Raw genomic sequence first — 458218 nt, forward strand, 5'->3', positions numbered from 1 at the left:
GTCGAGTGGGAGCTGACCGGTCAGCACAACGTCGCCAACGCCCTGGCCGCGCTGGCGGCAGCGCGTCACGTCGGTGTGGTGCCGTCGATGGGCATTGCCGGGTTGAGCGCGTTCAAGAACGTCAAACGTCGCATGGAGAAGGTCGCCGAAGTGCGTGGCATCACCATTTACGACGACTTCGCCCACCATCCGACCGCAATTGCCACCACCCTCGACGGTCTGCGCAAACGCATCGGCGACGCTCCGCTGATCGCGATCATCGAACCGCGCTCCAATTCGATGAAGCTCGGCGCGCATCGCGACGGTTTGCCGGACAGCGTGGGCGATGCCGATCAGGTGATCTGGTACGCCCCGGCCAACCTCGGCTGGGATCTGGCCGCCACCGCAGCGCTGTGCAAAGTGCCGTCGATTGTCAGTGATTCGCTGGAAGGCATCATCGAGCGCGTGAAGAGCCAGGCGCAGCCCGGCACCCACGTGGTGATCATGAGCAACGGCGGCTTCGGCGGCCTGCACGGCAAACTCGCCGAGGCGCTGCAATGAACGCTTTTTCGCAGAACGGCGGCCCGGAACGCATCACGCTGGCGATGACCGGTGCGTCCGGCGCGCAGTACGGTTTGCGCCTGCTCGATTGTCTGGTGCGTGAAGATCGCGAAGTACACTTCCTGATCTCCAAGTCGGCGCAACTGGTGATGGCCACCGAAACCGACGTGACGCTGCCGCCCAAGCCGCAGACGATGCAGGCGTTCCTCACCGAATACACCGGGGCCGCCGCCGGGCAGATCCGCGTGTACGGCAAGGAAGACTGGATGTCGCCGGTGGCTTCCGGCTCCGGTGCTCCGGCGGCGATGGTGGTGGTGCCGTGCTCGACCGGCACGCTGTCGGCGATTGCCACCGGTGCCTGCAACAACCTGATCGAACGTGCCGCCGACGTGACATTGAAGGAGCGTCGCCAGTTGATTCTGGTGCCGCGCGAGGCGCCGTATTCGAGCATTCATCTGGAGCACATGCTCAAGCTGTCGAACATGGGCGTGACCATTCTTCCGGCTTCACCGGGTTTCTATCACCAGCCACAGACCATCGATGATCTGATCGATTTCGTCGTGGCGCGGATTCTTAATCTGCTGGGGATTCCTCAGGACATGCTGCCGCGTTGGGGCGAGCATCATCTGAGCAGCGATGAATAAGCTGCTGGTGATTTGCCTGGCGCTGCAACTGAGCGGCTGCGCCACCGTGAGCACGCTCGATGCGGCCAAGCCGGGGGCGCCAGTGGTGTATTCGGGGACGCGGCTGGATTTGTATGCATTGAATGGCGGGTGCTGCGCGATGGATCGGTTTGGCGCTGAGGCGCCGAGCTATCCGGGTGTGGATCTGCCGGCGAGTGCGTTGTTGGATACGCTGCTGTTGCCGTTGTCTTTGCTGACGGTGCTTGGCGTAGGTTTTCAGGCGACCGGCGGATTGTAGGGGAGTGCTGCGCACTCCATTCGCGAGCAGGCTCGCTCCCACAGGGGGACGCGGTGCAATGGTGGGAGCGAGCCTGCTCGCGAAAGCTTTCTTCCTGACGCGATAGATTATTTACCGAGCTTCCTCAGCTCATCCGACTCGATCACCCGCACCCCATCCTGTTCTTCCAGCGCCAGCCGCCACATCGCCCGGGCCAGTTGGCAGGCCTCGATCCCGCGATACTTACCGGGAATCAATTTTGAAAACGGCGCGGCCAGTTGCTCGCCCAGACGTGGCTCGGTCCGTTCCCCAAGCAACAGCGACGGCCGGCAAATGGTCAGTTGCGGCCAGTCTTGCGCGCGCAATGCCTGTTCCATTTCTCCTTTGACCCGGTTGTAGAAAATCGACGACTTCGGATCGGCGCCCAGCGCACTGATCACAATCAGATGCCGCGCGCCCATCTCCCGCGCGCGTTTGGCAAACGCCACCACCATGTCCAGATCCACCGCGCGAAACGCCGCTTCCGAGCCGGCCTGTTTGATCGTCGTGCCGAGGCAGCAATAGGCGATGTCGACGCGACCGCTGAGCTGCGGCAGAAACGCCTGTGGATCGCCGACCGGATTTTCCAGATGCGGATGCTCGGCCAATGGCCGACGTGAAGGGGCGAGCACGCGGGTAATCGTTGGCTCGTTGAGCAAGCGGTCGAGTAGATGTTCACCGGTCAAACCGGTGGCTCCGGCAAGCAATACGTGCTGAGGCGTCAAGTACATAGTGTCTCTCCCTTGATACTGTTCAGCTTAGTTGCTCTTTATCGCTCCGTCGTTCAACGCAGCGCTTTGCAAAGCTTTTCGCGCTTGCTGTTTACGCAGCAGTTGCCAGTGCGACAGCACGGTTTTCGGCGCCCAGATCTGCGGTTCCGAAGCTTCGAAGTTATCCGCCAGTTCGCGCTCGGCAACGGTGGCCCTGGCCCGTTTGAAAGCTTGCTCCAGATCGTCGGTCTGGTTCAGCGCCTGGGCGAACAGCGCATCGCCGAAGTAGGTGAAGTTGGCTTCTTCCGAGCAGCCGAACGATACGCGATCAGCGCGTGAAGCCGTCATGATCAGGGTGCGTTCGTCTTTCAGTGCCGGAATGAAACCGCCGGAATAACACGACGAAATCACGATGATTTTGTCGCGATTCTTCAGCGGTGCCAGCACGGCGGCGAGTTCGTCGGCGGGCAGGTCGGCCAACTCCATGCGCGGTTGGTCGAGTACCAGTTCATGTTCGGCGGTGCCGTGGCTGGTCAGGTAGATGAACAGCAAGTCTTCCGGGCCGCTGCGTTCGGCGAGGGTTTGCGCGGCGCGGCGCAGGTTTTCGCGGGTGGCCATCGGCCGGTCGCCGAGGTGGTCGCGGTGGTTGACCAGACGGATCTGGCCATAGGCGCCGAAGCGCGTGTTGAGCATGTTGGCGACATAGTCCGACTCGCGCAGGAACACGCTCTGCTTGCCGTCGCCGCCGAGGGTCAGGGTGTACAGCTCAATGGCCGGGGTCGAAGCCGGGATCGCGGCCAGCGCATCGTCGAGCAGGCGGCCCTGCGCGAGCAAGCCGAGTTCGAGGGTGTCGGGCAGCAACTTGCCGTCGGCATCGCGCACGCGCTGGCCGTTGATCCAGGTGCCACTCATTACCGTGCCATCGGTCAGCACCAGGGTGCCGCGTCCGGCGTAACTGTCGCTGTCGAAACCACCGATGTAGAAGCTGCCGTCAGCCAGGTTCAAGCGGCCCTGACCGCTGAAGCGCCAGTCGCTGAAAGAACCGACGTAGTGGCTGCCATCCGCGCCGATCAATTCGCCTTTGCCGGTCAGTGCGCCTTCTTTGAACTGGCCGAGCCAGACGTCGCCGTCAGCGTTTTCGTAGCGGCCCTTGCCGTGCAATTGGTTGTTCTTGAAACCGCCGACATAGATGTCGCCATCGGCGCTGTTGAAGGTGCCGTTGCCTTCCAGTTGACCGTTGACGAAATGGCCGGTGAACGAGTTGCCGCTGGAGTCGCCGCGCTGGCCTTCGCCATTCGGTTTGCCGTGGGCGAACTGGCCCTGATAGGAGCTGCCGTCATCCATTTCCAGACGGCCGAGCCCGGAATATTGATCCGCCTTGAATTCGCCACGGTAGGTCATGGCGTTTTCTTTCAGAGTGCCTTCGCCATCACGCCGGCCTTGTTTGAAGCCGCCGGTGTAACTGCTCGCATTGGTGGTCAGGCTGCCCTGACCGTCGAACAGCCCCTGCTGGAACTGGCCACGATAAACCTCGCCGTTGCTGCCGTGCCATTCGCCCTGACCGTGCCATTGCCCCTTGTCGAACTGCCCGGCGTACCAGCTGCCGTTGGGGTAGTCGACGCGCCCCTGACCTTGCAGCAAGCCATCGACCAGTTCGCCGCGATAGCGTCCGCCGTCCGGCAGGCGCGCATCGGGAGGCAACAGCGATTCGCCGTCGCCGCAAGCGGCAAGCAACAGGGTCAAGGCAAGGGGAGCAAGAGTCGCGAGTGAGCGCATAGCGGGATCCGGGCAATTAGGCGACCGAGTATGCCGCAGCTATGTGACCTTATACAGCCGCTGAAGGGGAGCGGATGCGAAACAGCGTGCGCCGGTTCGCATCCCGGCGCTTAAACGAAGCAGAGCGACAGCGGTTCAGCGATGTAGGCCGGTTTGTCCGAGCCTTCTATCTCAAGTGTCGCGGTGGCCTTGAGCAGCCATTGGCCTGGTTTTTTCTCGGTCACTTCGCCCAGATCGACCTTCAGGCGGACTTTGGAATTGACCTTCACCGGCTGGATGAAGCGCACGATGTCGAGGCCGTAGTTGACCACCATCTTCACGCCTTGCGGCAAGATCAGGATGTCTTCCATCAATTTGGGGATCAGCGACAACGACAGGAAACCGTGGGCAATGGTGCTGCCAAATGGCGTTTGCGCGGCTTTGACCGGGTCGACGTGAATGAACTGATAATCACCGGTGGCTTCGGCGAACAGGTTGATGCGTTCCTGATCGATGGTGAGCCATTCGGAACGTCCAAGTTCCTTACCGACATAATCTTTGAGCTCTGCAACTGGAACATAGGGCATTGAGACTCTCCTTGGGTTCATCGGTTTTATAGTTTTTCAGGTGGGGGATTTGACCGCCCTGCGAACCACTGTAGATCATCATGGCGATTTGCTCCGGTCAACCGACCATGCTTTTGGCGAATGCCGATCCATAGCGCAGGCGTGCTTATAATGCCGACGACTTGCAGGGTGAAAAGTAAGACGGAGATGTCGGATGTTGCTACGTGGCCTGACCATGCTGGTGCTGTTTCAATTGCTCGGCACGGCGCTCAACCATTTGCTGTTACCGGTGCTGCCGGGGCCGATCATCGGCCTGCTGCTGTTGCTGGTATTCCTGATCATTCGCGGTGAAGTCGGCGAGCCGCTGAACCTGGCGGCCAGTAGCCTGCTGCGTTATCTGCCGCTGTTGCTGGTGCCGCCGGCAGTGGGCGTGATGGTTTATGCCACGGCCATTGCCGCCGATTTCTGGGCGATTGTCGGCGCTCTGGTGGTGTCGTTGATCCTGTCAATGGCCTTCGCCGGCGTGCTGATGCAGCGCATGGTCATACGTCACGCGCCACCGGCGGAGGAATTCTGATGCTCTTCGATTGGCACGGCGCCTGGGCGTCGGTGATTCACCATCCACTGTTCGGCATCGGCATTACCCTTGGCGCTTATCAATTGGTGCTGGCGGCGTTCGAGAAAACCCGCTGGATCTTTCTGCAACCGGTGCTGGTCTCCATGCTGTTGGTGATCGGAGTACTGGTCGGCTGTGGCCTGACGTACGTCGAGTACCGCAAGAGCACCGAGATTCTCAGTATTCTGCTCGGGCCCGCGACCGTGGCACTGGCGGTGCCGCTGTATTTGAACCTGCGGCGTATCCGGCAATTGTTCTGGCCGATTTTTACTACGCTGGTGATAGGCGGGGTGGTTGCCACGGGTATGGGCGTGGCGCTGGGCTGGTGGTTCGGTGCCGATCACATGATTCTGATGACCATGGCGCCAAAGTCGGTGACCTCGCCGATTGCGATGCTGGTGGCTGAACAGATCGGTGGTGTGGCAGCGTTGGCGGCGGTGTTTGTGCTGATCACCGGGGTGATCGGCGCGATCTTCGGCCCGACGCTGTTGAACCGCCTCGGTGTGCACAGCCCTGAAGCGCGCGGCATGGCGCTGGGCATGACCGCCCATGCGGTTGGCACGGCGGTGGCGATGCAGGAAAGTGATGAGTGCGGTGCCTTCGCGGCGCTGGCGATGAGTCTGATGGGCGTGGCCACGGCGGTGTTCCTGCCGTTGGCGGTGTCGATGGTGGTGTAAGGAAATGTCTATGAGTCTGCCGCTTTTTCCGCTGAACACAGTGCTGTTTCCCGGCTGCAACCTCGACTTGCAGATCTTTGAGGCGCGCTATCTGGACATGATCGGCCGCTGCATGAAACAGGGCGGCGGCTTTGGCGTAGTGTGCATCCTCGACGGCCATGAGGTCGGTGTCGCGCCAGAGGGTTTTGCGCTGGTCGGCTGCGAGGCGCGGATCACCGATTTCCAGCAGCAGGACAACGGCTTGCTGGGCATTCGCGTTCAGGGGGGGCGACGTTTTCATGTGTTGCGCACCGAAGTGCAGCGCGACCAGTTGATCCTCGCTGACGTCGAATGGCTCGACGATGAGCCCGAGCAACCGCTGCAGGACGAAGACGCCGATCTGGTGGCGCTGCTCAAGGCGCTGGCCGAGCACCCGATGGTCGAGGCGCTGAACATGGGCACCGATGCGGCCGGACAACAGTCGTTGGCCAATCAGTTGGCCTATCTGTTGCCCTTTGCCGAGGAAGACAAGATCGATCTGTTGCAACTCGACGACCCTCAGCAGCGACTGGATGCGATCCAGGCACTGCTTGACGAGTTGCAGGGTGAGTTGTTCGCTTAATCCCGAGGCGTTTGCGCAGGGTTGAGTACGGTCGCTGTCCATCCCCTGAGTCGGCGAGACGCCAAGGTGAGCTTCCAGATCTGGTCAAGTGCCTTGTGTGTAGTCGTAATCAGCGTGTCGCAGGTGCAACGCCGATCCTCAAATCCTCGACCCTTACTTTGCGCGCGCGATCAGCGCTGATGTGCCAGCTAGCGGTTTGTGCGTTGTAATGAATGTCTTGCGCTTCCCTGCCTTGCAGATAGATGTTCTTCACCGGTATTTCATCGTCGGACAACTCTTCCCGGTCTTTATGGTTGTTGATTTCCAGTGTTAGCGCTGCAATTGAGGAGTGAGCCATGGCGTCGACGGTGAACAGGCTGATGATCTCAAACAGGTTGTTGACCCTGTAGCAGTTGCCTGACACGAGGGCGACGTCAATTGTTTCAATAGGCAGGTCCGGATTGTTGCTGTCCGGCAAGTGAATATGAAGGCTGCCGACTTTCAGCAAGTTGCCATTGATCGACAGATGACTGCGCAAGACCGGTGTTTTCAGTTGCGCTGTATATAACGTCCAGGTCGATGAGCCGGACGCTCTTATATCCTCGTCGGCAGTGGACAGCCGAAGGGACATATTGTCGCTCGGATAAATATCGTAGTGTGATGAACGACCTTCCAGATGATAACTCCTGGCATGCGCTATCGATTGAAAGTCGATGCGTTGTGGCGAGTTTTTCAGCGTGAGTTTTTCAATGCGCGGTTTGATGAACATGTATTTGCCGGCACGCTCGCGCAGAGAAGCACGACTTTGCGCGACTTTATGGCCGGGATCTTTCGAGTCATCAAGGTAAGGAATTTGCGGAAGGTCTACTCGGTACGAAACACCGTCGCGCATCACCAGGATGAATTCGTGATTGATCTTCCAGGTATTTGCCAGGTGTCCAGCGGTCACGCTGGTTCTACTGTAAGGGTCTTCAACCATCCCGCCATGCAGCGATAGCAAGGTAACGCCGTCACGCATCAGCAGGGTGTAGTAGAAGTTCGGATAACTCAGCAGTTCAAAACCACCCAGTGTCGTCGACGTCACATCGTAGTGCGCTCTGACTTCGGTAATGTCCTGGCTGTCATGGTCAATATAGACGGTGCTCTTATTGATTTTGTCGTGTTTGGGCACATTCAGCGTTGCATGCGCGGTGTCGCTGGAAACGTAATAAAACGAATCGATATTGGCCGGCACGGTCTGGTAGTCATTGAGTACCCGGGGCGATTGTCTGGCTGTGCCCGGGCTCAGAATGATCACGTTGATCGGCTGCTCATCCAGCCCGGTGAGCGCGGCTGGACAGTCGGGCTGCAGGTAATAACCATCGGTGGTGATGAATGTCCATTTATCGTTGCGCAACACTCGCTGGCCATCGATGGTCTGGTAGACCGCTTCAAGGCTCAACTCCCGGCGCGGAAGGTAGGGCTCCTCGCCGCGCACTGACTCGATCACCAGGGCATGGTCACGGATGCGCCAGCTCTGGATGGACTCCAGTGCAACGCCCAGAGAAACCGTGCTGTGCGCCTGACCGTCTTCGATCAGGCTGACGGCCAGACTGTCGCGGTGGACCAGGTAGGTATCGCTGCCGGCGCCGCCGTCGACGGTGGCATGACTGCCACTAATGGTGATCTGGTCATCACCGCCACCGGCATTGATCTGATCACGGCCATTGGCGCCGATCACTTCTGCTTCGGCAGTGCCGCGCACCCGGTTGGATGCACCCTTGAGTGTTTCAATCTTCTCGAAGGAATCGATGTGGGAGTGCAGCACTGACGCCACTGCGGGATCGGTGGAGCGCAGGCCGAGTGCGCCGTTCTCCAGATCAATATCGTAGCCGGCGAACAACGGTTCTTGCATGCCGTGGCCCTTGCTGTGTTTGCCCTGCAGCCATAAGAGATCGGTGCCGGCGCCACCTTGCAAATGGCCGATTTCGCTGGCCACCGGAGCCCGGACACTGAGCGCCTCGCTGGCGGACTGGAAGGCGAAGGTGTCGTCCAGATCGCCGCCCTCGAGATGTTTCTTGCCCCAGCCATAGACGAAGGCGTTGGATTTGGCGGTGACGCCCTGGATCGTGTCGTCACCGCCCCCCAGGTGCCAGAGTATCCCTTTGTTTTTACCTGGATCGTTGCGCCCGAACGTGACCTGGCCATTGTTCTCGGGCAGTCCGTTGCGGGCGTCGAAGGTGTCATCGCTATCTTTCAAGGCAGCGACGTTGACCGTGGTATACGGTGACTCTCCGGCGGCCTCATCCCATGTGTACTTGTAGACTTGGGTCGGTTGCAGAGACGTGGAAACGCGACCGTTGACGATCGCCTCCATGGTGTCCTTCAGCTCATTTTCGAGCCACGCCACGCTGCGGCTTTTCAAGGCCACGAGATGGTCGTCATAGGTTTTCTGCAGCTTGAATCGATCCATGACCTCCTGATCCAGATCCTGACCGGTGAACGCGAACCAGCCCGAGCGTAAACGTTCGTGCACAGTCAGTTCGATGTAGTCGTCGATGTCATCCACGATGCGTGCAGCGGCGTAGATCTGCGCGCCGACAATCATGATCGCGGCGGCGGTAAGGCCGACCGGCCCGGCAAACTGAAATCCCATCAGCGTTGCTGCGCCGAGTGCCAGCGACAGCCCGGCGCTGAACACACTGAGCCCGCCGGTGACGTAAAGATCCTGGGCTTTTTTGCCTTCGGCACTGGCAGCGTCGCTGAATGATTTGACGGCCGTGTACACGTCAAAGGGCAGGGTGAGCGCGCTGGCGATCAGTCCCGAGCCGCGAACCAGTCGGCTGCCTGCCGTGGTTTTGCCGAACTGCTCGAACGTCAGGGCGCCATTGCGGATCATGCTTTCGCCGGTTTTTGTCAGGGCATATTCCAGTCCGAGTGAAGCGATCTCGGCCGCCGCGCCGCCGCCATTGATCGCCGCTTCATTCCAGTCACTGTTTTTCAATGCTTCTATCGTTCCTCGATAGGCACTGTACAAACCGTACATCTGCATGCCTGCGCCCATCGTGGTCATCGCACGGCTTTTGGTTTTATCGATCCAGCCGGGCATTTGATCAAGTTGTGAGGCGTCTTGTATTTCCACACGCTGCACGGCGTTCAGTACATTGCACACTTTGTTCATTGCCTGGGCGTGCTCGCCCGCCGACATTTTTTTCATCAGCGGGACAGCATTGTTCGAACGCAACGTTGCGATCTCGAACATCAGTGTTGAAACCAGGTGGCCATCCTGTTCAGTGGCCGAGAGCATGCGCGCAGTGACCTTGGCGGGATCGAGTTGCAGGCCATCGATAATGGCTTGATCGGCTTGCGCGAAATACAGGTTGGCGGGCGTGATGGTCTGCCCGTCGATAGTTGCCCCCAGCCGCATGAGTTCCTGGCGGGTGACGGCCACTGCCCCCAACCTCAATGGCCCGAACAGGTGGTCTACAGCCTTGAAGTCCGGAACGTTGGCTGAAACTTGTGAAGTATCAACACTTGTACGGTCTGGTAGTGCGCTGGAAGAGGGGGCGATATCGGTAATGGTGTAATGGGGAAGTTGCTTGTTGTGGTGCTTGGTTGTTTTTATTGAATCGCTCAAAAGTGGGTTTCCTGATTGCAGTCATTGTGTTTTGAACACGGTGAGATGCGTTCAATGTGGCACGGCGCGACTGCGCAATCAGTGGCTATTGTTTTGCTGTTTGTTTTGTCGTGTCTTGTATGGAAGTTGCTGTTGAATGTTTATTGTGTTCGCAAATTTTTTCAGGTGTAAAACCTGGACTTATTTGAAATGGACTTCATGGTTGTTGCGAGAACAAGGCTTTATGGTTGTCGTGCCCATTGCGGTTCAGGCAAGGGCACGACGACAGTCCTCGTCAGTAGGCGTAACGCAGCATGGCGTTCGGCAAATGGCGTAAGGCAAAGAATCCGAACAGCGCGACCAACGCTGGCAGCACCAGCCACCAGACCTTTTGCGGCATCGCACCCAGCGGCGCCTGGCGCTGGCTGAGCCACAGACTGGCCGCGCAGACGCACGTCGCCAACATCGCACCGGCCAGCACATCGGTCGGCCAGTGAGCGCCCAGATAGACCCGCGACAAGGCGATCGCCAGCGCCGGAATGCAGGCGAGCAACAGCCAGGTCAGGCGCATGCGCGGCGGCTGTCCGCGACCGGCGAGAACGGCGAGGGTCAGAAACAGGGCGAACGAGCCGGAAGCGTGGCCACTGGGCATGCTGTAGCTGGTCAGCGGGTCGGCCAGTACTTCCGGACGGACCCGGGCGAAGAACAGTTTGGTTCCGGTGTTGGCCAGCGCCGTGACCAGCAGCGTGCCGCCGGTGAAGATTGCCTGGCGCCATTGCCGACAGAGCAGCAACAAACCGGTAAGCAGGGCGCTGAACAGCAGCATGTTGCGAAATTCGCCGATCAGGGTAAACGTGACGGCGATTTCATCCAGCATCGGTTGCCGATGTTCCTGCACCAGCGTCATCACGCCCTGATCGAGGGCGGTCAGGTAGGGATAACCGATGAACAGGCCAATCAGAATCAACAGGCTCATGCTGCTGATCCAGATCGTCGCACGGCGGTGGCGGCGCAAACTGCTGTTGACGCTAAGGCCGACCATGGCGGCGATACTGCCGGCGACGATACCGGCTTCAAGCCAGAAACCTTCTGGCAAAGGCAGCCGGAAGGCCGCGCCGGTGGCCCAGCCCGGCAACAGATAGGCCAGGCTCCAGCCTGCAGCGGCCAACAGGCTGACGGCGGCGAAGCGCGGGAAAGGCATGTCGCACATGCCGGCAACCATCGGCAGCATAGGGCGCAGCGGGCCGATAAAGCGTCCGACCAACAGGCTGGCGATCCCATAGCGCTGGAAGTAGGTTTCGGCGCCGGCCATCCATTCCGGGTGATGGCGCAGGCCCGGCAGGCGCCGGATGTTCTGGTGGAAATGCCGCCCGAGGAAATACGAGATCACGTCGCCGAGAATCCCGCCGAGAAAGCCCAGCAACAGGGTTTCACTCAACGACAATGCACCGCTGCCGGCCAGCACCGCGATGGCGAACAAGAGCACCGTGCCGGGCACGATCAACCCGGCAATCGCCAGGCATTCAACGCAAGCCACGATGAATACCGCGATTGCCAGCCACTGTGGATTGGTCGCCAGCCACCCGGTCACGCTATCGAGCCATGGGCCCATACAGACAACTCCATCAAATCTTCAATTGGCCCGTGTGGGAGCGAGCCTGCTCGCGAAGAGGGTGTGTCAGGCGAAACAACGATGGCTGACCCAGCGCTATCGCGAGCAAGCTCGCTCCCCCAGGGAATTTCTTCTACTTCAAATCTGCTTCTAGCCTGGGCAATACAAAATAATCCTGGCCTTCGACCTGACCCCGGCGCAGCGGGTTCCGCGTACACCATTGGGCATAAGTCGCGTCAACGAAGCGGTACATCAGGTGTTCATCGCGGCCGTGGGGAATGCCCAGGCGCGTGGTTTGAATAATGTGCGCAGGCGCAGGCCCGGTGTCTTCCACCAGCAACACTTCATGGTCGAAACGCTTGGCGTCCCACACCGGCACCTTCAAGCCCAGTGCCTTGCACAATAACGTCTGGCCGGCGCAGAGCTTTTGCGACGGGCGCGGGCGACCCTGTGCATCAGGATTGTTCAGCAACATCTGCGCCAGACTCGCCGGTCCGCTGATCTCGTCGACCCACGGATAGGCGGATTTGATCAGTACCGCATTGCCCGGGCCCTGCGCACTGAAGTTCAGCGAATCACCGCCACGGGCGTAATACATATAGATGTGGCCGCCATCCAGAAACAAAGCCTTACGCTTTTCTGTGTAGCCAAGCGAGGCGTGGCTGCCTTTTTCCGCGCAGTAATACGCTTCGGTTTCGATGATCCGCGCGCTGAGCCACAGATCGCCGACCCGATGGCGGATGACTTTGCCGAGCAGATCCTGTGCGAGGACTTGGGCGTCGCGGTCGAAAAAAGCGTCCGCAAGTCCCCGTGGCAGGCGCTCGGCGCTGTTGCGAACGGTCAGGTTGGGCATGGCGGGCAAGGCTTATCCAGGCAGAAGAGGTCGGAATGATAACAATCCGAGGCTTAATTACGGCTGAAGATTGGCAATTTGTAGTCCATTTCGACCATCCGCCCGTCACCGCTGTTAGTCCCGGGACGCGACAGCTATAATCTGCCGCTTTCCTCTTTGCCAAGACCCCAGCAGACCATGACTGAGTCCGTTCTTGACTACATGACCCGATTGGGTCGCGCCGCCCGCGAAGCCTCCCGGGTCATCGGCCGTGCCAGCACCGCGCAGAAAAACCGCGCCTTGCAGGCTGCTGCCAATGCTCTGGACGCCGCTCGCGCGGAGCTGGCCGCAGCCAATGAACAGGATCTGGCCGCCGGTCGCGCCAACGGTCTGGAGCCTGCGCTGCTGGAACGTCTGGAACTGACCCCGGCACGCATCGACGGCATGATCGTCGGCCTGCGTCAGGTCGCAGCGCTGCCGGACCCGGTCGGCGCCATCCGTGACATGAGCTTCCGCCCGTCGGGCATTCAGGTCGGCAAGATGCGCGTGCCGCTCGGTGTGATCGGGATCATCTACGAATCCCGTCCCAACGTGACTATCGATGCCGCCAGTCTGTGCCTGAAGTCCGGCAACGCAACCATCTTGCGCGGTGGTTCCGAGGCGATTCACTCCAACCGTGCCATTGCTGCCTGCATTCAGCGCGGTCTGGCCGAGGCCGAACTGCCAGCTGCGGTGGTGCAAGTGGTGGAAACCACCGACCGCGCCGCCGTTGGCGCGATGATCACCATGCCCGAATACGTCGACGTGATTGTGCCGCGCGGTGGCCGGGGCCTGATCGAACGTATCAGTCGCGATGCCCGGGTGCCGGTGATCAAGCATCTGGATGGCATCTGCCACGTCTATGTCAGCGAGCACGCCGACCTGGCGAAAGCCCAGCGCATCGCCTTCAACGCCAAGACCTATCGTTATGGCATCTGTGGCGCGATGGAGACCTTGCTGGTCGATCAAACCGTAGCGAAGGATTTCCTGCCGTCGATGGCTGCTCAGTTCCGCGAAAAAGGCGTCGAACTGCGTGGTTGCGAGCGCACCCTGGCGATCATCGAGGCCGTGGCGGCCAGCGAAGACGACTGGAACACCGAGTATCTGGCGCCCATCTTGTCGATCCGTGTGGTCGATGGGCTGGACCAGGCGATCGAACACATCAATCATTACGGCTCGCACCACACCGACTCGATCGTCAGCGAAAACCTCGCCGACACCCGGCGGTTCGTGGCCGAAGTCGACTCGGCGTCGGTGATGATCAACACCCCGACCTGCTTCGCCGATGGATTTGAATACGGATTGGGTGCCGAGATCGGCATTTCTACTGATAAGCTGCACGCCCGCGGCCCGGTGGGCCTCGAAGGACTGACCTGCGAGAAGTACGTCGTGGTCGGTGATGGCCAGTTGCGCGGCCAGGCGACGGTCTGACTTGACCGACCTCGACCTGACAGCGCCGCAAACCGGCAGCGAATCCCGACCTCGGCGCATCGGCATCCTGGGCGGCACGTTCGACCCGGTGCACATCGGCCATTTGCGCGGTGGGCTGGAGGTCGCCGAGGCGTTGGCACTGGATGAGCTGCGCCTGACGCCCAGCGCGCGACCGCCACACCGTGATACGCCGCAGGTGTCGGCGCAGGATCGGCTGGCGATGGTTGAGTGCGCGGTGGCCGGAGTGCCGCCGCTGGTGGTAGACGCCCGCGAATTGCAGCGGGACAAACCGTCTTACACCATTGATACCCTGGAGTTGATGCGTGCTGAAATGCCCGCAGAAACCCAGGTTTTTCTGCTTTTGGGCTGGGACGCATTTTGCGGCCTGCCCACTTGGCACCGCTGGGAAGAGTTGCTCCAGCATTGCCACATCCTGGTGCTACAGCGCCCGGACGCCGACAGCGAACCGCCGGATGCCTTGCGCAACCTGCTGGCAGCGCGTTCGGTGAGCGACCCGCTGGCCCTGAAAGGGCCGAGCGGACAGATTGCATTCGTCTGGCAGACACCGCTCGCGGTTTCCGCCACCCAGATCCGTCAACTGCTGGCCAGCGGTAAGTCGGTACGTTTCCTGGTGCCCGACGCGGTCCTGGCCTACATCGATGCGCACGGTCTGTACCGTGCGTCGAACTGAACAAGGCGTGCTTCACTGATACGAATCACCGTATCCCTAGCCGCCGAATATACGAGCAAAACGAGTTTTATATGACTGACAAAGACCAAACCAAAGTAAAGCGCAAAGGCACATTCAAGAGCGCCCCGCTGCCAGAACCGGTCAACACCAATGAGCCGCTGAAGGGCGACGAACTGGTCAAGCTGGCTGTAGCCGCGCTGGAAGACGTCAAGGCGCAAGACATCCAGATCATCGATGTTCGCGACAAGCAGAGCATCACTGACTACATGATCATCGCCACCGGTACGTCCAACCGCCAGATCAACGCGATGCTCGACAAGGTTCGCGAAGAAGTCAAAAAGCAGGGCGCCAAGCCGCTGGGCGAAGAAGGCAAGGGCGACAGCGACTGGGTGCTCCTCGACCTGGATCTGGTGATCGTGCACATGATGACCGCCTCGGCACGTCAGTTCTACGACCTGGAACGCCTGTGGGCCGGAGCCGAGCAGAGCCGCGCGGCTGACGCCAAGCACCACAGCCCGGAAAACACCCACGAGCATTTCACCAAGCTCAACAAAGACCAGCTGTAAGGGATTGCTGTGCGACTGCGACTGATCGCCGTCGGTTCACGCATGCCCAAGTGGGTGGAAGAAGGCTGGCATGAATATGCCAAGCGTCTTCCGTCCGAGCTGGCGCTGGAACTGGTGGAAATACCGCTCAATACCCGTGGCAAGAATGCCGACGTGGCCCGTTTCATCCGCCAGGAAGGCGAAGCCATGCTGGCCAAGGTTGGGCAGAACGAGCGGATTGTCACGCTGGAAGTCCACGGCAAACCCTGGAGCACCGAGCAACTGGCGGTCGAACTCGACCGCTGGCGGCTGGATTCGCGCACGGTCAACTTCATGGTCGGTGGTCCCGAAGGGCTGGCACCGGAAGTCTGTGCCCGCGCGGATCAGCGCTGGTCGTTGTCGCCGCTGACGCTGCCGCACCCGTTGGTGCGGATCCTGATCGGCGAACAGTTGTACCGTGCCTGGACCGTGCTGTCCGGTCACCCTTACCACAAGTAAGCCTGCCCTCATGTCTCAGCCGATCCGCATCAAGGACCACGAAAAGGACGCACGTCTGGTGCGCAGCCGCGTCGTGTTCGGGGCCGTTGCGATCATGCTGTTGATCGGCGTGTTGATCGCGCGGCTGTATTACTTGCAGGTGATCCAGTACGAGTACCACTCGACGCTGTCGGAAAACAACCGCGTCCACGTGCAGCCGATTCCGCCGACTCGCGGGCTGATTTTCGATCGCAACGGCGTGGTGGTGGCGGACAACCGTCCCAGCTTCAGCCTGAGCATGACCCGCGAGCGTTCCGGCGACTGGCAGCAAGTGCTCGACGTCATCGTCGAAGTGCTGGAAATGACGCCTGAAGACCGGGTGATCTTCGAAAAGCGCATGCGTCAGGGCCGTCGGCCGTTCGAGCCGGTGCCGATCCTGTTCGAGCTGACCGAAGAACAGATCGCCCGGATTGCAGTGAACCAGTTCCGTCTGCCGGGCGTTGAAGTGGTTGCGCAACTGGTTCGTCACTATCCGCAGGGCGCGCATTTTGCGCACTCGGTCGGTTACATGGGGCGAATCAACGAGAAAGAGCTGAAAACGCTCGATCCGGTCAACTACAGCGGCACCCACCACATCGGCAAGACCGGCATCGAGCGTTTCTACGAGCCGGAACTGCACGGGCAGGTGGGTTACGAAGAAGTCGAGACCAACGCTCGGGGCCGCGTTCTGCGCGTGCTCAAGCGTACCGATCCGATTCCCGGCAAGGACATCGTCCTGAGCCTGGACATCAAATTGCAGGAAGCCGCCGAACTTGCGCTGGGCGGTCGTCGTGGCGCGGTGGTTGCGCTCGACCCGAAGACCGGCGAAGTGCTGGCGATGGTCAGCCAACCGAGCTTCGACCCGAACCTGTTCGTCACCGGCATCGGCTTCAAGGCGTACGCCGAGTTGCGCGATTCCATCGACCGGCCACTGTTCAACCGCGTGCTGCGCGGCCTGTATCCGCCGGGTTCGACGATCAAGCCAGCCGTGGCAATCGCCGGCCTCGATTCGGGTGTGGTGACAGCGTCGAGCCGGGTGTTCGACCCGGGTTATTACATGCTGCCCAACTACGATCACAAATACCGTAACTGGAACCGTACGGGCGACGGCTTTGTCGACCTCGACACGGCGATCATGCGGTCCAACGACACCTACTTCTATGACCTGGCCCACAAGCTTGGCATTGACCGCTTGTCGGCCTACATGAACAAGTTCGGTATCGGCCAGAAGGTCTCGCTGGACATGTTCGAAGAATCTCCCGGCCTGATGCCGTCCCGCGAGTGGAAGCGCGCGACCCGTAAACAGGCGTGGTACCCGGGCGAAACGCTGATTCTCGGGATCGGCCAGGGCTACATGCAATCGACTCCGCTGCAGTTGGCTCAGGCCACGGCGCTGGTGGCGAACAAAGGCGTGTGGAACCGCCCGCACCTGGCCAGATCCCTCGAAGGGGTGAAGCCGGTGGACGAAAACCCGATACCGGACATTGTCCTGCGTGATCCGTCGGACTGGGCCAAGGTCAACCATGGCATGCAGCAGGTGATGCACGGTGCCCGAGGCACCGCGCGCAAAGCCGCCATCGGCGCGCAATACCGGATTGCCGGCAAGTCGGGTACGGCCCAGGTCGTCGCGATCAAGCAAGGCGAGAAATACGACCGCTCCAAGGTTCAGGAACGCCATCGCGACCATGCCTTGTTCGTCGGTTTTGCCCCGGCTGACGATCCGCGCATCGTCGTCTCGGTAATGGTCGAGAACGGTGAGTCCGGCTCCGGCGTCGCCGCGCCGGTGGTGCGTCAGGTCATGGATGCCTGGCTGCTCGATCAGAACGGACGTTTGAAGGCCGAATACGCCAGCCCAATCAGTGCGGAGGCTACGGCCCGTGATGAATAATTTTGATCGCATGCTCTCCAGCGAGGATGTGATGCGTCGCCGCGCGACGCTGCTGCAAAGGCTGCATATCGATGGCCCGTTGTTGATCCTGCTGCTGATCCTCGCCGCCGGCAGCCTGTTCGTGCTGTATTCGGCCAGTGGCAAGAGCTGGGATCTGTTGGCCAAACAAGCCACGTCGTTCGGCATCGGCCTGGTGTCGATGATCGTCATCGCCCAGTTCGAACCGAGATTTATGGCGCGTTGGGTACCGCTCGGTTATGTGGTCGGCGTGCTGCTGCTGTTGGTGGTGGACATCATGGGCCACAACGCCATGGGCGCCACGCGCTGGATCAACATTCCCGGAGTGATCCGCTTCCAGCCCTCGGAATTCATGAAGATCCTGATGCCGGCGACCATTGCCTGGTATCTGTCCAAGCGTACTTTGCCCCCGCAGCTCAAGCATGTCGGCATCAGCCTGATGCTGATCGGTGTGCCGTTCATCCTGATCGTGCGCCAGCCTGACCTTGGTACTTCGTTGCTGATTCTCGCTGGCGGTGCGTTCGTGCTGTTCATGGGCGGCTTGCGCTGGCGCTGGATCCTCAGCGTGCTTGCCGCCGCTGTACCCGTGGCGATCGCCATGTGGTTTTTCATCATGCACGACTACCAGAAGCAACGGATCCTGACCTTCCTCGACCCGGAAAGCGATCCGTTGGGCACTGGCTGGAACATCATTCAGTCGAAAGCGGCGATCGGTTCCGGCGGCGTGTTCGGCAAAGGCTGGCTGCTCGGTACCCAGTCGCACCTGGACTTCCTGCCAGAAAGCCACACCGACTTCATCATTGCCGTAATGGGCGAAGAGTTCGGGCTGGTGGGCATTTGCGCGTTGTTGCTTATCTATCTTTTGTTGATTGGTCGGGGGCTGGTGATTACCGCTCAGGCGCAAACGCTGTTCGGAAAATTGCTCGCCGGAGCATTGACCATGACGTTTTTTGTTTACGTTTTCGTCAACATCGGTATGGTCAGTGGCCTGTTGCCGGTCGTAGGGGTGCCGTTGCCGTTCATTAGCTACGGAGGAACTTCGCTGGTGACACTGCTGTCAGCGTTTGGGGTTTTGATGTCGATCCATACCCATCGCAAGTGGATCGCACAGGTTTGAATAAGGTGAAGAGTTCAATGCAAGTAATGCGTGGCTGGGCGACTCGATGCGCGCCGCTGGTTGGCCTGATGGGCCTCCTCGGGAGCGTGCAGCAAGCGCTGGCCGGCGAATACGAAGGCTCGCCGCAGGTGGCCGAATTCGTCGGTGAAATGACCCGCGACTACGGTTTCGCCGGTGAACAACTGATGGGTGTGTTTCGCGAGGCGCAGCGCAAGCAGTCGATTCTTGACGCCATCTCCAAACCCGCCGAACGGGTCAAGCAGTGGAAAGAATACCGGCCGATGTTCCTCACTGACGCGCGTATTGCGCGAGGTGTGGACTTCTGGCGCCAGCACGAGGCCACGCTGGCCCGTGCCGAGCAGGAATACGGAGTACCGGCACAAGTCATCGTGTCGATCATCGGCGTTGAGACGTTTTTCGGACGTAATACCGGCAATTTCCGCGTAATCGATGCTTTGTCTACGCTGGGTTTCGACTATCCTCCCCGTGCCGAATTTTTCCGTAAGGAACTGCGTGAGTTCTTGCTGTTGGCGCGCGAAGAGCAGGTCGATCCACTGACCCTCAAAGGCTCCTACGCCGGGGCGATGGGGCTGCCACAGTTCATGCCGAGCAGCTTTCGCGCCTATGCGGTGGATTTCGACGGTGACGGCCATATCAATATCTGGAACAACCCGGATGATGCGATCGGCAGCGTCGCGAGCTATTTCAAGCGTCACGGCTGGGTTGCCGGTGAACCCGTGGTCAGCCGCGCCGATGTGCGCGGCGAGCAGGTCGATGAAGGCCTGACCACCGGCATCGAGCCGACGAAAACCGTCGGGGAGTTGCGAGCGCTGGGCTGGTCGAGTCATGATGCGCTGCGCGATGACATGCCGGTCACCGCATTTCGCCTCGAAGGCGACAACGGCCCTGAATACTGGATGGGCCTGAAGAATTTCTACGCGATCACGCGTTATAACCGCAGCGTGATGTACGCCATGGCCGTACATCAACTGTCTGAACAGCTGGTACAAGCACGGGGCGTCAAGTAATGCGGGCATTGCCTATCAATAAACCCCTGAAGCTGGTGGCATTCGCTGCGTTGGCGGTACTGGTCGCCAGTTGTTCGACCAGCCGTTCCCCGACTCAGAAGACATCCTCTACCGCTGTGCGAGCGCAGCCGGGTCTGGACATCAACCGTGCGCATAAAGATGGCGCGCCGTGGTGGGATGTCGATGTGTCGCGCATCCCCGATGCCACACCGACCCTGCACACCGGTCCCTACAAGGCCAACCCGTACACGGTGCTGGGCAAAACCTACTTCCCGTTGCAGGAGTCCAAGACTTACGTCGCCTCAGGCACGGCGTCCTGGTACGGCACCAAGTTCCATGGCCAGAACACCGCCAACGGCGAAGTTTATGACCTGTACGGCATGAGCGCTGCGCACAAGACATTGCCACTGCCAAGTTACGTTCGGGTGACCAACCTGGACAACAACCGCACAGTGATTCTGCGCGTAAATGACCGCGGCCCGTTCTATTCCGACCGCATCATCGACTTGTCTTACGCGGCGGCCAAGAAGCTCGGTTACGCCGAGAGCGGCACCGCGCGGGTCAAGGTCGAAGGCATCGATCCGCAGCAGTGGTGGGCCGCCAAGGGCCGTCCGGCGCCTTTGATGCTCAACGAGCCGCAAGTCGCGCAGAATAGCGCGCCGGTGATCACGGCTTCGGCCGGCACCGTCGAGCAATGGACCCCGCCGCCGCAGCAGCACGCCGCGGCCGTCGTGCCGGTTCAGCTCGACGCAAAAAAAAACGCTTCTGCAACAGCGTCTGGCCAGTATCTGCAGGTGGGCGCCTTCGCCAACCCGGACGCTGCAGAACTGCTGAGGTCCAAGCTCAGCGGGATGGTGAGCGCTCCGGTGTTCATCAGCTCGATCGTGCGCAATCAGCAGACCCTGCACCGGGTACGCCTGGGGCCGATCGGTTCGCCGGGTGAAATTGCCCAGGTGCAGAACAGCGTGCGCCTGGCCAACCTTGGTTCGCCAAGTGTGGTCACCGAGTAATACGTAGGACTTGATTGACGATTCACCAGCGATTGGGGGGTGAATCAGGTTGTTGGCTCGTCGAAGAACAAAAGCCCGGCAAGGGTGACTGGAGTGAGCAACTGAACACGCGATGGCTCGTCAGAAAGCCATCTGATTAAATTTTGCCTTAGGGCAGTTTCCATTAGCGATTTCGAGAGACGGATGAACATCACCACCTTTGCCAAACGCCTGTGTCTGCTAGTCCCGCTGCTCCTCTCGCCAGCCGCCTTCGCGGCCGAGATGATGCCATCGCCACCACAACTGGCCGCCAAGGCCTACGTACTCATGGATGCCAGCAGCGGCAACGTGCTGGTGGAGAACAACGGTGACCAGCGTCTGCCACCGGCCAGCCTGACCAAACTGATGACCGCGTACATTGCTACGCTGGAAATCCGTCGTGGCCAGATCGGTGAAAACGATCCGGTGACCGTCAGCGAAAACGCCTGGCGCACCGGCGGTTCGCGGATGTTCATCAAAGTCGGTTCGCAGGTGACTGTCAGCGACCTGCTGCACGGCATCATCATCCAGTCCGGCAACGACGCCAGCGTGGCGCTGTCCGAGCACATCGCCGGTAGCGAAGATGCATTCGCCGACCTGATGAACAAGACGGTTACCGATCTGGGCATGACCAATTCCCACTTCATGAACCCGACCGGTCTGCCGAACCCTGAGCATTACTCGTCGGCGCACGACATGGCGATCCTGGCCCGCGCGATCATCCACGAAGACCCGGCTCACTACGCGATCTACTCGCAGAAAGAGTTCTTCTGGAACGGCATCAAACAGCCTAACCGCAACCTGCTGCTGTGGCGCGACAAGACCGTTGACGGTCTGAAAACCGGTCACACCGATGAAGCCGGCTACTGCATGGTGTCCTCGGCTGTACGTGATGGCCAGCGCCTGATCGCCGTGGTGTTCGGCACCAACAGCGAAGTGGCTCGCGCCGCTGAAACCCAGAAGCTGCTGACTTACGGCTTCCGCTTCTTCGAAACCCAGACCTTCTACCAGAAGGGCACCGAACTGGCTCAGGCCCCGGTGTGGAAAGGCACCACCAGTCAAGTCAAGGCCGGCCTGGCTCAAGACCTGACCATGACCCTGCCAAAAGGCCAGCTGAAGAAGCTCGCTGCCAGCATGACCATGAACCCGCAACTGACCGCGCCAATCGCCAAGGGCGACGTGATCGGTAAAGTCGAAGTGAAGCTGGAAGACAAGGTGGTGCACAGCGCCGACCTGATCGCTCTGGACGCTGTCGAGGAGGGTGGTATCTTCCGCCGCATGTGGGATAGCATCCGTCTATTCTTCTACGGCTTGTTCAACTGATTTGTGTTGACCTGCATGGCCCCGCCCCGACTCGGAGCGGGGCCATGCGCGTTACCACGGCTTAAGAGGCCGTTACGCCATGACCGATACCGAAGTAAAGGCGCCAAAGATCGAATTTCCCCAGACTGATTATCCGATTAAGGTGATCAGCGACACGGGCGTCGGCCACAAAGACAAGATCATCGAAATCGTGAAAAAATTCGCGAAAATCAACGATGAGCGGGTCGATGAGCGTTCGAGCAGCAACGGCAAATACACCACTATTCAGTTGCACATCGTCGCGACCGACCAGGATCAGCTGTACAACATCAACAGCGAACTGCGGGCGACCGGCTTCGTGCACATGGTGTTGTGATGCCAGGCACGCTGGGCTTTCGTGAGCTCGGCCAGATGGCTTACGAGCCGGTCTGGCATGCCATGCAACGTTTTACCAACGAACGCGGCAGCGATGCCGCCGACGAAATCTGGCTCGTCGAGCACCCGCCGGTGTTCACTCAGGGCCAGGCCGGCAAGGCCGAACACTTGTTGCTGCCGGGAGATATCCCGGTGGTGCAGGTCGATCGCGGCGGGCAGGTGACCTACCATGGCCCTGGCCAACTGGTGGCTTACCTGTTGCTGGATGTACGCAAACTGGGTTTTGGCGTGCGTGATCTGGTCAGCCGCATGGAGCGTTGCCTGATCGAACTGCTGGCCAGCTACGGCGTGACCGCCGCAGCCAAGCCAGATGCTCCCGGCGTGTACGTCGATGGAGCGAAAATCGCTTCTCTGGGTTTGCGGATTCGCCACGGTTGTTCCTTTCATGGCCTGGCCCTGAACGTGGATATGAACCTGGAACCGTTTCGACGGATTAATCCCTGCGGCTATGCCGGGCTGGCGATGACCCAGCTGAGCGATCACGCAGGATCGATTGAATTTGCCGAGGTAAGTGCCCGGCTGCGTGCGCAGCTCGTCAAACACCTCGACTATGCTGAGCAGACGACCCTGACGGGCGGAATCGACTGATATGACTACTGATGCAGTGCAAACCATGATCCCGACGCTCGACGTGACCGAGCGCCCGGCCCCGCGTCCCAAGGTTGAAGCCGGCGTCAAGCTGCGCGGCGCCGAGAAGGTTGCACGCATCCCGGTAAAGATCATTCCGACCACCGAGCTGCCGAAGAAACCTGACTGGATTCGTGTACGCATCCCGGTTTCGCCGGAAGTCGACCGCATCAAGAGCCTGCTGCGCAAACACAAGCTGCACAGCGTTTGCGAAGAAGCGTCCTGCCCGAACCTGGGCGAGTGCTTCTCTGGCGGTACCGCGACGTTCATGATCATGGGTGACATCTGCACCCGTCGCTGCCCGTTCTGCGACGTTGGCCACGGTCGTCCGAAGCCACTGGACGTCAACGAGCCGCAAAGCCTGGCCATCGCCATCGCCGACCTCAAGCTCAAGTACGTGGTGATCACTTCGGTTGACCGTGACGACCTGCGTGACGGCGGTGCCCAGCACTTTGCCGACTGCATTCGCGAGATCCGCAAACTGTCGCCGAACGTGCAGCTGGAAACCCTGGTTCCGGACTACCGTGGCCGCATGGACGTCGCCCTGGAAATCACTGCGGCCGAGCCGCCGGATGTGTTCAACCACAACCTGGAAACCGTGCCGCGGCTGTACAAGGCTGCGCGTCCGGGTTCGGACTACCAGTGGTCGCTGACCCTGCTGCAACGCTTCAAGCAGATGATGCCGCACATTCCGACCAAGTCCGGCCTCATGCTCGGCTTGGGCGAGACCGACGAAGAAGTCATCGAAGTCATGAAGCGCATGCGCGAACACGACATCGACATGCTGACCCTGGGTCAGTACCTGCAACCGTCGCGCAGCCACTTGCCGGTGCAGCGTTTCGTGCACCCGGACACCTTCGCCTGGTTCGCCGAGGAAGGTTACAAGATGGGCTTCAAGAACGTCGCGTCGGGCCCGTTGGTACGTTCTTCGTACCACGCCGACGAGCAGGCCAAGCTGGTCAAGGCTGAGCTGCTGGGTTCCTGATCCCGCGCAGCGCCATAAAAATGCCCGCGAGGCTTTATGTCTGCGCGGGCATTTTTTTTGCCTGTCCTACGACAAGCGCTTACTTTTCCCGCAACCTGTGGGGCAACGAAGTCTCTTCTGTTTGTCCCCGTTCCTGACTACTGTGTGAGCATGATTTTACGCACGGAGATCCATGGATGACTGTTCGACCCACTCACACACTGTGTCCACACAGAGCCGTACCGGCGTTACCCTCGGAGGGTACGATCGGCGTTATTGCGCCGGCCGGCCCCGGGGCACTGGACACCGATAAGGCAGTGCAATGGATGCGCGCCCGGGGCTATGCACTGAAGGTGTTTCCCGGCGTCTACGCTAAGGAAGGCTATCTGGCCGGCAGCGACGACGTGCGGCTCAACGATCTGCATGCAGCGTTCGCTGACCCTGAGGTGGACGCGATCATCTGTCTGCGCGGTGGCTACGGTACGCCGCGACTGCTGGACCGGATCGACTTCGATCTGCTGAGCCGCCACGCCAAGCCGTTCATCGGCTACAGCGATATCACTGCTTTGCACTTGGCCATCAGTCGCTACGCAGGCTTCGTGACCTTCCACGGGCCGCTGCTCAATGCTGACCTGCTGGGCGACAAGGAGCCGCCGACCGTCACCTCATTCTTCGCCATGCTGCGCGGTCAACTGAAAACGGGCAGCGTGCTGAGCCATCCGGTGGCTTATCCGTTGACCACGGTCGAGCCCGGCGTCGCCCATGGGCGCTTGCTCGGCGGTAATCTGGCGATGATCGCTTCGACCCTGGGCACGCCATACGAGATCGATGTCGAAGGCGTGATTCTGCTCATCGAGGACATCAACGAGCCGCTGTATCGCATCGACCGATTACTGACTCAGATGCGTCTGGCCGGCAAGTTGGCGAAGCTGCGTGGCGTGTTGGTCGGGGATGTCGCGGGGGTGGATGTCGAGGCGCTGAACCGCTTGCTCAAACAGACTTTTGCGCCGTTGCGGATTCCGGTGCTGTCCGGTTGGCGCAGTGGGCATTGTGATCCGAACCTGACGTTGCCACTGGGTGCGCTGGTACGGCTGGATGCGGGGAAGAAGGAGTTGATGCTGGAGCAGGATGTGGTGATCAGACCGTAGAGGTTTATCGCCAGAGATTGAGTCTTCGAGAGCAAGCCCCCTCCCACAGTTGATCGCATTCCCATGGTGGAACTCGGTCAACTGTGGGAGGGGGCTTGCTCCCGAAAGCGGCATTAGCCATACGACAAACTGCTATTGGCTACGCAGGCTCTCAAGCAGCTTGTGCGTCGGATAGCCATCCGCCGGCCAGCCAAACGACTGCTGCGCGCTGCGAATCGCCTTGCGCGTGTTGGCGCCGATGATCCCGTCAGCCGTGCCCGCATCGTAGTTGCGCGCGCTCAGAAGGGTTTGCAGTTCGATACGTTCGGTGCGACTCAGCGGCAGGTCATCCTTCGGCCAAGTGCCGTTGATCAAGCCGCCGCCGTTGAACCGCTCGGACAGCAGGCTCACAGCCAATGCATATGACGACGAGTTGTTGTACTTGAGGATCGCCCGGAAGTTATCGAGGATCAGGAACGCCGGGCCACGATAACCGGCCGGCAGCAGCAGGGCGGCAGACAGCTGTTCGGAGCCCGCGGGCACTTGACCGCCATTGGGCAGGGTCACACCCAACTGACGCCATTCGGCAACGCTTTTACGAATCGCGCCATCTGCCAGCGTGAAGTTGAAGCTGCTCGGCAGTTGCACTTCAAAACCCCACGGCTGGCCGCGCTGCCAGCCGGAGCTTTGCAGGTAGTGCGCAGTCGACGCCAGGGCGTCGGCCGGGCTGCCCCAGATGTCGCGGCGGCCGTCACCGTCGAAATCCACGGCGTGGGTGTTGTAGGTGGTTGGAATGAACTGGGTCTGCCCCATGGCGCCAGCCCAGGAACCGAGCATTTTCTCCGGGGTAATATCACCCTGTTGCAGAATTTGCAGGGCAGCGATCAATTGTGCGTGGGCAAAGCCCGGGCGCCGTCCTTCATAGGCGAGGGTCGCCAGCGAATTGATCACCGACTTGCTGCCCTGGAACTGGCCGAAGTTGCTTTCCATGCCCCACACCGACACCAGTGCCTGACGATCAACGCCATAACGCTGTTCGATGCTTTGCAGAATGTCGGCGTACTGGTTGATCAGCGCCTGGCCTTTGCGCACCCGCAGCGGCGAGAGCGCACCATCGAGGTATTCCCACACCGGGCGGGAGAATTCCGGCTGACTGCGGTCGGCGCGGATCACGCTGGCATCGAAGCTGACATTGGCAAATGCACGATCAAACAAATCGGCGCGAATCCCGGCGGCGAGTGCGTCCTTGCGAAAGCCTGCCTGCCATTCGGCGAAGGTCTGGGTCGGCTGTAGATCGAGCGGGTCGGCGGACGGCACTACCGGCGGAATGATCGCTGGGGCTGTGGCGACAGGGGCTGCTTGAAGAGGTTGCGCGTCGGCGGCGGTAGGTTTTTCCGCACAGGCAACAAGCAGGATGAAACTTGTGGCAGCAACCAATTGGCGAACAGGCCAACGATGGGAAAGACAAAAGGGCATGCACAGGTCCAGAGGATACGAATCAGGTGCAGACCTTAACATGACCGGGGGGTACTGCGCTTCAGGCAGCCAGAAAGTAAGAAGCCTCCCAGCTGTCAGACTGGAAGGCTTCGCGGCGGTAGCTGCCTTTACCCTTGGTTGGTCGTTCCTGGCGACTGCGGAACAGGGGTTGGGCGACGATGGATTTGGCCTTGTTCGGGCCATGTTTCGATGGCTTTTTGCTCATAAGGGTTCTCTCGAGTGAGTGGGTTTTGCGGGGGGAATAATTTGCCGATGTCGGGCGTCTGTCCAGTGCCTGTTGTGTAGGAATGTTCTGACGCTTTCGCGAGCAGGCTCGCTCCCACATTTGGAATGCATTTCAATGTGGGAGCGAGCCTGCTCGCGAATGGCCGTTATGCGGTAAAACAGGTTATTCGGCGGGGAGTGTCAGACGTTGGCCAGCCATCAATAGTGCCAAGCGGCTCAGACTCATCCACGGCGACCCTGCCGCCTGGCCCTTGATCTGCGCATCGATGCGCTGAGCTTCGAGCAACAACTGCGCCCAGCGTTGCGCCGAGTAACGTTGCAGGGCTTTGCTCATCAACGGTTTGCGCTTGTCCCAGACGGGCGGTTTGGCTTGGCTGAAGCATTTGTCCAGCGGTGTGCCCTGGCTATATTGCAGCGAGATATTGGCCAGCAGGCGCAACTCCCGCGCCAGTGCCCAGAGAATCACTGGCGGTTCGACACCTTCACCGCGCAGCCCTTCGAGCATGCGCAACGCGTGAGCCGGTTCGCCGTTGAGCACGGCATCGGTCAGGCCAAACACATCGAAGCGCGCACTGTCCGCGACAGCGGCTTGCACGGTTTCGACGGTGATCTGGCCGCCTTCGGCCATCAGCTTGAGCTTTTCGATTTCTTGCGCCGCGGCGAGCAGGTTGCCCTCGACGCGTGCGGCAATCAGTTCGACGGCGTCCTGGCTGGCCGACAATCCGGCTTGCGACAAGCGCTGACGAATCCAGCTCGGCAACTGATTGGCATCCACCGGCCAGATCTGGATGAACTGGGTCTGCTGGCCTTCAACCAGCGCCTTGCCCCACTTGGTTTTCTGCGCACTGCCATCGAGCTTGGGCAGGCTGATCAGCAGCACGGTGTCTTCGGCGGGGCGAGAGCAGTATTCGATGAAGGCGGCAGCGCCCTTGTCGCCGGGTTTGCCTGAAGGCAGACGCAGCTCCAACAGACGCTTTTCAGCGAATAGCGACATGCTGGCGCCGGCCTGCAACAACGTGCCCCAATCGAAATTGGCATCGGCGGCGAAGACCTGACGTTCGTCGAATCCTTGCTGGCGGGCGGCACTGCGAATGGCGTCGGCGGCTTCCTGACACAGTAGCGGGTCATCGCCACTGATGATGTAGACCGGCGCAAGGGCGCTTTGCAGGTGTTTGCCGAGTTGGGCGGGAGCGAGCTTCATAAGAGCAATCGAACGGGGCGCCTGAGCGCCCCGAACGTCTTACTGCTGCGGGATTTCGAGCGGCGACTGACGCGGAGTTTCCGCTTCAGCCTTTTGCGCCGCTTCGAGCGCGTCGGCTTCAGCCCTGGCGCGGTTGTTGGCGGCTTGCTGCAGTTGCTCCAGTTGACCCGGGGTCAGCTGTTGCAGGCGCAGCATCATGCGCTGAACCAGCTCGCGACGGATATCGCGACGGGCATCGTTGGCTTCCTGATCGGAGCCGACGAGGTTGTTGCCGTCGTGGATAAACACTTTCTGCACTTCAAGCTTGTCGCTCAGCAGGGGAAGGTTCTTGTCGCCACGGATGTCGTAGTTGAGGACGGTAGTAACCTGATACTCACCTGTACGACCGGCACCGGCGTAGCTGAGGATGCGCTGGCTTTCCTGTTCGTCAGCCAGGAACAGCTTGTACGGCGCACCGCTGTAAATCTTGACGCCGCTCGACTCCAGCACCTGACGCAGTTGGGTGACGGTCTCGCCGTAGGCGTTACGCGCACTCAGGTCGAGTTCCTTGATGGTCAGTTCGGTGGTACCAGTGCCGCGCAGCTGGAAACCGCAGGCGCTCAACAGGACGGCGAGGCCCATCACCAGCAGATTGCGTTTGATCATTGTGTTGCTCCCCTTGAAACCATGTGGGCCGTTCGTGCGGCCCGAAAGGTTTTACTTGGCGCCAGGCAAACCCGGCGCCCGATCCAATTAGCTGGCGACGATATTGACCAGTTTCCCGGGCACTACGATCACTTTACGAATAGTCAGGCCGTCGACGAAACGCAGTACGTTTTCGTTGGCGCGCGCTGCCGCTTCAACTTCTTCACGCGTTGCGCTGGCCGGCATTTCGATCTGGCCACGCAGTTTGCCGTTGACCTGGATGACCAGGGTCAGGCTGTCCTGCACCAGCGCAGTTTCGTCCACTGCTGGCCAACCGGCGTCGATCACCGGATCGGCGTGGCCCAGTTGGTTCCACAACTCATGGCTGATGTGCGGAGTGATCGGAGCCAGCAGCAAGGTCACGGCTTCCAGACCTTCCTGAATCAACGCGCGATCCTGTTCGGTGCCTTGCGCAGCTTTTTCCAGCACGTTCATCAGCGTCATCACCTGAGCGATGGCGGTGTTGAATTTGTGGTTCTGGCCAACGTCGTGGCTTGCCTGCTTGATCGCCAGATGGATCGAGCGACGCACGGCTTTCTGCTCGTCGTTCAGGCCGGCAACGTCAAGTTTGCCCGGCAGACCCTGAGTAACGTGGGCCTGAGCCAGACGCCAGACACGTTTGAGGAAACGGTGCGAACCCTCAACGCCGGAGTCGGACCATTCCGCGCTCATGTCAGGTGGCGAGGCGAACATCATGAACAGACGGCAAGTGTCGGCACCGAACTGGTCGATCATCGACTGTGGGTCAACGCCGTTGTTCTTCGACTTGGCCATCTTCTCGGTGCCGCCGATTTCCACCGGCAGACCGTCGGCAATCAGCTTGGCGCTGATGACTTTGGCTTTGCTGTCACGTTCAAGTTCGACGTCCGCCGGGTTGAACCAGGTGTAGGCACCGTTGGCTTCGCGACGATAGTAAGTCTCGGCGATCACCATGCCTTGGGTCAGCAGGTTCTTGAACGGCTCGTTGGAGCTGACCAGACCTTCGTCGCGCATCAGTTTGTGGAAGAAGCGCGCGTAGAGCAGGTGCAGAATCGCGTGTTCGATACCGCCGATGTATTGGTCGACCGGCAGCCAGTGATCGGCCGCGGATTTTTCCACCAGGCCGCCTTCAAAGTGCGGCGAGGCGTAACGTGCGTAATACCACGACGACTCGACGAAGGTGTCCATGGTGTCGGTTTCACGCTTGGCAGGCTGGCCGCATTTCGGGCAGCTGCACTCGTAGAACTCAGGCATGCGCGCCAGCGGCGAACCGGCGCCATCCGGCACCACGTCTTCTGGCAGCACGACAGGCAGTTGATCTTCCGGCACCGGCACGTCACCGCAGGCATCGCAGTGGATGATCGGGATCGGACAGCCCCAGTAGCGCTGACGGCTGATGCCCCAGTCGCGCAGACGGAACTGGGTGCGCGAGGCGCCCAGTTGTTTCTTGATCAGGGCGACTTCGATGGCGTCGAACGCGCCGGCGAAGTCGAGGCCGTCGAACTCGCCGGAGTTGATCAGCGTGCCGTGCTCGCCGTAGGCGTCTTGCCATGGGGCCGGGTTGCTGTCGCCGGAGCTGGTACGCACGACCGATTTCACCGGCAGGTTGTACTTGTGAGCGAATTCGAAATCGCGCTCGTCGTGCGCCGGCACAGCCATTACTGCGCCATCGCCGTAGTGCATCAACACATAGTTGGCGACCCAGACTGGCAGTTTTTCACCGCTCAGCGGGTGCTCGACGAACAGGCCGGTCGGCAGGCCTTTTTTCTCTTGGGTGGCGACGTCGGCTTCAGCGACGCTGCCGCCTTTGCATTCAGCGATGAACGCTTGCAGCTCAGGGTTGTTCTGCGCCGCCTGAGTGGCCAGCGGGTGTTCGGCGGCCACGGCGACGTAGGTCGCGCCCATCAGGGTGTCCGGACGGGTAGTGAAGACTTTCAGAGTGCCGGCTTCGCCGATGGAGTCGACGTTGTACGGAAACTGCACTTCCATGCCGCGGGATTTGCCGATCCAGTTGCGCTGCATGGTCTTGACCTGTTCCGGCCAGCCAGTCAGTTCGTCGAGGCTCTCCAGCAGCTCATCCGCGTAGGCGGTGATCTTGAAGTAGTACATCGGGATTTCGCGCTTTTCGATCAGCGCGCCGGAACGCCAGCCGCGACCGTCGATCACCTGTTCGTTGGCCAGAACGGTCTGATCGATCGGGTCCCAGTTCACGGTGCCGTTTTTACGGTAGATCACACCTTTTTCGAACAGGCGAGTGAACAGCCATTGTTCCCAGCGGTAGTAATCCGGCTTGCAGGTGGTCACTTCGCGCGACCAGTCCACCGCCAGGCCCAGGCTACGCAGCTGGGTTTTCATGTAGGCGATGTTTTCGTAGGTCCACTTGGCCGGCGCGACGTTGTTTTTCATCGCGGCGTTTTCTGCCGGCATGCCGAAGGCGTCCCAACCCATCGGTTGCAGAACGTTCTTGCCTTGCATGCGCTGGTAGCGGGAGATCACGTCGCCGATGGTGTAGTTGCGCACGTGCCCCATGTGTAGCTTGCCGCTGGGGTAAGGGAACATCGACAGGCAGTAGAAAGTCTCCTTGCCTGGCTGTTCACTGACTTCAAAGGACTTTTGCTCGTCCCAGAACGACTGGGCGGCGGCTTCGATTTCACGGGGCTGATATTGTTCGTGCATGGCTACTTTTGTACTGGATATGGGTGGCCTAATCCTCTTCAACGCAGCATTCGGGATGGCCCGGACGAGCTGGAAGTGGAATGACAGGAAGCGCCGTAGCATACATGACCGCGCTTGGCCTAGGGAAACCCTGATTACAGCTGTTTGGCCGGGTAAATCGGTGGCGAGGGCCGTTGGTCGCGGCGTGCAGTCGGTTTGTGCAGCGAAGCTAAGCTCTAACTGGGGAGTGAGTCTTATCTTCAATGAGGTGAGGGATGGTGGAGCAACAGCAAAGAAACGTCACGAAACCTGAGTTGTACGAACGGTTGATGGACCGTCTGGGCATGGCCCTGGACGCTGCAAAAACCGCTGATCGGCTGCGCGACGAGCGCCCCTTGGAATTGGAATTGCGTGGCTTGAGCCCCGCCGAGTTCAAACTGGTCAAGGCCTATCTGGATCGCAGTGAACGTGAAGCGCACGGATGCTTGTCGCAAGCAGTGAAGCAGCTCGATGCAGGACATTCGGCCAAGGTCATCTGGCTCAAAGACAAGGCGCCCCGCAAAGACACCGTCAAGGTGCGGGCTTTGCAGGCCAAGTAAGCGCATGGCAGGTCAAGAAGCGGATCTTTTTCAACAGGATCCGACCCTATCGGTTGTCGCGTTGGATCAACCCACTTAGGCTTCGGGCATCTTTGGAGATGCCCGATGCCTTTTCGTTATTTCGTCAAACAACTTCTATTGCCGCCCGGCATTCTTTTACTGCTGTTGCTGGCTGCTTGGTGGCTACGCCGCTCTCGTCCGCGCCTCGCAGGGTTGTGTTTTGCCATCGGTTTTGGCGGGTTCTGGCTGATGAGCTTGCCGGTGGTCGTGCAATGGGGCGCCAAAGCCCTCGAGCGCGAGCCGCCCTTGGCCCGGGAAGAGTGGGCGACCTTGGCGCAACGTGCTGATGCGATTGTGGTGCTCGGTTCCGGTCGTGAGCGCGGTGATCTGGCCTGGGGCGAGGATCAGCCGACCGGCGTGGGGCTTGAACGTCAGCGTTATGCGGCACGCCTGGCCAAGGCGTCGGGGCTGCCGATTCTGACCAGTGGCGGCTTGCATTACGGCACGCCGCCGACCGAGGCGAAATTGATGGCTGACTCGTTGCTGGATGACTTCGGCGTGACGGTGCGTTGGCAAGAGGGCGAGAGCCGTACCACGTGGGAGAACGCCAAGTTCAGTGCCGACATGTTGTTGCCGCAGGGGATCAAGCGTGTAGTTGTGGTGACTCAGGCCTGGCACATGCCGAGATCGGTCTGGAGTTTCGAGAAGGCGGGATTTGAAGTAGTGCCGGCACCGGTCGGGTTTTTGGGTACGGATAACGCGAGGCCGCTGGGTGGCTGGATGCCGGAATTCAAGTCGATCTGGCAGAGCGGGCAGTTGCTGAATGAGGCGGTGGGGCAGGTGGGGTATTCACTGTTTTACCGGAGTGAAGCGGTCGCCGATTGATTGAGTGTTGCCAATGGCCTCTTCGCGAGCAAGCCCGCTCCCACATTTGGAATGCATTTCAAATGTGGGAGCGGGCTTGCTCGCGAAGCTTTTAAAGGGTTTTCGAGATCCGGCTGGCCATCAGTGCCCAGCCAAACAACAGCACGCACACAATGATCAGCGGCCACGAACGCCATTGCAGATAGGGCGTCAGGTTGTGCATCGGCACCACCTCGCCGTACAGCACGCCCTGTTCGAACTGCGGAATCTGTTCGGTGATCTGCCCGAACGGGTTGATCAATCCGGTCACGCCGTTGTTGGTCGCACGGATCATCCAGCGTCCAGCTTCCAGCGCGCGCATTTGCGCCATCTGCAAGTGTTGCAGCGGGCCGATCGAGGTGCCGAACCAGGTGTCGTTGCTGATCGTCAGCAACAGATCACTGCGCGCCGAGAGGCTGGCGGCGAACTCCGGATAGACCACTTCGTAGCAGATGAACGGCGCGATCTGATAACCCTTGGCTTGCAGCAATGCCTGATCGGCCGGGCCGCGAGCGAAGTCGGACATCGGCAGGTCGAAGAAAGCGATCAGCCCGCGCAATACGTCTTGCAACGGTACGTATTCGCCGAATGGCACCAGTTTCTGCTTCAGGTAAGTGCCATCGCCTTCACCGACCACGGTGATGCCGTTGAAGAAGCGTCTTTCGTGATGCACCGTTTGGCGAATGGGTACGCCGGTAATCAACGCCGATTTACGCTCGGCGGCGAAGGTGCCCATCATGTTCAGGTAACCCTCGGCGGACTCCTTGAGCACGGGGACGGCGGTTTCCGGCCAGATCAGCAGATCCACCGGTTTGGAACGGAAACTCAGGTCGCGGTACAACGCCAGTTGCGCGTTGAGTTCTGCCGGGTCCCATTTCATGCTTTGCGCGACGTTGCCCTGAATCGCCGCGACGGTCAGCGGCGCACCGGACGGGCTGGTCCAGGCGTGGCCCTTGAGCGCGATGCCCGCCACCCATGGCCCGACCAGCAACAGCAGGCCAGCCGCAACAAAAGCCTTGCGACCGGTTTGCAGCAGACGCGGCGCGTTGTAGATCAGCGCAGCGGTCAGCGCCAGGACGAACGACACCAGCCACATGCCACCCACCGGCGCCAGACCGGACAGCGGCCCGTCGAGCTGACTGTAACCGGAGTAGAGCCACGGGAAACCGGTCAGGAACCAACCGCGAAACGCCTCCTGAGCGACCCATAGCGCAGCGAACGCCAAGGCATCGGCCAGCGGCGCCTCATTGCGGCGCAACCAGCGTGCCCACAGCCAGGCGGGGAGGGCGAAGAAAAAGGCAATCGCTGCGGTAAACAGCAGCATCAGGAATCCGGCCAACAGCACCGAAGCGCCGCCGAAATGATGAATGCTGTAGTAAATCCAACTGGTACCGGCGCCGAACAGGCCGAAACCGAAGCACCAGCCACGGCCCAGCGCCTGGCGCGGGCTTAGCTCGCGCAGGCCGGCATAGAACAAACCGACCGCCAGCAGAGCCAGCGGCCAGATATCGAAGGGTGCCAGAGCGAACGTGGTGATTGCACCGGCCGCCACGGCCAGCAGGTTACCGGGCCAGCCGGGGCGGGTTGTCCAGCGCAGGGGGTATGTCATCAGCTATTTCCTGTATCGCGCCGGGTCTGCTGTTACGCAGGGCAAGGCGCGAGGAGTGAAGTTTGGTTTTTCAAATGAACGACGAGTAACGCAGCCCTGCGTAACAGCAGGCCCGGCCCTGCGGGTTACGACTGAAAGCGGGCCATGCTGCGTTGCAGTCCTTGGAAAGGGAATGCCATTCCCTGCGGACTGCGCCTTGCCTGGCCCGCTTTCAGGCGCAACGCGATGCAGGAAACAGCTGATGACATACCCCAGTCCTTAGATTTTTTACCGAGCGATTGGCGTGAGTCGCAGCAAGTGAATCCGACGGCTGTCGGCGTTCAGGATGCGGAAACGATAGGCGCCGATTTCAGTGATTTCGTTACGTTTTGGCAAGTGCCCGAACGCGCTCATCACCAGACCGCCGACGGTGTCGAACTCATCGTCCGAGAACTCGCTGTCGAAGAACTCGTTGAAGTTCTCGATCGGCGTCAGCGCCTTGATCAGGAAGTCACCGCTGGGCAGCGGCTTGATGTAGCTGTCTTCTTCGACGTCGTGCTCGTCTTCGATGTCGCCGACGATCTGTTCGAGCACGTCTTCGATGGTCACCAGACCCGCCACGCCGCCGTATTCGTCGATGACGATGGCCATGTGGTTGTGGTTGGCGCGGAACTCACGCAGCAACACGTTCAGACGCTTGGACTCCGGCACGAACGTGGCCGGGCGCAGCAGATCCTTGATGTTGAAGCTGTCGCCGTTCTCCTTGAGGATCAGCGGCAGCAGATCCTTGGCCAGCAGCACGCCCATCACGTCGTCGTGGCTTTCGCCGATGACCGGGTAGCGCGAGTGGGCCGAGTCGACCACGGCGGGGAGGAATTCGCGGGGTGTCTGGGTCGCCTTGATGCTGATCATCTGCGAACGCGGCACCATGATGTCGCGTACTTGCAGGTCAGCCACCTGAATGGCGCCTTCGACGATGGCCAGCGCTTCGCTGTCCAGCAGTTTGTTCTGATGTGCATCGCGCAGCAGCTCAAGCAGCTCCTGACGGTTCTTCGGCTCGTGGGCAAAAGCCTGGGTCAGTTTACCCAGCCATGACTTCTGCCCGTTGCTCGATCGATCTTCGCTCATAGCGATTACTCTGAATCCTTTGTTGTAACGATAGGGGATGTGTCGGGTTCGTCGTCCGCGTACGGATCGGGGTAGCCCAGTTCAGCAAGCAACTCGCGTTCCAGCGCTTCCATTTCTTCGGCTTCCTCGTCATCTATATGGTCGTAACCGAGCAGATGCAAGCAGCCGTGAATGACCAGATGCGCCCAGTGGGCCTTTAGTTCCTTGCCTTGTTCGGCAGCTTCGCGCTCGACCACCGCCACGCAGATCACCAGATCGCCCAGCAGCGGGATATCGAGAAACTCGTCGGGCACTTCGGCGGGGAACGACAGGACGTTGGTCGCGTAGTCCTTGTGGCGCCAGGTGTGATTGAGTTCGCGGCCTTCTTCCTCGTCGACCAGACGAATGGTCATTTCCGAGTCGGCAGTGCGCTGGCGCAGGGCCAGTTCGCACCACAGGCGGAAGTCGGCCTCATCCGGCGCGCTCGCTTCAGTCGCGATTTGCAGGTCTAGCTCAAGCATTTCGCGAGGTGTCCTTGGGCGCTTCGTCACGGTTTTCGAAGCGCTCGTAGGCTTCGACGATCCGCTGTACCAAAGGATGGCGCACGACGTCTTTAGGCTGGAAGTGCGTAAAGCTGATGCCGGGCACGTCTTTCAACACCTCGATCACGTGGTGCAGACCGGATTTGGTGCCTTTCGGCAAGTCGACCTGGGTGATGTCGCCGGTAATGACCGCGGTCGAGCCGAAGCCGATCCGGGTCAGGAACATTTTCATTTGCTCGACGGTGGTGTTCTGGCTTTCGTCGAGAATGATGAAGCTGTTGTTCAGCGTGCGGCCGCGCATGTAGGCCAGCGGCGCGACTTCGATCACCTGGCGCTCGATCAGCTTGGCCACGTATTCGAAGCCGAGCATTTCGTAGAGTGCGTCGTAGAGCGGGCGCAGGTACGGGTCGATCTTCTGCGACAGGTCGCCGGGCAGGAAACCGAGTTTTTCACCCGCCTCAACCGCCGGACGCACCAGCAGGATGCGCCGAATCTGTTCGCGCTCCAGCGCATCGACCGCACAAGCCACAGCGAGATAGGTCTTGCCGGTACCGGCCGGGCCGATGCCGAAGTTGATGTCGTTGCCGAGGATTTCCTTCACGTAGCGCAATTGATTCAAGCCGCGTGGGCGAATCATGCCTTTCTTGGTGCGCAGGGCGACGGAGGCTTCGGCAGGGGCGTGGTTGTCCAGTTCTACGACGGCCGATTCCTGGAGGAACAGGTGAACCGTATCTGGCGACAGCTCTGAACCTTTGGTTTCCCGGTACAGGCGACGGATCAGATTTTCCGCAGACGTGGTGAGCTTGGGATCGCCGATCAGTTCGAACTGGTTTCCGCGGTTGCGGATCTCGATAGTCAGGCGCTGTTCGATCAAGCGCAGATGCTCGTCGAATTGCCCGCACAGATTGGCGAAGCGGCGAGCCTCAAAGGGCTCGAGGATAAAACGATGTGGTTCTATGGGTGCGTTCAAGGTCGTATTTAGCCGCCCTGGGGCAATTAAGATGAAATCAAGGATAACGCCAGTGGCGTGGGTGCGAAAGCTCTTAAATATCGCAAGGTCAATCACGGTCCCTGTAGGAGCGAGCCTGCTCGCGAAAGGGGTGTATCAGCACAGTGGATAGTGGCTGACACGACGCCTTCGCGAGCAGGCTCGCTCATACAGGGGAAATGCAGTGTTACTGGATCAACGAACCACGCAGCGAGTGCGGTTGTGCCGCATCAATGTGCACGTCGGCGAACTGGCCGATCAGGGTTGGATTGTCGCAGCGGAAGTTGACGATTCGATTATTCTCGGTACGCCCTTGCAGTTCGCCAGGGTCTTTTTTCGAGTAATCGGTCACCAGAATCCGCTGGATCGAACCGACCATTTGTCGGCTGATCTCGAAGCCTTGCTGATTCAGGCGATGTTGCAGTGCATTCAGACGCTCTTTCTTCAACTCTTCCGGGGTGTCATCGGCCAGATCAGCGGCGGGAGTACCCGGGCGCTGGCTGTAGACGAAGGAGTAGGAAAAGTCGAAGCCGACGTCGGCAATCAGCTTCATGGTCTGCTCGAAATCTTTCTCGGTCTCGCCGGGGAAACCGACGATGAAGTCCGAGCTGATGCAGATCCCCGGTACCGCCGCACGCAGTTTGCGTAGCTTGGATTTGTACTCCAGTGCGGTGTGGTTGCGTTTCATCGCCGCCAGAATCCGGTCCGAACCCGATTGCACCGGCAAGTGCAGATGTTTCACCAGCTCCGGCACGTCGGCGTGAGCCTGGATCAGGCTGTCGGAGAACTCCAGCGGATGCGAAGTGGTGTAGCGGATGCGGTCGATGCCATCGACGGCGGCGACCACACGGATCAGCTCGGCGAGATCCGCCAGACGGCCGTCATGGGTGGTGCCGCGATAGCCGTTGACGTTCTGCCCCAGCAGGGTCACTTCGCGTACGCCGTTTTCGGCCAGGTGGATGATCTCGGCGATCACGTCGTCGAACGGCCGGCTGACTTCTTCGCCGCGGGTGTAGGGCACCACGCAGAACGTGCAGTACTTGCTGCAACCTTCCATCACCGACACATAGGCGCTCGGGCCGTCGATGCGCGGCTCGGGCAAATGGTCGAATTTTTCGATTTCCGGGAACGAGACGTCGACTTGCGGCAGTTTGGTGCTGCGTGCGGCGTCGATCATCTCCGGCAGGCGGTGCAGCGTTTGCGGGCCGAAAACAACGTCGACATAAGGGGCGCGATCGCGGATCGCCGCGCCTTCCTGGCTTGCCACGCAACCGCCGACGGCGATCACCATCTCCGGGTTGGCCAGTTTCAGTTCGCGCCAGCGGCCGAGCTGCGAGTACACCCGATCCTGGGCGCGCTCGCGGATCGAGCAGGTGTTGAGCAGAATCACGTCGGCGTCTTCCGCACGCGCGGTGACTTCCAGGGCCTGATGTTCACCCAGCAGATCGACCATGCGCGAGCTGTCGTACTCGTTCATCTGGCAACCGTGGGTTTCGATGTAAAGCTTCTTGGCCATGGATTTTGGTCGTCACGTGATTCAAAGAACCGCGCATTATAGGGAACAAGCCCTCAGGTTCCTACCGCTGTGCGTCCAGTGGCTATGCTATAGTTTGCGCCCTCATTTTTATCCCCGATGTTGTCCGCCCGCCATGACCAAACGCGAAGCTCCAATCTACAAGGTGATTTTCCTCAACCAGGGCCAGGTGTTCGAAATGTACGCCAAGCAGATCTATCAAAGTGATCTGTGGGGTTTCCTGGAAGTGGAAGAGTTCGTCTTTGGCGAGCGCACGCAAGTGGTCGTCGATCCGAGCGAAGAAAAGCTCAAGGCGCAGTTCGAAGGCGTGGTGCGCAGCTTTGTGCCGATGCATTCGATCGTGCGTATCGACGAGGTCGAGCGTCTGGGCACGCCGAAAATCAGCGAAGCCCGCGGCGCGGTCGGCAATGTGATGCCGTTTCCGATGCCGATGCCTGAGAAGTAAGCCTCAAGACCGAGTCGCCTTATTCGCGAGCAGGTCGAATCGTCGCACCGTCGCTCCCACAGGGAAATGCATTCCAATGTGGGAGCGAGCCTGCTCGCGAAGAGGCCAGAAAAATCTATAGAGAAATCAGGGAAGAGGCGAGAAAGGCGTACGCCCATCGGCGCTCTGCAATTCCATCAGGTATTTACGGAAAATTTGCCCGAGTACCTGAGTAGCGGTTTCGAGATCTTCGCGGGACATTTTTTCCGAGACTTCGTCGGCGGTGTCCAGCGCATCTTCAGCGCCGTTGACTGCGGCCATCTTCAGCACGATGTACGCCTGAATATTATTGGCCTGCACACCTTCACCGTGGAAGAACATGGTGCCGAGCTTGAACTGTGCCTGAGCGTGGCCTTGCAATGAGGCCTTTTCGAAATAGCTCAGGGCTTGATTGAGGTCACGCGGCGCATTCTTGCCGTCGTAGTAGAACTCACCCAACTCGTATTGCGCTTGCGCATCCCCTTCGTCCGCCGCTTTTTGACACGCGGCCAAGGCCTGCGTGACGTCTTGCGGCTGAGTATTGAGGGTGCAACGACCCATCGCCGGGATCAACAACGAGTTGCCGCCTGCTTGTGCATGCGCGAGCAGGGGCTGAAGGAGCAACAGGCAGCCCAAGGCAAGGGTGCGGCCGGTGCGGTTCATGGGAATCGACTTACCTCTGAAGGGCACGCGGACCCATCGAGGGATCCAATAAGCGCGCATTATGAAATAAGCAGGGCCAACCTTACAAAGTCTTTACTCGTTTTTCTGCTGCACGGGGAATTTATCGCCCACTTTATGGGCCATTTTTAGCAGGAGCGTCGGAAAAAGGGGGTGGATGTAGGTGAAAGCTGACGCTGGCAATGGCCAACGTCAGCGGTACGGCGATTACTTCAGTGCAGCGAAGGCGCGCTCGGCCGCATCCAGCGTAAGCTTCAACTCGGCTTCGCCATGAGCGATCGAGGTGAAACCGGCTTCGAAGGCGCTCGGCGCGAGGTACACGCCACCTTCCAGCATCAGGTGGAAGAAGCGACCGAACAGTGCTGCGTCGCTGGCCATCACGTCTTCAAAGGTGACAATGTCGTCGGCGCCGCTGAAGTACAGGCCGAACATGCCGCCAGCCTGAGTGGTCACGAACGGGATGCCTGCGGCATCGGCGCGTTGTTGCAGGCCGTCGAGCAGGCGCGTGGTGTAGTCGGTCAGTTCGTCGTGGAAACCCGGACGGCTGATCAGGCGCAGCGTGGTCAAACCGGCCGCCATCGCCAGCGGGTTACCCGACAGGGTGCCTGCCTGATACACCGGGCCCAGCGGCGCGATGCGCTCCATGATTTCACGCTTGCCGCCGAAGCAGCCGACCGGCATGCCGCCGCCGATGATCTTGCCGAACGTGGTCAGATCCGGGTTCACGCCGTAGTACGCCTGGGCACCGCCGAGGGCAACACGGAAACCGGTCATCACTTCGTCGAAAATCAGCACCACGCCATGTTTGTCGCACAGTGAACGCAGGCCTTCGAGGAAACCCGGCGCCGGCGGCACGCAATTCATGTTGCCGGCCACTGGCTCGACGATGATGCACGCAACGTCCTGGCCGACTTCGCCGAGCATCTTCTCGACAGCGTCGATGTCGTTGAACGGCAGGGTCAGGGTGTGTTTGGCGAATGCCGCCGGCACGCCGGCCGAACTTGGCACGCCTTGGGTCAGTGCGCCGGAACCGGCCTTGACCAGCAGGCTGTCGGAGTGACCGTGGTAGCAGCCTTCGAACTTGATGATGCTGTCACGGCCGGTGTAGCCACGGGCCAGACGGATCGCACTCATGGTCGCTTCGGTGCCGGAGCTGACCATGCGCACCATGTCCATCGATGGCACCAGCGAGCAGACCAGATCGGCCATCTCGGTTTCCATCGCGGTCGGCGCGCCGTAAGACAAGCCGTGTTGTAGCTGATTGCGCACGGCGTCCAGCACGTCCGGGTGGCTGTGGCCGAGGATCATCGGGCCCCACGAGCCAACGTAATCGACATAACGCTTGTCGTCTTCGTCGGTCACGTAAGCGCCTTCGGCATGCTTGAAGAACAGCGGCGTGCCGCCAACGCTCTTGAACGCGCGAACCGGCGAGTTCACGCCACCGGGGATGTGTTTCTGGGCATTGGCAAACAGGGTTTCGGAACGAGACATGATCGGGCTCTCAAATCAGACTTTCAGTAATTCGTTGAATGCGCGGGCGCGGCGGGTCACTTCGGCAGTGCTTTGCGCGCCGAACAGGCCATGGACCACGGCCAGCAGATCGACACCGTGGGCCACCAGCGGCTCAGCGTTATCGAGGGTGATGCCACCAATCGCGCAGATCGGCAGATGCAGTTTGCGCTTGGCTTCGTCTAGCAGGTCGAGGCCGCAGGTCGGTGCGCCGGGCTTGGTGTTGGAGTTGAAGAAGCGGCCGAAGGCGACGTAGCTCGCGCCTTCTTTGGCGGCTTGTTCTGCCAGATCGATCTGCGCGTGGCAGGTCGAACCGATAATCGCCTTGGAACCGAGCAGGGCGCGGGTCGGCGACAACGGGCCGTCGGTCTGGCCCAGGTGCACACCGACGTTGAGGCGCGCGGCCAGTTCGGCGTCATCGTTGATGATCAACTGCGTCTTGTAGCGCTCGCACAGATCACGCAGCGCTTCGGCCTCGCGCAGACGGCGGGCCTCGTCGCTGCTCTTGTCGCGGTATTGCAGCAGGGTGACGCCGCCTTCCAGCGCCGCCTCCACGTACGACAGAAACTTCCCGGCCAGCAATTGGCTGTCGGTAATGGCATACAGGCCACGTAGTTTCATCAGGCAGACCTCACGACGTTACGAGCAGAAATCCAGCGGCAGGCGACGCGGTACGAACTGGCCTTTGCCCAGTTGTTCGGCATCGCGCAGGGTACGCCAGGTGTAATCCAGTGCGCTGCGTACCGCGCTGGCGAGATTTTCACCTTGCGCCAGACGACCGGCCAGGGCACTGGCCAGGGTGCAACCGGAACCGTGATAGCTGCCCGGTAAACGCTGGCAGTAAAAGGTTTCACGCAGACCGTCGCGGCTATATAGACGATTGTGAATTTCAGTTTCGTCGCCATGCCCGCCGGTGATCAGCAGGTTTTTGACGAACGGCAGGAGTTTTTCCGCGCACTCGTCGGCGGTGCCTTCGGGCAGTTCGGCGAGGATGCGGGCTTCTGGAAGGTTGGGGGTGGCAATGATCGACAGTGGCAGCAGACGCTCACGCATCGCATAACCGACTTCGTCCTTGCCCAGGCGTCCGCCGCCGCCGCCGGCGCGCAGCACCGGGTCGCAGACCACCGGCAAGTGCGGGTGCGCCGTAAGCAGTTCGACAACGGTGTCGACCATTTCCAGCGAACCGAGCATGCCTAGTTTGACCGCCGCGACTTCGGAGTCGTTGAGCACGGCATTGGCCTGGGCCAATACCCACTCACGGTCGAGGACGCGGAAGTCAGTGACGTTGACGGTGTCTTGCACGGTCAGGGCGGTGACGGCCGGAGCCGCATGGCAACCCTGCGCGAGCAGGGCTTCGATATCTGCCTGCAAGCCGGCGCCACCACTGGGGTCGTGGCCGGAGAGACAGAGGACAACGGGGCGGGAGCTGTAGATATTCATGGTGCGCGAGCTTACCACCAAACCTGATTTTTCGGTTCAGTGCCGTTGTGCCTGGCGGATAACCCGGTCAGAGAATGCTGACCGGTTTGTCACAACCTGACCAACTCAACAGCTCTAGCTCGGTGCTTTACTCTGAAACGCCCGTTCTAGAGCCTTTGTAGGAAAAATTTCGATGGTGCTCAATGGCCATCAACGGCTATGCTAGTCTGGATCCAAACCAATAACAGGTAATACCGGTTTTACGTCTACTCAAAGGGAATGGGGGGCTTCCTGACACAACCGGACGAGCCACGCTGGGGCTTCAATGCGCTATTTGCTGATGTTGTTGTTCTGCTTGCCCCTCCTGGCGAGCGCCGTCGAATTCGACGAATTCACCCAGAGCCTCCCGCTGGGCCGGTCACTGCAAGTGTTCGAAGACCCGAGCGGTCAGGCGAGCATTGCCGAGGTTCGCGCGCAGGCGACTGCCGGCAATTTCAAAGCCCACGATAAAGCCACGCTCAACGCCGGTTACTCGCGTTCGGCGTTCTGGCTGAAAATCGACCTGCATTACCACCCAAGCAACCCGGCCGCACGGCGCTCGTGGCTGCTGGAGCTGGCTTATCCGCCGCTCGACCGTCTCGACCTGTATATGGCCGACGACAGTGGCGAATATCGCTTGATCCGGCAAACCGGCGATGCCTTGCCCTTCGCCAGTCGCGAGATTCGCCAGAACAATTACCTGTTCGACCTGGCCTTCGAACCCGATCAACAGCGCACAATCTATTTGCGACTGGCCAGCGAAGGCTCGATCCAGGCACCAGTGACGTTGTGGTCAAGCACCGCGTACCTCGAAGATCAACCGGTGCGCCTGTACGTGCTCGGCATCATTTATGGCGTGCTGCTGGGGATGGTGGTCTACAACCTGTTCATCTACCTCAGCGTGCGCGACACCAGTTACCTCTATTACATCTTCTACATTGCCTCGTTTGGTCTCTATCAACTGTCGGTGAACGGTGCGGCGGTCGAGTACTTCTGGCCGGACAACCCGTGGTGGGCCAACGCCGCGACGCCATTCTTCATTGGCTGCGCCGGCCTGTTCGGCAGCCAGTTTGCCCGCAGCTTCCTGCAGACTAAAACCCACAGTCGCTGGCTCGACCGCTTGCTGATCGGCCTGATCGGGTTCGGTGCATTGGTGGTCGGCTTGTCGCTGATGACCAGTTACGCCCTGGCCCTGCGCCTGGCAACGACGCTGGCGCTGACCTTCACCGTAGTGATTTTCGCCGCCGGGATTCTGGCCTGGTGGCGCGGCTTGCGGGTGGCGCGCTATTTCATCATCGCCTGGTCGGCGTTCCTGCTCGGCGGCATCGTCAACACGCTGATGGTGCTGGGCCTGCTGCCGAACGTGTTCCTGACCATGTACGCCAGCCAGATCGGCTCGGCGATAGAAGTTGCATTGTTGTCGCTGGCGTTGGCCGACCGAATCAACGCGATGCGTGAGCAACAGGCGCAAACCCTGTTCGATTCCGGGCAGAAACTCGAAGTGCTCAACGAGCAACTGTCGCATAGCAACAAGCTCAAGGATGAATTCCTCGCGACCCTGACCCACGAACTGCGCACGCCGATGAACGGGGTGATTGGTTCGCTGGAGCTGATGCAGACCGTCGATCTGGATCCCGAACTTGAGCAATATCAGCAGACCGCTGCCGGTTCGGCGCGAGACATGATGCGCATGGTCAACGGCATTCTTACCCTCACCGAACTGCAGGCTGGCAAACTGAAAGCGACGCCGGGCAGTTTCAGCCTGCGCGGCGTGATCGAAGCCTTGCGCATGCAGTTCCATGGCAACGCCGCCAGCAAGTCGCTGGACTTCAAGGTCGATGTGCTGCCAACCCTGCCGGATCGCCTGCACGGCGACAGCGCGAAACTGGCGCAATGTCTGGAATGCCTGCTGGATAACGCGATCAAGTTCACCCGCGTCGGTGGGCTGGCGCTGCGGGTCACCGGCAAACCTTCGACGGGCAATCGTCTGGCGCTGTCGTTTGCGGTGATCGACACCGGTATCGGCTTTACTGATCTGGGCGAGGCGACGATGTACCAGCGCTTCTTCCAGCTCGACGGTTCGATGACCCGTGAGTACGGCGGGCTGGGTGTCGGCCTGGCGATCTGCCGGCAGTTGGTCGAACTGCTCGGCGGCAAGCTTACCCATCGCTCCGAGCCGGGAAGTGGCAGCCGCTTCCAGTTGGATGTGGAGTTCGAACTGCCGGTGGTCGAGCCTGTACTGAAAGCCGCGCATGGCCACGACTGCGTCCGTGCCCCGCAGGACTGCACGGTGCTGTTGGTCGATGACAACAGCGTCAATCAATTGGTGATGCGCGGCATGCTGCTCAAGCTCGGCTTCCGCGTGCGCACCGCCGATAACGGCGCGGCGGCGCTCGATTGCCTGCAACGCGAAACCGTTGATGCGGTGCTGATCGATTGCCAGTTGCCCGCTCACGATGGCGCGTCGTTGTGCTGCCAGATTCACGCCTTGCCGGGTTATGCCCATTTGCCGGTGTTCATGCTGGCGCCGATTGCCGACAGGGAGCTCTGTGCGACCGGTGCACCGGTTGATTACCTGAGCAAGCCGGTGAAATTCGAAGATTTGCAGTCAGCCCTGGAGCGGCGGGTATTGTGCTGTTGACAGGGTAAAAGCGCCGCAAATTCGGCGTGTATGACACTTTGTTCAGTGTTTGGGCGGTGCTTAACTGACCTTCTCGCTGAAAAAGGAACCCGTCATGAACCTGCATCAGTTCGCCGAAACCCATGAAGTCAGCAACCAGCCGCCGTCGCTGGACGGCGCCAACCTTTATCGCATCGACCTGCCGTTGCAGGAGTGGTCGCGCCGGTTGGGTGCCGGTTGGGCCGAGTCGCGGATCGATGCCTACGGTGCGCTGGCCGGCGGGCCGCTGATGGAGGCCGGGTTCCTCGCCAATCAGAACAAACCGGTGTTTGCCAGCCATGACCGCTACGGTCATCGCATCGATCTGGTGGAATTTCATCCCGCTTACCACGAACTCATGCGCACCGCGATAGAGCATGGTCTGACCTCGCTGCCGTGGGCGCATCCGCAGGACGGCGCGCATGTCGCCCGTGCTGCCATGACCTACCTGCACAGCCAGGCCGAGGCCGGCAGCGGTTGCCCGTTGACCATGACCTTCGCCAGCGTCCCGGCCCTGCGTTTGCAACCGGATCTGGCCGAGCAGTGGCTGCCGAAAATCCTCGCCACTGAATACGACCCGCGCAATGTCGGCATGGCGCACAAGGCCGGCGTGACCATTGGCATGGCGATGACCGAAAAACAGGGCGGCACCGACGTACGCGCCAACACCACCAAAGCCTATCCGGTCAGCGCCAGCGGTCCCGGCCAGGCTTATGAACTGGTCGGCCACAAGTGGTTCTGTTCGGCGCCGATGTGCGATGCGTTCCTGACCCTGGCGCAGACCGACAAGGGCCTGACCTGTTTCCTGCTACCGCGCCATCGTCCGGATGACACACGCAACCAGTTCTACATCCAGCGTCTGAAAAACAAACTCGGCAACCAGTCCAACGCTTCCAGCGAAGTGGAATTTCGCGGAGCGCTGGCGTGGATGGTAGGTGAAGAGGGGCGCGGCGTACCGACCATCATCGAAATGGTGGCCATGACCCGTTTCGATTGCATGGTCGGCTCCAGCTCGCTGATGCGTCAGGCGCTAACCCAGGCCAGCCACCACTGCGCGCACCGCAAGGTCGGCGGCAAGCTGCTCAGCGAACAACCGTTGATGCAGAACGTGTTGGCCGATCTGGCGCTGGAAAGCGAAGCGGCGCTGGCGCTGAGTTTGCGCATGGGCAAGGCGCTGGATCATCTGGATGATCGCCACGAAGCGCAATTCGCCCGGCTGGTGACGGCGGTGGGCAAGTATTGGATCTGCAAGCGCGCGCCGGCAATGATCAACGAAGCGGCTGAATGCATGGGCGGCGCCGGGTATGTCGAGGACAGCATTCTGCCGCGGCTGTACCGCGAAGCGCCGGTGAACTCGACGTGGGAGGGCTCGGGCAATGTGCAGTGCCTCGATGTGTTGCGCGCTTTGTCGAAAGAGCCGGGGGTGCTGGATGTGTTGTTCAGCGAATTGGGTGATGGCCATGGAGATAAACGCTTGGCTGCGCATATCCAGCAGTTGCAGGCGCAGTTCAAGGACACCAGCGACATTCAGTACCGGGCGCGGCAACTGACTGAAGACATTGCCCTTGGCTTGCAGGCCAGGCTGTTGCTGGAGGCGGGGAATTCAGCGGTTAGCGATGCCTTCATTGCCAGCCGCCTGAGTGGCAGCGGCCGGGTCTATGGCGCCTTGCCGCGTGGGCTGGATGTCGAAGCCATCGTCGCCCGCGCAACCCCGCAAGGTTTCTGAAACCCACAACAATTCCCCCTGTGGGAGCGAGCCTGCTCGCGAAAGCGGAATATCAGTCGACATCTTTATTGAATGGCCCACGGCATTCGCGAGCAGGCTCGCTCCCACAGGGGATTTTCGTTGATTTAAAGATTTGGGTCTGGCCACAACGCCACTGTTCCCGTGACGCCACGATGCAGGCAAGATGAAGCTCTGCAAGTCAGAACACAGGAAGCTGATCGTGACCGAAGCGTTTATTGTCGTTCAAACCGCCGAACAAGCCGTGGATCGTCTGGCCGAGCTGCATGAGCAGGCCACCACCGCACTGAATTGCGCGCTCAAGCGCTACCTCAAGGATCGCGTCGAGCCCGACGCCGGGCAGCGTGCCCTGTTTCGTTATCCCGAATTGCGCCTGACCTATCACTGCCAGGGCGAAGTCCCACAGACCACTCGTGCCTACGCCAAGGTGCAACTGCCGGGCACTTACAGTGTCACCGTCACCCATCCGAAAGCGTTCCGCAAATACCTGCTGGAACAGCTGGTGCCGCTGATGCACGACTTCACTGTGACCGTGGAAGTCGGCGTCAGCCAACAAAACATTCCGTACCCGTACGTGGTCGAGCAAGGCGATGAGCTGGCCGGCTCTGGCGTCACTGCGGCGGTGCTGGCTCGAGTGTTCCCGAGTACCGACCTGTCTGCCGCCACCGACGGCATTGCCGATGGCCTCTACGATTGGGAAAACACCGATCCGCTGCCGTTGGCTCTGTTCGATGCTGCGCGTGTCGACTTCTCCCTGCGCCGGCTGGTGCATTACACCGGCAGCGACTGGCGGCATGTGCAGCCGTGGATTCTGCTGACCAACTATCACCGCTACGTCGACCAGTTCATCGTTCATGGCCTGGAGCAATTGCGCAGTGATCCGCGTTTTGTGCGCATGGTGCTGCCGGGCAACGTGATCATCGAGAAGGGCATGGATCACGGCGAAGCCTCGGCGATTGCTGCCGGTGTGGTCTGGCACCGCTACCAGATGCCGGCCTATCACCTGATCGCCAGCGATGGCCACGGCGTGACACTGGTGAACATCGGCGTCGGCCCGTCCAACGCCAAGAACATCACTGACCACTTGGCGGTGCTGCGTCCGCATTGCTGGCTGATGATCGGTCACTGCGGCGGTCTGCGTCAGTCGCAGACCATCGGCGACTATGTGCTGGCCCACGCCTACATGCGTCGCGACGGCATTCTCGACCGCGTGGTGCCGCCGAACATTCCGATCCCGGCGCTGGCCGAGGTGCAGATGGCGCTGCAACAAGCGGCGGCCAACATCACCGGCGAGAAGGGCGACGACCTGAAAAAACGCCTGCGCACCGGCACCGTGCTGACCTACGACGACCGTAACTGGGAATTGCGCTGGGCGCAGGAACGTCCGCTGATCAACCTGTCCCGCGCCGTGGCGGTGGACATGGAAAGCGGCACCATTGCCGCCCAGGGTTATCGCCTGAGAGTTCCGTACGGCACATTGCTGTGCGTGTCGGACAAACCGCTGCACAGCGAAATCAAGCTACCGGGTTCGGCCAACGCTTTCTACGAACGCGCGGTCAGCCAGCACTTGAAGATCGGCATCGAAGCGGTGGATCTGCTGCGCACCGAGCTCAATTCGCTGCACTCGCGCAAACTGCGCAGCTTCGACGAACCGCCGTTCCGCTGATTTGTTGATGGTCATTTAACGGTCAGGCTACTAGCATTGGCAGCCCTGACCGTTAGATGTTCTTTTCGCCATGTCCCGTCCCCCGCGTCCACCTTCCCGCCGTCCCGGCGCGAAGCCTCCGTCTTCCTCCCCGCGCCGTGTCGCCAAGGCGCCGCCGGCCGAGCCAAAGCTGATCCTGTTCAACAAACCGTTCGATGTGCTGACGCAATTCAGCGACGGCGAAGGGCGGGCGACGCTCAAGGATTACATCGACGTGCCCGGCATTTATCCGGCAGGTCGGCTGGATCGCGACAGCGAAGGTCTGCTGCTGCTGACCAACGACGGCCAGTTGCAGGCCCGCATCGCCGATCCGAAGCACAAACTCGCCAAGACCTATTGGGTGCAGGTCGAAGGTGAGCCGACGGCCGAGCAGTTGCAGCGTTTGCGTGATGGCGTCGAGCTGAATGACGGCATGACCTTACCCGCTGAAGCGCGGCAACTGGATGAGCCAGAACTGTGGCCACGCAATCCGCCAGTACGCTTTCGCATGACCGTGCCGACGAGTTGGCTGGAGTTGGTGATTCGCGAGGGGCGTAACCGTCAGGTGCGCCGGATGACGGCGGCGGTAGGCTTGCCGACGTTGCGGCTGGTGCGGGTCAGGATTGGTGACTGGACGATCGAAGGTCTCGATCAGGGCCAGTGGAAGGAGGTGCCGGCGCGCTTATAGAGCGCCGGACTCGATCAGGCCGATCACCACGCTCTTGATGATGAACGCGGCCACGCCCAGGCCTAGCACGAAGAACAGAATGAACGAGCCGAAACGCCCGGCCTTCGACTTTTTCGCCAGATCCCAGACGATGAAACCCATGAAAATGATCAGGATGCTGACCAGACCGGTCATCATCCATTCTTCAAGTAGTGCTGGATCCATCGGTCATCTCCGGCGTAGGCGGGGCAGGAAGGGCGGCGGGGATTATACGCCGAGGGTGGCATAGCCGCATTGACCTGCGTCGGTGTGCCGCAGTTATAGGGTGCCTGTACCGGCCTCTTCGCGAGCAAGCCCGCTCCCACCATGGATCTTCGATGTACACAAATTGTGTGCTCGACAAAGATCGACTGTGGGAGCGGGCTTGCTCGCGAAGGCGATCTCAGCTACGCAAATGAGTCAGCGGCAATTCGGTGCTGTTGAGCACCTGATTCAGCACAAAACTCGAGCGCACACTGGTTACCCCATCAATCCGGGTCAAATGCCCCAGCAGCAACTTCTGATAGTGATCCATATCCGGCACCACCACTTTGAGCTGGTAGTCGGCATCAACGCCCGTCACCAGACTGCATTCCAGCACCTGCGGCAATGTCCGAATAGCCGCTTCAAAATTCTCGAAACGCTCCGGCGTGTGCCGATCCATGCCGATCAGCACGTACGCCGTCAGGCTCAATCCGAGCATCTTGCGATCCAGCAGTGCCACCTGACGCGAGATATAGCCGTCGTCTTCCAGTTGCTTGACCCGGCGCGAGCACGGCGAGGGTGACAGACCGATGCGCTCGGCCAGCTCCTGGTTGGAGATGCGGGCGTCGCGCTGCAATTCCGCCAAAATGCTCAGGTCGTAACGGTCGAGTTTGCTCATCAATCTGTCCTTGGTTGTAACTATTGCGGCGGATTATCTATCCAGGGTTAAAAATTGCGCAAGTGGTGTTTATTTCAGCAATCTTCGCAATCCTCTGTCGCGGCCTCAGGCCTATCCTTATCACCAGAATCACTGCTCGGTAACACAGTCCACGCGGCCCGCCCAATCAGGCCCGCCGCGGCCGCCACCCCCACCGGGGATGTGCCGGCCCCCGAGCTGCACACTGTCCAGAAGACGGCGTGAGGTGAGCCGACGTCAAAAGCGTCGAGCCAGGACGAAGTTCTCTAGAAGGGAGGCCGACGGGTCTAATGCCGATCAGTTAAGCCCTTTTGCTTGACCTTTGGCCGCAAGAAATCAAAATCCGATGCCTGAATAGGCATCGGATTTTTTTATGCGTCTGGCTCGGGCACTGGAACTCACCCACAACTTCGTCTCGACTCCCAACTCCCTCGAAGGGTTGGACTCGTTGCTTGATCCATCTCTGGTCGAACAGGCATTGGAGCAGGCCGGTGTAGCCACTTTGCGCAGGCGACGCTTACCTTTGGAAATGATGCTTTGGTGCGTCATCTCCATGGCGTTTTTTCGACGCATGTCGGCGTGGGATGTGGTCAGTCGCATGAACATCATGCTGCCTGGGCAACGTCCGCTGGTCGCGCCCAGCGCCGTAGTCCAAGCCCGTCAGCGGCTGGGCAGCGAGGCCGTACGACAAGTCTTCGATCTGACTCAGAAAAGCTGGCATGAAGCGGCCAGTCATCCGACCTGGGCCGGGTTGCGCTTGCTGGGTGTCGACGGCGTCGTCTGGCGTACGCCCGATACACCGGAAAACCGTGCGCGTTACGACTCCGCCAGCAACCAGCATGGCGATACTGGTTTTCCTCAGGTGCGCATGGTTTGCCAAATGGAATTGACCAGTCACTTACTGATTGGCAGCGCGTTTGACGGCTATCGCAGCAACGAGATGAAACTGGCGGAGCAACTGATCGAAACCACCCCCGATCACTCGCTGACGCTGTTCGATCGCGGCTTTTATTCCTTGGGGTTGCTGCATCAATGGCAGCAAGCAGGCATCGAGCGACATTGGTTGATGCCGCTGAAAAAAGGCTCGCAGTACGAAGTGCTTCAGCGTTTGGGGCGCCACGATGCTGTGGTCTCGTTGAGTACTTCGCCGCAGGCCCGCAAGCAATGGCCTGGATTGCCGGAGCGCCTGACTGCGCGGCTTCTGAGCAAAACCGTCAAGGGCAAGGTTTGTCAGATACTGACGTCGATGGCCGACTCATTACGCTTCCCGTCCGACGAAATCGTCGATCTCTACAGCCAGCGATGGGAGATCGAGTTAGGGTTTAGAGAAATGAAGCAGACCCTGCTGAACAGCAGCTATACGCTGCGCAGCAAGACGCCCGAAATGATTGAGCAGGAACTGTGGGGCGTGTTGTTGGGCTACAACCTGTTGCGTTATCAGATGGTGGAGATGAGCCGCCATTGTCCAGGCATCCATCCATGCTACTGGTACCGCCCGCAAGGCCCGCGCTACATCGTCGTGCAACCACCGCGCGGGATTCGCATTCAATACTTGCCGGATTACGCCCGTGAAGTGTGGGTCGGTGGCGCGCTGCTGTTCCTTGCCGCTGGTTCCTATTACGCCTATCAGGAAGCGACGCAGGATTACGTGGTGGTCGAGCCGCCGGTTCAGCCACAACCGCAGCCGCAATCACAGGGCTACGATGTCGAGGCTTATCCGGCCAACGGTCAGTCGCCGGAGCAGGTGCAACAGGACGGTTACCAGTGCTATCAGTACGCCGTGCAGCAAAGCGGTTTTGACCCGCGCACCGCGACTTACCAGCCGGCGCCCGAAGTGGTTCAGGCCTACCGTCAGGCCCAGGGCAATTGCCTGAGCAGTCGCGGTTATCAGGTGAGTTACTGAATCCGGGTTTGCGCCCGTTCAGCCTTGACCACTTCCTGCGGGTCGGCGTGCACCAGCACTTCGGCCCGTGGGTAGGCTTTGTGGATGGCATCGGCCGCCTGATCGCTGATGCCGTGCGCGACTGACAGGGTCAATTCCCCCGGCAGTTCCAGATGCAACTGCACGAACCAGTGGTTGCCGGAAATCCGCGTGCGCAAGTCATGCGCGCCCAGCACCCCCGGCACGCTGCACGCCAGTTCAAGCATGTGCTGACTGACGTCCGGTGGCAGCTCTTCATCCATCAGCACCGAAAAGCTTTCCCGGGCGATCTGGATCGCGCTCCACAAAATGTACGCGGCAATCCCCAGGCCGAACCATGCGTCCAGTTGTTGCCAGCCGAACCCGGCCAGCACCAGCGCCACCAGAATGCTGCCGTTGAGCAACAGATCGGAGCGGTAATGCAGCGAGTCGGCCCGCACGGCGTTGGAGCCGGTCTGCTTGATCACCCGATGCTGCAAGATCAGCAAAGCCACTGTCAGCAGCAGGGAGAAAATGATCACACCAATGCTGATCCACGGCGCACCGAGCGGTTCAGGTTGCTTGATCCGCTCATAGGCCTGCAAGGCAATCAGCACCGCACTGCCGCCGATGAACAATGCCTGCGCCATGCCGGCCAGGGATTCCGCCTTGCCGTGGCCGTATCGGTGATCGTCATCCGCCGGGCGCAGTGCGTAATGCACCGCCAGCAGATTGAGCAACGAAGCAATGCCATCAAGCGCCGAGTCGGTGAGGCCAGCGAGCATGCTCACCGAACCGCTCAGCCACCAGGCGATGGCTTTGGCGATGATCAGCGTACAGGCCACCGCCACCGAGGCGCGGGTCGCCAGCCGCAGCAGGCGGGCGTGTTCGGGGCTGGAAGTCATGGAGTTAGTGATTCCTTATGCAGCAGGTTGCAGGCCGAACATCGCCAGTTGTTGAGTGCTGCCTTTGTGCTGGATCAGGCGCGGGTCATCCAGTGGGAAATCCCGGCCCAGTTCGCTTTCCAGAATAGCCTGCAACTTGTGGTTATCGACCTGACCATCCGGGCCGATGGCTTGCTTGAGCTTGGCCGGATCGATCTGCGCGGTGTGCCCCGGTTCGAAATAGATCGCCCCCGTGGCGAAGTCGACGGCAAACGCGATCAGGCCGGGAATGACGTAGAACAGCAGGCCCACGGCATCGAGCACGGCAATCGCCGGATCGATCTTGCCGTCGATCTGGCCGCGACGATCCGGGTAGAAAATCGAACCGCACGCGGTGATTTGGGTGAGCAGGGTAGCGACCAGTACACCGCCGATCAGGCGAAAAGGTAAACGCATGGGATAGATCTCCTGAGTCATCTAAAAACGAAGCAGCGTTGTGTGGAATTAAGACCCTGACAAACGCCCGGCAGTTCGCCGTTATACTCGCGCCTCTGTTTGGGAGCCAGCATGATTTCTTTGCCGATCGACGAAGTTTTACCCGCCCTGCGTGAAGCGTTGGCGACACGCCACGAAGCCGTGCTTGAAGCACCGCCCGGCGCCGGTAAAACCACCCGCGTGCCGTTGGCCTTGCTCAATGAAGCGTGGCTGAGCGGGCAAACCATTCTGATGCTGGAGCCGCGCCGTTTGGCCGCGCGCGCCGCAGCGGAACGACTGGCCAGCGAGCTGGGCGAGAAGGTCGGCGAAACCGTTGGTTATCGCATCCGTCTCGACAGCAAGGTCGGCCCCAACACCCGTATCGAAGTGGTCACTGAAGGCATTCTGACCCGCCGGTTGCAGGATGACCCGGCGCTGGACGGCGTGGGTCTGCTGATCTTCGACGAATTCCACGAGCGCAGCCTCGACGCCGACCTGGCGCTGGCCCTGAGTTTGAATGGTCGCGAGCTGTTTCGAGCTGAACAGCCGCTGAAGATTTTGCTGATGTCGGCAACGCTGGAAGGCGAACGCCTGGCCGGGTTGCTTGATGACGCGCCAATCCTGCGCAGCGAAGGACGCATGTACCCGGTGACGATGCGCTGGGGCCGACCGTTTCAGCCCGGCGAATACATTGATCAGCGTGTGACTGCCACCGTCCTTGAAGCCCTGCACGATGAAACCGGCAGCCTGTTGGTGTTCCTGCCGGGGCAGGCGGAAATTCGTCGCGTCCATCAACAACTGGCCGACGCCCTCGGCGAGCGCAGCGACGTGCTGCTCTGCCCGTTGCACGGTGAACTCGACCTCAACGCCCAGCGTGCCGCCATCGACCCGGCTCCGCCCGGCCAGCGCAAAGTGGTGCTGGCGACCAACATTGCCGAGACCAGTTTGACCATCAACGGCGTGCGTGTGGTGATCGATGCCGGGTTGGCACGGGTGCCGCGTTTCGATCCGGGCAGCGGCATGACGCGCCTCGACACGCAACGCATTTCCAAGGCCAGCGCCACGCAACGCGCGGGGCGGGCAGGGCGACTGGAGCCGGGTGTGTGTTATCGCTTGTGGTCGCAGGATCAGCACGAACAACTGGCCGCCTATGGCAGTGCGGAAATTCTCTCGGCGGATCTGGCCAGCCTCGCGCTGCAACTGGGGCGCTGGGGTGTGACGCCGGGCGAATTGGTCTGGCTGGATGTTCCGCCCGCCGCGGCTTATGCACAGGCGCAGGAACTGTTGCAGCGACTCGGCGCACTGGAAGGTGAAGCGCTGACCTCGCACGGTCAGGCCATGGCCGAACTGCCGGCGCATCCGCGTATTGGCCATTTGTTGCTGCGCGGGCAAGCGTTGGGCCTGGCCAATATGGCCTGCGATGTTGCCGCGTTGCTTGGCGAGCGCGATATCTTGCGCGGCGCCGGGGCGGATCTGCACAGCCGTCTGGTGCTGCTGTCCGGTGAAGAGCGTGCGGGCCGTGGCGCTCAGGGCGGTGTGCAACGCGCCCGACAACTGGCGCGACAATATCGTGGTTACTTGCGCGGCAAGGCGAGCGAGCCGGTCAGCGATCCGGATCACCCGCGCTGGCTCGGCGCACTGTTGGCGCTGGCCTATCCGGATCGCGTCGCCCAGCAACGTCGTGCCGGAGGCGCCGAATACCGACTGGCTAACGGTCGCGCCGCGCTGTTCGCCGAGGCCGACAGCCTGATGAAAGAGCCGTGGATCGTCATCGCCGATCTTGGCAGCCGACAAGGCCAGCGCGAGGAACGGATTTATCTGGCGGCGGATTTTGATCCGACGCTGTTCGACTCAGTGCTCGCCGAGCAGGTGCGCAACGTCGATCAACTGGACTGGGACGAGCGCGAAGGCGTGCTGCGCGCCGAGCGTCAGCGCAAGGTCGGTGAGCTGATTCTCAGCCGTGAACCGTTAACCGGTCTCGATGAGGCGGCCCGCAGTCAGGCGCTGGTCAATCTGGTGCGACGAAAAGGCCTGGAACTGCTGCCATGGACGCCCGAGTTGCGCCAATGGCAGGCGCGGGTCGCCCTGTTGCGGCAGTTGGAGCTCAATACTCAGGACGAAAGCCAATGGCCGGATGTCAGCGACGCGACGCTGCTCGACAGCCTCGAAGACTGGCTGATGCCGTATCTGGGCAAGGTCTCGCGACTCAGCCATTTCGCCAACCTGGATCTGTCGAGCATCGTCCGTAATCTGCTGCCCTGGCCGCTGCCGCAACGCCTCGATGAACTGGCCCCGCATCATCTGAGCGTGCCGTCGGGGTCCTCGATTCGTCTGGATTACAGCGAGTTTCCGCCGATTCTCGCGGTGCGTTTGCAGGAGTTGTTCGGGCTGGCCGAAACCCCGCGTATTGCCGGCGGCCGGCAGGTGATCAAGTTGCATCTGCTGTCTCCGGCGCGTCGGCCAGTGCAGGTTACGCAGGATCTGGCCAACTTCTGGCGCAGCACCTATGCCGAGGTGAAGAAGGACCTGAAGGGGCGGTATCCGAAGCACTACTGGCCGGATGATCCGCTGGTGGCTGAGGCGACCGCGCGGGCGAAACCGAGAAAACATTAAGATTTTCAGGTTTCGACGAGTTAACTTAAGACTATTGGAGTTGAAGGGGATGAGCGAATTCAAAGGTACTTTAGGGTTCGGGGGAATTCTGGTAACGCTTAGCGTACTTGTTATCGGAGTTGTATTTTTCATACTGTGTTGGAACTTGTACTTTTTGGCGGGAGAAAAACAGTTCGCAATTTTTTCCGGCACTATGCTCGGCTCACTCTGTGTTTTTCTTTTGGCGCTACCGATGCTTAGTACGAAAATTGAAGATTGGTGTGGGGACGGTTTCAACGACTTCCTGGCCCTTCCGGACAAAGATACGAAAATCACTTACCCAGTGCTTTCACAATTTCTCGGAGAACAAGCTCTGGCCGGTTTTATGGGAAGTGCGATGATGCTAAGCGCGCGCTCTGTGCTGGATCATTTTGGGGTGGGATTTACCGGTTTTTATTGTTTCGCGATTTTGATGATCGCACTTTCCGTCGCCACCATCTCACTGGTGCGGTTTATCCTTCATTTTGTTAAATTCCGGTGGCGCTACTACGTGCCTGCTTCGCTCATTTCATTACTGACTATGCTTTGTGCATTGGCAGTTGGTTTGAAGTCGGTGACGCCCTAGCGATGCTTTAGCTTCATTTGTCCCCGGCAATGGTTGAATCATAATGGTGCTTTTTTATCAGTGCTCATTACAGCCTTGCCGGCGTCTGTCCTGAGCCGATGATATTTTCGACGAAATTCGTAAACGTACACCTAAAAAGCTGCATTTTCCGTCCCCAACGTAGATTCTGAATTCGTCGAGCCAACGATTTTCGCCGCGAGGCTGGCTAGGTCTGGCACGTTAATATCTGCAAGGAGCAAAAAATGATCAATCAAGCACAGCGAGCTTTCCACGCTTGGAATCACCTCGCTACCTATGCGACTGAGCGAAAAACTGTTAGCTACGGGACTCTCGGAGCAGCGATAGGTATCCACCATCGTCCAATCAGATATGTACTCGAGATCATACAACAGCACTGTATTACGGAATGTCTGCCCCCACTCACCATTCTCGCCACAGACCGGAACGGTAGAATTGGCCGGGGGTTTTTCGCCTTTGATCTTGAACGATTGGCTGAGGGGCTTGAAACCGTATACAACTTTCCATGGAGAACAATCGAAAATCCTTTCTCTTTCGCAGCAGATGGGCTGCGCTACGAAGCAGTTGTTTCCGAACTGGCGACCACTCCCAGTAGTGCGGGTGATGTAATGCGCTTGGTCAAATCGAGAGGTATGGGCCAAGTGATGTTCCGGGATGCGCTACTCAAATGTTACGGGCACAGATGCGCATTCACCGGTATGTCGTTCAGCGAGGCTCTTCAGGCTTGCCATATTGTCCCTTGGTCAACCTGTTCACCCGAGCAACGTCTGGATGTCCGCAACGGAATTCTACTGAATAGCCTCCATCATGCGCTCTTCGATAAAGGTTGGATTACGATTGATCTTGAGCATCGTATTCAATTTTCTGATCCAGAGATGCACATTGAGCCCTATAACGATTTTGACAAGAGAATTTCGGTCGATTTGCACGGTAAGAAGATGCGTCTTCCTGAAGACCCTGCTCTGGCACCGTCGACTGAATTCATTCAGAAACATCACGCGGATCAAGGCTGGGATCTGTAAGCAGGCGATAAAAAGACTGCTTAATCTGATCAAGTCGTGTCGTCTTTGTAGTGGTCAACTAATCCCGGACACGACGTTAAGTTTTTTCTCGGCCTGAGCTGGGGCCAGTCCGTTGTTGAATTGGTGCGGTCTAATCCAGTTGTACCGATGCATCAGGTAATGACTGATGTCGCGGTGCGCTTCTTGAGCTGTCATGTAGCCCACGGTCGGTATCCATTCAGTTTTCAAGCTGCGAAACACACGCTCCATCGGCGCGTTATCCCAGCAGTTTCCACGACGGCTCATGCTTTGGCGCATGCGGTAACGCCAGAGCCGTTGGCGAAACTGGCGACTGCCATATTGCGAGCCCTGATCCGAGTGAAACAGAAGCCCTTGAGGCCTGCCACGCTGTTCGTAAGCCATGTCCAACGCCTTGATGACCAGATCCGCATCCGGCTTGTTCGACAGCGCCCAGCCCACCACTCGGCGCGCGTAAAGATCCATAACGACAGCCAGGTAATGCCATTTCCCTTGAGCCCAGATGTAGGTGATGTCGCCACACCAGACCTGATTCGGCGCCGGCACATCAAACTCTCGATTCAATATGTTCGGAATGTCAGGCCGCTCAACCGTCGCTTGTTTGTAGGCATGTGATCCAGGTTGTTTACTGACCAACTCCAGTTCCCGCATCAGGCCTCGCACCTTGAACCGCCCAATTTGCTCGCCGTCTTCCTGCATCATCGACACGATGCTGCGGCTACCGGCGGCGCTTCGACTTTGCGTAAACAGTTCGTTAACCAGGCTGCGCAACCGAAGCCGCTCAACGTCTGGAGTTCGGCGCCTGAGACGATGGGCGTAGTAACACGAACGAGTGACGTCAAAGACTGCGCAAAGCCAATCAACCGGCTCTTGGGGGCTCAGTTGATCAATCAGCGCGTGCGCTCGTGCTCTTCCGACATCAAGAGCGCGGTAGCCTTTTTTAAAATGGATTTCTCCCGCTCAAGTCGAGCGATTCGAGCTTCCAATTCCTGGATTTTCTGTTGCTCTGGCGTCAGCGCTTTACTCTGCGGAGTAACGCCAGTGCGCTCCTGCTGAAGCTGATTAACCCAGCGGCGCAACGCGGACTCAACCACACCAAGCGAGCGGCTGGCTTCGATATGGCTATAGCCTTGATCGAGCACGAGGCCTGCGGCCTCGCGTTTGAATTCAGCGGAAAAAGAACGACGTTGTTTGGTCATCAGACACCTCTATCTGGCGAGCATTCTCGCCTAAATGGGTGTCCGGTTTCATTAGACCACTACAATGCAAGTGAACAGCTTTGGGTTCAGCGGCATCAATGGGCCAAGAGCCAAAGCGTGCCGGCTAAGGTGACACGAGCGCTATCACGCCAAGCGCTTGACCATTTCAAAAAAATTCTTTTCCAGTGGTTCGAAGAGGATGCCGCTGGGCAACAGAGCGCCTCAGACAGCCTGTTGGCATTGATAAGCGCGAACCTTTCCGCCAATCGCGTCCTGCTCGAATTCGCAGCTAAGGAAGCCCGAGGTCGCGAAGCAGCAGGTTTGGCGATCGGGATTTTGGGCCAACTCAATAAGTTGGGAATAACTGAAGTTCCAGTGGAAATGGATAACCTTTGCCCTCGCGACGCAATACTTCAACTTAAAGATGGCTTGACCAATTGGTTTGGTCCAAAGGGAAGACTCGTTGGTCCAGACTCAGAATTTAAACGGCCAATGAATCATTCGGACATTGACCTCGCCGTGAGATGGAGTGCACAGCTACAAGAAATGTACATCCATACCCGCGGGCAGCGAGGTGGACCAGAGGAGGCTAGGGAAACTCTGAAGAAGACTTCCTGATTTTGGCAAAATACCGGGACTCCACCCGCCGAGCTTTCCGATGAAACAGATGACCTTCGCTGACGCCGAGTACGCAGGCAAGCGTAAGCAGACCCGCAAAGAGTTGTTCTTGATCGACATGGATCAGGTGGTGCCGTGGAACGGCTTGATCAAACTGATCGAGCCGTTCTACCCGAAGGGTGAAGGCGGTCGTCCGGCTTATCCGTTGATGACGATGCTGCGTGTACATTTGATGCAGAACTGGTTCGGTTACAGCGATCCAGCGATGGAGGAAGCGCTGTACGAGACCACCATCCTGCGGCAGTTCGCCGGGCTGAATCTGGAGCGTATTCCCGACGAAACCACCATCCTCAACTTCCGCCGACTGCTGGAGAAACACGAGCTGGCTGCCGGCATCCTGGCCGTGATCAATGGCTATCTGGGTGACCGAGGGTTGTCGTTGCGCCAAGGCACCATTGTCGATGCCACGCTGATCAATGCGCCCAGCTCGACCAAGAACAAGGACGGTAAACGCGATCCAGAAATGCACCAAACCAAGAAGGGCAACCAGTACTATTTCGGCATGAAAGCGCACATCGGTGTGGATGACGAGTCAGGTCTGGTGCACCGCGTGGTGGGCACAGCCGCCAACGTGGCGGATGTCACTCAGGTGGACAAATTGCTGCACGGTGCGGAGAACGTGGTCTGCGCCGATGCCGGTTATACCGGCGTCGAGAAACGTACCGAGCATGATGGGCGCGAGGTGATCTGGCAGATCGCGGCACGCCGCAGTACTTACAAAAAGCTGGGTAAGCGTAGCGCTCTATACAAAGCCAAGCGCAAGATCGAGAAGGCCAAGGCCCAGGTGCGCGCCAAAGTCGAGCACCCGTTTCGGGTGGTCAAGCGCCAGTTCGGTTTTGTGAAAACGCGCTTCCGTGGCCTGGCCAAAAACACCGCGCAACTGGTGACGCTATTCGCGCTGTCGAATCTGTGGATGGCACGCCGACATTTACTGACGAGTACAGGAGAGGTGCGCCTGTAATGTGGGAAATGACCGTTGCGAGGTGCTCGCGGCGGCTAAAAGCGCAGAAATACGCGGATGATCTGATCGTTTTGGTCGATTCGCCGTTTTCAAAATCAGCGGAGGCTGAAGTCAGCCAGAAAAGCGTGACTACTTCAGACCATCCCTAGAGACAACCACGGTAAATCTCCTCATCTCTTCATTTTTGCATTGACCTTGGTTGGAGCTTTTTATAACAGCGTAAAAACAGATAATGAATTCAAAGGAAAAAGTAATTCCAGCTATGCGGTTTTCCCTGGGCGAAAGCTGATTTCAATTGGAGCAAGCCATGCCCCACCACCACACGCTGCGGAGTTATTAATGCAAGCGTACGGGCAGATTTTCTTCGGCAATCAGGATTGGGACATTCTTGCCAGCAGAGTAAGGGAGCATGCCGAAACGGCAAGCATAAAGCGCGCGCACATAGAACAGTTAGTACGTTTCGCAACCAAAGGCCGACCATCCAGCAGCCTGCTTGGACTCAGCAGGAGGTTGACTGAGATACAGAGCCAATTCCTCCCAATTGATTCGGATCTTTGAGCGGGGATCGGAAGACTTTTCGGATTCTACGATTCAGTCCGCGGTTTTAGTCGTCAACTGCTCGCGGAAATGGTCCGTGAACAAACTGTTCCGGTTTGGTTAGTCGTTCACGCGGAACTCGATTTAACCCGTGCTCACCTTGCGCGCAAGCTCTGCCTCTCTTGAACTTCAATGTGTGGATGACTACGGCGCAGCGGGTAGCAGGAACCGCGCAATCACTGGCAAATGATCGGAAATGCGCAACGTATCGTCCTGTCGCACCCGCGCTTCTAGGCGTTTGATCTTCGGGCTGTAGAACAGATAGTCGACCGTGCGATCCGGGCCACTGAGGCCGGGGTCGTTGGGGTAGTGGGTCAGCCACTGCGCACGGTCGATGCCGCTGGCCTCTTTGTTGGTCGGGACCATCGGGTATTTGTCCCACAGCAGGTGCAACTCGCTGTCGGCGGCGTAGGGCGTGCGCTGCTCGGGGGGCAAGCGGCGGTATTGACCGAGCGGTAACAGATTGAAGTCGCCACCGATCAGCCAAGGCAGACCCTGGCTTTCATACTTGTCGAGCACCTTGGCCACTGCCGTCACTTGCGCCTGTAAAGTCGCATCCGGTTGGCTGGCGCGTTCCAGGTGGGTGTTGAACACGGTCAGTTGGCCGCCATCGCTGAGCGGCAGTTTGGTGGCGAGCAGGGCGTCTTTGGGCTGGAACAGGCGGCTGATGAAATTGCCTGGAGCTACTGGCAATTGCAGGCGTTCGGCATGTTCGATGCGATAGCGGCTCAGCGTCGCCAGTTGCCGGCCAACGCTGCCGAAGATGTGCGGTTCAGGGACGAAATCGGCTTTCCAGTCAAAGGCGCTGGCGCTGCACGGATACAGATCGGCGACCCGTTCCTGCAGCAGTTTGAGCTGATCCTGATAGTCGCTGGCCTTGGCGCCGTCATCCAGCTCCTGCAACAACACCAAGTCGGGCTGCTCATCGCGGATCACCCGCGCCACTTCATCGAGACTGAAGGCCATGTCTTCCAGGGTTGGCGCTTCATCGTCGCCCCGGGCCAGGTCATTCCAGAATACGTATCGCTTGCCGGCCAGGGATTGCACGTTCCAGGTCATGACTTTCAGCGCCTGCCCGGGCACCAGTGCCGGCGGGGTGCCGGTGCAACTGACTGGCAGGGTTTCTCGAGCGTCGGGGCGCCAGGTCAGGCCGAACATCAGCCCGCCGATCAGGACGATGGCGAGCACAACAAGCAACAGGGTGTAGCGCAGTAGACGGGTCATGGCTCGGCTTATAGCGTTACAGAAAGTGGTCCCGAGCATACCTGAGAGGGAGTCTTAAACCTAAGGCCAGAGCAGTCAGACCGCTCTGTCTCTTTTGTCAGGCAATTCGCTGATCAGCATGAACAAGCGAAACAGCACTACACTGGTGAACAGTTGCAGGAAGCTGTGGGCACTGTCGATCAGCACGGCGATGGCCGGGTTTTGCGGTTCGGGGTAGACCGCCAGCGTTGCGCCTTTGAGCAACCACAAGGGCGTCATCACGCAAAGAATACACAGCAGAATCCGCCAGAAATGCCCACGGGTCAGGCGCAGGCTTTCCTTCATCGCGTGCAACGGATTGAGGCCGCGCAGCACCAGCAGGTATTCGCCGAACGCCAGCATCACCATCAGGATCAGACCTGGCAGGAAATACAGTGAAAGCCCCAACAGGATCAGCAGCGTGTTCAGCGCCGTGAGCAGGGCGAAGCGTGGCCAGAGGCGCGCGGACATCGCCAGCAGGTCAAGCGTACGCGGGGCCTCGCCGCGGGTGCGCGCGTCGAGAAACAGGATCAGCGCGGCGGTGTACAGCGGATAGACCAGCAAACCGACGATCACACTGCTGGCGGAAAAACTGTCCGGGTCGCTGGCGTGATCCACCACTTGTTGCAGCAGTGCTTCGACGATCACCAGCGGCAGGCACAACTGCACGATGCTGGCCAAATGGCGTTTGAAAAAATACAGAGAGTCACGCAGCACTTCGAAGGCATTCATCAGTCGGTATCGCAGGTCGAAAACAGTGGCTCACTTTAACCGATGATTCGCGACCGGACACAAACGTAAACATTCGGTAAAGGTCGTTGAAACATCCTGTCACTGTCTCCATTACAGGAAAGCACCTTGTCCAGTGTGGACGAGGGCAATGTTATCCCCGGCAATCTACGAGGTCGCCATGAACAGCGAAGAGCAAACCCTGATCGATGGACTGTTTTCCCGGCTGCAACAGGCCGAAACGGAGGCAGCCCCGCGCGACGCCCAGGCCGAGACGCGGATCAAGGAACACCTGACGCGCCAACCGGCGGCAGGTTATTTCATGACCCAGGCGATCCTGGTGCAAGAGGCGGCGCTCAAGAGCATCGACGAACAGAACAAGCAGTTGACCCAGCAAGTCCAGCGTTTGCAGGCTGAGCTGCAATCGGCCAAGGCGCAGAGTGCGGCGCCGGCACCAAGCGCAGGCGGTAATTTCCTGTCGAGCATCTTTGGCGGCGGCACTTCGCGCCCGGCGTCGACCCCAAGTGCCCCGGCATCGACCGGCGGCTGGCGTGAGCCGGCCCCGCAGCCGAACTTCAATGCCCCTGCGCCACAACAGAATTTCGGCGCGCCGCCACCTAACTACGCGCAACAGGCCGCGCCGGCAGCGGGCAGCAGCTTCCTCGGTGGCGCCTTGAAAACGGCTGCCGGTGTGGCGGGTGGCGTGATGCTGGCGCAGGGCATCAGCAGCCTGTTCCATCACAATCAGCAGCCAGAAGAAATCGTTGAAGTGATCAAGGAAGAGCCGGCGCAGGTTGCAGACCAGAGCAACAACGGCTGGGGCGATGACCAGCGCATGGCCGGTAACGATCAGGGTGGCGTTACCGATGCCGACTACGGCGATGACAACTCATCGTTCTTCGATGACGACAATTCCTTTGTCTGATTCACCATTCGTCCGGAGCCCTTGAGGGCTCCGGGCCGATTATTCGCGTCACCTTCCTTGAGGCTGGCATACTGAGCGCCTTTTTCGGGCCCAGCGCCTGATCCCGCTTCGTGCGCTCGCGCGCTCACAGGAACTCCGGTGAAAAAAATCGCAGTGTTCGCCGACGTGCAGAACCTCTACTACACCGTGCGTCAGGCCTATGGTTGCCACTTCAACTACGCCGCGCTGTGGGCAGACATCAGCAAGGACGGGCAGATCGTCGAGGCCTACGCCTACGCGATCGACCGTGGTGACAGCAAGCAGCAGCAGTTCCAGCAGATCCTGCGCAACCTCGGCTTCACCGTGAAGCTCAAGCCCTACATCCAGCGCAGCGACGGCTCGGCCAAGGGCGACTGGGACGTAGGCATCACCCTCGACATCATGGACGCCGCCGACCACGTCGACGAAATCGTCCTGGCTTCCGGTGACGGCGATTTCGACATGCTGCTCGAGCGCATCATCAACAAGCACGGCGTGCAAGCGGTGGCCTACGGCGTCCCCGGCCTGACCGCCAACTCGTTGATCCGCGCCGCCAGTCGTTACGTGCCGATCGAAGGCGCGCTGCTGCTGAAGAATTGAGCGGCTACTGAAGAATTGATTTGAACGGAGTTGAACCCGGTTTGGAACGCATTGCAGTCATCGACTTTGAAACCACCGGCCTCTCGCCGAACAGCAGCTGCCGCGCCACGGAAATCGCCGTGGTCATGCTGGAAAACGGCCGCATCGTCGAGCGTTACCAGAGCCTGATGAACGCCGGCGTCCGCGTCCCCGCGTTCATCGAACAACTGACCGGTATCAGCAACGCCATGCTGCGCACCGCGCCGTCGGCGGAAAAAGTGATGGAGGAGGTCAACGAATTCGTCGGCTGCACGCCTCTAGTCGCGCATAACGCTTCGTTCGACCAGAAGTTCTGGGATTTTGAACTGGGGCGGATCAAGCGCACTCGTCTTCAGAATTTTGCCTGCTCGCTGCTCTTGGCCCGCCGGTTGATGCCGGCGGCGCCGAATCACAAGCTTGGCACCCTGACCACGTTTGCTCGCCTGCCGCACACTGGCCAGGCGCACAGAGCGATGGCGGATGCGGAGATGGCTGCTAACTTGATGGCGCATTTGGCTGAAGAGTTGCGCAGCAAGCACGGCGTGCGCGAGCTGTCGCACGACCTGCTGTGCAAATTGCAGAAAGTCCCTGCCACCAAAGTCACGGAACACTTGCAGCGCTTTCGCTGATCTTGAATCAACAGAAAATCCTTTGTAGAGCTGTTGAATGAAATGAGGCTGCGATTTTTTGATCATTTTTCAAACCGATACAGACAGAATATCGCCGCTTTGTTTGAGATTGATTCGAGATTGATTCGAGATTGATTCAGAAAGGGATATCGTCGACAAATGGGTCATAAGTAGGCTCTACGGCCTTAAAATTGATCACTGCATCTGTCAGCTCTTCGCTCCAGTCTTTCCAAGGCAATACATTTACAGCATCGTAAAATCTCACGTCACCTTTTTGTATCTTTTCCGTAAAAAGTATATCGAAGCCAAAGGGGAGGTCCTCGGATAAGTGAGTCATGCTTGATAGAATGTATCTGATTACGTAGTCCTCCTTTTCCACATTGTCGGAGTGCAGGCTGTCGGAGATTGCTCTAAGCGCTTCCCCTTTAAGCGATATTTTTGGAAGTATTGAGATAATCCACGTTCCCAAGGAGCCATCTCGTACACGATTTAATTTTGCGTCGTATTTTCCATCTTTGATTGATCTGATTAGGCGATTTTCGATCCGCAGACGCGCGGTCTCTTGTAGGTGTTCCCAACATTTGCTGCCTAGAGATCCAATGATAATTCTTAAAGTTGCTTCATCGTCTGCAGTTTTTAACTCTTCTGAAATCACCTCGTGTACTTGGTTGATTTCATCCGGTGAAAGTTTCGAGATCAGTGCGTTAAAGAAATAGCGAAGATGCTCGATTTTGCCTGCGGTTTTTGCTCTGTATACGTCGAGAAAAGTTTCTAGTCGTTGATTTATAGGTATGTCATCGACTAATAATTCAGCATAACGAATTTGTGGTACGAAGTCTGGATCAAGTATGCGTTTAAGGTAGTCTTCTCTAGAGAATTGAGATTTTGCTAGATCTAGTTGGCGAACGATGTATCCGATAAATATAATTATGATTTGTGCGTCTTCCTCCGTGTCCGATATTTTTTCATGGCTTCGTGGATTTCTAAAGGTTTGATAAATTCCTCGAAGTGTTTGCTCCATTCCTTTTTGTATGTTTCGCTCTGACTCGGTTTGAAGTTTGTTTAATTTTATTTTGGGTGATGCTCCTCCAAATGCACTGCCGATAAGTGGTGCTCCATCACCTTCCAATCCTGATTTTTTGCGGATAAGATCACTTAGGTAATGGAAGGCGTCTAAGATTGCGCCAGTAAAATTCCTTTTTTCATAATTTGTTCTTGTTAATGTCCAAGGCTCGGTTGGGATTTTGGTTTCAAGATTCAAATTACTCTCCTTGTGGTTTTAATTTCGCGCTAGCGTTTGAACGTTCTGCGCAATTTAGCTAAAGATTCCAGGGTTCGGTCAAATACTGCGTTTTATCGTTGGTTTAAAGGTATCCGCTGTTTTTCTTGCCGTCCATTGTAGTCTCCGAGGTTCGTGTATTTATGTTGATTTTAGTGTTTAACGCTACGGCATGGTTGAGCGATTGATCCTACTGAATAATAGGCAGCATCTGTCTTGCAGCCCCTTTCCTAGGCCACTAACCTCTCGACATCTGCAAATTCAGCGATCGGGACTGCAAGCCCGCCGATAATTTGTTAGGCACTGAACGGTGCACCTATAATCGCGTCGATCTTTTGGCGACCAACGATTTATGGTGGCTGTGTGCGGGAGACCTTCGGGTCTGCCGAGGTTGCCTAACGACTCGGTCTTGCAGACCCGCTCACAGCCGCCACCCATCATCTGCAAGTGATGCTGGCGGCTCCAACATTCGTTAGGTAATTTGCCATGATTGAAGTAACTCCCAACGCTCCAAAAAACTCCGGCTCGTCATTCAGTCGTGAGTCACTCGTAAACCCCCAAACCTTCATCCGCCATCACATACAGCTGCAAGCCGCTTTGGTACATGGCGAAGCCTGGTTTTGTGCCCGTGATTTTGGTCGTCTCATGGGGTTGGAAATCAATGGGCGACAAGTTCTGAAGCTTGATGAAGATCAGCGGCGGATACTGTATCTATCGGGAAGCGATGGTGTTCAAGAGACCTTGATGTTGAGCGAGTCCGGCGTTTACGCAATGCTGGTTTACCACTACTCCCCGGAGAACCGTCATTTGCGTCGTTGGCTGACCCATGAAGTCGTGCCGATGCTTCGTCAGGGCTCGGAGTCAGTTTCAGATCCGCATCTGCGTTTGATGATGTGCGCAGGGGAAACGTTGAGACTTCTGCATTGGCGCAATGAGCCATGGATGCGCATGCGAGATATGCCGCACTTGCTGACTCAGGAAAGTCGTAGCTAAGGTTGAAGGCTTCTCGCTAGCGGACTTACTCGCGAATGCGGTGTGTCATCCAGAAAGGTGTTGTCTGACACTCCCTCTTCGCGGGCAAGCCCGCTCCCACAGTGGACATCATTGCCTCAAGACTTGCCGTTGCCTTCGATGTGCCCCAGCGGCACGCGCTTTTCGATGGCGCTCGACAACACAATCGACGTCTTGCTGAACCCGAACTTCGCCACTCGATTGATCAACTCTTCCAGCTCCGTCATCGAGCCCACCGCGCCCTTCATCATCACGCACGGATCGCCCGTCACTCGAAAGCACTCGGTGAGTTGCGGGATTTTCACCAATTCGTCGTAAACCTTTTGACTGCCGTTCTGATGCAGGCGCAGTTCGATCATGCACTGGATCGGCAGACCGATTTTCGACAAGTCGATTTTCGCCTCGTACCCGGTGATCACCCCGGATGTTTCAAGCTTGGCAACGCGTTCGGCGACGGCGGGGGCGGAGAGGTTCACTTTGCGCGCCAGGTCGGCGTAGGACGCTCGGCCGTTTTCCAACAGGGCGCTGAGCAGCATGCGGTCGTATTTGTCCAAGGTCAGACTCCTGAAATGGGCAGACTTTCGAAATCTCGGTTTATCCCGATGATCTCCGTTCTTTCAAAAGTATACTGGCGCTATAAACAGGTTTTGTAGCTTATTTTGCTCGCTCGCCTTTCTAGAATAATTCATCCGCTACCTCTGACAGTCGAGCTGCCCATGCCTGCCCTGCGCCGTTTTTCCCTGCCGCTGATCGCCGCGTTTTTTGCGTTGTATGTGATTTGGGGATCGACCTATCTGGTGATCCGCATCGGCGTTGAATACTGGCCACCGCTGATGCTCGGCGGGGTGCGCTTCTTGATTGCCGGTACATTGATGTATGCATTTCTGCGTTGGCGCGGGGCGCCGGCGCCGACGTGGGCGCAGTGGAAAGCGGCGGGGATCATCGGGATTTTGCTGCTGAGCTTTGGTAATGGCGCGGTGAGTGTGGCTGAGCACACGGGTGTGGCCTCTGGCGTGGCGGCGTTGGCGGTGGCGACGGTGCCGCTGTTCACGTTGCTCTTCGGTTATTTCTGGGGCGCGCGAAATACCCGACTCGAATGGGCCGGGGTGGCGCTGGGGATTGTCGGTATTGCCATGCTCAACATGGGTTCCAACCTGCAATCGAGTCCACTGGGCGCGGCGTTGCTGATTTTTGCCGCGGCCACTTGGGCGTTCGGTTCGGTGTGGAGCAGACACCTGCCGTTGCCGCAGGGCGCGATGGCCAGTGCGGTGGAAATGCTGGTCGGCGGTGTGGTCCTGCTGATCGGCAGCGCGGTCAGCGGCGAGCATCTGCAAGCCATGCCGCCAGTAGAGGGCTGGCTGGCGCTGGCGTATCTGATCTTCTTTGGCTCGATCATCGCCTTCAATGCCTACATGTACCTGCTCAAGCATGTGCGTCCGGCGGCGGCCACCAGTTATGCCTACGTCAACCCGGCGGTGGCGGTGTTGCTGGGGATCGTATTTGTCGGCGAGACCATCGGCATTGAAGAAGCGCTGGCGATGCTGGTGATCATCAGCGCCGTGGTGCTGATCGGTCTGCCACAGTGGCGTCGGGCTCCGGCACCCGCCGTCGCGGCCATGCCGACAGAGGAGCGAACAGAATCCCGTGTGAATTAGGGTAAACTGCGCGCCATTGCACACTCGTTTTGCACAACCGCGCTAAATTTTCCTACGGTACTCCCATGACTTTCGCCTCCCTTGGCCTGATCGAACCCTTGCTGCGCTCCCTCGAGACGCTCGGCTACCAGACCCCGACGCCGGTGCAGGCGCAAGCCATCCCGGCCGTTCTGGCCGGTCGCGACCTGATGGCAGCGGCCCAGACGGGCACCGGCAAAACCGCCGGTTTCGCCTTGCCGCTGTTGCAGTTGCTGGCTATGGAAGGGCCGAAAGTCACCGCCAATTCGGCGCGTGCGCTGATTCTGGTGCCGACCCGCGAACTGGCCGAACAGGTTCATGAGTCTGTGCGCCAGTACGCCGAAAACCTGCCGCTGCGCACTTACGCGGTCTACGGCGGCGTGAGCATCAACCCACAAATGATGAAGCTGCGCGGCGGCGTCGATGTGCTGGTCGCAACGCCTGGTCGCCTGATCGACCTGTTCCGCCAGAACGCGCTGAAACTCGATCAGCTGCAAACCCTGGTGCTGGATGAAGCCGATCGTATGCTCGACCTGGGCTTCTCCGAAGAACTGGCGAACATTTACCGCATGCTGCCGAAAAAGCGCCAGACCCTGCTGTTCTCCGCGACCTTCTCCGATGACATCCGCCTGCTGGCCGGGCAGATGCTCAACGATCCGCTGAGTGTCGAAGTCAGCCCGCGCAACGTCGCTGCCAACACCGTCAAGCAGTGGGTGGTAACCGTCGACAAGAAGCGTAAGGCCGAACTGTTCGTGCACCTGATGCGCAAGAACAAGTGGAAGCAGGTGCTGGTGTTTGCCAAGACCCGTAACGGTGTCGATGCGCTGGTGGAAAAACTTCAGGGTCTGGGTGTGAACGCCGACGGTATCCACGGTGACAAACCGCAGGCAACGCGCCAGCGTGCGCTGGATCGTTTCAAACTCAGCGAAGTGCAGATTCTGGTGGCCACCGACGTTGCGGCGCGGGGGCTGGACATCGAAGATCTGCCGCTGGTGGTCAACTTTGATCTGCCGATCGTGGCTGAGGATTACATCCACCGTATCGGCCGTACTGGCCGTGCCGGTGCGACGGGCGAGGCGATCTCGCTGGTGTGTGCCGATGAGGTGAACATGCTCTCGGCCATCGAGATGCTGACGCGTCAGACGCTGAAGCGTCAGAACGAACCGGACTTCGAGCCTGAGCACCGCGTGCCGGATACCGATGCCAGCGGCCAGGTGATCAAGAAGCCAAAGAAACCGAAAAAGCCGAAAACCTCCGGCGGTGGTGGCAAGCGTAATCTCGGTAAGTGGGTCGATAGCGGCGAGACCCAAGCGCCGGAGCCTTCGATCAAGCCTGTGCGTAAAGTGCCGGTGTTTAACACCGGGCCGCGCAAGCGTAAGCCATAACCCTCTGCTGAAGGCGCGCTATCCAGGTAGGAGCTGCGGCACGCTGCGATCTTTTGATCTTGCTTTTAAAGGTCAAAAGATCGCAGCCTCGTTTCACTCGACAGCTCCTACAGGGTTTTGTGCCGAAGCCACTCCAGCATCCCGAACCCCGCCGCCCGTCCGCTGGCAAAACACCCCGTCAGCAAATAGCCGCCCGTCGGCGCCTCCCAATCGAGCATCTCACCTGCGCAGAACACCCCCGGCAACGCCTTGAGCATCAATCGCTCATCCATCGCTTCAAACGTCACGCCGCCAGCACTGCTGATCGCCTCATCCAAAGGACGGGTCTTTACCAATGTCAGCGGCAGCGCCTTGATCGCCCGAGCTAACAGCGCGGGATCGGCAAAGGTTGCAGCGTCAGTCAATTCACGCAACAACGCCGCTTTCACCCCATCAATCCCGACCTGACTGTGCAGATGCTTGGCCATTGAGCGCGAACCGCGTGGCTTGCTTAACGCTGCCTGCACTTTATCCACAGGTCGGCCGGGCAGCAGATCGATGTGAATGGTCGCTGCGCCGTACTGATTGATCGCCTCGCGAATCGGCGCCGACAGCGCATAAATCAGACTGCCTTCAATGCCGGTCGCGGTGATCACGCATTCGCCCAGGCGCGGTACATCGTCGTTCAAGCCGATGGCGATATTTTTCAGCGGCGCTCCGGCGAATTTGCTCACCATCAGATCGCTCCAGGCCTGCACCTCGAAGCCGCAATTGCTTGGCTGCAGCGGTGCCAGTCCTACCCCTTTTTGCTCCAGGGGCAGCATCCACGTGCCATCCGAACCGAGGCGCGCCCAACTGCCGCCGCCGAGGGCGAGCAGGGTGGCGTCGGGTTTCACGGTGATTTCGCCCGTGGGGCTTTCGATGCGCAACGCACCGTGTTCATCCCAGCCGAGCCAGCGATGGCGGGTGTGGATAACGACGCCACTGTCGCGCAGACGCTTGAGCCAGGCGCGCAATAGCGGTGCGGCTTTCATGTCGGTGGGGAACACGCGGCCCGAGCTGCCGATAAAGGTTTCGATGCCCAGATCGTGAATCCAGCGGCACAGCGCATCGGCATCAAAACCGCGCAACAGTGGGGCGATGTGCGGCGCGCGTTCGGCGTAGCGCGAGAGGAATGCCGGGTAGGCTTCAGAATGGGTGATGTTCATGCCGCCGACGCCAGCGAGCAGAAACTTGCGGCCTACCGAGGGCATGCCGTCGTACAGGTCGACTCGTACCCCGGCCTGGCTCAGCACTTCGGCGGCCATCAGGCCGGCGGGGCCACCGCCGATGATGGCGACGTGAGCGGGGGAGGCGGTGGAGTTCTGGGTCATGGCGTGCGCTGCGGTATGGCGGGATAAGGCGCGCATTCTAACAGCGCAGGACAGGGTGGGAGGGAGCTTGCTCGCGAATGCGGTATATCCATTGACATCAATGTTGAATGACACCCCGCATTCGGGAGCAAGCCCCCTCCCACAAGGGATCTGTGGCGATCCATAAAACCTGGTTGAAATTTGATCAGCGTGCTGCAGGCCATGCCCAGCAAGGCCTGTAGTCCCTTTCGCTCAGGTTGTCCACAGGCCGTTCCACAGCGATTGTGGGTAACGCAGCACAGCTCAATGACAACCGTGTGACGTCCAGACGCGCTGCGCGCTGTGATGAAGGATGCCGTGGCGGCGTGCGAGGGCGTGGCGATCCTTGCTGTAACCGCCACCGATGACACCGACCACCGGAATGTCGCGACCCAGGCAATGGCGCATCACGGCTTCATCCCGGGCGGCAACGTCTTCATCGGTCAGTTGCAGATAACCGAGGGCATCGTCCTTGTGTACATCGACCCCGGCGTCGTACAGCACCAGATCCGGCTGATACAGCGGCAGCAGGTAATTGAGTGTGTCGTCCACGACTTTTAAATAGTCGGCATCGCCCATGCCTTTGGGCAGCGGAATGTCCCAGTCACTTTCGGCTTTGCGTGCAGGAAAGTTCTTCTCGCAGTGCAGGGAAACGGTAATCGCCTCCGGCGTGTCGTGGAGAATCCGCGCGGTACCGTCGCCCTGATGCACATCGCAGTCGAAGATCAGCACGCGGTTGACCCGACCGCTTTGCAGCAGGTAATGGCTGATGATCGCCAGGTCATTGAAGATGCAGAACCCGGCCGGGTAGTCGTAGTGGGCGTGATGGGTGCCACCCGCCAGATGACAAGCCAAGCCATGCTCCAGGGCTTTTTCAGCCGCCAGAATCGAACCGCCGACCGCGCGCACCGTGCGCCGCGCCAGCGCTTCATTCCATGGCAAGCCAAGACGCCGCTGGTCTTCGCGAGACAACTCGCCACTCATGTAGCGTTCGATATAGCTACGGTCATGGGCGAGGGCGAGGATGTCGTTGGGGCAGATTTGCGGACGCAGCAGATCGGCGTCGCGCACCAGTCCACTGTCGACCAGGTGATCGCGCAACAGGCGAAACTTGTCCATCGGGAAGCGGTGATCCGCCGGAAACTCGGGGCTGTAGTCTTCGTGGTAGATCAGCGGTAGGGGCATGGGGATTTCAAGTAGCAAACGTAGGAAAGAATGAAGGATCCTACCAGCGATGTAGACTTGCGGCATGGAAACGGAGGGGCACGATGGAGCCGATACTGGAACTCGAAAGCGCACGCCTGCTGATGCGTCAGTGGCAGGACGAGGACTTGCCGGCATTTGCGGCGATGTGTGCCGATCCTCAGGTGATGCGCTACTTTCCGCAGCCGTTGAGCCGGTTGGAAAGCGCTGCGCTGATCGGTCGCGTGCGCGGGCATTTTGCCGAACACGGTTACGGCTTGTGGGCGCTGGAACGCAAGGACAGCGGTGAATTCATCGGTTTCACCGGTCTGGGCGTCGTCGGTTTCGATGCGCCATTTACGCCGGCGGTAGAGATCGGCTGGCGTCTGGCCAAGGAACATTGGGGCCTGGGTTACGCCAGTGAAGCGGCGTGGACCGCTCTACGTTGCGGGTTTGATCGCTTGGCCTTGAAAGAGATCGTGTCTTTCACCGCACAAAGCAATCTTCCTTCGGAGAAAGTCATGCAGGCGATCGGCATGCATCACGATCCCGCCAATGACTTTGATCACCCCAAGCTTGCCGTCGATCACCCGTTAAGAAGACATGTGCTGTACCGCATCACCCGGGAGCAGTGGCTGCAAACCTTGCATGGATAAGCCGACACGGACGTTTACAATGGCCGCCAAATCATTGGCCCGCGCCAGAATCTGAATCGGCCGCCGCAGCCAAGACTGCGCGACATCGCTTTGTGTGAGGAGAGTCTGAATGAGCCAAGTGTTGGAAGATCTGGTCGACCTGCTGACCCTGCAACCGATCGAAGAAAACCTGTTCCGTGGCCGCAGCCAGGATTTGGGTTTCCGTCAGTTGTTCGGGGGGCAGGTACTCGGTCAGTCGTTGTCGGCGGCCAGTCAGACGGTTGAAGAAACACGTCATGTGCATTCGATGCACGGTTATTTTTTGCGTCCTGGCGACGCCAAGTTGCCGGTGGTGTATTCGGTCGATCGCGTGCGCGATGGCGGCAGTTTCAGTACCCGTCGCGTCACGGCGATCCAGAAGGGCCACCCGATCTTCACCTGCAGCGCTTCGTTTCAGTACGACGAAGAAGGCTTCGAGCATCAGACTCCGATGCCGGTGGTGGTCGGCCCGGAAAACCTGCCCTCGGAACTGGAACTGACCCAGCAACGCGCGCACCTGATCCCCGAGCATATGCGTGAAAAATTGCCGTGCCCGAAACCGATCGAAGTGCGCCCGGTCACCGAAAAAGATCCGTACAACCCGCAACCGGCGGATCCGGTCAAGTACGTGTGGTTCCGCGCCGATGGCGCGCTGGCCGACATCCCGGCGCTGCACAAATACCTGCTGGCCTACGCCTCGGACTTCGGTCTGCTGACCACCTCGATGCTGCCCCACGGCAAATCGGTCTGGCAGAAAGACATGCAGGTCGCCAGCCTCGATCACGCGCTGTGGTTCCACAACGATCTGCGCGCCGATGACTGGTTGCTCTACGCGATGGACAGCCCGTGGGCCGGAAATTCCCGTGGGTTCTCCCGTGGCAGCGTGTTCAACCGCGCCGGGCAACTGGTGGCGTCGGTGACGCAGGAAGGCCTGATCCGCCATCGCAAGGATTGGGCATGAGCCTGGCCGAGGTGAAGCACTGGGTGTTCGACATGGACGGCACCCTGACCGTCGCCGTGCATGACTTCGCGGCGATTCGCGTGGCGCTGGCAATCCCGCCGGAGGACGACATCCTCACCCATCTCGCCGCGTTGCCGGCCGAGGAGGCGGCAGCGAAACATGCGTGGTTGCTGGAGCATGAGCGCGATCTGGCACTCGGTTCGACTCCGGCGACCGGTGCGGTGGAACTGGTGCGTGATCTGCATTCGCGCGGTTATCGCCTCGCTATCCTCACCCGTAATGCGCGGGAACTGGCGCATGTGACGCTAGAGGCGATTGGCCTGGCTGACTGCTTCGCGGTGGAAGACGTGCTGGGCCGTGATGAAGCGCCGCCCAAGCCGCATCCGGGTGGGTTGCTCAAGTTGGCAGAAGCCTGGGCGGTACCGGCCAGTGAGATGGTGATGGTCGGCGATTACCGCTTTGATCTCGATTGCGGGCGAGCAGCGGGCGCGCGGACGGTGTTGGTGAACCTGCCGCATAACCCGTGGCCGGAGCTGACGGATTGGCATGCGCAGGATTGTGTCGAGTTGCGGCGGATGATTCTGGCCTGAAATCTTTGGTGCCTGAGCTGACTTCTTCGCGAGCAGGCTCGCTCCCACATTTGGAATACATACCCCTGGGGGAGCGGGCTTGCTCGCGAAGAGGGCATTAAATCCGCCAAACAGCTTACTGATCAAACAACGCCTTTTGCCCCTCCGGCGAGGTCAACATCCCATCGCCGTTGTGCCCGACTCCAAGCACTTCCACCAGCCGCTGATTCACCCCTTCCGGATGCCGGCGCAGCAAATAACCGAAAAACAGTTTGCCGCGCATCAAGCGATAAGCCCCTTGCGCCTGGGCCTCACAGCCCTTGTCCAACGCCGGGTGTTGCGGGTCGATGTCTTGCTGCCCAAGCAGATAAATCACCTCGCGCTTGATGTAACTGCTTTCAAGCTGCAACGGCGTTTGCCCACCGGCGTACACCGGCATGTCTGACAAACCGTACTTCCAGCGATTGAAGCCCATGCACTTGGCGTGATCGAACGCCACGGGCCGCTGCTCGTTGAAATAAGCGTAGGAAGACGGATTGGCGACCACATAACGCAGGCGAATACCGTTGGCTTTCAGCGCCGGCTGATCCTTGGCCAGCAGCGCATAACGCTGCACCACTTGGCCACCGCCGGAGTGGCCGAAAATCACGATCTGCTTCACGTCTGGAAACTGTTTTCGATCGGTGATGCGGGCGACGATTTCGTCCAGCGCTGCGTAGGAACTCAACGGATTCGGGCCTGTGGATAAACCGCCGCCCATCCACTCGTTGCCTTTCCAGCGCAATACCGTGGTGGGCAACGAGTACAGGGCCACATCACTTTCATTGAGGAATTGCGGCGCAATCACCAGTGTGTGGGCGGTTTGTCCGGCCAGTTCGGCCGCGCTTTCGGCGCTTTTTCGATAGGTCTCGGCGTTGCGCAAGCGCCCATGAATGACGATCAGCACACGCTCGATTTTTTCCGGCGCAGGCCCGATGCCCACCGCCATTTCCCCGGCCTTCAATTGCAAGCGCCCGGGACTGATCGCGTCGACGCCGGCCGCTTGCGCGGTGCTGCCAATGATCAGTAAAGCCAAAAGCCATTTATGCATTTACAGGTTTTTCGCCGCGAAGGTGTCGCACTGGCCGACCTGGCCCTGCGCGAATCCGGTTTTGAACCAGCGCACCCTTTGCGCCGACGTACCGTGGGTAAACGAGTCCGGTACTACACGGCCCTGACCCTGTTGTTGCAGGCGATCATCACCGATGGCATTGGCGGCATTCAAGGCTTCTTCAATGTCGCCGGGCTCCAGCCAGTTCAAGCGCTTCTGCGCGCTATAGGCCCAGACACCGGCCAGGCAATCGGCCTGCAATTCCTGACGTACCAGCAAGCCACCGGCCCCTTCCATCTGCTGACCTTGCTGGCGGGCTGTCTGAATTTTCGCCGAGACGCCAAGAAGCGTCTGCACATGGTGTCCGACTTCGTGAGCGATCACGTAGGCCTGGGCGAAGTCGCCGGCAGCCTTGAAGCGTTGCGACATCTCCTGGAAGAACGCCATGTCCAGATAGACCTTCTGATCCGCCGGGCAGTAGAACGGGCCAGTGGCGGAAGTGGCGAGGCCGCAAGCGGAGTTGACCCGATTGCTGAACAGCACCAGGGTCGGGTCCTTATATTGACGGCCGGCCTGCTGGAAAACCGTGCCCCAAGTGTCCTCAGTGTCGCCAAGGATCGAACGGACGAACTCGGCCTGTTCGTCATTGGCCGGTGGGGCCTGACGCGTCTGCGTGGTGGGTGCCGGCTGTTCGGACATTTGTCCGGTGAGTTGACCGAGGATCTGCAGCGGATCCTGTCCGGTGATCCAGCCGATGCCGACGATCAGCAGGATTGCCCCCAGGCTCAACCCCTTGCCGCCACCGAAACGCATGCCGCCGCCACCGCCGCTATCATCACCACGGGCATCGACGACGTTGTCACTGCGTCGGCCTTTTTTCCATAGCATGTGGGAATCCTCTTTCTGATCGTGGTGATGAGTGTTGCTGGTGTGTGGGAACGGCGCCAGTCCGGTCGTCAGACACTCCACTGGAGATGTCAGTTCGCTCGTCAATAGCGTTTAGCGTTGCTCAATCCATGCATCTTACAGTTGTGCTGCTTCAAAGGTGGTGCAGGCATCTCCGTGTAAAGCATTGAAACCGGTGTTGAACCAGTTGATTCGCTGTTGCGAAGTGCCGTGAGTAAACGCCTCCGGCCGAACATCCAGGTGCGCTTTGCGCATCAGGTAATCGTCACCCACTTTTGAGGCAATCTCCAAGGCTTCATCCAGATCATCGGGGTCGAGCCATTGCAGATTGTCTTGCGCATGGCGTGCCCAGTAGCCTGCCAGGCAGTCGGCCTGTAATTCCAGACGCACACCCAGGCCGTCAGCCCCGGTCATGGATTCACCGCTGTTTTCGGCGTCCTCCATTCGCTTGAGCACACCCATTTCATTCTGAACATGGTGCCCAACCTCATGAGCAATCACATAGGCTTGTGCAAAGTCCGCCACCATTGAGTCCTGAACAGTAAATGACTCCAGCGATTTGAGGTCGATGTAGATTTTCTTGTCCAGTTCGCAGTAGAACGGGCCGGCTTCTTTTGATCGATAGGCGCCACAGGCAGACTGGGTCTCGACGTCATACAGAACAAGTTCAGGCGACTGATACTGTTTCCCCACTTGCGCAAATATCTGTGTCCAGACGTCTTCGGTGCTTCCCAGCACGGACTCGACAAAAAACCGATGGGGGTCATCCTCCACAAATTTTCCCATCTCTCCCAAGGTCTGCTCTTGCATCGTATTGACCGTTTCGACGTCACCCGATTTCTCCAGGTCGGCCCAGTAGGCACCCATACCTGCCATTATCGAGACGATCAGACCCGCCGCTAAAGCTATCCCTGTAGGGCTGCGGACATCCTTGTCCTTTCGTTGATCGTTGACGTTTTCGCTGCGTCTTGCCTTGTTCCATAACATGTCGCTTTTCTCATACAGGTTGTTCCGGCGAAATTGCCGGGCCTATGAATAACTGCAGAGATCAATATTGGCAGGACAGATCTGTAAGAACGCGTAAGACAAATCCCGTCGAAGAGACAAAAGTGCCCTTTTTCAGTATTAACTTGTCGAAATGAACCACGCTGGAAGTCAGGACTGCCTGGCCGAAGATTCACGCCACAGTGCGTTACATACGCCGATGGTTCGACGCCAGACGATTTTCTTCATGCAATGCAGTGCGCTGTTCGCCCACTATTTCAATTGTTGTCTGTGAGAGTCCGACACCTGGCTCTAGATTGTTGCGCAGTGTTTACAAGGAGACCTCATGACCGTCAGCACGCCGTTATCCGGAGTCAACCAACCCTTCAAAGGGATCTTGCTGATTGTCCTGGCGACCTTCCTGTTCTCCAGCCATGACGCACTGTCGAAGTATCTGTCGGGGTTCTATCCGATCGTGATGGTGGTGTGGGCACGGTATGTGGTGCACACCTTGTTGATGGCGGGGATTTTTCTACCGCAGTCCGGGCTGCGCGTGCTGCGAACCAAACGTCCTTTGCTGCAATTGATCCGGGCGCTGTGCCTGCTCGGTACGAGCCTGTTTTTCACCACGGCGCTGCTGTACATCCCGCTGGCGGAAGCGACGGCGGTGAACTTCCTGGCTCCGGTGCTGGTGACGGCATTGTCGGTGCCGCTGCTCAAGGAAAAGGTGACCCGTGGCCAATGGATCGCGGTGATCTGTGGGTTTATCGGCGTGCTGATCATCGTTCATCCCGGAGGTGAACTGTTCACCCCGGCGGTGTTGCTGCCGTTCTGCTCGGCGCTGTTTTTCTGCTTCTACCAACTGCTGACCCGCAAGCTCGCGCAAATCGATAGCCCGACCACCAGCAACTTCTTTGCCGGGTTGTGCAACACGTTGGTGATGAGTGCTTTGGTGCCGTTCTTCTGGCAGGTGCCGACGTTGACTCACGCCGGGCTGATGCTGGCGCTGGGCAGTTGCGGGATGACCGCGCATTTGTTTCTGACTCAGGCGTTCCGCCATGCCGCACCGGCGTTGCTGGCGCCGTTCGGTTATTGCCAGATCGTGTTTGCGGGGTTGTTGGGCTGGCTGCTGTTCAATCACACGCCGAGCCTGTTGACCGTGATCGGGATTGCGGTGATCTGTTGCAGCGGGTTGGCGGCGGCGTGGCAGCAGAGCCGCCGCTGAGGAGCGATGCAGAAACGTGTGGGAGGGGGCTTGCTCCCGAAGGCGGTGTATCTGCCGACATTCGTTTTGAATGTCAGTCCGCTTTCGGGAGCAAGCCCCCTCCCACACTAGGTTTGGTGTAGGCGCAGGTTACTCGGTGACGGTCGGAATCTTGCGCGGCGCCATGAAGTACATCCAGGTCAGCGCAATGAAGTACATCGCCGGAATCAGGGTGAACAACACGGTGTAGTTGTTGTTGGTGACGGTGAGGATGTGGCCGACGATCTGGGTCATGAACATCCCGCCGATCGCCGCGCACATGCCGCCGAAACCGAATACCGTGCTCATCATGTGCTTGGGCGTGTAGTCCATCACCAGGCTCCAGATGTTCGCCGTCCATGCCTGATGCGCGCCGATCGCCAGAGAAATCGCCGCCACCGCGACCCACAGATTGGCGGAACCGGCGGCCATGACCACGCCGATGATGCAGCAGGCAAACAGGAACATCGACAGCAGCCGCGCCTTGATCGCGTTCATCCCGCGACCGATCAGGAACGAGGACAGAATGCCGCCCCCGACGCTACCGAAGTCGGCGGTGACGTAGATGATGATCAGCGGGATGCCCATCTGGGTCACGTTGATGCCCAGGTTGTATTGCTGATTGAGAAACGGTGGCAGCCAGTACAGGTAGAACCAGAACACCGGCGCGGTCAGCGAGTAGGCGAGGGCGAAGGCCCAGGTGCCGCGCATACGGAGGATTTTCGAGAACGGCACGCGGGCCTGTTCCGGTTCGACTTCCTGCTGGATGTAGTCCAGCTCGGACTGTTTCACGCTCGGGTGATCTTCCGGGTTGAAGTACTTCAGGCCCCAGAACAACAGCCAGATCCCGCCGAGTGCCGACATGCACAGGAATGCCGCTTGCCAGCCCCAGACGTGGAGAACCAGTGGCAGCAACATCGGCGTGAACATCGCGCCGACGTTGGTGCCTGCGTTGAAGATGCCGGTGGCGACTGCACGTTCGCCGGCCGGGAACCACAGGCGCGTGGTTTTCACGCAGGCCGGGTAGTTCGCCGCTTCCGTCAGGCCGAGGATGAACCGGCAGACCATGAAACCGACGGCCGATGTCGCCAGACCGTGGGCACCGGTGGCCAGGCTCCACAGCAACACGGCGCAGAAGAACACGCGTTTGACGCCGACCCGGTCGATCAACCGTCCTTGCAGGACGAAACCGATCGCGTAGCCGACCTGAAACCAGAAGTTGATGTTGGCGTAATCCATCGCCGTCCAGCTCATTTCCTTGGCGAGGATTGGCTGCATGACGCCGAGGGCGGCGCGGTCGATGTAGTTCAGGGTGGTGGCGAAAAACACCAGCGCCAGCATGCCCCAACGGGTCTTGCCGACGGCCATGGCGCCGCGGATCTTGTCGCCGATGCCACCTGAGGCAGTGCTCATGGCCGGGGCCATGCGGGAAGTCTGTGAAGGAATCATGTGTTCCACCCGTTTTTGGATTTGTTATTTGGTGTGCTTTTTTCTGTGCACGCTGCGACCGGTGGTTCAGATCCGGACTCAATGTGCGGTCGATGTTGGGCAGTGGACGAAAAATCGTCAATTCGCCAAACCGCCATTGTGTTCGATAATCGCACGCAAAACTAACCGGGTAGTACACTTTAAATTGCTGCCACGTTCGATGCAGCCAATAATTTCCCTACTATAAAACCCCATCCCATGTAGGAGCTGCCGCAGGCTGCGATCTTTTGATCTTGATCTGAAAAGCATCATCAAAAGATCGCAGCCTGCGGCAGCTCCTACATTAAAGCGGCGCAGTCCGGGAGTTGAAGCATGCAGCGTTCCATTGCCACCGTTTCCTTGAGCGGCACCCTGCCGGAAAAACTCGAAGCCATTGCCGCCGCCGGGTTCGACGGGGTGGAGATATTCGAAAACGACCTCCTGTACTACGACGGCAGTCCACGGGAAATTAAACAGATGTGCGCCGACCTCGGCATCGCCATCACCCTGTTCCAGCCGTTCCGCGATTTCGAAGGCTGCCGCCGCGATCGCCTGGCACGCAATCTTGAGCGCGCCGAACGCAAGTTCGACCTGATGCAGGAACTCGGCACCGACCTGGTGCTGGTCTGCAGCAACGCCTCGGCCGACAGCGTCGGCGATCAACAAATTCTAGTCGATGACCTGCGCCTGCTGGCCGAACGCGCCGGTGCGCGTGGCTTGCGCATTGGTTACGAAGCACTGGCGTGGGGCCGTCACGTGAACACTTATCAACAGGTCTGGGACATCGTGCGTCAGGCTGATCACCCAAGCCTTGGGGTTTTGCTCGACAGCTTCCATACGCTGTCGTTGAAGGGCGATCCCCGCGCAATCGCCGACATTCCCGGCGACAAGATCTTTTTTGTACAAATGGCTGACGCGCCGATTCTGGCCATGGATGTGCTGGAGTGGAGCCGGCATTTCCGCTGCTTCCCGGGGCAGGGCGAATTCGATCTGCCGGGTTTCCTCGCGCCGATCATCCAGAGCGGTTACACCGGGCCGCTGTCGCTGGAAATCTTCAACGACGGTTTCCGCGCCGCACCGCCACGGGCGAATGCCGCTGACGGTTTGCGTTCGCTGCTGTATCTGGAAGAGAAGACTCGCCAGCGTCTGGAACAGGAAGCGACGCCTGTGGCCGACCGTGAAATCCTTTTTGAAACGCCGAAGGCTAGCGAATATAACGGCATCGAGTTTCTGGAGTTTGCCGTCGATGAAAGCCTCGGCGCCAAGCTGTCGAACTGGCTGGAGCGCCTCGGGTTCGTCAAGGCCGGGCAGCATCGTTCCAAGAGCGTGAGCCTGCTGCGTCAGGGCGACATCAACCTGATCCTCAACTCCGAGCCTTATTCTTTTGCGCACAGCTTCTTCGAAGCCCACGGCCCGTCTTTGTGCGCTACCGCTGTGCGGGTCAAGGACAGCGCCAGTGCTTTGGCCCGCGCCGTGGCTTACAAAGGTCAGCCCTATCGCGGACTGGTCGGCCCTAACGAGTTGGAATTGGCGGCAGTGCGCGCTCCCGACGGCAGCCTGATTTATCTGGTGGATGAACAGGCCGATGTCTACGGTACCGATTTCAATCTGCTGGCGGATGCCCCGTCCCGTGGCGGCCTCAAGCGCATCGACCACATGGCCATGGCGTTGCCGGCCGACAGTCTCGACAGTTGGGTGTTGTTCTATAAGAGCCTGCTGGATTTCGAGGCGGACGACGAAGTTGTGTTGCCCGACCCGTACGGTTTGGTGAAGAGCCGCGCATTGCGCAGTCGCGACAGCTCGATCCGCTTGCCGCTGAACATTTCCGAGAACCGCAACACCGCGATCTCCCATGCGTTGTCGAGTTACCGCGGTTCAGGTGTGCATCACATCGCCTTCGATTGTGACGACATCTTCGCCGAAGTCAGTCGCGCCAAAGAAGCCGGCGTACCGCTGTTGGATATCCCGCTCAACTATTACGACGACCTCGCTGCACGTTTTGATTTCGACGACGAATTTCTCAGTGAACTGGCGTATTACAACGTGCTCTACGATCGTGACGCGCAGGGCGGCGAGTTGTTTCACGTCTACACCGAGCCTTTCGAAGGGCGCTTCTTCTTCGAGATCATTCAGCGTAAAAACGGCTATGCCGGTTACGGCGCAGCGAACGTCGCGGTGCGTTTGGCGGCAATGGCCAAATCACGCAGTGGCGCCGTTCGCCAGGCGAAGTTGTAGGAAATTCGTAAACGCGGGATTAAACACGGCTCGCGCGGCTTCCTTCACTGTGCGGCGCGGCCCATAATCGCCGCCTGTGCAGTGATGGCCGTGAGCCCGCAATGACGATGAATACAGAACTTACCGCAGCTCCTGAAGTGTCCGCTGTAGAGCCGCGCAAGAGTCGCAAGAACAACCCGGAAAAGACCCGCGAGAACATCCTGCAGGAGGCGATCGTCGAGTTCGTCCAGCAAGGATTGTCCGGTGCCCGCGTCGACGCGATCGCCGAACGCATCCACACCTCCAAACGCATGATCTATTACTACTTCGGCAGTAAGGAGCAGTTGTACGTCGAGGTGCTGGAGAAGCTCTACGGCGATATTCGCAATACGGAAAGCCGTTTGCACCTGGCCGAGCTGCCGCCGGTGGAGGCGATTCGGCGGTTGGTCGAATTCACTTTCGATCACCACGACCGCAACGTCGATTTTGTGCGCATCGTCTGCATCGAGAACATCCACAACGCTGAATTCGTGAAGCGTTCGGATGCGATCAAGGCGATGAACAACACCATCCTCGATTCACTCGGCGAGATCCTGCGCCGGGGTGCCGAAGAGGGTGTGTTTCGCAGTGGGCTCGATGCGCTGGACGTGCATCTGCTGATCAGTTCGTTCTGCTTCTATCGCGTGTCGAACCGCCAGACGTTTGGCGAGATTTTCCAGATCGACCTGCCAGACGAAAGCATCAAGCAACGTCATCGCGAGATGATCTGCGAGTCGGTGTTGCGCTACCTGCAAGCCTGATGCATTTCCCTTGTGGGAGCGGGCTTGCTCGCGAAAGCGTCCGGTCAGTTATGCATCTGCTGACGGGTACACCGCTTTCGCGAGCAAGCCCGTTCCCATAGGAGGATTGAGTTCAACCCTCCATGCTTTGAAAATGCGCCAGCATCCGCTGCGCGTCCGGCACCACGCCGCTGAACAACTCAAACGCCTTCACTGCCTGAAACACCGCCATGTTGCCGCCATCCAGCGTTCGGCAGCCCAAGGCGCGGGCGTTGCGCAGTAGTTCGGTCTCCAGAGGGAAGTACACAATCTCCGCCACCCACAATTCTTTGCGCAGCAACTCGACCGGAACCGGCATGCCCGGCAGTTTGGCCATGCCCATTGGCGTGGTGTTCACCAGGCCATCGGCTTGATTCAACGTGCTTGGCAAATCATGCCCGGCCACTGCGCGGCCAACGCCGAAATGCTGATTGAGGTTGTTCGCCAGGCTTTCAGCGCGTTCGCTGTCCACGTCGAAAATGCTCAGCCGTTGTACGCCTTCGCTCAATAACGCGTGGGCCACTGCCGCGCCTGCACCGCCAGCGCCCATCTGGACTACGCGGTTACGCGCAGCGTCATTCAAGCCACGGCGAAAACCCTCGGCGAATCCCAGACAATCGGTGTTGTGGCCGACACGTTTGCCGTCCTTGAGCACCACGGTATTCACCGCGCCGATGCCGCGAGCTTCCGGCGACAGTTCGTCGAGCAGCGGGATGATCGCTTGCTTGCACGGGAAGGTGATGTTCAGGCCGGTGTAGTTCATGCGCTCAGCGGCCAGCAGCAAGTCGGGCAGGGCGTTGATGTCCAACTGCAATTGATCGAGGTCGACCAGGCGATACAGATAGCGCATGTCCTGCGCATCACCCTCGTGCTCATGCAGCGCAGGTGTGCGCGAGGCCTGAATGCCGGCACCGATCAGTCCGGCCAGTATTACGTTCTTGCGGATCATGCCGCGCATCCCTTCAGCCGCTGGCTGAAATGTTCCAGGGCCAGACGATAGCCATGGCTGCCAAACCCGCACATCACCGCCGTAGCGATGGCCGAGACAAACGAATGATGCCGGAACGGTTCGCGGGCATGGACGTTGGACAGGTGCACTTCAATCACCGGCAATTCACTGGCCACCAGTGCATCGCGAATCGCCACCGAGGTGTGCGTCCACGCCGCCGGATTGATCACGATCCCGGCGCAACGGTCGCGTGCTCCGTGAATCCAGTCGAGCAGTTCACCTTCGTGATTGGTCTGGCGAAACTCCACGGCCAGGCCGAATTCTTCGCCCGCGCGGCCGCACAGCGCGGAGATATCCGCCAGGGTTTCGTGGCCATAAGTCGCCGGCTCACGGGTGCCGAGCAGGTTCAGGTTCGGGCCGTTGAGCACCAGAACGATAGGGGGCATGGGGGGAAACTCCACTTATTGTTTTTGGCTTTGGCCGATGGTTTCAGCCTGTGGAGATAAAATGTACTAGATGGTTACATCGGTCAATTGAACAACATTGACCTTGGCGTTTTATGTTCGGTGATCGCACAGATCAAAAAACGACCACAAAAAAGCCGTCAATCACGACGGCTTTTTCGTATCCGGCCTCTGCACTCAACGGCGGGTCAGCAACACACCCGATTCCATGTGATGCGTCCACGGGAACTGGTCGAACAACGCGCACTGGGTGATGCGGTGCGTGTCGTGCAACTGGGCGATGTTGGCCGCCAGGGTCTCCGGGTTGCAGGAGATGTAGAGGATGTTGTCGAAGCGTCGGGTCAGCTCGCAAGTGTCCGGGTCCATGCCGGCGCGCGGCGGGTCGACGAAGACGCTGCCGAACTCGTAGCTCTTCAGGTCGATGCCCTGCAGGCGACGGAATGGGCGAACTTCGTTGAGGGCTTCGGTGAGCTCTTCGGCAGACAGACGCACCAGCGTGACGTTATCCACAGCGTTTTCGCTGAGGTTGCTCAGTGCGGCGTTGACCGAGGTCTTGCTGATTTCGGTGGCCAGCACTTTGCGCACGCGGGTCGCGAGCGGCAGGGTGAAGTTGCCGTTGCCGCAGTACAGCTCCAGCAGATCGTCAGGGCGATCGCCCAATGCTTCGTAAGCCCAGTTCAACATCTTCTGGTTCACGGTGCCGTTAGGCTGGGTGAACGCGCCTTCGGGCTGGCGATAGCTGAACGTGCGGCCGCCGACTTCGAGTTTTTCCACCACATAGTCTTGGCCGAGCACTTCGCGTTTGCCTTTGGAACGGCCGATGATGCTGACGCCGAGATCGGCCGACAGCTTCGTCGCCGCCGCATGCCAGTGTTCGTCCAGCGGACGGTGGTAGCACAGCGTGATCATCGCGTCGCCGGCCAGGGTGGTCAGGAACTCGACCTGGAACAACTTGTGGCTCAGCGCCGCGCTGGCCTGCCACGCCGCCTTGAGCTGCGGCATTAACTGATTGATGCGCAGGCTGGCAATCGGGAACGCTTCAATCAGGATCGGCGTGCGTTTGTCGTCCTGGGAGAACATCGCGTAATGCCGCTCGCCGGCCTCACGCCACAGGCGGAACTCGGCGCGCAGACGGAAGTTCTGCAGCGGCGAGTCGAACACGGTTGGCTCTGGCGCATCGAACGGGGCCAACAGGTCACGCAAACGCGTGACCTTGTCTTCTAGCTGTGCGGCGTAAGCCTGGGAATCGAAAGTCATGCGTTGAACCAACCCAACTTGATCACGAACAGAATCGACAGAATCACCAGCGCCGGGTTCAGCTCACGGGCACGACCGGACAGCAGTTTGATTGCGGTCCAGGCGATGAAGCCGAAGGCGATGCCGTTGGCGATCGAAGACGTGAACGGCATGGCCAGCGCGGTGACCACGACCGGTGCGGCGACGGTGATATCGTCCCATTCTATTTCTGCCAGGCCCGACATCATCAAGACGGCGACGAACAGCAGCGCCGGTGCGGTGGCGAAAGCCGGAACGCTGGCCGCCAGTGGCGAGAAGAACAACGCCAGCAGGAACAGAATCGCCACGACAACAGCTGTCAGACCGGTACGGCCGCCCGCACTCACGCCGGCAGCGGATTCGATGTAGCTGGTGGTGGTCGAGGTGCCCAGCAGCGAACCGGCCATGGCGGCGGTGCTGTCGGCAATCAGTGCGCGCCCCATTTTCGGCATGTGGCCATCTTTGCCCATCAGGCCGGCGCGCTTGGCGACGCCGATCAGGGTGCCGGAGTTGTCGAACAGGTCGACGAACAGGAAGGCGAAAATCACGCTGACCAGACCGATGTCCAGTGCCCCCATGATGTCCAGCTGCAGGAAGGTCGGGGCCAGCGAAGGTGGCATCGACGTCACGCCATTGAACGCGGTGAAGCCAAAGGCGATGGAAACGATGGTCACCGCGAGAATGCCGATCAACACCGCGCCGCGCACTTTCAGTGCCTCAAGGGCAACGATCAAGGCAAAACCGAGAGTGGCGAGGATCGGTGCAGGCTGTTTCAGGTCACCGAGGCCGACCATGGTCGCCGGGTTGCTGACCACGATGCCGGCGTTGTGCAGGGCGATCAGCGCCAGGAACAGGCCGATACCGGCGGCAATCGCCGAGCGCAGCGGCAGCGGGATGCTGTTGATGATCCATTCGCGGATGCGGAAGATCGACAGCAGGAAGAAGCACACGGCCGAGATGAACACCGCGCCCAGCGCCACTTGCCAGGTGTGGCCCATGTGCAGCACGACGGTATAGGTGAAGAAGGCGTTCAGGCCCATGCCCGGAGCGAGGGCGATCGGGTAGTTGGCGATCAGGCCCATGACCGTGGAGCCGATGGCGGCTGCCAGACAGGTGGCGACGAACACCGCACCTTTATCCATGCCAGTCTCGCCGAGAATGCTCGGGTTGACGAACAGAATGTAGGCCATGGCCAGGAACGTCGTGATGCCCGCAAGAATCTCGGTGCGCACGTTGGTGTTGTGTGCCTTGAGTTGAAACAGCCTTTCCAGCATGTCTGCTCCCCGTGGCGCGCATGGCGCCGTAAATGTATCGACCTCAACAGCAAAGCACAGACCGTCGCAAGCGCCTGGAAAATTGTGGTGGGCCGGAAAAAGCCGCGCATCATACCAGCAGCGTGAGGAATATGGCGGTTGTTGGTGTCGATCGTCGGCGAAGTTTTGTACCGGCACCAACTGCGCCATACTGCGCGCTGATTTTTTGGGAACATTGAACGCATGAGCACGCGCTGGGTAAAGGCTTTCGGATTGATTGCAGGGCTGATGACCGGGACATCGGCTGTATGGGCGGCATCGGCACCGCCCTTGAGTGAAGTGAAAGTCATCAAGGTGCAATCGCCGGCCTGTGGCCTGGAAGACATTGCCGATAATCAGCCGCAAACCCAGTGCAATCACAGTGGACCGAATATCACGGTCTACGTGCTGGAGGTCGGTTATGGCCAGAGCCAGCCGCACGCCACGCTGGACGGCTTCGAAGTGAATGGCACACGATCCCCGGTGTGCGCTTTCGATAACGGCAACTTGACTGAATGCACGCCCGGCAGCAAAACCGTGGGTTCTCTTTACACCTTCGATATGGCGGGCAAGCAGGAAGGCACCTTCAGCTTCAGTAACACCTCCATCAACGCCCCGCGCAACACGATGTCGACGCAGCTTTACATCAAGTAAGGGCTGTATCCGAACGGTCGGAGGCAAAGCTGACTACGCTTTAAAGATCATCCAGCGGATAGCGCCCATGACCTTTAGAGCCCTGATTACCCTCGCCGAGGGCATCGATGATCTGCAAAGCGTGACCCTGATCGACGTGCTGCGCCGAGCCGGCATCGAAGTGGTGGCCGCCAGCATCGAAGGCCGACGCATGCTGACCTGCGCGCGCGGCACCCGCTTGACCGCCGATGGCATGCTGGTCGATGTGCTGGCGCAGATCTTCGACCTGGTCGTGCTGCCCGGCGGCGCTGTCGGGTCGCAGCACCTCGCAGCACATCAACCTCTGCAACAACTGCTCAAGGATCAGGCCAGCGCCGGACGTCTGTTCGCCGCGATCGGCGAATCCCCGGCCATCGCCCTGCAAAGCTTCGGCGTGCTGCGCCAGCGGCGCATGACCTGCCTGCCCAGCGCCAGCCATCAACTCTCGGGCTGTACGTTTGTTGATCAACCGGTTGTGGTAGACGGCAACTGCGTCACCGCCCAAGGCTCTGGAGCAGCGCTGGCGTTTGCCTTGACGCTGGTCGAGCAACTCGGCGGCAAGGCGCTAAGGGCGAAAGTGGCCGGGGAGTTGTTGGTTTGAGGTGATCAGGCGTGGGCAAAGATAGGCTCAATCGCCGGTTGCTCTCGATGCTCCGCTTGCCACAGATCGTAATCGGTTTGAACACCTAGCCAAACGCGAGCTTTTCCAATGCCCGCCCGTTCCAGTCGCACGGCCAGATCAGGGCTTATGGGTGCATGCCCGTGCAGTACACGAGATAGATGAGGGCGGGCAAACCCTAGGTGCCGTGCCAGTTCGGTAACGCTGATGCCAAGTTCGGGCAAGACATCTGACAGCAGTGTTTCACCGGGGTGTGGCGGGTTGTGCATGGGCATGGGCCTGCCTCCTGTCAGTGGTAGTCCAGATAATCGACCAGTTCGATATCCGAACCGACAAAACGAAAGATAACCCGCCAGTTGCCTGAAACGCTGAGCGACCAGTACTCGGACCACTCACCCTTCAGTGGATGCAGGCGCCAACCCGGAAGATCCAGATCCCCGGGAAGCGTTGCGCGATCCATGAATTGCAGCATGCGCGCCAAGCGTTTCGCGTGATCGGCGCGAATTCCGCGAGTAGAACCGGTCTCATAGAAGCCGCGAAGGCCTTTGTGCTGAAAGGATTTGATCATGGGGGCGAGTGTAAGGCGATACATTACACTCGGTGCGGTATCTATGTACCGCACCTTTTCAATTAATTTGTGTTTGGCATAGCAACTTCATGGACGAACGCTAAACCTTCGCCTCTTCCACCAGCTCTGTCATCCGGTCGCGTTTGGCCAGGGTCGGAAACAACTTGATCCACGTCCCCGTCACTACCAGAGTGCCGATCCCGCCCATGACCACCGCCGGCACCGTGCCGAACCAGTGGGCGGTGAGGCCGGATTCGAATTCGCCCAACTGGTTCGAGGCGCCGATGAACAGGCCGTTCACCGCGCTGACCCGGCCGCGCATTTCGTCTGGGGTTTCCAGTTGCACGAAGGAAGCGCGGATCACCATGCTGATCATGTCCGCTGCGCCGAGCACGACCAGCACCGCCAGCGAGAACCAGAAGGAGGTCGACAGGCCGAAGGCGATGGTCGCGACGCCGAAGATGCCGACCGCGGTGAACATCACCCGGCCGACGTTGCGCTCCACGGCAAATCGCGCCAGGAACAGTGACATCGCCAACGCGCCGACCGCCGGAGCCGAACGTAGCAGGCCGAGGCCCCACGGCCCGGTCAGCAGAATGTCTTTGGCAAACACCGGCAGCAACGCAGTGGCGCCGCCGAGCAGTACCGCGAACAGATCCAGAGAGATCGCCCCGAGAATGTCCGGACGGCTGCGAATGAAGCGGATCCCCGCCAGCAGTGAGTCCAGCGTGGCTTTGCCTTTATTCAACGGGGTCTGCCGGGCAGGCAGGTTGAGCATCAACGAACAGGCAATCACATACAGAAGCACCGTCGGGCCGTAGACCCAGACGCTGCCGAACGCATAGAGCAAGCCACCGAGTGCCGGTGCGACGATGGTTGCTGACTGCTGCGCAGATTGCGCCGCCGCGACGGCCCGCGGGAACAACGATGCAGGCACGATGCTCGGCAGTAGCGCTTGAGTGGTCGGCATTTCAAACGAGCGCGCCGCACCCAGCAGGAAGGCGAGGATGAAGATCATTTCCCGGGTGATGTGATCGGTAGCACTGCCGATGGCCAGTGCCAACGCGATCAGCGCCTGTAACGACTGACAGATGGCCGCGACCTTACGCCGGTCGTAACGGTCGGCGACATGCCCGGTGTGCAGCATGAACAGCACGCGCGGGGCGAATTCAACAAGCCCCACCAGACCCAAATCGAGCACGTTGCCGGTCAACTGATACAGATTCCAGCCAATCGCCACGGTGAGCATCTGAAAACCGCTGGCGGTGAAAATACGCGCCAGCCAAAACGCTAGAAAGGGACGATGGTGACGTAACAGCAGGGGCTCTTGGCTGGGCATCTGGAGGCAGGTCTGGTTCGAGGGGGAACTGCGAGGTTATCACCAGTCTGTAACAGGAAGTTGCTATGACAAAAAATTAGTTAGCCAGACATCGATTATCCCTGCACCCCAACTCCTTGGGGCAAGGGAGCTCGCCGGTTCACCGCATGGGATGTACTTCAGAGCATTGCCCCGCAACCGTGAGGCAACTTGTCACGCGGCAAACGACCACGCCGTTCTCCGTCGGAAATAGGACTACTCTTTTAACGTTGCTTGATCCAGATCAAGGCCTCTAACGGAATTGATCCGGTGGCCCGTCGGCCAGACTCCCTGCGTTGCGATGGTTGTTAAAAAAGAACGAATCAGAATTCGCCACACTCCATATCCGTGGGGGCAGTAGGCGCAGGGGTCACAAGCCCCCAAGCCGGTATTACCTGACAGAGGAAGACTTATGTTCGGTTTAGAGGCACTCGATCTCGCCCGAATTCAGTTCGCGTTCACCATCTCGTTCCACATCCTGTTCCCGGCCATCACCATTGGTCTGGCGAGTTACCTGGCTGTGCTCGAAGGCTTGTGGCTCAAGACCCGCAACGACACCTACCGTGACCTTTATCATTTCTGGTCAAAGATCTTTGCCGTCAACTTCGGCATGGGTGTGGTCTCCGGTCTGGTGATGGCCTATCAGTTCGGTACCAACTGGAGCCGCTTCTCGGACTTCGCCGGTGCCGTTACCGGGCCTTTGCTGACCTATGAAGTGCTCACGGCGTTCTTCCTTGAGGCTGGTTTTCTCGGGGTGATGCTGTTTGGCTGGAACAAAGTCGGCCGCGGCCTGCACTTCTTCTCCACGGTAATGGTGGCGATCGGTACGTTGATTTCGACCTTCTGGATTCTTGCGTCCAACAGCTGGATGCAAACCCCGCAGGGCTTCGAAATCGTTAACGGTCAGGTCATTCCTACCGACTGGCTGGCGATCATTTTCAACCCGTCGTTCCCGTACCGCCTGATGCACATGGCGACTGCCGCGTTCGTGGCCACGGCGTTCTTCGTCGGCTCGTCAGCTGCCTGGCACTTGCTGCGCGGCAAGGACAACCCGGCTATCCGCACCATGCTGTCGATGGCGATGTGGATGGCGCTGATTGTCGCGCCGATTCAAGCCGTCATCGGTGACTTCCATGGCCTCAATACCCTTGAGCATCAACCGGCAAAAATCGCCGCGATCGAAGGCCACTGGGAAAACAAGGGCGATGAAGCGACGCCGCTGATCCTGTTCGGCTGGCCGGACATGAAAGAAGAGAAAACCAAATTCGCCGTGGAGATCCCGTACCTCGGCAGCCTGATCCTGACTCACTCGCTGGATAAGCAGGTACCGGCGCTCAAGGATTTTCCGCCTGAAGACCGGCCGAATTCGACCATCGTGTTCTGGTCGTTCCGAATCATGGTCGGCCTCGGTTTCCTGATGATCTTCACCGGTCTGTGGAGTCTGTGGCTACGTAAGCGCGACACGCTCTACACCTCGCGTCCGTTCCTGTATCTGGCGTTGTGGATGGGGCCTTCCGGGCTTATCGCAATCCTCGCCGGTTGGTTTACCACTGAAATCGGTCGCCAGCCATGGGTGGTCTACGGGCTGATGCGCACCGCGGATGCGTCCTCCAACCACAGCTTCATGCAGATGAGCATCACCCTGATCATGTTTGTGGTGGTGTATTTCGCGCTGTTCGGTGCGGGCCTCGGCTACATGATGCGGCTTGTGCGCAAAGGACCGAAAACCGACGAGGGCAAGGAAACCAACGACGGTGGTCCTGGCCAGAAACGCACACCGGCCCGGCCATTGTCCGCTGCTGAAGACGATGGCGCCGAGGCTGACCACAGCCCAACCCTGACCAAGGAGATTTGAATCATGGGTATTGATCTTCCGCTGATCTGGGCCGTGATCATCATCTTCGGCATCATGATGTACGTGGTCATGGACGGCTTCGACCTGGGGATCGGGATTCTCTTCCCGTTCATCCCGGGAAAGACTGACCGTGACGTAATGATGAACACCGTCGCCCCGGTCTGGGACGGTAACGAAACCTGGCTGGTGCTGGGTGGCGCGGCGTTGTTCGGCGCGTTTCCGCTGGCGTACTCGGTGGTGTTGTCGGCGTTGTACCTGCCGCTGATCTTCATGCTGATCGGCCTGATTTTCCGTGGCGTGGCGTTCGAGTTCCGCTTCAAGGCCAAGGACGACAAGCGTCACCTGTGGGACAAGGCGTTCATCGGCGGTTCGGTGGCCGCGACGTTCTTCCAGGGTGTGGCGCTCGGTGCGTTCATCGATGGCTTGCCCGTGGTCAACCGGCAGTTTGCCGGCGGCTCGCTGGATTGGCTGACGCCGTTCACGATGTTCTGCGGTGCTGCGCTGGTGGTGGCCTACGCCCTGCTAGGTTGCACCTGGCTGATCATGAAAACCGAAGGCAAGCTTCAGGAACAGATGCATAACCTGGCCCGGCCGCTGGCCTTCGTACTGCTGGCGGTGATCGGTATCGTCAGTATCTGGACGCCGCTGGCGCATCCGGACATCGCGACACGCTGGTTCAGCATGCCGAACCTGTTCTGGTTCATGCCGGTACCCATTCTGGTGCTGGTGACGATGTACGGTTTGATTCGCGCCGTGGCGCGCAATGCCAACTACATGCCGTTCCTGCTGACCCTGGTGCTGATCTTCCTCGGCTACAGCGGCTTGGGTATCAGCCTGTGGCCGAACATCGTGCCGCCGTCGATCTCGATCTGGGACGCCGCCGCACCGCCGCAAAGTCAGGGCTTCATGCTGGTCGGCACGTTATTCATCATCCCGTTCATCCTGGGTTACACCTTCTGGAGCTATTACGTGTTCCGCGGCAAGGTCACCCATGAAGACGGCTACCACTAAGCGAAACCCTGCTCGCGATGGCGTCGGTAGCGACGCCATCAATCTTGAAGAGGTTTAAAGAAAATGACCGGCAAACATTCCCTGCACGACATTGAAGAAGCCGAAAAAAAACCGCTGTGGCAGCGGCTCGGCTGGTTGGCCATGATTTGGGTCGGTAGCGTAGGAGCGCTGTTTATCGTCGCCAGCCTGATGCGCATGTTCATGAACGCCGCAGGCCTGACCACTCACTGAAGCACCCCGTCCCGGCGCCTTCGGGAACGGATTTGAAACCCTCCGCATGGAGGGTTTTTTTTCGCGGTTTACTTGCGCGCCTTGAGGATCACGAACTTTGGCGTAGCGGCCACTTGCTCGACACCACGGAACAGCCGCGCCAGTTTGCTGTGATAGCCAAGGTGACGGTTGCCGACGATGTACAACGCACCGCCCACCACCAACGCCTCGCGCGCCTGCTGAAACATGCGCCAGGCCAGAAAGTCGCCAACCACTTGTTGCTGATGGAAGGGCGGATTGCACAGCACGACATCCAGCGATTGCGGCTCTTGACCGGCAAGACCATCACCGGCCCGCACAATCACGTCGCGATCACCCAGCGCGGCACGCCAGTTTTCGGCGGCCGATTGCACGGCCATATACGATTCATCGACCAGCGTGTAATGCGCGTCTGGGTTTTGCAGCGCGCTGGCAATCGCCAGCACACCGTTACCGCAACCGAGGTCAGCGACCCGCGCCGTGCCGAGGTTCTTTGGCAAGTGCGGGAGAAAGGCGCGGGTACCGATGTCCAGGCCTTCGCGGCAGAACACATTGGCGTGGTTCAGCAGTTCAATGGCCGGATCGTCAAGGCGATAACGCGTCGGATAGGGCGACACTGCCGGTGCTTTCGCTTCAGGAGTGGCGATCAGCAAGCGTGCTTTTTTTACCGCCAGTGAGGCCTGTACCGGGCCGATGTAGCGCTCCAGTAGATCGCCGGCGGCGCGCGGCAAATGCTTGACCATCGCCGCTGCGATCACTTCTGCGCCGGGGGCCAATTGCCCTCGCAGGCGAATCAGCTGTTCTTCGAACAGCGCCAGGGTTTTCGGGACGCGGATCAACACCCGGTCGAACGGCCCGACTACCGGCTCACTGGCCGGGATACCGCGGATCGCATCGAATGCCTGGCCATTGCGCAGCAGGTTTTTTTCCAGCCCCTGAAAACCCAGAAACGAATCACCGCTGCTGACGACCCGGACCTTGCCCAGCAGACTGGCTACCAGTGCGCCGAAGCTGTCGTTGAGTACCAATACTCGGGTTTCGGCCGTCGGCTGCTGTGCGGCCAGGTGGTTGAGCAGGTATTCATCCGCCGCATCGAATGCTTGCAGCGGTTCGTTCTGCTGTTCGGGTTGGCGGATCAGATCGAGTTGAGCGAAGGGGGTATCGAGCAAAGGCATGGGGCGGGGACTCAGGTAATCGACGGGTGTCCGGCCGCCTTGACGCTGTGCGGCGGAACCGACCGAGTGCAATTCGACGCTTCAGTTCACGTCATCACTCAGGAAGGTCACAAATGTTACGTTTTTTTCCAGGCAAATACCCGTGTGTTTTCACCTGCACGCCGCTGTCGCCTTTCAGATGATGCCGATCTTGGCCGCCCTCATCACGGCAGAAATCTTGTTGCAGACATTCAGCTTCTGAAGAATTTTTTGTATGTAATAGCCCACTGTCCGTTCGCTGATACTGAGAATCCTCGCAATTTCGTAGGCCGTCTTGCCCAGCGCCGAGAGTTGCAGAACTTCCAGCTCACGTGCGGTAAGGCGCGGATACTCAGACTTGCCAGGTCTGCGAGGCAGGGAACGGGCGAACAGATCACTCAAATGATTGGTGACGTAAAACATGTAACCGAAATGCTCGTACAGCTCGAACGGGCTGATCGGACAATGCCTTCTGGACAGGCTGACAATGCTGCTGAAACCGTTTTCCTCGTGGTTGAAGGACTGTGACCAGCCGTGATGTATCCCGTATTGCTGCAATAGCTGCCACAGAGAAGGCGCATTCGCAAAAACCGCCTCACTCCAGACAAGCGGCAGCATTGATTGTTGGCAATGCGAGGTTATCGGGTCCGTCTCTACGTGCCCTTCCTGTTCATATTCGAGGTTCCAGCCTTTGGGGTAATTGTCGATTCGCAGGGGCTTGAACGGAGGTCCTCCATCGCACGGAGTGATAACGATACTGCAAAAGTTAAAACCGAGATTTTCGATAAAACGAAGCAGCACCGCAAAAGCACTATCTATATTTCTGGCAAACGTCAGTTGTTTTAGCTGCGACTCCTTCCATGTCTCCATTACCACTCTCCAATTCACCGGCTTTTCTCTGGGGGTGCAGTTGGATCCAAAACCGCACGCAAACGAGTGTAGGAGATTTCTTACGGTGCGGAGGGATTTTTTCGCTCTTTGTATAAACGGTTTTTGAGTAAAGCGTTATGAGGACTTGATATGAGATTCAACATGTAACTCGGCTTTTACATATCGTTACAGTTATTATCTGGTTGGTTAATTAGTTGATTTTGTATTAATGGGCTGGTCGCGAAATGCCATTACTTTTTGCTGGTATTACTGCCAGCGCGTTTGCGCGAAACTGGCGTCATCGTTCAATGGAATCTCGCCATGACCGCCAGTGCAGAGAAATTTACCCGCCAGACACTGCTTGATGTGCAGCCCCTGACCCCCAGCCTGTTCACCTTGCGCATCACCCGCGATGCAGGTTTTCGTTTCCGCGCCGGGCAATTCGCCCGGCTCGGCGTGACCAAGGCGGATGGCACCACCGTATGGCGTGCCTACTCAATGGTGTCGTCACCGTTCGACGAGTTTCTCGAGTTTTTTTCAATCGTGGTCCCGGACGGCGAGTTCACCAGTGGATTGAGCCGGCTTGAAACGGGCGATACCTTGTTGGTAGAGCGTCAGGCGTTCGGCTATCTGACACTTGATCGTTTCGTCGATGGTCGCGATCTGTGGTTGCTGTCGACCGGCACCGGTGTGGCACCGTTTCTATCGATCCTGCAGGATTTCGAAGTCTGGGAGAGGTTCGAGCGGATCATTCTGGTGTACAGCGTGCGCGAAGCGCAGGAACTGGCTTATCTGCCGCTGATAGCCGGGCTCGCACAGCGTGATTATCTGGCTGAGCACGCCGAAAAACTGCAATTCATTCCCATCGTCACCCGCGAGCAACATCCTGGCGCCTTGAACGCACGCATCACGGCGTTGATCGAGAATGGTGAACTGGAGCGTGCCGCTGGTGTTGAACTGACGGCAGAGCATTCGCGAGTCATGCTGTGCGGCAATCCGCAGATGATCGATGACACCCGCACCTTGCTGAAACAGCGGCATATGCGTCTGAGCCTCACGCGTAAGCCAGGCCAGGTGGCCGTTGAAAACTACTGGTAAAAAAAACGGCACCTCGCAGGTGCCGTTTTCTATTAGGCGGGATTATTCAGGGCGGTTGTTCTGGGCCTTGAGCAAGTCGCGGATCTCACCCAGCAGTTCCTCTTCTTTGGTTGGGACCGGCGGCAGAGACGGGGCCACGGCCTCTTCGCGCTTCAAACGGTTGATCGCTTTGACACCCATGAAGATCGCGAAAGCAACGATGATGAAATCAAGCACGCTCTGGATGAATTTGCCGTAAGCCAGCATCACAGCGGGGGCGTTACCCTCGGCGGCTTTTAACGTCACGGCGAGGTCACTGAAATCCACCCCACCGATCAAAAGGCCAATCGGCGGCATGATCACGTCACCGACAAACGACGAAACGATCTTGCCGAAGGCGGCGCCGATGATGATACCGACAGCCATGTCGACCACGTTGCCTTTGACCGCGAAGGCCTTGAACTCACTTATCACGCCCATAGGTTATTCCTTGTTACAGATGAGGTTGGTGTACGCAGTGTAAATCAGCAAAACGCGTCCTGCGCGAAACACCTTCTTACAATGCCCGTTTTTATCGACAGATTAATCGCCGATAAGTTTGCAAAGTGCCACTAATCGCGCGCGAAATACGCCGCAACTCGCTGATCGGGAAGCTAAAATTTTCAATCGCCAAGTTATGAACATTCTATTTATGTTCGCAGGCGTAGCCCTCTAGCCTTTGGTTGGCGCACCTGGATGCGCCCAAAAAACCAGAGGAACCTGATATGACGTCCGCACTTGGATTGGGGGCTTTTCCCCATCGCCGTACACTGGGTGTATTCACCGCCAGCCTGTTAACCTTCTCTGTACATGCCGCGCCTCTGACCCGTGATAACGGTGCAGCGGTCGGCGACAACCAGAACTCGCAAACCGCTGGAGCCAACGGCCCGGTGCTGCTGCAGGATGTGCAACTGATTCAGAAGCTGCAGCGCTTTGATCGTGAACGTATTCCCGAGCGTGTGGTGCATGCTCGAGGCACCGGCGCCCATGGCACTTTTACGGTGACCAACGACCTCAGTGACCTGAGCAAGGCCAAAGTCTTCGCTACCGGACAAACCACGCCGGTGTTCGTGCGTTTCTCCGCCGTGGTTCACGGTAACCACTCCCCGGAAACCCTGCGCGACCCACGGGGGTTTGCCACCAAGTTCTACACCGCCGATGGCAACTGGGACTTGGTCGGCAATAATTTTCCGACGTTCTTTATCCGTGATGCGATCAAGTTCCCGGACATGGTGCATGCGTTCAAACCCGACCCGCGTACCAACCTCGACGATGATTCGCGCCGATTCGACTTTTTCTCCCACGTACCGGAAGCCACGCGTACGCTGACCGAGTTGTATTCCAACTCAGGCACGCCTGCCAGTTATCGAGAGATGGATGGCAATGGGGTGCATGCCTATAAGTTGATCAATGCCAAGGGTGAAGTGCATTACGTAAAGTTTCACTGGAAGAGCTTGCAAGGCATCAACAATCTCACCCCTGAACAAGTCACAAAAGTTCAGGGTCAGGATTACAGTCATATGACCAATGATCTGGTGACTAATATAAACAAAGGCAACTTCCCTAAATGGGACTTGTACATTCAGGTTCTGAAACCACAAGACTTGTCCAAGTTTGATTTCGATCCACTGGACGCTACAAAGATCTGGCCGGGTATTGCGGAACGAAAAGTTGGGCAAATGGTGTTGAACCGCAATCCGGCAAATGTCTTCCAGGAAACTGAACAGGTTGCCATGGCACCCGCCAATGTTGTTCCGGGAATTGAACCTTCGGAGGATCGTCTGTTACAGGGGCGAGTGTTCTCTTACGCTGACACGCAAATGTATCGCCTGGGTGCCAATGCTCTGCAGTTGCCCATCAACGCGCCTAAGGTGGCGGTGAATAACGGCAATCAGGATGGCGCGATGAATTTCGGTGCCAGCCAGTCCGGTGTGAACTATCAGCCGAGCCGTTTGCAACCGCGTGAAGAAACCCCAGCCGCGCGTTACAGCCAATTGGCGCTGTCGGGCAGCACACAGCAGGCGAAGATCCAGCGTGAGCAGAACTTCAAGCAGGCCGGCGATCTGTATCGCTCGTTCAGCAAAAAGGAACGCCGCGATCTGATCGACAGCTTCGGCGGTTCGCTGGCCAGCACCGATGACGAGAGCAAGCACATCATCCTGTCCTTCCTTTATAGGGCCGATCCGGAATACGGCACCGGCGTGACCGAGGTGGCCAAGGGTGATCTGAGTCGGGTCAAGGCACTGGCGGCCAAACTGGCTGACTGATCCGACGCTTATCCCAAGCGGGGCCTGAATCAGGCCCCGTTTCGCCAAAGGAGGCTGCTGATGCGTATCTGTCTTTTATTGCTTTGCGGTTGTCTGTCGTTTACTGCGTGGGCGGCTTCGCCCGAACAGAGCCCTGACGCCATCAAGGCGCAACTTCAGGATTACTATTTCGACGCGGCCCGGCGCGGTGATGTGCCAATGCTCGATACCTTTATCGAGTCCGGTTATTCCCTCGACACCCGCGACGACAAGGGCTACACCGCGCTGATTCTGGCGGCGTATCACGGTCAGGCGCCAGCGGTTGAACGATTACTCGCCGCCGGGGCGGATGCCTGTGCTCAAGATCAGCGCGGCAATACGGCGCTGATGGGCGCGATTTTCAAGGGTGAGTTGCAGATTGCGCGACGCTTGATGGCTACTGATTGCAGTCCCGACCAGCGCAACGGTGCCGGGCAGACGGCGGCCATGTATGCCGGGTTGTTCAAGCGTCTGGAACTGCTCGATGCGCTGAAAGCCAAAGGCGCCGATCTGAATGCCGAAGATCCGCTGGGTAACAGCGCCGCACGTCTGGCCAGTGGCGAAATCCGTACCGCCGCGCCGCGCTGATCGGCGACGTGTGCGTTATCATCGCGGTTTTTGTCGGGGGTTCTGATGGCCAAGGCCAAGCGCATGTACGGCTGCACCGAGTGCGGCGCAATCTTTCCCAAGTGGGCGGGCCAGTGCGGTGAATGCGGCGCCTGGAACACCCTGACCGAGACCATGATCGAGAGCGGCGGGGCGACGGCGCCCACCGGTCGTACCGGCTGGGCCGGGCAACAGGCGCAGATCAAGACCCTGGCCGAAGTCAGCATCGAAGAGATTCCGCGGTTTTCCACAGCCTCCGGTGAACTGGACCGGGTGCTCGGCGGTGGTCTGGTCGACGGTTCGGTGGTGTTGATCGGCGGTGATCCGGGGATCGGTAAATCGACGATTCTGCTGCAGACCCTGTGCAACCTCGCCAAGAGCATGCCGGCGCTTTACGTTACCGGCGAAGAATCCCAGCAGCAGGTGGCCATGCGCGCCCGCCGTCTCGGCCTGCCGCAGGATCAACTACGGGTGATGACCGAAACCTGCATCGAAACCATCATCGCCACCGCCCGGCAGGAAAAGCCCAAGGTGATGGTGATCGACTCGATCCAGACGATCTTCACCGAACAACTGCAATCGGCGCCCGGCGGTGTCTCGCAAGTGCGCGAAAGTGCGGCGCTGCTGGTGCGATACGCCAAGCAGAGCGGCACGGCGATTTTCCTTGTCGGTCACGTCACCAAGGAAGGCGCATTGGCCGGGCCCCGTGTTCTGGAACACATGGTCGACACCGTGCTGTATTTCGAAGGCGAATCCGATGGGCGCTTGCGTCTTCTGCGCGCGGTGAAAAACCGTTTCGGCGCGGTCAACGAACTCGGTGTGTTCGGCATGACCGACAAGGGATTGAAAGAGGTCTCCAACCCTTCGGCGATTTTTCTCACCCGCGCTCAGGAAGAAGTCCCGGGCAGTGTGGTCATGGCGACGTGGGAAGGCACCCGGCCGATGCTGGTGGAAGTGCAGGCGCTGGTCGATGACAGTCATCTGGCCAACCCGCGCCGAGTGACGCTGGGGCTGGATCAAAACCGTCTGGCGATGTTGCTCGCGGTTTTGCATCGACACGGCGGCATTCCGACCCACGATCAGGACGTGTTCCTTAACGTAGTCGGCGGGGTGAAGGTGCTGGAAACCGCGTCCGATCTGGCGTTGATGGCGGCGGTGATGTCGAGCCTGCGCAACCGGCCGTTGCCGCATGATTTACTGGTGTTTGGCGAGGTGGGACTGTCCGGCGAAGTGCGCCCGGTGCCGAGCGGCCAGGAACGTTTGAAGGAAGCGGCCAAGCATGGCTTCAAGCGAGCCATTGTGCCCAAAGGCAACGCGCCGAAGGAATCGCCGCCGGGCTTGCAGATCATCGCGGTTACGCGCCTGGAACAGGCCCTCGACGCGCTCTTCGAATAAACGCGCATAGCCCTTGTGGGAGCGGGCTTGCTCGCGAATGCGGTGTTTCAGTCAATGAATGAGTCAACTGACACACCGCATTCGCGAGCAAGCCCGCTCCCACAGTTTGATTTGTGTGTTGGTGCTAGATTTCGATCAGGGCGCCCAGTTCGCGCTCCAGTTCGGCTTCGTCGGCTAGATTGAGTTCGATCAAGCGCCGCAAGCGCTGGATCGACTCCAGGCTGATATGCCGGCAAACAAAGCCCAACTGGCCGTTCTCTTCATGGGCCAGATGCACATCCATCTCGATGTCGACGTCATCGCTCAGATGGATGTCGACGAAAAAATCCTTTTCCCGATCTCCCAGCCACGGCTCCGGCCGTTCAATCAGCAGCCCCTTGAGCGACAGATCAATCAATTTGACCGGCCAGATGTACTCGCCCTGACTCAGCTCGGTTCTGGCATCGAACGCAATACGTTTGAAGCGACGACGATTGGCTGACGGTTCACTCATGGGGTAATCCTCCAGAAGGTTCGCTGACTATAGACCCCGAAAGCGGGGGGCAGCCAATCGGTAAAGCGTCTAGACCAATGTCGGGGTATGGCCTTTGGCGCCGTAAGCGCTAAACTCGGGGTGGCTGTCTTTCTTGTCCACCCTGGCTGGAATAATAAAATGAAAAATAATAATAGCCTGCTACGCCACTTACCCTGGCTAGTGCTGGCAATCGTAGGAGCGTGCGCCCTGGGCGTAGTGGCATTGCGCCGAGGCGAGGCGATCAACGCCTTGTGGATTGTGGTCGCAGCGGTGGCCATTTATCTGGTTGCATACCGTTACTACAGCCTGTTCATCGCAAACCATGTGATGCAACTCGATCCGCGTCGGGCCACCCCCGCGGTGCTCAACAATGATGGTCTGGACTATGTGCCGACCAACAAACACATTCTCTTCGGTCACCACTTCGCGGCCATTGCTGGCGCGGGGCCTCTGGTCGGTCCGGTTCTGGCGGCGCAGATGGGCTACTTGCCCGGCACGCTGTGGCTGATTGCCGGTGTGGTGCTGGCGGGGGCGGTGCAGGACTTCATGGTTCTGTTCATGTCGACCCGCCGCAATGGCCGTTCCCTGGGCGACATGGTGCGTGAAGAAATGGGCCGCGTGCCCGGCACCATTGCGCTGTTTGGCTGCTTCCTGATCATGATCATCATCCTCGCGGTGCTGGCGCTGATCGTGGTCAAAGCCCTGGCCGAGAGCCCATGGGGCATCTTCACGGTGATGGCGACCATCCCGATCGCGATGTTCATGGGCATCTACATGCGCTACATCCGCCCGGGCCGCATTGGCGAGATCTCGGTGGTCGGCGTGTTGCTGCTGTTGGGTTCGATCTGGCTGGGTGGGCAGATTGCCGCCGACCCGGTGTGGGCCAAGGCGTTCACGTTCACCGGTGTGCAGATTACCTGGATGCTGGTCGGCTACGGTTTCGTCGCTGCTTCGCTACCGGTCTGGCTGATTCTGGCGCCCCGTGACTATCTGTCGACGTTCCTCAAGATCGGTACCATCGTCGCTTTGGCGATCGGCATCCTGGTGACCATGCCCGAGCTGAAAATGCCCGCGCTGACCCAGTTCGTCGACGGCACCGGCCCGGTGTGGAAGGGCGGTCTGTTCCCGTTCCTGTTCATCACCATTGCGTGCGGTGCGGTCTCCGGTTTCCACGCGCTGATTTCTTCGGGCACCACGCCCAAGCTGCTGGATAACGAAACCAACGCCCGTTACATCGGTTACGGCGGCATGTTGATGGAATCGTTCGTCGCCATCATGGCGATGGTTGCCGCTTCGGTGATCGAGCCTGGCGTGTACTTCGCCATGAACAGCCCGGCCGCCGTCGTCGGCAGTGACGTGGTGTCGGTTGCGCAAGTGGTCACCAGTTGGGGTTTTGCGATCACACCTGAGGCGCTGCAAGCCGTGGCGCATGACATCGGCGAAACCACCATCCTCGCCCGTGCCGGCGGTGCGCCGACCCTGGCGGTCGGTATCGCTCAGATCCTGCACAGTGTCCTGCCGGGTGAAAACACCATGGCGTTCTGGTACCACTTCGCGATCCTGTTCGAAGCGCTGTTCATCCTCACCGCTGTAGACGCCGGCACCCGTGCCGGGCGTTTCATGCTGCAGGATCTGCTCGGCTCCTTCGTGCCGGCGCTGAAACGTACCGAATCGTGGACTGCCAACCTGATCGCCACCGCCGGTTGCGTGGCGATGTGGGGCTGGTTGCTCTATCAAGGCGTGATCGATCCACTGGGCGGCATCAACACCCTGTGGCCACTGTTCGGTATCTCCAACCAGATGCTGGCCGGTATCGCGCTGATGCTCGGCACTGTAGTTCTGATCAAAATGAAGCGTCAGCGCTACATTTGGGTCACCCTGCTGCCGGCCACCTGGCTGCTGATTTGCACTACGACGGCGGGCTTCATCAAGCTGTTCGACGCCAACCCGGCAATCGGCTTCCTGTCGCTGGCCAAGAAGTACAGCGATGCGCTGGCCAACGGTCAGGTGCTCGCGCCAGCAAAAAGCGTCGAGCAGATGCAGCACGTGATCTTCAACGCTTACACCAACGCAACGCTCACTGTGCTGTTCCTGTTCGTGGTCTTCAGCATCCTGTTCTATGCGCTCAAGGTCGGCATCGCCGCGTGGGGCAAAAAAGAGCGTACGGATAAAGAATCGCCATTCCAGGCTCTGCCGGATGCGTAACCAGAGGATTGCACCATGTTCAATGACCTGAGTCGCCTCGGTAAATACCTCGGTCAGGCCGCGCGCCTGATGGTCGGCATGCCCGACTACGACACCTACGTCGAGCATATGCAAACCAAGCACCCGGACAAACCGGTGATGAGCTACGAGATGTTCTTTCGCGAACGTCAGGAAGCCCGTTACGGTGGCAAGGGTGGGCCCAAGTGCTGTTGATCAGAGCCTGAGGTCCAGGCTATCCCCTGTGGGAGCGAGCCTGCTCGCGAATACGGAGTATCAGTTGATGAATCCATTGGCTGACACACCGCTTTCGCGAGCAGGCTCGCTCCCACATTTGTTTTGTGTTGTTCATTCATTTTGTGAAGGAGAAAGCATTTGTCCTCTCCCATTCCGGTCACGGTACTCAGCGGTTTCCTCGGCGCCGGCAAGACCACCTTGTTGCGTCATCTGTTGAAAGCCGAGCACGGCCTGAAAATCGCCGTGATCGAAAACGAATTCAGCGACGCCGGCATCGACACTCAATTGCTCGGCGATGAGCCGGTGCAAGTCATGACCCTGGCCAACGGCTGTGTCTGCTGCACCATCCACACCGATCTGACCAAAGCGCTTTATCTGTTGCTCGAACGCCTGGACAGCGGCGAAATCGCTTTCGACCGACTGGTGATCGAATGCACCGGTCTGGCTGACCCGGCACCCGTGGCGCAGACCTTTTTCATCGATGAAGAACTGCGCGAGCGTTACCTGCTCGACGGCATCATCACCTTGGTCGATGCCGCTCACGCCGAGCACCACCTGACTCAGACCATTGCCCAGGCGCAGATCGGTTTCGCCGACCGTTTGCTGGTCAGCAAAACTGATTTGGTCGACGAGGCCGCGTTCACCGCGCTAAGTGAGCGTCTGACGCGGATCAACCGACGCGCGCCGATCCGTGTGGTCGAGCACGGCAACATTGATCTGGCCGAACTGCTCGACGTGCGCGGTTTCAATCTCAACGCCGATCTCGGCGGCGGGTTGAGCCTGCGTCCGGTCAGCAAGGCGCCGTCGATCGACCGCATCTCCAGTCTGGTGCTGCGCACCGATCAGGCGCTGGATATCGATCAGCTCAGCGAGTTCATGAATGAACTGCTGGAAGAGCACGGCAAACAATTGCTGCGCTACAAAGGCGTGCTGAACATTGCCGGGGAGGATCGGCGGCTGGTGTTTCAGGGCGTGCTGAAACTCTACGGTTTCGACTGGGACACCGAATGGGCCGAGGGCGAGACGCGGGAGAGTGTGATTGTGTTTATTGCCGATGATTTGCCGGAAGAGAAGATTCGCGCGGGGTTTGCCAAGGTGGCGCAGCAGCAGAACTGAACGTGTGATGGCTGGACGGGCCTCTTCGCGAGCAGGCTCGCTCCCACAGTGAATTGCATTCTTCCTGACAGAATGCGGTCTATTGTGGGAGCGGGCTTGCTCGCGAAGGCGATCTAACCGACAGCACAATGCTCAAGGTCTTAACCGAGTAGGGTCTGCTCAAGATGATCCAGATGCCGGTTCATCAGCATCCCGGCTTTGGAAGCATCCCCACACTCCACCGCCTCAACCAACGCCAGATGCTCCTGCCACGCGCAACAACTGCGCGTCGATCCGTCACAGCGCGCAATCGCCAATGACGTCAGTGGCACCAGACTGCCAAGAAAATGCGCCAACGGTGCATTCCCCGCCATTTGCGCCAACTGCAGATGAAACTCCCCCGACAGTCGAATGGCCGCACCGCGCCGATCCTGCTCCACCGCCTGACGCTCGCGCTCGATCAAGGCGCGCAGGCGTTTCACACCATCAGCCTGTGGTCGCTGACAAGCCAGGCGCACCAGTGTGTTTTCGGTCAGTCGCCGTGCATGCAAGGTCTGCCGCGTCTGCTCCGCATCCGGCGCCGCAATCCGTGGCCGATGATTGGCGCGCAGCACGACGATGTGCTCATGGGACAGCTGCGTCAGCACTCGCCGAACATCCGCGCGGCTGACAGCAAACATCTGCTTGAGGCTGTCCTCGGTAAAGCGGCTGGCCGGGTCGATGCGCTGCTCCAGAATCGCATCGAGCAGCCGTGGATACAGATCATCCTCTGGCTCGCGCTGGCGGGAGAAGGGCAGGGGCGCTGCGCTCGCCCGAGCGTGCGATGGCGTGGCAAGACTGTTCATGACCGGTCTCCTGTGTGAAGGGGTTCAGTTGCTCAAGTTGTCATCCGGAATGTTCAGCTCGATCCCCATTCGCTGACCTTCGCGCAAAATGTGCCGGCGCATTTCGGCGCTGGCCTGGGCGCTGTTCTTGCTGCGGATCGCACGGACCACGGCTTCGTTTTCCTCCAGCCGTTCGGCCAGATGCTCAGGGGAATTGCGCAGCACGTCGGCGCTTTGCTTGAGGGCATTGCTGGTCTGTTGCACCACGCTTTGGAAAATCGGGTTCGAGGTCAGGGTGAACAGCTCTTCGTGGAAGGCGATGTAGGCGCTGACCCCGGCTTCGCTGTCGCCAGCCTCAAGGGCTTCGCGCATGTCCATCAAGGTCAGGCGCAATTGTCCGACTTCCTTGCTGCTGATCGACTGGGCAACCAGGCCGACGATGAACGGCTCAAGGGTGTAGCGCAGTTGCAGCACGTCTTCGAGGCTGGCGCCGGCCACTGCGCTGTCGTGGCTTTGGCTATCGCTGAGCTGTGCGTCGAGCACCACTACGCCTTTGCCAGGCATCGAGCGCACGAGGCCGAGGGTTTCCAAAACGATCACCGCTTCGCGCAGGCTCGGGCGACTGATGCCCAGTTGTTCGGCCAGTTCGCGCTGACCCGGCAGCATGTCGCCGGAGCGCCACTGACCACGGGCCAAAGCGGCCCGGAGTTTTTCTACGACTGAGTTGACGACGGTAGATGTGGTTATCAAAGGTCTTGCTCCATTTGCCTGTGGGAGAGCGCCGCAAACTCAAGATCAAAAGATCGCAGCCTGCGGCAGCTCCGACAGGGTTAAATCAGAACTCCTGCTGGTGCGCCGGAGTTGCTGGTTTACGCGGTTGAAAGGTGTAGCCCTGCTGACCGCTGAGTACTTTGTTGGCTCTTTGTACGTCGATGTCCTTTTCCCAACGGGCGATCGCCACGGTGGCGACGCAGTTGCCGATCAGGTTGGTCAGCGCGCGGCCGATGCCCATGAACCAGTCCACCGCCAGCACCAACACCAGGCCGACCACCGGAATGGCCGGGATCGCCGTCAGCGTTGCCGCCAGAATCACCAATGCCGAACCGGGAATGCCGTGGGCGCCTTTGGAGGTGATCAGCGACACCAGCAGGATCGTCAGCAAATCAGTCATGGCCAAAGGCGTGCCGGTGGCGTTGGCGATGAAGACGATGGCGAGGGTCAGGTAGATCGAGAAACCGTCGAGGTTGAACGAATAGCCGGTCGGAATCACCAGCCCGACCGTCGAGCTGCCAATTCCCAGATGTTCAAGTTTGCGCATGATCTGTGGCAGCACGGCGTCAGAGGACGCGGTGCCCATCACGATCAGCAGTTCTTCACGCAGGTATTTGAGCAGCGGCCACATGCGCAGGCCGGAGGCACGCATCACCACACCGAGGATCACGCTGACGAAGGCGATGCAGGTCAGGTAGAACAGGCCAACCAGACTGCCCAGATGTTGCAGGGAGTCGAGGCCATATTTGCTGGTGGTGAAGGCGATCGCACCGAACACGCCGATTGGCGCCAGGCGCACGATCATGCCCATGATCCGGAAGATCACATGGCTCAGTTCGTTGATCAGTCGCGAGATCCCGGAGGCGGCTTCACCGACCAGATTCAACGCGCTGCCGAACAGCACCGAGAACAGCAGCACTTGCAGAATGTTGTTGTCGGCAAATGCGCCGATCACCGACGTCGGGATCAGATCCATCAGGAACTGCGTGGTGGTGTGCATGTGCTGGCTGCGTTCGGCGAGGTCGCCCATGTCGGCGGCGGACAGTTGCTCCAGATGGATATTCGCGCCACTACCGATGCCGGTACTGAAGGCGAATACCAGGCCGATCACCAGGGCGATAGTGGTCAGCACTTCAAAGTAGATAACGGATTTGAGGCCGATACGCCCGACCTTCTTCAGGTCGCCCGCGCCACTGATTCCACTGACCACCACGCAGAACACGATCAGGCCGATGAGCATCTTGATCAGTTTGATGAAGCCGTCGCCAAGCGGTTTGAGCTGGGCCGAGTATTCAGGAAGGGTCAGCCCGCAGACGATGCCGAGCACCAGTCCGAGAACCACTTGGAGGAAGATTGAACGCGAGCACCATCTGAGCATGGGAGGAATCCTGGTCGGTGTCCTGACTGCCGTGCGCGTGGCGCATCAGATTCAGGACTTAATTATTGTGGTCTTACCGGTATGTCCAGTGCGGGTGCAGTCTAGGCGCTGTTTTTTACGGATCGCAAGTGAAAAATAACGAATTGGCATGACCGGTCTGACCAGTTGAGCGGTAAGTCCCATTCTTGAGCGGTTCAGGCGTTTGAAAAAATGCGGGCGAAAAAAAACCGGCCAATCACTTGGCCGGTTTTTCATGCTGCGGGTTTAACGTCGCGATTAAGCGCCGTATACCGGCAGTTTCTTGCAGATGGCTTTGACTTTCTCACGAACGGCGTCGATCACCGCTTCGTTGTTCAGGTCAGCCAGGATGTCGCAGATCCAGCCGGCCAGCTCTTTGCACTCGGCTTGTTTGAAGCCGCGAGTGGTCACAGCCGGAGTACCGAAGCGCAGGCCGGAAGTGACGAACGGCGAGCGCGGATCGTTTGGTACGGAGTTTTTGTTGACGGTGATGAACGCTTTGCCCAGAGCAGCGTCGGCGTCTTTACCGGAGATGTCCTGCTTGATCAGCGACAGCAGGAACAGGTGGTTCTTGGTACCGCCGGACACCACGTCGAAACCGCGCTCGATGAACACTTCGGCCATGGCCTGGGCGTTCAGCACCACTTGTTCCTGGTAAGCCTTGAATTCAGGCTGCAGCGCTTCCTTGAAGCAGATCGCTTTAGCGGCGATCACGTGCTCCAGCGGGCCACCCTGGGCGCCCGGGAATACCGCGGAGTTCAGTTTCTTCTCGATGTCGGCGTTGGCGCGCGCCAGGATCAGGCCGCCACGTGGACCGCGCAGGGTCTTGTGCGTGGTGGTGGTCACGACGTCAGCGAAAGGTACCGGGTTCGGGTAGACGCCAGCGGCGACCAGACCGGCCACGTGAGCCATGTCGACGAACAGGTAAGCGCCGACTTTGTCAGCGATGGCGCGGAAGCGTGGGAAGTCCAGAATCTGCGAGTAGGCAGAGAAACCGGCCACGATCATTTTCGGCTTGTGTTCTACAGCCAGGCGCTCGACTTCGTCGTAGTCGATCAGGCCGTTGGCGTCGATGCCGTACTGCACGGCGTTGTACAGCTTGCCGGAGGAGGAAACGCTGGCGCCGTGGGTCAGGTGACCGCCGTGAGCCAGGCTCATGCCCAGGATGGTGTCGCCACCTTGCAGCAGGGCCAGGTAAACAGCGGCGTTGGCTTGCGAACCGGCGTGCGGTTGAACGTTGGCGTAATCGGCGCCGAACAGCTCTTTGGCGCGGTCGATGGCCAGTTGCTCAACGATGTCGACGTACTCGCAACCACCGTAGTAACGCTTGCCTGGGTAGCCTTCAGCGTATTTGTTGGTCAGGACCGAGCCTTGAGCTTCCATCACCGCTGGGCTGGTGTAGTTTTCCGAAGCGATCAGCTCAATGTGTTCTTCCTGGCGCTGAGCTTCTTGCTCCATGGCGGCAAAAAGATCGGCGTCGTACTTGGCAATAGTCAAATCACGGCTGAACATGGCGGTCCTCAAGGATCGGGGGCAGAAAAGGGGGGCATTCTAACCCAATGGGTTTTGGATGGCATATGAAACGACATCATGTCGCAGACAAGTGGCACTCATGCTGCAATTGCGCCGGGCGCTGGCATCCGCAGGCAGTGGCTCGCAGCCCCCATGCAACTGCAGGAGCGGCGAGCCAGTGCGCAGGAACCCGGCAAAAACCCAGCTGTACATCATTGGCATTTTTTCAACTGCGCAGACAGTAGACGGCAGTCAGCCGGTTGTCGATTGCTGAACAAGGGTTGCTTGATGCATGTCAGTGAACTGGCTTTCGCCGTGATGCGAGGAGTGGTCTGGGTAGCCGTTTAATCAAACTTCGTCGGGGTGGCTGACATAAGGCGCGTTTCGTTCAAGTATGTTCAATGTGAAGTAAGCAAACTCCTGGTGTGCTTCCGAACGGAAATAAAGTCTTTCAGGTTTCGCAGGCCTGGAAAGTGACGGGCTGTTGGAGGTGCCTTCAAGGGTAATTAAACCTTGGGGTTTAGCGGTTATATGAAGGTTGATTCGATCATTTTGCATGTCATCGAGTGTCTTGCCGTCAAGATCGAAACTGATTTGACCTGCTTGATCTTTCGGGCTTACAGCCAGCTCGCCGTGGCTGTTCAAGTTGACCAGCTCGCCCAGGTGGGATTCGTCGCGAACGTACAAGACGTAGGCGTTGTGCTCCCAGCGGAAGTAGAACCTGGTCGCAGTCCCTGCGGGTTTCGCAACCAACAGATTATAAAATCCGCGTTCGCGGCTGTGGCCTCTTTCGATAGAAACCGGGCGCCCGTCGCAACTCAGTGTGCCGATAAAAGATTTTTGGCGGTCCGTGCTCATTACAGTGTCCTTGTCTGGTTTTAATTAACTGCGACGTGTTGTGCAGTGAACAAAACTTAACATGGGAGCGTGCGGGTAAGTTGAAGTTATATGTTTCGCTTTGTTGAGCAGGGTAAGTAAAAGTGCTGGTTAATGTTTGCGCTGAATGGGCGTGACGTCAGGGTTTGTTTTAATCAAACATGAACAGTGCATCATTACTGAACTGCGCCTCAAACCGATTCGCCGGCATCGGTCGCCCGAACAGATACCCCTGCACTTCATCGCAACCATGCTCGCGCAGGAAGTCCAGTTGTTCATGGGTTTCCACGCCCTCTGCGATTACCGCCAGATTGAGGCTGTGGGCCATGGCGATAATTGCTCGGGCGATCTGCGCGTCCTGCTCGCCGGATGGCAAACCGTCAACAAACGTGCGGTCGATCTTCAGCACGTCGATCGGGAACTGCTTGAGGTAGTTCAGCGACGAATAACCGGTGCCGAAGTCGTCGACCGCGATGCTCAGCCCGAGGTTTTTCAACCCGGCGAGTATCTGCATCGCCTCGCTGACTTCGCGCATCAGGATACTTTCGGTCAGTTCCAGTTCCAGGCACGCCGGCGGCAGGCCGGTTTCGCGCAGGATCGTGGCGATTCGCGTGCCGAGCTGGCCATCGGAGAACTGCCGCGCCGAGATATTCACCGACACCTTCGGCACGCGCACGCGGTTCTGGTGCCAGGTCTTGAGTTGGCGGCAAGCCTCGCTGATCACCCAGTCGCCGACGTCCACCACCAGTCCAAGCTCTTCCAGTACCGGAATGAAATCCCCCGGCGGCACCAGCCCGCGACGTGGATGGCGCCAGCGCAGCAATGCTTCGGCGCCGGTCAGGCGTTTGCCGTCGCCGCTGAACTGCGGCTGGTAATACAGGACGAATTCGTTCTGCTCCAGGGCATGGCGCAAATCGCTTTCCAGCTCCAGACGCTCCAGCGCACTGGCGTTCATGTCGGCCTGATAGAACTGGAAGTTGTTCTTGCCGCGCTCCTTGGCGTGGTACATCGCGGTGTCGGCGTTCTTCATCAACTGGCTGAGTTCGTTGCCATCCTGCGGGCTCAGCGCGATACCAATACTGGCGGTAACGAAGAACTCGCGACCCTCGAGCACGAACGGTCGCACCAGACTGCCGAGGATTTGCTCGGCGACATGGATAGCCCGGTTCAGCGCCATTTCGCGGCTGGAGCGATGTTGCAGCAGCAAGGTGAATTCGTCGCCACCCATGCGCGCCACAGTGTCGTCATCGTCGACGCAGGCCAGCAGGCGCGTAGCCATGTCTTTGAGCATGCGGTCGCCGGCGGCGTGGCCCAGGGAATCATTGATCGGCTTGAAGCGGTCGAGGTCGAGGAACATCAGCACCACCCACGACTTTTGTCGTTCGGCCGATTGCAGCGCGGTGTGCAGACGATCCTGAAACAGCGTGCGGTTGGGCAGGTGGGTCAGGGCGTCGTAGTAGGCGAGGCGGTGAATGCGCTGTTCGCTGGCTTTGCGCTCGCTGATGTCGCTGAAGAAGCACACATAACTGGCCAGATCGCCTTCATCGTCAAGCACCGCAGTGATGCCGACCCACGCCGGATAATGCTCGCCATTTCGGCGTTTGAGCCAGACTTCGCCTTCCCACGTGCTGTGCTGATGCAGTTGCTTGAGCACGTATCGCAGGTGTGCATCCTGTTGTTCGTCGACGGTGAGCATGTTCGGCAACTGGTCGAGCACTTCCGCCACCGCGTAACCGCTGACCCGACTGAACGCTTCGTTGGCCTGAACGATGTAGCCGGCCGGGTCGGTGATCAGGATCGCCGAGGTCGAGTGTTCGAATACGGTGGCGGCCATGCGCAGGTCTTTCTCGGCGCGGCGCTGCTGGCTGATGTCGCGACCGACACCCAGTACACCTTCGAACGCACCGTGCTCATCCCATACCAGCACCAGACGCAGTTCGATCGGAATTTTACGGCCATCGGCGCGCAGGCAGTCGAACAGGAACATCTGCGTCTGCACCTGGCTGCGCAACAGCGCCAGTTGCTCGGGTTTGTCGAGCGCCTTGCTGACCCGAACCATCAAGCCGTAGATGCCGCTCAGTTGCTGCGGGTTGGCGATGGTCGATTGCCAGCCGTTCTGGAAAATCCACTCGGCGTCGTAGCCCAGCACTGCCTGCACCGACGGGCTGACATAGTTCAGCGAGAGTTTGCTGTCGGTGGAGAAAATCACGTCGCTGATGCTTTCGGCGAGCATCCGGTAGCGCTGTTCGCTGTCGCGCAGCGATTCGCTGGCTTCGATCTGTTCGGTGATGTCCTTGGCCACGCCGATGATCCGCGTGACCTGATCGTGTTTGTCCCGGGCCAGTGCCTGTTCGCGAATATCGAAGCGCCGCCACTCGCCGTCGCGATGACGGAAGCGTAACTGGCATTGCAGTAGTTGGCTGTAACCGGCGTGGCGCTGCTGCTGCCGCGAACGATGGTAGTAATCGGCGTCTTCCGGGTGAAGGAGGATTTCCCAGAAATACTCACCCATCTGATGCAGCTCGGAGCGGTTGTAGCCGAGCGTCTGGCCGAGGTGGTGGTTGCTGAAAATCATCCGCTGGCTGATCACATCCTGCACGTAGAGGTGATCCGGCACGGTGCGCACCACGTCAGACCAGAAGCCTTCACGTTCCAACAGCGACAGCTCGACCAGCTTGCGGCTGGTGATGTCGTTGATGCTGAGGATCACCGCTTTATAGTCGTGCTGCTCGGTCGGCAGGCGCAGCACCATCCACAGGTGTTGATCGCGACCGTTGATGTCCGGCAGTTTGATTTCCAGTTCCAGCTGTTTTTGCTGCTGGAGCACGGCGTCGAGCACTTGATTGCCAATCGCGCAGTGACGTTGCGGATGGCCGTCGATCAACAGTTGCCAGGCCTGTTCGCAGGAATTGACGTTGAGCAGTTGCAGCGCGACCTGGTTGACCTCGGTGACGCGCAACTCTTGCAACAACTGCAGGCGCTGTTGCGGTGGATCGAGCCAGGCCTTGAGCTGATCGCTGGTCTGGATCTGCGCCTTGTCGAAAAACTGCTTGAGCCCGGACAGATCCAGCACGCAGAGGGCCACACCGGTGCCTTCGAAAATGTCCTGATAACGTCGGCGACCTTCATGCAACTGGCGCTGACGGCGGCGCATGTTCAGCAGCGCGATCACCGGCAGCATGGAAAAGGCCAGGCCCAGCAGGCATTTGCCGATGAACGCGGGCAGCAATTCTTCGAGCACGCGCTGGCGGTCGAACAGACCGCGCAATTGCCAGTCACTACTGCTCAGCGGCACGGTGAGCACGGTGTTGGCCAGATCGTCCGGGCTCAGCACACCGGGCTTGGCTGATGACAGCGATTCTTCGCGGCTGATGATCTGATGATTGATACGGTTTTCCACCAGCCACAGCGGACGCAGGCCGGTTTCACTCTGTTTGGTCAGCGAGTCGAAGAACGTCGGCGTCAGGCGCAAAGCCCAATAGCCGCGGGTGCTGCCACTGGCCTGATGCAGTAACAGGTGCACGGTCGAGCCGTCGTCGGCGTTGCTGAAGTAGTGCGCCTGGGCGTGACTGCGGCGTACCAGTTCGGTGAGGTAGCTGGCGTCGGAGCTGTCGGTGCTGCTGTCGCTGAGGATTCTGCCGGAAGGACTGAGCAACGCCAGGCTGCGCAGATCCGGCAGCGATTTCTGGAGTTTGCGCAGCAGTTGCTGCTGTTCGTCGGCTGTTTGCGGTTGTTCGACGATCGGTAGCAAGTTGAGCGCGATTTGCGCGTTCAGCGCCATGTTCAGGCTGACCTGCGAGGCGAGGTCGGCGGTGTAATCGATGGTGTACTGGCGCTGGTTTTTCTGGGTTTCGCGCAGCTGATCGAGCAGTTGCCAGAACAGCAAAGCCAGCAGCAAAAGCACGAGTGTCGCCAGCGCACCCTTTAATGTCCCGCGCAGGGGCGAGCCGGGCGCCGGTTGGGTGCTGCTCACAGAGGCTGGCGGAGTGACATTGGACAAGCTGTAATCCTGCGATCTGGCTGGACTGGCGCGACGTGCACTATAAGCCGGACGCCCGAAGGGCGGCTAGCATGCCTTGAGTTGTGGCGAAGTGCCAGCCCCTCGCGGCTGGACTGCCTTCCGTCATTAAGGTAGCTTTGCCGGTTACGCGGGAGCGTTCCAGCTCCTAGAATCAGACTTTTTTCAGCGCGCACGCATTGATCGCCATCAAGTGGTCTAGTGAACGACGCGCATCGGTCTGGCCGGGCATCGCCTGCGCTGCAATCATTCATCTGTCACTGACCCAAGGTTCTCCATGGCTCAATACGTCTTCACCATGCATCGGCTGGGCAAAGTTGTTCCGCCGAAGCGGGAAATCCTGAAAAACATTTCGCTGTCGTTCTTCCCTGGCGCCAAGATCGGCGTACTAGGCCTCAACGGTTCGGGTAAGTCCACGCTGCTGAAAATCATGGCCGGCGTCGACACCGAGTTCGAAGGCGAAGCCCGTCCGATGCCGGACCTGAACATCGGTTATCTGCCGCAAGAGCCGCAACTTGATCCGACCAAGACCGTGCGTGAAGTGGTCGAGGAAGCGGTCAGCGTGATCAAGGATGCGCAAGCACGTCTGGACGAGGTCTACGCGGCCTACGCCGACCCGGATGCCGACTTCGACAAGCTGGCTGCCGAACAGGCCAAGCTCGAAGCGATCTTGCAGGCCAGCGACGGTCACAACCTTGAACGCCAACTGGAAGTCGCCGCCGATGCGCTGCGTCTGCCAGCGTGGGATGCCAAGGTCGAACACCTGTCTGGTGGTGAAAAACGTCGTGTAGCCCTGTGCCGTCTGCTGCTGTCCGCGCCGGACATGCTGCTGCTCGACGAACCGACCAACCACTTGGACGCCGATTCCGTTGCGTGGCTGGAGCACTTCCTGCACGACTTCCCGGGCACCGTGGTTGCGATTACGCACGACCGTTACTTCCTGGACAACGTCGCTGGCTGGATTCTGGAACTCGACCGCGGCGCAGGCATTCCGTACGAAGGCAACTACTCGGGTTGGCTTGAAGCCAAGTCCGATCGTCTGGCGGCCGAATCCAAGCAGCAGTCGGCCCACGAAAAAGCCATGAAAGAAGAACTGGAGTGGGTGCGCAAAGGCGCCAAGGCCCGCCAGTCGAAATCCAAGGCGCGTCTGCAACGCTTCGAAGAAATGCAATCGCAGGAATTCCAGAAGCGTTCGGAAACCAACGAGATCTACATCCCGGCCGGTCCGCGCCTGGGTGACAAGGTCATCGAATTCAAGAACGTCACCAAGGGCTACGGCGATCGCGTGCTGATCGACAACCTGTCGTTCTCGATGCCTAAAGGCGCCATTGTTGGCGTGATCGGTGGTAACGGTGCCGGTAAGTCGACCCTGTTCCGCATGCTGATGGGTAAGGAAACCCCGGATTCAGGCAGCATCGAAGTCGGCGAAACCGTGCAACTGGCCTGCGTCGATCAGAGCCGCGAAGACCTCGACGGCAGCAAGACGGTGTTCCAGCAGATTTCCGACGGCTCCGACCAGATCCGCATCGGCAACTACGAGATCCCGTCGCGTACCTACGTCGGTCGCTTCAACTTCAAGGGCGGCGATCAGCAGAAGTTCGTCAAGGACCTGTCCGGTGGTGAGCGCGGCCGTCTGCACCTGGCGCTGACCCTGAAGGAGGGCGGCAACGTCCTGCTGCTCGACGAACCGTCCAACGACCTCGACGTTGAAACCCTGCGTTCGCTCGAAGAAGCCCTGCTGGACTTCCCGGGCGCCGCCATTGTGATCTCTCACGATCGGTGGTTCCTTGACCGCGTCGCGACGCACATCCTGGCGTACGAAGACGATTCGCAAGCGATCTTCTTCGAAGGTAACTACACCGAGTACGAAGCCGACCGCAAAAAGCGTCTCGGCGAAGCAGCGGCCCAGCCACACCGGGTACGTCACAAGAAATTGGCCTGATATCGGGTTGGTTGCATGAAAAGCGGAGCCTTCGGTTCTTTGCATCGATAAAAATGTACTAAAACACATTGAAAGCCCTCGCAAAGAGGGCTTTTTTTCGCCTGTTTTTTGCGCTACCTGACATCCTTAGATATACCTTAAGTATCAATTGAAGGAAAACGGGGTGTGTGATGCCAGTTGTCGATGGTTATGCCAAGGTTATCGTCGATGAATCAGGGTTTCGCAGCGAGATGCCCATTTTATTATCGGAGCAGGGGGGTTGTATTGCCTCTCCTAGATTATTTGCTGAGTAAGCAAATAGATCGCTCTCCTGATTGGCTGCGTCGAGTTGTGAGTTCGGCAAAGCTTCTAATTACTTATATGGAGGTAAACCAGAGTAGTTTCTCAGAGCCTGAGATGTTATTTCAGTCGTTCGCAACACGCTTATTTACCGGTACCGTAGATGACAATGGTTTCGATCCTTCAGGTCTATATTGGATGCCCGCTAGTACCTTGATGGCAAACCGGCATATTAATATTTTGAAGGGGTTGACCGATTTTTTGGCTGATCATAGCCATGTTACTCACATGAACCCCTTGGTCACTGAAAGTAGTCATGATCAGCGATTAAGCTATGCTTCCTGGTATCGGCGAAATCAATTCGATTTTTTAGGGCATATAAAAAATAAGACGATAAACGAAACGGCGGGAAAGGCTCGTAGTATCAGGGGGCGGCGCGCGTTAAATAGGGGGGGCGACGAAGCGGTTGCTTTTCCAGAATCCCTTTTTGAGCAATTTTATTTGAAGGGCTTTGGTAGCGCTTCAGATCGGAGGTGTTCGGTTCGGGATCAGTTAATTTCCATCATGATGCACGGTGCAGGCCTTCGAGAAAGCCAAGCTATTCACTTGTGGGTTCAGGATGTAGAAATTGATCCGCATGACCCCTTGAAAGCATTAATACGTATATACCATCCCGAAGAAGGTAAGGCCCTAGGTGGTTGGAAGAGTGTCTCGGGGAAAACTAATAGATCAGCCTATTTGCGCGAGGTATATGCTCTGCCGCCTCGAAATCAATTGAGGGGAACTCGTCGGGTCGGTTGGAAAACACGGTATGTTGATCATCGAGATGGCTACATTCAGTTGTACTGGTTTCCTGATGACTTTGGTCGGTTGTTCTTGACGCTATGGAATGAGCATCTTTACTACATTGCTAGTGTCGAGCGACAACATCCTTATGCTTTTATTTCATACGAAAAGCGAAGCCTGGGTAAGCCTTATACTTTGAATGCGTTCAACGAGAACTACGCTGCGGCGTTGGCTCGCATCGGATTAAATCCAGCTAAGGTCGAAGGACTTTCGCCTCATGGACATCGACATGCATATGGGCGCCGACTTGTACGTGCGAATGTTGACTCAATAGTCATCAAGAAGGCATTACATCATTCATCCATGGAATCCCAAGGTGTCTATACCACTCCAAGCATTATGGATGTAAATGAAGCGCTAACTAAAGCGACAGATTTACTGAAGAACACCCCTACGAAGAAAAGTACAGATGCTCAGATTGCAAATGGTTTTCAAGAATTTGGTTTGATGGGGGGGCTGATCTGGATTCTTCTACATTTAGCGCGAAGAGTAACGCAAGGAGGCGTTAGCGATGCCAATAAAAAAAGGGACAAAATATAATGGGCGAACTAAAGATATTACATTTAGCTGGTTAACCGCCGAGCGAGGTGTGAAATGGGAAACTTGGCGCAAGCTCATGGCGGAGTGGCTGGCATCGGAACATCAGAATACTCATTTGAGGATAACGGTACTCAACTGGTTTGTAATGCATTATTTGCCGATCGTGTCAGAGGGGTGGAATCCAAAAAGTATATTTATTGCTCATGAAAATAATGCACTTCCCGGGCTGACTGAAATGCTAGAAGAAACCGTGCATCCGTTGAAGATTCCCGAAAGACAAAATGCAATTGTAAGTTTTATTGGTTGGGTGATTGAGAAGAGTTTTAGTGAGATTGACAGTTTCGGTCGTTTACAGTCACTTGTTATCAATCCTTTCAGTAGGGCAAGTAAATCTGGAATTAGGCTTTCTGAAACTGTACATAACCCATTGCCATATACCTATATCAAGGATCTACGTGCATTAATATGCCCCGATCCATCTGGTAATTTCAATGATTGGCATTGGGCGCATGAGCAGTATGGTCCGCAGCGATCAAACGGTACATCCTCCGCAGCACGTAAAGGAGGTGATTGGTTCGAAGTGGATCCGCGAGTTATCAACTACTCTGATCCATACTGCGTTTGGCGTACCCGCACCATCATTAAAAAAGTTAAAGGAAGAGGGCAAAGGGAAGTTGTGGTTTATGAGCTATGGTCTCCTGTCAGAGCTATGGTCATATTTATCAAGTTGCATCTACCACTTAGGACATACCAAGTGCGTTTTCTCGATTCTGGTGAGGCAGATACTTGGAGATATTCCCGAGATGGATGGAATCTGAATAGAGTGCATAAATTCATTCGAGGTAGTGAGGTAAACCCCTGGCGCAAGGGTAATGCTGTTCACTTAAGCATTTGAATCCTCGCCGGGCTTCTTCGAAAATCCGATGTCAGATCTCTGGCATCGGATTTTTTATGTCTGTTCAACAGGACTTGCTCGACCTCGGCGACCTTTTCAACTTCTGTGACTTGAGCACATTCACTCAAAATATTCCCATCGAGTGGGTCGCGTCTGCGCTGGATCTGTCCAGCCAAGCCACTATCCGACGGCGTCGCTTGCCTGCCGACCAAGTGCTCTGGCTGGTGCTCGGCATGGCATTGTTTCGCGACGAGCCCGTTCATGAGGTCGCCCGACGTTTGAACATCTGCGCCCAAGGTCTGGCTTCTGACCATCTGTTGGCCCGTAGCGGTGTGACCGAGGCCCGCAAGCGGCTGGGGGCCGACCCGGTTGAGTGGTTGTTTCGCAAAACGGGTACTCAATGGGGCGCGCAGCGCTATCCCGATGATGCCTGGCAGGATCTGCAAGTATTTGCGGTGGATGGTGCGCTTTTACGTACGCCCGACACGCCTGAATTGCGAGACCATTTCGGTTCTGGAAACACCTCGACCGACCGCCAGACTCCCTTTCCCATGCTGCGCCTGGTGGCGCTGATGAATGTGCGTTCACACCTGATCCTGGATGCACAGCTTAGCCCTTACCGACGCAGCGAAATGCGTCTGGCCGATGAGTTTTTGCAGCAGATCCCCGACCACTCCGTGACGTTGTTCGATAAAGGGTTCTGGAGCGCCGATCTCATGCTCAGCCTGAGCGGCGACGGCAGTCACCGTCATTGGCTGATTCCGGCAAAAAAGGGATTGGTTTGCGAGGAGGTAGCCCGTTACAACGAGCATGATCGTTTGGTGCGTATGAACGTGTCGCCGCAAGCCAGAAAGCGAAATCCGACTCTTCCTACACACTGGGAGGCGCGTGAAGTCAGTTATGAAATTCAAGGCAAAGTAAAAACAGTCATGACGTCGTTGCCGGCCAGGATCTACAGCACCAAGTCTGTTGCCAAGCTTTATCAGGAGCGCTGGGAAATCGAATTGGGCTTCAGGGATATCAAAAGCTCAATGCAGCAAAACGCAATGACCTTGCGCAGCAAAAAGGTCGATCTGATCTACCAGGAAGTGTGGGGGTTGTTGCTGGCTTACAACGTGATTCGTCGGGAGGCAAGTCAGGCAGCAGTCGCGTTTGGTCGAGCGCCGTCGGACATCCGTTTCAAGCCGGCTTGCCAGTACATCGCCGTGCAGTTGATCGTGATGGCAGCGGCCAATCCTGTTTCAGCGACGGGTAGACGGTTGGCGGAACTTAGAAAAGGCGTTGGCGGGCTGTTTCTGGATCACCGCCCAAGGCCTTCGAGGCCAAGGACGGTGAAGATTTCAAAAACCCGGTTTCCGGTGGACCGTAAGGCTGCTCCGCTTAAGTGAACAGCATTATGGCGCAAGGGGGTGTTTTGTCGTCTTAGAAGCCCCGATAGCCGAGAAATTATGACTGGGCTATATATTAGTACTAATAAAACAGCGGATCAGAATAAAGATGAGCGTGAACATGGGTACACAATTCCTTGGCAGCATGGAGAAGTACTCTACTGGCTAGAAAAGCTCCGTGATTGGCAGGAGGCATATAACCCCATTATCCAACCAACACCTTGCGTGGATTTGGATGTTAGGCATTTTGGGCACTCTAAGTCCGCGCGCCAAAAACGCGAGATCGGCGATATCTGCTTTTTATTTCGAGATCCTGCCGCAAAAGAAAACGATCGACAAAAGCCCATTGCTCCAATGCAAATCTCGCGTCTTTGGTATCGTTTGTTGAATGCATTAGAAGAGCGCATTTATGCACTGGGCCAAACACTCAGCGACGGATCCAAGCTTCGCTTTGTCCGTGAATATCCAGAAGACCATGTTGGTAATAAGCTGGCTACGGATTTCCCATTGCATAGTCTGCGTGTATCGCTGCTGACATGCTACGCGATGGATGGTCAGGTGCCGATGCCTGTACTATCAAAATTGCTCGCTGGTCATTCTCGACTAATAATGACGCTTTACTATACCAAACCGACTCCTTCCATGATGTCTCGTGCAATGGAGGTAGCAACCGCCAAGGTTGATCAAGCTCAGGGTGATGCACTTAGTGTGTTTTTGCGTGATGCCGACCTACGTCAAATCACCGCAAAGACCGCATGGAAGGATGATTCATCACTTCGAGCAGCTCTTACAAAACGCAACCCCGTCGGATGGGAACGTCGTCACATAGGTCTTTGTCTGGTCGGTGGAAATACATCCAATTTCGACGAAGTGAGTACGGTTGGTGGCTGTTGGAACGGGGGGCCACAGATTGTGGACTTGCCCCTACAAAACCGGACACCAACTCCCCGTTAAATTGATGCAGCTGCCAAGCGCCTGAATTCCCTCGGTGAACGGTAGTTCAAGGCGCTGTGCGGATGCTGCTCGTTGTAATGTTCGAAGGCAATTGCCAGGTTACGCAACGCCGTTTCTCGATCCGGCTTGGGCATGTGCGCCACGTAGTCACGCTTGATCGTCTTCACGAAGCTCTCGGCCATGCCATTACTCTGCGGGCTACGCACTGGTGTGGTCACCGGCTGCAAGCCGATCTGCCGAGCAAACAGGCGCGTCTGTTCGGCGGTGTAGGCCGAACCGTTATCGCTGAGCCACTGCACCGGCGTTGCAGGCAGTTGATCACCGAAGCGCTTCTCCACACTTTCCAGCATCAAGTCGCGGATATCATCGCCGCTGTACCCGGTCGGGCTCGCGATCCAGCCGATGGCTTCGCGATCACAGCAGTCCAGGGCGAAGGTCACGCTCAGTTTAGCGCCGTCCTCACAACGGAACTCAAAGCCGTCCGAGCACCAACGCGTATCGCTGGTTTGCACCGCAATACGGCTTTCGTGCCGACGCGGCACGCCGGGTTGTTTGATCCGGCGCTCAAGCAGCAGGTTGTGATCACGCATCACCCGGTAAACTCGCTTCACGTTGATCGCAGGTAGCAGCTGGGTTTCACGGGCGCGACGCAGCAATCCCCAGACTCGATGGTAGCCATAGCTGGGCAGCTTGCTGACCTGTTGCTGGATTTCGGCCACCAACTCAGCGTCGTTCACAGGCCTGCTTCGCCGTGTATTGGGCGATACCGATTGCTTGATTCGAACCGTTAATTGCGAGCGCGCCACACCGAGACATTCGCTGACCAGCTTCACTGGTCGTCCCCCGGCAACAAGGGTGAGTGCGCAATCCATTTTCGCGACCGGGCGATCTCCACGGCTTCTTTTAGGATTTCCGCTTCCATCGTTTTCTTGCCCAGCATCCGTTGCAGTTCACGGATCTGCTTGAGCGCATCGCTCAGCTCGGAGGCCGGCACCACGGCTTCGCCAGCACTGACCGCCGACAGGCTGCCGTCTTGATACAGCTTGCGCCACAGGAATAACTGGTTGGCATTGATGCCGTTGCGCCGAGCGACCACCGAAACGCTTTGCCCAGGCTCAAGGCTCTCTCGAACCATGGCCAGCTTTTGCTCTGGGCTCCAGCGGCGCCGCCGCTCCTGGCCCAAAAGCTCCCCACTCTTATCGTTGCTGTTAGTCATAAACATAACCGTTTGCCTATCCCTTATCGTAAGGGGGAAACGGTGTCCTGTCTTTCATGGGGCTCGTTCAGCCTCGACCAATTGCTCCTTTTGCACTGCAGCCCGCCGACGTCATTACGCTTCAAGACTGGTTGCGCATGAGTACGCTGGAGCAAAGCCTCAGCCAGCGGGCGCGGATGCTCCTTTTGCTCGCTGAAGGGGTGACGCCCCTGGCCATCTGTGCTCGGTTACAGATCACTTCACCGACGGTGTTCAAGTGGCGAAAACGCTACCTTGAGTCGGGCATCGAGGGCCTGAGCGACCTGCCGCGTAGCGGTCAGCCCCTGAAGCTGGGTGCTGAGAAAGTCAAAGAAATCCTGACCCTGACAACTCAGCGGGTTCCCAAGGAAGCAACGCATTGGAGCGTTCAATTGATGGCCAAGTACGCGCGTGTTAGCACCTGGCAAGTTCGACAAATCTGGGTTGCGTCCGATCTCAAACCGCACCGACTGAAGACATTCAAGATCAGCAATGATTCGAACTTCGCCGAAAAGGTCATTGATGTGGTCGGGCTCTATCTGAGCCCTCCGGACAACGCCATGGTGCTCTCGGTTGACGAGAAAACCCAGATCCAGGCGCTGGATCGTACTCAGCCAATGTTGCAACTTCGGCCCGGGCAGATTGAGCGGCGAACCCATGATTACAAGCGCCATGGCACGGCAAGTCTGTACGCCGCGTTCGACATCATGACTGGTGAAGTAATGGGCCGGATCACCCAGCGGCACCGGGCCAAGGAGTTCCTGGATTTTCTCCGACAGATTGATAGCAACATGCCTGCTGAGCTGGATCTCCATGTGATTTTGGACAACAGTTCGACCCACAAAACCGCTGCGATCAAGGCCTAGCTGGAAAAACATCCGCGCTTCAAGCTGCACTTCACACCGACCAGCGCGTCTTGGCTCAATGCAGTGGAAGGCTGGTTTTCGCAGTTGGAGAGACGGGCGCTGTATCGAGGTGTCTTCACCAGCATTACTGACCTGAAAGCCGCGATCCGCCAATTCATCACGGCTCACAACGAGCACTCGGCCAAGCCGTTCAAATGGAACAAGACGGCAGAGGCCATCATCAGCTCGGTACATATGGCAAAGCTGAGCGTGATGAAAAATAAGCTAATGAATTAAGCGCTCGGGACACTAGAGTTCTTGTTCGATCATCTCGGGTATCTTGCTGCGTAGTGTGTAACTGCTGTTGAGCAACGTCCGCTTCATTTCCCGAAACCCTAACTGTAGCGACCAGCGATCGAACCGGACAAGCCTGCAATCGACACGATTTCCGGCAAGCATTAGCTGCAACTGACAGAATTCAGATCGGCAGCCCGGCGGCTAGCATATTTTCGCGCAGAGTCCGCACAGGCTCGAGGGAGTGGCTAAACAGCGCCTTGATTTCTGTTCGACTCGATCCTCGAAGCGAGAGCCCTGATACATGGATCAGACGTTTTTCCATTGGCGGTAAGTAGCTGCCTGCCCTCGATATATTCCATCACGGTCGACTAAATTCCAGACGGTCACGTTCTTGATCCAGAACCGTCTTCCCGATTTGGCAATGCGTAAGCCACGATAACCGCTTGCAAAACCTTGGGTTCGTACCGCTTCGAGCAATTGTTGACGCTCTTGCCGGTTAGGGTGCTCAGCGGAAAGCCGTGAACGTAAAGCTGTCATTTCAGCCCAGCTGTATTCAAAGCAGTGCTGTGCGGCTTTGTTCGCGTAAATGAACTGCGGATCCTCATCCGTGTTGTGAGCGACTACACAAAAAGGTGCGTCTTCGTATAGCCAGCGAGCAGCCTCCGTGTTCTGCGTTGTCTGGCCCAATAGAGGCAGACCGGTCAGTCGGAGGTGGCTATCCGCCAAGAGATCGAAAAAAATGGAATCTGTGGCTAGAGAACTTGGCATAGAACTGTACTCGTGAACGTCACCGATATGCGGCGATCGCCAGAATATTGCTGTAGTAGATCGGTCGATGGTTCTTTATGGCCAGCCTCTACAAGTTGCGATTAGTTAGGCTCGGACTTGACCGTTAACGCAACGGTCGGGGTACCAGCATAGAACACAATCAGCTCAACCGGCTCATCACCACTCTGGCCGCGATGAGGTGCGTCGACTATTTCAGGCAATACGTCTCCCGGGCCAATCACCATCGTCTTCCCGTCGCTCTTCCGGATGACCGTCAGGTGACCGGAAAGAACATAAGCGACATTGATTACCGGGTGGGTGTGCCACGGTAGCGCACTATGTGCCGGGATCTTATAGCGCAGTACCGATACTTCCGGCTGGCCATCTGGATACGTGCGATATTGAACCCCGTCCCACGAGTGCGTTGTTTTCAGCAGCTGCGTCACCTCAACTTGAGGCTCGGTCGCTACGGCCGTCGGGACATGCATGGCGCCAGCAAGCAAGAGGAGCTCAGCCATCAGGACAGTTGCAAAGCGCGTTCGGACAGGTGGATGGCAGAACATAAAAAAGTTCCTTCGTTGAACAATAAGGGATACGGCTTGCGGCGATCGCCCGCCTTTGGGTAATGCGGCTCGATCAATGCCACCAAACCGCTCCACGGCACCACCTGTTCCATCTCGGCCAGGAAACGCTCGCGACGGGTTTGCTTGCGCTTACCGGCGTATTCGAAATCGGAAAAGCTCATCTGACTCATGGGATGGCGGGCTTGTAGAGGGCAGTTGGACGGAGGGCTATTGCAGCACAGGTCAGATGGCCTGTGCTGACTTGATCGGAGAATCCCTAGTGTCCTGCATGGTTAATTCATTTACCTATTTAAATGGCTTCGTTCAATGAATCCTGGACTTTTAGATTAAAGAACTACCCTATCAGGACACTAGATATCATCAGTACAGGGTGATAAAAGCCGATAAAATCAAATGTTACATCTATCAGACAGGAATAAAACGCTGCCTTACTGTAGAGGAGCGTACATCGTTGACTTGGCTATCCGGGATGCGTCGGGAATGATGTTCTCCTGAAAAAGTGACCCCCGCCGCGTGATAGCCAGTCACACTTGGACGTTCAAAGCCAGTTCGTTTCAGCTCATTGCTCAAGGACTGGGCAAAGGGTTCAGCCATCACTTTCTTTTTGCCAAGCAGTCCCAAGAACCCAGTCCGCTGAACATCAGGTTGGGCAGCCCGCTCAAGATCCTTGGGGTGGAAGGAGGTAGGCGATCTAGTATCTGCGCTATAACAGGCAGTTACCCGAAAATCATTGAAATCCTTGTTTAGCCCCCCCTCTTTCAGGTGCTGTGCAACCTCCGCTGCACTCACCATCCCATTATTACACGCCGAATCAGCTGCCAGAATGTTCATGCCAGGACCACCATGACCAAGGATATACAATTTGTGCTGTTGCGGATGCAGCCCAGCCAGTGCCTCCCCCCCGTCATTACTTCTGATGTCTATACGCTTCAATATGTCAGCCTGATTACCAAGCTTAAGAGCGGCAGACATCGCCTTGTCGAAGGCCGCCGGCCCTATTTTTTCACGAAGCACTTCTTGGGTGAAGCCAGTCTTCTGCATTTCTGATTCAATTAGGTTAGGGAACTGGCTCACCTCAGTAAAACGCTGGATCATGGCTTGCCGATACTGCTCTAAAGTTGTCTTATCATGATCATTTTTGACTATCAGTGGTAAGAGCTCTTTTCCCTGAGCTGCCTTGGAAATATTCTGCCCCAAGGCCATAGTCACTATGTCCTTCGACGCAAAGGGGGCGTACATCACTCCAATTCTGGATTGGGAGGATGGCCCGTTTAAAAAACTGGTCGTTGCTCCAGTAATCTGACCAGCACTGGCCTGGTGGGAAACCGAGGCTGGGGACAGGGCTGTAATCCCCTGGCCCGAATTGACTCCCAAAATGTTTGGCATGGATTTACTCTCCTAAACGAAGCGAATGACAAATAGCGGCCAGTTGATTTGCGAAACCAACAAATACAATCTGTAGCCAATCTTCCTTTTGTAGTTGATCCAAATCGACCATGGCCTTCAGTTCGTAACCTTGCTCGCCCATACCAAGGGTAAGCTGGCCTCCTTCGACCCCCTCTACTGGAGTGGTGATAAAAGAAAGTACTGCCGCTGCCTCGTCCAATAATCGGGACTCAGTAAGTCCTGGCAATAGACTCCAGAGCCACAAACGATTATTTATCAAGGATAGCATTACGTCGGGCATATCGTGGATCTGTATGGCAATAGTGCTATGGGCATCCAAGTTGCGGACGGTTTCGGATGGCAACCCCATCTTTGTCAACATCTCGATAACCAGCTCATCCAGGCCATGCGGTAGATCTTTGGTAAATCTCGATTGATCCATCTAACTCAGCCTATTCTAAAAATACTTCACTATTCAGCCGTGAACGCAAATTTCAATATATCAACATTAGTCGCAATTTTTTATTTTGAATGGCTCTAGTGTCCCGAGCGCTTAATTCATTAGCTTATTTTTCATCACGCTCAGCTTTGCCATATGTACCGAGCTGATGATGGCCTCTGCCGTCTTGTTCCATTTGAACGGCTTGGCCGAGTGCTCGTTGTGAGCCGTGATGAATTGGCGGATCGCGGCTTTCAGGTCAGTAATGCTGGTGAAGACACCTCGATACAGCGCCCGTCTCTCCAACTGCGAAAACCAGCCTTCCACTGCATTGAGCCAAGACGCGCTGGTCGGTGTGAAGTGCAGCTTGAAGCGCGGATGTTTTTCCAGCTAGGCCTTGATCGCAGCGGTTTTGTGGGTCGAACTGTTGTCCAAAATCACATGGAGATCCAGCTCAGCAGGCATGTTGCTATCAATCTGTCGGAGAAAATCCAGGAACTCCTTGGCCCGGTGCCGCTGGGTGATCCGGCCCATTACTTCACCAGTCATGATGTCGAACGCGGCGTACAGACTTGCCGTGCCATGGCGCTTGTAATCATGGGTTCGCCGCTCAATCTGCCCGGGCCGAAGTTGCAACATTGGCTGAGTACGATCCAGCGCCTGGATCTGGGTTTTCTCGTCAACCGAGAGCACCATGGCGTTGTCCGGAGGGCTCAGATAGAGCCCGACCACATCAATGACCTTTTCGGCGAAGTTCGAATCATTGCTGATCTTGAATGTCTTCAGTCGGTGCGGTTTGAGATCGGACGCAACCCAGATTTGTCGAACTTGCCAGGTGCTAACACGCGCGTACTTGGCCATCAATTGAACGCTCCAATGCGTTGCTTCCTTGGGAACCCGCTGAGTTGTCAGGGTCAGGATTTCTTTGACTTTCTCAGCACCCAGCTTCAGGGGCTGACCGCTACGCGGCAGGTCGCTCAGGCCCTCGATGCCCGACTCAAGGTAGCGTTTTCGCCACTTGAACACCGTCGGTGAAGTGATCTGTAACCGAGCACAGATGGCCAGGGGCGTCACCCCTTCAGCGAGCAAAAGGAGCATCCGCGCCCGCTGGCTGAGGCTTTGCTCCAGCGTACTCATGCGCAACCAGTCTTGAAGCGTAATGACGTCGGCGGGCTGCAGTGCAAAAGGAGCAATTGGTCGAGGCATGCGTGGAACCATCTCGGGACGAGGGGGCGCACAGTATATCTTTACATGTTAGAAAACAAACTAACCGCTCACGACACTAGGGTCTTTCTCACGCCTACGGCTTGTTCCTGCCCTCTAGGCGTGCTTATGAATTTACACCTGCCATTTCCAGGTGGAGGAGTAGATCCAAATCCCCATCTCCTCCCAATATTCGCGAACCCACATGTCTGTACCGTTGGTTTGTTTCAAGTCTGATGCCAGCCTTTTATAAACGTCTTCGGTAATGCAGCTTGGTTTGTTAGCCAGATTTGTAAGTTTTGCGGCATAATTTGCTGCGCGGCCCACCCAAACTAAGTCGTTATCACCTCGCGCGCCAATTCGTGCTGCTTTCAATTGACTGGTGTCGATTCCTACAACATGCTTTAAGACAAAATCTGTGGTCCATCCTTTTGAAATGGCGGGTTGAATAATCTTTTGCACAGCGAAGTTTTTTTTAAAGCGCAGCGCGCTGCGGAGGTGTTTTTATATTCACCGGTGAAAATCCCCATAACGCGATCCCCATCGTACGCGGTGATTATCCCACCTTCGTTTTTAATGATGTCGGAAGCACATTTGAGGAAGGTTTTATAAATTTCGGTGCTGAACTCCCATTTTTTCATATTCACCATATCTGTAGAACCGTCCAGATCAGCATATAATACGGTCGCTGAATTCAGATCTTTTGCGTGATTTGAGTTTAGGCGAAGGTCTGCTGGGTTAGGAACTCCGGTCGTCTCTTGAACTTCCCAAACAGCTGTGAAGGTTTTGTCTACCCATTTTTTCAGATCCTCAGCTAATGCCATATTCCATTCCTAATTGGTTAGCGTGGTCAAGAGATAGGATTTCTGCACTGGCCACAGTTAGTAACTTTAGCAGTGAACGTTCGTGAGCAACCGAATGCCACTAACAGATCATTATGGTCGCAACCCTGACCTCCTTGTGGGCTAGGGCAGGATCAATATCAATGAAGCGAGCTATGGAGGTCTTATTAATTAGATATGTATACATCGTGATATTGAAAAGATAACAAAATCCGATGGTCTAGGTCGAAGGGGAACTGCTTCAGAATCAAAGGCCATATTCCATTTCGGAGATGAAATCTTCAAATTTTGGATCGTGCTCAATAGATTCATAAATGTGGTTGAGCACGAACAAAGCTGCAACCATTAGTTCAGTGTCCCTTCGGTTGTCATGCCGTTTATCACCGTGGAACAGATTGTTCCTGGCGATTTTTATGCAATCAAGCAACTCTGGCATTGTAGTCGGCGTAGTGGGTTTTCCGGACCATTGAACGCCTTCACCTGCATCGGCCACCAATCGATCCGGTGGCGCGTCGAAATAAATTGCCACCTCGGATGTCGCTCGCAAGCGGGGAAAAATATCCACTGGCAGATGGTTCGCGAATTTGGTCCATGCCGCATCAGTGCTTTCACCACGCCGAAAACCTCCTTTTTTCATCGCGTATTCAAAGCGAGAGAAAACCGCGAACAGATCATAGGCTGCCTGTGAAACACGTCTGCGAAAGTAATCTTGCAATTGGATCATGATAGTAAGCCCTAGGTAGGGTGGGCCAAGAATAATGGCAGACGCGAGCCGTTCTTCCCAACAAAGTCAACAGCTCAATGTAATGAATTGCCTTGGGTATTCTAAATACTTTCCAAGCTTGCAGCTTATCGTTTTTCAAACGCTACCGGAAACTGATCGTCCCAGTTTTGGATAGAAGCGGAGTGCCTGCTTTGGCCCAGTGCCGCCGGTGGCGACAGGCAGTGGTCGCCACCCTCTCTACTGGTCAAGGTGATTTCCAATCGTCATTCCATTGATAACTACAAATTGGGAATAGTATTTAGTTTTAGTAATGTACTAAAGCTTGGATGCCCTGAGGTGCCCGTGATCTCTAGGTATACGCGCTTTTAGTACATTGCGTGCTGTCAGGTAAGCGGGGCTCCGTTTTTTTTGCCCGGTTTTTTTCAGTTAGACCGAGTCGCGGCATTCGCGAGCAACCCCGCTCCCACAGGGGAACGCATTCCAAATGTGGGAGCGGGCTTGCTCGCGAAAGCGGAATAACTGTTAGTGCGAAATTTGTTTTGTGAATCACCATTCGGGTGCAAAACAGGCCAAAAAAAAACCCTGATTTATATCCTGTGCACCATTTAATTTCATAACTGCGACATTTTGCGCTGTTCCTGTGCGCAAATCGTTTGTTACAGTCCGGCTCAATCTCTTCCAACGACAATAAATTTGCCGAGACTTTTCCCATGATCGAATCCGTCGAATCCTTCCTCGCCCGCCTGAAAAAACGCGACCCGGATCAACCCGAATTCCACCAGGCCGTTGAAGAAGTCCTGCGCAGCCTGTGGCCGTTTCTCGAAGCCAACTCGCACTACCTGACTTCCGGCATTCTGGAGCGCATCTGCGAGCCGGAGCGGGCGGTGGTGTTCCGCGTGTCGTGGGTCGACGATCAGGGCAAGGTCCAGGTCAATCGCGGTTTCCGTATCCAGATGAACAGCGCCATCGGCCCGTACAAGGGTGGTCTGCGGTTTCATCCATCGGTGAACATGGGGGTGCTGAAGTTTCTCGCCTTCGAGCAGACCTTCAAGAATTCCCTGACCTCGCTACCGATGGGCGGCGGCAAGGGCGGTTCGGACTTCGATCCGAAGGGCAAAAGTGACGCAGAAGTCATGCGGTTCTGCCAGGCGTTCATGAGCGAGTTGTACCGCCACATCGGCGCGGACGTTGACGTGCCGGCCGGTGACATCGGCGTTGGCGCGCGGGAGATCGGTTTCCTGTTCGGCCAGTACAAGCGCCTGAGCAACCAGTTCACCAGCGTGCTGACCGGCAAGGGCATGACTTATGGCGGCAGCCTGATTCGCCCGGAAGCCACGGGGTTCGGTTGCGTGTACTTTGCTGAGGAAATGCTCAAGCGCCGTGAGCAGCGGGTCGAAGGCAAGCGCGTGGCAATCTCCGGTTCCGGCAACGTCGCCCAGTACGCGGCGCGTAAGGTCATGGACCTGGGCGGCAAGGTGATTTCCTTGTCCGACTCCGAGGGCACGTTGTATTGCGAGGCAGGCTTGAGCGAAGAACAGTGGCTGGCGCTGCTGGAGCTCAAGAACGTCAAGCGCGGGCGGATCAGTGAAATGGCTGCGGCGTTCGGTCTGGAGTTCCGCGCTGGTCAGCACCCATGGTCGTTGCCGTGCGACATCGCGCTGCCCTGTGCCACGCAGAACGAGCTCGACGCCGAAGCCGCCCGCACGCTGTTGCGCAACGGATGCGTGTGCGTGGCCGAAGGGGCGAACATGCCAACCACTTTGGAGGCTGTGGATATCTTTATCGAGGCGGGGATTCTGTTCGCGCCAGGCAAGGCCTCCAATGCCGGCGGCGTGGCCGTGAGTGGTCTGGAGATGTCGCAGAACGCCATGCGTCTGCTGTGGACGGCGGGCGAGGTGGACAGCAAGCTGCACGCGATCATGCAGTCGATCCACCACGCTTGCGTGCATTACGGCGAAGAGAACGGGCGGATCAATTACGTCAAAGGCGCGAACATCGCCGGCTTCGTCAAAGTCGCCGATGCGATGCTGGCGCAGGGCGTGGTTTAAGCGGGTTCGACGCGGATCACTTCAATCACTTGATCACCGGCGGGGCGTTGCCACAGCACCTCGTCGTTGAGACGCGCACCGAGCAAAGCCCGGCCCAAAGGTGAGCCCCAATTGATCAGGCCTTTGGCGGCGTCGGCCTGATCTTCGCCCACCAGTTGCACCCGGCGTTCGGTGCTGTGTTCGTCAGCGTAGGTGACCCAACTGCCGATCTGCACCTTGTCGGTGGAGGTCGCGGCGACCGCCACCTGTGCGCTGCCCAGGCGTTGGTTGAAGTAACGCAGATCCCGCTCAAGATCGGCCAGACGCTGCTTGTCAGCCTGTTCGCCCTTGGCCGATTGCTCGGCGTGCAAGGCTTGCAGCTCGGCGACTTTCGCCTGCAACTGCGTCAGTCCCTGCGGCGTGACGTAATTGGGCTGCGTGCTGACCTGCCGTTCAACCGGCTGATCGGCTTGCGCGGCGGCGTTGTCTTCGTTGACGAAAGCGCGGCTCATGGTGTCCTCCTCTTCATAGAGTTTGGGCCATGGTCGCTGGCATTTGGTTTCACTGGATGTCTGGAAGCGACCTACTGCGAGCGATAAGCCCGCCCGGCGCCCTGGTCTTTCTGTTGCTGCCAGGCACGTTCGCGCTCATCCCAGTGTTCGTTGCGATAGTCTTCGCGACCTTTGTTTTCCAGCATCGCCTGACACTGGCGGAAGCCGTCGGTCCAGCCTTCGGCGTATTGCTTGTCCTTGAGATAGCGCGGCACGTTTTTGCGGAATTCACCGCTGATCGAACCGGCGGCTTGCCGGCCGCTGACACAACCGTCATCGAAACCGTCGGCGAAGGCCGGTGGGTAACCTTTGGCGATCAAATCTTCATGAGTGGTCTGGCAACCGCCCAGCAACAGCAAAACCCCCAGCAAACCCGCACACCGCCGCATCGCACACTCCCACGCCGGTTCTCGGCTGATAGGGAGAGTCTAGAAGGGGATTCGTTGGATGTTGGTGAAAGGCATGTGAGTAATTCGTTGAACACTGCAAAACCAATGTGGGAGCGAGCCTGCTCGCGAAAGCCATCTGTCATTCAACATTGAGGCTGACTGGAAGACCGCTTTCGCGAGCAGGCTCGCTCCCACAGGAGAGTTGCATTGGATTCAGATCAGTAGTGGTACCACTTCACCTCGAGCATGACCTCGGTTTCAGGCGTCGCGAGGTGACTGAACTCGCGCTGCGCACTCAAGCGCAAACCAAGATTGCGCGACAGTTCCCACTGCTGATTCAGGCTCAGGCTGCGGCGCACTTCGCCATTGAAGAAGTAATCGCCCTTGGCTTCCAGACTGAGATTGCCCAGCGGGTTTTTCCACAGCACGCCGGTATTGAAACCGCCCGCCGGGGAAACGAACTCGGCGAAGTCATTGTTGTGTTCGACGCGCACCGTACCGAGAGCAAAACCGAGCACATCGTCGCCCAACTGCCATGTGCCGCCACCGCCACCATTGACGTGGCTGACCAGCGTCTCGTCATCATGCTTGCCCGGCACACGCTCAAGACCACCGGTGACTTGCCACGACAGCGGCTGCAGCAACTCATTGCGCGGCGTGAGCGAGCGAATGGTCGCCAGATCCAGTTGCTGGAATTGCCAGTGATTGCCTTCGTACTGACGCAGCTTCATTTGCAGGATTTCGATCTGCGCACCGAGCGGGAAGCTTTCGGCGTTGTCGTTGAGATCGTGATAGGCCATGCGCAAGCCGTACTCGCCAAACGCGCGATCACCACGGCTGCCGAGACCAGCCTGCCATGTCCGCGATTCATGGCCATCTTCGGGCAAGCCCGGTTGTGGAATTTCCAGCTCCGGCGCCGGGTTCTTGTTGATCGCCCGCAGCAGTTCGAAACTGCGCTGCGCCCGTTGCGGATCACGCTCCTGACCGTTGGCGCGGTAGCGCTCCAGACGATATGCCGCGTCGATAATCAAGGCTTGGCGGGCGCGGGGCTGCGCCTTGAAGGTAGGGTCTTGCAACACCTGCTGATCGGCGCTGACTTTCAGCACCCACTGCTGTTCTTCATCGCTTAACGGCTCGGCGCGACTGAGCAGTTCACGCTCGCGCGAGGGGCGGTACTCGATGCTTTCCACCAGCCCGGCTTCTTTCACGGCCTTGACCGTGTCGGTGGGGATCGCGGTCAGCGGGAATTGTTCGGTCAGGCGCAGGCTCGGCCGCGCCACTTGCAGCAATTCGAGCAAGCGGTAGGAGCAGTTTTCGTCGAAGAAGAAATAGTCGAACTGGATCTGCTTCAGCTCCCACACATGCTCGACCATGCGCGCGGTTTCTTCCTGCGTCAGATTCAGCCGGTATTCCCACAGATCACGGTTTTCCAGGCTGCGGTATTCGGAGAGTTTCTCCTGATACGGCACCAGCGCGAACAGGCCGGGATAGCCGCCCATCAAGCCTTTCCAGGCGTAGAGGATGCTGTTGTCCGATCCCTCGATGTAAGCGCCGAAGTTGATCGCGTAACTGAGGAGCGACGTCTTGTCGGCCTGCACGTCAGCCTGATCGATGCGCAGCAACGTGTGGCCAAACATCGACGAAGGGCTATTGAGGTAAGCCGCCGGGAAGATCATCACCGCGCTGTGCGGCGAGACGTCCTTGAACCACTGCTTGTACTCGGCGCACGCAGGCGTCGGCAGATCGGTCAGGTTGAGCTGCGCTTTCAGCCAGCGGGCGCGCGCCGGGTAGACGCATTGCGCGTGTTGCTCGCCCAGACTTGCCGGGGCGTACAACGCTTGTACCGTCGCGGCGAGTTCGTGATCGGGGTGTTCGTTGCCATCGGGCGCGAGAAAGAATTTCTTGTCGCTGACATAGCTGCGCCAGCCGCCGAGCTTGGCGGTTTCGTAATGACCGAGGGAAATCCAGAAGCGGTCGTTGGCCAGTTGCTGCAAACGTTGAGGGTCGATGTTTGGCGCGGCGGACAGCGGGGCGCAGACACAGAGCGCCAGCCAGGCAAGGCGTTTGAGCATAGTCGGCAACTTGAACAGGAAAGAAATAAAGACCCAAGGAGGGGCGAGCCGAAAAAATAAAACCCGCTCCCCGAAGGAAGCGGGCGGGGTCGAGCTTAAGCCTGAGTGGCGTACTTGGCCAGACGTGGGTCCGATTTCAGTACGGCCAGGGTGTTGGTATGCACGTCTTCAGCGGTCACGTCAGCCTTGCTGAAGATCTGCTGGAAGTGCTCGTGAGTGACTGCAGCGAAGTGCGCACGGTCTTCCGGCGCCACACCCAGTACCACGGCATAGGTGGTCAGCGCTTCGCCGTTACCTTTTGCCATGTCTTCGGACAGCTCGTTCATCATGCCATTCATGGCAAACCAGGATTTGCCGCCATAGGTCAGCGACGCGTTGGTCGAGCAACCGTTGGTGCCGGAAGTCATACCGAACGTGGCGTTACCGGAAGTGCCGTTGGTGGTGGATGCCAGGAAGTGAGCCGGGGTGCCACGCTGACCTTCGAACAGCATGTTGCCCCAACCGCAATCCGGGCCGCCTGGAGCTTGCGCCATTGCGTTGATGGATACAGCGGTGAAGAGAGTACCGAGAAGAATCCGTTTCATAGCTTTTATCTCTTTATGTGCATACCAATGGACAGGGTTCTGACACCTGACGGTGCCAGTGGGCCAGTATTAGTTCCAGCCGCGCAGTTTGGAGTTTAGGCACGTTCCCGGGGTTCCGTGAGTTTTTATAAAAGATTTGGCGATAACCCTGATTTCAAGGGGGGCAGGGCAGGGGCGGGCGGTTGTCTATGCTTTGTCACATGGCGCGCCTTGCCAGTGGGGCACGGGCAGCGCCAGAATGCCGCTATCTGCCCCGCCTGATTGTTAAGGAAGCCCGATGCCTGATCCTGTTGCTGCCAGCCTGCGTATAGCGCCCGAAGCGCTGACCCGTCCGTTTTCCGCTGAACAGTTCAGCTTCACTACCACCAATGATCTGGAGCCCTTTCGCGGTGTGCTTGGCCAGGAACGTGCGGTCGAAGCCTTGCAGTTCGGTGTGGCCATGCCACGCCCCGGTTACAACGTATTCGTCATGGGCGAGCCCGGCACCGGTCGCTTCTCGTTCGTCAAACGCTACCTGAAAGCCGAAGGCAAGCGCCTGCAGACCCCGGCGGACTGGGTCTACGTCAATAATTTCGATGAGCCACGCGAGCCACGCGTCCTGGAGTTGCCATCGGGCACGGCAGGCGCGTTTATCGGCGACATCAACGGTCTGATCGACAACCTGCTGGCCACTTTCCCGGCGGTGTTCGAACACCCGTCCTACCAGCAAAAGAAAAGCGCCATCGACCGCGCCTTCAACCAGCGCTATGACAAGGCCCTGGACATCATCGAGCGTCTGGCGCTGGAAAAAGACGTCGCCCTGTACCGCGACAGCAGCAACATCGCCTTCACGCCGATGCTCGACGGCAAGGCCCTGGATGAAGCCGAGTTCTCGCAGTTGCCGGAAGCCGATCGCGAACGTTTTCACGAGGACATTTCCGGCCTCGAAGAGCGCCTGAACGAAGAACTCGCCAGCCTGCCGCAGTGGAAGCGTGAGTCGAACAACCAACTGCGTTCGCTCAACGAAGAAACCATCACCCTGGCCTTGCAGCCGCTGCTGGCGCCGTTGTCGGAAAAGTACGCGGAAAACGCCGCTGTCTGCGGTTATCTGCAAGCCATGCAGGTGTACCTGCTGAAAACCGTGGTCGAGCAACTGGTCGACGACAGCAAGACTGACGCCGTCGCGCGCAAGCTGCTGGAAGAACAATACGCGCCGAGTCTGGTGGTCGGTCATCCGGTCAGCGGGGGGGCGCCGGTTGTCTTCGAGCCGCATCCCACTTACGAAAACCTGTTCGGCCGCATCGAATACACCACCGATCAGGGTGCGCTCTACACCACTTACCGCCAGCTGCGTCCGGGTGCCTTGCACCGCGCCAACGGTGGTTTCCTGATTCTTGAAGCCGAAAAAATGCTCAGCGAGCCGTTTGTATGGGATGCGCTCAAGCGCGCTCTGCAATCACGCAAGCTGAAAATGGAATCGCCGCTGGGCGAGATGGGCCGCTTCGCCACGGTGACCCTCAACCCGCAGCACATTCCGTTGCAGGTCAAAGTCATCATCATCGGTGCGCGGTCGCTGTATTACACGCTGCAAGACCTCGATCCGGACTTCCAGGAAATGTTCCGCGTCCTGGTCGATTTCGACGAAGACATCCCGATGGTCGACGAAAGCCTGGAGCAGTTCGCCCAGTTGCTGAAAACCCGCACGTCGGAAGAAGGCATGGCGCCGCTGACCGCCGATGCGGTGGCGCGTCTGGCGACTTACAGCGCACGTCTGGCCGAACACCAAGGGCGCTTGTCGGCGCGCATTGGCGATCTGTTCCAACTGGTCAGCGAAGCGGATTTCATCCGTCACCTGGCCGGCGACGAGATGACCGATGCCGGGCACATCGAACGCGCCCTGAAAGCCAAGGCCACTCGCACCGGACGGGTGTCGGCGCGGATTCTCGACGATATGCTCGCCGGCATCATCCTGATCGACACCGACGGCGCGGCGGTCGGCAAGTGCAACGGGCTGACCGTACTGGAAGTCGGCGACTCGGCGTTCGGTGTGCCGGCGCGGATTTCCGCCACGGTGTACCCGGGCGGCAGCGGTATTGTCGACATCGAGCGTGAGGTCAACCTCGGCCAGCCGATTCACTCCAAAGGCGTGATGATCCTCACCGGCTATCTGGGCAGCCGGTATGCCCAGGAGTTCCCGCTGGCGATTTCCGCGAGCATCGCGCTGGAGCAATCCTACGGTTACGTCGATGGCGACAGTGCGTCGCTGGGCGAGGCGTGTACGCTGATTTCGGCGCTGTCGAAGACGCCGCTCAAGCAGTGCTTCGCGATCACGGGTTCGATCAACCAGTTCGGCGAAGTGCAGGCGGTGGGCGGGGTCAACGAAAAAATCGAAGGCTTCTTCCGTCTTTGCGAAGCACGCGGGTTGACCGGCGAGCAGGGCGCGATCATTCCGCAGGCCAACGTGGCGACGCTGATGTTGGATGAGAAAGTGCTGGCGGCGGTGCGCGCCGGGCAGTTCCACGTTTACGCGGTGCGTCAGGCCGACGAGGCGTTGAGCCTTTTGGTCGGCGAGCCGGCCGGTGAACCGGATGCAGACGGTCAGTTCCCTGAAGGCAGCGTCAACGCACGGGTGGTTGAGCGTCTGCGGGTGATTGCCGAGATGATCAGCGAAGAAGATCTGAAGGAAGCCGAGAAGGAACTGGTGCAGGAGGCGTTGGCCGAAGCCAAACCGGCGTAAGCCTTAACCCAGTTAAAAACCGGGCTGGAAATTGTGGGAGGGGGCTTGCTCCCGAAGGCGGTGTATCAGTTAACGAATCTGTTGCCTGACGCACCGCCTTCGGGAGCAAGCCCCCTCCCACCGTGTTTTTGTATAAATTCATCGGAGTTCGCCACAACTCTGACGTCAATATTCACACAATGACCATTCGGCGCCTTCTGGTTCCATAAAGTTTGCGCGGCGAACTTTTCTTCTATTCTCAGCTCAAGGATATCGACAGTATCACTGGATCGAGCCAGTCCTCCCGTGAGGGCTGAATACCGGCTTCACCGAGGGTCGCCGCCATGTCGCGCAACCTCTGCCTCACCCGTCAATGCCTGGGTCTTGTGACCCGTATCGAATGCGCCATCAAGCCGTTGGCCGGCGATACCGGCATGTGGACGCTGCTCTTCGCTGCCGGCATGGCCGGCGAACAACCTTCCGCAATCAAAGCCCAAGGCCCGTTTCACGGCCCGGTCGCTGCCGAGTCGATCCTCGATACCATCGTCGAAAGTCTGACCCTGCACGGCTATGAACTGGCCGACGATCCGCAAATCTGGAGCCTGCACCTGCAGGCTCAGCTTCGGCAGATCAACGGCGGGCGGGGGCGCAGCCTCAACAGTTAGGGCGCAGCGTCAGGCGTTTGCGTCTTGTCGAGTTTGACCTCAAAACCATATTGCACGGTGGCGAGGTCGGTTCGCTGATAGGTTTCTACGTGAGTCGGGCGGCCGTAAAAGTAATGCACGCCAAACAGCGCCGGGCCCTCTGGGCTCGCATCGTGGCTGACCGAGAGGATCTGCTTCAGGTACTTACCGCTATCGTCCTTGACGAAGAACCGCCATTCGTTGGCGGGGAATAGCTTCAGGTCTACTACCAGCGTGTTGTTTTTGATCTCCAGGCCTTTGGGCAAAGCCTTGGCTTGGTAGGTTTTCTTGTCGACCGTTGCCAGAAACAACGGCATCGAACCGACGGCAATTGCCGGGTTTTCCGGGAACAGATTCAAATCGTAGGTGATCGTCGCTCGCAGCGGATCGACTTGATACGCCTCGGGCGGCAGTTCGATCGGTTCATCAAGTTTGCCACTGCGCTTTTCGGTGAAGAACGTCACCGGGCTGACGCCGGGGTTGAAGTCATCGCCGAGCAATTCATCATTGAAGGTGCGGCGGTGAGAGAACTCGATTCGCGCAGCGCTAGGGTCTTCCACGGATTGATGAATTCGGATCCCCGCTTTCAACTGGTCTTCGGTCAGGCTCGCGCCTTTGAGCCAGTTCACGGCCATATCGTCGTACACCACCACCACCGGCAGATCCAGCGGCTGGATGGATTTTTCTGTGGTGTGCTGGTTGAAGGCGCGAATCGGCAGATCCAGGTTCTTGCGCGTTACGGTTGCCGAGGAAAAATCCAGCACACTGACTTCCAGCGTCTCGATCGGGCCGTTGAAGTAAACCTTGTTGTAGCGCTTGGGGTGTTGCTGTTCGAAGGCTTGCTGATCGTCACTGAGCTGTTTTTCCAGAGGCTCGCTCCAGGTTTTCAGCTGCTGCAACTGCTTCAGTTGTTTTTCGTAGAACGCCACCTGTTCCGGGCTCTCGTTGATCGAGCCGGCGCGCACCAGGTATTGCCCGGTGGTGTCGCGGGCCTGGACGATCAATGGGTTGAGCTGAGCGTCGGCGACTTCCGGCGCCAGCGGCAGGCTGTTGCTGAATTCGACTTCGGCGTAGTTCTTCGCCAGTTTCAGCAGTTTGACGCTGAGGTTGTCATTGGTCCGGGTCTGGCCGACGTCTTTCTGCGTCAGGTCGAAACTGTAGAGTCGGCGCGGTGCGATGACTTCGACCTGGCCTTGCAGGCTCACCGGTTGCGGCTGGGTTTTCTTGTCCACATCCAGACCGTCGATAAACGGGTAGGTCACGGTCAGGTCATCGGGGTTGGTGACGTTGGAACTGGACGGGCTCAACTGAATGCCGGGATCGGTTTCCGACCACTCCGGCTGATAAGCGATGACGCGTTTGTTGCTCAGGGTCACCGATTGCCATTCCACGCGATGGGGGAACAGGAAGCCGCCGGGAATATTCAGGTGGAAGGGGAATACCGGTTGCAGATCAGTGAGGTAATCGGAGCTGGCGTCCTTGTGCAGCACGAAAAGGCCGTTGATGAATGTTTCGACCAGTGCCTGCGGGGTAGGGTAGTGCTTGAGTACGCCAAGCGCGTCTTCACCGTATTCGGTTCTTGCCGGATTGTTCTCGAGTTTCTGCTGTGCGCGTTCCAGCAGCAGCAGCGATCCGCCGAGCTCGGTGATGGCATCCTTGAGCTTCGGGTCGGTGATGGCGTCCAGTGACTGTTCGAACTTTGTGGTCTTTTCTTCAAGGCTGGCAGCGTGCTTGTCGTCGCCGGGCGAGCAGCCGCCGAGTAACAGGGCAAAGCCAATTGCGGCAATCGTTATCGGCAATCGCAGATCCATTTCCACTCGTCCTGTCCACTGTCGCTGGGCTGTCAATGGTTTGGACACTAGCAGAAAAACTTTGAGACACACACGCAGGTGGCGGATTTCCGGGCGGTTTCTGGCTGTCACAGGTCGCTGGTATACTCGCCACCCATTACAACCCCCTTGTGTGAGATTCAATGGAACGCTTTATCGAAAATGCAATGTACGCCTCGCGCTGGCTGCTGGCGCCGATCTACATCGGATTGTCTCTCGGGCTGCTGGCGTTGGCGCTGAAATTTTTCCAGGAAGTTTTCCACATCCTGCCCAGCGTATTCTCGATGGCCGAGTCGGAGCTGATTCTGGTGCTGCTGTCGCTGATCGACATGGCGCTGGTGGGTGGCTTGCTGGTGATGGTGATGATTTCCGGCTACGAGAACTTCGTTTCCGAACTGAACATCGACGAAGGCAAGGAAAAGCTCAGTTGGCTGGGCACCATGGACTCTTCGTCGCTGAAGATGAAAGTGGCGGCCTCGATCGTGGCGATCTCCTCGATCCACTTGCTGCGGATCTTCATGGACGCCAAGAACGTCGATCCCGAGCACCTGATGTGGTACGTGATCATCCACATGACGTTCGTGGTCTCGGCATTCGCCATGGGTTACCTGGACAAAGTCACCAAGCACTGATCAACGTTTAAGCTGAAAAACACCGCCCGTCTGTTGCGAAACAGACGGGCGGTGTCGTTTGTGGCTTGTGCTTTGTGGCGTGCGGGCATATGCCTGTAGAGGTCTTGGCTCGCCATTGCGTGAGGTGTGTTCATGAACCTGCAAGAGTTGAATGCCTTTGCTATCGCCAGAAAGGTCGATGAGCTGAACCTGATCTCCATGGAGGGCGGGATTTATCTGCTCGAAGCACGTATGCATGGCGCGGCGTATCCTTTGAGTGATCTCAAGGGCAACATGCTGACGCTGCGCTCGGTTGAGCATGCGCGGGATTTGCTGCATGCCTTTCCGGTATTGCCCTTCAACCTCGTACACACCTCGGTACATGATGAAATGTGTGGCTTGGGCCCCAGTGGCGAGGAAAGCCTGAAAGTGCCGCTGGCCTGGCGTTCTGCCCTGTAGGCGTTGCGCGCCATCGCCGGAACATCTGTGCTAGTCTGCTCGCCCTTTTGGTTCCGGGCGCGCCGGGACGCGCTGTGCACGCACGGCAAGTCTTTTGGCCGTCCGCACAGCGGAGCAGTGTCATGTCCGAAGTAAATCTGTCCACCGACGAAACCCGCGTCAGCTACGGCATTGGCCGTCAGTTGGGTGACCAGCTGCGCGACAACCCACCACCGGGCGTTAGCCTGGACGCGATCCTGGCCGGTCTGACCGACGCTTTTGCAGGCCAGCCAAGCCGTGTGGGTCAGGAAGAAATGTCCGCCAGCTTCAAGGTGATCCGCGAGATCATGCAAGCCGAAGCGGCCGCAAAAGCTGAAGCCGCTGCCGGCGAAGGCCTGGCATTCCTGGCTGAAAACGCCAAAAAAGAAGGCATCACCACGCTGGCTTCCGGTCTGCAATTCGAAGTGCTGACCCAAGGTGAAGGCGCCAAGCCATCCCGTGAAGACACCGTGCGCACTCACTACCACGGCATGCTGATCGACGGCACTGTGTTCGACAGTTCCTACGATCGTGGCCAGCCTGCAGAATTCCCGGTTGGCGGCGTGATCGCCGGTTGGACCGAAGCCCTGCAATTGATGAATGCCGGCAGCAAATGGCGTCTGTACGTGCCAAGCGAACTGGCTTACGGCGCTCAAGGCGTTGGCAGCATCCCGCCGCACAGCGTTCTGGTATTCGACGTCGAGCTGCTCGACGTTCTGTAAGACCTCATTGTTGGAGCGGGCTCGCTCGCGAAAGCGGTGTGTCATTCAACGATGATGTTGAATGTTATGGCCTCTTCGCGAGCAAGCCCGCTCCCACAGGGCTCGCTCCGACATGTTGCATTTTCATAGTTCGATCTTATGGTGCAGTTCATGCGAAGGGCGCAAGGCCCGGGCATAGCAGAACAGAAACAGATTGCGCACCAGCTCCTTGAGCACCAGCGGCTCGCTGGAATTAAGGCTGCTGACATCCAGATCCCCTTGATCCTGCAACTCATGTAGCGCTTCTTCTTCCAGCACTGCGCAGACTTCCCCGGTTTCCCGATGCAGGATTCTCAGATAAGGGTGTGGGCGATCCAGCCAGGCGTCGATCAAATAAGTCATGGTTCTCATCTCCTTGAAGGGTTTCAATGAGAATAATTCTTATTCATCAAATAGCAAGCGCCTATTGGCAGATTGCGAATTTTTCCGGGTAAAGATTGCGTAAGGTCAAAACGGCTGGCGTTTGGCTATTGCGTGGTTTTTCTGGGGGAAAGCGAGGAGGGTGCAGCTCCATCCCACGGCTGGCGCGGGATGGATGACAACTGGCTCAGACTTTTCTGACGAACTCGGATTTGAGCTTCATCGGGCCGATGCCGTCGATCTTGCAGTCGATATCGTGGTCGCCATCGCACAAGCGGATGTTCTTGACCTTGGTGCCGACCTTGACCACCAGCGAGGTGCCCTTGACCTTCAGGTCCTTGATCACGGTGATGGTGTCGCCGTCTTGCAAGACGTTACCCACCGAATCTTTCTTCACTGCATCATCAGAGGCCACTTCGGCTTCGCCATTGGCAGACCACTCGTGGGCGCACTCCGGGCAGATCAGTTGGGCACCGTCTTCGTAGGTGTATTCGGAATTGCATTTCGGGCAGGGTGGCAACGTGCTCACTAAGGCTCCTTGGGGTGTGGATCGCTAAAAGTCGCACATTGTATAGGGTTTTACGCGAAGGAGGGCATAGCGCAGAAACAACTGTGGGAGCGACGGTGCGACGATTCGACTTGCTCGCGAAGGCGTCAGTTCAGTCAACATTGAAGTCGACTGACTAATCGCATTCGCGAGCAAGCCCGCTCCCACAAAGGGCAGAATCAGTGCGTACGGGCGACCGCAAACTCGCTCAGTTCAACCAGTGCATCGCGGTATTCGCTGGCCGGCAGCGCATCGAGGCACTTGATTGCACGGGCCACATAATCACGGGCCAGTTGCGCGGTGTACTCCAGCGAACCGGAGGCTTCAACGGCGACGCGGATGCTTTCCAGGTCTTCGATCCCGCCTTTCTGGATCGCTTGACGCACCAATGCAGCCTGCTCAGGCGTGCCTTCGCGCATGGTGTAGATCAGCGGCAGGGTCGGCTTGCCTTCGGCCAGATCGTCACCGACGTTCTTGCCCAGGGTTTGCGCGTCGCCCTTGTAGTCGAGCAGGTCGTCGACCAGTTGGAACGCCACGCCCAGGTGATCGCCGAAGGTACGCAGGGCTTCGCTCTGCTCGGCGGTGGCGCCGGCCAGTGCAGCAGCGCTGTGGGTTGAGGCTTCAAACAGCATCGCGGTCTTGCCGCGGATGACTTCCATGTAGGTTTCTTCGGTGGTGCTGGCGTCGCGCACCTTGGACAGCTGCAACACTTCGCCTTCGGCGATGATGCGCGTGGCCTGGGACAGGATCTTCATCACGGGCATCGAGCCCAGTTCGACCATCATTTCGAACGAGCGCGAGTACAGGAAGTCGCCGACCAGCACGCTCGGAGCGTTGCCCCACATGGCGTTGGCGGTCGAGCGGCCACGGCGCATGCCGGACATGTCGACCACGTCGTCATGCAGCAGAGTGGCGGTGTGCAGGAATTCGATGGTGGCGGCCAGCAGGCGCATATCGTCGCCTTCGCGACCCAAGGCCTTGCCACACAGCAACACTAATAAAGGACGCAGACGTTTGCCGCCGGCCGACGTGATGTAGTCGCCGATTTTCGATACCAGCGGTACTCGGGAAGTCAGCTGCTTCTTGATGATGCCGTCGACGGCGCTAAAATCGTCCGCCACCGCGCGGTAGAAAGCTTGGGGTTGCATCAGCGAGAGTCGCTCCAGAAGGGTTGCGCGGCATGCTAGGACCCCCGTCCAGACCTGTCAAGGCGCGATAGACGGCTACTTGCAAGCCTGTCGCGCCTTGCGTACAATCGCGCACCCTGAACTTCCTGGGCAGCACCTGCCTTACGCAATTGCAAGCGGGCCTTCCAGCCTCATGCAGCCATGCCAGCCAATACCTCTTCTTATAAAGAGCTGGGTGAGCAGGATTATCGGAGAAATACCATGTCTTATGCAGTAATCGTTACTGGCGGCAAGCAGTACAAAGTCGCCCCAGGTGAATACCTGAAGATCGAAAAACTGGAAGTCGCTACCGGCGAATCCGTTACCTTTGATCGCGTTCTGTTGGTTGCCAATGGCGACGACGTAAACATCGGCGCTCCAGTTGTTGCTGGCGCTACTGTTGTGGCTGAAGTGATCTCCCAAGGTCGTCACGATAAAGTCCGCATCATCAAGTTCCGTCGTCGTAAGCACCACATGAAGCGTATGGGCCACCGCCAGTGGTACACCGAGATCAAAATCACCGGTATTCAGGCTTAATTTCAGCCTAATTCCTCACTAGGAGAATTGAACTCATGGCACACAAAAAAGCTGGTGGTAGTACCCGTAACGGTCGCGACTCAGAAGCCAAACGCCTTGGCGTCAAGATGTATGGCGGCCAGAAAATCATTCCGGGCAACATCATCGTGCGTCAGCGCGGCACCCAATTCCACGCCGGTTACGGTGTTGGCATGGGTAAAGATCACACCCTCTTCGCGAAAATCGAAGGCGTGATCAAGTTTGAAGTAAAAGGCGCGTTCAACCGCCGTTACGTGAGCGTTGTCGCAGCTTAATTGCGCAATCGCTGGAAGAGCCCTGTCTTGCGACGGGGCTTTTTCGTTTGTGGGGTGAGTCTCTTGCAAAGCTGTTTGTATGGGCTGTCGGCGTGCGAAGCAGGTCGTGTTTTGGGGTCGCTGCGCTCATTTTTGCAAGAGTCTTATGTCTTGATTGTTTTTCGGCTCGTCCGTACGGCGAGAGGCGTTGGTTATGAAGTTTGTTGATGAAGTATCGATTCGCGTAAAGGCTGGTGACGGTGGCAATGGTGCCATGAGTTTCCGTCGGGAAAAGTTCATCGAAAACGGTGGTCCTAACGGTGGTGATGGCGGTGATGGCGGTTCCATCTACATGATGGCCGACGAAAACCTCAACACCCTGGTGGACTACCGTTACACCCGGCACTTCGATGCCGAGCGTGGCTCCAACGGCGGCAGCACCGACTGCACCGGCAAAAAAGGTGAAGATCTGATCCTGCGCGTACCGGTCGGTACCACGGTGATCGACTCCGCCACCCAGGAAGTCATCGGCGACCTGACCAAGGCTGGTCAGAAGCTCATGGTGGTGCAGGGCGGTTGGCACGGTCTGGGCAACACCCGTTTCAAATCCAGTACCAACCGTGCGCCGCGTCAGACTACGCCGGGCAAGCCGGGCGAGCAGCGCGACCTGAAACTGGAAATGAAAGTGCTGGCTGACGTCGGTCTGCTGGGTTTGCCGAACGCCGGTAAAAGTACCTTTATCCGCTCGGTTTCGGCGGCCAAGCCGAAGGTTGCCGACTACCCGTTCACCACGTTGGTGCCGAACCTGGGGGTGGTCAGTGTCGATCGCTGGAAGAGCTTCGTCGTTGCCGACATTCCGGGCTTGATCGAAGGTGCTTCCGACGGTGCTGGTCTGGGTATTCGTTTCCTCAAGCACTTGGCGCGTACGCGTCTGTTGCTGCACCTCGTCGATATGGCGCCGCTGGATGACTCCAGTGCTCCGGATGCGGCTGAGGTGATCGTCAACGAGCTGATCAAGTTCAGCCCGTCTCTGGCTGAGCGTGATCGCTGGCTGGTGCTGAACAAGTGCGACCAGATCCTTGAAGAAGAGCACGATGAGCGCGTCAAGGAAATCGTTGATCGCCTGGAATGGACGGGTCCGGTCTACGTGATCTCGGCCATCGCCAAGATCGGTACCGAGCGTCTGTGCCACGACATCATGCGTTATATGGAAGATCGTGCCGATCGCCTGGCCAATGACCCGGCTTACAAGGAAGAGCTGGCCGATCTCGATCAGCGCATCGAAGACGAAGCTCGCGCGCAATTGCAGGCGCTGGACGATAAGCGTGCCCTGCGTCGCAGCGGCGTGAAGTCGGTCCATGACATCGGCGACGATGACTGGGATGAAGAAGATGTGGATGACGAAGATGGTCCGGAAATCATTTACGTGCGTGACTGATTCGTTGTGTAGGAGCTGCCGCAGGCTGCGATCTTTTGATCTTCAGAAGATCGCTGGTGTGTGCTGAGCCTTCCTCGGGGTGGTGTTATCATCGCCGCAAGCCGTTTTTTCTAAGGCGCCGCTCAATCGAGCGGCGTTTTAGTATCTGGAAATCGCAAGTCACAAATAACGTCACGGGCAGCGCTGGGTCGCGCTGTCCTCAAGCTAAGGTTGAAGATGATGCGGAGCAAGGTGACAGGTGCGCAGCGTTGGGTCGTGAAGATCGGCAGCGCTTTGCTGACAGCTGATGGCAAGGGGCTGGATCGTGCGGCAATGAGTGTCTGGGTCGAGCAGATGGTGGCCCTGCATGAGGCTGGTGTCGAGTTGGTGCTGGTGTCCTCCGGGGCGGTGGCGGCCGGGATGAGTCGTTTGGGTTGGACCGCACGACCCAGTGCGATGCACGAACTCCAGGCGGCCGCTGCGATCGGTCAGATGGGCTTGGTGCAGGCTTGGGAGTCGAGCTTTGCCGAGCATGGCCGGCACACGGCGCAGATTCTTCTGACTCACGACGACCTGTCCGATCGCAAGCGCTACCTGAACGCCCGCAGCACCTTGCGTGCGCTGGTCGAGCTGAAAGTCATCCCGGTCATCAATGAAAACGACACCGTGGTCACTGACGAAATCCGTTTTGGTGACAACGATACGCTGGCGGCGCTGGTGGCCAATCTGGTCGAAGCTGATTTGCTGGTGATCCTCACTGATCGCGACGGCATGTTCGACGCTGATCCGCGCAACAATCCTGAAGCGCAGATGATCTACGAGGCGCGCGCCGATGATCCGAGTCTGGATGCGGTGGCGGGCGGCACGGGTGGTGCGCTGGGTCGCGGCGGCATGCAGACCAAGTTGCGCGCTGCGCGGCTGGCGGCGCGCTCTGGTGCGCACACCGTCATCGTTGGTGGTCGGCTTGAGCGTGTGCTCGATCGTCTGAGGGCGGGTGAGCGCATCGGCACCTTGCTGTCGCCTGAGCGCGGCATGCTGGCGGCGCGCAAGCAGTGGCTGGCCGGGCATCTGCAAACCCGCGGCACCTTGGTGCTGGATGATGGTGCGGTGTCGGCTTTGTCGCAGGGCAACAAGAGCCTGTTGCCGGTTGGCGTCAAACTGGTGCAGGGCAGCTTCCGTCGCGGGGAAATGGTGGTTTGCGTGGCGCCGGACGGTCGAGAGATCGCCCGTGGCCTGGCCAACTACAGTGCCCTGGAAGCACAAAAAATCATCGGTCAGTCGTCGGATGCGATTGTCGGTTTGCTGGGTTACATGGCTGAGCCGGAGCTGGTTCACCGTGACAATCTGATTCTGGTTTGAGGAAAGCTCGATGCGTGTAGCAAAAGGATTGTTGGGTCTGCTGATGGCGATGCCATTGCTGGCTTCGGCCGAAGAAATCGGTCAGGTGTCGACGGTGTTCAAGTTTGTCGGGCCGAACGACCGGATTGTGGTCGAGGCTTTTGATGATCCCAAGGTAGAGGGTGTGACCTGCTACCTGTCGCGCGCCAAGACCGGCGGCGTGAAAGGTGGTCTGGGTCTGGCCGAGGATCGTGCAGAGGCCTCCATCGCTTGTCGTCAGGTTGGCCCGATCAAGTTCAGGGGTGAGTTGAAGGATGGCGATGAGGTGTTCAAGGAGCGCACGTCGCTGGTATTCAAGACCATGCAGGTGGTGCGCTTCCTCGACAAGAAGCGCAATACGCTGGTGTACCTGGTCTACAGCGATCGCCTGATCGAGGGTAGCCCGCAGAATGCGGTAACCGCAATCCCGATCCTGCCGTGGGTGCCGGTCCAGCAATAACACCGCAAAACAAACTGTGGGAGCGGGCTTGCTCGCGAAGAGGTCGTGTCAGTCGATAGAGCTATCAACTGGCAGATCGCATTCGTGAGCGGGCTCGCTCCCACATTTTTTTGCGCTGGATTTGCTAAATCGCAGGCAATAAAAAACCGACCCTGAGGTCGGTTTTTTAATGACTACGTCGCTTAGGCAGCTTCTTTCAGTGCCTTGACGTGGCCATTCAGGCGGCTCTTATGACGAGCAGCCTTGTTCTTGTGGATGATGCCTTTATCGGCCATGCGGTCGATAACTGGCACAGCCAGAACGTATGCAGCTTGAGCTTTTTCAGCGTCTTTTGCGTCGATGGCTTTAATTACATTCTTGATGTAGGTACGAACCATGGAACGCAGGCTGGCGTTGTGGCTGCGACGCTTCTCAGCCTGTTTTGCACGTTTTTTGGCGGAAGGTGAGTTGGCCACCGTCGAGCTCCTCGAAAGACTTTTTAGGAAATAGCAAACAAAATAGGCCGCGAATCATGCCGATGAAGAGTTCTCTTGTCAAGGGCACTTCAATCGTTCCGCTAAGTGGTAGGTATAAAGAGGCGGGATATTTATTTCCGGCGCTTGACCTGTAAACTCGCGAGCTTTGGCTCTGTGCTGTTGCGGCGCGGAGTATCGCACAAGTGGGCGCATTGTTCGCCTGCTGTTTATCGAAAGGCCCTGATTTCCTCAATGAATCTGCTCAAATCGTTGGCCGCCGTCAGCTCTATCACGATGCTTTCCCGGATTTTGGGGTTCGTTCGTGACACGCTCATTGCTCGCACATTTGGCGCCGGGATGGCGACGGACGCCTTCTTTATCGCCTTCAAACTGCCCAATCTGCTGCGGCGAATTTTCGCTGAGGGCGCGTTCTCTCAGGCATTTGTGCCGATTCTGGCCGAATATAAAAGTCAGCAGGGCGAGGAGGCGACTCGAACCTTTATCGCCTACGTATCGGGTTTGTTGACCCTGGTATTGGCCGTGGTAACGGCGCTGGGCATGATTGCCGCACCTTGGGTGATCTGGGCTACAGCCCCCGGTTTCACCGATACACCGGAAAAATTCCAGCTGACCTCCGATCTGTTGCGGGTGACCTTCCCCTATATATTGCTGATCTCCCTGTCATCGCTGGCCGGGGCGATCCTCAATACCTGGAACCGTTTCTCGGTGCCGGCGTTCGTGCCGACACTGCTCAACGTCAGCATGATCGTGTTTTCGTTGTTTTTGACGCCGTACTTCGATCCACCAGTCATGGCGCTTGGCTGGGCGGTGCTGGTCGGCGGTCTGGCGCAATTGCTCTATCAACTGCCACACCTGAAAAAGATCGGCATGCTGGTGCTGCCGCGCCTGAATTTGCGCGACACCGGCGTCTGGCGGGTGATGAAGCAGATGCTGCCGGCGATCCTCGGTGTCTCGGTGAGCCAGATTTCGCTGATCATCAACACCATCTTCGCCTCGTTTCTGGTTGCAGGCTCGGTGTCGTGGATGTACTACGCCGATCGCCTGATGGAGCTGCCGTCCGGCGTCCTCGGCGTGGCACTGGGCACAATCCTGTTGCCGACTCTGGCCAAAACCTATGCCAGCAAGGATCGCCACGAGTATTCGCGGATTCTCGACTGGGGCTTGCGCCTGTGCTTCGTGCTGGTGCTGCCGTGCTCATTGGCCTTGGGGATTCTCGCTGAGCCGTTGACTGTTTCGCTGTTCCAGTATGGTCAGTTCAGTGGCTTTGATGCCGAGATGACCCAGCGCGCATTGATTGCCTATTCTGTCGGTCTGCTCGGGATCATCGTGATCAAAGTGCTGGCGCCGGGCTTTTATGCGCAACAGAACATCCGTACGCCGGTGAAAATCGCAATCTTCACGCTGGTGGTGACTCAGTTGTTCAACCTGTTGCTGATCGGCCCGTTGGCCCATGCCGGTCTGGCGTTGGCGATCAGTGCCGGCGCTTGTCTGAACGCCGGGTTGCTGTTCTATCAACTGCGCAAACAGCAGATGTACCAGCCGCAACCAGGCTGGGCCAAGTTCGGCTTCAAGCTGGTTGTGGCCGTGGCGGTGATGTCGGTGGTGTTGTTGGTCGGCATGCATTTCATGCCGGCTTGGGATCAGGGGCACATGCTTGAGCGCTTCCTGCGTCTGGGCGCTTTGGTGGCAGCGGGCGTGGTGGCGTATTTCGGTATGTTGCTGCTGCTCGGTTTCCGTCTGCGCGACTTCAATCGCAAGGCCTTGAGCTGAGGTTTTACCCTTTATAATCGGGCACGGGCCGGCAGTTTTGTCGGCTTGATCACTTTGCGTTACGGTGTTGCCTGTCGTCTGTCGCCGGGTGTGGTTATAATCGGCCACTTTATGAGCAAGAAGCGCGTTATGCAGCTGGTTCGAGGCCTCCACAACTTGCGCCCCCAGCATCGGGGCTGCGTCGCCACTATTGGCAACTTTGACGGTGTTCACCGTGGTCACCAGGCTATCCTGGCCCGGCTGCGTGAGCGTGCGCTCGAGTTGGGCGTACCCAGCTGCGTGGTGATTTTCGAGCCGCAGCCACGGGAATTCTTTGCCCCCGAGACCGCGCCGGCACGTTTGGCGCGGTTGCGCGACAAACTGCAACTGCTGGCGGCCGAAGGCGTTGACCGGGTCTTGTGCCTGGCCTTCAACCAGCGTCTGAGCAAGCTCAGCGCCAGTGAGTTCGTCGATACCATTCTGGTAGACGGTCTCGGCGTGCAGCATCTTGAGGTCGGTGACGATTTCCGCTTCGGTTGCGACCGCCTCGGCGATTTCGATTTCCTGCTGCAGGCCGGGCAGGTTCACGGTTTTAGCGTCGAAGCTGCACAAACCGTCGAGCTGGATGGCATTCGTGTCAGCAGCACGCAAGTGCGCAACGCGTTGGCCGCCGCCGATTTTGCCTTGGCCGAACGCCTGCTGGGCCGCCCTTACCGCATTGCCGGTCGCGTGCTGCATGGCCAGAAACTGGCCCGGCAACTGGGTACGCCCACTGCCAATATTCAACTCAAGCGTCGTCGCGTGCCGTTCACCGGGGTTTATCTGGTGGATGTGGACATCGACGGCAAGACCTGGCCCGGCGTCGCCAATATCGGCGTACGGCCCACGGTGCAAGGTGATGGCAAGGCCCACCTTGAAGTCCATCTTCTCGATTTTGCCGGCGATCTGTATGACCGGCGTTTGACGGTGGTTTTCCACCAAAAGCTGCGTGAAGAACAGCGATTCGCCTCCCTGGAGGCGCTGAAAACGGCGATCAATGCGGATGTCGCCACCGCCCGTGCACTAGCCGCACCTAGCGCCCATCGCTAATGAAGAGCCTTAAATGACCGACTATAAAGCCACGCTAAACCTTCCGGACACCGCCTTCCCAATGAAGGCCGGCCTGCCACAGCGCGAACCGCAGATCCTGCAGCGCTGGGACAGTATTGGCCTGTACGGAAAGTTGCGCGAGATTGGCAAGGATCGTCCGAAGTTCGTTCTGCACGACGGCCCTCCGTATGCCAACGGCACGATCCACATCGGTCACGCACTGAACAAGATTCTCAAGGACATGATCATCCGCTCGAAAACCCTTTCGGGTTTCGACGCGCCGTACGTTCCGGGTTGGGATTGCCACGGCCTGCCGATCGAGCACAAGGTTGAGGTGACCCACGGCAAGAACCTGGGCGCGGACAAGACCCGCGAACTGTGCCGTGCCTACGCCACCGAGCAGATCGAAGGGCAGAAGAGCGAGTTCATCCGTCTCGGCGTGCTGGGCGACTTCGCCAACCCGTACAAGACCATGAACTTTACCAACGAGGCCGGTGAAATCCGCGCCCTCGCCGAAATCGTCAAGGGCGGTTTCGTGTTCAAGGGCCTCAAGCCAGTGAACTGGTGCTTCGACTGCGGTTCGGCGCTGGCCGAAGCCGAAGTCGAGTACGAAAACAAGAAGTCGTCGACCATCGACGTGGCATTCCCGATCGCTGATGAAGCCAGACTGGCTGCCGCGTTCGGCTTGCCGTCGCTGGGCAAACCTGCCTCGATCGTGATCTGGACCACCACCCCGTGGACCATCCCGGCCAACCAGGCGCTGAACGTTCACCCGGAATTCAACTACGCGCTGGTTGATGTCGGCGACAAGTTGCTGGTGCTGGCTGAAGAGCTGGTCGAAGCCTGCCTGGCTCGTTACAACCTGGAAGGCTCGGTCATCGCGACCACGACCGGTAAAGAGCTGGAACTGATCAACTTCCGTCACCCGTTCTACGACCGTCTGTCGCCGGTGTATCTGGCTGACTATGTCGAGCTGGGCGCTGGCACCGGTGTGGTTCACTCCGCTCCGGCCTACGGCGTGGACGACTTCGTGACCTGCAAGAAGTACGGCATGGTCAACGACGACATCCTCAATCCGGTGCAGAGCAACGGCGTTTACGTGCCGTCGCTGGAATTCTTTGGCGGTCAGTTCATCTGGAAGGCCAACCCGGCCATCGTCGAGAAACTGACCGAAGTCGGTGCGCTGCTGCACACCACTATCATCGAACACAGCTACATGCACTGCTGGCGCCACAAGACCCCGCTGATCTACCGCGCCACCGCGCAGTGGTTCATCGGCATGGACAAAGAGCCAACCAGCGGCGACACCCTGCGTGTGCGCTCGCTCAAAGCCATCGAAGAGACCAAGTTCGTTCCGGCCTGGGGCCAGGCGCGCCTGCACTCGATGATCGCCAACCGTCCGGACTGGTGCATCTCGCGTCAGCGCAACTGGGGCGTGCCGATCCCGTTCTTCCTGAACAAGGAAAGCGGCGAGCTGCACCCACGCACCGTCGAGCTGATGGAAGAAGTCGCCAAGCGCGTTGAAGTCGAAGGCATCGAGGCCTGGTTCAAGCTCGACGCCGCCGAACTGCTGGGCGATGAAGCGCCGCTGTACGACAAGATCAGCGACACCCTCGACGTCTGGTTCGACTCGGGCACCACGCACTGGCACGTCCTGCGCGGTTCGCACCCGATGGGCCACGAGACCGGCCCGCGTGCCGACCTGTACCTGGAAGGTTCCGACCAGCACCGCGGCTGGTTCCACTCGTCCTTGCTGACTGGTTGTGCCATCGACAACCACGCGCCATACCGCGAGCTGCTGACTCACGGCTTCACCGTCGACGAGGCTGGCCGCAAGATGTCCAAATCGCTGGGCAACGTGATCGCGCCGCAAAAAGTCAACGACACCCTGGGCGCCGACATCATGCGTCTGTGGGTGGCGTCGACCGACTACTCCGGTGAAATCGCTGTTTCCGAGCAGATCCTGCAACGTAGCGCGGACGCCTATCGTCGTATCCGTAACACCGCACGCTTCCTGCTTTCCAACCTGACCGGGTTCAACCCGGCCACCGACCTGCTGCCGGCCGAAGAAATGCTCGCGCTGGATCGTTGGGCGGTGGATCGCACCTTGCTGCTGCAACGCGAGCTGCAAGAGCACTACGGCGAATACCGTTTCTGGAACGTCTACTCGAAGATCCACAACTTCTGCGTGCAGGAGCTGGGCGGTTTTTACCTCGACATCATCAAGGACCGTCAGTACACCACCGGTGCCAACAGCAAGGCCCGCCGTTCGGCGCAAACCGCGCTGTTCCACATCTCCGAAGCGCTGGTGCGCTGGATCGCGCCGATCCTCGCCTTCACCGCCGACGAACTGTGGCAATACCTGCCGGGCGAGCGTAACGAATCGGTCATGCTCAACACCTGGTACGAAGGTTTGACCGAACTGCCTGACAACGTCGAACTGGGCCGCGAATACTGGGAACGCGTCATGGCGGTCAAGGTAGCGGTCAACAAAGAAATGGAAATCCAGCGCGCGGCCAAAGCCGTCGGTGGCAACCTGCAAGCCGAAGTGACGCTGTACGCCGAAGATGCCCTGAGCGCCGATTTGGCCAAGCTCAGTAACGAACTGCGCTTCGTCCTGATCACTTCGACCGCCAGTGTTGCGCCGTTCGTGCAGGCTCCGGCCGACGCGGTAGCGACCGAGGTCAGCGGCTTGAAGCTGAAGATCGTCAAATCGGCCTTCCCGAAGTGCGCCCGTTGCTGGCACTGCCGCGAAGACGTCGGCGTGAACCCGGAGCATCCGGAAATCTGCGGTCGTTGCGTCGACAACATCAGCGGCGCTGGCGAGGTTCGTCACTATGCTTAATACCGTTAGCCGTTTCGGACGGTTGAGCTGGCTCTGGTTGAGTTTGCTGGTTCTGGTCATCGACCAGGCCAGCAAGTTCTACTTCGAAGACAAGCTTGAAATGTTCCAGCAGATCGTGATCATTCCCGATTACTTCAGCTGGACGCTGGCCTACAACACCGGCGCTGCCTTCAGCTTCCTGGCTGATAGCTCCGGCTGGCAGCGCTGGCTGTTCGCCCTGATCGCCATCGTGGTCAGTGCGGTGCTGGTGGTCTGGCTCAAGCGTCTGGGCCGCAACGAAACCTGGCTGGCCGTTGCTCTGGCGCTGGTGCTGGGCGGTGCGCTGGGCAATCTGTATGACCGCATTGCCCTGGGCCATGTGATCGACTTCATTCTGGTGCACTGGCAGAACCGCTGGTACTTCCCGGCGTTCAACTTCGCCGACAGCGCCATCACCGTTGGTGCGGTGATGCTGGCACTGGACATGTTCAAATCCAAGAAAACCGAAGAGGCCGTTCATGACTGAACAGGTATTGGCTGAGCAACGCATTGGCCAGAACACGGAAGTCACTTTGCACTTTGCATTGCGCCTGGAGAATGGCGACACGGTCGACAGCACTTTCGACAAGGCCCCGGCGACCTTCAAGGTCGGCGACGGCAACCTGCTGCCGGGTTTCGAAGCGGCATTGTTCGGCTTCAAGGCCGGCGATAAGCGTACCCTGACCGTCGAGCCGGAAAACGCTTTCGGCCAGCCGAACCCGCAGAACGTGCAGGTGATCCCGCGCTCGCAGTTTGCCGACATGGAGCTGTCGCCGGGTTTGCTGGTGATCTTCAACGATGCGGCCAATACTGAATTGCCGGGCGTGGTAAAAGAATTCGATGACGCGCAAGTGACCATTGACTTCAACCATCCGCTTTCTGGCAAGACGCTGACCTTTGACGTGGAAATCATCAACGTCAAAGCGCTGTAACTGACCGCACGCGGTCAAAAATGTGGGCGCGGGCTTGCTCGCGAATGCTGACTGACATTCAACATAGACGTTGTCTGACACACCGCTTTCGCGAGCAAACCCGCTCCCACATTAGATTTTTGCTGTTTTTGAGCAATGTGCTTGATCAGCAGGACGTACATATTTTTCGCGCGCAAGACACGAGGCACAGCATGCAAATCAAACTCGCCAACCCCCGTGGCTTCTGCGCCGGCGTGGACCGGGCGATCGAAATCGTCAACCGCGCCCTGGAAGTCTTCGGGCCACCGATCTACGTGCGTCATGAAGTGGTGCACAACAAGTTCGTGGTCGAAGACCTGCGCAGCCGTGGCGCGATCTTCGTCGAAGAACTGGATCAGGTGCCGGACGACGTCATCGTGATCTTCAGTGCTCACGGTGTGTCGAAAGCCGTGCGTACCGAGGCTGCCGGCCGTGGCCTGAAAGTATTCGACGCCACCTGCCCACTGGTGACCAAGGTGCACATCGAAGTCGCGAAATACAGCCGCGACGGTCGTGAATGCATCCTGATTGGCCACGCCGGTCACCCGGAAGTAGAAGGCACCATGGGCCAGTACGACGCCAGCAATGGCGGCGCGATCTACCTCGTCGAAGACGAGAAAGACGTGGCCGAGCTGCAAGTGCATAACCCTGAAAAACTGGCATTCGTCACCCAGACCACACTGTCGATGGACGACACCAGCCGCGTCATCGATGCCCTGCGCACGCGTTTCCCGGCCATCGGCGGCCCGCGCAAGGACGACATCTGCTACGCCACGCAAAACCGCCAGGACGCGGTCAAGCAACTGGCCGACGAGTGCGACGTGGTACTGGTAGTCGGCAGCCCGAACAGCTCCAACTCCAACCGCTTGCGTGAACTGGCTGAGCGCATGTCCACGCCGGCCTACCTGATCGACGGTGCCGAAGACTTGCAAAAGAGCTGGTTCGATGGCGTCGAGCGTATCGGCATCACCGCCGGTGCTTCCGCGCCGGAGGTGCTGGTGCGTGGCGTGATCCAGCAACTGCAGGCCTGGGGTGCGACCGGTGCAGATGAGTTGGCCGGACGCGAAGAGAACATCACGTTCTCGATGCCTAAAGAGCTGCGCGTGCGTTCGATCTGACGCTTTCTGCTTTTTGACACAGCGCCTGTTCAGTCTTCTCACTGCCCAAGCGCACTCGACCGGTCGCCGCCAGCACCACCTGGCGCTGGCTGACCGGCTCGCGGGTCGAGCAAATATGTAATGTCCCTGCCTGAAACTTCCTCCCCGGCATCAGTGGTTGCCCCAGGCTGCTGAACCGCACGTAACGACTCACCCACCAATTGCCGACGATCGGCACCTTCGCATCACTCGAGCGTTCCGCCAGGATTGGATTGCTGCTGTCCTCCGGTCCCTTGCCGCTGATATCCAGAATGATCCGCCAGCCCTGACCCCAGTCGCCGTTGATGCCGTGAATCACCACGCTCTGGTTACGTGTAATCGCCATGCTGCGGGCATTGCGAATACCGTCGAGCAGCGCCTGCGCGGCCTGGTCGCGTTGATTGGATTCGGTGAGCGCCGCAAACGCCGGACTGACCAGCAGCAGAACAATTGCGCCAATCGCCAGTCCCATAAGCAGTTCGATCAGGCTGAAACCCTGTTGCGGCATGAAAACTCCCTCCATGGAGTGTGTTGGCTGGCGCGATCGGTGCGCCGGGCAGGGCAAATCAACCGACACAGGCCGGTTGAATGTTCTAGCGTGTAGAAGCAGGTATAGCCGACGGCAACGGAGGGCATCGATGGATCATCGTACAAAAGGTTTCACGCTGATCGAGTTGCTGGTCGCCATCGCGATTTTTTTGGTCCTGATCACACTGGCGGTGCCCGCTTTCACCCGATCGATACAAAGCAGCAAGGCCGATACCGAAATGGGCGATCTGCAGCGGGTGATCAATTTCGCCAGGCTCGAAGCGATTGACCGCGGCGCGACGCTGCGCCTGCGTCCGACCGCCGGGGGCAGCGCCTGGACCGGCGAACTGGCGGTCTACGACAGTACTGGCACTCCAGCCAATGTGTTGCGGGTTGTTCCGGCGATGAGCAGCGGCGCAACTCTGACGCTAACCTCAGGAGTGACCGCGCTGGATTTCAACAATCTCGGCGGTCTGGCTGCACCCTCGACGGCGGTGGTCATCAGTTACACGCTGGGAACGCAAAGCAGGACGCTTAACGTGTGTTTGAACGGACGAATTCAACTGGGTGGAAGTTGCGGATGAGGGCAGGGAGCAAAGGCGTTCAGCAGGGCATGACGCTGATCGAAGTGCTGGTCGCGTTGCTGATTCTGACAGTCGGGCTGTTGGGCGCGGCAGCCGTGCAACTGAATGCACTGAAGTACACCGACAGTTCACGAATGACCAGTCAGGCCAGTTTCATCGCCTACGACATGATGGATCGCATACGCGCCAACTCCGGTGCAAATTACACCATTACGCCGCCAACCTCGGCCAACCTGGGCAACGCCCGGGATCAGGATTTCTACGATTTCACCACCAGTATCGTCAACTTCGGCGGTCCGACCGCCACCGGCAGCATTACCCTCAATCAACGCGTGTACACCATCACCATTACCTGGAGTGATGCGCGGGCAGCCAACACCGCCAGCGCTCAGCGCAGTTTTGTGCTGACCAGCCGTGCAGCGGTTGATCCGGTGGCGACACCATGACGCGTCATCAACGTGGTTTCGGTCTGATCGAGTTGCTGATCGCTCTGGCATTGGGACTGATCGTAGTCTTGGGCGTGGTGCAGATTTTCATCGCGGCGAAAAATACCTATGTCAGCCAGAACACCGCTGCTGCCATGCAGGAAGACGCGCGCTTCGTGTTGAGCAAAATGATTCAGGAAATCCGCATGGTCGGAATGTTCGGCTGCCTTGGCGCCATCACCGATTCAAGCAATGCCGGGGACTTCAATACGGCGCAGATCACGCCGATCAATTGGGATAACGCCAATCTCAAGTTGACGCTGGTCACGGCGGATATCGGCGGCAGCGGCGGCACACCCACCTGGACGGTGCTGTCTGATTGCCGCAACGGCGCGACGGCCTACACCGGGTTGCGAAGCCCGGCAACCGGGCAGATCGCTTTCCCGATACGACGTCTGATCTACAGCTTCAGCAACAACCAGATATTGATGGGTACTGGCAGCGGCAACCCGGCGCAACAGGTGCTGGTGAACAACGTCAGTGCTTTCAACGTGACGTTCGGTCTGGCGAGTTCCGCGACGGATGTCGCAGCCTCGACCTACAGCACCAACCCAAGTGATCCAGCGCGTATTCGCAGTGTGCGCCTGAGCCTGACCCTCGCCGACCCCAACAACCGGGTGCGTAATCAAACCTTCAATGTGGTTGCCGCTTTGCGCAACCGCTTGCAGTGAGGGCCAGGGTGATGAGGATTTCTCTCCATCAGCGTCAGACGCAAAGCGGCATGGTGCTGCTGGTCAGCCTGGTGTTTCTGTTGCTTATGACGATGATCGGCCTGTCATCGATGCAGAGTGCCAACCTGCAGGAAAAAATGGCCGGCAGCGTAGGCCTGCGCAATCAATCATTTCAGACCGCCGAAGCGGCGTTGCGTGTGGGCGAGAGCGCGGTGCAACTGGACAGTTTTGCCTTGGCAGTGTGCAGCGGCACGACGCAATGTGCGCCGCCGGCCGAGTCGTCGGTGGTGAGTGCGGCGGGGCTCAATTCGACCTCGGGGGTACTCTGGATCGCCACAGGCAACGGCTTCTATGGCGTACAGAACATCGGTACGACGCTGACGGCCGTGAATGTGCCGAGCAACACGTCAGCGACCCTTTACCGGGTGACCGCTGTCGGCATCGCCGGTACTTCGCGTAGCGTTGTGGAGAGTATCTATGCGAAGTTTTGAACGCTGCGCATCTCTGCTGGCCGGCATGCTGCTGACTTTCTATCTGGCCGCACCGGCTTATGCGTTCACGCCGTCTGACTCGCCCTTGCTGAGTGCGGCGGCGGTGCCACCGAACGTTATGTTGCTGATCGACGATTCGGGGAGTATGAACAGCATCATCTACGCCGTGGGGTTCGACCCGACTCTGCCGCGCACCCCGGCTCGCCAGTGTGATGCCTTCATTGGACTGTGCTTCAACTCAACGACAATCACCGGTGATTCAATATTTCTCTCAAGTTTGCCGACTGCTGGCTGCTTCGGCGGTGCCTACGCCTTCTACAACAACAGCCTGACACCGTTGTGCCTGAAACTGCCGGATCCGGTAGGTGGCGGCAATACCCGTTACTCGGACGATTACATTTCTTACGTGGTCGGTCTTGCGATCAACAATGGCACCCGCGACTTCACCACAGGAGCGATCCCCAACGATTACCGCATCAACGTTGCACGCAACGTTTCCACGGCATTGGTCAGCAGCAATCGGACTTTGCGCATGGGCCTGTCGACGTTCAACCCGGCGACCAGCAGCAATTCCGGCAGTGGTGGTTACATTGCCCGTTCCATTGCTGATCTGTCACCGGTCGCCGGCAGCGTGACCCAGGCCCAGGCTGACTCCAATTACAACGTGCTGATCTCCTCGATCAACAACTTGAGCGCCGTGGCCAACACGCCATTGGCGGAAACCTATTACGAAGTCACTCGCTACATGCGCGGCATGGCGCCGTTCTACAACAGTACACCGAGCACCTACACGAGTCCGATCCAGTACCGCTGCCAGAAAAATTACGGCGTGGTGATCACTGACGGCTTGCCGACGTTCGACCGTACCTTTCCGACCAATGATCCGTTGGCCACGAACCGTTTGCCGAACTGGGACGGCGTCAACAATGACGGCGACAACCTCAACGGCGACGGTGAGGGTGACACGTTGTATCTGGACGATATCGCCAAATTTGCTTACGACATCGACATGCGCTCGACCGGCACCGACGCAGCAGGCAAGAGCTGGAGCGCAGTGGATTTCCCCAAGCAGAACATGAACACCTACACCGTGGGCTTCGCCGCTGACAACGACATGCTCTCGGACGCGGCGAGTTACGGGCAGGGTCGCTACTATCAGGCAACCGACAGCGCTGGCCTCAATGCGGCGTTGTCATCGGCGCTGAGCGACATCACCTCCAAGGCCGGTTCCGGTGGTGCCGGTGTTGTCAGCGGGACCACACTCAGCAGTAGCAGCAGTTTCTATCAGACCACCTATGATCCCAAGGATTGGCGCGGCACGATCAAGGCATTCGGCTTCACATCGGCCGGAACCGTTAATACGTCGACGGCACTCTGGAACACCGACACCACAGTTGTTCCGGGGGCCACCGCGCCGATTTACCAATCCTGGAACACCTCAAGCAACGCTGCCGTCGCCCTGGCCTACGGTAATTTTTCCGCGGCGCAGCAGACGACGCTAAGTGGAGGTTTGCCCACCGGCATCACCGGTATTGATCTGGTGGAGTGGAGCAAGGGCACCAACAAGAGCGGGCTCAAGGTTCGCAGCGTATTGCTCGGCGACATCATCAACTCGCCACTGGTGCTGGCCTCGCCTGCGGACAAAACCGCCTCGGACCTGTCGAACGACACCACTTACAGCGCTTACCTGACGACCAAAGCGGCGAACATGAGCGCCAGCCTGGTGGTGAATGCCAACGATGGTTTCGTCAACGTCATCAACTCGGCCAATGGCACCCGGCGTTACGCTTACATGCCATCCAGTGTGTTGCCGTCGTTGCGCTTGATCGCCGACCCGAATTACATCAATGGCGTCAGCCACAAGTTTCTGGTCGACGGCCAGGTCGGCGTGTATGACGCGCAACTTAACAACGCCTGGAAAACCCTGGCCATTGGCGGCACCGGTGCGGGTGGCAAAACCTTCTATGCGCTGCAACTGTTCGATGCCTCCGCAGGCAACGTCACGCGTGCGTTGTGGGAAGTCAGCGCGCCGGCCATCGCCAACACCGCCAACGTTTTTAATGATCTGGGTTATGCCTATGCGCGACCGGAAGTGGCACGCTTGGCCGATGGTCGCTGGGCGGCGTTTATCTCCAATGGTTATGGCAGCAATTCGGGGTTGGCAGCGCTGTATGTGCTGGATGTACGCGACGGTTCGTTGATCAAAAAGATCGTTGTCGACAGTACGGACACCAGCAACGGTTTGTCCTCGGTGAAGCTCAAGGTCAACTCGCAAAACGTGGTGCAGGCTGCCTATGGCGGTGACTTGAAAGGGCGGTTGTGGAAATTCGACCTCAGCGCCACTGCGCCAGACAGCTGGGGCGTGGCGTTTTCCGGCAAACCGCTTTTCACCACGGCGGGCGGGGCGACGCAGCCGATCACGGCGCAACCTTTGCTGGCGGACAACGCAGCCGGCGGCAAACAGATCTTTGTCGGTACCGGTAAATTCAACGAAACCGCCGACAAGACCAACAAGGATTTGCAGGCGTTCTATTCAGTGTGGGATGCCGATGGCGGGGCCGGGCAGTTGACCGTCAGCAGTTTGCAGCCGCAGGCAATTACTGGCTCATTCTCCGGTAGCACCGGGCAATTCCTGACTACATCGCAAAATGACACGACGTATCCGGGGGAGAAGGGCTGGTACTTGCCGCTGGTGTATAACAACGTGCTGACCGGCGAGCGGGTGATTAATCAAGCGAGTATCGTGCTGGGCCGCATCGTCTTCACCACGGCCAGCGTCGACACCACCGATCCCTGTGCGAGTTTCGGTACCGGCAAACTGGTCGAACTCGATGCGTTCAGCGGTAAGATGCTCAACTACGCCGTGCTCGACACCAATTCCGACAGCCTGGTCGACAGTAATGACACGATCTCCAGTGGCGTGATATTCACTGGCGGCATTCCGACGTTGAACTTCATCTCCAGTGACGGCAAACGCAAAGGCATGACCGACACCAGCGGCACCATCACCATCATTGTAGAAAAGGGCGGCGGCGGCAGTCGTCGTATCATGTGGCGACAAATACAGTAAGTGAGAGTTTGAGGCATGCGCAGATCCAACCGAGGTTTCACCCTGATCGAAATCATGATCGTGATTGCGATCATCGGGATTGTGCTCACCATCAGCATTCCAAGTTACAACGAATACGTGAAGAAAGGCCGCCGCGCCGAAGTGGTGTCGCTGCTCTCGGAACAGGCACAGAGCCTCGAACGTTTCTACACCAAGAACAATGTCTACACCGGTATCACCGGTTTGAGCGCGGGCAATGATTTCTACACCCTCACGCCGACGATCACTGATCAGACCTTCCTGCTGACTGCCGTCCGTAAAACGGGCACGGCCATGGCCACCGACAAGTGCGGGGATTTCACCCTGACCAACACCGGTGTCAGAAGCATGAACAACGCGACCACCGGGCTGACCACCAAGGATTGCTGGGGCCGCTGAGGCGCTTATCTTCGGGTGCCTTTTGCGCCCACTGTCTTTTTTACGGTTGGATCAAACATGACCAGGCAACAGCAAGTGGTGATTGTCGGTGGCGGGGTGATTGGCCTGCTGACGGCCTACAATCTCGCCTCCGAAGTGCGCAGCGTGGTGCTGCTGGACCGCTCGAATGTCGGCCAGGAATCGTCCTGGGCGGGTGGCGGTATCGTTTCTCCGCTGTATCCGTGGCGCTATAGCCCGGCAGTCACCGCCCTGGCGCATTGGTCTCAGGATTTTTATCCACAGCTCGGTGAACGCCTGTTTGCGGATACCGGTGTCGATCCTGAAGTCCACACCACAGGCCTGTACTGGCTGGATCTGGATGATGAGGCAGAAGCGCTTGCGTGGGCTGAACGGGAGAGCCGCCCGCTGCGGGCTGTGGATATCTCGGCGGCGCACGATGCAGTGCCGGTGCTCGGTGGTGGATTCTCGCGGGCAATCTACATGGCCGACGTGGCCAACGTGCGTAATCCACGGCTGGTGAAGTCGCTGAAAGCGGCGTTGCTGGCGCTGCCGAACGTGATCATTCATGAGCAGTGCGAGGTCAGTGGATTTGTTCGTGAAGGCGAGCGGGTGGTTGGCGTACAGACTTCCACTGGCGTGATCACTGGCGATCAGGTCGTCCTAACGGCTGGCGCGTGGAGCGGTGATCTGCTCAAGACGCTGGATCTGACGCTGCCCGTCGAGCCGGTCAAAGGCCAGATGATTCTCTACAAGTGTGCGGCGGACTTTCTGCCGAGCATGGTGCTGGCCAAGGGGCGTTATGCGATTCCGCGTCGCGACGGGCACATACTGATTGGCAGTACGCTGGAACATGAAGGCTTCGACAAGACCCCGACCGATGTAGCGCTGCAAAGCCTCAAGGCTTCGGCGGTGGAGTTGCTGCCGGCACTGGCGGATGCCGAAGTGGTGGGGCATTGGGCAGGGTTACGCCCGGGCTCGCCGGAGGGGATTCCCTACATTGGTCGGGTGCCGGGGTTTGACGGTTTGTGGCTGAACTGCGGGCATTACCGCAATGGGTTGGTGCTGGCGCCGGCGTCGTGTCAGTTGTTTGCCGATGTGATGCTGGGGCGGGCGCCGATTATTGATCCGGCGCCGTATGCGCCTGAAGGCCGCATCTAGTCAGACATTTCCAGAGTCCGACAGACCGCTTTCGCGAGCAGGCTCGCTCCCACAGTTATCTCGGCTGCTCACACATTTTGTGTTCACCGCCGATCCACTGTGGGAGCGGGCTTGCTCGCGAAGGAGCCCTCAATCCAGACCGAGTTTTTTCAGGCGATAACGCATTGACCTGAACGAAAGACTCAACCGCTGCGCCGCCGCCGTGCGGTTCCAGCGGGTTTCCTCCAGCGCCTGCAAGATCAGTTTGCGCTCGACGCTCTCCAGGTAGTCCTCCAGATTGTCGATCTGTGTCAGGTCTGCAATCCCGCCATCCGCCGCACAGTTGCCTTCGCTCAGCCGCAGGTCTTCAGCCTCGATCATGCGGTTTTCGCACAGCGTGTGCGCGCGTTCGAGCACGTTCTCCAGCTCCCTCACATTGCCCGGAAAGCGATAATTCTTCAGCGCTTCCAACGCCTGTGGATGCAGGCTTGCCGCCGGTTGGCCCGAGTCTTTGGCCAGGCGCTTGAGCATGTGTTCCGCCAGCGCTTCAATGTCATCGCGGCGCTCGCGCAGGGACGGCACCCGCAACTCGATCACGTTGAGCCGGTAATACAGATCCTGGCGAAAGCGCTCGGCGGCGACTTCCGCATCGAGATCCTTGTGGGTTGCGCAGAGAATGCGCACATCGACCACGCTTTCCTGCTGGCCGCCGACGCTGCGTACGGCTTTCTCCTGAATCGCCCGCAGCAACTTGACCTGCATCGACAGCGGCAGGTCCGCCACCTCATCAAGAAACAGCGTGCCGCCGTGTGCCGCCTGGAACAGTCCCGGCTTGTCTTCGACTGCACCAGTGAAACTGCCTTTGCGATGGCCGAAGAATTCGCTTTCCATCAATTCCGAAGGAATCGCCCCGCAGTTCACCGGTACGAACGGCTGGCCGGCGCGCGGCCCTTGTTCGTGAATCAGGCGCGCGACCAGTTCCTTGCCGCTGCCGGATTCACCACTGATGTAAACCGGTGCCTGGCTGCGAGCGAGTTTGTCGATTTGCTTGCGCAGCGTGCGCATCGGCAGCGAGTCGCCCAGCAATCGTCGATCAATCGAGACCGCCGCGCTGCCTGCCGTCGGCATACGCAGGGCGGTCGCGACCAGTTCGCGCAGGCGCGTGAGATCCACCGGTTTGGTCAGAAAGTCGAACGCCCCGGCCTTCAATGCATTGATTGCCGTCTCGAGGCTGCCGTAGGCGGTGATCATCGCTACCGGCAGTTGTGGATAGCGTTGCTGGATGTGCTGCACCAAATCCAGCCCCGTGCCGTCGGGCAGGCGCATGTCGGTCAGGCACAGGTCGAAGGTCTCGCGATGCAGCAGGGCCTGGGCTTCGCCGAGATTGCGAGCGCTGAAAGTGTTGAGTTTCATCCGTCCCAGGGTGATTTCCAGGAGTTCGCGGATATCCGGTTCGTCGTCGACGATGAGGATCTTTTGCCGTGGGCTCGTGTTCAACTTTGTTTCCGTCCGTGAGCAAAGGTGATGCGAAAGCAGCCGCCGCCTTGGCGTGGTTTGAAGTCTAGGCGCGCCTGGTTGCTTTCGCACAGCTCACGGGACAGATAAAGCCCAAGGCCGGTGCCCTGGTTGCTGGTGGTAAAGAACGGTTCGAACAGGTGGGCCTGTTCATCAAGCGCCACGCCGGGGCCGTTGTCCTGCACTTCGAGCACGGCCAACTGGCTGTCGGTGTCGATAAACAAGGCCAGCCAAACCTCGGCCTGATCGTGCAGCAGGGCGCTGTGACGCCAGCCGTTGCGTAACAGATTGTCGAGAGTTTGCGTGAGCTGGTTGGGGTCCATCAGGGTGGTGAAATCACCTGAATTGATCCGCAGATGAATGCGCTGGCGCTCGGTGGCCTGTTCGCGGCTTTCGCTGACGAAGTGTTCCAGCCACGGCTTGAGATCCAGCCGTTGCGGTGCGCTCTGTTGGCGGCGGGACAGTTGCAAGACGTTTTCGATAACTCGATTCATGCGCTGGGAGTGATCTTGAATGATCTGCGTCAGACGCCGATCCGCGCTATCGAGTTCCTCGGATTCCGCCAATAGCTGTGCGGCGTGACTGATGGCGCCCAGTGGATTGCGAATTTCGTGGGAGATACCGGCGGTCAGGCGCCCGAGCGCGGCAAGCTTCAGTTGCTGTGCCTGTTGGGCGATTTGCGCCAGGTCTTCAAGAAATACGAGGGTCTGTTGATTGGGGCTCTGTTCGAGAGCGATGAAGCTGGGCTGCAATTCCAGACCGTTGCCGGGTATTTTCAGGCTCTGTGGGCGCAGGGTCGGGTTGTTCATCCACAGTTGCAGACGATCGACCAAAGCGCTCGAGTAGTCGTCGATCAAGTGCCCTTGAAGGTGTGATTGCGCGAGCAGGGTTTGGGCGCTGTGATTGGCCAGTTGTACTCGGCGCTGTTCGTCGAGAACCAGAATCCCGGTGCGCATGCGTTGCAGAATCAACGCGTTGAGGGCTTCAAGGCCAACCACTTCGCTGGCCCGCCGCTCAGCCAGGTTTTCACTGACTTCAAGGCGTCGGATCAGCCCCTGCACCAGCAACGAGGCGGCAAAACACAATGCGCCGAGGGTGCCCGCCTGCAGGTATTCATTGGCGCTCAGGGGATGGCTGAAACTCAGCAGGAAACTCAGGCCGACAATCCCGAGAGCGCCAATGGCAGCGATCAGCATGCCGATGCGGCGGCGCAGCAGGGTGTTGCTGATCGCAACCGAGACCACCAGCAAATTGCCGAAGGCGCTGGCGACTCCGCCCGCGGCAAAGAACAGAGCGCACAGCAGCAGGACATCGACGAGGGCCAGGCTGAACAACTGTGCTGGTCGCCGGGTGTTCTCAAGGAACACCACCAGCAGAATGTTCAGTACCAGATACAGCCAACTGCCGCCGCGCAGCAGATCGTCGTTGGCCGACGTCAGCAGGCGGTTGTCCATGTTGCTGGAGATCAGCAGCACCAGCGTGATGCCGACACTTAAGCGGTAGAGATGATAAAGGCGCAGCAGACGCTGAGCCTGTTTGCTGTTGGCGTGGGTGGCCTCAGCGATCACTGGAACCAGGGCCTTGCTCAAGGTGAGCCTGGCTGCAATACCACTGTTGTTGAAGGTTCAGTGCACGGTCGCGGGGCAGGTGTACGCCGCAATGAGCGCAGCGCACCATCGGCGCGGCGTCTTGCTCTCGAGGGGACTGTGCGGAGGCAGCGGGGGCCTTGAATTTGCGCCACAGCCATACCGCAGCAAAAATCAGGACGATCCAGAACAATAAACGAAGCATGATGAGCGGCTTTTCGACTGATGATTCGCCAGTTTAGCCAAGGACCTCACCAGCGCACAGCCTATTAAAGCGCGGCAATGAAAAAGGGAGATCCGAAGATCTCCCTTTTCTGTGCATCCGGTGTGATCAGTCGAACACGCCGAAAGTCATGTAGCTGAACCACGAGCGGTCAGTGTCGCTCGACTCAGGCTCTGGCTCTTCGATCACGTCGCCGTTCTCGTCTTTAGGCTTGAGCTCGTTCGGGATCGCGTCTTTCGCGTCCTGGAACTGCTTCTGCACGTCCTGGTTGGCGCGGGTCTCTCCCGGCGGCAGCGGTGGACGCGACTCGATCAGACCCAACGTCGCCTTGCTCAGAAACGAACGGTTGTCGGCTTCGGCAACGCGAGGCACGAACTGGCCATCTTGCAGGCTCGGGTGGTTCGGGTAGTTGAGTCTCAGGGTTTCCAGGCTGGTGGCCGCCAGATCGTCCAGGTGCAGACGCTGATAGGCTTCAGTCATTACCGCCAGGCCGTCGCCGACCGATGGGGTTTCCTGAAAGTTTTCTACTACATAACGGCCACGGTTGGCGGCGGCAACGTACGCCTGACGGGTCAGGTAGTAGTCGGCCACGTGGATTTCGTAGGCGGCCAGCAGGTTGCGCAGGTAAATCATGCGCTGCTTGGCGTCCGGCGCGTAGCGACTGTTCGGATAGCGGCTGGTCAGCTGGGCGAACTCGTTGTAGGAGTCGCGCGCGGCGCCCGGGTCACGCTTGGTCATGTCCAGCGGCAGGAAGCGCGCCAGCAGGCCGACGTCCTGGTCGAACGAAGTCAGACCTTTGAGGTAATACGCGTAATCCACGTTCGGGTGCTGCGGATGCAAACGAATGAAACGCTCGGCGGCGGACTTTGCAGCTTCCGGTTCGGCGTTTTTATAGTTGGCGTAGATCAGCTCCAGCTGTGCCTGATCGGCGTAGCGACCGAACGGATAACGCGACTCCAGAGCCTTCAGCTTGGCTGTGGCGCTGGTGTAGCTGTTGTTGTCCAAGTCAGTCTGAGCCTGCTGATACAGCTCGGCTTCGCTGAGGTTTTCGTCTACGACTTCCTTCGATGAGCAAGCAGCGGTCAATGCGAGGATGGCGATCAGCAGCAGGTGTTTCACTTGCATGGCGGCTTGCGTCCCTATGACGGCCGCTGTCTTGGGCGGGGCCGTCCTGTTATGATGAGCGCCCCGTTGAAAAGCCTCGGGGCAAAAGACGCCGTATTTAACCACAAGCGCGCAGCCGAAACCAAAAGCTGTGCCGACGCACAGTCAGAGCATGTCCGATAAAATTGAACTTCGCGCAGAGGTGCCGTCCGATTTGGGCGGCCAACGCCTCGATCAAGTCGCTGCCCAACTCTTCGCTGAGCACTCACGCTCGCGCCTTTCCGCCTGGATCAAAGAAGGTCGCCTGACTGTGGACGGGGCGGTCATCCGCCCGCGCGACATCGTGCACGGCGGTGCCATCCTTGAACTGACTGCCGAGCAAGAAGCCCAGGGCGAGTGGATCGCCCAGGACATCGAGCTCGACATCGTCTATGAAGACGACGACATCCTGGTGATCAACAAGCCTGCGGGCCTGGTGGTGCACCCGGCTGCCGGTCACGCCGATGGCACCCTGCTCAACGCCTTGCTGCACCATGTGCCGGACATTATCAATGTCCCACGCGCCGGTATCGTGCATCGTCTGGACAAGGACACCACCGGTCTGATGGTGGTGGCCAAGACCATTCAGGCGCAGACAAAGCTTGTTACTCAATTGCAGAGTCGCAGCGTCAGCCGGATCTACGAGTGCATCGTGATCGGTGTTGTCACCGCCGGTGGCAAAATCAATGCCCCGATCGGTCGTCACGGCCAGCAACGCCAGCGCATGGCGGTGATGGAAGGTGGCAAGCCTGCCGTCAGCCACTATCGCGTGCTGGAGCGCTTCCGCTCTCACACTCATGTTCGGGTGAAACTGGAAACCGGTCGTACTCACCAGATTCGCGTGCATATGTCGCACATCAACTTCCCGTTGGTCGGCGATCCGGCGTACGGCGGTCGTTTCCGCATACCGCCTGCTGCGAACCTGAACATGGTCGAAACCCTCAAGAACTTCCCGCGGCAGGCTCTGCATGCGCGGTTCCTTGAGCTGGATCACCCGACGACCGGTGAGCGCATGAGCTGGGAATCGCCGTTGCCGGAAGATTTCGTCTGGCTGCTGACCCTGCTCAAGCAGGATCGCGAGGCTTTCGTCGGATGAACTGGCTGACGCCGGACTGGCCTGCGCCGGCCAGCGTCAAAGCCTGCGTCACCACCCGCGAGGGTGGTGTCAGCGAGGCGCCGTTCGACAGCCTCAATCTGGGCGATCATGTTGATGACCGTCCTGAGGCTGTTGCCGAGAACCGTCGGCGCCTGACTGATCACTTCTCTATAAAGCCTGCCTGGTTGCAGCAAGTGCACGGTATTGCCGTGGCACATGCTGACCCAGGCATTGTTGCGACAGCAGACGCCAGCTGGACAGCAACGCCCGGTATTGCCTGCGCGGCAATGACGGCGGATTGCTTGCCGGCGTTGTTCTGCGATCGTGCTGGCACACGTGTGGCGGCGGCCCATGCCGGTTGGCGCGGTCTGGCGGCGGGTGTACTCGAAGCCACGCTCGACACGCTCGATGTCCCGGCTGAAGAGGTGCTGGTCTGGCTCGGCCCGGCCATCGGCCCGAAAGCCTTTGAAGTAGGCCCGGAAGTACGGGAAGTCTTCATCAATCAATTGCCCGCAGCGGCCGAAGCCTTTTTGCCGAGCCACAATGCCGGCAAGTTCATGGCTGACATCTATCTGCTGGCGCGCCTGCGTCTGGCTGAACGCGGTGTCACTGCTGTTTATGGTGGCGGTTTCTGCACCGTGACCGATCCGCGCTTCTTCTCCTATCGCCGTGCGTCGCGCACCGGTCGCTTTGCCTCCCTCATCTGGCTCACCCGCTAGACTTGCCTGACCTGCATCAACTCTCCGCCGCTTGAATCTCGCAGAATCGACCGCATCTACAGTGGTATCTGGCAGGTTTCTTTATTCAGGATGGTTTTTAGGTCCGGCCTGCTCAAAAGGAAGGTGACCCATGCGTATAGACCGTTTAACCAGCAAACTACAGTTGGCCTTGTCCGACGCCCAGTCGTTGGCTGTTGGCCACGATCATCCGGCCATCGAGCCGGCGCACTTGATGCAAGCCATGCTTGAACAGCAGGGTGGTTCGATCAAACCCCTGTTGATGCAAGTCGGCTTTGACGTCAACAGCTTGCGCAAAGAGCTGACCAAAGAGCTCGACCAATTACCGAAAATCCAGAATCCGACTGGCGACGTCAACATGTCGCAGGATCTGGCGCGCCTGCTCAATCAGGCTGATCGTTTGGCCCAGCAGAAAGGCGACCAGTTCATTTCCAGCGAACTGGTGTTGCTCGCCGCCATGGACGAGAACAGCAAGCTCGGCAAGTTGCTGCTCGGCCAGGGCGTGAGCAAGAAAGCCTTGGAAAACGCGATCAACAATCTGCGCGGTGGCGAAGCGGTTAACGACGCCAACCACGAAGAGTCGCGTCAGGCGCTGGACAAATACACCGTCGACCTGACCAAGCGTGCCGAAGACGGCAAGCTCGATCCGGTGATCGGCCGTGACGACGAAATCCGTCGCACCATTCAGGTTCTGCAACGCCGGACCAAGAACAACCCGGTGCTGATCGGTGAGCCTGGCGTGGGTAAAACCGCGATTGCCGAAGGTCTGGCCCAGCGCATTATCAACGGCGAAGTGCCGGATGGCCTCAAGGGCAAGCGTCTGCTGTCGCTGGACATGGGCGCGCTGATTGCCGGTGCCAAGTACCGCGGTGAATTCGAAGAGCGCCTGAAATCGCTGCTCAATGAGCTGTCGAAGCAGGAAGGGCAGATCATTCTGTTCATCGACGAACTGCACACCATGGTCGGCGCCGGTAAAGGCGAAGGCTCGATGGATGCTGGCAACATGCTCAAACCCGCCCTGGCACGCGGCGAATTGCACTGCGTTGGCGCGACCACGCTGAACGAGTACCGCCAATATATAGAGAAGGACGCGGCCCTCGAACGGCGCTTCCAGAAAGTATTGGTGGATGAGCCGAGTGAAGAAGACACCATCGCGATCCTGCGTGGCCTCAAGGAGCGTTACGAGGTTCACCACAAGGTCGCGATCACTGACGGTGCGATCATTGCAGCGGCCAAGCTCAGCCATCGTTACATCACTGATCGGCAACTGCCGGACAAGGCGATCGACCTGATCGACGAAGCCGCCAGCCGTATCCGCATGGAGATCGACTCCAAGCCGGAAGTACTCGATCGTCTGGAGCGTCGCCTGATTCAGTTGAAGGTGGAATCCCAGGCACTGAAGAAAGAAAGCGACGAAGCGGCGATGAAGCGCCTGGAAAAACTCCAGGAAGAAATCGTCCGTCTTGAGCGTGAGTATTCGGATCTGGAAGAGATCTGGAATTCGGAAAAAGCCGAGGTTCAGGGTTCTGCGCAGATTCAGCAGAAGATCGAACAGTCGCGTCAGGAACTGGAAGCCGCGCGCCGTAAAGGCGACCTCAACCGCATGGCCGAGTTGCAGTACGGTGTGATCCCGGATCTGGAGCGCAGTCTGCAAATGGTCGATCAGCACGGCAAAAGCGAAAACCAGTTGCTGCGCAGTAAGGTGACTGAGGAAGAGATTGCTGAAGTCGTGTCGAAGTGGACCGGCATTCCAGTATCGAAAATGCTCGAAGGCGAGCGCGACAAGCTGATGAAGATGGAAAGCCTGTTGCACAAGCGCGTGATCGGTCAGGAAGAAGCGGTCGTGGCGGTTTCCAATGCGGTGCGTCGTTCGCGTGCCGGGTTGTCTGACCCGAATCGTCCAAGCGGCTCGTTCATGTTCCTCGGCCCTACCGGAGTCGGTAAAACCGAGTTGTGCAAGGCGCTGGCCGAATTCCTCTTTGATACGGAAGAGGCGATGGTGCGGATCGACATGTCCGAGTTCATGGAGAAACACTCCGTGGCTCGTTTGATCGGTGCGCCACCGGGATACGTCGGTTACGAAGAGGGCGGTTATCTGACCGAAGCGGTACGGCGCAAGCCTTACTCGGTGATCCTGCTGGACGAAGTCGAGAAGGCGCATCCGGATGTGTTCAACATCCTCCTGCAAGTGCTTGAGGATGGGCGCCTGACCGACAGCCATGGCCGTACAGTGGACTTCCGCAATACGGTGATCGTCATGACCTCGAACCTCGGTTCGTCGCAGATCCAGGAGCTGGTAGGTGATCGTGAGGCCCAGCGTGCAGCGGTGATGGATGCGCTGACCAGTCATTTCCGTCCGGAGTTCATCAACCGGGTCGATGAAGTGGTGATCTTCGAGCCATTGGCGCGGGATCAGATCGCGGGCATTACCGAGATCCAGTTGGGTCGTCTGCGCAGTCGTCTGGCCGAGCGCGAGCTGAAGCTGGAACTGAGCCCGGAAGCGATGGACAAGTTGATTGCCGTCGGTTACGACCCGGTCTATGGCGCACGTCCTTTGAAACGGGCGATTCAGCGCTGGATCGAAAACCCGCTGGCGCAGTTGATCCTTTCGGGTCACTTCATGCCAGGCGACACGGCAACCGGCACGGTCGAGAACGACGAAATCGTTTTCAACTAAGTCCAGACACCAATGAAAATTGGCAGGCCCCACATTGTGGGGCCTTTTTTTCGTTAGGCTGTTGAACTCAAAGGAAAAGGCTTGTAAAGTGCGCCCCGCAGTCAGTCGCCAAGACGGTCTCAGCTCACTGAGTTGAAATCTGAAATAAGTTGCAAATCATTAACTTGAAAGCAATTTAGGGGGTTGACAGAGGTGTTCTAGGTTGTAGAATAGCGCGCCTCAGACACACGAACGCAGCGATGCGAACGAGTGACTGGATGCAACAAGTTTCACCGTTGTAAATTGAAATATGTAGTTCCGTGATAGCTCAGTCGGTAGAGCAAATGACTGTTAATCATTGGGTCCCAGGTTCGAGTCCTGGTCACGGAGCCAATTTCAAACCGGGGTATAGCGCAGTCCGGTAGCGCGCCTGCTTTGGGAGCAGGATGTCAGGAGTTCGAATCCCCTTACCCCGACCATTTTTGGGTCGTTAGCTCAGTTGGTAGAGCAGTTGGCTTTTAACCAATTGGTCGTAGGTTCGAATCCCACACGACCCACCATTTTTGAAACCAGTTAGCGCTGGGATCGAATCTTAAGATCAGAGGCCAAAAGCGCTGATCGAAGTAGGCGATCTTTGAAAGGTCGCCTTTTTTTTACCGGGGTATAGCGCAGTCCGGTAGCGCGCCTGCTTTGGGAGCAGGATGTCAGGAGTTCGAATCCCCTTACCCCGACCATATTAAAAATCCTCGTATCGAAAGATACGGGGATTTTTTTTGCCTGCAAAAAATTCCCGATGGCACAGCAGAAACAAATGTGGGAGCGAGCCTGCTCGCGAAGGGGTTGTGTCATTCAACAATGACGTCGACTGACACACCGCTTTCGCGAGCAGGCTCGCTCCCACAGTTTTTAAATCAGTGCAGCTTCAGGCGCGGTTCCGTGCCACGACCAATCTTGCTGCCGAGCATCAGCATCGCCGTGCGGAATGGCCCGTACAGCGCCATCTGGTGCATGCGGTACAGCGACACGTAAAACATCCGTGCCAGCCAGCCCTCGAGCATCACGCTGCCGGTGAGGTTGCCCATCAAGTTACCCACAGCCGAAAAACGCGACAGCGAAATCAACGAGCCGTAGTCGGTGTACTTGTACTCCGGCAGGGTCTTGCCTTCGATGCGCAGTTTCAGCGATTTGGCCAGCAAGGATGCCTGCTGGTGTGCGGCTTGTGCACGCGGTGGCACGTTACGGTCGGTGCCAGGTTGGGGGCACGCGGCGCAATCACCGAAAGCGAAAATGTTCTCGTCGCGGGTGGTTTGCAGGGTCGGCAGCACTTGCAGCTGATTGATGCGGTTGGTTTCCAGGCCATCGATGTCCTTGAGGAAACCCGGCGCACGAATACCGGCTGCCCAAACTTTCAGGCTGGCCTTGATTTCGTTGCCATCGGCAGTGATCAGGCTGTCGGCCGTCACTTCGCTGACCGACGCATTGGTCATTACATTGACCCCGAGTTTCTCCAGGGTCTTGTGCACCGGCCCGCCGATGCGCTCCGGCAGGGCTGGCAGCACCCGTGGCCCGGCTTCGATCAGGGTGATGTGCATGTTTTCCGGTTTGATCCGGTCGAGGCCGTAAGCTGCTAGCTCATGGGCTGCGTTGTGCAGTTCTGCCGCCAGTTCGACGCCCGTGGCGCCAGCGCCGACGATGGCCACGCTGATCTGCTCGACCACATCGGTTTGCCCGGCATGGGCACGCAGGTAGTGGTTGAGCAATTGCTGGTGAAAACGCTCGGCCTGTTTGCGGGTATCGAGGAACAGGCAATGTTGTGCCGCGCCTTGAGTGCCGAAATCGTTGGTGGTGCTGCCGACGCTGATCACCAGCGAGTCATAGGCCACTTCGCGCGCGGGTACCAGCTCTACGCCGTTTTCGTCGTAGGTGGCGGCCAACTGGATTTTTTTCTGTGCGCGATCAAGCCCGCTCATGCGCCCCAGCTGGAACTCGAAGTGGTTCCATTTGGCTTGGGCGACATAGTTGAGTTCGTCTTCGGAAGAGTTCAGCGATCCAGCCGCCACTTCGTGCAACAGCGGTTTCCAGATGTGCGTCAGGTTCGCGTCGACCAGCATCACACTGGCCGTGCCGCGCTTGCCCAGAGTCTTACCCAGACGGGTAGCCAACTCCAGACCGCCGGCGCCGCCGCCGACAATAACAATACGATGGGACATGGGGATAACTCGCAAGGTTTTTAAAGGAAATCGGTGCGGTTACCCGAGCGAGCGCGATGCTGCTCATAGCGTCAGGTAACTGATAAATCGGCTCAACAGGCCCAGACCAATGGTCACTACCAGCACCAGCACCAGGAGCATCCACGGCCGGAAAGGCCGGCGCTCGACACGGTGTTGGGACAGTTGCAGGTACTCTTCGACATGCTTTTGGTCTTCGGGTTTCAGGCGGCTGGTCATAAAGGCCTCGTCAGGTAGACGTTGCTGAATGTGCAGAAGCTACAGCGGTTTTCAACCGGGGTTGAACGCAGCATAGCCGCTGTCCGGAACCGGTTCGACAGACAGGCTATCATCGAGGCGAATGATCCCGCTTTGTAACACCCGCGCGGTGATTCCGCCATGCCCGCGCACCGCTTGAAAAGTGCCAGGGCCGAGGTTGTTTTGCAGGCGGGCACAAGGCTGACACCAGCCGGTTGTCTCGAAAATCGCCTGACCGATGCGAAAGCGCCGGCCCTTGAGGCTGAACAGGTTGATGCCGCTAATAACGAGATTGCGCCGCAGATCTTCAGGCTTGACCGGTTGATCGTGCGGGCGTCCCATCAAGGCGCTGATCACGGCGAGATGCTCCCACTGAATCAGCGTCACCTGTCGCGCGTTACGCACCCCGGGGCGGGCGTGATCGCCGGTCAGTCCGGCTTCCAGTCTTGCCTCCACGGCATCGAGTTCGAGCATTGGCCCACGGGATTCGGGGCGCACGCCTATCCAGCGCACTCGTCCGTTTTGTGGCACATCGGCGATCAATTGTTGAAGTGGTGTCACAGGCTGATCCCTACGTCGAAAACGATGCTGCGGCCCAGGTTGCTGCGCAGAAAGTCCGGTGCATCGGGGTGAGCAAATAGTACACGGGCGAATGTCGGGCCGACGAGGGACAGCGAGCGCCAGCCCTGGCGCAAGTATTCGGTGGGTGGCGGAAAGTGGCTGTTCAGATCCAGCACTTCGCGCTTGAGGCTGGCGAAGGCGATGATGTCCAGTTCGCCCAGATCCATGCCGCGTTCCTTGTAGTTGTGGGCTTTCTTGCGCAAGGTCGGCGCCAGTCTGAGCAGGAACTCATTGGCCGGAATCCGGCGCGGCTTGGCTTCGCGGCGCACCAGTTGGCTGAGGGAGAACGCACTGCGCCGCCGCTTCAATTCATCGCGCCATTCGTCGTTGAGTCGGCGGCCTTCGTCGAGAACGAAGAACACTTCGAAATTGGCATCACGAAACAGCACATCCGGCGGCTCGCCGGCAGGCGCAAATTCATCGGCCCGGTAGGGAATGTTCAGGCCTTGCAGCAGGCGCTGGCAGACCCAACGCTCACGCTCCCATTTGCGGGCATTGGACAGGAACGCGTTGGCTTGCTCGGCCGCAATGGTCAGCAGGCGTAAATAATCGGAGTCATCCATAGGCCCAAGCTTAGCGTTCAATTGCGACAAGCAGAAAGCCTTGCGTGGCAAAGTGCGTCAGTAGGCAGTCAAGAACGGCGGTGTAGACTCAGTGGAACTGAATCATGCCGTCAAACCGAGGTGACTTATTGTGAAATTTCGCTGGTTGCTGGTATTTGTTCTTGTACCGCTCTGGGCTCACGCCCTGGAAAATGGCGAACGGCTCGCCCCTTGGACGTTGCTTGATCAGTACGATCAGGCCTACACGCTCGACAACAGCACCACGACGCTGCTGGTGGCGCGGGACATGGATGGCGCCAAACTGATCAAGGAAGCCTTGAAGGATCAGCCCAAGGGCTATCTGGAGGCGCGCCACGCGGTGTTCGTTGCGGACATCCAGCGTATGCCGGCGCTGATTGCCAAGATGTTCGCCGTGCCCGCCATGCGTGATTACAGCTACCGGGTCATGCTCGACCGCGAGGGCCGGGTCGCTTCGCGATATCCCGGCGCAGAGGGCCAGGTGTTGTGGATACAGCTCAAGGACGGCCGGCTGCTCGAGCAACATGAGTACGCCAACGCTGCCCAGTTGCGCGAGGCGCTGGAGAAGGCGCGGCCATGATCGGTGCCGAGGTGCTGTCGACTGCAAGCCAGGTGCTGGGCTGGCTGATCTATTTGCCTGTGCTGCTCTGGGCGATCTTTCGCGCACCGTGGGTCGAATTGTTCAGTGACAACCGCCGCCAGCACTTGCTGTTCGGCACGGTGTTCGCGTTGTTTCTGTTGTGGCTGGTGCGCAGGGATTTTGACACCGGAGTGTCTTATCACTTCATCGGCATGACGGCGGTGACGTTGCTGCTGGACTGGCCACTGGCGATAGTCGGCGGCCTGGTGGCGCAGGTCGGCCTGTTGCTGCTCGGGCGTCAGGATCTCGCGGCGTTCGGGGTCAACGGCGCCTTGTTCATTTTGCTACCGGTGCTGATCACCGAGTGCGTGGCGATCCTCGTCGAGCGTGCGCAGCCGCGCAATCCGTTTGTGTATATCTTCTGTTCGGGGTTTCTCGCGGCGGCGTTGTCGGCGTTACTGTGCCTTTTGTTGAGTCTGACGCTGCTCTGGTACGACGGCCTCTTCGCCTTGCCTGAATGGCTGGAAGACTTCATCGGTTACCTGTGGCTGATCATTTTTCCCGAAGCATTCATCAACGGCATGGTGATCAGTGCGCTGGTTGTATTCAGTCCGGAATGGCTGGAGACCTTCAATCGCACGCGCTACCTTTCGGCGCCGTGGAAGGACGACGATCCCAAGTCTTGATCCATATCAAACCCGTCACGGGCGGGCCATTTCATGCTCGCGCAAATCCCTTCAGGAGCAGCAGCATGAGTGTTTACGAGTGGGCGCGGCAGGAAACCCGGCAGAGTCTGGAGATGGCGCAGGAGGTGGGGTTCGATCCGGGCTTGAGCCTGCGCGCCCTGCTCAGTGCGGTGGTGCAACAGAGCAAGGCGGTGCGCAATGCCGAAGACCTGGCCGACGAGTTGCGCTTTCTGGCGGAAAACCTCGACGACGATCAGGACTACGGCTTCATGCGTCCTTGAGCGGGATCAGTGACGCGGGTCGAAATCGCCGGAAAACAGTTCATCTTCGGCATCCGGGGCGACCGGAATCTTGTGTTCTTCGGAAGCCCAGGCGCCGAGGTCGATGAGTTTGCAGCGATCGGAGCAGAACGGCCGAAACTTGTTCGCCGGTGTGAATTCCACGGGGGCGCCGCAGGTCGGGCATTCAACGGTTGGGATCTGGCTCATGATTGGCCTCCACTTAAAGTCAGGTAAAAGTCATGCAAGCGCTCGACCTCACTGTGCAACCAGGCGAGGTCGCGGTCGTTGACCACCACGTCGTCGGCACGGCTCACACGATCTTCGCGGCTGGACTGAGCCTTGAGGATCGCCTGAACCTGCTGTTCGCTGGTCTGATCACGTTGCAAGGTGCGTTCGATCTGCAGTTGTTGCGGGGCGTCGATCACCAGAATCCGCTGGGTCATCGCGTATTGCCCGGATTCGATCAGCAGCGGTGAAACGAGAATCGCGTAAGGCGATTTTGCCTGCGCCAGATGATGGGCGATTTCCTCGGCGATCAACGGATGCAGCAGGGCTTCGAGCCAGCGGCGCTGCTCCGGCACTTCAAAGATCAGTTTGCGCAGGGCCGCGCGATCCAGCGTTCCGTGCGCTTGTAACACGCCAGCGCCGAAGTGTTCGGCAATCTTCGCCAACGCCGGACGTCCCGGTTCGACCACCCAGCGCGCCGCATGATCGGCGTCGACCACATGGATGCCGAGGTCGATAAAGTGCTGGGCCGCCGCGCTTTTGCCGCTGCCGATGCCACCGGTCAGGCCGAGAATCCAGGGTTTTTCCACAGGGGTATTCATTTCAAACCGACAAACTGCCAATAGAAGTCGGTTATTTGACCACCCCAGAGCAAGGCAATCCAGCCGGCAATTGCCAGATACGGGCCGAAGGGGATTGGTGTTGAGGTGTTCTGCTCACGCAGGCGCAGCAAAATCACCCCGACAATGGCGCCAACCAGCGATGACAGCAGGATGGTCAGCGGCAGAATCTGCCAGCCACCCCAGGCGCCGAGCAGCGCCAGCAGCTTGAAATCACCGTGGCCGATGCCGTCTTTACCGGTCAAAAGTTTGAACAGCCAAAACACCGACCACAGCGCCAGATACCCGGCCACCGCACCCCATAGTGCATTATGCAGGGACGTGAACAGGCCGAAACTGTTGACGATCAACCCCAACCACAACAGCGGCAGCACCAGTACATCGGGCAGCAACTGATGCTCGGTGTCGATCAGACTCATCGCCAGCAAGCCCCACGTGAGGAAGATCAACACACAGGCCGGCCACCCGAAGCCCAAATACCAGGCGATGAACGCCGAGAGCAGGCCGCAGGCCAGTTCGGTCAGGGGATAACGTTTGCTGATCGGCGCAGCGCACGCCGAGCAGCGTCCGCGCAGTAGCAGATAACTGAGCAGCGGGATGTTCTCCCATGCGCGAATCCGGTGCTGGCAGTGTGGGCACTCGGAATGCGGCAGCATCAGGTTGTAGGTCGGCTGCGGCGTATCGATCGGCAAGCCCAAGACGTCATGGGCCTGTTGGCGCCAATCGCGCTCGAGCATTTTCGGCAAACGCCAGATCAGCACATTGAGAAAGCTGCCCACCACCAGCCCGAGCAGCAGGGCGGTGAGGACAAAGGCCAGCGGATACAGACTGAGAAGTTGGTCGATAGGCATGTCAGATCGCTGAGCCAAGTTGGAAGATCGGCAGGTACATGGCCACTACCAGCCCGCCGACAATGACCCCGAGCACCACCATGATGAACGGTTCCATCAGGCTGGTGAGGTTGTCGACCATGTTATCGACTTCCTCCTCGTAAAACCCCGCGACCTTGTCGAGCATCTCGTCCAGTGCCCCGGACTCCTCGCCGATCGCTGTCATCTGCACCGCCATATTCGGAAAGACGCCGGTGCTGCGCATTGAAAAATTCAGCTGCATGCCGGTGGAGACGTCTTGGCGTATACGCAGCACCGCACGCTTGAACACCACGTTGCCGGTGGCGCCGGCCACCGAGTCGAGGGCTTCCACCAGCGGTACACCCGCGGCAAATGTAGTCGACAGGGTTCGAGCAAAACGTGCGACAGCGGACTTGTATATCAACGTGCCGACCAAGGGCAGTTTCAGCAGCCAGGTGTCTTTGCGGTCACGCAAGGCCTGGGAGGTTTTCAGCGCATGACGGGTGCCGAAAATTGTCGCTACCAATACGCTCAGTATCGCCCACCACCATTGCTGCATGAATTCCGAGAGGCTGATCACCATCAGGGTGAACGCTGGCAGTTCGGCGCCGAAGCCGGAAAAAACCGACTGGAACTGCGGCACCACTTTGACCAGCAAAATCCCAGTCACCACCGCCGCCACCAGCACCACGGCGGTGGGGTAGGTCATGGCTTTCTTGATCTTGGCCTTGAGGCGTTCACTTTTTTCCTTGTAGGTTGCGACCCGCTCCAGCAACGTATCAAGGGCGCCGGACTGCTCACCGGCATCTACCAGGTTGCAATACAACTCGTCGAAGTACTGCGGCTTTTTGCGCAGGGCGTTGGCGAAACTGTTCCCGGCCGCGACTTCTTGTTTCACCTCGTCTACCAGTTTGCGCATGGCCGGGTTGTCGAAGCCCTCGCCAATGATGTCGAACGACTGCAGCAGCGGTACGCCGGCCTTCATCATGGTTGCCATTTGCCGGGTGAACAGGGCGATGTCCTGAGCCTTGATGCGTTTGCCGAAACTCAGTATCGATACCGATTTCTTGCGCACCTTGCCCGGATTGATCCCTTGTTTGCGTAGTTGAGCCTTGATCAGTGCCGGATTCTGCCCGCTCAACTCACCGCTGAGTTTGCTGCCTTTCTTGTCCGTGCCTTCCCAGGCGTAAACGCTGATTTTCGCTGCCTTGACCGCCATGTTCAGTCCTTGGTGACCCGGTTGATTTCTTCCAGGCTGGTGATGCCCTGCATGGCCTTGTGCAGCCCCGAGGTGCGTAAATCGTCGAAGCCGTCGCGACGCATCTGAATATCGATTTCCAGCGAGTTGCCTTTGGCCATGATCAGCCGTTGCAGGTCCGGTGTGTTCTTCACCACTTCATAAATCCCCACGCGCCCCTTGTAACCGCCGTTGCAGTGATCGCAACCGACCGGCTCGTAGATCGTGAAATGGCCGATGCGTTCCTCGGGGAAGCCTTCCTTGAGCAAGGTCTCACGAGGAATCTCGATGGGTTTCTTGCAGTGGCTGCACAACTTGCGCGCCAGCCGCTGGGCGATGATCAGGCTGACAGAGGTGGCGATGTTGAAGCCGGGGATGCCCATGTTGTGCAGGCGGGTCAGGGTTTCGGCGGCGCTGTTGGTGTGCAGTGTGGACAATACGAGGTGGCCGGTCTGCGCAGCCTTTATCGCGATCTCGGCGGTTTCCAGATCGCGGATCTCGCCGACCATGATCACGTCCGGATCCTGACGCAGAAACGAGCGCAAGGCCTGGGCAAAGTCGAGCCCCTGCCTGGGGTTGACGTTGACCTGATTGATGCCTTCCATGTTAATCTCCACCGGGTCTTCAGCGGTGGAGATATTGATGTCGACGGTGTTGAGGATATTCAGCCCGGTGTACAGCGACACGGTTTTGCCCGAGCCGGTGGGGCCGGTGACCAGAATCATTCCCTGTGGCTGCTTGAGCGCGGCCATGTACAGGTCTTTCTGCGCCGGCTCGTAGCCAAGCGCATCGATGCCCATTTGTGCGCTGGAGGGGTCGAGGATCCGGATCACTACTTTTTCGCCCCACAGGGTCGGCAGGGTGTTGACCCGGAAATCGATCGACTTGCTCTTCGACAGGCGCATCTTGATCCGCCCGTCCTGCGGTTTGCGCCGTTCCGAGATGTCGAGGCTGGCCATGACTTTCAATCGTGCGGCGATGCGCCCGGCCAGTTGAATCGGCGGCTTGGCCACCTCACGCAGGATGCCGTCGGTGCGCACCCGCACGCGGTAGTTCTTTTCGTAGGGTTCGAAATGCAGGTCGGAGGAGCCGCTCTTGATCGCATCGAGCAGCATCTTGTGAACGAAACGCACCACCGGCGCATCGTCGGCATCGATGACGCCGATGGCGTCCTGCTTGCTGTCGTCGATCGATTCGACATCGAGGCCGTCGAGATCGACGTCGGCCATGTCTTCGAGACCGCTGGCGTGGGTGTCGAAGAATTTTTCGATCGCGTCGCTGAGCTTGTCGTCCTCCACCAGGATGGCTTCGGTGTTCAACCCGGTGCTGAACTGGATGTCGTTGATCGCTTGATGATTGCTCGGGTCGGAAATGCCCACGAACAGTTTGTTGCCGCGCCGCCACAAGGGCAGGGCGTGGTGCTGGCGCACCAGTTTTTCACTGACCAGGCCTTTAGGCTGGGTTTCCTTGTCCAGGCAATTAAGGTCGAGGAACGCCATGCCGAAGTGCTCGGAGGCAATCTCGGCGACCTGCGCGCTCTTTACCAGTTTGTTCTGCACCAGATAACTGACCAGCGACAGACGATTGCGCTGGGCCTGTTGCCAAGCCTGCTGGGCGCTTTTTTCCGTGAGCAGTTCGGCCTGCACCAATTGCTTGGCCAGACCGCTCAGAGCGATGTCATTCATGGGGATTCCGCACGCTTGCCGTTCATGACTTATAGCCTAGACAAGTGACAGCGCCAAACACGCTCGGTGCAGGTGACAAAAAGTGTCAGATAGTGCGGTTGCGGGTTGTAGGAAACTGCGCGGGTCAGGGGCGCACTCAGTCTTCGCGGCGTTGACCTTGTTGGCATGGGCTATGCTGAGTCCATCTCAGATCATGAGATTTCGACTCATGCATGGAGCGTGTCTATGACAAAACAACAAGGTTTCACTCTGATCGAGCTGCTGATCGTTGTGGCGATTATCGGGATTCTGGCGACTATCGCCCTGCCGCAGTATTCCAAGTATCAGGCTCGGTCCAAGGTGACGGCGGGGCTGGCGGAAATCAGTGCGCTGAAAGTGCCGTTCGAGGACACCATCAATCAAGGGACAAACCCTACGCTTGCCATCGTGAAGGGTGATACGGTCACGACCACTTCAAATTGTGCGTTGACGGCTTCAGGTACGGCCGCTGATGGCGCGGGAACCATTGTTTGTACGATCGCCAATGCTCCAGCGCCAGTGTTGGGCAAAACCATTACGCTGACTCGTTCCTCCGGCACGGGCGCAGGCGTTTGGAGCTGTGGTACCACAGTGGCTCCGGATTACTCGCCAAAAGGCTGCACTGCCACCGGTACGTAATGTCAGGCAATGTCTGATGAATGCCCCGCACTGCGGGGCATTTTTCATTGCGCAGTGGTTCTCAAAAGCTTCAATAATTTCAGCACCTTAGGAACTTTCCGAAAAACCGCAACTTGCATGTGAATATTTCCCCGGTCATGCAATTTGCATGAATCCGGAATTTTGCATTATTTGTAACCTGTTGATTTATATGGTTTTTGTGTCGATTGAAAAGTTGGCACAGCGTTCGCAATGTATCCAGTAACCCTGCTGACAAGACATCCAGCAGACTTTCCAGAAAAACAGGAGTTACTCGTATGAAGAAGTTCGCTATCACTGCCGCTGCTGCTACCGCGCTGACCCTGACCATGGCTTCCGGTGCATTTGCACAATCCACCCAGGCTACCCAGGCACCAATGACTCTGGCTGCCGGTGAAGTGACTCAGGCAAAAGAAGCTACTTCCGACACCTGGATCACCACCAAGGTCAAAGCTGATCTGGTCACCGAAAAAGGCATCCCAGGTACTGACATCAAAGTTGAAACCAACAAAGGCGTTGTGTCGCTGTCGTCGACTGCTGCAGTAACCGAATCGCAGAAAGACGTTGCTGTGGCAATCGCCAAGAAAATCAAAGGCGTCAAAGCGGTCTCCGCTGACGGCCTGAAAGCCGAGTAAGGCATGACTTCTCGCCTGGACCGGGAGAAGGCGCGACAGACGGGCCGAGCAATACGTCTGCCGCAACTTTAGAGTTCATGCGAACGGTCACACGGAGGTGACCATTACGGGCCCCGGCACTTGTGTCGGGGCCTGTTTTATTTCAGGGACGAGAGAATTAAATGGCACCACAAAACAATTGTGGGAGCGGGCTTGCTCGCGAAGGCGTCAGGTCAGTCAAATTCGTCGTGACGGACCTGACGCCTTCGCGAGCAAGCCCGCTCCCACATGGGATAGTGAGTGGGTTTAGTTGCCGCGTTTGCTGTTGATCTGGCGCAGGCGATTGCCTTCAAAGCGCAGGTATTGGTACATGCCGTTGCTCGGGCCGTAGGTCCATTCTTCGACCTGAAATTCTTCGCGGCGATTGGCGCTGCGCTTGTAGCCCAGCACATCGCGGCTGACCGGCTCACCGCACTTTTGCAGCACTTCGCTTGAGCGGTCGCCAATGCTGATCAGTTGGCTGCCGCAGCGCAGCGTATCGGACGCCGAAGCAGCGCCGGCCGCGAGTGTCAGCGCCATCGCGGCCAGCCATTTGCGCTTCATCACTCGGCATCCAGATGCATTTGCGTGACCACTCGGCCGTCGCTCTCGGCTTCACCCAGATTGGCGTCGATGAAGTACACGCGGTCGTCTGCCAACTGGCCCTTGTCCACCAGATAATCCTTGATGCTGCTGGCGCGATCCTGACCCAACTGACGCAGCAACACATCGCTGCCGCTCCAGAAACTGATCACGCCGGCGCGTAGCTTCGCGGTGCGCTCTTCCTTGCCCAGGTCCTTCCATTCGGCCGGTGGCTGGGTTTTCAAACGAGTGCGATAGATGCCTTCAAGCAGTGGACCTTTTTCGCCGTCCGGTACCTGAATCAAGGAGGCCTGCGCAGGAACCTTGTCACCGCGACGCTGGAGCATTTTGTAGTAGTTGTACTGGTATTCACGTTCCAGACGCTGTTCGGCGAGCAGTGGGCCATCGCTGCTTTTCGCGGCCGTGCCTTCGATTTCCAGGCGCAGGGCCGGGCGCTCCTTGAGCGCTTGAGACAGCTTGACCAGCGCGGCTTCGGCCTCTTTGTTCAGCTCGCTGGAGCCGGGAGCAAACGACACCGTGCCGAGGTCTTGCGAACCACCGCCGCTGACCAGCCCGCCAATCAGCTTGAATGGCGCAGCGGCGGCTTTGACGATCAGGTTGCGCAGGGTCTGCCAGACAATCGGCATCACGCTGAACTGTGGGTTGTTCAAGTCGCCCGTGACCGGCAGTTCGATGGAGATCTTGCCGTCGACGTCCTTGAGCAAGGCAATCGCCAGTTTCAGCGGCAGGCTCACGGCATCCGGGCTGTCGACTTTTTCGCCCAGTTGCAGTTGCTCGACCACCACTTTGTTCTCGGCTTTCAACTGGCCTTTGGTGATCAGGTAATGCAGGTCGAGGTTGAGCCGGCCCTTGCGGATGCGGTAACCGGCGAATTTTCCGGAATAGGGCGTCAGCGTGGTCAGCTCGACACGTTTGAAACTGGTAGTGATATCGAGGCTGGCCATCGGGTCGAACGGATTGACCGCGCCCTTGATGGTCACTGGCGCATAGCGATCAACCTTGCCTTTGATATCGACAGTGGCCGGTTTCACCTGACGACTGTCGATGGTGCCGATCTGGCCATTGAGTTGCTGAACGGCGGTGGCGAAGTTCGGTGTCAGGCTGAAGTCAGCGAAGTTGGCTGAACCGTCATTAATGGCGATGCCGCCGATGTGAATGCCCAGCGGTTTGTCTTTGCTGACCGGTTTGGCGGCAGCCGGTTTTGTGCCGCTGTCGGCTGGCTGCGGGATCAGCAGATCGTCGATGTTGGTAGTGCGGTCATCGTTGATCATGAAGCGCACATACGGCTGGAACAGGTTGACCTTGTCGATCGACAGGCTGTCGCCGTGCTGATAGTTCAGGCCTTCCACCACCACTTGCTGCCACTTGAGGAAGTCGCGGGTTTTCAGGGTGTCGAGGGTGTGCAGTTGATCGACCTGAGCCCGGCCTGTCACGCTGAGCGCCAGCGGATCGGTGCTCTTGAGATTGACCTTGAGGTCACTGCCGAGCATGCCGCTGCGCAGTTCGAGACGAATGAACGGATTGATGTAGGACTGCGCGACACGCAGGTCGATGTCCTGGGTTTTCACGTTGAGTTGGGCGGTGACCGGCGCGAGATTGACCACGCCGTCGGCCATGATCTTGCCTTGCTTGCCTAGCCCCGAATCGAGTTTGACCTTGAAGGGCGAGCCGTTGAGGCTGTCGAAATCCTGCAAGTCAGCGTTCAGCGGGCCGACATCCAGTGCCACCGGCGGATTGGCCGAACGGTCAGCCAGATGCACCTGGTAGTTGCGCAACTGCACATCTTTGAGCAGCACTTGCCACGGCTTGCTTGGCGCGGTGGGTTCAGCTTTCGGTGAATCGGCCGCGGCCGGCGTACTTGCCGGCTCGGCGGCGGCTTTGGCGGCGGGTTTCGACGGTTGGCTGGCGAACAGTTTCTGCCAGTCCAGTTGGCCGTCGGCTTCGAGCGCTGCCCAGGTTTCCAGTTTGTTGCTGCGGATCTTGCCGACCACCACTTGCTGCTTGGCCAGGTCCACGGTGGTGTCGCTGATGTCGAGGCGTTCGAGTTTCGCCAACGGGCGCCCGTCCGGTGCCTTGATGGCGAACGGCGCGATGCTGACCGCGACGTTGTTCAACAGCAGTTCGGTTTCTTTCGACAGATTGAGTTTGTACTCGGTGCTGAGGCTGACCACGCCGTTTTCCAGCACCAATGGCACCGCGTCACGCACATAGGGCCAGAAGGATTTCATCTGGCCGTCGGTGATTTTCAACGTCCCTTCGGAGGCAATCGGGATCAGGCTGAAGTTGCCTTTCCAGTCGATCTGCCCACCGGCCGGGCCGACGGCGACCAATGTCATGTCGGCGCTGTCTTCGGGCAGGGTGCTGAGGTTTTTCAGTTCGAAGTCGAGTTTGTCGTAGAGGAATTCGATCGGCTCGCTAGGGCGCGCATCCTCGAAATGCAGGGTGCCATCCGCCAGTTTGATGCGGTCGATGCGCAGCGGGAATGGCTTGGCATTCGGGTCGGCCGGGGTCGGTTCACTGGCCGGCAGTTTGAACAGGCCGAGCAGGTTGAGCTTGCCGTCTTTGCCGAAGAGGATTTCGGTCTTGGATTTTTCCAGCTCGATATCGGACAGGTGCAGCGCTTTGGTCCACAGGCTGTCGAGTTGCAGGTTGGCGTAGAGGCGTTCGAAACCGACCTGCTCTTTGCCTGGTTCGCCGATGACCAGGCCCCACAGGGTGACCTCAAGGCTGAACGGATTGAGCTCGATGCGCTGGAGGTGCGCAGGCACCGTCGCGTAATTGGCCAGTTGCTGGTTGGCAATACGCAGGGCGATGCCCGGCAAAATCAGAAACCCCAGCAAGCTGTAGAGGGCCAGAGCGGTCAACAGGGCGCCAATCGCGCGAATCAATCCTTTGGGCATGTGCGGCTTCATCTGTCTGAATCGGAGTGCCTTGGAGTATGGCATGCGTTTCCGGTTCCGAAGTACTTGGCGTGGCACAGGATTGTTCAGATTCTTCTGTAGGAACAAATTCCATGTGGGAGCGAGCCTGCTCGCGAAGGCGTCATATCAGTCGCTCTACTTGTTGGCTGATACACCGCTTTCGCGAGCAGGCTGCTCCCACATTAGATAGTTGTCAGCCGCGCGAGCGGTTCAGAGCTGCAGGATCAGGGTTTTCAGCGGCGGCTGTTGGTCCATCGACGGGAAATCCGCACCCGGCGTCATCACGCTCCATTCGCGCACCGGACGGCCGGCCTTCTCGGCGCAGCGCAACACTTGCTCACGCCAGTCGTCCATGCTGACCTTCGCCAGATTGTTGCAGCAGATCAGCACACCATTGTCGGCGGTGGTCAGCAGTGCCGGTTTGAGCAGGCTTTGATAATCGCGCAGCAGGTCGACGGTGCCGAACGCGCTTTTGGCCCAGGCCGGTGGATCGAGCAGCACCAGATCGTATTGGCGTTGTTCCAGGCGCTGGTAGCTCGGCAGCTTCTGCCCGCGCCGCTGGCTGATCGGCAGGCCGGCGAGCTGGCGGATGGCCGGGAAGTAATCGGACTGGATAAATTCCATCTCGGGCAATTGCGGATTGAGCTGGCCGTTTTCGCGACCGACCGCGAGGTTGCCTTCGGCGAAGTCCAGATTGCACACCTCACGCGCACCACCGGCCGCAGCACTCAGGCCAACGCCGCAGGTGTAGGCGAACAGGTTGAGCACGCTTTTGCCTTTGGCGTGATCCTTGACCCAGCCGCGGGTGTTGCGCAGGTCGAGGAAAAGCAGTGGATCCTGCCCGGCATGGCGTCCGCGCACGCGGTAATTGAGCCCCCATTCGTGCCCGACCAGATCAGCCAGCGCGGCGTCCTCGGCTTTATAGACGCTGTCTTCGCGATCAATACGCGAGTTGCCCCGGGAGCGGTCGTTATAAACCAGCAGGGTTTCGAAGCCGAGGGCCTGATTGACCATGGCGTGCAGTTGCAACAGATCGTCACGCTCCGGCGTCTGGTGAAAGCTCTGCACCAGCAATTGCGGGCCGTAGCGGTCGATGGTCAGGCCGCCGGCGCCTTCCTGGCTGCCGTGGAACAGGCGATAGCAATCGGTGCCCTGGCTGTGCAGCTCAGCGAGCAAATCGTGGCGTTGGTCGAGGGCGGCGCGCAGCGCCTGATTCAAGGAAGACATGCGTGCGCCTTGCTGGTGAGAATTGGGGCGCGGGAGTTTAGCAGCTTGGCGGACAATCGAGTTGCGGCCTTCGCGAGCAGGCTCGCTCCCACATGGGAATGCATTTCAAATGTGGGAGCGGGCTTGCTCGCGAAGCTTTTCAGGTCGGCAGGCCCATACGACGTTTGGCTCTCTGCACCGAGCCATTACGCATCGCCCAACGCAGCATCGGCGCGCTGCGCCTGACGCTGGCGCGGATCAGTTGCCGTTGCAGCGAACTCTGCCGCACATCGAGCATGTCGCTGGCCCAGTCCGGCAACAGGTCGATACCGGCCTTCATCATCAGATCGCCAAAGGGCCGCGCCAACAGGCTGGGGGCTGGCGCGTCGAGCAGCAGGCGCAGGACTTCACGGCTGCGTTCATCGCACAGCAACTGCGGGCGCATGCGTTGCAGATAATCCGCCACAGCTTGCCGTGACTTCGGTACGTCGCGGGCGCCCAAGCGTTCGGCGACCAAGGCGATTTCCGCGTAATAACGATCCTGATCCGCCAGCGACAACTGCGGATTGCGGTAACGCAAATGCGCGGCGAGGAAGTTGCTGACTTCCGCCACATGCACCCACGTCAGCAAATCAGGATCACTGGCCGCATAGGGCCGACCATCCGGCGCGGTGCCGACTACTTGCAGGTGAATGGTGCGCACTTTCTCGATCAGCCAGTCGGCATCCCGCCGCGAACCGAAGGTAGTGCCGGACACAAACTGGCTGGTGCGGCGCAGACGCCCAAGCATGTCCTGACGAAAGTTCGAGTGATCCCAGACCCCGGCCAGCGCCAGCGGATGCAGTGCTTGCAGCAACAGCGCACTGATGCCGCCGATCAACATGCTGCTGAAGTCACCGTGCACCTGCCAACTGACGGAGTCCGGGCCGAACAGACCGGGATCGCCCTTGGGGTTTTCCAGGTCGAGCTGACCGAGGGACAGTCCGGTCAGGCTCATGAGTTGGGTTTCGATACGGCTGCGGATGAATTCCATGACCACTCAGTGATGAAGGGCGGGCGCGACCGGTTGACCGCGCCCGAAGTGTTACTGATTGAGGCGCTTGTCGATCAGGCCTTGCACCACGCTCGGGTCGGCCAGGGTCGAGGTGTCGCCGAGGCTGTCGAGTTCGTTGCAGGCGATCTTGCGCAGGATGCGGCGCATGATCTTGCCTGAGCGGGTTTTCGGCAAGGCCGGCGCCCACTGAATCAGGTCCGGTTTGGCGAAGCTGCCGATTTCCTTGCTGACGTGGGCCAGCAGTTCTTTCTTCAATTCGTCATTCGGTTCGGTGCCGTTCATGGGGGTGACGAAGGCGTAGATGCCCTGGCCTTTGACGTCGTGGGGATAACCGACCACGGCCGCCTCGGCGATGCTGTCGTGCAGCACCAGCGCGCTTTCCACTTCAGCGGTGCCGATGCGATGGCCGGAAACGTTGATCACATCGTCGATACGCCCGGTGATCCAGTAATCGCCATCCTCATCGCGACGGGCGCCGTCGCCGGTGAAGTAGTAACCGGGGTAGGGTTTGAAATAGGTGTCGACCATCCGTTGCGGGTCGCCATAGACGCTGCGGATCTGCGCCGGCCAGCTTGATTTGATGGCGAGCACGCCACTGCCGGCGCCTTTGATTTCCTTGCCCTGCTCATCCAGCAGCACCGGCTGCACGCCGAACATCGGTTGCGTGGCGCAACCCGGTTTGATCCGCTGGGCGCTGACCAACGGGCTGAGCATGATGCCGCCGGTCTCGGTCTGCCACCAGGTATCGACAATGGGGCAGCGCTGTTCGCCGACCACGTTGAAATACCATTCCCACGCTTCCGGGTTGATCGGCTCACCGACGCTGCCGAGCAATCTGAGGCTCTGGCGCGACGTTTCCTTCAGCGGTTCGGCGCCTTCGCGCATCAACGCACGCAGGGCGGTGGGCGCGGTGTAGAAGATGTTGACCTTGTGTTTGTCGATCACCTGCCAGAAGCGCGAGCTGTTCGGATAGCTCGGTACGCCTTCGAACATCAACGTGGTCGCACCATTGGCCAGCGGGCCGTAGACGATGTAGCTGTGGCCGGTGACCCAGCCGACGTCGGCGGTACACCAGAACACTTCGCCGTCGCGGTAGTCGAGCACGTACTTGAAGGTCATCGCCGCTTGCAGCAAGTAGCCACCCGTGGTGTGCAGCACACCTTTGGGTTTGCCGGTGCTGCCGGAGGTGTAAAGGATGAACAGCGGATCTTCGGCGTCCATCGGCTCTGGCGGGCAGTCATCGCTGACATCGCGCACGGCCTGGTGATACCAGAGATCGCGGCCCTCGACCCAGTCCACATTGCCTTGGGTGCGCTCGACCACGACGACGGTGCTGACAGCCGGGCAATTTTGCAGGGCTTTATCGACGTTCTGTTTCAGCGGCACGAATTTACCGCCGCGCACGCCTTCGTCGGCGGTGATCACCGTGCGGCAATCGGCATCGAGGATGCGGTCACGTAATGAATCCGGGGAGAACCCGCCGAACACCACCGAATGAATCGCACCGATCCGTGCGCAGGCGAGCATGGCGTAGACGGCTTCGGGGATCATCGGCATGTAAATGCAGACCCGGTCGCCTTTCTTGACGCCACGGCTTTTCAGCACGTTGGCCAATCGGCAGACATGGTGATGGAGTTTTTTATAAGTGATTTGCGCCGATTCGGCAGGGTCGTCGCCTTCCCAGAGCAGGGCGGTCTGATCGCCGCGTTGTTCGAGATGGCGGTCGATGCAGTTGTAACTGACGTTCAGCTTGCCGCCGGCAAACCAGGCGGCTTCACCGGCTTTCAGGTCGTAGCGCTGAACGGTCTGCCACGGTGTGCTCCAGTCGAGGAAGCGCAGGGCCTGTTCGGCCCAGAAAGCGCTGGGGTGTTCAATGGATTCGCGGTACAGGCGCTGATAGTCGTCCTGACTCAACTGAGCAGCCCGGCGGACGGCATCGGCTTTGGGGAACGTGCTGATATCGAACATGACGGTTCCTTATTCTTGTTGTGCGAAGAATAAAGATGCGCCGAGCGGTCAACAGGTTCAAGCCAGATTCGGAATCTGATGTTGAATGCACCGGAAATAACTGTGGGAGGGGGCTTGCTCCCGAATGCGGTGTGTCAGTCAACATTTCTGCTGAAGGACACACTGCATTCGGGAGCAAGCCCCCTCCCACAGGGTTACAGCGGTGCGTTCAAATCAACCGCGGTGACGACCACGGAAGTAGTTGATCAGGCCTTGGGTGGAAGGATCGTCAGCCGTGGTTTCATCGCTGCCGACCAGGCGGTTGTAAACGCCTTTGCCCAGTTCCTTGCCCAGTTCCACGCCCCACTGGTCGAAGGCGTTGATGCCCCAGACCACGCTTTGCACGAACACTTTGTGCTCATACATGGCAACCAGCGCGCCGAGACGACGCGGGCTGATGCGCTCGACCACCAGGGTGTTGCTCGGACGGTTGCCCGGGATCACCTTGTGCGGTGCGATTTTGTGGATTTCTTCCTCGCTCACACCCTTGTCGCGCAGTTCTGCCTCGGCTTCCGGCAGGGTCTTGCCGAGCATCAGCGCCTGGCTCTGCGACAGGCAGTTGGCGTACAGCCACTGGTGGTGGTCGGACACCGGGTTGAAGCTGACGATCGGCACGATGAAGTCGGCCGGGATCAGTTGGGTGCCTTGATGCAGCAATTGGTGGTAAGCGTGCTGACCGTTGCAGCCGACGCCGCCCCAGATAACCGGACCCGTGTCGGTCGATACCGCGGTGCCGTCCTGACGCACGCTCTTGCCGTTGGATTCCATGTCCAATTGCTGCAAGTGCTTGGTGATGTTACGCAGGTAGTGGTCGTACGGCAGGATCGCGTGGCTTTGCGCGCCCCAGAAGTTGCCGTACCAGACACCGAGCAGCGCCAGCAGCACCGGCATGTTCTGTTCGAACGGCGCGGTCTGGAAATGCTGGTCCATGGTGTAGGCACCGGACAGCAGTTCCTTGAAGTTGGACATGCCGATGGCCAGGGCGATCGGCAAACCGATGGCCGACCACAGCGAATAACGACCGCCGACCCAGTCCCACATCGGGAAGATGTTTTCTTCGCGGATACCGAACGCCACGGCGGCGGCATTGTTGCTCGATACGGCGATGAAGTGACGATAAAGCTCGGCTTCCGAACCACCTTGCGCCAAGTACCAGGCACGCGCGGCTTGAGCGTTCTTCAGGGTTTCGAGGGTGTTGAACGATTTCGACGAAACGATGAACAGCGTGGTTTCGGCGCGCAGTTTCTGCGTCAGCTCGTGGAACTCGCTGCCGTCGATGTTCGCCAGATAGTGGCAACGCACGCCTTTCTGCGCGTAGGACAGCAACGCTTCGGACACCAGTTCAGGGCCGAGGAACGAGCCACCGATGCCGATGTTGACCACGTCAGTGATCGGCTTCTCGGTGTAACCGCGCCACAGACCGTCGTGGATGCGACCGACCAGATCGGTAATCTGGTTCAGTACCTTGTGGACTTCCGGCATCACGTTGACGCCGTTGACCGACAACTTGTCGCCGACCGGGCGGCGCAGGGCGGTGTGCAGCGCCGGGCGGCCTTCGGACGAGTTGACGATTTCGCCGTCGAACAGCGCTTTGATCGCGCCTTTCAGGTCGACTTCATTGGCCAGACCCACCAGCAAGTTGCGGGTCTCGGCGTTGATCAGATTCTTCGAATAGTCGAGAAACAGGCCGCAGCTGCTGAGGGTGAACTGATTGAAGCGCTGCGGATCGGCGTTGAAGGCTTCGCGCATGCTGAAATCCTGCATGGCTTGGCGGTGGTCTTTCAACGCTTGCCAGGCAGGCAGAGCGGTAACGTCATGAGGAGTGCGGTAGTACGCCATCGCTGCGGTTTTCCTTTTTACTTGAACGGCCTTTTGAACACGGAACAGGCCAGCACGCCATGGTTGGGCATGGGCCAACTGCGTCGCCACGGTTTCTGGACACAGGGCGAATACAGTAAACCTCGCGCTGCGTTCTGTCTTGACTTTGTCTGACCCGATCCCTGTACTTTTTTAACATTGATACCGGGAGCGAGCCGACAAACGGAGGGTAGCGAGCCTCAATTGAGCACAAACGACTGTGGGAGCGAGCTTGCTCGCGAAGGCGTCATATCAGTCGACATCTTGGTCATCTGACAGATTGCATTCGCGAGCAAGCCCTCTCCCACACGGGTATTGCAGTGTTTTTAAGCGGGTGTATCGAGATTCAGGTGCAGGTTATCGATCAACCGCGTGGTGCCGAGGAACGCCGCCACCAGAATCACCAGGTCGCGATCTTCGGCCGTCGCCGGACGCAAGGTCAGGGCATGGCGAATTTCCAGGTAATCGGGACGCAGGCCGGCGGCTTCCAGCTGTTGCAACTGCGCACTGATCAGCGCCGGGAAATCCCGCTGACCTTGCTTGATCGACTCGGCAATCGTGCTCAGCGTGCGGTAGACCACCGGTGCCACCGCACGTTGTTCCTCGTTGAGGAACCCGTTGCGCGAGGACAGCGCCAGGCCATCGGCGGCGCGCACTGTCGGCTCGCCGATAATCTGGATCGGCATGTTCAGGTCATGCACCAGCGCGCGGATCACCGCCAGTTGCTGGTAGTCCTTCTGGCCGAAAATCGCCAGATCCGGCTGGACCATGTTGAACAATTTGCTGACCACCGTCGCCACACCTTCAAAGTGCCCCGGACGGCTGGCACCGCACAGGCCTTCGGAGAGTTGCGGCACGCTGACTCGGGTCTGCCCGGCCATGCCGTCGGGGTACATTTCTTCGACCGTCGGGGCGAACAGCAGATCACAGCCGGCTTCCAGCAGTTTTTCCTGATCCGCCGCGAGGGTGCGTGGGTATTTATCGAGGTCTTCGCCGGCGCCGAATTGCAGCGGATTGACGAAAATGCTCGCCACCACGAAGTCCACCCGTTGAGTGGCCTTGGTGACCAGCGCCACGTGGCCGCTGTGCAGATTGCCCATGGTCGGCACGAAGCCGATGCGCTTGCCTTCGCTACGGGCGCGGGCTACGGCGGCACGCAGTTCGCGTACGGTTTTTACGGTGTTCATGCAGAGAATCCGTGTTCGATCCCAGGGAAAGTAACGCTTTTGACTTCGCTGACGTAAGCCTTCAGCGCGGACTGGATGCTGTCCTGACCGTGCATGAAGTTCTTCACGAACTTGGGTACGCGGCCGGTGATCGACAGGCCGAGCATGTCGTGCAAAACCAGTACCTGACCGTCAGTGGCGTTACCGGCGCCGATCCCGATCACTGGAATCTTCACGGCCTGGCTGATTTCGGCAGCCAGTTCACTCGGCACGCATTCAAGCAGCAGCATCGACGCGCCTGCCTGCTCCAGCGAGATTGCATCGGCACGCATTTGCCGCGCCTGGTTCTCGTTGCGGCCCTGCACTTTGTAGCCGCCGAGAATGTTCACCGCTTGCGGGGTCAGGCCCATGTGCGCGCAGACCGGAACACCGCGTTCGGCCAACAGACGGATCGACTCGGCCAGCCACAGCGCGCCTTCGACCTTGATCATGTGTGCGCCGGCCTGCATCAGCATGGCGCTGTTGGTCATGGTTTGTTCGAGGGTGGCGTTGGCCATGAACGGCAGGTCAGCCAGGATCAGGGCATCGGTGTTGCCGCGTTTGACGCAAGCGGTGTGGTAGGCCATTTCCGCAGTGGTCACCGGCAATGTGCTGTCGTGACCTTGCAGGACCATGCCGAGGGAGTCGCCTACCAGCAGCACTTCGACACCGGCCTGGTTGCAGGCGTGGGCGAAGGTCGCGTCATAGCAGGTCAGCATGGTGATCTTTTCACCTTTCTGCTTGAGGCTCTGGAGCGTGGTCAGGGTGATGGCTGGCATGTAAAAAATCCTCTTTCAGGCGCTCTGGAAACTACTGCGAGTAACGCGCGTGATTCTTCATCTACTCAGGCGCACGCTCTTTTGTCGTGCTTATAAGGCCTGGATTGCGCCCGTATGTGCCGGGTTGGCGGCAGCGGGACGCCTATAGTCGTGATGAGCCAACAGGAAGTCAATTGCGTGTGTTACCGCGTTGTTACGAGGCGAGTGTTACCGGCGTTACTGATGCGATTCAGCGGCGCGGCGGGGCTGATTCGAGGGGTTTTTGTCCGACAAAATCCAGCGTATGCAATAAACCAATGTGGGAGCGAGCCTGCTCGCGAAAGTGGTGGATCGGTCAAGACAGTGCTGAATGACACACCGCTTTCGCGAGCAGGCTCGCTCCCACAGGGATTGCAATCAATCTGTCGGGAGGCGTTCCAAACCGACGAATGGGCAGGCTGCCAGCAGGTCGGGCAGGGTGCGGCCGTCGGCCAGACGCAAATCGTGCGGGGCCAGTTCGGCGAGGGGATAGAGCACGAACGCGCGTTCCTGAATTTGGTAATGCGGGACTTTCAGTCGCGGTTCGTCGATCAGTCGATCACCGAACAGCAGAATGTCCAGATCCAGCGTACGCGGGCCCCAACGTTCGAGGCGTTCGCGACCTTGGTCATTCTCGATGGCTTGCAATGCATCGAGCAGTTCCAGTGGGGCGAGCGAGCTGTCGAGCGCCGCGACCGCGTTGGTGTAACGCGGTTGGCCCGGCAGCAATGAGTCGCTTTGATAGAAGGTGGAAACGCCGGCCAGGCTAGTCTGCGGCAATTGCCCCAGCGCCTCGATGGCGCTACGCAATTGTTCGGCCGGGTCAGCGAGGTTGCTGCCCATGCCGATGTAGATACGTTCCATGCCTTACTCGCCCGATGCGCTCGGAGCACCGGCGGTGCGCTTACGCTTGGAGCCGCTGCTGCGGCGACGTTTGCGCGGAGCACCGCTTGCGTCATCACCTTTGCCGCTGAGGTCACGAATCATATCGCGACGTTCGCTGTCGTTGGCGTCCTGATAATCGGTCCACCATTCGCCCAGGCCATCGGTCTGCTCGCCAGCACTTTCACGCAGCAGCAGGAAGTCATAACCGGCGCGGAAGCGTGGATTGTCCAGCAGCAGATCAGCACGCTTGCCGCTGCGACGTGGCAGGCGTTCCTGCATGTCCCAGATTTCGCGAATCGGCATGGTGAAGCGCTTGGGAATCGCAATGCGCTGGCACTGCTCGGCGATCAGCTCGTGAGCCGCTTCCTGCATGGCCGGAATCGGCGGCATGCCACGTTCTTGCAGACGCAGCACACGGGCCGGCAGGGCAGGCCAGAGCATGGCGGCAAACAGGAACGCCGGCGTCACCGGTTTGTTCTGCTTGATGCGCAAGTCGGTGTTGGTCAGCGCTTCGCTGATCAGCGTGTGGGTGTATTCGGGGTTGTATTCCAGTGCGTCGGCACTGGCCGGGAACAACGGTTCGAACAGTTGCAGATCGACCAGCATTTCGAAGGTGATCGCGCCGTGGCCGGAGAGGAACAGCTTGAGCACCTCTTCGAACAGGCGTGCCGACGGGATCTCGCGCAGCATCGGCGCCAGTTCGCGGATCGGTTGCACGGTGTGTTTCTCGATGCCGAAATTGAGCTTGGCGGCGAAGCGCACGGCCCGCAGCATGCGCACCGGGTCTTCCTGGTAACGCTGCTTCGGATCGCCGATCAGGCGGATCAGGTGATTGCGGATGTCGTGTACGCCGTTGGCGTAGTCGAGAATGCGCTCACTGACCGGGTCGTAATACAGGGCGTTGATGGTGAAGTCGCGGCGTTGCGCGTCTTCTTCCAGGGTGCCGTAGACGTTGTCGCGCAGAATCCGCCCGCTTTCGTTACGCGAAGACTGATTGCTGTCCTCGTCGTCTTCGTTTAGCGGGTGATTGGCGCGGAAGGTCGCGACTTCAATGATTTCGCGACCGAAATGGATATGCACCAGTTTAAAGCGACGGCCAATGATTCGCGCATTGCGGAATTCGGCACGGACTTGCTCAGGGGTAGCGCTGGTGGCGACGTCGAAATCCTTGGGCGTGATGCCCAGCAGCATGTCGCGCACGCAACCGCCGACCAGATAGGCCTGGTAACCGGCGCCCTGCAAGCGTTCGACGATATTCACCGCATAGCGGCTGAATTGCGTTTTCTGCAGCGAATGTTGACCGCTGTTGAGCACTTCAGGGGTGCTGCGGATGTGTTGCGTACGACGCACGGGAGTTCGGAATGACTGGAACAACTTCTTCAGCATGGGATGCACTGTTTGAAGGAATGTTCGGCCATACCAAAGAATGACCGCATGATGGGCGCAGATTCTAGCATTTAGTCGGGGGATGGTGTAGGACACGGCAGATTTGAGCTGTAAGCCGCAAGCTGCAAGGGTCGAGGAGGGCAAAACAGCAGGATTTTCCGGACGGGAGAAACTACAAGGGGAGCCGAAGCTCCCCAAGAAGTAGTTGCGTGCTCTTTTTATTATTGATTCGGGCTTCTTGTTTTTGTTGAGTGCCCTCGCCATGAAGCTTTTCCTTCATGACCCTCCCAATCGGGAGCCAAGAGCAAACGGATTGCTTTGGTCGCTGAATTGCAGTGATCTCTCGATCCAACCAGTACAGGCTCTGTCTTAGGACAGTTTTTGTTGTTCTCGGCCTGGTCGTGGGGCAAGCCCCAAATACAACGCCTCTCCAAAAGAATCAGTTAGCTGCGCCTCTCGCCGTCTTGTTTTTATTGTGCGTGAGTCGATTCGTCTTATTTTTATTGTCTTGTACATTGCTTTTTATTGTTCTTGTACCAAACATATAGCAGGGTGCGTGCCAACTTTTGCGAAGCCCAATAAAACAAGGGGTTAGGTCGATATAACCGTTTTCGAGTGGCGAAAAAAAGCCGGGGTTTCGTTACCGATAACCCCGGCTTCTGTTACGTGAATGGACTGAGGTAACAGTTTTTTCACATCTTCATGCGTTACCCGCGCACTCGACAGGTAACGTTCAGCTCTCGCTGGCGACCCCGGTCTTGCGTCGAGGGATGCCCAGACGCTGACGGCGTTCCCACAGGCATTTCCGGCTCACACCCAGTTTGCGTGCCAGTTCGGTCTCGGTCATGTGGTCCTGGTGCTCGAGGACGAAGTGCTGGAAGTAGTCTTCCAGCGACAGATCTTCGGTCGGCTCGTGGCTGTTGTTGCTGGTGTTACCTGCCGTTTGTGGTGGGAGGCCGATGAACTCGTCGTCTTCCAGATCGCTCAGCTCGATATCGATGCCCAGCAGATCGGCGGAGATTTCCGGGCTCTCGCTGAGAATCACCGCGCGCTCGACGGCGTTCTCCAGTTCACGCACGTTACCCGGCCAGGAATAGTGACGGATGGCCTGTTCGGCATCGGCAGCAAATTTCAGGTCGGTACGGTTGATGCGCGCACTTTGACGAGCGAGGAAGGCAGTGGCGATTTCGTTGACGTCGGCGCCACGCTCGCGCAGGGCCGGCAGTTTCAACGCGATCACGTGCAGACGGTAATAAAGGTCTTCACGGAACTGGCCGATTTTCGCCAGGCTCTTGAGATCGCGGTGGGTCGCAGCGATCAAACGCACATCGACCTTCTGCGACTGCACCGAGCCGACCCGGCGAATCTCGCCTTCCTGCAACACGCGCAGCAAACGAGCCTGAGCTTCCAGTGGCAATTCGCCGATTTCGTCGAGGAACAATGTGCCGCCGTCCGCCGCTTCCACCAGACCGGCGCGACCGGCGCTGGCACCGGTAAACGCGCCTTTCTCGTGGCCGAACAGTTCGGATTCGATGAGGCTTTCCGGGATGGCTGCGCAGTTCACCGAAATCATCGGCGCCTTGGCGCGTTTCGACAGGTTGTGCAGCGCGCGCGCCACCAGTTCTTTACCGGTGCCGGATTCGCCCTGGATCAAGACATTGGAATCGGTTGGCGCGACTTTGCGGATCTTGCTGTACAGATCCTGCATGGGCGGGCACGAGCCGATGATGCCGATCTCGCCGTTGCTGTTGTCGACGGCGGATTTGCCGCTGCCATTGGCCGGCTTGCTGGCAACCGCTTCGCCAACGGCTGGCGCCGACTGGCGGTCACGCAGGATCCGCGCGACAGCCTGAAGCATTTCATCGTGGTCGAAAGGCTTGGCGATGTAATCCACCGCGCCCATCTTCATCGAGTCGACCGCCGAACGCAGGCTGGCGTAACTGGTCATGATCAGCACCGGCGTGCCCTGGCCGAGCTTGATCAGCTCGGTGCCCGGAGCGCCCGGCAAACGCAGGTCGCTGACGATCAGATCGAACGTAGGAATGGTGAAGCGTTCTTGTGCTTCCTGCACTGAACCGGCTTCGCTGACCTGGTACTGGTTGCGTTCCAGCAGGCGGCGCAAGGCGGAGCGGATAATGGTTTCGTCTTCGACGATCAAAATGTGCGGCATTGATTCGATACTCTCGACGGTCTCAGTTCACAGCGGACGTCGCTTCGACATGACGCGGTAAGGTCACCCGAATACGGGTGCCGCGTTGGCTTTGTACATCAGCCGGGCTGTCGATGGTGATTTGTCCATAATGCTCTTCAACGATGGAATAGACCAGTGCAAGGCCCAGACCGGTGCCTTCGCCAGGATCCTTGGTGGTGAAGAAGGGTTCGAACAATCTATCCATGATGTTCTTCGGAATACCGCTGCCTTCGTCCTCGACGATCAGATCGACCGTGTGTTCGCCGGCTTCACTCTTGACCCGCACCGCACTGTGCGCAGGCGACGCATCACGGGCGTTGGAGAGCAGATTGATCAGGACCTGAGCGAGTCGCTGCGGGTCACCTTCGACCCAGTGATCCGGGTCGCACAGGTTGTAGAACTGCACTTCGAAATTGCGTCGGTTCAAGGCCAGCAGGCCGATGGCGTCCTGAGCCACTTCCGCCAGACAAACGGGCTCGTCGCTGTGCTGATGGCTGCCGGCATGGGCAAAACTCATCAGCGACTGAACAATGCGCGACACGCGTTTGGTCTGTTCGAGAATCTGTCCGCTGATCTCGGTCAGTTCGCCGTCGTCCTCGCGCTCTTCGCGCAGGTTCTGCGCCAGACAGGCGATGCCGGTGATCGGATTGCCGATTTCGTGAGCCACACCCGCTGCGAGGCGGCCGATGCTGGCCAGGCGCTCGGAGTGCACCAGTTTGTCTTCGAGCATCTGGGTTTCGGTGAGATCTTCAACCAGTAACACCAGACCACTGTTACCCGGTGCCAGCGGTTCGTCGATCGCCGCTTTGTGCAGGTTCAGCCAACGGGTCTGGCCATCGAGGGCCAAATGCTGTTTGTGCAAATGTTCGTCGGGCAGATTGATAAAGCCCTGGAGCAATTCTTTCCACGGATCGCCGATCGTGCTCAGGCGCGAGCCGACCACGCGCTGGGCGGCGATGCCGGTCAGCTCTTCCATGGCCTTGTTCCACATGAGGATCTCTTGATCCTTGGCCAGCGAGCAGACGCCCATCGGCAGTTCCTGCAACGTCTGACGGTGGTAGCGGCGCAGGGCGTCGAGTTCGGCGGCAAGACCTGTGAGGCGTGAGTGGTAATCCTCAAGGCGGCTTTCGATGAAGTGAATGTCTTCGGTGACATAGTTTTCGCCGCCAGCCTTGTACGTCAGGAAGGTTTCGACCATGTCCTGCGCGACGCTCGGGCCCATCAGGCCGGAGAGGTTGGCTTCGATGCGGTCGCGCAGGCGGCGCAAGGCATACGGGCGGCGCTCGTCAAACGGCAGATAAAGGTCGCGCAGCGCCTGTTCGACTTCTTTCTGCGCAGCCTTGGCACCCAGCGGTTTGGCCAGTTGCGTGGCGAATTCCTGAGGCGAGGCGGCGTGCAGTTCCCTTCGTTGCGGGCGGCGCACGTTATCCACCGCGCAGGCTTCGGCGGCGCTCGCCTCTTCGGGGCTGGCGTTGGTGAACAGCGAGATCAGAGTGAACATCAGGACGTTGGCGGCGAGCGAGGCGATGGCCGCCATGTGCCAGCTGGTGTCGTCGAGAACATAAATCATGTTCAGCAGCGGGATGTAGAAGCCCTGCAGATTTCCGACCAGCGGCAACAGCATGGTCACTACCCACACCAGAATCCCCGCCAGCAGACCGGCGATGAAACCGCGACGGTTGGCGGTCGGCCAGTACAGTACCGACAGCACGCCCGGCAGGAATTGCAGAGTCGCTACAAAGGCCACGATGCCGAGGTTGGCCAGATCCTGCCCGGCGCCGAGCAGCAGATAGAAGCAGAAGCCGGCCATGATGATCGCGACAATCAGCGCCCGACGCGTCCACTTCAGCCAACGGTAGATATTGCCTTCGGCCGGCGGCTGATAAAGCGGCAGCACCAGATGGTTCAGGGCCATGCCCGACAACGCTAGGGTGGTGACGATGATCAACCCGCTGGCCGCTGACAGGCCGCCAACGTAGGCGAGCAATGCCAAAGGCTTGCTGTTGGCAGCAATGCCGATGCCGAGGGTGAAATATTCCGGGTCAGTGGTGGCACCCAGCTTGAGGCCGGCCCACAGGATCAGTGGCACCGCCAGACTCATCAACAGCAGGAACAGCGGCAGACCCCAACTGGCACTGACCAATGAACGCGGGTTGAGGTTTTCGGTAAAGGTCATGTGATACATGTGCGGCATCACGATCGCCGAAGCGAAAAACACCAGCAGCAGCGTGCGCCACGGGCCTTCCTGCAATGGCGTGTGCAATGCGGCAAGGGCGGTCTGGTTTTGCAACAACCACAACTCAAGCTGTTGCGGGCCGTCGAACACGCCATAGAGCGCGTACAGGCCCACGCCGCCGAGGGCGATCAGTTTGATCACCGACTCAAAGGCAATCGCAAACACCAGCCCTTCGTGCTTCTCGCGGGTGGCGATGTGGCGCGAGCCAAAGAAAATCGTGAAGAGAATGATCAGCGCACAGAACGCCAGTGCCACGCGACTCTGAATCGGCTCACCGGTCAGAATCCCGATGGAGTCGGCCACTGCCTGAATCTGCAACGCCAGCAACGGCAATACGCCGATCAGCATGAAGATTGTGGTCAGTGCGCCGGCCCAGGTACTGCGAAAGCGGAAGGCGAACAGATCCGCCAGCGACGACAGTTGATAGGTGCGGGTGATTTTCAGGATCGGATAGAGCAATACCGGCGCCAGCAGAAACGCGCCGGATACGCCGAGATAACTGGACAGAAAGCCGTAGCCGTACTGATAGGCCAGGCCGACCGTGCCATAGAACGCCCAGGCACTGGCATAGACCCCCAGCGACAGGGTGTAGGTCAGCGGATGGCGAATGATCGCCCGCGGGATCATGCCCCGTTCGCTGATCCAGGCTACGCCGAACAGCACCGCCAGGTAGGCGGCGCTGACCAGGATCATCTGGGTCAGGCTAAAGCTCATCGGCATCTTTTTGGCTCTGCAGGATGAAGGTCACGACAATCAGGATCAGCCAGAGCAGATAGGGGCGATACCAGGCGCCCGTAGCGTCGATCCACCAATCCATGATGGCGGGAGAAAACAGATAGATCCCCACGACCAAAAGCAGGACCAAGCGATAGATGTACATCCCGGCCTCTCTTTTTTATGCGCGTGCCCGAAAACGTGCGGCGATGGTAACGGATGGCGGCGTGACTGCAAGTGTCGTCACAGCAGTTGTGCTTCGGGCAGGGTCAGTGTGCGCGGGATTTTCGCGGCATCCCAGTGGGCCTTGCCCCAGTTGAGCAGCTCTTTGGGTGAGGCGTGTTCGAGTTCGGCGCCGGGGGCTTGCCCCAGTGCGCGCAGAGCCCGCAGCAGCAACGGCGTGGCTTGATCAGCTTCAAGTGGTGGCGAGCGGTAAGACTTGCCGAGCTTGTTGCCATCCGGCTGGGTGATCAAGGGCAGGTGCAGGTAGCGCGGCTGGCGCAGGCCCAGCAGTTCTTGCAGATAGAGCTGGCGCGGCGTCGAGTCGAGCAGGTCGGCGCCGCGCACGATGTCGGTGATGCCTTGCCAGGCATCGTCGAGGACCACGGCCAATTGATAAGCGTAGAGTCCATCGCGACGGCGAATGACGAAATCGCCGACGTCGCGGCCCAGATGCTGACGGTATTTGCCCTGCACCCGGTCGATGAAGTGGTATTCCAGTTCCGGCACGCGCAGGCGGATCGCCGCATCTTGCTGGTCGTGGCCGGCGTTGCGGCACAGGCCCGGATAAATCCCGTGATAGGGCTCCAGTTGTTTGCGCGAGCAAGTGCAAGCGTAGGCCAGGCCATGATTGAACAGGCTGTTGAGCACTTCGGCATAAGCCTCATGCCGATCGCTCTGGCGCACCATCGCGCCGTCCCATTCGAAACCGTAGCTTTCCAGCGCCTTGAGGATCGCCCCCTGCGCGCCGGGCTCTTCCCGGGGCGGATCGAGATCTTCCATGCGCACCAGCCAGCGGCCATCCACCGAGCGCGCATCGAGATAAGAGGCGAGGGCGGCGACCAGTGAGCCGAAGTGCAGATGGCCACTGGGGGTTGGGGCGAAGCGGCCGATGTAGGCGGGGGATGTCTTGGCAGTCATGGGAGCCATATAACTTTTCAGGTTTCGCGCACATTACCTTTGTGGGAGGGGGCTTGCTCCCGAATGCGGTTGATGAGTCAACATCTCTGTTTATGACACACCGCATTCGGGAGCAAGCCCCCTCCCACAACGGCAGAGAAGGCAGGCAAAAGGCAGAAACAAAAACGGAGCGTTCGCACGCTCCGTTTTTGGTTCAGGCCGAGATTACTTGCCGACCTGCTTTTCCTTGATTTCAGCGAGGTTCTTGCAGTCGACGCACATGTCGGCTGTAGGGCGTGCTTCGAGGCGCTTGACGCCGATCTCGATGCCGCAGGATTCGCACCAGCCGTAATCTTCGTTCTGGATCAGATCAAGCGTCTTGTCGATCTTCTTGATCAGCTTGCGCTCGCGATCGCGGGCGCGCAGCTCCAGGGCGAATTCTTCTTCCTGGCTGGCACGGTCGGCCGGGTCAGGGAAGTTGGCCGCTTCGTCTTTCATGTGGTCGACAGTACGGTCGACTTCCTGCATCAAGTCCTGCTTCCACTTGTTCAGGATCTTGGTGAAGTGGGCGCGCATCGGAGCGCCCATGTACTCTTCGTCTTTGGCCTGAACATAAGGTTCGAAACCGCTGACGGTCGGATTAGCCTGTTGCTTTGCTTGGGTGGGCATGAAATGGACCGCCTCTACTCTTGTAATCCATTGCGCAGGATTGCTCCATCACCGACACCTGCCGGCCCTGCGGCTGCAAGCGGGCGAACTTACCAGATCAATTCGGCCTGCGCTACTCCCGGATGTCGAGGCCCCGGCGGGTGGCGCTTGCAAATGTTTGGCAAGCCGTGTCTGGCGGTGTGGGAGACCTGTTCAATCACTGATTTTAGTCAATCCTGGAGGGTACGCGCGTGTCATTACATTCCAGAGTTCTTGAGGCTGTGACCGCTACGGGTTCTCGCTCGTTCCGGCAGATGGGTAGAATCGTTTCTTTTCCCCCGTCGAAGGAAGGCCAATGGCTCAGCCCTACAGTGCGCGCAGTCGTGCGATCGAACCGTTCCATGTGATGGCGCTGCTGGCGCGGGCCAACGAGTTGCAGGCCGCCGGGCACGACGTGATCCATCTGGAGATCGGCGAGCCGGACTTCACCACGGCCGAGCCGATCATCCGTGCCGGGCAAGCGGCGCTGACCGCGGGCAAGACCCGTTACACCGCGGCGCGCGGCATTCCTGAATTGCGTGAGGCGATTTCCGGTTTTTACCAATCTCGCTATGGACTGAACATCGACCCGCGGCGGATTCTGATCACCCCGGGTGGCTCCGGCGCCTTGTTGCTGGCCAGCGCATTGCTGGTCGATCCCGGCAAGCACTGGTTGCTGGCCGATCCCGGTTATCCGTGTAACCGACACTTTCTGCGCCTGGTCGAAGGCGCGGCGCAACTTGTTCCTGTCGGGCCGGACGTGCGTTATCAGCTGACGCCGGATCTGGTCGAGCGGCACTGGGATCACGATAGCGTCGGCGCACTGGTGGCCTCGCCGGCCAACCCGACCGGGACGATCCTGACCCGCGACGAACTGGCCGGGTTATCCACAGCCATCAAGGCGCGACATGGGCATCTGGTCGTGGACGAGATTTATCACGGCCTGACCTATGGCACCGACGCGGCGAGTGTTCTGGAAGTCGACGACAGCGCCTTCGTCCTCAACAGTTTCTCCAAATACTTCGGCATGACCGGTTGGCGTCTGGGCTGGCTGGTAGCGCCGGACGCTGCGGTGAGTGAGCTGGAGAAGCTGGCACAGAACCTCTACATCAGCGCGCCAAGCATGGCCCAGTATGCGGCGCTGGCCTGTTTTGAGCCGGACACCATTGCAATTCTCGAAGAACGCCGCGCCGAATTCGGACGTCGTCGGGACTTCCTTCTGCCGGCCCTGCGCGAGTTGGGATTCAACATCGCTGTGGAGCCTGAAGGCGCATTCTACTTGTATGCCGATATCAGCAAGTTCGGCGGCGATGCCTTCGCGTTCTGTCGTCATTTCCTTGAAACCGAGCACGTTGCATTTACCCCGGGGCTGGATTTTGGTCGTTATCAGGCCAGTCACCATGTGCGTTTTGCCTACACGCAAAACCTTTCGCGCTTACAGGAAGCGGTGGAGCGGATTGCGCGTGGCTTGAAGAGCTGGCAAGGCTGATGCGTTTTTATCCACCTCTGGAAGAGGCGCGACTGATCCGTCGTTACAAGCGTTTTCTCGCCGATATCGAGACTGTTACCGGCGAGTTGCTGACCATTCACTGCCCGAACACCGGCTCGATGCTCAATTGTCAGGTCGAGGGCGGCCAAGTCTGGTTCAGCCGCTCCAACGACCCGAAGCGTAAATTGCCCGGCACCTGGGAAATCGGCGAAACCCCGCAAGGGCGGTTGTTTTGTGTGAACACCGGGCGCGCCAACGGGCTGGTGGAAGAGGCCTTGCAGGCAGGCGTCATCAGTGAGTTGAACGGCTTTACTGCGTTGAAGCGTGAAGTGGCTTACGGGCAGGAAAAAAGCCGCATCGACTTTCGCCTCGAATACCCGAGCGGCCCGGCTTATGTCGAAGTGAAAAGCGTCACTCTGGGCTTCGATGGCACCAATGTGGCGGCATTTCCCGATGCAGTTACCCAGCGCGGCGCCAAGCATTTGCGTGAGTTGGCGCATCTGGCGCGGGACGGGATTCGTGCGGTGCAGTTGTATTGCGTGAACCTCACCGGGATTGAAGCGGTGCGTCCTGCGGTGGAAATCGATTCGGCCTATGCAGAGGCGCTGCGCGAGGCGGTGGCCTGTGGCGTTGAAGTCCTGGCTTATGGCGTTCGGCTCAACCATGAAGAGATGGTGATCGACCGCCGACTGGACGTGTTGCTCAACGGCTAAACATCGATCCACAGGCCCTGTGCGTCTTCGCGGCAAGCAACAGCCGTCAACGCTTGCCCGGCGCAGGGCCCGGAAACGCATTCACCGTCCTCGATCAGAAACAGTGCGCCGTGGGTGGCACACTGGATCAGGCTGTTACTCGGGTCGAGAAACTGGTCGGGGTGCCATTCCAGGCCCACGCCGCGGTGCGGGCAGCGATTCAGGTAGACATACGCCTGACCGTTGCGGCGCACGGCAAACAGCTTTTTGCCGTCGATCTCAAACCCACGACTGCCGGCCTCGGGCAGATCATTGCCCGCGCACAGAAACTTCATGGCTATCCTCTTGTGTCTGCTCGTGTCCGGATATGTCCGAGCTTGACGTTTAAATGCAAACAATTATCAAATGGCGGCCTTCACCCGTGGGCGCCGGCCAGATGCCGAGGATACTTGGCCTGTGATCCTGACGCCCGGGAAACCTTGTTAATGGAAGCTGTGTATGCGCCTGAGTACCCGCGTTGCTGTGCTGTGTGTCGGACTTCTCGCCAGCCACCAGGCTACGGCAGCCGAATTGCCGCAACGCTGGGTCAGTGCCGGCGGTGCGCTGTCGGAGTGGGTCAGTGCGTTGGGCGGCGAGTCAAAACTGGTCGGCGTCGATACCACCAGCCAGCATCCCGACGCCTTGAAGGCGCTGCCGAGCATTGGTTATCAGCGCAGCCTTTCCGCCGAGGGTATTCTCAGCCTGCGCCCGGACATCCTCATCGGCACTGAAGAAATGGGCCCGCCGCCCGTGCTTGCTCAAGTCAAGGCAGCCAAGGTTCAGGTGGAGTTGTTCTCGGCCCAACCGGATCTGCCAACGCTGGAAAAAAACGTCACTCATCTTGGCCAGTTGCTCGGCGCTGAGGCGCAAGCGGCCCAACTGCTGCAACGTTATCAACAGCAACTCGACGCGCAGAAAACGCGGGTGACTGACGCGCAGTCCAAACACAAATCGCCGGGTGTTATTTTATTGCTGGGACACGCCGGGGGCAAACCGCTGATCGCCGGCAAGGACACCGCCGCCGACTGGCTGCTGCAACAGGCGGGCGGGCGTAACCTGGCGACGCACACCGGTTACAAACCATTCTCCGTGGAATCCCTCGCCAGCCTCGATCCTGAAGTGCTGGTATTCGCCGACCGGGCCTTGACCGGCGAGGCGGCCAAGGCTGCACTGTTCAAGGAAAACCCGATTCTCAATTCAAGCCGTGCGGCCAAGGCCGGGCGGGTGCTGGAGCTCGATCCGACTTTGTTGGTTGGCGGGCTCGGACCGCGATTGCCGGCGGCGTTGAAAACCCTGTCTGACGGTTTCTACCCGGCCAAGAGCGGCCAATGACCACATTGGTCAAACCCCGTGGCCTGTTCATTGGCCTGACGCTCCTGTGTTTGCTGGCGATCTGGTTATCGCTGGCGCTGGGGCCGGTCAGCTTGCCATTGCTCGATACGCTACGCGCGGCGTTGCGCCTGATCGGCGTGCCGCTGGCGCCGGAAGGCCTGGAGCAGGCTGAGCTGATCCTCGGGCAGATTCGTCTGCCGCGAACGTTGCTCGGGCTGGCGGTCGGCGGCGTGCTGGCCCTGTCGGGCGTGGCAATGCAGGGGCTTTTCCGTAATCCGCTGGCGGATCCGGGGCTGGTCGGGGTTTCCAGTGGCGCGGCGTTGGGCGCGGCCATAGCGATTGTCGGCGGCTCGTTTTTTGGCGGTTTGCCGGAGTGGTTCGGGCCTTATCTGTTGTCGGTGTGTGCGTTTCTCGGTGGGCTCGGGGTGACGGCGCTGGTGTATCGCCTTGGCCGGCGCAATGGGCAAACCCATGTCGCGACCATGTTGCTGGCGGGGATCGCACTGACCGCGCTGGCCAGTTCGGCGGTCGGCCTGTTCACCTATCTGGCGGACGACGCGACCCTGCGTACGCTGACGTTCTGGAACCTGGGCAGTCTCAATGGCGCCAGTTATGCGCGGTTGTGGCCGTTGCTGATTATCAGTGCCGGCGTTGCGCTGTGGTTGCCGCGTCGGGCGAAAGCGCTGAATGCCTTGCTGCTCGGTGAGTCGGAGGCCGGGCATCTGGGCATTGATGTCGAGCGGCTCAAGCGTGAGTTGGTGTTCTGTACCGCCTTGGGTGTCGGTGCGGCGGTGGCAGCGGCAGGGATGATCGGATTTGTCGGGCTGGTGGTGCCGCATCTGGTGCGTTTGCTCGCCGGTCCCGACCATCGCGTGTTGTTGCCGGCTTCGGTGCTGGCCGGGGCGAGCTTGTTATTGCTGGCCGACCTGGTAGCGCGTCTGGCGCTGGCTCCCGCGGAGTTGCCGATCGGTATCGTCACGGCGTTTATTGGCGCGCCGTTCTTCCTTTATCTGCTGCTGCGAGGGCGTGCCTGATGTTGCGTGCGCACAATCTGCATATCCGTCGTGGCCGCAAGACTGTGCTCAGCGACGTCACCCTGCAACTCGAATCCGGCGAAGTCCTCGGTGTGCTGGGCCCCAATGGCGCCGGTAAAAGCACCTTGCTCGGCGCTTTGTGCGGTGAGTTGCTGGCGAGTGAGGGCGAGGTCTCGCTTGATGGTCAGTCGCTGGCGCACTGGACGGGCACGCAACGCGCCCAGCGATTGGCCGTGTTACCGCAGGTTTCAACGCTGGATTTCGCCTTTCGCGTTGAAGAAGTGGTAGGCATGGGCCGCTTGCCTTATCAGAGCGGTCGGGTGCGTGATGACGAGATTGTCGCCGCAGCATTGGCGGCGGCGGATGCCGGGCATCTGAGCGGGCGCAGCTATCTGGCGCTGTCCGGCGGCGAACGCCAGCGCGTGCATCTGGCGCGGGTGCTGGCGCAACTCTGGCCGGGGCAGGCCGGGCAAACGCTGCTGCTGGATGAGCCGACCTCGATGCTTGATCCGCTGCATCAGCACACAACCTTGCAGGCCGTGCGCGAGTTTGCCGATCGCGGCGCGGCGGTGATGGTCATCCTGCATGATCTGAATCTGGCGGCGCGCTATTGTGATCGGGTGTTGCTGCTTGAGGGCGGGCGACCGGTAGCGCTGGATACACCGCAGCAGGTGTTGCAACCGGATACGCTCAAAGCCGTGTTCGGTCTTGAAGTATTGGTGCAGCCGCACCCGGAGCGTGGGCATCCGCTGATCATCGCCCGCTGATTTTCTCGTCGAGGTGATTGCATGCGTTGGCTGTGGTTATTGACGGTGTTGTGGCTTGCGGGGTGTCAGCATGTGGCCGTGCCGCCGCCGGTCAGTGGCGAAATTCGTGATCTGCACAGCGGTGAGGTGCTGACGGCGCAACAACTGTTGGCGCGCCTTGCTGAAACGCAGCGAGTCATCATAGGCGAGCAGCATGACAACGCCGATCACCACGCCACGCAGTTATGGCTTTTGCAGTCTCTCGGTGAGCGGCGAGCGCAGGGCAGTCTGTTACTGGAAATGCTCACGCCGGATCAGCAGCCGAAGATTGATGCGCTACGCCGCTCGGCTTCTCCGCCCGCCGACCTCCCCGGTGCGCTGGCCTGGGAGGACGGTTGGGACTGGAATCTCTATGGGCCGATCGTTCGCGTCGCCCTCGCTCAGCCTTATCCGCTGCTGGCAGCCAATCTGGATAACAGCGAAATCCGCGCCTTCTATCGCAGTCCGCCGGTCTTGAATGGCCCGCGCAGCACTGCTGAATCGGTGAAAACCGTTTTGCTGGGGCAGATCAGTGATTCCCATTGTGGCCTGCTGCCGGAATCGCAGATGCCAGCGATGTTGGCGGTTCAGCAACAGCGTGATCGGCGCATGGCCGAACGTCTGTTGGCAGCCCCCACACCCTCGTTGTTGCTGGCCGGTGCATGGCATGCGCGCAAGGATGTTGGAGTGCCGCTGCATGCAGTGGATTTGGGCGCGACTCAGTCCCCCACAGTGTTGATGCTGGCAGAGCTGGGCGATGAGGTCAGTACGGCGATGGCCGACTACGCCTGGTACACACCTGCCAAGCCGAAACAGGATTATTGCGAGCAGATGCGCAAACAGTTCGGCCAATGACTTTTCCACAGGCAAAAAAAGACCCGGTAAAAACCGGGTCAAATAACCGTGATTAGCCTGATGAGGAGATAATCTGAGAGTCCGAACCAAGGGCTTTTCAGAATATCGACTGATCTCGCGACCAGTTGTGATAATCATAGCGATTCTCATTACCGAGTCAACCACTGTTTTTTCATTTGCTTGAATTAATCGCCAATATGGCGGGAATGCCCCGGAAAACGGGGACTTAACGCTGACCTTTGGCCGCAGTCAGTTGGGTGATCTGACCGTTGAGCTGGCTAATGCGCCGCGCCATGCTCTCGATCAGGCTGTGGGCGATCTTCGGATTGCTGCGGGTCATGCTCAAAAACTGATCACCTGGAATCAGCATCACCGTGCTCGCTTCACGGGCAATCACCGTGGCATTGCGTGGCTCGCCGGTGAACACCGCCATGGCGCCGAAAATCTCATCCTTGGGCACTTCACCGACCTTGTGCCCATCGACAAAGGCTTCGGCATGCCCATCGATGATCACAAATACGTGATCGGCGGCATCGCCTTGCTGAATCAGCACCTCACCCGCTTCAACCCGTTTGAAACCGTTGGTACTGCGAAACTCTCGCGGTTTAAGTTCGGCCACAGCGTGGACGAGAATCGCCATTTGTCCGAGCAGATACTCGACAAATTGATCCGCACGATGGGTGTCGGCAAACAAATGCTGGAACACGTCACTGCGACGATAGGGCTGCAGGCGTAGCGGCCCGTCACTGCACAAACGGCAATCGGTCCAGGCGTCGCCCCGCTGAAGGCCGATCAAATCGCCTTCCTGCCAATAAAACAGTGGCCGTGCGCCGATGTAGCCGCTGATCACGCCTTCGGTCAGCAGAAACACCTGATCGGCAGGCAACGGCGCCAGCAAGTCATCAGTTATTTCCAGCTCAAGCGCCGGCCCGCACTGTGCAAGCCCTTCCAGCCATTGCGCAGGCAAGTTCTGCAAACGGTTGATCAGTGCGTCGGCAAAAGCCGATTGTTCCCCAAGCAGGTACATGGCGGTCAGTGCCCGTTCAATTCTTGTGACGTGAGGAAATAGCGTCGAGTTGTTTGTTCAAGGCGTCCTTGCGCTCTGCAGGGATGTCATTCCAATGCACATCCATCAACGCGCCTTCGATCGCATATAACAACACCTTTGATGCACGAAACCCGCGGGTACGCACGGCCCTGTAGGCGTCGACCGCACCCAGGCGACGCAAGTCGGAGGCGCTGTGGATGCCCACGGCATGCAGCCATTGCGCCGACGTCTTGCCAAGATTCTTCAGGTGTTGCAGTTCATCATTCATCAAGCCTCCTTGCGACGGCCGAATGGTGCGTGGGCGAGCTTCTCAGGAGTGTAGCCATCAGTAGGAAAAGCGTGGTTGTTTGGTCGGATTCAACGCAAACGCTTCTAAGAAACGACAACCGGAGGGGGTGAAAGACCTGCGAACGCAGAAAGAAGGGGGCAAACAAATATCAAATGTGGGAGCGAGCCTGCTCGCGAAAGCGGTCTTACTTTCACGATCAGGGTAACTGACACTCCGTCTTCGCGAGCAGGCTCGCTCCCACAGGGTGGGGTGTGGTGTCAGAGATATCAGCGAGTGCGATAACGCAGACGCGTTCCGAAATTCATCGACATCAAAATCTCGTCAGCGCTGAGCTCTGGCGGGAAGTAAGCCCCCGAAATCTGCGCATGGGCGAGGCTTGCGCCCTCCAGCGATGCGTTACGGAAGTCGATGCCACGCAAATCGGCAGAACGGAAGTACGCGTCCCGGAAATCCACGCCATCGGCATTCAGTTCACGCAGGTCGAGGCCACGGAAGTCGCCACCGACCATATCGATCGGGCCATCCTGCGGGCGTTCCTTGTTGAAACCTGTGATGTCATCTTTGTGCAGCAGGGCATACAGCGGGGAATCGAGAAGTTTCGGCTGGCTCATGTCATATCACCGTTGGTTTTATGACGCCAGTATAGTGCCACTATTTGGCGGCCGTGAAGCAAGCGAGGGCTTCACGGCCGAAATAGTTTCTTACAGGCCTGGCAGGCGTTGGCGGATCTGCGCCACGACAGTGTCCAGCGTGCCGGATTCATTGGTCTGCACGCGTTTGCTGCGCAGAATCTCCTCCGGCGTCAGCGCTTCGCGATTGGCCTGTTGCGCTTCAATCACAGCCAACGTAGCGTCGGACGGATCCTGTTTGTCGGCCTGACGAATCGCCAGCCAGCTCTCGATCACCGCTTGCGGAGCATTGCAGTCGAGGATCAGGAACGGCGTACCCGTGGCTTCAGCGATTTTTGCCGCGCTGTCGCGTTGTTCACGCTTCAGATAGGTCGCATCAATGACCACCGGGAAACCGGCGTGCAGGATGACTTCAGCGATTTCATGCAGGCGCGCGTAGGTCTTGGTGCTGGCGTCGGCGCTATAAATGCCGGCCTGCACATCATTGGCGACGGTTTGCTCGCCGAACAGACGCTTGCGTTCAACGTCCGAGCGCAGACGAATCGCGCCCAGTGCTTCGACCAGACGCATGGCCACGTGGCTCTTGCCGACAGCGGAAACGCCGTGGGTGATGGCCATGAAGCGCGAAGGAATGGTGCTGTAGCTTTCCGCCAGGTTGGCGTAGTTGCGGTACTGGCGCAGGGTGGTGGCGCGTTGCACCGGAGTCGCGTCTGCCGGCATGCTGAACAGTGCAACCTTGGCACGAACCAGGGCGCGATAGGCTTTATAGAAGTTCAGCACTTCCAGGCCTTGATAGTCGCCGGTCAACTCCAGGTATTGGCTGACGAAGCGACGAGCGAGCGATTTCAGACCGCGGTCTTCAAGGTCCATCGCCAGGAAGCCAGTGTCGGCCCAGACGTCGGTGAAGCGGAACGGTTCGTTGAATTCGATGCAGTCGAAAATCACCACTTTGCCGTCGATGACGGTGGCGTTGCCCAGGTGGATGTCACCGTGGCATTCGCGGGTAAAACCTTCGGCCTTGCGCTGAGCGAACAGCGGCTTTAGGCGCTCGAAGCTGCTTTCGGCCCAGGCTTTCAGAGCCTCGAGTTGCAGCAGATCGTTTTTGTCGCTGAGGAACGGCAGGATCTGTTCGAAGTTTTGCGACACCGGTGCCATCACGCTGTCCGGGGTGCCAGCGTCGTGCTCGGCTGGGACTTTCGGCGCGGTGAGGTGGAACTTGGCGATCTGTTCAGCCATTTCGTCGATATGCTGAGTGGTCAGCTCGCCGTTGGCTTGCAGGGTGCTGAGCAAACCGGTCTGTGGGAACTGACGCATTTTCAGCACGTATTCGATGGCCGGGCCATCGCCGCCCAGTTGCGGTGCCTCGACGCTACCGGTGACCGGCAACACTTCCAGATACAAATCTTCGGTCAGGCGCTGGTTCAAACGCAGCTCTTCACCGCAGAAATGCTCGCGTTGTTCGAGATGGGTGAAGTCGAGGAAGCCGAAATTAACCGGCTTCTTCACTTTGTAAGCGAAGGGCCCGGTGAGGATCACCCAGGAGATATGGGTTTCGATGACCTGAAACCCTTCAACAGGGTGCGGGTAGAGGGCCGGGTTTTGCAGGGCAACGATCAGTGATTGGCTCACGGGCGATCCTTCAGAGACTGGGGGGAAATCGAGGTCGCCATTATGGCCGCTCGCCAGCGCTACGCAAACCTCGGAGCGCTCCTGTTGAGTATGAATAAAGTGCGTATAATCCGCCGCCATGACTCGAACTCGATCCCCCCGTACCAAGAAAAAACCACCTGCCAAGGGCCTGCGCCCGTGGTTGGGCTGGGCCATTAAACTCAGCCTGGTCGGCCTTGTGGTGCTGGCCGGCTTCGCCGTTTACCTCGATGCCGTGGTGCAGGAGAAGTTCTCCGGCAAGCGCTGGACCATCCCGGCCAAGGTATACGCGCGCCCGCTCGAGCTGTTCGTCGGACAAAAGCTCAGCAAGGACGATTTTCTCACCGAACTCGACGCCCTCGGCTATCGCCGCGAAGCCGTGAGCAACGGCCCGGGTGCCGCAGCGGTCAGCGGCAATACCGTCGATCTGAATACCCGTGGCTTCCAGTTCTATGAAGGCCTGGAGAAACCGCAACCGGTGCGCGTGCGCTTCTCGGGCGATTACGTCGCCGAGTTGTCGGCCACCAACGGCTCGAAACTGTCGGTGGTTCGACTTGAACCGCTGATGATCGGCGGGATTTATCCGAAGAATCTCGAAGACCGCATTCTGATCAAGCTCGATCAGGTGCCTCCATACCTGCTGGAAACTCTGGTCGCTGTCGAAGACCGCGATTTCTATAGCCATTGGGGCGTGTCGCCGAAGTCGATTGCCCGCGCCATCTGGGTCAATACTTCGGGCGGCAAGATGACTCAGGGCGGCAGTACGCTGACTCAGCAGTTAGTGAAAAACTTCTACCTGACCAATGAACGTAGCCTGACCCGCAAGCTCACCGAAGCGATGATGGCGCTGTTGCTGGAGCTGCATTACGACAAGAAAGAAATTCTTGAGGCCTACCTCAACGAAGTCTTCGTCGGTCAGGACGGTCAGCGCGCGGTGCACGGTTTCGGTCTGGCCAGTCAGTTCTTCTTCGGCCAGCCTCTGTCCGAACTGAAGTTGCATCAGGTCGCGATGCTGGTGGGCATGGTCAAAGGCCCGTCCTATTACAACCCGCGTCGCAACCCCGAGCGTGCACTTGAGCGTCGTAATCTGGTGCTCGACGTGCTTGAGCAACAAGGCGTGGCAACCGCGGAGCAGGTTGAAGCGGCGAAGAAAATGCCATTGGGCGTGACCACTCGCGGCAAACTGGCCGACAGCTCCTTCCCGGGCTTTATCGATCTGGTCAAACGCCAGTTGCGCGAAGACTATCGCGACGAAGACTTGACCGAAGAAGGTCTGCGGATCTTCACCAGTTTCGACCCGATCCTGCAGATGAAAGCCGAAGCGTCGGTCAACGACACCTTTAAACGTCTGTCCGGGCGCAAAGGCTCCGATGACGTTGAAGCGGCGATGGTCGTGACCAATCCGGAAACCGGCGAAGTCCAGGCGATGATCGGCAGCCGACAGGCGAGTTATGCCGGTTTCAACCGCGCGCTGGATGCGGTGCGGCCGATCGGCTCGTTGATCAAGCCAGCGGTGTATCTCACTGCGCTGGAAAAACCGAGCCAATACACCCTGACCAGTTGGTTGTCGGATGATCCGTTGTCGGTCAAAGGTGCGAACGGTCAGGTGTGGAAACCACAGAACTATGATCGTCGTTCCCACGGCACAGTCTTCCTCTATCAAGGCCTGGCGCATTCCTACAACCTGTCGACCTCGCGTCTGGGTCTTGAGGTGGGCGTACCGAATGTCCTCAAGACGCTCGGGCGTCTGGGCGTGACCCGTGAATTTCCGGCATTTCCGTCGATGTTGCTGGGTGCCGGCGGCATGACCCCGATCGAAGTGGCGACCATGTACCAGACCCTCGCCAACGGTGGTTTCAATACGCCGATGCGCGGGATTCGCAGCGTACTGACCGCCGAAGGTGAGCCGCTCAAACGGTATCCGTTCCAGATCGAGCAACGTTTCGATCCGGCGTCCATCTACCTGATCCAGAACGCCATGCAGCGCGTGATGCGCGAAGGTACCGGCAGTTCGGTTTATAACGTGCTGCCGAAAACCCTGACGCTGGCCGGCAAGACCGGTACCAGTAACGACTCGCGTGACAGCTGGTTCGCCGGTTTCAGTCAGGACTTGCTGGCGGTGGTCTGGCTGGGTCGCGATGACAACGGCAAGACACCGTTCACCGGGGCCACCGGTGCGTTGCAGGTCTGGACCAGTTTCATGCGCAAGGCCGATCCGCTGCCGCTGGACATGCCGCAGCCGGACAACGTCGTGCAGGCGTGGGTTGATTCGCGTACCGGGCAAGGCTCTGATGCCAACTGCCCGGGGGCGGTGCAGATGCCGTATATTCGCGGCAGCGAACCACCACCCGGCGCTGCATGTGCAAGCGAAACGCCTGCGTCTGGCGAGTCGGTGATGGATTGGGTCAAGGGCTGGATGAATTAAGCAAAGAGGGTTTCAAGTGAACAAGTGGTTGATTCCAGCGGTGACCGCCGTGGCTTTGCTCAGCGGCTGCTCTACCGTACAGCGTGGTTCGATCCCGGTAGTCGATTCGGGCACGGCCGTGTCCAACAGTGAACGTATTTCCGCCAATGGCGGCTTCCGCCAAACCACGGTCAAGCGTCCTGTGCAGGCTCAGACTCAAGCCATTCCACAAGGCGACACGGGTGTCGTGGTGATGGTGCCGGGTGGCGGTGCGACAACATCGGCACCGATCAGCGCTGCGCCGATCGTTCCGGGCCCGGCGTCCGGCGGTATTACGTCGGGGCCGTACAACCCGTCGTCGGTTCAGTCGGCACCGGTCAATTCCGGCAGCTACAGCATGCCTTCGACGCCAAGCGGCATTCCTTCGGCCAGCAGTGGCGGCGGTCTGTCGGCAGACGAGCAACTGGATGGTCCGGTACTCGCCTTGCTGACCACCGCCCAACAGCAACAGGCCGGTGGCGATCTCAATGGTGCGTCTTCCAGCCTGGAGCGTGCGCAGCGTGTTGCCCCGCGTGAGCCGCAAGTGCTTTATCGCCTGGCGCAGGTGCGTATGGCCCAAGGCGATGCGCCGCAAGCCGAACAGTTCGCCCGTCGTGCCCTGACCATGGCCAACGGTCGTCCAGACCTGCAAGCCAACCTGTGGGACATCATCGCCCAATCCCGTGAGAAACAGGGTGATTCCGCTGGCGCTGCTCAGGCCCGTCAGAAGGCCAAGGTTTCGCTGTGATGGATGTTCGGTTCCCGAAAATCGCCGATCAGTTGCTGCTGATCGAACGTGAGCTGCGTACGCAGGGATGGTGGGATGAAGTCTCGCCGTCTGTTGAGGCTTTGAGCAGTGTCGAGCCGTTTTCGGTCGACACGCTCGATTTCGAGCAGTGGCTGCAATGGATCTTCCTGCCGCGGATGAAGATGATCCTCGAGCAGGATCTGCCGCTGCCGAACGCCTCGGGCATTCAGGAAATGGCGGAAATGGTCTTCGCCCAGCGCAATTTGCAGGGCAAGGATCGGCAACTGCAGGTCCTGCTCAAAGAGTTCGACCTGCTGATTACCGCTTCGCGCTAGCGCCGATCCCATGCAGGAGCTGGCGCAGGCTGCGATCTTTTGATCTTGTTCTTGAAAGCAAAGATCAAGAGAACGCAGCCTGCGGCAGGTCCTACAGGTATCTATTCACAATTCTGTGCTATCTGCTTCTGCGCTTCGACGATGCGCTCTTGTCGTTGTGCATCGTCTAGCCGACGCGTTTCTCCCTCCACTTCCTCACGCAAACGCGGATTGTTCTGCAATTGCGCCAGGTTCGTGCGTGCCTGCTCGCAAAACGCCTTGAGTTGCGCTTGTTGATCGGCGACTTGTTTCTTGATCTTGCTATCGATGGCCTTCTGATCCCCCAGTACACCACTGCCCGGCGTAACCGCAGGTTTCGGCGCAGGCGAGGAGGGGGGCTGCACGATGGTGGACGGCTGGCCCTGTGGTGGCTGCGCGTCGAAGTGTGTGACACCTTGGGCGTCGACCCATTTGTAGATTTGAGCGGCCATGCACCACGGGCTGAGGCCGATCAGCAGGGTTAACAGAAGCATTCGCATGCTGATTCCTTGGCAAAATTGCGCAATTGACGCTAACAGAGTAGCTGTTTTCAGGTTTTTTCTTGCGTTCTCATGTGCTTACCCACAATTAACCACATAGACGACTTGACTTGGAGAGGGCGAAACAGAAGAATCCAAAGTCCGCTGTAGAGGGACTGCCAGAAGCAGACCCACTCGGTAGATCATGAGGCGCACATCCGCGCCGACCTGTTACACCCGCAACGCGTTACCTCGCGCTGGGTGGGAAAGGCCCGCAACACTTGGGACGATCCCAATACTTGCTCAGTCAGTGCTGACGTAGTCGGCGACCACCGTCGCTCATGCTCTGCCGAGAAGTAAACCTATTAAGACCCGTCCCATTTTTCGTGGGCGGTATTCTGGCGTTTTAGAGGTGAACAACGTGGAGCTTTTATCTGGCGGTGAGATGCTCGTCCGCTTCTTGCGTGACGAAGGCGTCAAATATATCTACGGGTACCCGGGTGGTGCTCTCCTGCATGTTTACGATGCCCTGTTCAAAGAACCGGAAGTGACCCACATCCTGGTTCGTCACGAACAAGCGGCGACCCATATGGCTGACGGCTACGCCCGTGCCACCGGTAAAGCCGGCGTGGTATTGGTGACTTCCGGTCCAGGCGCCACAAACGCCATCACCGGTATCGCCACGGCCTATATGGATTCGATTCCAATGGTGATCATTTCCGGTCAGGTGCCAAGCACCATGGTCGGCACCGATGCGTTCCAGGAAACCGACATGATCGGTATCTCCCGGCCGATCGTGAAGCATAGCTTCATGATCAAGCACGCTTCGGAAATCCCGGAAGTCATGAAGAAGGCCTTCTACCTGGCGCAATCCGGTCGTCCGGGCCCGGTCGTGGTCGATATCCCGAAAGACATGACCAACCCGGCCGAGAAGTTCGAATACATCTTCCCGAAGAAAGCCAAGCTGCGTTCCTACAGCCCCGCCGTTCGCGGTCACTCCGGGCAAATCCGCAAGGCGGCAGAAATGCTCCTGGCGGCCAAGCGCCCTGTGTTGTACTCCGGCGGCGGCGTGATTCTGGGCAACGGTTCCGCACCGCTGACTGAACTGGCGAAAATGCTCAATCTGCCCGTGACCAATACGTTGATGGGCCTGGGCGGTTTCCCGGGTACTGATCGTCAGTTCATCGGCATGCTCGGCATGCACGGCAGCTACACCGCCAACCTGGCGATGCACCACGCTGACGTGATCCTGGCGGTCGGTGCGCGTTTCGACGATCGCGTGATCAACGGCCCGGCAAAGTTCTGCCCGAACGCCAAGATCATTCACATCGACATCGACCCGGCTTCGATCTCCAAGACCATCAAGGCTGACGTGCCAATCGTTGGCCCTGTCGAGAGCGTCCTGACCGAAATGGTCGCGATCCTCAAGGAAATCGGCGAGACCCCCAACAAGGAGTCCGTGGCCAGTTGGTGGAAGCAGGTTGATGAGTGGCGCGGTGATCGCGGCCTGTTCCCTTACGACAAGGGCGACGGCAGCAAGATCAAGCCGCAGACCGTGATCGAAACCCTGTGCGAAGTGACTAAGGGCGATGCCTTTATCACCTCCGACGTGGGTCAGCACCAAATGTTCGCTGCGCAGTACTACACGTTCAACAAGCCTAACCGCTGGATAAACTCCGGTGGCCTGGGCACCATGGGCTTCGGTTTCCCGGCGGCCATGGGTATCAAGTTGAGCTTCCCGGATGACGACGTTGCCTGCGTCACCGGTGAAGGCAGTATCCAGATGAACATCCAGGAACTGTCGACCTGCCTGCAATATGGCTTGCCAGTGAAAATCGTCATCCTGAACAACGGTGTTCTGGGGATGGTGCGTCAATGGCAGGACATGAGCTACGGCAGCCGTCACTCGCACTCGTACATGGAATCGCTGCCTGACTTCGTCAAGTTGGCTGAAGCCTATGGCCACGTTGGCGTGCGCATCACCGATTCGAAAGATTTGAAGTCGAAGATGGAGGAAGCGTTCGCCATGAAGGATCGCCTGGTCGTGATCGATATTTCGGTCGACACCAGCGAGCACGTCTACCCGATGCAGATCAAAGACGGCTCGATGCGCGATATGTGGCTGAGCAAGACGGAGCGTACTTAATCATGCGGCACATTATTTCCTTGCTTCTGGAAAACGAACCCGGCGCTTTGTCTCGCGTAGTCGGCCTGTTCTCGCAGCGCAACTACAACATCGAAAGCCTGACCGTGGCCCCGACCGAAGACCCGACCCTGTCGCGTCTGACGCTGACCACCGTTGGCCACGATGAAGTCATCGAGCAGATCACCAAAAACTTGAACAAGCTGATCGAAGTGGTCAAGCTGGTGGACCTCTCGGAAAGTGCTCACATCGAGCGCGAACTGATGCTGGTCAAGGTCAAGGCCACTGGCGCGCAGCGCGCTGAGATCAAACGCACTACCGATATTTACCGTGGACAGATCGTCGATGTCAGCGCCAGCGTGTATACCGTTCAATTGACCGGTACCAGCGACAAGCTCGACAGCTTCATTCAGTCCATCGGCACCGCATCGATTCTGGAAACCGTCCGTAGCGGCGTGACCGGCATTGCCCGCGGCGACAAAGTACTCAGCATCTAAACCAATTAGCGAATGGCCTGAACGGCCTGGATATATAGGGGAAATTCATGAAAGTTTTCTACGATAAAGACTGCGACCTGTCGATCATCCAGGGCAAGAAAGTTGCCATCATCGGTTATGGTTCCCAGGGCCACGCCCAGGCGTGCAACTTGAAAGACTCCGGTGTCGACGTTACCGTTGGTCTGCGTAAAGGTTCGGCCACCGTTGCCAAAGCCGAAGCTCACGGCCTGAAAGTGACCGACGTTGCTTCCGCGGTTGCTGCGGCCGACCTGGTCATGATCCTGACCCCGGACGAGTTCCAGTCCTCGCTGTACAAGAACGAAATCGAGCCGAACATCAAGAAAGGCGCCACCCTGGCCTTCTCCCACGGCTTCGCGATCCACTACAACCAGGTTGTTCCGCGCGCTGACCTCGACGTGATCATGATCGCGCCGAAAGCCCCGGGCCACACCGTGCGTTCCGAGTTCGTGAAGGGTGGCGGTATCCCCGACCTGATCGCGATCTACCAGGACGCATCGGGCAACGCCAAAAACGTTGCACTGTCCTATGCTGCCGGTGTTGGCGGCGGTCGTACCGGCATCATCGAAACCACCTTCAAGGACGAGACTGAAACCGACCTGTTCGGCGAACAAGCCGTTCTGTGCGGCGGTACCGTTGAGCTGGTCAAAGCCGGGTTCGAAACCTTGGTTGAAGCTGGCTACGCGCCGGAAATGGCCTACTTCGAGTGCCTGCACGAACTGAAGCTGATCGTTGACCTCATGTACGAAGGCGGTATCGCCAACATGAACTACTCGATCTCCAACAACGCTGAATACGGCGAGTACGTGACCGGTCCTGAAGTGATCAACGCCGAATCCCGTCAGGCCATGCGCAACGCCCTGAAACGTATTCAGGACGGCGAATACGCCAAAATGTTCATCAGCGAAGGCGCAACCGGCTACCCTTCGATGACCGCCAAGCGTCGTAACAACGCCGCTCACGGTATCGAAATCATCGGCGAGCAACTGCGCTCCATGATGCCGTGGATCGGTGCCAACAAGATCGTCGACAAAGCCAAAAACTAAGTCGTCCCTTGTACGAAAAACGCGGCCTCGGCCGCGTTTTTTCGTTTGCGTCGGTGGTTCTGGTATAAAGCTGCATCGTTTGTGGCCGAACTGTCGTCCTCAAGCATCTGTCGAAATTTCTTCAAACCGTTGCAAGGTAATGTCCATGAGCGAACGTCCCGAAGAGCCGAGCAAGGCTTCTGACGCCGAAAGCCTGCTGCCCATCGATGAACACATCGAAGAAGGGCACGACGCAGAAGGTCGTAAAGTCCGGCATCGTGGTATCTATCTGCTGCCGAATCTGTTCACCACTGCGAACCTGTTCGCAGGGTTCTATTCCATCATCAACTCGATGAGCGCCCAGGCTGCGTTGAGCGCCGGGGACTCGGCGAACGCGAGCAAGTATTTCGCCTTCGCCGCGATCGCGATTTTCGTCGCCATGGTGCTCGACGGTCTCGACGGTCGAGTGGCGCGCATGACCAATACGCAAAGTGCGTTCGGCGCCGAGTATGACTCGCTGTCCGACATGGTCGCCTTTGGTGTCGCCCCGGCGTTACTGGCCTTCGGTTGGGCACTGGGTGACATGGGCAAGGTCGGCTGGATGGTCGCCTTCATCTATGTGGCGGGTGCGGCGTTGCGTCTGGCGCGCTTCAACACTCAGGTTGGCACTGCGGACAAGCGCTATTTCATCGGTCTGGCCAGTCCGGCGGCTGCTGGTGTGGTGGCAGGGATTGTCTGGGCATTCAGCGATTACGGCATTCAGGGTTCGAAGATGTCGTTCCTGGTCGCGTTGATGGTGGCGGCCGCCGGCATGCTGATGGTCAGCAACATCAAGTACAACAGCTTTAAGGAGCTGGACCTGAAGGGCCGCGTACCGTTCGTGGCGATCCTTGCGGTGGTGCTGGTGTTCGCCGTGGTCTTCAGCGATCCGCCGCGCATTCTGCTGCTGGTGTTCCTCGCCTACGCCGCTTCTGGCCCTGTGCAGTACCTGTTGCATCTTCGTCGGCACAAAAAAGCCGAGTGATGTAATTTCCCGCATACTCCGCAGTCTATGGGTGCATCTGTCCTCCAAAGCTGCGGAGTTGCCATGTTGATCAAAGTCCCCAAAGCGTCCGATTGCCACGAGTCGGATGTCACGCCTGAAGCCATTTATCTCTCTCGCCGCCAATTATTGGGGGCCACTGCTGCCGGTATCGCCGTCAGCAGCCTGCCGCGCTGGGCCAATGCCGACGATGCGGCGCGGTATGCCGATGTCGAGCCGGGCAAGGCGCCTGCATGGTTCACCGAAAAGCTGCCCTCTACTAAATGGGGAGCAGTCAACGTCAAGGATGAGGCGATCACACCTTATAAAGACGCCACCCACTACAACAACTTCTATGAGTTCGGAACCGACAAGGGTGATCCGGCGGCGAATGCTGGCTCGCTGAAAACCGAACCCTGGAGTGTGGTGGTAGATGGGGAGGTGGGTAAGCCAGGGCGGTATGCGCTGGAAGACTTCATGAAACCGTATCAGTTGGAGGAGCGCATCTACCGCCTGCGCTGTGTTGAAGCGTGGTCGATGGTTATTCCGTGGATCGGCTTTCCTATTTCGGCGCTGCTCAAACAGGTCGAGCCGACCTCCAAAGCCAAGTACATCCGTTTCGAGACACTGCAGGATCCCAAAAGCATGCCGGGGCAGCGCTCTGGCTTTGCCTTGATCGAGTGGCCTTATGTAGAAGGCTTGCGCCTGGATGAGGCGATGAATCCTTTGGCGATTCTGGCGGTGGGCATGTATGGCCGCGAATTGCCTAATCAGAACGGCGCGCCGCTGCGTTTGGTGGTGCCATGGAAATATGGCTTCAAGAGCGTCAAATCCATCGTACGGATTAGTCTGGTCAGCGAGCAGCCGAAGACGACATGGCAGAGTATTGCGGCGGATGAATACGGGTTTTATGCGAACGTGAACCCTACGGTTGATCACCCGCGTTGGACGCAAGCACGGGAGCGCCGGTTACCGAACAGTCTGTTCAAGCCGAATGTGCGCGATACCCAGATGTTCAATGGCTACGCAGATGAAGTCGCTTCTTTATATACAGGGCTCGATCTGCGGAAGAACTACTGATGCGATATCCGTTATGGCGTGTAGGCGTTTTTATAGCGGCGGCGATTTGGCCGTTGCTTTGGTTTTATCAGGCTTTTGCCGAGTTGCTCGGCCCGGATCCGGGCAAGGTGCTGGTTGATCGGTTGGGACTCGGTACGTTGGTGCTGTTGCTGATCACGTTGAGCATGACCCCTCTACAGAAGCTGACCGGTTGGGCGGGGTGGATAGCAGTCCGTCGGCAGTTGGGACTTTGGTGTTTTGCCTATGTGGTTGTACATCTATGTAGCTACATGGCATTTATTCTGGGGTTCGATTGGTCCCAACTAGGGGTAGAGCTGCGTAAGCGGCCGTACATTATTGTCGGAGCGCTGGGTTTCCTAGGGTTGTTGGCATTGGCGGTGACGTCCAATCGCTACAGTCAGCGCCGGTTGGGTGTTCGCTGGAAGAAGTTACATCGGCTGGTGTACGTGATTTTGGGGCTGGGATTGCTGCATATGCTGTGGATCGTTCGGGCTGATCTCAAGGAATGGGCGATCTATGCCTTTATAGGCGGTCTGCTTCTGTTGCTGCGTATTCCTCCTGTTGCTCGTCGAATCCCGCGTTTATTGGCTAAAAAACAGATTCTGCAAGAAAAGCGAAATTAACGGTTGACGGCAGATTCTGGAAGTCTATAATTCGCCCCACTTCCGGCGCAGTCGAAACGGAAAACTCCTTGAGATTCAATGAGTTATACGGTTTTCGATAGCGGATTGCTTCAGTTCATCGAAGCCTGGAAGGAGTTGAAAGAGCGATAATGTTTGGCTCTTTTAACGGTTCGATCTTCTCGGTCGAAAGCGGAGAAAAAGAGGTGTTGACAGCAGCGTGTAACGCTGTAGAATTCGCCTCCCGCTAACGAGAGATCGGAAGCGCAAGTGGTTGAAGTTGTTGAAGAATTCTTCGAAAACTTCTGAAAATAATCACTTGACAGCAAATGAGGCTGCTGTAGAATGCGCGCCTCGGTTGAGACGAAAGATCTTAACCAACCGCTCTTTAACAACTGAATCAAGCAATTCGTGTGGGTGCTTGTGGAGTCAGACTGATGGTCAACAAGATTATCAGCATCACAAGTTACTCCGCGAGAAATCAAAGATGTAACCAACGATTGCTGAGCCAAGTTTAGGGTTTCTTAAAAACCCAAAGATGTTTGAACTGAAGAGTTTGATCATGGCTCAGATTGAACGCTGGCGGCAGGCCTAACACATGCAAGTCGAGCGGATGAAAGGAGCTTGCTCCTGGATTCAGCGGCGGACGGGTGAGTAATGCCTAGGAATCTGCCTGGTAGTGGGGGACAACGTTTCGAAAGGAACGCTAATACCGCATACGTCCTACGGGAGAAAGCAGGGGACCTTCGGGCCTTGCGCTATCAGATGAGCCTAGGTCGGATTAGCTAGTTGGTGAGGTAATGGCTCACCAAGGCGACGATCCGTAACTGGTCTGAGAGGATGATCAGTCACACTGGAACTGAGACACGGTCCAGACTCCTACGGGAGGCAGCAGTGGGGAATATTGGACAATGGGCGAAAGCCTGATCCAGCCATGCCGCGTGTGTGAAGAAGGTCTTCGGATTGTAAAGCACTTTAAGTTGGGAGGAAGGGCAGTAAATTAATACTTTGCTGTTTTGACGTTACCGACAGAATAAGCACCGGCTAACTCTGTGCCAGCAGCCGCGGTAATACAGAGGGTGCAAGCGTTAATCGGAATTACTGGGCGTAAAGCGCGCGTAGGTGGTTTGTTAAGTTGGATGTGAAATCCCCGGGCTCAACCTGGGAACTGCATTCAAAACTGACAAGCTAGAGTATGGTAGAGGGTGGTGGAATTTCCTGTGTAGCGGTGAAATGCGTAGATATAGGAAGGAACACCAGTGGCGAAGGCGACCACCTGGACTGATACTGACACTGAGGTGCGAAAGCGTGGGGAGCAAACAGGATTAGATACCCTGGTAGTCCACGCCGTAAACGATGTCAACTAGCCGTTGGGAGCCTTGAGCTCTTAGTGGCGCAGCTAACGCATTAAGTTGACCGCCTGGGGAGTACGGCCGCAAGGTTAAAACTCAAATGAATTGACGGGGGCCCGCACAAGCGGTGGAGCATGTGGTTTAATTCGAAGCAACGCGAAGAACCTTACCAGGCCTTGACATCCAATGAACTTTCCAGAGATGGATTGGTGCCTTCGGGAACATTGAGACAGGTGCTGCATGGCTGTCGTCAGCTCGTGTCGTGAGATGTTGGGTTAAGTCCCGTAACGAGCGCAACCCTTGTCCTTAGTTACCAGCACGTTATGGTGGGCACTCTAAGGAGACTGCCGGTGACAAACCGGAGGAAGGTGGGGATGACGTCAAGTCATCATGGCCCTTACGGCCTGGGCTACACACGTGCTACAATGGTCGGTACAAAGGGTTGCCAAGCCGCGAGGTGGAGCTAATCCCATAAAACCGATCGTAGTCCGGATCGCAGTCTGCAACTCGACTGCGTGAAGTCGGAATCGCTAGTAATCGCGAATCAGAATGTCGCGGTGAATACGTTCCCGGGCCTTGTACACACCGCCCGTCACACCATGGGAGTGGGTTGCACCAGAAGTAGCTAGTCTAACCTTCGGGAGGACGGTTACCACGGTGTGATTCATGACTGGGGTGAAGTCGTAACAAGGTAGCCGTAGGGGAACCTGCGGCTGGATCACCTCCTTAATCGACGACATCAGCTGCTGCATGAGCTCCCACACGAATTGCTTGATTCATTGAAGAAGACGAAAGAAGCAGCCTGTATCGGTTTGTAGCTGAGTTGGTTAGAGCGTACCCCATGCTTTGTGGTTAAGAGCAGGGTGAGGTCGGCCTTAGTAGCTCGAAATTGGGTCTGTAGCTCAGTTGGTTAGAGCGCACCCCTGATAAGGGTGAGGTCGGCAGTTCGAATCTGCCCAGACCCACCAATTTTGTGTGGGAAACGCCTGTAGAAATACGGGGCCATAGCTCAGCTGGGAGAGCGCCTGCCTTGCACGCAGGAGGTCAGCGGTTCGATCCCGCTTGGCTCCACCACTACTGCTTCTGAAGTATAAAGCTTAGAAATGAGCATTCCATCGATTCGATGGTGAATGTTGATTTCTAGTCTTTGACTAGTTCGTTCTTTAAAAATTTGGGTATGTGATAGAAAGATAGACTGAACGTTACTTTCACTGGTAACGGATCAGGCTAAGGTAAAATTTGTGAGTTCTCTTAATTGAGAAATTCGAATTTTCGGCGAATGTCGTCTTCACAGTATAACCAGATTGCTTGGGGTTATATGGTCAAGTGAAGAAGCGCATACGGTGGATGCCTTGGCAGTCAGAGGCGATGAAAGACGTGGTAGCCTGCGAAAAGCTTCGGGGAGTCGGCAAACAGACTTTGATCCGGAGATGTCTGAATGGGGGAACCCAGCCATCATAAGATGGTTATCTTGTACTGAATACATAGGTGCAAGAGGCGAACCAGGGGAACTGAAACATCTAAGTACCCTGAGGAAAAGAAATCAACCGAGATTCCCTTAGTAGTGGCGAGCGAACGGGGACTAGCCCTTAAGTGGCTTTGAGATTAGCGGAACGCTCTGGAAAGTGCGGCCATAGTGGGTGATAGCCCTGTACGCGAAAATCTCTTAGTCATGAAATCGAGTAGGACGGAGCACGAGAAACTTTGTCTGAATATGGGGGGACCATCCTCCAAGGCTAAATACTACTGACTGACCGATAGTGAACTAGTACCGTGAGGGAAAGGCGAAAAGAACCCCGGAGAGGGGAGTGAAATAGATCCTGAAACCGTATGCGTACAAGCAGTGGGAGCCCACTTTGTTGGGTGACTGCGTACCTTTTGTATAATGGGTCAGCGACTTATTTTCAGTGGCGAGCTTAACCGAATAGGGGAGGCGTAGCGAAAGCGAGTCTTAATAGGGCGTCTAGTCGCTGGGAATAGACCCGAAACCGGGCGATCTATCCATGGGCAGGTTGAAGGTTGGGTAACACTAACTGGAGGACCGAACCGACTACCGTTGAAAAGTTAGCGGATGACCTGTGGATCGGAGTGAAAGGCTAATCAAGCTCGGAGATAGCTGGTTCTCCTCGAAAGCTATTTAGGTAGCGCCTCATGTATCACTGTAGGGGGTAGAGCACTGTTTCGGCTAGGGGGTCATCCCGACTTACCAAACCGATGCAAACTCCGAATACCTACAAGTGCCGAGCATGGGAGACACACGGCGGGTGCTAACGTCCGTCGTGAAAAGGGAAACAACCCAGACCGTCAGCTAAGGTCCCAAAGTTATGGTTAAGTGGGAAACGATGTGGGAAGGCTTAGACAGCTAGGAGGTTGGCTTAGAAGCAGCCACCCTTTAAAGAAAGCGTAATAGCTCACTAGTCGAGTCGGCCTGCGCGGAAGATGTAACGGGGCTCAAACCATACACCGAAGCTACGGGTATCATCTTCGGATGATGCGGTAGAGGAGCGTTCTGTAAGCCTGTGAAGGTGAGTTGAGAAGCTTGCTGGAGGTATCAGAAGTGCGAATGCTGACATGAGTAACGACAATGGGTGTGAAAAACACCCACGCCGAAAGACCAAGGTTTCCTGCGCAACGTTAATCGACGCAGGGTTAGTCGGTCCCTAAGGCGAGGCTGAAAAGCGTAGTCGATGGAAAACAGGTTAATATTCCTGTACTTCTGGTTATTGCGATGGAGGGACGGAGAAGGCTAGGCCAGCTTGGCGTTGGTTGTCCAAGTTTAAGGTGGTAGGCTGAGATCTTAGGTAAATCCGGGATCTTAAGGCCGAGAGCTGATGACGAGTGTTCTTTTAGAACACGAAGTGGTTGATGCCATGCTTCCAAGAAAAGCTTCTAAGCTTCAGGTAACCAGGAACCGTACCCCAAACCGACACAGGTGGTTGGGTAGAGAATACCAAGGCGCTTGAGAGAACTCGGGTGAAGGAACTAGGCAAAATGGCACCGTAACTTCGGGAGAAGGTGCGCCGGTGAGGGTGAAGGACTTGCTCCGTAAGCTCATGCCGGTCGAAGATACCAGGCCGCTGCGACTGTTTATTAAAAACACAGCACTCTGCAAACACGAAAGTGGACGTATAGGGTGTGACGCCTGCCCGGTGCCGGAAGGTTAATTGATGGGGTTAGCTAACGCGAAGCTCTTGATCGAAGCCCCGGTAAACGGCGGCCGTAACTATAACGGTCCTAAGGTAGCGAAATTCCTTGTCGGGTAAGTTCCGACCTGCACGAATGGCGTAACGATGGCGGCGCTGTCTCCACCCGAGACTCAGTGAAATTGAAATCGCTGTGAAGATGCAGTGTATCCGCGGCTAGACGGAAAGACCCCGTGAACCTTTACTATAGCTTTGCACTGGACTTTGAATTTGCTTGTGTAGGATAGGTGGGAGGCTTTGAAGCGTGGACGCCAGTTCGCGTGGAGCCATCCTTGAAATACCACCCTGGCAACTTTGAGGTTCTAACTCAGGTCCGTTATCCGGATCGAGGACAGTGTATGGTGGGTAGTTTGACTGGGGCGGTCTCCTCCTAAAGAGTAACGGAGGAGTACGAAGGTGCGCTCAGACCGGTCGGAAATCGGTCGTAGAGTATAAAGGCAAAAGCGCGCTTGACTGCGAGACAGACACGTCGAGCAGGTACGAAAGTAGGTCTTAGTGATCCGGTGGTTCTGTATGGAAGGGCCATCGCTCAACGGATAAAAGGTACTCCGGGGATAACAGGCTGATACCGCCCAAGAGTTCATATCGACGGCGGTGTTTGGCACCTCGATGTCGGCTCATCACATCCTGGGGCTGAAGCCGGTCCCAAGGGTATGGCTGTTCGCCATTTAAAGTGGTACGCGAGCTGGGTTTAGAACGTCGTGAGACAGTTCGGTCCCTATCTGCCGTGGACGTTTGAGATTTGAGAGGGGCTGCTCCTAGTACGAGAGGACCGGAGTGGACGAACCTCTGGTGTTCCGGTTGTCACGCCAGTGGCATTGCCGGGTAGCTATGTTCGGGAAAGATAACCGCTGAAAGCATCTAAGCGGGAAACTTGCCTCAAGATGAGATCTCACTGGAACCTTGAGTTCCCTGAAGGGCCGTCGAAGACTACGACGTTGATAGGTTGGGTGTGTAAGCGCTGTGAGGCGTTGAGCTAACCAATACTAATTGCCCGTGAGGCTTGACCATATAACACCCAAGCAATTTGCGTCGAAGAGACCAGATTGCGGTGTGTGAAGACGAAACGAACCGAAAGTTCGATGTTCACAAAACACCGACAGCTGTCACATACCCAATTTGCTGAAGCGAGGCCATCAGGTCGCGACTCAGTACCCGAATTTCTTGACGACCATAGAGCGTTGGAACCACCTGATCCCATCCCGAACTCAGCAGTGAAACGATGCATCGCCGATGGTAGTGTGGGGTTTCCCCATGTGAGAGTAGGTCATCGTCAAGATTAAATTCCGAAACCCCAATTGCGAAAGCAATTGGGGTTTTGTTTTGCCTGTAGAAAAGTTTTTGCTTAGGCCGCGAACAAAATTGCACAGTTATTTTCATATCAGAACACTAGAATAGCCCCACCTTTTTCGGAGCCAGAGCCTTTATGTCAGAGTCGGTTGACGCCCCAGGGCTGTCAGATTTACCGCTGGAAGACTTGGTGGCCTGTCACGAGTGCGACCTGCTGATGCGCAAGCCAAAGCTTGCTCACGGCGAGAAAGCACTCTGCCCACGCTGCGGGTATGAGCTATACGCCCACCGCCATAACGTGGTGCAGCGCAGCCTTGCCTTGGTCATCGCGGCATTGTTGCTCTATGTACCGGCGAACTTTTTACCCATCATGCAGCTCAATCTACTCGGGCAATCGTCGCACGACACGGTCTGGAGTGGCGTTGTCGGTCTGTTCAACACCGATATGCAGGGTGTGTCGATCGTTGTGTTCCTGTGCAGCATGGCCATCCCGTTGATCAAATTGCTGTGCCAGTTGATCGTGTTGCTGACGATCCGCTTCAACATCGGCCGCAGCTATGGCCTATTGCTCTACCGCATTTACCACCACCTCAGAGACTGGGGAATGCTCGAGGTCTACCTCATGGGCGTCTTGGTGGCGATCGTCAAACTGGCGGACATGGCGGCCATCACCGTGGGCCTCGGACTGGTGTGTTTCATTGCTTTATTGTTGGTGCAGGTCTGGCTGGAAGTGGTGATGTCACCGCATCAGATCTGGCAGGCGTTATCTGGAGAGGATGCTCATGCGGGCGATTGATGCGGGCATTCTGATTTGCACCGAATGCCACGAATTGAACAGGCAGGAAGCGGACAGCGATGAGCAAACCTGCACGCGATGCGGTGCTCTGGTGCATGCTCGCCGCCCAAACAGTCTGGCCCGAACCTGGGCGCTGCTGATCACGGCAGCGATTATCTATATTCCGGCCAACGTACTGCCAATCATGACTGTCAGTTCTTTGGGGCAGGGTGATCCCAGCACGATCATGTCCGGCGTGATCCAGTTGGTGCAGCACGGCATGATTCCCATCGCAGCCGTGGTGTTCATCGCCAGCATTCTGGTGCCGACCTTCAAACTGGTCGGCATCGCACTGCTGTTGTTTTCAGTGCAACGACGCCAGCCGTTATCGGCTCGCCAGCGCATCTGGATGTACCGTTTCATCGAGTTCATTGGCCGTTGGTCGATGCTCGATATTTTTGTGATCGCCATTCTGGTGGCGGTCGTCAACTTCGGCCGGCTTGCCAGTGTCGAAGCCAATCTTGGCGCCATCGCTTTCGCCACTGTGGTGATTCTGACGATGCTTGCCGCAGTAACTTTCGATCCCCGACTGATTTGGGATAACACGGAGTCGGACGACGACCATGACTGATTTGCCCGTAGCGAAAACCCGACCGGCCTCGAACTGGTCTGCCATTTGGGTACTGCCTTTGATCGCACTGATCATCGGTGGCTGGCTTGGCTGGCGTGCCTATTCCGAAACCGGTATCGAGATCCAGGTTCGCTTTGAAAGCGGCGAAGGCATCCAGGCCAACAAGACCGAGGTCATGTACAAAGGCATGTCGGTCGGTAAGGTCAAGGCGCTCAAACTCGACGACGAGGGCAACTCCAAGGGAGTGATCGCCACGGTCGAGATGAACAAGGACGTCGGGCAGTACCTCAAGACCAGCACTCGCTTCTGGCTGGTCAAACCAAGCGTGACCTTGGCGGGTATTACCGGTCTGGAAACCCTGGTATCCGGCAACTACGTGGCCATCAGCCCCGGCGAAGGCGAGCCTGCGCGCAAGTTCAAGGCGTTGGCTGAGGAGCCGCCGCTCTCCGACGCCAAACCCGGTCTGCACCTGACGATCAAGGCTGATCGCCTCGGTTCACTGAACCGTGGCAGCCCGGTGTTCTACAAGCAGATCAAGGTCGGTCAGGTCAAAAGTTACGTGCTCTCGGAAGACCAAAGCACGGTTGAATTAAAGGTTTTCATCGAGCCGACCTACGCCAAACTGGTGCGTAAACACACACGTTTCTGGAACGCGAGCGGCATCAGCATCGACGCCAACCTGTCCGGCGTGAAGGTGCGCAGCGAGTCGCTTGCCAGCATCGTCGCCGGCGGTATTGCCTTCGCCACGCCAGAGAACCGCAAGGACAGCCCGCCGACCGATCCAAGCCTGCCATTCCGTCTCTATGAGGACTTTGATGCAGCCGCTGCCGGGATTCGGGTGAAGGTCAAACTCAGCGACTTCGAAGGTCTGCAGGCCGGCCGCACGCCGGTGATGTACAAAGGCATTCAGGTCGGCAACATGAAAGCGCTGAAAGTTGACCCGGATCTGAACAGCGCCACCGCCGAGCTCACCCTTGATCCATTGGCTGAGGACTATCTGGTCGACGGCACTCAGTTCTGGGTGGTTAAACCGTCGATTTCTCTGGCGGGAATCACCGGTCTGGAAGCGTTGGTGAAAGGTAACTACATCGCCGTACGCCCGGGCGACAAAGGTGCGGCACCGAAACGCGAATTCGAGGCCAGGCCAAAAGCGCCGCCGCTGGATCTGCGTTCGCCGGGCCTGCATCTGGTGCTGTTCACCGATGTCCTCGGCTCAATCGATGTCGGCAGCCCGATTCTGTACAAACAGGTCAAGGTCGGCTCGGTGCAAAGCTACCAGTTCTCCAAGACCAAGAAGCAATTGGTCATCGGTGTGCATATCGATAAGGAATACGAAAATCTGGTCAACGCCTCGACCCGTTTCTGGAATGTCAGCGGGATCACACTGACCGGTGGTTTGACCGGCGGGATTCAGGTGAAGAGCGAGTCGTTGCAGACCCTGATGGCCGGTGGCATTGCATTCGAAACGCCGCAGGCCAATGCCCCATTGCGCAAACGTATTCCGCGCTTCCGCTTGTTCGCCAACCATGACGAAGCGGATCGCAAAGGCACAGTGGTGACGATCAAGGTTGATCGCGCCGATGGCCTGCGTAGCGGCACGCCGGTACGCTTCAAGGGGCTGGATGTCGGCAAGATCGAAAGCGTTGATCTGTCTGACGACTTGCAATCTGTGTTGCTCACCGCGCGCATCACCGAAGTGCCGGAGAAAATCGCCCGGGTCGGCAGTCAGTTCTGGGTGGTCAAGCCGGAGCTGGGCCTGATGAAAACTTCGAATCTGGAAACGTTGGTGACCGGCCAATACCTGGAAGTGCAGCCGGCAGCGAAGAACCTCGGCCCGCAGAAGAACTTCGTGGCACTGGCCAATGCGCCGGAAGCGACCAAGCAAGAGGCGGGTTTGAGTCTGGTCTTGAGCGCTGCTCGCCGTGGCTCGCTGAAACCGGGCGTGCCGGTGACTTACCGTGAGATCACCGTGGGCAAGGTTACCGGTTATGAACTGGGCCAGACTGCCGACCGGGTGTTGGTGCACATTCTGATCGAGCCGAAATATGCGCCGTTGGTGCGTACGGGTAGCCGGTTCTGGAACACCAGTGGCGTGGGCTTCGACATCGGTCTGTTCAACGGCTTGACGGTACGCACGGAGTCGCTTGAAACGGCGATTCAGGGTGGGATTGCTTTCGCTACGCCGGATGGCGAGCGCATGGGTAATCCGGCGCGTCCTGAGCAGACGTTCCCGTTGTTCGACAAGTTCGAGGATGAGTGGCTGAACTGGGCGCCGAAGATTTCCCTTGGTAAGTAACCTTGCGGCGTCTGTAAGGATGCCTTCGCGAGCCTGCTCGCTCCCACAGTGGATGTGTGGCGTACACAAAATTGGGTTCCACACTGATCCCTGTGGGAGCGAGCCTGCTCGCGAAGAGGCCTAAAAATCAGCAAAAAAACCAAGCCATAAAAAGGGCCGCGATCCAGACAGATCGCGGCCCTTTTTATTGCCTTCAGTTAATGCCGATCAAACCGCATCCATCTCCGGTTCATCCGCATCAACATTCACGGTTGCCTTCACCACATCATGGCGACGGATGTACTTCCAGTCCGCTTCGTCGATGTAGATCCCCGCCGGGCCGCTGCCGCCTTCCAGGTCGATGGCGACACTGGCGCAGACTTGTGGCTTCACACTCGCCAGAATCGGCACAAAGCCCAGTTGCAGGCTGGTTTCCAGCAGGGCGGCCTGGTTCTTCTCGTCGATGTCCGCCGCCTCGTCGAGGTAGTACGGCAGACGCACGCGACCGGCCTGATCGCGATCCATCAAGTGCAGCAACAAGTACATGTTGGTCAGCGCCTTGATGGTCATGGTGGTGCCGTTGGACGCCGCGCCGTCGATGTCGGTGTGGATCACCGGCTGACCGTTGACCTTGGTGATCTCGAAGGCCAGTTCGAACAAGTCCTTGAGGCCAAGCTGGTTGTGGTTCGCCGCCACCAGCCGCGCCAGGTATTCCTTGGCCTCTTCGTTTTTGTTGTCCTGCTCGGCGCTCTGGCTCAGATCGAACACCGACAGGGTTTCGCCTTCTTCGTACTGACCGGCGCTGTGGATGATCTGGTCGATGTGCTTGAGCGCTTCCTTGTTCGGCGCCAGCACGATACGGAAGCTCTGCAGGTTGGAGACCTGACGCTTGTTGATCTCGCGGTTGAACAGCGCCAGTTGATGTTCAAGGCTGTCGTAGTCGCTGCGGATGTTGCGCAGCGTCCGGGCGATGTCGGTGACCGCCGCGCGTCGGGCCTTGCCCAGCGTCAGGGCTTCGTCGGTACGGTGCGCATAGGCGTTGATCAGCAGTGACAGACGGCGCTCCATGTCGTCTTCGCTGTCGAACTTGGCCACGCCTTTGAGGCGCACTTGCGCATATAGCGCTTCGATCTGGCCATCGGCGCGCAGCAGACCTTGCCAGCTGTCCTGATAGTCGTTGAGCAGCGGCAACAGGTTGTCCATCGAATCGTCGACCGGATCCATGAACGGCGTGCCGAACGGCAGATCCGCCGGCAACAGCTGACGGCGGCGCAAGGCGTCGTCGAGGGTGCGTTGCTTGGCTTCCATGTCGGCGATCTGCCGGCCGACCAGTTGCAGCTTGGCTGACAGTTGCTGGACACGCTCGGTGAACGCATCGCTGGAACGCTTGAGCTCGTCCTGGGCGCCTTCCATCTGCGCCAGTTGCTCAAGCTTGTCGCCTTCTTCGGCGCTCAGTGTCTGGGTACGGCGGAAGTCTTCCAACGCTTTCTGCGCATCCAGCACTTGCTGGTACAGCGCTTCGGTCTGGGTCTTGCTCGCGGCGCGGTCGGCAGCCACGGCTTGCTGGGTTTTCAGTTGCTTGAGTTCTTTTTCCAGACGCTCTTTCTGGTCTCGCAGCGCGGCGCGGTCGGCCAGCGCTTGCAGGGCCGGCGGCTCGATGTGCGAGATGTCGATCGACAGGCCCGGCACTTCGAAACGCTCACCCTTGAAACCATCAAGGATCAGCTCGACCGATTTCACCCACTCGCCATCTTCGTCGAGGGTGATGCCGTGTTCGCCCAGCGGCAGGCTGAACAGCGCACTGTTGAACAGGCGCATCAGGCGCTCGACGTCTTGCTGCGAGAATTCTTCGCGCAGGCGCGCATAGCTGTTGTTGTCAGCGTGATCGAGTTGCTGCTTCACCGACTTCAGGCGTTTTTCCAGATCGCGCAGACGCTCTTCCAGATCCTCGGCGCTGAACTGACGGGATTGTGCCAAGGCACCAGCGAGTTCGTCGTGGGCGTCTTTGGCGGCCAGCAATTGCTGTTCCAGCACTTTGACGTCGTCGACCAGCGCGAAGCGGTTTTTCAGTACCGACAGCTCGCCGAGCCAGCGCTGAATCCCGGAGATTTCCCGCTCCAGCCGCATCAGCTCTTGAGTGCCGCCGCGCTGATTGTTTTGCAGCGCGTCCTGCTCACCACGGTAGTGGTCGGCCTGGATGGTCAGCTCTTCCTTGCGCGCGCTGGCGTAGTCCGACCAGGTGCCGAGCAACGAGTCGAGCAGCGGCGACAGACGATGCAGTTTGCCGCGCAGCACGTCACGTTGTTTGACGCCATTGGCCAAGGCTTCGACCAGTGGGCCGGCAGCGACCAGCGAATTGTAGTCCTGCTCCATGCGACGCACGTCGCGGAAGGCTTCTTCGCACGCGGCGATGTAATCGACGCTGCCGGAACGCAGGCTGTGTTCGAAGGCATCAAGGAACAACTGCTTCAACTTGGCTGCGGTGATTTCGCGCATGTGCAGCAAGTTGATGAACAGCGCACGGAAGGTCTTCAGGCTCTGTTCGCTGGTGGAGCGCAGCGGGATCAGGGTCAGATCCAGTGGGATCGAGGTGTGACCGCCGACCAGCAAACGACGCAGTTCATCAGGCTTGAGTTCGTAGGCTTTCAGGCCTTCTTTCTCAAGGTTGCTGAACAGTTCTTTCTGACGCAGGCAGGTGTCGTTTTTCTGGTAGTGGGCCAGATCGAGTTTGCCGGCGTAGGCGAAGAACTGGTGACCGAAACCACCGCCCGGGCCACGACCGACTACACCGATCACGTGCGGGCCATGGGGCAGGTTTACTTCGACAAGGATGTAGCTGGTGTCGGAGGCGAAGTAGAAACGCCGCGATTGTTCGAGGCTGTACTTGCCGAAACTCATGTCCGACATGCGCGCCAGAATCGGGAACTGCAAGGCGTTGATCGACGCCGATTTACCGAGGTTGTTCGCGCCGTAAACCGACAACGGTTCTTCCAGCGGGAACAGGCCGAGGCTGTAACCGGCGGTGTTCAAAAGGGCAAAGCGGCGGATGCCGTAGCGTTCCTGGCTCATGCGTCGGACTCCTGTTCTTCGGCAATGGCGCGGGCCAGTGCGTCTTCTTCGCTTTCTTCGTCAAATTCCGAGAGGTCTAGCGGGTCGTCGGTTTCGAGGAATTTGGCTTCGGCGGCTTCGTCGATCAGCACCGGCGCCGGCAGCGGCAGAACGCTGTGCACACTGGCGGCCAGATCGCGGTCTTGCTGCACCGACAGGCACACGTCGAGGAAACGGTGCATTGGCGGCAGGAATCGATAGACCCCGTTTTCTTCGCCGGCGAAACCCAATTGAGTCATGCGGCGCATGATCTTTTCTTCGAGCTCTTCAACCGTCTGCACTTCGGCCTGAATGAACAGGTCGCGGTACTTCTCCAGCAGCGACGGCAATTCTTCGCGGCCGAGGCTGCCGCCGTCGAGCACGGCGATCGGGTCACGGCCCTGGTCGGCCAGGTGCTCGACGAGGATGAAGGTGAACAGCGCCAGACGCTGGGCCGTCTTGTTCACCGCCGCAGCGGCCATGTCCGGCACGAAGTAGTAGAAGCCACGGGTGTCGCAAACCAGTTCAAAACCCAGCGCCTTGAACAGCGTGCGGTACTGATCCTGGAAGTTCGACAGTTGCGCGTACAGCTCCGGATCGCGGCGGCTGACGTGGTAGCCCTTGAACAGCTCGCGGAAGATCGGCGCGAGTTGCGACAGTTCGGAAAGATCAAGATGCATTGGGGATGCTCGCAGAATTCTCGGCTGCGCTGTCGCTGGCCGAGAGCAGGGCGAAGGAGCGCAGGCTGACCTGGTGCTCGTGAGTGTGGTATTCGCGGCGTTCCAGACGCTCGCGCTTGAAGCGTTTTTCCCGCGACAGGCGCGAGAACCAGTAAAGCAATTCGTCAGTGGCGCCGTCCGGTTCCTGTTCCAGCAGCCAGACCATCAAGTCCGGCATCGGCAGGGCGTCTTCGCAGCGCTCGAGCATCTCGCGCACGGTGCGCGGCGCGCGAGGGGCATCGCCGCCCTTGTGCGTCTTGTGCGCCTTGGGGAAACGCGCCGGTTTCGGCTCGAAACGCGCCAACGCGTAGACGTAGGCTTCGACCTGACTGGCGCTGCCGAGGAAGGTGCTTTGCGGCCGGGTGAACAGTGGCATTGCGGCTTGTGGCACGGCGTCGATGCCTTTACGGCGAATTGCGGCCAGGGCCAGCGCGGCGCCACGGGTCACAGCATTGTGCCGGCGCGCTTCTTCACGCAGCGGCAGCAGCAGTTCGCGGGCGTGACGCAGGGTCAGCTGGGCGCTGGTCTGCATTTCGAGGATGCGCGCGTGGGTACGCAACAGCATGTCGTCATCGACCAGATGGCCGAGGCGCTGCTGTTCGCTGAGCATCTTCAGCAATACGGTTTCGACTTTGCGCACGCCTTGTTCGAAGGCGCCGTCGGCGTTGACCAGATCGATCATCGGCTCGACGTATTCGTCCCACGTCGCCAGCACTTCAGCGTATCGCTGACGCAGCGGAATCTGCCGGTCGCTGGTCTTTGCGCGTTCAGCCACGGCCACCAGCGCCTGTTCGTCGTTGTCGAGCTTCTTCAACACGTCGCGAACGCGCATGTCGAGAAGACGCAATTGGCGGGCGAGGTCGTTACCGTCGCGGACGTCGAACGCGTCCTGAATGTAGCCGGCCAGACGCTCGAGGTGGCGCAGATAGGCTTCGATTTCCAGGCACAGGCCCAGACGGTGTTCACGGCGCAGGTAGGCGAGGAAGTCGTGAATCTGCGCGTTGAGCTCGAAACGGTTCGGGCTTTTTGCCACGGGCACCAGAATATCGAGGCGAATCCACACGTCGAGCAGGCTGGTGATGTCCTGCGGCGTGCTGTCCAGTTGTTGGGCGGCCAGTTGCGTGCGCAGTTCGTTGAGGCTCAGGGTGCCTTGGTCGAAGTGCTCGCACAGTGGCTCCAGAAGTGCCCAGTGTTCAGCGAGGGCGCGCAAGACGCGCTTGGGTTCGATCATCGGAATGGCCGGCTGGTTGGCGATTAAAAGCCGCGATTGTACTGCATCACGAAGGATGCGATTCACTCTAGGGACGGGCTGTCGCATTTTCTAAGGTAGAGAGCTCAGGCCAAGGCTATCGATCAACAGCAAGCGATCTTGAGCGAAGGGCGGTAGAATCAGCGCACTTTCAGTTATCCACAAGTGGCCGACCTTTGCTTATCGAGTCCCGCCGCCGCGCCTATTTGAACGCCATGCAGGTGGTCAATTGGCTGCCGCGCACCGAATTGCCCTTCGCCGCCCCGTCGCGGCCCGAGCTGCTGGACATGCCCGAGCCTGAGGTTGAGGTGCCGGTGGTGCTGGCTCTGCAGGCCGAAGCCCCGGTGCAGGCGGCTGCCGCACGCCCGACCGAGCGGCCGAAGATCGAGGTGCCGCGCCCATCGCTGGCGAGCACCCGCACCGGCGCCAAACCGGTGGAAGAGGTCGACGATACACCGGTGGTCGCCAAGCCGGCGCCGGTTCCGCCACCGCGTTTCGCCCTGCAATTGCTGCGTGCCGGGCGTTGTCTGCTGCTGGTCGAGTTACCCACAGGCGAACCGTTCCAGAGTCGCGACCCCGCTTATCTGTTGCTTAAAGACATGTTGCGCGCCGCCGGTCTGCCGGATGCGCCGCAGATCGTCGGCGAGCCGGTGCGCTGGCCGTGGTTGAATCGCGGCACCATGGATCAGGGGCCGGAAGCGGCGCGCGACTTTGTGCAGGGTTTCCTATCGGTGCAAATGGAAGCGGCGCCGTGTGCCTGCCTGTGGCTGATCGGCCTGCCGGCTGTGCGTTTTGCCGGTGAAGCGGACGCCGAAGCGTTCAATCGTGAATTGCAGATCGAAGGTCTGGGCTCGGCCTGGGCCCTCCCAGGTCTGGAATTGTTAATGGAAGAGCCACAGCGCAAGGCCGCTGTGTGGCAAGCCATGCGTCGGCTGATGGCGCGCTGGAAAGAATCGAATGAGTGAAGCTGTATCGTTCCGCCCGATGACCGAGGCGGACCTGGACGCGGTATTGAAGATTGAATACGCCGCGTACAGCCATCCCTGGACCCGCGGGATTTTTCTCGACGGGCTGGGCAAATACCAGATATGGCTGATGTTCGAAGGCCAGCAGCAGGTCGGCCATGGCGTGGTGCAGATCATTCTTGATGAGGCGCATCTGCTCAATATCACCGTGAAGCCGGAGAATCAGGGACGTGGACTAGGGCTTACGTTGCTCGAACATCTGATGTCGCGGGCGTATGCCGCCGAGGCTCGCGAGTGTTTCCTCGAAGTGCGCGACAGCAATACCGCCGCGTTCAAGCTGTATGAGCGTTATGGCTTCAATGAGATTGGCCGGCGTCGGGATTATTATCCGGCGGTGGGCGGTCGTGAAGATGCGGTGGTCATGGCCTGCACCTTGGTTGACTGAACCTCTTTAAAAGCTTCGCGAGCAAGCCCGCTCCCACATTGGAATTGGGTCGTTCACAAACATTGTGATCAACATAAAACCTATGTGGGAGCGGGCTTGCTCGCGAAAGCGTCCTGTCAGGCAACAATGATCAGCGGTTGCCATCCAGCGGATCGCGCCTAGCCAGTTCCGCCTCATCCAGCCCATTACCACCACCAATGTCATCCTCATCGACAATGCTCAAATCCCAATCCGCCTGATTACCTTCACCGGCTTCCTCGGCATCCCGCGCACCGTCTTCATGAATCAGCGTTTCCGGGCTCATGTCATCGTCAGTCGGCTCATGATCGGCAACTGAAGCCCCGGTCATCCCCGCCTCACGCACACGATCCTCTGGCATCAACTGCTCGCGTTCGCGTTCGGGCAATTCATCACCGATCTTCGCGCTGGGCTGTTCGTCGTCGAAATCCAGCTCATGCACCGAACCCATGCGGTCTTCGTTATCATCGATGGGTTCCGGTTGCACCGCGTCAAAAGGGCGTCGTGAATCAGTCATGGCAAATCCTCATACTGTGGGCCTTACTAGGTGGACTCACCGGGCACCCGAGAATTCCAATGAAATCACTTGCGGTTCTGGCGTGACCTCGACGGACGGTTGTCTGTCAAAGCAGCGCATCTTTCTTGAGGCCTTACAGCATGCATGACTTACAAGACCTGATTGATAACAACGAGCGTTGGGCTGACGCGATCACCAAGGAAGACCCGGATTTCTTCGCCAAGCTGGCGCGTCAGCAAACCCCCGAGTATCTGTGGATCGGCTGTTCCGACGCACGGGTTCCGGCCAACGAGATCGTCGGCATGCTGCCGGGCGATCTGTTCGTACACCGCAACGTCGCCAACGTGGTACTGCACACTGACCTCAACTGCCTGTCGGTGATCCAGTACGCGGTTGATGTGCTCAAGGTCAAACATATCCTTGTCACCGGCCACTACGGTTGCGGCGGTGTGCGTGCGTCGATGCAGGATCGTCAGTTCGGTCTGATCGACGGCTGGCTGCGCTCGATCCGCGATCTGTACTACGAAAAACGTGAAGAGCTGGCCAAGCTGCCAACCGAAGAAGAACAGGTCGACCGCCTGTGCGAGCTCAACGTCGTCCAGCAAGTGGCCAACGTCGCCCACACCAGCATCATCCAGAATGCCTGGCATCGCGGGCAGAGCCTGTCGATCCACGGTTGCATCTATGGCATCAAGGACGGTCGCTGGAAAAGCCTGAACACGACCATCAGCGGTTTTGAACAGTTGCCGCCGCAATACCGTTTGCGCCCGGTCGGGGCGGTGTAATCAGCTGATCAGCGCGAACAGGGTCGCCGCCAGCGCTGCAAAAAGCCCTGGCCTACGCTGTTGGGGGGTTCGTCATATCCCATGATCCAGCCTCGACAGCGCGGCGACCCGCAATGACAGGCGAACTGGTGTACCAGTTTTTCTTCGGTTGCGGCGTAGTCCATGGTCAGACGTTCGCCTTGGTGAATATCCTTAAGTGCCCACAACCACAGCTCGCTCAAGTCGAGATACACGTTGGGCTCACAGGCGTGTTGAATCAGCCCAAAAAACCTCGGGTCATAGAGGTGGATGCCCGAGTGCATCTGGCGCGTTTGCCGACATCGATACGGCAGCAGTTGTCCGGAAACCCGGCACATCCGGCTGGTGCGCGGAAACGCCCGCAGCGCTTCAACTGCAATCGCATGGCCTTGCTCGTCGGAAATGATTTTGTAGTCCTCGCGGGACGGAAATCCGAGACGAACCGGCAGGCCGGCGCAGCGGTAGATCCCGTGGGTATCGCGTTCAGGTTGCCCTGACAGTACATGAGTATTCATAACCATCCTTGTCACCAAGGTGTTGCGACTTCCGCACGCTGACATCCAGTCAGTCCTGCAACACATTCCTGGATCCAATCCTGCGTTATAACTACCGAGTGGTCTACTGTCATATCTGACAGGTGTAATGGCCGCTTTCCCGTGTCAGTGATATCTGACACGGGAATCGAACGCGCTTGATTACAGGGGCGTTACAGGCGCGGCGGGTGGCGGCAAGGGTTCCTTGAGTTGTTGTAGCTGTGCCTTGATCGGTGTGGATGCACATTGGGTGGCCGCGTCGGACGAGCTGGTGTTACGTATCGAGGTGTAGAACAGCTCGCAGGTTTTGTTTTTCTGCGTAACTTGCCAAGTCTGCGTGCATTGATTGAGCGTGACCTGCGGATCGCTGCCGGGTTTGCTGCCCATCGCCGCCTGCCAGCAGGCGGCGCTTAAATCCTGGCCCATCACTTTCAGACCTGCCGCGTCGGCCAGGGCCTGAGCATTGTCGCCGGTGTAAGTCTTGGGGTCGGCGGCATACCAGATGTAGCTCGGGTGGTTGGAGCCCAACACCGGTACTTTCATCCCTTCGCTCGGGCTGATGGTGGCCAGGCCCAGTACGTTCACGGTTGCCCCGTATTGCTGCTTGATCCAGTTGCGCACCGGGGTACCGAAGGCAACCATCGGCAGCGCAGAGCCGTTGCTGCTCTGACTGACCTGCTTGACCATGGTGGTCTGGTAATCCTTGAAATAGTCATAAACGCCTTCCAGATCGCTGCCGGCGCTTGCCGGTGCTGCGATCGGAGCGATGTCGATGATGGTCTGGAACGCCGGCGTCTGGTCAGGCGCAATGCCGTTGTCGGTGAGCAAAGCGGCCCAGCGGTCGGTGGTGTTGGAACGCAGATAGTCTTGCGCCTGAGTCAGCGAGTAATCCGGGGGGAAGTGCAGCAGTTCGACACTTTTGCGGTTTTCCAGGGCCATGCCCAGCGGCAGGAACAGGTACCAGCTATAAGCCCATTTGCCATCGGCGTTGAGTTTGCTAGCGCCGTGGTAGGCCAGATCCCCGGCGTCCAGCAGTGCTGTCAGCGGTTTGTCATAGCCCTTGGGCACACCGGTGATTTCGGCGTAGAGCTGGTCGTTATCGGTTTTCACCAAAACCTTGGCATCGGTATAGCCGTCGCGTTGCACGCTCTGACTCAGATAATGGGCGACCGTCTGTTCCAGCGACCAGTTGCGATAGCAGATCACGCTGCAGTTGTTGGGATAGGCGAAGAGGCGGGTGACGCGTTCGGTGCTGCCCAGTTTCAGGTCGACATCAGCGTGGGCGACCGCGCTCAGCGTGAGCGCGGTGACGGCCCATGTTACGGGGGCAAGTCCTGCGATGTTGAACATGCTCAGATCCTTTTCAGCGTGGTTCCCGCGGAGCGGGGGCGCCTCATAGTGGATCAGCCGTGTTGCACAGAGAAGCCGTCATTCGCAGATTTTTACGTGCCCCGGCAGAACGCCTCCTCAGGCTTGAAAATGCAGGGCGTTGGTCAAATCGCCCAGCGGTTGCTGGCCGCGGGCGCGCATCGCCTCATCACGTTGCCTGAGGCCAGTGAGGGTCTCAAGCTGGAACACATGGGTGATCAACCGCAGGATCGACGCTGTGTCGTAGATTGTGTGATCCACCGTGCCCTGGCGCGCAAACGGTGACACGACCAATGCCGGCACGCGCGAACCCGGTCCCCAGCGGTCACCTTTGGGCGGCGCGACGTGATCCCACCAACCGCCGTTTTCATCGACGGTGACGACCACCACCATGTTTTTCCACTGCGGACTTTCTCGCAGTACTTTCAGGGCGCGGACGATATGCCGGTCACCGGAGGCGACGTCGGCATAACCGGCGTGCATGTTCAGGTTGCCCTGAGGTTTGTAGAAGGTCACGGCGGGCAGCTTGCCGGCCTCGGCGTCGGCGAAGAATTTGTTAGTCGTCGACTCGTCGCCCAAGCCGGCATCGCGCAGGCGTTTGCTGCGCTCGACAGGATTCTGCGGGCCTTGCTGCTGGAAGTAGTTGAGGGGTTGGTGGTGGTACTGGAAGTTCGGAATCTTCGGAATGCCGCCGGAATCCTTGTACTGATCCAGCGTTGCCTGCCAGGCGCCGGCGTACCAGGCCCAGTCGACGTTCTTCTTCGACAGCTTGTCGCCGATGTGCTCGTGGGTTTGCGGCACTAACACGTTGGGCAGATCGGGTTTGGAGTACGCCGGACGCTCCGGGTCACGAATCCAAGTTGGCCAATAGGGCGGGGCGAGGGTGTTGACCGCGAAACCGTCCGGCGTCAGCGCGCTCGGGCCGAACTGCGGGGGGCCGGTCATGGCGCTGGCGGGTGATTGCTCCAGCGGTTTGAGCCGTGGATCGGCCGGGTCGTCGCTTTGCAGCGCAGCGATTTGGCTCTTGGCTATCGAATTGGCAGCGTCCGGATAGAACGGTGCGGTGGCGCTGATCAGATACTGGTGGTTAAGGAACGAGCCACCAAAGGCGCCCTGGAAGAAGTTGTCGCACAGCACGAACTCCTTTGCGACGTCCCACAGCCGCAGGGAATAACGGCTTTGTGTGTAATGACCCATGGTCAAACCGCCGGCATCGGCCCACGCGACAAAACCGTCGTTCTTGCCACCGTTGATCTGCATCTGGTTTTGATAGAACACATGCCACAAGTCACGGGTCACCAGACCGAACGGCAAGTCTTCACCGTTCGGGCCTTTGAGGGCGAAAGGTGCGTTGGGCAGGTTTTCCTGAAACTGCGTGGCGTTGGGATAGGTCACGCCATCGAGGGTTTGCGGGCCGATCTGCAACACACCGCCCCAGGCTGGCGGCAGGGTTTGCAGCAGGCTGCCGTCGCGGTCGCGCTGTTGATAGTCAGCAGGCTTGAGCGCTGACAGCGGCTTTTCGACACCGGGGAAATCACCGAACAGGTTATTGAAGCTGCGATTTTCGGCGTAGATCACCACCACGGTTTTCACCTGATCACGCAGAGCCTTGTCCAGTTCGGTGGGGGACAGTAGGCGCTCGGCCGGTTTACCCGATTGATCGCCAGCGTTACTGCAGCCGCCCAGCGTAGCGCCAACGCCAAGTACCGCGACGCCACCGAGAAAGCGGCGGCGACTGGTGTCGGTTGGGGTATCGGATTCTGCTGAGGAGGGGTCTTTGCTGTCTGTATCGTCGTTCATGTCGCGCCCGTTTTTGCTTAAATGTTTCAGTATGTTTCGGTCGGACGCTAACAAGGGAGTGTGACGCAGGGATGACAGATTTGAATGCGCCGAGAATGAAGTGTGGGAGCCAACCTGCTGGCGATAGCGGTGTATCAGTCAGAATTGAAGATGACTGACACACGGCATTCGCCAGCAGGCTGGCTCCCACAAGTGTTCTATGTCTTCAGGTAGATACCTTTACGGCATCACCGGCGGCGTGTACGCCAATGTCGTCCCCAGCGCCCACAGCAACAGCAGCACCAGCGGCGTGTGCACCAGCAACTGCACGAACGAGAAACCGATCAGGTCCCGCGCCTTCAAACCGAGCACGCCCAGCAGTGGCAGCATGTAGAACGGGTTGATCAGGTTTGGCAGTGCTTCGGCGGCGTTATAGATCTGCACCGCCCAGCCAAGGTGGTATTGCAGATCGTTGGCAACTTGCATCACGTACGGCGCTTCAATGATCCACTTGCCGCCGCCGGACGGGATGAAGAAACCGAGGATCGCCGAGTACACCCCCATCAACAGCGCATAAGTGTCGTGCGAGGCGATGCTGACGAAGAAGGTCGAGATGTGGTGCGCCAGGGTTTGCGCATCAGCGCCTTTGACCGTGGTCATCAGCGCGGCAATCGAGCCGTACAGCGGGAACTGGATCAGTACGCCCGTGGTGGTCGGCACCGCACGCGCCACCGCATCGAGGAAGCTGCGCGGGCGCCAGTGCAGCAGCGCGCCGAGCATGATGAACAGAAAGTTGTAGGTGTTCAGCCCGGAAATCGCGGTGATCGCCGGTTTGGTCGAGAACTCATGGAACAGCCAACCCGCCGCCAGCAACACCAGCAAGATGATCAGTAGCGGACTGTGCTCCAGCCATTCGCCCGGCCGGGTGCGCGGTTGCAGCGGCGGCAGGTTGAAGGCCGGGTCGATGCCGCAGGCATTGGCGTCGCGCGCCGAGTTCGGGCCTGGCGCAGTGGCGTAGGCGATGATGATCGAAACCACGATCAACGCCAGCAGCATCACGCCGGACTGCCAGAGGAAAATCGTTTCGGTGAACGGAATCACCCCGGTGATCGACAGGATCGACGGCGGCAGGCTGGCGGGGTTGGCCTGCAACTGTGCGGCCGACGACGACAAGCCCAGCGCCCACACCGCGCCAAGACCCAGATAGGCAGCGGCTCCGGCGGCGCGGTAATCCATTTTCAGATCGGTGCGGCGGGCGAGGGCGCGCACCAGCAAACCGCCGAACACCAGCGACAGGCCCCAGTTGAGCAGCGACGCCACCATCGAGATCAACGCGACCCAGGCCACGGCGGAGCGGCCGTTTTTCGGGATGCGCGCCAGGCGATCAATGAGTTTAACGGCGGGCGGCGAACTGGCGACCACGTAGCCGCCGATCACCACGAAAGCCATCTGCATGGTAAATGGAATCAGGCTCCAGAACCCGTCACCGAACGCCATCGCGGCAGCGGTGGGTTTGGCACCCATGGCCAACGTGGCCAACGCGACAATAATCACGGCCAACGCGGCAAATACCCAGGAATCGGGAAACCAGCGTTCGGCAAAGCTTGAACAGCGCAAGGCAAAGCGCGCAGAGCGGCTATCTTCGATATCAACGGCCACGGGAGTACCTCGGATTTTTATGGTTATTTTGGGTCTGCAGAGCGATCAGTGCTTTGGGTGGGAGCGGGCTTGCTCGCGAATGCGGTGGGTCAGTCGGCACTTGTTTGGCTGACACACCGCATTCGCGAGCAAGCCCGCTCCCACAGGTTTTCACTAGGCTGCGGACAGGCATAAACAGTAAATCAACCGCCATCGTTTTGTGAGCAGCTTTTGCCAAACCATGACTATGGTCTAACGGGTTGTTCATCCGCCCATTTGCGTAGACCATGGGCGCCTTGGTTTTTTGCCTGCCAGAGTTCTTTGCCATGACTGCCCACACCACGGCCAAACCTGCGCCGTTCAGCCGCTCCGACTACAAGACCCTCGGCCTTGCGGCCCTTGGCGGGGCGCTGGAGATCTACGATTTCATCATCTTCGTGTTCTTCGCCCTGACCCTCAGCCAGTTGTTCTTCCCGCCGGAAATGCCCGAGTGGCTGCGTCTGCTGCAAAGCTTCGGGATCTTCGTCACCGGCTACCTGGCGCGGCCGCTGGGCGGGATCCTCATGGCGCATTTCGCCGACAAACTCGGGCGCAAGAAAGTCTTCAGCCTGAGCATCCTGATGATGGCGCTGCCGTGCCTGCTGATCGGGATCATGCCGACTTATGCGCAGATCGGTTATTTCGCGCCGCTGCTGTTGCTGGCGCTGCGCATCCTGCAAGGCGCGGCGGTCGGCGGTGAAGTGCCGAGCGCCTGGGTGTTCGTCGCCGAACACGCGCCGACCGGCCATCGTGGTTATGCGCTGGGCTTTTTGCAGGCCGGGCTGACCTTCGGCTATCTGATCGGCGCCCTGACCGCGACTTTCCTGGCGCAAGCCTTCACCCCGGCGCAAATCCTCGATTACGCCTGGCGCTATCCGTTCCTGCTCGGTGGCGTGTTCGGCGTGATCGGTGTCTACCTGCGCCGCTGGTTGAGCGAAACCCCGGTATTCATGGCGATGGAAGCGCAGCGCGAGGCGCGGGTCGAACTGCCGCTGCGCACTGTATTGCGCGAACACCGGCTGGCGATGCTGCCGGCCATGCTGCTGACCTGCGTGCTGACCTCGGCGGTGGTGGTGTTCGTGGTCATCACCCCGACCATGATGCAGAAAACCTTCGGCATGACCGCCGGCCACACCTTTGCCCTGAGCGCTTTGGGCATCGTTTTCCTCAACATCGGCTGCGTGCTCGCCGGTCTGCTGGTTGATCGCATTGGCGCCTGGCGTACCGTCATGCTCTATAGCCTGCTGCTGCCGCTGGGTATCGCCGTGCTCTACGGTTGCTTGATCATGGGTGGCGATTGGGTCGGTCTGGCCTACGCCGTGGCCGGTCTGGCGTGTGGTGTTGTCGGTGCGGTGCCATCGGTGATGGTCGGTTTGTTCCCGGCGCGCATTCGCGTGTCAGGCATTTCCTTCACCTACAACATTGCCTACGCCGCGTGGGCGAGTATCACGCCGTTGTTGCTGATCGGTCTGATGCCGTGGAGCCCATGGATCTGCGTGATGTTCTGCGCGGTGATGGGCGCGGTAGGCGTCCTCAGTGCGGCGTATTTCGGCACACGAATGCCGCGTACGGGACAGTGTCAGGTGGCCGGGACTGCTTGAGCGGATATACCCGAACTATTTTTGACTGATGAGTCTCAAGCGCTCTTCAGAAACGCTTTTCAAGGCCGATGGTTAAGCTGTATTCCCGCTTTTCTACCTGCCATCGGTACTTTCCCATGTTCAACAAACGCTTGAAGCAAGAGCTGGCCGCTCTTCGTGAAGAACTCTCCAGCCTTCTGCAAGTCAAGGAAAGCCTGGAAAGCGAGATGCTGGTGCTGACCCTTGACCCCGACGGACGGATTCAATCGGTCAACCAGAACTTCCTCAACGAGATGCTCTACAAGAGCCAGGACCTGATGGGCCGGGCGCTTGAAGACATCGTCCCGGTCCATGTGAAGTCCGACGAATTTCACCGTCGCTTCAAGAACGCCATGACCCGAGGCGAGCATTTCGCCGGTGCCGTGCGCCTGTTGCGCGGCAATGGTGAAGAGGCCTGGCTGCGTTCGATCGCGCAGCCTGTGCGCTCTTCGGACGGACGGATCAAGAATATCTCGATCTTCTCCAGTGATTTGACCCGCACCATCGAAGCGTCCCGCGAGCACGAAAACCTGATCGGCGCCTTGGTGCGCTCGACCGCCGTGATCGAATTCGACCTCAACGGCAACGTGCTCAACGCCAACGAGCGCTTCCTCAGTGGCATGGGTTACAGCCTGGCGCAGATCAAGGGCAAACATCACCGCATGTTCTGCACGCCTGATGAGTACAACAGCGCCGAGTACCAGAACTTCTGGCGCCGCTTGAACAATGGCGAGTTTGTGGCCGAGCGTTTCAAGCGCGTCGACAGCCATGGTCGTACGGTCTGGCTGGAGGCGTCCTACAACCCGGTGATCGATGCCAACAACAAGCTGTACAAAGTGGTGAAGTTCGCCACGGTGATCACCGATCAGGTCAACCGCGAACAAGCCGTTGCCGATGCGGCCAGCATTGCCTACAGCACCTCGCAACAAACTGACAGCACTGCGCAGCGTGGCACCACCGTGGTCACCGAAGCGGTCAACGTGATGCGTGACTTGTCGCGGCACATGCAGACAGCCAGCGAAGGCATCGAAGCATTGAACGAACAATCGCAAGTGATCGGCTCCATCGTCAAAACCATCAGCGGGATTGCCGAACAGACCAACCTGCTGGCGCTCAACGCCGCCATTGAAGCGGCTCGCGCGGGCGAGCAGGGGCGCGGCTTTGCTGTGGTGGCCGATGAAGTGCGACAACTGGCTTCACGTACCAGCCAGGCGACCGAGGAAATCGTCGGCGTGGTGCGGCAGAACCAAGACATGGCGCGCAACGCGGTCGCACTGATGACCGACGGCAAACTTCAGGCCGAACAAGGGCTGGCGCTCGCGGCGGAGGCGGGCACGGTGATCGTCGAGATTCAGGACGGCGCGCAGAAAGTGGTGGATGCGGTCGGCCAGTTCGCCAATCAACTGTCCCACTGATTTGCACGCCTATCCCTGTAGGAGGGGCCGCCCCGTCTTCGACGCCGCGCTGTCGCGCAGCAAACTGGGGCTAGAGTAGAAGAGCGCGCGCGGGGCAGAGACCGTCATTAGCACTGGTGTGACAGCACCCGAGTAGGAGAGTGGTCCGCACGGTATCGGCGTGGAGTCGCTGAAGGCACGGCATGCCGTGACCTCGTATAAGAGAGTGAACCCCTTCGCCACCGTGTACCCCGCGCGCGCTTTTCAATCCTGCGAGGAATTGTCATGGCGCGCAAGAACCAAAAACGCTTTGAGATTGTTCATCACGACTGCGCCGGCATCGATGTGGGTAGTCGTGAGCATTGGGTCGCGGTCAATCCTGATCGATCCGATCCGCCTGTTCGTAAATTTTTGACCTTCACCGATGACCTGATCGCGCTGGCCGACTGGCTTGAGTCGTTGAAGATCAAAGTGGTGGCCATGGAGGCGACCGGCGTTTATTGGATTCCTCTTTTCGAAGTGCTCGATGCCCGGGGATTCGAGGTTTATCTGGTCAACTCGCGGGCGACGCGACAGACCTCCGGCCGCAAATCCGATGTTCTGGATTGCCAGTGGATCTGGCAACTGATGACGCACGGCCTGTTGAGCGGGGCTTTTCGTCCAGCCGATGAAATTTGCTCGATGCGCTCGCTGGTACGGCAACGTGCCAATAAAGTCGCCGATCAAGCCAAAACCATCAACCGCATGCAGAAAGCCCTGAGCCAGATGAACATCCAGCTGGCCAATGTTATCAGCGACATTAGCGGCGTGACCGGGATGAAAATCCTCCAGGCAATAAATCAGGGTGAGCGCGATCCTCACGCTCTAGCCGCCTTGCGAGATCGGCGTATCAAGGCAGACCACGCCACCATCGCCCGCAGCCTGCACGGCAATTGGCGCATGGAGCACCTGCATGCACTACGTCAGGAACTGGCGTGCTACGACTTTCTGGAAACACAAATCGCCGAGTGCGACAGGGCCATCGCACAAGCGCTTGAACGACTGCCCGTGCGTCAGGAAGAAGTCCCAGCGGCGTGTAAAGCGCTTCGCAACACTCATCGCTCGGCTGCGCAACAGACGGCCCTGCATCAGGCATTGGGCCAGGTGATGGGCGTGGATTTAACCGCCATCCCCACGATCGGGGTGGATACCGCGCTGGTGCTGGCCAGCGAGTTGGGCCCGGACTTGTCACGCTTCCCGACCTCACAACACTTTTGCTCATGGTTGGGTGTCGCGCCGCCAACCCGAATATCGGGCGGCAAACCTCTTCCGGGCAGAGCACCGAAGGTCATCAATCGAGCGGCTCAAGCGCTCAAGCAATCGGCTTCTAACGCCCGAAACGACAAAAGTTTTATCGGTGCCAGCCACCGGGCACGCTTAAGCAGAATGGATACGGGCTGCGCCATCAAAGCAACCGCCCATCAACTGGCTCGGCTGATTTACGCCATGCTGACCAAGGGACAGCCGTATGTTGAGCAAGGTTTGGAAGCTTACGAAGAAAAAAGCCGCAGCCGGCAACTGCGCGCCTTGGAACGCAAGGCACGCAAGCTGGGGATGCAGTTGGTGATGGCTGGATAGAATTTAGAGCAAAAACAATGCGTTATTTTTTGTTTGATAAGAGCTGTCGAGTGAAACGAGGCTGCGATCTTTTGATTTTGGTTTAAGGATCAAGGTCAAAATCAAAAGGTCGCAGCGTGCCGCAGCTCCTACAGGGTTTCTTCGCCAGCAGTTCTTTTTGTGGTCTGGCGCTACAATCGGCTCCTTTTTCCCCGGAGCAGATGCCCATGAGCGATTCCCACCGCCGCCCGGTTCCCCTAAACAAAGCCTACCGCCTGCTCAACCACGGCCCGACCGTTCTGGTCAGCGCTGCCCATGATGGCCAGCGCAACATCATGGCCGCTGCGTGGGCGATGCCGCTGGATTTCGAGCCGCCGAAAGTCGCCGTGGTACTCGACAAATCCACCTGGACGCGGCAACTGCTAGAAGCGTCCGGCACCTTCGTACTCAATGTGCCATGCGTCAATCAGGCCGACATCGTGCAAACCGTCGGCAACACGTCCGGTCTGGAAATCACTCAAAACCAGCGGCAGGACAAGTTCCAGGCGTATGGCTTGCAGACCTTCAGCGGTGAACAAGTCGAAGCGCCGCTGCTCGACGGATGTGTTGCCTGGCTGGAATGTCGTTTGCTGCCCGAGCCGCGCAATCACGAGCAATACGACCTGTTCCTCGCCGAAGTCATCGCCGCTCACGCCGATGAACGTGTGTTCAGTGACGGGCGCTGGCATTTCGAGGGGCATGATGGTTTGCGCACGCTGCACCACGTGGCGGGCGGGCATTTCCTGACGATTGGTGACGCGGTGGATGGCAAGACGCTGGCGCTTTGAATGGCGGTTGATGGCAAACTATTGCCGAATGTTGCAAGGTAGGGGCATTGTCGAACCCATCAGGCACGTACCCCATGGACCTTTCCCTTTCGAGTTATCTCGCTCCGTTGCTGTCGCTGGCGTTGTTTTGGACGGTTGCGGTGGTCACGCCCGGCCCGAACTTCTTCAACATCGCTCAACTCGCAGTTAGCCGCTCCCGCCGCCATGGCGTGTTAGCGGCGCTCGGCGTTGCCAGCGGAACGGTGTTGTGGGGACTGGCGGGCGGTCTGGGCATCCAGTCATTGTTCAGCGCGGCACCGGCGCTTTACCTGAGCTTCAAGATCGCCGGCGGCTGTTACCTGATCTATCTCGGGCTCAAGCAATTCAAACGCAAGGCGCCCATTGCCCCCGGCGCTTCAGATTCATCGGAGCAAACATTGCTTGGCGCTTACGCGCGGGGCTTGCTGGGCAACATGACCAACCCCAAGTCGGCGCTGTTTGTCGCCACCATCTTCGCCACCGCAATGCCGGTCCACATACCGCCGTTGCTGCTGGCGCTGGCGGTGATGAGCATGGCCACGTTGTCGTTCAGTTGGTATTGCAGCGTGGCGCTGTTCTTCGCCAGTCGGCGGATTGCTGGTGTTTACGAGCGCTCACGTAAATGGCTGGATCGGTTGGCGGGCGGTTGTTATCTGCTGTTTGGTGCGCATTTGGTGGCTAGTCGCTGATTCGTGATCGCCAGGAAAAAACTCGATCTCAGAGCATAAAAAAAGGTTCTTCACGGATTACCGGGAAAGACGCTCTTGATTTTCATGAAAAAGAATTCGCTATCCCGGTAACCGTACGCCATCCGTTTGATAACCTTTATTCGATTGTTTATGCCTTCCAACTGCCCCGTGTGCATCGGCCAGCGAACCCGGCTGACGATTCCCCGCCAGTAACCCTTTAGCCGTTTGGCGAACAGGATCAGAGCCGGTATCGCGCTTTCATCAGCGTGGCGCAGCCATTGCTTCCAGGCTGATCTCCAGCCCCAGGCGGTACTTGGCGTCCAGAGCGTTTTGAGTTCAGCTTTCATCAAGTAGACCGTCATCAACGCTTGGTTGGCCGCCAGCAAATCCTCCAAGCGGACCTGTTGCTCCGGTGTTTTCAGGTTCTGCGGGTTGCGCAGGAGCAGCCAACGCGCTTGCTTGATGACCTTTCGGGCCGGCTTGTCGTGACGCAGTCGATTGGCTTCGTCGACGCGAACCCGATCAATCACCTCTCGGCCATATTTGGCCACCACATGGAAAAGATCGTAGACCACTCGCGCTTTTGGGCAGTGCTGACGAACCTCCAGATCAAAAGCGGTGTTCATGTCCATTGCCACCGCTTCGATTCGGGCGCACCCCTCTGGCCCCAGCTCTTCGAAAAATGGCCTGACCGCCGCCCGGCTGCGGCCTTCGCCGATCCACAGCACCCGTCGCGTATCCGCGTCCAGAACAACGCTGGCATAACGATGACCTTTGAATAATGCGAACTCGTCCATCACCAAGCGTCGCGGTTGCGCCTTTGGCAAAACGCTCAATGCTGCTTGCAAGGCTCGACGCTCCAGCACCCGAACGGTCTCCCAATGCAGCCCAAACATCTGCGCTACGTGCAACGTGGGAAGGCGTTCACAGGCTTGAATGACCGCCTCTGCCAGACGCCGTGTCATACGGGCATAGCGATCCAGCCAACTGACGGCCTCCATGCGTTTGCCACAGTCGCGGCAACCAACGCGTCGGAGCAAAACGCTCAGGCGTACTGCGCGACCGAGAATGGGTAAATCACGAATGACTCGCTGGCAATACTCATGCGTGGTTGAACAGGGTTTTTGGCACCCACCACAGGAAGGGAATCGGGTGGCGTGGGGTGTCAGATCGATCTGGAGGGCATCACCATCAGGCTTGATCGTGACGACAGAAAAGCCCTCCCAAAAAGGAAGGAAAGTATTAATATCGTGCATAAGAACGCCGGTTTGTTAGATGTGTTTGCTCGCACGAACATCATCAATCAAATCGGCGTTCTTGTTTCTGTGTTTCCCGGGATTCCGTGAAGAACCTAAAAAAAGGCCTACCTCCCGGTAAGCCTTTTCCATTTACTGCGTAGCCCTCAATCCCCCAACGCTTCCCCTTCACGTCGAGGATCCGCGCCACCGGCCAGCGACGCATTCCCCTGCGTATCCTTGACCCGCACGATGGCCTGGGTGCCGCTGGTCATGTCGATTTCATTCACCGTGTGACCTTTGTCCTTCAACGCCTGAACAAGCGCCGGGCTGAACTGGCCTTGTTCCAGTTCGGTCGGGCCGTTGCGGCTGCCGAAGTTGGGCAGGCTGATGGCGCTTTGCGGGTCGAGGTTCCAGTCGAGCAGGCCGACGGTGGTTTTGGCCACGTATTCGATGATCTGCGAGCCGCCCGGTGAGCCGACGCTGGCAAGGAATTCGCCGCTGTGGCGATCGAAGATCAGCGTTGGCGCCATCGACGAGCGCGGGCGTTTTAAGGGCTCGACGCGGTTGGCGACTTTCTGCCCGTTCTCTTCGGGGATGAACGAGAAGTCGGTCATCTGGTTGTTCAGCAAGAAGCCCTGAACCATCAGGTGTGAGCCAAACGCCGCTTCGATGGTGGTGGTCATCGACACGGCGCCGCCGAGGTCATCCACCGCCACCACTTGCGAGGTGGAGATGCGCAGCGGCGAGCGATCCGGCGCGTAGGCCACCTGCACACCCGGCGGCGTGCCCGGTTTGGCGCTGCCCATGCTGCGTTCGCCGATCAGGCTGGCGCGGCTGGCCAGATAACCCGGATCGACCAGGCCTTTGACCGGTACGGGCACGAAGTCGGTGTCGGCGACGTATTGCGCGCGGTCGGCGTAGGCCAGGCGTTCGGCTTCGGCGATCAGGTGCACGGCCTGCGGATCCGGTTCGATGCCGGCCGGTTTGTCAGTCTTGTGGGGTTTTAGCGGGGTCAGCGAAAGGCGCGGGTCGCGGGTTTCCAGTGCCTGCAAGGTGCCAAGAATCTGCGCCACGGCAATCCCGCCCGACGACGGTGGCGGCATGCCGCAGACCTGCCAGCGCTTGTAGTCGGTGCACAGCGGCGCGCGCTCCTTGGCCTGATAGCGTTGCAGATCGTTCAACGACAGGCTGCCGGGGTTGGCGTGGCCCTGAACCTTGGCGACGATCTCTTCGGCAATCGGGCCTTTGTACAACGCATCGGCGCCTTCGTTGGCGATGCGTTTGAGCACCGCAGCCAGCGCCGGGTTTTGCAGGTGGGTGCCGACGGCTTTGACGCTGCCATCGTGGTTGAGGAAGTACGCGGCCATGTCCGGCGACTTACGAATGACCGGGTCTGACGCCAGCAGCGAATACAGACGAGGAGAGATCGCAAAGCCTTGTTCGGCCAGTTTGATCGCCGGCTCGAACAGCTTCGCCCACGGCAGGCGACCGTGTTGTTTATGCGCCATCTCCAGCGCACGCAACACGCCCGGTGTGCCAACCGACCGGCCGCCAATCTGCGCCTGCGGGAACGGCATCGGTTTACCGTCGGCTTGCAGGAACAGCTTCTCGGTGGCACCGGCCGGTGCGGTTTCGCGACCGTCGTAGGTGCGCACCTGTTTGCCGTCCCAAAGCACGATCATCGCGCCGCCACCAATCCCGGAGGATTGCGGCTCAACCAGCGTCAGTACCGCTTGCATCGCAATCGCTGCATCAATCGCCGAACCGCCCTGACGCAGCATCTCGCGACCGGCTTCAGCGGCCAATGGATTCGCAGCGGCGGCCATGTGTTTACTGGCGTGGCGGGTTTGCAGGTCGGTGCGGTAACCGGAGGCGGCTTCCGGCGCCAACGGCAGGGTCGAGGAGGGTGGCGCGTTGCACGCGGTGAGGGTCAGGGCGCTGATGATCAGCGTCAGGGCTGGCAGGCGAAAGCGGCTCAAGGGCAAGGCTGAAAACACGCGGGCTCTCCGTCCGTGGGATAAAAGTCTGAGGGACTTTATCGACCGACTGTGTAGGACGCAATCCGCTGATGTGTTTCTCCTTCATGCCTTGGCGAGTTTTCTGTAGGGTCGGTGGCAATTGATTGACTACGAACATCCCCTTGTAGGAGTGAGCCTGCTCGCGATAGCGCTGGACCAGTCAGCATTGATGCTGAATGTAATTGCGCGATCGCGAGCAGGCTCACTCCTACAGTTCAAAGGCATAAAAATCACAAGAGGCCAAGAATGCACAGCGAGTTCCCCACCGAATCCAGCTACCGCGATCAACGCGAACGGTTTCTGGTCGCCGCCAATGCCGCTGGCGCCACGCTCATTTCGTACGCGCATCCGCGTTGCGGGCCATTCGGCGAACCCTTGAGCACTGACGTCGCCATACTTGGCAATCCGCAAGCCAAACGTCGGCTGGTGGCGCTGAGCGGTACGCACGGAGTGGAGGGTTATTACGGCTCCGACTGTCAGATCGACTGGCTGAAAACCTTCGTGACGGGTTCGCTGCCCAAGGATGTTGCCGTGGTGATGGTTCACCTGATCAATCCCTGGGGCACGGCGTGGTTGCGGCGGGTCAACGAAGACAACATCGACCTCAATCGCAATCACCTGAATTTCACCTCGCCGCTACCGGATAACCGCGCTTACAGCGCACTGCATGAAATCTACGCCTGCCGCGACCTGAACGGCCCCGAGCGACAACGTGCCGATGCCTTGCTGGCTGCGCAGATTGATGAGCATGGTTGGCCGGCGGTGATGTCGATCGTCGAGGGCGGTCAGCACAGCCATCCCGATGGATTGTTTTACGGTGGCCGCGCGGCGAGCTGGTCGAATCGCACGTTGCATCAAATCATCGAAGCGCATCTGGCTGGCGCTGAAACGCTGATGTGCTTCGACCTGCACACTGGCGCTGGCGAGTACGGCCACCCAATGTTGCTCACCATCACCCAAGCGCCTTACCCGGCACTCGCGCAGGCCCAGACGATCTACGGCCCATGGCTCTACACCTTGCACACCGGCGCCGACACCCTGAGCGAAACCGGTGTGGCGGCGACGGCTACCGGTTACACCTCGCAGGCGTTGCTTAATGCTTTACCGAACGTGCAGTTGATGCCGTTCGTGATCGAGTGCGGGACGTATCCGGGGGCGAATGTGCATCGGCATTTACGCGATGACCATTGGCTGCATCTGCATGGCGATCCGCTGGACGCGATGGGGAGGGGGATCAAGTTGAATCTGCTGGAGCAGTTTTATCCGGCTGATCCGGACTGGAGGGCGATGGTGGGGTTGCGGACTCGGCAGATCTGGGCGAAGGGGGTGACGGCGCTGTCGGCAGAAAACCCGAAGTAGGTCAGACATAGCATTGTGGTGAGGGGATTTATCCACGATGGACTGCGTAGCAGCCCCATTTATTTCTACTGAGAAGAGGGGGGCGCTGCGCACCCCATCGGGGATAAATCCCCTCGCCACGGGTTCGGTGTTGTTTCGAGGGATAAAAAGCGCTTATTGCTTAAATACGGGCAGTCCATTAGCAGCACGCCATGCCGCAACTGTACGAGCTATACCAGCGGACGACGTGTCAGCTCCGGGTTCGGGATAATAAATGAGGTCCATCCCGTCTGGGTGCCCAATAACCTCGTTGAAGTGCCGCACTAAGACATCTGCATGCTTATCTGTGGGCGCTTTATCTTCTTTTCTAATCTCGTCCACGAACTCCACGAACTCTTGTTCAGTGTAGTCCGCGACGCTGCGTTTGATGAATGGATCGGCCATGTTGTTATTTTCTACGACGCGTCGAGCTGCTAAGCATTCTTGAACCCTGGCAAGCCCTGCGCTGCTCGCCAGTCTTTTACAATTTGCGTTACGCCCTGAGGTGAGCTATCCGCACCAGTCTCTGGGTAATAGATAAGATCCGACCCGGCCGGGTGTTCGCTGATTTTCTCGAAGTGCAACAACAGCAAATCATCACGGTCATCGTTTTCGGCTTCTTCGTCTTCTTTGGCGAGTTCTTCCAAGAGCGCGACGAACTCGGCTTCGGTGTAATCCGAAATTCTGCTTTTGGTAAGAGGAGAGATCATATTTTGGGTTCGATACCTATTGCTTGAAGCCCGGAAGTCCATTAGTGGCACGCCACTCCTTTACAGTCTTCGCAATGCCCTCAGCAGAACTGTTTGCTCCTGGCTCGGGATAAAAAATCAGGTCGGTTCCATCCGGGTGACCGGTAAGCGTTCTGAACTGTGCCAGCAGTTCACCAAGCTCCGTATCCGATCCACATTTGTTGGTTGCCCGTATTTTTTCAATGAAGCGGATAAATTCGGCTTCTGTGTATTCGGATATTTTTACCATGTGCGTTCACTAATTTTTGTGCTGGCTGATGTGATTTCTAGGGGTGTTGATGCGGAGGTTGTCTATGTCGTACACAGCGCCGCCGTCTACGATCCGCTCGACGTGATGTATTTCAAATACGCCTCGTGTGCCAACGGCCTCTCTATCTCGAACGGCGGGAGCATTGCCTGACACTAAACGATCTTGGGCATCCACATTGAACTGATCAAACAGGGCTGGATCATCCCGCACGGCCTGCCAGAATGCTTTCCGAAATGCATCGAAGCTCGAAAACTCCCTCCCCCTAAGCCTATCCGCAATCCGTGTCGGAATCGGCGCACCGATCCCCGTTCCGGCTCCAGCAAGCCATATACCCGGAACATCCTCCCCAACCCCCGTCACCGTGCCCGGCGTCAGTCTCGCCGGCCTCGAGAACACTACATATAGCGACTTAAGCCCAGTGTCCGCCGGGAACACCAGAATACAATCCTCGGCAGTAATGTCCTCGCCGGGCAGGCCTTCTATCTGGGTATCTGTGTTCTCGGGAATCGGATGAACAAGGATCGTGTTCAGTTGCTCGCCGTGTTCGGGATAGACCAGCGGCGGCATAGATCCTAGGGGCCCGCGCTGCGGCGTCCACAAAATGGTAATGCCGTTGAGCTTGGCCTCCATCGCAGTCTTGTCGCTGTTCCACTCGACGTTGACAGTACGCACCGAGTCATCGCCCGAAGCGCCGGAGTGGATGCCGTAAACCTGCATGACCCCTTCGGCATCATGCCGAAACTGGAAGCGCACACGAGTGGGCGCGCGGCTCATGCGGCGCAGTTGCTCATCGGTATGCAGCGTGCCGTCACCCATGCGGGTCGGCAGCATCCCGAGGACGAACACGCTGGCCGGCCCGGCAGCGCCGCGAATTGCCCAGTTGAGGCGCTGTTGCAGAATCCCGCCGCCCGCCAAACGCCCCAAGGCCAGATCGGCACCTATTGCCGTCGCGACAGCGGTGCTGGCGGAGGGAAAGAGCATGGCACCCGCGACCATGACCTTGCCGAAGTTGGCGGCGGACTCGGGCACCGTGCCAGCGTCCGTTCGGCACCAGTTACCCGGCGTGCAGGACTTCGCGAACACCTGATCTTCGCGGGGCCTGGGCGTTGGCCATTCATCCTTTTCGATGTACACCGGCTCCGGCGCGGGGGGCGGATTCCACGCAGCCCATGAGCCGTTTCCGCTCGGACGTTTCCAAGGCCAAGCTTCATCGAAGAGAGATTTGAATCGAGCCATGCCAACTCCCTGTATGGCTTTGAATCGAGCCAGGGAAGCTTGTCGGTCGATGGGGAATTCGGGCAAACGGATGGGTTGAATTTCAGGCGCGAGATTTTACGAAAAATCCTATTCGTACCTGAAACGGACCCGTTTCCTACAGCGCTCTCCCGGCCTGTTGATTGGCGATTGATTCAAATGCACCAGCGGTGTTTTACGCTTGTAGTCTTTCGGTTTGGATGGAGGGGCGGTCTGCATTTCTCCTACAGACTTTTCAGGTCGACAACTTACGCACCGTTGCCTGAGGATGTTTTCTGTTGTTTTTTTCAGGATGGATTTCAGATGAAAAGGATGAGTCCGTTGCCATTCAACTCTATTTTCAGTCGGCCATTGTCATGAGCATTTCCAATGAGGATCGCGATTTTCTGGTGGCGATGGGCAGTCGCATTGCTCACTTACGCACAGTGCACGAGATTACACAGACGCGGTTTGCACGGGCTTTAGGTCTTTCCCGGCAGACCTTTCAGGGTTACGAGGAGGGCACGCGCAGCATGCCGGTCACGACACTGGTGAAGATGGCATTTGCGCTTCGCGTGCCTGTTGAAGACCTGCTCGGGGTTCCCTCGTACACGGAGAAGCCAAGACGCAGCTTGACCTCGACGTGGTATCGACGGCTGCAGTCCATCAATGAGCTTTCGAAGGTTCAACAGAAGGTTATTGCGCAGATGCTCGACGCCCTGATCGCACAGGCAGCGACCAAAACAAGCGACGAAGAGGGGGATGCTTTGAAGTAGCAGATCACCGAGACTTTTCTCGAGGCATAAAAAAACGGCCTACCTTTCGGTAAGCCGTTTTTAGTACTTGGTGGCTACACAGGGACTTGAACCCCGGACCCCAGCATTATGAATGCTATGCTCTAACCAACTGAGCTATGTAGCCAAGTGGCGCGCATTATTCCCCTGAAATGGAAAAGCGTCAAGCGTAAATTTAAAATATTTCTTCTTATTTTCAACCGCTTATCCCCCAGCCCGGGAAATCCGGGCCGGGCAGGGCGTCAACGTAGCTGGAATCTCGCGGTATTGGCGCTCAACGCATGGCTGCCCTGGCTCAGGGTGTCCGCCGCCAGATTCACCGCCCGCGCACCTTCAAGCAAACGCACTGCGGCCTGATCGACCTGCTGGATATTGCCGCTGACCTCATCGGCGGTGCTCGCTTGCTCTTCCACCGCCGTGGCGATCTGCGCGAGGGTGTCGGTGACGCTCTGCACGGCGCAGGCAATTTCTCCCAGGCGTTCACCGAGACCGGTGACCGACTCGGCATCGGTTTGCGCCTGGCCGCAAGCGGCTTCCATCAAGCTCACGGCCTCGTTGACCGTAGCGCGCAAGCTGTCGACCGTGCTGGCGATCTGCGCGGTGGACGACTGCGTGCGTTGTGACAGGCTGCGCACTTCGTCAGCGACCACGGCAAAGCCGCGACCTTGTTCACCCGCGCGAGCAGCCTCGATGGCCGCGTTGAGCGCCAACAGGTTGGTTTGCTCGGCGACGCCGCGAATGGTGTCGACCACCAATTGAATCTGCTGACCTTGTTCACTGACCCGACCCAACGCCGCAGCCGTTTCATTCAAACGCTGATTGAGCTGCTGAATACTCGCCGTGGTGCGCTGGCTGTCACGGCTGCTGTCAGCCGCGATGCGCCGGGTGTGCTGGGCGCTGCCGGACGCCTGCTCGCAACTCTGCGCCACGCCTTGCGAGGTCGCGGCCAATTGCGTGGCAGCAGCGGCGATCTGGCTGATCTGTAACTGCTGCGCCTCGACTTCGCTGAGGGCGCCGCTTGAGTGTTCGTTGAGGCTGCGCACGGCGTTGCTCAATTGCGAAGTCTCGTGATCGACACCGAGCATACTGCTGCGCAGTTGCACCACGGCAACGTTGAGCGCAGTGCTGATCGCCGCAAGCTCATCACGCCCCACCACCGGCACCTGCAGGCTCAGGTTGCCATCGCGCAGGGCTTCGGCGAGCAGGGTGATGCCGCTGGCACTGCGGCGGATTGAAGCTTGCAGGCAGATGAACAGATACAGCGCCGCGAGCAGCAGACAGCCGAATATCGCCGCGACGAGGATGAACTGGCGGATCGCCGAGCCGTGGTAGGCATCGAGACGCTGATCCAGCGATACCAATGACTGTTGGCGCAGGGCGGCGAGGTCGGTCAGCAAGGCGTCGAGGCTGCGCTCGAAGTCGTCCGGTTTGAGGTTGATGCTGCCGCCGAACACGCCGTCATCCAGCACCTTCAGACCGCTGTCGAGGTGTTTGAGGCTGTCGTGGTATTGGCTGGCCCAGCTCTGCTGATCTTTCGGCAGGCGTGCTTCCAGCAGCGTGGCGGTTTTGACCAGTTGTTCGCGAGCGTCGCCGATACGGCTGCGCAGGTCGCGTAATTGCAGACGGCTTTGCAGGGTGAACTGGCCGGAGACGACCGAGGCCTGACCGACCGCAGCGAGGCGACCGACGCGTTCGATCAAGTCCGGCGCGTGCTGGGTGGAAATTTGCGTCAACAGATAGGTTTCCAGCCACGGTGCGAGGGTCAGGCGATTGTCCATGACGATCTGCTCGCGCAACGCTTGCAGAGCGCTCAGCGCATTGGTGAAACGGTCGTAACCGTCCGGCCACCAACCGACGCTGCTCAGGCTTTTCGAATCCAGACCATTGAGTGCGGTTTGCAGCGCTTGATAACGGGTGAGGGTTTCGCCTTGCGCTCCTTCATTTTTCAGAGCGTTGCCCAAGTCTGTGGTGGCTTGCAGAACAGCCGGTTGTACTGCATCGAACGCGCCCATGGCGGCAAGCGTCGCCGGCGTCGGTTGGCGATTGGTTTCGGTGGCGCGCCAACGGGCGGCGCGGTCACGTTGCGCGGCGAGCAAGTTGTCCAGCGCATCGAGTGCGAGCAACTGCCGTACACCGGCACGTTCGCCGGAAATCAGATTGAGCTTGTCGCGATAGTCCTGGCCGATCATCAACAGGCTGCCGGCCAACGGCAGAATGAACAGCAGAAACAACAACTGGAATTTACCTGCGAAGCCAAACCGCCCCAGCAATTTGATCCCCGGTGAAAGGAAAGCCTGCATGCCCCATGACTCCTCTGGACACCACGCACCATCGGCGTGCATTGCGGTCTGACGACGTTGACGTTGTGCCCTGCTAAAAGGCCTCGAAAGTTCACTCTCGCCCGCTCTGTAGGCCGGCTATGTAGCGAAACTTCCCATTCTCGGCACCCTTGGTAAGGCCGCCGCGTTCAAGGGATGAAGCAAGGCAAGATTCAGACCATGGCGTTGCGCTATCACCTATATGCCAGATATCAGATTTCCCCCCTGTAGGCGCTGCCGAAGGCTGCGATCTTTTGATCTGTTTTTAGAAGCAAGATCAACAGATCGCAGCCTTCGGCAGCGCCTACAGGATTCGGTCAGTTTAATAGTTAGCTGGCTAAGGGGATGGCGCTGGCGCACCGAAAAATGGCACATTGACGCACCTGCCTGCGGGCACCCATCTGCTGTCCGGAAACTTCCATGGCTATCAGCAACGCTCAGACCGCCGCTGCTTCGGCGCCCGCGGCTCCCCAAAGCAGTCCACTGGTGATGCGTATCATCGGCGCGGTGGCGCTGGCGCATTTGATCAACGACCTGATCCAGTCGGTGCTGCCGTCGATCTACCCGATGCTCAAGGCCAATTACGGCCTGACCTTTACTCAGGTCGGCCTGATCACTTTGACCTTTCAACTGACTGCCTCGTTGTTGCAGCCGTGGGTCGGTTATCACACCGATCGGCATCCGAAGCCGTGGCTATTGCCGGCCGGTTCGATCTGCACGCTGATTGGCATCGTGATGATGTCGATGGTCGGCAGTTTTCCATTGATTCTGCTGGCGGCGGCGCTGATCGGTATCGGCTCCTCGACGTTTCACCCGGAGGCGTCGCGGATTGCGCGGCTGGCCTCAGGGGGGCGTTTCGGTCTGGCGCAATCGACCTTCCAGGTGGGTGGTAACGCCGGTTCCGCATTTGGTCCGTTGCTGGCGGCAGCGATCATCATTCCGTTCGGTCAGGGCAATGTGGCGTGGTTCGGTTTGTTCGCGGTATTTGCGCTGTTCGTGCTGTACCGCATCAGTCGCTGGTACGCCCATCACTTGAACCTGTTCAAGCTCAAGGCAGGCCAGGCGGCGACTCACGGGCTATCGAAGGGCAGGGTGACCAGTGCGTTGGTGGTGCTCGGTTTGCTGGTGTTTTCCAAGTATTTCTACATGGCCAGTCTCACGAGCTATTTCACGTTCTACCTGATCGAGAAGTTCGATTTGTCGGTGGCCAGCTCGCAGTTGCACTTGTTCCTGTTTCTTGGCGCGGTGGCGGCGGGGACCTTCTTCGGTGGGCCGATTGGCGACAAGATCGGACGTAAGGCAGTGATCTGGTTTTCGATCCTCGGCGTGGCGCCGTTTACGCTGCTCATGCCCCATGTCGATCTGTTCTGGACGACCGTCCTCAGCGTGGTGATCGGCTTCATCCTTGCTTCGGCATTCTCGGCGATCGTTGTGTACGCTCAAGAGCTGGTACCGGGCAATGTCGGGATGATCGCCGGGGTGTTCTTTGGTCTGATGTTTGGTTTCGGCGGGATTGGCGCGGCGTTGCTCGGGCATCTGGCGGATGTACACGGGATTGAGTACGTGTATTTCCTTTGCTCGTTCCTGCCACTATTTGGCGTACTGGCGATTTTCCTGCCACGCACCAAAAAGACCTGACGCCACACAAATCCAACTGTGGGAGCGGGCTTGCTCGCGAATGCGATGTATCAGCTATAGATGTACTGACTGACTGACTGACACGACGCCTTCGCGAGCAAGCCCGCTCCCACAGGGGAATTGCGTACAGCCATAAATTTCAGGCACAAAAAAGCCGCGTATCAAACGCGGCTTTTTCTTGAGCGGTGTTGCTTAGACGTTGAAGCGGAAGTGCATCACGTCGCCGTCTTTAACGATGTAGTCCTTGCCTTCCAGGCGCCATTTACCGGCTTCTTTGGTGCCGGCTTCGCCCTTGTACTGGATGAAGTCGTTGTAGGCGATGACTTCGGCGCGGATGAAGCCTTTCTCGAAGTCGGTGTGGATCACGCCGGCAGCCTGAGGTGCGGTGGCGCCGACTTTGACGGTCCAGGCGCGGACTTCTTCAACACCGGCGGTGAAGTAGGTCTGCAGGTGCAGCATTTCGTAGCCGGCGCGGATCACGCGGTTCAGGCCAGGCTCTTCCAGGCCCAGGGCCTCGAGGAACATGTCTTTCTCTTCGCCGTCATCCAGCTCGGCGATTTCTGCTTCGATCTTGTTGCAGACCGGAACAACTATGGCGCCTTCTTCTTCGGCGATGGCGCGAACCACGTCCAGGTGCGGGTTGTTCTCGAAACCGTCTTCAGCGACGTTGGCGATGTACATGACCGGTTTGGTGGTCAGCAGGTGGAAGCCCTTGATCACTGCCTTTTCGTCAGTGCTCATGTTCTTCATCAGGCTGCGTGCCGGCTTGGCTTCGGTGAAGTGCGCGATCAGTTGCTCCAGCAGAGCCTTCTGAACCACAGCGTCCTTGTCACCGCCCTTGGCGTTACGCGCGACTTTCTGCAGTTGCTTCTCGCAGCTGTCGAGGTCGGCGAAGATCAGTTCCAGGTCGATGATTTCGATGTCGCGTTTCGGGTCGACGCTGTTGGAAACGTGGATCACGTTTTCGTCTTCGAAGCAGCGTACGACGTGAGCGATGGCGTCGGTTTCACGGATGTTGGCCAAGAACTTGTTGCCCAGGCCTTCACCTTTCGAGGCGCCGGCTACCAGGCCTGCGATGTCGACGAACTCCATGGTGGTCGGCAGGATGCGCTTCGGATTGACGATGGCCGCCAAGGCTTCCAGACGCGGATCCGGCATCGGCACGATGCCGCTATTGGGCTCGATGGTGCAGAAGGGGAAGTTCTCGGCCGCGATCCCGGATTTGGTCAGGGCGTTGAACAGGGTGGACTTGCCGACGTTAGGCAGGCCGACGATGCCGCAATTGAATCCCATGGTGTTTCCCCTCGGTAAAGAGTCAGGCCTTCTGGCTGTGCAGGTTTTTCATCGCACGGTTCCATTCACCGGCGAGGATATCCGGCAGCACGCCGAGGGCAAAATCGATGCTGGCATCGAGTTTTTCCTGTTCGGCGCGTGGCGCACGACCCAGGACGAAATTTGAAACCATACTGGCGACGCCCGGGTGGCCGATGCCAAGCCGCAGGCGGTAGAACGTATTCTGATTGCCCAGTTGCGCGATGATGTCGCGCAACCCGTTGTGACCGCCATGGCCGCCGCCCTGCTTGAGCTTGGCGACGCCCGGAGGCAGATCGAGTTCGTCGTGCGCCACCAGGATTTCTTCAGGCTTGATGCGGAAGAAACCGGCGAGTGCCGCCACGGCCTGGCCGCTGCGGTTCATGTAGGTGGTGGGAATCAGCAGACGAACATCCTGACCCTGATGCGAATAGCGCCCGGTCAGGCCGAAATATTTGCGATCGGCCACAAGACTCACATTCTGTGCGTGGGCGATGCGCTCAACAAAAAGGGCCCCTGCGTTATGCCGGGTCTGTTCGTATTCAGCGCCTGGATTTCCCAGGCCAACGATCAGTTTGATGGCAGTCACGATAGGGGCCCTTCCTTGGAGTGGTGGATAACATCGCCGCGATCCGGGAAAGCGGCGAAAGTGGACGAAAATTGCTCATTTACCATGAATGTAAACTCCGCGTTCTCGCCCGCTTTCTCGCTACGCTCAGTCCGCGATGTTTCCGGTCACTCCGGCGAACAGAGTGAAATTACTCTGCTGCGCCTTCTTCGGTAGCTTCTGGAGCAACACGTGGAGCGTGGACGTTGGCAACAGCCTTGTCATCGCCGTGTGCCAGAGCAACGAATTCAACGCCTTTCGGAGCTTTGAGGTCCGAGAGGTGAATGATCGAACCGATTTCAGCGTTAGCCAGGTCGACTTCGATGAACTCAGGCAGATCTTTCGGCAGGCAAGTTACTTCGATTTCAGCAACAACGTGCGAAATCTCGCCGCCTTTCTTCACTGGAGCAGCTTCGTTGATGAAGTGCACAGGAACGATAGCGGTCAGTTTCTGGCCAGCTACAACGCGTACGAAGTCAGCGTGCATCACGTGGCCTTTGGCCGGGTGACGTTGCAGAGCTTTGATGATTACGTTTTGCTTGGTGCCGCCAACGTTCAGCTCGATGATGTGGCTGTAAGCCGCTTCGTTTTCGAGCAGTTTGGCAACTTCTTTGGCCAGCATGCTGATGGATTCAGGGGCTTTTTCGCCACCGTAAACAACAGCTGGAACCAGAGCGGCGAGACGACGCAGGCGGCGGCTCGCACCTTTCCCCAGGTCGGAACGCACTTCAGCATTCAGAGTAAAATCGTTCATTTTGTATCTCCAAAATAGCCATGACCGGAGTGGCGTTTGCGACCAGCGCCAAACACGGTATGGGCAAAAAAGCCCCGCCCCGACAGGAATGCCGGGGCGGGGCGCTTTTCGTCAACGAGACATCTCGAGAAGGGCAGGGCCCTTAACGGAACATCGCGCTGATCGATTCTTCGTTGCTGATGCGGCGAACCGCTTCGGCAACAACCGGTGCGATATCCAGTTGACGGATACGTGCACAGGCTTGTGCGGCAGCGGACAGCGGGATGGTGTTAGTCACCACCAGCTCGTCCAGCACGGAATTTTCGATATTCTCGATGGCCCGACCCGACAGCACAGGGTGTGTGCAGTAGGCAAAGACCTTGGCTGCGCCATGCTCTTTCAGGGCCTTGGCCGCGTGGCACAGAGTGCCGGCGGTATCGACCATGTCATCGACCAGAATGCAGGTACGCCCTTCGACATCACCGATGATATGCATCACTTCAGAGTGATTGGCTTTCTCACGGCGTTTGTCGATGATCCCGAGATCCACGCCCAGCGACTTGGCAACAGCACGTGCACGCACGACGCCACCAATGTCCGGGGACACGATCATCAGGTTTTCGAAGCGCTGATCTTCAATGTCATCCACCAGAACCGGGGAGCCGTAGATGTTATCTACCGGAATATCGAAGAAACCCTGAATCTGGTCAGCATGCAGATCAACCGTGAGAACACGGTCGATGCCGACTACGGTAAGCATGTCAGCGACGACTTTCGCGCTGATAGCCACACGTGCGGAACGCGGACGGCGATCCTGACGGGCATAACCAAAATAAGGAATAACAGCAGTGATACGAGTAGCCGAGGAGCGGCGGAAGGCATCAGCCATCACTACCAGTTCCATCAGGTTATCGTTGGTCGGAGCGCAAGTCGGCTGAATAATGAAAACGTCTTTACCGCGAACGTTTTCATTGATCTCGGCAGTAATTTCGCCGTCGGAAAACTTGCCGACAGAGATGTCACCGAGAGGGATATGCAGCTGACGTACAACACGCCGAGCCAGATCGGGGTTAGCGTTCCCCGTAAAGACCATCATCTTGGACACGCGCAGTACCTAGAGGCTGAGGGTAACCTGGATGAGTATAGAAAATGGCAGGGGCGGCTGGATTCGAACCAACGCATGGCAGGATCAAAACCTGCTGCCTTACCGCTTGGCGACGCCCCTGTATCTGTTGCATCAAGTGCCGAGCACTTGGTTCCTTTAGAGCAGACTTTGCAGCTTGCGATGCAACATCGAAATGTTGCTTCCTTTTGCTACAAACCCTGTAAAGGTCTCTGTCAGAAGGGCCGAGACTTTATCAGCTTCAGCTTTGCTTGGGAAGCCCCCAAACACACAACTTCCAGTTCCGGTGAGCTTTGCTTCGGTAAATTTACCTAACAAATCCAATGCGTTACGTACTTCTGGATAACGCCTTGCAACCACCGGCAAGCAGTCATTTCGACTGTTTCCCTCGGGAACGGGGCGCACTTTAATGGGCGGCGTGTTACGTGTCAACAAAGGATCGGAAAAAATTTCTGCCGTACTTACAGAGACTTGCGGCACGAGCACCAGATACCACGGTTCTTCAGGGTCGACCGGGGTGAGTTTTTCGCCCACGCCCTCGGCAAACGCCGCGTGGCCACGGACGAAAACCGGCACGTCGGCTCCGAGCGCCAAGCCCAGTGCGGCGAGTCGATCTTCATCCCAACCCAACTGCCACAAATAATTGAGGCCCAGCAAAGTGGTCGCCGCATTCGAACTGCCGCCACCGATGCCGCCACCCATGGGCAGAACCTTGTCGATCCAGATATCGATGCCAAGTGAACAGTCGGATTGTTCCTGCAATATTTTCGCCGCGCGCACGATCAGGTTGCTGTCGTGGGGCACGTCGGCGAACTCGGTGTGCAGGCGGATCACGCCGTCATCGCGCACGGCAAAAGTGATTTCATCGCCGTAATCGACAAACTGAAACAGCGTCTGCAACTCGTGATAACCGTCTTCACGGCGACCGAGAATGTGCAGCATCAGGTTGAGTTTGGCCGGCGACGGCAGGGTCAGGCGTGGAGCGGTCATGCGTTATTGCCCCAGTTTGCGCGGTTGCCAGGTCTTGATCACCAGCGTCACGTCCAGGTCAGTGCCATGCAGCTTGATGCGCTCGGGCAACCAGTAACCATTTTGTTCGGTGTAGGCGGTGTACTCGACTTTCCAGCCATCCTGTTCAAGGTTGGCCAGGCGGCTGTCGGCATCCAGGCTCAAACGGCTTTTGCTGTCCGGTGCCGGCAGGCCACGGACCCACCAGGCGAGGTTCGAAACCGGCAGTTTCCAGCCAAGCTGTTCTTCGAGCAGCGCTTCCGGCGACTGCGATTCGTAGCGGCCCTGATTGGCCACTTCCAGCGACACCTTGCCCGGACGCCCGGTCAGGCGTGCCGCGCCACGGCCCAGCGGACCCGACAGACGAATGTCGTAATAGTCCTGACGTTGCAGCCAGAACAACGTGCCGCTACCGGAGTCTTTCGGGGCACGGATGCCGATCTTGCCGTCAATCTGCCAGCCATCGAGGCCGGTCAGTTGCTGTTTGTTCGCGGCCCATTGAGCGGGGCTGCCGTGGCCCTCGACCGATTCACGAGCGCCGAAGCCCGCGCAACCGGCGAGCAGGGCGATGAAGCTGAAAACAATAACGTGGCGCAAAAACATGAGTTAAAGAGTCTCTGATCCGGTCAGGCGCTTGATGGTGCTGCGCAGAATGGTGCTGTCGGGCTGATCCTTGAGGAATTTGCCCCAGATTTGTTTGGCTTCGCGCTGGTTGCCCTTGGTCCACAACACTTCGCCCAAATGTGCGGCGACTTCGTGGTCCGGGAAACGCTCCAGCGCCTGACGCAGATATTTTTCGGCGTCGTCCAGATTGCCCATGCGATAGTTCACCCAGCCAAGGCTGTCGAGTACCGCCGGGTCTTCCGGATTGATCTTGTGTGCCTGCTCGATGAGTGCCTTGGCTTCAGCGTAGCGGGTCGTACGGTCAGACAGGGTGTAGCCCAAAGCGTTCAGCGCCATGGCGTTGTCCGGATCACGCTTGATGATCAGGCGCAGGTCTTTTTCCATCTGCGCCAGGTCATTGCGTTTTTCCGCCAGCATGGCCCGGGTGTACAGCAGGTTCAGATCGTCCGGGTATTGCAGCAAGGCTTGCTGCAAGACTTTCCAGGCCTTGTCGTCCTGTTTGTTGGCCGACAGGGTTTCCGATTCGATGAGGTACAACTGGACCGCGTAATCCGGTTGTTCGTCACGCTCGGTTGCCAGTTTGCTTTGTGCTTCGGCGGTCTTGCCGTTGTTCATCAGAATATCGGCCTGACGTAATTGCGCAGGCAGATAATCATTACCGGGGCCGACCTGGGCATATTCGATCAACGCGCCCTGCGGGTCGTTACGCTCTTCAGCGATGCGACCGAGGTTCAGGTGCGCCGAATCGACATGACTTTCCCGGGCGATCAGGTCTTCCAGATAACCTTTGGCCTCATCCCAGGCCTTGGCTTCCAGGCAGACCAGAGCCAGCGAGTAACGCAGTTCATCGTCTTCCGGGTATTGCTGAACGAGGCTGGAGAACTCGGCCTTGGCGTCGTCCATCCGGTCCTGTTCAACCAGCATGCGCGCGTAAGTCAGGCGCAGGCGCTTGTCGTCCGGGTATTTTTTGATGTTCTTTTTCAGCAGCGGCAAGGCTTCGTCGCCACGGCTCAACAGTTGAAGCAGGCGTGCACGCAGCAGGATCGGCGCGATTTCGCCGTCATCCGGCGGATTGTCTTCGAGCAGGGCCAGGGCGGCTTTGTTGTCGCCATCCTGTTGCAAGAGCAGGGCTTTGCCGAAAATCAGCTGGCTGTTGTTCGGGTGACGCTGCAGCAGACGGTCGAAACTTTTCATCAGGCCGTTGCGGGTTTCCTGATCGGTATCGGCCGCCGACAGTGCGAGGAAGTCGAAATGGGTATCGCCCTTGCCTTGCAGGACTTTCTCCATATAGACCATCGAGTCGTCGTAACGCCCGGCACGTGCCAGTTGCACGGCGGCGGCGCGTTGCGCTTCGAGGTCGTCCGGGGCGTTTTTCGCCCAGATCAGCGCGGTATCGAGGGCCGGTTGATCGGCGCCCAGGTACTCGGCGATACGGAATGCACGCTCGGAGACGCCCGGATCCTGAGTGTTGATGGCCTGGGTCACGTAGTTGTCCAGGGCAATGTCGAAACGATTGCGCTGGCCGGCGAGTTCGGCGCTCAGCAGGCTGAACACGGTTTCTTCGCTGAACGAGCTGTAAACCTTTGGCTTTTCAGGCGCGGGCGTGGTGTCTTCGACCGACGGCGTACCGTCCGGCGCAACGGGGGCCAGGGCCTGGCAGCCGCTGAGGAAGACAAAAGCAAGGAGCAACGCGGAGGATCTATTCATATAGGAAGAGGACGACTAACCTGCGGTCGGATCATCATGACACAAGCCTTCGGCCAAACATAACCGAGTCTCAATTGTGCCCATTATAGGGGCGGACAATTGGGACAATAGTCAGCGGTAGTTGTTCTGAATCTGGCGAAGGTGGACAATTGCCGGCTTCACGTCACCATCAGCGACCTTGAATGGCCTTCCTTGCACTCGGTATTAACCACAAGACTGCTTCTGTAGACGTCCGCGAGCGCGTGGCCTTTACCCCTGAGCAATTGGTTGAGGCCTTGCAGCAGCTCTGCCGACTGACCGACAGCCGCGAAGCTGCGATCCTCTCCACCTGCAATCGCAGTGAGCTTTATATAGAACAGGATCAGCTTTCGGCCGATATCGTGCTGCGCTGGCTGGCCGACTATCACCATTTAAGCCTCGATGAGCTGCGCGCGAGTGCTTATGTGCATGAAGATGATGCGGCAGTTCGTCACATGATGCGCGTCGCCTCCGGGCTCGACTCGCTGGTACTGGGCGAACCGCAGATTCTCGGCCAGATGAAATCGGCCTACGCTGTGGCCCGCGAAGCCGGCACCATCGGCCCGCTGCTGGGGCGACTGTTTCAGGCAACGTTCAATGCCGCCAAGCAGGTGCGAACCGACACCGCCATCGGTGAAAACCCGGTGTCCGTGGCGTTTGCGGCGGTCAGCCTGGCGAAACAGATTTTCAGTGATTTGCAACGCAGCCAGGCCTTGCTGATCGGCGCCGGCGAGACCATCACCCTGGTCGCCCGCCATCTGCATGAGCTGGGGGTCAAGCGCATCGTCGTCGCCAACCGCACGCTGGAGCGCGCCAGCTTGTTGGCCGAGCAGTTCGGCGCCCACGCGGTGTTGCTCTCGGACATTCCGGCGGAACTGGTGCGCAGCGATATCGTCATCAGTTCGACCGCCAGTCAGTTACCGATTCTCGGCAAGGGCGCGGTCGAGAGCGCGCTGAAGCTGCGCAAGCACAAGCCGATCTTCATGGTCGACATCGCCGTTCCCCGGGACATCGAACCGGAAGTCGGCGAGTTGGACGACGTTTACCTGTATAGCGTCGACGATCTCCACGAAGTGGTCGCCGAAAACCTCAAGAGCCGCCAAGGCGCGGCGCAAGCGGCCGAAGAGATGGTCTCGGTCGGCGCCGACGATTTTATGGTGCGCCTGCGCGAACTGGCGGCAGTCGACGTGCTCAAGGCCTATCGTCAACAGAGCGAACGCCTGCGCGACGAAGAGCTGCAAAAAGCCCTGCGTCTGCTGGCTAACGGCGGCAACGCCGAAGATGTGCTCGGCCAATTGGCCCGTGGCCTGACCAATAAACTCTTGCACGCACCCAGCGTGCAATTGAAAAAGCTTTCTGCCGAAGGCCGCCTCGATGCGCTGGCCATGGCCCAGGAACTCTTTGCCCTCGAGGGCTCACCGGATAGCTTTTCGGATAAAAAACCGCAATGAAAGCGTCACTGCTCAATAAGCTGGATGTTCTCCAGGACCGTTTCGAGGAACTGACCGCGTTGCTCGGCGACGGCGAAGTCATTTCCGATCAGGCCAAATTTCGCGCTTATTCCAAGGAATACGCTGAACTCGAGCCGGTCGTAAACGCCTATAAAAAGCTGCTCAGCGTACAAGGTGATCTTGAAGGCGCGCAGGCGCTGCTCAAGGACAACGACCCGGACATGCGTGAAATGGCCGTGGAAGAAGTCCGCGAAGCCAAGGAATTGCTGGTCACGCTGGAATCCGACCTGCAACGCATGCTGCTGCCCAAGGATCCCAACGACGGGCGCAATGTCTTTCTCGAAATTCGCGCCGGCACCGGTGGCGACGAGGCGGCGATCTTCTCTGGCGACCTGTTCCGCATGTACTCGCGTTACGCCGAACGCCGTGGCTGGCGTGTGGAGATCCTCTCGGAAAACGAAGGCGAACACGGTGGCTATAAAGAAGTCATCGCCCGCATCGAAGGTGACAACGTTTACGGCAAGCTGAAATTCGAATCCGGCGCGCACCGCGTACAGCGTGTGCCCGCCACCGAATCCCAAGGCCGTATCCATACCTCGGCCTGCACCGTGGCGGTATTGCCGGAGCCGGACGAGCGCGAAGCCATCGAGATCAACCCGGCGGATTTGCGCGTCGACACGTTCCGCTCCTCCGGAGCCGGCGGTCAGCACGTCAACACCACCGACTCGGCGATCCGCATCACGCACATACCGACCGGCACCGTCGTCGAGTGTCAGGAAGAGCGCTCCCAGCACAAGAACCGTGCCCGGGCGATGGCGTGGCTGTCGGCCAAGCTCAACGATCAGCAAACCGCCGCGGCGGCCAATGCAATCGCCAGCGAGCGTAAATTGCTCGTCGGTTCCGGTGATCGTTCCGAGCGCATTCGCACCTATAACTATGCTCAAGGCCGGGTCACCGACCATCGCGTCAACCTGACCCTGTACTCGCTCGATGAAATTCTCGCCGGCGGCGTGGAGGCGGTGATCGAGCCGTTGCTGGCCGAATACCAGGCTGACCAACTCGCTGCGATAGGTGAATAAATGACCATCATTGCCAGCCTGTTGCGCGCCGCCGAACTGCCGGACTCGCCCACCGCGCGTCTGGACGCCGAACTGCTTCTGGCGGCGGCGCTGGGTAAGTCGCGCAGTTTTCTCCACACCTGGCCCGAGCGCATTGTGCCAACGGAAGCCGCGCAGACCTTTGCTGCCTACCTGCAACGTCGTCGTGGCGGCGAGCCAGTGGCTTACATTCTTGGTCAGCAAGGTTTCTGGAAACTTGATCTGGAAGTCGCGCCGCATACGCTGATCCCGCGCCCCGACACTGAACTGCTGGTGGAAGCAGCGTTGGAGTTATTGCCCGCGACCCCGGCCAAAGTCCTCGACCTCGGTACTGGTAGCGGCGCGATTGCCCTGGCTCTGGCCAGTGAGCGTCCGGCGTGGCAGGTTACTGCGGTGGATCGCATTCTGGAAGCCGTGGCCCTGGCCGAGCGCAATCGCCAGCGCCTGAGCCTGAACAACGCCATCGTGCTGAGCAGCCATTGGTTCAGCGCCCTTGAAGGCCAGCGTTTTGAGCTGATCATCAGCAACCCGCCGTACATCGCGTCCGCCGATCCGCATCTGGTCGAAGGCGATGTGCGCTTCGAACCGGCCAGTGCGCTGGTGGCCGGTGAGGATGGGCTCGACGATCTGCGTCTGATCGTCACCCAGGCGCCGGATCATCTGGACGCCGGTGGCTGGCTGATGCTCGAACACGGCTATGATCAAGCCGAAGCCGTGCGCGATCTGTTGATCACTCGTGGTTTCGAAGAAGTCCACAGCCGTACCGATCTGGGCGGCCATCAACGCATCAGCCTGGGGCGCCTGCCGTGCTGAATGATCAGGAGTTGCTGCGCTACAGCCGGCAGATTCTGCTGCAACACATCGACATCGATGGGCAATTGAAGCTCAAGGAAAGCCGCGTGCTGATCGTCGGTCTCGGCGGTCTGGGTGCGCCGGTTGCCTTGTATCTGGCGGCGGCAGGTGTCGGCGAACTGCATCTGGCGGATTTCGACACGGTCGATCTGACCAACCTGCAACGCCAGATCATTCATGACACCGACAGCGTCGGCATGAGCAAGGTCGACTCGGCGCTCAAGCGTCTGGGGGCGATCAATCCCGAGATCAACCTGGTCGCTCATCGTCAGGCGCTGGATGAGGATTCCCTTGCCGCCGTTGTGGCGGCGGTGGATCTGGTGCTCGATTGTTCCGATAATTTTTCCACCCGCGAAGCGGTCAACGCCGCGTGTGTGGCTGCGCGTAAACCGTTGGTCAGCGGTGCGGCGATTCGCCTGGAAGGGCAGCTCTCCGTCTTCGATCCGCGTCGCGCCGAGAGCCCGTGCTACCACTGTCTGTACGGCCACGGCAGCGAAGCCGAACTGACCTGCAGCGAGGCCGGCGTGATCGGGCCGCTGGTGGGGCTGGTCGGCAGTCTGCAGGCGCTTGAGGCGTTGAAAGTCTTGGTCGGCTTCGGTGAGCCGCTGGTTGGCCGTTTGCTGTTGATCGATGCCTTGGGCTCGCGTTTCCGCGAGTTGCGAGTCAAGCGTGATCCAGGTTGCAGTGTCTGTGGGGCGCACCATGCGTGAGGCGCCGGTCGGCGTGTTCGATTCCGGTGTCGGCGGCTTGTCGGTATTGGCGGAAATCCAGCGCTTGCTGCCCAATGAGTCACTGCTGTATTTCGCCGATTGCGGGCACATTCCTTATGGTGAGAAAACTCCGGAATTCATCCGCCAGCGTTGCAGCGTGATGGCCGGTTTTTTCCGCGAGCAGGGCGCCAAGGCTTTGGTGGTCGCCTGCAATACCGCGACGGTAGCGGCTGCTGCCGATCTGCGCCGTGACTTTCCCGACTGGCCGATCGTTGGCATGGAGCCAGCGGTGAAACCGGCGGCCGCAGCAACTCGCAGTGGTGTGGTCGGCGTACTGGCCACCACTGGCACCTTGCAAAGTGCCAAGTTCGCCGCTTTGCTCGACCGCTTTGCCACTGATGTGCGCGTGATTACGCAACCGTGTCCGGGTCTGGTCGAGTTGATCGAAAGTGGCGATCTGCACAGCGCCGAGTTGCGCCAGTTGCTGCAAAGCTATGTCGATCCGCTGCTGGCCAAGGGTTGCGACACCATTATTCTCGGCTGCACGCACTATCCCTTTCTCAAGCCGATGCTCAAGTCGATGATCCCCGCGGACATCAGCCTGATCGATACCGGCGCCGCTGTGGCGCGGCAACTTCAGCGCTTATTGGTCGAGCGCAATCTGCTCGCCGAGGGGCCAAGTCAAGCGACGAAATTCTGGACCAGCGCCGATCCGGGTCATTTCAGAAAAGTCCTTCCTGTGCTGTGGCATTCGTCTGGCAGCGTAAAACCCTTCGATTTGTAAAAATAATGTGAAACAAACATGGAAATCGGCTGAACTTCTGTTCGAGCGCAGATTTCTATAGCGTTGAATCACCTTAAAAACCAAACGATCGTTCCGGAAAGGGAAGTTTCAAAGTGAAGCGACTATTCTGCTTGGCCGCGATTGCGGCCGCACTGATGGGGCAAAGCATTACTGCACAAGCTGCCGGCGTTGAATTCGCCGTCGGTGCTACCAGCGATTCGACCATGACTTATCGCCTGGGGATGAATTTTGACTGGGACAAGAGCTGGCTACAGAGTGACGTCGGTCGCCTGACCGGTTACTGGAGTGGCGCCTATACCTACTGGGAAGGTGACAAGACGTCCAGCAACAACAGCCTGTCGTTCTCGCCTGTATTCGTTTACGAGTTTGCCGGTCAGTCGGTCAAACCGTATATCGAGGCGGGGATTGGTGTAGCGGCGTTCTCCAACACCCAATACGAATCGAACAATCTCGGCGGCTCCTTCCAGTTCGAAGACCGTATCGGGTTTGGTCTGCGTTTCAATGGCGGGCATGAAGTCGGGATTCGTGCGACGCACTATTCCAACGCCGGCCTGGCCAGCGACAACGACGGTGTAGAAAGCTACGCGCTGCATTACACGATGCCACTGTAAGAACGACGTTCCAACAGCCTGCATCAAACCTTGTGGGAGCGGGCTTGCTCGCGAATAGGGTGTATCAGTCGACAGGTGAGTTGATTGACCCACCGCTTTCGCGAGCAAGCCCGCTCCCACATTTGGTTTTTTTTGGGGGGGGGGCGGGATCAGCGGTATACCGTGGCGATACCCTGGCGCTCTTCGATGCACTCGGGTGAGCCCATCTCGAACTCGCGACAAATCAGCGGACGCTTCTCATAGATCGTGCACATCATCGTGTCGCGATCCAGTGCCGCACACCAGCCGTCGTCCAGACGCAGCATCACTTCGCCGCCCCACTCATCGGTATCGATAAAGCGATCAGGCACGCCGGTGTCGGTGATCAGCATCACTTCGAGCTGGCAGCAGCACGCTGCGCAAGTCGAACAGGTGACCGCCGGTTCGGTGATTTGCTGGTGGGGAATGGTTTTCATGGCCGGCAGTGTAAGGCAGAGCTCGTCGAGTGTGTGAAAGCTCTGACGGACGCTCAGTGGCTCAGGCGTCGCGCCATGCTGTGCAACAACGGAAACAGCAGTGCCCAAAGCAGGCCGATGCCGATCAGGGTCGGTAATTCGCCGTAGGGAAATTGCACCCCGGCCAGTCGTCCGCCGCCGTAGTACGACAATGCGCCGCCGACAGCGCCCAGTGCGGTGGCCAGCCACCATGGCCGTGCAGTCCACGCAAGGCAGTGACGCAGGGTCGTGGCGAGCAAGGCCCAGAGCAGCATCAGCCACAGCGGAATCAATGGTGACTGATCCTGGAACTCAAACACGCCAAGACCACGCAAAACGCTGTCCACCGCCGTACCGACCAGCACCACGCAGAGAATCAAGCGACCTTCAGCCGCCCAACTGCTGATCCAGCGCAGATGAATCACCAGCACCGCCAGCGCCAGCAGCAGCCACAAACTGTTGCCGCCGAGCACACAGACCAGCCAGCCGATCTGGAACAACACGGCATTGGCGATCCGCTCAAGCATCGAAGCGGCCGAGCAGTGGCGCGGGCATGGCGGCCGGTTTGGCCAGCAACAACTGCGCGGTGCCGATGGTGCGTTCGAGGAAGCCGCCCTCGCAGTAGCACAGGTAAAACTCCCACAGCCTGAGGAAATAATCGTCGTAGCCCAGCTCGCTCAAGCGACTTTGGGCGCGGCGAAAATTCTCGTGCCACAGGCGCAGGGTTTTTGCGTAATGCAGGCCGAAGTCTTCCATGTGCAGCAGGTTCATATCGGTGTCGCGGCTGACCACCTCGAGCATCTTCTGCACAGAGGGCAGGGCGCCGCCGGGGAAGATGTAGCGCTGGATGAAATCGACGCTGCGCTTGGCTTGCTCGTAGCGCTGTTCGCGAATGGTGATTGCCTGAATCAACATCAGGCCGTTGCTTTTGAGCAGGTGTGCACATTGTTTGAAGTAGGTCGGCAGGAAGCGATGGCCGACCGCTTCGATCATTTCGATCGACACCAGTTTGTCGTACTCGCCGGTGAGGTCGCGGTAGTCCTTGAGCAACAAGGTGACTTGATCCTGCAAGCCCAGTTGTTCGATGCGTTTTGCGGTGAACGCGTACTGCTCTTTCGACAATGTGGTGGTGGTCACGCGGCAGCCATAATTCTGTGCGGCATAGAGTGCCATGCTGCCCCAACCGGTGCCGATTTCCAGCAGGTGATCCTCAGGCTTGAGCGCGAGCTTCTGGCAGATGCGCTCCAGTTTGTTCAGTTGCGCCTGTTCCAGACTGTCTTCGGGGGTGAGGAACTGCGCCGCCGAATACATCATGGTTGGGTCGAGAAATTGTTCGAAAAGATCGTTGCCGAGGTCGTAGTGCGCCGCGATGTTTTTCTGCGAACCCTTGCGCGTATTGCGATTGAGCCAGTGCAAGCCTTGCACCAGCGGCCGGCCGAGACGGGCAAGGCCGCCCTCCATTGCATCAAGTACGTCGAGGTTGCTGACAAACACTCGCACCACGGCGGTCAGGTCGGGCGAACTCCAGTAACCGTGGATGAAGGCCTCGCCAGCACCGATCGAACCGCTGCTGGCGACCATGCCCCAGACCGCCGGATCCTGGATATGGATTTCCCCAAGCAGTGCACTGCCGGGATTGCCGAACAGCAGGTGCTCGCCCTCTTCGACGACCCGCAGATGCCCGTTTCTGAGCTGACCCAGTTGGCGCAACACGCCACGGCGCAGGAGCGAGCCGGTCAGGCCGTTGGTGCTGAACAGATTGGCTTTGGCCGAGACGCTAGAGGATTTCATGGCGGCGCTCCTTGGGAAGCACGGTGGCGGTTTGAAAGCTGCCGTCAGCAGCCTTGTGAGGGAAGATCGGTGCACGCTTGAGCAACAGGCGCAGCGCCTGCCAGTAAATCGCCAGAGCCGTTTTTGCCGTCATCCATGGAAAGCGCCGCAAATAGCGATGCAAGTTGGCGCGGTCGAGTGTTTCGCGTTTCAGGCTGAGGGTGGCATCGAACAGTTTGTGTTCGCCCTGCCAGTCCGCCATGTGCACGCCGAGGCTTTGCGCGGCGGGGCTGAAACTCATGCGGTATTCCAGATCGCGCGGCAGAAATGGCGAAACGTGAAAGGCTTTGGCCACAGCGAAGTGTTGATGGAAGTCGTGCACGTTCGCCGGGGGCCGGGCAGGCAATACGTAGTGATAACGCTCGCGCCACGGCGTGTTGGTCACTTCGCAAAGGATTGCCGCCAGTTGCCCGTCAGCCTCATGGCAATAAAAGAAACTCACGGGATTGAATGCCAGGCCCCAACTGCGCGGCTGGGTCAGCAGGCAGATCGAACCTTGTGGTTCATGCCCGATAGCCTCGGCGACCCGCTGGCGTACCGCATCGATAAGACGGACGCCGCGCCCGGTGAAGACTTTCAGGTAGTCGGTCTCGCGAAACGAGAACGGCGCGAACCGGCTGTTTCCCGCCAATGGCGATAGTCCGAGCACCGTGTCCTGCTCGGCCAGATCCAGATACAGCAGACCGATCCGGTAGCGGAACTCGTGCCGGCGCGGCGAGAAACGGCGATGGCCGATCCAGCCGCTGTAAAGGGCGCTGTTCATAAGGTTTCCCCGAACGCGGCGGCCACGCGCAAACCGCTGACCACGCCGTCTTCATGAAAACCGTTGGCCCAGTAGGCGCCGCAATAATGGGTGTTCTGCACGCCGTCCAGTTCGGCCCAGCGATTTTGCGCGGCTACGGCAGCGAGGCTGAATTGCGGGTGGGCGTAGGTGTATCTGGCGAGCACCTTCAACGGACTGATGCCGGCACTCTGGTTGAGGCTGACGCAGAAAGTGGTGTCGCTCTCGATCCCTTGCAGGATGTTCATGTCGTAAGTGACGGCCGCGTGGGTAGGGCCGGCACCGCTCAAGCGGTAATTCCAACTGGCCCAGGCAAGTTTGCGTGTCGGCAACAGACGCGTGTCGGTGTGCAACACGACTTCGTTGTCGGCGTAGGGCAGGGCGCCGAGAATCGCCCGTTCGGCGTCGCTCGGGGTCGCCAGCAGGTGCAAGGCCTGATCGCTGTGGCAGGCAAACACCACTTTGTCGAAATGCTCGATGCCCGCCGGGCTGTGGATAACTACGCCGTGTGCGTCGCGATCGACCCGGGTCACCGGGCAATTCAGGCGAATCCGGTCCCTGAAAGTGGCGGTCAGTGGTTCGATATAGGCGCTGGAGCCCCCTTCGATAACCTGCCACTGCGGGCGATCACTGACTGACAGCAGCCCGTGATTCTTGAAGAAGCGCACAAAGAACTGCAGCGGAAAATTGAGCATCTCGGCCATCGGCATCGACCAGATCGCCGAGCCCATCGGCACGATGTAATGCAGGATGAAGCGCTCGCCGTAACCGCCGGCCTTGAGGTAGTCATCGAGGGTGGTGTCGGCGGCGATCCGTTGTTCGGCCAGGTCGCGCTGGGCTTCTTTGTTGAAGCGCAGGATGTCGCGCAGCATGCCCCAGAAGCCCGGCGAAAACACATTGCTGCGCTGGGCAAACAGGCTGTTGAGGTTGTTGCCGTTGTACTCCAGGCCGGTGTCCGGATCGGTCACCGAAAAGCTCATTTCGGTCGGTTTGAACGGCACGCCGAGCTGGCCGAGCAAGCGGATGAAGTTGGGGTAAGTCCAGTCGTTGAATACGATGAACCCGGTGTCCACCGCGTATTGGCGATCATCGACCGTCACCTGCACGGTGTGGGTGTGGCCACCGATCCAGTCGCTGGCCTCAAACACCGTGACTTCATGTCGGCGATTGAGCAGGTAGGCGCAGGTCAGCCCTGCAATCCCGCTGCCGATAATGGCGATTTTCATGCCGGGTCTCGCAGTGGCGGTTGTTTACGCACCATGCGTTTGCCAATCGCCAGTTGCAGGCGCGCAGGCAATTTCGACAAGGGCCACAGCGCCGCAATGAACAACGCCGGGAAAGCGATTTCCAGTGGGCGATCCTTGAGTTTGGCGAAGATGTGCCGGGCGGCTTTATCCACAGGCCAGCTCAGAGGCATCGGGAAATCGTTCCTGGCGGTTAACGGGGTCTCGACAAAACCCGGGCTGACCACGGTGACTTCAATGCCTTCATCCGCCAGATCAATACGTAACGATTCGAACAGATAGCGCAGGCCAGCCTTCGATGCACCATAGGCTTCGGCCCTTGGCAGCGGCATGTAAGTCACCGAACTTGCGACCCCTACCAGATGCGGCGCCGTGCCATTGCGCAGTAACGGCAGGGCGGCTTCGATACAATAAGCGCTGGCGAGCAGATTGGTGCGCACCACGTGTTCGACGATGGAAGAATCGAATTGCCGGGCATCGACATATTCACAGGTGCCGGCATTGAGGATCACCGTGTCCAGTGAGCCCCAGTCCTCGCTGATCTGCTGGCCGATTTCCCGCACGGTCTGGCTGTTGGTCAGATCACCCGGTACCACCAGCACTTGTCCGGGATAACGTTGCGACAATACTTTGAGCGGGGCGATCTGACGGGAGCTAACGGCCAGATGCGCGCCGGTTTTCAGAATCTCTTCAGCCAGTGCCGCGCCGATGCCACTGCTGGCACCGGTCAGCCAATAACGCCGTGGAGGTGTACGACTCATCCCATTCTCCTTTTCAACCAGGCGATCACCCGGCCCAATACTGGTAAGTGTTCATACAGCAATGCCCCGGCATCGAAATAATCCCGGTGGCGATAAACCTTGTCGCGCCAAAGCAGATGCGAGCAGCCGCCGACGCGGATCTCCCGGCCACTGGCCAGGCGCGGGTGGCGATAACTCATGACCCAGCGCAGGTAGCCTTCACCCTCGCCGATCTGATCGAAACCGTGGAAGTCGAAATGCAGCTCACTGACGTTGGCATAAAGTTCACCAAAGTAACTGCGCAATTGCGCGAGTCCCTGAACTTCATGCAGCGGATCAGTGAAATGAACGTCTTCGCTGTACAGCTCGCCCAGGCGGTGCAGGTTGTCTTTGTTCAACCCGGAAAATTGCCGGGCGAAGCTGCGCAGGAATTCACTCATGATCGACTCCGGCCGGTTGCCGGGACGGCAGATTCTTGAACGCAGTCAGCGCCCGTTCCCGCGAAGCACTGAGGTTGACGATGGGCTGTGGATAGTCCGCGACGCCGAACAGGCCACCGGCACTGGCCGGGTTATGCACTTCCTTTTTGTTCAGTTTGGCCAGCTCAGGCAGCCAGTGCTTGATGAACAGACCTTCGCTGTCGAATTTTTCCGACTGGCTCAGCGGGTTGAAAATGCGGAAGTACGGTGCCGAATCAGTGCCGGTTGACGAACTCCATTGCCAGCCACCGTTGTTCGCCGCCAGATCCCCGTCGATCAGATGGCGCATGAAAAAGCGTTCGCCTTCACGCCAGTCGATCAGCAGGTTCTTGGTCAGGAACATCGCCACCACCATGCGCAGGCGATTGTGCATCCAGCCGGTTTCGAGCAGTTGGCGCATGGCGGCATCGATGATCGGCAGGCCGGTGCGCGCTTCTTGCCACGCGGCGAGTTCGTCCGGCGCGTTGCGCCAGGCCAGCGCTTCGGTCTCTGGACGAAATGCGCGATGGCGCGAGACTCGTGGATAACCCACCAGAATGTGTTTGTAGAATTCGCGCCACAGCAGCTCATTGATCCAGGTGACAGCGCCGACCTTGCCGCTTTCGAATTCACCCTGATTGCTTTGCAACGCGGCGTGCAGACATTGGCGTGGCGAGATCACGCCAGCGGCCAGATACGCCGAAAGCTGACTGGTGCCGGGCTTGGCCGGAAAGTCGCGCTCGTTCTTGTAGTAATCGATTTGTGCGTCGGCAAACGTGTCGAGACGGCGCCTGGCTTGCTGTTCGCCGGCGGGCCAGAGGGCGCGCAGCGATTCGCTCGGAGTGGCAAAACCTTTGACGGATGCCGGAACCGGATCACTGTCGATGGCCTGCGGCGACTGTTTGCCGGGTGCTTTCACCAGCGCCGGCATCGAGCGATGCAGGCGTTCATAGCAGACCTTGCGGAACTGGCTGAACACCTGAAAGTAGGTACCGGTTTTGGTCAGCACCGTGCCAGGCTTGAACAGCAACTGATCAAGGTAGCTGTGAAATTCGATGCCCTCGGCCTGCAATGCCTTGGCCACCGCGGCATCGCGGCGGCTTTCGTGGATGCCATATTCCTCGTTGACGTGCAGCGCTTCGATGTTCAGTTGTCGACAAAGCTTGAGCAGTTCCGTCGGCGCCTGATCCCAATGCGTTGCAGTGCGAATCAACAATGGAATGTTCAGTTGGCCGAGACTTTTGCTCAGTTCGCCGAGATTGCGCAGCCAGAAGTCGACCTTGCACGGGGCGTCGTCGTGTTCCTGCCATTGCTGGGGGCTCAACAGATACACGGCGACCGTCGGGCCGCGGGCAGCGGCGGCCGCGAGGGCGGTGTTGTCATGTTGGCGCAGGTCGCTGCGCAGCCAGATCAATTGCATGTCGGTCTTCACTGAGTTCATTAAATCAGCCCACGCTCGACGAGCACCTGATGCGCCGAAAGCGGATCTTCAGCCAGGTACAAATCAGCCATTTCGGTAGTTCTTACGGACAACTCGGCGTGGTGGATGCACACCGTTGGTCCGGCAATCATTTTTGAGCATTCGACACCCGCCAAAAGTTTCGGCAACTGCCCGACTTGCATGGCTTTGCTGGAATACAGCAGTACGCCACGGGCTTGCAGATGCTCGACCGCCAGTGCCAGTTCTCCGGCCGGCAGCGGCCAGTCAAACACTTGCACCGGGCAATCGGCGCTACTGATCAGCCACGCGCATAGCCACAGATGAGGTTCCAGTGGCAGGTCGGAATGATTGATCAGCAACAGAGGAGCGGCGTGCAATTGACGATTGTTATGGTAGATGCGTGCGCCGAATTTGCTGCGCAACCACGAATAAAAAAACACTCGCTCCATCTGCGCGCCGAACTGGCCCTGCCAACGCTGTTCGAGTTCGGCCAGCAGCGGCATCAGTAATTGCTCGCACAGCGTGCGTGGTGGATAGAGCGCCATGGCTTGATTGACGCTGTCTTCGACGGCGCGTTCGTCAAGCTGGGTGACGGCCGTCAGGAGGATGTGGTGCAACCGTTGCCAGTCGTTTTCCACCGTTTCGCTGAAGGCTTGTGGCGTGTCGAGCAGCGGCTTGACCTGACTGACCGCAACCCCACGGTTGAGCCAGGTGAGGATGGTCAGAATGCGTTGCACATGATCGGCCGAATACAGCCGATGGCCCTTGGGTGTGCGTTGCGGGATGACCAGTCCATAGCGACGTTCCCACGCGCGCAGCGTGATCGCATTGACGCCGGTCTGGCGCGCCACTTCACGAATCGGCAGCCAGCCTTCGTCGAGGGCTTTCTTGAAGTCGGCGCCGAGGTCTTCCTGGGCGCTTGAGTCGGTTTTTTCGTTCATTAGATAGCGTTTCGCAGGCTGAGATTTTCCGGGTGCGGTTGCAGGTAGACCTGCTGCGCAATGTACGGGTCCGGATGGAGGCGAAAGTGATGTTTGAGCAGCGTCAGCGGCACCACCAGCGGCACGATGCCGTGGCGATACTGGCCGATGACGTGCTGCATTTCCTGTTTGTCTTCGGCAGTGATGACCTGCTTCAGGTAACCGCTGATGTGCTGCAAGACATTGCTGTGGGTGCGCCGGGTTGCGCACTTTTTCAACGCCGCCATCAGCTCGCTGAAGTAGCGCGGGCCGAGTTCGGCCGGGTCGGTGTGGCCCATGTTGCCGAGCATGTTGCCCAGCGTTTTGTATTGCACCGGGTTGTGCGCCATCAGCAGGTATTTGTAGCGCGAGTGAAATTCTGTGAGAACGCGCCGGCTCAGGCCTTCGGCAAGCACCTGCTGCCATTCGCTGTAGGCGAGCACGCGGGTAATGAAGTTTTCCCGCAGTACCGGGTCGTTCAAGCGACCGGCTTCTTCCACCGGCAAGTCGGGGTGCCGGGCACAGAAAGCCTGGGCGTAGATGCCACGTCCGCCGCCGTTCACTGGCGCGCCGTTGGCGCCATAGACCTTGACCCGTTCCAGCCCGCAGGACGGCGATTGCTGCATGAAGATGTAGCCGCAGATGTCATTGAGTTCGCCAGCCATTTTCTCGCCGTATTCGGCCAGTGGCGCGGTGACGTTGATCGTCGGGTTGACGGTGCCGATGGCTTCGGGGCTTTCTGTGTCGCCGACCAGACGAATCGGCTCGCGGGGAATCCCCAGGCCGATAGCGACTTCCGGGCAGACCGGGACGAATTCGAAATGTTCTGCGAGCGTGCGGCTGCACAGTCGCGATTCCTTGTGTCCGCCGTTGTAGCGCACCTCGGCGCCCAGCAGGCAGGCGCTGATGGCTATCTTTGGTTTGAGCGCAGAAGGTTCGGACATGAGCACCTCGAATCTATTCCTGTACACAGAGTTATCTCTGTACAACTTTTCTTTAGCATAGATTCAGTGGTGTACAAGTCAAATCATTTGTATAAGTTTTCCTACATGAGCCAGCCGATTTTCCACTGCTCGTTGTTCTGCAGCGTCTGCCAATCGAGCCGCTCGGTACGTTTGGTCAGCACCGCCTGCAACTCAACCTCCAGCACCGTGCCTTCCTCATCGCGGATCAGTTCGGTGACCAGAAAGTGCTTTTCGCGGTTTTGCGGATGGGCTGCTGTCCATTTCGACAGCAGCAGTTTTTGCGGATTTATGCGGTTCATTGCAGATGTTCGTGCAAGCGACGTGCGGCTTCCTGACCGCTGAGCCAAGCGCCCTCGACTCGACCGGACAGGCACCAGTCGCCGCAGGCGTACAGGCCCAGATCGGCATCCGCCAACGTGCCCCATTCGTGGCCGGTTGCCGGACGGGCGTAAAGCCAGCGGTGGGCGAGGCTGAAGGTCGGAGCGGGCATGGCGCTGTGCAGCAGTTCGGCGAAGGCACCGTGCAGTTGCTCGATCACGGCTTCCTTGGGCAGATCGATGTGCTGGCGGCTCCACGCACTGGTGGCGTGCAGCACCCAAGTGTCGAGGGTGTTGTCGCGTCCGGGTTTGCTGCGGTTGCGCGCCAGCCAGTCGAGTGGGCTGTCCTGCACGAAGCAGCCTTCGATAGGCGTATCCAAAGGTGTGTCGAAGGCGAGGGCGACGGCCCAGGTCGGGTCCATTTTCACCCCGGCGGCGGCGCCGGCAAGTTTCGGCGCAGCGGCCAGCAACGCGGTGGCTTGCGGCGCTGGCGTGGCGATCACCACATGGCTGAAGGGGCCGTGGGTAAAGCCTTCAGCGTCTTGCAGGTGCCAGTGTTCTTCGCCGCGAAAGACCTCGGTGATCCGGCAGGCGAAATGCACTTCCAGACCGTCGAGCAAGCCGCGGGTGATCGCGCTCATGCGCGGCGCGCCGACCCAGCGGGTTTGCTCGTCCGGCGACAGGTTCAATTGTCCACCCTGGAAGGTGTAGAGCTGTGGCGTCCACTCGGCAACCCAGCCCTGACTTTGCCAGCGCTGAACCTCGGTGACGAAACGTCGATCGCGCGCCGTAAAATATTGCGCGCCCATGTCCAGCGAACCGGCGTCGCTGCGTTTGCTCGACATGCGACCACCGCTGCCGCGGCTTTTATCGAACAATTGGACGGTGTGCCCGGTCTCTGTCAGAGCCTGAGCGGCCGAGAGTCCGGCGATGCCGGTGCCGATGATTGCGATAGGTACAGTCATAGGGGCCTCGTTTACCTTTCTGTACAGACTACGCCGTGGATGAAACCTGTACAATATTGTTTTTTGGTATAACTTCTAGCGTTCTCGTTCTGACAGCTTGGCCTATGGTTAAACAATAGAGCTTGCCCGTCCGAAAAGATCCCTGCTTATAAAAATAGACTAGTGATCCGGGTAAAACGCCACGCGAGGAAGAAGTCATGCACATATTGCTGACCGGCGGTACTGGTTTGATAGGACGTCAGCTCTGCCGGCATTGGTCGGCGCAGGGCCATCGTTTAACGGTCTGGAGCCGACGCCCGGAAAAAGTCGCAAAAATCTGTGGCGCGCAAGTGCGTGGTATCGCGCGACTGGAAGACTTGGGCGATGAATTTGTTGACGCCATTGTCAATCTTGCGGGCGCGCCGATTGCCGACCGACTCTGGACGCACCGCCGCAAAGCGTTGCTGTGGAGCAGCCGCATCAAGCTCACCGAAACGCTGTTGGCGTGGCTCGAAACCCGAGCGCAAAAGCCGTCGGTGCTGATCTCTGGATCGGCCATTGGCTGGTACGGCGACGGCGGTGAGCGCGAACTGACCGAAGAGTCGCCACCGGTGATCGACGATTTCGCCAGCCAGTTGTGTATCGCCTGGGAAGAAACCGCCCTGCGCGCAGAGTCGCTGGGGATGCGCGTGGTGCTGGTGCGAACAGGGCTGGTGCTGTCGGCCGAGGGCGGTTTTTTGTCGCGGTTGCTGCTGCCGTTCAAGCTTGGGCTGGGCGGGCCTTTGGGCAATGGTCGGCAGTGGATGCCATGGATTCATATCGACGATCAAATCGCCCTGATTGATTTTCTTCTGCACCGCGATCAGGCGAGCGGTCCTTATAATGCCTGCGCGCCGAAACCTGTGCGCAATCGTGAATTTGCCAAGACGCTGGGCAGCGTGTTGCACCGCCCGGCGTTCATGCCGATGCCGACCCTGGCGCTGAAGGTCGGTTTGGGCGAGATGTCTCTGTTGTTGCTGGGCGGCCAAAAGGCCATGCCCGTACGCTTGCTGGAAGCGGGTTTCTCTTTCCAGTTCACGGATTTACGCGCGGCTCTGGACGATCTCTCCAGCCGCCTCTGAAATAGGACGTTGCATGACCGATCACGCCTTGCTTCTGGTCAACCTGGGTTCCCCGGCCTCCACCTCGGTGGCCGATGTGCGCAGCTACCTCAATCAATTCCTGATGGACCCCTACGTGATCGACCTGCCGTGGCCGGTGCGGCGTTTGCTGGTGTCGTTGATCCTGATCAAACGGCCCGAGCAGTCGGCCCACGCCTATGCCTCGATCTGGTGGGAAGAGGGTTCGCCGCTGGTGGTGCTCAGCCGTCGCCTGCAAGCGCAGATGAAGGCGCAGTGGAAGCATGGCCCGGTCGACTTGGCCATGCGTTACGGCGAGCCTTCAATCGAAACGTGCCTGACAAGACTGGTAGCAGCGGGGCACAAGCGCATCACGCTGGCGCCGCTGTATCCACAGTTCGCCGACAGCACGACCACCACGGTGATCGAAGAGGCCAAGCGTGTCATTCGCGCGAAGAATCTCGGTGTGCAGTTGTCGATCCTGCAACCGTTCCACGATCAGCCGGAATACCTTGACGCCCTGGTGGCCAGTGCCAAGCCGCATTTGCAGCAGGATTACGATCACTTGTTGCTGAGTTTCCACGGTTTGCCGGAACGGCATCTGACCAAGCTCGACCCGACCGGCGATCACTGCTTCAAAAATGAAAACTGCTGCAAGAATGCATCGCCTGCAGTGTTGGCCACTTGTTATCGCGCGCAATGCTTGCGCACGGCGGCGTTGTTTGCCGAGCGCATGGGCTTGCCGGAGGGTAAATGGTCAGTGTCGTTTCAGTCGCGCCTGGGCCGAGCGAAGTGGATTGAACCCTACACCGAAGCGCGGCTGGATGAACTGGCGAAAAGCGGCGTGAAGAAGATTCTGGTGATGTGCCCGGCGTTCGTCGCCGACTGCATCGAAACGCTGGAGGAGATCGGTGATCGCGGCAAGGAGCAGTTCCGCGAAGCGGGGGGCGAGGAGTTGGTGCTGGTGCCGTGCCTCAATGACGACCCGCAATGGGCGAAGGCGTTGGCCACTCTTTGCGAAAGAGCGCCGTTGGCGTTGTAGTGATCGTTCCCACGCTCTGCGTGGGAATGCCTCTAGGGACGCTCTGCGTCCAGTGACGCGGAGCGTCACGGGCTGCATTCCCACGCAGAGCGTGGGAACGATCAGGCCTTAGATCAGCGGCTCATCCGCCTTCTTGTTCTTCCAGCCATCATTGCCCGGCAGAATCAGGTTCAGCGCAATCGCCACCACCGCACACAGCGCGATGCCTTTGAGGCCGAAGTCGTCGGGCCCGGTGCCGGTGCCGACCAGCACACCGCCAATCCCGAACACCAGCGTCACCGAAACGATCACCAGGTTGCGTGCTTCGCCCAGATCGATCTTGTGACGGATCAGGGTGTTCATCCCCACCGCGGCGATCGAACCGAACAGCAGGCACAGAATCCCGCCCATCACCGGTACCGGAATGCTTTGCAGCAACGCGCCGAACTTGCCGACGAACGCCAGGCTGATGGCGAAGATCGCCGCCCAGGTCATGATTTTCGGGTTGTAGTTCTTGGTCAGCATCACCGCGCCCGTCACTTCGGCGTAGGTAGTGTTCGGTGGGCCGCCGAACAAGCCGGCGGCGGTGGTGGCAATGCCGTCACCGAGCAGGGTGCGATGCAGGCCTGGCTTCTTCAGATAGTCGCGACCGGTCACGCTGCCGACGGCAATCACGCCTCCGATGTGTTCAATGGCCGGAGCCAATGCCACCGGGACGATGAACAGAATCGCCTGCCAGTTGAATTCCGGCGCGGTGAAGTGCGGAATCGCAAACCATGGCGCAGCGGCAATCTTCGCGGTATCAACGACACCGAAATAGAACGCCATACCAAAACCGACCAGCACGCCGGAAATGATCGGCACCAGACGGAAGATGCCTTTACCGAACACGGCGACGATCAACGTGGTCAGCAATGCGGGCATCGAGATCATCATTGCGGTCTGGTAATGGATCAGCTCCGAACCGTCGCCCGCCTTGCCCATCGCCATGTTCGCGGCAATCGGCGCCATGGCCAGGCCGATGGAGATAATCACCGGGCCAATCACCACCGGCGGCAGCAGACGGTCGATGAAGCCAGTGCCTTTGATCTTCACGGCCAGACCGAGGAAGGTGTAGACAAAGCCGGCCGCCATCACGCCGCCCATGGTCGCGGCCAGACCGAACTGGCCCTTGGCGAGAATGATCGGGGTGATGAAAGCGAAGCTCGACGCCAGAAACACCGGCACCTGACGGCCGGTGACGATCTGGAACAGAATCGTGCCTAAACCCGCGGTAAACAGTGCCACGTTCGGGTCAAGGCCCGTGATCAGCGGCATCAGCACCAAAGCGCCGAAAGCCACGAACAGCATCTGCGCGCCGGACAGCACCGTGCGCCAGAGCGGATCGTTGAACTCTTGCTGCATGCTCACGCGTCCTTCTGCTTGGTGCCGAAGATCTTGTCACCGGCGTCGCCAAGTCCAGGGATGATGTAACCGTGTTCGTTCAAACGCTCATCAATGGACGCGGTGTAGATGGTCACGTCCGGGTGAGCCTTTTCTACGGCAGCAATGCCTTCCGGCGCGGCAACCAGCACCATCGCGCGGATGTCTTTGCAGCCGGCTTTCTTCAGCAGGTCGATGGTCGCAACCATGGAGCTGCCGGTGGCGAGCATCGGGTCGATGATCATGGCCAGGCGTTCGTCGATTTCCGGAACCAGTTTTTCCAGATAAGTGTGTGCTTGCAGGGTTTCTTCGTTGCGGGCAACGCCCACAGCGGAAACCTTGGCACCCGGGATCAGGCTCAGCACGCCTTCGAGCATGCCTATACCGGCGCGCAGGATCGGCACGACGGTGATCTTCTTGCCGGCGATTTTCTCGACCGACACGGTGCCGCACCAACCTGCGATATCGTAGGATTCGAGCGGCAAATCTTTTGTAGCTTCATAGGTCAACAGTGCGCCGACTTCCTGAGCGAGCTCGCGGAAATTCTTGGTGCTGATGTCAGCGCGGCGCATCAGGCCGAGTTTATGACGGATCAGCGGATGGCGGATCTCGAGGATGGGCATGGGAAAGGCTCCGGCGGCGGGCAAAAAAACCGGCCTAGATTAATCTATCCGAGGGTGATGTCCTATAGGACATTGAGTACGTTAGTCCATAAAGGCTTGATTCGGCCGTGCGAGATGCGTACCTTTGCCCGCTTTTCGCAGCCATACCCCCACCCATCACCCCCCGGAGAGCGCCATGTCCGCTGATCTCGAGCATATCCGTCAAATCATGCGAGAGGCTGACTGCCTGTACACCGAGTCTGAAGTCGAGGCTGCCATCGCTCGCGTCGGTGCACAAATCAACGAACAACTGGCCGACAGCAATCCTGTGGTGTTCTGCGTGATGAACGGCGGCCTGATTTTCTCCGGCAAACTGCTGACTCATCTGCAATTCCCGCTGGAAGCGTCTTACTTGCACGCGACCCGTTATCGCAATGAAACCAGCGGCGGCGACCTGTTCTGGAAAGCCAAGCCGGAAGTCTCGTTCATCGACCGTGACGTGCTGATCATCGACGACATCCTCGACGAAGGTCACACCCTGGGCGCGATCATCGACTTCTGTAAACACGCTGGCGCGCGCCAAGTGCACACCGCCGTGCTGATCGACAAGGACCACGACCGCAAGGCGCGTCCTGACCTGAAAGCCGATTTCGTCGGCCTGCCGTGCATCGACCGTTACATCTTCGGTTACGGCATGGACTACAAGGGTTACTGGCGCAACGCCAACGGGATCTTTGCCGTTAAAGGCATGTAAGACCCCCGCGCTATCCCCTGTGGGAGCGAGCCTGCTCGCGAAAGCGATCTTTCATTCAGCATAAGTGTTGAATGTGAAATTGCCTTCGTCGGAACGCCGCCCGGAGCAAGCCCGCTCCCACCGTTGTTTTGTGTGTGCTGATCCATCTGTGATACCCATGCTAGAGTGCTCGGCCCCTCCCCGGAGCCTGTCATGAGCCTCTTGATCCGCAGCTTTGCCGCCCTGTTGCTGACCCTCAGCCTGCCTCTGTCCGCCGCCCCGATGCACAGCCAGTTCCTGCCGCCGGACGATCTGACCCTGCGCGATGCCGAGCCCGAGCATCAGCAACTGCTGCAAGTCACCGATTATTCAGTAGTGGTGGGCGCGCAACGCCAGTCCAACCAGCAGCCGATTCCGGTCACCTCGTCACTGTTAATCCGTCTCAAAGGCAAGTCCCTGAACAAGGGCGCGACGATCAATCAGGTGCTGGTCAGTTTCGATGGCGAAAGCAAAAGTCTGAAGAAACCGGTGTATGACGACAAAGGTAAAACCCTGACGCTGTTTTATCCTTTGGCGCAGTACCGCGTGGTGATCGATTTGCTGCGCAATGACACTGTCTATGTGCAATTCCTCAGCTACGCCAACGGCCATATCTGGGCTGATTTGCACACCGGTAGCGTGCGCGCGCGTTGAGCGCGGCGGCGGGGCAGGGGTAAACTGCCCGCCCGTGAAATGTCTGCGAGCTGGAGTCGGCAATGCGTAAAGATAAGAAACAAGTGATTGGTGACGAGATCGGCGATGAGCAGATCAAGCTGTTCCTCGATTTTGAACCGGTCGACGCCACCTCGCCGTCGCTGCACAAACTGGTCAAGGCCTACCGTGGCCTGCGGATTGATGACTTTGAGCGGTTTCTGGGCTTCTTCGTTGCGGCTGGCTACGACGTCGATGGCAAGGACGAACAGGGCAAGACCTTCGTTGAGCTGATCGCCGATCAGCGTAACGCCCCGGAATACATCGAGCTGATCGAAAAGTCCCGCGGTTAAGGTCGAAAGACAAGGTCAAAAGATCGTAGCCTGCGGCAGCTCCTACATGGGATTTATGGTGACCCTGTAATTGGATGGACTCGCCCAAGCCGAGGCGTCAATGCGCCACGGTGGCAGTCTAAACAGCCATCGACAGCGAGGGCGAGTCCATGAAAAATCATAGTTCGAATGATCAATCCCTGTCTTCTTCCGATTTGTCGGCCTGCACAACTTTGGCGGTAGATCTGGCCAAACAGGTCTTTCAGGTCGCTGGTGAAGATGTCCTCGGCCAGGTGCGCTATGAACAGCGGATCAAGTCGCGTGAGGCGTTTTATGAGTTTCTCCAACAGCTGCCGCCTCATGTCGTGGTTTTGATGGAGACCGGTCCGGGAGCTCAAGCCTGGGCCCGGCAGTTGCAAGACAAAGGTAATCTGGCGCGGATTCTTCCAGCCGGTTTGGTGACCACACACCGCAGTGGGCCTAAAAATGATCGCAACGATGCGCTGGCGATTCTGCGCGCTGGTCGCGATGAAAAAATCTGCGCGGTACCGGTCAAAAGCGTTGCTGCGCTGGCAATGCAAGCGCTGCATCGCGCCCGTCAGGGCTATGTGCGTCGACGCACGGCGGTCAGCAATCAGATGCGCGGCCTGCTGCTCGAGCACGGCGTGGCCTTGGCGCAGGGCGATGTTGCGATCAGTCAGAAGATTCCGCGGGTACTGGAAGATGCGACCCAGCCACTGCCTGGCCTGCTGCGTGAATTGATCGACGAACTGTTGGCTGAGTGGCGCCATTTGGGCGAGCGCATCGGCGTGTTGACGGGCCGCCTGGAAGTGGCCGCTAACGCCGACATGACAGCGAGGCGACTGATGACCGTGCGCGGCATTGGCCCAGTCATTGCCACGGCACTGGTGGCCAAGGAAACCAACCCTGAGCGGTTTCCCAATGCCCGCAAGTTTGCCGCGTACTTTGGCATGGTGCCTGACCAGCACAGCAGCGGGCAGACGGTCCGGCTGGGCGACATGACCAAGCGAGGTGATGTTTATTTACGCAGCTTGATGATCCAGGGAGCCCATTCGGTCCTGCAACAACTGCGACCTGATTCCCTGCAACCCGATGACCGCCGCTTGTTGCGGTGGATGAGCCGACTGGGCCGTAAGGAGGCTGCGATCAGGTTAGCCAACCGCAACCTACGAATCGTCTGGGTGCTTCTACAGAATGACCAGTCTTATCGTCGTCATGCTGGTAATGGTCAGTAAGCGACGATAAGCCACTGAGCGACCGAGTTCTGCCACCGAGGTACTGACTGTCCGACCCTTTGCTGAAAAAAATTGACCCCAGGTAAGACCGGCGTGGATTGATGCCTAAGCTCCTACTGGCCTTCGAGGCCTGACTGTAATCGGCATGCCACGAGCTCTTCCAATTTTGGCCAGAGGCCGAAGACGGCTTCCACGAATAGGCCTAATACATAGATGCAACGGGGCGACAGTTTTCAAAAAACGGGTAGACAGTGGGGGCGAGTCCATACATAGGAGCTGCCGAAGGCTGCGATCTTTTGCTTTTCAAGGCCATAAAAAACGCCCCGCACTCACTGAGTACGGGGCGTTTTTTATGCCGCAAGATCAAGCGTAGCTTGGGGTCTCGCTGTTTTCTTCAACCAGTTCCAGCGCGATGTTGTTCTGCGCGTTGATCTTGCGATACAGCGCAGCATCGGTTTCCAGCACCTTTTCACGGGCCGGGAAGATTTCCGCCAGTTTGCCGGCCCACTCGCCCTTGGCCTTGCCCGGGAAGCACTTCTCGATCAGCTCGAGCATGATCGAAACGGTCACCGAGGCACCCGGCGATGCGCCGAGCAGGGCGGCAAGAGAGCCGTCCTTCGCAGCGACCAGTTCGGTACCGAATTGCAGGATGCCGCCTTTTTTCGGGTCTTTCTTGATGATCTGCACCCGTTGGCCGGCGACTTCCAGGCGCCAGTCTTCGGCTTTCGCCTCAGGGTAGAAGCGGCGCAGGGATTCCAGACGCTGCTCCATCGACTGCATCACTTCGCTGACCAGGTACTTGGTCAGGTCCATGTTGTTTTTCGCCACGGCCAGCATCGGGCCGATGTTGCCGGCGCGAACCGACATCGGCAGGTCCATGAAGGAGCCGTGCTTGAGGAACTTGGTGGTGAAACCAGCGTATGGTCCGAACAGCAGGGATTTCTTGCCATCGACCACGCGGGTGTCCAGGTGCGGCACCGACATCGGTGGCGAACCCACGGCTGCCTGGCTGTAAACCTTGGCCTGATGGTGTTTGACCACTTCCGGGTTGTCGCAACGCAGCCACTGGCCGCTGATCGGGAAGCCGCCGAAGCCTTTGCTTTCTTCGATGCCCGAAGCCTGCAGCAATGGCAGGGCTGCGCCACCGGCGCCGAGGAAGACGAATTTGGCATCGACTTCACGGCTGCTGCCGCTGTTGACGTCCTTGATGCTGACGGTCCAGCCGCTGCCGTTACGCTTGAGGCCAGTGACGCGCTTGCAGTATTTGACCTGGGTGTCGGGTGCGCTGGTCAGGTGCTTGAGCAACTGATTGGTCAGGGCGCCGAAGTTGACGTCGGTGCCGTTCATCACGCGGGTTGCGGCGAGTACTTCGTCCGGCGAGCGGCCCGGCATCATCAGCGGCATCCACTCGGCCATCTTGGCTTTGTCTTCGGTATATTCCATGTCGGAGAAAGCGTGGTGCTTGCTCAACACGTCGAAGCGGTCCTTGAGGAAGGAAACGCCTTTGTCGCCCTGGACGAAACTCAGGTGTGGCACCGGGCTGATAAAGGATTTGCACGAGCCGAAGGTGCCTTTTTTGGTCAGGTACGACCAGAACTGCTTGGACACTTCGAACTGGGTGTTGATGTGCACGGCTTTCTTGATGTCGACGCTGCCGTCGGCAGCCTGCGGCGTGTAGTTCAGCTCGCACAGGCCGGCGTGGCCGGTACCGGCATTGTTCCACGGGTTGGAACTCTCCGCCGCGCCGGAATCCATCAGCTCGACAACTTCCAGCTTGATCGCCGGATCGAGCTCTTTGAGCAGCACGGCAAGGGTGGCACTCATGATGCCGGCCCCAACCAGTACTACGTCGACTGCTTCGTTATGCGCCATTTAACGCGTCTCCAAAATCTGCAGCACCAAATTGTCGGCATGGCTGCCAGGCGTTCCGGGGCAGGTCAGTGATGCCCCAGGTAACGGTGGTCAGGTTCGCCATGTCCGAATCTTCGCAATTTTTCGCAACTTCGGCGGATGCAGGCGGCCTGGCTTCGAGGGTTCAATGAACTCATTTCTGCGCAAGGCTGGCAATTCGACTTATGGTCGAGACATCCGTTTTGTGCAACCAAATCCGTAGCGGACAGGCTTCAGGCTCCGATATTCGAGGTGTACCCGGTCCTGTGTCGTTGGGCTGTTTCAGACGCTAATGGTGCATGTTCAGACGCAAAACTATTCATTTGCTCGCCACACTCTTGTGAAGTTGTGAAAACCCGTTTTTTCACGCTCTTTTGAAGACGTGAACCTCAAAAAAGGGCTGTCGAAGCCTGGCACCGTGCCCGCAAGGGCAAAACAACTCGGTGGCAGAGCGTAATGACAGCTCTGCAGATTCGCGAAAAGCGGGGGTTTTGCCGGAAGAACAGGCAAGCACGCCAACTTCACTCGATCTGTGTGGGCGGCTCTCTGTGGGCGATTTGGGTGTCGAATGCATGCGCATTGACGCTGTTGCGGGGCCCGATCAGGAGACGTCCTTATAATCGGGGGGAGATTGTATCGAAGAAATGCGCGGAGTTGGTTGTGTTTAATGACTTTTATTAGGCATCCGGTCAGATGCTCAACTGCACCTGTGCCCGTGCGCGCATTTGTCGCGGTACGACCCTGGCACTGGCGGGCAACGGCTGGTGTAACCAGTTAAGGCGAATTTCTTCGATTTCGACCCAGCCGTCACCCATGGGCTGCAGACTGCACTGCTTGAACGCCTGGCAGTGGCCGTTGCGGTCAAGCAAGGCGAAGCTGCGATGCAGCGGACGTGGGGAGAACAACGAGATCAGATAACGCATGGCCGAGTACCTTGTTGGAGGACTGGATTGAAGGTTGCCAGCAGGCCGTGACGTGAAAGTGAATGGGCGGTGACGAATGTGTGACAGGAACCGCGTTCTCCCGGTTTTGTCAGACATTTCAGTATTCACCGCGGGATGCTGGTTACCCGCAGTGGCCCACCGCTATACTGCCGGCCTGTTTGTGCCTGATTCTGGAGAGAAGAGCATGTTGCAACGCCTGTTGTTCGGTTTGATCACTGTGGCCGGTTTGACCCTGGCCGGCTGCGCCCACAGCCCGCAACAACTGAGTCCGGAGCCGAAGCTGACCACGCAACTGGCCGCGGTCGGCCGCGGTCAGCCGGTGGTGGTGCGTGTGGTTGACGGTCGTCCGTCGCCAACCCTGGGCACCCGTGGCGGTCTGTACCCGGAAACCAGCGCCATCACCGTACAACGCGAGCAGATCCTGCCGAAACTGCAGGCTCAGGCCGAAGCTGCTGTGCGCCTGCTCGGGTTCACCCCGACCAACAACGCGCCGAATGCTCCGCAACTGACCGTGACCCTGGCCGAGCTGAAGTACCAGTCGCCGAAAGAGGGCATGTACGTGACTGAAGCGACCATCGGCGCGACCTTCCGCTCCGACGTACAGAATGCCAACCGTCGCTACAGCGGCCGTTACGGCGCTTCGCTGGACCAGCGTTTCGGCATGGCGCCTAATCAGGAAACCAACACCAAACTGGTCAGCGATGTATTGAGCGATGCGCTGACGCGTCTGTTCAAGGATCCGACTGTGGGTCAGGTGCTTGCTGAGTAAGCCTTTCGGCAGATGCAAAAAAGCCCGGTGCCAGCAATGGCTCCGGGCTTTTTTGTGAGTGCATGTTTTGAACCTTGCACAAATCCCCTGTGGGAGCGGGCTTGCTCGCGAAAGCGCTGGATCAGTCAATCTGGAAGTCGACTGACACTCAGTCTTCGGGAGCAAGCCCCCTCCCACAGTGAGCGGTGGGTCAGGCCGCTTGTGAGTAGAAATCGAGCACGCTGACGCCGGTCAGCAAGTCGGTTTCGGGTAAATCCGCATGCTGATGCCCGCCCAGCGCGCAATACACCAGCCAATGGCGATCCTGAACATTGAAGGCAAGGCTGCCGACGAGGCTTTGTTGTTCGTCGCTCGGGGTGATGAGGTAAAGACGATCCTGGTTTTCAGCGTGCAGCATGTCGCGTTCCATGTGTGTTTCGAGGCGCGCATGGTCGCCGATGTAGATGACGAAGCCGTGACACAGGGCAGCCATCGGTCGATTGTCACGTTATTTGTCGTAAAGGGGAGGCGGCCTCGGCAGGTTTCGGTAGAATCCGGGCGCGGTCGTCGGTCTGGCGCCTGCCACACCGATTACGTTTGAGGTCTGTGATGTCGCTGCATTTGATGACGCTGTTTACTGCCCATCCCGCCAAATTGATCAACCTGTTGGCCTTGCTGCTGGCCTTCCCGGGCAGTTGGCTGCTGCACGCGACTCGCCGCCGTGAGCAACGCGCAATGGCCAGTATTGCCGCCCAGCGCCAGGCGCAACCGAACGCCGAGCCGATTCTCGATTGGGCAACGTTGCGCATGAACCGGTTTTTCTACCGCTTCGGCTTTGCCTGCCTGGGCCTGGCACTGCTCATTTCGTGGATCAGCACCCGCTTCTGATGATTTTCGGCAAAAAAAACGGCGCCCCGAGGGCGCCGTTTTTGTATCTGGCCGAAGACACTTACAGCGCCAACCCAGCCTTGACCCGATACTGATTACGCACCGGCGTCGCATATTGCAGCACCAGATATGGACGATGCTCCTCAGGACAAGCATCCAGCCGTTGCTGCCACTCCTCCTGTGCCTTGGCCAGCTCATCCGCCGGGAACACCTCGGCCGCTTTCGGCACATTCAGCGTCGGATCAGCCTCCGCCCACTGCGCATACGCCAGGTAATGCACCGGGAACAGGCGATAACCGCCGAGAATCTGCTTGTCCATCTCGATCGCCAATTGCTTGGTGTCTTCGAACAGCTCGGTGATCGGCGCAGCAAAGTTCACGTGCACCCGGCCTTTGTAACCGGTGATACCTTTGGCGATGCTCACGTCATCTTCACCCGGCGCCTTGGCGTAGGTGCCGGTGGTGGCGCGGATGTACAACTCGCGGGCCTTGGCCTGGTCGCACGGGTCGTATTCGTAGCTGATCGACACCGGAGTGACGTTCAGCGACTGAATCACTTCACCGAAAGGCTCGTCCTTGCGGCTCATATGGAACATCTTGAGGATCGCCGACTCGGTACGGTCGTCGCCGTCCTTCGCGCGGCCTTCGGCCTGAGCGATCCAGATCGAGGCGCAGTCGTTGCGGATCGAGTGGTTGATGTAGGCCGACAGCAATTGGTACGCGGCCATTTTCTCGCGGCGTCCGGTGATCGAGCGGTGAACGATGAAGCTCTTGTTCAGGCGCATCAAGTCGCTGACAAACGGCTTTTGCAGCAAGTTGTCGCCAATCGCGATGCGCGGCGTCGGCAGGCCGGCGTGGTACACGGCGTAGTTGACGAAGGCCGGGTCCATCACGATGTCGCGGTGATTGGCGATGAACAGATAGGCGCTGCCGGACTTGAATTGCTCGACACCGGTGTAGGTCACGCCATCGGTGGCGCGCTCGATGGTGTGGTCGACGTAGAACTCGACTTTGTCCTGCAGGGTGGCCACCGAATTGACGCCGGCGAACTCACGACGCAGCCGATGGGCTATAAGTGGTTTGAGCATCCAGCCGAAGGCACCGGCAAAACGCGGGAAGCGGAAGTGGGTGAGGATATCTAGAAACGCCTTGTCGCCGAGCAGTCTTGCCAGTACCGCAGGTACTTCGCTGTCGTCGTAAGGTCGGATGGCATCGAATTCGCCCATCATGCTCTCTTGTTGGAAACGGCTAGGGTAAGTAAAGGTTTTGATCGAAAACCAACGGGGCACGGTCTGAAAAGGTAGCCAGACAAAAATAGCCCTGCAAATAGACCGGCGATTATACGCACAAGTCACTTGGGAGACCTCGATGCTGGAAAGCGCACTGTATGAATGTCCGTATTGTGGTGAAGAAGTTGAAACGACTGTGGATCTGTCCGGCGGTGATCAGACCTACATCGAAGACTGTCAGGTGTGTTGTCGGCCGATCACGTTTGTATTGCAGGTTCACGAAGATGAATGGCACCTGGAAGTCTTCAGCGAAAACGAGTGAGGGGCGCCCATGCAGCGAATCTACGAGCCGGAAAATCTGATGGAAGGCGAAATGCTCAAGGGCATGCTTGCCAGCGAAGGCATCGAGGCGCATCTGGTGGGGCGGGACTTGCTCGGGGGCACCGGTGAGCTGCCGATCTTCGGCCTGTTGGGGCTGTCGGTCGATAATGATCAGGCCGAATACGCCCTCGAGTTGATCACCGCGTACAATGCCGCGCTGCCGCTGCCCGGCGATGAACCGGAGAGCTTCCCCGGTACGCTGGTCTGTTAGGCTGGCGTTCGTTTTATTTCTGAGCCGTGTTGCCCCATGTGTGGACGTTATGCCCTGTTTCGCTGGAACCGCGACTTCGCGGCGCTGCCAGGTTTTCCTGCCGATCAACTGGCGCAGTGGAACATTTCCCCCAACGATTCGGTGTTGATGCTGCGTGCCGGTGAAGACGGCCAGCGTACGTTGGCCCGCGCGCGCTGGGGGCTGACGCCGCCGTGGCTGACCGATCTGTCACGCACCCCGGCCCATGCGCGGGCGGAAACGGTGGCCGAGCAGCCGATGTTCCGTGAGGCGCTGCGCCTGCGTCGCTGCCTGTTGCCGGCCAACGGTTTCTACGAATGGCGCGGGACTCAGCGCAAGCGTCCGTACTGGCTGACGCCGGGTGAGGGCGCTTCGCTGTTTTTTGCGGCGATCTGGGAAGCTTATCCGGTGCAGGAGCAGGTGTGGCTGAGCACGGCGGTGATCACTCAGCCGGCGGCCAGTCAGCGCCGGCCGTTGATTCTTGATGAAGCAGGTCAGGCAGCTTGGCTCGATCCTGAGACGCCGTTGCATACCTTGCAGGCGTTGCTCGCCAGTGAGCCTGCCGCGTTGCGCGAGCGGGTGTTGGCGAACCTGGTCAATGATCCGAAGCTCAACGGGCCGGAGTGTCTGACCCCGGGTTGACGAGTTGACGGGTTGTCATTGCCGGCCCCTTCGCGAGCAGGCTCGCTCCCACCGTTGAAATGCATTCCAAAGGTGGGAGCGAGCCTGCTCGCGAAAAGGTTCGAAGAACCTTCCGACGTCCTTAAACCTTGAACTGATTGATCAACCGCCGCTGCTGCTCCGCCAATTTGGTCAGATCCGCGCTCGCCGAACTCGACTCATCCGCGCCGCCCGCCACTTCATTGGCCACTTGCCCGATATTGATCACGTTGCGATTGATGTCGTCGGCCACTGCGCTCTGCTCCTCGGCCGCACTGGCAATCTGGGTGTTCATGTCGTTGATCACCGACACCGCCTGAGTGATCGTCTCCAGTGCCTCGGCCGCCTTCGCCGCGTGTTGCACGCTTTCGTCGGTGCGGTTCTGGCTGTCTTCCATGACCCGCACCACATCGCGGGTGCCTTGTTGCAGTTGCTGGATCATGGACTGGATTTCTTCGGTGGCTTTCTGGGTCTTTTGCGCCAGATTGCGCACCTCATCGGCGACCACTGCAAAGCCACGACCCTGTTCACCGGCGCGCGCCGCTTCAATGGCCGCGTTCAGCGCCAGCAGGTTGGTCTGCTCGGCAATCGCGCGAATCGCCGTGAGGATCGTGTTGATGTTTTCGCTGTCCTTGGCCAGCGTCTGCACCACGTCCACAGCCTTGCCGATTTCCACTGCCAGCACGCCAATCGAGTTAGAGGTGTCACGGACGATCTGCATGCCTTGGCTGGCGGCCTGATCGGCATGGCTGGCGGCTTGCGCCGCCTGGGTCGCGTTACGCGCGACATCCTGCGCGGTGGCCGTCATTTCCTGCACGGCGGTGGCGACCTGATCGATCTCGGCCATTTGTTTTTGTATGCCGATGTTGGTGCGAATCGCGATGTCGGCCGTGTGTTCCGAGGAATCACTGACGCTCTGTACCGAGGTCACCACTTGGGTGATCATCGCCTGCAACTTGGCGAGGAAGGTGTTGAAGCCCTTGGCGATCAAACCGAGTTCATCGCTGCGATCACTGCTCAAACGCCGGGTCAGGTCGCCCTCACCTTTGGCGATGTCATCGAGCATGGCGACCATTTGCTTCAGCGGCCGGGCGATGCCGTGGCCCACCAGCCAGATCACCAGCAGGCCAATGCCGGCGATGATCAAGCCGACCATGGCCATGCCGAAGGTATCGGATTTGCGCTGGGCGTCGAGGTCGGCCTGCAGTTTCTGCAAATCGGCCATCACCGCGTTGAGTGGCAGTTGCAGCATCAGCGTCCAGCGTGCGTCGGTCTGGCCGATGCCGAACGGCAGGTACAGTTCGATGCGGCCTTTGTCCTTGTCGACGGTATAGGTGACTTCGCCGCGCTTGAGGTTGGCCATATTGGCGATCTGCTCGGCGTCGAGGATGTCGCTGACTTTTTCGCCGAATTTGCTCGGGTCCTTGGTGTACGCCACGATCCGCCCGTTACTGCCGACCAGGGCCATTTGCCCGGCGCCGCTGTACAGCTTCTGGTTGGCGGCGAGGAGCATTTCCTGAATGAAGTTCACCGACAGGTCGGCGCCGATGATGCCCTGGAACGCGCCGTTGAGCATGATCGGTTCAATAAAGGAGGCGAGCATGACGATCTTGTCGCCGACCTTGTACGGCGCCGGATCGATCACGCAGGATTTTTTGTTTTCTTTCGAGCACAGGTAGTACTCGCTGGCGCGCACGCCGGTGGACAGGACTTTCTGGTCGTCGACGTCCACCAGTTTGTCCAGGCCGAGGGTGCCGTCGTCGTTGCGGAACCACCACGGCAGAAAGCGCCCGTTGGCCGCATCGATCCCGACGACGCTGGTGCCGAGGTAGGCGGCGTCATTGTGATCCAGTGCGTTTTTTTCCCAGGCGATGTAGGTGCCGAGGATCTTCGGGTTTTTCTCGACGTTCTCTTTGATCAGGCTGATCAGTTGCTCACGGCTGACGCTCAGGCGCGGCTGACCATCGGCGCCCGGCGTGCCGAGCAGGGCGTTGACCCGCACCAGTGCGCCGGCAATCAGCAGCGGCGCCTCCAATTCACGCTGGATCTGGCTGACCTGGGTCTGCGCCAATGAGGTCAGGCGTTGTTCGATGACTTGCTCGAACTGGGCCTGAGTGCGCTGCTGCACCATGTCCTGAGTGCGCGCACCGGAGAACAGCGCATACAGCACCAGCGCGGCGACCACGCTGAGGACGATGGCGCCGGCCAGGGCAGCGACGGAAAACTGGATCGACTTGAACTTCATGGGAGCTCCGCACGCAAGAGGACGTCTGCGCTGTTGTATCGGCAGCGGCTAATGCGCCATGAGTGGTGCAAGCCGTGATTGGGCGGGGATGTCGCAAATGGATCAGTGCGCGACGCAGTTGCCGGGGCTTGCCGGGCGCTGTGAATTTTTTACGACACACGGGGGGGAACATCTGAAAGTCGCTGCAACACGTCTGTTGTATCTGGCGCCGATACAATTACCCGCCTAGGATACGCGCAGGTTTTCAGGGAGCTTTTGAATGAACAAGACATTGGTTGTAAGTGCACTGAGCGCAGCGCTGTTGCTGGCCGGTTGTCAGTCGGTCAACACCACCAGCGGCGGCGCCGTGGGCGTGGAACGCAAGCAGTACATGTTCAGCATGCTGTCCTCGCAAGAGGTCGACCAGATGTATGCCCAGTCGTATCAGAAGACCGTCGGCGAAGCATCGAGCAAAGGCGTGCTGGACAAGACCAGCCCAGAGGCCAAGCGGGTTCAGGCGATTGCCAACCGCTTGATCGCTCAGGCGCCAAACTTCCGCCCGGATGCCGCGCAGTGGCAATGGGAGGTCAATCTGATCAAGAGCGATGAGCTCAACGCCAACTGCGGGCCTGGTGGCAAGATCATTTTCTACACCGGGCTGATCGACAGCCTGAAACTCACCGACGATGAAATTGCCGCGGTCATGGGCCATGAAATCGCTCACGCCTTGCGCGAACATGGTCGCGAAGCGATGTCCAAGGCTTACGGAATGGAGATGGCCAAGCAGGGCGCGGGCGCCTTGTTCGGTCTGGGCCAGGACAGCCTGGCGCTGGCCGACACCGTGGCCAACTACGGCATGACGCTGCCTAACAGCCGCGCCAACGAAAACGAGGCTGACCTGATCGGTCTGGAGCTGGCCGCCCGCGCCGGTTACAACCCGAACGCGGCGATCACCTTGTGGAACAAGATGAGCAAGGCCTCGGAAGGTTCGCCACCGGAGTTCATGAGCACTCACCCGGCGTCGACCAGTCGCATCGCCTCGTTGCAGGCGGCGATCCCGAAAGTCATGCCGCTGTACGAGAAAGCGCCGAAGTCCTGAGTCGGACTTAGCCTGGAGGTGGTGATCGTTCCCACGCTCTGCGTGGGAATGCCTCAAGGGACGCTCCGCGTTCCAGTGGGACGCAGAGCGTCCCCGGTTGCGTTCCCACGCGGAGCATGGGAACGAGCGGTGTTGGCAGGTTTAAACCCAGCCGCTGCTCTGCATTGCCTTGTACACCGCGATGATCGCCAAAATCAGGAACGCCGAAGCGGCCAGGCGACGGATCAGGGTCAGCGGCAGTTTGTCCGCGGCAAAGTTACCCGCCAATACCACCGGTACGTTGGCAATCAACATGCCCAGGGTGGTGCCGATAATCACCAGCCACAACTCAGGATACTGCGCGGCCAGCATGACGGTAGCTACCTGAGTCTTGTCGCCCATTTCCGCCAGGAAAAACGCAATCAGCGTGGTCAGGAATGGCCCGAACTTGCGCGCGGTGCTGGCTTCATCGTCATCCATTTTGTCCGGGACCAGCGTCCACAACGCCGTGGCGGCGAAGCTGGCGGCGAGAATCCAGTGCAACACAGAATCGGAGAAGAAGCTGCCGAACCAGGCGCCGACCGCACCGGCTGCTGCGTGGTTGGCCAGGGTCGCGGCGACAATGCCGGCAATGATCGGCCAGGGTTTGCGGAAGCGAGCGGCGAGAATCAGCGCGAGCAGTTGCGTCTTGTCGCCGATTTCGGCCAAGGCAACGATTGCGGTGGGAACGAGTAACGAGTCCAGCATCAGGATTTCCTAAGGGGCGGGTCGACACGGCTATGACACGTACAGCCTTCCCGCCCCGGGTAAGGTGTGCGTGTCATAGGTCTTGTCAAACCCTGCGATCCGTCTGGTGCGGACGCTTGGGTCGCATACGCCATGATCTGAGGATCAAGTATGTTGACGTATGCCGGACGAGCTTGGCGCTCGTGGGAGACTACTCCCCTAGGACGGAGCGGATTCTGCCTAGGCAAATCCGAATGAGCAAGCACAAATTTCTAGCCACGCTTGGCCCGGTAAATCCGGAAACCATTGCCTTCGGCCTTGATGGCGCACACGCCCAGATGCTCTTCGATCAGCGGCTGATACTTCAGGAAGCTGTTCGCTACCAGGCGTAGTTCGCCGCCGTTTTTCAGATGTTTGGCCGCTTTTCGCAGCAAGTTCTCAGTGGCGAAATAATCCGTGTGTACCCCGACATGGAACGGCGGGTTGCTTAAAATGGCGCTCAAACCCATGGGCGCCGCATCGATTCCGTCACCGGTCAGCACATCGGCTTCCAGACCATTGGCAGCCAAAGTCAGTCGGCTGCTGGCGGCGGCAAATGCGTCGACGTCCAGCAATGTCACCTGATTGTGCGGATAGCGACGTTTGACCGCAGCGCCCAATACACCTGCGCCACAACCGAAGTCGAGCAAATGACCGCTCGGCAGTTTGTCCAGATGCTCCAGCAGCAAGGCGCTGCCGCGATCCAGTCGACCGTGGCTGAACACGCCCGGCAGGCTGATGACTTTCAGCGGGCCTTCGGCCAGCGGTAGCTCGTAAGTCTGCGCCAGGCTTTCCAGCGACTTGGTTTCAGGGGCGTTGGCCACGGTGACTTGCCACAGTTGGCAGTGGCGTGCGCTGTCGAGTTTGCGTGGCTTGCCGAACGGGTTGAGCTGCTTGGAGGCGCCTTCGATGCCGCTGCGTTTTTCCCCGACCAGAAACACTTCGCGCCCGGCCAGGCGCGAGGCCACAGCGTTGAGGATGTAATCGGTCAGGTCTTTGGATTTGGGCAGAAACACCACGGCGCTATCGAACTCACGCTGGGGAATATCCACACCGAAATGACTGCGGCCTTCGAAGCGAGCATCGAGTGCAGCTTGGTCGCCGGCATGCCAGCACCAGCCAAACGCATTGGGCAGGCGCCCGAGCAAATCGTCGGCAGGCAAACCGGCCAACAATAGCGAACCCTGGAATAACTCGGCCTGACGAAGCAGTACTTCACTGCGCGGATCCATAACTGCTCCTCAAAAAAAAGTGCCGCAGTTTATCAACTGACGACCCGCAGCGCCTTACCGCTGAAGAACGCCTCGGTGTTTTCGGTCAATTGGCCAACGATGCGCTGTCGAGCCTCGCGACTGCCCCAAGCGTTGTGCGGGGTGACGATGAGGCGCGGGATGTCGGCGGCCAGCAGCGGATTGCCTAGGGTTGGCGGCTCGACGCTGAGCACATCAGTAGCAGCGCCGCCGAGGTGGCCGTTGCGCAAGGCATCGGCCAAGGCCTGTTCATCGATCAGTCCACCGCGAGCGGTGTTGACCACGAATGCGCCGGGCTTCATCGAAGCCAGTTCGCGGGCGCCGATGAAGTGGCGCGTGTGTTCATTGAGCGGGCAGTGCAGGGTGAGGGCGTCGATCTGTGGTAGCAGTTGATCCAGAGGCAAACGATCCGGGCGGACAGGGCGCCCCGGAATCTGCCCGAGCAACACGCGCATGCCGAAGGCTTGCGCCAACCGTGCGACAGCGCCGCCCAACTCGCCATGACCGAGCAGGCCAAGGGTTTTACCTTCGAGTTCGACAATCGGGTAGTCGAGCAGACAGAACTGTTTCGCCTGCTGCCAGCGACCTTCGCCTACGGCTTTTTGATAATCGGCCAAGCGTGTGGCGAGGTTGAGCAGCAGCATGAGGGTGTGTTGCGCCACCGATGGCGTGCCGTACCCCTGACAGTTGCATACGGTGATGCCATGGGCGCGGGCGGCCGCGAGGTCGACGTTGTTGGTGCCGGTGGCGGTGATCAGGATCAGTTTCAGGTCGGGATTGGCAGCCATCGCGGCGGCATCGATCAGGATCTTGTTGCTGATCGCTACTGTTGCGCCTCGCAGGCGTTCAGCGACTTGTTCAGGCAAGGTCTGGGCGAACAGTTGCAGGTCGCTGAAGCAAGCGCGCAACGGGCTGAGGTCGAGATCGCCAAGATCCAGCGAAGGGTGATCGAGGAATACGGCGCGGCGCGGGTTCGTCATCAACTGTACCTTTTGTGCTGTGAACGGAAGGCGTAATCTGCCGAGCCTACCAGATGAAACATCTGTGGGAGCGAGCCTGCTCGCGAAGGCGCTGTGTCAGGCAACAGTCGTGTGTCTGACACTCCTTTTTCGCGAGCAGGCTCGCTCCCACAGAAATGTAATAACTCCAGAGGAGCCCCCATGTACTGGACCGAGTTCTTGACCGTTGCACTGATCCACTTGCTGGCCGTCGCCAGTCCCGGCCCGGACTTCGCCGTGGTCGTGCGCGAGAGCGTGACCCATGGTCGCCGCGCCGGCACATGGACGGCACTGGGGGTGGGCACGGCGATTTTCCTGCATGTGGGCTATTCACTGCTCGGCATCGGCCTGATCGTGTCGCAGTCGATCGTGCTGTTCAACGCCTTGAAATGGGCGGCTGCCGCTTACCTGCTGTACATCGGCTTCAAGGCCTTGCGCGCGCAACCGGCAAAAACCGTCACCGACGATCTGCACAAGGAAGCGGGTGTTCGTACCGCGCGCGGTGCGTTTACTTCGGGCTTCGTCACTAATGGCTTGAACCCGAAGGCCACGCTGTTCTTCCTGTCGCTGTTCACCGTAGTGATCAATCCGCACACGCCATTGTCGGTGCAGGCCGGTTACGGGATTTATCTGGCGGTCGCGACAGCCGTCTGGTTCTGCCTGGTGGCGATGCTCTTCAGCCAGCAACGCGTACGCGCTGGTTTCGCCCGCATGGGCCACTGGTTCGACCGCACCATGGGCGCGGTGTTGATCGCTCTCGGCGTGAAAATCGCGTTCACCGAGATGCATTGAACGATGGGGAACTGACAAATGCTGGCGCAAAGCTAGCATTTGTACGGCTATGCAAATCATTCCTTCGGCTGATTTGACTGGCGTATAAGCGATCTAGAGTAGAAAACTCTTCGCCCAACACCATGCAGTCAGAAAAGGGATTCTTATGTTGCAGACTCGCGTCATTCCCCCGGCCGATGGGGCCTACCAGTATCCATTGCTGATTAAACGGCTGCTGATGTCCGGTGCCCGTTACGAGAAAACCCGCGAGATCATCTACCGTGACCAGTTGCGCTACAGCTATCCGACCCTGATCGAGCGTGTGGCGCGGCTGGCCAACGTGCTGACGGCGGCGGGCGTCAAGGCCGGTGACACCGTGGCGGTGATGGACTGGGACAGCCATCGTTACCTAGAATGCATGTTTGCCATTCCGATGATTGGCGCGGTGATCCACACCATTAACGTGCGCCTGTCGCCGGAACAGATTCTCTACACCATGAACCACGCCGAGGACCGCTTTGTGCTGGTCAACAGCGAGTTCGTCGGGTTGTACCAGGCCATCGCGCCGCACCTGACCACGGTCGAGAAAACCCTGCTGCTGACCGACCTGCCGGAGAAAACCGCCGAGTTGCCGAATCTGGTCGGTGAATACGAGCAATTGCTCGCGGCGGCGAGCCCGCAATACGCCTTCCAGGATTTCGACGAAAACTCGGTCGCCACCACGTTCTACACCACCGGCACCACCGGCAACCCGAAAGGCGTGTACTTCACCCATCGGCAACTGGTGCTGCACACCATGGGCGTGTCGACGATCATGGGCTCGATCGACAGCGTGCGCCTGCTCGGCACCAACGACGTGTACATGCCGATCACCCCGATGTTTCATGTACACGCCTGGGGCCTGCCGTACGTGGCGACCATGCTGGGTCTCAAGCAGGTTTACCCGGGGCGTTACGATCCGGAGTTTCTGGTGGAGTTGTGGCGCAAAGAGAAAGTTACGTTTTCCCACTGTGTGCCGACCATCCTGCAAATGCTGCTCAACGCCAAAGGTGCGCAGGGCAATGATTTCGGCGGCTGGAAAATCGTCATTGGCGGCAGTGCACTCAATCGCACACTGTACGAAACCGCGAAGGCGCGCGGCATTCAGCTCACCGCCGCGTATGGCATGTCGGAAACCGGGCCGTTGGTGTCCTGTGCGCACCTCAATGATGAATTGATGGCCGGGACTGAAGACGAACGCACCACTTACCGGATCAAGGCCGGTGTGCCCGGGCCGCTGGTGGAAGCCGCGATTGTCGATACTGAAGGCAACTTCCTCCCGGCTGACGGCGAAACCCAGGGCGAGCTGGTGCTGCGTGCGCCGTGGCTGACCGAAGGTTATTTCAACGAACCGCAGAAGGGCGCCGAGCTCTGGGCCGGTGGCTGGCTGCACACCGGCGACGTGGCAACGCTCGACAGCATGGGCGTGATCGACATCCGTGACCGTATCAAGGACGTGATCAAGACCGGCGGTGAGTGGATCTCCTCGCTCGACCTCGAAGACCTGATCAGCCGTCATGTGGCGGTACGCGAAGTAGCAGTGGTGGGCATCGCCGATCCGCAGTGGGGCGAACGCCCGTTTGCCCTGCTGGTGATCCGCGAAGGGCACGAGATCGGGGCACGCGAGCTCAAGGAATACCTCAAGCCGTTCGTCGAACTGGGGCACTTGAGCAAGTGGGCAATTCCAAGCCAGATCGCCGTTGTTACGGAAATTCCCAAGACCAGCGTCGGCAAGCTCGACAAGAAGCGCATCCGCCTCGACATTACTGAATGGCAGGCCAACAACAGCACCTTCCTCTCGACACTTTAAGTGTCTCTGGCGCGCCGAAAACGGCGCGCCAGACCCACCAAGCAAGCGCTTGGCTTGTGAAATCGAAAAAATCAGCCATCCTTGCCGTGCCGACATCTGTCGGACTGGCAAAAGGACTGTTCCAGAGTGGTCAGCAGCTGCAAATCACACTTTAGAGGGATCAAGCAGTACCACCTGCTGGCTATAGTCCGCTCAAGGATTTTTAAGAACGCGGCACACGCACAAAACGGGGCGATGCAGCATTGGAGTGATTTCGGGCAGCCCTTGGCTACCGGTCCTTCAGACGTTTTTAAAAGTACTCACTGCCATAACAATAATGCACATGGAGTAGCGTCGATGACCTCAGTAAACCAGTTCTGGCGCCGGGCGAAACTGCCTCTGGCGGTCAGTCTTGCTTCTTCGCTCGCCGGGCCCGCATTCGGCGTCAGTTTCAACGTCGGTGAAATCGAAGGTCAGTTCGATTCATCCCTGTCGATCGGCGCCAGTTGGTCTACCCAGAGCCCGAACAAGAACCTCATCGGCGTCAACAACGGCGGCCATGGCCTGTCGCAGACTTCTGACGATGGCCACGCCAACTTCAAGAGCGGCGAAACCTTTTCGAAGATCTTCAAGGGTATCCATGACCTTGAACTGAAGTACGGCGATACCGGCGTGTTCGTCCGTGGCAAATACTGGTATGACTTCGAACTGAAGGACGAGAGCCGCCAGTTCAAGGACATCAGCGACAGCAACCGCAAAGAGGGCGCGAAATCCTCTGGCGGCCAGATTCTCGATGCCTTCGTCTATCACAACTACTCCATCGCCGATCAGCCGGGTTCCGTGCGTCTGGGCAAGCAGGTGGTGAGCTGGGGTGAAAGTACCTTCATCGGTGGCGGCATCAACTCGATCAACCCGATCGACGTATCTGCATTCCGTCGTCCGGGCGCCGAGATCAAGGAAGGCCTGATCCCGGTCAACATGTTCTACGTGTCTCAGAGCCTGACCGAAAACCTCTCGGCCGAAGCGTTCTATCAGCTTGAGTGGGACCAGACCGTCGTCGATAACTGCGGCACGTTCTTCTCGCAGCCGGACATCGTTGCCGACGGTTGTGACAACAACCTGCGCGTGCTGAACAAACGTTCGCAAATCCCGGCGATCGCCTTGGGGCCATTGGCGGCCAACGGTGTCAACGTCAACGAAGAAGGCGTTCTGGTACGCCGTGGTCCGGACCGCGATGCCCGTGACAGCGGTCAGTGGGGCGCGTCCTTCAAGTACATGTACGAACCGCTCGACACCGAGTTCGGCGCCTACTTCATGAACTACCACAGCCGTGCGCCGATCTTCAGCGCCACCGTCGCACCACAATCGGTCTACAACACCGCGCGCGCGCTGCCGGGGCCTTTTGCGGCACTTGCACCGTTGCTGGTCGCGGGCAACTCGAACTACTTCATTGAATACCCTGAAGACATTCGTCTCTACGGTCTGAGCTTCTCCACCACCCTGCCTACCGGTACGGCGTGGAGCGGTGAGATCAGCTACCGTCCGAACGCACCGGTACAACTGAACTCCACCGACATCCTGTTCGCCGGTGTGCGTCCGATCGGCGGCGCACTGACCAACGCTTCGATACTCAATGGCGTTCCTGGCCAGGATCTGCATGGCTATGAGCGCAAGGAAATCACCCAGATCCAGACCACGTTCACGCACTTCTTCGATCAGGTCATGGGCGCCAGCCGTCTGACCCTCGTCGGTGAAGTCGGGGCGACCTACGTCGGCGGGCTGGAAAGCCGGTCCGACAAGCGTTATGGCCGCGATCCGGTGTATGGCCCGGGTGAGTTGCCAGCCACTGGCACCGTCAACACCTGCGCCAACATTCTCAACGCCAGCACCATCAATGGTGCAGGGCCGGGTTCGCCGCAGAACAACCGCAGCCGCAATTGCGACAACGACGGCTTCACCACATCGATGTCGTGGGGCTACCGCGGTCGTGCCATCTGGGAATACAACGACGTCTTCGCCGGTGTGAACCTCAAGCCGAACGTGGCCTGGTCCCACGACGTCAGCGGTTATTCGCCAGGTCCTGGCGGCAACTTCGAGGAAGGTCGCAAAGCCGTCAGCCTGGGCGTCGATGCTGAATACCAGAATACCTACACCGCGAGCCTGGCTTACACCAACTTCTTCGACGGCAAGTACACCACCGTGGATGACCGCGACTTCGTTGCGCTCAGCTTCGGCGTGAACTTCTAAGCACTGCATTTCAGGACGAACGAATTTATGAAAATAACAAAGAGTCTGTTCCACGCCGGTGTTCTGGGCCTGTCGCTACTGGCGACCAGTGTCATGGCCGCGGTGCCTGCTGCCGAAGCCGACAAACTGGGCAAGAGCCTGACCCCGATGGGCGCCGAAATGGCCGGTAATGCCGACGGTTCGATCCCGGCCTGGAAGCCGCTGCCGAAGAATGCCGGCAGCGTCGACAGCAAAGGCTTCCTGTCCAACCCGTACGCCAGCGAACAACCGCTGTTCACCATCACCGCAAAAGATGTGGACAAGTACAAAGACAAGCTCGCCCCGGGCCAGTACGCGATGTTCAAGCGTTACCCGGAAACCTTCAAAATGCCGGTGTATCCGTCCCATCGCGGCGCCACCGTGCCGGATGAGGTGTTCGCCTCGATCAAGAAAAACGCCACCACCACCAATCTGGTGTCCGGTGGCAACGGTCTGGAAAACTTTGAAACCGCCGTACCGTTCCCGATTCCGAAAACCGGCGTGGAAGTCATCTGGAACCACATCACCCGCTATCGCGGCGGCAGCGTGACCCGTCTGGTGACCCAGGCGACGCCACAGCCGAACGGCTCGTACAGTCTGGTGTACTTCCAGGACCAGTTCGTGTTCCGCGACAAGATGAAGGACTACGACCCGAAAAACCCGGGCAACATCCTGTTCTACTTCAAGCAGAAAGTGACCGCGCCGGCACGTTTGGCCGGTGGTGTGCTGCTGGTACACGAAACCCTCGACCAAGTGAAAGAGCCGCGTTCGGCGTGGGTCTACAACGCTGGTCAGCGCCGTGTGCGCCGTGCGCCACAAGTGTCGTATGACGGCCCGGGTACTGCGGCGGATGGCCTGCGTACCTCCGACAACCTCGACATGTACAACGGTGCGCCGGACCGCTACGACTGGAAGCTTGAAGGCAAGAAAGAGATGTACATCGCCTCGGACAGCTACAAGCTCGACGATCCGAAGCTGAAGTACTCCGACATCATCAAGGCCGGCCACATCAACCAGGATCTTGCGCGTTACGAGCTGCGTCGCGTCTGGCACGTGGTTGCAACCCTGAAGGAAGGTCAGCGCCACATCTACGCCAAGCGTGACTTCTACATCGATGAAGATACCTGGCAAGCAGCCGTCATCGACCACTACGACGGTCGCGGTCAACTGTGGCGCGTAGCCGAGGCGCACGCCGAGAACTACTACGACAAACAAGTGCCGTGGTACGCGCTGGAAACCCTCTACGACCTGCAGTCCGGCCGCTATCTGGCGCTGGGCATGAAGAACGAAGAGAAGCAGGCGTATGACTTCGGCTTCACTGCCACCACCAGCGACTTCACCCCGGCCGCTTTGCGTCAGGACGGTGTTCGCTAATCCGCTGTAAACCCGAGGCCGCATCCTCGTGAAAACGCCCCGACCGGTTCGGGGCGTTTTTTTTGCCTGTCTTTCCTCGGCCCCGAAAACGCGATGGTGCACCGCTCTTGTAGGCGCTGCCGCAGGCTGCGATCTTTTGATCCTGCTTTTTTTGGGGGTGCAAAACAACGTCAAAAGATCGCAGCCTGCGGCAGCTCCTACAGAGGGAGTGCGTACGTTCATGTAGTCTTTTTGTAGCCATTTGTAGCAGCAACCTTCATAACCGGTTCGTTTAAGGCTAGTCTGCGGACATCTGCAACGCCGCCAACAGCAATTCGAACAAGAGCCGGCCATGACTGATCTGTCCCCACTTCCGGGTCCTGCAAGCGTTGACGTCGCGGCATTGGACGGGCGTTTTTTTCGCCCGCCATTACCTGACGGATACGTGCTGCGACCACGCCTGTGCGAGCGCCTGCAAGCCGGGCTCGGTGGACGGCTGTTGCTGGTCAGCGCCCCGGCAGGGTTCGGCAAGAGTTCGCTGGCGGTGGAGTTCTGTCAGAGCCTGCCGGCGCACTGGCAAAGTCTCTGGCTGGGGCTGAGCCCTCGTGACAGCGACCCCGGACGCTTTCTCGAGCGCTTGCTCGAAGGCCTTCAGGGCTACTTTCCACAACTGGGCAGCCGTGCACTCGGCCTGCTGAAGATGCGTCAACGCCATCAGCCATTTGCCTTCGAGGAATGGCTCGACGGTCTGCTTGATGAACTGGCACTGCACCTCGACACGGCAACACCGTTGCTATTGGTGCTCGACGATTACCATCTCGCCCAAGGGCCGGTGCTCGACCGGTGCCTGCAATTTTTCCTCAATCATTTGCCCGATGGCTTGCTGGTGATGGTCACCAGCCGGCAGCGCCCGGACTGGCATCTGGCGCGTTTACGTCTTTCGCGGCAATTGCTCGAATTGCACGAGCAGGATCTGCGCCTGACCCACGATGAAGCTCTGACGCTGCTCGATCGCCACAGCACGTCTTTGCGCGGCGAAGCCCTGGAAAACCTTATCCAGCGCAGCGAAGGCTGGGTCGCCGGGCTGCGCTTCTGGCTGCTGGCGGTGTCCGAGGCCGGCAGCGACACGGCATTGCCGCAGGCGTTGAATGGCGCAGAAGGGCTGATTCGCGATTATCTGCTCGAAGAAGTCATCGATTGTCTGCCCACCGAAGTGCAGGCGTTTCTCTACGACACTGCTCCGCAGGAGCGCTTTTGCAGCGAACTGTGCGACGCCGTGCGCGAAGCTCATGACAGTGCCGAGATTTTGCGCTTCCTGCTGGCGCATCAGGTGTTTCTGGTGCCGCTGGACGAACACGGGCACTGGTATCGCTATCACCATCTGTTTTCTGATTTGTTGCGCAGCCGACCGATTGCTCAAGCCATGGTGCCGACCGCGACGCTGCACCTGCGCGCCTGTCGTTGGTTCAATGCCCAGGGCTTGCTCGACGAGGCGGTAGAGCAGGCGTTACGCGCTGGCCACCTCGATGTGGCGGCAAATCTGGTGCAAAACCTCTCCGAAGAACAACTGCTGGCCGAGCAGAACGTCGGCATGCTGTTGCGCTGGAAAATGGACTTGCCCGACAGCCTGCTGATCAGCACGCCCCGCCTGATCGTGTTGTACAGCTGGGCGCTGGGGCTGGCCTGCCAGCTCGATGCGGCCGAAGAGCTGTCCAGTCATTTGAGTCGTTTTCTGCCCGCACCGTCTGCCACCGCGCAAAAATCGATGCTGGCGCAATGGCTGGCGCTGAGCGGGATCATTGCCCGTGGTCGCGGCCATCGTGAGTTGACCCTCAGGTATTGCACTGAAGCATTGGAGAGCCTGCCCGCCAAACGCTACGGTCAGCGGCTGATGTGTTTGTCGACGCTGTCCAATCTGGCGATCGCCGACGGTGATCTGTGGCGCGCCCGTGGCCTGAACCGCGAGTCTCTTGAGCTGGCGCAACGCGTCGGCAATCCCTTGTTCGAAGCCTTGGCGCACTACGACCGTGCCCGCGTGTTGCAGGCACGCGGCGAAATCCTGCGTGCGCTGGATGAAGTGCATCAGGGCCTGGAGCGCCTGCGCGGATTGTCTGCGCAACGTTTGTACGCGGTGCGCGCACGGCTGACGTTGTACGAAGGTTTTCTGCTGGCGATGCGCTTGCAGCCGCAGGCCGCACGCGTGCGCCTATTGGCCGGGATCGGTGAAGCGCGGGCCTGTCGCGATATCAGCGTGTTGATCGGTCACTGCGTGATCGCCCGCCTGGACGGTGCCAGCGGCGAATTCGCCAAAGCCTTCGCCGAGCTCGCCGAAGCCGAACGGCTGATGCACATCTGGGACGTGCCACCAATCTACTATCTGGCAATGATCACTCTGGTCAAATGTGAACTTTGGCTGGCGCAGGGCCGCACGGATCTGGCTGAGGCCTGGCTAGCACGTCTTGGCCAGACCTACACCGGCGAACGCGCCGCCGCGCCGCCGGAATTTCATCCACAGTTACCGTTGCATGTTGAACTGCAACAGGCATTGCTCGATGTGATTCAGGGCCAACCGATGCTCGCCGAAGGGCGCTTGAACGTGCTGCTTGAAAACGGTCAGCAAACCGGGCGGCAGTTGCTCAGTGTGATGGCGTTGACCCAGAAGGTCGCATTGCTGTTGGCGGGTGGGCGAGAGTCGGAAGCGCGCAAGGCGTTGAGCCAGGCGCTGGAGGCAGCGGCCGGGGGCGTGCTGCAGCCGTTCGATGCGTTGGTGAAAGGGCACGCGGACTGGTTGCGCGGACAATTGCATGCTTCACCGGCGTTGGCCGGGCAACAACTGCTTGAGCACTTCCCGCCCGTTGCTGTCCGTCCAGCAATTGAGTCGAGCGCCGCTGAGCAGCTCAGCAGTCGCGAGCTGGCAGTGTTACGCCTGATCGCCCAAGGCTGTTCGAATCAGGAGATCAGCGAGCAGTTATTCATTTCGCTACACACTGTGAAAACCCACGCCAGCCATATCAATAGCAAGCTGGGAGTGGAGCGGCGCACGCAAGCAGTGGCGCGGGCCAAAGAACTGGGGTTAATGATCTAGCGACGCTAAAATCGGGATTTGGCCGTTTTCGACGGTGTTGAACAACTCTCAGGATTCCCCATGACCGTTCCCAGCCTTGCGCTCATCCGCGAAACCTTCCCCGTCGGCCCTTTGCAGTGCAACTGCAAAATAAGGTCTCGCTGGAGGCCTTTCCGAACGGGCTTTTAAGGCTGAAGATCCATCAATACAAGGGTTTTAGGCGTATTCTCGATCATCGATGATCATCCTTAATCATCCATAGTCACAGCGTGAGTGTGACAAAAGTGTGCCAGGGTGGTTGAGTTGATTACCGATGATGATTAAGCTGAAGGCAATCGTACTGGTAAGGTCCGAAAATGGCCCTGGTCTCTAGATGTTTAACAGTTGGCGCTGTGAGGCATTGATGATGAGTCGCAGGGTGCCTTGGTCCAGTGCCACGCAGGCGAAAAGCGGAAGTAGCCCGCGTGGAAGAAAGGATGCCTGAGAGCAATCGCCTGATGTCACCAGCCGCCGACTACGATGGGGTCGGATTCAAAACGGTGAGGTGCGGGGGAGAACGAGAAGAAGTTGAGGGCACAACCCTGCGTATGAATAGATCCCGCTTGATGTGCTGAGCCAGCAGCCCCAAGCGGTCAATTATCAGCGCTGCCGCGGACCCATCCAATCCTGATCCGGTTTCACCGGATTGGGGGAGGATGTGATTGTGTCTCTCGCAAAGCTTCTTACCGTTGATGACTTGGCTCAAATCTTAGGCCGCACCGCCGGCACTATCAAAAACCAGCACTCGAAAAATCCCTCTCGTTTACCACCTGTTTGCCGAATTCCTGGCGCAAAGCGACTTCTCTGGCGACAAGAAGATGTTGAGTGCTGGCTGCAACGGCACGTTGTTCAACTCGATACGATTGAGCTCGTAGACCCAATGGTTAAACGAAAACCTGGGCGTCCTCGAAAATCAGAACAATTTGTTCGAAATTCTGTTGTAGGGGCTCGATATGCTTGAGTCCCAATCGCCGGGAACGGCAGCTCAAAAAAACATTTCAAAGATCCAAATAATTCTGGACCGACGCCTTCGTGAGGCAATCGAGCGTGACAGCTTTAAAGCACAGTTGCAGAACGAACTTACGGTGCCATGTGTGGAGGAAGTATGTATTCAAGAGCAATTTCCTTTTTTTCCTCCCTTAGCATCCGCAATGCCCACTCAGTGGACGAGAACTGGATTGTTTTCCAATGTGAAGAAAGGAGAACGTCGCATATTAAAAAATGAAATTCTTGAGGGTAGATCGGATTATCGAGTGCGAATGTCAGGAGAAGAACTCGATATGTATGATAATGACGTTTTTCTTCATGCGGTTCAATTGGCTCAAGGACTGTCAGTAGGTGAGCCGGTATATTTTGAGCGCGCTGCATTTTTGCGAGCTATAGGCAGGGGTAGCGATCTATCTGCAGAGAGCTATTGTCGCCTGCATGAGTCAATTGAGCGATTGGCGAGCGCTACTATATTTGTTGATGCTAATAGTGGAGGGGAGACGTTTCGATTGATTGATAAGCTTAAGTGGGGGCAGGAAAATAATTATTGGATAATGATGGATCCTATGGTTGTTTCACTCTTTGCAAATAGCTACCTCGCATTTGTCGATATGGAGATCCGGTTGCGTCTTAAGAGTCCACTTTCCAAATATCTGCAGAACTATATTTCGGGGCATTCTATTGGAGTGCATAGGGTGGCTTGGGAATCGCTTCGAAAGTGGAGTGGGTCCCGTGGGCGTGCACGAGACTTCAAGACCAGGGCTTTGCCGCCAGCATTACGTGAGTTAGAAGGAGTGGGAGTCATCGAACAGTGGTGCATCAGGGATGAGGTCGTGAATTGGACAAGAATCGCACACGCGAAAAGCAAGCGACGCTCCTGATTTTTATCCACAGGCATCGGGGTATCTGCGCAGAGTGCTTCGGGGTATCTGCGCGGGGCGATATCTGGAAGGCCCGGAGAACGTGGGCTCTAGACGCGTTCGAGCTGCCTAACATGCTTTTAACATGAATTTAACATCTAGCCCTGGATGCATTACGACTCAGGTAGAGGAATTCGACAGGGGAAATACCATGCGGCCTGTCAGGTTGAGGCGCTGCGTGAGCCAACTAGGCCAGCGACCCAGGCCTATGAGTTGAAGTCCGTGGCTGCGAGCTTTGAGCAAGGCAAGGGCCATTATTCAGCGTGGAGCAGGATGAACAAAAATGATCAATGGGCCTTTTGGACGCTTGTAGATCCTTGCATAATTAACTTGCGCCTTAGTCGTGTACCACAGGGTGGTCACAGGGATCCGAAAGGATCGCACCCCGTTACTGCGAAAGCAGTTCGCCCAGCGCGACGCAAGAACGACCTGCCCCGTCGAACGCATGCAGTCGACGGCTGAGAGTCCCTCCTAGAGAGGGATTCGCCGTTTCTGGCCCCCGATTTCCTGAATAGCCCTAGCCCTCAAGGCTTCAAGCTCTATGGACTCAACCTGACAGGCCGCACGCTTAGCGTACGATTTTTTCGTATTCTCTATCGACCCATAGGAGTGCTTATGGTCGGGGTATCTGCGCGCCTGCGAGACGGGATGCCCAATTTTTGATCAAGCGCCAGAGGCGCTTGAGAGGCCCCGGAAGGGAAGGATGCGGATTGGAGGGCAGTGTGCGAAATTTCGCTCCAGTGGACCACCCGGTGCATTCGACCTGACCAGTGAATGCATCGGATTCGACCAGCACGCGTTGTAACCATAATTGGCAGAGAACGGCCTACAGGCTGCAATGTGCCTCATTGCTGTCGGTGCCTGTTAGCGCGCTATGTTGTGGGCTTGATTAATTGGCGCGCCAGTTTGGCGATCTCGCACGCATCAAGTTTGGACAGGTGGTCAATAAGCGCGATTTTTTTTCCGATCCCGTTCAAGGAGGTGCCCATAACAATGCCGGCCATGTTTTCAGCATCTATCCAAAAACGATCATGGAATTCGTCGGTAACAACGTCCTTGATCGAAACCTTTGGCGCGACTGCCTTCAAGGCCGAATGCATAGTCGACCTCTTATTAGCCGTTCTACCGTTCGTGAAGAATGTCACGGAGTTAAGCTGGTCGGAAAGTGCGGACATCATTTTTTCGAAGAGGGCAACGCAATCAGGATCATCTGAATAAAAATAGGGATCAATAATGAAAAGATCCCTTACACCTTTCAATTTTTCAACGAATTGAAGAACGACGTCCGCGATTTCATTCACATGAATACCCCCATGCATTACAGCATCGCAAGCCAGCGAAAAATTAAATAACGAGGAAAATCCATTTTCAACAATATATTCTCGAAAGTAATCGCGAGCGTTGATCGCATCGAATCTCGTTACGAGAAAATGCGAGAACTCTGGATGTTTGTGGACCTCTTTGAGAAAGTCCACAAAATCTAATCCTTCCTTGTAGCTTTTGACATAAACGATGCCGGAGTCCACAGTTCCTTCCTTATCTTGTTGGCGTCGAAGTTTCAGTTTCTTGACAAGCCTCGGAGCGGAGAGCGCACGAAGGCTCGATCGTTCCGTCGTTCGCGATGCTACTCAGATCGGGGCTTCGCCGACCCACGTCCGAAATGTTCGCTTAACGGCTCTTCGCAGTGCCTAAGCACCTCCCCGGTCTCGGGATCTACGACGCGCTCGTAGTAAGTGTCAGCATCTCGATCAATATCTCGCACCTTTTCAACAAATTTTTCCCGGGAAACGCTCCATTGGCTTCCCGTCTGAAGGTGTCGTCGGATTTTCCGCTTGCCCGTCACGTTCACATTTTTGGATTGAACGTCTAAAAAGTCTGTCACCGTCAGGTTAGCCTCGTCGACGAACACTAGGTGGATATGCTTCGCAAAGCTCCCGCATCGACTACACGGAGCTTTTTCTTCGCCGACGCGGATGGGGATGCACGGCTCACCGCAATCTCCACATGTCCAGGTCTCGCCTTGACTCACGGCAAATCTCTCCTTAGAAGCCCGGCCCTGCCTTGCCGGGCGATGTCGTAATATTTGGAAATGTACAGCATTTACTCTTCTTGCCGTAGATTGTAAGGGCGCATCAAGTCCAGGCTATCGACAGTGATTTGAGTATCATCAGGTGGATTGGATAGAGGGGGTATAGCCAACTACCGACTGGTCGTAGCGGCCGCACACGGACCTGCAGGAGTAACAGGCCGAGCGGCGGTGCAATAGCAGCAATAGCAATCACAGTTTGATCGCTGAGCTGCTGATCAGATAGCAGCAGTATTTGTAGGCCGCCATTTGCTAAAACGGCTAGGAGTGCGGCCATTGACCAGCTCGCAATCCTGGACTCAAGCCCCTGCGCCTTGAGCGCAAACATTAAGGCAACAGGCAGCAGCACCCCTGTCACGCCATATCCAAGCACCGGTCTGTAAGCTATCGCGAGCGCAAAGGCGAGTAACCCGCCTGCAATTAGCCTTGGCGATCTATGATGTGCAGCTTGGGCTATACACAAGCCGAGTGCGAGAGTGAAAAAAATGTTTAAATTTCCATTGTCGAAAAATCTCGAATAAGGCCATTGGCTCAGCATTGCGAACAGAATTATCCCACCCAGGTACTTCCACCTGCCTGGATAACCGACCGGCTGCCGGACAACGTTTGCCGCAATCGCCAGGCAGAATAAAGGGTATGCAAACCGACCGATAATCCGCATCCAGTACAGATTTTCCTGAATTTCATTTGGTAGCACAAACCAGGTGTGATCGATGATCATTGTAAATAGTGCGACCCACTTAATTAGATCTATCGAGCTGTTTCTTTCGAAATTTTTCATCGTTGGTCTATAGTGGTTATTAGTTGTTAATTATATATTGCTTCTGGTCTCGTGATATATATTTATCATGAAAATACTGTTGGTTTGTTACTTGTGTGTACGGTAGCGCTGGTAGATAATAATGTCTAGGATGTAACTAGCAGCTCTGGCTGCGTACCGAACTACCCCCGAGCAGCGATAGGGGTAGGGAGGCAAAAACTAAAGTAGCCCGGTCGGGTGCTCGCTGTTATTCGTATATGTCCCGTTGACTCTATCAACTGGCTCGGACGCACTTTCTCCATTCTACGACTAACAATTAGAGGCCTCGACATGCAAAAAGCTATTACCTACGTGCTGGTTACCAGCATGTTCCTCTCTCTCACTGGCTGCGCTGGTACTGGGTTGCAGGATCAGGATGGATCCCGCAACCAGACGCTGACCTGGGGCTCCATCGGCACCATCGCCGGCGCCGCTGCAGGCGCACTGATTAATAAAGACAACCGCGGCAAGGGCGCACTCATCGGCGCCGGTATCGGCGGCCTGGCCGGCGCAGGTTACGGCGTCTATGCCGACCGCCAAGAGGCCGAGCTGCGTAAAGCCACCGCTGGCACTGGCATCGAAGTGCAGCGCCAAGGCGACGACATCAAGCTCGTGATGCCTGGTGCGATCACTTTTAACACTGGCTCGACCGAGCTGTCGCCGGCGGCAGCATTTAACCTGGACAAGCTCGCGGGCTCGTTCAAGTCCTACGCTGACAACAACGTCGAGGTCACTGGCCACACCGATAGTGTCGGTAGCAACTCTAGCAACATCGAGCTGAGCCAGAAGCGCGCCATCAGCGTTGGTAAACACCTGATCGGCCAGGGCATCGATAAAACTCGCATCCAGGTCTACGGTGCTGGCCCGTCCCAGCCGATCGCAAGCAACGGGACGGAGGAGGGCAGGGCGCAAAACCGCCGGGTCGAGATCCGCCTGAAGGCGCCGATCCAGCCCGTGGCCATGGATAAGGCTCAGTAATGAGCCTGCGCCTGGCTTCACCGCCAAGCCTGGATGTCGCCCTGCTCCTGATGCAGGGCGAGCACCTGGAAGCGGTCGCACTGATGGTTGAGTCCGGTGCTGTTGACCTGATGGAGCTTGAGGAACTGAAGATCAAAATTGGCGTATATGCCGAGATGGGTTCCAGCATGAGGATCCGGCTTGCTCCAGGTACACGCGAAAAACTGCATCACGGCTCTGTTGAGGCTAAACAGATGATCCAGGACTGGCGCGAGGCGCAGGACCTGGTGCGGGAGATAAACGATGAACCTACTTAGTATTTTCTGGCCCGGATTCACGGCCGCTCGCCGGATCGCTCGCACTCCAGTGCGCTTTCTGGTCGCCGGCCTGGAGGCCTGTGTCGACTTTGGTCGTGATGTTTCGATCCCTGGTTTCCGCTGGCTCGCTGCTCTGGTGATGTTTGCTCTGGTGTTCGGTTGCGGCGCTGCAGCGATGACCTGGCCGTTTGCGATCGCCGGCCTGACATACGCCGCTCACACCGGTCACACGACAGCTGGATCTGCTGTCCTGGGCATTCTGTACGTGACTGCAGCCGCTTATTTGGCCTTGCTCACTCATCAGGTGATCAAGCAATGAGCCCGCTGATACACAATTCATGCGATCCGGTTGAAAATTGCGAAGTAAAGAGGACTGACATCATGAAAATCAAAATCGCCACACTAGTGCTGCTTCTGGTCGCCATGGTTGGGTGTGGCGAACAGAAGATGAATCAGGTCATGCCGAAAGCTGCGACTACTGACGCAGTTTACAGTGCGAAAGCATCGCAATATCTGGAGGATGCACTCGGCACACCCAAGGCAAAAAAAATCGAACTGACCTTCTGGAATGAGCAAAACAATCCAGACACCGGCTATTTATCCCTGATCATCGATGGCGTCGAAAAAATCCGCCCCATTGACAACTACGGTGGCGTAAATCGCCGAACAGCAAGCACTGATGGATTTAAGTTTGTTTTTGAGAATGGCACTTGGCGCGCATATGTAGCTGAGAAGGACATCGAGACCCATGGTGAGCATCCCCAGGAGTTCTACAACGAGATGACCGGAATACTTCGCCGGTACTGATCAAGCTTCCCAAAAAAACCCCTTAATTAGGGGTTTTTTTGTGGGTGTGACATTAATAGTAAAGCCATAGTTTATAGCTATTAGTGTGATGGTTGTTGGCGCTAAATTCTCAGTAATATTTGATTATTATATGCTGACGGAATTGCAAAAATATTTGCCTGATTAGAAATATGCAATTGGAAGGTTTTGGTGCGGGCTCTTAAAATTTAGTCATTAGAAATTCGAAAGGAAAGAGCATGAGCATTACAGTGGATAAACTTAACCGCGCTTTGGCTGCTCTCCGTGAGATCCAAGTCAAGGCGGGCGAATTACCTGAAATCTGTGAGCACGACGCTCACGTAATAGCAGCCCTGGCTGGGACTGTAGAAATAATCTTAGGTGAGGAGATTAGAAATGCTGCTTAAAGAGGCCTCAGTAAAGATTCCACGGGCGATTGGGATTGGTTTGATTATTTACTTTGGCCTTGTTGTTTCAGGGCGTGAAGCGACACTAATGCCTCACCCAATTACATTCGCTGACATACAGGTTCCGCCGGTTCCAGTTCCGCCAGTTTATACCAGTGAGGCTGATCATGAGTAAGCTCAAAACAGTCGCAAGTTATTTGACCGGCTACAGCCAGACGAAGAATGCTGCACGCGAGCTGAAATATTCAGTTAGCTTGCCGATCTACTTTATTAAAGGGGGGTATCGCTGGTTCAAGGCTATTCGTGACCAGGCGAAAGCTGATCGAGAACTTGCGGAAACTGATGATCGCCTGCTCTGGGATAAAATGTGCACAGATTGCACAATTACTAATGATTCATTGCGGCGTGCCTATAAGTCACTTTTATTCGTGAACGCGATTCTTGTTCTCGGCATAGCAGGGGTGCTCGGCAATCTGGTTGCAAATTGGGACCGAGGTAGTCTGATGATTTTTGCGAACTTGGCCTTTCTGAACATGGTGTGCATGATGCTTTTCCAAAATGCATATCGCGTGAACATGGCCTATTCGCAAAGCGCTCCACCAATAATTAAATTTATGAGGGATGTTATCCGTAATCCGAGTTTGCTTGTCGGTAAAACTTTGCCGGCTGATTACCAAGTTCGGGTGAGGGCTAAGTGATGAACAGTTTTTCACAGTTGGTTTTGGCCTGGATGTTTGGGCGTTGGATATTTCACCCGTCAGAAGTTACTGATTTCGTTGCCCAAGACGTAACACCACTGACAATTTTTGCGTCCGCATTCGCAACACTTGGCCTCGCGATGTTCGGCGCTCTTGCGGCCTGGGCGATGTTTCTAGGTATTTTTCGACTCAAAAACAACGGTAACTTTTTCGGTGCAAAAGATGGAAACGAGGCGTTTTTCTACCCGCTGCGGGTCATCGTCGCCTTGTCTTTAATTGCACCAGTTATCCCTGTCTCTAGTGCTGGCGGAATTCCGATCACTTTGACGCCGGGACACGCACTTGTCGCAGGTATCTCCAAGTCTGCGGCAGAATTTGGCGACACTATGCAGCACAATGCTTTTGAGCTGATGCATCGCCATAACCTGTTTAGCGATCCGAAATTTCGAGTTGAAGTTGACGCGAAAGTCGCTTTGGACATGTTAAACAGCTGGAAAATCTCAGCGGTTCAACTCGCCGGTCTAAAGATTTTTCGAGATCCTAACGATCAGATGATCTCGCTTTCGAGTCGCGACCTTGCGGAAGAGGCTCTGAAAATCAGATGGAATCAGGTTTACGGCAGTAAATATCCCGCTGCAGGCTCGACTGAAACGGCTGCTGCAGACGTGTATATCGCAAACGCTGGCCGATCTTTGCAGATACCGTTAATCCCGCCGAGTGACGAATTGGCCCGAGCTGCCAGCATGGGTGTCCAGGGACTGATCGAACCCGACGCTGTTACTGGCACGGTCGAAAGGGAGATGGAAACCGAGGGGTGGTTTTGCCAAGCCGGCTGGTTGTCTTCAATGACTTGCAGCGACGAGTACGCACAGGTCAAGAAAAACAACGCTGCCTCTATTGAGGCCGGTATAGCCTCAGCTCAGCGTCAAATCTGGATCGGTCTGGTTGAGCATGCCGTCCAGCAGGCAATTTCGGCCCGAGACGGGGCTGTGGGGGCAAGGGACGCGAAGAAGTTTTTTGAAGACAGCATCACATGGGCTAGTCAGTCCGCGGACTGGTACAAAAAAGTGGTTGAGCAAACCATCGCCACCACAATTGCTACCGACCAGGCTGCTCGCAGTGAGGCGTATTTTAATGAAGTAAAAAATTGGGGTTGGATGCTTGGTGGCACTTTCGTGCTGCGCGCAGCGAGTGACTTCTCTCGTGCCGCGAGCTACTCGGAAGGAGCTACAGCTCAGATGATGCCAAAGTCGGCATTGTCTACGCTGACGCCAGGTGACGACTTATCAAAGCTGGTCGAGAACGAAGCCCTGGCTCAAATTCAACCTGGTAATACTGGTTCTGAAAAGTCTCTGCTGGCTAGAGTTTTTTCGCTCGACATCCTAAAGTCCACGACCGGACCCTCGAATCAGAATATCCACAACATCGCGGCCTGGGGACGCTCGCTCGTTGGCACTGGCATTGGCTTTTTTGCGGGTGGGACGATAGCCCAATATATTCCAGGTTTGAGCTCAATCACCGATGGGACGCTGCCAAAAGCAATCGGCGGAGTAATGATTATCTCCGGCGGGTTGCTCGGTTATGTGATGCCTCTGCTTTTCGCGATCTATGGACTGATGGGGGCAATTAGCTGGCTCGTCGCAGTTGCGACGACGTTTTTCGGAGTGACGCTCTGGTCGGCTGGTATGGCCGCACCGAAAGGGGAAGAGCACACCTCCCAGCTGTCGGCGAAAGGGTATAACGCCTTCATCTTCATCTTCCTCTATCCTGCTTTGGCCGTGGGTGGTCTGGCAGCAGCGATCGTGATCAGCGCAGTCGGTCTGGCGATGGTCCAGGCGATGGCCATGGGACTCTGGGGCATGTTTGATCCAGGCGTGGCTGAAGTTGGGCGCCCATTGGAAAGCCTAGGCGGGATCCTGATTGGTGGCTTGCTGATGGTCATAGTCATCATCTTGCTGTCATGGAACGTGGTCGTCACCAGTGCTCAACTAATCACAAGTTTCCCCCGCAGTGTCCTCAACATGATTAGCCTTTCTGAGCCGGGCCTGAATCCGTACGAAAACAGCATGCAAGGAATCATGGGTGGGCTTTCAATGAGTACCCGCCAGATTCTGACGGGCTCTATCAGTCGAATGATCAATCCACCAGGAAGACAGCCTCCTCCTCAAGGTGGCGGCGAATGATGAAGTTATTATTGGTGTGGTTTGATTTGGTGTAACCGCTCCACAAACCCCACATTCAAAGCCGCGATTTGATGCCTGATGCTGTGCTCCCGATCTCTTTCAGAAGCCAGCGGCCATGATGCGTCCCGACGCCAAAGTTGAAAAAGTGTACCTCTACCCTAAACCCGTAGACTTACGAAAATCCATCGACGGCCTAGCCGCACTGGTGGAGCTGGATATCAAAGTGGCGGTGTTCGATCCGGTGCTTTTCGTCTTTCTCAACAAACCCCGCAATCGGGTGAAGATTTTGTATTGGGAACGCAACGGCTTTTGCCTTTGGCTCAAACGCCTTGAATCCGAACGCTTCAAAACATCGCCCGATCACAGCGACGAAGCCATCGTGCTGACGGTCCAGGAGCTGAACTGGCTGCTCGATGGTTTTGATCTGTGGCGCAACCGTCCACATCAGGTTTTGACACCTCGATTTGTCGCCTGATTCGGTATAATCCACGGCATGATTTCCATGCCCGACAACCTTCCCGATGACCTGACTGCGCTCAAGCAATTACTTGCTCAGATGCAGTCCAAGGTTGTTCATCTTGAAGAAGAAAATGCGCTGCTACGTCAGCGTCTCTTCGGACGTAAATCCGAACAATCAGTCGACCCAGCGACCCCGCAATTGGCTCTTTTTAATGAAGCCGAAAGTGTCGCTGAGCCTGCCGCCGAAGAGGCGGAGGAAGAAGTCGTCGCTCCGACCAAACGCCGTGGCAAACGCAAGCCTCTGTCCGCCGACTTGCCCCGTATCGAAGTCATCCACGAACTGCCCGAGCACGAGCTGATGTGTGCTTGCGGCTGCCGCAAGCACGCCATCGGCGAAGAAACCAGCGAGCAGTTGGAAATCGTGCCGATGCAGATCCGCGTGATCAAACATATCCGCAAGGTCTACGCCTGCCGTGGCTGTGAAACCGCGCCGGTCACCGCTGACAAGCCAGCGCAATTGATTGAAAAGAGCATGGCCAGTCCCAGTGTGTTGGCGATGTTGCTGACCACCAAATACGTCGACGGTCTGCCGCTGCATCGCTTCGAAAAAGTACTCGGTCGCCACGGCGTCGATATTCCACGACAAACCTTGGCACGTTGGGTCATCCAGTGCGGCGAACACCTGCAACCGCTGCTCAACTTGATGCGTGACAGGCTGCTGGAAAGTCACGTAATCCACTGCGACGAAACGCGTGTCCAGGTGATGAAAGAGCCTGATCGAGAGCCGACTAGCCAGTCCTGGATGTGGGTACAAACCGGCGGACCGCCGAATCAGCCAGTGATCCTTTTTGATTACTCGACCAGCCGAGCGCAAGAGGTACCGTCGCGCCTGCTCGAAGGTTATCGCGGCTATCTGATGACCGACGATTACGCCGGCTATAACGCCTTGGGCGCGCAGGCTGGTGTCGAACGTTTAGGCTGCTGGGCACATGCGCGACGCAAGTTTGTCGAGGCGCAAAAAGTGCAACCCAAGGGCAAAACCGGGCGTGCCGATATAGCCCTGAATCTGATCAACAAGCTGTACGGTATCGAGCGAGATTTAAAAGAAGTCGGCGATGAACATCGCCATGAAGGTCGACAGCAAAACAGCCTGCCAGTCCTGGCGCAGTTACGCGCCTGGCTGGAGAGAACGCAGCCTCAGGTGACGGCGCAAAACGCGCTGGGCAAAGCCATCAGTTATCTGGCCAGCAACTGGGACAAGTTAGTGCGCTACACCGAAGCCGGTTCTTTGCCGATCGACAACAACGCAGCAGAGCGTGCGATCAGGCCCTTCGTAATAGGGCGCAAGAACTGGCTGTTCAGCGACACGCCCAAAGGCGCGACGGCCAGTGCTCAACTTTACAGTTTGGTCGAGACGGCTAAAGCCAACGGCCAAGAGCCCTATGCGTGGCTGCGCCACGCACTTGAACGATTGCCGCAAGCCGCAGCGGTAGAGGACTTCGAAGCCTTGCTGCCGTGGAACTGCACTCCGCAAATACCAAGATAACTATACGCCCCGCCTTTAAAATGTGGGGTTCATGGATCGCATACCTAATACATGAATGAAATGTCGCCAAGTGCGAATGTGAGAAAGTAAAAATACTACTGCTTTTTCTTGCTCTTCTGCCCAGCTCTCTACAAAGCTTTCAGTCAGAAGGTAGATTGTCGGCCCAAGGCGTCCTCTGTCATGTAACGGTTACTTAGGCGGATGGCCTCGCCTAATTAATACTGAGCGTCTCGATCGCCTGCTTCGGCAGCGGTTTGCAAAAAAGGCTGTGAGGAAGTCCATGCACTTTGCTTGTAAAGCATAATGCCAGTTTCTTTCGCTGCCGCTTGATTTTCAATGACTTGGGCGTTGGAAATTGATGTGGTGGAAACCCAGAAGGCGATGCTCAAGAAAATAGGGCGGAAAGCGGACACAGATAAACTTCCTTAGATCAGTAGCCGTAAGCCGGAACAAAGTAGGAAAGTGGTGGGTGAGTCTTTTCCCAATCTTTGGCAAAGCGGATCCCATCCTTGATTTCTTGAGGACTCATCTTTTCGGCAATTTCAGGAAGGCTTCTTCTAGCATCCTCAGGGGCTACGCCACCGCCTTGCAAATGGGAGATAAGGTAGGTGATTCCATACGCTTCTACTAAGTCCAACGGAAATCCGTAACTGTCAGGAAGATGCGCTACAGTGAGGGCATATCCACCAGCGGCATCAATGTGACCTGACTCAGCGGCCTTTTTTAGCCAATATCCTACGTCTTCTTTGCTTGCTTTATTTTCATATAAAAAATTTGCGTAGAGGTACATACCCGGTGGGTAGCCGCTCTCCGCTGAAGCTTTGAACCATTTCTCAACGGCTTTTTCGCGGCTGCCAGGAATAAGGAACCAGCCTTCACCATCTTTGTACTTACCAGCAAGCACTTTTTGAGCAAATCCACTGCCTGCCGTCGCTGCTTTTTCCAACCATTGCAAACCTTGCTTGGCGGTAAATAAAACAATCATTGCCTCAGTATCGCCTTTCTCGGCGCGCTCATTTGCAACCTGTAGTGCATAATTCCGCCATTCTTCATCGCTTTTACCTGAGCAACTCCCCATCTCCTTGCACAAATCATGCGAATTACTCAGCCGAAGCATTGCATACAAATCTCCTTGCTTAGCTGCTGATTCGTACCATTTTTTTGCGTCTTCGGTGGTGTAGCGGTTGCTGAGGCGGATAGCCTCTCCCAAGTAATATTGCGCCGTACTGTCTCCCGCATCTGCCGCGATTTTCAGTAGCGGCTGAGAATCGTACCAATCACTTTGTTGATAAAGGATAAGGCCTTTATTTTTTGCTACTTGTTGATCGCTCGTAAGTTCTGCAAAAGCTGAGGTGGATAGAAATATTGAATATAAAATTATGGAGTATATTGTTTTAATCAATGTTTGGTCCTTTGTAGAAGGCCTTGACTTCTTGAATAGGTGCAGATGCAGGGCCGGTATATGTGCTCGAGTAAGTGCAGTGGCTATTCATTCTCGCCCCTAGAAGTTTAGCGTTTTCTGAGTACCGCTCCCGCATTCTGTTGTTACCCGGGATGTGGCCTAAAACCCTTTCATTCATGAATAGATCGAGTTTTAACTTGTTTTTGCAGAACATAAGTCCTGCCTGCGGGGGACGAATCCCGTCACGATTCATGCAAATAATTGCTTCTTCAAATTGCAAATTTGCATTGGTTTTTTTTGAAATCCAACTAAGGCATCTTTCAATTGCTTGTTGTTGAATGAGGTATGCCTCGTCGTTGTTGTAGCTTTTACTGTCCTCGTCATCTTCAGCAGAAAATGACCTAGGTGAAGTACTTAAAGCCATTAGTAATGGGCCTAGGGCCTGTGGGGTTAGGTTGTACACCCACTCCTGCATTACTTTTTGGTTTTTATCCAAGATAAGTGTGTGAGCAATTTGTCCCCCACGACCACCCTCGGTCAGCGCATCAAATATCCCTTTAACAATGGCATACCCACGCACATAGGCAAACGCCACATCGATACCCGTGGCGCCGAGGAAGCTCAGTTTCTGCAGATAGTCCATGGCTTCGCCATCGACCCACTCAAGATCCTTGTATTGGTTCGCGGCCATTTCCTGTCGCACCAGTTCCGTCAAGGCTACGATGCTGTCGTAGCCGACTTCAAAGGTCAAATACCCTTTGACGCCTGCGCCCCAGACCAGCGCGCCCTTGATCGATAACAGCAGTAGGCCGTTTTGCATCCGCAGGTGCATGTCGCCGGTGTAGCCGGCGCCGATGGCCACGGCCACTTCAACCTCCAGTTTGGCCAAAGGGCGCCACTGGTTGGCTGAGATGCGATTGGGCACGGGTGCAGGTGGGAGGACGCTTGGGGGAGGGCACCAGAACAGTTTGCCGGTGACTTTGCACCCGGCTTGAGCGCCGGCAAACACTTCGAACTTCGCCAGGTCGCCGGATTTCTCGGCAATGTCCACACCGACAAGGCTGGTGTAGCCGGTTTTCTGGTCAAGGGTCAGGTCGCGTGACAGCATGAGGCTTGCGCCAGCGAATCCCCAGGCCTTGGCTTCCAGATCCAGAGACAGTTTGCCGAAGTTGACGCTGCGCACGCTGCCGTCCTGGGCCTTGTATTTCGCGACCCAAGGATCGGCTTTTGCCCGTTTCGGGAATTCGACTTTGAGTAAGCTGACTTCCCCGCGCCACGCTGTTACATCCAGTGCAACTTCTACGTTGGCAATCTGAGGGGAACCACTTTTCAGAGTGGGGCCTTCCATTTTGACTTCGGACAGCAGGTTGGCGCTTTCCGGGAGCAAGCATCGAACCAGTTGGGCCTGGGGGCTGTTGTCGAACAGCATGAGGTTGCGCAACTGCTTATCTTCGAAAACCATGGCTTTGAGGTTTTCGCCCCAACTTTTTTTCTTGGCTTCGGCTTTGATGCTTTCGACTTTGTAGCCTTTGGCTTCCAGCGCAGCAAAGAATTTTTCTGGCAGGAACAGGCCATGTTCATCGAACCATGGGCCTTTCTCATCGAACTGAAGTGCGCCTTCCTGATCCAGCCAATCACTGAACACACGATCGTCGTCTGCTTCTTTGGCAATCGATTTGGGCAAGCTGCTCTTGAGCTCTTTCAGTTGGTCCTTAAACGCGTTGCCACTGGCTTGGGCCAGTTGTTTCAGGCTGATGTGGTTCAGGATCGTCGTCGAAGAGGCGCTGCTGAGTTCACGTAGCGGAATGTTTGTTTTGGTCAGTCGTTCGAGGGGTTTTGGCTTGTAGCTTTCCGCGTCCCACAGGAACAGGCGGGGAGGCTTCAGTGCTCGAACGCGTGCTTCGGCGGTGGTCTGAATTCGCTCTGCCTCGTCATTCAGGTCGGACCACTGTTTCTGCAAGCTGACGAATAGCACTTCGGGTGGCGCTGACTTGCCACCGGTAGCCGAGACCCACTGGGAATAACGCGCTTCGATTTTTTTCTCAAGCTCGTCGCGTTTGGTGGTCAGTTCGATAAAGGCCTGAAAATCCTCGGTCCCTGCGTACTGGTCGTCAGGGCTGAGAAAAGAAGCTGTGGTCTGTCCCCGTTTTCCGTCCCTTTTCTTTTTCGAAGTCCCCCGCGTGGGGTAATCGCTCATATTTATTGCTAGGCACTTAGGTCCTTCATGTGGGGGACTTAAGGGGTATGCCACGTTTAGTGTCCGTGAGGGTAGGGCTCATTGATAGATAGACCATGTCTAAAGAAGAGAACATGGTCTATCTTCGTTTGCTCTGTGGTTGGATTTTTTAATAACCATAAATTGGATCGAAGTAAGAAAGTGGTGGGTGTGTTCTTTCCCAATCTTTGGCGAATTCAATTCCCGACTTGATTTCCTCCGGCCCCATTTTCTCCGCAATCCTTGGAAGGTTTAGCCTCGCTTCTTCTGGGGCGATAGCACCTCCCTTCAGATTTGAAATTAAGTATGTATATCCATACGCTTTTATTAGATCTAAGGGGAAGCCATAGCTATCTGGAAGATGGGCGATATTAAGGGAGTAGCCGCCTAGAGCGTCAATGTGCCCCGACTCGGCAGTCTTCTTAAGCCATTTTCCGACATCTTGTTTACTTCCGTTGTGTTCGTACAGATAGTTCGCATAAAGATACATCCCCGGAGGGAATCCCCCTTCCGCTGATGCCTTAAACCATTTTTCGATTGCTTTTTCTCGACTGCCAGGAATTACGAACCAACCTTTTCCATTTTGGTAGGCACTCGCAAGAAGTTGCTGAGCGAAGTTGTCACCCGACTCTGCAGCCCTTTCTAACCACTCCAAGCCTTGTTTAGCTGTATAGAGCGCTACCATTGCTTCGGTGTCGCCTCTCTCCGCGCGTTCGTGTGCAATTTTTAAGGCCTGCGCCCTCCAGTCCTTACCACTTTTTTGAGTGCAGGTTTCGATTACGGTGCAGAGATCTTCTTTGTTACTGAGACGCAGCATGGCATAGAGATGTCCTTGTTCGGCTGCGGCCTCGTACCATTTTACGGCGTCCTCTGTCATGTAGCGGTTACTTAAGCGGATCGCCTCGCCTAAGTAATACTGAGCGTCTCGATCGCCCGCTTCTGCAGCAGTTTGCAAAAAAGGCTGTGAAGAAGTCCATGCGCTTTGATGAAAAAGTGCAATTCCCTTATCTCTGGCTGATAATTGCTGAGCCGAAACACAGGAGATGAAAAAAAATGACAGACAAATTAGAGCGATTCGCTTAATCAATGTTTGGCCCTCGGTATGTAACTTTGAGTCCTTGAGTAGGCGCAAAAGCAGGTCCTTCATATACAGTGCTGTATCCGCAATAGTTATTTAAGTTTGCTCCGAGCTTCAATGCGCGATCTTTGTACCTGGCACGCATTATGTTATTGATTTCAGTCAGGCCCAGAACACGTTCAGACATAAATAAGTCGAGTTTCGCTTTATTTTTGCAATATGCGAGTCCTGCCTGTTGAGGCCGTGCACCATCTCTATTCATGCAAATAATTGCTTCTTCAAACTGTTGATTTGCTCCAGGCTTACTGGATATCCAGCCTAAGCATCGTTCAATCGCCTGTTGTTGTATTAGGTAAGCGTGATCCCCGTTAAAGCTTTGGTCCTCTTTGCCATCCTCTTCTACGGTGAACGCTTTAGGACCGGCGCTCAAAGCTAGCAATAATGGACCCAGCGCTTGTGGTTGGAGGTTGCATACCCAATCTTGCATATCTTGTCTATTTTCAATTCTGCCGATCGAGTAAGCAATTTGTCCCCCACGTCCCCCCTCGGTCAGCGCATCAAATAACCCTTTAACAATGGCATACCCACGCACATAGGCAAACGCCACATCGATACCCGTGGCGCCGAGGAAGCTCAGTTTCTGCAGATAGTCCATGGCTTCGCCATCGACCCACTCAAGATCCTTGTATTGGTTCGCGGCCATTTCCTGTCGCACCAGTTCCGTCAAGGCCACGATGCTGTCGTAGCCGACTTCAAAGGTCAAATACCCTTTGACGCCTGCGCCCCAAACCAGCGCGCCCTTGATCGATAACAGCAGTAGGCCGTTTTGCATCCGCAGTTGCATGTCGCCGGTGTAGCCGGCGCCGATGGCCACGGCCACTTCAACCTCCAGTTTGGCCAAAGGGCGCCACTGGTTGGCTGAAATGCGATTGGGCACGGGTGCAGGCGGGAGGACGCTTGGGGGAGGGCACCAGAACAGTTTGCCGGTGACTTTGCACCCGGCTTGAGCGCCGGCAAACACTTCGAACTTCGCCAGGTCGCCGGATTTCTCGGCAATGTCCACACCGACAAGGCTGGTGTAGCCGGTTTTCTGGTCCAGGGTCAGGTCGCGTGACAGCATGAGGCTTGCGCCAGCGAATCCCCAGGCCTTGGCTTCCAGATCCAGAGACAGTTTGCCGAAGTTGACGCTGCGCACGCTGCCGTCATGAGCCTTGTATTTTGCGACCCAAGGATCGGCCTTTGCCCGTTTCGGGAATTCGACTTTGAGTAAGCTGACTTCCCCGCGCCACGCTGTTACATCCAGTGCAACTTCTACGTTGGCAATCTGAGGGGAACCACTTTTCAGAGTGGGGCCTTCCATTTTGACTTCGGACAGCAGGTTGGCGCTTTCCGGGAGCAAGCATCGAACCAGTTGGGCCTGGGGGCTGTTGTCGAACAGCATGAGGTTGCGCAACTGCTTATCTTCGAAAACCATGGCTTTGAGGTTTTCGCCCCAACTTTTTTTCTTGGCTTCGGCTTTGATGCTTTCGACTTTGTAGCCTTTGGCTTCCAGCGCAGCAAAGAATTTTTCTGGCAGGAACAGGCCATGTTCATCGAACCATGGGCCTTTCTCATCGAATTGCAGCGCGCCTTCCTGTTCCAGCCAATCACTGAACACACGATCATCGTCTGCTTCTTTGGCAATCGACTTGGGCAAACTGGTCGCCAGCTCTTTAAGTTGGCCTTGGAACGCGTTGCCACCCGCTTGAGCCAGATGTTTCAGGCTGATGTGGTTAAGGATCGATGTGGAAGAAGCACTGCTGAGTTCGCGTAGCGGAATGTTGGTTTTGGCCAGGCGTTCGAGGGGTTTTGGCTTGTAGCTCTCCGCGTCCCAGAGGAAGAGGCGGGGAGGCTTCAGTGCTCGAACGCGTGCTTCGGCGGTGGTCTGAATCCGCTCAGCCTCTGTGTTCAGGTCGTACCACTGCTTTTGCAAGCTGACAAACAGCACTCCGGGTGGCGCTGACTTGCCACCGGTAGCCGAGACCCATTGGGAGTAACGCGCTTCGATTTTTTTCTCAAGCTCATCGCGTTTGTTTGTCAGTTCGATAAAGGCCTGAAAATCCTCGGTCCCTGCGTACTGGTCGTCAGGGCTGAGTGCGAACTCGGGAACCGCCACCCCGCACTCGGCGAGTTCCACGATGGCATTGATGTATGGGGACATCAGGTCTTTCAGTGCGAGGATGTTGATCTGCACACCCTTGAGTTTCTTTTCGTCGATCTCGCCGGTTTCAATCAGTTTTTTGTGAAGCGCCTTGTAGTCTTTCAGGTGCTCCCACGCCGAGGCAATTTTTTTGCTGCCGGGATCGAACATTTTGTAGCCGTGAGCTTTTGCCTTGTCACGTTCTTTAATGTACTTGTCGATGGCCTCGCGAGCCTTCAAGGCGCGCGGCGTGTAGAAAACCCCGTTTTCTCGCTTGTACCCCAACTTCTCTGCGCTGGTGTCGGAGACCTTTTCCAGCGTTTCCATGTTCTTTTTGTTTTTATCGATGCGTTGCTGAGCTGCGAACATCTCGCGCTCAGCGTGCATCGTCGCGTTGCTGTCACCTTTGGCTTTAGCTGCGTCCCAATCTTTGCGGCACTGCGCTTTTTTCGCCGTGTCTTCGGGGATTGCCGATTTCGACGCCAGGTAACTGCTACGGTCGTCTGCTTCGAGAAAAGCCTCCGGGCCGGGCGTGAGGAAGTAGTCCATCAGCCCGGCATCGGCGATATTGCTCATTCGCGTGGCTTTGTCTGCGTCGACGGTTTTTTGCTTGAGCAGGTTGACGCTTTCTTTCAGCTTCTCGGACGTGCGCTTGGGCAACAGCCAGAACCGACGCTGGCCGGTGACGTAGATGATGTCGTCATAGCTGCTGCTGCAACCCGGCTTCTTGTCCTTGCAGAACGTTTCTGAGTCGGCAGATGACTTCGGTGGGTCCGCCGGGATAACAACAGGTGGTTGTTCTGGGGTAGATGCTTGTTCGGACGTACCTGTCATTTCAAACTTCCAGTCGTTGTACTTTCTCGAATGCCGGCATATCGCTGCTCAGCACGTTCATTACGTCGGCTCGCGCTCGCAACGGGCGTTGGTTCAACTGCGGCAACAGACGCTCAAGGTGGCGTCCCTCTTCTATGCCGTGATCCACCAGCAGTTGCAAATTTTCGGATATTCCCGGCAGTTGTTCATTCGGCAAACCGTTGGCCGATTCGGCTTCGCGGGCTCGAATCCAGTACCACCAACGCACTTCATCGAACGCAACCAATGTCGTTTCCTGAAGTTGCAGCGGATACCTGTGCTCGCCAGTAGAGGCATCGAATTCTTGAGTTTGTTCCCAGACGCGCCAGTTCATATCGTCAATATGCGAGGGTGGTGTGTAGACGCTTTGCCACGGACCCAATAGAGCCTGGGCAGGTACAGTCAGCGCCAGAGCACTCCAGAATGCCGGATCGTAAAAGCGTGCCAGTGAGTCCCCGTGGGATTTGCTGTTCATTCGTAACAGCCGACGGGCATGCAGGAGGGCGTTTTCCGGTGTGTCCCGGGTGGCCAGCAGGATTCCTGCGCGGTTTGCGCGGCACAGCTCAAAGGCCTTGGCTGCGGCGGCGCCTCCCGGCTTCAACTGCAGCCATAGTGGACTGACGTCGTTCATTTCGGCGAAAGGTGTGCCCTGGAAAAGTTTTTCGACTTCGCCTATGTCAGCCTGTTGATAGAGCTGTTCCAGAGCGCGAGGCTGCCGGACGCTGTCGATGATGCAATACAAGGAGCGGCTTGCAGCGCTGCCTGCTGGTGTCGTGGCCACGGGTTGTTCAAGAAAGTGACTTAACCATTCAGACATGGGCAAACCTCTCGCGAGCAAGCGCCATTGGCTTGCTTTCCACAGATCGGAACAAGGGGGAGGCCTTGAACGCTTTTTCGTACAAATGGGTTGAGCATGGCCGGCACTAACACCGTACCAGCCTTATCCGCATCCGCCTGCTTCAACGGCCCCGGCAACAACGGCGCAGCGCCCGTGCCGCTACCCGGTCCACCGCCGGAGTTCATGTTGATCACCGGCCCGCTCATGGTCACGCCGCCAGCGTCGATCTTGATGAAGCTCCCACCGCCAATGAGCGTCAGTTCAGCGCCGGCTTCCATCACCACTTTCATGCCGCTGCTCAGGTGGATTTCCTGCCCGGCATCAATGAACTGCCCAGTCCCAATCTTGATGTGCTGATTCACGCCCACGGTCAGGTGATCATTCGCCCGCGCTTCGACTTTGCGATCGGCATAAACCGTGTGGTGTTCTTCGGCCTTGAATTCGCTGTAGCTGTTCTTTTCCACGGTGTCGTGGCGTTCGTTGCCGACGCGGATCTTCTGGTCGTGCTCGATGTTCTCGTCCCAGTCGCGCTGGGCGTGCAGGTAAATCTGCTCCTGACCTTTCTTGTCTTCGATGCGCAGTTCGTTGTAACCGCCGCCACCCATCGAGCTCAGGGTCTTGAAGGTGCTGCGGGTTTTGTTCGCCGGCAGTTCGTAGGGGGCGGTGTTTTCCTTGTGGTACAGGCAGCCGCTGATCAGCGGTTGATCGGGGTCACCTTCAAGGAAGGTGACCAGCACTTCCATGCCGATGCGCGGGATGGCGATGCCGCCGTACTGGGCGCCGGCCCAGGCGGATGAGACGCGCAGCCAGCAACTGGTTTTGTCGTCGGCCTGGCCTTCGCGGTCCCAGTGGAACTGGACTTTGACGCGTCCGTACTGGTCGCAGTGGATCTCTTCGCCTTTCGGGCCGGTGACCACGGCGCTCTGGCTGCCGAGGATGCGCGGTTTTGGATGGCGCAGCGGCGGGCGGTTGGGCACGTCCCACGGGGTGGCCTGGAAGCGGTTGCGGTAGCCCTGGTGGAAATCGTCTTTCAGTGCGGTGGTGTCGCTGGTTACCGATTCTTCCAGCACTTGCGGCTGTTTGCCTTCGTGCAGGACTTCGGTGAGCAACCAGAGGTCGTTCCATTTGGCTTTCGGGTGCGCGGTCAGCGCGAGGAAATGGCCGCTGACCAGCAACGATTGATCGCTTTTGCCTTCAGCCAGTTGGAAGTCGCTGCGGTGGCGTTCGAGGGCGCGTTTGGCCAGGTGTTTGCCGCGCTCACGGTCGATGAAACGGCCTGGGTAGTCGTAGTCTTCGAGGTCGGGCAGGGCGTCGCCGCGGTTTTCGCTTTCCAGCGTCAGGCGTGGTTTTTCGAAGTCGTAATCGCGGCGGGTGGTGCGGCTGGTGCGGGTTTCCAGGCGCAGGTCGAAGCGCTTGATCACCGGGTCGTTGGCGACCATGCCGGAGTCCTGCTGGTAGGCCACTGGCTTGAGTTTCGGGAACACCGTCTGGTCATCGCCGAACACGAGCTTGTGCGCCGTGGCGCTGTGCTGGAAGTGGTAGTGAATGCCTTCTTCTTCGCACAGGCGCTGGATGAAATGCAGGTCCGACTCGTCGTACTGCACGCAGTAGATGCGCTCGGGGTAAACCGAGCCGGTCTGGAATTCGTAGGCGTTGCTTTGGATGCCGTGCTCTTCGAGGACCATGCCGATGATTTTCGGCACGCTGAGGTTCTGGAAGATGCGTTGGTTGATGCGGTGCGCCAGGTACGACAGTTGCGGGCGCAGGGTCACCGAATAACGGGTCAGGCGTTTGCCGGAGTCACCTTGCGCGGCGCGGTAGATCTGGCCGTGGATGCCGCTGCCATCGGGCGACAGCTGCAGGAAGGCCGGTTTGTGCAGCAGGGTTTCGAGGTCCAGCGACGGTTTTTCACTGACCAGCTCCACCTCAAAGACAAAAGGCTGGCTGATGGCTTCCCGGCCGGTGAGGGTAAACACCTGAAAATCGGCGGAAAGCCCTTCGATGGTCAGGGCAAAGTGAGTTTCATTGGCCGGCGCGAACATCCCTTGTTCCTCGTGCTGTACAGCGGCGCTCGTCGACGGCCGCAAAAGCGGGTCAACGTACGCGAAATTCTGGAGGGGCGTAAACAACATCGACCAGCAAAGCTGGCCGATGTTTGTAACGATCAGCCGTAATTAAACGACTGGAGCACGCCAGTCATCGGAACCCGAAGTACCGGATACTTCGTGGGTCCAGGTGATTTTGCGGTAGGTGAACTGCACTTCTTCCAGGTGGGTGAAGTGCGAGTTGCCTGGATCCTGGCAGTTGTGCATTTTGTTGTTGATGGCGACGATGATCGCGTCTTCCAGTTTGGTGGTGTAGTAGTGCTCTTGGGTACCTTGAGCCGAAGTACGGAACCACTGGATAACGATTTCGCTCATGCGCTCGCCGGAAGTCAGAGCGGCTTGCAGCAGAGGCGAAGCCTTGTCGTAGACCTTGGTGATCACAACTGGCTTGTGAACGCGCTGACCGGTTGGCTGACCGGATTGTGGGTCACGCGGGATGATCACGTCGTGGCTGAAAGCCTGAACCATGACCTGGTCTTCGTGGCCTTCCTGGTAGGTGTTGCCAACAGAGTCGGCAGTGAAGGCGCCGGCAGTGATCAGGCCTTGTTTTTCGCCGGTAACCGACATGTACGCTGGTGTTGCCATGGGGTGCTCTCCTTGCGGATAAATTTAGGGTGCCCGGGAGGCGAAATCGCCCGGTGGGTGCCTAAGAGCTATCAAGGAGCGTGCCAGCTTGTGTGAGGGGACCTGAATCCGGGGGTTTAGCGGGTGTAGGTCGCTAAACGTAGGATGTTTGGCCGTGGTTTGGGGGCAAAAGTGCGCAAGAAGTTGCGCAGTACTGCGCAACTTCTTGCGCACTTGGCTGCAGGCCATGATTGGCTTGGCCTGCAGAGCATTTGACCCCTAAAATATTATGACCTACTGCGCAACTTCTTGCGCAGTATGGCTGATGGCCGCTATTGGCCATCGACGCATCAGCCACGAATGATCGATCCAGCGCCCCTTTCTGCCAATCCGTCACTGGCAAGCCACGCTGTGCTTACTGGAAAGTCCCATCCCAGAGGCCGCTGTGGATTCACCCGGGCGGGCACGAGGGTTAAAAAGCGTCTTATTAATGAGACACCGCCCTCGGCTATACTCCCCGCATTTCGACTTAGGCACGAGGAATCACTGTGAAGAACTGGACGTTGCGCCAACGCATTTTGGCGAGCTTTGCGGTGATTATCGCCATCATGTTTTTGATGGTAGTTCTCTCGTATTCGCGGCTGTTGAAGATCGAAGCCAGTGAAAACAGCGTCCGCGATGATGCGATCCCCGGGGTTTATTACAGCTCGATGATCCGTGGTGCGTGGGTTGATAGTTACTTGCAGACACAAGAACTGCTCGGGTTAAAGGAAGGGGAGGGGATTTCCAGCGAGGATGCGGCGGATTACAAGGCGTTCGAAAACCGCCTGCAAGAACAAATGGCCAACTACCGCAAAACCATGGCCACCGAGCAGGACCGTACCGAGTTCGCCGCGTTCGAGAAGTACCACGACGCCTACATGAAGATTCAGGATCAGGTGCTGGACCTGCACGGACGCAACCTGGAAGCCGATGCGCTCAAGCTGTTCAATGAGAAACTGACCCCGGCCTGGTACAGCGGCCGCATGAAGCTCAATGACATCATCGGTTGGAACAAGAAAGTCGCCGATCAGGCCATGGCCAACATCGACGACGCTGTCGCAGCGGCCAAAGTGAGCATGTTTATCTCGCTGCTGATCGCTGTGCTGGCGGCCGGTGCCTGCGGTCTGCTGTTGATGCGCGCGATCATGGCGCCGATGAACCGCATCGTGAAAATTCTCGAAATCATGCGCACCGGCGACTTGAGCAGCCGACTGAACCTCGACCGCAAGGACGAATTCGGCGCGGTGGAAACCGGCTTCAACGACATGATGACCGAGCTGACCGCACTGGTGTCCCAGGCGCAGCGCTCGTCGGTGCAGGTGACTACCTCTGTGACCGAGATCGCCGCGACCTCCAAGCAACAGCAAGCCACCGCCACCGAAACCGCTGCCACCACCACCGAGATCGGTGCGACCTCGCGGGAAATCGCCGCCACCTCGCGGGATCTGGTACGCACCATGACCGAAGTGTCCACCGCTGCCGATCAGGCCTCGGTGCTCGCCGGTTCCGGCCAGCAAGGTCTGGCACGCATGGAAGACACCATGCATTCGGTGATGGACGCTGCTGATCTGGTCAACGCCAAACTGGCGATCCTCAACGAGAAAGCCGGCAACATCAATCAGGTGGTAGTGACCATCGTCAAGGTCGCCGACCAGACCAACCTGCTGTCGCTCAACGCCGCTATCGAAGCCGAAAAGGCTGGCGAATACGGCCGTGGTTTCGCCGTGGTCGCCACCGAAGTGCGGCGTCTGGCGGACCAGACGGCCGTGGCCACTTACGACATCGAACAAATGGTTCGCGAGATCCAGTCGGCCGTGTCGGCGGGCGTCATGGGCATGGACAAGTTCTCCGAAGAAGTGCGCCGCGGCATGTCCGAAGTGCAACAGGTCGGCGAGCAGCTGTCGCAGATCATCCATCAGGTGCAGGCGCTGGCGCCGCGCGTGCTGATGGTCAACGAAGGGATGCAGGCCCAGGCCACCGGCGCCGAGCAGATCAACCATGCGCTGGTGCAGTTGGGCGACGCCAGCAGCCAGACCGTCGAGTCGCTGCGTCAGGCCAGTTTCGCCATCGATGAACTGAGCCAGGTGGCCGTCGGGCTGCGCAGCGGCGTTTCGCGATTTAAAGTCTGATGAGCGAAATCATCGCCAAACGCAGCGTCGCGCAGGTGACGAAGCAGGCGTTGTTCCTGCTGTTTCGCATCGGCAGCGAGCGCTATGCCTTGCGCGCCACCGAAGTGGCGGAAGTGCTGCCGCGTCTGCCGTTGAAACCGATTGCCCGGGCGCCGCAGTGGGTCGCCGGGGTGTTCGCCTATCGCGGCGCGGTGGTGCCGGTGATTGATCTCAGTGCGCTGACTTTTGGTCAGCCTGCCGAGGCGCGGACCAGCACGCGTCTGGTGCTGGTTCACTATCGCCCGGACCAAGCGCAACCAGCGCAATGGCTCGGACTGATTCTTGAGCAGGCCACCGACACTTTGCGCTGCGATCCAGAGGATTTTCAGCCCTACGGCCTCGATAACCGGGAAGCGCCGTACCTCGGCCCTGTACGCGAGGACGCGCAAGGGCTGGTGCAATGGGCGCGGGTCAATGACTTGCTCGATGATTCCGTGCGCGGTTTGTTGTTCCCGAATCCGCCACGGGATCCGGCGCAGCTTGAGGCGCAATCATGAGCAGCGATCAGCGCTTTTTCGATTTCCTCAAGGAGCGCATCGGCCTTGATGTCACTTCGGTCGGGCCGGCGATTATCGAGCGGGCGGTGCGTCAGCGCACGACGCTTTCGCAAGCAGCCCATGCCGACGAATACTGGCAACTGCTGCAAGGCTCGCGGGACGAGCAACAGGCGCTGATCGAAGCGGTGATCGTTCCCGAGACCTGGTTTTTCCGTTATCCGGAATCCTTCGCCACGCTGGGCAAACTGGCGTGCAAGCGTCTCGGCGAGTTGAACAACATGCGGGCGCTGCGCATCCTCAGCCTGCCGTGCTCCACCGGCGAAGAACCGTATTCGATTGCCATGGCCCTGCTTGATGCCGGGCTTAAACCGCATCAGTTCAAGGTCGACGGCATGGACGTCAGTCCCCTGTCGGTGGAAAAGGCGCGGCGCGCGCTGTACGGCAAGAACTCGTTTCGCGGCCAGGATCTGGACTATCGCGAGCGGCATTTCACCGCTGAGCAGGATGGCCATCGGGTCAATGAAACGGTGCGCGAGCAGGTGCGTTGGCAGGTCGGTAATGTGCTTGATCCGGCGCTGTTGGCCAACGAACCGGCTTTCGATTTCGTGTTTTGCCGGAACCTGCTGATCTATTTCGATCAGCCGACCCAGAAGCAGGTCTTCGAAGTGCTCAAGCGCCTGACCCACGTTGACGGCGTGCTGTTTATCGGCCCGGCCGAGGGCAGTCTCCTCGGTCGTCTGGGCATGCGTTCGATCGGCATCCCGCAGTCGTTTGCGTTCAGTCGCCACAGCGAGCCTGTGCCTGAGCCACTGCCAATTCCCAAACCCGTTCCGTTGCCCGTCAGCCAACCGCTGCGCAGTGCGCCGCCACCGCCCGTGCGTAATCGACCATTTGCCGCGGTGGCGCCGCTGCCATCCACCCGCAAAAGCGCAAATCCCGACGCCGCGACGCTACTGGCCAACATTGCTGCGCTGGCCAACGAAGGCAAAAGTGCCGAGGCCCGCGCCGCGTGCGAACAGTATTTGCGCAGCCACGAACCGGTGGCGCAGGTTTTCTACTGGCTCGGTCTGCTCAGCGATGTCGCAGGCTCAGCCCTCGAAGCCCAAGGGTATTACCGCAAGGCTTTGTACCTCGAACCGCAACATCCCGAAGCGTTGATGCACCTGGCCGCGTTGCTGCAAGCCCAGGGCGACAGCGCCGGTGCCAGACGATTGCAGGAACGCGCCGCCCGCAGCGAGCGCACTGCCGACAGTGAGCGTAAACGATGATCGCGTCCGACACCTTGAACGTCACCCACGAAGACGCCCGGGCCATCGATGATTGCTGGAACCGCATCGGCATTCACGGCGACAAGTCGTGCCCGTTGCTGGAAGAACACATCCACTGCCGCAATTGCTCGGTGTACTCGGCCGCCGCCACGCGTCTGCTAGACCGTTATGCCTTGCAGCAGGACGAGCGTGACCCGGTGGCGATAGCGGTCGAAACCGAGCTGAAAACCCGTTCACTGTTGATGTTCCGCCTCGGCGAAGAATGGCTCGGGCTGGCGACACGCAGCCTGGTTGAAGTGGCGCCGATGCAGGCCATTCATTCGTTGCCGCACCAACGCTCGCGCGCCTTGTTGGGCGTAGCGAATGTGCGCGGCGCGTTGGTGGCGTGCCTGTCGCTGGTCGAACTGCTGGATCTGGATGGCAACGCGGCCCCGGCCGGCGGCGCGCGGATCATGCCACGCATGCTGATCATCGCCGCCAGTGGCGGGCCGGTGGTGGTGCCGGTGGATGAAGTCGACGGCATTCATGCGATTGACGAGCGAATTCTCGAGGCCGCCTCGCAATCCGGTACGCAAACCAGCGCCAAATACACCCGTGGCGTGCTGCAATATCGGGGTCGCAGCCTGCGCTGGCTGGATGAAGAACAGCTGCTGTCCGCCGTGACCCGGAGCCTCACATGACCCCCGAGCAAATGCGCGACGCCTCCTTGCTGGAGCTGTTCAGCCTCGAAGCCGAAGCCCAGACCCAAGTGCTCAGCGCCGGGCTGCTGGCGCTGGAACGTAACCCGACTCAGGCCGATCAACTGGAGTCGTGCATGCGCGCGGCGCACTCGCTCAAAGGCGCGGCGCGGATTGTCGGCATTGACAGCGGCGTCAGCGTCGCGCATGTGATGGAAGATTGTCTGGTCAGTGCGCAGGAAGGGCGCTTGTTGTTGCGTCCGGAGCACATCGATGCGTTGTTGCAGGGCACCGATTTGTTGATGCGCATCGCCACGCCTGCCAATGCGCCACAACCTCCAGACATTGACGCTTACGTCGCGTTGATGGGGCAACTGCTCGATCCGTCGGCATCGCCAGCAGTGATCGCCGCGCCCGTCATGGCCGAGTTGCAACTCGAAGCGCCGCTAGTGCCTGCGCCTTCTGTAGAGGTTGCGGTCGAGTCATTCGAACCGGCGCCACGCAACAGCAAGCGCAGCACTGAGGGTGGCGAACGCGTATTGCGAGTCACTGCCGAACGCTTGAACAGCCTGCTCGATCTGTCGAGCAAATCGCTGGTGGAAACCCAGCGCCTCAAGCCGCATCTGGCGACCATGCAACGCCTCAAACGCATGCAGAACAACGGTCTGCGCGCACTGGAAAACCTCAACGTCCACCTCAAGGAACATGCCCTGAGCCTTGAGGCACAGGAAGCGCTGGAGGATGCGCGGCGTTTGCTCGCTGAATCCCAGCAACTGTTGATAGAAAAGAACGCCGAACTCGATGAGTTCGCCTGGCAGGCCAGTCAACGCGCGCAAGTGCTTTATGACACCGCGTTGGCCTGCCGGATGCGGCCATTCGCCGACGTGCTCAGCGGTCAGGTACGCATGGTCCGCGATCTGGGCCGCAGCCTCGGCAAGCAGGTGCGGTTGGAGATCGAAGGCGAGAAGACTCAGGTCGATCGCGACGTGCTGGAAAAACTCGAAGCGCCGCTCACCCATTTGCTGCGCAACGCGGTCGACCACGGCATCGAAACCCCTGAGCAGCGTGTGCTCAAGGGCAAGCCTGAGGAAGGCCTGATCCGCCTGCGGGCCTCGCATCAGGCCGGATTGCTGGTGCTGGAGTTGAGCGATGACGGCAATGGTGTGGATCTGGAAAAGGTTCGCCGCAGCATCGTCGAGCGCCAGTTATCCCCAGCCGAAACGGCGGCGCAGTTGAGCGAAGAGGAACTGCTGACCTTCCTGTTTCTGCCCGGGTTCAGCCTGCGCGACAAGGTCACCGAAGTCTCCGGCCGGGGCGTTGGCCTGGATGCGGTGCAGCACATGGTGCGCCAACTGCGCGGCGCGGTCGTGCTGGAGCAGACAGCGGGCGAGGGCAGCCGTTTTCATCTGGAAGTGCCGCTGACCCTGTCGGTGGTGCGCAGTCTGGTGGTGGAAGTCGGCGAAGAGGCTTACGCCTTTCCACTGGCGCATATCGAGCGCATGTGCGATCTGGCCCCCGAAGACATCGTGCAGGTCGAGGGACGCCAGCATTTCTGGCACGAAGGCCGGCATGTCGGGCTGGTCGCGGCCAGTCAGTTGCTGAACCGTCCGGTCAGCCAGAACAGCGGGGAAACCCTGAAAGTCGTGGTGATTCGTGAGCGCGATGCGATTTACGGTGTGGCGGTCGAGCGTTTTGTTGGTGAGCGCACGTTGGTGGTATTGCCGCTGGACGAGCGTCTGGGCAAAGTGCAGGACATTTCCGCCGGGGCCTTGCTCGATGACGGTTCGGTGGTGTTGATCGTCGACGTCGAGGACATGCTGCGTTCGGTGGATAAACTGCTCAATACCGGGCGCCTGGAACGCATCGCCCGCCACGGCAATCAAGCGGCAGAAGTGGCGCGCAAGCGAGTGCTGGTGGTCGACGACTCGCTGACCGTGCGCGAACTGCAACGCAAGCTGCTGCTCAATCGCGGCTACGACGTGGCGGTGGCGGTGGATGGCATGGACGGCTGGAACGCGCTGCGTTCAGAGGACTTCGATTTGCTGATCACCGACATCGACATGCCGCGCATGGACGGCATCGAACTGGTCACCTTGCTGCGTCGCGACAACCGTCTGCAATCGCTGCCGGTGATGGTGGTGTCGTACAAGGATCGCGAAGAAGACCGGCGCCGTGGACTGGACGCCGGCGCCGACTATTATTTAGCCAAAGCCAGTTTTCATGACGACGCCCTGCTCGATGCAGTGGTCGAGCTTATCGGGGGAGCGCGGGCATGAAGATCGCAATCGTCAACGATATGCCGCTGGCGGTGGAGGCCCTGCGCCGGGCGCTGGCCTTCGAGCCTGCGCATCAGGTGGTCTGGGTCGCGTACAACGGCGCCGAGGCAGTACGCCTGTGCGCCGAAAATACCCCGGATCTGATCCTGATGGATCTGATCATGCCGGTGATGGACGGCGTCGAGGCCACGCGGCGCATCATGGCGGAAAGTCCCTGTGCGATCGTGATCGTCACCGTTGACCGCCAGCAGAATGTGCATCGGGTCTTCGAAGCCATGGGCCACGGTGCGCTGGATGTGGTCGACACCCCGGCCCTCGGCGCCGGCAACGCCCAGGAAGCGGCAGCACCGTTGCTGCGCAAGATACTCAACATCGGCTGGTTGATTGGCGAGAAACCCGCGCGCTCGCGCCCAGCCCCAGCCCCCCAGCGCAGTTCGGCTTCGTGCCAGCGGCTGGTGGCGATCGGCTCGTCCGCGGGCGGGCCAGCGGCGCTGGAAGTGCTGCTCAAGGGCTTGCCGCGCAACTTTTCCGCGGCCATCGTGCTGGTGCAGCACGTTGACCAGGTGTTTGCCGCCGGCATGGCTGAATGGCTGGCCAGCGCCAGCGGCCTCGACGTGCGTCTGGCCCGCGAAGGCGAACCACCGCAGGCCGGCGCAGTGCTTCTGGCCGGCACCAATCACCATATTCGATTGTTGAAAAACGGCACGCTGGCCTACACCGCCGAACCGGTCAACGAGATCTACCGACCTTCTATCGACGTGTTTTTTGAAAGCATCGCCAGCTACTGGAGCGGTGACGCAGTCGGGGTTTTATTGACCGGGATGGGACGTGACGGCGCGCAAGGGCTTAAGCTCATGCGCCAACAGGGTTACTTGACCATCGCGCAGGATCAGCAAAGCAGTGCGGTGTACGGCATGCCCAAGGCAGCGGCGGCGATCGATGCCGCGGTAGAAATCCGTCCACTGGAAAAGATAGCGCCACGATTGCTGGAGGTTTTCCCGAAATGAATAAGCCAATCCGCAATCCTGGCCCTCGCAGTACTCAGGTGACCGCCCATGAATGACTTACAGCTCGATGGCATCAAAACCGACGAAAACGCCGCCATGGTGTTGTTGGTAGACGATCAGGCGATGATCGGCGAAGCCGTGCGCCGTGGGCTGTCGAATGAAGAGAACATCGACTTCCACTTCTGCTCCGACCCGCATCAGGCCATCGCGCAAGCGGTGCGGATCAAGCCGACGGTGATCCTGCAGGATCTGGTCATGCCTGGTCTCGACGGCCTGAGCCTGGTGCGTGAATACCGCAATCACCCGGCCACCAAGGACATTCCGATCATCGTCCTGTCGACCAAGGAAGACCCGCTGATCAAAAGCGCAGCGTTTTCCGCAGGCGCAAACGATTATCTGGTGAAGCTGCCGGACACCATCGAACTGGTGGCGCGCATCCGCTATCACTCGCGTTCCTACATGACCTTGCTGCAACGCGACGCCGCGTACCGTGCGCTGCGAGTCAGCCAGCAGCAGTTGCTCGACACCAACCTGGTGCTGCAACGCCTGATGAACTCCGATGGGCTGACAGGGCTGTCCAACCGCCGCCACTTTGACGAATACCTGGAGCTGGAATGGCGCCGTTCGCTACGTGACCAGAGTCAGTTGTCGTTGTTGATGATCGACGTCGATTACTTCAAGTCCTACAACGACAGCTTCGGCCATGTCGAAGGCGATGAAGCACTGCGCAAGGTCGCCACGGCGATTCGCGACGCCAGCGCCCGCCCGTCGGACCTGCCTGCGCGTTACGGGGGAGAGGAGTTTGCCCTGGTGCTGCCGAACACCTCGCCGGGCGGCGCGCGGCTGGTGGCGGAAAAGCTGCGCCAGACGGTGGCGGCGCTGAAGATTCCACACAATACGCCCGGTGAGGGCGCGAGCCTGACAATCAGCATCGGCTTGGCGACCATGGTGCCCGAGTCGGGGAGCGATTGCCGGTTGCTGATTTCGGCGGCGGATCGCGGGTTGTACCTGGCCAAGAACAATGGCCGCAACCAAGTAGGTATTGAATAGGTTCACAATCCGCTGTGGGAGCGGGCTTGCTCGCGAAAGCGGCCTGACATTCGACGTTGATGTCGCCTGACCCGACGCCTTCGCGAGCAAGCCCGCTCCCACTGGGGATCTGTATCGGAACACGTCAAGTGATTCGCCCCAATAGCCGCCAGACGGGCTGCCGTGACAGCTTGATTACGTTATACTCTCCGGCTTTCAAAAGTTCGCCAACGAGTGCTGCCCGTCATGGAAATCAACCCGATCCTGAACACCATCAAGGACCTGTCCGAGCGCTCCGAAACTATTCGGGGGTATCTTTGACTACGATCAAAAGCATGAGCGTCTGACCGAGGTCAATCGCGAGCTTGAAGATCCGAGTGTCTGGAACAAACCTGAATACGCCCAAGAGTTGGGCCGCGAGCGCGCTGCGCTGGCGCAGATCGTCGATACCCTCGACGAACTGAACGGCGGTCTGGCCGATTGCCGTGACCTGCTGGACATGGCCGTCGAAGAAAACGACGAAGGCGCAGTGGGCGATGTCGTCGCCGAGCTGGCCCGTCTCGAGGAAAACCTCGCCAAGCTTGAATTCCGTCGTATGTTCAGCCACGAGATGGACCCGAACAACGCCTACCTGGACATCCAGGCCGGTTCCGGCGGCACCGAAGCCCAGGACTGGGCCAACATCCTGCTGCGCATGTACCTGCGCTGGGCTGACAAACGCGGTTTCGACGCGACCATCATGGAGCTGTCGGCCGGTGAAGTCGCCGGTATCAAAGGTGCGACCGTGCACATCAAGGGCGAATACGCCTTTGGCTGGCTGCGCACCGAGATCGGCGTGCATCGTCTGGTGCGCAAGAGTCCGTTCGACTCCGGCAACCGTCGCCACACCTCGTTCTCCGCGGTTTTCGTCTCGCCAGAGATCGATGACAAGGTGGAAATCGAAATCAACCCGGCAGACCTGCGGATCGACACCTATCGTTCCTCCGGTGCCGGTGGTCAGCACGTAAATACCACCGACTCGGCCGTACGTATTACTCACGTACCGACCAATACCGTGGTCAGCTGCCAGAACGAACGTTCCCAGCACGCTAACAAAGACACCGCCATGAAAATGCTGCGGGCCAAGTTGTACGAGCAGGAAATGCAGAAACGCAACGCCGCGTCCCAGGCGCTGGAAGACACCAAGTCCGATATCGGCTGGGGTCACCAGATCCGCTCGTACGTTCTCGATGCTTCGCGCATCAAGGACCTGCGGACCAACATCGAACGCAGTGACTGCGACAAGGTGCTCGATGGCGACATCGACGAATACCTCGAAGCCAGCCTGAAATCGGGGCTGTAAAAGACGCAATACAGGATTGGCTGATTCAACGCGATCCCTGTAGGAGCCAGCCTGCTGGCGATTCCCGGGCTGCAAGGCCCGGGGGCAACGAACCTGATGGAATATCTAAAGACATGAGCGACCAACAACTCGATCCGCAAGCCCTGCAACAGGAAGAAAACTCCCTGATCGCCCTGCGCAAGGAAAAACTTGCTGCCGAGCGCGCCAAGGGCAACGCCTTCCCGAATGACTTCCGCCGCGAAAACTACTGCGAAGAACTGCAGAAGCAATACGCGGACAAGACCAAGGAAGAGCTGGCAGAGGCTGCAATCCCGGTCAAGGTTGCCGGTCGCATCATGCTCAACCGTGGCTCGTTCATGGTGATCCAGGACATGACCGGTCGCATTCAGGTCTACGTCAACCGTAAAACCCTGTCGGAAGAAACCCTGGCCGCGGTGAAAACCTGGGACATGGGCGACATCATTGCTGCCGTTGGCACTTTGGCCCGTTCCGGCAAGGGTGACCTGTACGTCGAGATGACCGAAGTGCGCCTGCTGACCAAGTCGCTGCGCCCGCTGCCGGACAAGCACCACGGCCTGACCGACACCGAACAGCGCTACCGTCAGCGCTACGTTGACCTGATCGTCAACGAAGAAGTACGCCAGACGTTCCGCGTGCGTTCGCAAGTGATCGCGCACATCCGCAGCTTCCTGATGAAGCGCGACTTCCTCGAAGTCGAAACGCCGATGCTGCAGACCATTCCTGGCGGCGCCGCGGCCAAGCCGTTCGAAACCCACCACAACGCGCTGGACATGGAAATGTTCCTGCGTATCGCACCAGAGCTGTACCTCAAGCGTCTGGTGGTGGGCGGCTTCGAGAAAGTCTTCGAGATCAACCGCAACTTCCGTAACGAAGGCGTTTCGACTCGTCACAACCCTGAATTCACCATGTTGGAGTTCTACCAGGCCTACGCCGACTACGAAGACAACATGGACCTGACCGAAGAACTGTTCCGTGAACTGGCGCAGCTGGTGCTGGGCAGCACCGACGTGCCGTACGGCGACAAGGTGTTCCACTTCGGCGAGCCGTTTGTACGTCTGTCGGTGTTCGACTCGATCCTCAAGTACAATCCTGAGCTGACTGCCGATGACCTGAACGACATCGACAAGGCGCGCGCCATCGCCAAGAAGGCCGGCGCCAAGGTGCTGGGCTTCGAAGGTCTGGGCAAGCTGCAAGTGATGATTTTCGAAGAACTGGTCGAGCACAAGCTGGAACAGCCGCACTTCATTACCCAGTACCCGTTCGAAGTGTCGCCGCTGGCCCGTCGTAACGACGACAACCCGAACGTCACCGACCGTTTCGAGCTGTTCATCGGCGGCCGTGAAATCGCTAACGCCTACTCCGAGTTGAACGACGCGGAAGACCAGGCCGAACGCTTCATGGCGCAGGTGGCCGACAAGGACGCCGGCGACGACGAAGCCATGCACTACGACGCTGACTTCGTTCGCGCGCTGGAGTACGGCATGCCGCCAACGGCCGGTGAGGGCATCGGCATCGACCGTCTGGTGATGTTGCTGACCAACTCGCCGTCGATTCGCGATGTGATCCTGTTCCCGCACATGCGACCGCAAGCGTAAACGTTTCAGTTAAAAAGCCGCCTAAAACAGGCGGCTTTTTATTGCCCGTCTGGTACAAATGTATCAATTGGTTAATTTTGAAATAGCAGAGGAAGTCCTGTCGTGATCGGTGCAATAGCTCAAGAAGGTGCAGCGGGTATCGCCACTGCGGTCGCTGAAAGTGTTCAGTACCAGGGTCGCAAGGCCAGCCGACAGGGCAGTGAGCAGCGTCGGCAGGACATTCTCGACGCGGCGATGAGGATTGTCGTGCGCGACGGCGTGCGTGCGGTGCGCCACCGTGCAGTGGCGGCCGAGGCCGGTGTGCCGCTCTCCGCCACCACCTATTACTTCAAGGATATCGATGACCTGCTCACCGATACCTTCGCCCAATACGTCGAACGCAGTGCGGCCTACATGGCAAAACTGTGGAACAACAACGAAGGCCTGCTGCGCGAGATGGTGGTCAGTGGCGATGGCAGCCCGGAGTCGCGCTCGCAACTGGCCGACGATATTGCCCGGTTGATGGCCGACTACGTGCATCGGCAACTGGTCAACCGCCGCGAGCATTTGATGGCCGAACAGGCGTTCCGTCAGGAGGCGTTGCTCAACCCGGGTCTGGCGATTCTGGTGCGCTCCCATCAGCAGATACTCTTGCAGGGCACTTGCCAGTTGTTCCAGGTATTGGGCTCGCGTGAACCGCAGCAAGATGCCAAGGTGTTGACGGCGATTATCGGACGGATGGAATATCAGGGCCTGCTCAACGACGCCGAGCCTTTGGCCGAAGAGGACATGCTCGGCATTCTGACGCGGTATATGCATCTGGTGCTGGCGTCGGTGTAATCCACTGTTGCTTCACCCTGTGGGAGCGAGCCTGCTCGCGAATGCGGTCTGCCATTCAACATCTCTGTTGCCTGACACACCGCTTTCGCGAGCAGGCTCGCTCCCACAGGGTAATGTGGCGATGTTCAGGGCCGTGTGTTCATAGGGAGTGTTGAATGAAAGCCTGGCGTGGCGTGCTGATCGCCTTGTCGTTCCTGTTGCTCAGTGGCTGTCTGGTGACTTTCAAGGAGCCGCTGGCCAGCATTGACGCGGCGCCCAAGGGCCTGCTCGGCAAGTGGTCGAGCATCAATGCCTGGGGCGAGCCGATGAACCTTGAGCTGACGCGCGTCGGCAACGAGCGCTATCAGGCTGTCACCTGGTTCAAGGCCAAACCCCGCGAGCGCGAGGCTTATCCCTTCACCGTGTCTCGCCATGGCAATCGCTGGTATCTGTCGGCAAAAGTGCCGGCGCGGTTCGGTGGCCACTACACCATCGCCGGGTTTGAACTCACTGACAAACACGAACTGGTGGTGTACAACCTTGATCTCGAGCAGATCAATCAGGCGATCCACCAGAAAGCCCTCGACGGTCAATCCTTCCAGACCGACGATGGCGACGGCGTGCTGGTCGACAGCCGTCTCGACAAGGTCTTTGCTTACCTCGACGATCCGGCCAATTCCGATGTGTTCGTCGAAGCGGTGCGCTATCAGCGCCAGGCCGGCGCCAAATAATTCAGTACGTGATGTTTTCTACAGGAGTTTCGGGTGGACGATTACCAGCAGACGATACGCATGTTGTCCGATCGCATTGTGCTGGCGCAGACGCCGATCCGTGTGCTTGATGCGGTCAAGTGGGACGAGAACATCCGTAAAGGCTTTCTCAAGGCCAAGGGCAAGGAAATGCCGGCGGTAGATCGCGACTACTACCTCAATCGGCCGCTGTCATTCGATTCGAGCAAGGTCAAACTGGAATTTCAGAACATCGAGCGCGACATCACCCGCCAGCTCGGCCAGTTCAACCCGGTCGGGCAGATCATGCGGCGCATGTGCAAGGAATACCGCATGGTGGTGCGCATGCTCGAAGCGCGCGGCACCGAGGATTTTGGCCTGATCTCGCAGGAACTGTATGGCGCCGCGTCCGATGCATTTCACGCCGGTGACCCGACCCTGGCCGACCTCGGCCTGATGATGTCCGACTACCTGAACAATATCGATGGCCGTGGCGACCTGAAGGACGAACCGAAAATCCTCACTGCCAAGGACGCCGTCCATCTGCTGCAAACGCGGTTGAACAAGGTGTTTGGCGAGGCCGAGGAAACCATCCGCGTGTTCGAGTCCGACGGTATCGTTGCCGACGCAGCGGCCGGTGCCGATTACATCAAGATCCGCACCGATGCGCTGTTCAACGACCGCGATGTGCGCGCGCTGGAGGTCCACGAAGGCCTGGTCCACGTCGGCACCACGCTCAATGGTTTGAACCAGCCGATCTGCACCTTCCTGTCCAAAGGCCCGCCCTCCTCGACAGTGACTCAGGAAGGCCTGGCGATTCTGATGGAAATCATCACTTTCGCTTCTTATCCGAGTCGCTTGCGCAAACTGACCAACCGCACCCGTGCCATTCACATGGTCGAGGAGGGCGCGGACTTCTTGCAGGTGTTCGAGTTCTTCCGCGAACAGGGCTTCGAAATGGCGGAAAGCTACGGCAACGCCAGCCGGGTTTTCCGTGGTTCGACGCCGACCGGTCTGCCATTCACCAAAGACTTGTCCTACCTCAAGGGCTTTATCATGGTTTACAACTACATTCAGTTGGCCGTGCGTAAGGGCAAGCTTGAGCAGATCCCATTGTTGTTCTGCGGCAAGACCACGCTGGAAGACATGCGCACGTTGCGCCAGTTGGTCGACGAAGGGCTGGTGGTGCCGCCGAAGTACCTGCCGGAGCAGTTCCGCGACCTGAACGCGTTGTCGGCGTGGATGTGCTTCTCCAACTTCCTCAACCATTTGAGCCTGGACCGGATCGAAGCGGATTACTCCAATATCCTCTAGGCGATGAGTCGCCCCTGTGGGAGCGAGCCTGCTCGCGAATGCGATTTCACATTCAACATTAATGTTGGCTGACACACCGCTTTCGCGAGCAGGCTCGCTCCCACAGTTTGATTTGTGTTTAGCCCCCTATTTCTGCGAGGTTTCACCGGATGAGAATCCTCGGCATCTTTTGCTTGCTCCTGACCCTTGGCGGTTGCAGCTCACTGTTGTTCTATCCCGAACCGGGCCAGATCTTCACCCCTGAAAAAGCCAGGCTCGAATATCGCACCGTGACGCTGGTCACGGCCGATGGCTTGAAGCTCAACGCCTGGTGGCTGCCGGCTAAACCCGGCGCCGAGGTTAAGGGCACCGTCCTGCATCTGCACGGCAACGGCGGCAATCTGCCGATGCACCTCGGTGGCAGTTGGTGGTTGCCGAAAAACGGCTATCAAGTGCTGCTGGTGGACTATCGCGGCTATGGCTTGTCCGAGGGCGAGCCGAGTTTGCCGGCAATCTATCAGGACATCGACGCCGCGTTCGCCTGGCTGGGCAGGGCGCCCCAGGTCAAAGGCAAGCCGCTGATCGTCCTCGGTCAGAGCCTCGGTGGTTCGATGGCCGTGCATTGGCTGGTGCAGCACCCTGAGCGGCAGAAGCAGCTCAAGGCGTTGGTGCTCGACGGTGTGCCTGCCAGTTACCGTGGCGTCGGCCAATATGCCCTGAGCACGTCGTGGCTGACCTGGCCACTCCAGGTGCCGCTGTCGTGGCTGGTGCCGGATGGTGACAGCGCGATCAATTCGATGCCGCAACTCAGCGGCGTGCCGAAACTGATTTTTCACAGCATCGATGATCCTCTGGTGCCGGTTGCCAATGGCATCCGTCTGTATCAGGCCGCACCGCCTCCGCGCGTGCTGCAGTTGACTCGTGGCGGCCACGTGCAGACCTTCGGCGACCCGGTGTGGCGGCAGGTCATGCTGCGCTACCTAGACGATCCCGAGCACTTCAACGGCCTGCGCCGCCTCGGCGAAACCCCCAATTACCCGCAAACCCCGAATTCTGAAGATGAGAGTCCGCAATGAGTGAAGAACGTAACGCTATCCCGCTGATCATCACCGGTATCTGTAGCATCCTCGGCACGGTCGGGGCCCTGTGGTACTACGGCTACCTGCACTTCGCCAAGCCTGAGGATGCGTTGCTGCTGAACGAATTCACCATGCTCAAGACCGTGCCGGGTGAGGACTACAAGATCTCGTTACAGCCTGCACCGCAAGTGGCGCAGTGCATCGATGGCGTGCTGGTGCTGTTTGATACCGAACAGAAAGGGCTGACCGGTGTGCTGATCAACGCGCAGAAAAAAGCCGTGCGCTGCATGGGTGAAGAGACCCCGCAAAAACTCGAGCAGTAACTCGATCAAACTGTGGGAGCGAGCCTGCTCGCGAATACGGATTCACCGTCAGCATGGATTTTGACTGACACACCGCTTTCGCGAGCAGGCTCGCTCCCACAGGGGGATTGTGATCGTGCATGAAAAAGCCCCGCCTGACTGAGTCAGGCGGGGCTTTTGCGTGACTGCCTACAGCTTAGTTCGAGCTTACCGCCGAACGTGGCATCACTGGCTGGTTGTCGTTGGAAATGGTCACTTCCACACGACGGTTCATCGCACGGCCGGAGACGCTGCCGTTATCGGCAACCGGGTATTCCTTGCCGTAACCCTGAACCACGATGCGCGCAGGATCTACGCCCATTTTGATCAGTGCTACCTGTACCGACGTCGCACGACGCTCGGACAGCGACTGGTTGTAGTTCGCCGCGCCAGTGCTGTCGGTATAGCCTTCGACGATCACTTTGCGATCAGGGTTTTCCTGAAGGAACTGCGCCAGTTTGTTGATGTTCACCAAACCGCTGGATTTCAGATCAGCCTTGTTGGTGGCGAACAGCACGTCACCGAAGGTCACCAGCGTACCGCGATCGGTCTGCTTGGCGTTGAGGCTGTCCTGCAGCTGTTTGATCTGTTGATCGCGAGCCTCCAGACGGGCCTGAGCGCGTTGGGCGGCGGCGTTCTTCAGATTGTTTTCAGCGGTGCGCAGGGCGATGGTCTGCTTGGCCACTTCCACGCGCTGGTTGGTCAGGTAGGCCAGTTGGTCAACCTTGGCCGCGTCTTGCTTGTCCATGTAGGCCTTGTCGGCCTTGTCCAGGTAATCGCTGGCGTCTTTGGTTTCCAGGGCCGCGACTTTGCTCGCCTGCGGGTTGGCTTGCAGGCCGGCGTAGTTGGTGCGGGCCTGTTCCAGGTTCGGGTTAGGCGGGGTAGAGCAGGCAGCCAGGGCAACGCTTGCGGCCAGAAGAGCAGGGATCATCAGTTGCTTACGCATAATTTATCGTCCTTTCAATCAATAAAAGTTTCAGCCTTGCGGTCGGGGTGCGCGCTTACTTCACTGGGCGCTGACTTTCCTGACGCAGTTCCTGAACACCTTTCTGGGAATCCTTCACAGCCAGTTCAGCCTTGGCTGCCTGAGCCTTGCGTTCCGCTACACGAGCGTCCCATTCGGCTTGCTCGGACAGGCGACGGGCATCGTCATACTTTTTGTCGTGCATGGCGATTTCGGCTTGTTTGAGTTTGTCCTGCGCTTGCTTCATTTCAACGGCAGCGAACTCGGTACCACCGGCGCTGACCGCGCTGTTGACCGCAGACTGGGTCACGGCGTACTGCTCGGTCGGTGGGTTACCGGCGCAGCCGGCCAGTACGAAGCTGGTGCCGATTGCCAGGGCGGCCAGTTTCAGACCGCGCAGGTGGGTAAACGAGGTTTGGTTTTTCATGGTCTTCAACTCCATTAGGCATCTCCTGAAAACAACTAAATCCATCCTGGTCGAGGAGCCGTAAGCGTCGTATGAAAGCGCGTTTTTGAAACGCTCGTTCCAGGCGTGGTTACAGCTTCCGACCGGAGGGGTTTTTCAAAAGTTCAGAAAAGATGGCCTATCGCCAAAAAAAACTTTGACCGAATGGACAAGGGCTCTAGAGCGGGAACTTTGGCGTCGCACAGAGGTACGCGCGAGGTAAAAAGGGTGCGGTTTTCGAAGTTGTATACGGTCAATGTGGGAGCGGGCTTGCTCGCGAATACGCTGTATCAGTCGACCTTGATAGCAACTGACACAGCGCCTTCGCGAACAAGCCCGCTCCACAGTTTGATCTGCTTTGTGTCAGTGTTTCTGCTTGCCTTCAGCAGACGACATTTCATGCAAATGCTGCCGCGAGAGGGCGAGAAACCGCGGTGTTGGCCCGACATCTTCCTATGTAGGTGCTATGATAGAGAAAAATTGGAACACGGAAGACCTTCACCATGAACACCCCTCAAACCCTTCCGGCGGTTGACGTTCAGTCAGCTCAATCTGATGTTCCAAAGAGGTTAGCTTACTCATACGTTCGCTATTCATCTGAGCAACAGATGACCAAAAAAAACGGTGAGGTTGGTGACTCAGTTCGTCGTCAAATGCTGAATCAGCAGAAAGCCGTTGAGACATACAATCTACATGTTGTTGACGTTTTTGAAGACCTTGGCAAGTCGGCCTTCCGTGGGAAACATCGGCTCAAAGGTGCCTTGTCTCTGTTCCTAGCCAGTCTGGATCAAGGCAAGATTCCATCAGGTGCCTACCTGCTCATTGAGTCGTTTGACCGTCTGAGTCGGGAAAGGATGACCGATGGTTTGACTGTTGTTCTGACCATTCTCCGCAAGGGAATCAAGATCATCACAACTGATGATTTGAAGCTTTATGACCTGTCGATCAAGGGTAAAGACCTAGAACAGACCATCATGATTACGGTTCTGTTGGAGCGTGCGAACAACGAAAGCACAACCAAATCTGACAGGCAAAAAGCTAAGTGGGATGGTCGCCGGGAACGGATTATCAAGGGTGAGAAGAAATTCTTGAATAAGAATGTCCCTTGGTGGATAGCTCTTGATGAATCGACCGGGGCATATTCGTTGATACCAGAGCGTGTGGCTGAGCTGAAAACCATCTATGAACTGTTGATGGTCAAAAACCTTGGCTTACGTGCAACCGCTGCATTCATAAATGAAAAGAACCCTTTAAAGGTTGGTTTTGGCAAGAATCCTGAAAACTTCGGTTGGACGGCTCGCGGTATCAAAAGAATGATTGAAACGCCTAGTCTCTACGGTAGCTTAGAGCTATGTGAATACATTTATGAGAATGGTAAAGCTACACCAGACCGGAAAACCGTCAAGGTAATGGACAGTTTCTATCCAGCCGCTTTTTCAAAGCATGAAGTCGAAGTGTTGAAAGCAAAGATTTCAAGTCGTATGACTAGTAAAGAACGGCCTACAAAACGTGACCTTCAATACTATAATATTTATCATGGTTTAATTAAGTGTGCTTTCTGTGGCGGCAATGTTCGTTTTTCGCAAAAGCAAAAGTATTCATATCTTGTGTGTCGAAATTCAGAAATCAAACTGTGTAAGCACCCTAAAACCCTCAGTATGCAATATGAACGGTTCCATGAAGTATTTTTCAAATACGCTGAACACTACAATTTTGATCTGCTGATTAAATCTGGCGTTAATGATAATGATGTGGTTGTAAAAGAAATCACTGAGCTTGAAGAAACTATTGCGTCTGAGAAATACAAAGCTCAAAAATTTACTGAAAAGCTATTTGACATGTTCGATGGTGATATTCCCAGCGAGCAAGAAGCCGCTCTAATCACTAGAAACAAAAAAATTAAGCTGCTGGAAGCCAAGGCTAACGCTCTGCGGTCAAAGATTGTCTATGTGGATACTGATGCTGAAACCATATCTGACGCCATTCAGTTAGCTTCTAAGCTGGTTGAGACTAAAGATGGTCGTCTTGAGTTAAGCAATTACCTGAGCAAAGTGATTGACAAGATGGTGGTTGATTTCGGGAAAGCCCACAACCGGGACGGTGATTACGTCAAGGTTTTGTTCAAGAACAAAGATTTCAGTCATCACATGTTGATAGGCAAAACCACTGCTTACAGCTATGACAGTGATGGTGAGCTGTTCCTTGATACGCTGCAGGGTATTACCAGAGAAGATGGTTATTATCTGGAAGCTCAAAAGGCCCAAGATGAATGGTTTGAGGTTCCTGATTTCACTGATGAAGAGATACAAGCCGCTGGTGAAGCTAATAGAATGAATCCTGAGTTTAATGGGAATGCTGAACCAGACCGCGACGATTACCCTACTGAGGCTGAAATGCGAGAAGTCTTTGCAGAGGTAGATAAGAACCTTTCATAACGCTTCATACTCGTTCATACCCGATGTGAACCGTTCATACGCAATGTGAATGGTTCATACCAAACCCTAAACAGTATTACACGCTCATAACAATTCATACCCGATGTGAATTGGTGGAATTTTTTTCATATCGAATGTGAAGGGTTCATACGGTTTCTTAAAGAATATGAAGTCTTCATACTCGGTATGAAATCTTATTATTACGGCATTTAATAGAGTATGAATCCTTCATACTCAGTAAGATTTCTTCATATTTAGTATGAAGACCCCTTGAATAATATTTATTGCATGATAATTTGATCGAAAGGCAATCAATAAAGGAGAATCAAAAAATGGCAGCAATCAATAATAGTTTTTATAAGGGTAAGGTGATTTCGGCACTCAGCACTAAGGGGGGTGTAGGAAAGTCTACTGATTGTCTTCATATCGGTTATCAGTTGAAAAAGAAGTACAACCTTTCCTTTCAGTATCTTGATGCTGACGCTCAGGAATCAGGAACCAACCATTTCATCTGTCGTGCAAGCCTTTTGAGTGACTGTAAGGGTGAAACAGATTCCCCTAGAGTCCGCCCTATTCCAGATGATGTGAAACGACTCGTGAAAAGGCTTTTCAAAGACTCAGAGCCTTATGTAATGCCAAACATCATCAAGAAAAGTGATTTCGCAAATTATCTGAAAGAATCGAAAGGTTTTTATGATGGGTTTATCATTGATACACAAGGATCTGACTCTACGACATCACGTAATGCTGTAACAAGGTCTGATATTGTCATTATCCCCGTCAATCCATCCGGTCTTGTGATTAATGAGCTTCATAAAGCACTTGGTGTGATCATGACAGCAAGAAGCTTCAACCCCAACATCCGCACATTCATTGTGTTTAACAGGGTTGTGAAAAGTGCCACCAAGATGATGAGAGAGCATATCGAAACAGTTAACGAAATATTGAGTCAATACTTGTTCCATTTACATAATGGTGCAACAAGTGATGCAGAGCAAATTTACGTTTGTGAAACGGTTATCACTGAAAGGCAGGACGTTTACAACAACGTAGATGTCGGCTTGAACGCTTTCGAGCTTTCGAAAGGTAAAACCTGTGACGCTGAAATTCAGTTTGACACGCTCCTTGATGAAATCGAATACAAATACAATCTTAACAGCCAAATATCGGAGGTGGCGTGATGAATAAATTCGCAGCGGCGATTGCTGAGCAAAAACAGAAAATGCCTGTAGCACCAATGACAGATATTGAAACCTTCATCCAGTCAGCACCATCTGATGGTGCATTGACTAGGGAACCCGTAGTTGTAGCGGCCATTAAATCCCCTATCGAACGCCTTCTTGACCAATTGATGGCCCATAAGCAAGATGTATCGAATAACGGTAAAGGTAAGGCAGAAAGAATCACAATCAGCTTCCCAAAAGAGCAATTGATAAAGGCTGAAATTATAAAGCTGTTGCTAGAATCGGAAAAAGAAATGCCGTTGGCTATGTCTCAAGTGATTTCTATCCTGATTGACCGTGGCTTTGATTCGATGATGAAAGAATGACGCACATGATAAAAACAAGAAAACCCCGCCATTGGGGTTTTTTATTGTCCTTGTTCCTGCTTTTATTACCAGAATGACTTTGATTTTCAGGCAACAAAAAACCTTCTTTCGAAGGCTCTTTATGCTGATTCTTACTTGATGATCTTGACAACGATGGTTGAACCAACGCTTGTCTTAGATACAATGCCGGCATTGCAACCAAATGTTCGATTTGCTTCTGTGTGAGTTTGTATCACACATTCTACGCCATTTATTTGTAATTTCGTTGCGTTATTAAATGAATCATCGTCAGGTGCAACAACTGAGAAAGTATCAAACTGTGAATTCAACGGCCATCTCAATTGCTGAGCGAATGGTTGTGCATCGCCTGCCGATTTGTAAAGGCTAACAATATAATTACCTGTATTGTCCAATAGGGTCTGGTGGTTTGAAGTCAACGTGATTGATTTGTCTTCAACCGGCTCAGTTGGTGTTGTTGGTTCTGTTGGCTGCGTTGGTTGTTCAGTGCTGCCTTCAGCCATAACGATTGATGTAGCATCGACTGGAATTTTTATGAGGTATTCAGCAGTAGCTGATAAAGATAAAACGCTGGTAACTAAAGCGATTGCTAATGTTAATAATGATTTGTTTGGCATAATGTCCTTACTGTTGTTATATAGTTTCATTTTACCATATGAATTTCCAATTGCAAATTTTAAAAAAAGAAAAACCAGCTTAGTGCTGGTCTGTCAATCTTCTCTTCTGATTAATTTGATAAAAGCTCAGAAAATATCTGTTTATCATTAAGGTTCATTCGTTTAACGTTGTTGGCAGCAAACGCCTTATCTGATTTTCTAACAAGCTTGCTTGCTAGTTTTGAATACTTTGTTTCACTCAGAATAATCTTGATGATTTCATCATGCTCATAGAATGATTCACGAATCACTTCTAGCGTTCTGTTGTAATCAGCCGTAATGGCAATATCAAGGACTGATTCAAGAGAGTCAGTAGATAACTCAAGCTTTCCTTCTACGCAAAGCTCTAGGTTGATTTTAACGAGTGTGAAGCAATCTTCTGACCCTACAATGTTGTAGTTGTCGCAAGGAAGATAGTGAAGGATGATTGATTCTTCGGATTCGTTGGTTACAGCTCTTAGGTAACATTCTCCTGTTTCAAGGTTTGCAAATAGTTTGTTCATGTGATTGTCTAAAATTGTTGTCTTACTTTTAATTTACATTATAGTAATGACCTGTCAAGGTGGTAGTAATAAAAATAATCATTATTCAGATAAAAGGAAACCAGCGTTAAGCTGGGTTCTTTGAGTGTTTATTGATTTATTCAAAGATTATCGGCGTACCTCATTAAGTTTCTTGATAAGGTCTTCCATGTCCTGCTCATCGTCAATTAACAGCTCAGGTAGAATCTCATGTTCGAATTTGAGATTTCCCAATTCAAAATCAATATAGTCTTCGAACGATAGTCCTGTTAATTCAAATGCATCTTCTTCTGTGTAATATTCTTTGTTCATGCTTTCCTCTTCCATTTGTTATTGTATTTTGGTTTTGTTTCCTCATTCGCAGCCTCTGCTAATGGTGTAGGTTCAGTCGGCCTAACGCCATTCTTCAAGAACATATCTAATACGTTCTCATTTTCAAGTTCTACTTCTATACGTTTAACCATTTCTTTCAAACAGTCTTCAGCCATGTAAAAAGCATCGACAATCAGCGAAGGGTCTTTCTTGAATACAGGCATAGCCCATCCAAGGTTATAAGCATCCTCGTTATTGTGGTATTCATCATGAAGCTCAGAATTGTCTAGACCAAAGTGACTCATTAACATTTGTGCCGAGACGTTAGCTACGATTTCTTCCATCCCTCTGTAAACGTCACTGATGTTGTACTTGTATAGCGTTTCTCGATTCTTCTCATCTTTATGACCTAGAGAGTGTGCCCATTCATGGAACGTCACAGAAACCTCATTTAATACTGATTTGAAGAGGTCTTCGTCAGCTAGGTGTATCAAGTTACGAGCAGGGCTGTAGTAGTTGTCAGTGCCTCCACGCTCAACCGGGATGGTGATTGCGTTGAATAGGCATTTCTTCATCACTTCTAATTCATGCTGGTTGCTGGCGGTAATTTTGATAGGGTTGGCGTAGTCCTCACGCCATTTGATACGCGGATCTGGCTTGTCCGGGTAAGGCCATAGAAGTTGAGCTTCGTTGTAAACGGTAAAAAGCTTAGCTGAACGCTTCCAGAAGTGAGCAGGTTCACCATTGGCATCAAGTACAGGCGTCTTAACACCGTTTTCATCTGTACGCTCTATAGCTCCCTTCTTCACGCCAAAACGCTGGATGATGGGTGTTCCAGACGTACCATACGGCACAATCAGCCCAAGGCTTTTAGCTTCGTTGTATCCCAAGAACATTGATGTAGGATAGCCCTTCGCTGCAGCTTCATCGTTGAGTATAACTTTGTTCTCCACGCCGAAAGATCTACCAGTCTTCGGATTCAAGCATTTCTTTGTGAACACTGGGTCTTGCCAAGGACTCATGCCGCTTAGGTCGTTTTCCTCCAATACTTGAATCATTCGCTCGCCAAGTTTTTTCAATTTTTCTGAAGTGTTTCCTGTTACATCAAGCTTACGGGTTTTGAATTTTCTGTCCTCATATTCACCCGGCAGAATCTGAATGTCAGAATGTTCTTTCTTGATAACGGGAGCATTAGCTTCAAATACGTCCAGTGATGAAGAAGCCGCTTTAGTAACGAAAGCCTGTTCAATCGTTGCTGAATATATTTCGTGTGGTTTGACATCAAGGTCAGTATCAAAACCGGTTAAACCCTTGAAAAAGGATATACGGTCTGTCTGAGATTTTTCAGCATAAGCGATGATGTTGGGGAAGCGGTGTTCATGTCCAGCCAAAGCTTTTTTGAACTGGCTGAGAAGGAAGGCGGGGGTGATACCGTTCAATGATTCTTTGTCGATGTAATCAAGTGGATAGTCTTGAACTTTTTTTGTAGAAACGTTCTTAATGGAATCTGTAAATTGCTGGTATCCCTTTAAAGCTGATACTTCGTCAGGCAAATCCGCTTTATTTATTGTGTATTTGAATTTGATGACTTCTTCGACCAGCAACGCTACGTCTGATGGAATCATTAGCGTTTTATTAGGGTTTTTGCTGAAATCTTCTTTGTGGTCGTCAATGTAGTCAACGAGTTCTTCTATCTCTAAATCAAGATTCCTGTAATTAATTTTAGTGTCACTCATGGTTCTCCTTTGTGATGTTGATATTACTATTATAATGTATCAATTTACATAATCAATGATGATGGGTTTATTCTTCAATGACTGGCTTTATGAAGACTGTCATAGGTAAGTGATTGTAATACGCTTCAAAGAGCATAAAGCCATCTGGTGAACACTCAAACTCAATATCATCTGATGTGACGGTCTGGAAGGGTGCTTCTGTACGCATATCATCACGACGTTGGAATGAGCTGAGATAGCCATTCTCTACGCGGAGTAGATAGTAGATGCCATTCAGCTCAATGAACGCGACGTAGGTGTCACGGTTGATGTGTGCGAGGCATAGGCTCGCTAATCCTTTAAAGCTGTTGGCAATCAAGCTCTCACTGATGATTCCATAGTCTGAGTAATAGAGCTTGTCAGTCTTGATGAGATTGATGATGTGCTTTCTGGTGTTTTTGAAGCCGTATAGGTCTTTAGCGAAGGCGATAGAGAAATTATCGTCCAGAAAGAAACTACGTTCCTCCTGTAGCTCTAATCCTTGGATGCTTTGCGGCCTGTATCTGTTGTTAGTAACGGTGTTCATTACAGTCATGACAGCAACACGCGGGCTGAACGCAAGAATAGCCGCTTCAAGGAATCTGCGTTGATTGATTGGGCCGGTTTCTGATAGCACGACCTTTATTAAATTGGTCATGACTTGTTAAGCCTTAGATTCTTTAATCGCTTTGATGAATGCTTTTAATACTTCGATAGCCAATACGGCAGCGGTCATAATAAAGACAGCGGCAAAGATTGTGATGCCAATAGTAGGAGGTATAAATAAGCTTAAAAGTAAAGCTGAAACCCAAGATGCGGCAAGTAGAAGTTTGGTTTTTTTGTATTTTCCTTTTGTTGGTTTAAGGTTCATGTTTATATCCGATTGTCTATTAATATAGATTTTATCACTTCATAAATGCAAGTCAAATTTCAGGCAATAAAAAGCCCCACTGAAGGGGCTTTATAAGACTAGAAAAGCAGAAGAATTAAAGGATGTTCTTTCTTTTGCTGAACATCGAGAAAGAGATACCAGTCACGATTTCATACAAACCATTGTAGAAGCCTAGAGCTTTTAACACGAAAACAATAGCTAATGGTGCGAAACCCATAACACCATAGTCATTTGCTACAGAAGCCCATACCGCGAAACCAGCACCAGCGAACACGCTTGAAAAATAGGTGTAACGAACGAAAACCTCTTCATCTGTAAGCATTTGAAAAACTTTCATTACAATGACTGCTCCGAAAATAAAACCTAACCAAACTGATAATCGGTATTCGCTAGGAAAAAAATTATACGAAATATAAAACGTCACCAATAAGTAACTTAATGTGGTGGCGATGATTAATGATGTAAGTTTCATGTAAATCTCCTTTTCTAGTCTTACTACCAGTATAACAGTTAATTAATAAAATTCAATAGTATTGCCATCGCATTATATAATTAATGTCTTGAAAGGCATTGTTTAACGCTATTAACCATACATTCAGCGATGAATTATCGGGTATGTGCAGCTTAGCTCATTATCGAACTTCAGCAAGTTCTACCCTGACCAACCCGCTTGAAAGGCCGTAATTATATTTTTCCTTTATAGGCCTTTGCCATAGCTTTCATCTCAGACGTGCCCTGAACTTTAAGGTCAAACTTTGTTACTTCCCCGTGATATTTAGAAATAAAGAATTTCTCAAACATACCCTGAATCGAAGCACAAATGCTATAAGTGATAATGACCACAAATATTGAAACGAATGATGCTATAAACGTCGCTCCTACGACATTATTCAATGCCACGAGGCTTCCTGAGAATTCATTTAAATCTCCAATCAAGAACATCATTGTTCCAGTGAAAAGGATTGGTGATAGGAGATAACCACTAACAAGGCATGGGAAAACGAACAATAATTTCTCTAGAAAGATGATTGTTGGGCTTCTGTCCAAGTCTCTACGCTCAGGTGTTGTGTCTAAATTGATAATCCAATGGAGCTGTCTGGTCGTTGAAACGAAAAGGCACTGAAAAAGAATAATGCTTACGATGGCTATGAAATTGAAATAGTCCATCAATGGCAACATGTAGATAAACGTTTGACCTAGAGCAAACATTGCTGTGCTGACATGGTTAATAATATTAGAAGCTTCTTCACTTGATGCTACTAAAGCCATCAAGATATAGAATTCTCCCTTTTGGCCCGTCATTTCGTAATACTTTTGACCGAATGCCTTTTCTCCAGCCAATATGCCTACTCCATCCGATATGACCGGTAAGAACATAGCGATTGTCTTTTTTGATATTTTTTGACCTGCTGATGAAAATAAACTTGATGCCATAGATGATATTGTTGTTTTTGCTTCCGCTACACCAAAGTCAGAAGCTTTTGGTTTGACTCGTTTAACCGGAGAGTTATATAACGAATTCGCCATTTTGAGCTGTAAAGCTGTAGCCGTAAGTGTCATGCCATAACGCTGCATTTCTTCAAAGCTACTGCCGCAATCGAAGCCCTTGTACATTGAGTTTGGATTTTGAAGGCAATCAATGAATCTTTGGGTTCCTGCGAATCCGTCCGAGGTATTGAAATAACTGAGTACCTTATCAATGCTGACGCTTTGGAGTGCCATTTCTAGGTAGGACTTATCACCCGTATCAAAGGCCTTTTTGACTTCGCTCATTGTGATGTCACCTTTCACCTTTGAAACGTTAACAGAGCCTGACTTGTCGCCAACGCTATCAAAGTACTTACGTTCATCTAGAAATGAAAACTTAGCGTTCAAGGTGTTTAATCCTATTTCTGCTGAATCATTCATTGCTATACGTCTTTTAGGGTCGGACACGGGAAGCATCCATACCGTTTGGAAGCGGGTATCATTGATGAACTGATATTTGTTCAAAGCTGTGCTACAAGCGTATGGCGAGCCAGTACCTACAAGGTCATTACAGTTGCTTTCAACGCACGCTTTATAGACGGCCAACTGGTCAGGTTTTGTCAACATCCTTTTGTCTTCATACATCCCTGAGCAGACCTGAATGTTCCTATGATGAAGGGTGACTTCCTGAGCATCGAGGCTGTTCATTGTCATACCCTTAGCTTTGACTAAGTTGAATACCAACTCACGGCTTCTACAGTCCGTTGCAAAGACTTTGTATTTCTCAAGCTGTCTAGCATCGAAGTAGGTGGTATCAACAGCGGTCAGCGAGCCTATATCGCATTCTAGGCCTGTAGAATCGAAGTCGTGAGACATTAATGAACCGTGTAGTCCCTTGCTGTATGTCGTTGCTATTTGGTCAGCGTCTTGTATGAACTTAGTGAGGTGGGTGATAACAGCTTGTTGCTGGCTATCAATATAGTTAAAGCCTAACCCCTCGGCAATTTTCGCACCTTTATAGTCAATCGCAATTCCTCCTTCTAAATCACAAATCTCGTATGAACCTTTAAATCCTACGCCCCATGAAGCTTTGTAAAACTGAATGGCTGGGTTTTGAATTGAGTCAGGAAGGCTATTTGCTTTAACACAAATGAGGTAATCAGTGATGTTGACCATAGTGCCGGATTTAACTGAGAAATTCGGTACTGGTGCTGATGATTCCTTGTATTTATCAATCGCTGCAGCTCCGATCAGCATCTCATCGCCCCATCCTTCACTGACCTTTATCACGTATAAAGATATTTGAAAGATGAACATAATCATCAAACCGCCTAAAATACCTTCCATCAGTTGGGTAGGCATATTTTTGATTCTTGCTGATTTTGATTCCATTAAGGCTGATTGTTTTGTAAAGCCAATTGCTAGAATTGAAAATGTTGTGAGTATTCCTAAAACAACGCAGATGAAGTTTTTAATACTCCAGATGGCTTTGCCGTTAGTAGGGTTGAAAACGTTGTCTTCGCCATGACATTCGTACTTCACTGAAATTGAATCAGGGACGATTAAATTAGCACGGCTAGCGACTTCTACAACGTTTTGTGCTGAGGCACAATCCTCACTAAGTGATTCATATATGTTGTTGCCTGCATCATAGGACGCATCTTGTGTGACTTGTCTTTCGTGGGCTGCGTTTTGTATGTCTTCTTTTCCGCAACCGGTTAACGCAAGGATGAATAATATCGGTAGAATTTTCTTCATTTGAATTTATGAGATTAGTATTTTCATTATTCCATATAAATTTCCGATTGCAAATTTTAGGTTAATTATGATGTTCGGCAATTGAAGGTCGCAAACAAAATTCAGTTTATTGAGGTTTTGTTGCCGCTCGTCTGAAATGATAAATCTTGTTTTTGTTTTGTGTGGTCTAAAAGGCAAGTAATACAAGAGCTTTATGAATAATCTATTTTTTGATTATGATTGAGTGTATGGATGGTGCTATTTGCTTGATTGACTATTCAAGGATATTTAAGTAGTATTTTTGTTCTCTAATCCAATAGTGGTGGTGAGCATATTAAATGTGAGGTGCAAAGTGAGCAACAAAGACATTCAAGCTGAAAATATTCTGAATTCAGTATTCCCGGACGACTCCGAAGAGTTACGCAAGTGGTTGATGGATAATCCAGCACTATTGCTTAGCCTAGGTGATGGATTACGAGCACAATTCCGGAGGAAGATTATAAACAGCCAATCCAGCGATGATTAGACCAGCTTGAGCTGGTTTATCAGTTTCGCTAGAAATCGAATTTTCATGATTTGGTTCTTTTCTTCAATATAATTCGCCCTAACGGTAAGCCAAGTGTGACAATTGATAAATATTTGTCGATTACGTTTTTCAATGCGTCGGCCATCATCACGTTACCAGCAAAGAAGTTCGTGTATAAAGTAATAATGTTCACAAACCCTTGAAGTGCGTGAATGTGAATAAAGTATAGAACTGGAGCAAAGCAGATTACGGCTACTACCTGTTGTTCGAAACCTCCCGTTGAGGCTAAGGCGATAAACCCGTAACAGACCAACCACAAGACAAAGCCCATTACTGGATAAAATAACACTTGTAAGAAAACTAATAGAGACTTGATGGTTAGGTCGTAAATGATTTCATTTGCAAGCATTCTAATGTTCATCAGGAAATTGTTTTTGTCGTTTGGCAGGAATAGCCACATGAACCTAGCTATGCCTATCACAAAGGTTATGACCATCTGGAAGATAATCAATATAGCTGCCACAACAAAGAGCAGTACTGGTAGGATAAGCACTAGTCTTATAAACCATCCCATTACCCACAAGAAAATACCTAATGTTGAAAAGGCTCTCATAGCTCCCTCAACAAATGCTAAACCTTTTTTGAATTTACTACGTCCTTTGCCACTATCCTTATTAGATAGCTTCATCGACTTATCATCTTGCTTGTTATATTTCGCCATGATGTTAGCTGACGCGAAGCTAAAGAATCCTGTGTAGAATCCTACGTCAATCATCTTGCCTGACATGTTGTACAGGCCAACATAAGCGTTTACAGGGTTCATACAGGTGTAGAAAGCCTTTTCACAGTCCTTCCCCATTCCTAGAGTCTTCTTTAGCTGAGACGTAGGATTAAGAACCGCTCCGATTGCCGCTGAAAGGGATGATTCATCCCCAAGATTTCCTTCAATCAATGAGGCTATGTATTCAGAGTCATCAACTTGCGATAGCTCAACTTTCATTGGGATGCTGTTGTAAAGCTCATTAATTATTGAATCGAAGTCGTCATTCAATAGGTTTGATTTGTCTGCGTTATTTCTAAGAGCAAAATTTGTGTCAATGTAATTCCCGTCACCATTAGCAATGATGCGGTAATTCTTGTTTGTGTTCTGCATGATTTCTTTGTTTGCTTGGTTTCCTATAAGACAGTTTCTATAGTGAATGGCGAATCCTACGCCTTGCTCCTTCCTAGCTCTAACACAGCTAATAGAGTTTGATTCATCAACTGTGGTTGCTGCGACCGCTATTTCAATTGCTTCAGTTCCTTTATTTACTTCATTTGTTAAAGCTTTCAACTTGGTGAACATTTCCTGATATATCTCTTCCTTGCTTCGAGTGCCTAGTACAACAAAATCATTCCCCTTCGACGCGACACATCCTATTTTTGACTCGAATACTGAGTTAGGTAATTGGCCTTTCAAAAATTGAATGTATTTCTCGCCGTCTCTCAGTACATCAAGGTTGGGGGTGGATTCTGTACAAAATTGTTCTTGTACTAGTCTGGCAATATCCTTAGCCAAATGGAATTTTTCTACTGAAGGATTAGCGAAATATTCTCTCAATAGATTCGACGCTTGGACGTGAACGGCATTATTAACAATTTGATTCGGCTTTTCTAAATCTAACTCTTGCATAATTGCTTTCTTGAAACCTGCAAGCATAGGTTTAAACTGTTCTGGTGAGCTTGTAAGGTACTGGCCTTTGATTCGATCCGCAGCCTTTTGTACATAGCTTGGAAGTGATATGGCTGAGATGAATTCTGTGTTCATCAATTCAGCTAGGGTGCTGTCTTGAGTGGTTTTACCAGCGATAAGTCTTTTAACTGTGAATCCAGTTTCAGTCTGGTAGATTTCTGGCTGGGAATTAAAATCAACTCGTCTTTCACTGACTGGAAGAAAAATATTAATCTTTTGGTAGTAGGTCTTGGCTGTCCTATCATCTAAAAGCTGTGCTTTAACGTATTCCATGCTTATATTCTTGGCTTTGAAATAACTGGGTGAGTAGGGTCTGGATGATTCTGACATGAAGTCTGTTTGAGTGTTCCCAACTTGAATGTCCGCGATGGCATAGGAAATAGTTCCTGCCTCTGCCATAGAACCCCAGCGATACCTATCCGCATTGAATTTATCGGTCATCGTCATTGTATCGTTTTCGCCGTCATCTGTTGATTTATATGGAAATACAAGCACCAGACCAACAGCTATGGCACATAGATTTGCTAGCATCTTATAGCGGCTGGTTGTTGGGTAGCTCGGGTCTTGTTCATTAGTTGCTTTTGAAAAAGTAATTCTAAAAAGCGTCCAAACAACACTACAAATAATAATGATATACATTATTGAATTCCAATTGTGTTTCAGCGATTGAATTACCGCTGAAGCCCAGTCTTGAAACGTCAGCCAAGATATATTTTCATCAAATAATTGTTGAACCGTGTCTTTTGCTGAATCCCCATCAGGAATTGTTTCACGCCCGAAATCCTTATCCATTGCGGTTAAGAATCTGTGTTGTAAATTTTCAGGGCACGTAGTGTAGTTGTTTCCTTCAACCATAAACTTGTTGCTGTCCGAAACACCACATTCTTTCTTCTGTTGGTCGGTGGCGTCTGAGCAGCCCGACAAAATGAATAATGAAGCTATTATGCTGAATATTAAACGTTTGCTCATAATAAAGTTGAAGTTGTTAATTGTATTTTATCATTTATTTATGTCATTACAATTGAAAAAGGAAATTTATATGTAATAATCAAATACAGGGAAGTTAATAACAGGGAGAACATTGTGAATCGTTCTGAACAGGTAGGTGGAAAAAGGAAAATAGAGAAGGTCATTTTGGCTTTAGTAAATAATGACCATACGACTTTTGATTATTCGATTATGAAACGACTGTCGTTTTATGAGCATTTCATGACAAGGAGGTCAATCGAGGATTTCATTAAGGAGAATGAGATTAAAGATGTCGATTATGGAGATTTTTATTATTTGCTGAATGCGTCAATGAACTTGGCCATTGATGCAGGCGAGAAGCCCGACAGATTGTTCACAAAGACAATGAAGCGGATTTTCTATGGAAGGCATCAGGTAGCCAATTTGTATGGCGTAGAGACGCTGAGAGAAGCTTACAGGATGATTAGAGAGGCTAAGGGACTGAGCGAGTAGAGCAGGGTGATGGAAGCGTTGTGATTGAGAGATTCGCGTCTCAGCATCACGGCATGTAGGTCACGGATTGATAGACACAAAAAACCCCCAATCAAGGGGGCTTTTTGCGTTCAGGGCATTACGCTTTAGGAGTAACGTCTTTAACGTCGTAGTCCTTGAATTTCTTCACGCCGCCCTTGTTCAATGCTTCGATAATCGACTTACGAGCGGCAGGAACCTTTGTACCGTTGTCGTAGGTGATTTCAGCCGGTTCCAACACTGGCTTGGTCGCACCAGCCGGGGTAACCAGCTTGAAGCCAAGGAATTCGAACGCTGCTCGATCCTGTTCTAGACCGGCAGGGCCAGCACGCAATGGGAACTCAACCGACTTGTCACCTTTCGAAATCTGGTAAATCGACATGGTGCGGGTGCCTTTAGGCTCGCCCGAGGCCGCTGCTTTACTGCCACGCTTCCCTTTGGTGTTGGTCGCGACGTGAGCGGCTTTAACTGCTTCCTGAGCTGCTTGATAAGCCAGTTCTTCGAATTCTTCACGGTAGGCTTGAAGAATGTCAGGGAATTTGAATTTTTGCTTGAAGTCGCTCAGTGCCTTTTCGTGATTGGCACGATTGTCTTTGATGCTTTTGAGCTTGGTGGTCAGCTCAAGAATCTTCGCTACGTCGCCAGCTTCGGAGGCGGCTGTGATTTGTTTCAGTGTTTCTTCGTAGTCAGTCGCAATGCCTTTGGTGGTCAGCACTTCGATGATTTTTGCACCCACCTCGTTAACCTGAACCGAGTAGAGGTGTTTGTTTTCTTCGTAGCTGGCTTTGTTGCTTTTGACGTCAGTAGTCATGTGATTCTCCAAAGGCTGTGATGATGATGCGACCATCAAGGCTTAGCTGTGTGCCTTGTTGAATCCGATCCTAGAAGATTGATTAACCTTCAGCAAGGGGGTTGCCTATGGTTTTCGTGTTTATTTCATCCGATTAATTGAAATGGTCGATTAACAGTTACAGATTTATGAATGTGTTTCGGAATGAACGTATGTCAGGTTAGGAATCAATGCCTGTGCTTTTGATGCCTTCTAATGGTTCATAAATTTATTGTTGAAATTCTATTGGTTATTTATTGCTCAATCTGGACAACGGAAATTTATATGCGATAATTAGAATAGATGAATAGCAAAAGGAACCTATGCCTATAAAAAAAGAAATGTTGGTTGCTGGAAATTTTCAAACTCAGTCCTTTGATTTAGTGCCAGCAAAACTAGCCACACCAGAACAAATAGCAATATCTGAACGATTTTTCAAAGAATTAACTGACAAGGTTAAGGCGATTGACCCTAGCTTGGTCATTAATTACGACCGCTTCCCAGCACTAACCGTAATGAAAGGTGGCGAGACAATCGCTGTATTGGCTCATTCAGCACCTTCACAACGTCATGAGTATCTAAAGAGTTTCGGTTGTACTGCCGCTTTGTACAGTGGTGCTTTCCTCAACGCGAATACCTTCAAACAAACAAAACAGATTTTGGAAATATTCAACGTCAATATGAACCAGATGAAGGTTCGTGAAGACTTGGGCAACAAATACGAATTGGCTAACCAGTGTCTGAATAATTTGAAGAATCAAGAATTCGATTACGTGAATCTTGCGAATCTTAGGGATATGTACGTTGCTCACACGACACTTGCCAACAACTACTTGAAAATGCGTGGTGCTGATAAGGGGATCTTCGACGGTGACAAGGTTCATCGTTTGTCAGAAGAACACGCCATGCTCATGCAGGATGACCCAACCTTCTTTAAATTCACTTCATTAAATGATGAGAAGCTGAACGCTAATCTCAATACCTTGATGGACTCGTACAACGAGAGAAAGCCAGCCACAAACCCTGATGACCCGGCTCAGGTTTCACAACTCAACAAGATAGCGGCAGGTATCCACAAGGAATTAAGCGAGCAAGATAAGAAAGCTGAAATTGAGAATGAAAGACTTGAACAGTACATGAGAGAGCTAGGTTTCATGTACAACCAACGCAAAAAATCGGTCTATAAGAAATACGCGAACATCAATCAAGTCTCTATCTGCAACCGCTATAACCGTGAAATGCTGAATTTCAAAACCGGTGGTAGTGATGTGAATATCAACAAAGCCGCGATTCATGATGATAATGCTTTGATACTTGGGGTGAAAATTGCCGCTGATAAAGGCTTTATGCCGTTGGTGATTAGGGTTTCAAATTCTGCTGTGAAGCTTAACGGTGAAGACTCTTGTGCTTTGTTTGTAGAGAAAACAATTAACCATGCCTTGGAGTCAGGGAAATACAACATTGATGAAATAATTGTTCCTGAAGCATGGCAGTACATGATTGACATGAAAAAAGAAGAGCTGTTGAACAACGCCTCTCTAGGTCAAGCCAATGAGCAAGACATTCAGGCTCATCAGTCAAGACAGGAAGCGAAGGCTTCAAACCCTACGGCTGATGTAGCTTCACCGGCTGTAGACGTGAGCGGTGGTAGCGTGGATGTCGAGTTAAACGATGAACCGGGTTCTTCAAGTCCTACACCTGTGACCAGCCACCCGGACGCTGCAGCTACTACTTCCGCAGTCCCATCACCTGAACCTGTTCCTGTGACTGGTGGATCTACTGCTACACCAGCGGCCAATCAACCATCAGCCCCTGTAGCAGCCCAATCGGCCCCGTCCATTCCTAAACGTCCAATCGTCATGGGTTGCTACCTCGTCGCATCGGGTGAGCATTTCCTTCTCTATGGCGTGAAGGACAACATGAAGGTCAATGACGATAAGACCATGAAGCGTGTCATCAACAAGCTCTGTGACCTTGAAGGAATCACTGTGGATAAAGTCCACGGGTGCTGGTACACGGCGGTTCCGCGTCCGTTGTTGACCCTCGCTGAAATCAAGAAGCTGGAAGCTGAAATGACTATCGGCATGGATGACGCACAAGAAAAGCAGTTCATGAAGGACATGAAACGTACCCATAGCTTCAAACTGGCCCATGACAGCCTAAAAGACTTGAAAGCCATCGCTCTTGAAGCCGCTGTGGTGGTTCCTAAACCATCGCCATTCCTTGAAGTATCAATGGATGAACCGAATACGGTGACGCCTCCTGTAGCGGGGCCAGTACCAACCACCGGCCCTGTTGAGGCTGAAACACGCACACCTGTGAATGTGGTTGTAGAAGGTGGGTTTGATGCGTTCGATTTACCAACAACCGAAAAATTTATGAATGATTTGCTCGGCCTGAACATGATTGATTCACCAATGTATAAGGCACTTCAAGAAGCAAGAGCAACTGGAAAGGTAGAGCGTGATGAACCTGTCAATGAAGTTAAAGACGTTGGAAAGAAGCTTGTGGACGATGGCATTGATTACACCTCCGCTTTAAAAGACGTTGAGAAAGTAGATAAAGATAAGCAAGAAACTGTTGCTGTACTCAAAAACGCTATGGCAAATAAAAAATCAAACACAATAAAGGAGAGTATATGAAATTTACTGAAAAATTAGACCTGACGTTAAAGAGTGACTGGTCTGAAAGAAGAATGGCGTTAATTAGACAGTTTGTGACGGATGAAGATAATTACATGCCGCACGTTTGGGGGAACCCAAATGAGGCATTAGCTCATATGTGGGCAAGCAATCCAGACGATTTAGTCGCTGAGTATTTCATTCAAAGTCACGCTAGAGATTTGATTAATCTAATCAACGATGATTTTGTTGAAAGGCTTTCGTGCGATGAGAGGGAAAGCACAGACTTTAATGAGCTTGTAAGTGGGATGAATGAAAGAGAAAAATTTGTGGCTACTCAAAAATTTGAAAACATTAGAGATAAATACGTTGGATACACAAGCTTTACGAAAATTAAGTATGACAACAAGGTTGATTTCTCGGGTGAGATTTTAGTTCCTGAATATATTTATGATTTAGTCAAAGCTGTTTACCATGAATCACAAAATTTTGCGTATAAAATTTTCAAGATAAAAATGGAAGTTCAAAGCTTGTTTAGGGCGTTAACGCTCGATTACAGCACAAAGGTACACGCGAACGCGAAAGCCAATGAGCAAGCAAAGGTAGCTTCATTGAAGTCATTCATTGAGTCACTTCAAACTAGACAGGATAAGCCGACGATGGCACAAGAGTATTTGAAGGGGAAGGCCGCTATGATTGCTGATGAAGCTCCCGGCAATTGGAATGATGACATCACAACATAACAAAACCAGCGAAAGCTGGTTAGTTTTTGAATGATGCTGGGGGTAGGGTAGGGGACGGTACACTTTCTGGTTTAAGCTCTGGCAGTGATCCACCGCCGCTAGTAGTTTTGATGGGTTGAGGTTGGTCATCGGCTGTAATGTCGTTTAGGAATGGTTCGATAACTCTCCTGTTCACGGATTCAAGATGTTCAGCTACTTTCTTCAATGTGCGTTTCTTGGCATCAATCCAAACCATTTCCATGACTGTTTTGTGATGTTTGAATGGAATGTTTCTTTTCAGCACTTCCTTCAACGCTGTCGTAAATTCATCTTTGTAGAGATTGTCCGCAACGTAGATGAAATCGTCATGCTCAGTCTTCAAGATTTTCTGAATCACCTCTGCTTCTAGTTCTATTGCCATATCATTAAGTATTCGTTCAATCATCGCATGATTAAAATCAGGATATGTCTCTCGCAATTTATGCTCAATAAGAGATTCTGACATTCCGTTGTACGGCATTTTCCCAATGTAATAGTTCTTTTCTTTTCTGACTTTATTGGCCGCTTTAACCCGTTGCGTACAGATGATATAGCTGGATTCCATCGCATGTTTCCATACGATTTCTATAAATATGGCTTTTATCTTTGAAAGGCCTAAGCTATTCAGAAGAAAATCATCATTCTCAATCGGAACAAAATCTTCGTCGATTGACGTTTCTGGCTCATGAGTTTCGACCGGATTACGTCTCTTAAGGACTTTAAGAATCGCTTTGAGTTTTTCTTTCATGCTGATGCTTCCCAAATGATTTAGCACCTTCCTTCAAAACGGCTTCGCGTTCTGTTGGTGTGATTTTTGAACCGTTCTTTTTTAGATCCTTGTCGAAAGTATCTAAAAATTTGTCGTAGATTACGGCTTCGACTTCTGCTTTATTTTGTATCTTCATCATCATTCTCCTTTGTGTCTATGTTGGTTTGTTGGACATCACTGATGTCGTCCTCTGCTAGCATTGCTGCTATGTCTGGAATCACTATTTGACCTTTAAAATTACCGTCTTTAATGGTTGTTTTAGAAGCCACAAGCTGACCGTTCTTGCTTGTTGAATTGTCTTTGAAGTAAATACCATTCTGGTAAATGTCTATCGTGAATTTGACGCCGTTTGTGAATTCGAACGAGATAGAGTGATTGTTGAAGAACATGTCTTCATTGGTGATTACCTTTGTTACTTTCTCCTTAGTCTTTTTGTTTTCCACGGTTTTGAAGCATTTGTAGATTGTTGGTCGGCCATTGTTTTTTTCTTGTAGCTGGGCTTTCTTCGAATCATCAAGTGATTTGAAGTTCTGCTTTTTCTTTTCATTGCTAACAAAAAACAACTCATACTGCTTGATGATTTCTGAGTCTGTGTAGCTGAATAAGCCTGAGTGATTCAATTCTTTTCGGGATTGAAAGTAATCGTTGTAGATGATTAAGTGATTTGTAAGCTGTTCAAGATAGCTATCAAGGCTTTTTACCTTCGTGTTCAGGTCTAGCTTTTTGTATGTGAGTATATTCCTACGAATCATATCAACGATTGAAAGACTGTGATTGTGCTTAATCGTTGTCTTGCAGATGTATGACGTAAAATGATTGAGCTGTTCTTTGAATGTGATTGCGTTCAGCTTCTCAACTAAAATGTCTTTTCTAATAATGAGTTCTTTGGCTGATATTTCAAGCTGTATTTTTAGTGACTCATTTTTTTCCTTAATGTCATCCATATGTCTCCTTTTATGATGTTAGTTTTGGTTTGTTAGTGCGAGGGGTTGCGGCCTGTGTTGGCTGCTGTTCAATAGGTTTATTCTCCATAGTGGCTTCTCGGGTAGCTTTACCTATGAGACGTTCGATTTTGGCTATTTCATCTTTGAAAAGCTTTTTTGTGAAGCGAACTCTGATAGGTTTTGTAAGTGCGAGGTAATCAGACATCAAAGCAGGGTCACGCTTAGCGATATTCTCTCTTCCAAGGTTCTGTTGTGGATTACCAATAACGGCTTTAAGCTCGGCACTGCTTTCTAGGCAATCTTTCGGGTTGATGACCGTGAGATATTCATAACGGAAAGCACTGAGTTTTTTCTTCGCTGAGGCTTCATCCGTAATCATGATTGATTTGTAGTTCTTTATGTCAATACAAGAACGCTGATGAACCGAATCAACGATTTTCTGTGCTTCTATGAAGTCAGTTTTACGAAGATATGGGTTATCATAGATTTTGTTGTACAGGTCTTCGTAGCAACTGTTTTGAGCTGTTTCAAAAAGATCGTTAATGTAGGCTTCAACGCTTTCTTGCTTTTCAGATTTAGCTATCGCTATCAAATTCCATTTGGCTTCGTTTGTATATTTCGTCGTACTCATTAAATTACTCATGGATAGTTAATATTCATTTTAGCATATGAATTTCAATGTTCAAGATTGATAATTATTTATAGGTATTTATTTGACAATCGTTTTTGAGTTGTTAATATGATTGGGAGGCTGGTGTTTTTGGTTTATTGATTGTCTATCACTTGTTCTAGCCTCAATCTTTCGTATTTACCTATATGAAAAAAGAAGCCGCTAATTCTTGGCGGTTTTCTTTCGTCTATTGAAATGTGTCAATGATTTGATATTCTGATAATAAGAACAATGAGAAAGACAATGAAAAAGCAACCAATAGACAAGGATGTAAATGCGACTGAGTATTTTATAGAGCAAGATGAAGATGACGCTGATGATTGGGAAGATAACCCATTCAAAGCTAATGATTTAGAATGGTGTAGAACGACAGAAGTAGGTGAAACCGCCTGAGACTTGCGATAAAAGAAAAACCCCGATTAAGGGGCTTTTTTACGTCTTCTTCTTGATGTCTTGGTTGGATTTCTCCAAAGCTTGAAGCCTTCTGAGTTCATCACGTTCGGCCTGTGCATTCTGCTCATTGGCCTTGATAGTTCGGTACTCCCTGATTACGTCTTGTTCAGTCTTGGGCCTTGGGGCTTCTGGCGGGATAGAAACAACGACAGGTGTAGGTTCTGGTTTGAATTTCTCCAAGGCTTTCGTAGCCGTACCTAGGCGAGCCGGACACTGATGTCTCACAAGCTCTAGGATCTTGTGGTACTGAGCTGTGAGGTCTGCTGGTTCAGCCTTGTGATTCGTCTTCTTCGGTGGGTTCAAAATCATGAGCGGATCTAATCCATTCTTGAGCATGTCCACAAACGCTTGACCTACCGGGCTTCTATCAATGGTTTTCCACTGATTCGCTACTGACTTCACGTCGAAGTACCTACCTGTCGCTACGAACGCCTCAATGGCTAGCCTGTTTGTCTTGATGACATCCTGAGCCTTCTTGTCCAGTTCGGCTTTCAACCATTCCTCATCGGCCTGTGAAGGGCTGTAGCCTTCGACCTTCAAACCCTGCAGCATGGCTTGACGCCAAATGTTCTGAGACTGCTTCAAGCTCCCCGGTCTGGTGATGACAATCGCTGAGTACCCATCTTCTAAGTAGAGCTGTACAAGAGCCTTAGCGGCTGCGACAGACTCACTGTTGAGCGTGGTTTGTAGGGTGTCATCGGTACGCTTGTTGATCGCCAATGCCTGACGGTTGAATCGTTTGTCTAGAAACACGCCTCGGTCACTGTCGTACTTGAAATTGCTCTTCAAGCAGATCGAGAACCTGCCGCCGCTGTCCGCCATGTAGTCTGAGATAGAAGGGTAGTCGCGAATGAGCTTCTTTTTGAACATAGGGCGTTTACGGCCACGGCTATCGATCAACATGGCTTCATTCCCTTCAAAGAAAATCTCTGACTCTGTACCGGTCTTCAAGTCCTTGTGAATCATCTTGGAATTGCGGTTTTTGATGAGGTTCAGGGTCTGAACGACTTTAGGGTCAAGCTGTAGTGGTCTAATGAAACCGGACACCCATTTAGGCGAGAATGCTCGCCAGATAGAGGTGTCTGATGACCAAACAACGTCGTTCTTTTTCCGCTGAATTCAAACGCGAGGCCGCAGGCCTCGTGCTCGATCAAGGCTATAGCCATATCGAAGCCAGCCGCTCGCTTGGTGTGGTTGAGTCCGCGTTGCGCCGCTGGGTTAATCAGCTTCAGCAGGAGCGCACTGGCGTTACTCCGCAGAGTAAAGCGCTGACGCCAGAGCAACAGAAAATCCAGGAATTGGAAGCTCGAATCGCTCGACTTGAGCGGGAGAAATCCATTTTAAAAAAGGCTACCGCGCTCTTGATGTCGGAAGAGCACGAGCGCACGCGCTGATTGATCAACTGAGCCCCCAAGAGCCGGTTGATTGGCTTTGCGCAGTCTTTGACGTCACTCGTTCGTGTTACTACGCCCATCGTCTCAGGCGCCGAACTCCAGACGTTGAGCGGCTTCGGTTGCGCAGCCGGGTTAACGAACTGTTTACGCAAAGTCGAAGCGCCGCCGGTAGCCGCAGCATCGTGTCGATGATGCAGGAAGACGGCGAGCAAATTGGGCGGTTCAAGGTGCGAGGCCTGATGCGGGAACTGGAGTTGGTCAGTAAACAACCTGGATCACATGCCTACAAACAAGCGACGGTTGAGCGGCCTGACATTCCGAACATATTGAATCGAGAGTTTGATGTGCCGGCGCCGAATCAGGTCTGGTGTGGCGACATCACCTACATCTGGGCTCAAGGGAAATGGCATTACCTGGCTGTCGTTATGGATCTTTACGCGCGCCGAGTGGTGGGCTGGGCGCTGTCGAACAAGCCGGATGCGGATCTGGTCATCAAGGCGTTGGACATGGCTTACGAACAGCGTGGCAGGCCTCAAGGGCTTCTGTTTCACTCGGATCAGGGCTCGCAATATGGCAGTCGCCAGTTTCGCCAACGGCTCTGGCGTTACCGCATGCGCCAAAGCATGAGCCGTCGTGGAAACTGCTGGGATAACGCGCCGATGGAGCGTGTGTTTCGCAGCTTGAAAACTGAATGGATACCGACCGTGGGCTACATGACAGCTCAAGAAGCGCACCGCGACATCAGTCATTACCTGATGCATCGGTACAACTGGATTAGACCGCACCAATTCAACAACGGACTGGCCCCAGCTCAGGCCGAGAAAAAACTTAACGTCGTGTCCGGGATTAGTTGACCACTACACTTCGTGTCTGTGTCGGCCACGTATAGGCTGAACCCCTGAATCTGGCCCTTAGCCGTGATGAGCGGGAGAAGGTAGACGTTCATCTTCCTGAGTGCTGCATCAAGCTCTGTGATGCTCTGGTGTTTCTTGGATTTGATGAGGTTCGCTACGTCATGCATGACAAGCTGAGTTTTGTTGCTCGCCTTGTCGTAGAGCTGATGTGATTCAAGAAGGGTCTTCTCTCTGTCCATGAGGTATTTCATGTTGAAAGCCTTTCCATCCATCCTCACGACAAACTTGTCAGCTCCGCTTTTAGCTGTGCCGTCTATTGGTTCTGGAAAATCAGTGATGGTGATGCCGTGCTTATCAAGAATCTGTTGAATGTTCTCCTTGGTCGCACCTTTCAAAATGACCTTCATTCTGTTTCTGAATTTCTTGTATTCGGCTTCCGACGTAGGAATGAATCTATCTCTAGCAGCGTTCGTGTTGGTCGGTAAAAGTGATTTGCTAAATTTTGGGTCATTCTCTAAAGCGTTCAATGCCCAAAACATTCTTAAACCTGAGTTGTGTAGGTCGAGATTTTTTCTGTCGTATGATTTGCTAGACATCAAGATATGTAGGTGAGATTTATAAAGTCCTGTCTCGGTTTCGTATTTGATGTGGGGTACAGCTTGAATGAGGTGGTTCAGCTTTTTCTCACGGGTGAATTCAAGGGTGAAGCGTTCACGCATAGCAAAGAGTAATTCGACCTGTTCACTTTCTGAAAGCTTTGCGGCTTCCTTTGGGTCGAGCGTTAATAAGTGGTCGTAGACTAGGTAAGCTTTTAGGATTTCATCGCGTTCGGATGCAGTGGCACCTTTGAGGTTCTGATTGTGATTAAACTGTTTAATTTCCTCGGGTGTTGCCGTTGCCATGAAGTGTTCAAGGAACGATTCTGCAACCGCATAGGAATATTCCCATTTCTTTTTCTCGTAGCATGGTTGACCATAATAAATGTTGGGATTTGGCAGTGAGATATTACTGAATATGGAACTAGGGGCTTTTTGTACAATGCCCTTTTCAGATAGATAATCTGATTCAGAAATTTGATAGTAAACGACAGCGGCTAAACCTTTAGTCGTGTGGATGGTATCTCTTGACATTGACTCAAATTTTTTACCGAATTTGGCTTGTTGAATCTTCTGTTTATTTTCTCTGTCTGCCTCGCTTGATTTAGCTCCTGCCATTTGAACCTCCTGTGTATTGTTTCTTTAATTCACTCACTACCTTCCTGAGTTGATTGATTGATTTGTAAACGGTTGCTATACCATCTGCGGATTTTTTCAAATTGATGTCTGTGTTCATGTCCTTCAATTTTTTGTTGAAGTTTTCAAGGACTTTCTCAACCTTCACCATAAGCTTTTCATCAACAGAGTCTGTGTAGATTTTCAAGTCCTTCAACTTGAAACCTAATGCTCGTCGGTTGTATGGGTCGTTGAAGCTAAGTCCCTTTTTAAATATTTTGCTGTACGAATCAAGGGAGTGGCGAGAGTAGTAATTTCTTTTCGCTGGTAGATTGAAATGTATATCTAGTCTGTTGAGTCGGTCTATGAGACTCAAAGCTTCTTTAGAGTCGTCGATTCTAAAGCTCCTGCCAACCCTCAATAGTTCTTTTACTTCTCTGTCCAAATCCTTTAGACGGGCTTTGAACAGGTCTTGAGTGTCGTAGTAGGTATCAAGCTTTAATTCAATCGTAAGGGCTTCAAGCTCGGCCATAGCGACAGGTATTCTTTCTTCTACAGCTCTGGCGAATAACGTATCAAAATTCAAATTTGATTGAGTTGCTATTGTCGATAATCTGGAGGCAACGCTATCAATTTGTTGCTTCAAGCTTGATGTGCTCAAGGTGACATCGTTGATTATTTTATCGACAAGCTCTGAGACGTTTTTTGCACGAACATGAACGGCTATGTTTTCTAATACCGTTTTAACTGCTGGATTGATTTTCAACTCAATCTTCTGATTCCTTTTAGACTCACTCATTGATTCCTCTATTAATTGAATTTATCGTTTTCTATTTCTGCAGCCTGTAGAACGGCTCTTAATTCTGCTGGTTCGTCATAGCCAAATTCTTTTAGTAATTTCAAAAGCTCTGACTGCTTTTTCACTGATTGAATTTCTTTCAGCTTTTTGCTAATGAAGGTTGTGACTAAAAGGATGGCGTCTTTCTGAATCAACATATCTTGATGGACTTGCTCAAGGTCTTTGATTGAAGCTCTGACCTTAATGTCTTCTTCGCTACCCGCTGCTAAGTCATACACACTGGCTTTGAGTGAAAGAATCTCTAAACCAACTGAACCTAAATTCTTATCCATGTCTATAAAAAGCTTTGAATACTTCTTTGACTCCAATGAGATTTTGTATTCATTGTCAAGATTCAATGCTTCTATCATTTCGGATGCAACATCTTTTGCTGAGAGGGTATTTGATTTGTTCTTTGCTTTCATAGGTATCTCCTGTGTTGTTAGTTGTTGATGAGTATATTAATCATCTACTACAAATAATAACATGATAATAATGCGAGTCAAATTGACGGGTGATTATAAAGAAATCGGTTATTTGTATTTTGATAAACTTACGCACTAATTTAGGCTTTAAATATTGGACAACTGGAAGGCGTCAGGAACCTTTCTGTCGGTAGACAGAAACATACGTCTTGCTTTAATGATTTTAAAAGCTTTGACGTACTGTCTACTGATTGGTGTCTACCGTAGTGTGTCTACTGGTAATAGAAATCTGTCTACCGTGGGTTGTCTACCGATAATCAAATTATGTCTACCGATAAGTGTCTACCGGGCTGTTCATGTGATGGAAAGGCAAAAGCCACTGATATTTTGATTAATTGTTTTAGAAAAAAGTATTATCATGCTTGTGAGCTTGAACATTGATTTATGTATGATAAAATTTAAGTAATAACAACTTTTACGATTATGACGTTACTCAAAAATAATCAGCTCATCTTTACAAGGCTTCTCATTCTTTTATCTACCATGTTCTTGATGTCATCGACTGTTATTGATGTTGATGGCGTCTGTGTGCGTGAAGAAAAAACTAATAGTGAACTGAGTGAAGTGAATAAGATTTTGACTGACCCAACGATAGTAAAAGCCACCAAACAAAGGAGGTGATTATGATTTATAAAAAGGTGTGTGTAGAAAAAGGTAAGTCAAGAGCTAGGCTGGTAAAAAATAGAAGAAAAAGACAAGAAATAATTATGAGGAACTTATGAAATGGATGAGTAAAATTTTAATAATGCTGTTCACTTTGGTCGTATTCAGCTCGGCTAATGCGGCAATTGAAAAATCTGTTGGAGAAATAGCCGCAGAAGCTCGCGTATCGTCCTCGCCCGTGAACACGGATGATATGAATCTATGGGAGCTTTCAGACAACGACATCGTTGTAAATATCATGTTCAGTCTTGCATCCGATGTGTTCTTTTATCCGGGTGTGCAGTTGATTATAGAAGCTTGGGGTTTTCACCCTGAGCTTCATAAAGTCGGAAGCTCACCACTTAATAAAATTCTGGACATTTGGTTAATACATGCTCTGTTTCTTGCTGGCTTAGCAATTTTGGTCGGATTTTGCATCTACCTTATGCGTAATACATATCGAACAATGGATAAGGAACAAATCAATAAGAATTGGTTGCTGGTAGCTGTCACTCTCGGGATAGGCTTTTTCTTACAACCAAAAATATTCTTTTCGGTTTTGCTAATCTACAACTTGTTCGTCGCTTCCTTTCTTAATTACTCGACTCGATACGTTATGCTTGGAATTGTTGAAGGTGATAGAACAATTTCAGACACTGAACCACAATCCATTACTAAGCTATCTGTCTATGACACCAATGACCAAAACTATCTGCTAAATGGACTTGTAGAAGATGTCACAAAACATAGCCTATTGTCTGCCAAGGCACTCAATCTTACTAAAAAAGGTTGGAATGAAATGTTTTCAACTGGGGATACCAAGGCCGTAATATTTAATAACATAGAAAATAACGTGAATGTTGTTCCAGTAGCTAGATACAAAGGCGGAACAGTTTCAACAATCGACTATATCTATAACGAAGCTTTTGATGGATATGATGAAGATAAATATGGCCCTGCTTCTGTTCTCTTTACTGCCAGCGTCGATAACATGGATGCTAAAGCTGATGATGAAGTTGATAGTGACATCTTAAGAAAGATTCGCGTACAGGGCATGAATGATGGTGCTAAGATTCTATCAGCTAGTGATAATTATTCTTTACTCGTTGGCTACGAAAATATTGCTTATGAATTGGTAACTGCTGGTAAGCATAAAGAAGCTACTGGATATGTTGACACAGGGGTCATTCAGAATGTCCAAACCGGTTTAAGCAATGGACTAAAATCGGTCTTTGATGAGCTTACGACATCCGGCCTTTCAGTTTCTGAAAAGACAAGTCTTTACACTGCTTATAGCTCAGCTTATGTGAACTCTGTGTTGGGCTTTAACCCTGACATTACTCAGTTAGGAAAGTTGAGATACGCTAGAAAAGCTCAGCTATACATTAAAGCATATAATTGCTCTCAATTTTACGAAAAAAACCTCACTACTAGAAATGGTATTGAAAAAGTTAACTCTACCAGTGGAGCATGGTTAAACGTATATCGTGACGTGATGTCATTGAATTTGCAGTGCGTATCAATCATGAACGGTCAGGCTAGATTCATGGGGGTAGATGCGAAAGCTTCCCCTGAAGCCGTTACACAATTGATGCATAAATCTACTGCTAGTGCTATTGCCTTGAATCTTTTGAAAAGTAATATTTTGACCGGTGCAGAGTATGCCAAGTCAGACTTTGACAGTAAGTATAGCCCTATCAAGAACTCTATAGTCTCTGATATGGATAAAGGGTTCTATGCTTTAGCTCTCAATACCTTAACGCTCGGTTCGGTCTTTGAGTCTAATCTTCTATCAACCAACTCAATTAGAAATTCTAGCTCCGTGAGTTCTGCGTCTGCAGATTTCTCCATCATGGTTGACTTGAATAAGGCATTCGACAATGTGAAAAGTGCTGACGAATTAAGAAATGACTCCGGGTATTCAAACATCATCGTTGATTACAAACCATTTATATACGATGTTCTTGTTAACCCAACAAAATCAGCAGGCGTCAAGACTTATCAAGAGGCTAAATCATACGATTCAGAAGCGGCTTCCACTGGTGAATATCTAACCAGTGCTTTACAAGGCCATTCAACAATCATCACCAATATGGCTACCAATTTTGGTATTCCAAAAGGTATGAGCATGAGCTTAGGTATAAAGTATTGTAATGCGAGTCCAGCAAATACATTAGAGTGTAATAACCGTTCAAACGGAACCATCGCTGCGTCTCTCTATCCGACTGACAAGCTGGTACTGGGTGTTGAGTTGAAAATTGTTGTAGTGGCTTTCAAAGCTTTGATGGCAATGAATTTAGGTAAAATGCTGGACACATTCGGTTTGAATGATGGTAACAGCTCTATAGGTAAAATGATTAGTAAAGCTGGCGGTAAATGGTTATCTCAGGTTACTGGAATTTTCACTGCAGTAGTGGGCTTGATAAACGTAATGCTTGTTCCTGTCAACTTGATTGCTAACTTTTTAATCGGTATTGGTACAGCCGTCATTATTATGAAATACATTCCACTGATACAGATGACGCTAATGGTTGTAGGTTTCGTTGTTGCGTTCATAGCTGGTGCTGTAATAATGCTTGCTATGTCAATCAAAGCAGTGGTGACATTAGAGCCTCAACATTTCGTTACGGGTGTCAAGGTGCTGTTAGCTGACTCTCTAGGATTTTGGTTCTACATCATCGGCTTTTTCGTACAAATTTATTTCTTGTACTACGTCAATTTTGGCCCAATGCAGCGTGCTATTTACGGTGCTATAGCTCCAGAGGGTGGGATTATAGGAATGCTCTCAGGTAGCATCATATTAAGCTTCATCATGCTTATGCTTCATATGTTCATAGTCGGTATACCTGCTATATTCCAACAAATGAAAAGTAGGGTGATTGCGGACGGTACTAAAATTCAAGATGAAGCATCGGTTAAATCCTCTGTTGATAATCTGATTTTTGCTGTAGTTGCTGCCAATGAATTAAAAGCTGCTGAGCAAAAAGCTCTTGCCGGTCTTGATAAGAAGATTGCTATAAACAGTGAAGAAGCTAATTCTGATAAGGAAGTCATATTGCCATCCTCTAAAGGAACCGAAACGGAAGGTAAAAAATAATAACTGTAATAGTCTATAAAGCCGGCAATAAGCCGGTTTTATTTTTTTCAAAGCATTGATAATCTTGCGTGACGTGTTAAGTTGTTAGTAATAACATCAAAATATTTATGAATTATTTCCAACGAATCTACGAAACTTACCGTTTCAAAATAACTGGTAAGAGAACCACCGATTTTGAAAAATCTGTTAAGACTCTGTATTCCCATTATGTAGCTGACTATGAAGCTGGCGTTTATTCTGTAAGTGCTTTCTTCACTGCTTTAGTGGATTATGAACATTCCGGTACTGAGTTCAATTTTAAGCAAATAGAAACGAATGATGAAATGGCATGGCTCTATTTCGGGACTCGGTTTAATGAAAAAATTGAAGTGTTTGGCTACCAGACCAAAAATCTTTACCCATTAATGAAATTTATTGAGGATAACGGTTTATGGCCGGAAATGGTCAGAACCAAACACGGCTATCTTTCTAGAATGTTCTTAAGAAGAAAGAAATACCATCTCAATATAAAATTTTCGAATGTCGTTAACTCAATCGAGAATTCAAAGAACCCTGAGCTGTATAAGCTTCTTCGTTCATACCCTTTAATTTTGCTCAGAATTGCTTATTTTGCAACGGCGGAAATTGGTGTTGAAAAGCTAAAAACGATGCAACCTTTTGAGGCAGGAAGGCTTGCTTTTAGACTTATAAATAAAGCGAAAGGGAAACGCGTCAACAAAGGTTTTGTTAATTTCTTGATTTTCCATATGGCTAAGCTGGTAAAGGTTTTCTTCAGGGTTGGTTTGGTCGCTGCTGTAATAGGTACAGCTTTTTGGGCTGTGTCTTCTGGTTACCTTAGTTTGTTAGGATAATCATTCTGTAATTTGTATTAATGAAATTCATATGTAATAATGAAGGTAGACAATATCCATAATTAAAATGAAATCATTTCTCTTCGGAATTCTTCTCCTTTTTACCAGTTCAATAGCATTAGCAGATTCTAACTCCTGTAATATGTCTCAAGATGTCTTAAGCCCTGATGAAATTAGGACTTGCTCAGAAGAACAATTCAAAACCAGTTCATTTATGAAGATGGCCGGGGGGATAATACAAACCTCACAATTTGAATTGGTCTGGCTCGTACTCAAGCAATCCGCTGGAATTGATATTGGTGAGGTTGATAACACTGATTCTCCTTATGATGGTGGAAGGAGATTAATCAATTCTCTATTTACGTTGCTTGATAAGACAGCCACATGGGCATTTGGTCTTATCATCGGTGCAGTAGGTCTATACACCCTTTACCGTGCTGCTAGAACGGGTCAGTTCATGACAAAAAGTTCTGCGATGTTTGGCACGTTGATGCTTATCATGGGCGTAATGGTCGCTACAGGGGCATTCACAATCATCATACAAGTGCTTATGGGTATTTCCATTGTCCTAGCATTGATAGTTTATTACGTGGTTTTCCCTCCAATCCTAAATGAAATGAGCTTGGACGTTAACGGTACACAAACACGTTTTCAACAAGCTGCTGATGACTTTGCTGTTGAATATGTTGAGGCACTTGTACAGATGAACATGGATGACATAGCTGCTCGTAAAAATATTTTGGTCGAAGCTGGGAATCTAGGAACGGATATTTATGGTAGATTTACGATTGAAGATTACAAGTTCATCAACTGCTTAGCTAATACCTCTCCTGATGCACCGAACTATAAATTTTATATTCCACCTGAAATAAAAAACTCTATGGCTTGTTCTGAATCTGAGTTTGATTGGAACGTTTATAGTGTTGGTTATATTGCTGATGAAAAAGCTGATTCTGTCAGCCTTGGTGTTATGACCGAGATGTATATGAATCAAAGTGTATATCGTCAAATCGCAATGTCCATCATCAATACCAATTGTACCAACATCTTCAATAGAGATAGAGATATTGCGACCCTTTATCAAACAGCCTGTATGAACATGAACGCTGACGGATCTCTGGTTATTGAGGATGGTCATTTAGTAACAGTTGATTCGAAGCATGGCTTAAATGATGAAGCTCTAAAAGCTAGGCTGGAAAATGCTTATAAACGCCTTGCCGGTGTCGCTTATATAGAAATGCTCAAACAAGCTAACCTTGTTGCTAAACCAGATGAACTGAAATCAATGTCGATTGATAATATGGCTAAGATTTTCATGCTGGGTTCCGCATATCGTCATTCCTATGAAGAAGCAGGAATGAAAGTCATTGATTTGAAGAGAAGCGATGAGGTTGCTATCAAAAAGAAAAAATTCCAACTCGGGTTTGGCAAAGCAGATAACCTACAAATGTTTAATGGTGATGGCAGCGACACAACCTTCAACATTGATGAATATTACAACAAATTGAAATCAACTAAACAAACAGCTACATCTGCCATGGCGATTCTGGATAACATTTCTGGAAAATCAGCTTCTAATATGGGCATGCAATATGTTGATTGCTTTCAAAAAGCACAATGTAATTCTGCGAATTATAATTTCTTTGCCCCATTGGTTGATGTCGCAAAATTATTCACTGGTACTGTTGCAGTGTTTTACGGCGTTTCAGTTGTGGTAGGGGAATACTATAAAAAAATTGATGATAGTTTAGGCGGAAAAGACCCTTACTATAACGCTAAGGTTCATTACATGAATGGCGTTCAAATGTTCTTCCTTGGTTTGATACTAGCTGTTGTGATTGGCGGATTAGCGGTATTGGCTGTTCAAATTCTGATTTATTTGAAATGGTTCATGGAGGGTATCGCACTGTTCTTCCTTTTTCCATTCGTCTTTGGTGGAGCTATTTTGATACACGCGGGTAATATCCTTTACCGTGATGACCATTCGACGTTCAACGACCTTCTAAAACGTCATGGTTTTTGGGATATGATGCTTAGATTCCCTTTAATCGTTATGGGTTCAGCTATTGGATTGATTGTTTTAAATATCATGATGACTTTGGCTTCAATCATCCTTTCAGTGATGTTTAGCAGTAATTTTGGCTTGTTTGATGGAGCAGGATTCGAAGCGAATATTGTCGGTGGAATGACATATATGTTCTTGTACATCATTACATTCATAGCCACATTCTTCGTTGTAATCAACACTGTCAATGAAGGTATTTCTACAGCCATATCTGAGCTTTGCTACGGCGGTGATAACGATGCAACCGCTGTCGATGGTGCGTTAAGCAAGATCAAGAATCAAATTGGCAAACTAAGAGGATAAATTATATATCTAGTCATCTTGATTTATTAGTATTAAGTGTTAAGATGTTAGTAACAAATAATGAAAGGAGATTTATGAGTATAGGTAAAAGATTGAATGAATTATCAAGTGTTTCGTTGGTTGTCGTCCTTGTAGCATCGTTAGTGATTTGTTGTATGTTGGTGTCGTGGTTTTTTAAAGGATTGTTGATTGTAAAGTTTGGATGGTTGATTTCCCTCATCACTGGTCTTTTAGTGCTTGCGTATTTATTTGTTTTAATTCGAATATCGTTGATGCTTTGTCGTAGGTATTGCCGCCATAAACAAGCCAGCTAACGCTGGTTTTTTTACGTCTTGAATAATTATGTACTACTAATTTGACAGGTTTTTAATATGTGCGAAAATTAATGTAGACAATCAAAAAAGGATAACATGAACATAATAGATATTTCCAAATACATCAAGATAATGGCGAATCAACCAAACGTCTATTTCTACGTTGAAAAATCACCTTCTGCTTTAACCGCGTTACTGAAAATTGCGAATGAAAAATACTACCTAGCCAATCCAAATTTGATTCTGTTGAGAATCCAGCAGATTCAAGAAACTGGTCAAGAGCCAACTGATACTGTTCACGCAGTACCTAATGACCGATTAGCTGGAAAGGTATTGCTTGGTGATGGTTTCAGTTGTGTTGAAGCTCTTGATGTTTTCGACTTTGATTTACTGTTTCATGTCGAATCAGCCATGTTTCAGATTAAAACGATTGGTTATGTTTCAATGCGATTCAGCCTCAAAGTGTTCACATAAACCTTTCAGCTTCTTCGCCATCGATCAGCGATTCATAATCATCATCCATCGTTTCTACGTCGTTTTCATCAGACACGTAGTCTGTTGTGTCATCCATGAACGACATTTCGTCTGAACCCTCCTGTACGTCGATGTACTCGATATCCAGTTCATCAGCTTCGTTCTGTGCCATTGCTGATGGTTCTTCCTGCCTGACATCAGCGTCTGTAACGCTTTGTCTTGCTCTGTCCCTGATGGCCTTCAAACGTTCGAAATCGGCCTTTTCCAGATCCTTTAAGGCCAGATACCGGGCTGAGTCGTAATAGCTCTGCTGAAACATCGTGTGGTACTGATACGAACGTTTCGTTTCGATTGCTGAAAAGAAGATGTGCTTCTTGTCGATGTACTGCCTGAACTCTCCGTGTACCCCGTTACGGGCGTTTTGCAGGTCGTTTGGTACTGCGTCAGGTTTGAAGTCTTTTATCACCTGTTTAGCCACTTCTAGAGCTTCATAGCCGATCATTTCATTCAGCGTGAGGATGTCAGAAGCTAGAAGGCCTGGATAGAGATTAGATATTGCTAGGGCGAGGTCTAGAGAGTTGTACCTGAGCAATGATTGCGTGATGGTATACTCGGTTAGATATCGTGAAGCGATGGCTTTAGCTTCTTTGATTTCAATCGGTTCTTCCCTGAGTAATGAATCAAGAATCGAATCAGTGAGAGTTTTTCTATCTGATTCGAGGTTCTTGAAATCCGATTGCTCTAGGATTATCGCCGCTTCACACATTCTTACTATTTTGTAGAACGACTTTTGACTAATTTTTTTGCTGTTTCCTTCCCACATGATTTTTCCGATGTTAGTACATTCATTATTTCATATAAATTTCCTTTCACAATCTCCGAGCGTAAAAAAACCAGCTTTGTGCTGGTTGTTCTGTAGCTTTATTCATTGGTTCAAGGTGCTTATTTTAAGATTTGGCAATATACGCTGTACCAATCAAATCTAAGGATTCTTTAGTCATTTTTCCATCAATGCGTTTGCTATCGCACTTGCCATGGAATTTAAAAACGCCGACAGATGTTGAGCAGCGTAAAAAACTGACCGTTGATTCTGTGTCTTTCTCGGCAGCTAATGATTTGCTGTAAGATACTTTGTATAACCCGTTTGTTTGTTTTCCTAATGCATGGTCTATTTTGTCCTTAAATACCGCTGCAGTTAGCTCGTTTTTAGAAACCGCGTAGCTAGTAAAAGATAATGCTAATACTGATGTTGCTAATACTGTTAGTGCTAATTTTGTTATTTTCATGATTGTCTCCGCTTGCTTTATTGTTTAGTTATTAATGTTGTAGCATGCCATAACAAAGTGTCAAGATGGTGGTAACAATTTTTTCAATTTAATTTAATTTGTAGATAGTAAAAGAATATCTCAGGGGAGAAGTAAAGTATTGTAAAAGCAAAAGCGGCTGAGGTTAAAAAGCAAAGTGTTGCTGCTTGGTAGTCGGTTTTATTTTTCATGATTATCTATGTTGTTCGTTATATTTATTTTAATCTGCCATAGAGATTAGTCAATCGTGTCGTTGATTTGCAGATGTTGTTTAATGAATTGATAGAGCCAATCAGTAAAATAAAATATTTATCGGCGTCATGTGGTCGGAATTCGTGGGTATTGATTAAGGCCATTTTGGAAGGGTATTGGTATTGGTAGGTACAAAGACATCTAGCGGAAAAAAGAGAAAGGCTATGATGCTTTTCTCTTCTTTGAATCAGGTGTTATCCCTAGATATTGTTCTGCTTTCTCAATCTGTTTATCGGTGAGTGAATCTAAATCGGCAGGTTCATTGAAAATTTGTAGCACTAAATCATCAACGTAATCAATTAGTTTAACGGGTATGTAGCTTCTGTAATTTTTGTTCTGTATGTTTTTCAAGTAGCCTTCTCTGATAACAAAGTCTTTTAGAAAGTGCGTTATGAAATAAGAGTGGTTGATAACGTAGTTACAGCCTTTTACGGTCTTGTCGTTGTAAATATTTATTATTCCGGGCTTGAATGATGCTTGAATTAATGAGCGTATAGTCATTCTAAGTGTTTTCACTCTTTCTCTCTTGTCTCTTACAGAAAGATTGTTTCTTGTCTTGCTCATTAATAACGCTCCTATAATTATTCATTCATATGCAAATCCTAACATTTGGTTTTTATATGTCAAATTGGTAGTGTGATATTTTTTACCGACTTCAACTATGCTTTTGATTTTAGATTTTATACCAGAGTGTTTTTGACTTTGTTTTTGATTCTATTATATATGATGTACTCTTTATACTATCAGTACTATATATACTGCAGAGCCAAATCGTTAAACCCTTGTGCTGCGTGGCCTGTAGAGCATGTAAAAAACCTTCAACCGACTTCAACTATGCTTCAACCGACTTCAACTATGCTTCAACCGACTCCAACTAGGCTGAAACCGACTCCAACTATGCTACGGAAAAAATTATGTTGATTTTAAGCCATAAAATATTTTTGTACTTTTCTTTTTGTTGATTTCACATAATTATTTGTTACTACCATCTTGACACTTTACTGATTGGAGGTATTGTATTTATAACAGGAGAATAATTATGAATATAGATATGAAGGAGAATGAATTAAGTTTAGCGTTTAGAGAAATATACGATAATGCTAAAGTGAGAAGTGGTGAAGCGTTATGGTCAAAAGCATTAGTACTGAATGTTCTTTTCAGTCCTAGCTCAAAGCTCGCTGAGGTTTTACCAGCAGAAAACGACAGTGAAAATAAGCTGCTAGAAGATGCTTATGGTTTGAAAAGCGTAAACAGTTCACGTAATGCTGTAGCTATCGTCATTGAAGATGAAGAATTGGTTGGTACTCCTTACAAGAAATTCGTTTTCTACGGCTATCAATTAAACACTGAGCTTCACTACCAATTTACCAACTACCTCGTTTGTGCTATTCAAAAGACTTATTTTGAAAATTTCGGTAGTGTGAATATCGACTTCAAGACTGTTATGAGCGACTTGAATTTGAGTTCATCGAACATGCCGTTTTTCAGAAAGACTTTTAATGAAGTTTTGAATAGATTGTTTCACTCATCGACGAAAATTGAGTTGCGTGATGGCAGCGTCATCAATGATAGATTTGTCTATAAATACACAGTCATTGGTGATGATGTCTTCAATATAAAGTTTGGTGACATTTTCATAGATGCCGTTGTTAAAGACACCTACAGCAAGAAAATTGATTACGCTAAAAGAATGTTGATAAAAAGCGGTGCTGCTCGCTTGTTGTTCGATAAAATTGAAATGTTCGCTTTTAACGGCACTGCCAGAGTCAACGTTAATACAATGTTCAAGCTTTTATCGCTCGACGGTCAGCGTGATTCAAAGATGAAAGCCTTGAAATCTGCCCTCGTAGCTTTGACCGATGCCGGTTATGTCAAAAGCGTTGAAGACGTTCACAGAGGTAAAATTCTGGTAGAAAAAATCATCACTATCGACAAAGCTTTCAACATAAAGCTTCTTGAAGCTACTGATAGACTTGGAAAACCAGAAGTGGCTACGATTGAGGCATCATTCACCGTTCCTTCAATACAGGCTCTAGAAGCCCCTGTTGAGCCTGTAATCGAATCTGTTATGGAGAACAAAGACGATGTTTTAGCTAAGCAATTAGCTGACATCGAAGAGTTTTTCAGAAATGAGGAATTGAAAAAAACCGAAGCCTTCGTTTCCACTACATCACTAGATGACCGATTCTCAGCGTTTAACAAAGTTCCTGACTTCGAACAATGGAAAAGAGCTTCTTCTGAGCGTGAAGGTCGTTTCACGTCTTATTCAACCCCTAGAAAGGTTTGGGCGGATGATGCTCAGTTCAACGGTTTTAACTGAGTCTTTGATAATCAAGTGTCAAATTGGTAGTAATGTAAACTGAATATACAGACAGAAAAAAACCAGCGTTAGCTGGCTTCTGTTTAGTGTGAAACAAAGTAGATTGTGAATATCGCTAAAGCTAATATGGCACCAAATACGAATCTTAACTTTCTTACGTAAATCTCTTTTTTGTTCTTTGAATTGGGTTTTCTAATAACTTGCTCTCCGCGTGTTCTAACAGATGATTCGTCATCATTACCAAAATCAAAGTCCTCCAAGTTATCTGAAGACAATGACTCTTCAATACCAAGCTCTGAATTTTCCTCGATTTTCGTTTTGTTTTCTTCATCGAACTGTGTGTATTCTTCTTCTGAAGTCGCAGAAATATTCACGTTATAATTTGATTCAAAATACTCGATTACTTCACTTGTTCTCAAAACAGTACTTCTATCTACGATAACAACTACTTCGGAATCATCAAAGTATGATAGTACTAACCCCAATAATGCGAGGTTGTCCCTTTCTTCTTTGTTCTCACTTTTCAAGAAAGAATCCCTAATGAATTGCTTATGCTCCTTTGTATTAACTACCTGTATATCTCTTTCGTAATAATTGCCGATGAATGATTCGATTACTGAAAGTGTAGTGCCTTTGTGTATTATCGCTTGGCCATCGTCTAAGTCTGTTATCTTGATGAATTGGATTTCTTGTGAGGTTATGTTCATTTTATTTTAATGATGTTGTTTCTTATTATTCTCCATGCAAATTCTAACCTGTCAAATTAGTAGTAAGAAAAAATCAGATTATCTATCAACACTTACTTTCAGTAGTTCTTTCCATTTCGTTGTGTAAGCAGGGCTTAGATACTCTCGCCTCATTCCCCAGCTCGACGTTTCAGGTTCAATAGCAAACCTGAGAGTGCCAGCTCCTTGCACCTTGTTGATCGAATCCATCAGGGCCATCAGCCTGTCATTGTTCCTACGTTCAGGCTTTGCAAAGAGGTCAGGGATGTACCCAGCTTTGGGCACGAATTGGCTTAGCATGATGCCTGCCTTTGCGTAGGGTGTGTTTGCCCGGTAGATCCGGGTCAATCCAGCTTGAGCGGCTGCTATCAGCTCGCGGGTGTCGTCCGTAGGAGATTCAAGGCCGACAATCGTTGCGTTGCTGTATGGGTGGTCATCAAAGCGGCTTGTCTGGATGAAGACCTGTAGGCAACTGGTCAACATGCCCTCTTTGCGTAGCTTTACGGCTGCTTTGGCTGCGTATGATGCTACAGCCTGTCGAAGCTCTAATAGCTCGTAAACACGCTTACCGAACATGCGAGTGCTGGCTATGTTCTGCTTGGGTTCCGGGGATTCTTCCAGCCCGAAACACACAGTACCTTCTAGCTCTCTGGCGGTTCGTTCAATGTTGACGTTGAACATCTGCCGGAGGGCTTTCTTGTCATATCGTGCAAGGTCTATGGCCTTGGTCACTCCCATCAATTCCAGTCGCTTTTGAGTCCTTGACCCACAACCCCAGACTTCACCTACATCAGCGAAGCTCAGAAGCTTGTTCTGACGTTCATCATCGAGGATGACCACAACGCTACCAGTCTTGGCTTTCCATTTCTTAGACGCCCAATTGTTGAGCTTTGCGAGGGTCTTTGTTCGGCCTACGCCAACCCCTACCGGCATTCCTACCTGCCGATAGATTTGGCTCTTAATTTCCAGACAAAGCTTTTCTAAGTTTTCATTAATGCCTGAGAGGTCAATGAATGATTCATCAATTGAGTATATTTCATAAGATGGCACCAATTGACTGATTACTTTGGTGACTCTGTTTGATATGTCTTGATACAAGGCATAATTTGAGCTGCAAGGAATCACCTGACCAGATTCAACAAGATGCTTGATTTCAAAGAAAGGCGTTCCCATCTTCACACCTAATTTCTTTGATTCATCAGACCGTGCCACAACTGCACCATCGTTATTACTGAGAACAACGACTGCTTTACCTATTAATTTAGGATTGAAAATACGCTCACAGCTTACATAGCAGCTATGACAATCTACAAGGCCAAATACTTTACTGATTGAATTAGTCATGGAGTTTATGAAGATTCCACAAAACCACACCCCATACTTCGGATTCTTCAAATTCTCCAATGACGATGGTTTCAAAGGCTGGGTTAGCCGGTTTTAGTACTGGTTTACCATTTAACATGCCGTAGGTCTTGACAGTGAATTCAGGGCCGATACGGGCCACTACAACGCTTCCTACCTTGGGTTCTATGGCTCGATCTACCACTAGGTAGTCACCATCGTAAACGCCTAGGCCGCTCATGCTTTCACCCCATGCTATGAGGATGAACAGAGACGGTTTTCCCACTCCACAAAGGTCATCGAGGCTCAACGGTGGTTCTGCGTATTCCTCTGCAGGAGATGGAAAACCACAAGCGGCACGCCCGTAGACACTGGCTTTGGTAGGGTTTAGAGCTACTGAGAGTGGTATAGGAAGGCTGAGCATGACGGATGACCAATGACTGTATGTGCGTACAGTATCAGGTCTAGAGGCTGGTTCAAGCGTAGGTGACGGTCGGCGGGGTGAGCGACGTAAGAAAACCGCACTGGCGGTTTCTTTGTCTTTTCACTTAAAAGGGTAGAGTGAAAAAGGGTAGCGTGATCAGTAGTGTGCTGAATATCTGGAAAACGATGTTTCTGAATGGCTGTCCTATATCACTAAAATAAAACCAAGAAAATAATAATTGAAAGGAAATAAGAGTTAGGATTGCTAAGGAAGTATACAATATCTCTTGTTTAATGACGGTGAGTTTGTTGGGGTTTGGATTTCCGACTTCTAATTTATTGTTTGGTTGTGCTGACTTAAAAGCAGGTAGTTTAAATAGGGGTATCATTTTATACCTTGCGTTGTTTGTTAATAATCATTCTCCATTTTATTTAACACCTGTCAACATGGTAGTAATGATTTATTATTTCAGGCACAAAAAAACCGCATCAGCGGTCATTAATTACCTCCTAGTGTAATTGTTTTGTCTTTTATATCGACTGGAGTCCCGTCTAAATCAACACCATTAATGAGTTTAACCATAACTGTTACTTTCAAAAGTGTTGAGTCAGATAGGCTTATTTTTCTTATCATGTCATCGTCTGATTTAGGTATTTCACTAAGCTGTCTAACTATTCGGTAATAATCCGATGGCTTGTTTAGTATTCTATATTGTGCAAACGCCAAATCAATTCTTGACACCTCTTCAATGCTGAATTCTGGTTTCTGGTGTTCACCAAAGCCTGAGTAATAGCCAATGTTTTGATAGATGTGTACTTTCGTCATCGGAAAGAATCGTTCTTCGGAAATTGCGAATAAACATACGGCTATCATCAATAAAGCAATAAATACTATTGCAAGTCTAATTGTGCTCATGGTTTCATTTTGTTGTTTGTTAATAATTATTCTCCATTTAATTCAACACCTGTCAAGATGGTAGTAATGATTTAAATTAATTGCGGGCGAAAAAAAACAACCTCTCGGCTGTTCTGGTTGATTATGCTAGGTAATTTATTTTCTTGTCCCGGCTGTTTTGAATGACTTAGATACACACTGTTCAAAAAGCTTCTGAAATTGACTATCTAATGCTATTGAGTAGCATTGTGCTATTTCATCCTGAATTGTAGTTTTGTATTCAGCTTCTTTCTTTTTCTTTCATTCTTTCTCCTTTTGTTCTTTTTCAGCCTTAGCTGTATCTTCTATTTCCTTTGCTAACTCTGCCTTTCCTTTTTCTATCTGCTGTGCTGCGGCTGTCAAAGTACAGCCATCTGTTTGTGAAAGAACATAGCGTATGAAATTGCTCTGATTTTTAAGGTCGCTGGTACACTTGATAACTTTATTCATGGTTTCAATATTAAAGAATGGTGCTGGTAATAATGGTGTTGGTAATAATCTGTCAATCTTAGGTTGGTTAAAGAAGTATGGTGATTCATTGATGTTGATTTGATTTATAAATAATGCGTTGGTGTAAATCATGCAGTTGTATGGATTATTTGTTGCCTCAAAACATTCTTTATATGTATAGGAGTTCTTGATTTTTCCGTTCCATGCGTCATGTATAACCGATATTATTACTGTCAATGCTATGAGTAATGCTATGAGAAATGCTGCGGCGTTGAAAAAAACATTAAATAGCATCCTCAAAGTGTTTGTAAGAGTTTTGCTTTTGATTGTGTCGTTGTCCATATAAATCTCATTGTTGGTTAATAATTATTCTCCATTTTATTTAACACCTGTCAATAAGGTAGTAAAAACATTATTGATTCAAAAAAGATAAAACCTGATAATGCTGGTCTGTTTTAAGGTTTAGGCTTATTTGATTTTGCCTTTATTCCAGATGCTTTTACGCTTTCTTCATACTGAGATAGCGAGTACCCAAACATTTCTAACGCATCATTGAATTTCATCTGAGTGTTAGGCCCAAAGCTGTCTATCTTAGGTTTGAGCTTATCCAAAGGCACACGCTCTGTAGCTACAGCGTGAGCTACTGCGATGACTGATAAATCCAGAATGGCCCACGCAAGATAGGAGTTATCCTGTGTCTTCCGTGTACCAGCTATCTTCTCCCTGATAGTCGCGTTGTTCTCCGTGTTCTTCCTGAATCGTACTTCACCTGAATGTTTACCATCGTCCATCAAGCAAAGCTTGCCCCAATTCTTTTCCCCCGAAAACGGCGTGAAAGGTCGTAGCTCAATGGTATATCCAAGTTCCTCAATAACCTTTACGAATTCATATTTGCCTACGTCTTGTGTCTCGTTCATTGCTCTCCTGTTCTGTAACCGCTCCACAAACCCCACATTCAAAGCCGCGATTTGATGCCTGATGCTGTGCTCCCGATCTCTTTCAGAAGCCAGCGGCCATGATGCGTCCCGACGCCAAAGTTGAAAAAGTGTACCTCTACCCTAAACCCGTAGACTTACGAAAATCCATCGACGGCCTAGCCGCACTGGTGGAGCTGGATATCAAAGTGGCGGTGTTCGATCCGGTGCTTTTCGTCTTTCTCAACAAACCCCGCAATCGGGTGAAGATTTTGTATTGGGAACGCAACGGCTTTTGCCTTTGGCTCAAACGCCTTGAATCCGAACGCTTCAAAACATCGCCCGATCACAGCGACGAAGCCATCGTGCTGACGGTCCAGGAGCTGAACTGGCTGCTCGATGGTTTTGATCTGTGGCGCAACCGTCCACATCAGGTTTTGACACCTCGATTTGTCGCCTGATTCGGTATAATCCACGGCATGATTTCCATGCCCGACAACCTTCCCGATGACCTGACTGCGCTCAAGCAATTACTTGCTCAGATGCAGTCCAAGGTTGTTCATCTTGAAGAAGAAAATGCGCTGCTACGTCAGCGTCTCTTCGGACGTAAATCCGAACAATCAGTCGACCCAGCGACCCCGCAATTGGCTCTTTTTAATGAAGCCGAAAGTGTCGCTGAGCCTGCCGCCGAAGAGGCGGAGGAAGAAGTCGTCGCTCCGACCAAACGCCGTGGCAAACGCAAGCCTCTGTCCGCCGACTTGCCCCGTATCGAAGTCATCCACGAACTGCCCGAGCACGAGCTGATGTGTGCTTGCGGCTGCCGCAAGCACGCCATCGGCGAAGAAACCAGCGAGCAGTTGGAAATCGTGCCGATGCAGATCCGCGTGATCAAACATATCCGCAAGGTCTACGCCTGCCGTGGCTGTGAAACCGCGCCGGTCACCGCTGACAAGCCAGCGCAATTGATTGAAAAGAGCATGGCCAGTCCCAGTGTGTTGGCGATGTTGCTGACCACCAAATACGTCGACGGTCTGCCGCTGCATCGCTTCGAAAAAGTACTCGGTCGCCACGGCGTCGATATTCCACGACAAACCTTGGCACGTTGGGTCATCCAGTGCGGCGAACACCTGCAACCGCTGCTCAACTTGATGCGTGACAGGCTGCTGGAAAGTCACGTAATCCACTGCGACGAAACGCGTGTCCAGGTGATGAAAGAGCCTGATCGAGAGCCGACTAGCCAGTCCTGGATGTGGGTACAAACCGGCGGACCGCCGAATCAGCCAGTGATCCTTTTTGATTACTCGACCAGCCGAGCGCAAGAGGTACCGTCGCGCCTGCTCGAAGGTTATCGCGGCTATCTGATGACCGACGATTACGCCGGCTATAACGCCTTGGGCGCGCAGGCTGGTGTCGAACGTTTAGGCTGCTGGGCACATGCGCGACGCAAGTTTGTCGAGGCGCAAAAAGTGCAACCCAAGGGCAAAACCGGGCGTGCCGATATAGCCCTGAATCTGATCAACAAGCTGTACGGTATCGAGCGAGATTTAAAAGAAGTCGGCGATGAACATCGCCATGAAGGTCGACAGCAAAACAGCCTGCCAGTCCTGGCGCAGTTACGCGCCTGGCTGGAGAGAACGCAGCCTCAGGTGACGGCGCAAAACGCGCTGGGCAAAGCCATCAGTTATCTGGCCAGCAACTGGGACAAGTTAGTGCGCTACACCGAAGCCGGTTCTTTGCCGATCGACAACAACGCAGCAGAGCGTGCGATCAGGCCCTTCGTAATAGGGCGCAAGAACTGGCTGTTCAGCGACACGCCCAAAGGCGCGACGGCCAGTGCTCAACTTTACAGTTTGGTCGAGACGGCTAAAGCCAACGGCCAAGAGCCCTATGCGTGGCTGCGCCACGCACTTGAACGATTGCCGCAAGCCGCAGCGGTAGAGGACTTCGAAGCCTTGCTGCCGTGGAACTGCACTCCGCAAATACCAAGATAACTATACGCCCCGCCTTTAAAATGTGGGGTTCATGGATCGCATACCCTGTTCTGACATTGATTACTTATACCAATAGCATGGCGGGCGGGTTAGTCAATGAAGGTGAGTAATGGAGACGAAAAAAAACCAGCTTGTGCTGGCTCCTTATAACTGGCTCTGTATTTGAGGTGTTTCGTTAGTGTTTAGGTTTCTTCTTGCCGTGACGCTTTGCTTCATCCTCTGCCATTTTTGCATCCAGTCTTTTTTGCTGTTCAATCTGCTTCTCCGGGTCTGCGTGCTTTTTCCAGTAAAGGGGTTCGATAAGGTCAGGGCTATACATCACTGCTTTGGCTGTTATACGGCTGAAATAGTCTTTATCCTTCACAAGTGTCGATAGCTCATAACCGCCGCCGTATGCGTTGATTAAATCAACGTGCGTTGCCCCATTCACCAGCACAGCTTTTTTAGGTAAGACAAGAAGGTTGTTTTCGAAACGCCAGTTTTTACAGTCTCTGAAATTGGCTGTGATGTTGTCGTACTGTTCGCCCATTTCTTGAAGAATGGTGTAGAGGTGTTTTCCAGCTAAATGACTTGGCTCTATTGGTTTGCTGGTGTAATAGAAATAGTCGTTGATGAGTATTTCAGCAATTTTCTTGAACTCTTCATTGTTTTTTACAAAACGATTGACGTGTTCGTCTTTGAAAACTCTTTCATTTTTGTAAGTCAATTCCGCAAGAAACTTTTCCGCTTGCTTAGCGGCTAGGTCGTAATTGTCTAAAACTTTAGTTCTGATTTTTTCGAAATCAATATCCAGCTCAACACGTCTATTAAAAGTTCGGTTGAAGAATGCTTTGATTTTGGATGTTGAGAATTCGACTTGATGCTTTTGTATGAAGGCATCAAATTCTTGAATGTTTGTTCTGCCAAAGTGATACATGAATGTAGAACCAAGCTCGATGGCTGATTCATAATTCTGTTCAGAAGGGGATAAATGTTTGTCGTATGATTCGGCTATTGCAACCGCTGTAGTGTTGTATCTATTGCTGATGTACATTTTGATGAATTCATTTTCATCAATCGTTAGTCGGTTCATTTAATTATTTATATGTTATCTCTTTCTATTATTTCATATGAATTTCATTTTGCAAGTTTGGTGGTGCTTAATTGTTTGGTTTCTGAGGGTTTTTAAGTATTATATTTGACATGCGGTTTTAATTTGATAAATTGAATATGTAGGTCGGAAGTCATAACGCCGACTTATGATTGTAACTCCTTTTGTTTAGGCATAAGCCCCGTTAATGGGGCTTTTTGTCGTCTGTAGCTAATTAATAGCTATCCGTAATGCTAACGGAATTTTGACATTCAAATCAGGTAACAGGCTTTGTTGTAGGCTTTAATCACAAGCTCATGCATGTCTGTTTTTTGAAAGTGAACTCGCATTTCAGCTAAGCGGCTGTATGCTTTGATAGAGACGATGTTTTTTGAAGTCTTAACTTCGGCATCAACGAAAGCTGCTAGCGTCTCTCGTAGCGGTTCTGGTGATTCCTGTTTATAGTCGTATGTTTCGATGGTCTGAATCATCTTCACCAAAGCTTCTACGGCTTTTGATTCATTCCAGCCAATCGCCTTTTGGTAAGACTTCATAGCTAGTTCAATCGCCTTTCGACTGCCCAACGCCCCAGCCGATTCGCTGAATACCACCAGCTTTAAAACCTCAGTCAGTTCCTTCTTCATGTGTTCAGTGAAAAGGGCATGGAAGAAGAGGGCGTATGGTTTGAAGTCACCAGCACTGAAAAACCGCTTGTATGACCCGGCGTATTTATCCTGAACAAGCTTATCAGCCAAAGCTTCTGAGATTGTCCTTGTCACCAGCGGCTTTTTCTTTGAAGAAGCAAAATTGTAGAGTCTTCTGAAATCACTGGAGTGGTTGGAACGCCAAAAAGCACCTTTCAGGACTTCATTCAGTTGATTCTCTACCGTGTACGCATTCATTCCTTGAAGCTCCTTACGGTTTGGTTTTGTTCAACTGGTCGATTTTGTTCTGTTCTTCAAGCTTTTTACGTTGAAGCCATAGGCCAATGTACGAACTGTCTTTTGCGGTGATAATCACGATAAGAGAAAGGATAGCGGCACCAGCAAAAATGATGACAATAGGGAATTCATCATTACGCGGCATACCTTTTTCAATCATCAGATATGCGAGACAACCGAGTGAAGCAATATTGAACAAGATAGACAGAAGCTTCATTGTTATTCTTCCTTGTGAGGTGGCGATTTGCCATTTTACGATTTCGCCAATGCAAAGAAAAGCCCCTGTAGTCGGGGCTTTTGGTCAATCTTGAATCATTGTCTGAAAGGTGATTTTCCGTAGTGTTGCTTGATTGTTTCAACAATTTCTTCCGCTGACTGTGCTGTCTTTGATTCTGGATAGAAAATCAAATCAGAACCTGCAGGATGACCAACGATATTGTTGAAATGAAAAATTAGCTTGTCTTCGGCTTCTTCATCATCGTCACCCGCTTTGATGGCGTTGATGAGTTCCAGAAATTCAGCCTCTGAGTAATCTGATATTTTCGCCTTGATTTCCATTATTTAACGTCCTTATGAACCTGAATGTGTAGCTTTGGCGTCATGACCGCGAGGTTATCAACGTTATACACTTCGCCACCATTCTTGATGTATTCAATGTGGTGAATTTCAAATTTCACCCTTTCGCCTACCTGCTCGGGCCTGATCGCTACGGGTGCCCTTCCTCTCGCTAGCTTAGCTTGGTTGTCTTCGATGAACTGACTGTTCAATACAGGGTCTTTCGACACTTCTAACCAGAAGGCGGCTCGGAAATCATCGAATGATTCAAATGACCTTCCACGCAAGGCATCAGCGATTTGCTCAGGGATCGGGGCACCGGTGCCGGTACTGGCACCTTCAAGCCAAATGCCTGTTATTGGTTTGCCTCTGCCCGTCACAACCCCAGCGTCATAGCGAACGCTGAGCATCACGTAGATAGGTTGTATGTCAGTGCTTGGAAACCAGATTATCGCGTCTTGATACTCGGGCGGATGAGCCGGATTGACAAGGATCTGGTCTGATTTTTCCGTAGGTGGGTAGACCCAAATTGAGGGTAGCGACGGGGCACCTTGAAGGGCCGGAATTCCAAGGGTATCGCTTGGATTCGCTGCTGGTGTCCAGATCACCTCAAAGCCGTTGCCTACGTCCGCTACGAACGTTTCACCTCTTGGCGTGGCCTTAATGACCTTGACGTTTTCCCAGTCGGTTTTTCCGCCTGTATAAAAGCCATACGCATTGACCGACCCATCAGGCAGTTGCTTTACGTTGACCCTGACCCGCGTTCGTCCTTTCTCCATGCCTGAGTACTGTTCTGTTGTATAGAAAGCACTGTCAGGCGAAATGCTGGTGTTGGGCATTAGCAGGGCAAGGGTGCCAATAGCCGCACCTGCGGCAACAACCGGGCTTACCTCGATGAGCTGTAAAGACAAGGTGCCGCCTAAGCGGCTGAGGATGGTGCTTCCGGTCGATGAACTACCCACCAGTTGAAGTGCGGTAGGCGTCGATTTAATCGCTACGCCTGTGGATAAAACAGCCCATAGCCCGTAGTCGGCCAGTTTCTCTACTGGCACGAATCCCGATGAATTCTTATGGTCAGTGATGCCGTCCGGCAGGTTGCAAGACTTCGCAAAGACACACCCTTTCTTCTCCATTACCGGGGGTAAAGGCTTGGGTGCTGGTGGTTCATCCCATTGGATATTTTCTACGGGTGCTGATGCGGCAACACGGTTGTTCGGTGTTGCTGGTCGTAGAACGTTTGGTGATGGCCCAGCAGTGTTACTCCAGAAATTGCTCATTCCCATTCCTTTGTTTGACTCGATGGGGTTACATCCCATATCCCCGAGGCGGTAGTAAATAGGACTTTTCTCAAAATCACTATGGTGGCTTTCCAGTGGCGTCGATGAGCCAAGTGGTGCCGTGGCATGGCACTATGCGGTTTTTCCAGCGACAGCGACTATAGGGAGTGGGTATGAGTGATGTCTGGCTGATGGATCGAAGTCGCCTTCTACATGAATCGCTTGAACTGTCTGGATGGGAAAACCCCGAAGAGGTTATTCAGCGTGTGAAGCGTTTAGACCTTGGGCTACCTGCTGAGGACGAATTCGCTGTGGTCTGTAGCTGGCTCGGCAAGTGTTCGCTTATCCACAAGCTTGATCAGCAACAAATCCCGAAATCCTCCCATGACATCTATCAAGTGCCCGATCTGCTGGCCGTGTTCGACACGGGTAACCACCAGTACAAGGTTTTGATTGAAGTAAAAACAAAGGTGGATAAGAACCTTACGCTAAGGAAACTCTGAAGAAGCCTTCCAAATCTGGTGAAATACCCGCCCGACCCGAACACGACGGTTGAGTCACGATGAAACAGATGTCCTTCGCCGATGCCGAGTACGCCGGCAAACGTAAGCAGACCCGCCGCGAGCGCTTTCTGATTGAGATGGATCAGGTCGTGCCTTGGAAGGGCTTGATTGCCTTGATCGAACCACACTATCCGAAGGGCGACGGCGGTCGTCCGGCTTACCCGCTGATGGCGATGTTGCGGGTTCATCTGATGCAGAACTGGTTCGGCTACAGTGATCCGGCGATGGAAGAAGCGCTCTATGAGACCACGATCCTGCGCCAGTTTTCGGGGTTGCACCTGGATCGGATTCCCGATGAGACCACGATCCTCAACTTCCGGCGTCTGTTGGAAAAACACGAGTTGGCCGGCGGAATTTTGCAGGTCATCAACGGTTATCTAGGCGACCGTGGCCTGATGTTGCGCCAGGGTACGGTGGTCGATGCAACGATCATTCATGCGCCGAGTTCGACCAAGAATGAAGACGGAAAACGTGATCCCGACATGCATCAGACGAAGAAGGGGAACCAGTATTTCTTCGGGATGAAAGCGCATATCGGCGTTGATGCCGAGTCGGGTTTGGTGCATAGCGTGGTGGGCACGGCGGCGAATGTCGCGGACGTGACGCAGGTTGCTCAGTTGCTGCATGGCGAAGAGTCGTACGTGTCTGGCGATGCCGGTTACACCGGCGTGGACAAGCGTCCCGAGCATCAGAACCGCAAAATGATCTGGTCAATTGCCGCACGGCCCAGCACGTATAAGAAGCACGGCAAGAAGAGTTTTATTGCTCAGGTGCGTCGCAAAATCGAATACGCCAAGGCCCAGGTACGCGCTAAGGTTGAACACCCGTTTCGGGTCATCAAGTGTCAGTTTGGGTATACGAAAGTGCGCTTTCGCGGCTTGATGAAAAACACCGCGCAACAGGTCACGCTATTTGCGCTGTCGAACGTGTGGATGATGCGAAAACGGCTGCTGGTTGCGGGAGAGGTACGTCTGTAATGCGCAAAAAGCGCCTTGAAAAGGCGCCGCGCAAGGGTGAAACGATGAGTGAGTAACAGGAAAGGTCTGTTTTCTGACCCTGCCAGCGTTTTTTTGATTGACCAATGAGGGCATCAAAAAATCGCTGACTACTTCAGACCTTCCCTAAGGTCTAAAGACCGGGAAAAGCTGCTGAAATACGGCGAATTGCTCGGGATGCCAGTCTTGTTTGCTTGGAAATATCACGGCCTTTGGATGCTGTTTGATATTTCTCTTTTTAAGCGATTCAACAAGAATTATCGCGTCGATTTACTATCTGCTCTGTCCAATAGCCTAATGAGCATTCTGGCTGGTGATGTCAGTTATCAGCTTGGGGATGGCGTTGGTCTGCATCTTAAATTCCGAAAGGATGAAATGCATGAGAGTGATGGTGATACTGAGACATGGAAAACCAGAATTGAAGAAATTTATCTTCAAGATTTCAATGGCGAGAAGAACACGGATTTTACGGCCCAAACACTTTCAATCTTGAACACCTGTGAGCTTGATGAAAAGACAGATGTGGATGATGCGTTGATTCATCAGAGCTTTACCGTTCGATCTGGTGTGGGAAACATGGCTCACAGAGCCATTGAAACCTTGCTAAAGCTTGAATTATCAGATGCTGAGAATAACGTTCATTGGCGTTCTCTGCTCGTCGATGAAACGCCACTCAAGTCTATTTCTGATTTTCAGAAAGCCTTGGATGTTGCTCTGAAACAGAAAATCGTCAAATACATTATCATTCAACATCCACAAGAATATCCTGATTTCATCAAGGATGAAGACAGATCCAAGGGGATTAATTAATGTCAGTCAGTAAAGTTAAATCAGCCCTTGTCGATTTCGTCAAAGGTGAAAAGGATAGGGCAATTGTCCTGAAAGGTGATTGGGGTACGGGCAAAACCCACCTTTGGCGTCAGGTCGTTAATCAAAGCCGTGATACCTTCTATAAACGTAATTATTCCTACGTTTCTCTGTTCGGCCTGAACAGCCTGAAAGACTTGAAAAGGTCTATTTACGAGAACAAGGTTTACCGTGAGCGTGCCCATATCGCTTCTGATGAAAGCTCGTTTGAGGAAAACCTCAAAGACATTTCAGGTCGATTTGCTGGATGGATGCGTAAAGGCTCATCTTTGTTCAATGATGTATCAGCATTGGGCGTTAAAGGTATTGGGCCTATGGTTGAAAGCCTTCAATTCATTCGTGTTACTGACACGCTTATCTGTCTAGACGATTTTGAGCGGAAAGGGTCAGGGCTGCATGATAGGGAGGTGCTTGGTTTAATCTCGCTTCTGGTAGAAAGCAAAAACTGCCGCGTTGTAATGCTGCTCAACGATGGAACGCTAAAATCTGGCGATGATTTTTTCTCGTATCATGAGAAAGTCTTTGATTATGAGGTTACGTTCAATCCTTCGGTAGACGAATCGGTAAAGCTGGTATTTTCTACTGATAGTAAAATACATGAGATTCTTACAAAGAATGTCAAAAGGCTGGATATCAACAATATCCGATTGCTCAAGAAAATTGATTATTTTGCTGGTCTTCTTGAAAAGACTTTGAAAGGTGCTACCGAACACATAATTGAACAGGCTCTTCACGTTTTGCCATTAGCGATTTTGTCTAAATATGGCGGTGATGCTGCGAAGGTCGATCTTGATTTTATCCTGAATTACAACGGTGGCTATGTTGAAACTGACCTTCCCGGCGATGAAGTGGATGAAGCCGAAGCTAAGCTGAAAAAATCCATAGAAGAAAAGAGTCAGTACCTTGAAGACTATGGCTTTACCCATTGCAATGAGTTTGATGTAGCTATCATTGATTTGGTGAAGAAGGGCTATGTTGATGAAGATTCTTTGAATGACGTTATCAACGCTCTGGAAGCTAAAATTAAGCATGACTCAGAAATCGCCTTACTGCAGGATGCTTGGAATCTCTATCATGCGTCGTTTCTGAATAATGATGATAAGGTTTTTGAAGCTTTCGATTTGGCGATTGAAAAATCTCTTGTCAATTTTGAAATCAGTGACTTGGATAGTGTTGCTTTCGTTTACACTGAATCTGGACGTGCTGAGAAAATTAAGCCAGTCATTGATAAATATTTTGATTCGGTAATCATCAACAAAAATATTCGTGAAAAGCGTGATGTGTTTCGCTGGCCTGACAATGAATACGTTCAGCAAAAGCTTGAAGAATATTTCGATGGTTTGGTTATTGAGAGAAGCCTAGCTGAGCTTATGGAAAATGCTTTCAAGGTTTCAGGCTTCAACAATACGGATGTCAGAAACAGTGCGGCGAGAAAAACAGAAGATGAATATTATGAATATTTCAGCACCCTCGATGACTACAATTTCACTAACTACGTCAGAATGTGTCTGAAATGTGGTCAAATCAGTTCACCTGAGCAACACATTCAGAACTCCTACAGCGAAATCTTCGTTAAGACTTATCGTTGTCTTGTGAAGCTGTCTGAGCTGTCCTTGCTCAACAAATCCAGAATGGGCAAATTCAAGGGATACGAGAAGCTTTACGCTCAAGCTGAGGAAGAACTGCGTCTTCAACAAAACCAACCTGAATAGCCCCTTGCTAGGCTAGATTCAGGCTCACTGACCCTATCCCCGTAGGGTCTTTGAGATTACCTGTTCAGCTTGGACGTAAGCGGGTGTCTTGCCAACGTCAGCGAAAATCTCTTCACCTTCCTCCACTCTGATCACCTCAGTCCCTTTGACGTAGGGCATGGCTGTTTCCGCTTCTTTTATAGCAGAGTGAATCAGACCTTCCGTGATGATGCTTTGATCTAGTCCATAGGCTTCCGCAAACGCCTTGATTTTCACTAGGTCTTGTTGGCGAATGGTCAGGGTGATTTCAACAAGCTTCGAGGTTTCGTGAGCTTTGTTTTCCCAGTTGCTGAGCATCGTTTTGAAGGTGTCCATGGGGTATCTCCGGCGTGGCCACATGTGTCGTAAATCTAGGACTGTCTTTATCACTCATTGTTCTCTGAAATGATCGCGAAGCCATGTTCTACGCGGCTTTCAAGAGATATTGAGTTTTTCCTATTGCGTGTTCGCTTTCTTCGTAAAGGGGATCGCCTTCCTCGTCGGTGGCCACCACGGTCGAACCCTTCACATACGGCAGGCTCGCCTCGAACTCTTCAAGTGCGGCGCCGATCAGTTCGCCGAGCAGTTCTTCGGCATGCCGTTTGGGGTACATTTCGGCAATCGCCGCCAGGCGCGCAGCGGCCTCGACGTCCAGGTGAATCGTGTAGCCAGTGTCGGTCAGGCGACCCTTGGCGTTTTCTTCCCAATGTTGAGCGAGTTCACGGATTTTCATGATGACCTCATTTCGCACCTGCTTGTGGCAGGTCTGGGTGAGTGTCCGGCGACGCCGGCGGCAAGCCTTCATGCGGCTTACTGTTGAGACTAGCTTTCGGCTACAAGGTTTAAAGTCCCTTCGTCGCCTGCTTGTAAGAAGCGTCGTAGAGCGGCACTCTCTAGGTCATGCACTCGTTTCTAAGCCGCCCGGATGAACGCTGGAGAACTGCTGATGACCGATATTGATGCACGCTTGCGCGAGGATGTTCACCTGCTCGGAGAGCTGTTGGGCAATACCATTCGAGACCAGTACGGCGAAGGGTTTCTCGACAAGATCGAGCAGATTCGCAAGGGCGCCAAGGCCGATCGCCGCGGCTCGATGGACGCCGAACTGAGCGCCAGCCTCAATCAGTTGAGCGAAGACGAATTGCTCCCCGTGGCGCGCGCGTTCAACCAGTTTCTGAATCTGGCGAACATCGCCGAGCAGTATCAATTGATCCATCGTCGCGAAGAGTCGCAGCCCGCGCCGTTCGAATCCCGCGTGTTGCCCGAACTGCTGGCGCGCCTGCGTAACGAAGGGCACAGCGCCGAGTCGCTGGCCCGGCAATTGGCACGGCTGGAAATCGAACTGGTACTGACCGCGCACCCGACCGAAGTGGCGCGCCGCACGCTGATCCAGAAGTACGACGCGATCGCCGCGCAACTCGCGGCGCAAGATCATCGCGACCTGACTAGCGCCGAGCGCGAACAGATCCAGAACACCCTGCAACGGCTGATCGCCGAAGCCTGGCACACCGAAGAAATTCGCCGCACCCGCCCGACCCCGGTCGACGAGGCGAAGTGGGGCTTTGCGGTGATCGAACATTCGTTGTGGCAGGCGATTCCCAACCATATGCGCAAGGCCGATCAGGCGCTGCATGCGGCGACCGGCCTGCGTTTGCCGCTGGAAGCCGCGCCGATTCGCTTCGCCTCGTGGATGGGCGGCGACCGTGACGGCAACCCCAATGTCACCGCCGCCGTGACCCGTGAAGTGTTGCTGCTGGCGCGCTGGATGGCCGCCGATCTGTACCTGCGCGATGTCGATCATCTGGCTGCCGAACTGTCGATGCAGCAAGCCAGCGAGGCACTCAAAGCCAAGGCGGGCGACAGCGCCGAGCCCTATCGCGCAGTGCTCAAGCAACTGCGTGAACGTCTGCGTGCCACCCGCAATTGGGCGCATGCCTCACTGACCGCCACCACCCCGGCCCCCGCCGATGTACTCGTCAATAATCGTGATCTGCTCGATCCGCTGGAGCTGTGTTTCAACTCGCTGCACGAGTGCGGCATGGGCGTGATCGCCGACGGGCCGCTGCTCGATTGCCTGCGCCGGGCGGTGACGTTCGGCTTGTTTCTGGTGCGTCTCGATGTGCGCCAGGACTCATCGCGGCACAGCGCGGCGATGACGGAAATCACCGACTATCTGGGCCTCGGGCGCTATGAAGACTGGGATGAAGAGGCGCGGATTGCTTTCCTGACCCGCGAACTGGCTAACCGTCGGCCGTTGTTACCGGCGCATTTCAAGCCGTCCGCCGACACCGCCGAAGTGCTCAACACCTGCAAGGAAATCGCCGCCGCACCGGGGGCGTCGCTGGGTTCCTACGTGATCTCCATGGCCGGTGCGGCTTCCGACGTGCTTGCCGTGCAACTGCTGCTTAAAGAGTCGGGCGTGCTGCGGCCAATGCGCGTGGTGCCGCTGTTCGAAACCCTCGCCGACCTCGACAACGCCGGCCCGGTGATCGAGCGTCTGTTGCTGCTGCCGGGTTACCGCGCGCGGCTGCAAGGCCCGCAGGAAGTGATGATCGGCTACTCGGACTCGGCCAAGGACGCCGGCACCACTGCGGCGGCGTGGGCGCAATACCGCGCACAGGAACGCTTGGTGGAAATCTGCCGTGAGCAGCAAGTCGAACTGCTGCTGTTCCACGGTCGCGGTGGCACTGTGGGCCGTGGCGGTGGTCCGGCTCACGCGGCAATTCTGTCGCAGCCGCCGGGATCGGTGGCCGGACGTTTCCGCACCACCGAGCAGGGGGAAATGATTCGTTTCAAATTCGGCCTGCCGGACATCGCCGAACAAAACCTCAATCTGTATCTCGCCGCGGTGCTTGAGGCGACTTTATTGCCGCCGCCACCGCCCACGCCTGAGTGGCGCCATCTGATGGATGAACTGGCAGCGGACGGTGTCAGCGCTTACCGCCAGGTGGTGCGGGAAAATCCGCAATTCGTCGAGTATTTCCGCCAGTCCACGCCGGAGCAGGAATTGGGCCGCTTGCCACTCGGCAGCCGTCCGGCCAAACGCCGGGCCGGCGGCATCGAAAGCCTGCGGGCGATTCCGTGGATCTTCGGCTGGACGCAAACCCGGCTGATGTTGCCGGCGTGGCTCGGTTGGGAATCGGCGCTGAGCAAGGCGCTGGAGCGTGGCGAGGGCGAGTTGCTGGGGCAGATGCGCGAGCAGTGGCCGTTCTTCCGCACGCGTATCGACATGCTGGAAATGGTCCTGGCCAAGGCTGACGCCGATATCGCTTTGTCTTACGACGAGCGATTGGTCGAGCCGGAGTTGCTGCCGTTGGGCGCGCACTTACGCGACCTATTGTCGCAGGCGTGCTCGGTGGTGCTTGGTCTGACCGGTCAGTCTCAGCTGTTGGCACATAGCCCGGACACGCTCGAATTCATCCGTCTGCGCAACACTTACCTTGATCCGCTTCATCTATTGCAAGCTGAACTGCTGGCCCGTTCGCGACAGCAGAATGTTGAGCAGGGTAGCCCGGTGGAGCAGGCGCTGCTGGTGTCTGTGGCGGGGATTGCCGCCGGTTTGCGAAATACCGGCTAACGTTTTTGACGCAACGCCAGGCACCCGGAGCAAACCTCGGGTGCCGCTTCGCGTTCACGGGAAAAGTGCCGCCAGGCGACAGTTAATGATGGGGGTGCGACTTGGGTCACCGCGTCGCAAGGTCGCGGTTGGCGGCGGTTTCTCCGACTTTTGGCGTCTTGTGTGGGCGCAGCCTGCTGTGTATCTTGATCAGCCTTTGGCCGTTTGTGCGGCCACGACCCGTATTTTTCAGGATTCGTCCCAAGCGGCGAATCCTTTGTTTTGTAAAAGCTTTTTATAAAAAAATTGAGGAGCACATCTAATGCGCGTCATTCTGCTGGGAGCTCCCGGGGCCGGTAAAGGTACTCAGGCTAAGTTCATCACCGAAAAATTCGGCATTCCGCAAATCTCCACCGGCGACATGCTGCGTGCAGCGGTCAAGGCTGGCACGCCACTGGGCGTTCAAGCCAAGAGCATCATGGATGCCGGCGGCCTGGTGTCGGATGATCTGATCATCGCGCTGGTTCAGGATCGTATTGCTCAACCTGACTGCGCCAACGGTTTCCTGTTCGACGGCTTCCCGCGCACCATTCCGCAGGCTGAAGCACTGGTGACTGCCGGTGTCGAGCTGGACGCCGTGGTCGAAATCGCCGTTGAAGACGAAGAAATCGTTCAGCGCATCGCCGGTCGTCGTGTTCACGAAGCCAGCGGCCGCGTTTACCACGTTGTCTACAACCCGCCGAAACTGGCCGGTAAAGACGACATCACCGGTGAAGAACTGGTACAGCGCAAAGACGACACTGAAGAAACCGTGCGTCATCGCCTGTCGGTTTACCACTCGCAGACCAAGCCACTGGTGGACTTCTACCAGAAGTTGTCCGCTGCCAACGGCAAGCCGAAGTACAGCCACATTCCGGGTGTCGGTTCGGTAGAAGCAATCACCGCCAAGGTGCTTGAAGCGCTGAGCTGAAAAAGCTGATTCGCTGCATCATCCACGGCCCGCTTGCGGGCCGTAGTTGTTTATACTGACGCACCTTTTTCCCCCACCTGTTTTGGAAACATCGATGAGCACCTTGCTGGCCCTGGACACCGCGACTGAAGCTTGCTCCGTTGCCTTGCTGCATGACGGCAAGGTCACGAGCCATTACGAGGTGATCCCGCGCCTGCACGCGCAAAAGCTGTTGCCGATGATCCAGCAACTGCTGGCCGACGCCGGCACCACGCTGCAAGCGGTGGATGCCATTGCGTTCGGTCGCGGGCCGGGTGCGTTTACCGGGGTGCGGATTGCCATCGGCGTGGTGCAGGGGCTGGCGTTCGCGCTGGACCGTCCGGTATTGCCGGTGTCCAACCTTGCGGTGCTGGCGCAGCGTGCGTTTCGTGAGCATGGCGTGAGCCAGGTTGCCGCGGCCATCGATGCGCGCATGGATGAAGTGTATTGGGGCTGCTACCGCGAGACGGCGGGGGAGATGCGTCTGGTCGGTGCTGAAGCGGTGTTGCCGCCGGAAGTCGCGGCACTGCCGGACGATGCCAGCGGCGACTGGTTCGGTGCCGGCACGGGCTGGGGTTATGGCGAGCGCATCGCGGTCAAGCTGAGCGGTTCCGATGCCGGCATGCTGCCCCACGCCGAAGACCTGCTGACGTTGGCGCGCTTTGCCTGGGAGCGTGGTGAGGCGATCCCGGCCGATGATGCTCAGCCGGTTTACCTGCGCGACAAAGTGGCCACCCCCAAAGCCCGCTGATTCACCACACAACCTGTGGGAGCGAGCCTGCTCGCGAAGCGTCGTGTCAGCCTACATTGATGTTGAATGTGCTGACCTCTTCGCGAGCAGGCTCGCTCCCACAGGTTCGGTGTTTACATTCCAACATTGCCAATCGTCAGTTTCTAACCCCGCGTTTTAAACCTTTTGCTCTTTATGTGTTCTAGTTATCACTCGGCAGTTTGCTAAGTCGGTCAAGTGCCGCTAAATTGCCATCATTGATACCGAGCATGACTTTATGCGTATAGACGGCGTTTCCACTCAGTCCTACCCCATCAAGCGCAAGCCTCGCAAAGGCAATCCGGCGCTGGACGAATCCGTCGAGGATATCGACGGCGAGCTGGAATTCCCGACCGAAGCGCAACTGGCCGCCCGTGCTGCCAAAGCCTCCGCACAACGCCTGAGCAATCTGCCTGCCCGTCAGCAAGACATGATTTATCACCGCGCGATGAAAAAAAGCGTAGCCATGGCCCTGGCCAGCTACCTGAGCACCGCCGGTTTTGTCGATTGGGATGCCGACGTGCTGGGCCTCGATCTGTACATCTGATGGATCTGCCTTACTACCTCGGTTGCCCGTCATGGAGCGAAAACGCCTGGCGCGAGTATCTGTATCCGGTAGACGCAAAAACTTCTGATTTCCTCGGCCACTACTGCCAGGTGTTCAACGCCGTGGAAGGCAACACGACCTTCTATGCCAGCCCATCGCCCGCCACCGTGCAGCGTTGGGCCGAGATCATGCCTGCGCACTTTCGCTTCACAGCCAAATTCCCCGGCGATATCAGCCACAGCGGTGATCTGCGCGAGCAACTGACCGCCGCCGAAACCTTCCTGCAATTACTCAAGCCTCTCGGTGAGCGTGTCGCACCGCTGTGGCTGCAACTGTCGAAAAGCTTCACACCGCAGCGGCTGCCGGAGCTGACGGCGTTCATCGATGCGCTGGACTGCCCGCTGGCGGTGGAAGTGCGGCATGAGCAGTTCTTCGCCAAGGGTGAGAGCGAGCGCCTGCTCAATCGGCTGTTACTGGATCGTGGCGTCGAGCGCATCTGTCTGGATCCGCGTGCGCTGTTCAGTTGCCTGTCGACCGAGTCCTCGGTGATCCACGCGCAATCGAAAAAGCCCCGGGTGCCGACACGTCCAGCGGCGTTCACACAGTTTCCGCAGGTGCGCTTCATCGGCCATCCAGAACTTGAAGCCAACGACCCGTTTCTGGTGCCATGGGTGGCGAAGATCGCCGAGTGGATCGAAGAGGGCCGCACGCCGTATATCTTCCTGCACACCGCCGACAACCTGCTGGCGGCGAAGCTGGCGCAACGTTTTCACGCACAACTGATGCATCGTTTGCCTGGCCTGCCACCTCTGCCTGAGCTATACAGAGAACCCGCCGCGGAGCAACTTGGCCTGCTCTGAGGCGAACTCGTTTTCCTGCCCCGGAGCCTGCCGATGGATGCTCAAGCCCTTACAGAACAAGTCCGTAAAGCCCAAGCCTTCAAAGCCTTGCATGAGCGTCCGGGGCTTTTCGTCATTCCCAATCCGTGGGATGCCGGCTCGGCGAAGATGCTCGCCAGTCTCGGCTATCAGGCGTTGGCAACCACCAGTGCCGGTTATGCGTTTTCCCAAGGCAAAGCCGATGGTGCCTTGAGCCTTGAAGACACCTTGGCCAATGTCCGGGTAATTGTTGCGGCGACGGATTTGCCGGTGGCGGTTGACCTGGAGAACGGTTTTGCCGACGACCCGGTCGAGTGCGCAAAAAGTTTGCTGTATGCAGCCGAGGCGGGCGCAGTGGGCGGTTCGATCGAGGACGCCACGGGCCGTGCGGACGCGCCGATCTATTGCTTCGAACACGCCGTCGCGCGCATCGAAGCCTCCGTGGCCGCAGTGCGCACGCTGCCATTTCCCTTCCTCCTGACCGCCCGTGTGGAGAACTACCTGCACGGCAATCCCGACCTCAACGACACCATCCGCCGTTTGCAGGCCTTCGCCGAGGCGGGCGCCGACGTCTTGTATGCGCCGGGTTTGCGCAGCGCCGAAGAAGTTTTGGCCGTGGTGCGCGCGGTAGCGCCGAAACAGGTGAACGTGTTGATGTCCGGCGGTTTGAAGCTGACCGTGCAGCAACTCGAAGAAATGGGCGTGCGGCGGATCAGTACCGGTTCTGCTCTGGCATTGGCGGCTTACGGCGAGTTCTTCCGTGCGGCAGAAGAAATCCAGAATTGCGGCACCTTCGGCTTCACCTCGCAGTCGATGCCGTACGCCAAGGCCAACCAGTTTTTCAAGGGCTGAACATGGGGCGGTGGATATTCTGGCTGGTGCTGCTGATGATTGGCGGCGCTGCGGTCAGTGTCTGGCGCGGCTGGCTGGACGTGCCGCCGCAGTGGAATCCGTGGGCGCCGCTGGATGTGAAAGCCACGCCCAACTGGCTGACCGGTTACAAGCTGATGCGTTTGCGCGGCGACCCGGAACTTTGCGCGCAGGCGCTTGGTAGCTCGGCTTTGCGCGTTGCGCGGCAAGCCGACAGCCCTGACGCCAAGTGCCCGTTGATCGGCGCCTTGCGCGTTCAGGGCGGTGAGGTGGCGCTGAGCAGCAGCTTCCTCGCCAGTTGTCCGTTGGCGGTGGCCTATGCGATGTTTGAACACCACACGCTGCAACCCGCCGCTCAATCCGTTTACGGGCAAAAGGTCGCGCGGGTTGATCACCTCGGCAGCTTCGCCTGCCGCAATATCTACAATCGCGAAAGCGGTGCGCTAAGCCGCCATGCCAGTGCCGATGCGCTGGACATCGCCGGGTTCCGGCTGGCGGACGGCCGAACCATCAGCGTGCTCAAGGACTGGCCGAAGCAAAATCAGGACGCGCAGTTTCTGCGCAAGTTGCGCGATGGTGCCTGCGAGGCGTTCAGTGTGGTGTTGAGTCCGGATTACAACGCCGCCCATCGCAATCACTTTCATGTCGATGTCGGGCGCTGGAGCATGTGTCGCTGAGGATCAGGCGGCGATGCGCAGGTTTTGCAGAACGATCGGACGTGCCCAACCGTTATCAAAGTCCAACGCTTTCTGCTGCTCGACGATTTCTTCCGGCGGGAACGGCGGGTAAGGCTTCTGCATCAGGTCGAGGTCGAACTCGGCAATCGGCAGGTACAGCGGTTTCTTCTGCGGGGCCGGGCCAGGCTCTGGAACGGGCTGACCATTGTTGATCACCACCGGACGCACCCAACTGCTGTCGAAATCCTGTTGCTCTTGCTGAGCTTTCAGTTCTTCTGGCGGGAATGGCGGGAATGGTTTGTCCAGCAAGTCCATTTCGAATTCGGCGATCGGCAGGAACAGCGGCTCCGGCGGACGCACTTCGGTTTCGACCACATCGCACTCGCGCTGGCTGATGATGTGCGCGTGCAGTTCGCTGCCAACGGTCGGCTCTTCAGGGCTACTCAGGTCAACCGGAGGAAACTTGCCACACGCAGGCACCACTTCACTCGTCTGTTCGGCCAGCGCCTGGGCAAAGAAATCCTGCCACAGGTGACTGACGCCGCTCAGTGCTTGAGTATTTTGACGGCTGAAATCGCCATGGGGCGAGATGTAGCCAATCGATGTGGGAAGAATGCCTGACATTTTTTTCGGTTGCCGCTCAGCTCTGGCAAAATGCGCTTTGATTGTTTTATCGGCCACTTTTTGCCGATCCTTAACTTTTTGAGCGTGTTTTCATGATTGAGCAACCCGCGGCCTGCCGCATCCATGTCGAAGCTCTCGGCCCGACGTTTGAAGCGCAAGCCGAGCAGTGGGCCGAACGCCTGGGCTTGCCGCTGCAAGTGGCCGACGGCGAGTTCGCCTTGCAGGTCGGCGAGCAGGGTCTGCAGCTTCAGCAACTGGGCCCGGACGCACCGGGGCCGGTGCGCGTCGACTTTGTCGAGGGTGGCGCGGCGCATCGTCGGTTGTACGGCGGTGGTAGCGGGCAGATGATCGCCAAGGCGGTCGGCATCGCTCAGGGCGTGCGCCCGCGCGTGCTGGATGCCACAGCAGGGCTGGGTAGGGATGCGTTTGTGCTGGCGAGTCTGGGTTGCGAGATGAGCCTGATTGAGCGCCAGCCACTGATCGGTGCGTTGCTGGAGGACGGTCTGGCGCGGGCGGCGGAAGATTTTGATGTGGCGCCGATTGTGGCGCGGATGAAGTTGCTCAAAGGCAACTCCATCGAGGTCATGCGCAATTGGGAAGGCGAGCCGCCGCAGGTGATTTATCTCGATCCGATGTTCCCGCATCGCGAGAAAACGGCGTTGGTGAAGAAGGAAATGCGCCTGTTCCGCCCGTTGGTTGGCGATGATCCGGATGCCCCGGCGCTGCTGGAAGCCGCTTTGGCTTTGGCGACGCACCGGGTGGTGGTCAAGCGCCCGCGCAAGGCGCCGTGCATTGACGGGCCGAAGCCCAGTCATGCGCTGGATGGCAAATCGAGCCGCTATGACATCTACCCGAAGAAAGCGCTCAAGCCCTGAGATTGAGTCGCCGCATTCGCGAGCAGGCTCGCTCCCACCTTGGAATGCATTTCAACTGTGGGAGCGAGCCTGCTCGCGAAAGCGTCCGTCCAAGCGACGCAAGGCTGTCAGGGTCGATAGGCGCGCATAAACAACGCTACAACTTCCTGCACATGGCTTTCCGCTGCCTCTTCTGTCAACGGCTCCCCACAGCCATACAACAAACGAAAATTCCCCGCGCCCTTGATCAGGCAAAAGAAATGCTCGGCCGCATTACGCGGCTGGTCGATGCTCAGCACGCCGGTGTCATGGATCTGCGTCAACAACCGCTCCATGCCTTGCACCATGCGCTGCGGGCCTGCTTCGAAGAAGATCAGCGACAGTTTCGGATCCTGACTGCCCAGCGCCATGATCAAACGGTGCAGATTCACCGACTCATCGCTGTTGATCAGGTGATGAAAGCCTCGGGCAATGTTCAGCAACACATTTTCCACGGCAATCCCTTGGGGCAATTCGAAGAACAGCGGCGGTAATTGTTCTTCGCATTTGGCCACCACGGCGGCGGAGAACAGCGTCTCCTTGTCGTTGAAATGGCTGTAAACCGTCAGCTTCGACACGCCAGCTTCGGCGGCCACCGCGTCCATGCTGGTGTTGGCATAGCCGTGACTCAGAAACAGAATTTTCGCCGCTTCGAGGATGGCTTGGCGCTTGGCCAGATCCTTGGGGCGGCCCGGACCGTTTGGAGCTGAAAGATTGTTCGACATTCTTCGCTTTTAATACTGGACTGGTGAGTTTGCTATTAATAACATACCCGCCAGTATAATTATTCCAAGCACCATTAGCGAAAGGTCCGTCACCATGTTCCGCCATGCGTTGTCCCTCGCGTTGCCAGTGAGTCTGGCGTTCCTTTTGTCAGCGTGTGGTCAGGAAGAGGTGACGCAAGTCACCGTGCGACCGGCCATGGTGGTGCAGCCAGAGCCTTCGGCGCAGGCAATGGAAAGTTATCCGGGCGAGGTGCGTGCCCGCTACGAACCCGATCTGGCGTTCCGCATTGGCGGCAAAGTCAGCCGACGACTGGTCGATGAAGGTCAGCGCGTGAAGGCCGATCAGCCCCTTGCCGAACTCGATCCGCAGGACGTGCGTCTGCAACTGGAGGCCACCCGCGCGCAAGTCGCCGCCGCCGAAGCCAATCTGAACCTGGTGCGTGCCGAGCGCGACCGCTACAAAACCCTGATGGATCGGCAGATGGTCAGCCGCTCGGCCTACGACAACGCCGAAAACCTCTTCCGCTCCGGCGAAGCACGCCTCAAGCAAATCAAAGCAGAATTCTACGTATCGACCAATCAGGCCAGCTACGCGGTGCTGCGTGCGCCGCAGGACGGCGTGGTGGCCAAGCGTGCGGTGGAAGTCGGGCAAGTGGTCGCTGCCGGGCAAACAGTGTTCACGCTCGCCACCGATGGCGAGCGTGAAGTGCTGATCAGCCTGCCGGAGCAGAGCTTCGGCCGCTTCAAGGTTGGTCAGCCGGTGACCGTCGAACTCTGGGCTCAGCAGAACCAGCGCTTCGCCGGACAGATTCGTGAGTTGTCGCCGGCGGCCGATCCGAAATCCCGTACTTTCGCCGCACGCATTTCCTTCACCAGCGGCAAAGTCCCGGCAGAACTTGGCCAGAGCGCTCGGGTGTTTGTGCAATCGGTCGATGCCGCGCCGCTGTCGGTACCGCTTTCGGCGCTGACCGCAGAAAACGGCGCGACCTACGTCTGGGTCGTCAACACCGACAACACCCTGAAGAAGACCCCCGTGCGCGTGGGCCCGTTCGGCGAGAAAACCGTGCCGGTGCTCGAAGGCTTGAAAGCCAATGATTGGGTGGTGGCCGCCGGCGTGCATGTGCTGCTCGAAGGACAGCAGGTGCGTCCGGTGGATCGCTCCAATCGTGTCGTCAATCTGGCGAACAAGGAGTAGGCCCCGATGCGCTTCAACCTTTCCGAATGGGCGCTGCGTAATCGCCAGATCGTACTGTTCCTGATGCTTTTGCTGGCCATCGTCGGTGCGTTGTCCTACACCAAACTCGGCCAGAGTGAAGACCCGCCGTTCACCTTCAAGGCCATGGTGATCCAGACCCGCTGGCCGGGCGCGACGGCGCAGGAAGTTTCGCGTCAGGTCACCGAACGCATCGAGAAGAAACTCATGGAGACCGGCGAATACGAACGCATCGTTTCGTTTTCCCGCCCCGGTGAATCTCAGGTCACGTTCATTGCCCGTGACTCAATGCACTCCAACCAGATCCCCGACCTCTGGTATCAGGTGCGCAAGAAGGTCAGCGACATCCGCCAGACCTTGCCGCCGGGGATTCAGGGGCCGTTCTTCAACGATGAATTCGGCACCACCTTCGGCAATATCTACGCGCTGACGGGCGATGGTTTCGACTACGCCGTGCTCAAGGATTACGCCGATCGCGTGCAGATTCAGCTGCAACGGGTCAAGGATGTCGGCAAGGTCGATCTGCTCGGGTTGCAGGACGAGAAGGTCTGGGTCGAACTGTCCAACGTCAAACTCGCCACTCTCGGTTTGCCATTGGCGGCGGTGCAACAGGCGCTGGAAGAACAGAACGCGGTGTCCACTGCCGGCTTCTTCGAGACCGGCAGCGAGCGTCTGCAACTGCGGGTTTCGGGGAATTTTCAGACAGTCGACGAGATAAAAAACTTCCCGATCCGGGTCGGCGATCGCACGTTCCGCATCTCCGACGTCGCCGACGTGCGGCGTGGTTTCAACGATCCACCGGCGCCGCGCATGCGCTTCATGGGCGAAGATGCGATCGGCTTGGCGGTTGCCATGAAGGACGGCGGTGACATTCTCGTGCTGGGTAAAGCGCTGGATGGCGAGTTCTCGCGCATCCAGAAAAACCTCCCGGCCGGCATGCAGTTGCGCAAGGTTTCCGATCAACCGGCAGCAGTGAAAACCGGCGTGGGCGAGTTCGTCCAGGTGTTGGTTGAAGCACTGGCGATTGTGTTGCTGGTGAGCTTCTTCTCCCTCGGCGTGCGCACCGGCATGGTCGTCGCGCTGAGCATTCCGCTGGTGTTGGCGATGACCTTTGCCTGCATGTATTACCTCGGTATCGGCCTGCACAAAATCTCCCTCGGCGCGTTGGTGTTGGCGTTGGGTTTGCTGGTGGACGACGCGATCATCGCCGTGGAAATGATGGCGATCAAAATGGAGCAGGGCTTTGACCGCATCCGGGCGGCGAGCTACGCCTGGACCAGCACCGCGTTCCCGATGCTTACCGGTACGCTGATCACCGCCGCGGGTTTCCTGCCGATTGCCACGGCGCAGTCCGGCACGGGCGAATACACCCGTTCGATCTTCCAGGTGGTGACCATTGCGCTGCTCGCTTCGTGGGTCGCGGCGGTGATGTTCGTGCCGTATCTGGGGGAAAGGCTCCTGCCGGATCTGGCGAAAATTCATGCGGCCAAACACGGCACGAGTGATGGTCAACCGGATCCTTACGGCACACCGTTTTATCAGCGTGTTCGGCGTCTGGTGGAGTGGTGCGTGGTGCACCGTAAAACCGTGATTGTGCTGACCGTGGGGCTGTTTATCGCGTCGGTGATGCTGTTCCGTTTCGTGCCGCAGCAGTTTTTCCCGGCCTCGAATCGGCTGGAGCTGATGGTCGATCTGAAACTCGCCGAAGGGGCATCGCTGGCCAACACCACCGGTGAGGTCAAACGCCTTGAAGCTATGCTCAAGGATCACGCTGGCATCGACAACTACGTGGCGTATGCCGGCACCGGTTCGCCGCGTTTCTACCTGCCGCTGGATCAGCAGTTGCCAGCGGCGAGCTTTGCCCAGTTTGTGGTGTTGGCGAAGAACATCGAGGAGCGTGAAACGCTGCGCACCTGGTTGATCTCCACGCTGAACGAGCAGTTCCCGACGCTGCGTTCGCGGGTCACGCGTTTGGAAAACGGCCCGCCGGTTGGCTATCCGGTGCAGTTCCGCGTTACCGGTGAGCACATCGAAGAAGTCCGCGCTCTGGCCCGCAAGGTCGCGGCCAAGGTTCGCGAAAATCCGCATGTGGTCAATGTGCATCTGGACTGGGAAGAACCGAGCAAGGTCGTGTACCTGAACATCGATCAGGATCGCGCCCGGGCACTCGGGGTGAGCACCGCCAATCTGGCGAAATTCCTGCAGAGTTCGTTGACCGGGTCGAGCGTCAGTCAGTATCGCGAAGACAACGAATTGATCGAGATTCTGCTGCGCGGCACGGTGCATGAGCGTACCGAGTTGTCGTTGCTGCCGAGCCTGGCCGTGCCGACGGATAACGGTCGCAGCGTGGCGCTGTCGCAGGTTGCCACGCTCGAATATGGCTTTGAGGAAGGCATCATCTGGCACCGTAATCGTCTGCCCAACGTGACGGTGCGGGCAGACATTTATGGCAAGGAGCAGCCGGCGACGCTGGTGAAGCAGATTATGCCGACACTGGATTCGATTCGCGCTGAATTGCCGGGCGGGTATCTGCTGGATGTTGGTGGGACGGTGGAGGATTCGGAGCGTGGGCAGAAGTCGGTGAATGCCGGGGTGCCGATGTTCATCGTGGTGGTGCTGACGTTGCTGATGGTGCAGCTGCGCAGTTTTTCGCGCACGGCGATGGTGTTTTTGACGGCGCCGTTGGGGTTGATCGGGGTGGTGCTGTTTTTGATGGTGTTCCGGCAGCCGTTCGGCTTTGTGGCGATGTTGGGGACTATCGCGCTGTCCGGGATGATCATGCGTAATTCGGTGATTCTGGTGGATCAGATCGAGCAGGATATTGCCTCGGGGCTCAGGCCTTGGCAGGCAATTATCGAGGCGACGGTACGGCGGTTTCGGCCGATTGTGTTGACGGCTCTGGCGGCGGTTCTGGCGATGATTCCGTTGTCGCGCAGTGTGTTTTTTGGGCCGATGGCGGTGGCGATCATGGGGGGGTTGATTGTCGCTACGGCGCTGACTCTGTTGTTTTTGCCGGCGTTGTATGCGGTCTGGTTCAGGGTTCGTCGGGAGGGTTGATCTTTGGTTTGACGTGGCGGCCTTCGGGCCGACCATGTTCTTGGGGTTTGGGTGAATATCCGTTTCTGCGGGTGTTGCTGCTGGAGAGTGTCAGATTTTTTGTGTGCGGGCCGGTAATGGCCTGCCGTCAGGCAGGCCGGGTTTTACCAGGTCGGCCTGATAAATCGATCTCCGTACAGAATCGCAAATTGGTTCATCGCACTCTTCCAGTCATGAGCCGCCGAGCCCCAGTTTGCCGTGATGTTACGCAGCCCAAGCCAGATCAGCTTGGTCGCTGCGTCATCCGTCGGGAAGTGGCCCCGGGTCTTGATGATCTTGCGTAGCTGAGCGTTGATGCTTTCGATAGCGTTGGTCGTATAGATCACTTTTCGAATGGCAGGCGGGAAGACAAAAAATGGAATCACTCGATCCCAGGCTCGTCTCCAGGCCGCCACCACCGTTGGGTATTGCTTACCCCAAGGGCCATTTTCAAAGGCATCCAGTGCTTCCTCAGCCGCTTCTGCGTTGATGGCTTGATAGATCGGTTTTAGCGCCTTGGCCAGCTCACGGCGCTTGTCCCACGCCGCGTAATCGAGGCTGTTGCGGATCAAGTGGACGATGCATGTTTGCAGCGTTGTTGCCGGAAATACTGCGCTTAGCGCCTCTGGCATGCCTTTGAGACCGTCAGTCACGGCGATCAGCACGTCCTCTACGCCGCGGGTCTTGAGGTCGTTGAAGACCTTCATCCAGAACTTCGCACCCTCGGTGTTTTCGATCCAGATACCAAGAATATCGCGCGTTCCATCGGGTAAAACACCCAGCGCCAAGTAAATCGCCTTGTTGCGGACAAGGCCTTCTTCTCGGATCTTGACCCGCAGCGCATCGAAGAAAATGACTGGGTACATCGGCTCAAGCGGTCGCTGTTGCCACGCACCAATTTCCTCCATCACCTCGTGCGTGACTGAGCTGATGAAGTCATGGGAAACGTCCGTCCCGTATTGCTCAGAGAGGAAAGCGCGGATTTCTCGAACGGTCATGCCTCGGGCATACATGGCGATGATCTTGTCATCAAAACCGGTGTAACGCCGCTCATGCTTGGGGATCAGAATGGGGGCAAAACTGCCATCCCGATCACGGGGAATCTCCAGCCGCAGCGGGCCATCCCCCGTCAAAATCGTCTTGCCCGTTTTGCCATTGCGCTGGTTGGTTTCATCCTCTGGGCGCTGCGCGCCCGGCGGATACCCCAGGTGGTGACCGAGCTCGGCACTCAATGCTCGCTCAATCAAGGCCTTCTTGAAGGCCGCAGAAGCGTCTTCAATAGCCTCTGCGGTAATCAGCCCCTCACCGAACTCTTCGAGCAGCTCCTTGGGGATTTTTGGTAGGTCACGCAGGGGTTTCTTTTTGGTTGGCATACATGCACCTCTTACTCATGTTATGCCCGAACACAAAATTTCTGACACCCCCTGCTGCTGGCGTTTTCGCTCTTACAGCGAGTCCCTTTGGCAAACGCCCCAAAGGAACCAAAGGTCTGTGCCCTGACGTTCGGCCCACTCGCTGGGGCTCGGGGTTCCTTCGCTCCGGGATTGATCCGGGTGCATCGCCTCCGGTTTGCTTCGCTGCACCTCCTCTCGATGTGTTCGACTTCGTCGAACGGTCGCTGCGCTCCCACCCCCCGGATCAATCCCTCCGCTCAGCCTGCCGACGGGCTCTAAGATCAAAAGCCGCAGCCGAGCTTGCGCTCATCCTGTTGAGTGGTGAGGAGCAGAAGCGATCTGCTCTTGCTCTTCTGTGGGAGTGAGCCTGCTCGCGAAGGCGGCCTTACAGCCACCCAGTCTCTATCTGCTTACACCCAATGTGGGAGCTGGCTTGCCAGCGATGGCGGCCTGACAGCCGACCTGTTGCTTGCAGATGTACGCAATCCAACTGTAGGAGCGAGCCTGCTCGCGATGGCGGCCTTACAGCCACCCAGTCTCTATTTGCTTACACCCAATCAAAATTGTGGGAGCTGGCTTGCCAGCGATGGCAGCCTGACAGCCGACCTGTTGCTTGCAGATGTACGCAATCCAACTGTAGGAGCGAGCCTGCTCGCGATGACGGCCTTACAGCCACCCAGTCTCTATCTGCTTACACCCAATCAAAATTGTGGGAGCTGGCTTGCCAGCGATGGCAGCCTGACAGCCGACCTGTTGCTTGCAGATGTGCGCAATCCAACTGTAGGAGCGAGCCTGCTCGCGATGACGGCCTTACAGCCACCCAGTCTCTATCTGCTTACACCCAATCAAAATTGTGGGAGCTGGCTTGCCAGCGATGGCAGCCTGACAGCCGACCTGTTGCTTGCAGATGTACGCAATCCAACTGTAGGAGCGAGCCTGCTCGCGATGACGGCCTTACAGCCACCCAGTCTCTATCTGCTTACACCCAATCAAAATTGTGGGAGCTGGCTTGCCAGCGATGACGGCCTGATATCCGACCAGTCTCTAGCTGACTACCCAGAGCCAGCTCTACCTGCGCCACTTCCTACATTTTTTTCAGAAACCTCTGATCTTGAGCCAGATTGCCTCGGATGCTGTACTCCAGCCTCTGCTTCCCCACGCATCCTGAGTCCGCCTGATGAAAAAGCCGCCAGCATTGAAAGGCAGAACCGACCCGGTGTTCGACTTGTTGATGCGTCCGCCGCACAAGCAGCGTCTGGCGGATTATCTGGCGCTGCTCAAGCCTCTCGATGATCAACATCGTTATCTGCCATTCGAAGCCTTGCGCTTCCGTTGGGCCAGCGGGCTGGATGCCAATTTGTGTTGGGCCCTGGTCAAGAAGGCGCGGGTTGCGCAGTACATCAATTTGTTGCCGCTGGGTGAGCCGGTGCAATGGGGCAAATATTTGCTGACGCCTTCTGCGCAGAAAACCATTTCCGTCGTGGATCGACAAACCACCTCTGCTGCTTTGGAGTACATGACCAGTCAGATCGGTGAGCGGGCGCATTTCAGTTATCTGCTCAATAACCTGATCGAAGACGAAGCCATCGCCAGTAGTCAGCTGGAGGGCGCAGCGACTACCACACGTGTTGCCAAAGACATGCTCAAGCATCAGCGCCAGCCGCGTACGCCAGACGAGCGCATGGTCATGGGGAATTACCGGATGATGAATTTCGCCTGGGAAAAGCGCTACGAGCCTTTGAGTCCGGAGTTGATTGCTGCCATTCATAAGGTCGGCGTAGAGGGGATTGATGACGAACAGTACGCCCCCGGTCTTTTCAGGACGAACGATGAAATGGTTGTGCAGGACGGCGAGGGCAATACCGTGCATAGACCCCCACCTGCTGCCGGGTTGGTCTCGCGTCTTCAGAAGCTTTCGGATTGGATCAATCAGCCCACAGACCTGCCTCAGCAGGCGAACCAGCTGCACCCCTTGATAAAAGCGATCACGCTGCATTTCGCCTTGGGCTATGAGCATCCGTTTCGTGATGGGAACGGGAGGGTCGCCAGGGCGTTGTTTTACTGGTTCATGTTCAAGAATGAGTTCGCAGCGTTTCGCTACATTGCGATCAGCCTGCTGCTGCGTAACGCGCCAGTGAAATATGGGCGTTCATATCTGCATACCGAGAACGATGAAATGGATCTGACGTATTTCATCGAGTTTCAGTGTTCGGTGATTCTGCGAGCAGTGGCTGGTTTTGCTGATGTCTACAGAAAAAGCGTGGAGTATTCCGAGGCCTTTGAGCAATGGTTGATACGTTCAGGTTTTTTTGATCGGCTGACGGAAAAACAGCGGGCGGTGTATCAGGTCGCCAAGAGCGGGGTGGCGAAAGAGTTTACGGCGAGCAACGTCAAGGAGCACCTTTGCTGCGCTTATTCCACGGCGGTTTCGACGCTCAACGGTCTGGTGGAGTTGCAGGTTTTCGAAAAGCGCAAATTGGGTCGTGAGTAGGTATTTTTCTTACGCGCCCCTCTAGCAAACGCAATACAAAACGGGAGCGAAATATCACGCTCCCGTTTTCTGTCAGCTTAGAGCGTTCCAAACACCTTCTTTGCCAGACTCGTCGCCGCAGCGGCAGGGTTGTTGCGGATGGTTTCTTCCTGTTTGCCGATCATTTCAAACAAGCCGTTGAGCGCTTGTTCGGTGACGTAGTTTTCGACGTTGGCGCTCTTCGCGTCTACCACGCCGAAGGTTGCGGCCTGGCCGGCGAAGGCGTTGTATTTCTGCGCCACGCCTACCTTGTCGGTGGCTTGTTTGACGATGGGCAGGAACTTGGCGCGGATCTGTTCGCGACTGGATTTATCCAGATACTGGGTGGCCGAGTCAGTGCCGCCGCTGAGGATGCCTTTGGCGTCGGCCACGCTCATTTTCTTCACGGCGTCGACGAGGATCGGCTGCGCCTGGGTCACAGCGCTTTCCGCGGCTTTGTTCATGGCGGTTTCCAGTTCTTCGACCTGGGCGCCCATGCCGAAGGCTTTCATTTTGCTGGCGGCTTTGCCGAGTTTGCCCGGCAGTTCGATTTTCACATCCGGGTTGTTGCTGAAGCCGCCCGGGGTACCTAATTGTTTGACGGCCAGTTGTGCGCCTTGGGTCAGGGCGTCCTTGAGGCCGCCGGTGGCGTCTTGTTGCGACAGGTCACTGAGCGACAGGGCCATGGCGCTGGCGGAGATCATCAGGCCCGCGCACAGGCCGGCGAAGCGAAGGGTAGGGCGGAGCATGGCAGCTTCCTTGTTTCAGAAAATGAATTAACGAGCGGCGTCGACGCGGATTTTCAGCGGCTGCGGATCGTTGCCGTCGAGTTGCACGGCGTGGTTTTCGGTGGTGATGAACATCAGTTCACCGTTGACTTCGATGCGCGCGCTGACCGAGTAGCGGTGGCCGGGTTTGACCTGGGCCGGATCGTAGCTCAAGTGGAACGGCAGCGGCACCCGGCCATTGACCGGGCCTTTCTGTTCGTCGAGTACCACGGCTGGCGCGTCGGCCAGTGACACGTCTTGCAGGCTCACGCTCAGGGTCGCGCTCGGTGGCAGGGCGATGCGTTGCAGGTAGAACACTTCGCCGTCGAGGCCCATCTTGCCGGCGGGTGTGGTCGATTGGCAGGCGCTGAGCAGCGTGGCGGCTGCGAGAATAGTCAGTTTTTTCATGGAAAATCTCCTTTCATTGTGGGAGCGGGCTTGCTCGCGAAGGCGATTTAGCATTCAACATTTCAGTTGTCTGACACTCCGTCTTCGCGAGCAGGCTCGCTCCCACCAGGTTTTCATCAGGCGTCGGGCTGTGTGGCGACCTGATCGGCGGCGTCTTCACTGCGATGCAGCGCCACCTGGCGGATCGACAAGCGAATCTCCGCCGGCAACACGCGTTTGGCCGCGCCTTCGGCGAGTTCGCCGAGCAACTCGTGATAACTCAGTTTGCCGGCCTCGTCGCGGCGCAGCACGTCGAGGTCGAGCAGGGTCTGGATGAAGTGGCGGAACAGGCTCTTGTCGAAAAACTCCGGGGCATTGAGGCCGTGCAGGATCGACAGGCGCTGGGCCATGACGGTGCACAGGTCTTCCAGCTCTTCGGCGCTGACGGCGTTCTGGCCGGCGTTGAGCAGCAGCGACACAGTCATGTAAAAGCGCTGCAAGGTCTGCGCGATGCTTTTCGACAGCAGGGTCAGCAACACGAAGTGCCGCGAACTGGGCGCCGGACGCATGTACACGTCTTTCTCGAAGCGCAGCAGACCTTGCTCGACAAACGCTTCCAGCCAGTGATCGACCACGGCATCGAGTTCGTCCAGCGACCAGCGTATGAACAGCTCCGATTGCAGGTACGGATACAGCGCGCGGGTGTAGCGCAGGATCTGTTCGCGGCTCATGCGCGAGGTGCTCTGGAAGAAACTCGCCAACAGCGCCGGCAGGGCGAAGATGTGCAGCACGTTGTTGCGGTAGTAGGTCATCAGAACGGCATTTTGCTCGTCCAGATAAAGAATCTTGCCCAGCGCATCGTTCTGCTCGGAAAGCAGGTCCATGTCCTTTACATGCTCGATCAGCGCGCGACCATCGCCGTCGGGCAACGTGGTGTGCGGCGAGTAGGGAACCTTGCGCAGCAGGGCCAGGTACAGATCCAGCACTCGTGCCATGGCCCGGTCGTCCAGCGCCAGGCGCGTGGTCGAGAGCAGCGCCAGCGCCACCAGGTTGACCGGGTTGATCGCCGCCGCTTCGTTCAGATGCTGCGCGACTTTTTCGCCGAGGCGGTTGGTGGTTTCGTTGAGCCACGCCGGTTTGTACTGCGGGCCGAGCTCCTGCTGGCGCCAGTCCGGTTGCTCGGCGTCGAGGAATTCTGCCAGTTTGATCGGCTCGCCGAAGTTGACGGCGACCTGCCCGAAGCGCTGCTTGAGCGCGCCGATGACTTTGAAGATGTCGAAGATCGATTCTTTCTTCTTGCTCGCCCCGCGCAACTCGCCGAGGTAGGTGCGACCTTCCAGTACGCGCTCATAACCGATGTACACCGGCACAAACACGATGGGCATGCGCGACGAACGCAGGAAGCTGCGCATCGTGATCGCGAGCATCCCGGTTTTCGGTTGCAGCATGCGCCCGGTGCGCGAGCGCCCGCCCTCGACGAAGTACTCGACCGGAAAACCTTTGGTGAACAGGGTGTGCAGGTATTCGTTGAACACCGAGGTGTACAGCGGATTGCCCTTGAACGTGCGGCGCATGAAAAACGCACCGCCACGGCGTAGCAAGCTGCCGATCACCGGCATGTTCAGGTTGATCCCGGCGGCGATGTGCGGCGGCGTCAGGCCGTTGCGGAACAGCAAGTACGAGAGCAGCAGGTAGTCGATGTGGCTGCGGTGGCACGGCACGTAGATCACTTCGTGACCTTGGGCGACCTTTTGCACGCCTTCGATGTGGTTGACCTTGATGCCGTCGTAGATTTTGTTCCAGAACCAGCTCAGCACCACTTCCAGAAAGCGGATCGCGGTGTAGGTGTAGTCCGAGGCGATCTCGTTGCCATAGCGCAGGGCCTGGGCCTTGGCTTTTTCCGGGGAAATGTTTTCGCGCTCGGCTTCGTCGAGGATCGCTTGCTTGACCAGTGGCTGGTTGAGCAGGCCTTTGACCAGGTTGCGCCGGTGGGAGATGTCCGGGCCGATCACCGCTGCTTTCAGATTACGGAAGTGTACGCGCAGGATTCGCTGGGCCATGCGCACGGTGCGTTCGTGGCCCTTGTTGTGCTCGATCAGCTCGCGCAGATGGATCGGCGCCGAGAACTGCACGCGGGTTTTACGCCCGAGAACAATGATGCTCAGCAGGCGACGCAGGCGCCCGGTGACCGCCCAACTGTCGGCAAACAGCAGCTTCCACGGGCTGTTTTCGCTGTCCGGCGACTGACCCCAGAACACACTGACCGGAATGATCTGCGCGTCTTCGGCGGCGTTCTGGGTGAGGGCGCTGACCAGTCGGGTCAGGGTCGGTGGCGCACCGCGTTTGTCCTGACGGCCGAGCCAGTCCGGGTCCGGCGTCAGATAGAAGAACGCGGCAGGCTCAATCAGCGAACCCACCGACACCGGCAGCACCGGGCGCGGCAGGCCGGCCTTGGTGCACTCGGTGTCGACCACGGCCAGATCGGTCAGCGATGGGTTTTGCAGGACGTAGAACACCGGACGACTGCGGTCGAGGTTGAGGGTGAACGACGACTGGTTGATCGTCTCCGAGCGAACCCAGAGGTACAACAGTCGGCGCAAGGTGCCAAACACAAGACGGCGAAACGGGGAGCGGGTCATACGGCTTCTGCGTGAGTGGATAAAACCGAGCAGATGCTCGGGCGGTCGATAGTGTGCCGTATTAGTCGAAAATCGGCAAAAAAGCGGCGAAGTAAACTCCTGTTGAGAGTTTTCGTGCCTGTCATATACTCGGCGGTCTGTCGCCGGGGCCCTTTTATGGACGTCGGACGCAGGCTGACGTTCCTCAAAGGCTTTCCTGCGAAAAGCCTGTTCAATAATAAAAAAGGAGTATGAACAGATGGCAACACGTGAAACCGGCAACGTGAAGTGGTTCAACGACGCCAAGGGCTACGGCTTCATTCAGCGCGAAGACGGGGTGGACGTGTTCGTGCACTACCGCGCGATTCGCGGCGAAGGGCATCGGTCGCTGACTGAGGGCCAGCAGGTCGAGTATGCGGTGGTGACGGGTGACAAGGGCTTGCAGGCTGAGGATGTTGTAGGCCTGTAAGTCCCTGAAAACCACTGTGGGAGCGAGCCTGCTCGCGAATGCATAGTGTCAGTCGATATGAATGGTGACTGATACACCGCATTCGCGAGCAGGCTCGCTCCCACATTTGTATCGGCGTTGCCTGTTGTTAAGCGGTTTTCCAGGTGATTTCTTCTTCACCGTCTTCGCTGATGCGCATCCAGCGATCCGCTGTCTCCTCACCTTCTTCTTCAACCCACGTGCCCGGTGCACAACGCACTTCAACGTTCAGCGCAGCAAACGCTGCACGGGCGCAGGCGATGTCGTCGTCCCATGGGGTCGCATCGCTTTCCAGGTACAGGCTGTTCCACTTGCCCACGGCTTTGGGCAGCCAGGTCACCGGAATGTTGCCGGCCTTGCACTTGTAGGTCTGGCCCTTCTGCACCCAGTCACTGCACGGGCCCAGCGCTTCGCCCAGCCAGGCCGAAATGGCCTTGTGGTCGACGTCGGCGTCTTTCAGGTAAATCTCGATATCCGGTTGGCGCATGGATGTCCTCACTGCGGGTCTGAAAAATCCATTCGCGGATTTAGCCGGCCCCGGGCATTTGCCCGAGACCAAAAGTTATTGAAGAACGAAATAATCGTAGCGCATCGACACGGTGGTCTCGAACGGCTCGGCCTGTTCGATCACCGCAGCGCGACGCTCGGCACTGGCGCGCCAGCCGTGGGGTGTCATCGCCAACAGGTTGGCTCGATCCTCGGGCTTGTCCAGCGTCAGTTTGAATTCCAGGGTTTCACTGTGCGCCAGCGCCATGCCTTCCGGCACCAGGGCCAGATGCTTGTCGTCGGTGTATTCGCGCACTTCGTCGTACAGACGTTCGCGCAGTTCCATCAAATGGCCGCTGGTCGGGCCGACTTTCATCAGGCCGCCGCCAACACTGAGCAGGCGTTTGGCTTCTTCCCAGTCCAGGGGACTGAAAACGCTGGCGAGAAACTGGCAACTGCCCGACGCCAATGGCACGCGGGCCATGCTGGCGATCAACCAGGTCAGTTGTGGATTGCGCTTGCACGCACGTTTGACCGCTTCGCGGGAGATGTCCAGCGCGTAGCCATCGGCATCCGGCAGGGCTTCGGCGATTTGCGCGGTGTAATAACCCTCGCCACAACCGATGTCGACCCAGCGTGCCGGCGCGTAACTCGCTGCCAGCTCGGCCAGACGCTTGGCCACCGGCGCGTAGTGCCCGGCGTTGAGGAAATCACGGCGGGCTTCAACCATCGCCTGATTGTCGCCAGGATCACGGCTGTTCTTGTGCTGCACCGGCAACAGGTTGAGGTAACCCTGCCGTGCGCGGTCGAAACGATGCCCGGCGGGGCAGACCACGCCGTTGTCCACCGCATTTAGCGGCTCACTGCAGATCGGGCACGCGAGCATCAGGCGAGCAACTTGATCAGGGTCTGGTAGTAGATCTCGGTCAGCACGTCGAGATCGGCGGCCAGTACACGCTCGTTGACCTGGTGAATGGTCGCGTTGACCGGGCCCAGTTCAACCACTTGTGTGCCCATGGTCGCAATGAAACGGCCATCGGACGTGCCGCCGCTGGTCGATGCCTTGGTTTCGCGGCCGGTGATGTCCTTGATGCTCGACGACACCGCGTCGAGCAGCGCGCCCGGCTCGGTGAGGAATGGCAGGCCGGACAGCGCCCAGTCGATGTGCCAGTCCAGACCATGCTTGTCGAGGATGCCTGCAACGCGCTTCTGCAGGCCTTCGACCGTGGATTCGGTGGAGAAACGGAAGTTGAACACCGCCACCAGGTCACCCGGAATCACGTTGGTCGCGCCGGTACCGGAGTTGACGTTGGAAATCTGGAAACTGGTTGGCGGGAAGAAATCGTTGCCGTGATCCCAGTGCTCGGCGGCCAGTTCGGCCAGCGCCGGAGCCGCGAGGTGGATCGGGTTCTTCGCCAGATGCGGATAGGCCACGTGACCCTGCACACCGCGCACAGTGAGCTTGGCGCCAAGCGAGCCGCGACGGCCGTTTTTCACCACGTCGCCCACCAGCGTAGTGCTCGACGGTTCGCCGACGATGCACCAGTCCAGACGCTCGTTACGCGCGACCAGACGTTCGACCACGGCTTTGGTGCCGTGGTGCGCCGGGCCTTCTTCGTCGCTGGTGATCAGAAACGCGACCTTGCCTTTATGGTTCGGGTAGTCGGTGACAAAGCGCTCGGCGGCGACAGTCATTGATGCCAGGCTGCCTTTCATGTCTGCCGCGCCACGGCCGCAGAGCATGCCGTGTTCATCGATGATGGCGTTGAACGGGTCGATCTGCCAGGCGGTCACCGGGCCGGTCGGCACCACGTCGGTGTGACCGGCGAAGCACAGCACCGGGCCGTCGTTGTTGCCGTGAATGGCCCAGAAGTTATCCACATCCTCGATGCGCATTGGCTCCAGCGTGAAACCGGCATCGCCCAGGCGCTGCATCATCTGCTTCTGGCAGTCGGCGTCGACCGGCGTCACGGACGGACGGCGGATCAGGTCGATGGCGAGTTGGAGGGTCGGCGAAAGGTCGGCGTGGGCCGTCATGGAAAACTCCGAAGATCATGAATGTGGGCGCGGACTAACTGTGGGAGCGGGCTTGCTCGCGAAAGCGATTGATCAGTCAACATAGATGTTGAATGTTACAAAGCCTTCGCGAGCAAGCCCGCTCCCACAAGGGATACGGTTATCACGCCATGCCCCGCAAAATGGCGGTTATCTTAAAGCAAAACGGCGACCATTGGCCGCCGTTTAGTGCTTCGGTGAGGATTTAGACGGCCGGTGCCGGCTCTGGCGACGCTGCCGGTTTTGGCAGCGACGACAGGAACGCCATGATCAGCGCTGCCAGATACGGTAGCGATTGCACCAGCAGCATGGCCACCCAGAAACGCATATCGTTGCTTGGAATGCCTTGCACCAGATAGATCCCCAGCGCCGCGCCCCACAACAGCAGCATGATGAACAGTTCTTCCCGTGCTTCGGAAATCGCCACCCAGAAGCCGTGGTTGTCGGCGTTTTTCGGTGTGCGGAAGAACGGAATGCTGCTGGTGAAGAAACCGTACAGCACCGCTTTGGCGATGGTGTGCGACAACGCCAGCCCGGCCAGTGCCGCGCAGAATGCATCTTTCAGGTTCACCCCCACCGCGCGGCGATACAGGAAGATGATCTTGCCGACCTTGAACACGAACAGCGCCAGCGGCGGGATCGCGAAGATCAACAGCGGCGGATCGACCCGTTGCGGCACGATGATCATCGCCCCCGACCACAACAACGCACCAACGGTGAAGAAGATGTTCATGCCGTCCGCGACCCACGGCAGCCAGCCCGCGAGGAAGTGGTAACGCTGGCCGCGGGTCAGCTCGGTGTCCTTGCCACGCAGCAGGCTGCCGGTGTGACGCTTGATGATCTGAATCGCGCCGTAGGCCCAGCGGAAGCGCTGCTTCTTGAAGTCGATAAACGTATCCGGCATCAGGCCTTTGCCGTAACTGTCGTGGTAATACGCCGCCGACAGGCCTTTTTCAAATACGCGCAAGCCGAGTTCGGCGTCTTCACAGATACACCAGTCAGCCCAGCCCAACTCTTCCAGAACCGAACGGCGAGTCATGGTCATGGTGCCATGCTGGATAATTGCGTCGCGGTCGTTACGGGTGACCATACCGATATGAAAGAAGCCCTTGTATTCGGCGTAGCAGAGCTTCTTGAAGGTGCTTTCGTTCTGGTCGCGATAATCCTGCGGCGACTGCACCACGGCGATTTTCGGATCGGCGAAGTGCGGCACCATGTGCTTGAGCCAGTTCGGGTGTACGCAGTAATCGGAGTCGATTACCGCGATCACTTCGGCGTCCTTGGCGGTGTGCGGAATCAGGTAGTTCAACGCGCCGCCCTTGAAGCCTGCCAGTGGCGCAACGTGGAAGAACTTGAAGCGCGGGCCGAGGGTTTCGCAGTAGTCGCGCACCGGTTCCCAAACGGCTGGGTCCTTGGTGTTGTTGTCGATGATCAGGACTTCGTAGTCCGGATAATCGAGCGCCGCCAGTGCGTCGAGGGTCTGTTTGACCATCTCCGGCGGCTCGTTGTAGCAAGGCACATGGATCGACACTTTTGGCCGGTAGCTGGAATCGCCCTCAACCGGCAGGAATTCTCGTCGACGCTTGTGAATCCACACCGCTTCGGCCAGTTCATGCGCTTCGGTGAGCAACACGATAAACACCCCGAGCGCACCGAGCGCCAACAGGAAGCCCACCGTCAGGCTGAACCACGTGCTGTATTGCAGGCTGTAGTCATAACCGATCCAGACCAGCACCGACCCGCAAAGGAATGCTATGAAGGTCAGGAAGATCCGCCCGCGCTGGCGCAGGGCCGAGCCGTCGATCATCAACAAGGTCAGCGACAACAGCGCCAATACCACCGAACCGACCGCCAGCACACGCCATTGCGGGATCGCGACGACCGGGCCTTCGAAGTTGAATTTCTGCTGGCGCGCGGCGTTGAACACGCCCCAGTAGGCGCCCACCGAACCTTCGTCACTGGCTTTCCACGGCTGGTCGAACGCTTCGATCACGAAGTAGTTGAAGCCCTGGCGATTGAGTTTGTTGACCAACGTCCGCAGGTAGATCGCCTGATCCGCCGGCGATGCATCGGCGCCGCCGCGCATACGGCCGTTGCTCGGCCAGCCCACTTCGGAGAGCAGCAGCGGTTTTTTCGGGAACAGCTTTTTCAGGTCGCGGGCGCGGTCGAAAACGAACTGGCCGGCCTTGTCGACGGGAATGAATTCCCAGTAAGGCAGAACGTGCGCGGCGATCAGGTCGACGTGCTTGGCGAGCTCCGGGTGTTCTTCCCAGACGTGCCATTGTTCGGAGGTGGTCACCGGGACTTTCACTGCCGCGCGTACACGATCAAGCAACACGCTGAGTTGCTCGGCAGTGATTTCCTTGCGGAAGATCGCTTCGTTACCGACGACCACACGAACTACGCTGCGCGATGTGTTGGCCAGTTCGATGGCGCGCTGGATTTCCCGTTCGTTGCGTTCCTGATCGGGGCTGATCCAGATCCCGAGGGTCACGCGCAAACCGAACTCTTCAGCCAGTTTCGGGATGTCTTGCAGGGAACCGTCGACCGAGTAGATGCGGATGTTGTCCGTCAGCTTGCTCATGATCTCGAGGTCGCGGCGCATTTCTTCGTCGGAAGGGTACTGATCCTTCTGCGGGAATTGCCCTTGCTGGAATGGCGAATAGGAGAAACCGGAAATCTGCTCCGGCCAGTTGGGCGCGGAGACCGGGCGATTGATCAGTGCCCAGAAGCCGGTGAACAGGGCGGCGATTGCCAGAACCACCACCAGGTTGAGACCAAATTTACGCGATGACATAGCTGTTTCAGGTTCCAAAGGCTGTGGAACGGAGGATCGGTAGGCTATACGCCAATGGGGCGCGCATCCTACACCGGTAGTTCGCAAGTCGTACAACAGACAGGAAATTGCCTGACATTGGGCAATCCGCTTTGACTTAAGTTCTTACACTTGTAGATCGAAGGTTAAAACTTGTCGCTGCGTAGCCCTATAATGCGCGCCGGTTTTTGGGGTAATGGTCATGAGTACAGAAGATCCGCGGTTTGCAGGCATCGCCCGTTTGTATGGCATCGAAGGCATGGAGCGCTTGCGCGCGGCCCATGTGGCGATCGTCGGCGTCGGTGGCGTCGGTTCCTGGGCGGCGGAAGCCATGGCCCGTTGTGGTGTCGGCGAGATTTCGCTGTTCGACCTCGATGACGTCTGCGTGAGCAACGCCAACCGCCAGTTGCACGCGCTGGACAGCACCGTCGGCAAACCCAAGGTCGAAGTGATGGCCGAGCGTCTGCGCGGGATCAACCCGGATTGCACCGTGCATGCGGTGGCGGACTTCGTCACGCGCGACACCATGGCCGAATACATCACGCCGGACATCGACTGCGTGATCGACTGCATTGACGCCGTCAACGCCAAAGCGGCGCTGATCGCCTGGTGCAAGCGCCGCAAGATTCAGATCATCACCACGGGCGGCGCCGGTGGGCAGATTGATCCGACGCTGATTCAGGTCTGCGATCTGAACCGTACTTTCAACGATCCGTTGGCTTCGAAAGTGCGCTCGACTTTGCGTCGTGACTACGGCTTCTCGCGTACCGTGACCCGCCATTACAGCGTGCCGTGTGTGTTTTCCACGGAACAACTGCGTTATCCGAAGCCAGATGGCAGCATCTGCTTGCAGAAGAGTTTTGTCGGTGATGGCGTGAAACTGGACTGCGCGGGCGGGTTTGGTGCGGTGATGATGGTGACGGCGACGTTCGGCATGGTCGCGGCGACCAAGGCTGTGGACAAGATTGTGGCGGGTGTTCGGCGCCCGTCAGACCGGGTCAAACCTCAGGTCTGATGGTGGGGCTGCTGGCCCCTTCGCGAGCAAGCTCGCTCCCACATTGGAATGCGTTCACATGTGGGAGCGGGCTTGCTCGCGAAGGCGATTAACTTGCCAACTCATTCATCCGCTTAAGCACGGCATTGAGGCCATTGCTTCGCGAGGGCGATAGCTGTCGCGAAAGCCCTAGCTGATTGAACCAGTCCGGCAGATCCACTTGCTGCAGTTCAGCAGCGCTCAGACCATTGACTCGCAACAGTAACAACGCTACCAACCCACGAATCATCCGTGCATCGCTGCTGGCACTGAATTGCCAGTGGCCGTCCTGCAACTCACCCACCAACCACACTTGGCTTTCACAGCCATGTACCCGGTTGGCGTCGCACTTGTCTGCGTCATTCAACGGCGGCAGACGATCACCAAACTGCATCAACAACCGCGCCCGCTGTTCCCAACCGGCGGCATTCTGAAACGTTTGCAGCGCCTCGGCAGCCTCGACCGGCAAGCTCATCGCAACAACTCCAGCGCCTGATCCAGCGCTTCGAAAAAGCGCTCCAGATCCTCGGAGTCGTTGTACAACGCCAGCGACACGCGGATCGCCCCGGCCAGTTCGAAGCTTTTCAGCAGCGGCATGGCGCAGTGGTGCCCGGCGCGCACGGCAATGCCTTGCTCGGTCAGCAGATGCGCGAGATCGGCGTTGTGCACGCCCTCGACGACAAAACTTGCCAGCGCCAGTTGCGGCGTGCCCAGCAGGCGAATGCCATTGCGTGCTTCGAGGCCTTTGAGCAGGTAGTCATGCAGCGCCGCTTCGTGGGCAGAGACCGCGTCCTGATCCAGGCCGGCCAGGTAATCGAGGGTCGCACCAAGGCCGATCACGCTGGCAATCGGCGGTGTACCTGCCTCCAAACCCAAGGGAGCGGGGCGGAAGCGTGCGTCGTGATAATTGGCTTCCAGCACCATCTCGCCACCGAACTGCCACGGTTTCAGTTGTTCCAGCGCTTTATTGCGCCCGAACAACACGCCGAGGCCGTCGGGGCCGTACAGCTTGTGGCTGGAAAACACATAAAAGTCGCAACCCAGCGCCTGCACGTCATGTCGACCGTGCACCACGCCTTGGGCGCCGTCGACCACGGTCAGCGCGTTCTGCGCCTTGGCCATGCCCAGCAGCGCCGGTAGCGGTTGCCAGGCCCCCAGCACATTGGACAACTGGCTGACCGCCAGCAAGCGAGTGCGCGGGCCGATCAAGTGCACAGCGGCGGCGAGGTCGATCAGGCCGTCGTCATCCAGTGGCAGGATCACCAGTTTCAGAGCGCGACGTTGCGTCAGTTGCTGCCACGGCAGCAGGTTGGCGTGATGCTCCAGGGCGCTGATGACAATTTCATCGCCCGGCTGGAAAAGATGTTCCAGGCCATAGGCCAGGAGGTTCAGCGCACTGGTGGCGCCGTGGGTGAAGATGATCTGCCCGCTGTCACCGGCATTCAGCCACTGGGCAACCTTGAGGCGGCTGTCTTCGAACGCCTGCGTGGCATGTGCGCCGGGAAGATGCTGCGCACGATGCACGTTGGCCGCGCCATTGGCGTAGTAATGCGTCAGCGCGTCGAGCAGGGCCTGGGGCTTTTGCGTGGTGGCAGCGTTGTCCAGATAGGTCTGGTCTTGCCGTTGCAAAGCGGCGATGGCCGGGAAATCGGCGCGCCAGGGGGAGGGAATCATCATCTGTTCAGCCCTGTGAACTTGGGCGGATATACACCGAACCTTGTGGGAGCGGGCTTGCTCGCGAAAGCGTCGTGTCAGTCGACATCAAGGGTGACTGACAAACCGTCTTCGCGAGCAAGCCCGCTCCCACAGGAGGTCATAGCGGCACTTAGTTGTGAGCGTGCAGCGCTTCGTTCAGTTCGATCGCCGACTTGTGGGTTTTGCACTCCACGGCACCGGTTTCCGAATTGCGACGGAACAGCAGGTCGGTCTGACCGGCCAGCTCACGTGCCTTCACGACTTTGACCAGATTGTTGTGCTCGTCCAGCAGCGCGACTTTGGTGCCGGCGGTCACGTACAGGCCCGACTCGACGGTGTTGCGGTCGCCCAACGGGATACCGATACCGGCGTTGGCGCCGATCAGGCAGCCTTCGCCGACCTTGATCACGATGTTGCCGCCGCCCGACAGGGTGCCCATGGTCGAGCAGCCGCCGCCCAGGTCCGAGCCCTTGCCGACGAACACGCCAGCCGACACGCGACCTTCGATCATGCCCGGGCCTTCGGTGCCGGCGTTGAAGTTGATGAAACCTTCGTGCATCACGGTGGTGCCTTCGCCTACGTAGGCGCCCAGACGCAGACGTGCAGCGTCAGCGATACGCACGCCGGCCGGCACCACGTAGTCGGTCATTTTCGGGAACTTGTCCACCGAGAACACTTCCAGCAGTTCGCCGCGCAGACGGGCTTCGAGTTGCAGCTCGGCCAGTTCGCTCAGGTCGATTGCGCCCTGGCTGGTCCACGCCACGTTCGGCAGCAGCGGGAAGATCCCGGCCAGGCTTACGCCGTGCGGCTTGACCAGACGGTGGGACAGCAGGTGCAGCTTCAGATAAGCCTCAGGCGTCGAGGTCAGTTGCGCATCTTCGGCCAGCAGGGTAGCGACCAGCGGCTTGTGGCTCTCGGCCAGACGGGTCAGCAGTTTGCCTTGAACGGCGTCGATGCCTTTGACCGCTTCAGCCAGTTGCGCAGCCTGTGCGGTGGTGAAGGTGATGGCCTGGTTGCCTTCGGTGTAACCGAGGATCGGTGCAACGGCAGCGACCAGTTCGGCCGAAGGGTTGAGCAGTGGCTGTGCGTAGAACACTTCCAGCCAGGCGCCTTGACGATTCTGAGTGCCGACACCAAAGGCGATGCTGAACAGGGAATTGGACATGTGAATACCTCTGCAAAAAGTGACGGGCTGCTTATTTGAGCGCGGCCGCGTAGATGTCTGGCTTGAAGCCAATCAGGGTTCGGTCACCGAGATCGAGCACCGGGCGCTTGATCATCGAGGGTTGAGCGAGCATCAGTTCGATGGCTTTCACTTGGTCGAGATCGGCTTTACGTTCGTCATCGAGTTTGCGAAAGGTCGTGCCTGCACGGTTCAACACCGTTTGCCAGCCGTGCTCGTTACACCATTGGGTCAGGTGCTCACGGTCGATACCGGCAGTCTTGTAATCATGAAAGTCGTAGCTGACAGCGTGTTCATCGAGCCAGGTGCGCGCCTTTTTCATGGTGTCGCAGGCTTTGATGCCGAAAAGGCGCAACGTTTTACTTGAAACGGTCAAGGAATCGCCCCCTTTACAGGTGCTGGGAAAAAATGGTCTTGGATTATGCCATGAGCCTTCGGTTAAAGCGCAAAACCTGTGGGAGCGAGCTTGCTCGCGAGGGGGCCGTCGCAGTCAACATCATTGTTGAATGACCTAGGGCATTCGTGAGCAAGCCCGTTTCCACAAGGGAAATGCAATTCCCGTGGCTTTGTACAAATGATGGCAAGTGGCTACAAAGTTGTCTTGTTGCGATGTGGGTGAAGGCGTAGCATGCGCGCCCTCGATCAGCCTGCTGAATCGATTATTGCAATTTGACACGGATAGTTATGACTGCGCCCTCCCGTTTTTTTGTCTCGCTGCTGACCCTCTCTTTCACGACATTCACACCCTTGGTCGCTGCCAGTGCCGAACGTGCTGACCTGCTTGGGGTGTATCGGCAAGCGGTTGAACACGACTCTCAACTGTCCGCCGCCCGTCATGATTATCTGGCTCGCCGCGAAAGCGTGCCGCAAGCCCGCGCCGGGTTGCTGCCCACCCTCAGCGCTGGAAGCACAGTGGAATCGGTGCGCCTGCAACGTGACGAGCCGGGCCTGACTCGCACCCGCAGTACTTCGGTGTTTCAGGCCAACCTCAATCAACCACTGTTTCGTGTCGACCGCTGGTTTCAACTCGAAGCGGCGCAGGCCAGCAGCTCGCAGGCCGAACTTGAATTGGGCGCCAAGGAACAGGGGCTGGTTCTGACCGCAGCCCAAGCCTATTTTGAAACCTTGCGTGCGCTGGATTTGCTCGCGGCTTCCAAAGCCGAGGAAGCCGCGCTCAAGCGGCAACAGCAACAAGCGCAGGCGCGTCTGGAAAATGGTGCGTCAAGCATCACCGACGTGCTCGACGCCCAAGCTGCGTACGACAACGCCAACGCCAACCGCAAGCTTGCCGAGCGCAAGGTCGATGATGCATACGAAGGGCTGTCCCGCCTGACGAGTCAGGACTATTCGTCGATCGACGGTATCGAGCATCAACTCCCGGTGGAGCTTCCGGCCCCCAACGACGCCAATGCCTGGGTCAGCCGTGCAGTGCAGCAAAACCTGGCATTGCAGGCCAGCAGTTACGCAGTGATTGCCGCCGAGCAGACCAACCGCCAGCGCAAGGCGGGTTATGCGCCGACCATTGATGCGGTGGCGTCCTGGCGCAAGGGTGACAACGACAGTTTCGGCTACAGCAATCCCACCGATTTCGGCCGCGATGGCTACCGCGACAATGTCGCCCAAGGCAGCATCGGGGTGGAGTTGAACATCCCGTTATACAGCGGCGGCATGACCCGCTCGCAGGTGCGCGAAGCCACCGAGCGTCTGGCGCAAAGTGAGGACGAGCGCGAGGACCGCCGCCGCGAAGTGGTGCAGAACACGCGCAATTTCTATCGTGCGGTCAATTCCGATATCGAGCAGGTGACTGCCCGCCGGCAAACCATTCGTTCGAGCCTGGCGTCGGTCAAGGCCAACCAGGCAGGCCGGAATCTGGGCTCGCGTAACACTGCTGACGTGCTCAACGCCGAGCGCCAGTTGTATGGCGCGGTGCGTGAGTACAACAACGCTCGTTACGACTACATCATCGATACGCTCAAGCTGAAGCAGGCGGCCGGGACCTTGAGTCCCGCCGACCTGAACGATCTGGCGATGTACCTGAACAAGGACTATGACGCGGATCGCGATTTCCTGCCGCCAGAGGAGCGCAAGTCGCTCTAACGGGCGCGTCATACACCCGAGTGAGATCAACCTTGGAGAAGTGATGTCGTTTTGATACCAATTGTTTCAAAGCTGATATAACCTATTGAAAGATTTATGAATTTATTGTCGATAAGCGGCATGCATGGAAGCTTATGAGTGATCAAGGAAGGGGCGCTGAGTCGTCCACGCCAGACACCGGTCTCGTGTGTCTGGTAATGCTTGCCCGTTTTCATTCGGTGGCAGCATCCGCCGAGCAATTGGCGCATGAGTTCACTCCGGCCAATCAGCTTTTCACTCAACGTGAGCTGCTGCTCGCCGCCCGCAAGCTGGGCCTGAAGGCCAAGTCGGTCAACACCACCGCCGCCCGTCTGGACCGCACGCCTTTACCAGCGATTGCCGTCGCAAACGACGGCACGTTTTTCATCATCGCCAAGCTTGATCAAGGTCAGGCACTGATTCAGGACCCGCGTGCCGCGCGACCGGAAGTGATTACGCTCCAGGAACTGGCCGCACGCTGGAGCGGTGAACTGCTGCTGGTGCGTTCGGAGTCGACGCTGGCCGGCGAAACTTCGCGCTTCGATTTCACCTGGTTCATTCCCGCCATCGTCAAATACCGCAAGCTGCTCGGGGAAGTGCTGCTGGTGTCATTTGCCTTGCAACTGTTTGCGCTGGTCACGCCGCTGTTTTTCCAGGTGGTGATGGACAAGGTGCTGGTGCATCACGGCCTGACTACCCTCGACGTAATCGCCGCCGGGCTGCTGGGCATCATGCTGTTCGAGTCGGCCCTGAGCGGTTTGCGCAGCTACGTGTTTGCCCACACCGCGAGTCGCATCGATGTGGAGTTGGGCTCGCGCTTGTTCCGGCACCTGATCAACCTGCCGCTGGCCTATTTCCAGGCGCGCAGGGTCGGTGATTCGGTGGCCCGGGTGCGCGAGCTGGAGAACATCCGCAGCTTCCTCACCGGCAACGCGATCACTTTGTTGCTGGACGTGCTGTTCTCCGTGGTGTTCGTGCTGGTGATGTTCTATTACAGCGGCTGGCTGACCCTGATCGTGTTGCTGTCGTTGCCGTTGTACGTGCTGGTGTCGCTGTTCATCACGCCGTTGCTGCGGGCCAGGTTGGAGGACAGCTTCACGCGTGGCGCCGAGAATCAGGCGTTTCTGGTGGAGACCGTCAACGGCATCGACACGGTGAAATCCATGGCTGTCGAGCCGCAGGCCATCCGCAAGTGGGACAACCAGATGGCCGCATACGTCGCCGCTGGTTTCAAGACCCAGACCCTGTCCACCATCGCCAATGAAAGCGTGTCGCTGATCGGTAAACTGGTCACGGTCGCGACCTTGTGGCTGGGCGCTCGCCTGGTGATCGACGGGCAATTGTCGGTGGGCGAGCTGATCGCCTTTAACATGCTTGCCGGTCGCGTCAGCGGGCCGATCATGCGTCTTGCGCAACTGTGGACGAGCTTCCAGCAGACCGGCGTTTCGGTGCAGCGTCTGGGCGACATTCTCAACACCCGTACCGAATTGTCCCAGGCCACACGCAGTGCGTTGCCGCCGCTCAAGGGCCAGATCGAATTCGACCAGGTGCATTTCCGCTATCGCGCCGACGGTTCGGAAGTTCTGCGTGGCGTCAGCCTGCAAATCGCTGCCGGCGAAGTGATCGGGGTGGTCGGGCGCTCCGGCTCCGGCAAGAGTACTCTGACGCGATTGCTGCAACGTTTGTACGTGCCAGAACGCGGCCGGGTGCTGGTCGATGGCATGGACCTGGCCCTGGCGGACGTCTCCTCCCTGCGTCGACAGATCGGCGTGGTGTTGCAGGACAACATGCTGTTCAACCGCAGCATCCGCGAGAACATTGCCCTGAGCGATCCGGGCGCGCCACTCGAAGCGGTGATGCACGCGGCCACCATGGCCGGCGCACATGAGTTCATTCTGGAACTGCCCGAAGGCTACGACACCATGGTCGGCGAGCACGGCACCTCGCTTTCCGGCGGCCAACGGCAACGGGTGGCCATCGCCCGTGCCTTGATCGGCAATCCGCGAATCCTGATTTTCGACGAGGCCACCAGTGCGCTGGACTACGAGTCCGAGCGGATCATCCAGCAAAACATGCAAAGCATCTGCGCGGGGCGCACGGTGATCATCATCGCGCATCGATTGTCGGCGGTACGCGATGCCAATCGCATCCTCGTAGTCGATCGCGGACAGATCGTCGAACAGGGCAGCCATGCCGAATTGCTCACCCATCAGGCCGGCCACTATTCGCGCCTGCATCGCATGCAACAGGGCTGATCAGCCCTTCATGTATTCGTAGTTCGCCGCCCCCATTTCGGATGCGGTGGCAGTCACTGTATTCCGGATTCAAGGATCGATTTCCCATGAGCGCAACGCCCTCATTAATGCAGCGTTACCGTCACGCCTGGCGCGAATCCTGGCGTCAGCGCAAACAGATGGACAGCGTGCCGCGCCTGCGCCATGAAGCACAGTTCCTGCCCGCCGCGCTGGAGTTGCAGGAAACCCCCGTGCACCCGGCGCCAAGAATCTTTATCTGGAGCATCATGGGCTTCGCAGTGCTGGCGCTGTTGTGGGCGTACACAGGCAAGATCGAAGTGGTGGCGGTCGCCTCCGGGAAGATCGTGCCGAGTGGCAAGACCAAACTGATTCAATCCAGCGAAACGGCGGTGGTCAGGGCTATTCATGTCAGCGACGGTCAGGCGGTGAAAGTCGGTGAGTTGCTGGTCGAACTCGACCCGACGGCTGCTGACGCCGACGTCAGGCGGATTCAGAGTGACTTGCTTGCCGCCCGCATCGACGGCGCCCGCAGTGCAGCGATGCTCGATGCGATCAATCAGCACAACCCGCCGGCATCGCTGATCGGCGCAATCACCGACGCCGATCCGCAACAGGTGCTCAGTGCCCAGCGCTGGCTGCAAGGGCAGTATCAGGAATACCGCAACAGCCTGGAATTGGTGGACGCGGAAATCCAGCAGCGCAATGCCGAAATCCAGTCTGCCCAGGCCCAGGTGGCCAGCCTTCGGCAAACCGTGCCGATTGCCACGCAACTGGCCGAGGACTACCAGCGCCTGCTCGCGCAACAATACGTCGCCCGCCACGAATACCTGGAAAAAGAACAGGCGCGCCTCGACCTGCAACGCCAATTGAGTGTGCAGCAAGCCAGCGTCTTGCAATCCACCGCCGCGCAAGGCGAAGCGCGACGTCGACGCGAAGGTGTGGTCGCGCAAAATCGCCGCGCCATGCTCGACCTGCAACAGCAGGCCAACCAAAAAGCCGCGAGTCTGGTCGAGGAACTGACCAAGGCCCGCTACCAGGAAACCCTCACCAGCCTCACTGCGCCGGTGGACGGCACCGTTCAGCAACTGGCGATTCACACCGTCGGTGGTGTCGTCACTGCGGCCCAACCCTTGATGGTCATCGTGCCCGCCGACCAACCGGTGGAAGTGGAAGCCATGCTGGAAAACAAGGACGTCGGCTTCGTCCGTGCCGGCCAGCCGGTCACAGTCAAGGTCGAAACGTTCACCTTCACCAAGTACGGCACGGTTGCCGGTGAAGTCCTCAGCGTCTCCAGCGACGCCATCGACGATGAAAAACGCGGTCCGGTCTACAGCACCCGCATCCGCCTGAAAACCGATCATTTGATGATCAACGGCCAACGCGTGGCGCTGGCGCCGGGTATGTCAGTGACGGCGGAAGTGAAGACCGATCAGCGACGGGTGATCGAGTACTTCTTGAGCCCGCTGCAACAACATATGGATGAGAGTTTGCGTGAGCGTTGAGTGTTGAGTGTTGACGGATTCAGGTGGGAAACAGTCAGGATTGAAACGAAAAATCCTTCAACGTCCATGAAATCGGAAACGTTATGAAATTCAAGGTGGGTCATTTGAGCATTGTTCGTGGGTTGAAATTGATACTGCTGGTGGTGGGTGCTCTGACGATTCTGAAATATGGCGCCATTACCCTCTTATCGCTTAGTTCTGATTCCGATGATGATGTGACGAAGCTGGCTTATTTGTCTCCAAACGGAAAGTACAGCGCTGTTCACGTCACGCGTGCAGGCGGGGGCGCAATAGCGCCGTTTTGCTCGGACACGGTTTTTGTTTTTAACAGTCGGCAGACTATCGATGAAGTAATTGCTCACTCCGAATACCAGGTTTATTCAGCTGAGTGTGATGTTTTTTTTGACCACGAAGCTTCACCGGCAGTGAAGTGGAATTCAGACAATGATCTTCAAATCGATTTTGCAATCGGTGCAACCCGGATCGTGAGCCGAGACGTCAAGCTGCGTGCCTCGGACGCTTCCGGAAAGATACAGATCAGGTTTTCTGCTTATCGCTAGAAAGGGAATTTTCAAGTTTCCTCTTGAACGATCAAGAGGGTTTTTAAAGTAAGGGAAGCAAGTGGCTAAACTGACGTTGATGCAGGGGCAATTTGGCAAGGACAGTTTTACTGTACAAACCAAAGATGGAACACTCGTTGCGGCGAAATGGCTGAGTGACGGGCTTGGCAATTATGTTATGGATCCCCAGACCGATCAGCCGTTCATGGTGCCGGCGGATTATGATATGAAAGCTTCGATCGAACACTTCAAGAAAGTCAGGGAGGACTATGACGCGTCCTCTCTCAGTTTTCGGAACAGCCTCTATAGCGTTGTTTATGAGACCTTCAGGCAGAGTGGCGTGGGTGATCTTCAACGCTCTTATAACGGTGCTTCGCACACGACAGGTGACGGCTTCGTTCCCAGTTTCACAAATGCTGCGTCTTTCAACTTCGGATTGATTTCAACCGTATTGGGGCTGACCGAAACGGAAATTATTGGTGGAGGAGGTCTCTATAACTTATACAAGTCCTTCCGCCCCGGTGGTCAAAATATCAAGACTGAAGGCGAGTTGTGGAACAATGAGCCCAATGTCATTTCAATAAAAACCGGGATGTCGATTATTCATCCGGATCGTGACGGGCAACCACTGATTGATCAAGGTGGACCGGCGTGGACCCCGCCAGCAAGCCTGCTGAACATCGAAATCAACCCCGATCCTCAGGCGAGCCACCAAATACAACTTGAGAATCAGCGAACACGAGATGCGGCCAACGGTTACATCGTCAACAGTGCGACGAACAAGATCTTCGCCCTCGACGGGATTCTCAACAAAACCGATTTCACCTCCACCCAAATGGCCAGCCTGGCCTCGGGCGGTATTCGTCCGGGTGAAATGCAACTGGACCCCAACGCGCGCCCCAACACCTACCTGTCGCAGTTCTACCCGACCCCGAGCGCGACCAAGCCGGATTTCAGCCTGCGCAGCGCGGTCACTCTGAATGGTTTGTCGGCAATGTCGACATTCAACACCTACGTTGACCCACTGTTGCTGGACCTGACCGGCAATGGCGTGCACATGACCGACATCCGCGACGGTGTGCTGTTTGATACCGACCACAGTGGCACGCTCAAGCGCAGCGGCTGGGCGGATCGCACCACCGGCATGCTGGTGATTGACGATGGCAGTGGCCAGATCAAAGACGTCAGTCAGATGTTCTCCGAGTATTACGGTGGCAAGGTCGGCGTCAACGGCGCGGCGGGCGAGACAAAGTTCAAGGACGGTTTCGCGGCATTGGCCAGTGAAGACGCGAACAAGGACGGCATGATCGATCAGCGTGATCCGATCTGGAGCAAATTGCGCGTCTGGGTTGACGGCACGCATGACGCCAAAGTCGATGGCGGTGAACTCAAGACGCTGGCCGAGCTGGGAATCACCCAGATCAATGTACGTGCGGTGGCGTCCCCTCAAGCTGAGATGCGTGACGGTAACAAGGTGCTCGCCACTGGTTCGTTCACGATGAATGGCAAGAGCCAGGAAGCATTGGCGGTGGATTTTCTGGGGGATCCGGTCAGCAACATCGTGACCAGCCAAGGCACCGGCACGCGCGTGACCTCGACTACCAGCGGCGCCAACACCCGCACCACCAGCGCTTACGCCAGCCAGAGCACCACGGGTGAAACTCTGGATGCGGCCAAACTGGGGGTGAACAATCTGTACGGCGGTAGCGGCAATGACACATTGATTGCTGCGCCGGATGGTAGCTGGCTTGTCGGCGGTGCTGGCAGCAACGCCTACATCGGCGGTCTGGGCGATGACGTTTTTGTCATCAGCGCTTCGGACGATACAAGAAACATTCGTGGTAATGGCGGCCGTGATACAGCCATTATCGTCGGCACCCAAGACGTCTTCCTGAACATGGCCAGCGCCGGCCTCACCATCGCCGAAGGTGGCGGCGGTAACGACGTCATCATGAGCGGTGGCACCGGTAGCGCTTTCATTAAAGGCGGCTCAGGCAACTCGACGCTGGTCGGTGGCTCGGGTAACGACGTGCTGGTCGGTGGCAGCGGCCACAACACCATCATTGGCGGCAGCGGTAAAGCGGTGATTTATGCCGGGCCTCAGGGCGACACCATTTATGCTTCCGAAGACGGCAGCATCATCCATGCCGGTGGCGGCGCCGATAAAATCTTCGGCGGTGCCGGTAACGACATCATCGAAGTCGGCCATGGCAACGCGACCATTGATGGTGACGGCGGGATCAATCTGGTCACGCTGCACGGCACTCACGGCGACTACCGCATCACTCGCACCGCGACCGGTTATGAAGTGGCCGACAAGGTTGCCGGGCGTGACGGCACGGTGACGCTGAGCAACATCCAGAAGCTCAACTTCTCGGACATTTCCGCTGTTGACCTGCTGACCCCCAACGCGATGCCAGTGGCCGATGTGCTCACGCTCGACAAGGCCGGCAAGGCGTTTGATCGCACCCAGACACATCTGATCAGCGCCGAAAGCCTGTTGGCCAATGATCAACGTCTGAACAGCCAAGGCGCGCTGCACATTGCCAATGTCGGTGACGCGGTCGGCGGTACGGTCAGCCTCACCGCCCAGGGCGATGTGCTGTTTACCCCGGACGCGCGTTACACCGGACTGATCAGCTTCAAGTACGGCGTGGCCGATGCGGCGGGTAATCTGTCGGCGTCGGTGGTGGACCTCGGCAGCGGCCAGACCGCACCGATGCGTGCCGGTGTGACCCTGCTGACTCCCGAAGTGCCGCTTGATCCCTTGGCCGCTCAGGAATGGTATTTGAGCGACACCCATGTGCTGCCGGTCTGGAAGGACTACACCGGCAAAGGCGTGCGCATTGGTCAATTCGAGCCGGGCGGCGAGTTCGCTACCGCGCCGGAAATTTTTGATGTCGCGCATCCTGACCTGGCGCCGAATATCGATCAGGCCTGGTTGCAAACGCAGAAGACCAACGGCACCTTGCCGGGGCTGATGTCCAACCACGCGACGATGGTCGCGGGGGTGATGGTCGGCGCGAAGAACGGCATCGGCGGCGTGGGCGTGGCCTACGACGCGAAACTCGGTGGTTACTACCTCGCGGGCAAGGGCGATGATCTGACGGGACTCGGCCACATGGTCAGTTTCGACATCGCCAACAACAGCTGGGGTTTCACCAATGACTTCGCCCTTAGCAGTTATCAGGACGGCCACTTCACCACCGCCACCGCGCTGAGCATGAATGCGCAGTACGCGGCGAGCAACGGTCGCGGCGGCCTGGGTACGATCATCGTTGCAGCGGGCGGCAACAGCCGTGCTACCGGTGGCAATGCCCAGGGTTCGCTGACCAACAACAATCGCTTCTCAGTGGAAGTCGGCGCGATCAACGCACAGGGCGATCTGTCGACCTTGCAGATAGGCTCTTCGCCATTTTCCAACCCGGGCGCCAGCCTGTTGGTATCAGCACCGGGCAGCAATGTCGTGTCCACCAGCCACATGCTGGAAACCGAACGCGGCTCCACGTTCGGCAACGATTACACCAGCATGCAAGGCACCAGTTTTGCTGCGCCGATCGTTTCCGGCATCGTTGCGTTGATGCTCGAAGCCAACCCGAACCTGGGTTATCGCGATGTGCAGCAGATCCTCGCGTTGTCAGCGCGCCAGATCAACGACCCGGCCACCCAATGGAGCGACAACGCCGCCCATGGCTGGAACGGCGGCGGCATGCACACCAGCAATGACTATGGTTTTGGTGAAGTCGATGCGCGGGCCGCGGTGCGTTTGTCCGAGGCCTGGATGACCCAGAGCACCGGCGCCAACGAATACGTCTACAGCGCCTCCAGCGGTGCACTGGGCAAACCGTTGGCAGCGGGCGCGACGCTGACGTCCTCGATTGCGATGAATGCCGGGATGAATGTCGAGCACGTCGAGATCGACTTTGATGCTCAGGTTGGCCGCCTCGGCGATCTGACCCTCAAGCTGATTTCCCCCGATGGCACGCAAAGTGTGTTGCTCAACCGTCAGGGCAAAGTCCCGGATGGCATGCCGGGCGCCAGCGCTAGCGATGTCGGCAGCACGCAGTCCGGCTCGTTCAAGTACACCTTCATGTCGACCCATGACTTCGGTGAACGCTCGGCGGGCAACTGGACCCTGCAAGTGACCGATTCGGCGTCCGGTCTGCCGGTTACCCTCAATAGCTGGTCGCTGCGTTTGTACGGCAGTAAGGCGACGGCAGACGACACCTATTTCTACACCGATGAATACCTCAAGTCGGTAGTTGGCCATGCCAATCGCGCGGTGCTGGATGACGCGGTCAACGGTGTCGCAGGTGGGCGCAATACCCTGAATGCGGCGGCTGTTTCCGGGGACACCTCGGTCAACCTGCTGACCGGTGTTGCCAGCATTGGCGGCGCGGCGCTGACGGTGAAAAACCCGTCGGCCATTCAGAATATCGTTACCGGCGATGGCAATGACACGCTGGTCGCCGGCAATGCCGACGCCTTGCTCGACGGCGGACGTGGCAACAACGTGCTGACCGGCGGTGCGGGCAAGGACTTCTTTGTGGTGCATCGTCGCGATGCGGGCAACGATACCCTCAACAACTTCGAAGCTGCGCGCGGTGAAATCGTCGATCTGGTGGGGTTTGCCGGGAAAAAATTCGCTGATCTGCAACTGACGCAACAGGGCGCGGACGTCAAGGTTGACCTGGGCAAGGGCCAGGTGATCGTTCTGAAAAACCAGGCACTCGCCGGCATCACTGCAGCGAACTTCAAGTTTCAGGACAGCTTTGTCGCGCCGACGGCTTACATCAACAGCGACGCTTCGGCGGTCAAGCCGCAGGAGGGTTTGGGCGCCGTGGTACTCAACGGTGGCGGTAAAGGCGTGATGTACAGCAGCGACGCTCAGGGTAAAACCGTGGCCTCACTGAATGGTACGATTTACAGCCACGACAGCGCGACCTCGGACGTGTTTGTGGTGGCGGCCCAGTCCGGCGTCAAGGATTACAACAACGCCTTGCGTGGGTTCCGTCACGGTATCGACAAGATCGATTTGCGCCAGACTGGCGTCACCGACTTCAGTCAGTTGATCATCGAGCACAAGAACCGCGCGACATTCAATGGCCTGACCCAGATTCACGGTGTGTATGTGACACGCATCGGTGCCCAGGGCAGCGATGCAAACACCAATCTGCTGTATCTGGATGCGCTTGATGTGGCGCAGATCAGTTCGACGGATTTCCTCTTTGCCGACCCTGCGCCTGCCGTGGTGCCAACGGTTGGACCGGTGCCGCCGGTCACCGATCAGCCTCCGCTCACGGTACCTGAAACGCTGACGCCGATTGTCGAGCGTCCTGGCGTCGACAAACCTTCGGTGGTCACGCCGCTGCCTCCCATTGACCTGTCCCCGGCCATCAGTGTTCCGACCATTGATCCAGTGCTGCGACCTTCGGTCACGATTCCGGACTTCAAGCTGCCGGAGACCAAGACGATTGAGCAGATCCTGGCAGAACGCGGTATCGACCTGAATCCGAAAGTGCCGGAACACAAAACCTTTGAACAGATCATGGCCGAGCGTGAGGCGAACCGGGGTGGGACGACGCTCCCTGACCACAAAACCATCGAGCAGATTCTGGCCGAGCGCGCTGTTGGTTCCCTGGTTCCATCGAAAGTACCGGACATCGGCCCGGTCGGTCGGGATGTGCTGGGGCCTGCGTCGATT

The 458218-nt window shown here is 56.6% G+C and carries 412 protein-coding genes, 8 tRNA genes, 3 rRNA genes, 11 pseudogenes and 1 riboswitch (2 of these 435 running past the window's edge); of the genes and pseudogenes, 220 read left to right on the forward strand and 214 right to left on the reverse strand.

The features are described from left to right. The 3 genes in view from mpl to ATI02_RS19670 are tightly spaced (each overlapping or abutting the next) and all read left to right on the forward strand, a layout consistent with a single transcriptional unit that may run on beyond the window. Positions 1–540, forward strand: the final stretch of a protein-coding gene (mpl, locus tag ATI02_RS19660; protein WP_100847109.1) for a UDP-N-acetylmuramate:L-alanyl-gamma-D-glutamyl-meso-diaminopimelate ligase. The gene continues 810 nt to the left of window position 1, outside the view; only the last 540 of its 1350 coding nucleotides appear in the window; its start codon lies off the left edge, out of view; it ends in the stop codon at positions 538–540. Beyond that, positions 537–1184, forward strand: a complete 648-nt coding sequence (ubiX, locus tag ATI02_RS19665) for a flavin prenyltransferase UbiX (protein ID WP_100847110.1) — start codon at positions 537–539, stop codon at positions 1182–1184. The genes mpl and ubiX overlap by 4 nt, the downstream gene beginning before the upstream one ends. Beyond that, positions 1177–1461: a YceK/YidQ family lipoprotein gene (locus ATI02_RS19670; RefSeq protein ID WP_095188462.1), complete on the forward strand. Its 285-nt coding sequence runs from the start codon at positions 1177–1179 to the stop codon at positions 1459–1461. The genes ubiX and ATI02_RS19670 overlap by 8 nt, the downstream gene beginning before the upstream one ends. A gap of 107 nt (positions 1462–1568) precedes the next feature. On the opposite strand, the gene ATI02_RS19675 is transcribed toward ATI02_RS19670, so the two are convergent. The 3 genes from ATI02_RS19675 to ATI02_RS19685 all read right to left on the reverse strand — a co-directional run bounded on the left by ATI02_RS19675 (position 1569) and on the right by ATI02_RS19685 (position 4531). Then, positions 1569–2210, reverse strand: coding sequence for an oxidoreductase (locus ATI02_RS19675; RefSeq protein ID WP_095188461.1), 642 nt, complete (start codon positions 2208–2210; stop codon positions 1569–1571). A 27-nt stretch (positions 2211–2237) separates the two neighbouring features. Beyond that, on the reverse strand, positions 2238–3965 hold the full coding sequence (locus tag ATI02_RS19680) for a C13 family peptidase (protein ID WP_100847111.1): 1728 nt from the start codon (positions 3963–3965) through the stop codon (positions 2238–2240). A gap of 110 nt (positions 3966–4075) precedes the next feature. Then, the gene (locus tag ATI02_RS19685) at positions 4076–4531 is read right to left on the reverse strand and encodes a MaoC family dehydratase (protein ID WP_100847112.1); all 456 of its coding nucleotides are present in this window, start codon (positions 4529–4531) and stop codon (positions 4076–4078) included. Positions 4532–4724: 193 nt separating this feature from the next. On the opposite strand from ATI02_RS19685, the gene ATI02_RS19690 reads away from it, so the two are divergent. Genes ATI02_RS19690 through ATI02_RS19700 form a run of 3 tightly spaced genes read left to right on the forward strand, consistent with a single transcriptional unit; the run spans position 4725 to position 6404 of the window. Then, entirely contained in the window at positions 4725–5087 is a 363-nt protein-coding gene (locus ATI02_RS19690; protein WP_100847113.1) for a CidA/LrgA family protein, read from the forward strand. Beyond that, entirely contained in the window at positions 5087–5803 is a 717-nt protein-coding gene (locus ATI02_RS19695; protein ID WP_095188457.1) for an LrgB family protein, read from the forward strand. The genes ATI02_RS19690 and ATI02_RS19695 overlap by 1 nt, the downstream gene beginning before the upstream one ends. Before the next feature lie 10 nt (positions 5804–5813). Continuing rightward, positions 5814–6404: an LON peptidase substrate-binding domain-containing protein gene (locus tag ATI02_RS19700; protein WP_095188456.1), complete on the forward strand. Its 591-nt coding sequence runs from the start codon at positions 5814–5816 to the stop codon at positions 6402–6404. A gap of 109 nt (positions 6405–6513) precedes the next feature. Here ATI02_RS19700 and ATI02_RS19705 read toward each other — a convergent pair whose 3' ends face one another. From ATI02_RS19705 to ATI02_RS19715, 3 genes are all read right to left on the reverse strand, one after another. Beyond that, entirely contained in the window at positions 6514–9813 is a 3300-nt protein-coding gene (locus ATI02_RS19705) for a hypothetical protein (RefSeq protein WP_100847114.1), read from the reverse strand. A gap of 460 nt (positions 9814–10273) precedes the next feature. After that, positions 10274–11590: a bifunctional DedA family/phosphatase PAP2 family protein gene (locus tag ATI02_RS19710; protein ID WP_095188454.1), complete on the reverse strand. Its 1317-nt coding sequence runs from the start codon at positions 11588–11590 to the stop codon at positions 10274–10276. Between the two features lie 133 nt (positions 11591–11723). Beyond that, complete coding sequence (locus tag ATI02_RS19715) at positions 11724–12443, reverse strand: DNA-3-methyladenine glycosylase (RefSeq protein WP_100847115.1); 720 nt, start codon at positions 12441–12443, stop codon at positions 11724–11726. 177 nt (positions 12444–12620) lie between these two features. Between ATI02_RS19715 and ATI02_RS19720 the strand changes: the two genes are divergently transcribed. The 13 genes from ATI02_RS19720 to ATI02_RS19780 all read left to right on the forward strand — a co-directional run bounded on the left by ATI02_RS19720 (position 12621) and on the right by ATI02_RS19780 (position 25199). Further along, positions 12621–13892 carry a glutamate-5-semialdehyde dehydrogenase gene (locus ATI02_RS19720; protein ID WP_095188452.1) on the forward strand — a complete coding sequence of 424 codons (1272 nt, stop codon included), beginning with the start codon at positions 12621–12623 and terminating at the stop codon, positions 13890–13892. Next, entirely contained in the window at positions 13861–14583 is a 723-nt protein-coding gene (gene nadD, locus ATI02_RS19725) for a nicotinate-nucleotide adenylyltransferase (protein ID WP_100847116.1), read from the forward strand. The genes ATI02_RS19720 and nadD overlap by 32 nt, the downstream gene beginning before the upstream one ends. Before the next feature lie 71 nt (positions 14584–14654). Beyond that, positions 14655–15149 (forward strand): ribosome silencing factor, encoded by a 495-nt coding sequence (gene rsfS / locus ATI02_RS19730; RefSeq protein WP_016986117.1) that lies wholly within the window; start codon positions 14655–14657, stop codon positions 15147–15149. A 9-nt stretch (positions 15150–15158) separates the two neighbouring features. After that, entirely contained in the window at positions 15159–15626 is a 468-nt protein-coding gene (gene rlmH, locus ATI02_RS19735) for a 23S rRNA (pseudouridine(1915)-N(3))-methyltransferase RlmH (protein WP_009051038.1), read from the forward strand. Positions 15627–15636: 10 nt separating this feature from the next. Beyond that, entirely contained in the window at positions 15637–17532 is a 1896-nt protein-coding gene (mrdA, locus tag ATI02_RS19740; protein ID WP_100847117.1) for a penicillin-binding protein 2, read from the forward strand. A 31-nt stretch (positions 17533–17563) separates the two neighbouring features. Beyond that, complete coding sequence (gene rodA, locus ATI02_RS19745; protein ID WP_167394917.1) at positions 17564–18667, forward strand: rod shape-determining protein RodA; 1104 nt, start codon at positions 17564–17566, stop codon at positions 18665–18667. Positions 18668–18684: 17 nt separating this feature from the next. Continuing rightward, positions 18685–19695, forward strand: coding sequence for a lytic murein transglycosylase B (mltB, locus tag ATI02_RS19750; protein WP_100847119.1), 1011 nt, complete (start codon positions 18685–18687; stop codon positions 19693–19695). After that, positions 19695–20705 (forward strand): septal ring lytic transglycosylase RlpA family protein, encoded by a 1011-nt coding sequence (locus ATI02_RS19755; RefSeq protein WP_095188447.1) that lies wholly within the window; start codon positions 19695–19697, stop codon positions 20703–20705. Before mltB ends, ATI02_RS19755 begins: the two co-directional genes overlap by 1 nt. 183 nt (positions 20706–20888) lie before the next feature. Then, the gene (locus tag ATI02_RS19760) at positions 20889–22046 is read left to right on the forward strand and encodes a D-alanyl-D-alanine carboxypeptidase family protein (protein ID WP_095188446.1); all 1158 of its coding nucleotides are present in this window, start codon (positions 20889–20891) and stop codon (positions 22044–22046) included. A 79-nt stretch (positions 22047–22125) separates the two neighbouring features. Continuing rightward, positions 22126–22401: a DUF493 domain-containing protein gene (locus ATI02_RS19765; protein ID WP_095188445.1), complete on the forward strand. Its 276-nt coding sequence runs from the start codon at positions 22126–22128 to the stop codon at positions 22399–22401. Continuing rightward, positions 22401–23048: a lipoyl(octanoyl) transferase LipB gene (gene lipB, locus ATI02_RS19770; RefSeq protein WP_095188444.1), complete on the forward strand. Its 648-nt coding sequence runs from the start codon at positions 22401–22403 to the stop codon at positions 23046–23048. Before ATI02_RS19765 ends, lipB begins: the two co-directional genes overlap by 1 nt. Positions 23049–23073: 25 nt before the next feature. Beyond that, on the forward strand, positions 23074–24072 hold the full coding sequence (lipA, locus tag ATI02_RS19775) for a lipoyl synthase (RefSeq protein ID WP_167394918.1): 999 nt from the start codon (positions 23074–23076) through the stop codon (positions 24070–24072). 176 nt (positions 24073–24248) lie between these two features. Continuing rightward, entirely contained in the window at positions 24249–25199 is a 951-nt protein-coding gene (locus ATI02_RS19780; protein WP_095188443.1) for a S66 peptidase family protein, read from the forward strand. A gap of 132 nt (positions 25200–25331) precedes the next feature. On the opposite strand, the gene ATI02_RS19785 is transcribed toward ATI02_RS19780, so the two are convergent. From ATI02_RS19785 to leuS, 5 genes are all read right to left on the reverse strand, one after another. Further along, a complete protein-coding gene (locus ATI02_RS19785) occupies positions 25332–26654 on the reverse strand; it encodes a lytic murein transglycosylase (protein ID WP_100847120.1) in 1323 nt (440 codons plus the stop codon). Positions 26655–26715: 61 nt separating this feature from the next. Then, positions 26716–26880 (reverse strand): alternative ribosome rescue factor ArfA, encoded by a 165-nt coding sequence (gene arfA, locus ATI02_RS19790; protein ID WP_016986126.1) that lies wholly within the window; start codon positions 26878–26880, stop codon positions 26716–26718. 183 nt (positions 26881–27063) lie between these two features. Then, positions 27064–28101 (reverse strand): DNA polymerase III subunit delta, encoded by a 1038-nt coding sequence (gene holA / locus ATI02_RS19795; protein ID WP_100847121.1) that lies wholly within the window; start codon positions 28099–28101, stop codon positions 27064–27066. Between the two features lie 39 nt (positions 28102–28140). Then, complete coding sequence (locus tag ATI02_RS19800) at positions 28141–28746, reverse strand: LPS-assembly lipoprotein LptE (protein WP_100847122.1); 606 nt, start codon at positions 28744–28746, stop codon at positions 28141–28143. 87 nt (positions 28747–28833) lie between these two features. Beyond that, positions 28834–31440: a leucine--tRNA ligase gene (gene leuS, locus ATI02_RS19805; protein WP_100847123.1), complete on the reverse strand. Its 2607-nt coding sequence runs from the start codon at positions 31438–31440 to the stop codon at positions 28834–28836. Between the two features lie 254 nt (positions 31441–31694). On the opposite strand from leuS, the gene ATI02_RS19810 reads away from it, so the two are divergent. Next, on the forward strand, positions 31695–32018 hold the full coding sequence (locus tag ATI02_RS19810; protein WP_095188437.1) for a hypothetical protein: 324 nt from the start codon (positions 31695–31697) through the stop codon (positions 32016–32018). A 105-nt stretch (positions 32019–32123) separates the two neighbouring features. After that, the gene (locus ATI02_RS19815) at positions 32124–32903 is read left to right on the forward strand and encodes a YdcF family protein (protein WP_095188436.1); all 780 of its coding nucleotides are present in this window, start codon (positions 32124–32126) and stop codon (positions 32901–32903) included. A gap of 91 nt (positions 32904–32994) precedes the next feature. Here ATI02_RS19815 and lnt read toward each other — a convergent pair whose 3' ends face one another. The 5 genes from lnt to miaB form a co-directional block, all read right to left on the reverse strand. Next, positions 32995–34518 carry an apolipoprotein N-acyltransferase gene (lnt, locus tag ATI02_RS19820; RefSeq protein ID WP_100848479.1) on the reverse strand — a complete coding sequence of 508 codons (1524 nt, stop codon included), beginning with the start codon at positions 34516–34518 and terminating at the stop codon, positions 32995–32997. A gap of 279 nt (positions 34519–34797) precedes the next feature. After that, positions 34798–35637 (reverse strand): CorC family transporter, encoded by an 840-nt coding sequence (locus ATI02_RS19825; protein ID WP_007909641.1) that lies wholly within the window; start codon positions 35635–35637, stop codon positions 34798–34800. Between the two features lie 5 nt (positions 35638–35642). Further along, the gene (ybeY, locus tag ATI02_RS19830) at positions 35643–36137 is read right to left on the reverse strand and encodes an rRNA maturation RNase YbeY (protein ID WP_100847124.1); all 495 of its coding nucleotides are present in this window, start codon (positions 36135–36137) and stop codon (positions 35643–35645) included. Then, the gene (locus tag ATI02_RS19835; protein WP_095190301.1) at positions 36130–37128 is read right to left on the reverse strand and encodes a PhoH family protein; all 999 of its coding nucleotides are present in this window, start codon (positions 37126–37128) and stop codon (positions 36130–36132) included. Before ATI02_RS19835 ends, ybeY begins: the two co-directional genes overlap by 8 nt. 205 nt (positions 37129–37333) lie before the next feature. Next, positions 37334–38662 (reverse strand): tRNA (N6-isopentenyl adenosine(37)-C2)-methylthiotransferase MiaB, encoded by a 1329-nt coding sequence (gene miaB / locus ATI02_RS19840; RefSeq protein WP_095190302.1) that lies wholly within the window; start codon positions 38660–38662, stop codon positions 37334–37336. Between the two features lie 133 nt (positions 38663–38795). On the opposite strand from miaB, the gene ATI02_RS19845 reads away from it, so the two are divergent. Further along, complete coding sequence (locus ATI02_RS19845; RefSeq protein WP_003185742.1) at positions 38796–39125, forward strand: DUF1820 family protein; 330 nt, start codon at positions 38796–38798, stop codon at positions 39123–39125. 126 nt (positions 39126–39251) lie between these two features. On the opposite strand, the gene ATI02_RS19850 is transcribed toward ATI02_RS19845, so the two are convergent. The 4 genes from ATI02_RS19850 to ATI02_RS19865 all read right to left on the reverse strand — a co-directional run bounded on the left by ATI02_RS19850 (position 39252) and on the right by ATI02_RS19865 (position 42773). Then, positions 39252–39806, reverse strand: coding sequence for a tetratricopeptide repeat protein (locus ATI02_RS19850; RefSeq protein ID WP_003228518.1), 555 nt, complete (start codon positions 39804–39806; stop codon positions 39252–39254). A 225-nt stretch (positions 39807–40031) separates the two neighbouring features. Further along, positions 40032–41315 (reverse strand): glutamate-1-semialdehyde 2,1-aminomutase, encoded by a 1284-nt coding sequence (gene hemL, locus ATI02_RS19855; protein WP_095190303.1) that lies wholly within the window; start codon positions 41313–41315, stop codon positions 40032–40034. A 15-nt stretch (positions 41316–41330) separates the two neighbouring features. Beyond that, a complete protein-coding gene (thiE, locus tag ATI02_RS19860; protein ID WP_095190304.1) occupies positions 41331–41954 on the reverse strand; it encodes a thiamine phosphate synthase in 624 nt (207 codons plus the stop codon). 18 nt (positions 41955–41972) lie between these two features. Next, complete coding sequence (locus ATI02_RS19865; RefSeq protein WP_100847125.1) at positions 41973–42773, reverse strand: hydroxymethylpyrimidine/phosphomethylpyrimidine kinase; 801 nt, start codon at positions 42771–42773, stop codon at positions 41973–41975. Between the two features lie 304 nt (positions 42774–43077). Between ATI02_RS19865 and ATI02_RS19870 the strand changes: the two genes are divergently transcribed. From ATI02_RS19870 to ATI02_RS19890, 4 genes are all read left to right on the forward strand, one after another. Then, positions 43078–45432 (forward strand): hybrid sensor histidine kinase/response regulator, encoded by a 2355-nt coding sequence (locus ATI02_RS19870; RefSeq protein ID WP_100847126.1) that lies wholly within the window; start codon positions 43078–43080, stop codon positions 45430–45432. 94 nt (positions 45433–45526) lie between these two features. After that, a complete protein-coding gene (locus ATI02_RS19875) occupies positions 45527–47176 on the forward strand; it encodes an acyl-CoA dehydrogenase family protein (RefSeq protein ID WP_100847127.1) in 1650 nt (549 codons plus the stop codon). Positions 47177–47360: 184 nt separating this feature from the next. Beyond that, the gene (amn, locus tag ATI02_RS19885) at positions 47361–48860 is read left to right on the forward strand and encodes an AMP nucleosidase (RefSeq protein ID WP_167394883.1); all 1500 of its coding nucleotides are present in this window, start codon (positions 47361–47363) and stop codon (positions 48858–48860) included. 70 nt (positions 48861–48930) lie between these two features. Further along, complete coding sequence (locus ATI02_RS19890; protein WP_095190309.1) at positions 48931–49566, forward strand: pseudouridine synthase; 636 nt, start codon at positions 48931–48933, stop codon at positions 49564–49566. Here the strand turns inward: ATI02_RS19890 and ATI02_RS19895 are convergent. After that, a complete protein-coding gene (locus ATI02_RS19895; protein ID WP_007909655.1) occupies positions 49561–49770 on the reverse strand; it encodes a DUF2788 domain-containing protein in 210 nt (69 codons plus the stop codon). The genes ATI02_RS19890 and ATI02_RS19895 overlap by 6 nt on opposite strands. Before the next feature lie 217 nt (positions 49771–49987). After that, complete coding sequence (locus ATI02_RS19900; RefSeq protein WP_042561225.1) at positions 49988–50467, reverse strand: Lrp/AsnC family transcriptional regulator; 480 nt, start codon at positions 50465–50467, stop codon at positions 49988–49990. A gap of 391 nt (positions 50468–50858) precedes the next feature. On the opposite strand from ATI02_RS19900, the pseudogene ATI02_RS19905 reads away from it, so the two are divergent. Both ATI02_RS19905 and ATI02_RS32310 read left to right on the forward strand, forming a co-directional pair. Beyond that, positions 50859–51917 (forward strand): annotated as a pseudogene (locus ATI02_RS19905) (IS4 family transposase); the annotation flags it as partial. Positions 51918–51968: 51 nt separating this feature from the next. Continuing rightward, positions 51969–52388, forward strand: a pseudogene (locus ATI02_RS32310) (DUF6515 family protein); the annotation flags it as partial. On the opposite strand, the gene ATI02_RS19910 reads toward ATI02_RS32310, so the two are convergent. Together ATI02_RS19910 and ATI02_RS19915 are read right to left on the reverse strand one after the other, a co-directional pair. Beyond that, positions 52382–53290, reverse strand: a complete 909-nt coding sequence (locus ATI02_RS19910; RefSeq protein WP_100847128.1) for a cation diffusion facilitator family transporter — start codon at positions 53288–53290, stop codon at positions 52382–52384. The pseudogene ATI02_RS32310 and the gene ATI02_RS19910 sit on opposite strands and share 7 nt — an antisense overlap. A 15-nt stretch (positions 53291–53305) precedes the next feature. Then, on the reverse strand, positions 53306–53725 hold the full coding sequence (locus ATI02_RS19915) for a periplasmic Zn2+ metallochaperone PmcY (protein WP_007909665.1): 420 nt from the start codon (positions 53723–53725) through the stop codon (positions 53306–53308). Positions 53726–53836: 111 nt separating this feature from the next. Here ATI02_RS19915 and hrpB point away from each other — a divergent pair, with 111 nt between their 5' ends. From hrpB to ATI02_RS19930, 3 genes are all read left to right on the forward strand, one after another. Further along, positions 53837–56356, forward strand: a complete 2520-nt coding sequence (gene hrpB / locus ATI02_RS19920) for an ATP-dependent helicase HrpB (RefSeq protein WP_100847129.1) — start codon at positions 53837–53839, stop codon at positions 56354–56356. A 49-nt stretch (positions 56357–56405) separates the two neighbouring features. Continuing rightward, positions 56406–56960 carry a hypothetical protein gene (locus ATI02_RS19925; protein ID WP_100847130.1) on the forward strand — a complete coding sequence of 185 codons (555 nt, stop codon included), beginning with the start codon at positions 56406–56408 and terminating at the stop codon, positions 56958–56960. 242 nt (positions 56961–57202) lie between these two features. Next, positions 57203–58000 carry an HNH endonuclease gene (locus ATI02_RS19930; protein WP_100847131.1) on the forward strand — a complete coding sequence of 266 codons (798 nt, stop codon included), beginning with the start codon at positions 57203–57205 and terminating at the stop codon, positions 57998–58000. 54 nt (positions 58001–58054) lie between these two features. Here ATI02_RS19930 and ATI02_RS19935 read toward each other — a convergent pair. After that, positions 58055–59217, reverse strand: a protein-coding gene (locus ATI02_RS19935; protein WP_100846148.1) for an IS3 family transposase whose coding sequence is annotated in 2 segments (ribosomal slippage) — positions 58055–58962 and positions 58962–59217 — 1164 coding nt in all. Because the reading frame shifts where the segments join, the coding sequence is not laid out codon by codon here. Between the two features lie 117 nt (positions 59218–59334). Here ATI02_RS19935 and ATI02_RS19940 point away from each other — a divergent pair. Then, a complete protein-coding gene (locus ATI02_RS19940) occupies positions 59335–59835 on the forward strand; it encodes a hypothetical protein (protein WP_100847132.1) in 501 nt (166 codons plus the stop codon). A 40-nt stretch (positions 59836–59875) separates the two neighbouring features. Beyond that, positions 59876–60856 carry an IS5 family transposase gene (locus tag ATI02_RS19945; protein WP_100845114.1) on the forward strand — a complete coding sequence of 327 codons (981 nt, stop codon included), beginning with the start codon at positions 59876–59878 and terminating at the stop codon, positions 60854–60856. A 741-nt stretch (positions 60857–61597) separates the two neighbouring features. On the opposite strand, the gene ATI02_RS19955 is transcribed toward ATI02_RS19945, so the two are convergent. Both ATI02_RS19955 and ATI02_RS19960 read right to left on the reverse strand, forming a co-directional pair. Continuing rightward, positions 61598–62677 carry an endonuclease/exonuclease/phosphatase family protein gene (locus ATI02_RS19955; RefSeq protein WP_100847134.1) on the reverse strand — a complete coding sequence of 360 codons (1080 nt, stop codon included), beginning with the start codon at positions 62675–62677 and terminating at the stop codon, positions 61598–61600. A 75-nt stretch (positions 62678–62752) separates the two neighbouring features. Then, the gene (locus tag ATI02_RS19960; RefSeq protein WP_095190313.1) at positions 62753–63427 is read right to left on the reverse strand and encodes a YciC family protein; all 675 of its coding nucleotides are present in this window, start codon (positions 63425–63427) and stop codon (positions 62753–62755) included. A 178-nt stretch (positions 63428–63605) separates the two neighbouring features. On the opposite strand from ATI02_RS19960, the gene ATI02_RS19965 reads away from it, so the two are divergent. The 3 genes from ATI02_RS19965 (at position 63606) to ATI02_RS19975 (ending at position 65614) form a co-directional block, all read left to right on the forward strand. Continuing rightward, positions 63606–64349 (forward strand): DUF2076 domain-containing protein, encoded by a 744-nt coding sequence (locus ATI02_RS19965; protein WP_100848480.1) that lies wholly within the window; start codon positions 63606–63608, stop codon positions 64347–64349. Between the two features lie 138 nt (positions 64350–64487). Continuing rightward, the gene (locus ATI02_RS19970; RefSeq protein ID WP_003228475.1) at positions 64488–64967 is read left to right on the forward strand and encodes a LabA-like NYN domain-containing protein; all 480 of its coding nucleotides are present in this window, start codon (positions 64488–64490) and stop codon (positions 64965–64967) included. 41 nt (positions 64968–65008) lie between these two features. Then, on the forward strand, positions 65009–65614 hold the full coding sequence (locus ATI02_RS19975; protein ID WP_100847135.1) for a 3'-5' exonuclease: 606 nt from the start codon (positions 65009–65011) through the stop codon (positions 65612–65614). Positions 65615–65750: 136 nt separating this feature from the next. Here ATI02_RS19975 and ATI02_RS19980 read toward each other — a convergent pair whose 3' ends face one another. Continuing rightward, positions 65751–66875: a TIGR02391 family protein gene (locus ATI02_RS19980; RefSeq protein ID WP_100847136.1), complete on the reverse strand. Its 1125-nt coding sequence runs from the start codon at positions 66873–66875 to the stop codon at positions 65751–65753. A gap of 504 nt (positions 66876–67379) precedes the next feature. Between ATI02_RS19980 and ATI02_RS19985 the strand changes: the two genes are divergently transcribed. Further along, positions 67380–67886 (forward strand): BRO-N domain-containing protein, encoded by a 507-nt coding sequence (locus tag ATI02_RS19985; RefSeq protein WP_095190317.1) that lies wholly within the window; start codon positions 67380–67382, stop codon positions 67884–67886. A 116-nt stretch (positions 67887–68002) separates the two neighbouring features. On the opposite strand, the gene ATI02_RS19990 is transcribed toward ATI02_RS19985, so the two are convergent. Next, complete coding sequence (locus ATI02_RS19990; RefSeq protein WP_095190318.1) at positions 68003–68458, reverse strand: Lrp/AsnC family transcriptional regulator; 456 nt, start codon at positions 68456–68458, stop codon at positions 68003–68005. Positions 68459–68620: 162 nt separating this feature from the next. On the opposite strand from ATI02_RS19990, the gene yedA reads away from it, so the two are divergent. After that, the gene (gene yedA, locus ATI02_RS19995; RefSeq protein ID WP_100847137.1) at positions 68621–69559 is read left to right on the forward strand and encodes a drug/metabolite exporter YedA; all 939 of its coding nucleotides are present in this window, start codon (positions 68621–68623) and stop codon (positions 69557–69559) included. A 65-nt stretch (positions 69560–69624) separates the two neighbouring features. Beyond that, positions 69625–70962, forward strand: a complete 1338-nt coding sequence (rhlE1, locus tag ATI02_RS20000) for an RNA helicase RhlE1 (protein ID WP_095190320.1) — start codon at positions 69625–69627, stop codon at positions 70960–70962. 107 nt (positions 70963–71069) lie between these two features. Here the strand turns inward: rhlE1 and ATI02_RS20005 are convergent, their stop codons facing one another. Beyond that, positions 71070–72314 (reverse strand): TIGR03862 family flavoprotein, encoded by a 1245-nt coding sequence (locus tag ATI02_RS20005; RefSeq protein ID WP_100847138.1) that lies wholly within the window; start codon positions 72312–72314, stop codon positions 71070–71072. Between the two features lie 282 nt (positions 72315–72596). After that, positions 72597–73517 (reverse strand): histone deacetylase family protein, encoded by a 921-nt coding sequence (locus ATI02_RS20010; RefSeq protein ID WP_100847139.1) that lies wholly within the window; start codon positions 73515–73517, stop codon positions 72597–72599. A gap of 83 nt (positions 73518–73600) precedes the next feature. Here ATI02_RS20010 and ATI02_RS20015 point away from each other — a divergent pair, with 83 nt between their 5' ends. From ATI02_RS20015 to ATI02_RS20025, 3 genes are all read left to right on the forward strand, one after another. Then, positions 73601–74170: a GNAT family N-acetyltransferase gene (locus tag ATI02_RS20015; RefSeq protein ID WP_100847140.1), complete on the forward strand. Its 570-nt coding sequence runs from the start codon at positions 73601–73603 to the stop codon at positions 74168–74170. Between the two features lie 109 nt (positions 74171–74279). Further along, a complete protein-coding gene (tesB, locus tag ATI02_RS20020) occupies positions 74280–75149 on the forward strand; it encodes an acyl-CoA thioesterase II (RefSeq protein ID WP_100847141.1) in 870 nt (289 codons plus the stop codon). After that, complete coding sequence (locus ATI02_RS20025) at positions 75146–75739, forward strand: HAD family hydrolase (RefSeq protein ID WP_095190325.1); 594 nt, start codon at positions 75146–75148, stop codon at positions 75737–75739. Before tesB ends, ATI02_RS20025 begins: the two co-directional genes overlap by 4 nt. 115 nt (positions 75740–75854) lie before the next feature. On the opposite strand, the gene ATI02_RS20030 is transcribed toward ATI02_RS20025, so the two are convergent. The 3 genes from ATI02_RS20030 to ypfJ (ATI02_RS20040) all read right to left on the reverse strand — a co-directional run bounded on the left by ATI02_RS20030 (position 75855) and on the right by ypfJ (ATI02_RS20040) (position 78701). After that, on the reverse strand, positions 75855–76808 hold the full coding sequence (locus ATI02_RS20030) for an alpha/beta hydrolase family protein (protein ID WP_095190326.1): 954 nt from the start codon (positions 76806–76808) through the stop codon (positions 75855–75857). After that, complete coding sequence (ypfJ, locus tag ATI02_RS20035) at positions 76809–77696, reverse strand: KPN_02809 family neutral zinc metallopeptidase (RefSeq protein ID WP_100847142.1); 888 nt, start codon at positions 77694–77696, stop codon at positions 76809–76811. A gap of 135 nt (positions 77697–77831) precedes the next feature. Then, positions 77832–78701, reverse strand: coding sequence for a KPN_02809 family neutral zinc metallopeptidase (gene ypfJ / locus ATI02_RS20040; protein WP_100847143.1), 870 nt, complete (start codon positions 78699–78701; stop codon positions 77832–77834). Positions 78702–79044: 343 nt separating this feature from the next. On the opposite strand from ypfJ (ATI02_RS20040), the gene ATI02_RS20045 reads away from it, so the two are divergent. Then, positions 79045–79923, forward strand: coding sequence for a DMT family transporter (locus ATI02_RS20045; RefSeq protein WP_095190329.1), 879 nt, complete (start codon positions 79045–79047; stop codon positions 79921–79923). A 129-nt stretch (positions 79924–80052) separates the two neighbouring features. Here the strand turns inward: ATI02_RS20045 and ATI02_RS20050 are convergent, their stop codons facing one another. Then, positions 80053–81390, reverse strand: a complete 1338-nt coding sequence (locus ATI02_RS20050; protein WP_100847144.1) for an MFS transporter — start codon at positions 81388–81390, stop codon at positions 80053–80055. A gap of 351 nt (positions 81391–81741) precedes the next feature. Here ATI02_RS20050 and quiC point away from each other — a divergent pair, with 351 nt between their 5' ends. Both quiC and ATI02_RS20060 read left to right on the forward strand, forming a co-directional pair. Next, on the forward strand, positions 81742–83643 hold the full coding sequence (gene quiC / locus ATI02_RS20055) for a 3-dehydroshikimate dehydratase QuiC (RefSeq protein WP_100847145.1): 1902 nt from the start codon (positions 81742–81744) through the stop codon (positions 83641–83643). A gap of 101 nt (positions 83644–83744) precedes the next feature. Next, entirely contained in the window at positions 83745–84422 is a 678-nt protein-coding gene (locus ATI02_RS20060; protein WP_100847146.1) for a TetR/AcrR family transcriptional regulator, read from the forward strand. A gap of 112 nt (positions 84423–84534) precedes the next feature. Here the strand turns inward: ATI02_RS20060 and ATI02_RS20065 are convergent, their stop codons facing one another. The 4 genes from ATI02_RS20065 to ATI02_RS20080 form a co-directional block, all read right to left on the reverse strand. Next, entirely contained in the window at positions 84535–85389 is an 855-nt protein-coding gene (locus ATI02_RS20065; protein WP_100848481.1) for a shikimate dehydrogenase, read from the reverse strand. Next, positions 85386–85835 (reverse strand): type II 3-dehydroquinate dehydratase, encoded by a 450-nt coding sequence (gene aroQ / locus ATI02_RS20070; protein WP_100847147.1) that lies wholly within the window; start codon positions 85833–85835, stop codon positions 85386–85388. Before aroQ ends, ATI02_RS20065 begins: the two co-directional genes overlap by 4 nt. Positions 85836–86030: 195 nt before the next feature. Next, complete coding sequence (trmA, locus tag ATI02_RS20075) at positions 86031–87110, reverse strand: tRNA (uridine(54)-C5)-methyltransferase TrmA (protein WP_100847148.1); 1080 nt, start codon at positions 87108–87110, stop codon at positions 86031–86033. Beyond that, positions 87107–88402 carry an NCS2 family permease gene (locus ATI02_RS20080; protein WP_100847149.1) on the reverse strand — a complete coding sequence of 432 codons (1296 nt, stop codon included), beginning with the start codon at positions 88400–88402 and terminating at the stop codon, positions 87107–87109. The genes trmA and ATI02_RS20080 overlap by 4 nt, the downstream gene beginning before the upstream one ends. A gap of 222 nt (positions 88403–88624) precedes the next feature. On the opposite strand from ATI02_RS20080, the gene ATI02_RS20085 reads away from it, so the two are divergent. Continuing rightward, a complete protein-coding gene (locus ATI02_RS20085; protein WP_100847150.1) occupies positions 88625–89074 on the forward strand; it encodes a DUF4879 domain-containing protein in 450 nt (149 codons plus the stop codon). A 67-nt stretch (positions 89075–89141) separates the two neighbouring features. Then, positions 89142–89693, forward strand: coding sequence for a DJ-1 family glyoxalase III (locus ATI02_RS20090; RefSeq protein WP_095190338.1), 552 nt, complete (start codon positions 89142–89144; stop codon positions 89691–89693). A gap of 5 nt (positions 89694–89698) precedes the next feature. On the opposite strand, the gene ATI02_RS20095 is transcribed toward ATI02_RS20090, so the two are convergent. The 3 genes from ATI02_RS20095 to ATI02_RS20105 form a co-directional block, all read right to left on the reverse strand. Continuing rightward, on the reverse strand, positions 89699–89986 hold the full coding sequence (locus ATI02_RS20095; RefSeq protein ID WP_095190339.1) for a HigA family addiction module antitoxin: 288 nt from the start codon (positions 89984–89986) through the stop codon (positions 89699–89701). 14 nt (positions 89987–90000) lie between these two features. After that, positions 90001–90279 carry a type II toxin-antitoxin system RelE/ParE family toxin gene (locus tag ATI02_RS20100; protein WP_095190340.1) on the reverse strand — a complete coding sequence of 93 codons (279 nt, stop codon included), beginning with the start codon at positions 90277–90279 and terminating at the stop codon, positions 90001–90003. A 100-nt stretch (positions 90280–90379) separates the two neighbouring features. Continuing rightward, a complete protein-coding gene (locus ATI02_RS20105; RefSeq protein WP_095190341.1) occupies positions 90380–91618 on the reverse strand; it encodes an MFS transporter in 1239 nt (412 codons plus the stop codon). Between the two features lie 430 nt (positions 91619–92048). Here ATI02_RS20105 and ATI02_RS20110 point away from each other — a divergent pair, with 430 nt between their 5' ends. The 3 genes from ATI02_RS20110 to ATI02_RS20120 all read left to right on the forward strand — a co-directional run bounded on the left by ATI02_RS20110 (position 92049) and on the right by ATI02_RS20120 (position 94733). Further along, positions 92049–93491, forward strand: coding sequence for a cytochrome ubiquinol oxidase subunit I (locus ATI02_RS20110; protein WP_095190342.1), 1443 nt, complete (start codon positions 92049–92051; stop codon positions 93489–93491). 3 nt (positions 93492–93494) lie between these two features. Next, on the forward strand, positions 93495–94502 hold the full coding sequence (cydB, locus tag ATI02_RS20115; protein WP_095190343.1) for a cytochrome d ubiquinol oxidase subunit II: 1008 nt from the start codon (positions 93495–93497) through the stop codon (positions 94500–94502). A 63-nt stretch (positions 94503–94565) separates the two neighbouring features. Then, a complete protein-coding gene (locus tag ATI02_RS20120; RefSeq protein ID WP_007950992.1) occupies positions 94566–94733 on the forward strand; it encodes a DUF2474 domain-containing protein in 168 nt (55 codons plus the stop codon). A gap of 68 nt (positions 94734–94801) precedes the next feature. Here ATI02_RS20120 and ATI02_RS20125 read toward each other — a convergent pair whose 3' ends face one another. Together ATI02_RS20125 and ATI02_RS20130 are read right to left on the reverse strand one after the other, a co-directional pair. Then, complete coding sequence (locus ATI02_RS20125) at positions 94802–95926, reverse strand: methyltransferase (protein WP_100847151.1); 1125 nt, start codon at positions 95924–95926, stop codon at positions 94802–94804. 174 nt (positions 95927–96100) lie between these two features. Next, positions 96101–96814, reverse strand: coding sequence for an autoinducer binding domain-containing protein (locus ATI02_RS20130; RefSeq protein WP_095190345.1), 714 nt, complete (start codon positions 96812–96814; stop codon positions 96101–96103). Between the two features lie 321 nt (positions 96815–97135). Here ATI02_RS20130 and ATI02_RS20135 point away from each other — a divergent pair, with 321 nt between their 5' ends. Next, the gene (locus ATI02_RS20135; protein WP_095190346.1) at positions 97136–97912 is read left to right on the forward strand and encodes a ferredoxin--NADP reductase; all 777 of its coding nucleotides are present in this window, start codon (positions 97136–97138) and stop codon (positions 97910–97912) included. A 42-nt stretch (positions 97913–97954) separates the two neighbouring features. Here the strand turns inward: ATI02_RS20135 and mscL are convergent, their stop codons facing one another. Next, the gene (gene mscL / locus ATI02_RS20140; RefSeq protein WP_095190347.1) at positions 97955–98371 is read right to left on the reverse strand and encodes a large-conductance mechanosensitive channel protein MscL; all 417 of its coding nucleotides are present in this window, start codon (positions 98369–98371) and stop codon (positions 97955–97957) included. A gap of 284 nt (positions 98372–98655) precedes the next feature. Here mscL and katB point away from each other — a divergent pair, with 284 nt between their 5' ends. From katB to radA, 3 genes are read left to right on the forward strand one after another with little or no spacing between them, the layout of a single operon-like run. Then, on the forward strand, positions 98656–100197 hold the full coding sequence (gene katB / locus ATI02_RS20145; RefSeq protein ID WP_095190348.1) for a catalase KatB: 1542 nt from the start codon (positions 98656–98658) through the stop codon (positions 100195–100197). A gap of 60 nt (positions 100198–100257) precedes the next feature. Continuing rightward, positions 100258–100803: an ankyrin repeat domain-containing protein gene (locus tag ATI02_RS20150; RefSeq protein WP_100847152.1), complete on the forward strand. Its 546-nt coding sequence runs from the start codon at positions 100258–100260 to the stop codon at positions 100801–100803. Positions 100804–100848: 45 nt separating this feature from the next. Continuing rightward, a complete protein-coding gene (gene radA, locus ATI02_RS20155; protein WP_100847153.1) occupies positions 100849–102216 on the forward strand; it encodes a DNA repair protein RadA in 1368 nt (455 codons plus the stop codon). Positions 102217–102340: 124 nt separating this feature from the next. Here radA and ATI02_RS20165 read toward each other — a convergent pair whose 3' ends face one another. Continuing rightward, the gene (locus ATI02_RS20165) at positions 102341–102709 is read right to left on the reverse strand and encodes a PilZ domain-containing protein (RefSeq protein ID WP_100847154.1); all 369 of its coding nucleotides are present in this window, start codon (positions 102707–102709) and stop codon (positions 102341–102343) included. Between the two features lie 159 nt (positions 102710–102868). On the opposite strand from ATI02_RS20165, the gene ATI02_RS20170 reads away from it, so the two are divergent. The 3 genes from ATI02_RS20170 (at position 102869) to yjiA (ending at position 106285) form a co-directional block, all read left to right on the forward strand. Next, positions 102869–104935 carry a carbon starvation CstA family protein gene (locus tag ATI02_RS20170; RefSeq protein ID WP_095190351.1) on the forward strand — a complete coding sequence of 689 codons (2067 nt, stop codon included), beginning with the start codon at positions 102869–102871 and terminating at the stop codon, positions 104933–104935. A gap of 15 nt (positions 104936–104950) precedes the next feature. Next, a complete protein-coding gene (locus ATI02_RS20175; protein ID WP_003228401.1) occupies positions 104951–105148 on the forward strand; it encodes a YbdD/YjiX family protein in 198 nt (65 codons plus the stop codon). 159 nt (positions 105149–105307) lie between these two features. Then, on the forward strand, positions 105308–106285 hold the full coding sequence (gene yjiA, locus ATI02_RS20180) for a GTPase (protein WP_100847155.1): 978 nt from the start codon (positions 105308–105310) through the stop codon (positions 106283–106285). 140 nt (positions 106286–106425) lie between these two features. Here yjiA and ATI02_RS20185 read toward each other — a convergent pair whose 3' ends face one another. The 6 genes from ATI02_RS20185 to morA all read right to left on the reverse strand — a co-directional run bounded on the left by ATI02_RS20185 (position 106426) and on the right by morA (position 115643). Beyond that, on the reverse strand, positions 106426–107109 hold the full coding sequence (locus ATI02_RS20185) for a GntR family transcriptional regulator (RefSeq protein ID WP_095190353.1): 684 nt from the start codon (positions 107107–107109) through the stop codon (positions 106426–106428). A 24-nt stretch (positions 107110–107133) separates the two neighbouring features. Further along, the gene (locus ATI02_RS20190) at positions 107134–107838 is read right to left on the reverse strand and encodes a FadR/GntR family transcriptional regulator (RefSeq protein WP_095190354.1); all 705 of its coding nucleotides are present in this window, start codon (positions 107836–107838) and stop codon (positions 107134–107136) included. 85 nt (positions 107839–107923) lie between these two features. After that, a complete protein-coding gene (locus ATI02_RS20195; protein ID WP_095190355.1) occupies positions 107924–109237 on the reverse strand; it encodes a C4-dicarboxylate transporter DctA in 1314 nt (437 codons plus the stop codon). Between the two features lie 276 nt (positions 109238–109513). After that, entirely contained in the window at positions 109514–110767 is a 1254-nt protein-coding gene (gene glyA / locus ATI02_RS20200) for a serine hydroxymethyltransferase (protein ID WP_007909785.1), read from the reverse strand. A 348-nt stretch (positions 110768–111115) separates the two neighbouring features. Then, positions 111116–111625, reverse strand: a complete 510-nt coding sequence (locus ATI02_RS20205; RefSeq protein ID WP_095190356.1) for a hypothetical protein — start codon at positions 111623–111625, stop codon at positions 111116–111118. A gap of 169 nt (positions 111626–111794) precedes the next feature. After that, the gene (gene morA / locus ATI02_RS20210; protein ID WP_100847156.1) at positions 111795–115643 is read right to left on the reverse strand and encodes a cyclic di-GMP receptor MorA; all 3849 of its coding nucleotides are present in this window, start codon (positions 115641–115643) and stop codon (positions 111795–111797) included. A 295-nt stretch (positions 115644–115938) separates the two neighbouring features. Between morA and ettA the strand changes: the two genes are divergently transcribed. The 5 genes from ettA to ATI02_RS20235 all read left to right on the forward strand — a co-directional run bounded on the left by ettA (position 115939) and on the right by ATI02_RS20235 (position 122505). Continuing rightward, positions 115939–117603, forward strand: coding sequence for an energy-dependent translational throttle protein EttA (gene ettA / locus ATI02_RS20215; RefSeq protein WP_095190358.1), 1665 nt, complete (start codon positions 115939–115941; stop codon positions 117601–117603). A 207-nt stretch (positions 117604–117810) separates the two neighbouring features. Next, positions 117811–119268, forward strand: a complete 1458-nt coding sequence (gene gmtY, locus ATI02_RS20220) for a gamma-mobile-trio recombinase GmtY (RefSeq protein WP_238156306.1) — start codon at positions 117811–117813, stop codon at positions 119266–119268. After that, positions 119240–120163 (forward strand): VPA1269 family protein, encoded by a 924-nt coding sequence (locus tag ATI02_RS20225; protein WP_100847157.1) that lies wholly within the window; start codon positions 119240–119242, stop codon positions 120161–120163. The genes gmtY and ATI02_RS20225 overlap by 29 nt, the downstream gene beginning before the upstream one ends. A gap of 56 nt (positions 120164–120219) precedes the next feature. After that, positions 120220–121551: an IS4 family transposase gene (locus ATI02_RS20230; RefSeq protein WP_100847158.1), complete on the forward strand. Its 1332-nt coding sequence runs from the start codon at positions 120220–120222 to the stop codon at positions 121549–121551. A gap of 21 nt (positions 121552–121572) precedes the next feature. After that, the gene (locus ATI02_RS20235; protein ID WP_100847159.1) at positions 121573–122505 is read left to right on the forward strand and encodes a VPA1269 family protein; all 933 of its coding nucleotides are present in this window, start codon (positions 121573–121575) and stop codon (positions 122503–122505) included. Here the strand turns inward: ATI02_RS20235 and ATI02_RS20240 are convergent. Beyond that, a protein-coding gene (locus ATI02_RS20240; RefSeq protein ID WP_425273622.1) for an IS3 family transposase occupies positions 122502–123721 on the reverse strand; the annotation gives its coding sequence in 2 pieces (ribosomal slippage) (positions 122502–123376 and positions 123376–123721; 1221 coding nt in all). The genes ATI02_RS20235 and ATI02_RS20240 overlap by 4 nt on opposite strands. A gap of 56 nt (positions 123722–123777) precedes the next feature. Here ATI02_RS20240 and ATI02_RS20245 point away from each other — a divergent pair. Beyond that, positions 123778–124881, forward strand: a pseudogene (locus tag ATI02_RS20245) (IS630 family transposase). Positions 124882–125187: 306 nt separating this feature from the next. On the opposite strand, the gene ATI02_RS20255 reads toward ATI02_RS20245, so the two are convergent. From ATI02_RS20255 to ATI02_RS20290, 9 genes and pseudogenes are all read right to left on the reverse strand, one after another. After that, positions 125188–125649 carry an MEKHLA domain-containing protein gene (locus tag ATI02_RS20255; protein WP_100847161.1) on the reverse strand — a complete coding sequence of 154 codons (462 nt, stop codon included), beginning with the start codon at positions 125647–125649 and terminating at the stop codon, positions 125188–125190. A 101-nt stretch (positions 125650–125750) separates the two neighbouring features. Beyond that, entirely contained in the window at positions 125751–126167 is a 417-nt protein-coding gene (locus ATI02_RS20260; RefSeq protein ID WP_238156187.1) for a cupin domain-containing protein, read from the reverse strand. A gap of 65 nt (positions 126168–126232) precedes the next feature. Then, positions 126233–126403 (reverse strand): annotated as a pseudogene (locus ATI02_RS20265) (IS5/IS1182 family transposase); the annotation flags it as partial. Positions 126404–126638: 235 nt separating this feature from the next. After that, positions 126639–127619 (reverse strand): hypothetical protein, encoded by a 981-nt coding sequence (locus ATI02_RS20270; protein ID WP_107647012.1) that lies wholly within the window; start codon positions 127617–127619, stop codon positions 126639–126641. Between the two features lie 4 nt (positions 127620–127623). After that, entirely contained in the window at positions 127624–128061 is a 438-nt protein-coding gene (locus ATI02_RS20275; RefSeq protein WP_100847164.1) for an InvB/SpaK family type III secretion system chaperone, read from the reverse strand. A 111-nt stretch (positions 128062–128172) separates the two neighbouring features. Further along, a pseudogene (locus ATI02_RS20280) lies at positions 128173–129264 on the reverse strand (IS630 family transposase). A 132-nt stretch (positions 129265–129396) separates the two neighbouring features. Beyond that, positions 129397–129723: an adenylate/guanylate cyclase domain-containing protein gene (locus ATI02_RS32400; RefSeq protein ID WP_202864008.1), complete on the reverse strand. Its 327-nt coding sequence runs from the start codon at positions 129721–129723 to the stop codon at positions 129397–129399. After that, positions 129666–130085 carry an adenylate/guanylate cyclase domain-containing protein gene (locus ATI02_RS32405; protein WP_202864009.1) on the reverse strand — a complete coding sequence of 140 codons (420 nt, stop codon included), beginning with the start codon at positions 130083–130085 and terminating at the stop codon, positions 129666–129668. The genes ATI02_RS32400 and ATI02_RS32405 overlap by 58 nt, the downstream gene beginning before the upstream one ends. A gap of 265 nt (positions 130086–130350) precedes the next feature. Further along, positions 130351–130827: a hypothetical protein gene (locus ATI02_RS20290; RefSeq protein ID WP_100847165.1), complete on the reverse strand. Its 477-nt coding sequence runs from the start codon at positions 130825–130827 to the stop codon at positions 130351–130353. A gap of 710 nt (positions 130828–131537) precedes the next feature. Between ATI02_RS20290 and gdhA the strand changes: the two genes are divergently transcribed. After that, on the forward strand, positions 131538–132875 hold the full coding sequence (gdhA, locus tag ATI02_RS20295; RefSeq protein WP_100847166.1) for an NADP-specific glutamate dehydrogenase: 1338 nt from the start codon (positions 131538–131540) through the stop codon (positions 132873–132875). On the opposite strand, the gene ATI02_RS20300 is transcribed toward gdhA, so the two are convergent. From ATI02_RS20300 to ATI02_RS20315, 4 genes are all read right to left on the reverse strand, one after another. Beyond that, complete coding sequence (locus ATI02_RS20300; protein ID WP_095189340.1) at positions 132872–133366, reverse strand: GreA/GreB family elongation factor; 495 nt, start codon at positions 133364–133366, stop codon at positions 132872–132874. The genes gdhA and ATI02_RS20300 overlap by 4 nt on opposite strands. Positions 133367–133437: 71 nt before the next feature. Further along, positions 133438–133794: a hypothetical protein gene (locus ATI02_RS20305; protein ID WP_095189339.1), complete on the reverse strand. Its 357-nt coding sequence runs from the start codon at positions 133792–133794 to the stop codon at positions 133438–133440. 218 nt (positions 133795–134012) lie between these two features. Next, positions 134013–135866: an Lnb N-terminal periplasmic domain-containing protein gene (locus tag ATI02_RS20310; protein WP_100847167.1), complete on the reverse strand. Its 1854-nt coding sequence runs from the start codon at positions 135864–135866 to the stop codon at positions 134013–134015. 95 nt (positions 135867–135961) lie between these two features. Continuing rightward, positions 135962–136450: a DUF3015 domain-containing protein gene (locus ATI02_RS20315; protein ID WP_007909797.1), complete on the reverse strand. Its 489-nt coding sequence runs from the start codon at positions 136448–136450 to the stop codon at positions 135962–135964. Positions 136451–136727: 277 nt separating this feature from the next. Here ATI02_RS20315 and ATI02_RS20320 point away from each other — a divergent pair, with 277 nt between their 5' ends. After that, a complete protein-coding gene (locus tag ATI02_RS20320) occupies positions 136728–139166 on the forward strand; it encodes a Lon protease family protein (protein WP_100847168.1) in 2439 nt (812 codons plus the stop codon). 323 nt (positions 139167–139489) lie between these two features. Further along, complete coding sequence (locus ATI02_RS20325) at positions 139490–139810, forward strand: PA4575 family protein (RefSeq protein ID WP_095189336.1); 321 nt, start codon at positions 139490–139492, stop codon at positions 139808–139810. On the opposite strand, the gene ATI02_RS20330 is transcribed toward ATI02_RS20325, so the two are convergent. Continuing rightward, positions 139807–141639 carry a hypothetical protein gene (locus ATI02_RS20330; protein WP_100847169.1) on the reverse strand — a complete coding sequence of 611 codons (1833 nt, stop codon included), beginning with the start codon at positions 141637–141639 and terminating at the stop codon, positions 139807–139809. The two genes, ATI02_RS20325 and ATI02_RS20330, sit on opposite strands and share 4 nt — an antisense overlap. 161 nt (positions 141640–141800) lie before the next feature. On the opposite strand from ATI02_RS20330, the gene ATI02_RS20335 reads away from it, so the two are divergent. The 3 genes from ATI02_RS20335 (at position 141801) to bamJ (ending at position 143467) form a co-directional block, all read left to right on the forward strand. Beyond that, the gene (locus ATI02_RS20335; protein ID WP_095189334.1) at positions 141801–142289 is read left to right on the forward strand and encodes a TIGR00645 family protein; all 489 of its coding nucleotides are present in this window, start codon (positions 141801–141803) and stop codon (positions 142287–142289) included. Between the two features lie 132 nt (positions 142290–142421). Further along, positions 142422–142727 (forward strand): DUF6482 family protein, encoded by a 306-nt coding sequence (locus tag ATI02_RS20340; protein WP_095121727.1) that lies wholly within the window; start codon positions 142422–142424, stop codon positions 142725–142727. Positions 142728–142849: 122 nt separating this feature from the next. Beyond that, on the forward strand, positions 142850–143467 hold the full coding sequence (bamJ, locus tag ATI02_RS20345; RefSeq protein ID WP_095189333.1) for a BamJ family beta-barrel-assembly machinery protein: 618 nt from the start codon (positions 142850–142852) through the stop codon (positions 143465–143467). 123 nt (positions 143468–143590) lie between these two features. Here bamJ and ATI02_RS20355 read toward each other — a convergent pair whose 3' ends face one another. From ATI02_RS20355 to ATI02_RS20365, 3 genes are all read right to left on the reverse strand, one after another. Then, on the reverse strand, positions 143591–143848 hold the full coding sequence (locus ATI02_RS20355) for a PA4570 family protein (RefSeq protein ID WP_064118734.1): 258 nt from the start codon (positions 143846–143848) through the stop codon (positions 143591–143593). 205 nt (positions 143849–144053) lie between these two features. Continuing rightward, positions 144054–144395, reverse strand: a complete 342-nt coding sequence (locus tag ATI02_RS20360) for a zinc ribbon domain-containing protein YjdM (protein ID WP_003228364.1) — start codon at positions 144393–144395, stop codon at positions 144054–144056. Positions 144396–144592: 197 nt separating this feature from the next. Further along, a complete protein-coding gene (locus ATI02_RS20365; protein ID WP_095189332.1) occupies positions 144593–145561 on the reverse strand; it encodes a polyprenyl synthetase family protein in 969 nt (322 codons plus the stop codon). Between the two features lie 240 nt (positions 145562–145801). Here ATI02_RS20365 and rplU point away from each other — a divergent pair, with 240 nt between their 5' ends. The 5 genes from rplU to ATI02_RS20390 all read left to right on the forward strand — a co-directional run bounded on the left by rplU (position 145802) and on the right by ATI02_RS20390 (position 149642). Beyond that, positions 145802–146116 carry a 50S ribosomal protein L21 gene (gene rplU, locus ATI02_RS20370; RefSeq protein ID WP_007950961.1) on the forward strand — a complete coding sequence of 105 codons (315 nt, stop codon included), beginning with the start codon at positions 145802–145804 and terminating at the stop codon, positions 146114–146116. Positions 146117–146151: 35 nt separating this feature from the next. Beyond that, entirely contained in the window at positions 146152–146409 is a 258-nt protein-coding gene (rpmA, locus tag ATI02_RS20375; protein WP_003176049.1) for a 50S ribosomal protein L27, read from the forward strand. 193 nt (positions 146410–146602) lie between these two features. After that, the gene (cgtA, locus tag ATI02_RS20380; RefSeq protein ID WP_095189331.1) at positions 146603–147826 is read left to right on the forward strand and encodes an Obg family GTPase CgtA; all 1224 of its coding nucleotides are present in this window, start codon (positions 146603–146605) and stop codon (positions 147824–147826) included. A gap of 219 nt (positions 147827–148045) precedes the next feature. Continuing rightward, complete coding sequence (proB, locus tag ATI02_RS20385) at positions 148046–149164, forward strand: glutamate 5-kinase (RefSeq protein WP_100847171.1); 1119 nt, start codon at positions 148046–148048, stop codon at positions 149162–149164. A 10-nt stretch (positions 149165–149174) separates the two neighbouring features. Beyond that, positions 149175–149642 (forward strand): CreA family protein, encoded by a 468-nt coding sequence (locus tag ATI02_RS20390; RefSeq protein ID WP_095189329.1) that lies wholly within the window; start codon positions 149175–149177, stop codon positions 149640–149642. Between the two features lie 182 nt (positions 149643–149824). Here ATI02_RS20390 and rpsT read toward each other — a convergent pair whose 3' ends face one another. Further along, entirely contained in the window at positions 149825–150097 is a 273-nt protein-coding gene (gene rpsT / locus ATI02_RS20395) for a 30S ribosomal protein S20 (RefSeq protein WP_095189328.1), read from the reverse strand. A 252-nt stretch (positions 150098–150349) separates the two neighbouring features. On the opposite strand from rpsT, the gene murJ reads away from it, so the two are divergent. The 6 genes from murJ to ispH all read left to right on the forward strand — a co-directional run bounded on the left by murJ (position 150350) and on the right by ispH (position 157887). Further along, positions 150350–151888 carry a murein biosynthesis integral membrane protein MurJ gene (gene murJ, locus ATI02_RS20405; protein WP_095189327.1) on the forward strand — a complete coding sequence of 513 codons (1539 nt, stop codon included), beginning with the start codon at positions 150350–150352 and terminating at the stop codon, positions 151886–151888. 129 nt (positions 151889–152017) lie between these two features. Next, the gene (ribF, locus tag ATI02_RS20410) at positions 152018–152956 is read left to right on the forward strand and encodes a bifunctional riboflavin kinase/FAD synthetase (protein ID WP_167394884.1); all 939 of its coding nucleotides are present in this window, start codon (positions 152018–152020) and stop codon (positions 152954–152956) included. A gap of 13 nt (positions 152957–152969) precedes the next feature. Next, positions 152970–155801 (forward strand): isoleucine--tRNA ligase, encoded by a 2832-nt coding sequence (gene ileS, locus ATI02_RS20415; RefSeq protein WP_100847173.1) that lies wholly within the window; start codon positions 152970–152972, stop codon positions 155799–155801. Beyond that, positions 155794–156306 (forward strand): signal peptidase II, encoded by a 513-nt coding sequence (gene lspA, locus ATI02_RS20420; protein ID WP_100847174.1) that lies wholly within the window; start codon positions 155794–155796, stop codon positions 156304–156306. The genes ileS and lspA overlap by 8 nt, the downstream gene beginning before the upstream one ends. A gap of 7 nt (positions 156307–156313) precedes the next feature. Further along, positions 156314–156751: an FKBP-type peptidyl-prolyl cis-trans isomerase gene (fkpB, locus tag ATI02_RS20425; RefSeq protein WP_185037054.1), complete on the forward strand. Its 438-nt coding sequence runs from the start codon at positions 156314–156316 to the stop codon at positions 156749–156751. Between the two features lie 191 nt (positions 156752–156942). Continuing rightward, positions 156943–157887, forward strand: a complete 945-nt coding sequence (gene ispH / locus ATI02_RS20435; RefSeq protein ID WP_100847176.1) for a 4-hydroxy-3-methylbut-2-enyl diphosphate reductase — start codon at positions 156943–156945, stop codon at positions 157885–157887. Here the strand turns inward: ispH and ATI02_RS20440 are convergent. After that, positions 157859–158413, reverse strand: coding sequence for a GspH/FimT family pseudopilin (locus ATI02_RS20440; RefSeq protein ID WP_100847177.1), 555 nt, complete (start codon positions 158411–158413; stop codon positions 157859–157861). The two genes, ispH and ATI02_RS20440, sit on opposite strands and share 29 nt — an antisense overlap. A gap of 130 nt (positions 158414–158543) precedes the next feature. Here ATI02_RS20440 and ATI02_RS20445 point away from each other — a divergent pair, with 130 nt between their 5' ends. From ATI02_RS20445 to thiO, 7 genes are read left to right on the forward strand one after another with little or no spacing between them, the layout of a single operon-like run. Further along, a complete protein-coding gene (locus ATI02_RS20445) occupies positions 158544–159017 on the forward strand; it encodes a GspH/FimT family pseudopilin (protein WP_100847178.1) in 474 nt (157 codons plus the stop codon). Further along, positions 159014–159463, forward strand: a complete 450-nt coding sequence (pilV, locus tag ATI02_RS20450) for a type IV pilus modification protein PilV (protein ID WP_100847179.1) — start codon at positions 159014–159016, stop codon at positions 159461–159463. Before ATI02_RS20445 ends, pilV begins: the two co-directional genes overlap by 4 nt. Continuing rightward, on the forward strand, positions 159460–160173 hold the full coding sequence (locus tag ATI02_RS20455; protein ID WP_100847180.1) for a PilW family protein: 714 nt from the start codon (positions 159460–159462) through the stop codon (positions 160171–160173). Before pilV ends, ATI02_RS20455 begins: the two co-directional genes overlap by 4 nt. An 11-nt stretch (positions 160174–160184) precedes the next feature. Next, entirely contained in the window at positions 160185–160664 is a 480-nt protein-coding gene (locus ATI02_RS20460) for a pilus assembly PilX family protein (protein ID WP_095189317.1), read from the forward strand. Next, positions 160651–163734, forward strand: coding sequence for a pilus assembly protein (locus tag ATI02_RS20465; RefSeq protein ID WP_100847181.1), 3084 nt, complete (start codon positions 160651–160653; stop codon positions 163732–163734). The genes ATI02_RS20460 and ATI02_RS20465 overlap by 14 nt, the downstream gene beginning before the upstream one ends. Before the next feature lie 15 nt (positions 163735–163749). Continuing rightward, positions 163750–164151: a type IV pilin protein gene (locus ATI02_RS20470; protein WP_100847182.1), complete on the forward strand. Its 402-nt coding sequence runs from the start codon at positions 163750–163752 to the stop codon at positions 164149–164151. 57 nt (positions 164152–164208) lie between these two features. After that, complete coding sequence (thiO, locus tag ATI02_RS20475) at positions 164209–165309, forward strand: glycine oxidase ThiO (protein WP_100847183.1); 1101 nt, start codon at positions 164209–164211, stop codon at positions 165307–165309. Positions 165310–165438: 129 nt separating this feature from the next. Here the strand turns inward: thiO and ATI02_RS20480 are convergent, their stop codons facing one another. The 4 genes from ATI02_RS20480 to ATI02_RS20495 all read right to left on the reverse strand — a co-directional run bounded on the left by ATI02_RS20480 (position 165439) and on the right by ATI02_RS20495 (position 169737). Continuing rightward, positions 165439–166785 (reverse strand): sigma-54-dependent transcriptional regulator, encoded by a 1347-nt coding sequence (locus ATI02_RS20480; RefSeq protein ID WP_095189314.1) that lies wholly within the window; start codon positions 166783–166785, stop codon positions 165439–165441. Then, a complete protein-coding gene (locus ATI02_RS20485; protein WP_100847184.1) occupies positions 166782–168371 on the reverse strand; it encodes a sensor histidine kinase in 1590 nt (529 codons plus the stop codon). Before ATI02_RS20485 ends, ATI02_RS20480 begins: the two co-directional genes overlap by 4 nt. Beyond that, on the reverse strand, positions 168361–168594 hold the full coding sequence (locus ATI02_RS32740; protein ID WP_100847185.1) for a PP0621 family protein: 234 nt from the start codon (positions 168592–168594) through the stop codon (positions 168361–168363). Before ATI02_RS32740 ends, ATI02_RS20485 begins: the two co-directional genes overlap by 11 nt. A gap of 126 nt (positions 168595–168720) precedes the next feature. Then, positions 168721–169737, reverse strand: coding sequence for an outer membrane protein assembly factor BamD (locus tag ATI02_RS20495; protein ID WP_100847186.1), 1017 nt, complete (start codon positions 169735–169737; stop codon positions 168721–168723). A gap of 151 nt (positions 169738–169888) precedes the next feature. Between ATI02_RS20495 and rluD the strand changes: the two genes are divergently transcribed. The 7 genes from rluD to ATI02_RS20530 all read left to right on the forward strand — a co-directional run bounded on the left by rluD (position 169889) and on the right by ATI02_RS20530 (position 174978). Beyond that, positions 169889–170851, forward strand: coding sequence for a 23S rRNA pseudouridine(1911/1915/1917) synthase RluD (gene rluD, locus ATI02_RS20500; RefSeq protein WP_095189311.1), 963 nt, complete (start codon positions 169889–169891; stop codon positions 170849–170851). Further along, positions 170848–171570, forward strand: coding sequence for a peptidoglycan editing factor PgeF (gene pgeF, locus ATI02_RS20505; protein ID WP_095189310.1), 723 nt, complete (start codon positions 170848–170850; stop codon positions 171568–171570). Before rluD ends, pgeF begins: the two co-directional genes overlap by 4 nt. A gap of 130 nt (positions 171571–171700) precedes the next feature. Continuing rightward, the gene (gene clpB / locus ATI02_RS20510; protein ID WP_095189309.1) at positions 171701–174265 is read left to right on the forward strand and encodes an ATP-dependent chaperone ClpB; all 2565 of its coding nucleotides are present in this window, start codon (positions 171701–171703) and stop codon (positions 174263–174265) included. Between the two features lie 296 nt (positions 174266–174561). Beyond that, a tRNA-Asn gene (locus ATI02_RS20515) sits at positions 174562–174637 on the forward strand. Positions 174638–174646: 9 nt separating this feature from the next. Further along, positions 174647–174723: transfer RNA gene (locus tag ATI02_RS20520), tRNA-Pro, on the forward strand. A 5-nt stretch (positions 174724–174728) separates the two neighbouring features. Further along, positions 174729–174804: transfer RNA gene (locus tag ATI02_RS20525), tRNA-Lys, on the forward strand. Between the two features lie 97 nt (positions 174805–174901). After that, positions 174902–174978, forward strand: a tRNA-Pro gene (locus ATI02_RS20530). Positions 174979–175155: 177 nt separating this feature from the next. Here ATI02_RS20530 and ATI02_RS20535 read toward each other — a convergent pair. The 4 genes from ATI02_RS20535 to ATI02_RS20550 form a co-directional block, all read right to left on the reverse strand. Continuing rightward, complete coding sequence (locus ATI02_RS20535) at positions 175156–176454, reverse strand: NAD(P)/FAD-dependent oxidoreductase (RefSeq protein ID WP_100847187.1); 1299 nt, start codon at positions 176452–176454, stop codon at positions 175156–175158. Positions 176455–176517: 63 nt separating this feature from the next. Further along, a complete protein-coding gene (locus ATI02_RS20540; RefSeq protein WP_100847188.1) occupies positions 176518–176691 on the reverse strand; it encodes a DUF3094 family protein in 174 nt (57 codons plus the stop codon). A 51-nt stretch (positions 176692–176742) separates the two neighbouring features. Next, entirely contained in the window at positions 176743–177270 is a 528-nt protein-coding gene (locus tag ATI02_RS20545; protein WP_100847189.1) for an MOSC domain-containing protein, read from the reverse strand. Next, entirely contained in the window at positions 177267–177893 is a 627-nt protein-coding gene (locus tag ATI02_RS20550) for a DUF1780 domain-containing protein (protein WP_095189305.1), read from the reverse strand. The genes ATI02_RS20545 and ATI02_RS20550 overlap by 4 nt, the downstream gene beginning before the upstream one ends. A gap of 130 nt (positions 177894–178023) precedes the next feature. Here ATI02_RS20550 and ATI02_RS20555 point away from each other — a divergent pair, with 130 nt between their 5' ends. The 3 genes from ATI02_RS20555 (at position 178024) to ATI02_RS20565 (ending at position 179458) form a co-directional block, all read left to right on the forward strand. Beyond that, on the forward strand, positions 178024–178491 hold the full coding sequence (locus tag ATI02_RS20555) for an FAD/FMN-containing dehydrogenase (RefSeq protein ID WP_095189304.1): 468 nt from the start codon (positions 178024–178026) through the stop codon (positions 178489–178491). Further along, positions 178488–179177, forward strand: coding sequence for an energy-coupling factor ABC transporter permease (locus ATI02_RS20560; protein WP_095189303.1), 690 nt, complete (start codon positions 178488–178490; stop codon positions 179175–179177). Before ATI02_RS20555 ends, ATI02_RS20560 begins: the two co-directional genes overlap by 4 nt. A gap of 65 nt (positions 179178–179242) precedes the next feature. After that, entirely contained in the window at positions 179243–179458 is a 216-nt protein-coding gene (locus ATI02_RS20565) for a hypothetical protein (protein ID WP_007959584.1), read from the forward strand. Between the two features lie 6 nt (positions 179459–179464). Here the strand turns inward: ATI02_RS20565 and yacG are convergent, their stop codons facing one another. Genes yacG through pilB form a run of 5 tightly spaced genes read right to left on the reverse strand, consistent with a single transcriptional unit; the run spans position 179465 to position 184076 of the window. Further along, positions 179465–179665: a DNA gyrase inhibitor YacG gene (yacG, locus tag ATI02_RS20570; protein WP_016773149.1), complete on the reverse strand. Its 201-nt coding sequence runs from the start codon at positions 179663–179665 to the stop codon at positions 179465–179467. Continuing rightward, positions 179662–180285: a dephospho-CoA kinase gene (gene coaE, locus ATI02_RS20575; RefSeq protein ID WP_095189302.1), complete on the reverse strand. Its 624-nt coding sequence runs from the start codon at positions 180283–180285 to the stop codon at positions 179662–179664. Before coaE ends, yacG begins: the two co-directional genes overlap by 4 nt. Then, on the reverse strand, positions 180282–181154 hold the full coding sequence (locus tag ATI02_RS20580) for a prepilin peptidase (RefSeq protein WP_095189301.1): 873 nt from the start codon (positions 181152–181154) through the stop codon (positions 180282–180284). Before ATI02_RS20580 ends, coaE begins: the two co-directional genes overlap by 4 nt. A gap of 1 nt (position 181155) precedes the next feature. Continuing rightward, a complete protein-coding gene (locus ATI02_RS20585; RefSeq protein ID WP_095189300.1) occupies positions 181156–182373 on the reverse strand; it encodes a type II secretion system F family protein in 1218 nt (405 codons plus the stop codon). Between the two features lie 2 nt (positions 182374–182375). Further along, positions 182376–184076, reverse strand: a complete 1701-nt coding sequence (gene pilB, locus ATI02_RS20590; RefSeq protein WP_100847190.1) for a type IV-A pilus assembly ATPase PilB — start codon at positions 184074–184076, stop codon at positions 182376–182378. A gap of 225 nt (positions 184077–184301) precedes the next feature. Here pilB and ATI02_RS20595 point away from each other — a divergent pair, with 225 nt between their 5' ends. Beyond that, complete coding sequence (locus ATI02_RS20595; RefSeq protein ID WP_095189298.1) at positions 184302–184733, forward strand: pilin; 432 nt, start codon at positions 184302–184304, stop codon at positions 184731–184733. Between the two features lie 296 nt (positions 184734–185029). Further along, positions 185030–185386 carry a BON domain-containing protein gene (locus tag ATI02_RS20600; RefSeq protein ID WP_095189297.1) on the forward strand — a complete coding sequence of 119 codons (357 nt, stop codon included), beginning with the start codon at positions 185030–185032 and terminating at the stop codon, positions 185384–185386. A 285-nt stretch (positions 185387–185671) separates the two neighbouring features. On the opposite strand, the gene ATI02_RS20605 is transcribed toward ATI02_RS20600, so the two are convergent. The 15 genes from ATI02_RS20605 to dksA form a co-directional block, all read right to left on the reverse strand. Further along, complete coding sequence (locus ATI02_RS20605) at positions 185672–185968, reverse strand: DUF2845 domain-containing protein (RefSeq protein ID WP_100847191.1); 297 nt, start codon at positions 185966–185968, stop codon at positions 185672–185674. Continuing rightward, positions 185968–188919: a DUF748 domain-containing protein gene (locus tag ATI02_RS20610; RefSeq protein ID WP_100847192.1), complete on the reverse strand. Its 2952-nt coding sequence runs from the start codon at positions 188917–188919 to the stop codon at positions 185968–185970. The genes ATI02_RS20605 and ATI02_RS20610 overlap by 1 nt, the downstream gene beginning before the upstream one ends. 219 nt (positions 188920–189138) lie before the next feature. Further along, the gene (locus ATI02_RS20615; protein ID WP_100847193.1) at positions 189139–190155 is read right to left on the reverse strand and encodes a class I SAM-dependent rRNA methyltransferase; all 1017 of its coding nucleotides are present in this window, start codon (positions 190153–190155) and stop codon (positions 189139–189141) included. A 139-nt stretch (positions 190156–190294) separates the two neighbouring features. Beyond that, positions 190295–191167 (reverse strand): oxygenase MpaB family protein, encoded by an 873-nt coding sequence (locus ATI02_RS20620; protein ID WP_095189293.1) that lies wholly within the window; start codon positions 191165–191167, stop codon positions 190295–190297. Between the two features lie 51 nt (positions 191168–191218). Continuing rightward, positions 191219–193156, reverse strand: coding sequence for an acetate--CoA ligase (gene acs / locus ATI02_RS20625; RefSeq protein ID WP_100847194.1), 1938 nt, complete (start codon positions 193154–193156; stop codon positions 191219–191221). 213 nt (positions 193157–193369) lie between these two features. After that, positions 193370–195034 (reverse strand): glucose-6-phosphate isomerase, encoded by a 1665-nt coding sequence (gene pgi, locus ATI02_RS20630; RefSeq protein WP_095189291.1) that lies wholly within the window; start codon positions 195032–195034, stop codon positions 193370–193372. A gap of 344 nt (positions 195035–195378) precedes the next feature. After that, positions 195379–196239 (reverse strand): pantoate--beta-alanine ligase, encoded by an 861-nt coding sequence (gene panC / locus ATI02_RS20640; RefSeq protein WP_095189290.1) that lies wholly within the window; start codon positions 196237–196239, stop codon positions 195379–195381. Further along, entirely contained in the window at positions 196236–197036 is an 801-nt protein-coding gene (gene panB / locus ATI02_RS20645) for a 3-methyl-2-oxobutanoate hydroxymethyltransferase (RefSeq protein WP_100847195.1), read from the reverse strand. Before panB ends, panC begins: the two co-directional genes overlap by 4 nt. 396 nt (positions 197037–197432) lie before the next feature. Beyond that, positions 197433–197918 (reverse strand): 2-amino-4-hydroxy-6-hydroxymethyldihydropteridine diphosphokinase, encoded by a 486-nt coding sequence (gene folK / locus ATI02_RS20650; protein WP_100847196.1) that lies wholly within the window; start codon positions 197916–197918, stop codon positions 197433–197435. 3 nt (positions 197919–197921) lie between these two features. Then, positions 197922–199325 carry a polynucleotide adenylyltransferase PcnB gene (locus ATI02_RS20655; RefSeq protein WP_095189287.1) on the reverse strand — a complete coding sequence of 468 codons (1404 nt, stop codon included), beginning with the start codon at positions 199323–199325 and terminating at the stop codon, positions 197922–197924. Between the two features lie 733 nt (positions 199326–200058). Next, positions 200059–201495, reverse strand: coding sequence for a sigma-54-dependent transcriptional regulator (locus tag ATI02_RS20660; RefSeq protein ID WP_100847197.1), 1437 nt, complete (start codon positions 201493–201495; stop codon positions 200059–200061). A 22-nt stretch (positions 201496–201517) separates the two neighbouring features. Further along, the gene (locus ATI02_RS20665; RefSeq protein ID WP_167394885.1) at positions 201518–204472 is read right to left on the reverse strand and encodes a sensor histidine kinase; all 2955 of its coding nucleotides are present in this window, start codon (positions 204470–204472) and stop codon (positions 201518–201520) included. Beyond that, positions 204456–204632: a hypothetical protein gene (locus tag ATI02_RS20670; RefSeq protein ID WP_003176118.1), complete on the reverse strand. Its 177-nt coding sequence runs from the start codon at positions 204630–204632 to the stop codon at positions 204456–204458. The genes ATI02_RS20665 and ATI02_RS20670 overlap by 17 nt, the downstream gene beginning before the upstream one ends. A 77-nt stretch (positions 204633–204709) precedes the next feature. Then, the gene (gene gluQRS, locus ATI02_RS20675) at positions 204710–205606 is read right to left on the reverse strand and encodes a tRNA glutamyl-Q(34) synthetase GluQRS (protein WP_100848482.1); all 897 of its coding nucleotides are present in this window, start codon (positions 205604–205606) and stop codon (positions 204710–204712) included. 204 nt (positions 205607–205810) lie between these two features. Beyond that, positions 205811–206254 carry an RNA polymerase-binding protein DksA gene (gene dksA, locus ATI02_RS20680; protein WP_042561095.1) on the reverse strand — a complete coding sequence of 148 codons (444 nt, stop codon included), beginning with the start codon at positions 206252–206254 and terminating at the stop codon, positions 205811–205813. Between the two features lie 334 nt (positions 206255–206588). Here dksA and ATI02_RS20685 point away from each other — a divergent pair, with 334 nt between their 5' ends. Further along, positions 206589–207761, forward strand: a complete 1173-nt coding sequence (locus ATI02_RS20685; protein WP_095189283.1) for a pyridoxal phosphate-dependent aminotransferase — start codon at positions 206589–206591, stop codon at positions 207759–207761. Continuing rightward, positions 207761–208474 carry a DNA/RNA nuclease SfsA gene (gene sfsA, locus ATI02_RS20690; protein ID WP_095189282.1) on the forward strand — a complete coding sequence of 238 codons (714 nt, stop codon included), beginning with the start codon at positions 207761–207763 and terminating at the stop codon, positions 208472–208474. Before ATI02_RS20685 ends, sfsA begins: the two co-directional genes overlap by 1 nt. On the opposite strand, the gene ATI02_RS20695 is transcribed toward sfsA, so the two are convergent. Next, the gene (locus ATI02_RS20695) at positions 208471–208788 is read right to left on the reverse strand and encodes a Rieske (2Fe-2S) protein (protein ID WP_100847199.1); all 318 of its coding nucleotides are present in this window, start codon (positions 208786–208788) and stop codon (positions 208471–208473) included. The genes sfsA and ATI02_RS20695 overlap by 4 nt on opposite strands. Positions 208789–208951: 163 nt before the next feature. On the opposite strand from ATI02_RS20695, the gene ATI02_RS20700 reads away from it, so the two are divergent. Genes ATI02_RS20700 through ATI02_RS20715 form a run of 4 tightly spaced genes read left to right on the forward strand, consistent with a single transcriptional unit; the run spans position 208952 to position 212498 of the window. Continuing rightward, a complete protein-coding gene (locus ATI02_RS20700; protein ID WP_100847200.1) occupies positions 208952–209824 on the forward strand; it encodes a heme/hemin ABC transporter substrate-binding protein in 873 nt (290 codons plus the stop codon). A 50-nt stretch (positions 209825–209874) separates the two neighbouring features. Continuing rightward, complete coding sequence (locus ATI02_RS20705) at positions 209875–210858, forward strand: FecCD family ABC transporter permease (protein WP_167394919.1); 984 nt, start codon at positions 209875–209877, stop codon at positions 210856–210858. Continuing rightward, entirely contained in the window at positions 210858–211625 is a 768-nt protein-coding gene (locus ATI02_RS20710; RefSeq protein ID WP_100847202.1) for a heme ABC transporter ATP-binding protein, read from the forward strand. Before ATI02_RS20705 ends, ATI02_RS20710 begins: the two co-directional genes overlap by 1 nt. 21 nt (positions 211626–211646) lie before the next feature. Further along, entirely contained in the window at positions 211647–212498 is an 852-nt protein-coding gene (locus tag ATI02_RS20715) for a ChaN family lipoprotein (protein WP_100847203.1), read from the forward strand. 226 nt (positions 212499–212724) lie between these two features. On the opposite strand, the gene ATI02_RS20720 is transcribed toward ATI02_RS20715, so the two are convergent. The 4 genes from ATI02_RS20720 to ATI02_RS20735 form a co-directional block, all read right to left on the reverse strand. Continuing rightward, positions 212725–213525: a Crp/Fnr family transcriptional regulator gene (locus ATI02_RS20720; protein ID WP_100847204.1), complete on the reverse strand. Its 801-nt coding sequence runs from the start codon at positions 213523–213525 to the stop codon at positions 212725–212727. 16 nt (positions 213526–213541) lie between these two features. Further along, positions 213542–213814: a TfoX/Sxy family protein gene (locus tag ATI02_RS20725; RefSeq protein ID WP_064392505.1), complete on the reverse strand. Its 273-nt coding sequence runs from the start codon at positions 213812–213814 to the stop codon at positions 213542–213544. Positions 213815–214101: 287 nt separating this feature from the next. Then, positions 214102–214446: a pentapeptide repeat-containing protein gene (locus tag ATI02_RS20730; RefSeq protein ID WP_095189266.1), complete on the reverse strand. Its 345-nt coding sequence runs from the start codon at positions 214444–214446 to the stop codon at positions 214102–214104. 90 nt (positions 214447–214536) lie between these two features. Beyond that, the gene (locus ATI02_RS20735; protein WP_095189265.1) at positions 214537–216093 is read right to left on the reverse strand and encodes a bifunctional aminoglycoside phosphotransferase/ATP-binding protein; all 1557 of its coding nucleotides are present in this window, start codon (positions 216091–216093) and stop codon (positions 214537–214539) included. Between the two features lie 118 nt (positions 216094–216211). Here ATI02_RS20735 and mrcB point away from each other — a divergent pair, with 118 nt between their 5' ends. From mrcB to ATI02_RS20750, 3 genes are read left to right on the forward strand one after another with little or no spacing between them, the layout of a single operon-like run. Continuing rightward, complete coding sequence (mrcB, locus tag ATI02_RS20740; protein ID WP_100847205.1) at positions 216212–218536, forward strand: penicillin-binding protein 1B; 2325 nt, start codon at positions 216212–216214, stop codon at positions 218534–218536. 16 nt (positions 218537–218552) lie between these two features. Continuing rightward, positions 218553–219302: a tetratricopeptide repeat protein gene (locus ATI02_RS20745; protein ID WP_100847206.1), complete on the forward strand. Its 750-nt coding sequence runs from the start codon at positions 218553–218555 to the stop codon at positions 219300–219302. Beyond that, positions 219302–219637 (forward strand): YqcC family protein, encoded by a 336-nt coding sequence (locus ATI02_RS20750; protein WP_095189262.1) that lies wholly within the window; start codon positions 219302–219304, stop codon positions 219635–219637. Before ATI02_RS20745 ends, ATI02_RS20750 begins: the two co-directional genes overlap by 1 nt. Positions 219638–219738: 101 nt before the next feature. Here the strand turns inward: ATI02_RS20750 and ATI02_RS20755 are convergent, their stop codons facing one another. Further along, positions 219739–220155 (reverse strand): DUF4124 domain-containing protein, encoded by a 417-nt coding sequence (locus ATI02_RS20755; RefSeq protein WP_095189261.1) that lies wholly within the window; start codon positions 220153–220155, stop codon positions 219739–219741. 400 nt (positions 220156–220555) lie between these two features. On the opposite strand from ATI02_RS20755, the gene ATI02_RS20760 reads away from it, so the two are divergent. The 14 genes from ATI02_RS20760 (at position 220556) to ATI02_RS20830 (ending at position 236085) form a co-directional block, all read left to right on the forward strand. Next, the gene (locus ATI02_RS20760; protein WP_095189343.1) at positions 220556–222280 is read left to right on the forward strand and encodes an acetolactate synthase 3 large subunit; all 1725 of its coding nucleotides are present in this window, start codon (positions 220556–220558) and stop codon (positions 222278–222280) included. Between the two features lie 2 nt (positions 222281–222282). After that, positions 222283–222774, forward strand: coding sequence for an acetolactate synthase small subunit (ilvN, locus tag ATI02_RS20765; RefSeq protein WP_003176102.1), 492 nt, complete (start codon positions 222283–222285; stop codon positions 222772–222774). Positions 222775–222821: 47 nt separating this feature from the next. Continuing rightward, positions 222822–223838, forward strand: coding sequence for a ketol-acid reductoisomerase (gene ilvC, locus ATI02_RS20770; RefSeq protein ID WP_003228216.1), 1017 nt, complete (start codon positions 222822–222824; stop codon positions 223836–223838). A 145-nt stretch (positions 223839–223983) separates the two neighbouring features. Beyond that, on the forward strand, positions 223984–224841 hold the full coding sequence (gene pssA / locus ATI02_RS20775) for a CDP-diacylglycerol--serine O-phosphatidyltransferase (protein ID WP_095189260.1): 858 nt from the start codon (positions 223984–223986) through the stop codon (positions 224839–224841). A 63-nt stretch (positions 224842–224904) separates the two neighbouring features. After that, entirely contained in the window at positions 224905–225918 is a 1014-nt protein-coding gene (gene msrP, locus ATI02_RS20780) for a protein-methionine-sulfoxide reductase catalytic subunit MsrP (RefSeq protein WP_100847207.1), read from the forward strand. Next, entirely contained in the window at positions 225918–226541 is a 624-nt protein-coding gene (msrQ, locus tag ATI02_RS20785) for a protein-methionine-sulfoxide reductase heme-binding subunit MsrQ (RefSeq protein WP_100847208.1), read from the forward strand. Before msrP ends, msrQ begins: the two co-directional genes overlap by 1 nt. Positions 226542–227082: 541 nt before the next feature. After that, a 16S ribosomal RNA gene (locus ATI02_RS20795) occupies positions 227083–228619 on the forward strand. A gap of 162 nt (positions 228620–228781) precedes the next feature. Further along, positions 228782–228858 (forward strand) — tRNA-Ile (locus ATI02_RS20800). 30 nt (positions 228859–228888) lie between these two features. After that, positions 228889–228964: transfer RNA gene (locus tag ATI02_RS20805), tRNA-Ala, on the forward strand. Between the two features lie 246 nt (positions 228965–229210). After that, positions 229211–232104, forward strand: a 23S ribosomal RNA gene (locus tag ATI02_RS20810). Positions 232105–232256: 152 nt separating this feature from the next. Beyond that, a 5S ribosomal RNA gene (rrf, locus tag ATI02_RS20815) occupies positions 232257–232372 on the forward strand. Together the 16S, 23S and 5S rRNA genes with 2 tRNA genes alongside form the textbook arrangement of a ribosomal RNA operon. Positions 232373–232519: 147 nt before the next feature. Beyond that, entirely contained in the window at positions 232520–233179 is a 660-nt protein-coding gene (locus ATI02_RS20820) for a paraquat-inducible protein A (RefSeq protein WP_095190647.1), read from the forward strand. Continuing rightward, on the forward strand, positions 233166–233789 hold the full coding sequence (locus tag ATI02_RS20825) for a paraquat-inducible protein A (protein ID WP_095190646.1): 624 nt from the start codon (positions 233166–233168) through the stop codon (positions 233787–233789). The genes ATI02_RS20820 and ATI02_RS20825 overlap by 14 nt, the downstream gene beginning before the upstream one ends. Beyond that, on the forward strand, positions 233782–236085 hold the full coding sequence (locus ATI02_RS20830; protein WP_095190645.1) for a PqiB family protein: 2304 nt from the start codon (positions 233782–233784) through the stop codon (positions 236083–236085). Before ATI02_RS20825 ends, ATI02_RS20830 begins: the two co-directional genes overlap by 8 nt. 207 nt (positions 236086–236292) lie before the next feature. Here the strand turns inward: ATI02_RS20830 and mksF are convergent, their stop codons facing one another. From mksF to mksB, 3 genes are read right to left on the reverse strand one after another with little or no spacing between them, the layout of a single operon-like run. Further along, on the reverse strand, positions 236293–239133 hold the full coding sequence (gene mksF / locus ATI02_RS20835) for an Mks condensin complex protein MksF (RefSeq protein ID WP_100847209.1): 2841 nt from the start codon (positions 239131–239133) through the stop codon (positions 236293–236295). Then, the gene (gene mksE / locus ATI02_RS20840) at positions 239130–239831 is read right to left on the reverse strand and encodes an Mks condensin complex protein MksE (RefSeq protein WP_053123840.1); all 702 of its coding nucleotides are present in this window, start codon (positions 239829–239831) and stop codon (positions 239130–239132) included. The genes mksF and mksE overlap by 4 nt, the downstream gene beginning before the upstream one ends. Continuing rightward, positions 239821–241101, reverse strand: a complete 1281-nt coding sequence (mksB, locus tag ATI02_RS20845; RefSeq protein ID WP_167394886.1) for an Mks condensin complex protein MksB — start codon at positions 241099–241101, stop codon at positions 239821–239823. Before mksB ends, mksE begins: the two co-directional genes overlap by 11 nt. A 233-nt stretch (positions 241102–241334) precedes the next feature. Here mksB and ATI02_RS20850 point away from each other — a divergent pair, with 233 nt between their 5' ends. Both ATI02_RS20850 and rimI read left to right on the forward strand, forming a co-directional pair. Next, positions 241335–242084 carry an energy transducer TonB gene (locus ATI02_RS20850; protein ID WP_100847210.1) on the forward strand — a complete coding sequence of 250 codons (750 nt, stop codon included), beginning with the start codon at positions 241335–241337 and terminating at the stop codon, positions 242082–242084. Next, positions 242077–242529: a ribosomal protein S18-alanine N-acetyltransferase gene (gene rimI, locus ATI02_RS20855; protein ID WP_007961522.1), complete on the forward strand. Its 453-nt coding sequence runs from the start codon at positions 242077–242079 to the stop codon at positions 242527–242529. Before ATI02_RS20850 ends, rimI begins: the two co-directional genes overlap by 8 nt. 130 nt (positions 242530–242659) lie before the next feature. Here the strand turns inward: rimI and ATI02_RS20860 are convergent, their stop codons facing one another. Then, positions 242660–243064, reverse strand: a complete 405-nt coding sequence (locus tag ATI02_RS20860) for a serine kinase/phosphatase (protein WP_100847211.1) — start codon at positions 243062–243064, stop codon at positions 242660–242662. Between the two features lie 140 nt (positions 243065–243204). Here ATI02_RS20860 and can point away from each other — a divergent pair, with 140 nt between their 5' ends. Continuing rightward, complete coding sequence (can, locus tag ATI02_RS20865; protein ID WP_095190641.1) at positions 243205–243849, forward strand: carbonate dehydratase; 645 nt, start codon at positions 243205–243207, stop codon at positions 243847–243849. Positions 243850–243857: 8 nt separating this feature from the next. Here the strand turns inward: can and ATI02_RS20870 are convergent, their stop codons facing one another. The 4 genes from ATI02_RS20870 to ATI02_RS20885 form a co-directional block, all read right to left on the reverse strand. Beyond that, a complete protein-coding gene (locus ATI02_RS20870; RefSeq protein WP_095190640.1) occupies positions 243858–244382 on the reverse strand; it encodes an SET domain-containing protein-lysine N-methyltransferase in 525 nt (174 codons plus the stop codon). A 180-nt stretch (positions 244383–244562) separates the two neighbouring features. Further along, positions 244563–245750 (reverse strand): hypothetical protein, encoded by a 1188-nt coding sequence (locus ATI02_RS20875; RefSeq protein WP_100847212.1) that lies wholly within the window; start codon positions 245748–245750, stop codon positions 244563–244565. Positions 245751–245867: 117 nt separating this feature from the next. Beyond that, complete coding sequence (locus ATI02_RS20880; protein ID WP_095190638.1) at positions 245868–247568, reverse strand: acid phosphatase; 1701 nt, start codon at positions 247566–247568, stop codon at positions 245868–245870. 219 nt (positions 247569–247787) lie between these two features. Continuing rightward, positions 247788–249206, reverse strand: coding sequence for a short-chain fatty acid transporter (locus tag ATI02_RS20885; protein ID WP_100847213.1), 1419 nt, complete (start codon positions 249204–249206; stop codon positions 247788–247790). A gap of 305 nt (positions 249207–249511) precedes the next feature. Here ATI02_RS20885 and ATI02_RS20890 point away from each other — a divergent pair, with 305 nt between their 5' ends. The 6 genes and pseudogenes from ATI02_RS20890 (at position 249512) to ATI02_RS20910 (ending at position 255367) form a co-directional block, all read left to right on the forward strand. After that, a complete protein-coding gene (locus tag ATI02_RS20890; RefSeq protein ID WP_095190636.1) occupies positions 249512–250825 on the forward strand; it encodes an MFS transporter in 1314 nt (437 codons plus the stop codon). Between the two features lie 206 nt (positions 250826–251031). After that, positions 251032–251718 (forward strand): annotated as a pseudogene (locus tag ATI02_RS33330) (PAS domain-containing protein); the annotation flags it as partial. A gap of 102 nt (positions 251719–251820) precedes the next feature. Then, positions 251821–252258, forward strand: a pseudogene (locus tag ATI02_RS33335) (methyl-accepting chemotaxis protein); the annotation flags it as partial. A 264-nt stretch (positions 252259–252522) separates the two neighbouring features. Further along, positions 252523–253854: an IS110 family RNA-guided transposase gene (locus tag ATI02_RS20900; RefSeq protein ID WP_095191980.1), complete on the forward strand. Its 1332-nt coding sequence runs from the start codon at positions 252523–252525 to the stop codon at positions 253852–253854. A gap of 206 nt (positions 253855–254060) precedes the next feature. Next, positions 254061–254660 carry a flavin reductase family protein gene (locus tag ATI02_RS20905; protein ID WP_095190634.1) on the forward strand — a complete coding sequence of 200 codons (600 nt, stop codon included), beginning with the start codon at positions 254061–254063 and terminating at the stop codon, positions 254658–254660. Between the two features lie 74 nt (positions 254661–254734). After that, positions 254735–255367 carry a LysE family translocator gene (locus ATI02_RS20910; RefSeq protein WP_100847214.1) on the forward strand — a complete coding sequence of 211 codons (633 nt, stop codon included), beginning with the start codon at positions 254735–254737 and terminating at the stop codon, positions 255365–255367. A 50-nt stretch (positions 255368–255417) separates the two neighbouring features. On the opposite strand, the gene ATI02_RS20915 is transcribed toward ATI02_RS20910, so the two are convergent. Further along, positions 255418–256569, reverse strand: coding sequence for an ISL3 family transposase (locus tag ATI02_RS20915; RefSeq protein WP_238156162.1), 1152 nt, complete (start codon positions 256567–256569; stop codon positions 255418–255420). Here ATI02_RS20915 and ATI02_RS32745 point away from each other — a divergent pair. Continuing rightward, positions 256492–256713, forward strand: a complete 222-nt coding sequence (locus ATI02_RS32745; protein ID WP_238156214.1) for a hypothetical protein — start codon at positions 256492–256494, stop codon at positions 256711–256713. The two genes, ATI02_RS20915 and ATI02_RS32745, sit on opposite strands and share 78 nt — an antisense overlap. 56 nt (positions 256714–256769) lie before the next feature. On the opposite strand, the gene ggt is transcribed toward ATI02_RS32745, so the two are convergent. Further along, positions 256770–258602 carry a gamma-glutamyltransferase gene (ggt, locus tag ATI02_RS20920; protein ID WP_100847215.1) on the reverse strand — a complete coding sequence of 611 codons (1833 nt, stop codon included), beginning with the start codon at positions 258600–258602 and terminating at the stop codon, positions 256770–256772. 267 nt (positions 258603–258869) lie between these two features. Between ggt and ATI02_RS20925 the strand changes: the two genes are divergently transcribed. Further along, positions 258870–259982, forward strand: a complete 1113-nt coding sequence (locus tag ATI02_RS20925) for a DUF2817 domain-containing protein (RefSeq protein ID WP_100847216.1) — start codon at positions 258870–258872, stop codon at positions 259980–259982. A 153-nt stretch (positions 259983–260135) separates the two neighbouring features. Here ATI02_RS20925 and ATI02_RS20930 read toward each other — a convergent pair whose 3' ends face one another. The 4 genes from ATI02_RS20930 to ATI02_RS20945 are packed head-to-tail and all read right to left on the reverse strand — an operon-like array spanning position 260136 to position 262235. Next, positions 260136–260405: a bacteriocin immunity protein gene (locus tag ATI02_RS20930; protein ID WP_100847217.1), complete on the reverse strand. Its 270-nt coding sequence runs from the start codon at positions 260403–260405 to the stop codon at positions 260136–260138. 29 nt (positions 260406–260434) lie between these two features. After that, positions 260435–260710 (reverse strand): bacteriocin immunity protein, encoded by a 276-nt coding sequence (locus ATI02_RS20935; RefSeq protein ID WP_100847218.1) that lies wholly within the window; start codon positions 260708–260710, stop codon positions 260435–260437. A gap of 16 nt (positions 260711–260726) precedes the next feature. Then, positions 260727–260978 (reverse strand): bacteriocin immunity protein, encoded by a 252-nt coding sequence (locus ATI02_RS20940; protein ID WP_100847219.1) that lies wholly within the window; start codon positions 260976–260978, stop codon positions 260727–260729. A gap of 9 nt (positions 260979–260987) precedes the next feature. Continuing rightward, the gene (locus ATI02_RS20945; protein ID WP_100847220.1) at positions 260988–262235 is read right to left on the reverse strand and encodes an S-type pyocin domain-containing protein; all 1248 of its coding nucleotides are present in this window, start codon (positions 262233–262235) and stop codon (positions 260988–260990) included. A gap of 296 nt (positions 262236–262531) precedes the next feature. Between ATI02_RS20945 and ATI02_RS20950 the strand changes: the two genes are divergently transcribed. Beyond that, positions 262532–263008: a helix-turn-helix domain-containing protein gene (locus ATI02_RS20950; protein WP_100847221.1), complete on the forward strand. Its 477-nt coding sequence runs from the start codon at positions 262532–262534 to the stop codon at positions 263006–263008. A gap of 68 nt (positions 263009–263076) precedes the next feature. Here the strand turns inward: ATI02_RS20950 and ATI02_RS20955 are convergent. Together ATI02_RS20955 and ATI02_RS20960 are read right to left on the reverse strand one after the other, a co-directional pair. After that, a tRNA-Met gene (locus ATI02_RS20955) sits at positions 263077–263153 on the reverse strand. A 115-nt stretch (positions 263154–263268) separates the two neighbouring features. After that, on the reverse strand, positions 263269–265326 hold the full coding sequence (locus ATI02_RS20960) for a methyl-accepting chemotaxis protein (protein WP_100847222.1): 2058 nt from the start codon (positions 265324–265326) through the stop codon (positions 263269–263271). Between the two features lie 438 nt (positions 265327–265764). Here ATI02_RS20960 and ATI02_RS20965 point away from each other — a divergent pair, with 438 nt between their 5' ends. Beyond that, entirely contained in the window at positions 265765–266982 is a 1218-nt protein-coding gene (locus tag ATI02_RS20965) for an MFS transporter (protein ID WP_100847223.1), read from the forward strand. Positions 266983–267174: 192 nt separating this feature from the next. On the opposite strand, the gene ychF is transcribed toward ATI02_RS20965, so the two are convergent. The 8 genes from ychF to ATI02_RS21005 all read right to left on the reverse strand — a co-directional run bounded on the left by ychF (position 267175) and on the right by ATI02_RS21005 (position 274095). Further along, positions 267175–268275, reverse strand: coding sequence for a redox-regulated ATPase YchF (gene ychF / locus ATI02_RS20970; RefSeq protein ID WP_095190624.1), 1101 nt, complete (start codon positions 268273–268275; stop codon positions 267175–267177). A gap of 22 nt (positions 268276–268297) precedes the next feature. Further along, positions 268298–268882, reverse strand: a complete 585-nt coding sequence (gene pth / locus ATI02_RS20975) for an aminoacyl-tRNA hydrolase (protein WP_095190623.1) — start codon at positions 268880–268882, stop codon at positions 268298–268300. 169 nt (positions 268883–269051) lie between these two features. Beyond that, positions 269052–269654, reverse strand: coding sequence for a 50S ribosomal protein L25/general stress protein Ctc (locus ATI02_RS20980; RefSeq protein WP_025109353.1), 603 nt, complete (start codon positions 269652–269654; stop codon positions 269052–269054). 142 nt (positions 269655–269796) lie between these two features. Continuing rightward, positions 269797–270738: a ribose-phosphate pyrophosphokinase gene (locus ATI02_RS20985; protein WP_003171603.1), complete on the reverse strand. Its 942-nt coding sequence runs from the start codon at positions 270736–270738 to the stop codon at positions 269797–269799. Positions 270739–270783: 45 nt separating this feature from the next. Continuing rightward, positions 270784–270858: transfer RNA gene (locus tag ATI02_RS20990), tRNA-Gln, on the reverse strand. Positions 270859–270894: 36 nt separating this feature from the next. Further along, positions 270895–271746 (reverse strand): 4-(cytidine 5'-diphospho)-2-C-methyl-D-erythritol kinase, encoded by an 852-nt coding sequence (gene ispE, locus ATI02_RS20995; RefSeq protein WP_100847224.1) that lies wholly within the window; start codon positions 271744–271746, stop codon positions 270895–270897. Positions 271747–271749: 3 nt separating this feature from the next. After that, on the reverse strand, positions 271750–272367 hold the full coding sequence (gene lolB / locus ATI02_RS21000; protein ID WP_095190620.1) for a lipoprotein insertase outer membrane protein LolB: 618 nt from the start codon (positions 272365–272367) through the stop codon (positions 271750–271752). A gap of 3 nt (positions 272368–272370) precedes the next feature. Further along, positions 272371–274095, reverse strand: a complete 1725-nt coding sequence (locus ATI02_RS21005; RefSeq protein ID WP_100847225.1) for a tetratricopeptide repeat protein — start codon at positions 274093–274095, stop codon at positions 272371–272373. A gap of 182 nt (positions 274096–274277) precedes the next feature. On the opposite strand from ATI02_RS21005, the gene hemA reads away from it, so the two are divergent. The 6 genes from hemA to ATI02_RS21035 all read left to right on the forward strand — a co-directional run bounded on the left by hemA (position 274278) and on the right by ATI02_RS21035 (position 279639). Further along, positions 274278–275564 carry a glutamyl-tRNA reductase gene (gene hemA, locus ATI02_RS21010; protein WP_007951716.1) on the forward strand — a complete coding sequence of 429 codons (1287 nt, stop codon included), beginning with the start codon at positions 274278–274280 and terminating at the stop codon, positions 275562–275564. Continuing rightward, the gene (prfA, locus tag ATI02_RS21015) at positions 275561–276643 is read left to right on the forward strand and encodes a peptide chain release factor 1 (RefSeq protein ID WP_095190617.1); all 1083 of its coding nucleotides are present in this window, start codon (positions 275561–275563) and stop codon (positions 276641–276643) included. Before hemA ends, prfA begins: the two co-directional genes overlap by 4 nt. After that, positions 276644–277474: a peptide chain release factor N(5)-glutamine methyltransferase gene (prmC, locus tag ATI02_RS21020; protein WP_100847226.1), complete on the forward strand. Its 831-nt coding sequence runs from the start codon at positions 276644–276646 to the stop codon at positions 277472–277474. It begins immediately after the preceding gene. Next, complete coding sequence (locus tag ATI02_RS21025) at positions 277468–278223, forward strand: molybdopterin-synthase adenylyltransferase MoeB (RefSeq protein ID WP_095190615.1); 756 nt, start codon at positions 277468–277470, stop codon at positions 278221–278223. The genes prmC and ATI02_RS21025 overlap by 7 nt, the downstream gene beginning before the upstream one ends. Then, positions 278216–279007 (forward strand): glutamate racemase, encoded by a 792-nt coding sequence (gene murI, locus ATI02_RS21030; RefSeq protein ID WP_100847227.1) that lies wholly within the window; start codon positions 278216–278218, stop codon positions 279005–279007. The genes ATI02_RS21025 and murI overlap by 8 nt, the downstream gene beginning before the upstream one ends. A gap of 113 nt (positions 279008–279120) precedes the next feature. Next, a complete protein-coding gene (locus ATI02_RS21035; protein ID WP_095190614.1) occupies positions 279121–279639 on the forward strand; it encodes an acyloxyacyl hydrolase in 519 nt (172 codons plus the stop codon). Positions 279640–279788: 149 nt separating this feature from the next. On the opposite strand, the gene ATI02_RS21045 is transcribed toward ATI02_RS21035, so the two are convergent. From ATI02_RS21045 to ATI02_RS21100, 12 genes are all read right to left on the reverse strand, one after another. Further along, positions 279789–280094: a YkgJ family cysteine cluster protein gene (locus ATI02_RS21045; RefSeq protein ID WP_095190613.1), complete on the reverse strand. Its 306-nt coding sequence runs from the start codon at positions 280092–280094 to the stop codon at positions 279789–279791. A gap of 53 nt (positions 280095–280147) precedes the next feature. Further along, a complete protein-coding gene (locus ATI02_RS21050; RefSeq protein WP_095190612.1) occupies positions 280148–280639 on the reverse strand; it encodes a DUF2878 domain-containing protein in 492 nt (163 codons plus the stop codon). Further along, a complete protein-coding gene (locus ATI02_RS21055; RefSeq protein WP_100847228.1) occupies positions 280632–281903 on the reverse strand; it encodes an SAM-dependent methyltransferase in 1272 nt (423 codons plus the stop codon). Before ATI02_RS21055 ends, ATI02_RS21050 begins: the two co-directional genes overlap by 8 nt. Beyond that, on the reverse strand, positions 281890–282705 hold the full coding sequence (locus tag ATI02_RS21060) for a DUF1365 domain-containing protein (RefSeq protein ID WP_100847229.1): 816 nt from the start codon (positions 282703–282705) through the stop codon (positions 281890–281892). The genes ATI02_RS21055 and ATI02_RS21060 overlap by 14 nt, the downstream gene beginning before the upstream one ends. Next, positions 282702–283949, reverse strand: coding sequence for an NAD(P)/FAD-dependent oxidoreductase (locus ATI02_RS21065; RefSeq protein ID WP_100847230.1), 1248 nt, complete (start codon positions 283947–283949; stop codon positions 282702–282704). Before ATI02_RS21065 ends, ATI02_RS21060 begins: the two co-directional genes overlap by 4 nt. After that, complete coding sequence (locus ATI02_RS21070; RefSeq protein WP_100847231.1) at positions 283946–284728, reverse strand: SDR family NAD(P)-dependent oxidoreductase; 783 nt, start codon at positions 284726–284728, stop codon at positions 283946–283948. The genes ATI02_RS21065 and ATI02_RS21070 overlap by 4 nt, the downstream gene beginning before the upstream one ends. Beyond that, positions 284725–285147, reverse strand: coding sequence for a nuclear transport factor 2 family protein (locus ATI02_RS21075; protein ID WP_095190607.1), 423 nt, complete (start codon positions 285145–285147; stop codon positions 284725–284727). Before ATI02_RS21075 ends, ATI02_RS21070 begins: the two co-directional genes overlap by 4 nt. Beyond that, entirely contained in the window at positions 285140–286585 is a 1446-nt protein-coding gene (gene phrB, locus ATI02_RS21080; protein WP_192886530.1) for a deoxyribodipyrimidine photo-lyase, read from the reverse strand. The genes ATI02_RS21075 and phrB overlap by 8 nt, the downstream gene beginning before the upstream one ends. Positions 286586–286605: 20 nt before the next feature. Then, complete coding sequence (locus ATI02_RS21085; protein ID WP_095190605.1) at positions 286606–287547, reverse strand: MerR family transcriptional regulator; 942 nt, start codon at positions 287545–287547, stop codon at positions 286606–286608. Next, complete coding sequence (locus ATI02_RS21090; protein WP_095190604.1) at positions 287547–288509, reverse strand: YbgA family protein; 963 nt, start codon at positions 288507–288509, stop codon at positions 287547–287549. The genes ATI02_RS21085 and ATI02_RS21090 overlap by 1 nt, the downstream gene beginning before the upstream one ends. A 101-nt stretch (positions 288510–288610) precedes the next feature. After that, positions 288611–288829, reverse strand: a complete 219-nt coding sequence (locus tag ATI02_RS21095; protein WP_100847233.1) for a TIGR02450 family Trp-rich protein — start codon at positions 288827–288829, stop codon at positions 288611–288613. After that, the gene (locus tag ATI02_RS21100; protein WP_095190602.1) at positions 288826–289812 is read right to left on the reverse strand and encodes an NAD(P)/FAD-dependent oxidoreductase; all 987 of its coding nucleotides are present in this window, start codon (positions 289810–289812) and stop codon (positions 288826–288828) included. The genes ATI02_RS21095 and ATI02_RS21100 overlap by 4 nt, the downstream gene beginning before the upstream one ends. Positions 289813–290009: 197 nt before the next feature. Between ATI02_RS21100 and ATI02_RS21105 the strand changes: the two genes are divergently transcribed. Together ATI02_RS21105 and hemH are read left to right on the forward strand one after the other, a co-directional pair. Next, complete coding sequence (locus ATI02_RS21105; protein ID WP_095190601.1) at positions 290010–290912, forward strand: TIGR01777 family oxidoreductase; 903 nt, start codon at positions 290010–290012, stop codon at positions 290910–290912. Between the two features lie 13 nt (positions 290913–290925). Beyond that, a complete protein-coding gene (gene hemH / locus ATI02_RS21110) occupies positions 290926–291951 on the forward strand; it encodes a ferrochelatase (protein ID WP_095190600.1) in 1026 nt (341 codons plus the stop codon). Between the two features lie 108 nt (positions 291952–292059). On the opposite strand, the gene ATI02_RS21115 is transcribed toward hemH, so the two are convergent. After that, complete coding sequence (locus tag ATI02_RS21115) at positions 292060–293334, reverse strand: uracil-xanthine permease family protein (protein ID WP_095190599.1); 1275 nt, start codon at positions 293332–293334, stop codon at positions 292060–292062. 2 nt (positions 293335–293336) lie between these two features. After that, positions 293337–293975, reverse strand: a complete 639-nt coding sequence (upp, locus tag ATI02_RS21120; RefSeq protein WP_007912842.1) for a uracil phosphoribosyltransferase — start codon at positions 293973–293975, stop codon at positions 293337–293339. A gap of 175 nt (positions 293976–294150) precedes the next feature. Between upp and ATI02_RS21125 the strand changes: the two genes are divergently transcribed. The 4 genes from ATI02_RS21125 to ATI02_RS21140 all read left to right on the forward strand — a co-directional run bounded on the left by ATI02_RS21125 (position 294151) and on the right by ATI02_RS21140 (position 296965). Beyond that, entirely contained in the window at positions 294151–294708 is a 558-nt protein-coding gene (locus ATI02_RS21125; RefSeq protein WP_100847234.1) for a hypoxanthine-guanine phosphoribosyltransferase, read from the forward strand. 192 nt (positions 294709–294900) lie between these two features. Then, a complete protein-coding gene (locus tag ATI02_RS21130) occupies positions 294901–295380 on the forward strand; it encodes a hypothetical protein (RefSeq protein WP_095190598.1) in 480 nt (159 codons plus the stop codon). Positions 295381–295442: 62 nt separating this feature from the next. Further along, positions 295443–295730 (forward strand): PA4642 family protein, encoded by a 288-nt coding sequence (locus tag ATI02_RS21135; RefSeq protein WP_095190597.1) that lies wholly within the window; start codon positions 295443–295445, stop codon positions 295728–295730. Between the two features lie 194 nt (positions 295731–295924). Beyond that, positions 295925–296965: an IS110 family RNA-guided transposase gene (locus ATI02_RS21140; RefSeq protein WP_100848419.1), complete on the forward strand. Its 1041-nt coding sequence runs from the start codon at positions 295925–295927 to the stop codon at positions 296963–296965. Between the two features lie 363 nt (positions 296966–297328). Here ATI02_RS21140 and mqo read toward each other — a convergent pair whose 3' ends face one another. Next, a complete protein-coding gene (gene mqo / locus ATI02_RS21145; protein ID WP_095190596.1) occupies positions 297329–298837 on the reverse strand; it encodes a malate dehydrogenase (quinone) in 1509 nt (502 codons plus the stop codon). Positions 298838–299544: 707 nt separating this feature from the next. After that, positions 299545–299778, reverse strand: a complete 234-nt coding sequence (locus ATI02_RS21150) for a hypothetical protein (RefSeq protein ID WP_095190595.1) — start codon at positions 299776–299778, stop codon at positions 299545–299547. Between the two features lie 205 nt (positions 299779–299983). On the opposite strand from ATI02_RS21150, the gene ATI02_RS21155 reads away from it, so the two are divergent. After that, complete coding sequence (locus ATI02_RS21155; protein ID WP_095190594.1) at positions 299984–300568, forward strand: YajG family lipoprotein; 585 nt, start codon at positions 299984–299986, stop codon at positions 300566–300568. Between the two features lie 190 nt (positions 300569–300758). Here ATI02_RS21155 and ATI02_RS21165 read toward each other — a convergent pair whose 3' ends face one another. After that, complete coding sequence (locus ATI02_RS21165) at positions 300759–300965, reverse strand: hypothetical protein (protein ID WP_047296561.1); 207 nt, start codon at positions 300963–300965, stop codon at positions 300759–300761. Positions 300966–301156: 191 nt separating this feature from the next. On the opposite strand from ATI02_RS21165, the gene ATI02_RS21170 reads away from it, so the two are divergent. Then, positions 301157–301435 carry a hypothetical protein gene (locus ATI02_RS21170; protein WP_100847236.1) on the forward strand — a complete coding sequence of 93 codons (279 nt, stop codon included), beginning with the start codon at positions 301157–301159 and terminating at the stop codon, positions 301433–301435. A gap of 61 nt (positions 301436–301496) precedes the next feature. Here ATI02_RS21170 and ATI02_RS21175 read toward each other — a convergent pair whose 3' ends face one another. Further along, entirely contained in the window at positions 301497–302660 is a 1164-nt protein-coding gene (locus ATI02_RS21175) for a 1-acyl-sn-glycerol-3-phosphate acyltransferase (protein ID WP_170947335.1), read from the reverse strand. 142 nt (positions 302661–302802) lie between these two features. Here ATI02_RS21175 and ATI02_RS21180 point away from each other — a divergent pair, with 142 nt between their 5' ends. The 3 genes from ATI02_RS21180 to ATI02_RS21190 are packed head-to-tail and all read left to right on the forward strand — an operon-like array spanning position 302803 to position 303915. Continuing rightward, the gene (locus ATI02_RS21180; protein WP_095191731.1) at positions 302803–302985 is read left to right on the forward strand and encodes a CPXCG motif-containing cysteine-rich protein; all 183 of its coding nucleotides are present in this window, start codon (positions 302803–302805) and stop codon (positions 302983–302985) included. Positions 302986–302994: 9 nt separating this feature from the next. Next, positions 302995–303255 carry a putative signal transducing protein gene (locus tag ATI02_RS21185; protein ID WP_095191732.1) on the forward strand — a complete coding sequence of 87 codons (261 nt, stop codon included), beginning with the start codon at positions 302995–302997 and terminating at the stop codon, positions 303253–303255. 36 nt (positions 303256–303291) lie between these two features. Then, entirely contained in the window at positions 303292–303915 is a 624-nt protein-coding gene (locus tag ATI02_RS21190) for an SOS response-associated peptidase (protein ID WP_100847237.1), read from the forward strand. Positions 303916–304036: 121 nt separating this feature from the next. Here the strand turns inward: ATI02_RS21190 and ATI02_RS33340 are convergent, their stop codons facing one another. After that, positions 304037–304879, reverse strand: coding sequence for a methyl-accepting chemotaxis protein (locus ATI02_RS33340; RefSeq protein ID WP_420875221.1), 843 nt, complete (start codon positions 304877–304879; stop codon positions 304037–304039). A gap of 12 nt (positions 304880–304891) precedes the next feature. Next, a pseudogene (locus ATI02_RS33345) lies at positions 304892–306178 on the reverse strand (methyl-accepting chemotaxis protein); the annotation flags it as partial. Positions 306179–306437: 259 nt separating this feature from the next. Here ATI02_RS33345 and ATI02_RS21200 point away from each other — a divergent pair. After that, entirely contained in the window at positions 306438–307256 is an 819-nt protein-coding gene (locus ATI02_RS21200; RefSeq protein WP_095191735.1) for a M48 family metallopeptidase, read from the forward strand. Positions 307257–307397: 141 nt separating this feature from the next. Here the strand turns inward: ATI02_RS21200 and ATI02_RS21205 are convergent, their stop codons facing one another. The 3 genes from ATI02_RS21205 to ATI02_RS21215 all read right to left on the reverse strand — a co-directional run bounded on the left by ATI02_RS21205 (position 307398) and on the right by ATI02_RS21215 (position 310230). Continuing rightward, the gene (locus ATI02_RS21205; protein ID WP_095191736.1) at positions 307398–307982 is read right to left on the reverse strand and encodes a TMEM165/GDT1 family protein; all 585 of its coding nucleotides are present in this window, start codon (positions 307980–307982) and stop codon (positions 307398–307400) included. 87 nt (positions 307983–308069) lie between these two features. Then, positions 308070–308194: riboswitch (yybP-ykoY riboswitch) on the reverse strand. A gap of 39 nt (positions 308195–308233) precedes the next feature. Continuing rightward, a complete protein-coding gene (locus ATI02_RS21210) occupies positions 308234–309232 on the reverse strand; it encodes a methyltransferase (protein WP_100847239.1) in 999 nt (332 codons plus the stop codon). Between the two features lie 32 nt (positions 309233–309264). After that, complete coding sequence (locus ATI02_RS21215) at positions 309265–310230, reverse strand: 2-hydroxyacid dehydrogenase (protein WP_100847240.1); 966 nt, start codon at positions 310228–310230, stop codon at positions 309265–309267. Between the two features lie 180 nt (positions 310231–310410). Here ATI02_RS21215 and ATI02_RS21220 point away from each other — a divergent pair, with 180 nt between their 5' ends. The 6 genes from ATI02_RS21220 (at position 310411) to trfA (ending at position 321436) form a co-directional block, all read left to right on the forward strand. Next, positions 310411–311040, forward strand: coding sequence for a LysE family translocator (locus tag ATI02_RS21220; protein WP_053123690.1), 630 nt, complete (start codon positions 310411–310413; stop codon positions 311038–311040). A gap of 145 nt (positions 311041–311185) precedes the next feature. Then, positions 311186–312868: a fatty acid--CoA ligase gene (locus ATI02_RS21225; protein ID WP_100847241.1), complete on the forward strand. Its 1683-nt coding sequence runs from the start codon at positions 311186–311188 to the stop codon at positions 312866–312868. Positions 312869–313204: 336 nt separating this feature from the next. Then, complete coding sequence (locus ATI02_RS21230; RefSeq protein WP_100847242.1) at positions 313205–315094, forward strand: DUF1302 domain-containing protein; 1890 nt, start codon at positions 313205–313207, stop codon at positions 315092–315094. Between the two features lie 27 nt (positions 315095–315121). Continuing rightward, positions 315122–316486, forward strand: coding sequence for a DUF1329 domain-containing protein (locus ATI02_RS21235; RefSeq protein WP_100847243.1), 1365 nt, complete (start codon positions 315122–315124; stop codon positions 316484–316486). A 331-nt stretch (positions 316487–316817) separates the two neighbouring features. Further along, positions 316818–319550, forward strand: coding sequence for a winged helix-turn-helix domain-containing protein (locus ATI02_RS21240; protein WP_100847244.1), 2733 nt, complete (start codon positions 316818–316820; stop codon positions 319548–319550). A gap of 971 nt (positions 319551–320521) precedes the next feature. Next, positions 320522–321436, forward strand: a complete 915-nt coding sequence (gene trfA, locus ATI02_RS21250; RefSeq protein WP_100847245.1) for a plasmid replication initiator TrfA — start codon at positions 320522–320524, stop codon at positions 321434–321436. A gap of 911 nt (positions 321437–322347) precedes the next feature. Here trfA and ATI02_RS21255 read toward each other — a convergent pair. Continuing rightward, entirely contained in the window at positions 322348–323001 is a 654-nt protein-coding gene (locus ATI02_RS21255) for a hypothetical protein (RefSeq protein ID WP_090202143.1), read from the reverse strand. Between the two features lie 606 nt (positions 323002–323607). Further along, positions 323608–324342 carry a TraX family protein gene (locus tag ATI02_RS21265; protein WP_100847247.1) on the reverse strand — a complete coding sequence of 245 codons (735 nt, stop codon included), beginning with the start codon at positions 324340–324342 and terminating at the stop codon, positions 323608–323610. Between the two features lie 309 nt (positions 324343–324651). Between ATI02_RS21265 and ATI02_RS21270 the strand changes: the two genes are divergently transcribed. The 10 genes from ATI02_RS21270 to tnpC (ATI02_RS21305) all read left to right on the forward strand — a co-directional run bounded on the left by ATI02_RS21270 (position 324652) and on the right by tnpC (ATI02_RS21305) (position 331731). Further along, positions 324652–325338, forward strand: a complete 687-nt coding sequence (locus tag ATI02_RS21270) for a YiaD family glycine zipper/OmpA-like lipoprotein (RefSeq protein WP_100847248.1) — start codon at positions 324652–324654, stop codon at positions 325336–325338. Continuing rightward, entirely contained in the window at positions 325338–325634 is a 297-nt protein-coding gene (locus tag ATI02_RS21275; protein WP_100847249.1) for a hypothetical protein, read from the forward strand. Before ATI02_RS21270 ends, ATI02_RS21275 begins: the two co-directional genes overlap by 1 nt. Then, positions 325621–325953: a hypothetical protein gene (locus ATI02_RS21280; RefSeq protein ID WP_146166069.1), complete on the forward strand. Its 333-nt coding sequence runs from the start codon at positions 325621–325623 to the stop codon at positions 325951–325953. The genes ATI02_RS21275 and ATI02_RS21280 overlap by 14 nt, the downstream gene beginning before the upstream one ends. Before the next feature lie 62 nt (positions 325954–326015). Next, the gene (locus ATI02_RS21285; RefSeq protein WP_100848483.1) at positions 326016–326441 is read left to right on the forward strand and encodes a hypothetical protein; all 426 of its coding nucleotides are present in this window, start codon (positions 326016–326018) and stop codon (positions 326439–326441) included. Between the two features lie 236 nt (positions 326442–326677). Beyond that, positions 326678–326845 (forward strand): hypothetical protein, encoded by a 168-nt coding sequence (locus ATI02_RS32065; protein WP_157815144.1) that lies wholly within the window; start codon positions 326678–326680, stop codon positions 326843–326845. Then, entirely contained in the window at positions 326835–327020 is a 186-nt protein-coding gene (locus ATI02_RS32070) for a hypothetical protein (protein WP_146166070.1), read from the forward strand. Before ATI02_RS32065 ends, ATI02_RS32070 begins: the two co-directional genes overlap by 11 nt. Next, the gene (locus ATI02_RS21290; protein ID WP_100847251.1) at positions 327013–327543 is read left to right on the forward strand and encodes a hypothetical protein; all 531 of its coding nucleotides are present in this window, start codon (positions 327013–327015) and stop codon (positions 327541–327543) included. Before ATI02_RS32070 ends, ATI02_RS21290 begins: the two co-directional genes overlap by 8 nt. Continuing rightward, complete coding sequence (locus ATI02_RS21295; RefSeq protein ID WP_100847252.1) at positions 327543–329726, forward strand: hypothetical protein; 2184 nt, start codon at positions 327543–327545, stop codon at positions 329724–329726. Before ATI02_RS21290 ends, ATI02_RS21295 begins: the two co-directional genes overlap by 1 nt. Before the next feature lie 115 nt (positions 329727–329841). Further along, positions 329842–330201: an IS66 family insertion sequence element accessory protein TnpB gene (tnpB, locus tag ATI02_RS21300; RefSeq protein WP_244196544.1), complete on the forward strand. Its 360-nt coding sequence runs from the start codon at positions 329842–329844 to the stop codon at positions 330199–330201. An 18-nt stretch (positions 330202–330219) separates the two neighbouring features. Continuing rightward, positions 330220–331731, forward strand: a complete 1512-nt coding sequence (gene tnpC, locus ATI02_RS21305) for an IS66 family transposase (RefSeq protein ID WP_100845498.1) — start codon at positions 330220–330222, stop codon at positions 331729–331731. Between the two features lie 215 nt (positions 331732–331946). Here the strand turns inward: tnpC (ATI02_RS21305) and ATI02_RS32075 are convergent, their stop codons facing one another. The 8 genes from ATI02_RS32075 to ATI02_RS21340 form a co-directional block, all read right to left on the reverse strand. Then, positions 331947–332144, reverse strand: a complete 198-nt coding sequence (locus ATI02_RS32075; RefSeq protein WP_146166071.1) for a hypothetical protein — start codon at positions 332142–332144, stop codon at positions 331947–331949. Between the two features lie 17 nt (positions 332145–332161). Then, positions 332162–333133 (reverse strand): tetratricopeptide repeat protein, encoded by a 972-nt coding sequence (locus ATI02_RS21310; protein ID WP_100847253.1) that lies wholly within the window; start codon positions 333131–333133, stop codon positions 332162–332164. Continuing rightward, on the reverse strand, positions 333126–335330 hold the full coding sequence (locus tag ATI02_RS21315) for a hypothetical protein (RefSeq protein ID WP_100847254.1): 2205 nt from the start codon (positions 335328–335330) through the stop codon (positions 333126–333128). The genes ATI02_RS21310 and ATI02_RS21315 overlap by 8 nt, the downstream gene beginning before the upstream one ends. A gap of 148 nt (positions 335331–335478) precedes the next feature. Next, positions 335479–336480 carry a tetratricopeptide repeat protein gene (locus ATI02_RS21320; RefSeq protein ID WP_238156188.1) on the reverse strand — a complete coding sequence of 334 codons (1002 nt, stop codon included), beginning with the start codon at positions 336478–336480 and terminating at the stop codon, positions 335479–335481. Continuing rightward, entirely contained in the window at positions 336428–339439 is a 3012-nt protein-coding gene (locus ATI02_RS21325) for a hypothetical protein (protein ID WP_100847256.1), read from the reverse strand. The genes ATI02_RS21320 and ATI02_RS21325 overlap by 53 nt, the downstream gene beginning before the upstream one ends. Position 339440: 1 nt before the next feature. Next, on the reverse strand, positions 339441–340274 hold the full coding sequence (locus ATI02_RS21330) for a DUF4123 domain-containing protein (RefSeq protein WP_100847257.1): 834 nt from the start codon (positions 340272–340274) through the stop codon (positions 339441–339443). Beyond that, positions 340259–342337, reverse strand: a complete 2079-nt coding sequence (locus ATI02_RS21335) for a type VI secretion system Vgr family protein (protein ID WP_167394888.1) — start codon at positions 342335–342337, stop codon at positions 340259–340261. Before ATI02_RS21335 ends, ATI02_RS21330 begins: the two co-directional genes overlap by 16 nt. Before the next feature lie 132 nt (positions 342338–342469). Continuing rightward, entirely contained in the window at positions 342470–342985 is a 516-nt protein-coding gene (locus ATI02_RS21340; RefSeq protein WP_007919523.1) for an Hcp family type VI secretion system effector, read from the reverse strand. Positions 342986–343512: 527 nt separating this feature from the next. On the opposite strand from ATI02_RS21340, the gene ATI02_RS21345 reads away from it, so the two are divergent. The 14 genes from ATI02_RS21345 (at position 343513) to ATI02_RS21410 (ending at position 359107) form a co-directional block, all read left to right on the forward strand. Then, complete coding sequence (locus ATI02_RS21345; protein WP_100847258.1) at positions 343513–345135, forward strand: methyl-accepting chemotaxis protein; 1623 nt, start codon at positions 343513–343515, stop codon at positions 345133–345135. After that, on the forward strand, positions 345135–345671 hold the full coding sequence (locus ATI02_RS21350) for a chemotaxis protein CheW (protein WP_100847259.1): 537 nt from the start codon (positions 345135–345137) through the stop codon (positions 345669–345671). Before ATI02_RS21345 ends, ATI02_RS21350 begins: the two co-directional genes overlap by 1 nt. Beyond that, a complete protein-coding gene (locus tag ATI02_RS21355) occupies positions 345668–346939 on the forward strand; it encodes a CheR family methyltransferase (RefSeq protein ID WP_100847260.1) in 1272 nt (423 codons plus the stop codon). The genes ATI02_RS21350 and ATI02_RS21355 overlap by 4 nt, the downstream gene beginning before the upstream one ends. Further along, a complete protein-coding gene (locus ATI02_RS21360) occupies positions 346936–347619 on the forward strand; it encodes a chemotaxis protein CheW (RefSeq protein WP_100847261.1) in 684 nt (227 codons plus the stop codon). Before ATI02_RS21355 ends, ATI02_RS21360 begins: the two co-directional genes overlap by 4 nt. Beyond that, positions 347616–349892 (forward strand): hybrid sensor histidine kinase/response regulator, encoded by a 2277-nt coding sequence (locus ATI02_RS21365; protein ID WP_100847262.1) that lies wholly within the window; start codon positions 347616–347618, stop codon positions 349890–349892. Before ATI02_RS21360 ends, ATI02_RS21365 begins: the two co-directional genes overlap by 4 nt. Continuing rightward, entirely contained in the window at positions 349889–350899 is a 1011-nt protein-coding gene (cheB, locus tag ATI02_RS21370; protein WP_100847263.1) for a chemotaxis response regulator protein-glutamate methylesterase, read from the forward strand. Before ATI02_RS21365 ends, cheB begins: the two co-directional genes overlap by 4 nt. 48 nt (positions 350900–350947) lie before the next feature. Further along, positions 350948–351949, forward strand: coding sequence for a response regulator (locus ATI02_RS21375; protein ID WP_100847264.1), 1002 nt, complete (start codon positions 350948–350950; stop codon positions 351947–351949). 225 nt (positions 351950–352174) lie between these two features. Beyond that, a protein-coding gene (gene prfB, locus ATI02_RS21380; protein ID WP_099758102.1) for a peptide chain release factor 2 occupies positions 352175–353270 on the forward strand; the annotation gives its coding sequence in 2 pieces (ribosomal slippage) (positions 352175–352246 and positions 352248–353270; 1095 coding nt in all). Between the two features lie 113 nt (positions 353271–353383). Continuing rightward, positions 353384–354886, forward strand: coding sequence for a lysine--tRNA ligase (lysS, locus tag ATI02_RS21385; protein ID WP_095189407.1), 1503 nt, complete (start codon positions 353384–353386; stop codon positions 354884–354886). A 114-nt stretch (positions 354887–355000) separates the two neighbouring features. Then, a complete protein-coding gene (locus ATI02_RS21390; protein WP_170947257.1) occupies positions 355001–355705 on the forward strand; it encodes a TetR/AcrR family transcriptional regulator in 705 nt (234 codons plus the stop codon). 155 nt (positions 355706–355860) lie between these two features. Continuing rightward, on the forward strand, positions 355861–356415 hold the full coding sequence (locus ATI02_RS21395) for a hypothetical protein (protein WP_095189406.1): 555 nt from the start codon (positions 355861–355863) through the stop codon (positions 356413–356415). A gap of 60 nt (positions 356416–356475) precedes the next feature. Further along, the gene (locus ATI02_RS21400; RefSeq protein WP_170947256.1) at positions 356476–357726 is read left to right on the forward strand and encodes a flavohemoglobin expression-modulating QEGLA motif protein; all 1251 of its coding nucleotides are present in this window, start codon (positions 356476–356478) and stop codon (positions 357724–357726) included. A gap of 149 nt (positions 357727–357875) precedes the next feature. Continuing rightward, positions 357876–358781: an alpha/beta hydrolase gene (locus tag ATI02_RS21405; RefSeq protein WP_100847265.1), complete on the forward strand. Its 906-nt coding sequence runs from the start codon at positions 357876–357878 to the stop codon at positions 358779–358781. Beyond that, positions 358778–359107 (forward strand): PA3694 family proteiin, encoded by a 330-nt coding sequence (locus tag ATI02_RS21410; protein ID WP_095189403.1) that lies wholly within the window; start codon positions 358778–358780, stop codon positions 359105–359107. The genes ATI02_RS21405 and ATI02_RS21410 overlap by 4 nt, the downstream gene beginning before the upstream one ends. 175 nt (positions 359108–359282) lie before the next feature. Here ATI02_RS21410 and lptF read toward each other — a convergent pair whose 3' ends face one another. From lptF to ATI02_RS32750, 3 genes and pseudogenes are all read right to left on the reverse strand, one after another. Then, positions 359283–360071 carry a lipotoxin F family OmpA-related lipoprotein LptF gene (lptF, locus tag ATI02_RS21420; protein WP_095189402.1) on the reverse strand — a complete coding sequence of 263 codons (789 nt, stop codon included), beginning with the start codon at positions 360069–360071 and terminating at the stop codon, positions 359283–359285. Positions 360072–360126: 55 nt separating this feature from the next. Beyond that, entirely contained in the window at positions 360127–360531 is a 405-nt protein-coding gene (locus ATI02_RS21425; protein ID WP_095189401.1) for a DUF4398 domain-containing protein, read from the reverse strand. A gap of 366 nt (positions 360532–360897) precedes the next feature. Beyond that, positions 360898–360987: pseudogene (locus tag ATI02_RS32750) on the reverse strand (pilin assembly protein); the annotation flags it as partial. Between the two features lie 50 nt (positions 360988–361037). Here ATI02_RS32750 and ATI02_RS21440 point away from each other — a divergent pair. The 3 genes from ATI02_RS21440 to ATI02_RS21450 all read left to right on the forward strand — a co-directional run bounded on the left by ATI02_RS21440 (position 361038) and on the right by ATI02_RS21450 (position 364518). Further along, positions 361038–362969, forward strand: coding sequence for a recombinase family protein (locus ATI02_RS21440; protein WP_100847267.1), 1932 nt, complete (start codon positions 361038–361040; stop codon positions 362967–362969). Positions 362970–363301: 332 nt separating this feature from the next. Then, the gene (locus ATI02_RS21445; RefSeq protein ID WP_100847268.1) at positions 363302–364150 is read left to right on the forward strand and encodes a ParA family protein; all 849 of its coding nucleotides are present in this window, start codon (positions 363302–363304) and stop codon (positions 364148–364150) included. Further along, a complete protein-coding gene (locus ATI02_RS21450; protein WP_100847269.1) occupies positions 364150–364518 on the forward strand; it encodes a hypothetical protein in 369 nt (122 codons plus the stop codon). Before ATI02_RS21445 ends, ATI02_RS21450 begins: the two co-directional genes overlap by 1 nt. Before the next feature lie 131 nt (positions 364519–364649). On the opposite strand, the gene ATI02_RS32080 is transcribed toward ATI02_RS21450, so the two are convergent. The 9 genes from ATI02_RS32080 to ATI02_RS21485 form a co-directional block, all read right to left on the reverse strand. Next, positions 364650–365153 carry a hypothetical protein gene (locus ATI02_RS32080; protein ID WP_208637872.1) on the reverse strand — a complete coding sequence of 168 codons (504 nt, stop codon included), beginning with the start codon at positions 365151–365153 and terminating at the stop codon, positions 364650–364652. 110 nt (positions 365154–365263) lie between these two features. Then, the gene (locus ATI02_RS21455) at positions 365264–365695 is read right to left on the reverse strand and encodes a hypothetical protein (protein ID WP_100847270.1); all 432 of its coding nucleotides are present in this window, start codon (positions 365693–365695) and stop codon (positions 365264–365266) included. A gap of 147 nt (positions 365696–365842) precedes the next feature. Further along, entirely contained in the window at positions 365843–366025 is a 183-nt protein-coding gene (locus tag ATI02_RS21460) for a hypothetical protein (protein ID WP_100847271.1), read from the reverse strand. Continuing rightward, positions 366022–367761: a zincin-like metallopeptidase domain-containing protein gene (locus ATI02_RS21465; protein ID WP_100847272.1), complete on the reverse strand. Its 1740-nt coding sequence runs from the start codon at positions 367759–367761 to the stop codon at positions 366022–366024. Before ATI02_RS21465 ends, ATI02_RS21460 begins: the two co-directional genes overlap by 4 nt. 67 nt (positions 367762–367828) lie before the next feature. Next, complete coding sequence (locus ATI02_RS21470) at positions 367829–368437, reverse strand: hypothetical protein (protein ID WP_100847273.1); 609 nt, start codon at positions 368435–368437, stop codon at positions 367829–367831. 6 nt (positions 368438–368443) lie between these two features. Then, the gene (locus ATI02_RS32085) at positions 368444–368650 is read right to left on the reverse strand and encodes a hypothetical protein (RefSeq protein ID WP_146166073.1); all 207 of its coding nucleotides are present in this window, start codon (positions 368648–368650) and stop codon (positions 368444–368446) included. Positions 368651–368765: 115 nt separating this feature from the next. After that, positions 368766–369143: a hypothetical protein gene (locus ATI02_RS21475; RefSeq protein WP_100847274.1), complete on the reverse strand. Its 378-nt coding sequence runs from the start codon at positions 369141–369143 to the stop codon at positions 368766–368768. Positions 369144–369355: 212 nt separating this feature from the next. Continuing rightward, entirely contained in the window at positions 369356–371896 is a 2541-nt protein-coding gene (locus tag ATI02_RS21480; RefSeq protein ID WP_100847275.1) for a hypothetical protein, read from the reverse strand. 548 nt (positions 371897–372444) lie between these two features. Then, the gene (locus ATI02_RS21485; RefSeq protein WP_146166074.1) at positions 372445–375102 is read right to left on the reverse strand and encodes a hypothetical protein; all 2658 of its coding nucleotides are present in this window, start codon (positions 375100–375102) and stop codon (positions 372445–372447) included. A 114-nt stretch (positions 375103–375216) separates the two neighbouring features. Between ATI02_RS21485 and ATI02_RS21490 the strand changes: the two genes are divergently transcribed. Then, complete coding sequence (locus ATI02_RS21490; RefSeq protein ID WP_100847277.1) at positions 375217–375594, forward strand: hypothetical protein; 378 nt, start codon at positions 375217–375219, stop codon at positions 375592–375594. A 118-nt stretch (positions 375595–375712) separates the two neighbouring features. Here the strand turns inward: ATI02_RS21490 and ATI02_RS21495 are convergent, their stop codons facing one another. Then, the gene (locus ATI02_RS21495) at positions 375713–376423 is read right to left on the reverse strand and encodes a hypothetical protein (RefSeq protein WP_100847278.1); all 711 of its coding nucleotides are present in this window, start codon (positions 376421–376423) and stop codon (positions 375713–375715) included. 341 nt (positions 376424–376764) lie between these two features. On the opposite strand from ATI02_RS21495, the gene ATI02_RS21500 reads away from it, so the two are divergent. Both ATI02_RS21500 and ATI02_RS21505 read left to right on the forward strand, forming a co-directional pair. Next, the gene (locus ATI02_RS21500) at positions 376765–379083 is read left to right on the forward strand and encodes a RodZ family helix-turn-helix domain-containing protein (protein WP_100847279.1); all 2319 of its coding nucleotides are present in this window, start codon (positions 376765–376767) and stop codon (positions 379081–379083) included. Further along, positions 379080–379805 carry a hypothetical protein gene (locus tag ATI02_RS21505; RefSeq protein WP_100847280.1) on the forward strand — a complete coding sequence of 242 codons (726 nt, stop codon included), beginning with the start codon at positions 379080–379082 and terminating at the stop codon, positions 379803–379805. The genes ATI02_RS21500 and ATI02_RS21505 overlap by 4 nt, the downstream gene beginning before the upstream one ends. Before the next feature lie 19 nt (positions 379806–379824). On the opposite strand, the gene ATI02_RS21510 is transcribed toward ATI02_RS21505, so the two are convergent. The 4 genes from ATI02_RS21510 to ATI02_RS21520 are packed head-to-tail and all read right to left on the reverse strand — an operon-like array spanning position 379825 to position 382167. Then, positions 379825–380571: a hypothetical protein gene (locus ATI02_RS21510; protein ID WP_100847281.1), complete on the reverse strand. Its 747-nt coding sequence runs from the start codon at positions 380569–380571 to the stop codon at positions 379825–379827. Next, a complete protein-coding gene (locus tag ATI02_RS32090; RefSeq protein ID WP_146166075.1) occupies positions 380543–380728 on the reverse strand; it encodes a hypothetical protein in 186 nt (61 codons plus the stop codon). The genes ATI02_RS21510 and ATI02_RS32090 overlap by 29 nt, the downstream gene beginning before the upstream one ends. After that, on the reverse strand, positions 380712–381536 hold the full coding sequence (locus ATI02_RS21515) for a hypothetical protein (protein ID WP_100847282.1): 825 nt from the start codon (positions 381534–381536) through the stop codon (positions 380712–380714). The genes ATI02_RS32090 and ATI02_RS21515 overlap by 17 nt, the downstream gene beginning before the upstream one ends. Before the next feature lie 10 nt (positions 381537–381546). Further along, on the reverse strand, positions 381547–382167 hold the full coding sequence (locus ATI02_RS21520; protein WP_100847283.1) for a hypothetical protein: 621 nt from the start codon (positions 382165–382167) through the stop codon (positions 381547–381549). Between the two features lie 282 nt (positions 382168–382449). On the opposite strand from ATI02_RS21520, the gene ATI02_RS32095 reads away from it, so the two are divergent. Continuing rightward, positions 382450–382599 carry a hypothetical protein gene (locus ATI02_RS32095; RefSeq protein WP_157815145.1) on the forward strand — a complete coding sequence of 50 codons (150 nt, stop codon included), beginning with the start codon at positions 382450–382452 and terminating at the stop codon, positions 382597–382599. Between the two features lie 39 nt (positions 382600–382638). Here ATI02_RS32095 and ATI02_RS21525 read toward each other — a convergent pair whose 3' ends face one another. Continuing rightward, positions 382639–383562, reverse strand: a complete 924-nt coding sequence (locus tag ATI02_RS21525) for a hypothetical protein (RefSeq protein ID WP_146166076.1) — start codon at positions 383560–383562, stop codon at positions 382639–382641. Positions 383563–383744: 182 nt separating this feature from the next. On the opposite strand from ATI02_RS21525, the gene ATI02_RS21530 reads away from it, so the two are divergent. Next, positions 383745–384907, forward strand: a protein-coding gene (locus tag ATI02_RS21530; protein ID WP_095191983.1) for an IS3 family transposase whose coding sequence is annotated in 2 segments (ribosomal slippage) — positions 383745–384000 and positions 384000–384907 — 1164 coding nt in all. Because the reading frame shifts where the segments join, the coding sequence is not laid out codon by codon here. Here ATI02_RS21530 and ATI02_RS21535 read toward each other — a convergent pair. Genes ATI02_RS21535 through ATI02_RS21545 form a run of 3 tightly spaced genes read right to left on the reverse strand, consistent with a single transcriptional unit; the run spans position 384865 to position 387381 of the window. After that, positions 384865–386121 carry a hypothetical protein gene (locus ATI02_RS21535; RefSeq protein WP_100847285.1) on the reverse strand — a complete coding sequence of 419 codons (1257 nt, stop codon included), beginning with the start codon at positions 386119–386121 and terminating at the stop codon, positions 384865–384867. The two genes, ATI02_RS21530 and ATI02_RS21535, sit on opposite strands and share 43 nt — an antisense overlap. Next, positions 386108–386917, reverse strand: coding sequence for a hypothetical protein (locus ATI02_RS21540; RefSeq protein WP_100847286.1), 810 nt, complete (start codon positions 386915–386917; stop codon positions 386108–386110). Before ATI02_RS21540 ends, ATI02_RS21535 begins: the two co-directional genes overlap by 14 nt. A gap of 11 nt (positions 386918–386928) precedes the next feature. Next, complete coding sequence (locus tag ATI02_RS21545) at positions 386929–387381, reverse strand: hypothetical protein (RefSeq protein WP_100847287.1); 453 nt, start codon at positions 387379–387381, stop codon at positions 386929–386931. Between the two features lie 778 nt (positions 387382–388159). Here ATI02_RS21545 and ATI02_RS21550 point away from each other — a divergent pair. The 4 genes from ATI02_RS21550 to ATI02_RS21565 all read left to right on the forward strand — a co-directional run bounded on the left by ATI02_RS21550 (position 388160) and on the right by ATI02_RS21565 (position 395187). Beyond that, entirely contained in the window at positions 388160–391180 is a 3021-nt protein-coding gene (locus ATI02_RS21550) for a heme-copper oxidase family protein (RefSeq protein ID WP_100847288.1), read from the forward strand. 107 nt (positions 391181–391287) lie between these two features. Then, entirely contained in the window at positions 391288–392031 is a 744-nt protein-coding gene (locus tag ATI02_RS21555) for a hypothetical protein (protein WP_100847289.1), read from the forward strand. A 67-nt stretch (positions 392032–392098) separates the two neighbouring features. Continuing rightward, positions 392099–394399 carry a hypothetical protein gene (locus ATI02_RS21560; protein ID WP_146166077.1) on the forward strand — a complete coding sequence of 767 codons (2301 nt, stop codon included), beginning with the start codon at positions 392099–392101 and terminating at the stop codon, positions 394397–394399. A gap of 410 nt (positions 394400–394809) precedes the next feature. Then, a complete protein-coding gene (locus ATI02_RS21565) occupies positions 394810–395187 on the forward strand; it encodes a hypothetical protein (RefSeq protein WP_100847291.1) in 378 nt (125 codons plus the stop codon). On the opposite strand, the gene ATI02_RS21570 is transcribed toward ATI02_RS21565, so the two are convergent. The 3 genes from ATI02_RS21570 to ATI02_RS21575 all read right to left on the reverse strand — a co-directional run bounded on the left by ATI02_RS21570 (position 395180) and on the right by ATI02_RS21575 (position 397307). Then, on the reverse strand, positions 395180–396010 hold the full coding sequence (locus ATI02_RS21570) for a hypothetical protein (RefSeq protein WP_100847292.1): 831 nt from the start codon (positions 396008–396010) through the stop codon (positions 395180–395182). The two genes, ATI02_RS21565 and ATI02_RS21570, sit on opposite strands and share 8 nt — an antisense overlap. Positions 396011–396134: 124 nt before the next feature. Then, positions 396135–396473, reverse strand: a complete 339-nt coding sequence (locus ATI02_RS32100) for a hypothetical protein (RefSeq protein ID WP_146166078.1) — start codon at positions 396471–396473, stop codon at positions 396135–396137. A 432-nt stretch (positions 396474–396905) separates the two neighbouring features. Further along, positions 396906–397307: a hypothetical protein gene (locus ATI02_RS21575; RefSeq protein ID WP_107647021.1), complete on the reverse strand. Its 402-nt coding sequence runs from the start codon at positions 397305–397307 to the stop codon at positions 396906–396908. 475 nt (positions 397308–397782) lie between these two features. Between ATI02_RS21575 and ATI02_RS21580 the strand changes: the two genes are divergently transcribed. After that, positions 397783–399063, forward strand: coding sequence for a hypothetical protein (locus ATI02_RS21580; RefSeq protein ID WP_100847294.1), 1281 nt, complete (start codon positions 397783–397785; stop codon positions 399061–399063). Positions 399064–399146: 83 nt separating this feature from the next. Here the strand turns inward: ATI02_RS21580 and ATI02_RS21585 are convergent, their stop codons facing one another. The 6 genes from ATI02_RS21585 to ATI02_RS21610 all read right to left on the reverse strand — a co-directional run bounded on the left by ATI02_RS21585 (position 399147) and on the right by ATI02_RS21610 (position 403853). Next, positions 399147–399770: a hypothetical protein gene (locus tag ATI02_RS21585; RefSeq protein WP_100847295.1), complete on the reverse strand. Its 624-nt coding sequence runs from the start codon at positions 399768–399770 to the stop codon at positions 399147–399149. Between the two features lie 78 nt (positions 399771–399848). Next, on the reverse strand, positions 399849–401132 hold the full coding sequence (umuC, locus tag ATI02_RS21590) for a translesion error-prone DNA polymerase V subunit UmuC (RefSeq protein ID WP_100847296.1): 1284 nt from the start codon (positions 401130–401132) through the stop codon (positions 399849–399851). Continuing rightward, positions 401125–401553, reverse strand: a complete 429-nt coding sequence (locus tag ATI02_RS21595) for a LexA family protein (protein WP_100847297.1) — start codon at positions 401551–401553, stop codon at positions 401125–401127. Before ATI02_RS21595 ends, umuC begins: the two co-directional genes overlap by 8 nt. A gap of 498 nt (positions 401554–402051) precedes the next feature. Continuing rightward, the gene (locus tag ATI02_RS21600; RefSeq protein ID WP_100847298.1) at positions 402052–402468 is read right to left on the reverse strand and encodes a hypothetical protein; all 417 of its coding nucleotides are present in this window, start codon (positions 402466–402468) and stop codon (positions 402052–402054) included. 279 nt (positions 402469–402747) lie between these two features. Then, on the reverse strand, positions 402748–403278 hold the full coding sequence (locus tag ATI02_RS21605) for a hypothetical protein (protein ID WP_100847299.1): 531 nt from the start codon (positions 403276–403278) through the stop codon (positions 402748–402750). A gap of 113 nt (positions 403279–403391) precedes the next feature. Continuing rightward, positions 403392–403853, reverse strand: a complete 462-nt coding sequence (locus ATI02_RS21610) for a hypothetical protein (protein WP_100847300.1) — start codon at positions 403851–403853, stop codon at positions 403392–403394. Positions 403854–403951: 98 nt separating this feature from the next. Here ATI02_RS21610 and tnpB (ATI02_RS21615) point away from each other — a divergent pair, with 98 nt between their 5' ends. Then, entirely contained in the window at positions 403952–404311 is a 360-nt protein-coding gene (gene tnpB / locus ATI02_RS21615) for an IS66 family insertion sequence element accessory protein TnpB (protein ID WP_244196544.1), read from the forward strand. An 18-nt stretch (positions 404312–404329) separates the two neighbouring features. After that, positions 404330–405841, forward strand: a complete 1512-nt coding sequence (gene tnpC / locus ATI02_RS21620) for an IS66 family transposase (RefSeq protein ID WP_100845498.1) — start codon at positions 404330–404332, stop codon at positions 405839–405841. A gap of 175 nt (positions 405842–406016) precedes the next feature. Here tnpC (ATI02_RS21620) and ATI02_RS21625 read toward each other — a convergent pair whose 3' ends face one another. The 5 genes from ATI02_RS21625 to ATI02_RS21645 all read right to left on the reverse strand — a co-directional run bounded on the left by ATI02_RS21625 (position 406017) and on the right by ATI02_RS21645 (position 409683). Continuing rightward, the gene (locus tag ATI02_RS21625) at positions 406017–406874 is read right to left on the reverse strand and encodes a hypothetical protein (protein WP_146166079.1); all 858 of its coding nucleotides are present in this window, start codon (positions 406872–406874) and stop codon (positions 406017–406019) included. A 308-nt stretch (positions 406875–407182) separates the two neighbouring features. Then, positions 407183–407812, reverse strand: a complete 630-nt coding sequence (locus ATI02_RS21630) for a hypothetical protein (protein ID WP_100847302.1) — start codon at positions 407810–407812, stop codon at positions 407183–407185. 13 nt (positions 407813–407825) lie between these two features. Then, positions 407826–408068 (reverse strand): hypothetical protein, encoded by a 243-nt coding sequence (locus tag ATI02_RS21635; RefSeq protein WP_100847303.1) that lies wholly within the window; start codon positions 408066–408068, stop codon positions 407826–407828. A gap of 95 nt (positions 408069–408163) precedes the next feature. Further along, positions 408164–408409: a bacteriocin immunity protein gene (locus ATI02_RS21640; RefSeq protein ID WP_100847304.1), complete on the reverse strand. Its 246-nt coding sequence runs from the start codon at positions 408407–408409 to the stop codon at positions 408164–408166. After that, complete coding sequence (locus tag ATI02_RS21645) at positions 408409–409683, reverse strand: pyocin-S2/colicin E7-DNase domain-containing protein (RefSeq protein ID WP_238156190.1); 1275 nt, start codon at positions 409681–409683, stop codon at positions 408409–408411. Before ATI02_RS21645 ends, ATI02_RS21640 begins: the two co-directional genes overlap by 1 nt. Before the next feature lie 173 nt (positions 409684–409856). Here ATI02_RS21645 and ATI02_RS21650 point away from each other — a divergent pair, with 173 nt between their 5' ends. The 4 genes from ATI02_RS21650 to ATI02_RS21665 all read left to right on the forward strand — a co-directional run bounded on the left by ATI02_RS21650 (position 409857) and on the right by ATI02_RS21665 (position 413820). Beyond that, a complete protein-coding gene (locus tag ATI02_RS21650; protein WP_238156191.1) occupies positions 409857–410186 on the forward strand; it encodes a hypothetical protein in 330 nt (109 codons plus the stop codon). Positions 410187–410245: 59 nt separating this feature from the next. Continuing rightward, positions 410246–411223 (forward strand): IS5 family transposase, encoded by a 978-nt coding sequence (locus ATI02_RS21655; RefSeq protein WP_100845106.1) that lies wholly within the window; start codon positions 410246–410248, stop codon positions 411221–411223. A 195-nt stretch (positions 411224–411418) separates the two neighbouring features. Next, on the forward strand, positions 411419–412051 hold the full coding sequence (locus ATI02_RS21660; protein WP_238156192.1) for a hypothetical protein: 633 nt from the start codon (positions 411419–411421) through the stop codon (positions 412049–412051). Next, positions 412051–413820 carry a P-loop NTPase fold protein gene (locus tag ATI02_RS21665; protein WP_100847306.1) on the forward strand — a complete coding sequence of 590 codons (1770 nt, stop codon included), beginning with the start codon at positions 412051–412053 and terminating at the stop codon, positions 413818–413820. Before ATI02_RS21660 ends, ATI02_RS21665 begins: the two co-directional genes overlap by 1 nt. 33 nt (positions 413821–413853) lie before the next feature. Here ATI02_RS21665 and ATI02_RS21670 read toward each other — a convergent pair whose 3' ends face one another. Together ATI02_RS21670 and ATI02_RS21675 are read right to left on the reverse strand one after the other, a co-directional pair. Next, positions 413854–414174, reverse strand: a complete 321-nt coding sequence (locus tag ATI02_RS21670) for a hypothetical protein (protein WP_100847307.1) — start codon at positions 414172–414174, stop codon at positions 413854–413856. Positions 414175–414310: 136 nt separating this feature from the next. Then, positions 414311–414571, reverse strand: a pseudogene (locus tag ATI02_RS21675) (pilin assembly protein); the annotation flags it as partial. Positions 414572–414784: 213 nt separating this feature from the next. Between ATI02_RS21675 and ppc the strand changes: the two are divergent. The 7 genes from ppc (at position 414785) to ATI02_RS21710 (ending at position 422123) form a co-directional block, all read left to right on the forward strand. After that, positions 414785–417415, forward strand: a complete 2631-nt coding sequence (gene ppc, locus ATI02_RS21680) for a phosphoenolpyruvate carboxylase (protein ID WP_095189399.1) — start codon at positions 414785–414787, stop codon at positions 417413–417415. Positions 417416–417716: 301 nt separating this feature from the next. Beyond that, a complete protein-coding gene (adk, locus tag ATI02_RS21685; protein WP_095189398.1) occupies positions 417717–418364 on the forward strand; it encodes an adenylate kinase in 648 nt (215 codons plus the stop codon). 94 nt (positions 418365–418458) lie between these two features. After that, positions 418459–419133, forward strand: coding sequence for a tRNA (adenosine(37)-N6)-threonylcarbamoyltransferase complex dimerization subunit type 1 TsaB (gene tsaB / locus ATI02_RS21690; protein ID WP_095189397.1), 675 nt, complete (start codon positions 418459–418461; stop codon positions 419131–419133). 256 nt (positions 419134–419389) lie between these two features. Beyond that, positions 419390–419698 (forward strand): hypothetical protein, encoded by a 309-nt coding sequence (locus tag ATI02_RS21695; RefSeq protein ID WP_095189396.1) that lies wholly within the window; start codon positions 419390–419392, stop codon positions 419696–419698. Next, entirely contained in the window at positions 419698–420558 is an 861-nt protein-coding gene (locus ATI02_RS21700; RefSeq protein WP_100847309.1) for a DUF72 domain-containing protein, read from the forward strand. The genes ATI02_RS21695 and ATI02_RS21700 overlap by 1 nt, the downstream gene beginning before the upstream one ends. A gap of 33 nt (positions 420559–420591) precedes the next feature. After that, positions 420592–421428: an isocitrate lyase/PEP mutase family protein gene (locus ATI02_RS21705; protein ID WP_100847310.1), complete on the forward strand. Its 837-nt coding sequence runs from the start codon at positions 420592–420594 to the stop codon at positions 421426–421428. A gap of 2 nt (positions 421429–421430) precedes the next feature. Further along, the gene (locus ATI02_RS21710) at positions 421431–422123 is read left to right on the forward strand and encodes an extensin-like domain-containing protein (RefSeq protein WP_100847311.1); all 693 of its coding nucleotides are present in this window, start codon (positions 421431–421433) and stop codon (positions 422121–422123) included. Between the two features lie 3 nt (positions 422124–422126). Here the strand turns inward: ATI02_RS21710 and ATI02_RS21715 are convergent, their stop codons facing one another. Next, the gene (locus ATI02_RS21715) at positions 422127–422747 is read right to left on the reverse strand and encodes an energy transducer TonB (protein ID WP_100848484.1); all 621 of its coding nucleotides are present in this window, start codon (positions 422745–422747) and stop codon (positions 422127–422129) included. A gap of 92 nt (positions 422748–422839) precedes the next feature. Here ATI02_RS21715 and ATI02_RS21720 point away from each other — a divergent pair, with 92 nt between their 5' ends. Beyond that, positions 422840–423622 (forward strand): class I SAM-dependent methyltransferase, encoded by a 783-nt coding sequence (locus ATI02_RS21720; RefSeq protein WP_100847312.1) that lies wholly within the window; start codon positions 422840–422842, stop codon positions 423620–423622. Positions 423623–423729: 107 nt separating this feature from the next. Here ATI02_RS21720 and ATI02_RS21725 read toward each other — a convergent pair whose 3' ends face one another. Next, positions 423730–424365, reverse strand: a complete 636-nt coding sequence (locus ATI02_RS21725; protein ID WP_095189391.1) for a TetR/AcrR family transcriptional regulator — start codon at positions 424363–424365, stop codon at positions 423730–423732. Between the two features lie 94 nt (positions 424366–424459). On the opposite strand from ATI02_RS21725, the gene ATI02_RS21730 reads away from it, so the two are divergent. After that, entirely contained in the window at positions 424460–425560 is a 1101-nt protein-coding gene (locus ATI02_RS21730; RefSeq protein ID WP_100847313.1) for an efflux RND transporter periplasmic adaptor subunit, read from the forward strand. Positions 425561–425566: 6 nt separating this feature from the next. After that, positions 425567–428635, forward strand: a complete 3069-nt coding sequence (locus tag ATI02_RS21735) for an efflux RND transporter permease subunit (RefSeq protein ID WP_100847314.1) — start codon at positions 425567–425569, stop codon at positions 428633–428635. A 143-nt stretch (positions 428636–428778) separates the two neighbouring features. Here ATI02_RS21735 and ATI02_RS21740 read toward each other — a convergent pair whose 3' ends face one another. Then, on the reverse strand, positions 428779–430026 hold the full coding sequence (locus tag ATI02_RS21740; protein ID WP_095191982.1) for an IS256 family transposase: 1248 nt from the start codon (positions 430024–430026) through the stop codon (positions 428779–428781). Positions 430027–431224: 1198 nt separating this feature from the next. On the opposite strand from ATI02_RS21740, the pseudogene ATI02_RS21745 reads away from it, so the two are divergent. Then, positions 431225–432535 (forward strand): annotated as a pseudogene (locus tag ATI02_RS21745) (Fic family protein); the annotation flags it as partial. An 80-nt stretch (positions 432536–432615) separates the two neighbouring features. Here ATI02_RS21745 and ATI02_RS21750 read toward each other — a convergent pair. The 3 genes from ATI02_RS21750 to plsB all read right to left on the reverse strand — a co-directional run bounded on the left by ATI02_RS21750 (position 432616) and on the right by plsB (position 436349). After that, entirely contained in the window at positions 432616–433305 is a 690-nt protein-coding gene (locus tag ATI02_RS21750) for a DUF4197 domain-containing protein (RefSeq protein ID WP_100847316.1), read from the reverse strand. A 27-nt stretch (positions 433306–433332) separates the two neighbouring features. Continuing rightward, on the reverse strand, positions 433333–433731 hold the full coding sequence (locus ATI02_RS21755; RefSeq protein WP_100847317.1) for a YbaY family lipoprotein: 399 nt from the start codon (positions 433729–433731) through the stop codon (positions 433333–433335). A 116-nt stretch (positions 433732–433847) separates the two neighbouring features. After that, positions 433848–436349 (reverse strand): glycerol-3-phosphate 1-O-acyltransferase PlsB, encoded by a 2502-nt coding sequence (plsB, locus tag ATI02_RS21760; RefSeq protein WP_100847318.1) that lies wholly within the window; start codon positions 436347–436349, stop codon positions 433848–433850. Positions 436350–436587: 238 nt separating this feature from the next. Here plsB and ATI02_RS21765 point away from each other — a divergent pair, with 238 nt between their 5' ends. Then, entirely contained in the window at positions 436588–436797 is a 210-nt protein-coding gene (locus ATI02_RS21765) for a cold-shock protein (protein ID WP_095189383.1), read from the forward strand. A 127-nt stretch (positions 436798–436924) separates the two neighbouring features. Here ATI02_RS21765 and ATI02_RS21770 read toward each other — a convergent pair whose 3' ends face one another. The 4 genes from ATI02_RS21770 to ATI02_RS21785 all read right to left on the reverse strand — a co-directional run bounded on the left by ATI02_RS21770 (position 436925) and on the right by ATI02_RS21785 (position 442153). Then, positions 436925–437302: a hypothetical protein gene (locus tag ATI02_RS21770; RefSeq protein ID WP_095189382.1), complete on the reverse strand. Its 378-nt coding sequence runs from the start codon at positions 437300–437302 to the stop codon at positions 436925–436927. Between the two features lie 75 nt (positions 437303–437377). Next, positions 437378–438187: a putative RNA methyltransferase gene (locus ATI02_RS21775; protein ID WP_100847319.1), complete on the reverse strand. Its 810-nt coding sequence runs from the start codon at positions 438185–438187 to the stop codon at positions 437378–437380. Then, on the reverse strand, positions 438187–439338 hold the full coding sequence (dapE, locus tag ATI02_RS21780) for a succinyl-diaminopimelate desuccinylase (RefSeq protein ID WP_100847320.1): 1152 nt from the start codon (positions 439336–439338) through the stop codon (positions 438187–438189). The genes ATI02_RS21775 and dapE overlap by 1 nt, the downstream gene beginning before the upstream one ends. Positions 439339–439561: 223 nt before the next feature. After that, complete coding sequence (locus ATI02_RS21785) at positions 439562–442153, reverse strand: glycosyltransferase (RefSeq protein WP_100847321.1); 2592 nt, start codon at positions 442151–442153, stop codon at positions 439562–439564. Between the two features lie 214 nt (positions 442154–442367). Here ATI02_RS21785 and tcdA point away from each other — a divergent pair, with 214 nt between their 5' ends. Then, a complete protein-coding gene (gene tcdA / locus ATI02_RS21790) occupies positions 442368–443186 on the forward strand; it encodes a tRNA cyclic N6-threonylcarbamoyladenosine(37) synthase TcdA (protein ID WP_100847322.1) in 819 nt (272 codons plus the stop codon). 88 nt (positions 443187–443274) lie between these two features. Here the strand turns inward: tcdA and ATI02_RS21795 are convergent, their stop codons facing one another. From ATI02_RS21795 to ATI02_RS21815, 4 genes are all read right to left on the reverse strand, one after another. Next, the gene (locus ATI02_RS21795) at positions 443275–443679 is read right to left on the reverse strand and encodes a SufE family protein (protein WP_100847323.1); all 405 of its coding nucleotides are present in this window, start codon (positions 443677–443679) and stop codon (positions 443275–443277) included. Then, a complete protein-coding gene (locus tag ATI02_RS21800) occupies positions 443676–444881 on the reverse strand; it encodes an aminotransferase class V-fold PLP-dependent enzyme (protein ID WP_100847324.1) in 1206 nt (401 codons plus the stop codon). Before ATI02_RS21800 ends, ATI02_RS21795 begins: the two co-directional genes overlap by 4 nt. A 148-nt stretch (positions 444882–445029) precedes the next feature. Continuing rightward, a complete protein-coding gene (gene dapD, locus ATI02_RS21810) occupies positions 445030–446064 on the reverse strand; it encodes a 2,3,4,5-tetrahydropyridine-2,6-dicarboxylate N-succinyltransferase (RefSeq protein WP_007954762.1) in 1035 nt (344 codons plus the stop codon). 31 nt (positions 446065–446095) lie between these two features. Further along, on the reverse strand, positions 446096–446458 hold the full coding sequence (locus ATI02_RS21815; RefSeq protein ID WP_095189374.1) for an ArsC family reductase: 363 nt from the start codon (positions 446456–446458) through the stop codon (positions 446096–446098). Between the two features lie 308 nt (positions 446459–446766). Between ATI02_RS21815 and ATI02_RS21820 the strand changes: the two genes are divergently transcribed. From ATI02_RS21820 to ATI02_RS21840, 5 genes are all read left to right on the forward strand, one after another. Continuing rightward, positions 446767–448179: a TolC family outer membrane protein gene (locus ATI02_RS21820; protein WP_095189373.1), complete on the forward strand. Its 1413-nt coding sequence runs from the start codon at positions 446767–446769 to the stop codon at positions 448177–448179. Between the two features lie 134 nt (positions 448180–448313). Further along, a complete protein-coding gene (locus ATI02_RS21825; RefSeq protein WP_100847325.1) occupies positions 448314–450452 on the forward strand; it encodes a type I secretion system permease/ATPase in 2139 nt (712 codons plus the stop codon). A gap of 86 nt (positions 450453–450538) precedes the next feature. Beyond that, positions 450539–451954: an HlyD family type I secretion periplasmic adaptor subunit gene (locus ATI02_RS21830; RefSeq protein ID WP_100847326.1), complete on the forward strand. Its 1416-nt coding sequence runs from the start codon at positions 450539–450541 to the stop codon at positions 451952–451954. 83 nt (positions 451955–452037) lie between these two features. Then, positions 452038–452514: a hypothetical protein gene (locus ATI02_RS21835; RefSeq protein ID WP_077571314.1), complete on the forward strand. Its 477-nt coding sequence runs from the start codon at positions 452038–452040 to the stop codon at positions 452512–452514. Positions 452515–453106: 592 nt separating this feature from the next. Continuing rightward, positions 453107–458218, forward strand: the 5' portion of a protein-coding gene (locus ATI02_RS21840) for an SPM autocatalytic domain-containing protein (RefSeq protein ID WP_238156193.1). 903 nt of this gene lie beyond the right edge of the window; 5112 of the gene's 6015 nt are visible here — the first part of the coding sequence; it begins with the start codon at positions 453107–453109; the stop codon falls past the right edge of the window.

Origin of the sequence: Pseudomonas baetica (genome assembly GCF_002813455.1) — a bacterium.
GTDB classification, from domain to species: domain Bacteria; phylum Pseudomonadota; class Gammaproteobacteria; order Pseudomonadales; family Pseudomonadaceae; genus Aquipseudomonas; species Aquipseudomonas baetica.

Excerpts from the sequence above, each read along its gene's own strand:
- ubiX (WP_100847110.1), top strand. The coding sequence starts at position 537 with ATGAACGCTTTTTCGCAGAACGGCGGCCCGGAACGCATCACGCTGGCG.
- ATI02_RS19670 (WP_095188462.1), top strand. The coding sequence starts at position 1,177 with ATGAATAAGCTGCTGGTGATTTGCCTGGCGCTGCAACTGAGCGGCTGC.
- ATI02_RS19675 (WP_095188461.1), bottom strand. The coding sequence starts at position 2,210 with ATGTACTTGACGCCTCAGCACGTATTGCTTGCCGGAGCCACCGGTTTG.
- ATI02_RS19680 (WP_100847111.1), bottom strand. The coding sequence starts at position 3,965 with ATGCGCTCACTCGCGACTCTTGCTCCCCTTGCCTTGACCCTGTTGCTT.
- ATI02_RS19685 (WP_100847112.1), bottom strand. The coding sequence starts at position 4,531 with ATGCCCTATGTTCCAGTTGCAGAGCTCAAAGATTATGTCGGTAAGGAA.
- ATI02_RS19690 (WP_100847113.1), top strand. The coding sequence starts at position 4,725 with ATGTTGCTACGTGGCCTGACCATGCTGGTGCTGTTTCAATTGCTCGGC.
- ATI02_RS19695 (WP_095188457.1), top strand. The coding sequence starts at position 5,087 with ATGCTCTTCGATTGGCACGGCGCCTGGGCGTCGGTGATTCACCATCCA.
- ATI02_RS19700 (WP_095188456.1), top strand. The coding sequence starts at position 5,814 with ATGAGTCTGCCGCTTTTTCCGCTGAACACAGTGCTGTTTCCCGGCTGC.
- ATI02_RS19710 (WP_095188454.1), bottom strand. The coding sequence starts at position 11,590 with ATGGGCCCATGGCTCGATAGCGTGACCGGGTGGCTGGCGACCAATCCA.
- ATI02_RS19715 (WP_100847115.1), bottom strand. The coding sequence starts at position 12,443 with ATGCCCAACCTGACCGTTCGCAACAGCGCCGAGCGCCTGCCACGGGGA.
- ATI02_RS19720 (WP_095188452.1), top strand. The coding sequence starts at position 12,621 with ATGACTGAGTCCGTTCTTGACTACATGACCCGATTGGGTCGCGCCGCC.
- nadD (WP_100847116.1), top strand. The coding sequence starts at position 13,861 with ATGGCCAGTTGCGCGGCCAGGCGACGGTCTGACTTGACCGACCTCGAC.
- rsfS (WP_016986117.1), top strand. The coding sequence starts at position 14,655 with ATGACTGACAAAGACCAAACCAAAGTAAAGCGCAAAGGCACATTCAAG.
- mrdA (WP_100847117.1), top strand. The coding sequence starts at position 15,637 with ATGTCTCAGCCGATCCGCATCAAGGACCACGAAAAGGACGCACGTCTG.
- rodA (WP_167394917.1), top strand. The coding sequence starts at position 17,564 with ATGCGTCGCCGCGCGACGCTGCTGCAAAGGCTGCATATCGATGGCCCG.
- mltB (WP_100847119.1), top strand. The coding sequence starts at position 18,685 with ATGCAAGTAATGCGTGGCTGGGCGACTCGATGCGCGCCGCTGGTTGGC.
- ATI02_RS19755 (WP_095188447.1), top strand. The coding sequence starts at position 19,695 with ATGCGGGCATTGCCTATCAATAAACCCCTGAAGCTGGTGGCATTCGCT.
- ATI02_RS19760 (WP_095188446.1), top strand. The coding sequence starts at position 20,889 with ATGAACATCACCACCTTTGCCAAACGCCTGTGTCTGCTAGTCCCGCTG.
- ATI02_RS19765 (WP_095188445.1), top strand. The coding sequence starts at position 22,126 with ATGACCGATACCGAAGTAAAGGCGCCAAAGATCGAATTTCCCCAGACT.
- lipB (WP_095188444.1), top strand. The coding sequence starts at position 22,401 with ATGCCAGGCACGCTGGGCTTTCGTGAGCTCGGCCAGATGGCTTACGAG.
- lipA (WP_167394918.1), top strand. The coding sequence starts at position 23,074 with ATGATCCCGACGCTCGACGTGACCGAGCGCCCGGCCCCGCGTCCCAAG.
- ATI02_RS19780 (WP_095188443.1), top strand. The coding sequence starts at position 24,249 with ATGACTGTTCGACCCACTCACACACTGTGTCCACACAGAGCCGTACCG.
- ATI02_RS19785 (WP_100847120.1), bottom strand. The coding sequence starts at position 26,654 with ATGCCCTTTTGTCTTTCCCATCGTTGGCCTGTTCGCCAATTGGTTGCT.
- arfA (WP_016986126.1), bottom strand. The coding sequence starts at position 26,880 with ATGAGCAAAAAGCCATCGAAACATGGCCCGAACAAGGCCAAATCCATC.
- holA (WP_100847121.1), bottom strand. The coding sequence starts at position 28,101 with ATGAAGCTCGCTCCCGCCCAACTCGGCAAACACCTGCAAAGCGCCCTT.
- ATI02_RS19800 (WP_100847122.1), bottom strand. The coding sequence starts at position 28,746 with ATGATCAAACGCAATCTGCTGGTGATGGGCCTCGCCGTCCTGTTGAGC.
- leuS (WP_100847123.1), bottom strand. The coding sequence starts at position 31,440 with ATGCACGAACAATATCAGCCCCGTGAAATCGAAGCCGCCGCCCAGTCG.
- ATI02_RS19810 (WP_095188437.1), top strand. The coding sequence starts at position 31,695 with ATGGTGGAGCAACAGCAAAGAAACGTCACGAAACCTGAGTTGTACGAA.
- ATI02_RS19815 (WP_095188436.1), top strand. The coding sequence starts at position 32,124 with ATGCCTTTTCGTTATTTCGTCAAACAACTTCTATTGCCGCCCGGCATT.
- ATI02_RS19825 (WP_007909641.1), bottom strand. The coding sequence starts at position 35,637 with ATGAGCGAAGATCGATCGAGCAACGGGCAGAAGTCATGGCTGGGTAAA.
- ybeY (WP_100847124.1), bottom strand. The coding sequence starts at position 36,137 with ATGCTTGAGCTAGACCTGCAAATCGCGACTGAAGCGAGCGCGCCGGAT.
- miaB (WP_095190302.1), bottom strand. The coding sequence starts at position 38,662 with ATGGCCAAGAAGCTTTACATCGAAACCCACGGTTGCCAGATGAACGAG.
- ATI02_RS19845 (WP_003185742.1), top strand. The coding sequence starts at position 38,796 with ATGACCAAACGCGAAGCTCCAATCTACAAGGTGATTTTCCTCAACCAG.
- ATI02_RS19850 (WP_003228518.1), bottom strand. The coding sequence starts at position 39,806 with ATGAACCGCACCGGCCGCACCCTTGCCTTGGGCTGCCTGTTGCTCCTT.
- hemL (WP_095190303.1), bottom strand. The coding sequence starts at position 41,315 with ATGTCTCGTTCCGAAACCCTGTTTGCCAATGCCCAGAAACACATCCCC.
- thiE (WP_095190304.1), bottom strand. The coding sequence starts at position 41,954 with ATGAAACTACGTGGCCTGTATGCCATTACCGACAGCCAATTGCTGGCC.
- ATI02_RS19865 (WP_100847125.1), bottom strand. The coding sequence starts at position 42,773 with ATGAATATCTACAGCTCCCGCCCCGTTGTCCTCTGTCTCTCCGGCCAC.
- ATI02_RS19870 (WP_100847126.1), top strand. The coding sequence starts at position 43,078 with ATGCGCTATTTGCTGATGTTGTTGTTCTGCTTGCCCCTCCTGGCGAGC.
- ATI02_RS19875 (WP_100847127.1), top strand. The coding sequence starts at position 45,527 with ATGAACCTGCATCAGTTCGCCGAAACCCATGAAGTCAGCAACCAGCCG.
- amn (WP_167394883.1), top strand. The coding sequence starts at position 47,361 with ATGAAGCTCTGCAAGTCAGAACACAGGAAGCTGATCGTGACCGAAGCG.
- ATI02_RS19890 (WP_095190309.1), top strand. The coding sequence starts at position 48,931 with ATGTCCCGTCCCCCGCGTCCACCTTCCCGCCGTCCCGGCGCGAAGCCT.
- ATI02_RS19895 (WP_007909655.1), bottom strand. The coding sequence starts at position 49,770 with ATGGATCCAGCACTACTTGAAGAATGGATGATGACCGGTCTGGTCAGC.
- ATI02_RS19900 (WP_042561225.1), bottom strand. The coding sequence starts at position 50,467 with ATGAGCAAACTCGACCGTTACGACCTGAGCATTTTGGCGGAATTGCAG.
- ATI02_RS19910 (WP_100847128.1), bottom strand. The coding sequence starts at position 53,290 with ATGACTTCCAGCCCCGAACACGCCCGCCTGCTGCGGCTGGCGACCCGC.
- ATI02_RS19915 (WP_007909665.1), bottom strand. The coding sequence starts at position 53,725 with ATGCGTTTACCTTTTCGCCTGATCGGCGGTGTACTGGTCGCTACCCTG.
- hrpB (WP_100847129.1), top strand. The coding sequence starts at position 53,837 with ATGATTTCTTTGCCGATCGACGAAGTTTTACCCGCCCTGCGTGAAGCG.
- ATI02_RS19925 (WP_100847130.1), top strand. The coding sequence starts at position 56,406 with ATGAGCGAATTCAAAGGTACTTTAGGGTTCGGGGGAATTCTGGTAACG.
- ATI02_RS19930 (WP_100847131.1), top strand. The coding sequence starts at position 57,203 with ATGATCAATCAAGCACAGCGAGCTTTCCACGCTTGGAATCACCTCGCT.
- ATI02_RS19945 (WP_100845114.1), top strand. The coding sequence starts at position 59,876 with ATGAAACAGATGACCTTCGCTGACGCCGAGTACGCAGGCAAGCGTAAG.
- ATI02_RS19955 (WP_100847134.1), bottom strand. The coding sequence starts at position 62,677 with ATGACCCGTCTACTGCGCTACACCCTGTTGCTTGTTGTGCTCGCCATC.
- ATI02_RS19960 (WP_095190313.1), bottom strand. The coding sequence starts at position 63,427 with ATGAATGCCTTCGAAGTGCTGCGTGACTCTCTGTATTTTTTCAAACGC.
- ATI02_RS19965 (WP_100848480.1), top strand. The coding sequence starts at position 63,606 with ATGAACAGCGAAGAGCAAACCCTGATCGATGGACTGTTTTCCCGGCTG.
- ATI02_RS19985 (WP_095190317.1), top strand. The coding sequence starts at position 67,380 with ATGATTGAAGTAACTCCCAACGCTCCAAAAAACTCCGGCTCGTCATTC.
- yedA (WP_100847137.1), top strand. The coding sequence starts at position 68,621 with ATGCCTGCCCTGCGCCGTTTTTCCCTGCCGCTGATCGCCGCGTTTTTT.
- rhlE1 (WP_095190320.1), top strand. The coding sequence starts at position 69,625 with ATGACTTTCGCCTCCCTTGGCCTGATCGAACCCTTGCTGCGCTCCCTC.
- ATI02_RS20005 (WP_100847138.1), bottom strand. The coding sequence starts at position 72,314 with ATGACCCAGAACTCCACCGCCTCCCCCGCTCACGTCGCCATCATCGGC.
- ATI02_RS20010 (WP_100847139.1), bottom strand. The coding sequence starts at position 73,517 with ATGCCCCTACCGCTGATCTACCACGAAGACTACAGCCCCGAGTTTCCG.
- ATI02_RS20015 (WP_100847140.1), top strand. The coding sequence starts at position 73,601 with ATGGAGCCGATACTGGAACTCGAAAGCGCACGCCTGCTGATGCGTCAG.
- tesB (WP_100847141.1), top strand. The coding sequence starts at position 74,280 with ATGAGCCAAGTGTTGGAAGATCTGGTCGACCTGCTGACCCTGCAACCG.
- ATI02_RS20025 (WP_095190325.1), top strand. The coding sequence starts at position 75,146 with ATGAGCCTGGCCGAGGTGAAGCACTGGGTGTTCGACATGGACGGCACC.
- ATI02_RS20030 (WP_095190326.1), bottom strand. The coding sequence starts at position 76,808 with ATGCATAAATGGCTTTTGGCTTTACTGATCATTGGCAGCACCGCGCAA.
- ypfJ (WP_100847142.1), bottom strand. The coding sequence starts at position 77,696 with ATGCTATGGAAAAAAGGCCGACGCAGTGACAACGTCGTCGATGCCCGT.
- ypfJ (WP_100847143.1), bottom strand. The coding sequence starts at position 78,701 with ATGTTATGGAACAAGGCAAGACGCAGCGAAAACGTCAACGATCAACGA.
- ATI02_RS20045 (WP_095190329.1), top strand. The coding sequence starts at position 79,045 with ATGACCGTCAGCACGCCGTTATCCGGAGTCAACCAACCCTTCAAAGGG.
- ATI02_RS20050 (WP_100847144.1), bottom strand. The coding sequence starts at position 81,390 with ATGATTCCTTCACAGACTTCCCGCATGGCCCCGGCCATGAGCACTGCC.
- quiC (WP_100847145.1), top strand. The coding sequence starts at position 81,742 with ATGCAGCGTTCCATTGCCACCGTTTCCTTGAGCGGCACCCTGCCGGAA.
- ATI02_RS20060 (WP_100847146.1), top strand. The coding sequence starts at position 83,745 with ATGACGATGAATACAGAACTTACCGCAGCTCCTGAAGTGTCCGCTGTA.
- ATI02_RS20065 (WP_100848481.1), bottom strand. The coding sequence starts at position 85,389 with ATGATCCGCAAGAACGTAATACTGGCCGGACTGATCGGTGCCGGCATT.
- aroQ (WP_100847147.1), bottom strand. The coding sequence starts at position 85,835 with ATGCCCCCTATCGTTCTGGTGCTCAACGGCCCGAACCTGAACCTGCTC.
- trmA (WP_100847148.1), bottom strand. The coding sequence starts at position 87,110 with ATGACTTTCGATTCCCAGGCTTACGCCGCACAGCTAGAAGACAAGGTC.
- ATI02_RS20080 (WP_100847149.1), bottom strand. The coding sequence starts at position 88,402 with ATGCTGGAAAGGCTGTTTCAACTCAAGGCACACAACACCAACGTGCGC.
- ATI02_RS20085 (WP_100847150.1), top strand. The coding sequence starts at position 88,625 with ATGAGCACGCGCTGGGTAAAGGCTTTCGGATTGATTGCAGGGCTGATG.
- ATI02_RS20090 (WP_095190338.1), top strand. The coding sequence starts at position 89,142 with ATGACCTTTAGAGCCCTGATTACCCTCGCCGAGGGCATCGATGATCTG.
- ATI02_RS20095 (WP_095190339.1), bottom strand. The coding sequence starts at position 89,986 with ATGCCCATGCACAACCCGCCACACCCCGGTGAAACACTGCTGTCAGAT.
- ATI02_RS20100 (WP_095190340.1), bottom strand. The coding sequence starts at position 90,279 with ATGATCAAATCCTTTCAGCACAAAGGCCTTCGCGGCTTCTATGAGACC.
- ATI02_RS20105 (WP_095190341.1), bottom strand. The coding sequence starts at position 91,618 with ATGCCCAGCCAAGAGCCCCTGCTGTTACGTCACCATCGTCCCTTTCTA.
- ATI02_RS20110 (WP_095190342.1), top strand. The coding sequence starts at position 92,049 with ATGTTCGGTTTAGAGGCACTCGATCTCGCCCGAATTCAGTTCGCGTTC.
- cydB (WP_095190343.1), top strand. The coding sequence starts at position 93,495 with ATGGGTATTGATCTTCCGCTGATCTGGGCCGTGATCATCATCTTCGGC.
- ATI02_RS20120 (WP_007950992.1), top strand. The coding sequence starts at position 94,566 with ATGACCGGCAAACATTCCCTGCACGACATTGAAGAAGCCGAAAAAAAA.
- ATI02_RS20125 (WP_100847151.1), bottom strand. The coding sequence starts at position 95,926 with ATGCCTTTGCTCGATACCCCCTTCGCTCAACTCGATCTGATCCGCCAA.
- ATI02_RS20130 (WP_095190345.1), bottom strand. The coding sequence starts at position 96,814 with ATGGAGACATGGAAGGAGTCGCAGCTAAAACAACTGACGTTTGCCAGA.
- ATI02_RS20135 (WP_095190346.1), top strand. The coding sequence starts at position 97,136 with ATGACCGCCAGTGCAGAGAAATTTACCCGCCAGACACTGCTTGATGTG.
- mscL (WP_095190347.1), bottom strand. The coding sequence starts at position 98,371 with ATGGGCGTGATAAGTGAGTTCAAGGCCTTCGCGGTCAAAGGCAACGTG.
- katB (WP_095190348.1), top strand. The coding sequence starts at position 98,656 with ATGACGTCCGCACTTGGATTGGGGGCTTTTCCCCATCGCCGTACACTG.
- ATI02_RS20150 (WP_100847152.1), top strand. The coding sequence starts at position 100,258 with ATGCGTATCTGTCTTTTATTGCTTTGCGGTTGTCTGTCGTTTACTGCG.
- radA (WP_100847153.1), top strand. The coding sequence starts at position 100,849 with ATGGCCAAGGCCAAGCGCATGTACGGCTGCACCGAGTGCGGCGCAATC.
- ATI02_RS20165 (WP_100847154.1), bottom strand. The coding sequence starts at position 102,709 with ATGAGTGAACCGTCAGCCAATCGTCGTCGCTTCAAACGTATTGCGTTC.
- ATI02_RS20170 (WP_095190351.1), top strand. The coding sequence starts at position 102,869 with ATGAAAAATAATAATAGCCTGCTACGCCACTTACCCTGGCTAGTGCTG.
- ATI02_RS20175 (WP_003228401.1), top strand. The coding sequence starts at position 104,951 with ATGTTCAATGACCTGAGTCGCCTCGGTAAATACCTCGGTCAGGCCGCG.
- ATI02_RS20185 (WP_095190353.1), bottom strand. The coding sequence starts at position 107,109 with ATGAACAGTCTTGCCACGCCATCGCACGCTCGGGCGAGCGCAGCGCCC.
- ATI02_RS20195 (WP_095190355.1), bottom strand. The coding sequence starts at position 109,237 with ATGCTCAGATGGTGCTCGCGTTCAATCTTCCTCCAAGTGGTTCTCGGA.
- glyA (WP_007909785.1), bottom strand. The coding sequence starts at position 110,767 with ATGTTCAGCCGTGATTTGACTATTGCCAAGTACGACGCCGATCTTTTT.
- ATI02_RS20205 (WP_095190356.1), bottom strand. The coding sequence starts at position 111,625 with ATGAGCACGGACCGCCAAAAATCTTTTATCGGCACACTGAGTTGCGAC.
- ettA (WP_095190358.1), top strand. The coding sequence starts at position 115,939 with ATGGCTCAATACGTCTTCACCATGCATCGGCTGGGCAAAGTTGTTCCG.
- gmtY (WP_238156306.1), top strand. The coding sequence starts at position 117,811 with ATGAATCAGGGTTTCGCAGCGAGATGCCCATTTTATTATCGGAGCAGG.
- ATI02_RS20225 (WP_100847157.1), top strand. The coding sequence starts at position 119,240 with ATGCCAATAAAAAAAGGGACAAAATATAATGGGCGAACTAAAGATATT.
- ATI02_RS20230 (WP_100847158.1), top strand. The coding sequence starts at position 120,220 with ATGTCTGTTCAACAGGACTTGCTCGACCTCGGCGACCTTTTCAACTTC.
- ATI02_RS20255 (WP_100847161.1), bottom strand. The coding sequence starts at position 125,649 with ATGCCAAGTTCTCTAGCCACAGATTCCATTTTTTTCGATCTCTTGGCG.
- ATI02_RS20260 (WP_238156187.1), bottom strand. The coding sequence starts at position 126,167 with ATGGCTGAGCTCCTCTTGCTTGCTGGCGCCATGCATGTCCCGACGGCC.
- ATI02_RS20270 (WP_107647012.1), bottom strand. The coding sequence starts at position 127,619 with ATGCCAAACATTTTGGGAGTCAATTCGGGCCAGGGGATTACAGCCCTG.
- ATI02_RS20275 (WP_100847164.1), bottom strand. The coding sequence starts at position 128,061 with ATGGATCAATCGAGATTTACCAAAGATCTACCGCATGGCCTGGATGAG.
- ATI02_RS32405 (WP_202864009.1), bottom strand. The coding sequence starts at position 130,085 with ATGGCATTAGCTGAGGATCTGAAAAAATGGGTAGACAAAACCTTCACA.
- ATI02_RS20290 (WP_100847165.1), bottom strand. The coding sequence starts at position 130,827 with ATGATCCAATTGCAAGATTACTTTCGCAGACGTGTTTCACAGGCAGCC.
- gdhA (WP_100847166.1), top strand. The coding sequence starts at position 131,538 with ATGATCGAATCCGTCGAATCCTTCCTCGCCCGCCTGAAAAAACGCGAC.
- ATI02_RS20300 (WP_095189340.1), bottom strand. The coding sequence starts at position 133,366 with ATGAGCCGCGCTTTCGTCAACGAAGACAACGCCGCCGCGCAAGCCGAT.
- ATI02_RS20305 (WP_095189339.1), bottom strand. The coding sequence starts at position 133,794 with ATGCGGCGGTGTGCGGGTTTGCTGGGGGTTTTGCTGTTGCTGGGCGGT.
- ATI02_RS20310 (WP_100847167.1), bottom strand. The coding sequence starts at position 135,866 with ATGCTCAAACGCCTTGCCTGGCTGGCGCTCTGTGTCTGCGCCCCGCTG.
- ATI02_RS20315 (WP_007909797.1), bottom strand. The coding sequence starts at position 136,450 with ATGAAACGGATTCTTCTCGGTACTCTCTTCACCGCTGTATCCATCAAC.
- ATI02_RS20320 (WP_100847168.1), top strand. The coding sequence starts at position 136,728 with ATGCCTGATCCTGTTGCTGCCAGCCTGCGTATAGCGCCCGAAGCGCTG.
- ATI02_RS20325 (WP_095189336.1), top strand. The coding sequence starts at position 139,490 with ATGTCGCGCAACCTCTGCCTCACCCGTCAATGCCTGGGTCTTGTGACC.
- ATI02_RS20330 (WP_100847169.1), bottom strand. The coding sequence starts at position 141,639 with ATGGATCTGCGATTGCCGATAACGATTGCCGCAATTGGCTTTGCCCTG.
- ATI02_RS20335 (WP_095189334.1), top strand. The coding sequence starts at position 141,801 with ATGGAACGCTTTATCGAAAATGCAATGTACGCCTCGCGCTGGCTGCTG.
- ATI02_RS20340 (WP_095121727.1), top strand. The coding sequence starts at position 142,422 with ATGAACCTGCAAGAGTTGAATGCCTTTGCTATCGCCAGAAAGGTCGAT.
- bamJ (WP_095189333.1), top strand. The coding sequence starts at position 142,850 with ATGTCCGAAGTAAATCTGTCCACCGACGAAACCCGCGTCAGCTACGGC.
- ATI02_RS20355 (WP_064118734.1), bottom strand. The coding sequence starts at position 143,848 with ATGACTTATTTGATCGACGCCTGGCTGGATCGCCCACACCCTTATCTG.
- ATI02_RS20365 (WP_095189332.1), bottom strand. The coding sequence starts at position 145,561 with ATGCAACCCCAAGCTTTCTACCGCGCGGTGGCGGACGATTTTAGCGCC.
- rplU (WP_007950961.1), top strand. The coding sequence starts at position 145,802 with ATGTCTTATGCAGTAATCGTTACTGGCGGCAAGCAGTACAAAGTCGCC.
- rpmA (WP_003176049.1), top strand. The coding sequence starts at position 146,152 with ATGGCACACAAAAAAGCTGGTGGTAGTACCCGTAACGGTCGCGACTCA.
- cgtA (WP_095189331.1), top strand. The coding sequence starts at position 146,603 with ATGAAGTTTGTTGATGAAGTATCGATTCGCGTAAAGGCTGGTGACGGT.
- proB (WP_100847171.1), top strand. The coding sequence starts at position 148,046 with ATGCGGAGCAAGGTGACAGGTGCGCAGCGTTGGGTCGTGAAGATCGGC.
- ATI02_RS20390 (WP_095189329.1), top strand. The coding sequence starts at position 149,175 with ATGCGTGTAGCAAAAGGATTGTTGGGTCTGCTGATGGCGATGCCATTG.
- murJ (WP_095189327.1), top strand. The coding sequence starts at position 150,350 with ATGAATCTGCTCAAATCGTTGGCCGCCGTCAGCTCTATCACGATGCTT.
- ribF (WP_167394884.1), top strand. The coding sequence starts at position 152,018 with ATGCAGCTGGTTCGAGGCCTCCACAACTTGCGCCCCCAGCATCGGGGC.
- ileS (WP_100847173.1), top strand. The coding sequence starts at position 152,970 with ATGACCGACTATAAAGCCACGCTAAACCTTCCGGACACCGCCTTCCCA.
- lspA (WP_100847174.1), top strand. The coding sequence starts at position 155,794 with ATGCTTAATACCGTTAGCCGTTTCGGACGGTTGAGCTGGCTCTGGTTG.
- ispH (WP_100847176.1), top strand. The coding sequence starts at position 156,943 with ATGCAAATCAAACTCGCCAACCCCCGTGGCTTCTGCGCCGGCGTGGAC.
- ATI02_RS20440 (WP_100847177.1), bottom strand. The coding sequence starts at position 158,413 with ATGCCGCAACAGGGTTTCAGCCTGATCGAACTGCTTATGGGACTGGCG.
- ATI02_RS20445 (WP_100847178.1), top strand. The coding sequence starts at position 158,544 with ATGGATCATCGTACAAAAGGTTTCACGCTGATCGAGTTGCTGGTCGCC.
- pilV (WP_100847179.1), top strand. The coding sequence starts at position 159,014 with ATGAGGGCAGGGAGCAAAGGCGTTCAGCAGGGCATGACGCTGATCGAA.
- ATI02_RS20455 (WP_100847180.1), top strand. The coding sequence starts at position 159,460 with ATGACGCGTCATCAACGTGGTTTCGGTCTGATCGAGTTGCTGATCGCT.
- ATI02_RS20460 (WP_095189317.1), top strand. The coding sequence starts at position 160,185 with ATGAGGATTTCTCTCCATCAGCGTCAGACGCAAAGCGGCATGGTGCTG.
- ATI02_RS20465 (WP_100847181.1), top strand. The coding sequence starts at position 160,651 with ATGCGAAGTTTTGAACGCTGCGCATCTCTGCTGGCCGGCATGCTGCTG.
- ATI02_RS20470 (WP_100847182.1), top strand. The coding sequence starts at position 163,750 with ATGCGCAGATCCAACCGAGGTTTCACCCTGATCGAAATCATGATCGTG.
- thiO (WP_100847183.1), top strand. The coding sequence starts at position 164,209 with ATGACCAGGCAACAGCAAGTGGTGATTGTCGGTGGCGGGGTGATTGGC.
- ATI02_RS32740 (WP_100847185.1), bottom strand. The coding sequence starts at position 168,594 with ATGCTTCGTTTATTGTTCTGGATCGTCCTGATTTTTGCTGCGGTATGG.
- ATI02_RS20495 (WP_100847186.1), bottom strand. The coding sequence starts at position 169,737 with ATGCAAGTGAAACACCTGCTGCTGATCGCCATCCTCGCATTGACCGCT.
- rluD (WP_095189311.1), top strand. The coding sequence starts at position 169,889 with ATGTCCGATAAAATTGAACTTCGCGCAGAGGTGCCGTCCGATTTGGGC.
- pgeF (WP_095189310.1), top strand. The coding sequence starts at position 170,848 with ATGAACTGGCTGACGCCGGACTGGCCTGCGCCGGCCAGCGTCAAAGCC.
- clpB (WP_095189309.1), top strand. The coding sequence starts at position 171,701 with ATGCGTATAGACCGTTTAACCAGCAAACTACAGTTGGCCTTGTCCGAC.
- ATI02_RS20535 (WP_100847187.1), bottom strand. The coding sequence starts at position 176,454 with ATGTCCCATCGTATTGTTATTGTCGGCGGCGGCGCCGGCGGTCTGGAG.
- ATI02_RS20540 (WP_100847188.1), bottom strand. The coding sequence starts at position 176,691 with ATGACCAGCCGCCTGAAACCCGAAGACCAAAAGCATGTCGAAGAGTAC.
- ATI02_RS20550 (WP_095189305.1), bottom strand. The coding sequence starts at position 177,893 with ATGGATGACTCCGATTATTTACGCCTGCTGACCATTGCGGCCGAGCAA.
- ATI02_RS20560 (WP_095189303.1), top strand. The coding sequence starts at position 178,488 with ATGATCGGTGCCGAGGTGCTGTCGACTGCAAGCCAGGTGCTGGGCTGG.
- ATI02_RS20565 (WP_007959584.1), top strand. The coding sequence starts at position 179,243 with ATGAGTGTTTACGAGTGGGCGCGGCAGGAAACCCGGCAGAGTCTGGAG.
- yacG (WP_016773149.1), bottom strand. The coding sequence starts at position 179,665 with ATGAGCCAGATCCCAACCGTTGAATGCCCGACCTGCGGCGCCCCCGTG.
- coaE (WP_095189302.1), bottom strand. The coding sequence starts at position 180,285 with ATGAATACCCCTGTGGAAAAACCCTGGATTCTCGGCCTGACCGGTGGC.
- ATI02_RS20580 (WP_095189301.1), bottom strand. The coding sequence starts at position 181,154 with ATGCCTATCGACCAACTTCTCAGTCTGTATCCGCTGGCCTTTGTCCTC.
- ATI02_RS20585 (WP_095189300.1), bottom strand. The coding sequence starts at position 182,373 with ATGGCGGTCAAGGCAGCGAAAATCAGCGTTTACGCCTGGGAAGGCACG.
- pilB (WP_100847190.1), bottom strand. The coding sequence starts at position 184,076 with ATGAATGACATCGCTCTGAGCGGTCTGGCCAAGCAATTGGTGCAGGCC.
- ATI02_RS20595 (WP_095189298.1), top strand. The coding sequence starts at position 184,302 with ATGACAAAACAACAAGGTTTCACTCTGATCGAGCTGCTGATCGTTGTG.
- ATI02_RS20600 (WP_095189297.1), top strand. The coding sequence starts at position 185,030 with ATGAAGAAGTTCGCTATCACTGCCGCTGCTGCTACCGCGCTGACCCTG.
- ATI02_RS20605 (WP_100847191.1), bottom strand. The coding sequence starts at position 185,968 with ATGAAGCGCAAATGGCTGGCCGCGATGGCGCTGACACTCGCGGCCGGC.
- ATI02_RS20610 (WP_100847192.1), bottom strand. The coding sequence starts at position 188,919 with ATGAAGCCGCACATGCCCAAAGGATTGATTCGCGCGATTGGCGCCCTG.
- ATI02_RS20615 (WP_100847193.1), bottom strand. The coding sequence starts at position 190,155 with ATGTCTTCCTTGAATCAGGCGCTGCGCGCCGCCCTCGACCAACGCCAC.
- ATI02_RS20620 (WP_095189293.1), bottom strand. The coding sequence starts at position 191,167 with ATGGAATTCATCCGCAGCCGTATCGAAACCCAACTCATGAGCCTGACC.
- acs (WP_100847194.1), bottom strand. The coding sequence starts at position 193,156 with ATGTTCGATATCAGCACGTTCCCCAAAGCCGATGCCGTCCGCCGGGCT.
- pgi (WP_095189291.1), bottom strand. The coding sequence starts at position 195,034 with ATGGCGTACTACCGCACTCCTCATGACGTTACCGCTCTGCCTGCCTGG.
- panC (WP_095189290.1), bottom strand. The coding sequence starts at position 196,239 with ATGAACACCGTAAAAACCGTACGCGAACTGCGTGCCGCCGTAGCCCGC.
- panB (WP_100847195.1), bottom strand. The coding sequence starts at position 197,036 with ATGCCAGCCATCACCCTGACCACGCTCCAGAGCCTCAAGCAGAAAGGT.
- folK (WP_100847196.1), bottom strand. The coding sequence starts at position 197,918 with ATGGAACGTATCTACATCGGCATGGGCAGCAACCTCGCTGACCCGGCC.
- ATI02_RS20655 (WP_095189287.1), bottom strand. The coding sequence starts at position 199,325 with ATGCTGAAGAAGTTGTTCCAGTCATTCCGAACTCCCGTGCGTCGTACG.
- ATI02_RS20660 (WP_100847197.1), bottom strand. The coding sequence starts at position 201,495 with ATGCCGCACATTTTGATCGTCGAAGACGAAACCATTATCCGCTCCGCC.
- ATI02_RS20665 (WP_167394885.1), bottom strand. The coding sequence starts at position 204,472 with ATGCCGATGAGCTTTAGCCTGACCCAGATGATCCTGGTCAGCGCCGCC.
- ATI02_RS20670 (WP_003176118.1), bottom strand. The coding sequence starts at position 204,632 with ATGTACATCTATCGCTTGGTCCTGCTTTTGGTCGTGGGGATCTATCTG.
- gluQRS (WP_100848482.1), bottom strand. The coding sequence starts at position 205,606 with ATGACTGCCAAGACATCCCCCGCCTACATCGGCCGCTTCGCCCCAACC.
- dksA (WP_042561095.1), bottom strand. The coding sequence starts at position 206,254 with ATGCCCACCCAAGCAAAGCAACAGGCTAATCCGACCGTCAGCGGTTTC.
- ATI02_RS20685 (WP_095189283.1), top strand. The coding sequence starts at position 206,589 with ATGGCTCAGCCCTACAGTGCGCGCAGTCGTGCGATCGAACCGTTCCAT.
- sfsA (WP_095189282.1), top strand. The coding sequence starts at position 207,761 with ATGCGTTTTTATCCACCTCTGGAAGAGGCGCGACTGATCCGTCGTTAC.
- ATI02_RS20695 (WP_100847199.1), bottom strand. The coding sequence starts at position 208,788 with ATGAAGTTTCTGTGCGCGGGCAATGATCTGCCCGAGGCCGGCAGTCGT.
- ATI02_RS20700 (WP_100847200.1), top strand. The coding sequence starts at position 208,952 with ATGCGCCTGAGTACCCGCGTTGCTGTGCTGTGTGTCGGACTTCTCGCC.
- ATI02_RS20710 (WP_100847202.1), top strand. The coding sequence starts at position 210,858 with ATGTTGCGTGCGCACAATCTGCATATCCGTCGTGGCCGCAAGACTGTG.
- ATI02_RS20715 (WP_100847203.1), top strand. The coding sequence starts at position 211,647 with ATGCGTTGGCTGTGGTTATTGACGGTGTTGTGGCTTGCGGGGTGTCAG.
- ATI02_RS20720 (WP_100847204.1), bottom strand. The coding sequence starts at position 213,525 with ATGTACCTGCTTGGGGAACAATCGGCTTTTGCCGACGCACTGATCAAC.
- ATI02_RS20725 (WP_064392505.1), bottom strand. The coding sequence starts at position 213,814 with ATGAATGATGAACTGCAACACCTGAAGAATCTTGGCAAGACGTCGGCG.
- ATI02_RS20730 (WP_095189266.1), bottom strand. The coding sequence starts at position 214,446 with ATGAGCCAGCCGAAACTTCTCGATTCCCCGCTGTATGCCCTGCTGCAC.
- mrcB (WP_100847205.1), top strand. The coding sequence starts at position 216,212 with ATGACTCGAACTCGATCCCCCCGTACCAAGAAAAAACCACCTGCCAAG.
- ATI02_RS20750 (WP_095189262.1), top strand. The coding sequence starts at position 219,302 with ATGGATGTTCGGTTCCCGAAAATCGCCGATCAGTTGCTGCTGATCGAA.
- ATI02_RS20755 (WP_095189261.1), bottom strand. The coding sequence starts at position 220,155 with ATGCGAATGCTTCTGTTAACCCTGCTGATCGGCCTCAGCCCGTGGTGC.
- ilvN (WP_003176102.1), top strand. The coding sequence starts at position 222,283 with ATGCGGCACATTATTTCCTTGCTTCTGGAAAACGAACCCGGCGCTTTG.
- ilvC (WP_003228216.1), top strand. The coding sequence starts at position 222,822 with ATGAAAGTTTTCTACGATAAAGACTGCGACCTGTCGATCATCCAGGGC.
- pssA (WP_095189260.1), top strand. The coding sequence starts at position 223,984 with ATGAGCGAACGTCCCGAAGAGCCGAGCAAGGCTTCTGACGCCGAAAGC.
- msrP (WP_100847207.1), top strand. The coding sequence starts at position 224,905 with ATGTTGATCAAAGTCCCCAAAGCGTCCGATTGCCACGAGTCGGATGTC.
- msrQ (WP_100847208.1), top strand. The coding sequence starts at position 225,918 with ATGCGATATCCGTTATGGCGTGTAGGCGTTTTTATAGCGGCGGCGATT.
- ATI02_RS20820 (WP_095190647.1), top strand. The coding sequence starts at position 232,520 with ATGTCAGAGTCGGTTGACGCCCCAGGGCTGTCAGATTTACCGCTGGAA.
- ATI02_RS20825 (WP_095190646.1), top strand. The coding sequence starts at position 233,166 with ATGCGGGCGATTGATGCGGGCATTCTGATTTGCACCGAATGCCACGAA.
- ATI02_RS20830 (WP_095190645.1), top strand. The coding sequence starts at position 233,782 with ATGACTGATTTGCCCGTAGCGAAAACCCGACCGGCCTCGAACTGGTCT.
- mksF (WP_100847209.1), bottom strand. The coding sequence starts at position 239,133 with ATGAGCCAGGAACGCTACGGCATCCGCCGCTTTGCCCTTTTGAACACC.
- mksE (WP_053123840.1), bottom strand. The coding sequence starts at position 239,831 with ATGCATCTTGATCTTTCCGAACTGTCGCAACTCGCGCCGATCTTCCGC.
- mksB (WP_167394886.1), bottom strand. The coding sequence starts at position 241,101 with ATGATCGAACCCAAGCGCGTCTTGCGCGCCCTCGCTGAACACTGGGCA.
- ATI02_RS20850 (WP_100847210.1), top strand. The coding sequence starts at position 241,335 with ATGCAGGTGGTCAATTGGCTGCCGCGCACCGAATTGCCCTTCGCCGCC.
- rimI (WP_007961522.1), top strand. The coding sequence starts at position 242,077 with ATGAGTGAAGCTGTATCGTTCCGCCCGATGACCGAGGCGGACCTGGAC.
- ATI02_RS20860 (WP_100847211.1), bottom strand. The coding sequence starts at position 243,064 with ATGACTGATTCACGACGCCCTTTTGACGCGGTGCAACCGGAACCCATC.
- can (WP_095190641.1), top strand. The coding sequence starts at position 243,205 with ATGCATGACTTACAAGACCTGATTGATAACAACGAGCGTTGGGCTGAC.
- ATI02_RS20870 (WP_095190640.1), bottom strand. The coding sequence starts at position 244,382 with ATGAATACTCATGTACTGTCAGGGCAACCTGAACGCGATACCCACGGG.
- ATI02_RS20875 (WP_100847212.1), bottom strand. The coding sequence starts at position 245,750 with ATGTTCAACATCGCAGGACTTGCCCCCGTAACATGGGCCGTCACCGCG.
- ATI02_RS20880 (WP_095190638.1), bottom strand. The coding sequence starts at position 247,568 with ATGAACGACGATACAGACAGCAAAGACCCCTCCTCAGCAGAATCCGAT.
- ATI02_RS20890 (WP_095190636.1), top strand. The coding sequence starts at position 249,512 with ATGACTGCCCACACCACGGCCAAACCTGCGCCGTTCAGCCGCTCCGAC.
- ATI02_RS20900 (WP_095191980.1), top strand. The coding sequence starts at position 252,523 with ATGGCGCGCAAGAACCAAAAACGCTTTGAGATTGTTCATCACGACTGC.
- ATI02_RS20905 (WP_095190634.1), top strand. The coding sequence starts at position 254,061 with ATGAGCGATTCCCACCGCCGCCCGGTTCCCCTAAACAAAGCCTACCGC.
- ATI02_RS20910 (WP_100847214.1), top strand. The coding sequence starts at position 254,735 with ATGGACCTTTCCCTTTCGAGTTATCTCGCTCCGTTGCTGTCGCTGGCG.
- ATI02_RS20925 (WP_100847216.1), top strand. The coding sequence starts at position 258,870 with ATGCACAGCGAGTTCCCCACCGAATCCAGCTACCGCGATCAACGCGAA.
- ATI02_RS20930 (WP_100847217.1), bottom strand. The coding sequence starts at position 260,405 with ATGGCCGATCCATTCATCAAACGCAGCGTCGCGGACTACACTGAACAA.
- ATI02_RS20935 (WP_100847218.1), bottom strand. The coding sequence starts at position 260,710 with ATGATCTCTCCTCTTACCAAAAGCAGAATTTCGGATTACACCGAAGCC.
- ATI02_RS20940 (WP_100847219.1), bottom strand. The coding sequence starts at position 260,978 with ATGGTAAAAATATCCGAATACACAGAAGCCGAATTTATCCGCTTCATT.
- ATI02_RS20945 (WP_100847220.1), bottom strand. The coding sequence starts at position 262,235 with ATGGCTCGATTCAAATCTCTCTTCGATGAAGCTTGGCCTTGGAAACGT.
- ATI02_RS20960 (WP_100847222.1), bottom strand. The coding sequence starts at position 265,326 with ATGCAGGCTTTCCTTTCACCGGGGATCAAATTGCTGGGGCGGTTTGGC.
- ATI02_RS20965 (WP_100847223.1), top strand. The coding sequence starts at position 265,765 with ATGGCTATCAGCAACGCTCAGACCGCCGCTGCTTCGGCGCCCGCGGCT.
- ychF (WP_095190624.1), bottom strand. The coding sequence starts at position 268,275 with ATGGGATTCAATTGCGGCATCGTCGGCCTGCCTAACGTCGGCAAGTCC.
- ATI02_RS20980 (WP_025109353.1), bottom strand. The coding sequence starts at position 269,654 with ATGAACGATTTTACTCTGAATGCTGAAGTGCGTTCCGACCTGGGGAAA.
- ispE (WP_100847224.1), bottom strand. The coding sequence starts at position 271,746 with ATGACCGCTCCACGCCTGACCCTGCCGTCGCCGGCCAAACTCAACCTG.
- lolB (WP_095190620.1), bottom strand. The coding sequence starts at position 272,367 with ATGTTTTTGCGCCACGTTATTGTTTTCAGCTTCATCGCCCTGCTCGCC.
- ATI02_RS21005 (WP_100847225.1), bottom strand. The coding sequence starts at position 274,095 with ATGAATAGATCCTCCGCGTTGCTCCTTGCTTTTGTCTTCCTCAGCGGC.
- hemA (WP_007951716.1), top strand. The coding sequence starts at position 274,278 with ATGGCCTTCCTTGCACTCGGTATTAACCACAAGACTGCTTCTGTAGAC.
- prfA (WP_095190617.1), top strand. The coding sequence starts at position 275,561 with ATGAAAGCGTCACTGCTCAATAAGCTGGATGTTCTCCAGGACCGTTTC.
- prmC (WP_100847226.1), top strand. The coding sequence starts at position 276,644 with ATGACCATCATTGCCAGCCTGTTGCGCGCCGCCGAACTGCCGGACTCG.
- murI (WP_100847227.1), top strand. The coding sequence starts at position 278,216 with ATGCGTGAGGCGCCGGTCGGCGTGTTCGATTCCGGTGTCGGCGGCTTG.
- ATI02_RS21045 (WP_095190613.1), bottom strand. The coding sequence starts at position 280,094 with ATGAAAACCATTCCCCACCAGCAAATCACCGAACCGGCGGTCACCTGT.
- ATI02_RS21050 (WP_095190612.1), bottom strand. The coding sequence starts at position 280,639 with ATGCTTGAGCGGATCGCCAATGCCGTGTTGTTCCAGATCGGCTGGCTG.
- ATI02_RS21055 (WP_100847228.1), bottom strand. The coding sequence starts at position 281,903 with ATGAAATCCTCTAGCGTCTCGGCCAAAGCCAATCTGTTCAGCACCAAC.
- ATI02_RS21060 (WP_100847229.1), bottom strand. The coding sequence starts at position 282,705 with ATGAACAGCGCCCTTTACAGCGGCTGGATCGGCCATCGCCGTTTCTCG.
- ATI02_RS21065 (WP_100847230.1), bottom strand. The coding sequence starts at position 283,949 with ATGAAAATCGCCATTATCGGCAGCGGGATTGCAGGGCTGACCTGCGCC.
- ATI02_RS21070 (WP_100847231.1), bottom strand. The coding sequence starts at position 284,728 with ATGAGTCGTACACCTCCACGGCGTTATTGGCTGACCGGTGCCAGCAGT.
- ATI02_RS21075 (WP_095190607.1), bottom strand. The coding sequence starts at position 285,147 with ATGAGTGAATTCCTGCGCAGCTTCGCCCGGCAATTTTCCGGGTTGAAC.
- phrB (WP_192886530.1), bottom strand. The coding sequence starts at position 286,585 with ATGCAATTGATCTGGCTGCGCAGCGACCTGCGCCAACATGACAACACC.
- ATI02_RS21085 (WP_095190605.1), bottom strand. The coding sequence starts at position 287,547 with ATGAACGAAAAAACCGACTCAAGCGCCCAGGAAGACCTCGGCGCCGAC.
- ATI02_RS21090 (WP_095190604.1), bottom strand. The coding sequence starts at position 288,509 with ATGTCCGAACCTTCTGCGCTCAAACCAAAGATAGCCATCAGCGCCTGC.
- ATI02_RS21095 (WP_100847233.1), bottom strand. The coding sequence starts at position 288,829 with ATGAACCGCATAAATCCGCAAAAACTGCTGCTGTCGAAATGGACAGCA.
- ATI02_RS21100 (WP_095190602.1), bottom strand. The coding sequence starts at position 289,812 with ATGACTGTACCTATCGCAATCATCGGCACCGGCATCGCCGGACTCTCG.
- ATI02_RS21105 (WP_095190601.1), top strand. The coding sequence starts at position 290,010 with ATGCACATATTGCTGACCGGCGGTACTGGTTTGATAGGACGTCAGCTC.
- hemH (WP_095190600.1), top strand. The coding sequence starts at position 290,926 with ATGACCGATCACGCCTTGCTTCTGGTCAACCTGGGTTCCCCGGCCTCC.
- ATI02_RS21115 (WP_095190599.1), bottom strand. The coding sequence starts at position 293,334 with ATGCAGCAAGAGTTCAACGATCCGCTCTGGCGCACGGTGCTGTCCGGC.
- upp (WP_007912842.1), bottom strand. The coding sequence starts at position 293,975 with ATGCCCATCCTCGAGATCCGCCATCCGCTGATCCGTCATAAACTCGGC.
- ATI02_RS21125 (WP_100847234.1), top strand. The coding sequence starts at position 294,151 with ATGTCCGCTGATCTCGAGCATATCCGTCAAATCATGCGAGAGGCTGAC.
- ATI02_RS21130 (WP_095190598.1), top strand. The coding sequence starts at position 294,901 with ATGAGCCTCTTGATCCGCAGCTTTGCCGCCCTGTTGCTGACCCTCAGC.
- ATI02_RS21135 (WP_095190597.1), top strand. The coding sequence starts at position 295,443 with ATGCGTAAAGATAAGAAACAAGTGATTGGTGACGAGATCGGCGATGAG.
- mqo (WP_095190596.1), bottom strand. The coding sequence starts at position 298,837 with ATGGCGCATAACGAAGCAGTCGACGTAGTACTGGTTGGGGCCGGCATC.
- ATI02_RS21150 (WP_095190595.1), bottom strand. The coding sequence starts at position 299,778 with ATGCGTTATCTGATCTCGTTGTTCTCCCCACGTCCGCTGCATCGCAGC.
- ATI02_RS21155 (WP_095190594.1), top strand. The coding sequence starts at position 299,984 with ATGTTGCAACGCCTGTTGTTCGGTTTGATCACTGTGGCCGGTTTGACC.
- ATI02_RS21165 (WP_047296561.1), bottom strand. The coding sequence starts at position 300,965 with ATGCTGCACGCTGAAAACCAGGATCGTCTTTACCTCATCACCCCGAGC.
- ATI02_RS21170 (WP_100847236.1), top strand. The coding sequence starts at position 301,157 with ATGTCGCTGCATTTGATGACGCTGTTTACTGCCCATCCCGCCAAATTG.
- ATI02_RS21175 (WP_170947335.1), bottom strand. The coding sequence starts at position 302,660 with ATGGGCGAATTCGATGCCATCCGACCTTACGACGACAGCGAAGTACCT.
- ATI02_RS21180 (WP_095191731.1), top strand. The coding sequence starts at position 302,803 with ATGCTGGAAAGCGCACTGTATGAATGTCCGTATTGTGGTGAAGAAGTT.
- ATI02_RS21185 (WP_095191732.1), top strand. The coding sequence starts at position 302,995 with ATGCAGCGAATCTACGAGCCGGAAAATCTGATGGAAGGCGAAATGCTC.
- ATI02_RS21190 (WP_100847237.1), top strand. The coding sequence starts at position 303,292 with ATGTGTGGACGTTATGCCCTGTTTCGCTGGAACCGCGACTTCGCGGCG.
- ATI02_RS33340 (WP_420875221.1), bottom strand. The coding sequence starts at position 304,879 with ATGATCACCCAAGTGGTGACCTCGGTACAGAGCGTCAGTGATTCCTCG.
- ATI02_RS21200 (WP_095191735.1), top strand. The coding sequence starts at position 306,438 with ATGAACAAGACATTGGTTGTAAGTGCACTGAGCGCAGCGCTGTTGCTG.
- ATI02_RS21205 (WP_095191736.1), bottom strand. The coding sequence starts at position 307,982 with ATGCTGGACTCGTTACTCGTTCCCACCGCAATCGTTGCCTTGGCCGAA.
- ATI02_RS21210 (WP_100847239.1), bottom strand. The coding sequence starts at position 309,232 with ATGGATCCGCGCAGTGAAGTACTGCTTCGTCAGGCCGAGTTATTCCAG.
- ATI02_RS21215 (WP_100847240.1), bottom strand. The coding sequence starts at position 310,230 with ATGACGAACCCGCGCCGCGCCGTATTCCTCGATCACCCTTCGCTGGAT.
- ATI02_RS21220 (WP_053123690.1), top strand. The coding sequence starts at position 310,411 with ATGTACTGGACCGAGTTCTTGACCGTTGCACTGATCCACTTGCTGGCC.
- ATI02_RS21225 (WP_100847241.1), top strand. The coding sequence starts at position 311,186 with ATGTTGCAGACTCGCGTCATTCCCCCGGCCGATGGGGCCTACCAGTAT.
- ATI02_RS21230 (WP_100847242.1), top strand. The coding sequence starts at position 313,205 with ATGACCTCAGTAAACCAGTTCTGGCGCCGGGCGAAACTGCCTCTGGCG.
- ATI02_RS21235 (WP_100847243.1), top strand. The coding sequence starts at position 315,122 with ATGAAAATAACAAAGAGTCTGTTCCACGCCGGTGTTCTGGGCCTGTCG.
- ATI02_RS21240 (WP_100847244.1), top strand. The coding sequence starts at position 316,818 with ATGACTGATCTGTCCCCACTTCCGGGTCCTGCAAGCGTTGACGTCGCG.
- trfA (WP_100847245.1), top strand. The coding sequence starts at position 320,522 with ATGCTTGAGTCCCAATCGCCGGGAACGGCAGCTCAAAAAAACATTTCA.
- ATI02_RS21265 (WP_100847247.1), bottom strand. The coding sequence starts at position 324,342 with ATGAAAAATTTCGAAAGAAACAGCTCGATAGATCTAATTAAGTGGGTC.
- ATI02_RS21270 (WP_100847248.1), top strand. The coding sequence starts at position 324,652 with ATGCAAAAAGCTATTACCTACGTGCTGGTTACCAGCATGTTCCTCTCT.
- ATI02_RS21275 (WP_100847249.1), top strand. The coding sequence starts at position 325,338 with ATGAGCCTGCGCCTGGCTTCACCGCCAAGCCTGGATGTCGCCCTGCTC.
- ATI02_RS21280 (WP_146166069.1), top strand. The coding sequence starts at position 325,621 with ATGAACCTACTTAGTATTTTCTGGCCCGGATTCACGGCCGCTCGCCGG.
- ATI02_RS21285 (WP_100848483.1), top strand. The coding sequence starts at position 326,016 with ATGAAAATCAAAATCGCCACACTAGTGCTGCTTCTGGTCGCCATGGTT.
- ATI02_RS32065 (WP_157815144.1), top strand. The coding sequence starts at position 326,678 with ATGAGCATTACAGTGGATAAACTTAACCGCGCTTTGGCTGCTCTCCGT.
- ATI02_RS32070 (WP_146166070.1), top strand. The coding sequence starts at position 326,835 with ATGCTGCTTAAAGAGGCCTCAGTAAAGATTCCACGGGCGATTGGGATT.
- ATI02_RS21290 (WP_100847251.1), top strand. The coding sequence starts at position 327,013 with ATGAGTAAGCTCAAAACAGTCGCAAGTTATTTGACCGGCTACAGCCAG.
- ATI02_RS21295 (WP_100847252.1), top strand. The coding sequence starts at position 327,543 with ATGAACAGTTTTTCACAGTTGGTTTTGGCCTGGATGTTTGGGCGTTGG.
- tnpB (WP_244196544.1), top strand. The coding sequence starts at position 329,842 with ATGATGCGTCCCGACGCCAAAGTTGAAAAAGTGTACCTCTACCCTAAA.
- tnpC (WP_100845498.1), top strand. The coding sequence starts at position 330,220 with ATGATTTCCATGCCCGACAACCTTCCCGATGACCTGACTGCGCTCAAG.
- ATI02_RS21315 (WP_100847254.1), bottom strand. The coding sequence starts at position 335,330 with ATGAGCGATTACCCCACGCGGGGGACTTCGAAAAAGAAAAGGGACGGA.
- ATI02_RS21325 (WP_100847256.1), bottom strand. The coding sequence starts at position 339,439 with ATGACAGGTACGTCCGAACAAGCATCTACCCCAGAACAACCACCTGTT.
- ATI02_RS21330 (WP_100847257.1), bottom strand. The coding sequence starts at position 340,274 with ATGTCTGAATGGTTAAGTCACTTTCTTGAACAACCCGTGGCCACGACA.
- ATI02_RS21335 (WP_167394888.1), bottom strand. The coding sequence starts at position 342,337 with ATGTTCGCGCCGGCCAATGAAACTCACTTTGCCCTGACCATCGAAGGG.
- ATI02_RS21340 (WP_007919523.1), bottom strand. The coding sequence starts at position 342,985 with ATGGCAACACCAGCGTACATGTCGGTTACCGGCGAAAAACAAGGCCTG.
- ATI02_RS21350 (WP_100847259.1), top strand. The coding sequence starts at position 345,135 with ATGAGCGAAATCATCGCCAAACGCAGCGTCGCGCAGGTGACGAAGCAG.
- ATI02_RS21355 (WP_100847260.1), top strand. The coding sequence starts at position 345,668 with ATGAGCAGCGATCAGCGCTTTTTCGATTTCCTCAAGGAGCGCATCGGC.
- ATI02_RS21360 (WP_100847261.1), top strand. The coding sequence starts at position 346,936 with ATGATCGCGTCCGACACCTTGAACGTCACCCACGAAGACGCCCGGGCC.
- ATI02_RS21365 (WP_100847262.1), top strand. The coding sequence starts at position 347,616 with ATGACCCCCGAGCAAATGCGCGACGCCTCCTTGCTGGAGCTGTTCAGC.
- cheB (WP_100847263.1), top strand. The coding sequence starts at position 349,889 with ATGAAGATCGCAATCGTCAACGATATGCCGCTGGCGGTGGAGGCCCTG.
- ATI02_RS21375 (WP_100847264.1), top strand. The coding sequence starts at position 350,948 with ATGAATGACTTACAGCTCGATGGCATCAAAACCGACGAAAACGCCGCC.
- lysS (WP_095189407.1), top strand. The coding sequence starts at position 353,384 with ATGAGCGACCAACAACTCGATCCGCAAGCCCTGCAACAGGAAGAAAAC.
- ATI02_RS21395 (WP_095189406.1), top strand. The coding sequence starts at position 355,861 with ATGAAAGCCTGGCGTGGCGTGCTGATCGCCTTGTCGTTCCTGTTGCTC.
- ATI02_RS21400 (WP_170947256.1), top strand. The coding sequence starts at position 356,476 with ATGTTGTCCGATCGCATTGTGCTGGCGCAGACGCCGATCCGTGTGCTT.
- ATI02_RS21405 (WP_100847265.1), top strand. The coding sequence starts at position 357,876 with ATGAGAATCCTCGGCATCTTTTGCTTGCTCCTGACCCTTGGCGGTTGC.
- ATI02_RS21410 (WP_095189403.1), top strand. The coding sequence starts at position 358,778 with ATGAGTGAAGAACGTAACGCTATCCCGCTGATCATCACCGGTATCTGT.
- lptF (WP_095189402.1), bottom strand. The coding sequence starts at position 360,071 with ATGCGTAAGCAACTGATGATCCCTGCTCTTCTGGCCGCAAGCGTTGCC.
- ATI02_RS21425 (WP_095189401.1), bottom strand. The coding sequence starts at position 360,531 with ATGGAGTTGAAGACCATGAAAAACCAAACCTCGTTTACCCACCTGCGC.
- ATI02_RS21440 (WP_100847267.1), top strand. The coding sequence starts at position 361,038 with ATGAACACCCCTCAAACCCTTCCGGCGGTTGACGTTCAGTCAGCTCAA.
- ATI02_RS21445 (WP_100847268.1), top strand. The coding sequence starts at position 363,302 with ATGGCAGCAATCAATAATAGTTTTTATAAGGGTAAGGTGATTTCGGCA.
- ATI02_RS21450 (WP_100847269.1), top strand. The coding sequence starts at position 364,150 with ATGAATAAATTCGCAGCGGCGATTGCTGAGCAAAAACAGAAAATGCCT.
- ATI02_RS32080 (WP_208637872.1), bottom strand. The coding sequence starts at position 365,153 with ATGCCAAACAAATCATTATTAACATTAGCAATCGCTTTAGTTACCAGC.
- ATI02_RS21455 (WP_100847270.1), bottom strand. The coding sequence starts at position 365,695 with ATGAACAAACTATTTGCAAACCTTGAAACAGGAGAATGTTACCTAAGA.
- ATI02_RS21460 (WP_100847271.1), bottom strand. The coding sequence starts at position 366,025 with ATGAACAAAGAATATTACACAGAAGAAGATGCATTTGAATTAACAGGA.
- ATI02_RS21465 (WP_100847272.1), bottom strand. The coding sequence starts at position 367,761 with ATGAGTGACACTAAAATTAATTACAGGAATCTTGATTTAGAGATAGAA.
- ATI02_RS21470 (WP_100847273.1), bottom strand. The coding sequence starts at position 368,437 with ATGACCAATTTAATAAAGGTCGTGCTATCAGAAACCGGCCCAATCAAT.
- ATI02_RS32085 (WP_146166073.1), bottom strand. The coding sequence starts at position 368,650 with ATGAACCTTAAACCAACAAAAGGAAAATACAAAAAAACCAAACTTCTA.
- ATI02_RS21475 (WP_100847274.1), bottom strand. The coding sequence starts at position 369,143 with ATGAAACTTACATCATTAATCATCGCCACCACATTAAGTTACTTATTG.
- ATI02_RS21480 (WP_100847275.1), bottom strand. The coding sequence starts at position 371,896 with ATGAAGAAAATTCTACCGATATTATTCATCCTTGCGTTAACCGGTTGC.
- ATI02_RS21485 (WP_146166074.1), bottom strand. The coding sequence starts at position 375,102 with ATGAGCAAACGTTTAATATTCAGCATAATAGCTTCATTATTCATTTTG.
- ATI02_RS21495 (WP_100847278.1), bottom strand. The coding sequence starts at position 376,423 with ATGACTACTGACGTCAAAAGCAACAAAGCCAGCTACGAAGAAAACAAA.
- ATI02_RS21500 (WP_100847279.1), top strand. The coding sequence starts at position 376,765 with ATGCCTATAAAAAAAGAAATGTTGGTTGCTGGAAATTTTCAAACTCAG.
- ATI02_RS21505 (WP_100847280.1), top strand. The coding sequence starts at position 379,080 with ATGAAATTTACTGAAAAATTAGACCTGACGTTAAAGAGTGACTGGTCT.
- ATI02_RS21510 (WP_100847281.1), bottom strand. The coding sequence starts at position 380,571 with ATGAAAGAAAAACTCAAAGCGATTCTTAAAGTCCTTAAGAGACGTAAT.
- ATI02_RS32090 (WP_146166075.1), bottom strand. The coding sequence starts at position 380,728 with ATGAAGATACAAAATAAAGCAGAAGTCGAAGCCGTAATCTACGACAAA.
- ATI02_RS21515 (WP_100847282.1), bottom strand. The coding sequence starts at position 381,536 with ATGGATGACATTAAGGAAAAAAATGAGTCACTAAAAATACAGCTTGAA.
- ATI02_RS21520 (WP_100847283.1), bottom strand. The coding sequence starts at position 382,167 with ATGAGTACGACGAAATATACAAACGAAGCCAAATGGAATTTGATAGCG.
- ATI02_RS32095 (WP_157815145.1), top strand. The coding sequence starts at position 382,450 with ATGAAAAAGCAACCAATAGACAAGGATGTAAATGCGACTGAGTATTTT.
- ATI02_RS21525 (WP_146166076.1), bottom strand. The coding sequence starts at position 383,562 with ATGTTGATCGATAGCCGTGGCCGTAAACGCCCTATGTTCAAAAAGAAG.
- ATI02_RS21535 (WP_100847285.1), bottom strand. The coding sequence starts at position 386,121 with ATGGCAGGAGCTAAATCAAGCGAGGCAGACAGAGAAAATAAACAGAAG.
- ATI02_RS21540 (WP_100847286.1), bottom strand. The coding sequence starts at position 386,917 with ATGAGTGAGTCTAAAAGGAATCAGAAGATTGAGTTGAAAATCAATCCA.
- ATI02_RS21545 (WP_100847287.1), bottom strand. The coding sequence starts at position 387,381 with ATGAAAGCAAAGAACAAATCAAATACCCTCTCAGCAAAAGATGTTGCA.
- ATI02_RS21550 (WP_100847288.1), top strand. The coding sequence starts at position 388,160 with ATGAAATGGATGAGTAAAATTTTAATAATGCTGTTCACTTTGGTCGTA.
- ATI02_RS21555 (WP_100847289.1), top strand. The coding sequence starts at position 391,288 with ATGAATTATTTCCAACGAATCTACGAAACTTACCGTTTCAAAATAACT.
- ATI02_RS21560 (WP_146166077.1), top strand. The coding sequence starts at position 392,099 with ATGAAATCATTTCTCTTCGGAATTCTTCTCCTTTTTACCAGTTCAATA.
- ATI02_RS21565 (WP_100847291.1), top strand. The coding sequence starts at position 394,810 with ATGAACATAATAGATATTTCCAAATACATCAAGATAATGGCGAATCAA.
- ATI02_RS21570 (WP_100847292.1), bottom strand. The coding sequence starts at position 396,010 with ATGTGGGAAGGAAACAGCAAAAAAATTAGTCAAAAGTCGTTCTACAAA.
- ATI02_RS32100 (WP_146166078.1), bottom strand. The coding sequence starts at position 396,473 with ATGAAAATAACAAAATTAGCACTAACAGTATTAGCAACATCAGTATTA.
- ATI02_RS21575 (WP_107647021.1), bottom strand. The coding sequence starts at position 397,307 with ATGAGCAAGACAAGAAACAATCTTTCTGTAAGAGACAAGAGAGAAAGA.
- ATI02_RS21580 (WP_100847294.1), top strand. The coding sequence starts at position 397,783 with ATGAATATAGATATGAAGGAGAATGAATTAAGTTTAGCGTTTAGAGAA.
- ATI02_RS21585 (WP_100847295.1), bottom strand. The coding sequence starts at position 399,770 with ATGAACATAACCTCACAAGAAATCCAATTCATCAAGATAACAGACTTA.
- umuC (WP_100847296.1), bottom strand. The coding sequence starts at position 401,132 with ATGACTAATTCAATCAGTAAAGTATTTGGCCTTGTAGATTGTCATAGC.
- ATI02_RS21595 (WP_100847297.1), bottom strand. The coding sequence starts at position 401,553 with ATGCTCAGCCTTCCTATACCACTCTCAGTAGCTCTAAACCCTACCAAA.
- ATI02_RS21600 (WP_100847298.1), bottom strand. The coding sequence starts at position 402,468 with ATGAGCACAATTAGACTTGCAATAGTATTTATTGCTTTATTGATGATA.
- ATI02_RS21605 (WP_100847299.1), bottom strand. The coding sequence starts at position 403,278 with ATGGACAACGACACAATCAAAAGCAAAACTCTTACAAACACTTTGAGG.
- ATI02_RS21610 (WP_100847300.1), bottom strand. The coding sequence starts at position 403,853 with ATGAACGAGACACAAGACGTAGGCAAATATGAATTCGTAAAGGTTATT.
- tnpB (WP_244196544.1), top strand. The coding sequence starts at position 403,952 with ATGATGCGTCCCGACGCCAAAGTTGAAAAAGTGTACCTCTACCCTAAA.
- tnpC (WP_100845498.1), top strand. The coding sequence starts at position 404,330 with ATGATTTCCATGCCCGACAACCTTCCCGATGACCTGACTGCGCTCAAG.
- ATI02_RS21625 (WP_146166079.1), bottom strand. The coding sequence starts at position 406,874 with ATGTACATCAGCAATAGATACAACACTACAGCGGTTGCAATAGCCGAA.
- ATI02_RS21630 (WP_100847302.1), bottom strand. The coding sequence starts at position 407,812 with ATGAATGCGTACACGGTAGAGAATCAACTGAATGAAGTCCTGAAAGGT.
- ATI02_RS21635 (WP_100847303.1), bottom strand. The coding sequence starts at position 408,068 with ATGAAGCTTCTGTCTATCTTGTTCAATATTGCTTCACTCGGTTGTCTC.
- ATI02_RS21640 (WP_100847304.1), bottom strand. The coding sequence starts at position 408,409 with ATGGAAATCAAGGCGAAAATATCAGATTACTCAGAGGCTGAATTTCTG.
- ATI02_RS21645 (WP_238156190.1), bottom strand. The coding sequence starts at position 409,683 with ATGAGCAATTTCTGGAGTAACACTGCTGGGCCATCACCAAACGTTCTA.
- ATI02_RS21650 (WP_238156191.1), top strand. The coding sequence starts at position 409,857 with ATGAGTGATGTCTGGCTGATGGATCGAAGTCGCCTTCTACATGAATCG.
- ATI02_RS21655 (WP_100845106.1), top strand. The coding sequence starts at position 410,246 with ATGAAACAGATGTCCTTCGCCGATGCCGAGTACGCCGGCAAACGTAAG.
- ATI02_RS21660 (WP_238156192.1), top strand. The coding sequence starts at position 411,419 with ATGCCAGTCTTGTTTGCTTGGAAATATCACGGCCTTTGGATGCTGTTT.
- ATI02_RS21665 (WP_100847306.1), top strand. The coding sequence starts at position 412,051 with ATGTCAGTCAGTAAAGTTAAATCAGCCCTTGTCGATTTCGTCAAAGGT.
- ATI02_RS21670 (WP_100847307.1), bottom strand. The coding sequence starts at position 414,174 with ATGGACACCTTCAAAACGATGCTCAGCAACTGGGAAAACAAAGCTCAC.
- ppc (WP_095189399.1), top strand. The coding sequence starts at position 414,785 with ATGACCGATATTGATGCACGCTTGCGCGAGGATGTTCACCTGCTCGGA.
- adk (WP_095189398.1), top strand. The coding sequence starts at position 417,717 with ATGCGCGTCATTCTGCTGGGAGCTCCCGGGGCCGGTAAAGGTACTCAG.
- tsaB (WP_095189397.1), top strand. The coding sequence starts at position 418,459 with ATGAGCACCTTGCTGGCCCTGGACACCGCGACTGAAGCTTGCTCCGTT.
- ATI02_RS21695 (WP_095189396.1), top strand. The coding sequence starts at position 419,390 with ATGCGTATAGACGGCGTTTCCACTCAGTCCTACCCCATCAAGCGCAAG.
- ATI02_RS21700 (WP_100847309.1), top strand. The coding sequence starts at position 419,698 with ATGGATCTGCCTTACTACCTCGGTTGCCCGTCATGGAGCGAAAACGCC.
- ATI02_RS21705 (WP_100847310.1), top strand. The coding sequence starts at position 420,592 with ATGGATGCTCAAGCCCTTACAGAACAAGTCCGTAAAGCCCAAGCCTTC.
- ATI02_RS21710 (WP_100847311.1), top strand. The coding sequence starts at position 421,431 with ATGGGGCGGTGGATATTCTGGCTGGTGCTGCTGATGATTGGCGGCGCT.
- ATI02_RS21715 (WP_100848484.1), bottom strand. The coding sequence starts at position 422,747 with ATGTCAGGCATTCTTCCCACATCGATTGGCTACATCTCGCCCCATGGC.
- ATI02_RS21720 (WP_100847312.1), top strand. The coding sequence starts at position 422,840 with ATGATTGAGCAACCCGCGGCCTGCCGCATCCATGTCGAAGCTCTCGGC.
- ATI02_RS21725 (WP_095189391.1), bottom strand. The coding sequence starts at position 424,365 with ATGTCGAACAATCTTTCAGCTCCAAACGGTCCGGGCCGCCCCAAGGAT.
- ATI02_RS21730 (WP_100847313.1), top strand. The coding sequence starts at position 424,460 with ATGTTCCGCCATGCGTTGTCCCTCGCGTTGCCAGTGAGTCTGGCGTTC.
- ATI02_RS21735 (WP_100847314.1), top strand. The coding sequence starts at position 425,567 with ATGCGCTTCAACCTTTCCGAATGGGCGCTGCGTAATCGCCAGATCGTA.
- ATI02_RS21740 (WP_095191982.1), bottom strand. The coding sequence starts at position 430,026 with ATGCCAACCAAAAAGAAACCCCTGCGTGACCTACCAAAAATCCCCAAG.
- ATI02_RS21750 (WP_100847316.1), bottom strand. The coding sequence starts at position 433,305 with ATGCTCCGCCCTACCCTTCGCTTCGCCGGCCTGTGCGCGGGCCTGATG.
- ATI02_RS21755 (WP_100847317.1), bottom strand. The coding sequence starts at position 433,731 with ATGAAAAAACTGACTATTCTCGCAGCCGCCACGCTGCTCAGCGCCTGC.
- plsB (WP_100847318.1), bottom strand. The coding sequence starts at position 436,349 with ATGACCCGCTCCCCGTTTCGCCGTCTTGTGTTTGGCACCTTGCGCCGA.
- ATI02_RS21765 (WP_095189383.1), top strand. The coding sequence starts at position 436,588 with ATGGCAACACGTGAAACCGGCAACGTGAAGTGGTTCAACGACGCCAAG.
- ATI02_RS21770 (WP_095189382.1), bottom strand. The coding sequence starts at position 437,302 with ATGCGCCAACCGGATATCGAGATTTACCTGAAAGACGCCGACGTCGAC.
- ATI02_RS21775 (WP_100847319.1), bottom strand. The coding sequence starts at position 438,187 with ATGCTCGCGTGCCCGATCTGCAGTGAGCCGCTAAATGCGGTGGACAAC.
- dapE (WP_100847320.1), bottom strand. The coding sequence starts at position 439,338 with ATGACGGCCCACGCCGACCTTTCGCCGACCCTCCAACTCGCCATCGAC.
- ATI02_RS21785 (WP_100847321.1), bottom strand. The coding sequence starts at position 442,153 with ATGTCATCGCGTAAATTTGGTCTCAACCTGGTGGTGGTTCTGGCAATC.
- tcdA (WP_100847322.1), top strand. The coding sequence starts at position 442,368 with ATGGTCATGAGTACAGAAGATCCGCGGTTTGCAGGCATCGCCCGTTTG.
- ATI02_RS21795 (WP_100847323.1), bottom strand. The coding sequence starts at position 443,679 with ATGAGCTTGCCGGTCGAGGCTGCCGAGGCGCTGCAAACGTTTCAGAAT.
- ATI02_RS21800 (WP_100847324.1), bottom strand. The coding sequence starts at position 444,881 with ATGATGATTCCCTCCCCCTGGCGCGCCGATTTCCCGGCCATCGCCGCT.
- dapD (WP_007954762.1), bottom strand. The coding sequence starts at position 446,064 with ATGTCCAATTCCCTGTTCAGCATCGCCTTTGGTGTCGGCACTCAGAAT.
- ATI02_RS21820 (WP_095189373.1), top strand. The coding sequence starts at position 446,767 with ATGACTGCGCCCTCCCGTTTTTTTGTCTCGCTGCTGACCCTCTCTTTC.
- ATI02_RS21825 (WP_100847325.1), top strand. The coding sequence starts at position 448,314 with ATGAGTGATCAAGGAAGGGGCGCTGAGTCGTCCACGCCAGACACCGGT.
- ATI02_RS21830 (WP_100847326.1), top strand. The coding sequence starts at position 450,539 with ATGAGCGCAACGCCCTCATTAATGCAGCGTTACCGTCACGCCTGGCGC.
- ATI02_RS21835 (WP_077571314.1), top strand. The coding sequence starts at position 452,038 with ATGAAATTCAAGGTGGGTCATTTGAGCATTGTTCGTGGGTTGAAATTG.